The 461,373-nt window shown below is 48.2% G+C and carries 367 protein-coding genes, 4 tRNA genes and 1 pseudogene (2 of these 372 cut by a window edge); 152 read left to right on the forward strand and 220 right to left on the reverse strand.

Annotated elements, in window-relative coordinates; all coding sequences use genetic code 11:
- A protein-coding gene (locus ACJJIR_RS09775; protein ID WP_444908196.1) for a LysR family transcriptional regulator crosses the window boundary here: on the forward strand, positions 1 to 644 show its 3' portion. It extends 226 nt beyond the left edge of the window; only the last 644 of its 870 coding nucleotides appear in the window; the start codon falls outside the window, past its left edge; its stop codon occupies positions 642 to 644.
- A 43-nt stretch (positions 645 to 687) separates the two neighbouring features.
- Here the strand turns inward: ACJJIR_RS09775 and ACJJIR_RS09780 are convergent, their stop codons facing one another.
- Together ACJJIR_RS09780 and ACJJIR_RS09785 are read right to left on the reverse strand one after the other, a co-directional pair.
- Positions 688 to 1,437, reverse strand: coding sequence for an alpha/beta hydrolase (locus ACJJIR_RS09780; RefSeq protein ID WP_444908197.1), 750 nt, complete (start codon positions 1,435 to 1,437; stop codon positions 688 to 690).
- Between the two features lie 79 nt (positions 1,438 to 1,516).
- The gene (locus ACJJIR_RS09785) at positions 1,517 to 1,819 is read right to left on the reverse strand and encodes a putative quinol monooxygenase (RefSeq protein ID WP_444908198.1); all 303 of its coding nucleotides are present in this window, start codon (positions 1,817 to 1,819) and stop codon (positions 1,517 to 1,519) included.
- Positions 1,820 to 1,927: 108 nt separating this feature from the next.
- On the opposite strand from ACJJIR_RS09785, the gene ACJJIR_RS09790 reads away from it, so the two are divergent.
- The 8 genes from ACJJIR_RS09790 (at position 1,928) to ACJJIR_RS09825 (ending at position 20,829) form a co-directional block, all read left to right on the forward strand.
- Positions 1,928 to 2,926, forward strand: coding sequence for a GlxA family transcriptional regulator (locus tag ACJJIR_RS09790; protein WP_444908199.1), 999 nt, complete (start codon positions 1,928 to 1,930; stop codon positions 2,924 to 2,926).
- A gap of 757 nt (positions 2,927 to 3,683) precedes the next feature.
- Positions 3,684 to 12,152, forward strand: coding sequence for a right-handed parallel beta-helix repeat-containing protein (locus ACJJIR_RS09795; RefSeq protein ID WP_444908200.1), 8,469 nt, complete (start codon positions 3,684 to 3,686; stop codon positions 12,150 to 12,152).
- An 88-nt stretch (positions 12,153 to 12,240) separates the two neighbouring features.
- Positions 12,241 to 13,131: a hypothetical protein gene (locus ACJJIR_RS09800; RefSeq protein WP_444905898.1), complete on the forward strand. Its 891-nt coding sequence runs from the start codon at positions 12,241 to 12,243 to the stop codon at positions 13,129 to 13,131.
- The gene (locus tag ACJJIR_RS09805) at positions 13,128 to 14,264 is read left to right on the forward strand and encodes a FlgD immunoglobulin-like domain containing protein (RefSeq protein ID WP_444908201.1); all 1,137 of its coding nucleotides are present in this window, start codon (positions 13,128 to 13,130) and stop codon (positions 14,262 to 14,264) included. Before ACJJIR_RS09800 ends, ACJJIR_RS09805 begins: the two co-directional genes overlap by 4 nt.
- A 37-nt stretch (positions 14,265 to 14,301) precedes the next feature.
- Positions 14,302 to 14,811 (forward strand): tetratricopeptide repeat protein, encoded by a 510-nt coding sequence (locus tag ACJJIR_RS09810; RefSeq protein WP_444908202.1) that lies wholly within the window; start codon positions 14,302 to 14,304, stop codon positions 14,809 to 14,811.
- Between the two features lie 66 nt (positions 14,812 to 14,877).
- Positions 14,878 to 19,290: an RHS repeat-associated core domain-containing protein gene (locus tag ACJJIR_RS09815; protein WP_444908203.1), complete on the forward strand. Its 4,413-nt coding sequence runs from the start codon at positions 14,878 to 14,880 to the stop codon at positions 19,288 to 19,290.
- A gap of 9 nt (positions 19,291 to 19,299) precedes the next feature.
- The gene (locus ACJJIR_RS09820; RefSeq protein ID WP_444908204.1) at positions 19,300 to 19,791 is read left to right on the forward strand and encodes a WapI family immunity protein; all 492 of its coding nucleotides are present in this window, start codon (positions 19,300 to 19,302) and stop codon (positions 19,789 to 19,791) included.
- 717 nt (positions 19,792 to 20,508) lie between these two features.
- On the forward strand, positions 20,509 to 20,829 hold the full coding sequence (locus tag ACJJIR_RS09825) for a hypothetical protein (protein ID WP_444908205.1): 321 nt from the start codon (positions 20,509 to 20,511) through the stop codon (positions 20,827 to 20,829).
- Positions 20,830 to 21,234: 405 nt separating this feature from the next.
- Here the strand turns inward: ACJJIR_RS09825 and ACJJIR_RS09830 are convergent, their stop codons facing one another.
- Positions 21,235 to 21,822, reverse strand: coding sequence for a hypothetical protein (locus ACJJIR_RS09830; RefSeq protein ID WP_444908206.1), 588 nt, complete (start codon positions 21,820 to 21,822; stop codon positions 21,235 to 21,237).
- A 418-nt stretch (positions 21,823 to 22,240) separates the two neighbouring features.
- On the opposite strand from ACJJIR_RS09830, the gene ACJJIR_RS09835 reads away from it, so the two are divergent.
- Positions 22,241 to 22,582 carry a hypothetical protein gene (locus tag ACJJIR_RS09835; RefSeq protein ID WP_444908207.1) on the forward strand — a complete coding sequence of 114 codons (342 nt, stop codon included), beginning with the start codon at positions 22,241 to 22,243 and terminating at the stop codon, positions 22,580 to 22,582.
- A 201-nt stretch (positions 22,583 to 22,783) separates the two neighbouring features.
- Here ACJJIR_RS09835 and ACJJIR_RS09840 read toward each other — a convergent pair whose 3' ends face one another.
- The 9 genes from ACJJIR_RS09840 to ACJJIR_RS09880 form a co-directional block, all read right to left on the reverse strand.
- Positions 22,784 to 23,353 carry a DJ-1 family glyoxalase III gene (locus ACJJIR_RS09840; RefSeq protein ID WP_444908208.1) on the reverse strand — a complete coding sequence of 190 codons (570 nt, stop codon included), beginning with the start codon at positions 23,351 to 23,353 and terminating at the stop codon, positions 22,784 to 22,786.
- A gap of 674 nt (positions 23,354 to 24,027) precedes the next feature.
- Positions 24,028 to 24,912 carry a homocysteine S-methyltransferase family protein gene (locus ACJJIR_RS09845; protein WP_444908209.1) on the reverse strand — a complete coding sequence of 295 codons (885 nt, stop codon included), beginning with the start codon at positions 24,910 to 24,912 and terminating at the stop codon, positions 24,028 to 24,030.
- A gap of 54 nt (positions 24,913 to 24,966) precedes the next feature.
- On the reverse strand, positions 24,967 to 25,248 hold the full coding sequence (locus tag ACJJIR_RS09850; protein ID WP_444908210.1) for a hypothetical protein: 282 nt from the start codon (positions 25,246 to 25,248) through the stop codon (positions 24,967 to 24,969).
- Between the two features lie 223 nt (positions 25,249 to 25,471).
- Complete coding sequence (locus ACJJIR_RS09855) at positions 25,472 to 25,762, reverse strand: hypothetical protein (protein ID WP_444908211.1); 291 nt, start codon at positions 25,760 to 25,762, stop codon at positions 25,472 to 25,474.
- Positions 25,763 to 25,791: 29 nt separating this feature from the next.
- On the reverse strand, positions 25,792 to 26,220 hold the full coding sequence (locus ACJJIR_RS09860; protein ID WP_444908212.1) for a hypothetical protein: 429 nt from the start codon (positions 26,218 to 26,220) through the stop codon (positions 25,792 to 25,794).
- 319 nt (positions 26,221 to 26,539) lie between these two features.
- Complete coding sequence (gene dbpA, locus ACJJIR_RS09865; protein ID WP_444908213.1) at positions 26,540 to 27,928, reverse strand: ATP-dependent RNA helicase DbpA; 1,389 nt, start codon at positions 27,926 to 27,928, stop codon at positions 26,540 to 26,542.
- A 263-nt stretch (positions 27,929 to 28,191) separates the two neighbouring features.
- Positions 28,192 to 31,326 (reverse strand): efflux RND transporter permease subunit, encoded by a 3,135-nt coding sequence (locus tag ACJJIR_RS09870; protein WP_444908214.1) that lies wholly within the window; start codon positions 31,324 to 31,326, stop codon positions 28,192 to 28,194.
- The gene (locus ACJJIR_RS09875) at positions 31,320 to 32,858 is read right to left on the reverse strand and encodes an efflux RND transporter periplasmic adaptor subunit (RefSeq protein WP_444908215.1); all 1,539 of its coding nucleotides are present in this window, start codon (positions 32,856 to 32,858) and stop codon (positions 31,320 to 31,322) included. The genes ACJJIR_RS09870 and ACJJIR_RS09875 overlap by 7 nt, the downstream gene beginning before the upstream one ends.
- Positions 32,859 to 33,051: 193 nt before the next feature.
- Complete coding sequence (locus ACJJIR_RS09880) at positions 33,052 to 33,453, reverse strand: hypothetical protein (protein ID WP_444908216.1); 402 nt, start codon at positions 33,451 to 33,453, stop codon at positions 33,052 to 33,054.
- 199 nt (positions 33,454 to 33,652) lie between these two features.
- Here ACJJIR_RS09880 and ACJJIR_RS09885 point away from each other — a divergent pair, with 199 nt between their 5' ends.
- From ACJJIR_RS09885 to ACJJIR_RS09900, 4 genes are all read left to right on the forward strand, one after another.
- Positions 33,653 to 34,546, forward strand: coding sequence for a hypothetical protein (locus ACJJIR_RS09885; protein WP_444908217.1), 894 nt, complete (start codon positions 33,653 to 33,655; stop codon positions 34,544 to 34,546).
- A 73-nt stretch (positions 34,547 to 34,619) separates the two neighbouring features.
- Positions 34,620 to 35,177 (forward strand): hypothetical protein, encoded by a 558-nt coding sequence (locus ACJJIR_RS09890; RefSeq protein ID WP_282932883.1) that lies wholly within the window; start codon positions 34,620 to 34,622, stop codon positions 35,175 to 35,177.
- Positions 35,178 to 35,399: 222 nt separating this feature from the next.
- Positions 35,400 to 36,227 (forward strand): SDR family NAD(P)-dependent oxidoreductase, encoded by an 828-nt coding sequence (locus ACJJIR_RS09895; protein WP_444908218.1) that lies wholly within the window; start codon positions 35,400 to 35,402, stop codon positions 36,225 to 36,227.
- A gap of 314 nt (positions 36,228 to 36,541) precedes the next feature.
- A complete protein-coding gene (locus ACJJIR_RS09900) occupies positions 36,542 to 37,789 on the forward strand; it encodes a DUF418 domain-containing protein (protein ID WP_444908219.1) in 1,248 nt (415 codons plus the stop codon).
- 272 nt (positions 37,790 to 38,061) lie between these two features.
- Here ACJJIR_RS09900 and ACJJIR_RS09905 read toward each other — a convergent pair whose 3' ends face one another.
- The 4 genes from ACJJIR_RS09905 to ACJJIR_RS09920 form a co-directional block, all read right to left on the reverse strand.
- Positions 38,062 to 39,414: a lectin-like protein gene (locus ACJJIR_RS09905; protein ID WP_444908220.1), complete on the reverse strand. Its 1,353-nt coding sequence runs from the start codon at positions 39,412 to 39,414 to the stop codon at positions 38,062 to 38,064.
- Between the two features lie 463 nt (positions 39,415 to 39,877).
- On the reverse strand, positions 39,878 to 40,849 hold the full coding sequence (locus tag ACJJIR_RS09910; RefSeq protein WP_444908221.1) for a methyltransferase: 972 nt from the start codon (positions 40,847 to 40,849) through the stop codon (positions 39,878 to 39,880).
- 61 nt (positions 40,850 to 40,910) lie between these two features.
- Entirely contained in the window at positions 40,911 to 42,101 is a 1,191-nt protein-coding gene (locus ACJJIR_RS09915; protein WP_444908222.1) for an AMP-binding protein, read from the reverse strand.
- A 118-nt stretch (positions 42,102 to 42,219) separates the two neighbouring features.
- A complete protein-coding gene (locus ACJJIR_RS09920; RefSeq protein ID WP_444908223.1) occupies positions 42,220 to 43,437 on the reverse strand; it encodes a CaiB/BaiF CoA transferase family protein in 1,218 nt (405 codons plus the stop codon).
- Positions 43,438 to 44,400: 963 nt separating this feature from the next.
- Here ACJJIR_RS09920 and ACJJIR_RS09925 point away from each other — a divergent pair.
- On the forward strand, positions 44,401 to 45,159 hold the full coding sequence (locus ACJJIR_RS09925) for an outer membrane protein (protein ID WP_444908224.1): 759 nt from the start codon (positions 44,401 to 44,403) through the stop codon (positions 45,157 to 45,159).
- Between the two features lie 84 nt (positions 45,160 to 45,243).
- Here ACJJIR_RS09925 and ACJJIR_RS09930 read toward each other — a convergent pair whose 3' ends face one another.
- A complete protein-coding gene (locus ACJJIR_RS09930; RefSeq protein ID WP_444908225.1) occupies positions 45,244 to 46,848 on the reverse strand; it encodes a (2,3-dihydroxybenzoyl)adenylate synthase in 1,605 nt (534 codons plus the stop codon).
- 121 nt (positions 46,849 to 46,969) lie between these two features.
- Here ACJJIR_RS09930 and ACJJIR_RS09935 point away from each other — a divergent pair, with 121 nt between their 5' ends.
- The 14 genes from ACJJIR_RS09935 (at position 46,970) to ACJJIR_RS10000 (ending at position 77,997) form a co-directional block, all read left to right on the forward strand.
- Positions 46,970 to 47,707: a thioesterase II family protein gene (locus tag ACJJIR_RS09935; protein WP_444908226.1), complete on the forward strand. Its 738-nt coding sequence runs from the start codon at positions 46,970 to 46,972 to the stop codon at positions 47,705 to 47,707.
- 317 nt (positions 47,708 to 48,024) lie between these two features.
- The gene (locus ACJJIR_RS09940) at positions 48,025 to 48,354 is read left to right on the forward strand and encodes an isochorismate lyase (protein ID WP_444908227.1); all 330 of its coding nucleotides are present in this window, start codon (positions 48,025 to 48,027) and stop codon (positions 48,352 to 48,354) included.
- Positions 48,351 to 49,766 carry an isochorismate synthase gene (locus ACJJIR_RS09945; RefSeq protein WP_444908228.1) on the forward strand — a complete coding sequence of 472 codons (1,416 nt, stop codon included), beginning with the start codon at positions 48,351 to 48,353 and terminating at the stop codon, positions 49,764 to 49,766. Before ACJJIR_RS09940 ends, ACJJIR_RS09945 begins: the two co-directional genes overlap by 4 nt.
- Positions 49,744 to 56,370: a non-ribosomal peptide synthetase gene (locus ACJJIR_RS09950; protein ID WP_444908229.1), complete on the forward strand. Its 6,627-nt coding sequence runs from the start codon at positions 49,744 to 49,746 to the stop codon at positions 56,368 to 56,370. The genes ACJJIR_RS09945 and ACJJIR_RS09950 overlap by 23 nt, the downstream gene beginning before the upstream one ends.
- A 48-nt stretch (positions 56,371 to 56,418) precedes the next feature.
- Positions 56,419 to 62,004 carry a non-ribosomal peptide synthetase gene (locus ACJJIR_RS09955; RefSeq protein ID WP_444908230.1) on the forward strand — a complete coding sequence of 1,862 codons (5,586 nt, stop codon included), beginning with the start codon at positions 56,419 to 56,421 and terminating at the stop codon, positions 62,002 to 62,004.
- Positions 62,005 to 63,813 (forward strand): ABC transporter ATP-binding protein, encoded by a 1,809-nt coding sequence (locus ACJJIR_RS09960; protein WP_444908231.1) that lies wholly within the window; start codon positions 62,005 to 62,007, stop codon positions 63,811 to 63,813. It abuts the gene before it with no gap.
- Complete coding sequence (locus tag ACJJIR_RS09965; RefSeq protein WP_444908232.1) at positions 63,810 to 65,564, forward strand: ABC transporter ATP-binding protein; 1,755 nt, start codon at positions 63,810 to 63,812, stop codon at positions 65,562 to 65,564. Before ACJJIR_RS09960 ends, ACJJIR_RS09965 begins: the two co-directional genes overlap by 4 nt.
- Positions 65,561 to 66,661: a saccharopine dehydrogenase NADP-binding domain-containing protein gene (locus ACJJIR_RS09970; protein WP_444908233.1), complete on the forward strand. Its 1,101-nt coding sequence runs from the start codon at positions 65,561 to 65,563 to the stop codon at positions 66,659 to 66,661. The genes ACJJIR_RS09965 and ACJJIR_RS09970 overlap by 4 nt, the downstream gene beginning before the upstream one ends.
- Positions 66,658 to 67,809 (forward strand): class I SAM-dependent methyltransferase, encoded by a 1,152-nt coding sequence (locus ACJJIR_RS09975; protein WP_444908234.1) that lies wholly within the window; start codon positions 66,658 to 66,660, stop codon positions 67,807 to 67,809. Before ACJJIR_RS09970 ends, ACJJIR_RS09975 begins: the two co-directional genes overlap by 4 nt.
- Positions 67,810 to 67,818: 9 nt before the next feature.
- A complete protein-coding gene (locus ACJJIR_RS09980) occupies positions 67,819 to 70,092 on the forward strand; it encodes a class I SAM-dependent methyltransferase (RefSeq protein WP_444908235.1) in 2,274 nt (757 codons plus the stop codon).
- On the forward strand, positions 70,082 to 71,188 hold the full coding sequence (locus ACJJIR_RS09985; RefSeq protein ID WP_444908236.1) for a Gfo/Idh/MocA family oxidoreductase: 1,107 nt from the start codon (positions 70,082 to 70,084) through the stop codon (positions 71,186 to 71,188). Before ACJJIR_RS09980 ends, ACJJIR_RS09985 begins: the two co-directional genes overlap by 11 nt.
- A gap of 77 nt (positions 71,189 to 71,265) precedes the next feature.
- On the forward strand, positions 71,266 to 72,153 hold the full coding sequence (locus ACJJIR_RS09990) for an ABC transporter ATP-binding protein (protein WP_444908237.1): 888 nt from the start codon (positions 71,266 to 71,268) through the stop codon (positions 72,151 to 72,153).
- Positions 72,150 to 75,560 carry an ABC transporter permease gene (locus ACJJIR_RS09995; protein ID WP_444908238.1) on the forward strand — a complete coding sequence of 1,137 codons (3,411 nt, stop codon included), beginning with the start codon at positions 72,150 to 72,152 and terminating at the stop codon, positions 75,558 to 75,560. The genes ACJJIR_RS09990 and ACJJIR_RS09995 overlap by 4 nt, the downstream gene beginning before the upstream one ends.
- Before the next feature lie 292 nt (positions 75,561 to 75,852).
- Entirely contained in the window at positions 75,853 to 77,997 is a 2,145-nt protein-coding gene (locus tag ACJJIR_RS10000; RefSeq protein WP_444908239.1) for a TonB-dependent receptor, read from the forward strand.
- A gap of 89 nt (positions 77,998 to 78,086) precedes the next feature.
- On the opposite strand, the gene ACJJIR_RS10005 is transcribed toward ACJJIR_RS10000, so the two are convergent.
- From ACJJIR_RS10005 to ACJJIR_RS10020, 4 genes are all read right to left on the reverse strand, one after another.
- Entirely contained in the window at positions 78,087 to 78,737 is a 651-nt protein-coding gene (locus ACJJIR_RS10005) for a VOC family protein (RefSeq protein ID WP_444908240.1), read from the reverse strand.
- Positions 78,738 to 79,061: 324 nt separating this feature from the next.
- A complete protein-coding gene (locus tag ACJJIR_RS10010; protein ID WP_282932857.1) occupies positions 79,062 to 79,673 on the reverse strand; it encodes a hypothetical protein in 612 nt (203 codons plus the stop codon).
- 318 nt (positions 79,674 to 79,991) lie between these two features.
- On the reverse strand, positions 79,992 to 81,290 hold the full coding sequence (locus tag ACJJIR_RS10015) for a type II toxin-antitoxin system HipA family toxin (protein ID WP_444908241.1): 1,299 nt from the start codon (positions 81,288 to 81,290) through the stop codon (positions 79,992 to 79,994).
- The gene (locus tag ACJJIR_RS10020) at positions 81,284 to 81,640 is read right to left on the reverse strand and encodes a helix-turn-helix transcriptional regulator (protein ID WP_282932855.1); all 357 of its coding nucleotides are present in this window, start codon (positions 81,638 to 81,640) and stop codon (positions 81,284 to 81,286) included. The genes ACJJIR_RS10015 and ACJJIR_RS10020 overlap by 7 nt, the downstream gene beginning before the upstream one ends.
- A gap of 830 nt (positions 81,641 to 82,470) precedes the next feature.
- Here ACJJIR_RS10020 and ACJJIR_RS10025 point away from each other — a divergent pair.
- Together ACJJIR_RS10025 and ACJJIR_RS10030 are read left to right on the forward strand one after the other, a co-directional pair.
- Positions 82,471 to 85,434, forward strand: coding sequence for a DUF3857 domain-containing transglutaminase family protein (locus ACJJIR_RS10025; RefSeq protein ID WP_444908242.1), 2,964 nt, complete (start codon positions 82,471 to 82,473; stop codon positions 85,432 to 85,434).
- A gap of 394 nt (positions 85,435 to 85,828) precedes the next feature.
- Positions 85,829 to 86,293 (forward strand): GNAT family N-acetyltransferase, encoded by a 465-nt coding sequence (locus tag ACJJIR_RS10030; RefSeq protein ID WP_444908243.1) that lies wholly within the window; start codon positions 85,829 to 85,831, stop codon positions 86,291 to 86,293.
- Between the two features lie 120 nt (positions 86,294 to 86,413).
- Here the strand turns inward: ACJJIR_RS10030 and ACJJIR_RS10035 are convergent, their stop codons facing one another.
- Complete coding sequence (locus tag ACJJIR_RS10035) at positions 86,414 to 86,947, reverse strand: Dps family protein (protein ID WP_282932852.1); 534 nt, start codon at positions 86,945 to 86,947, stop codon at positions 86,414 to 86,416.
- A gap of 261 nt (positions 86,948 to 87,208) precedes the next feature.
- On the opposite strand from ACJJIR_RS10035, the gene ACJJIR_RS10040 reads away from it, so the two are divergent.
- From ACJJIR_RS10040 to ACJJIR_RS10050, 3 genes are all read left to right on the forward strand, one after another.
- Positions 87,209 to 87,700, forward strand: a complete 492-nt coding sequence (locus ACJJIR_RS10040; RefSeq protein WP_444908244.1) for a hypothetical protein — start codon at positions 87,209 to 87,211, stop codon at positions 87,698 to 87,700.
- A 615-nt stretch (positions 87,701 to 88,315) separates the two neighbouring features.
- Complete coding sequence (locus tag ACJJIR_RS10045) at positions 88,316 to 90,361, forward strand: S8 family peptidase (protein WP_444908245.1); 2,046 nt, start codon at positions 88,316 to 88,318, stop codon at positions 90,359 to 90,361.
- Positions 90,362 to 90,949: 588 nt separating this feature from the next.
- Positions 90,950 to 92,335, forward strand: coding sequence for a S8 family peptidase (locus ACJJIR_RS10050; protein WP_444908246.1), 1,386 nt, complete (start codon positions 90,950 to 90,952; stop codon positions 92,333 to 92,335).
- A gap of 100 nt (positions 92,336 to 92,435) precedes the next feature.
- Here the strand turns inward: ACJJIR_RS10050 and zigA are convergent, their stop codons facing one another.
- From zigA to ACJJIR_RS10080, 6 genes are all read right to left on the reverse strand, one after another.
- Entirely contained in the window at positions 92,436 to 93,641 is a 1,206-nt protein-coding gene (gene zigA / locus ACJJIR_RS10055; protein ID WP_444908247.1) for a zinc metallochaperone GTPase ZigA, read from the reverse strand.
- 121 nt (positions 93,642 to 93,762) lie between these two features.
- Positions 93,763 to 95,016: a tyrosine-type recombinase/integrase gene (locus ACJJIR_RS10060; RefSeq protein WP_444908248.1), complete on the reverse strand. Its 1,254-nt coding sequence runs from the start codon at positions 95,014 to 95,016 to the stop codon at positions 93,763 to 93,765.
- A 324-nt stretch (positions 95,017 to 95,340) separates the two neighbouring features.
- The gene (locus tag ACJJIR_RS10065) at positions 95,341 to 95,742 is read right to left on the reverse strand and encodes a hypothetical protein (protein WP_444908249.1); all 402 of its coding nucleotides are present in this window, start codon (positions 95,740 to 95,742) and stop codon (positions 95,341 to 95,343) included.
- A gap of 54 nt (positions 95,743 to 95,796) precedes the next feature.
- The gene (locus ACJJIR_RS10070; protein ID WP_444908250.1) at positions 95,797 to 96,195 is read right to left on the reverse strand and encodes a hypothetical protein; all 399 of its coding nucleotides are present in this window, start codon (positions 96,193 to 96,195) and stop codon (positions 95,797 to 95,799) included.
- Positions 96,196 to 96,291: 96 nt separating this feature from the next.
- A complete protein-coding gene (locus ACJJIR_RS10075; RefSeq protein WP_444908251.1) occupies positions 96,292 to 96,720 on the reverse strand; it encodes a hypothetical protein in 429 nt (142 codons plus the stop codon).
- A 206-nt stretch (positions 96,721 to 96,926) separates the two neighbouring features.
- A complete protein-coding gene (locus ACJJIR_RS10080) occupies positions 96,927 to 98,336 on the reverse strand; it encodes a S41 family peptidase (RefSeq protein ID WP_444908252.1) in 1,410 nt (469 codons plus the stop codon).
- A 291-nt stretch (positions 98,337 to 98,627) separates the two neighbouring features.
- On the opposite strand from ACJJIR_RS10080, the gene ACJJIR_RS10085 reads away from it, so the two are divergent.
- A complete protein-coding gene (locus tag ACJJIR_RS10085; protein ID WP_444908253.1) occupies positions 98,628 to 99,521 on the forward strand; it encodes an enoyl-CoA hydratase/isomerase family protein in 894 nt (297 codons plus the stop codon).
- A gap of 238 nt (positions 99,522 to 99,759) precedes the next feature.
- Here the strand turns inward: ACJJIR_RS10085 and ACJJIR_RS10090 are convergent, their stop codons facing one another.
- Both ACJJIR_RS10090 and ACJJIR_RS10095 read right to left on the reverse strand, forming a co-directional pair.
- Positions 99,760 to 100,326, reverse strand: a complete 567-nt coding sequence (locus tag ACJJIR_RS10090; RefSeq protein WP_444908254.1) for a carboxymuconolactone decarboxylase family protein — start codon at positions 100,324 to 100,326, stop codon at positions 99,760 to 99,762.
- 108 nt (positions 100,327 to 100,434) lie between these two features.
- Positions 100,435 to 101,097, reverse strand: a complete 663-nt coding sequence (locus ACJJIR_RS10095; protein WP_444908255.1) for a peroxiredoxin-like family protein — start codon at positions 101,095 to 101,097, stop codon at positions 100,435 to 100,437.
- Between the two features lie 192 nt (positions 101,098 to 101,289).
- On the opposite strand from ACJJIR_RS10095, the gene ACJJIR_RS10100 reads away from it, so the two are divergent.
- The gene (locus tag ACJJIR_RS10100; protein ID WP_444908256.1) at positions 101,290 to 102,183 is read left to right on the forward strand and encodes a LysR family transcriptional regulator; all 894 of its coding nucleotides are present in this window, start codon (positions 101,290 to 101,292) and stop codon (positions 102,181 to 102,183) included.
- Between the two features lie 147 nt (positions 102,184 to 102,330).
- Here ACJJIR_RS10100 and ACJJIR_RS10105 read toward each other — a convergent pair whose 3' ends face one another.
- The 3 genes from ACJJIR_RS10105 to ACJJIR_RS10115 all read right to left on the reverse strand — a co-directional run bounded on the left by ACJJIR_RS10105 (position 102,331) and on the right by ACJJIR_RS10115 (position 105,296).
- Positions 102,331 to 103,080, reverse strand: a complete 750-nt coding sequence (locus ACJJIR_RS10105) for an alpha/beta hydrolase family protein (RefSeq protein WP_444908257.1) — start codon at positions 103,078 to 103,080, stop codon at positions 102,331 to 102,333.
- Between the two features lie 302 nt (positions 103,081 to 103,382).
- The gene (locus tag ACJJIR_RS10110; protein ID WP_444908258.1) at positions 103,383 to 104,279 is read right to left on the reverse strand and encodes a peroxiredoxin family protein; all 897 of its coding nucleotides are present in this window, start codon (positions 104,277 to 104,279) and stop codon (positions 103,383 to 103,385) included.
- A 381-nt stretch (positions 104,280 to 104,660) separates the two neighbouring features.
- The gene (locus tag ACJJIR_RS10115) at positions 104,661 to 105,296 is read right to left on the reverse strand and encodes a hypothetical protein (protein WP_444908259.1); all 636 of its coding nucleotides are present in this window, start codon (positions 105,294 to 105,296) and stop codon (positions 104,661 to 104,663) included.
- 895 nt (positions 105,297 to 106,191) lie between these two features.
- On the opposite strand from ACJJIR_RS10115, the gene ACJJIR_RS10120 reads away from it, so the two are divergent.
- The 3 genes from ACJJIR_RS10120 to ACJJIR_RS10130 all read left to right on the forward strand — a co-directional run bounded on the left by ACJJIR_RS10120 (position 106,192) and on the right by ACJJIR_RS10130 (position 110,087).
- Positions 106,192 to 107,616 carry a serine hydrolase domain-containing protein gene (locus ACJJIR_RS10120; RefSeq protein ID WP_444908260.1) on the forward strand — a complete coding sequence of 475 codons (1,425 nt, stop codon included), beginning with the start codon at positions 106,192 to 106,194 and terminating at the stop codon, positions 107,614 to 107,616.
- Positions 107,617 to 108,215: 599 nt separating this feature from the next.
- Positions 108,216 to 109,205, forward strand: a complete 990-nt coding sequence (locus ACJJIR_RS10125; RefSeq protein ID WP_444908261.1) for a hypothetical protein — start codon at positions 108,216 to 108,218, stop codon at positions 109,203 to 109,205.
- Between the two features lie 474 nt (positions 109,206 to 109,679).
- A complete protein-coding gene (locus ACJJIR_RS10130) occupies positions 109,680 to 110,087 on the forward strand; it encodes a DUF427 domain-containing protein (RefSeq protein ID WP_444908262.1) in 408 nt (135 codons plus the stop codon).
- A 76-nt stretch (positions 110,088 to 110,163) separates the two neighbouring features.
- On the opposite strand, the gene ACJJIR_RS10135 is transcribed toward ACJJIR_RS10130, so the two are convergent.
- The 5 genes from ACJJIR_RS10135 to ACJJIR_RS10155 form a co-directional block, all read right to left on the reverse strand.
- Complete coding sequence (locus tag ACJJIR_RS10135) at positions 110,164 to 110,715, reverse strand: dihydrofolate reductase family protein (RefSeq protein ID WP_444908263.1); 552 nt, start codon at positions 110,713 to 110,715, stop codon at positions 110,164 to 110,166.
- A 188-nt stretch (positions 110,716 to 110,903) separates the two neighbouring features.
- A complete protein-coding gene (locus ACJJIR_RS10140) occupies positions 110,904 to 111,386 on the reverse strand; it encodes a VOC family protein (RefSeq protein ID WP_444908264.1) in 483 nt (160 codons plus the stop codon).
- A gap of 230 nt (positions 111,387 to 111,616) precedes the next feature.
- Positions 111,617 to 112,267 carry a dihydrofolate reductase family protein gene (locus tag ACJJIR_RS10145; protein WP_444908265.1) on the reverse strand — a complete coding sequence of 217 codons (651 nt, stop codon included), beginning with the start codon at positions 112,265 to 112,267 and terminating at the stop codon, positions 111,617 to 111,619.
- 104 nt (positions 112,268 to 112,371) lie between these two features.
- Complete coding sequence (locus tag ACJJIR_RS10150) at positions 112,372 to 112,845, reverse strand: SRPBCC family protein (RefSeq protein ID WP_444908266.1); 474 nt, start codon at positions 112,843 to 112,845, stop codon at positions 112,372 to 112,374.
- A gap of 206 nt (positions 112,846 to 113,051) precedes the next feature.
- Positions 113,052 to 113,411 carry an ArsR/SmtB family transcription factor gene (locus ACJJIR_RS10155; RefSeq protein WP_413661976.1) on the reverse strand — a complete coding sequence of 120 codons (360 nt, stop codon included), beginning with the start codon at positions 113,409 to 113,411 and terminating at the stop codon, positions 113,052 to 113,054.
- Between the two features lie 288 nt (positions 113,412 to 113,699).
- Here ACJJIR_RS10155 and ACJJIR_RS10160 point away from each other — a divergent pair, with 288 nt between their 5' ends.
- Positions 113,700 to 114,185, forward strand: coding sequence for an SRPBCC family protein (locus ACJJIR_RS10160; RefSeq protein WP_413661975.1), 486 nt, complete (start codon positions 113,700 to 113,702; stop codon positions 114,183 to 114,185).
- 21 nt (positions 114,186 to 114,206) lie between these two features.
- Here ACJJIR_RS10160 and ACJJIR_RS10165 read toward each other — a convergent pair whose 3' ends face one another.
- Entirely contained in the window at positions 114,207 to 115,064 is an 858-nt protein-coding gene (locus tag ACJJIR_RS10165) for an urea transporter (protein ID WP_444908267.1), read from the reverse strand.
- Between the two features lie 447 nt (positions 115,065 to 115,511).
- On the opposite strand from ACJJIR_RS10165, the gene ACJJIR_RS10170 reads away from it, so the two are divergent.
- Positions 115,512 to 115,880: a putative quinol monooxygenase gene (locus ACJJIR_RS10170; protein ID WP_444908268.1), complete on the forward strand. Its 369-nt coding sequence runs from the start codon at positions 115,512 to 115,514 to the stop codon at positions 115,878 to 115,880.
- Positions 115,881 to 116,000: 120 nt separating this feature from the next.
- Here ACJJIR_RS10170 and ACJJIR_RS10175 read toward each other — a convergent pair whose 3' ends face one another.
- On the reverse strand, positions 116,001 to 116,675 hold the full coding sequence (locus tag ACJJIR_RS10175; protein WP_444908269.1) for a hypothetical protein: 675 nt from the start codon (positions 116,673 to 116,675) through the stop codon (positions 116,001 to 116,003).
- 336 nt (positions 116,676 to 117,011) lie between these two features.
- On the opposite strand from ACJJIR_RS10175, the gene ACJJIR_RS10180 reads away from it, so the two are divergent.
- From ACJJIR_RS10180 to ACJJIR_RS10195, 4 genes are all read left to right on the forward strand, one after another.
- Positions 117,012 to 117,422, forward strand: a complete 411-nt coding sequence (locus ACJJIR_RS10180; protein ID WP_444908270.1) for a thioredoxin family protein — start codon at positions 117,012 to 117,014, stop codon at positions 117,420 to 117,422.
- Positions 117,415 to 118,116 carry a cytochrome c biogenesis CcdA family protein gene (locus tag ACJJIR_RS10185; protein ID WP_444908271.1) on the forward strand — a complete coding sequence of 234 codons (702 nt, stop codon included), beginning with the start codon at positions 117,415 to 117,417 and terminating at the stop codon, positions 118,114 to 118,116. Before ACJJIR_RS10180 ends, ACJJIR_RS10185 begins: the two co-directional genes overlap by 8 nt.
- A 129-nt stretch (positions 118,117 to 118,245) precedes the next feature.
- On the forward strand, positions 118,246 to 119,190 hold the full coding sequence (locus tag ACJJIR_RS10190) for an SMP-30/gluconolactonase/LRE family protein (protein WP_444908272.1): 945 nt from the start codon (positions 118,246 to 118,248) through the stop codon (positions 119,188 to 119,190).
- 112 nt (positions 119,191 to 119,302) lie between these two features.
- Positions 119,303 to 119,872, forward strand: a complete 570-nt coding sequence (locus tag ACJJIR_RS10195) for a carboxymuconolactone decarboxylase family protein (protein ID WP_444908273.1) — start codon at positions 119,303 to 119,305, stop codon at positions 119,870 to 119,872.
- Between the two features lie 252 nt (positions 119,873 to 120,124).
- Here ACJJIR_RS10195 and ACJJIR_RS10200 read toward each other — a convergent pair whose 3' ends face one another.
- The 3 genes from ACJJIR_RS10200 to ACJJIR_RS10210 form a co-directional block, all read right to left on the reverse strand.
- Positions 120,125 to 121,657 (reverse strand): PepSY-associated TM helix domain-containing protein, encoded by a 1,533-nt coding sequence (locus ACJJIR_RS10200; RefSeq protein WP_444908274.1) that lies wholly within the window; start codon positions 121,655 to 121,657, stop codon positions 120,125 to 120,127.
- 72 nt (positions 121,658 to 121,729) lie between these two features.
- On the reverse strand, positions 121,730 to 122,002 hold the full coding sequence (locus ACJJIR_RS10205) for a hypothetical protein (protein ID WP_108733205.1): 273 nt from the start codon (positions 122,000 to 122,002) through the stop codon (positions 121,730 to 121,732).
- A 4-nt stretch (positions 122,003 to 122,006) separates the two neighbouring features.
- Complete coding sequence (locus ACJJIR_RS10210; protein WP_444908275.1) at positions 122,007 to 122,324, reverse strand: hypothetical protein; 318 nt, start codon at positions 122,322 to 122,324, stop codon at positions 122,007 to 122,009.
- Positions 122,325 to 122,520: 196 nt separating this feature from the next.
- On the opposite strand from ACJJIR_RS10210, the gene ACJJIR_RS10215 reads away from it, so the two are divergent.
- On the forward strand, positions 122,521 to 123,096 hold the full coding sequence (locus ACJJIR_RS10215; RefSeq protein WP_444908276.1) for a hypothetical protein: 576 nt from the start codon (positions 122,521 to 122,523) through the stop codon (positions 123,094 to 123,096).
- 369 nt (positions 123,097 to 123,465) lie between these two features.
- Here the strand turns inward: ACJJIR_RS10215 and ACJJIR_RS10220 are convergent, their stop codons facing one another.
- The 13 genes from ACJJIR_RS10220 to ACJJIR_RS10280 all read right to left on the reverse strand — a co-directional run bounded on the left by ACJJIR_RS10220 (position 123,466) and on the right by ACJJIR_RS10280 (position 134,891).
- On the reverse strand, positions 123,466 to 124,092 hold the full coding sequence (locus ACJJIR_RS10220; protein WP_444908277.1) for a LysE family translocator: 627 nt from the start codon (positions 124,090 to 124,092) through the stop codon (positions 123,466 to 123,468).
- An 86-nt stretch (positions 124,093 to 124,178) separates the two neighbouring features.
- Positions 124,179 to 125,216 carry a hydrogenase expression/formation protein HypE gene (hypE, locus tag ACJJIR_RS10225; RefSeq protein ID WP_444908278.1) on the reverse strand — a complete coding sequence of 346 codons (1,038 nt, stop codon included), beginning with the start codon at positions 125,214 to 125,216 and terminating at the stop codon, positions 124,179 to 124,181.
- Positions 125,182 to 126,309: a hydrogenase formation protein HypD gene (hypD, locus tag ACJJIR_RS10230; RefSeq protein WP_444908279.1), complete on the reverse strand. Its 1,128-nt coding sequence runs from the start codon at positions 126,307 to 126,309 to the stop codon at positions 125,182 to 125,184. The genes hypE and hypD overlap by 35 nt, the downstream gene beginning before the upstream one ends.
- A gap of 11 nt (positions 126,310 to 126,320) precedes the next feature.
- Positions 126,321 to 126,545 carry a HypC/HybG/HupF family hydrogenase formation chaperone gene (locus tag ACJJIR_RS10235; protein ID WP_444893906.1) on the reverse strand — a complete coding sequence of 75 codons (225 nt, stop codon included), beginning with the start codon at positions 126,543 to 126,545 and terminating at the stop codon, positions 126,321 to 126,323.
- Entirely contained in the window at positions 126,545 to 128,860 is a 2,316-nt protein-coding gene (hypF, locus tag ACJJIR_RS10240; RefSeq protein ID WP_444908280.1) for a carbamoyltransferase HypF, read from the reverse strand. The genes ACJJIR_RS10235 and hypF overlap by 1 nt, the downstream gene beginning before the upstream one ends.
- Positions 128,850 to 129,122 (reverse strand): hydrogenase/urease maturation nickel metallochaperone HypA, encoded by a 273-nt coding sequence (locus ACJJIR_RS10245; protein ID WP_282932830.1) that lies wholly within the window; start codon positions 129,120 to 129,122, stop codon positions 128,850 to 128,852. The genes hypF and ACJJIR_RS10245 overlap by 11 nt, the downstream gene beginning before the upstream one ends.
- Positions 129,085 to 129,606 (reverse strand): hydrogenase maturation protease, encoded by a 522-nt coding sequence (locus tag ACJJIR_RS10250; RefSeq protein ID WP_444908281.1) that lies wholly within the window; start codon positions 129,604 to 129,606, stop codon positions 129,085 to 129,087. Before ACJJIR_RS10250 ends, ACJJIR_RS10245 begins: the two co-directional genes overlap by 38 nt.
- On the reverse strand, positions 129,542 to 130,906 hold the full coding sequence (locus ACJJIR_RS10255; protein WP_282932828.1) for a Ni/Fe hydrogenase subunit alpha: 1,365 nt from the start codon (positions 130,904 to 130,906) through the stop codon (positions 129,542 to 129,544). Before ACJJIR_RS10255 ends, ACJJIR_RS10250 begins: the two co-directional genes overlap by 65 nt.
- Positions 130,907 to 130,949: 43 nt before the next feature.
- The gene (locus ACJJIR_RS10260; RefSeq protein ID WP_444908282.1) at positions 130,950 to 131,768 is read right to left on the reverse strand and encodes an NADH-quinone oxidoreductase subunit B family protein; all 819 of its coding nucleotides are present in this window, start codon (positions 131,766 to 131,768) and stop codon (positions 130,950 to 130,952) included.
- Positions 131,744 to 132,553, reverse strand: a complete 810-nt coding sequence (locus ACJJIR_RS10265; RefSeq protein ID WP_444908283.1) for an FAD/NAD(P)-binding protein — start codon at positions 132,551 to 132,553, stop codon at positions 131,744 to 131,746. Before ACJJIR_RS10265 ends, ACJJIR_RS10260 begins: the two co-directional genes overlap by 25 nt.
- A complete protein-coding gene (locus tag ACJJIR_RS10270; RefSeq protein ID WP_444908284.1) occupies positions 132,543 to 133,031 on the reverse strand; it encodes a cyclic nucleotide-binding domain-containing protein in 489 nt (162 codons plus the stop codon). The genes ACJJIR_RS10265 and ACJJIR_RS10270 overlap by 11 nt, the downstream gene beginning before the upstream one ends.
- Positions 133,028 to 134,149: a 4Fe-4S dicluster domain-containing protein gene (locus ACJJIR_RS10275; RefSeq protein ID WP_444908285.1), complete on the reverse strand. Its 1,122-nt coding sequence runs from the start codon at positions 134,147 to 134,149 to the stop codon at positions 133,028 to 133,030. Before ACJJIR_RS10275 ends, ACJJIR_RS10270 begins: the two co-directional genes overlap by 4 nt.
- Before the next feature lie 160 nt (positions 134,150 to 134,309).
- Positions 134,310 to 134,891 carry a hypothetical protein gene (locus tag ACJJIR_RS10280; protein ID WP_444908286.1) on the reverse strand — a complete coding sequence of 194 codons (582 nt, stop codon included), beginning with the start codon at positions 134,889 to 134,891 and terminating at the stop codon, positions 134,310 to 134,312.
- 291 nt (positions 134,892 to 135,182) lie between these two features.
- Between ACJJIR_RS10280 and ACJJIR_RS10285 the strand changes: the two genes are divergently transcribed.
- Positions 135,183 to 135,614, forward strand: coding sequence for a hypothetical protein (locus ACJJIR_RS10285; RefSeq protein WP_444908287.1), 432 nt, complete (start codon positions 135,183 to 135,185; stop codon positions 135,612 to 135,614).
- Between the two features lie 36 nt (positions 135,615 to 135,650).
- Here the strand turns inward: ACJJIR_RS10285 and ACJJIR_RS10290 are convergent, their stop codons facing one another.
- Positions 135,651 to 136,796: a hypothetical protein gene (locus tag ACJJIR_RS10290; RefSeq protein ID WP_444908288.1), complete on the reverse strand. Its 1,146-nt coding sequence runs from the start codon at positions 136,794 to 136,796 to the stop codon at positions 135,651 to 135,653.
- Between the two features lie 269 nt (positions 136,797 to 137,065).
- Between ACJJIR_RS10290 and ACJJIR_RS10295 the strand changes: the two genes are divergently transcribed.
- Both ACJJIR_RS10295 and ACJJIR_RS10300 read left to right on the forward strand, forming a co-directional pair.
- Complete coding sequence (locus ACJJIR_RS10295) at positions 137,066 to 138,727, forward strand: VRR-NUC domain-containing protein (protein WP_444908289.1); 1,662 nt, start codon at positions 137,066 to 137,068, stop codon at positions 138,725 to 138,727.
- 2 nt (positions 138,728 to 138,729) lie between these two features.
- Complete coding sequence (locus ACJJIR_RS10300) at positions 138,730 to 141,162, forward strand: ATP-dependent DNA helicase (RefSeq protein WP_444908290.1); 2,433 nt, start codon at positions 138,730 to 138,732, stop codon at positions 141,160 to 141,162.
- A 9-nt stretch (positions 141,163 to 141,171) separates the two neighbouring features.
- Here ACJJIR_RS10300 and ACJJIR_RS10305 read toward each other — a convergent pair whose 3' ends face one another.
- Positions 141,172 to 141,543, reverse strand: coding sequence for a VanZ family protein (locus ACJJIR_RS10305; protein ID WP_444908291.1), 372 nt, complete (start codon positions 141,541 to 141,543; stop codon positions 141,172 to 141,174).
- Positions 141,544 to 141,964: 421 nt separating this feature from the next.
- Between ACJJIR_RS10305 and ACJJIR_RS10310 the strand changes: the two genes are divergently transcribed.
- A complete protein-coding gene (locus tag ACJJIR_RS10310) occupies positions 141,965 to 142,345 on the forward strand; it encodes a hypothetical protein (protein ID WP_444908292.1) in 381 nt (126 codons plus the stop codon).
- Positions 142,346 to 142,491: 146 nt separating this feature from the next.
- On the opposite strand, the gene ACJJIR_RS10315 is transcribed toward ACJJIR_RS10310, so the two are convergent.
- On the reverse strand, positions 142,492 to 143,184 hold the full coding sequence (locus ACJJIR_RS10315) for an FMN-dependent NADH-azoreductase (protein ID WP_444908293.1): 693 nt from the start codon (positions 143,182 to 143,184) through the stop codon (positions 142,492 to 142,494).
- 122 nt (positions 143,185 to 143,306) lie between these two features.
- Between ACJJIR_RS10315 and ACJJIR_RS10320 the strand changes: the two genes are divergently transcribed.
- The 3 genes and pseudogenes from ACJJIR_RS10320 to ACJJIR_RS10330 all read left to right on the forward strand — a co-directional run bounded on the left by ACJJIR_RS10320 (position 143,307) and on the right by ACJJIR_RS10330 (position 147,278).
- Positions 143,307 to 144,197, forward strand: a complete 891-nt coding sequence (locus ACJJIR_RS10320) for a LysR substrate-binding domain-containing protein (protein ID WP_444908294.1) — start codon at positions 143,307 to 143,309, stop codon at positions 144,195 to 144,197.
- Between the two features lie 188 nt (positions 144,198 to 144,385).
- Positions 144,386 to 146,659 (forward strand): annotated as a pseudogene (locus tag ACJJIR_RS10325) (ribonucleoside triphosphate reductase).
- Entirely contained in the window at positions 146,652 to 147,278 is a 627-nt protein-coding gene (locus ACJJIR_RS10330) for an anaerobic ribonucleoside-triphosphate reductase activating protein (RefSeq protein ID WP_444908295.1), read from the forward strand. Before ACJJIR_RS10325 ends, ACJJIR_RS10330 begins: the two are co-directional and overlap by 8 nt.
- Positions 147,279 to 147,288: 10 nt before the next feature.
- Here the strand turns inward: ACJJIR_RS10330 and ACJJIR_RS10335 are convergent, their stop codons facing one another.
- Together ACJJIR_RS10335 and ACJJIR_RS10340 are read right to left on the reverse strand one after the other, a co-directional pair.
- Positions 147,289 to 147,924, reverse strand: coding sequence for an SDR family oxidoreductase (locus ACJJIR_RS10335; RefSeq protein ID WP_444908296.1), 636 nt, complete (start codon positions 147,922 to 147,924; stop codon positions 147,289 to 147,291).
- Positions 147,925 to 147,952: 28 nt separating this feature from the next.
- Positions 147,953 to 149,323, reverse strand: a complete 1,371-nt coding sequence (locus ACJJIR_RS10340) for an NAD-dependent succinate-semialdehyde dehydrogenase (RefSeq protein ID WP_444908297.1) — start codon at positions 149,321 to 149,323, stop codon at positions 147,953 to 147,955.
- Between the two features lie 527 nt (positions 149,324 to 149,850).
- On the opposite strand from ACJJIR_RS10340, the gene ACJJIR_RS10345 reads away from it, so the two are divergent.
- The 3 genes from ACJJIR_RS10345 (at position 149,851) to ACJJIR_RS10355 (ending at position 152,624) form a co-directional block, all read left to right on the forward strand.
- Complete coding sequence (locus ACJJIR_RS10345; RefSeq protein ID WP_444908298.1) at positions 149,851 to 151,164, forward strand: acetyl-CoA hydrolase/transferase family protein; 1,314 nt, start codon at positions 149,851 to 149,853, stop codon at positions 151,162 to 151,164.
- Positions 151,161 to 152,021, forward strand: coding sequence for an HpcH/HpaI aldolase/citrate lyase family protein (locus tag ACJJIR_RS10350; RefSeq protein ID WP_444908299.1), 861 nt, complete (start codon positions 151,161 to 151,163; stop codon positions 152,019 to 152,021). Before ACJJIR_RS10345 ends, ACJJIR_RS10350 begins: the two co-directional genes overlap by 4 nt.
- An 81-nt stretch (positions 152,022 to 152,102) precedes the next feature.
- On the forward strand, positions 152,103 to 152,624 hold the full coding sequence (locus ACJJIR_RS10355; protein WP_444908300.1) for a MaoC/PaaZ C-terminal domain-containing protein: 522 nt from the start codon (positions 152,103 to 152,105) through the stop codon (positions 152,622 to 152,624).
- 139 nt (positions 152,625 to 152,763) lie between these two features.
- On the opposite strand, the gene ACJJIR_RS10360 is transcribed toward ACJJIR_RS10355, so the two are convergent.
- The 3 genes from ACJJIR_RS10360 to ACJJIR_RS10370 all read right to left on the reverse strand — a co-directional run bounded on the left by ACJJIR_RS10360 (position 152,764) and on the right by ACJJIR_RS10370 (position 154,534).
- Positions 152,764 to 153,063, reverse strand: coding sequence for a putative quinol monooxygenase (locus ACJJIR_RS10360; protein WP_444908301.1), 300 nt, complete (start codon positions 153,061 to 153,063; stop codon positions 152,764 to 152,766).
- A 283-nt stretch (positions 153,064 to 153,346) separates the two neighbouring features.
- On the reverse strand, positions 153,347 to 153,799 hold the full coding sequence (locus ACJJIR_RS10365; protein WP_444908302.1) for a DMT family transporter: 453 nt from the start codon (positions 153,797 to 153,799) through the stop codon (positions 153,347 to 153,349).
- 60 nt (positions 153,800 to 153,859) lie between these two features.
- Positions 153,860 to 154,534, reverse strand: coding sequence for a type 1 glutamine amidotransferase domain-containing protein (locus ACJJIR_RS10370; RefSeq protein ID WP_444908303.1), 675 nt, complete (start codon positions 154,532 to 154,534; stop codon positions 153,860 to 153,862).
- Positions 154,535 to 154,656: 122 nt separating this feature from the next.
- On the opposite strand from ACJJIR_RS10370, the gene ACJJIR_RS10375 reads away from it, so the two are divergent.
- The 7 genes from ACJJIR_RS10375 (at position 154,657) to ACJJIR_RS10405 (ending at position 161,732) form a co-directional block, all read left to right on the forward strand.
- Positions 154,657 to 155,538, forward strand: coding sequence for a LysR family transcriptional regulator (locus ACJJIR_RS10375; RefSeq protein ID WP_444908304.1), 882 nt, complete (start codon positions 154,657 to 154,659; stop codon positions 155,536 to 155,538).
- Between the two features lie 105 nt (positions 155,539 to 155,643).
- Entirely contained in the window at positions 155,644 to 156,447 is an 804-nt protein-coding gene (locus ACJJIR_RS10380; RefSeq protein WP_444908305.1) for a CLCA_X family protein, read from the forward strand.
- Positions 156,431 to 156,853: a hypothetical protein gene (locus tag ACJJIR_RS10385; RefSeq protein ID WP_444908306.1), complete on the forward strand. Its 423-nt coding sequence runs from the start codon at positions 156,431 to 156,433 to the stop codon at positions 156,851 to 156,853. Before ACJJIR_RS10380 ends, ACJJIR_RS10385 begins: the two co-directional genes overlap by 17 nt.
- A gap of 90 nt (positions 156,854 to 156,943) precedes the next feature.
- Complete coding sequence (locus ACJJIR_RS10390) at positions 156,944 to 157,642, forward strand: response regulator transcription factor (protein WP_444908307.1); 699 nt, start codon at positions 156,944 to 156,946, stop codon at positions 157,640 to 157,642.
- Positions 157,639 to 158,997, forward strand: a complete 1,359-nt coding sequence (locus tag ACJJIR_RS10395) for a sensor histidine kinase (RefSeq protein ID WP_444908308.1) — start codon at positions 157,639 to 157,641, stop codon at positions 158,995 to 158,997. The genes ACJJIR_RS10390 and ACJJIR_RS10395 overlap by 4 nt, the downstream gene beginning before the upstream one ends.
- Before the next feature lie 118 nt (positions 158,998 to 159,115).
- The gene (locus ACJJIR_RS10400; RefSeq protein WP_444908309.1) at positions 159,116 to 161,110 is read left to right on the forward strand and encodes a TonB-dependent receptor; all 1,995 of its coding nucleotides are present in this window, start codon (positions 159,116 to 159,118) and stop codon (positions 161,108 to 161,110) included.
- A 64-nt stretch (positions 161,111 to 161,174) separates the two neighbouring features.
- Complete coding sequence (locus ACJJIR_RS10405) at positions 161,175 to 161,732, forward strand: PepSY-associated transmembrane domain-containing protein (protein WP_444908310.1); 558 nt, start codon at positions 161,175 to 161,177, stop codon at positions 161,730 to 161,732.
- A gap of 143 nt (positions 161,733 to 161,875) precedes the next feature.
- Here ACJJIR_RS10405 and ACJJIR_RS10410 read toward each other — a convergent pair whose 3' ends face one another.
- Entirely contained in the window at positions 161,876 to 162,457 is a 582-nt protein-coding gene (locus ACJJIR_RS10410) for a CatA-like O-acetyltransferase (RefSeq protein ID WP_444908311.1), read from the reverse strand.
- 442 nt (positions 162,458 to 162,899) lie between these two features.
- Between ACJJIR_RS10410 and ACJJIR_RS10415 the strand changes: the two genes are divergently transcribed.
- The 5 genes from ACJJIR_RS10415 to ACJJIR_RS10435 all read left to right on the forward strand — a co-directional run bounded on the left by ACJJIR_RS10415 (position 162,900) and on the right by ACJJIR_RS10435 (position 165,698).
- A complete protein-coding gene (locus tag ACJJIR_RS10415; protein WP_413665785.1) occupies positions 162,900 to 163,259 on the forward strand; it encodes a carboxymuconolactone decarboxylase family protein in 360 nt (119 codons plus the stop codon).
- Complete coding sequence (locus ACJJIR_RS10420) at positions 163,259 to 163,774, forward strand: VOC family protein (protein ID WP_444908312.1); 516 nt, start codon at positions 163,259 to 163,261, stop codon at positions 163,772 to 163,774. The genes ACJJIR_RS10415 and ACJJIR_RS10420 overlap by 1 nt, the downstream gene beginning before the upstream one ends.
- Positions 163,771 to 164,214 carry a DMT family transporter gene (locus tag ACJJIR_RS10425; RefSeq protein WP_444908313.1) on the forward strand — a complete coding sequence of 148 codons (444 nt, stop codon included), beginning with the start codon at positions 163,771 to 163,773 and terminating at the stop codon, positions 164,212 to 164,214. Before ACJJIR_RS10420 ends, ACJJIR_RS10425 begins: the two co-directional genes overlap by 4 nt.
- On the forward strand, positions 164,211 to 164,696 hold the full coding sequence (locus tag ACJJIR_RS10430; RefSeq protein ID WP_444908314.1) for a DMT family transporter: 486 nt from the start codon (positions 164,211 to 164,213) through the stop codon (positions 164,694 to 164,696). Before ACJJIR_RS10425 ends, ACJJIR_RS10430 begins: the two co-directional genes overlap by 4 nt.
- 120 nt (positions 164,697 to 164,816) lie before the next feature.
- A complete protein-coding gene (locus ACJJIR_RS10435; protein WP_444908315.1) occupies positions 164,817 to 165,698 on the forward strand; it encodes a LysR family transcriptional regulator in 882 nt (293 codons plus the stop codon).
- Between the two features lie 160 nt (positions 165,699 to 165,858).
- On the opposite strand, the gene ACJJIR_RS10440 is transcribed toward ACJJIR_RS10435, so the two are convergent.
- The 6 genes from ACJJIR_RS10440 to ACJJIR_RS10465 form a co-directional block, all read right to left on the reverse strand.
- On the reverse strand, positions 165,859 to 166,668 hold the full coding sequence (locus ACJJIR_RS10440) for a MipA/OmpV family protein (protein ID WP_444908316.1): 810 nt from the start codon (positions 166,666 to 166,668) through the stop codon (positions 165,859 to 165,861).
- Positions 166,669 to 166,754: 86 nt separating this feature from the next.
- Positions 166,755 to 168,008 carry a sensor histidine kinase gene (locus tag ACJJIR_RS10445; protein ID WP_444908317.1) on the reverse strand — a complete coding sequence of 418 codons (1,254 nt, stop codon included), beginning with the start codon at positions 168,006 to 168,008 and terminating at the stop codon, positions 166,755 to 166,757.
- Positions 167,995 to 168,708 (reverse strand): response regulator transcription factor, encoded by a 714-nt coding sequence (locus ACJJIR_RS10450; RefSeq protein WP_444908318.1) that lies wholly within the window; start codon positions 168,706 to 168,708, stop codon positions 167,995 to 167,997. The genes ACJJIR_RS10445 and ACJJIR_RS10450 overlap by 14 nt, the downstream gene beginning before the upstream one ends.
- A 433-nt stretch (positions 168,709 to 169,141) precedes the next feature.
- Entirely contained in the window at positions 169,142 to 169,351 is a 210-nt protein-coding gene (locus tag ACJJIR_RS10455) for a cold-shock protein (protein ID WP_108733254.1), read from the reverse strand.
- A gap of 210 nt (positions 169,352 to 169,561) precedes the next feature.
- The gene (locus tag ACJJIR_RS10460) at positions 169,562 to 170,626 is read right to left on the reverse strand and encodes an FAD-dependent oxidoreductase (protein WP_444908319.1); all 1,065 of its coding nucleotides are present in this window, start codon (positions 170,624 to 170,626) and stop codon (positions 169,562 to 169,564) included.
- 158 nt (positions 170,627 to 170,784) lie between these two features.
- The gene (locus ACJJIR_RS10465; protein ID WP_444908320.1) at positions 170,785 to 171,336 is read right to left on the reverse strand and encodes a MarR family winged helix-turn-helix transcriptional regulator; all 552 of its coding nucleotides are present in this window, start codon (positions 171,334 to 171,336) and stop codon (positions 170,785 to 170,787) included.
- A 449-nt stretch (positions 171,337 to 171,785) separates the two neighbouring features.
- On the opposite strand from ACJJIR_RS10465, the gene ectA reads away from it, so the two are divergent.
- From ectA to ACJJIR_RS10520, 11 genes are all read left to right on the forward strand, one after another.
- Positions 171,786 to 172,295 carry a diaminobutyrate acetyltransferase gene (ectA, locus tag ACJJIR_RS10470; RefSeq protein ID WP_444893869.1) on the forward strand — a complete coding sequence of 170 codons (510 nt, stop codon included), beginning with the start codon at positions 171,786 to 171,788 and terminating at the stop codon, positions 172,293 to 172,295.
- Between the two features lie 11 nt (positions 172,296 to 172,306).
- Entirely contained in the window at positions 172,307 to 173,602 is a 1,296-nt protein-coding gene (ectB, locus tag ACJJIR_RS10475; protein ID WP_444908321.1) for a diaminobutyrate--2-oxoglutarate transaminase, read from the forward strand.
- 111 nt (positions 173,603 to 173,713) lie between these two features.
- Positions 173,714 to 174,118, forward strand: a complete 405-nt coding sequence (locus tag ACJJIR_RS10480; RefSeq protein WP_444908322.1) for an ectoine synthase — start codon at positions 173,714 to 173,716, stop codon at positions 174,116 to 174,118.
- A gap of 24 nt (positions 174,119 to 174,142) precedes the next feature.
- Positions 174,143 to 175,060 carry an ectoine hydroxylase gene (gene thpD, locus ACJJIR_RS10485; protein ID WP_444908323.1) on the forward strand — a complete coding sequence of 306 codons (918 nt, stop codon included), beginning with the start codon at positions 174,143 to 174,145 and terminating at the stop codon, positions 175,058 to 175,060.
- A 62-nt stretch (positions 175,061 to 175,122) separates the two neighbouring features.
- Positions 175,123 to 176,553: an aspartate kinase gene (locus ACJJIR_RS10490; protein ID WP_444908324.1), complete on the forward strand. Its 1,431-nt coding sequence runs from the start codon at positions 175,123 to 175,125 to the stop codon at positions 176,551 to 176,553.
- Positions 176,538 to 177,455: a TPR end-of-group domain-containing protein gene (locus ACJJIR_RS10495; protein WP_444908325.1), complete on the forward strand. Its 918-nt coding sequence runs from the start codon at positions 176,538 to 176,540 to the stop codon at positions 177,453 to 177,455. The genes ACJJIR_RS10490 and ACJJIR_RS10495 overlap by 16 nt, the downstream gene beginning before the upstream one ends.
- Before the next feature lie 67 nt (positions 177,456 to 177,522).
- Complete coding sequence (locus ACJJIR_RS10500; RefSeq protein ID WP_444908326.1) at positions 177,523 to 178,941, forward strand: sodium/proline symporter; 1,419 nt, start codon at positions 177,523 to 177,525, stop codon at positions 178,939 to 178,941.
- Positions 178,942 to 179,470: 529 nt separating this feature from the next.
- The gene (gene betB, locus ACJJIR_RS10505) at positions 179,471 to 180,934 is read left to right on the forward strand and encodes a betaine-aldehyde dehydrogenase (protein WP_444908327.1); all 1,464 of its coding nucleotides are present in this window, start codon (positions 179,471 to 179,473) and stop codon (positions 180,932 to 180,934) included.
- Between the two features lie 12 nt (positions 180,935 to 180,946).
- Entirely contained in the window at positions 180,947 to 182,620 is a 1,674-nt protein-coding gene (gene betA, locus ACJJIR_RS10510) for a choline dehydrogenase (RefSeq protein ID WP_444908328.1), read from the forward strand.
- A gap of 123 nt (positions 182,621 to 182,743) precedes the next feature.
- Positions 182,744 to 183,961, forward strand: a complete 1,218-nt coding sequence (locus ACJJIR_RS10515; protein WP_444908329.1) for a BCCT family transporter — start codon at positions 182,744 to 182,746, stop codon at positions 183,959 to 183,961.
- Positions 183,962 to 184,024: 63 nt separating this feature from the next.
- Positions 184,025 to 184,738, forward strand: coding sequence for a TorF family putative porin (locus ACJJIR_RS10520; RefSeq protein ID WP_444908330.1), 714 nt, complete (start codon positions 184,025 to 184,027; stop codon positions 184,736 to 184,738).
- 55 nt (positions 184,739 to 184,793) lie between these two features.
- Here the strand turns inward: ACJJIR_RS10520 and ACJJIR_RS10525 are convergent, their stop codons facing one another.
- Positions 184,794 to 186,461 (reverse strand): BCCT family transporter, encoded by a 1,668-nt coding sequence (locus tag ACJJIR_RS10525; protein WP_444908331.1) that lies wholly within the window; start codon positions 186,459 to 186,461, stop codon positions 184,794 to 184,796.
- 227 nt (positions 186,462 to 186,688) lie between these two features.
- Between ACJJIR_RS10525 and ACJJIR_RS10530 the strand changes: the two genes are divergently transcribed.
- A complete protein-coding gene (locus ACJJIR_RS10530) occupies positions 186,689 to 187,660 on the forward strand; it encodes a M15 family metallopeptidase (RefSeq protein ID WP_444908332.1) in 972 nt (323 codons plus the stop codon).
- A 32-nt stretch (positions 187,661 to 187,692) separates the two neighbouring features.
- Here ACJJIR_RS10530 and ACJJIR_RS10535 read toward each other — a convergent pair whose 3' ends face one another.
- A complete protein-coding gene (locus tag ACJJIR_RS10535; RefSeq protein ID WP_444908333.1) occupies positions 187,693 to 189,387 on the reverse strand; it encodes a BCCT family transporter in 1,695 nt (564 codons plus the stop codon).
- A gap of 264 nt (positions 189,388 to 189,651) precedes the next feature.
- Positions 189,652 to 190,710: a DNA-binding protein gene (locus ACJJIR_RS10540; RefSeq protein ID WP_444908334.1), complete on the reverse strand. Its 1,059-nt coding sequence runs from the start codon at positions 190,708 to 190,710 to the stop codon at positions 189,652 to 189,654.
- A gap of 192 nt (positions 190,711 to 190,902) precedes the next feature.
- On the opposite strand from ACJJIR_RS10540, the gene ACJJIR_RS10545 reads away from it, so the two are divergent.
- A complete protein-coding gene (locus tag ACJJIR_RS10545) occupies positions 190,903 to 191,913 on the forward strand; it encodes a tyrosine-type recombinase/integrase (protein WP_444908335.1) in 1,011 nt (336 codons plus the stop codon).
- A 381-nt stretch (positions 191,914 to 192,294) separates the two neighbouring features.
- Positions 192,295 to 193,029: a hypothetical protein gene (locus ACJJIR_RS10550; RefSeq protein WP_444908336.1), complete on the forward strand. Its 735-nt coding sequence runs from the start codon at positions 192,295 to 192,297 to the stop codon at positions 193,027 to 193,029.
- 237 nt (positions 193,030 to 193,266) lie between these two features.
- Here ACJJIR_RS10550 and ACJJIR_RS10555 read toward each other — a convergent pair whose 3' ends face one another.
- A complete protein-coding gene (locus ACJJIR_RS10555; RefSeq protein ID WP_444908337.1) occupies positions 193,267 to 193,857 on the reverse strand; it encodes a hypothetical protein in 591 nt (196 codons plus the stop codon).
- A 208-nt stretch (positions 193,858 to 194,065) separates the two neighbouring features.
- Between ACJJIR_RS10555 and ACJJIR_RS10560 the strand changes: the two genes are divergently transcribed.
- A complete protein-coding gene (locus tag ACJJIR_RS10560; RefSeq protein WP_444908338.1) occupies positions 194,066 to 194,815 on the forward strand; it encodes a flavodoxin family protein in 750 nt (249 codons plus the stop codon).
- Positions 194,816 to 195,570: 755 nt separating this feature from the next.
- Here the strand turns inward: ACJJIR_RS10560 and ACJJIR_RS10565 are convergent.
- Both ACJJIR_RS10565 and ACJJIR_RS10570 read right to left on the reverse strand, forming a co-directional pair.
- Positions 195,571 to 196,314 (reverse strand): FG-GAP repeat domain-containing protein, encoded by a 744-nt coding sequence (locus ACJJIR_RS10565; protein ID WP_444908339.1) that lies wholly within the window; start codon positions 196,312 to 196,314, stop codon positions 195,571 to 195,573.
- Positions 196,241 to 197,380, reverse strand: a complete 1,140-nt coding sequence (locus ACJJIR_RS10570) for a glycoside hydrolase family protein (RefSeq protein WP_444908340.1) — start codon at positions 197,378 to 197,380, stop codon at positions 196,241 to 196,243. Before ACJJIR_RS10570 ends, ACJJIR_RS10565 begins: the two co-directional genes overlap by 74 nt.
- A 509-nt stretch (positions 197,381 to 197,889) precedes the next feature.
- Between ACJJIR_RS10570 and ACJJIR_RS10575 the strand changes: the two genes are divergently transcribed.
- Positions 197,890 to 198,654 (forward strand): transposase, encoded by a 765-nt coding sequence (locus tag ACJJIR_RS10575; protein WP_444908341.1) that lies wholly within the window; start codon positions 197,890 to 197,892, stop codon positions 198,652 to 198,654.
- 156 nt (positions 198,655 to 198,810) lie between these two features.
- Here ACJJIR_RS10575 and ACJJIR_RS10580 read toward each other — a convergent pair whose 3' ends face one another.
- The 4 genes from ACJJIR_RS10580 to tnpA form a co-directional block, all read right to left on the reverse strand.
- Entirely contained in the window at positions 198,811 to 199,332 is a 522-nt protein-coding gene (locus tag ACJJIR_RS10580; RefSeq protein ID WP_444908342.1) for a hypothetical protein, read from the reverse strand.
- Between the two features lie 47 nt (positions 199,333 to 199,379).
- Positions 199,380 to 219,473 carry a hypothetical protein gene (locus ACJJIR_RS10585; protein ID WP_444908343.1) on the reverse strand — a complete coding sequence of 6,698 codons (20,094 nt, stop codon included), beginning with the start codon at positions 219,471 to 219,473 and terminating at the stop codon, positions 199,380 to 199,382.
- 765 nt (positions 219,474 to 220,238) lie between these two features.
- The gene (locus ACJJIR_RS10590; RefSeq protein ID WP_444908344.1) at positions 220,239 to 221,396 is read right to left on the reverse strand and encodes a hypothetical protein; all 1,158 of its coding nucleotides are present in this window, start codon (positions 221,394 to 221,396) and stop codon (positions 220,239 to 220,241) included.
- A 508-nt stretch (positions 221,397 to 221,904) separates the two neighbouring features.
- Complete coding sequence (gene tnpA / locus ACJJIR_RS10595) at positions 221,905 to 222,273, reverse strand: IS200/IS605 family transposase (protein WP_444908345.1); 369 nt, start codon at positions 222,271 to 222,273, stop codon at positions 221,905 to 221,907.
- Positions 222,274 to 222,951: 678 nt separating this feature from the next.
- Here tnpA and ACJJIR_RS10600 point away from each other — a divergent pair.
- Positions 222,952 to 223,797, forward strand: a complete 846-nt coding sequence (locus ACJJIR_RS10600) for a mechanosensitive ion channel family protein (protein ID WP_444897262.1) — start codon at positions 222,952 to 222,954, stop codon at positions 223,795 to 223,797.
- Positions 223,798 to 223,876: 79 nt separating this feature from the next.
- Here the strand turns inward: ACJJIR_RS10600 and ACJJIR_RS10605 are convergent, their stop codons facing one another.
- Entirely contained in the window at positions 223,877 to 225,073 is a 1,197-nt protein-coding gene (locus ACJJIR_RS10605; protein WP_444908346.1) for a M12 family metallo-peptidase, read from the reverse strand.
- 271 nt (positions 225,074 to 225,344) lie between these two features.
- Positions 225,345 to 226,235: a LysR family transcriptional regulator gene (locus ACJJIR_RS10610; RefSeq protein WP_444908347.1), complete on the reverse strand. Its 891-nt coding sequence runs from the start codon at positions 226,233 to 226,235 to the stop codon at positions 225,345 to 225,347.
- A 58-nt stretch (positions 226,236 to 226,293) separates the two neighbouring features.
- Between ACJJIR_RS10610 and ACJJIR_RS10615 the strand changes: the two genes are divergently transcribed.
- Together ACJJIR_RS10615 and ACJJIR_RS10620 are read left to right on the forward strand one after the other, a co-directional pair.
- Positions 226,294 to 227,103, forward strand: coding sequence for an SDR family oxidoreductase (locus tag ACJJIR_RS10615; RefSeq protein ID WP_444908348.1), 810 nt, complete (start codon positions 226,294 to 226,296; stop codon positions 227,101 to 227,103).
- Between the two features lie 170 nt (positions 227,104 to 227,273).
- Positions 227,274 to 227,678 (forward strand): DUF1097 domain-containing protein, encoded by a 405-nt coding sequence (locus ACJJIR_RS10620; protein WP_444908417.1) that lies wholly within the window; start codon positions 227,274 to 227,276, stop codon positions 227,676 to 227,678.
- 129 nt (positions 227,679 to 227,807) lie between these two features.
- On the opposite strand, the gene ACJJIR_RS10625 is transcribed toward ACJJIR_RS10620, so the two are convergent.
- Positions 227,808 to 228,635, reverse strand: a complete 828-nt coding sequence (locus tag ACJJIR_RS10625; RefSeq protein WP_444908349.1) for an alpha/beta hydrolase — start codon at positions 228,633 to 228,635, stop codon at positions 227,808 to 227,810.
- A 372-nt stretch (positions 228,636 to 229,007) separates the two neighbouring features.
- Between ACJJIR_RS10625 and ACJJIR_RS10630 the strand changes: the two genes are divergently transcribed.
- Entirely contained in the window at positions 229,008 to 229,889 is an 882-nt protein-coding gene (locus tag ACJJIR_RS10630) for a putative selenate ABC transporter substrate-binding protein (RefSeq protein ID WP_444908350.1), read from the forward strand.
- A gap of 45 nt (positions 229,890 to 229,934) precedes the next feature.
- Here ACJJIR_RS10630 and ACJJIR_RS10635 read toward each other — a convergent pair whose 3' ends face one another.
- Positions 229,935 to 230,867, reverse strand: a complete 933-nt coding sequence (locus ACJJIR_RS10635) for a LysR family transcriptional regulator (RefSeq protein ID WP_444908351.1) — start codon at positions 230,865 to 230,867, stop codon at positions 229,935 to 229,937.
- A 101-nt stretch (positions 230,868 to 230,968) separates the two neighbouring features.
- Here ACJJIR_RS10635 and ACJJIR_RS10640 point away from each other — a divergent pair, with 101 nt between their 5' ends.
- Both ACJJIR_RS10640 and ACJJIR_RS10645 read left to right on the forward strand, forming a co-directional pair.
- The gene (locus ACJJIR_RS10640; RefSeq protein ID WP_444908352.1) at positions 230,969 to 231,562 is read left to right on the forward strand and encodes an FMN-dependent NADH-azoreductase; all 594 of its coding nucleotides are present in this window, start codon (positions 230,969 to 230,971) and stop codon (positions 231,560 to 231,562) included.
- A 134-nt stretch (positions 231,563 to 231,696) separates the two neighbouring features.
- Positions 231,697 to 232,731, forward strand: a complete 1,035-nt coding sequence (locus tag ACJJIR_RS10645; protein ID WP_444905427.1) for an IS481 family transposase — start codon at positions 231,697 to 231,699, stop codon at positions 232,729 to 232,731.
- Positions 232,732 to 232,889: 158 nt separating this feature from the next.
- On the opposite strand, the gene ACJJIR_RS10650 is transcribed toward ACJJIR_RS10645, so the two are convergent.
- The 4 genes from ACJJIR_RS10650 to ACJJIR_RS10665 all read right to left on the reverse strand — a co-directional run bounded on the left by ACJJIR_RS10650 (position 232,890) and on the right by ACJJIR_RS10665 (position 239,282).
- The gene (locus tag ACJJIR_RS10650) at positions 232,890 to 233,642 is read right to left on the reverse strand and encodes a class I SAM-dependent methyltransferase (protein WP_444908353.1); all 753 of its coding nucleotides are present in this window, start codon (positions 233,640 to 233,642) and stop codon (positions 232,890 to 232,892) included.
- 471 nt (positions 233,643 to 234,113) lie between these two features.
- Positions 234,114 to 234,482: a hypothetical protein gene (locus ACJJIR_RS10655; RefSeq protein ID WP_444908354.1), complete on the reverse strand. Its 369-nt coding sequence runs from the start codon at positions 234,480 to 234,482 to the stop codon at positions 234,114 to 234,116.
- A gap of 421 nt (positions 234,483 to 234,903) precedes the next feature.
- Positions 234,904 to 238,086, reverse strand: a complete 3,183-nt coding sequence (locus tag ACJJIR_RS10660; protein ID WP_444908355.1) for an efflux RND transporter permease subunit — start codon at positions 238,084 to 238,086, stop codon at positions 234,904 to 234,906.
- Between the two features lie 11 nt (positions 238,087 to 238,097).
- Positions 238,098 to 239,282, reverse strand: a complete 1,185-nt coding sequence (locus ACJJIR_RS10665; protein ID WP_444908356.1) for an efflux RND transporter periplasmic adaptor subunit — start codon at positions 239,280 to 239,282, stop codon at positions 238,098 to 238,100.
- 272 nt (positions 239,283 to 239,554) lie between these two features.
- Between ACJJIR_RS10665 and ACJJIR_RS10670 the strand changes: the two genes are divergently transcribed.
- Complete coding sequence (locus ACJJIR_RS10670; protein ID WP_444908357.1) at positions 239,555 to 240,217, forward strand: TetR family transcriptional regulator; 663 nt, start codon at positions 239,555 to 239,557, stop codon at positions 240,215 to 240,217.
- A gap of 179 nt (positions 240,218 to 240,396) precedes the next feature.
- On the opposite strand, the gene ACJJIR_RS10675 is transcribed toward ACJJIR_RS10670, so the two are convergent.
- The 12 genes from ACJJIR_RS10675 to ACJJIR_RS10730 form a co-directional block, all read right to left on the reverse strand.
- Positions 240,397 to 241,497: a SagB/ThcOx family dehydrogenase gene (locus tag ACJJIR_RS10675; protein ID WP_444908358.1), complete on the reverse strand. Its 1,101-nt coding sequence runs from the start codon at positions 241,495 to 241,497 to the stop codon at positions 240,397 to 240,399.
- Positions 241,498 to 241,920: 423 nt separating this feature from the next.
- Positions 241,921 to 244,677, reverse strand: a complete 2,757-nt coding sequence (locus tag ACJJIR_RS10680) for a TonB-dependent receptor (protein ID WP_444908359.1) — start codon at positions 244,675 to 244,677, stop codon at positions 241,921 to 241,923.
- 159 nt (positions 244,678 to 244,836) lie between these two features.
- Positions 244,837 to 245,532, reverse strand: coding sequence for a gluconate 2-dehydrogenase subunit 3 family protein (locus ACJJIR_RS10685; RefSeq protein WP_413665737.1), 696 nt, complete (start codon positions 245,530 to 245,532; stop codon positions 244,837 to 244,839).
- A gap of 1 nt (position 245,533) precedes the next feature.
- The gene (locus ACJJIR_RS10690) at positions 245,534 to 247,330 is read right to left on the reverse strand and encodes a GMC oxidoreductase (protein ID WP_444908360.1); all 1,797 of its coding nucleotides are present in this window, start codon (positions 247,328 to 247,330) and stop codon (positions 245,534 to 245,536) included.
- 252 nt (positions 247,331 to 247,582) lie between these two features.
- Positions 247,583 to 248,494, reverse strand: coding sequence for a sugar phosphate isomerase/epimerase family protein (locus ACJJIR_RS10695; RefSeq protein ID WP_444908361.1), 912 nt, complete (start codon positions 248,492 to 248,494; stop codon positions 247,583 to 247,585).
- On the reverse strand, positions 248,491 to 248,709 hold the full coding sequence (locus ACJJIR_RS10700) for a twin-arginine translocase TatA/TatE family subunit (protein WP_444908362.1): 219 nt from the start codon (positions 248,707 to 248,709) through the stop codon (positions 248,491 to 248,493). Before ACJJIR_RS10700 ends, ACJJIR_RS10695 begins: the two co-directional genes overlap by 4 nt.
- A gap of 3 nt (positions 248,710 to 248,712) precedes the next feature.
- Entirely contained in the window at positions 248,713 to 249,423 is a 711-nt protein-coding gene (locus ACJJIR_RS10705) for a 3-keto-disaccharide hydrolase (protein WP_444908363.1), read from the reverse strand.
- A gap of 70 nt (positions 249,424 to 249,493) precedes the next feature.
- On the reverse strand, positions 249,494 to 250,501 hold the full coding sequence (locus tag ACJJIR_RS10710) for a LacI family DNA-binding transcriptional regulator (RefSeq protein ID WP_444908364.1): 1,008 nt from the start codon (positions 250,499 to 250,501) through the stop codon (positions 249,494 to 249,496).
- A 56-nt stretch (positions 250,502 to 250,557) separates the two neighbouring features.
- Positions 250,558 to 251,880, reverse strand: a complete 1,323-nt coding sequence (locus ACJJIR_RS10715) for an MFS transporter (protein ID WP_444908365.1) — start codon at positions 251,878 to 251,880, stop codon at positions 250,558 to 250,560.
- A gap of 56 nt (positions 251,881 to 251,936) precedes the next feature.
- Positions 251,937 to 252,998: a sugar phosphate isomerase/epimerase family protein gene (locus ACJJIR_RS10720; RefSeq protein ID WP_444908366.1), complete on the reverse strand. Its 1,062-nt coding sequence runs from the start codon at positions 252,996 to 252,998 to the stop codon at positions 251,937 to 251,939.
- 198 nt (positions 252,999 to 253,196) lie between these two features.
- Positions 253,197 to 254,366 carry a Gfo/Idh/MocA family protein gene (locus tag ACJJIR_RS10725; RefSeq protein WP_444908367.1) on the reverse strand — a complete coding sequence of 390 codons (1,170 nt, stop codon included), beginning with the start codon at positions 254,364 to 254,366 and terminating at the stop codon, positions 253,197 to 253,199.
- Positions 254,367 to 254,619: 253 nt separating this feature from the next.
- Complete coding sequence (locus ACJJIR_RS10730; protein WP_444908368.1) at positions 254,620 to 255,879, reverse strand: FAD-dependent oxidoreductase; 1,260 nt, start codon at positions 255,877 to 255,879, stop codon at positions 254,620 to 254,622.
- A gap of 217 nt (positions 255,880 to 256,096) precedes the next feature.
- On the opposite strand from ACJJIR_RS10730, the gene ACJJIR_RS10735 reads away from it, so the two are divergent.
- A complete protein-coding gene (locus ACJJIR_RS10735) occupies positions 256,097 to 256,633 on the forward strand; it encodes a lipocalin family protein (RefSeq protein ID WP_413665728.1) in 537 nt (178 codons plus the stop codon).
- A gap of 166 nt (positions 256,634 to 256,799) precedes the next feature.
- On the opposite strand, the gene ACJJIR_RS10740 is transcribed toward ACJJIR_RS10735, so the two are convergent.
- The 4 genes from ACJJIR_RS10740 to ACJJIR_RS10755 form a co-directional block, all read right to left on the reverse strand.
- Positions 256,800 to 257,357 carry a thioredoxin family protein gene (locus ACJJIR_RS10740; RefSeq protein WP_444908369.1) on the reverse strand — a complete coding sequence of 186 codons (558 nt, stop codon included), beginning with the start codon at positions 257,355 to 257,357 and terminating at the stop codon, positions 256,800 to 256,802.
- Between the two features lie 26 nt (positions 257,358 to 257,383).
- Positions 257,384 to 258,118, reverse strand: coding sequence for an SDR family oxidoreductase (locus tag ACJJIR_RS10745; protein WP_444908370.1), 735 nt, complete (start codon positions 258,116 to 258,118; stop codon positions 257,384 to 257,386).
- A gap of 140 nt (positions 258,119 to 258,258) precedes the next feature.
- A complete protein-coding gene (locus tag ACJJIR_RS10750) occupies positions 258,259 to 258,825 on the reverse strand; it encodes a carboxymuconolactone decarboxylase family protein (protein WP_444908371.1) in 567 nt (188 codons plus the stop codon).
- 337 nt (positions 258,826 to 259,162) lie between these two features.
- Entirely contained in the window at positions 259,163 to 259,744 is a 582-nt protein-coding gene (locus ACJJIR_RS10755) for a TetR/AcrR family transcriptional regulator (RefSeq protein WP_444908372.1), read from the reverse strand.
- A 539-nt stretch (positions 259,745 to 260,283) separates the two neighbouring features.
- Between ACJJIR_RS10755 and ACJJIR_RS10760 the strand changes: the two genes are divergently transcribed.
- The 6 genes from ACJJIR_RS10760 to arsJ all read left to right on the forward strand — a co-directional run bounded on the left by ACJJIR_RS10760 (position 260,284) and on the right by arsJ (position 266,615).
- Entirely contained in the window at positions 260,284 to 262,383 is a 2,100-nt protein-coding gene (locus ACJJIR_RS10760; RefSeq protein WP_413665723.1) for a carboxy terminal-processing peptidase, read from the forward strand.
- A gap of 91 nt (positions 262,384 to 262,474) precedes the next feature.
- Entirely contained in the window at positions 262,475 to 263,290 is an 816-nt protein-coding gene (gene xthA, locus ACJJIR_RS10765) for an exodeoxyribonuclease III (protein WP_413665722.1), read from the forward strand.
- A gap of 98 nt (positions 263,291 to 263,388) precedes the next feature.
- Positions 263,389 to 263,817 (forward strand): arsenate reductase ArsC, encoded by a 429-nt coding sequence (locus ACJJIR_RS10770; RefSeq protein WP_444908373.1) that lies wholly within the window; start codon positions 263,389 to 263,391, stop codon positions 263,815 to 263,817.
- Entirely contained in the window at positions 263,814 to 264,158 is a 345-nt protein-coding gene (locus ACJJIR_RS10775) for a metalloregulator ArsR/SmtB family transcription factor (protein ID WP_444908374.1), read from the forward strand. The genes ACJJIR_RS10770 and ACJJIR_RS10775 overlap by 4 nt, the downstream gene beginning before the upstream one ends.
- Before the next feature lie 84 nt (positions 264,159 to 264,242).
- Entirely contained in the window at positions 264,243 to 265,247 is a 1,005-nt protein-coding gene (locus tag ACJJIR_RS10780; RefSeq protein ID WP_444908375.1) for an ArsJ-associated glyceraldehyde-3-phosphate dehydrogenase, read from the forward strand.
- A 63-nt stretch (positions 265,248 to 265,310) separates the two neighbouring features.
- Complete coding sequence (arsJ, locus tag ACJJIR_RS10785) at positions 265,311 to 266,615, forward strand: organoarsenical effux MFS transporter ArsJ (protein WP_444908376.1); 1,305 nt, start codon at positions 265,311 to 265,313, stop codon at positions 266,613 to 266,615.
- A gap of 268 nt (positions 266,616 to 266,883) precedes the next feature.
- Here the strand turns inward: arsJ and ACJJIR_RS10790 are convergent, their stop codons facing one another.
- The 3 genes from ACJJIR_RS10790 to ACJJIR_RS10800 all read right to left on the reverse strand — a co-directional run bounded on the left by ACJJIR_RS10790 (position 266,884) and on the right by ACJJIR_RS10800 (position 269,445).
- The gene (locus ACJJIR_RS10790) at positions 266,884 to 267,477 is read right to left on the reverse strand and encodes a cytochrome b (RefSeq protein WP_444908377.1); all 594 of its coding nucleotides are present in this window, start codon (positions 267,475 to 267,477) and stop codon (positions 266,884 to 266,886) included.
- A 51-nt stretch (positions 267,478 to 267,528) separates the two neighbouring features.
- Positions 267,529 to 268,185, reverse strand: coding sequence for a DUF6962 family protein (locus tag ACJJIR_RS10795; protein WP_444908378.1), 657 nt, complete (start codon positions 268,183 to 268,185; stop codon positions 267,529 to 267,531).
- 249 nt (positions 268,186 to 268,434) lie between these two features.
- Entirely contained in the window at positions 268,435 to 269,445 is a 1,011-nt protein-coding gene (locus tag ACJJIR_RS10800; RefSeq protein WP_444908379.1) for an NADP-dependent oxidoreductase, read from the reverse strand.
- Positions 269,446 to 269,596: 151 nt separating this feature from the next.
- On the opposite strand from ACJJIR_RS10800, the gene ACJJIR_RS10805 reads away from it, so the two are divergent.
- Complete coding sequence (locus ACJJIR_RS10805) at positions 269,597 to 270,505, forward strand: LysR family transcriptional regulator (protein WP_444908380.1); 909 nt, start codon at positions 269,597 to 269,599, stop codon at positions 270,503 to 270,505.
- 361 nt (positions 270,506 to 270,866) lie between these two features.
- Positions 270,867 to 271,499 (forward strand): hypothetical protein, encoded by a 633-nt coding sequence (locus ACJJIR_RS10810; protein ID WP_444908381.1) that lies wholly within the window; start codon positions 270,867 to 270,869, stop codon positions 271,497 to 271,499.
- 378 nt (positions 271,500 to 271,877) lie between these two features.
- Here the strand turns inward: ACJJIR_RS10810 and ACJJIR_RS10815 are convergent, their stop codons facing one another.
- From ACJJIR_RS10815 to ACJJIR_RS10845, 7 genes are all read right to left on the reverse strand, one after another.
- Positions 271,878 to 272,873 (reverse strand): alpha/beta hydrolase, encoded by a 996-nt coding sequence (locus ACJJIR_RS10815; protein ID WP_444908382.1) that lies wholly within the window; start codon positions 272,871 to 272,873, stop codon positions 271,878 to 271,880.
- A gap of 1,575 nt (positions 272,874 to 274,448) precedes the next feature.
- Entirely contained in the window at positions 274,449 to 275,168 is a 720-nt protein-coding gene (locus tag ACJJIR_RS10820) for a hypothetical protein (protein WP_444908383.1), read from the reverse strand.
- 428 nt (positions 275,169 to 275,596) lie between these two features.
- Positions 275,597 to 276,022 (reverse strand): hypothetical protein, encoded by a 426-nt coding sequence (locus ACJJIR_RS10825; RefSeq protein ID WP_413665710.1) that lies wholly within the window; start codon positions 276,020 to 276,022, stop codon positions 275,597 to 275,599.
- Between the two features lie 91 nt (positions 276,023 to 276,113).
- Positions 276,114 to 277,403: a DSD1 family PLP-dependent enzyme gene (locus tag ACJJIR_RS10830; RefSeq protein ID WP_444908384.1), complete on the reverse strand. Its 1,290-nt coding sequence runs from the start codon at positions 277,401 to 277,403 to the stop codon at positions 276,114 to 276,116.
- A gap of 41 nt (positions 277,404 to 277,444) precedes the next feature.
- Positions 277,445 to 278,839: an FAD-linked oxidoreductase, L-gulonolactone oxidase family gene (locus ACJJIR_RS10835; protein ID WP_444908385.1), complete on the reverse strand. Its 1,395-nt coding sequence runs from the start codon at positions 278,837 to 278,839 to the stop codon at positions 277,445 to 277,447.
- Between the two features lie 5 nt (positions 278,840 to 278,844).
- Positions 278,845 to 279,231: a c-type cytochrome gene (locus ACJJIR_RS10840; RefSeq protein WP_444908386.1), complete on the reverse strand. Its 387-nt coding sequence runs from the start codon at positions 279,229 to 279,231 to the stop codon at positions 278,845 to 278,847.
- 269 nt (positions 279,232 to 279,500) lie between these two features.
- Positions 279,501 to 279,839, reverse strand: coding sequence for a hypothetical protein (locus ACJJIR_RS10845; protein WP_444908387.1), 339 nt, complete (start codon positions 279,837 to 279,839; stop codon positions 279,501 to 279,503).
- Positions 279,840 to 280,078: 239 nt separating this feature from the next.
- Between ACJJIR_RS10845 and ACJJIR_RS10850 the strand changes: the two genes are divergently transcribed.
- A complete protein-coding gene (locus ACJJIR_RS10850) occupies positions 280,079 to 280,987 on the forward strand; it encodes an aldo/keto reductase (RefSeq protein ID WP_444908388.1) in 909 nt (302 codons plus the stop codon).
- Positions 280,988 to 281,128: 141 nt separating this feature from the next.
- Here ACJJIR_RS10850 and ACJJIR_RS10855 read toward each other — a convergent pair whose 3' ends face one another.
- Both ACJJIR_RS10855 and ACJJIR_RS10860 read right to left on the reverse strand, forming a co-directional pair.
- Entirely contained in the window at positions 281,129 to 281,701 is a 573-nt protein-coding gene (locus ACJJIR_RS10855; protein ID WP_444897213.1) for a hypothetical protein, read from the reverse strand.
- A 1,000-nt stretch (positions 281,702 to 282,701) separates the two neighbouring features.
- Positions 282,702 to 283,469: a S1/P1 nuclease gene (locus ACJJIR_RS10860; RefSeq protein ID WP_444908389.1), complete on the reverse strand. Its 768-nt coding sequence runs from the start codon at positions 283,467 to 283,469 to the stop codon at positions 282,702 to 282,704.
- A gap of 291 nt (positions 283,470 to 283,760) precedes the next feature.
- Between ACJJIR_RS10860 and ACJJIR_RS10865 the strand changes: the two genes are divergently transcribed.
- Entirely contained in the window at positions 283,761 to 286,898 is a 3,138-nt protein-coding gene (locus tag ACJJIR_RS10865; protein ID WP_444908390.1) for a TonB-dependent receptor, read from the forward strand.
- A gap of 227 nt (positions 286,899 to 287,125) precedes the next feature.
- On the opposite strand, the gene ACJJIR_RS10870 is transcribed toward ACJJIR_RS10865, so the two are convergent.
- The 16 genes from ACJJIR_RS10870 to ACJJIR_RS10945 form a co-directional block, all read right to left on the reverse strand.
- On the reverse strand, positions 287,126 to 289,339 hold the full coding sequence (locus ACJJIR_RS10870; RefSeq protein ID WP_444908391.1) for a hybrid sensor histidine kinase/response regulator: 2,214 nt from the start codon (positions 289,337 to 289,339) through the stop codon (positions 287,126 to 287,128).
- Positions 289,340 to 289,385: 46 nt separating this feature from the next.
- Positions 289,386 to 289,589, reverse strand: coding sequence for a DUF2788 domain-containing protein (locus ACJJIR_RS10875; RefSeq protein WP_282932717.1), 204 nt, complete (start codon positions 289,587 to 289,589; stop codon positions 289,386 to 289,388).
- Between the two features lie 109 nt (positions 289,590 to 289,698).
- Positions 289,699 to 289,971 (reverse strand): acetyltransferase, encoded by a 273-nt coding sequence (locus ACJJIR_RS10880; protein ID WP_282932716.1) that lies wholly within the window; start codon positions 289,969 to 289,971, stop codon positions 289,699 to 289,701.
- Positions 289,972 to 290,155: 184 nt separating this feature from the next.
- A complete protein-coding gene (locus ACJJIR_RS10885; RefSeq protein WP_413665700.1) occupies positions 290,156 to 290,644 on the reverse strand; it encodes a type II secretion system protein M in 489 nt (162 codons plus the stop codon).
- A 57-nt stretch (positions 290,645 to 290,701) separates the two neighbouring features.
- Positions 290,702 to 292,045, reverse strand: coding sequence for a type II secretion system protein GspL (gene gspL, locus ACJJIR_RS10890; protein WP_444908392.1), 1,344 nt, complete (start codon positions 292,043 to 292,045; stop codon positions 290,702 to 290,704).
- An 11-nt stretch (positions 292,046 to 292,056) separates the two neighbouring features.
- On the reverse strand, positions 292,057 to 293,058 hold the full coding sequence (gspK, locus tag ACJJIR_RS10895; protein ID WP_444908393.1) for a type II secretion system minor pseudopilin GspK: 1,002 nt from the start codon (positions 293,056 to 293,058) through the stop codon (positions 292,057 to 292,059).
- Between the two features lie 3 nt (positions 293,059 to 293,061).
- A complete protein-coding gene (locus ACJJIR_RS10900) occupies positions 293,062 to 293,778 on the reverse strand; it encodes a type II secretion system protein GspJ (protein WP_444905343.1) in 717 nt (238 codons plus the stop codon).
- Positions 293,779 to 293,783: 5 nt separating this feature from the next.
- The gene (gspI, locus tag ACJJIR_RS10905) at positions 293,784 to 294,155 is read right to left on the reverse strand and encodes a type II secretion system minor pseudopilin GspI (RefSeq protein ID WP_444897205.1); all 372 of its coding nucleotides are present in this window, start codon (positions 294,153 to 294,155) and stop codon (positions 293,784 to 293,786) included.
- Positions 294,145 to 294,711 carry a type II secretion system minor pseudopilin GspH gene (gene gspH / locus ACJJIR_RS10910; protein ID WP_413665863.1) on the reverse strand — a complete coding sequence of 189 codons (567 nt, stop codon included), beginning with the start codon at positions 294,709 to 294,711 and terminating at the stop codon, positions 294,145 to 294,147. The genes gspI and gspH overlap by 11 nt, the downstream gene beginning before the upstream one ends.
- A 19-nt stretch (positions 294,712 to 294,730) precedes the next feature.
- Complete coding sequence (gene gspG, locus ACJJIR_RS10915; RefSeq protein ID WP_282932708.1) at positions 294,731 to 295,159, reverse strand: type II secretion system major pseudopilin GspG; 429 nt, start codon at positions 295,157 to 295,159, stop codon at positions 294,731 to 294,733.
- Positions 295,160 to 295,426: 267 nt separating this feature from the next.
- Positions 295,427 to 296,644, reverse strand: coding sequence for a type II secretion system inner membrane protein GspF (gspF, locus tag ACJJIR_RS10920; RefSeq protein WP_413665695.1), 1,218 nt, complete (start codon positions 296,642 to 296,644; stop codon positions 295,427 to 295,429).
- A gap of 2 nt (positions 296,645 to 296,646) precedes the next feature.
- On the reverse strand, positions 296,647 to 298,143 hold the full coding sequence (gene gspE, locus ACJJIR_RS10925; protein WP_444905344.1) for a type II secretion system ATPase GspE: 1,497 nt from the start codon (positions 298,141 to 298,143) through the stop codon (positions 296,647 to 296,649).
- Complete coding sequence (gspD, locus tag ACJJIR_RS10930; protein ID WP_444897203.1) at positions 298,140 to 300,155, reverse strand: type II secretion system secretin GspD; 2,016 nt, start codon at positions 300,153 to 300,155, stop codon at positions 298,140 to 298,142. The genes gspE and gspD overlap by 4 nt, the downstream gene beginning before the upstream one ends.
- Before the next feature lie 57 nt (positions 300,156 to 300,212).
- Positions 300,213 to 300,908, reverse strand: coding sequence for a type II secretion system protein N (locus ACJJIR_RS10935; protein ID WP_444905345.1), 696 nt, complete (start codon positions 300,906 to 300,908; stop codon positions 300,213 to 300,215).
- 220 nt (positions 300,909 to 301,128) lie between these two features.
- Entirely contained in the window at positions 301,129 to 302,058 is a 930-nt protein-coding gene (locus ACJJIR_RS10940; RefSeq protein WP_413665691.1) for an electron transfer flavoprotein subunit alpha/FixB family protein, read from the reverse strand.
- Complete coding sequence (locus ACJJIR_RS10945; protein ID WP_444905346.1) at positions 302,058 to 302,807, reverse strand: electron transfer flavoprotein subunit beta/FixA family protein; 750 nt, start codon at positions 302,805 to 302,807, stop codon at positions 302,058 to 302,060. The genes ACJJIR_RS10940 and ACJJIR_RS10945 overlap by 1 nt, the downstream gene beginning before the upstream one ends.
- A 354-nt stretch (positions 302,808 to 303,161) precedes the next feature.
- Here ACJJIR_RS10945 and ACJJIR_RS10950 point away from each other — a divergent pair, with 354 nt between their 5' ends.
- Positions 303,162 to 304,799: an electron transfer flavoprotein-ubiquinone oxidoreductase gene (locus ACJJIR_RS10950; protein ID WP_413665690.1), complete on the forward strand. Its 1,638-nt coding sequence runs from the start codon at positions 303,162 to 303,164 to the stop codon at positions 304,797 to 304,799.
- A 101-nt stretch (positions 304,800 to 304,900) separates the two neighbouring features.
- Here ACJJIR_RS10950 and ACJJIR_RS10955 read toward each other — a convergent pair whose 3' ends face one another.
- From ACJJIR_RS10955 to ACJJIR_RS10975, 5 genes are all read right to left on the reverse strand, one after another.
- On the reverse strand, positions 304,901 to 307,621 hold the full coding sequence (locus tag ACJJIR_RS10955; protein WP_444905347.1) for a TonB-dependent receptor domain-containing protein: 2,721 nt from the start codon (positions 307,619 to 307,621) through the stop codon (positions 304,901 to 304,903).
- A 122-nt stretch (positions 307,622 to 307,743) separates the two neighbouring features.
- On the reverse strand, positions 307,744 to 309,411 hold the full coding sequence (locus ACJJIR_RS10960) for a beta-helix domain-containing protein (protein WP_444905348.1): 1,668 nt from the start codon (positions 309,409 to 309,411) through the stop codon (positions 307,744 to 307,746).
- A gap of 592 nt (positions 309,412 to 310,003) precedes the next feature.
- Positions 310,004 to 310,558 carry a DUF1285 domain-containing protein gene (locus ACJJIR_RS10965; protein ID WP_444905349.1) on the reverse strand — a complete coding sequence of 185 codons (555 nt, stop codon included), beginning with the start codon at positions 310,556 to 310,558 and terminating at the stop codon, positions 310,004 to 310,006.
- Positions 310,551 to 311,237 (reverse strand): TetR/AcrR family transcriptional regulator, encoded by a 687-nt coding sequence (locus ACJJIR_RS10970; protein WP_282932697.1) that lies wholly within the window; start codon positions 311,235 to 311,237, stop codon positions 310,551 to 310,553. Before ACJJIR_RS10970 ends, ACJJIR_RS10965 begins: the two co-directional genes overlap by 8 nt.
- A gap of 329 nt (positions 311,238 to 311,566) precedes the next feature.
- Positions 311,567 to 312,247, reverse strand: coding sequence for a hypothetical protein (locus ACJJIR_RS10975; protein WP_444905350.1), 681 nt, complete (start codon positions 312,245 to 312,247; stop codon positions 311,567 to 311,569).
- A gap of 349 nt (positions 312,248 to 312,596) precedes the next feature.
- Here ACJJIR_RS10975 and ACJJIR_RS10980 point away from each other — a divergent pair, with 349 nt between their 5' ends.
- Both ACJJIR_RS10980 and ACJJIR_RS10985 read left to right on the forward strand, forming a co-directional pair.
- Complete coding sequence (locus ACJJIR_RS10980; RefSeq protein WP_282932695.1) at positions 312,597 to 313,445, forward strand: acyl-CoA thioesterase; 849 nt, start codon at positions 312,597 to 312,599, stop codon at positions 313,443 to 313,445.
- A 69-nt stretch (positions 313,446 to 313,514) separates the two neighbouring features.
- Positions 313,515 to 313,591 (forward strand) — tRNA-Pro (locus ACJJIR_RS10985).
- 434 nt (positions 313,592 to 314,025) lie between these two features.
- On the opposite strand, the gene ACJJIR_RS10990 is transcribed toward ACJJIR_RS10985, so the two are convergent.
- Positions 314,026 to 314,102, reverse strand: a tRNA-Pro gene (locus ACJJIR_RS10990).
- A gap of 1,122 nt (positions 314,103 to 315,224) precedes the next feature.
- Between ACJJIR_RS10990 and ACJJIR_RS10995 the strand changes: the two genes are divergently transcribed.
- The 8 genes from ACJJIR_RS10995 to ACJJIR_RS11030 all read left to right on the forward strand — a co-directional run bounded on the left by ACJJIR_RS10995 (position 315,225) and on the right by ACJJIR_RS11030 (position 324,120).
- Complete coding sequence (locus tag ACJJIR_RS10995) at positions 315,225 to 316,094, forward strand: polyadenylate binding domain-containing protein (protein ID WP_444905351.1); 870 nt, start codon at positions 315,225 to 315,227, stop codon at positions 316,092 to 316,094.
- 90 nt (positions 316,095 to 316,184) lie between these two features.
- Positions 316,185 to 316,418 carry a hypothetical protein gene (locus ACJJIR_RS11000; protein ID WP_282932693.1) on the forward strand — a complete coding sequence of 78 codons (234 nt, stop codon included), beginning with the start codon at positions 316,185 to 316,187 and terminating at the stop codon, positions 316,416 to 316,418.
- A gap of 85 nt (positions 316,419 to 316,503) precedes the next feature.
- A complete protein-coding gene (locus tag ACJJIR_RS11005) occupies positions 316,504 to 318,411 on the forward strand; it encodes a S8 family peptidase (RefSeq protein WP_444905352.1) in 1,908 nt (635 codons plus the stop codon).
- Positions 318,412 to 318,809: 398 nt separating this feature from the next.
- On the forward strand, positions 318,810 to 320,033 hold the full coding sequence (locus ACJJIR_RS11010; protein WP_444905353.1) for a hypothetical protein: 1,224 nt from the start codon (positions 318,810 to 318,812) through the stop codon (positions 320,031 to 320,033).
- A gap of 476 nt (positions 320,034 to 320,509) precedes the next feature.
- A tRNA-Cys gene (locus ACJJIR_RS11015) sits at positions 320,510 to 320,583 on the forward strand.
- A gap of 90 nt (positions 320,584 to 320,673) precedes the next feature.
- Positions 320,674 to 320,760: transfer RNA gene (locus ACJJIR_RS11020), tRNA-Leu, on the forward strand.
- Between the two features lie 1,311 nt (positions 320,761 to 322,071).
- Complete coding sequence (locus tag ACJJIR_RS11025) at positions 322,072 to 322,245, forward strand: 6-carboxytetrahydropterin synthase (RefSeq protein WP_444905354.1); 174 nt, start codon at positions 322,072 to 322,074, stop codon at positions 322,243 to 322,245.
- A gap of 1,410 nt (positions 322,246 to 323,655) precedes the next feature.
- On the forward strand, positions 323,656 to 324,120 hold the full coding sequence (locus tag ACJJIR_RS11030) for a RidA family protein (protein WP_444905355.1): 465 nt from the start codon (positions 323,656 to 323,658) through the stop codon (positions 324,118 to 324,120).
- Between the two features lie 160 nt (positions 324,121 to 324,280).
- Here the strand turns inward: ACJJIR_RS11030 and ACJJIR_RS11035 are convergent, their stop codons facing one another.
- Both ACJJIR_RS11035 and ACJJIR_RS11040 read right to left on the reverse strand, forming a co-directional pair.
- Positions 324,281 to 324,976, reverse strand: a complete 696-nt coding sequence (locus ACJJIR_RS11035) for a YopT-type cysteine protease domain-containing protein (protein ID WP_444905356.1) — start codon at positions 324,974 to 324,976, stop codon at positions 324,281 to 324,283.
- 385 nt (positions 324,977 to 325,361) lie between these two features.
- Positions 325,362 to 326,528: a dipeptidase gene (locus ACJJIR_RS11040; RefSeq protein ID WP_444905357.1), complete on the reverse strand. Its 1,167-nt coding sequence runs from the start codon at positions 326,526 to 326,528 to the stop codon at positions 325,362 to 325,364.
- 79 nt (positions 326,529 to 326,607) lie between these two features.
- Between ACJJIR_RS11040 and ACJJIR_RS11045 the strand changes: the two genes are divergently transcribed.
- Complete coding sequence (locus ACJJIR_RS11045) at positions 326,608 to 327,216, forward strand: LEA/WHy family protein (protein WP_444905358.1); 609 nt, start codon at positions 326,608 to 326,610, stop codon at positions 327,214 to 327,216.
- A 30-nt stretch (positions 327,217 to 327,246) separates the two neighbouring features.
- Here ACJJIR_RS11045 and ACJJIR_RS11050 read toward each other — a convergent pair whose 3' ends face one another.
- The 11 genes from ACJJIR_RS11050 to ACJJIR_RS11100 all read right to left on the reverse strand — a co-directional run bounded on the left by ACJJIR_RS11050 (position 327,247) and on the right by ACJJIR_RS11100 (position 341,333).
- On the reverse strand, positions 327,247 to 328,956 hold the full coding sequence (locus tag ACJJIR_RS11050) for a sulfatase-like hydrolase/transferase (protein ID WP_444905359.1): 1,710 nt from the start codon (positions 328,954 to 328,956) through the stop codon (positions 327,247 to 327,249).
- A gap of 157 nt (positions 328,957 to 329,113) precedes the next feature.
- The gene (gene pgsA / locus ACJJIR_RS11055) at positions 329,114 to 329,677 is read right to left on the reverse strand and encodes a CDP-diacylglycerol--glycerol-3-phosphate 3-phosphatidyltransferase (RefSeq protein ID WP_444905360.1); all 564 of its coding nucleotides are present in this window, start codon (positions 329,675 to 329,677) and stop codon (positions 329,114 to 329,116) included.
- 101 nt (positions 329,678 to 329,778) lie between these two features.
- Positions 329,779 to 331,593: an excinuclease ABC subunit UvrC gene (gene uvrC / locus ACJJIR_RS11060; protein WP_444905361.1), complete on the reverse strand. Its 1,815-nt coding sequence runs from the start codon at positions 331,591 to 331,593 to the stop codon at positions 329,779 to 329,781.
- 44 nt (positions 331,594 to 331,637) lie between these two features.
- Positions 331,638 to 332,291: a response regulator gene (locus tag ACJJIR_RS11065; protein WP_413665673.1), complete on the reverse strand. Its 654-nt coding sequence runs from the start codon at positions 332,289 to 332,291 to the stop codon at positions 331,638 to 331,640.
- A 549-nt stretch (positions 332,292 to 332,840) separates the two neighbouring features.
- Positions 332,841 to 333,857 (reverse strand): UDP-N-acetylmuramate dehydrogenase, encoded by a 1,017-nt coding sequence (gene murB / locus ACJJIR_RS11070; RefSeq protein WP_444905362.1) that lies wholly within the window; start codon positions 333,855 to 333,857, stop codon positions 332,841 to 332,843.
- 11 nt (positions 333,858 to 333,868) lie between these two features.
- Positions 333,869 to 334,636, reverse strand: a complete 768-nt coding sequence (kdsB, locus tag ACJJIR_RS11075) for a 3-deoxy-manno-octulosonate cytidylyltransferase (protein ID WP_444905363.1) — start codon at positions 334,634 to 334,636, stop codon at positions 333,869 to 333,871.
- Positions 334,626 to 335,660 carry a tetraacyldisaccharide 4'-kinase gene (gene lpxK, locus ACJJIR_RS11080; protein WP_444905364.1) on the reverse strand — a complete coding sequence of 345 codons (1,035 nt, stop codon included), beginning with the start codon at positions 335,658 to 335,660 and terminating at the stop codon, positions 334,626 to 334,628. Before lpxK ends, kdsB begins: the two co-directional genes overlap by 11 nt.
- Positions 335,661 to 335,669: 9 nt before the next feature.
- Positions 335,670 to 337,499, reverse strand: coding sequence for a lipid A export permease/ATP-binding protein MsbA (gene msbA / locus ACJJIR_RS11085; protein WP_444905365.1), 1,830 nt, complete (start codon positions 337,497 to 337,499; stop codon positions 335,670 to 335,672).
- Between the two features lie 83 nt (positions 337,500 to 337,582).
- The gene (locus ACJJIR_RS11090) at positions 337,583 to 338,002 is read right to left on the reverse strand and encodes an ExbD/TolR family protein (protein ID WP_413665668.1); all 420 of its coding nucleotides are present in this window, start codon (positions 338,000 to 338,002) and stop codon (positions 337,583 to 337,585) included.
- Between the two features lie 14 nt (positions 338,003 to 338,016).
- Positions 338,017 to 338,640, reverse strand: coding sequence for a MotA/TolQ/ExbB proton channel family protein (locus ACJJIR_RS11095; RefSeq protein WP_413665667.1), 624 nt, complete (start codon positions 338,638 to 338,640; stop codon positions 338,017 to 338,019).
- Positions 338,641 to 338,753: 113 nt separating this feature from the next.
- On the reverse strand, positions 338,754 to 341,333 hold the full coding sequence (locus tag ACJJIR_RS11100) for a DNA internalization-related competence protein ComEC/Rec2 (RefSeq protein ID WP_444905366.1): 2,580 nt from the start codon (positions 341,331 to 341,333) through the stop codon (positions 338,754 to 338,756).
- 270 nt (positions 341,334 to 341,603) lie between these two features.
- Between ACJJIR_RS11100 and ACJJIR_RS11105 the strand changes: the two genes are divergently transcribed.
- Positions 341,604 to 342,542, forward strand: coding sequence for a porin (locus ACJJIR_RS11105; protein ID WP_444905367.1), 939 nt, complete (start codon positions 341,604 to 341,606; stop codon positions 342,540 to 342,542).
- A 120-nt stretch (positions 342,543 to 342,662) separates the two neighbouring features.
- On the opposite strand, the gene ACJJIR_RS11110 is transcribed toward ACJJIR_RS11105, so the two are convergent.
- Positions 342,663 to 344,147: a bifunctional 2-methylcitrate dehydratase/aconitate hydratase gene (locus ACJJIR_RS11110; RefSeq protein WP_444905368.1), complete on the reverse strand. Its 1,485-nt coding sequence runs from the start codon at positions 344,145 to 344,147 to the stop codon at positions 342,663 to 342,665.
- Between the two features lie 158 nt (positions 344,148 to 344,305).
- Between ACJJIR_RS11110 and ACJJIR_RS11115 the strand changes: the two genes are divergently transcribed.
- From ACJJIR_RS11115 to trhP, 3 genes are all read left to right on the forward strand, one after another.
- Complete coding sequence (locus ACJJIR_RS11115; protein WP_444897170.1) at positions 344,306 to 344,929, forward strand: Crp/Fnr family transcriptional regulator; 624 nt, start codon at positions 344,306 to 344,308, stop codon at positions 344,927 to 344,929.
- Positions 344,930 to 345,016: 87 nt separating this feature from the next.
- A complete protein-coding gene (locus ACJJIR_RS11120) occupies positions 345,017 to 345,586 on the forward strand; it encodes a cytochrome P460 family protein (protein ID WP_444905369.1) in 570 nt (189 codons plus the stop codon).
- Positions 345,587 to 345,753: 167 nt separating this feature from the next.
- Positions 345,754 to 347,109: a prephenate-dependent tRNA uridine(34) hydroxylase TrhP gene (gene trhP, locus ACJJIR_RS11125; RefSeq protein ID WP_444905370.1), complete on the forward strand. Its 1,356-nt coding sequence runs from the start codon at positions 345,754 to 345,756 to the stop codon at positions 347,107 to 347,109.
- A 97-nt stretch (positions 347,110 to 347,206) separates the two neighbouring features.
- On the opposite strand, the gene ACJJIR_RS11130 is transcribed toward trhP, so the two are convergent.
- Positions 347,207 to 347,476 carry a hypothetical protein gene (locus ACJJIR_RS11130; protein WP_444905371.1) on the reverse strand — a complete coding sequence of 90 codons (270 nt, stop codon included), beginning with the start codon at positions 347,474 to 347,476 and terminating at the stop codon, positions 347,207 to 347,209.
- 132 nt (positions 347,477 to 347,608) lie between these two features.
- Between ACJJIR_RS11130 and ACJJIR_RS11135 the strand changes: the two genes are divergently transcribed.
- The 8 genes from ACJJIR_RS11135 to ACJJIR_RS11170 all read left to right on the forward strand — a co-directional run bounded on the left by ACJJIR_RS11135 (position 347,609) and on the right by ACJJIR_RS11170 (position 355,636).
- A complete protein-coding gene (locus ACJJIR_RS11135; protein ID WP_444905372.1) occupies positions 347,609 to 348,859 on the forward strand; it encodes an efflux RND transporter periplasmic adaptor subunit in 1,251 nt (416 codons plus the stop codon).
- Between the two features lie 34 nt (positions 348,860 to 348,893).
- Positions 348,894 to 349,610 carry an ABC transporter ATP-binding protein gene (locus ACJJIR_RS11140; RefSeq protein ID WP_444905373.1) on the forward strand — a complete coding sequence of 239 codons (717 nt, stop codon included), beginning with the start codon at positions 348,894 to 348,896 and terminating at the stop codon, positions 349,608 to 349,610.
- Complete coding sequence (locus tag ACJJIR_RS11145; protein WP_444905374.1) at positions 349,607 to 352,042, forward strand: ABC transporter permease; 2,436 nt, start codon at positions 349,607 to 349,609, stop codon at positions 352,040 to 352,042. Before ACJJIR_RS11140 ends, ACJJIR_RS11145 begins: the two co-directional genes overlap by 4 nt.
- An 88-nt stretch (positions 352,043 to 352,130) precedes the next feature.
- Complete coding sequence (locus ACJJIR_RS11150) at positions 352,131 to 353,039, forward strand: alpha/beta fold hydrolase (RefSeq protein ID WP_444905375.1); 909 nt, start codon at positions 352,131 to 352,133, stop codon at positions 353,037 to 353,039.
- A 137-nt stretch (positions 353,040 to 353,176) separates the two neighbouring features.
- A complete protein-coding gene (locus ACJJIR_RS11155) occupies positions 353,177 to 353,548 on the forward strand; it encodes a RidA family protein (RefSeq protein WP_444897162.1) in 372 nt (123 codons plus the stop codon).
- A gap of 73 nt (positions 353,549 to 353,621) precedes the next feature.
- Positions 353,622 to 354,224, forward strand: a complete 603-nt coding sequence (locus tag ACJJIR_RS11160; protein WP_444905376.1) for a hypothetical protein — start codon at positions 353,622 to 353,624, stop codon at positions 354,222 to 354,224.
- Positions 354,225 to 354,323: 99 nt separating this feature from the next.
- Positions 354,324 to 354,830 (forward strand): arsinothricin resistance N-acetyltransferase ArsN1 family B, encoded by a 507-nt coding sequence (locus ACJJIR_RS11165; protein WP_444905377.1) that lies wholly within the window; start codon positions 354,324 to 354,326, stop codon positions 354,828 to 354,830.
- A 488-nt stretch (positions 354,831 to 355,318) separates the two neighbouring features.
- Positions 355,319 to 355,636 carry a heavy metal-binding domain-containing protein gene (locus ACJJIR_RS11170; RefSeq protein WP_444905378.1) on the forward strand — a complete coding sequence of 106 codons (318 nt, stop codon included), beginning with the start codon at positions 355,319 to 355,321 and terminating at the stop codon, positions 355,634 to 355,636.
- A 12-nt stretch (positions 355,637 to 355,648) separates the two neighbouring features.
- Here ACJJIR_RS11170 and ACJJIR_RS11175 read toward each other — a convergent pair whose 3' ends face one another.
- On the reverse strand, positions 355,649 to 356,710 hold the full coding sequence (locus tag ACJJIR_RS11175) for an FAD-dependent oxidoreductase (protein ID WP_413665653.1): 1,062 nt from the start codon (positions 356,708 to 356,710) through the stop codon (positions 355,649 to 355,651).
- Between the two features lie 273 nt (positions 356,711 to 356,983).
- On the opposite strand from ACJJIR_RS11175, the gene ACJJIR_RS11180 reads away from it, so the two are divergent.
- The 5 genes from ACJJIR_RS11180 to pbpC all read left to right on the forward strand — a co-directional run bounded on the left by ACJJIR_RS11180 (position 356,984) and on the right by pbpC (position 366,081).
- Positions 356,984 to 357,403: a hypothetical protein gene (locus ACJJIR_RS11180; protein ID WP_413665652.1), complete on the forward strand. Its 420-nt coding sequence runs from the start codon at positions 356,984 to 356,986 to the stop codon at positions 357,401 to 357,403.
- A gap of 275 nt (positions 357,404 to 357,678) precedes the next feature.
- Positions 357,679 to 358,089 carry a hypothetical protein gene (locus tag ACJJIR_RS11185; protein ID WP_413665651.1) on the forward strand — a complete coding sequence of 137 codons (411 nt, stop codon included), beginning with the start codon at positions 357,679 to 357,681 and terminating at the stop codon, positions 358,087 to 358,089.
- A 49-nt stretch (positions 358,090 to 358,138) separates the two neighbouring features.
- A complete protein-coding gene (locus ACJJIR_RS11190) occupies positions 358,139 to 358,297 on the forward strand; it encodes a hypothetical protein (RefSeq protein ID WP_282932647.1) in 159 nt (52 codons plus the stop codon).
- A gap of 297 nt (positions 358,298 to 358,594) precedes the next feature.
- Positions 358,595 to 363,718 (forward strand): alpha-2-macroglobulin family protein, encoded by a 5,124-nt coding sequence (locus ACJJIR_RS11195; RefSeq protein WP_444905379.1) that lies wholly within the window; start codon positions 358,595 to 358,597, stop codon positions 363,716 to 363,718.
- Positions 363,715 to 366,081 (forward strand): penicillin-binding protein 1C, encoded by a 2,367-nt coding sequence (pbpC, locus tag ACJJIR_RS11200; RefSeq protein WP_444905380.1) that lies wholly within the window; start codon positions 363,715 to 363,717, stop codon positions 366,079 to 366,081. Before ACJJIR_RS11195 ends, pbpC begins: the two co-directional genes overlap by 4 nt.
- Positions 366,082 to 366,337: 256 nt before the next feature.
- On the opposite strand, the gene ACJJIR_RS11205 is transcribed toward pbpC, so the two are convergent.
- From ACJJIR_RS11205 to ACJJIR_RS11215, 3 genes are all read right to left on the reverse strand, one after another.
- Positions 366,338 to 367,249, reverse strand: a complete 912-nt coding sequence (locus tag ACJJIR_RS11205; RefSeq protein WP_444905381.1) for a right-handed parallel beta-helix repeat-containing protein — start codon at positions 367,247 to 367,249, stop codon at positions 366,338 to 366,340.
- Between the two features lie 267 nt (positions 367,250 to 367,516).
- The gene (locus ACJJIR_RS11210; RefSeq protein ID WP_444905382.1) at positions 367,517 to 368,119 is read right to left on the reverse strand and encodes a nitroreductase family protein; all 603 of its coding nucleotides are present in this window, start codon (positions 368,117 to 368,119) and stop codon (positions 367,517 to 367,519) included.
- Positions 368,120 to 368,237: 118 nt separating this feature from the next.
- Positions 368,238 to 369,143: a LysR family transcriptional regulator gene (locus ACJJIR_RS11215; RefSeq protein WP_444905383.1), complete on the reverse strand. Its 906-nt coding sequence runs from the start codon at positions 369,141 to 369,143 to the stop codon at positions 368,238 to 368,240.
- Between the two features lie 103 nt (positions 369,144 to 369,246).
- On the opposite strand from ACJJIR_RS11215, the gene ACJJIR_RS11220 reads away from it, so the two are divergent.
- A complete protein-coding gene (locus tag ACJJIR_RS11220; RefSeq protein WP_444905384.1) occupies positions 369,247 to 370,188 on the forward strand; it encodes a DMT family transporter in 942 nt (313 codons plus the stop codon).
- A gap of 49 nt (positions 370,189 to 370,237) precedes the next feature.
- Here the strand turns inward: ACJJIR_RS11220 and ACJJIR_RS11225 are convergent, their stop codons facing one another.
- The 8 genes from ACJJIR_RS11225 to ACJJIR_RS11260 all read right to left on the reverse strand — a co-directional run bounded on the left by ACJJIR_RS11225 (position 370,238) and on the right by ACJJIR_RS11260 (position 382,536).
- Positions 370,238 to 370,483, reverse strand: a complete 246-nt coding sequence (locus ACJJIR_RS11225; RefSeq protein ID WP_444905385.1) for a DUF2164 domain-containing protein — start codon at positions 370,481 to 370,483, stop codon at positions 370,238 to 370,240.
- Positions 370,484 to 370,627: 144 nt separating this feature from the next.
- On the reverse strand, positions 370,628 to 372,181 hold the full coding sequence (locus ACJJIR_RS11230; protein WP_444905386.1) for an alkaline phosphatase D family protein: 1,554 nt from the start codon (positions 372,179 to 372,181) through the stop codon (positions 370,628 to 370,630).
- 383 nt (positions 372,182 to 372,564) lie between these two features.
- Positions 372,565 to 375,204 (reverse strand): TonB-dependent receptor, encoded by a 2,640-nt coding sequence (locus tag ACJJIR_RS11235; RefSeq protein WP_444905387.1) that lies wholly within the window; start codon positions 375,202 to 375,204, stop codon positions 372,565 to 372,567.
- Positions 375,205 to 375,829: 625 nt separating this feature from the next.
- Positions 375,830 to 377,008: a 2-methylaconitate cis-trans isomerase PrpF gene (gene prpF, locus ACJJIR_RS11240; protein ID WP_444905388.1), complete on the reverse strand. Its 1,179-nt coding sequence runs from the start codon at positions 377,006 to 377,008 to the stop codon at positions 375,830 to 375,832.
- 3 nt (positions 377,009 to 377,011) lie between these two features.
- Positions 377,012 to 379,609 (reverse strand): Fe/S-dependent 2-methylisocitrate dehydratase AcnD, encoded by a 2,598-nt coding sequence (acnD, locus tag ACJJIR_RS11245; protein ID WP_444905389.1) that lies wholly within the window; start codon positions 379,607 to 379,609, stop codon positions 377,012 to 377,014.
- Between the two features lie 126 nt (positions 379,610 to 379,735).
- Positions 379,736 to 380,863, reverse strand: a complete 1,128-nt coding sequence (gene prpC, locus ACJJIR_RS11250) for a bifunctional 2-methylcitrate synthase/citrate synthase (protein ID WP_444905390.1) — start codon at positions 380,861 to 380,863, stop codon at positions 379,736 to 379,738.
- Positions 380,864 to 380,973: 110 nt separating this feature from the next.
- The gene (prpB, locus tag ACJJIR_RS11255; protein ID WP_444905391.1) at positions 380,974 to 381,852 is read right to left on the reverse strand and encodes a methylisocitrate lyase; all 879 of its coding nucleotides are present in this window, start codon (positions 381,850 to 381,852) and stop codon (positions 380,974 to 380,976) included.
- 3 nt (positions 381,853 to 381,855) lie between these two features.
- Positions 381,856 to 382,536 carry a GntR family transcriptional regulator gene (locus tag ACJJIR_RS11260; RefSeq protein WP_282932633.1) on the reverse strand — a complete coding sequence of 227 codons (681 nt, stop codon included), beginning with the start codon at positions 382,534 to 382,536 and terminating at the stop codon, positions 381,856 to 381,858.
- A 312-nt stretch (positions 382,537 to 382,848) separates the two neighbouring features.
- Here ACJJIR_RS11260 and ACJJIR_RS11265 point away from each other — a divergent pair, with 312 nt between their 5' ends.
- Positions 382,849 to 383,373, forward strand: coding sequence for a DUF2062 domain-containing protein (locus tag ACJJIR_RS11265; protein WP_413665638.1), 525 nt, complete (start codon positions 382,849 to 382,851; stop codon positions 383,371 to 383,373).
- Here the strand turns inward: ACJJIR_RS11265 and ACJJIR_RS11270 are convergent.
- The 5 genes from ACJJIR_RS11270 to ACJJIR_RS11290 form a co-directional block, all read right to left on the reverse strand.
- Positions 383,370 to 383,741, reverse strand: a complete 372-nt coding sequence (locus ACJJIR_RS11270) for a hypothetical protein (protein WP_444905392.1) — start codon at positions 383,739 to 383,741, stop codon at positions 383,370 to 383,372. The genes ACJJIR_RS11265 and ACJJIR_RS11270 overlap by 4 nt on opposite strands.
- 50 nt (positions 383,742 to 383,791) lie before the next feature.
- Positions 383,792 to 385,051 carry a lipoprotein-releasing ABC transporter permease subunit gene (locus ACJJIR_RS11275; RefSeq protein WP_444905393.1) on the reverse strand — a complete coding sequence of 420 codons (1,260 nt, stop codon included), beginning with the start codon at positions 385,049 to 385,051 and terminating at the stop codon, positions 383,792 to 383,794.
- The gene (gene lolD, locus ACJJIR_RS11280) at positions 385,044 to 385,796 is read right to left on the reverse strand and encodes a lipoprotein-releasing ABC transporter ATP-binding protein LolD (protein ID WP_282932629.1); all 753 of its coding nucleotides are present in this window, start codon (positions 385,794 to 385,796) and stop codon (positions 385,044 to 385,046) included. The genes ACJJIR_RS11275 and lolD overlap by 8 nt, the downstream gene beginning before the upstream one ends.
- A gap of 61 nt (positions 385,797 to 385,857) precedes the next feature.
- Positions 385,858 to 387,099 (reverse strand): lipoprotein-releasing ABC transporter permease subunit, encoded by a 1,242-nt coding sequence (locus ACJJIR_RS11285; RefSeq protein WP_444905394.1) that lies wholly within the window; start codon positions 387,097 to 387,099, stop codon positions 385,858 to 385,860.
- A 51-nt stretch (positions 387,100 to 387,150) separates the two neighbouring features.
- Positions 387,151 to 388,785 carry an alpha/beta hydrolase gene (locus tag ACJJIR_RS11290; RefSeq protein WP_444905395.1) on the reverse strand — a complete coding sequence of 545 codons (1,635 nt, stop codon included), beginning with the start codon at positions 388,783 to 388,785 and terminating at the stop codon, positions 387,151 to 387,153.
- A 264-nt stretch (positions 388,786 to 389,049) separates the two neighbouring features.
- On the opposite strand from ACJJIR_RS11290, the gene ACJJIR_RS11295 reads away from it, so the two are divergent.
- From ACJJIR_RS11295 to asnS, 3 genes are all read left to right on the forward strand, one after another.
- Positions 389,050 to 389,346 carry a hypothetical protein gene (locus ACJJIR_RS11295; protein WP_444905396.1) on the forward strand — a complete coding sequence of 99 codons (297 nt, stop codon included), beginning with the start codon at positions 389,050 to 389,052 and terminating at the stop codon, positions 389,344 to 389,346.
- 167 nt (positions 389,347 to 389,513) lie between these two features.
- Complete coding sequence (locus tag ACJJIR_RS11300; RefSeq protein ID WP_444905397.1) at positions 389,514 to 389,987, forward strand: L,D-transpeptidase family protein; 474 nt, start codon at positions 389,514 to 389,516, stop codon at positions 389,985 to 389,987.
- Between the two features lie 199 nt (positions 389,988 to 390,186).
- Positions 390,187 to 391,593, forward strand: coding sequence for an asparagine--tRNA ligase (gene asnS, locus ACJJIR_RS11305; protein WP_282932626.1), 1,407 nt, complete (start codon positions 390,187 to 390,189; stop codon positions 391,591 to 391,593).
- 46 nt (positions 391,594 to 391,639) lie between these two features.
- Here the strand turns inward: asnS and ACJJIR_RS11310 are convergent, their stop codons facing one another.
- On the reverse strand, positions 391,640 to 393,601 hold the full coding sequence (locus ACJJIR_RS11310; RefSeq protein ID WP_444905398.1) for a GMC family oxidoreductase: 1,962 nt from the start codon (positions 393,599 to 393,601) through the stop codon (positions 391,640 to 391,642).
- Positions 393,602 to 394,283: 682 nt separating this feature from the next.
- On the opposite strand from ACJJIR_RS11310, the gene ACJJIR_RS11315 reads away from it, so the two are divergent.
- Positions 394,284 to 394,661 carry a hypothetical protein gene (locus ACJJIR_RS11315; RefSeq protein WP_413665631.1) on the forward strand — a complete coding sequence of 126 codons (378 nt, stop codon included), beginning with the start codon at positions 394,284 to 394,286 and terminating at the stop codon, positions 394,659 to 394,661.
- 83 nt (positions 394,662 to 394,744) lie between these two features.
- Here ACJJIR_RS11315 and ACJJIR_RS11320 read toward each other — a convergent pair whose 3' ends face one another.
- Positions 394,745 to 395,458, reverse strand: a complete 714-nt coding sequence (locus tag ACJJIR_RS11320; protein ID WP_444905399.1) for a hypothetical protein — start codon at positions 395,456 to 395,458, stop codon at positions 394,745 to 394,747.
- Positions 395,459 to 396,098: 640 nt separating this feature from the next.
- Between ACJJIR_RS11320 and ACJJIR_RS11325 the strand changes: the two genes are divergently transcribed.
- Positions 396,099 to 396,299: a DUF1330 domain-containing protein gene (locus ACJJIR_RS11325; RefSeq protein ID WP_444905400.1), complete on the forward strand. Its 201-nt coding sequence runs from the start codon at positions 396,099 to 396,101 to the stop codon at positions 396,297 to 396,299.
- A 167-nt stretch (positions 396,300 to 396,466) separates the two neighbouring features.
- Here the strand turns inward: ACJJIR_RS11325 and ACJJIR_RS11330 are convergent, their stop codons facing one another.
- Both ACJJIR_RS11330 and ACJJIR_RS11335 read right to left on the reverse strand, forming a co-directional pair.
- Positions 396,467 to 397,021, reverse strand: a complete 555-nt coding sequence (locus ACJJIR_RS11330; RefSeq protein WP_444905401.1) for an RNA 2'-phosphotransferase — start codon at positions 397,019 to 397,021, stop codon at positions 396,467 to 396,469.
- 37 nt (positions 397,022 to 397,058) lie between these two features.
- Positions 397,059 to 397,559, reverse strand: a complete 501-nt coding sequence (locus ACJJIR_RS11335; protein WP_444905402.1) for a GNAT family N-acetyltransferase — start codon at positions 397,557 to 397,559, stop codon at positions 397,059 to 397,061.
- A gap of 222 nt (positions 397,560 to 397,781) precedes the next feature.
- On the opposite strand from ACJJIR_RS11335, the gene ACJJIR_RS11340 reads away from it, so the two are divergent.
- Complete coding sequence (locus tag ACJJIR_RS11340) at positions 397,782 to 399,899, forward strand: TonB-dependent siderophore receptor (RefSeq protein ID WP_444905403.1); 2,118 nt, start codon at positions 397,782 to 397,784, stop codon at positions 399,897 to 399,899.
- 292 nt (positions 399,900 to 400,191) lie between these two features.
- Here the strand turns inward: ACJJIR_RS11340 and ACJJIR_RS11345 are convergent, their stop codons facing one another.
- The 4 genes from ACJJIR_RS11345 to ACJJIR_RS11360 form a co-directional block, all read right to left on the reverse strand.
- Positions 400,192 to 400,581: a DUF3224 domain-containing protein gene (locus tag ACJJIR_RS11345; RefSeq protein ID WP_444905404.1), complete on the reverse strand. Its 390-nt coding sequence runs from the start codon at positions 400,579 to 400,581 to the stop codon at positions 400,192 to 400,194.
- Positions 400,582 to 401,184: 603 nt separating this feature from the next.
- A complete protein-coding gene (locus ACJJIR_RS11350) occupies positions 401,185 to 404,322 on the reverse strand; it encodes an efflux RND transporter permease subunit (RefSeq protein ID WP_444905405.1) in 3,138 nt (1,045 codons plus the stop codon).
- Positions 404,319 to 405,680, reverse strand: a complete 1,362-nt coding sequence (locus ACJJIR_RS11355) for an efflux RND transporter periplasmic adaptor subunit (protein WP_444905406.1) — start codon at positions 405,678 to 405,680, stop codon at positions 404,319 to 404,321. The genes ACJJIR_RS11350 and ACJJIR_RS11355 overlap by 4 nt, the downstream gene beginning before the upstream one ends.
- On the reverse strand, positions 405,670 to 406,362 hold the full coding sequence (locus ACJJIR_RS11360) for a TetR/AcrR family transcriptional regulator (protein WP_444905407.1): 693 nt from the start codon (positions 406,360 to 406,362) through the stop codon (positions 405,670 to 405,672). Before ACJJIR_RS11360 ends, ACJJIR_RS11355 begins: the two co-directional genes overlap by 11 nt.
- Before the next feature lie 558 nt (positions 406,363 to 406,920).
- Between ACJJIR_RS11360 and ACJJIR_RS11365 the strand changes: the two genes are divergently transcribed.
- Positions 406,921 to 407,742 (forward strand): alpha/beta hydrolase, encoded by an 822-nt coding sequence (locus tag ACJJIR_RS11365; protein WP_444905408.1) that lies wholly within the window; start codon positions 406,921 to 406,923, stop codon positions 407,740 to 407,742.
- A 197-nt stretch (positions 407,743 to 407,939) separates the two neighbouring features.
- On the opposite strand, the gene ACJJIR_RS11370 is transcribed toward ACJJIR_RS11365, so the two are convergent.
- The 4 genes from ACJJIR_RS11370 to ACJJIR_RS11385 all read right to left on the reverse strand — a co-directional run bounded on the left by ACJJIR_RS11370 (position 407,940) and on the right by ACJJIR_RS11385 (position 411,669).
- Complete coding sequence (locus tag ACJJIR_RS11370) at positions 407,940 to 408,323, reverse strand: hypothetical protein (RefSeq protein ID WP_413665620.1); 384 nt, start codon at positions 408,321 to 408,323, stop codon at positions 407,940 to 407,942.
- Between the two features lie 505 nt (positions 408,324 to 408,828).
- Entirely contained in the window at positions 408,829 to 409,716 is an 888-nt protein-coding gene (locus tag ACJJIR_RS11375) for an AraC family transcriptional regulator (protein WP_444905409.1), read from the reverse strand.
- A gap of 298 nt (positions 409,717 to 410,014) precedes the next feature.
- Complete coding sequence (locus ACJJIR_RS11380) at positions 410,015 to 410,380, reverse strand: VOC family protein (protein ID WP_444905410.1); 366 nt, start codon at positions 410,378 to 410,380, stop codon at positions 410,015 to 410,017.
- A 65-nt stretch (positions 410,381 to 410,445) separates the two neighbouring features.
- Complete coding sequence (locus tag ACJJIR_RS11385; RefSeq protein WP_444905411.1) at positions 410,446 to 411,669, reverse strand: CaiB/BaiF CoA transferase family protein; 1,224 nt, start codon at positions 411,667 to 411,669, stop codon at positions 410,446 to 410,448.
- A 276-nt stretch (positions 411,670 to 411,945) separates the two neighbouring features.
- Here ACJJIR_RS11385 and ACJJIR_RS11390 point away from each other — a divergent pair, with 276 nt between their 5' ends.
- Entirely contained in the window at positions 411,946 to 412,263 is a 318-nt protein-coding gene (locus tag ACJJIR_RS11390) for an Mpo1-like protein (protein ID WP_444897123.1), read from the forward strand.
- A gap of 5 nt (positions 412,264 to 412,268) precedes the next feature.
- Here ACJJIR_RS11390 and ACJJIR_RS11395 read toward each other — a convergent pair whose 3' ends face one another.
- Complete coding sequence (locus tag ACJJIR_RS11395) at positions 412,269 to 413,645, reverse strand: TyrR/PhhR family helix-turn-helix DNA-binding protein (RefSeq protein ID WP_444905412.1); 1,377 nt, start codon at positions 413,643 to 413,645, stop codon at positions 412,269 to 412,271.
- Between the two features lie 247 nt (positions 413,646 to 413,892).
- Between ACJJIR_RS11395 and phhA the strand changes: the two genes are divergently transcribed.
- From phhA to ACJJIR_RS11410, 3 genes are all read left to right on the forward strand, one after another.
- On the forward strand, positions 413,893 to 414,696 hold the full coding sequence (phhA, locus tag ACJJIR_RS11400; protein WP_108733440.1) for a phenylalanine 4-monooxygenase: 804 nt from the start codon (positions 413,893 to 413,895) through the stop codon (positions 414,694 to 414,696).
- Positions 414,697 to 414,964: 268 nt separating this feature from the next.
- Positions 414,965 to 415,435 carry an Lrp/AsnC family transcriptional regulator gene (locus tag ACJJIR_RS11405; protein WP_108733441.1) on the forward strand — a complete coding sequence of 157 codons (471 nt, stop codon included), beginning with the start codon at positions 414,965 to 414,967 and terminating at the stop codon, positions 415,433 to 415,435.
- 96 nt (positions 415,436 to 415,531) lie between these two features.
- Complete coding sequence (locus ACJJIR_RS11410; protein WP_444897120.1) at positions 415,532 to 416,701, forward strand: cation:proton antiporter domain-containing protein; 1,170 nt, start codon at positions 415,532 to 415,534, stop codon at positions 416,699 to 416,701.
- 69 nt (positions 416,702 to 416,770) lie between these two features.
- Here ACJJIR_RS11410 and ACJJIR_RS11415 read toward each other — a convergent pair whose 3' ends face one another.
- The 3 genes from ACJJIR_RS11415 to ACJJIR_RS11425 all read right to left on the reverse strand — a co-directional run bounded on the left by ACJJIR_RS11415 (position 416,771) and on the right by ACJJIR_RS11425 (position 419,474).
- Positions 416,771 to 417,574, reverse strand: coding sequence for an amidohydrolase family protein (locus ACJJIR_RS11415; protein WP_444905413.1), 804 nt, complete (start codon positions 417,572 to 417,574; stop codon positions 416,771 to 416,773).
- Positions 417,575 to 417,701: 127 nt separating this feature from the next.
- A complete protein-coding gene (gene lepB / locus ACJJIR_RS11420) occupies positions 417,702 to 418,349 on the reverse strand; it encodes a signal peptidase I (RefSeq protein ID WP_444905414.1) in 648 nt (215 codons plus the stop codon).
- A gap of 213 nt (positions 418,350 to 418,562) precedes the next feature.
- Complete coding sequence (locus tag ACJJIR_RS11425) at positions 418,563 to 419,474, reverse strand: LysR substrate-binding domain-containing protein (protein ID WP_444905415.1); 912 nt, start codon at positions 419,472 to 419,474, stop codon at positions 418,563 to 418,565.
- A gap of 119 nt (positions 419,475 to 419,593) precedes the next feature.
- On the opposite strand from ACJJIR_RS11425, the gene ACJJIR_RS11430 reads away from it, so the two are divergent.
- Positions 419,594 to 420,280: a sterol desaturase family protein gene (locus tag ACJJIR_RS11430; protein WP_444905416.1), complete on the forward strand. Its 687-nt coding sequence runs from the start codon at positions 419,594 to 419,596 to the stop codon at positions 420,278 to 420,280.
- 436 nt (positions 420,281 to 420,716) lie between these two features.
- On the opposite strand, the gene ACJJIR_RS11435 is transcribed toward ACJJIR_RS11430, so the two are convergent.
- The 9 genes from ACJJIR_RS11435 to ACJJIR_RS11475 all read right to left on the reverse strand — a co-directional run bounded on the left by ACJJIR_RS11435 (position 420,717) and on the right by ACJJIR_RS11475 (position 427,736).
- The gene (locus ACJJIR_RS11435; protein WP_444905417.1) at positions 420,717 to 421,190 is read right to left on the reverse strand and encodes a hypothetical protein; all 474 of its coding nucleotides are present in this window, start codon (positions 421,188 to 421,190) and stop codon (positions 420,717 to 420,719) included.
- Positions 421,191 to 421,328: 138 nt separating this feature from the next.
- A complete protein-coding gene (locus ACJJIR_RS11440; protein WP_444905418.1) occupies positions 421,329 to 421,868 on the reverse strand; it encodes a hypothetical protein in 540 nt (179 codons plus the stop codon).
- Between the two features lie 132 nt (positions 421,869 to 422,000).
- The gene (locus ACJJIR_RS11445) at positions 422,001 to 422,258 is read right to left on the reverse strand and encodes a hypothetical protein (protein WP_444905419.1); all 258 of its coding nucleotides are present in this window, start codon (positions 422,256 to 422,258) and stop codon (positions 422,001 to 422,003) included.
- Positions 422,259 to 422,345: 87 nt separating this feature from the next.
- Positions 422,346 to 422,747, reverse strand: a complete 402-nt coding sequence (locus ACJJIR_RS11450) for a hypothetical protein (protein ID WP_444905420.1) — start codon at positions 422,745 to 422,747, stop codon at positions 422,346 to 422,348.
- Positions 422,748 to 422,951: 204 nt separating this feature from the next.
- Entirely contained in the window at positions 422,952 to 423,410 is a 459-nt protein-coding gene (locus ACJJIR_RS11455; RefSeq protein ID WP_444905421.1) for a hypothetical protein, read from the reverse strand.
- An 861-nt stretch (positions 423,411 to 424,271) separates the two neighbouring features.
- Positions 424,272 to 424,625: a hypothetical protein gene (locus tag ACJJIR_RS11460; protein ID WP_444905422.1), complete on the reverse strand. Its 354-nt coding sequence runs from the start codon at positions 424,623 to 424,625 to the stop codon at positions 424,272 to 424,274.
- 232 nt (positions 424,626 to 424,857) lie between these two features.
- Entirely contained in the window at positions 424,858 to 425,322 is a 465-nt protein-coding gene (locus ACJJIR_RS11465) for a DUF2489 domain-containing protein (protein WP_413665600.1), read from the reverse strand.
- Positions 425,322 to 426,251, reverse strand: a complete 930-nt coding sequence (locus tag ACJJIR_RS11470) for an AEC family transporter (RefSeq protein WP_413665599.1) — start codon at positions 426,249 to 426,251, stop codon at positions 425,322 to 425,324. Before ACJJIR_RS11470 ends, ACJJIR_RS11465 begins: the two co-directional genes overlap by 1 nt.
- A 6-nt stretch (positions 426,252 to 426,257) precedes the next feature.
- Positions 426,258 to 427,736, reverse strand: coding sequence for a DNA recombination protein RmuC (locus ACJJIR_RS11475; RefSeq protein ID WP_444905423.1), 1,479 nt, complete (start codon positions 427,734 to 427,736; stop codon positions 426,258 to 426,260).
- Between the two features lie 155 nt (positions 427,737 to 427,891).
- On the opposite strand from ACJJIR_RS11475, the gene murI reads away from it, so the two are divergent.
- The 3 genes from murI (at position 427,892) to ACJJIR_RS11490 (ending at position 434,978) form a co-directional block, all read left to right on the forward strand.
- Entirely contained in the window at positions 427,892 to 428,725 is an 834-nt protein-coding gene (gene murI, locus ACJJIR_RS11480; protein WP_444905424.1) for a glutamate racemase, read from the forward strand.
- A 98-nt stretch (positions 428,726 to 428,823) separates the two neighbouring features.
- The gene (locus ACJJIR_RS11485; protein ID WP_444905425.1) at positions 428,824 to 431,523 is read left to right on the forward strand and encodes a PD-(D/E)XK nuclease family protein; all 2,700 of its coding nucleotides are present in this window, start codon (positions 428,824 to 428,826) and stop codon (positions 431,521 to 431,523) included.
- Positions 431,520 to 434,978, forward strand: a complete 3,459-nt coding sequence (locus tag ACJJIR_RS11490) for a UvrD-helicase domain-containing protein (protein WP_444905426.1) — start codon at positions 431,520 to 431,522, stop codon at positions 434,976 to 434,978. Before ACJJIR_RS11485 ends, ACJJIR_RS11490 begins: the two co-directional genes overlap by 4 nt.
- Positions 434,979 to 435,104: 126 nt before the next feature.
- Here ACJJIR_RS11490 and ACJJIR_RS11495 read toward each other — a convergent pair whose 3' ends face one another.
- The 3 genes from ACJJIR_RS11495 to ACJJIR_RS11505 form a co-directional block, all read right to left on the reverse strand.
- Complete coding sequence (locus tag ACJJIR_RS11495; protein WP_444905427.1) at positions 435,105 to 436,139, reverse strand: IS481 family transposase; 1,035 nt, start codon at positions 436,137 to 436,139, stop codon at positions 435,105 to 435,107.
- 241 nt (positions 436,140 to 436,380) lie between these two features.
- Positions 436,381 to 437,838 carry an SNIPE associated domain-containing protein gene (locus ACJJIR_RS11500; RefSeq protein WP_444905428.1) on the reverse strand — a complete coding sequence of 486 codons (1,458 nt, stop codon included), beginning with the start codon at positions 437,836 to 437,838 and terminating at the stop codon, positions 436,381 to 436,383.
- Positions 437,839 to 437,842: 4 nt separating this feature from the next.
- Positions 437,843 to 438,244: a hypothetical protein gene (locus ACJJIR_RS11505; RefSeq protein ID WP_444905429.1), complete on the reverse strand. Its 402-nt coding sequence runs from the start codon at positions 438,242 to 438,244 to the stop codon at positions 437,843 to 437,845.
- 703 nt (positions 438,245 to 438,947) lie between these two features.
- On the opposite strand from ACJJIR_RS11505, the gene csrA reads away from it, so the two are divergent.
- The gene (csrA, locus tag ACJJIR_RS11510; RefSeq protein ID WP_444905430.1) at positions 438,948 to 439,127 is read left to right on the forward strand and encodes a carbon storage regulator CsrA; all 180 of its coding nucleotides are present in this window, start codon (positions 438,948 to 438,950) and stop codon (positions 439,125 to 439,127) included.
- Positions 439,128 to 439,302: 175 nt separating this feature from the next.
- On the opposite strand, the gene ACJJIR_RS11515 is transcribed toward csrA, so the two are convergent.
- From ACJJIR_RS11515 to ACJJIR_RS11565, 11 genes are all read right to left on the reverse strand, one after another.
- Entirely contained in the window at positions 439,303 to 439,578 is a 276-nt protein-coding gene (locus ACJJIR_RS11515; RefSeq protein WP_444905431.1) for a hypothetical protein, read from the reverse strand.
- Positions 439,579 to 439,930: 352 nt separating this feature from the next.
- Entirely contained in the window at positions 439,931 to 440,458 is a 528-nt protein-coding gene (locus ACJJIR_RS11520; RefSeq protein WP_444905432.1) for a hypothetical protein, read from the reverse strand.
- Positions 440,459 to 440,530: 72 nt separating this feature from the next.
- Positions 440,531 to 441,190, reverse strand: a complete 660-nt coding sequence (locus ACJJIR_RS11525; protein ID WP_444905433.1) for an HNH endonuclease — start codon at positions 441,188 to 441,190, stop codon at positions 440,531 to 440,533.
- A 365-nt stretch (positions 441,191 to 441,555) separates the two neighbouring features.
- The gene (locus ACJJIR_RS11530) at positions 441,556 to 441,948 is read right to left on the reverse strand and encodes a hypothetical protein (RefSeq protein WP_444905434.1); all 393 of its coding nucleotides are present in this window, start codon (positions 441,946 to 441,948) and stop codon (positions 441,556 to 441,558) included.
- 237 nt (positions 441,949 to 442,185) lie between these two features.
- Complete coding sequence (locus ACJJIR_RS11535) at positions 442,186 to 442,374, reverse strand: hypothetical protein (protein WP_444905435.1); 189 nt, start codon at positions 442,372 to 442,374, stop codon at positions 442,186 to 442,188.
- Positions 442,375 to 443,089: 715 nt separating this feature from the next.
- The gene (locus tag ACJJIR_RS11540; RefSeq protein ID WP_444905436.1) at positions 443,090 to 443,386 is read right to left on the reverse strand and encodes a hypothetical protein; all 297 of its coding nucleotides are present in this window, start codon (positions 443,384 to 443,386) and stop codon (positions 443,090 to 443,092) included.
- A gap of 305 nt (positions 443,387 to 443,691) precedes the next feature.
- Positions 443,692 to 444,348 (reverse strand): hypothetical protein, encoded by a 657-nt coding sequence (locus tag ACJJIR_RS11545; RefSeq protein WP_444905437.1) that lies wholly within the window; start codon positions 444,346 to 444,348, stop codon positions 443,692 to 443,694.
- Positions 444,349 to 444,350: 2 nt separating this feature from the next.
- A complete protein-coding gene (locus ACJJIR_RS11550) occupies positions 444,351 to 444,674 on the reverse strand; it encodes a hypothetical protein (protein ID WP_444905438.1) in 324 nt (107 codons plus the stop codon).
- 1,075 nt (positions 444,675 to 445,749) lie between these two features.
- Positions 445,750 to 446,847: a Kelch repeat-containing protein gene (locus ACJJIR_RS11555; protein ID WP_444905439.1), complete on the reverse strand. Its 1,098-nt coding sequence runs from the start codon at positions 446,845 to 446,847 to the stop codon at positions 445,750 to 445,752.
- 1,223 nt (positions 446,848 to 448,070) lie between these two features.
- Complete coding sequence (locus tag ACJJIR_RS11560; RefSeq protein WP_444905440.1) at positions 448,071 to 448,892, reverse strand: hypothetical protein; 822 nt, start codon at positions 448,890 to 448,892, stop codon at positions 448,071 to 448,073.
- Positions 448,893 to 449,863: 971 nt separating this feature from the next.
- Entirely contained in the window at positions 449,864 to 450,460 is a 597-nt protein-coding gene (locus tag ACJJIR_RS11565) for a hypothetical protein (protein ID WP_444905441.1), read from the reverse strand.
- A gap of 682 nt (positions 450,461 to 451,142) precedes the next feature.
- On the opposite strand from ACJJIR_RS11565, the gene ACJJIR_RS11570 reads away from it, so the two are divergent.
- Positions 451,143 to 452,281, forward strand: a protein-coding gene (locus ACJJIR_RS11570) for an IS3 family transposase (protein ID WP_444905442.1) whose coding sequence is annotated in 2 segments (ribosomal slippage) — positions 451,143 to 451,392 and positions 451,392 to 452,281 — 1,140 coding nt in all. Because the reading frame shifts where the segments join, the coding sequence is not laid out codon by codon here.
- A 358-nt stretch (positions 452,282 to 452,639) separates the two neighbouring features.
- Here ACJJIR_RS11570 and ACJJIR_RS11580 read toward each other — a convergent pair.
- From ACJJIR_RS11580 to ACJJIR_RS22330, 5 genes are all read right to left on the reverse strand, one after another.
- Positions 452,640 to 453,098 carry a hypothetical protein gene (locus ACJJIR_RS11580; RefSeq protein ID WP_444905444.1) on the reverse strand — a complete coding sequence of 153 codons (459 nt, stop codon included), beginning with the start codon at positions 453,096 to 453,098 and terminating at the stop codon, positions 452,640 to 452,642.
- A 678-nt stretch (positions 453,099 to 453,776) separates the two neighbouring features.
- Positions 453,777 to 453,980 carry a hypothetical protein gene (locus tag ACJJIR_RS11585; protein ID WP_444905445.1) on the reverse strand — a complete coding sequence of 68 codons (204 nt, stop codon included), beginning with the start codon at positions 453,978 to 453,980 and terminating at the stop codon, positions 453,777 to 453,779.
- Complete coding sequence (locus tag ACJJIR_RS11590; RefSeq protein ID WP_444905446.1) at positions 453,980 to 454,150, reverse strand: hypothetical protein; 171 nt, start codon at positions 454,148 to 454,150, stop codon at positions 453,980 to 453,982. The genes ACJJIR_RS11585 and ACJJIR_RS11590 overlap by 1 nt, the downstream gene beginning before the upstream one ends.
- Before the next feature lie 877 nt (positions 454,151 to 455,027).
- Positions 455,028 to 455,270: a hypothetical protein gene (locus ACJJIR_RS11595; protein ID WP_282953295.1), complete on the reverse strand. Its 243-nt coding sequence runs from the start codon at positions 455,268 to 455,270 to the stop codon at positions 455,028 to 455,030.
- A gap of 107 nt (positions 455,271 to 455,377) precedes the next feature.
- Positions 455,378 to 455,731, reverse strand: a complete 354-nt coding sequence (locus ACJJIR_RS22330; RefSeq protein ID WP_502867323.1) for a DUF6559 family protein — start codon at positions 455,729 to 455,731, stop codon at positions 455,378 to 455,380.
- A 495-nt stretch (positions 455,732 to 456,226) separates the two neighbouring features.
- Here ACJJIR_RS22330 and ACJJIR_RS11600 point away from each other — a divergent pair, with 495 nt between their 5' ends.
- Positions 456,227 to 457,108 carry an SDR family oxidoreductase gene (locus ACJJIR_RS11600; RefSeq protein WP_444905447.1) on the forward strand — a complete coding sequence of 294 codons (882 nt, stop codon included), beginning with the start codon at positions 456,227 to 456,229 and terminating at the stop codon, positions 457,106 to 457,108.
- On the opposite strand, the gene ACJJIR_RS11605 is transcribed toward ACJJIR_RS11600, so the two are convergent.
- Positions 457,103 to 458,008: a LysR family transcriptional regulator gene (locus ACJJIR_RS11605; protein ID WP_444905448.1), complete on the reverse strand. Its 906-nt coding sequence runs from the start codon at positions 458,006 to 458,008 to the stop codon at positions 457,103 to 457,105. The genes ACJJIR_RS11600 and ACJJIR_RS11605 overlap by 6 nt on opposite strands.
- Positions 458,009 to 458,109: 101 nt before the next feature.
- On the opposite strand from ACJJIR_RS11605, the gene ACJJIR_RS11610 reads away from it, so the two are divergent.
- A complete protein-coding gene (locus ACJJIR_RS11610; RefSeq protein ID WP_444905449.1) occupies positions 458,110 to 458,544 on the forward strand; it encodes a PACE efflux transporter in 435 nt (144 codons plus the stop codon).
- Positions 458,545 to 458,639: 95 nt separating this feature from the next.
- Here the strand turns inward: ACJJIR_RS11610 and ACJJIR_RS11615 are convergent, their stop codons facing one another.
- The 4 genes from ACJJIR_RS11615 to ACJJIR_RS11630 form a co-directional block, all read right to left on the reverse strand.
- A complete protein-coding gene (locus ACJJIR_RS11615) occupies positions 458,640 to 459,074 on the reverse strand; it encodes a hypothetical protein (RefSeq protein WP_444905450.1) in 435 nt (144 codons plus the stop codon).
- A 116-nt stretch (positions 459,075 to 459,190) separates the two neighbouring features.
- Positions 459,191 to 459,775: a hypothetical protein gene (locus ACJJIR_RS11620; RefSeq protein WP_444905451.1), complete on the reverse strand. Its 585-nt coding sequence runs from the start codon at positions 459,773 to 459,775 to the stop codon at positions 459,191 to 459,193.
- A gap of 16 nt (positions 459,776 to 459,791) precedes the next feature.
- Positions 459,792 to 460,928: a dipeptidase gene (locus ACJJIR_RS11625; protein ID WP_444905452.1), complete on the reverse strand. Its 1,137-nt coding sequence runs from the start codon at positions 460,926 to 460,928 to the stop codon at positions 459,792 to 459,794.
- An 18-nt stretch (positions 460,929 to 460,946) separates the two neighbouring features.
- Positions 460,947 to 461,373 carry the end of an amidohydrolase family protein gene (locus ACJJIR_RS11630; protein WP_444905453.1) on the reverse strand. The gene runs 1,241 nt beyond the window's last position, so only the last 427 of its 1,668 coding nucleotides appear in the window; its start codon lies off the right edge, out of view; the stop codon is at positions 460,947 to 460,949.

Here is a 461,373-nt window from a genome sequence, read left to right on the forward strand (position 1 = left end):
TGGAGGCGGCGGAACGAGCAGTAACTCAATTACAGAGCCACCCACAGGGCAAAATCAAACTGACGGCACCGGTCACTTATGCTGAAAAGAAGGTTGCACCACTGATCAATGATTTTGTGACTCAAAACCCCAAAATTGAGGTCAATGCCTATTTCACCAATCGCCAGGTTGACCTTATAGATGAGGGTTACGATATCGCCATACGCCTGGGTAAGTTGCAGGACTCAACCTTGATGGCAAGAAAGTTGGCGGACCGGCGAATTCATCTGTGCGCCTCACCGGATTATCTTGAAGAGCACGGGACCCCGCACTCGTTGTCGGAATTGAACAGGCACAACTGCCTGCTGGGCACACTGGATTACTGGCGATTCAATACCAGGGAAGGAGAAAAAAACCTTAGGGTCAAAGGTAGCCTTCGTTACAACAACGGCGGGGCGCTTTTAGATGCTGCGCTTAAAGGCCTGGGGGTTGTGCAGTTGCCCGATTACTACGTCGAGCAATATATCGCTGAAGGAAAATTAATCACCCTCTTAAGTGATCTCGAAGATAGGGATGAAGGGGTATACGCAGTTTACCCCGGCAATCGATATATCGCGCCGAAAGTCAGGCTGCTGATTGATTATCTAGCCGAGTATCTCACTTGAGAAAAGGGAGGAGGCAGATTAAGGGTTTAGTGTAGCAAAGGTTTCACAGTAGTTTATTGCTAACAGAGGTAGTTTTTTCAAGCTGTTGGCTTATCCACTTACTGCAGAATTCTGCAACCCGCTTCCATTTTGGCTCCAGCATTAAATAGTGGCCATAACCTTCCGCCCGGTAGAAGGTGGTATTTTTACCTTGCCGCTCCGCAATTAACTGTGATGTGGAAGGTGGAATTGCCAGGTCATCGGTTCCCGAAACCATTAAAGTGGGGGAATTGATTTTTTGATAGTCAATTCTGGTTGTTTTATTGCTGTCAAAAATCCAGAAGAACAATTCAAATAGGACTTGCCCAGATTCAGGACCTAATCGATGGAAGACCTTATGCTGGTCGTCTGGATTAAGTTTATTCAACCCGAATTTCGCCATTGTCGCGAAATCCGGTAACAGGACATCATTCCAAAATTCACCCGCAGCCATAAACAACTTGCCCAGCGCACGCTCTTCTTCTGTGGTGGGCAGTATTCCCCAGTTTACGCTTCCGTTAAGCAGCACGACTGCCCTTGCCAAATCCATAGTTGCCAATTTTTGTGCAATAACACCGCCCAGGGAGTGGCCGACTAGAACAGGCTGTTCATCTAAAGATTGTACAAATGCCCTGATGTCATCAACGTAGTCGGCAATACTCAGTCCTTTAAGGTGTTGCTGATTTTGTTCTGACTTTAGATCTTGATGGTAGCGGTAGCTTGGGCTGTGACAATAGAATCCTTCCTCTTCAAAATGCTGGTGGAAGTTCTCCATTGTCCAGGGGCCGGCATTGGTTCCGTGGATAAAAACGATAGGGGTATCCAAAGCCAGCTCCCGGTTTTTCAAGGCTTCCTTAGACTTTAGATGCGAGGATATCCGCAGTCATAATTTGTGGTTCTGATGCGAGCAGTTCATCCGCTTTGCCAAGCAATGCTGCAGCGATCTTGCCGTTAAGATGTGCAGTTAAGCCGTCTTCATCGCTAAACGTGTCGAAAATAGCAAATCGCGTAGCGTTGATTTGTACGGCATACCAGCTCAGGGTTCCTTGCTCTTCCACAGCGAGTGGTTGGGCTGAGGTGAGCAGCGCCTTTACCTCATCAGCCTTATCCGCTTTGGCGTCGATCAGTGCTACGATGGCCAGTTTAGCTTCAGTCATTGTTTTCTCTCACGTTGTTTGGTGATGAGTATCTTAGGAGAAGCTTAGACTTGACTATCAGTGTCCAAAAAGACAATGATCAGACAAAATTCGCCACTTTGAGGATTTATGGCCCAGATAGTCATTTTGTCTATGCCTGGAGTTTTGCCGTCGGCTCTGGCTGGCGTTCAGGATATGTTTGCCCTGGGTGGCCTCCGCTTATCTGAAAGCCAACACTCCCTGGACCCTGCCTATCAACAGTCCTGGTCCCCCGAAATCCTGGTCGCCAGTTCTGATGGCGCCGACATTATAGACGGGCAGGGCAGGTACTTTGCTGTAAGCCATGGGGTATCACAAATATCCAGTTGCGATGCCGTGATAGTCCCCGGATTTATGCCCAACCAGTTTGGTGTGCCCCCTGAAAAGTTACTGGACCAATCGACTTGCGAATGGTTGCGAACCCAATATAGGCGCGGGGCAATTATCGCGGGTTCTTGTAGTGGCGTTTTGGCGCTGGGTGAAGCGGGTCTGTTAAATGGACGACAATGCACAACCACCTGGTGGTTACACAATGAGTTGAAATCCCGCTTTAGCAATGCCTGCCCTCTATGGGCCAGTGGACTATTAGTAGATGAAAATATAGTGACAGCGGGTGGCCCTTTATCTTGGGTAGATGTGACTCTACAAGTGATCAAGATGCTAGCTGGCGATGAAGTCGCTACCAAAGTTGCTGATCTCGCCGTTGTGGACTCCCACCCGCGTTCGCAAACTTTGCATGTACCAAAAGGCTACCAGGTATCAAAAGATCAGTTTCTGGTGGATGCTGAAAATGTGGTTCGTCAATATTTTGGTCAACAGTTAGGCAGCCAGTTGCTTGCAAAAGAACTGTCGATATCCGAGCGAACATTACACCGGCGGCTAAAACAGTTAACAGCGCAAGCACCCAAACAATTTATCGATAGCGTCCGTATGGAGTACGCTCGCAGCCTTTTACTAAACCCAGCCAATAAAATTGCCAGTGTTGCGCAAGAATTAGGCTATTCCGATGATGCAGTATTCCGACGTGTATTTAAGTCGCATGTGGGGGTGAGTCCCAGTCAATTTAGGCAGAAAAATCAGAAGAGTTAATTTGTTTGGCAGGCTACCGTCAGGGCTGGGGTCAAGCTAAACGGTAAAGCTGATAGTTGAGATAAAGAGTATTCTGAAGGTAGATATTATTGACCTCTTCTCCCAAAGATTGGCTTAGATCTTTCCTGGCAGAAAACCAGTAGCATCAATATTTATAGAGGCTCGTTTGTAGTGGTTGTCTTGGCGTGAGTGAGAATTCTGGTAGGAGATCAACAAATTACTTTTAAGATATTAGAAGCTATATCAAGGCTGAAGCTAGGGGTGAATAGAAGTTTAACCGGCTTCGATATTCTGGGTGGTGCCAAGTAATTGTTTTTTTTGTTTTATATAATTTTATGCAACCAAAAGATTTATTTCGCTGGGTGGGTTGTGCCTGTAGTTGTACCAAGTGAAAAATGTGAAGTGCTTCTAATTTGAAGTGGTGATTTGAATATTTTTAATTTTTGTCATTATTGACAGGTTGCTGATTTAAATCAAGGTTATGTCATTATTTGCACATTCTTCGACATTTTTTTTGGTATGCTAACGATAGTTGCATCAACCAGTATTTTGAAAATACGTTGGTTGTAGTTTTAAGGAAGGAAACACTCAAGAAGCTTGATTGAGTGTGAATGCATGAAGGGTGCATGGATTGCTGTTAGAAGTGCAGTTTTGAGCAAGTGGTATCAGTACCTATTTCGTTCTTTTAATTTCTGCAGAGCTTTCTTTCAGTTGACTGCTTGGATAGCCGAGTTGCTTGGCTTTCTAGCTGCCCGTTGTGCGTCGATTAGTTCAAGGTGCAAATTGGGAAGGCATGTTCATGCGCAGCGCGGCTTATAATCATTCACGGCTTTTGGCATTTAAAAAAGATGTTCGACAGCTGTTGCAGTACTTGTGTGTTTCATTGCTATGTGCTTCGGCAAATACATACGCCGAGGTTGCGATGGATGAGGAAGTTTCTCCCTGGCGGCTCTCAATTGTTGGTGCCAGCACAGGTGATGTAGTTCTAAGTGGTGATGAGCGAGCATTAAGCCTAGGAATTTCAGAAATTTGTGTAGCTGAAAACCAGGTTTCCGAAGAGTTTTCCTCCAGTTCTAGTGAAGATCTCTCCTCGCTTGGGTTTCATAGCTTTGGTAGTGAAGCTCTATCGTTACGTAATGAGCGCGCCACTGTAACTGCCCAAACTGATCAAGTCCTGCTGGCCCCAACGGTGCTCAGCGATTCAGATGAAATTACTCTCAGTGCCCTCATTAATTCATCAACGGACGCTGGAGCCGGTACTGATTCACTCACTATCTATCTGACTGATTCTGAATATGTTGGCTATGGAGTCCAGTATCAAGGAGATGGTTCAACCGGCGTATGGGCTCTGGTCCAATTTACAGATGCCGAGAGTCAATCCAATTTAGCTCAGGTGGCTGCAACTGATAATCATCCAACAACTGGGCAAGCGGTTACTTTAAATCGTTCTGGCGATACGTTGACGGTTACTGTAGACGGAAGTGATATTGGTCTTACCTATAATGTAGGTGAGGGCATTGGTGATCTTTCTCGCTACGGCATACGTTCTACCTCACTTGGCGTTAGCGATAATAATTACCTAGATGATCTAACGCTTACTTTCTCCTCTACTGCTACTTGTCCAGCCTTGGCTGATACAGGTGAGTGGGATGATGCCTATTCTCTGCACTTTGTATATCAAGAACTATTGCAGCAGGGACAATTGATTGCACGTTTATCCAGCCATACCAACAGTGGATCTGGCATTGCTGGTATTGCGCTACGAAATGGCACGGAAGCAACTGATAAAGCCATTGCATTGGTAATGGACCCGTCTGATAACAGTATTGGACTTTTCACCCGAGATACGGATGATACAGCAAATACACTAATTACCACCGGACAGACTGGTGCCTTACCCCAGTGGTTAAGATTAGTACGTGATGGTGACACGATTACAACTTATATTTCCGCTGATGGTGCAAGTTGGACCCAGGTTGATAGTGTCTCGATCAGCTTCGACGATATTGTTAAGGCTGGAATTGCAGTGGCAGTTACCGGCGGTGAAGCGCAAACGCTGGAATACGATAACCTGAGTGTTTTAAATGAACTATCTGGCGATATTACTTCAGACATGGAACTTGCCGCACATCAAACCTATGTAGTGACTGGCGATGTGGATATCAATAGCGGGGTAGCTCTAACCGTTAATGAAGGAGCCACCATTTTATTTGATGGTAATTTTAAATTTGAAGTGAATGGTAGTCTCACTGCTTCGGGCGAAGAAAATGCGCCAGTAGTATTCACCAGTGCACAGGTTTCGCCAGCCAAAGGTGACTGGTATGGCATTGTAGTGAATAGTGGTGGTTCATTGAGTTTAAACCATGCTGTTATCGAATACTCTGATTATGGGGTTTTTGCAAAACCAGACAGTACCTTCAGCCTTAGCAACAGCACCTTGCAGTACTTTGATGTATATGGTATTTACGCCGAAAACGCCAGTGGTTCAATTAGCAACAATATCATTCAGTATACGGATAATGCTGGGGTGTACCTGTACGGTGTGGCAGATGTCACGGCTACTGGCAATACGGTTATAAATAACAAATACGGATTTTATATTAAAGGGCATAGCAGTAGCGACACCACTCCTATCATAAACAGCAATACGATTACGAGTAATAGTAGTTTTGGTTTTTATATCCAAGGTTATAGTGGTGGTATCACCAATCCAATTATTACAAATAATACGATTACGGGTAACAATAGTTACGGTTTTCATTTGGCTGGGGTCTATGATGCGGACTATGATCCGCAACCAGTGATTACTGGTAATAGTATTTACGCAAATAATGGTTATGAGATAAACACTTCGTCTTACGAAAGTGGCGTACTCACGGTGAATGCCACAGGTAACTGGTGGAATACTACCGACTCGAGATCGATATCAGCAGAGATTTACGATTATGGTGATAGCAGCTCCTACTATCCGATAGTGGATTATCGTGGTTATCTGGATGCCGAGGGTGATATTGCAGAGCCCAGTAACAGTTTATTAGGTTATCTGAGTGAGGACACCACCTTAGTGGCGGGGACCACATACACTCTCTTGAGTTCATTGTATGTACAAAGTGGCGTAACCCTGACGATTGAACCCGGTGCTCGTCTTGAGATGGGGGGAGATTTTAGTCTCAAAGTGTCGGGCACTCTGGATGTACAGGGGACTAGTGATACCCCAGTTGTATTTACCAGTGCTGAAAGTGAGCCCAGTGCCGGTGATTGGTATGGTATTGTCGCGGAAAGTGGCGGCACGGTAATTTTGGATCATGTGACGCTAGAGTATGGAGACTACGGCCTGTATGCAGGCTCGGGTAGTAGTTTTAGTCTTAGCAACAGTACTTTACAGTATTTCAAAGAACGCGGTGTTTACGCTTACAACGCCAGTGGCTCAATTAGTGATAGCACTATTCAGCATGCAGATAAAGCTGGGGTGTACCTGTACGGTGTGGCAGATGTCACGGCTACTGGCAATACGGTTATAAATAACAAATACGGATTTTATATTAAAGGGCATAGCAGTAGCGACACCACTCCTATCATAAACAGCAATACGATTACGAGTAATAGTAGTTTTGGTTTTTATATTCAGGGTTATAACGGTGGTATCACCAACCCAGCTATTACTGACAACACGATTACGGGAAACAATAATTACGGTTTTCATTTGGTTGGGGTTTATGATGCGGACTATGACCCGCAACCAGTGATTACTGGAAATAGTATTTACGGAAATAATGGTTATGAGATAAACACTTCGTCTTACGAAAGTGGCGTGCTCACGGTGAATGCCACAGGTAACTGGTGGAATACTACCGATTCGAGATCGATATCAGCAGAGATTTACGATTATGGTGATAGTACCTCTTACTATCCGATAGTGGATTATCGAGGTTATCTGGATGCCGAGGGTGAACTTGCAGAACCCAGCAATAGTTTATTCGGATACCTGAGTGAGGACACGACCTTAGTGGCGGGGACCACATACACACTTTTGAGTAGCTTGTATGTGCAAAGTGGTGTGACCCTGGCGATTGAGCCCGGTGCTCGTCTTGAGATGGGGGGGGATTTTAGTCTCAAAGTATCGGGCACCCTGGATGTACAGGGAACTAGTGATGCTCCGGTTATATTCACCAGTGCTGAAAGTGAGCCCAGTGCCGGTGATTGGTATGGTATTGTCGCGGAAAGTGGCGGCACGGTAATTTTGGATCATGTGACGCTAGAGTATGGAGACTACGGCCTGTATGCAGGCTCGGGTAGTAGTTTTAGTCTTAGCAACAGTACTTTACAGTATTTCAAAGAACGCGGTGTTTACGCTTACAACGCCAGTGGCTCAATTAGTGATAGCACTATTCAGCATGCAGATAAAGCTGGGGTGTACCTGTACGGTGTGGCAGATGTCACGGCTACTGGCAATACGGTTATAAATAACAAATACGGATTTTATATTAAAGGGCATAGCAGTAGCGACACCACTCCTATCATAAACAGCAATACGATTACGAGTAATAGTAGTTTTGGTTTTTATATCCAAGGTTATAGTGGTGGTATCACCAACCCAATTATTACAAATAATACGATTACGGGTAACAATAGTTACGGTTTTCATTTGGCTGGGGTCTATGATGCGAACTATGATCCGCAACCAGTGATTACTGGTAATAGTATTTACGCAAATAATGGTTATGAGATAAACACTTCGTCTTACGAAAGTGGCGTACTCACGGTGAATGCCACAGGTAACTGGTGGAATACTACCGACCCGAGATCGATATCAGCAGAGATTTACGATTATGGTGATAGCAGCTCCTACTATCCGATAGTGGATTATCGTGGTTATCTGGATGCCGAGGGTGATATTGCAGAGCCCAGTAATAGTTTATTAGGTTATCTGAGTGAGGACACCACCTTAGTGGCGGGGACCACATACACTCTCTTGAGTTCATTGTATGTACAAAGTGGCGTAACCCTGACGATTGAACCCGGTGCTCGTCTTGAGATGGGGGGAGATTTTAGTCTCAAAGTGTCGGGCACTCTGGATGTACAGGGGACTAGTGATACCCCAGTTGTATTTACCAGTGCTGAAAGTGAGCCCAGTGCCGGTGATTGGTATGGTATTGTCGCGGAAAGTGGCGGCACGGTAATTTTGGATCATGTGACGCTAGAGTATGGAGACTACGGCCTGTATGCAGGCTCGGGTAGTAGTTTTAGTCTTAGCAATAGTACTTTACAGTATTTCAAAGAACGCGGTGTTTACGCTTACAACGCCAGTGGCTCAATTAGTGATAGCACTATTCAGCATGCAGATAAAGCTGGGGTGTACCTGTACGGTGTGGCAGATGTCACGGCTACTGGCAATACGGTTATAAATAACAAATACGGATTTTATATTAAAGGGCATAGCAGTAGCGACACCACTCCTATCATAAACAGCAATACGATTACGAGTAATAGTAGTTTTGGTTTTTATATTCAGGGTTATAACGGTGGTATCACCAACCCAGCTATTACTGACAACACGATTACGGGAAACAATAATTACGGTTTTCATTTGGTTGGGGTTTATGATGCGGACTATGACCCGCAACCAGTGATTACTGGAAATAGTATTTACGGAAATAATGGTTATGAGATAAACACTTCGTCTTACGAAAGTGGCGTGCTCACGGTGAATGCCACAGGCAACTGGTGGAATACTACCGATTCGAGATCGATATCAGCAGAGATTTACGATTATGGTGATAGTACCTCTAACTATCCGATAGTGGATTATCGAGGTTATCTGGATGCCGAGGGTGAACTTGCAGAACCCAGCAATAGTTTATTCGGATACCTGAGTGAGGACACGACCTTAGTGGCGGGGACCACATACACACTTTTGAGTAGCTTGTATGTGCAAAGTGGTGTGACCCTGGCGATTGAGCCCGGTGCTCGTCTTGAGATGGGGGGGGATTTTAGTCTCAAAGTATCGGGCACCCTGGATGTACAGGGAACTAGTGATGCTCCGGTTATATTCACCAGTGCTGAAAGTGAGCCCAGTGCCGGTGATTGGTATGGTATTGTCGCGGAAAGTGGCGGCACGGTGACTTTGGACTATGTGACGCTAGAGTATGGAGACTACGGCCTGTATGCAGGCTCGGGTAGTAGTTTTAGTCTTAGCAACAGTACTTTACAGTATTTCAAAGAACGCGGTGTTTACGCTTACAACGCCAGTGGCTCAATTAGTGATAGCACTATTCAGCATGCAGATAAAGCTGGGGTGTACCTGTACGGTGTGGCAGATGTCACGGCTACTGGCAATACGGTTATAAATAACAAATACGGATTTTATATTAAAGGGCATAGCAGTAGCGACACTACTCCTATCATAAACAGTAATACGATTACGAGTAATAGTAGTTTTGGTTTTTATATCCAAGGTTATAGTGGTGGTATCACCAACCCAATTATTACAAATAATACGATTACGGGTAACAGTAGTTACGGTTTTCATTTGGCTGGGGTCTATGATGCGGACTATGATCCGCAACCAGTGATTACTGGTAATAGTATTTACGCAAATGATGATTATGAGATAAAAACTTCGTCTTACGAAAGTGGCGTACTCACGGTGAATGCCACAGGTAACTGGTGGAATACTACCGACTCGAGATCGATATCAGCAGAGATTTACGATTATGGTGATAGCAGCTCCTACTATCCGATAGTGGATTACAGTGAATATTTAGGTAACGCTAATGGTAGATCAGTATATGATCACTACCTTCGCTTTGATATTAATTCGGATATGAGCTTAGCCGCAGGTTCATATATCGTCGTTGATGACATAAATGTTAATAAAGATGCGATTTTAACACTTGAAGCTGGAGTAATACTGATCTTCCCTGATAGCTACTCTCTAACGATAGAGGGTAATCTGGTTGTCAGTGGTTCTAGTTTTCAACCAGTTTTTTTCACTAGTGAATCTGAAAACTCTACTGCTGGAGAATGGCAAGGTATTGTGGTAGCAAGTGGCGGTAGTGTCAGTATTGATAATGCTTACATCCAATATGCTGAAACTGCAGTCTCTGCGACTTCGCCCTCTGCATTCAGTGTCACCAACAGTATTATTACTGACTTTAGCGAAAGCGGAATCAGCATTAATAATTTTGCTGGCGGCACCATTTCTAATAACTTGATCCAAAATACGGATTACATTGGTGCAGGGATAGCCCTGGATACGGCATCGCCAGCAGTAACTGACAATGTTGTTACCGGTTTGAATTACGGTGCATATATTACCGGAGCATCTTCACCGAGCTTAATGGGTAATAGTTTTATCAATAATAATTATGGTATTTACTTGAATGGTTCGGGCAGTGATGCTACCAATCCAACACCTACAATTACTGGCAATGATCTCTATGGTAATACCAACGGAAGCTTGTATCTCAATAGCTATGGTAGTAGCTCGGCGGTGGTGTTGAATGTTACTGGCAACTGGTGGGGCAGCGTTACGCCAGATTGGGGGGTAGATATTATCGGGGTTGATTCACCAGAAACTGCTGTAGATTACAGTGATGCCCTGGATGCAGAGAATCGCGTAATAACAATTGACTTAAATGGTAGTTACGAATATTTTTCTCCAAATGGTGATGGTCGCCAGGATATATTAGCTGTTACTGCTACCTTGAGCTCGAGTAGTAGTTGGGATTTGGAAATCAGTAGTGAATCCGGAATGATTGTAAATACTTTCTCCGGGATCGGTACAGAAATTAGTGTTGATTGGAATGGTACTGATAGTAGCAGTACGGTATTGGATGACGGCCGTTACTATTTATTCTTGAAGGTTACTGATTCAGAGAATATTAGCTACCAAGCGGGTACTATTTGGGTGGAGCTGGATAATACTGTGCCAGTAGCCGAAATCACTAATGTGAGTAATGGTGATATCTTAACAACTGGGGCTACTACTCTGGATATTGAGGGTAGTGCTACCGACAATTTCTTTGTGGACTATAGAGTAGATTACCAAGTGAGCGGCGATACCGATAATTGGGTAAGTCTCGAGTCTTCAACGTCACAGGTAAATAAAAGTACTCTAGTTGGGTGGGCAGTTAGCTCCACCGATGGGACTGTTGAGGCACCGGCAAATGGTGAATATCAGGTACGCCTGGTTGCCAGTGACAGGGCAGGTAATATCTCTACAATTATTCGCACGGTTACCCTAGACCTAATTAATATTGCTAATGTCAGTCGAAACCAAACTACCGTTAATCCAGTCGTTGGAGAGAGTCTGGTAATTAGCTTTGATTTGTCGGTCGGTGCTACTGTTACGCTGGATATTAAAGACGAGCAAACAGAAGTGCTAGTTCGGAGCGTGGTCGAAACCTTCGATAATGCAGGAAGCTACTCGTTGAGCTGGGATGGAAAGGATGAAGAGGGCAATTATGTTCAGGAAGAAGCATATACTTATTTTCTCACTGCAGTGAGAGGTAGTGTGGAAGGAGTGTATGACATTGAAGATAGTGATAGCACCAGTACTATTTTAGCGGGCAGTATGGATGCCACTATGAATGCAGTACAAAACGACTTTATGAAAACTGAAATTGCCCCCACAGAGAATATCCGCATGACTATGGAGGTAACGCCAAATGGCGGCGACACTCTTGTTGTGTATGACAATGTTCCCATGGAGGCCGGTACCCACTACTTGGCATGGGACGGACGCAACGCAGATGGCGTACTTACCACAGGTTCTTTTTATGCCTACGTACCTTCGCATGAAATTTTGCCCACCAATGTGGTAATTATTGACGGCATAACCCCAAGTATCAGCGGCACACTGGACGCACCCAATATCGAAGTTAAATCCGATCCTTATCTGATGTATCACAGCTACGATCAAATCTCGAAAGTGGCTTACTTGTTGGATCAGGACTCCTACGTAACCTTCAAACTGTTACCGCCGGATATCGGTGACCCGACAGATGCGGGAGCGATCACCTTGATCGATAACCAGCTGCAAGCCGCTAATGACAGCGACGGTGCAGTAGCCACTCACGAGGTGGAGTGGACCGGTTATGAAGAGAGCGATGGCAACGCGATTATGGTCTCGGATGAAGGTGTGTACAGTTTCTGGATAGAAGCGACTTCGGCAACTACCGGAGCCAGTACCACTTACTACGGCGCATTGCAGCTGTATCAATAATGGTTAGGGTGCTAGCGGTGTTTTAACTCACCGCTAGCGCCGTAACTGTCAGGTCGGCACTAAATCAAAAAACAACCAAGAGAACAACGTGAAAGCCTTACTAAAGTCCAACGTGGTCATTGTGACTTGTGCATTGCTATGGTGTGCCTGCGTTCACGCAGAAGAGGATATAGCCTACCTGGCCCCGGGCAAACAGGGGTATTGGCAGGTATGGGTAATGGATACCCAGGGTCAACAACACCGGCAACTCACCCACTCAGCCTTCGATAAAAACAGCCTTAGTTGGTTTCCCGATGGTAAGCGTTTGCTGGTGAATGGCAGCCAGGGTGAACTGCATGAGGTCGGGCTGGCCACCGGCAAAGAAGTACCGTTTGAAATGCCACTAAAGGGTTTTATTGATGCGAGTTTAGCGCCGGATGGAAAATCCGTAGTTTTTTCTCTCAGCACCTCCGACAGCGTTGACGATAACAACTTGTGGCACTTGCCACTAGATGGCAGTGACCAGCAAAAACTCACCAATATGCGTCATATGCAGCACGAACCCCGCTGGCATCCGGATGGTAACACCGTGTATTTCTTATCCGGGGATGGTGGCGAAGCTCACGATATTTGGGCGCTGGATTTGAATTCCGGAAGCAAACGGCAGCTGACCTTTAACAGTCTCTACAACTTTGATGTTGTCGCCGATACAAAAGGCCGATTGGTATTTTCCAGTAACCGTGCTGGTAACTACGACCTGTGGTTGCGGGAGAGCAACGGAAAACTCAAACAGCTCACCACCGATGCCGCACTGGATGCCGCCCCCAGCTGGTCCCCGAAAGGGGATGCCGTTGTGTTTCAGTCTACCCGCGATGGCGCCTACAACCTGTGGAGGTTAACGCTTGATGATGGTGAGTTAACCCAGCTGACCCAATTTACCAGCGGTGCCCGTAAACCCCTATGGCGGCCGCAGTCCGCGCAAGGCAAGTCAGTATTATGAATAAGATGTTAAAAAAAATCGGCCTCACCGCAGTATTGGCCGCTCTGCTTACGCCCTTGGCTGGCTACGGACTGTCTATTTCCGGGGTCAATATTGAATCCCGCTCATTTTCCCCGGCCCAGGGAGAACAGTTCGCGCTGAATTACCATATTGATACGCAAGCCAACGTCACGATTAATATCTACGATGCCCGAGATCTGCTGATCAAAACGGAATACCGCGAACAGCTGGCGGCCGGCGATCACCAGTGGCAGTGGGACGGCACCGACCAGCAGGGGCGCCCAGTACCCGCAGAGGCTTATCACTACACCATCAGTGTAAAAGCCGGCGAGCAAACTGCCGAGTACGACCTGACCGATATTACCGGTGGTGAAAGTGTCGCGGTAAACGATCTGAGTTGGAATGCGGAGCAGGGCAGTGTGGATTACACCCTGCCACAAATGGCCCGCGTCGCAATTCGGGTGGGATTAAAAAATAACGGCCCACTGCTGAATAATATTATCGACTGGGTGCCGCGCGCATCTGGCCAACAAACAGAAGCCTGGGATGGGCAGGATGCCTCCGGCGCCCTGAATTTAAAGGGCCACCCAGCCCTGGAATTAATTCTCAATGCCTTCGCGTTACCCCGCAATACCATTCTGGTGAGCGGAGAAAAATCATCTTCTGACGCCCGCTTTGTGCAGGATATGCCGTGGGGACAAAGCTCGCGACAAAAAAAGAAATCTCATCGCCCGCGTATTCACGCCCCCGCGCAACGGGACGCATTGAGCCGGGGAGATTTCCCGCTGGAAATTTCCCTGGTGGGGGACTACCCCAAAAATAGCGAAGGCACCTCGATAGTTAGCGGCACTGTACCGGTACGCATTAATGTACAACCGGAACATATCGCGCAGCTGGCCTCAAAAAGGTTTGAGCCGGTGTATTTTGTCGATGGCCAGTACGTTTATGAGAACGAAGTGGGTTACTTCCCCACCACTTATCGCTGGGACAGCCACAACCATAATCCAGGCGAGCACTATCTCACCGTCAATTTGCGCGGCTACCTGGGCAACTTTGGTATGGCCACCCTAAAAGTGGTGATTGAAAAGCCCCAAACTGAAGGCTCAGCAAAAACTCTCGCTCATAAAGATTAACTCTAATGAGAATTAGATATTCAGAAGGATGTGAACCATGAAGCGAACGACGGAATTAATCCAGATTCTATCCCTGGCAATCATTGCGCTTTTTGCCAGTACTGGGGCTTATGCCGCCAAGCCGAGCGCCCATATCCAGCAGGTCTCCCAAGCTGAAGCCCAAGCGGCGGTTGAGCAAAAGGATTACAAGCGGGCGCAAGCCTTGTATAACCGCCTGCTGCGGCAGCAACCGCAAAATTACCCGGCCATGATTGAACTGGCCCAGCTGGAAAAAAAGCTAGGCAAGTACGAAAAAGCCAAGCAGCACGCTTCAGTGGTATTGAAACAAAATAGAACCCATCGCCAAGCCCTGCAACTGTTGGCCCAAATCGCCATTCAACAGCAGCAGTGGGCAGAAGCGGAAACCTATTTCAGCCGCCTAATAAAAAACCACCCGGAGCACGGCCACGCCTACCTTGGCCTAGCCCAGGCTTACCAGGCACAGGGCAAGGATGAGCAGGAACAAACCGCTTTGAAAGATTATCGCCTGTGGCGTGCCGCACAATAATATCGTCTGATTTGTACTGAATAAGAATCACACTCCTGGCCAGTAGTTGGGGGATAGGGAATACCCATGAGCAGTTTTGCCAACAAAATACTAAAAACACCGCTAAAAGCCCTCGCAGGATTTAGCAAAACCTTGGAAGGCGCCCGGCGCGTCTGCGCAAGCGCGAACTCCATTCGTCCGCCCCTAGCTTCAGCGATGCTGGCTTTAACCCTGGCCATCGCCGCCAGCCCTACCCAGGCCCACACCTTTGGTGGTGGTACCGGTTCTAACAGTGATGATAGCGGTGGCGGTGATAGTGGTGTTGGGGGAGGCTGCCCCAAAGAGTCCGTTGAGGGGGGGACGGTCGTACTTTTCAGCGGTCAGGAACGCCACAAAGAAACTGATATGGTGGTGAAAGGCAGCTACCCGATTCAAATTATACGGAAATACAATAACCAATCGGATTATGACAGCGCCCTGGGGTATGGCTGGGCCTTCGATCACGATTACCGCTTGTATGAATACCCCGATGATAAAGTCATTATCCGCTATTGCGCCGGGCACCGCGCCGAGTTTGTTTACAGTGGTGGTGCCTATGTAAGCGATGTGGCCGGGCTGCGTGGAACCCTGAGTGAAGATAGTGATGGTACCTACACCTTTGCCCACAATAATGGACGCAAGGATTACTACGATGCCGAGGGCCGCCTGACGGCGCGGGAAAGCAAAGCCGGTCAGCGTCTGGAGTTTACTTACAGCAGTGAACGCTTCCCTATCGTCGGTACTTCTCTTTATTCCGTCGATCCTTCTAAGCCGATGACGGTGGCCTACAGCTACCAGTTGCAAAAAATTGAAGAGCGCCTGGCAGATGGTAGCCTGAGTGGCAACTACGTTAGCTTTAGTTATGACAGTGATACCGGTCGTGTCACGCAAGCGGTGGACCACACCGGCCGCACCGTTGTTTATAGTCACGACACGCTGGATGATAGTGAAGGCAATACCTTAACTTCAGGCAACCTGATTAAAGTCACTGGCCTGGAAGGGTTGGTGTCTACCTATAAATACGAAGATAGCAACGACGGCCACAATCTAACCTACTTCCAGGTGGGTGAAAATGCTACGCCCTATGAGGAAACCTACGATTCTGAAGATCGAGTGATCAAAGAGGTCTACGGCAATCTAACCTTTGAGTTTGACTATGTCACCGAGGGTTATGAAACCAAAGTTACTACCACCATTACCGATGCTGATGGTAATAACCCCTATACCACGACTGAGCGCTACGTATTTAACGAAGATGGCCGTACGGTGGAGTACGAGGACCAAGCGGGCTACCTTACCGTAAAAACCCGCGATGCCAATAACAACATTACCCGTGAAGAGCGCTATGAACTGGCCGATGACAATGGCGATCGCACTCTGGCGCGCGCTATCGATTACACCTACAACACTGATAACCGTCGCCTGAGCAAGGCGGTCAACCTGGCTAGTGGTGAGGTCATTACTACCAGCTGGACTTATGAAGGTGGATGGATATCTAGTAAAGAGGTAGTTTCCTCTGCTGATATCACCACGGTGTTCCGCATCGAATATACCTTTAATTATGATAGCAACGGCAATCCCCAGACCCTAGCCAGCATCAAAAAATTAAAGGCTGATGGAAGCTATCAAACTACTAGCTATAGCTACAATGCCCGCAGCCAGCTCACAGCGACTACCTATGCCGACGGTAGTCAGAATGTGCTGGAATATGAGGGTGATAGCCTTTATCCCACCCGTGTGTATTGGAAAGATCGTGATGGCAATGCCCTGACTACTGGGGAGCAGCGCTACACCTACGATCAGGCGGGTAATCGCCTGACTGCCACTGATGCCATGGGTAATATCACTACCTACACTTATGACGATAAAAATCGCCCGGTTCAAGTAACTAATGCCCTGAGTGAGGAAACGCACTACACGTACGAAGACAATAATTTAGTACAGGTGGAGTCTGGGCGCAGTACCGATAGTGTCAGCCAGGAGGTTACAGCCGGACAGATTATTCTACTTAATTACGACGGCAAAAACCGTATTACCAGTATCGAGCGCCAAGACAGTGTCGGTGCCGAAGCTACCTACCAAAGTTATACCTATGACAGTTTGGGGCGACGCCTGAGTGTGAGCGATGCGCTGGGTAATGGCAGCAGCTATGGCTACGATCTACGCGGTAACCTGACCAGTTTCAGCGATGTCGATGACAATACTACCACCTACACCTACGATGCTTTGGGCAACCGTACCCAGGTTACTGATGTCAAAAACCGCATAACCCTATACAGCTACGATGAGATGCACCGCCTGGTACAAACCGAGAACCAGGCCCTGAGTCCGAGCTTGGTGACCAGTTACAGCTATGATGCAGCTGATAACCTCCTCACAGTTACCGATCCAGAAAATAACACCACTACCTACACTTACGATCGTTTACGCCGCAAAACTGCCGAGCAGCGCCCGGGGGGAGCGGTAATTACCTACAGCTATGATGAACGCAATCGTCTGGCCAGTAAAACGGGGGCTCGTGGGCAGGTACTGCAATACACCTACGAGGACTGGGGTGGGTTGGCAACTATTGGACACTTTGCCAGCGCTACGGACTATATCGGCAATAATGCCGAGCGTACTCAAAGCTTTGTCTATAACAATAACGGCCGGCTCACCCAGGCCATTGATACAGCGATACAGAACGCGGCGCTTTACACTCAGAGCTACGATGCCCTCAACCGCCTAAAGCAAACCATCAATCACTATATACCCGGCGGTGACCGCACCCTGGCTTACAGCTACAACAGCAGGGGTAGCCTTAGTGGTATCAGCCTGGATAATACTGCTGAATCCGGCGGCACTTTAGTAAGTCACAGCTTTAGCTACGACGACTATGGTCGCTTAAATAGCGCTACTTTGGCTACCAGTACTCATACGCTGGATTATGACAGTGCCGATCGCTGGACAGGCGTCACTTATGCTTCTGGCGTCAGTCGTACCAACACCTACAACGATGATAACACCCTGGCCAGCGCGACTCTGGTAGATGCCAACAGTACCACTCTTGAGGCGCTTAGTTACGCCTATGATGCGATCAACAACATCGAGGGCTATACCGATAATGACGGCACCCAGGTATTTACCTATGACGGAATGGACCGGCTTACAGGTGCTGATTACCCGGATGCCACCGGTCTTACAGACGAACAATTCGATTACGACGGGGTAGGCAATCGTGAGGACCCGAGAGACAGTACCGCCTACGAATATAACGCTAACAATCAGCTGATCAGCCAAAATAATGAGGCATTGATTCGCAGCTATGACGATGATGGTAATTTAATCTCCATTACCGGAACGGAAAATACAACCTTTACCTATGACCGAGAAAATCGTCTCGCCAGCTACACGGATGGCAGTACTTCTGCCGGTTACGGCTATGGTACAAGTGGTCGGCGCTTATACAAAACTGTTGACGGCGTCACCACCTGGTTTTTGTGGGACGGTACTCAAGTAGTTGCGGAATATACCGAAGCCAGTGGCACAGCCAGCTTAAGCAAACGTTATGACTATCTGCCAGGCGCTTATGCTCCGTTGCAGGTGGTTGACGGTAATGGCACTTACGAGGTGTTTAGCGATCATCTGGATACGCCACGTGTATTGGTGGATGCGACTGGTCAGGTGGCCTGGCGCAGTGTGCGCACCGCTTTTGGTGAAACCGCCGTTAATGAAGATGTGGATGGTGATGGCACGACGGTGGTCTTTAATGTGCGCTTTCCAGGGCAGTATTATGACTCGGAGAGTGGGCTGCATTATAACTATTTCCGTGATTATGATCCGAGTATTGGTCGGTATATTCAGTCTGATCCTATTGGGTTAAGTGGCGGATTAAACACCTACGGATACGCGCTTCAAAACCCTTTATCTTATATAGATTCACTTGGCTTAATAGCATGCAGCTGGGGCGATACAACATTTACGTGCTCTTGTAAAACACGTACTCGTACAGCACAGGAAAATTGTAGGGCTGCTGGTGGTGTTCCATTATTTCCAGACCTGTTAAAGGATGATAAAACTGAAACTGAACCTGAAAGTTGCCCTGTTGATGGAAGTGATAGTCTCCAGTCATCTCCTGGTTCCCCTGACAATGATCCTGACAATGACAATGACAATGACAATGACAATGACAATGACAATGACAATGACACCAAGCATGGTGCAGGACGGTCTGACGAGCGCGGATTTTCTCCTGAAAAAATTAAGGATATTAAAGATAATTATTCACAGAAATACTATCAGCCTGGGGGGCGAACTGTTTATGCGAAAAAAAATGGCAACTATTACGATGTTGTTATTACAAACCGGGATGGGCAAGCAATTACTTACGTCGGTGGGAATACGCGATCACTAAAAAATCTAAAGGCTGTTCAAAGAATGCTTGGTAATAACGGTGGTTACTCAACTCTGCCCTTAGATTAGAGGATTGTAATGCCTGACATAGTTAATCTTGAGGAAAATGTTTCTTTAAGGCTAGAGCTGCTTAATAGTCGAAGTACGGATATTGTTATTGGTCGTTCAGATTTTGAAAATTGGGTGGCATTTTATTTTCGATTGGAAGTGGGAGGAATAGCTTATGAGTTCGATGAAAGCTTTGGTGCGACATTTACATTAGCTGAAGTGAAAGACTTGATGCTAAACATTGAAAAAATAATACAGATAAAAAAAGAAGGTAGGAAGGCAGAGGCCTATTTGTTTTCGACATTAGAAGGCTATTTTGACTTAATTGTTGAAGACCCTTTAGAGGAGAATCAGCATGAATTAACAGTTTGGATATCCAAGGGTAGTTTAAGTAAGGGGAGAATGTATGGTTATGATGTTGGCGTTAGATTTGACTGCTCATCATCTGTTTTGAGTACGTTTAAAAGCACTCTTGAAATGCAATACAAAAAACTGATAGGAAATAACGGGTTTGGAGGGTAATAGCAGGGACAAACTTCTGTGTTACAGGACAGGTAGATGGAGTGCCTGCAACAAAGTACCAAATTCCAGAAACCAAACTCTTGGACAGCCATAGATTGGAGAGATAAAACCTCAGAAAAGATTTTTGTGCCACCAGTAGCTAAGTAGCACACCTTTTCTGAGACCTATGCTAGGACAGCAGAATTCTTAGACACCCAAAGATTGAAGATTCGAAATCTTGGCAGAAATTTTTACGCCACTTTCTAGTATTTAAGGTATCTATTCCAAAATAGATATCTATTTGACACTAGAAATTATCACGGGGTGTTATTCAGAAATGGATCAGGGGTCCGAGGTAGGCACGCTGCTTGTTTAGTGCACTTTGTAAGAAGTTTTTATGCTATTTAAATGGGGCTGGGGCTAAGGTAGCGTTGACAGTCCCGCAGCCCGTGCACCCAGTGCTTGTTTTATACAGACCTGCCTGACTAATTCTTCCGAGCCTATCAGGTGTTTATAGCGACTTTCAAAGTTACGGTTTAGGTAGAGCCAGTGTTGTGCGGGTATACCTAACCGTTCGAGGATCGGAGGAATATTTTACCTGAGAGGGGCATCAAAAAGTAACGTAAACGGATTCACTCCTGGAGTGGTTAGGTTTTCAAAAAATGGGAAATATATTGATCTTGCACCAGATGGTAGGATAGTTTCTTTTGGTCTGAAGTAGTTCAGAGAAGACGAGTTATGACTGATTTTAAAGATATAGATTTGAGAGGGGGGACTTGCATTAGGAAGCAAGTTGCCCTGTTTGAAATTCAAGACCACCATAGGATTCCATATGGAAAGTACAAAATAAAAGTTTTAATGGATGCTAACAACCACTATTACGCTTTTCCTAATGTGGCCTTCAAAGATTCAAATGATAATGTTGATTGGGTGTGTGGCATGGGGCCAACAATCTTGACAGCGGTCCAAGAATCAATTGATAGCCTTGTGCGGTCAATACCAAGTTTTGCTTACTCTGATAATCAGTGTTTTGAGTGGTCCTCACCGGAAGATTTCTAATTAAATAGAAATTACCCTGGACACCCAAAGATTGAAGATTCGAAATCTTGGTAGAAACTGTTACGCTATTTTCTAGTAATTAAGGTATCTATTCCAAAATAGATATCTATTTGGTGCAAAAAATTATCACGGAGTGTTATTCAGAAGTGGATAGAGAGTCCGAGGAACCAAAGAAAGGACAAAAGAAGGATAAAAGAAGGACAAAAGGACAGCCATGGATTGGCATGGATTGAAGGGTAAAAGCTAGGTGAGAACTTCTGTGCCATAGGACAGGTAGATAGAGTGTCTACAACAAAGTGGGTGGCGAATTGGCGCTGATAACGTTTTTAGATCGTAGGTAAAAAGATGCGGGGGCAGGTAGGGATACCAGTACTCTGGGGATAACTAGGGTTTGAAATTATCTGTTCAGCTGGGCGCGGGGCTAAGAAATTGTTGGCAGTCTCGCAGCCCATGTATCCAGCGTTTATCGAGCTGAACACAGGCTTTTCGTACAGCCTCTGCTGATCCCACCAAGCTTTTAAATCGGCTTTCAAAGTTCCGGTTGAGGTAGAGCCAGTGTTTTACTGAGATACCCAGCCGATCCAGGATCGGGGGTGTATTTTGAGAAATAGCGCCCCGCTTCCTCGGGTCTAAATGCCGACCACTCCAGTCCACTAATGCCAAATAGTGATCCAGTTGAAAGGGCAGTCCTTTCGGCATATTAAGGCGCTCGCCGCCTACAAACGGCAGTAGTTCCTTGGGCTGTTTACCTAAGACCGCAGCACGAATGCGGTGCTGAACGGAGGTGTGATTAGAGTCTTCTGGAGTGATTGCCATCTTGGCACGGATAGGATTGAGATCGACATAGGCCATGCAGGCAGCCAAGCCGCTTTCATCCAATAGTACTTGAGGCTTGAAGCGGACCTCCCAAAAGTGACCAGTGCAGCGGTCTTCTGTATTTGCTTGACGGGTGATAAATTCATTTAAGCAGCGCATAAACCAGCTGATATCCATTAATCAATCCTCCATAGTTCGATCAGCTCTTTAAGCTTTTTTTCACTACACATCTGACCAACTTTAGGCTGCGATATTGAGAGCAAAGACTTCAGCCAGCATTTACATTTTGGCCTCAATCCATTGACGCCGGTGCTCATAGTCTTTTCCAGATTCAGTATCCCTACTTCAGAGGAATGCTCTGCATACACAGCGATAGTAAGATGTCGCATCGAGAGAGATCTGTGTGCTACGAGGGGGAACCATGCTCTAAGAGGGTTGATCTGTGTTATATACAGTATCTTTCCCATAGCTTCTGTATTGTGTCAATGGGGCTGACGTATTAATCTTCTTTGTTGGTGGGGGGGCCAGAACTGTTGATGTTCTTGCTAGAGAGGTATCGATTTTTGAATGCTAGGGTTGGTTTAATGAGTAGGGTTTGGGCGATATGTGTATTTGCTTTTTTTATGGGGTTATATTTATTGTTGAACATATTTATGAAGATGAAAATCCACCATTAAAAACATTTTCTTATAATGAGGGTTATACGGCAAAGTTACAGAAGCTGTGCCTATCCTTGGATTCAACATACCATGAAAATAACATAGATAACTCTACTGATTTGAGTGTTAGGCAGCTTTCATTTGAGTCAGAAGCCGGGAGAAGACTTTATTATTGGGTTCCTGAAGTCCCAGATGACTTGGGAGTGCCAAGGAAAAATTATTGCCAGGTAATTCTTGATGGTAAAGGATATGTTTTGAAGGCTGAGTTCACCAAATGAGAGACTATATTGATAGCTAGCCCAATTAAGTAGTCTAGCTGACTCTTCCCTGAAAGGCAGGTAAATCTAGGCTTCCGAAGATAAGGATGTTTGATTTTTTACTGTTCCCCGCCGATCAAGGGTTACTCTGAATAGAGTCTTGGAGCAGTGTTCATGTATTTAAAGTTCTAACCGACTGAGTCAAACGGGAAGAATGTTAAATTACTCAGGTGGTAGATAAACATTCACGGTCTCCGCAATTGACTGCGATTTTTCTTTCCCAAATAAACAAGTGACAAGTTCAAAAGCGAACTCTATAGCGGTACCGGGCGATTGGCTGGTGACTAAATTCCGGTTGATCACTACTCTTTGATCACTGGTTTCCTTCACATATTGACTAAGTTCGCCGCGAAACGTCTTGTAACAAGTGGCTGTAAAATTGGTTATCAGCCCCTGCCGCCCAAGAACGATCACTGGAGCGGTACAAATTGCTCCTAGCCAGCGACCCGATTCAAGTTGCTTTTGGATGAGCTTTATTAGGGGGGCTGAGCTATACATTCGCTCGGCACCTTCCTTGCCGCCTGGTAGGGCTATTAGATCCCACGTGGAGTCCAAGCAATCCTCTATGGAGTAGGGGGCTTCAATAACAAGATTGCGTAGGGTAGTTATACGTCTACTCGGCATAATCGATGCCAGTGCCAGCTCTGCATCCGTTCGGCTCAAAATGTCGTAGATGGCAATGGTTTCTATATCCTCGTTACCATCAGCGACGGGAATCAGTATTTTGGGCACGGTTGCAGCTCCAAACGATGGGGTTAACCTATTTATAGGCTTTCTGGGCTAATCCTACCTCTTTGAGCTGACCTACAACTTTGGTAGGTGAGCTAAGAGCCCCCCTGATATGTCGCACCAGATGCTCTTTCAACTTTGTGTTCTCAATGCTCTTAAGTACTTGTACTGCCGCATTTTGCTTAATCACAACATAGGCGGTCATGTGCAGCACGTTGAACTTGCCAACATCTTTACCGTTTAACGGACGATCGCCACCTTTAGGGCACCCACGATATCCTCAGGGTGGACCTTTTGCTTCTTATCACCATCGATTTGTAGGGTGGCAATCGGTGTCTGGAAAGGGGATGCATAATTTGCTGGTCGGTGGCGTTGTATCTGGAGCGAATAGTGGGGCAGATTCACACGAAGCCGCTTGCTCAGCAGCGTAACCGCACTTAATAGCACGGCCGGTCCGGTTGGTATGTACTTCCGGACCTTTGGCGATATCCAGACTGCGAACTGTCACATCGGTGGCCACTAGAATTGAGGCGATCAGGCAATTGTGAGCCTCAGTGTTGCTCCCTTTCCCCTATTCATAATTCCAGCAGTCCTGCTAATGCCGTTTGCAATGATAGCCACTCCAAGAGAGTGGTTGCCCAGGGTAGTCGTAAGCGGAAAGAAGCGGGCTAAATTTGTTAGTTGTGATTATTTATGATGTATTCCAGGTGTCTTGAATCAGTACCGCAGCAGCCGCCCAATATATTGAATCCGTGATTCTGATTTAAGTGGAGCATATGGTTGCCCCATTCCGATATGCTGTCGGAGTGCGTTGTTTTGCTGTTTTCTAGTTCATTGTGCGTTAGTGATGAAGCATTGGCTTGTATGCCGATTAGTCTGTCAGGTAATTGACTTGAAGCGTTTAGAAAAGAAGGATGAGAACAATTAATAAAGTACCCAGAAGGTTTAGGCGAAACCTGGTGATCAATATGTGAAATTGCTTCTTGAATGGTATGGCCATCTAAAAGGCGACCATCTGAGCCAATGACAAAGCTAATAAAATATGGCTTAGAGTGCTTTGACATTAGAGATGCAATGCCAAGTGCTTCTGGTATAGCTGGTAGGGTTACTCCCATGAGGTAGTCAGCATTAGAGGCTCCGAGCTTATCAATTTGCCAACGATGATAAGAAAGAGATTCTTTGTAAGTTAGGCCTTGTTCTGGTTTGTAGCAGTCATTTTTACAGCCGACTAGGCCCCCTACATATACATTTCCTTCTTTTGGCAAGATATTAGAAAGAAAATTAACTGCGTCTTCATTGATAGACGTAGGCGCCTTGGCTAGAGAAACTCTCTCTGAGCTGGCCCTCCATGTGGGAGTTGCAAGCAAAAGAGGGAGTTTTGCATCAATTGCAAGGTTGATGTATTCACTGTAGATTCGTTTAAGGCTTTCAGCACCAGTTTTGCTATAGATTAATTTAGCATGATCGACATGGCGGCAAAGGCTTATATCTTTATTGCGCCTGACTCTTTCGAGTATGGCTGCTTCAGTAAGAATCAACTTTTCTGAAAGAATTCCTTGCATGGTGCTCTCCGGTGTTAGCTGTCGGGCGTCAAAGGCGCGAAGTGAGTTGAATTTTTACGAGTTACCTCGCACCTTGTCTTTTACTCCAGCTAGCTGCAATGGTGCGACATACATTTTCATAGTTTTTGATACAACTGAAATGACCAAAGGTGCCACCAAAAATGTCACCACTACAAAGCCAATTCGATTAAATCTTGCATCTTCTAGAAGCGTCAGAGCCGCTTGAAGTATCAAAAAATATAGGAAGCCGGCTCCAACAATCTGCACAAATTTGAACCAGCCACGAACCTTAAAGATAGATACACAATTCCGGCAGATAAAAGTTGTCGAGAACAATGGAATCTCCAGAGTCCTTCTCTTACATTCTGGGCAAGTTCGTTTAAGCACTCGTAATTTCACCAGCGGAAGCAGCTTGATTTGCGTTCACTTTGTGCGAAAGATGTACAGGGTAAGCCGTCCCGCAAGGGGCTAGATGAAGCGACTTGCGCAAAACCTGCAAGCTGTCTCACGGAGGGCCAAAGGACCGGAGTAAATTGTCCGGCATTGTTATGCATGGCCACTACACTACCAGCTTCTGTCCTGCCAAAACTATGGCAACAAAGAGCCCAAGGTAGTACGCACTCCACAAATTGAATTGCCTATCACGTAACTTCTGGATAGCACCAAACAATAGGAAAATGGAAGGTATAAGAGCGAAGTTCATTACAAAGGCAAATATTGCAAGTAAGACTGCCTTCTCATTTTGAACAATGGCAATTGGTGCAAGTGAAACTAGTGTAGCGACTATAGCTAACGCAATTGCGATTTCCTTAGGGAACTTCTTCTTCTCTTGTATCTCTAATGTATTCATTTTAATTCTCTAAAATGCATAATGCTTTGTTATGCATTTGGCACCACGGGAAAGCCTGCAGGTTGTACTGGCAAATTTTTAACCGGGTGCTTACTATTTTTACCTGACCAATATATCTTATTATCAGGATTAAATTGAACCGCAATATCGCAAAAGTTCTTGTGCAACTTGCCGCAATAGACGTTTGAAAATAAGCCCTCGGCGCTCTCAAACCCCAGATGATACGTTGCAGTGCTGCCTTTTTGTGTGATGCTATAGATAAATGCATCTCTGCTAATAGTATAAAGTGGGACTATTCTTTCATTTCCTGGAGGCACTTGGTAACACTCCGCTTCCTTTGCGCCCAAGTTGCATATTTCCAAGCTTGATTCTGTTGAGTTAAAAAAAACGAGATTGGCTCGGTACATACACCCTTGTATAGCCAACACCATTAAAATTATCAGACCAGCTCGCATCATCTACCCGTTGCATAACATTTATACAGTAATCATTCTGATCACTATTATCCCGATTGTTATTTCAGAATCAATTTCTCCTTCAAAATGGAAATACTGTTATAAAACCATCGGGTTAAGCTTAATTTTTACTACCGTGCGAACTGCGAAAACGATCACTTTGACCACTGTCCCATTTTTATATCACTCTGTAATCCTTAGATTTCCAGCTGATTGTTCTATAATTCTTGCCAGCTCTCGAAATAACGGTCAGGAGAGCCATAAACCAGAAGCGAGCGCAAAAGGGCAATCCCCCGGCGTCGCCAGGGGATAATCACTCGACTTACCCTCGAATACGCCGCACCCGAAATTTACGTCCTTTCAACTTGCCGTTTTCTATTTTCTTCAGTGCTTGTGATGCCACATTGCGTTTAATCGCAACATAGGCGGTCATGTCCAGTACGTTGATCTTGCCAACATCTTTACCGTTAATCGGGCGATCGCCGCCGGTTAGGGCACCAAGGATATCGCCGGGGCGGACCTTTTGCTTCTTGCCGCCATCGATTTGTAGGGTAGCCATCGGTGCCTGGAAAGGGGGTTCACTTAATATGCTGGCAGGTGGCGGAGTATCTGGATCGGATAGTGGGTCCTGGGTTAGATCCATACGAACCAGTTTGTGGCCTTCCTTCTCGGCAAAAAAAGAGTAAGCGCAACCGCGCTCACCGGCGCGGCCGGTCCGTCCGATGCGGTGGGTGTGCACTTCCGGGTCTTTGGCGATATGAAAGTTGATAACCGCATCCAGCTTGTCGATATCAAGACCTCGTGCAGCCACATCAGTGGCCACCAGAATAGAAGCGCTGCCATTGGCAAATCGAATCAGGGTTTCATTGCGCTGGCGCTGCTCCATATCACCATGCAGGGCGAGGACATTGAAGCCAGCCTGTTTCAGATCATCGGCCACCTCATCGGTTTCGCGTTTGGTGTTGCAGAAAATCAGGGTATTGATGGGTTTGTCATTGAGCAGAACACGCCGAGTCATCTCCAGGCGATCCTCGAAACTCTCAGTTCTGTAAAAGCGTTGTTCGATCACCGCGTCACTATGGGCAGAATCAATTTTAACCATCACCGGTTTTTGCATCACCCGGGCGCTGAGCTTTTCAATTTCATCGGGGTAGGTAGCGCTGAATAGTAACGACTGTCGCCCAGTTGGCACCTGCGCCAGAATGGTATCGATAACGTCCTGAAATCCCATATCGAGCATTCGGTCGGCTTCGTCAAAGACCAGTGTATCGACATGTTCTAAGGAGAGTGTTCCTTTGCGCAGGTGTTCTTCGATGCGTCCTGGAGTACCAACGATGATATGGGCACCATGGGCCAGGGAGCCGATCTGCGGACCGAAAGGCATGCCGCCGCAGAGAGTCAGAATCTTAATGTTGTGAATTGCCCGTGCCAATCGGCGCAGTTCCTGCGCAACCTGGTCTGCCAATTCCCGTGTTGGGCACAGAATCAGCGATTGAATCCGAAAGCGGCTGACATTGAGCCGATGCAGCACCCCCAAACCGAAAGCGGCAGTTTTACCGGAACCGGTTTTTGCCTGGGCGATAACGTCCTTGCCGTCAAGAATGATCGGAAGCGTTTTGGCCTGAACCTCGGTCATGGATTTATAGTTGAGTGACGCCAGGTTTTTCAGCAGGGCGGGGTTTAGGGGGAGATCGGAAAATGGTGCAGTCAAGGTGAATCCTGGAGTCGTTAAATGTCAAATACACGTATTACACAAGCAGTAGGGAAAGTGATCGTCACCTACTTAGCCTGTGTTATCGCCGCAATTTTGCAGATTGTGCAATACAAAATTTGTATGGAATTTTAACAGTTAACCTTGAAGAAACCTATGAATCACCTTGTTCCCTTCAAAGGCTTATCTATCCAGATTACCGCTTTGCAAGAAGAGAACAGGGGCACTGGGTAGCATAAACCCAGTACCCCAATTTACTAACGTCAGCTTTGCTTTCCTTCGCGGGCCTTCCACTGATAGAAAACCCCGGGCATCACTAACAATACAAATAGCAGTGTGGTTATGGTGCCGCCCACCATTGGTGCTGCGATCCGTTTCATAACATCTGCGCCGGTGCCATCGGAAACCATGACTGGTATCAATGAAATTAGCAGTGTCAGGCTGGTCATTAGCATCGGGCGGATACGGCCAGCTGCCGCTTCGGCAACAGTCGCAGTATTGCCGCGCTCAGAGTTATTTCCGGCGGCAGATAAGTAGTGCAGCATTAACAACCCCATCTCAGCGGCGAGACCAGCCATGGCAATCATACCGACCCATACAGCAACGCTCAGTTTGTAGTCGAGCAGGTATAACAGCCAGAAGGCGCCGATCAGTGCCATTGGCATGGCGGTGAGTACAAACAGGGTGTCGGATAGCCTGCCTCGATGCAGATACAGGAGGAAGCACACAGCCAACAAGGTCAGGGGCACTAACCATTGCAGGCGGGACTTGGCGCGCTCCAGGTATTGGTATTGGCCGGCCCAGGCGATACGTTGCCCGGGAATCAGATTAACCTGATCGGCAACAACCTGCTTTGCGCGATTAACATAATCTGCAACGCCGATATCGCCCTTCAAGTCGACAAATACCAAGCCCACCAACTGCCCATCCTCATTGCGGATCATGGGCGGGCCAGTGCGGAAGTCCAGATCAGCCAGCTGGTTCAGGGGCACTTGGGAACCATCAGAAGCGGGGACCAGGATTTGTTCCAGCTGTTCAGGAGTATCCCGGTAGTCGCGGGCATAGCGCACTAACACATCGTAACGTTCGCGGCCTTCGATGGTCTGGGTTGCGGCCAGGCCACCAGCAGCTGCGGCGATCACATCTTCGATATCCTGTACATTCAAGCCGTGGCGGGAAGCCCGTGCGCGATCGATATCAAAGTCCAGGAAGTAACCGCCGGTTAGACGCTCGGCGAAGACGCTTCGGGTTTGTTCCGAAGTGCGCTGGTCACTGCGCAGTGCTTCTTCGATGGCCAAAGCGGTCTGTTCGATTTCCTCCAGGTTATCCCCAAACACTTTGATGCCGAGCTGGCTGCGAATACCGGTGGCGAGCATCTCAGTGCGGGTTTGGATGGGCATCCACCAGATATTGGGCATGCCCGGATAGCGCAGCTTTTCATCCATTTCCGCCAGCAGGTCGTCCCAAGTCATGCCGGGACGCCACTCACTTTTAGGTTTCAGGGTGATAACAGTTTCTACCATTGAGAGCGGTGCAGGATCGGTGGCGCTATTGGAGCGGCCAATCTTGCCAAAGACATGCTCTACTTCTGGGAAGGCTTTCAGTTCCTCGTCCATTTGTTGCAGCACCTTGCCCGCTTCGGTAACCGACATGCCGGGTAGGGCGGTAGGCATATACAGGATGCTGCCCTCATTGAGTGGCGGCATAAATTCACCACCTAGTTTGCTAATGGGGTAAGCCACAGAAACCAGAGCTAGTACCGCAAGAGTGGCTACAACCTTGCGTTGCCGTACGCAAAAGTGAATCACTGGTTGTAGTGTATGGACTAAAACGCGGGAAATCGGATTTTCCCTGTTGCGAATTTTGCCGCGCATTAGCAGTACAGCAAGAGCTGGAATCAAGGTGATTGCCAATAGGGCGGCGAAAGCCATGCTGTAGGTTTTGGTGTAGGCGAGGGGTTTGAACAGGCGGCCTTCGGTAGCTTCCAGCGCGAATACCGGCAGAAATGAAACCGTGATAATAATCAGGGAGAAGAAAATACTCGGTCCGACTTCCTGCATTGCCCGAACGATTAGCGTTCTTTTCTCGCCTGGAGACAACTCCTTATCCCCATCGGCTGCCAGCTTTTTGTGGATGTTATCCACCATTACCACTGCCGCATCCACCATGGCACCGATGGCTACGGCAATACCTCCCAGTGACATAATGTTGGCGGTAAGCCCTTGTAGGGACAGTGGAATAAAGGCCAGTAAAACAGCAATCGGTAGAGTGATTACGGCTACCAATGCGGAGCGGGCGTGGAGTAGGAAAATAGCGATCACGGCGGCGACCACTAGCATCTCTTCAATCAAGGTGCTTTTGAGATTGTCGATCGCGCTATTAATCAATTGTGAGCGATCGTAGGTCACTACCAGTTCAACGCCTTCCGGTAGGCCTGCACGGATTTGCTCGATGCGCTCTTTAACTCTCTCAATAACCTTGAGGGCATTTTCACCGTAGCGCATTACTACGATGCCACCTACGGTCTGCCCCTCGCCGTCCAGCTCGGCAATACCGCGCTGCATTGCAGGCCCCAGGGTAATATCCGCTACCTGATCCAAAGTCACCGGAATTTTTGCCGCATTGACCCCGATCACCACGTCTTCGAGATCGTCAACGCTGCGGATATAGCCCCGGCCACGCACCATATGTTCGTGGCCCGCGATCTCAAGTACCCTTCCTCCTGTGTCATTGTTACTGCGGCGAATGGCCTCGACCACTTTGCCGAGCGGAACCTTAAACATCTGCAAGCGATGGGGGTCGATTTGGACCTGGTACTCCTTTTCGTAGCCGCCAATGGAGGCGACTTCGGCCACGCCCTCAACAGAAGTGAGCCAATAGCGCAACTTGAAATCCTGTAGCGCACGCAGTTCTTGCAGGTCGTTGTTACCGCTTCGATCAACCAGCGCGTACTGGAACACCCAGCCCACTCCGGTAGCATCCGGGCCAAGCTTTGGCTGAACACCTTCTGGGAGCTGGTCGGCTACTTGGTTGAGGTACTCAAGAACCCGTGAGCGGGCCCAATAAATATCGGTGCCGTCTTCAAAGATGGCGTAGACAAAGCTGAGACCAAAAAAGCTCTGGCCCCGCACATATTTGACTTTGGGCAGCCCTAGCATTGCGGTGGAAAGCGGGTAGGTGATTTGATCTTCGACCAGGTCAGGGCTGCGCCCCGGCCAGTCTGTCATCACAATCACCTGGGCGTCGGACAGATCCGGAATAGCATCCAGGGGGACACTGGTTAGCGCCCGGTATCCCGCCAGGGCTGCGATCGCTACAAGGATCAAAGTGATGCCTGGCTTACCTGCGCAGGCCCCAATAATTCGGGCAATTAGCCCTTTGGGTTCAGAATTTACCACTGCTGTACCCCCGACTTCAGGCGGCTTTCCGCCGCGATCAGGAATACTCCAGAGGTGACAATTTTATCTCCGGCCTGGAGGCCAGAGCGGATAACAATCCTATCGCTGTCGCCATATCCGGTGCGTACTTGTACCGGTTCAAGACGACCCTGGCCCAAGTCGCGGAAAACAATGCGTTTCTTGCCGGAGATCAATACTGAATCCCTGGGTACCACCAGGAGATTTCCCAGTTCGGCGGTTAACATGATGTCCGCAAACAGTCCCGGGCGCAGTTCACCATCGGTATTGGGCAGGGTCACACGCAGCCGTGCACTGCGGTTATTGTGATTCAGGAAGGGGTCAATCTGGGTGAGGGTGGCTGGGATTTCCTCGTGGTAGACGTTGGTTAAACGCACTTTGGCCGGCATGCCTTTTTCTATCAACGGCAGCTGATCTTCGTAGGCGTGGGCTTCAATCCAAACCTGGCTGAGATCGGCTATGCGCAGCAGGTTGTCGCCCTTTTCAAACGCAGAGCCCGCGACAATATTCTTCTCAATTATCACACCACTGGCGGGTGCAAAAATCGGGATATAGTCCTGCGCTTTTTGCTGTTCAACCAGCCAGTCGATTTGCTCTTCAGATAGGCCCCACAACAGTAGACGCCTTCGTGCTGCTTTCTCCAGGGCGTCGCCACGTCGGCGGGCCTTTAGATACTCGTCTTGGACTGCGAGCAACTCCGGGCTGTAAACAGAAAACAGTACTTCGCCGCGTTTAACCTGCTTTCCTTCAAAATCTGCATCTAACTCACCAATCCAGCCGTCGAAGCGTAGGCTGATATCGCGCAAGCGGGTTTCGTCATAGGTAACCTGGCCGTGTAGGTGAATGGGCAAAGCGAATGGCTGTCGCTCGACGATACCGGTTTTGATACCAATGGCCTGGCGCCGGCCGCTATCCACCACAATGCTGCCACTTTGCAGTTCATCGTGGCTCACAGGTTGCAGGTTCATACCGCAAATAGGGCAAGTACCGGCTTCGGCAGCTCTTACCGATGGGTGCATTGAGCAGGTGTAATAGGCAGTATCTGAAGCCTCAGGCGCAGATTTCAGGCGCAGGCCTTTGCGATTGGTGCTCATATCAAAGGCCAAATCGACATGCTTATCGTGGCCTGTCGCTACATCTACCACCATGGGCCAGGAGCCCACCATGGCCAGCTCAATTTCACCGGTGAAGATACCGGGGCTGGATTCACTGATATCTGCCACGGCACGCATAGCTGGCATGGCGCCCATGGCGGGCATCTCGGCTACCGCGCGAACTTCAGCTCCAGATATCGGCTCATTGTCAGCATTACGAACTTCAATTCGAATTTGGTTTTTACCCGCTTGGGGTTGCAACGGGTCGACAGACACGGCGATCTGGAAGGGGCCAGCTTGCACAAAATCGGCATTTGGAGCTTCGGCTTGTGCAGAAATTTTCTTCCAATAAAAGGCCGCGCCGGTAGCCGCTAACATCAGGGTAAGGGCGATTAAGCTCAATGTTTTTTGCTGGCTCATAGGGCACCCTCCTGAGTGAAGGAAAGGGGCATCTGCGCGCAAAGCACATTATCAATAAACGGGTCAACGAGCAGGCCACCAATGGCCGCTATAGCTTGTTGGGAAATCAAAAGGTTCACTCCTAGAACAATCTTTCTGAAGCCGCCAGCATGGGCTGGGGGCATATTTCGCTAGTCAGAGAGAAAGGGAGTGATCAAATACGCAGGCGCAAAGTGGCAAGCCAGGTTCGGTTGCCGGGGTGGGATTCTGTCGCAGTAGGAGATAATTCAGGCGTACCGAATGGCGGAGCCAGAATTTGGGGCCACTGGTAAGTTGGCGGTGGCGCCAACTGGGGAAGTTCCAGATTCAAGTATGCGGCGGTGACGGCAACTTGGTGGTCGTCCAGCGAAGTCTTCAGGGAGACTTGGGCGTCATAGCCACAACAGTCATCACCTGAGTCTGACCCCTTGGCCATATCATCGCAGCAACATTCCGCTGATGGCTTGGGGTCCTCCATCATTTCGCAGGCGAGCACGGTCTGTACCTGCAACATCAGCAGGAGCAGGGCCGCCATGGCTATCAGCTTGGCGCGAAATGTGGACGAATAGTTCTTCATTACTGATAAATCATACACCAGAGGCCGGTTGCTCGACAAAGGTTGCTTTCGCTATGTGACCAAGAGGTATTTCCAAGTTTTTCTTTCTTCTACTAGGGGTAATTACGGCACAGGTTAACCCTTCGGCAGAGATTTCTTGACGATAGTTAGTAGATTCCCTTCGATAAATGCGACTACAACAGCACCACAAGGTGTCTCTATGAAATTAACTCCCCCGGTTTGCCTCCTTCTGATCTTCTTATTGGCGGCACCTTCTTTTGCAGATTCTAAACGCACATCTCTCGAGGAGTTATTTGCGACTACCTATAAACATAATGAAGAGATTAACAGTGAATGGGTGCTGAGTAGGGAGCGGAACTGGGCTGCCTGGCAAAGAATGAGGGCTGTTAGGGAAGCTGCTAATAGAGGGGAGGACTTGTCATACCTCAGTAAGTATGGGCTTGAGAGAAAGTCCGCGTGGTACGAGATTGATTTAGGAAAGCAACGAGCGTGGCTGACGTCATTTAGACTGCTAGGGGTACTCTCTTCTTGGTATATGTTAAAGACGAATCAGGAGGAGCTTTATGAGCTTGGTATGACTGTGGCTGAAGTGGAAAAGTTGGGTCGCTATGTTATCGCCAATGACATCAAAGAAATAAACATCCAGGCAAGATTAGATTATTTCCACAAAGAGGAAGCTGGTTACATAGGCCGGATCCTTCAAGGAGGTGAGGACTTTGCCGCTATCTATTTAGAGCTTCAAGGTAATCTTGAAGCTCTTGAACACCTCTTGGAAACTAATTGGATCATAGATCTATTCAGTAAGTTTGATAGTGAAGCTCAAGAGATATTACTGACCTATAGCTTATCGAAATATAACTCACGAGAGGGAATGGGACGTAGTAGTTACAGTCTGGATCAAGAAGCCGAAATGTTTGTTGATAAATTTCTTTCTGGGGAGATAAACGCAATGACGAAGGAGGCTTTGGAAAGGCTTCAAGAGAAAAGGCTGGCTAAAAAAGCTAAGATCAATGTGGAATTTAAGCCCCCGGTTGATTCGCCCGTAAATGAGTGCAAGTGTCCTCCCGATCAATGTTCCTACAATAATTCTTGATTATACTTAATTTAATAGATTTCCCGTCATAATCGACCGCGTGGCATGGTCTTCACTTCGAGTGGTAGTTGTAATGACTGTAACAAGGATCTGTTTTTGGCTTGTCGCGCTTTTCTATTCCTTATCCCCCTTTGCAGATGAGTACATAGTCCAGAGCGAGGACTACGACCCGTTTACCCAGATGACAGAACTCTGGCTAAAGGGTGAAATTTCAAATCGTCAGATAAGGGACTTGGCACTTAGAGGGCGCTATCAAAACAGCTCTGCCGCTAATAGTGCTCATGTCTCCTTCTTTCTTGATGAAATGCAGGTGATTGCGCGGGGGAACTCTGTATCGGGTCGTTCGGCCCAGATATCCGTCCAGGTTGATGAGTCAATTTTTGACTTGGATTATGACCTTGTTTCTATGCATATGATGATCAATGGTCATGGAAATGGGTTATCAAGCAAGCAGAAATTCCTTTTGGTTACTTTTATGTACCGGTTAGCAGCAGAAGGCTGGAGCAAGTCTTCTGGAGTCGATGAAATGGAGAAACATCTTATCTATCGAACTCTCGATTACTTATCTGAAATGCCTGCAGATTATAAAATGTGGGTGATTGCCAAAGAAATACAATACCCGGTTCATTAGGTTGTTAATCTATAGCTTCATTAAAGTTTAAGTGGCTTAAATGGCCACAACAGAGTTTTACTGAAGGGCTAAAGGATAAGATTCCTGGTAGTTATTCAGATTATTGGTAGAGGTTTAATTTATTCAGTTTTTATTGCTGTGAATAGCAATATATCAACTATTTAAGGATTTGTTTAATCTAAAGTTCCTAGTCACGTGGAATATATTGTAAAAAGGAAAGTTATGGATTTGTCCGATAAAGTTGCTGTTGTTATAGGGGCGGGAAGTGGACTAGGGCGGGCTTTAGCAATACGTTTGGCCGAAAAAGGAATGAAGTTGGTATTAGCCGGATATACCCTAAGTCATCTCGAATCAACAGCCAAGTTGATAGCACTAGAAGGTGCTGAGTGTATATGCGTACAAGCAGATGTATCTAAACTTGGGGATGTGCAAAACATAGCTGATAGAACTTTAAAACACTTTGATAAGGTACACTTGCTCTGTAATGTGGCCGGAATAGGTCCTTTGGGGGCTATAGCAGAAACCTCTATGGATGAGTGGGAGTGGATTTTATCAGTGAATTTGTGGGGGCCTATTAACGGTATTCATGTATTTCTCCCTCATATCGAACAGAATGACGAGGGCCATATATTGTCTGTAGCATCGGAATCCGGCCTATATGGTATAGGGTACTTAGGGGCCTACAATGTTTCAAAATTTGGTGTTGTAGGTTTAATGCAAAGTTTAGAGCGGGATCTTCGTTTAGCTAACTCGCCTATAAAAACTTCTGTATTTTGTCCTGGTGCTATAAAAACTAATATTCTCGACTCTTCACGTAATAGGCCTGCAAGTGTAGCGGTAATTCACCCTGAGTCTGAAGTCGAGAAAAAAGTTAAAGCCAAAGTTGTCAAGGTGGTTTCTGAAGGTATGAAGCCAGAAAAAGCTGCTGATATCATTACTAGTGGTATAGAAAGCGGGCAGTTTTGGATTTTCTCCCATCCTTATGTACCCGAAACTGCATTTCAGCAGGCAAAGGCGATGTTGGATAGTAATACGTTAATTGATATTTAGCTTAGTTAGGAAACCTCTGATTAATTTCGAGCCAACTTGGTAGTATTCCGCTATCCGTCAAGATCTTGCCCCTAGCTACCTTTGCCGAAGCTGCATATAATCTGAAGCGTCATGGAACTCCCCGCGAGAAGTTTCTTTCTCAGATGCATCCTCTCATCCCATGGGGGTGGCTAGAAGTCCATTTATCAAAGCTTCCCTAGAAAGGCCCTAGTTGGTACCTACGAGCAGAAAAAATATAGCGATTTCTTCCTTTTTTCCTGTAATCTCCACCTCAGTATATATCTGTAACGTATTTTAGTTTTAAAAGGACTTATATGCAGGATCGAATATCACAGTTGGATTTGTTGAGGGGAGTCGCTTTATTGGGGCTTCCTTTAATGAATATGATAAATTTCTCTATGCCTATGGCGGCTTATTTGAATCCAAAGGCCTATTTGCCAAATGGCCCTTTGAATGATTTTCTCTTTAGCTTTTTCCATTTGTTTGCTGATCAAAAGTTCATGGGGCTTTTTGCCATGCTTTTCGGCGCAGGCATCATACTTTTAGCTGAGAAACGTGAGCAACAGAATAAGTCTGCTGCAAAAATTCATTACAGTCGAAATTTCTGGCTGTTATTGATAGGCCTTTGTCATGGCATCTTCATTTGGGAAGGCGACATCCTGATGATCTATGCCTTTATAGCCATGTTTGCCTATTTGTTCCGCAAGTTGCGCGGAAGCTGGCTGATTGCATTGGGGGTGATTACTCTTGCCTTGTCAGCATGTAGCTCATATCTGGCAGGAGCTTTTATACAACCCCTAACAGGGGAAGCTCGATATGCAACGGCAGCCATTTTTGCCCCTGATACAGCGCAGATCCAGCAAGATATAGAAATATATCGAGGAGGGTTCTGGGATCTGGTCGGGAGTCGATTAGTTGCTGGTAATTTAGCTTCTAGTCCGGAATCAGCAATCGTTATTTCCTACTTTAGTCTCTCCATTGTTTTAAAAGCTGCCGCTATGATGTTGCTGGGAATGGGCCTGTTTAAGTTGGATATCCTACGTGGCAAAGCCAGTTCGTCTGCCTACAAAAAACTAGCTATTGCTGGGGTGGCTATTGGGGTGACATTGACCGGTATAGGGCTTATCTGGAACTATAGTCATGACTGGAGTATGGATGATTATTTCACCTATGGTGCCATTTTTAATTTGGTAGGGTCCACATTTACCAGTATCGGTTATATCGGCTTGATCTGCCTTTGGTTCAAATTAGGTAAACACCTATGGATCAAAGGCAAGATCCAAAGTGTTGGGCGGATGGCATTTACCAATTACTTGGCTCAATCATTTATTTGCATTTATATTTTTTATGGCTTTGGATTGGGTTTGTATGGTGAGCTGACACGTATAGAAGTACTTGGGGTCTGTGTGCTGCTGGGTCTGTTTCAGCTGGCCTATTCGGATCTTTGGCTTAAGGCATTTCGTATGGGGCCGCTAGAGTGGTTTTGGCGAACTTTAACATATTTCAGGTTTGCACCGCTGATAAAGGAAAGGGGCGTACCGGCGACCGAACAGCGCTTATAGAGTTTATAGCTAAAATTAGGCGGGCTGCGGTTAAACTTGAGAATAGGAGTTATCGGTAGCTCGTTACCTGTACCACAGATTTTTTATTGCGAGATCTTTTAAATATTTTTATAGGATGATTGGCCGTAAAGATAAGATGTTATCACATTAAAAATAGGCATGATTGAACTTGATCTGACAGGGCTTCTTCTAAGAAGCGGGTAACTGTCAGATCAAGTTGAAAGTTAGTAGATCTCTAATTACCTTAAGACAAAGAACCCTACAATATCTTTTTAGTAATCTACAGTTGTTATTATAAAGTCACCTTCAATTGTACCTTCACTATCCTGGTCAGTATAAGCAATCCAGGCTGCTGTCTCACTGGCAGCTGCCAGCTTACTTTTCAATGCGAGTGCTTCCATCATATTGCGAGGCACATCGAAGTGCCATTGAGTACCCAGTGCCTGACATTCACTCTCTCCATTCGACCAGGTAGACTTCCTCGTAGTCAGTGACCACATAACAGGGTAATCGATAGCGCCATCATCTTTTAAGTCGTTTACATGCAGTTCTCCATTTAACCGCCTTTTACAAGCAAATGAATAAGAGCGATCACATTGACGGTCGTTAAAGCGCCCGTCGCTTCTGATAACAGCGCAGTCCTCTCCGTTACCATGATCATTGGGTTCTCCCTCTCCCCAAGACCATAGTCCTTTATTTTGAAATCTGCTGTCTGTAGCACTGACATCATAGTGTTCTACGGTGTTGATACCGTCATCCCAGTTATCCAAGGAGTCGTCATCGCCACTCTTCCAGTGCCGGTCCAGTCCTCCCCATCCATCGAATATTACATCGAATGACTCATTATCATCACCAATATCGCTGTCATTCTTTGTCCAGAAAAATACGAATCTCTTTTTTCCATTTACACCATCATGTTTACGGACTGTCTCCCGTGATAACTCCTGAGAGGGAAGTGAGGTTCGTTTATAGCTTGTGACTTCAACCCCATTGGGAAAGTCCTCTCTATAGTCTTCGGGTGTGTAAATGTATTCCAGGCCTATCTGATCTAAAAGATGATTTTTAAAAGTTACCTGGGCACCGGACGATACCGCATTTTCAATATGTACGATTACTGTACGGTTAGTGCCATATTGATCCTGCTTGTAAGCCCAATCCCTCAAATCTCCCAATACGGTAGAGATAGGAACGCGTTGAGGATCAAGCCAGAAATTACAATAGAATGAGCCATGACAAAAATATTGTTCACCGCTGAACTGATGTAGGTCCAGCTCAATAATTTCAGCACCAATATCAATTTGGTCTTTAACCCTGGCGGACTGTTCAGAGCCTACCCAGATAGCACCATAGGCATCGGAGTTATAACTGTTGTGTGTTGCAAGGACTTGTGTATAACGAATTGGCGTCGAGTAAGTCAGGCGCCGTTGTAGCTCGAGTGCATATTTTGCGTGGTCATTGGTGCCTTGTTCTGTCTCGTAATCGTAATAGAGGTTGAATTGAACCAACATGGAATAAGGATCGGTCTCCGCAAATAGAGGCGTACTCATCAATGTTGTATAACTAAATAAAGCGACACAAATCTTCTTGAGCCTTTTCGAGAGTGGCCATGAATAGTTTTTTTTCATTATTATTCCTATTGTTCGTCTGAGTTTGTTATTTTTTAAACAGGTTTAATTGCGCTCTCTATTATGACTGCCGAGATTAAAGTAATAGTATGCAGGAATACTTGTATCTCTAAACATGTGAAATTTATTTTCACCCAGCTTCCTTGTGAGGTTGGATGTCGGGAACTTCAATAATCTTCAATTTTTTTAAGCATAACCCCCTGAAGGGCAATAGAGTGCGAAAGCAATGATATCGAATAGACATAACCCGTTAGCTATTTTAAATGTATTAACGAGAAGCACCTCACAAAGTTATAGTTTTATATTGCTTAAGTCGAAAACTATTTACTATTATTTTAAGGTTTAACACTCTCTAGCTTATACCCTAAAAATCAATCGGTGACGAAATGGTAACCAAAAAATGAACGGCTCGTGGAAGTAGCGATAGATAGCATATAAGTAAAATAGGATAATAAGGGTAAGGCTAGGGTTTCCTAGCCGATAATACCGAGAAATAGCCGAGTGCCTGGTATGATTGAGGATTTACAAATCCTGCTGTCTCAAGCATCCGATATAGCGCTTTGGCTGAATATAGTTGGGAGCCGTGGTTCATAAACAAATGAAAGCAGAATAAGCTTGGTGTTAAGCGTGTATCATCGAAGAGCATATCGTGAATAAATACCTGTCCGCCTTTTGGTAAAAGTGCGAAGGCTCTGTCGATCAAGATTTGGCATGTAGCATGCTGCCAATCGTGCAACACATTGCTAAAGCAAATGCCATCGAACCCCTCAGGCCATGGGTCTCTAAAGAAACCTCCCTTAACTATCTGGATTTGCTGGTTTTTCTTGAACTTATTTATATACATTGCTGCTATATCGCAAACTGGCGGCAGGTCGAAGAGCAGCGCATTGCGCTCAGGATAGGTATCGCAGAAGGCGAGAGCAATGGTTCCAGAGCCTCCACCGGCATCGAGTAAGGTTTGAGCGTTTTCAAAAATACCGCAGGAAGCAGCCTCAACTGCGGAGGCAAATCCCTGCGAATGCATCAGGTGAGTAAAAGCTGCTGCCGAGTCATTGTCCATGTCATTTTTTTGCCACATGTCGGTTACAGAGCGGCCTTTACATTCCAGCTCATATTCTCTTTGTAAGCTGGTGAGTATCTTTTTATCCAGGTGATTGATGTCATAGATTTGAAAAGGATCGAGTAAGACTTCCCCCCAATAGTAGTGACTACTTTTGGAGAGGTAGCATTTCCCCAGCTCTGTATTTTTCACTTGTTGTTTGTCGAAGCATATATACCCCAAATGACTCAGAATCAGCAGAAAGAGGCCCATTCCTTTATTGCTGAGCTGCAATTCCTTACTGAGTGCTTCGCAGGAATCGTAACCGCGTTCAATTAGCCCGGTGATATCCAACCTTGCAGAAACCATCAGGCAGGCAAAATTATAGTTTCCCATAAGACGGTCCCACATAGGACAGTCGGATGCGCTAGGGGGAGTTATGATTTGAGTTCTACCGCTATTTCCCATCGCTCATTCTCCAAATAACCCGGGGAACTTTGTTGGTGCGTTCGATACGCTTAAGTCGCTCGGCTTTTTGTACTGTGAAGGACTGAGGGTACTGTCTGACAACAGAGGCGAGGTTGTGAATGTTGTTCGAAATATGCTCACAGATGCTGTTGGCACTTGCCGTGCCTGTGAACTGAACGACTATTGAATCGGCAGACTTTTTTGTTTGTGTGTCGCCGCTGAGAAGTAGTTGAACTTCTTCGACGCCTTCACATTCATAGGTGAGTTCTATGATCTTATTGAGGTCCAGAAGGGCGCTGCATAACCCGACATTGTCATCTGCTCTCCCCTGAATAGATAGGCCATTAGGGCGACCACAGGGACAAGTTGCTTTTTGGATTAGGTCACCTAACCGGTAACGCACTATCGGTACTGTCCACCCTGTACCTACACGGGTAAGCAGGGCGCCTTGATCGTCAGTTTCGATCAATTGGTCCGCTAAAAGGTGATATATGTTCAAATCACACTCAGGGGAATTGACAGCAATGCTATTGGTTTCTACCGATCCATAGTCGCACCACAGCCCAGCATCAGGGAAAGCCTTACGTATGACCTTCAACTTTGCTTTGGTCCAAGGTTCCCCCATCCAGATAATTGTCTTTATTGGGAGTTGGCTGCCTGAATCTAGTATACCTTCGGCAAAATCTGCCAGTCCTGTGGGTGCGCCAGCAAGTGAGTCCACATCGATGTTATGTAGAAGTTCCAGCCAATTCTCCACCTCACCTGATATAAAGGGGCCTGTAGGTGCAATGGTGCATTTGGAAGCCTCTGCCAGTGTTTGAATGAAGTAGTGTGCACCCCATAGCCGCCCAGGATTAAAGAGATTAAGAAGAACACTTTGAGAGCTGAGCGGGCGCCATTCCTTGAGCAATCTTTGAATTGCCTGGTGATAAGGTGTATAGGCCAGCTTCGGCTTTCCAGTTGTGCCGCCGCTAGACATGATAATGGCTCCGTGTTCCTGCGCGGCATTTTGGCTGATATGTTTCAGTTCAACGGGGCCACAAACGGGGATGTCATCGAGACATACGGCAGAAACAGGTATATCTGGTCCGCCGTAGAGTGAAAGACTGCGGGCGTGGGCGAGAATGGCATTCCAATCCAGGTGGCCGATTTTCATAGCGTTAAGGTAGCTCCCGTTCAATCCCGTCTTCCTGGGGTGGTGAGGTATCGGGTGGAACTGAGGAAATTGTAGTAACAGGGCGCCTAGGTAGAGAGTGGTCTGGCCAATTGGGAGTTATCCTCATCAGTACCGATGCATTTCAGCAGCAATAGATCACGCCAGCTTTTGCCAGGGACTCCACTTCATCTTGTGGGATACCCAAGTCACCAAGGATCTCTCGAGTGTTCTCTCCGTAAAGTGGTGCTTGCTGGAAAGGCACTGGAGGAGTGTCGGGAATAGAGAAGGGGGCGTTTATAAATTGTATTGAGTCACGGCTTGTACTGCGTGCATAGGGAATTGATACAGTCTTGTCGTTATCTTGGACATAGGGGTTGTTAAGCGCCTCGGCGATATCATAGACCGGGGCACAGGGGATTTTACCCTCCATTTGAGCGCACCATTCTTTTGTTGTTCTCTTCTGGAAGTGCTGGTCCAGAGCTTCTGTCAGCAGCTCTCTGTTTTGCATCCTGCTTTCATTGGTCAAAAAGCGGGCATCAGTTTGTAATAAATCGGAGCCTAGTTCGTGACAAAGCATTTCCCAGAATTTCTGGGTTAAGCAGGCAACATAAAACCAACCATCTGCTGTCTTTACTAATTGGCAAGGTGCTTGGGATGCGTGGGCTGAGCGAGGTTGCTTCCCTGGGACTATCCCCTCGTTGAGAAACCATAACCCTTGGTAGCAGAGGCAATTTAGCGCAATATCGAATAAGTTAGTGTCAAAATCACCGCCTTTTCCTGTGACTTCGGTCCGCAGTAACCCTGAAACGGTACAGAGGGCTGAATAGACACTCCCCAAGAGATCCACTACTGACACGCCAACTTTGGTTGGGATAGATCCTGGTTCTCCAGTCACTGACATCCAACCAGTTTCTGCCTGCATAAGGAAATCATATCCTGGCCAGTGTTTTCTATTGTTGTCTCTGCCGTACCCTGATAGATGGGTACAAACTATTTTGGGGTTCGCCACTTTGAGGTCAGCATAGGTAACGCCTAACTCTTCGGGTAAAGAGCCTCTAAAGTTGTCGATAACAGCATGTGAGTTATTCACAAGCTTCAAGAATACCTCCCTGCCAGTGGGATCCCTGATATCCAGGGCCAAGCTCTTCTTGTTGTGGAGCGTCGATTCACTTGTCTCATTGTCTTCGCGAGCTTCATCAAGATAGATAGATCCCATTTTTCTAAGTGGATTCCCACCTTGTTTGGGGTCTTCAATATTGACTACTTCTGCGCCCAGAAAAGCTAGTAAAGTGCCATGAAAGGATCCTGCGCCCCAGGTTTCGAATGAAAGGATACGCTTTCCGTGGAGAGGGAGCATCATGATATACCTGATTTGCGCAAACAAAATTAATGGCCAGCCAAGTTTTGCCACTTAGTTACAAGTGGGTATTAGTTTATAGATCACTGTGTAATTCTGATGTGGGAAAATAGAGTACGAAGTTTGCATTGGTTATTAGGATCTATTGAAGTTACGGAGGACATTGAGTGTTTAATTATTCCTCATAGGTTTGATTGGCAAATAATATCCTCGAGCCGAGAAATAGTTTGTGCCTGGTAGTAAGTCTAAGTATGTGCCACCAACGCACAACCGGGTATTGCAAACTAGACTCTTTGAGATCCAGTTAATGGCTTTTAAGGATGTGAATATGGATCGTTTTCATATCAGTAGGGTGGAGTTATATGCGATAGCCGATAAATGTGCGCCGCCAAAATGATATTGTTTTGCGTGACAACCCTGGACGCAATTTCGTATTCATTGACCGGGGTTGCCACAAAGCATCTTGATGCTGAGGTAAATGTTATGCCAGCATAAAATAGTTGGTCAAATGACATAAAACGGCAAGGGATCGCGGAGTGTCCTGATTTTCAGCCCTCCTCCTTGTGTTGCTCGGCATCAAAGTATGAATAATATAAGAGTATCGTTTTTGATTGTTGTTTATATCTGAAGTTCAGAGTATTTAAACGGCGTGTATAAATCTAACGGCTTCGTTCTTACATTGTTGGTTTATGCCCGTTCATCACTTTGCTAACACCTTTCGCTACCCTGGCAGTAAATTGAGCCCTGGAAGTTAGGAGTAACTGCTATTTTTAAATTTATATGAGTACAAGTTTACTTTGAATCCATAGTTTTTCATTGCATAAGAACACGATTTGTCGATATTAACATGGGAGCTTTGACAAATAGTGTTATGTACCGCTGTAAAGGACTGTTGGTCATATCGACAAATCAATGTATTGGATTCTGTGAGGGGTTTGAGTTGTGTAAAGCGACAAGGAGGTTACTATGCGCCTGCACTCAGCTGTCATTCTTGGAACACTTATTTTTTCCATGGAGGCCATAGCTGCTGACTATGGCAGTTTAGAAAACCCGTGGGGGTTTCGTCCATTTATTTCACTGAATGGTGGAGTTAATAGGGTGGAGGTTAAGCAGGATTATCGTACTGTAGGGGTACTTTATGACCCATATTTCTACTACGATTATTTTTACGAATATAGTTACTACAAAACCTCAAGTTCAGGAAGTGAGCCTTGGGGCAGCGTCGATATCGGGATCGACTTCAATGGCTACCCGTTTGAACTTCGCTTTAGCTATGGCAGAACAAATTTAGGGCGATCGATATCGGTAGAAAATATCGATTATATCGATGACGAAGTTACGGTTATTGAGCGATACCAGGTCGATCAGAAACATCGCTTGGATGTATTTTCAATTACAGGAACTCTGGATTTATCTTGGTATTGCGACAGGTCCTGCATGTATTTGTTGTTGGGCTATAGTTTTGCGCAGCTGGACTGGTCATATACCATGGATGAATTTTACGCTGGTGGTAACTATTATGGGTCAAATGAATTCAGTAAAAGCTATTTCCATGTAGGTCTAGGTGCGCGATACAACTTTAATAACTCTTTCCGTATAAGTGCCGAATACATGCTGCATAATGTTGGTAAGGTGGGGGAGTATTATATAAATGACTTTGACCATATAGAATTTGATTTAAGGAACCTTAATGTGTTGCAAGTTGGTATATCCTTTATATTCTGATTTATACTTCTTGTTCATTTAAAATGAAAGTATGGGTTAAAGCCATACTTTCATGAATATGGGTGCTCAATCTCTCAAATAGTACTAATCGATAAGATCTAAGAGCTTCCTCTTATCAACTTTCCCGACTGCGGTAACCGGCAGACGAGATAACACTTTAAGCTGCTCAGGTAGCTTAAAGCTGGCCAGGCCCCTTTCGGTTAAGAAGTCGCGCAACGTTTGCAAGCTTGGCGCTTTATCCGTACATACGATAGTCGCTCCAACTTGCTCTCCCATCTCTTGGTCTGGCAAAGCAATGATAGCTGCTTGTTGGATGCTGGGGTGGGCGAGTAGATGCTCTTCAATTTCGTCACATGCAAATGTTTCCCCGCCCCGATTTACAACATCTTTGAGTCGTCCAGTAACTACAATATTGCCATTGTCCAGAATGCGTACACGATCCCCGCTGCAATAGAATCCATCTGGGGTAAAAGCGCGTCGGTTATGTTCTTCTGCACGGTAATAGCCTCTCAGTGTATAGGGGCCGCGAGTAAGCAGTTCTCCTTCTTCTCCGGCTTTCACTTCCTGCCCGTACTCATCAACCACTTTTAGAGTATCGAGGGAACTCATAGGTCTTCCTTGAGTATTGGTGATGGTTTCATTGTTATCTTCGCGATGGGTGTAACAAATCAACCCTTCGGCCATTCCGAATACCTGCTGTAGTGCACCGGGAAAAGCATCTATCGCAGCATTGGCGTCAGTTGGACTCAGCTTTGAGCCACCAACTTGAAGTAAGCGGAGAGAGCTTAAATCAGCATCTTCCCATTCTGTCGCTGCAGTCCAGACTTGAGCCAGTGCTGGGACCAGGGCTGTGGCGGTTACGCCGTAACGCTCTATCAGCTCAAAGCAGTAGTCCGGGCTTGCATCTTTGGTGAATATTACCTGCCCACCCATGGATAGCGTGCCCAGAATGCCGGGGCAACCCAATGGAAAATTATGGGCGGCGGGGAGTACTGCCAGATAGATTTCATCTTTTCCTAAATTACAAGCAGCCGTAGCGCAGGTAATGTTGTAGCGATAGTCATTGTGGGAGCGTGGAATAAGTTTCGGAAGTCCTGTAGTGCCACCGGAAACGAGGAATAGAGCTGGGGCGTGGGGGTCTACGGGAACAGGGGTGAAGCCTTGGCATTCTGTTCTGGGCAGGGAGGGGAATGTGTCATTTTCATCAGAACTGTATATGCCTCGCAAAGTCGGAGATTGCGAAGCAATTTGTTCTATCATGCTGTGACGGCTTGCATCACTTTCCGCTCCTGAAGTGATATAGATACTGGCACCCGAGACCTGTGCAAAATGGCATATTTCATTTTGGCGATGCGCAGGCAAAGCTAGTACAGGAACCAGTCCCGCTCGAAATAAGCCGAGCAGGGTTGTAATAAAACTGACCTGATTGCTCCACTGGAGTATTGCCCGCTCCCCAACTTTGTAGCCTTGTTCCACCAGGCCTGCAGCAATGCTATCGGCCTCATTAACCAATTCAGCATAAGTTAATTGATCCGATAGGTCCCGAACTGCGCATTGATTGGGAAAGTTTTTCGCATTACGTGTGATCAGCTCCCAAATAGGTTGGTTATCCCAAATTCCTTGTTGCTGATAGAAATCCTCTAGTTCCTTTGGGTGAGGCGTGTAACCATTAAGTAAATTATTTTCCATGCTGGTCTCCTGAAATGTTTGGGTGGAGCAGGGGAGTGTTTTTTTGAATCTTCTTCAGATTTCTAAATTAAGAATTAACAGTTAGTATTCACGGCTTCAAATTTCTTATTGAGATAAATCTATGTCCGGCGCTTGGCTACAAATCCCTCGCCCTCAACCTAAAGCGGCTATCCGACTTTTGTGTTTGCCTCATGCTGGTGGTACAGCATCACTTTATCGACCTTGGGCGAAATTATTGCCAGATTCCATAGAATTGGTTCTCGTATGTTTACCGGGTAGGGAGCAACGCTGTAATGAAACTATGCCCACAAATATGCAAACTTTAATTGCTTTGTTAAGTAGGGCTATCAAACCTGTCATCGATAAACCCTGGGCAGTATTTGGGCACAGTATGGGAGCTACAGTTGCTCATGAATTGGCTCTCTCCTTGTATCGCGAAAAATTGTGCGGTCCTGAACACATATTTGTCTCTGCGCGCGAAGCGCCACAATTTCAAAAGATTGGAAACGTACACCAGTTGAGTGATGAATCTCTGTGCCAACAACTCATTGAGCTTGGCGGCACCTCTCCTGAATTATTGGAAATTCCTGAGTTAAGGGCTCTACTACTTCCTACTATACGCCAGGATTATCGATTGATCGAAACCAGCAAGATGTCCTCGGACCAACTTTTAGATTGTCCCATCACCGCGATGCTAGGACGGGATGATCCTGAGTTGAGCACCGATGAAGCTCGGGGTTGGCAGCAGTGGACCAATGGTGAGTTCCAATTGAAAGAATACGCAGGTAACCATTTTTATCTGTCAGATTGTCCTGATCTGGTGGTTGGCCATATTGTTCAGAAGCTCCGCTTGGCCTAACTGCATGTAAAGTTAAGTTGGCCGTATAAAATCTTTCTGTTTTTTGTAACGCTATCGAAATTAATTGTCGGGAGAATAGGGCTGTTGAGCGGCCCTATATTCTCCATCGTTCAATAGATAGCGGATCTCTGCCTCGATTAATCCGGGATCATTATTTTTGATGATGTTCGAATTATTTCTCTTTAGTAACAAGTAGCACACACTCTCTCCACCCTGACGCCCAAATCCAAAACAAACATCCCGTTGATTTCAGAAATGATATGTTATAACGTTTCATTATCGATGGGAAGATGAACAGCTTAGGTGATGGAGTTTCTATGCAAGCAACGAAGCTACCAATGGAGTGTGAAAATCTGAATGAGATCCGCCAAGGTATCGATTCCATTGATCGTGAGATCATCAGGCTGTTGCAGCGGCGTATGGGGTATGTTTTGTCAGCAGCCCAGTTCAAGCCGGATGAAACGAGTATTCCTGCTCCAGACCGGGTTGCGGAGATGTTGATTGACCGCCGTCGTTGGGCTGAGAAAGAACAACTTTCCGCAGATTATATAGAGCAGCTTTTTACCGGGATTATTCGCTGGTTTATCACTCAGCAAAAGCTGCATTGGCGCGCTGAGCGCGGCTTGCCAGTTGAGGAAGGTGTATGAAGGGCCGCTCTAAATATGCTGGCCTGGAAGCCTGTTTGCAGGAAGCCAAGTCCAGGGTAAGCCAGGGACAGCCAGAGGTTCTGGCATCGTTTTCATCTCCATGTCATAGACGCAACCCAATAGGGTTGTTTGCCTCCGGCTATCAGCATGAAAGGTTCGCGTCTCTGTGGGGTGTGCCCTCTAGAGATGAATATGCTGTGACCTTTGGCTCTGCCTGTGAATTTAGTTGTGCCCCAGGGGAATCTTGGTCTGAAATCCAAGCCAATTGGCAAAAATTGATGTCCTCCGCTGTGGTAAGCGGGGGGCATCGGCCGGTTTTGTGTGGTGGGTTTGCTTTTGATAGCCAAAAAGATTCCTCATCCTTGTGGCAAGACTTTCCCGCAGGGGCGCTTACGTTGCCCGAGTTGGCCCTTTACTGTGAAGGGGATCGCAGTTATCTGGTAATGAATTTTATCGTTACCGATCAAACAGAATGCAATCAGACTGCGGAGCGGCTGAAGGCGCGGTGGCAGCATATTTTGTCTCGTAGCTCTGACCTTTCTGCGAATGACAATTTGTTTTCGATGGAGTCTGATTTTAGCCAAAATTATGTAGGCCAAATGGCTTGGCAGCAGCGTGTAGTAGGCGCGGTCGAATCAATCAAGCGCAACGAATTTCAAAAAGTAGTTCTCGCTCGTTCTGAATCACTGAGCGCGGATTGCTGCCCGGGAAGTATTCTCGGATATTTACAAGAATCTTACCCCGATGCCTATTTATTTGCCTTTTCCCGCGGAAAAAGTTGCTTTCTTGGGGCTTCGCCTGAGCGCTTAGCGGCTGGTAAAGACGGGCGTATTAGCACAGTGGCTTTGGCCGGTAGCGCACCTCGGGGAAAAGATCCGGCAATTGATTATAAATTGGGGATATCTCTGCTTGACAGCGATAAGGACCGATTTGAACACGACCTGGTTGTCCAACATCTCCTTTCTATTTTGCGCAAATACTGCCACAGCGTAGCGGAACCAGAACCGCCCCAACTCTGTAAATTAAAGCAAATTCAGCATTTGCTGACGCCTCTAGAGGGCTTGGTGAAAGATGGCGTAAATCTGTTGGATATCTTATCGGATTTACACCCCAGTGCTGCGGTGGGAGGCCTGCCGAGGAAAAAAGCACTGAAGTATATCCGTGAAAATGAAGGCCTGGATCGCGGTTGGTATGCCGGACCTGTTGGTTGGCTCAATGCCGAGGGGGAAGGGGAGTTTGCTGTTGCACTGCGTTCTGCACTTATTACTCCGGGCACGGTAACACTATTTGCCGGTTGCGGCCTGGTTGAGGCTTCCCTTCCTACCCACGAGTATCGTGAAAGTTGCATCAAAATGCGTGTTATCCGAGACGCAATAAGGAGCGTATCTCTTGTCGCCGAAGCCGCAGAATAAATTAGAGCCAATCAGCCCGGCCAGCTTGTTAAAGGATTTAGTTTGTCAGGCTATTGATGCCGATATTAATGGTATTCATCCGCAGGCTGACTTAATTGCACTGGGGCTCAACTCAGTACAAATCATGAAGATAGCTGGTCAATTAAGGCAGAAAAAGATCAAAGTAAAATTTGCTGATCTTATTGCAGTGCCTCAATTGGAAGCCTGGCTTTCTCTACCTCAGTTGGCTACTGGAACTGAAGAAAGTACCAGTGAACATTTATCTGTGCCGGGAGCCTTTGATGAAGGCACTCCCTTTGATTTGGCACCGATGCAACATGCCTATTGGATTGGACGAGACCCGAATCAATATTTAGGGGGCGTTGCCGCACATTTTTATCATGAGTTTGATGGTCAGGATGTAGTACCTGATCGATTGGAACAGGCTGTGCGCTCCCTATTCGAGCGGCATGGGATGCTGCGTGTTCAAATCCTCGATGATGGTCGACAGCAGATTCCCGCAGAAGTGAGCTGGCCCGGTTTAAAGGTTCATGATTTCAGGCATCAGGCTGCCGCAGAAGCGGAGCAGAGTCTTATCGCTGTTAGGGAGCAACTCTCCCATCGGCAGCTGGATATATCGCAGGGCGAGGTTTTTGATGTACAGCTCTCAATGTTACCTGCTGAATTAAAAGCTGGCGGCACACGCCTACATATTAATCTGGATATGGTAGCTGCAGATGCCTTTAGTCTGCGCGTGTTACTGAATGACTTGGCCAAGCTCTACCTGGAACCAGAACAGTCTCTGGTTCCGCTTAATTACAGTTATCCGCGCTACCAGGCTGACCGCAGCGCTCTTCACTCAAAGGAAGAGCGCCGAGCTGAGAAGCAGCAGGCCAAAGAACACTGGCAGGATCGCCTGGCAGATTTGACTGGTGCTCCTCAATTACCCACTGCAATAGGTATTGAGTCTAAAGACACTCGTCGCGTTGTTCGTCGCCACTATAGTCTGTCTGCTGATCGGAAAAACCAGCTAGCGGAATTTGCGAGTCGTCACGGTATTACTTTATCCATGACCTTGGCAGCGGCGCTTGCGGAAGTGCTTACGGCCTATAGCGAAGAGTCAGATTTCCTGCTGAATCTCCCCCTGTTCGACCGGGAATCCCTGCACCGGGATGTCAACTCCCTGGTAGGAGACTTTACTTCTTCGATCTTGCTTGCCTGGCAGGGCAGCCAGAGTGGAACCTTCGTTGAGCGTGCACAGCGTTTACAACACAACTTCCGTCAGGATGTAGCGCACGGGAGTTATTCCGGCGTAGAGGTGCTGCGTGACCTCAGCAGGCAACAGGGACAAACGGTGTTTGCGCCGGTTGTCTTTACCAGTGCGCTTGGGCTGGGAGAATTATTTGGCGAGTCAGTTCGCAGTGCCTTTGGAGATGTCAATTGGATTATCTCCCAAGGGCCACAAGTGTGGCTGGACGTACAGGTTATGGAGCTCAAAGGCGGCCTGTCTGTAAACTGGGATGCGCGGGAAGCTGCTTTTGCTCCCGGCGTTCTGGATGGCATGTTTGCGGCCTTTACGCAGTTACTGGAATGCCTGATCGGTAGCCCGGAATTCTGGGCCCAGCCCATACCATCGCTGCTGCCAGCGGAGCAAAAGCACCAGCGGCAGCAGGTAAATTCCACAGCCAAGCCATACCAGTCTCACCAATTACACGAACATTTTTTTAGCAATGCTAAAAACTGCCCGGAAGCAGTGGCTCTCTATTGGAACGGTGAACAAATCCGTTACGGGGAGTTGGCCCACAGTGCTTTGGCGATGGCCGCGTATTTACAGCTTCAAAGTGTTGAGCCCGGTGATTTGGTCGGTATTTTATTACCCAAGGGGCCGGAGCAGATTATTGCAGCCTTGGGCGTATTAGCGGCAGGAGCGGCTTATCTGCCACTGGGTATAGACCAGCCACCGTTGCGTAGAGAGCGCGTACTGAAACTTGCTGGAGCCAAGCTGGTTATAGATAACTTGTCTGTGCTCTCCGGTGTCGCGCCTTTATCCAAGCCTGTTGTGGGAGAGGCCAAAGATCTCGCCTATACCATTTTTACCTCTGGCTCTACCGGTGAACCTAAGGGCGTCGAAATTAGTCACGGGAGTGCCTGGAACACCATAGCGGACATTAACGCGCGCTTTTCGGTTAATGAAAATGATCGCGTGCTCGCCGTATCAGCATTGGATTTTGACCTTTCCGTTTACGATATTTTTGGGCTCTTGTCCGCCGGCGGTGCATTGGTATTGGTTGAAGAGGAATCCCGGCGGGATGCTGAGCGCTGGCATCAGCTGGTGTGCCAGCATGGCGTTACTGTGTGGAATACGGTGCCGGCGCTTTTGGATATGCTGCTGACCACGGGTGGTAATACCCCAGCTGGGGAGCTGCGCCTGGTATTAAATTCTGGCGACTGGATCAGCCTTGACCTGCCGGAACGATTAAAGCGCGTAAACCCAGGTTGCCGCTTTATCGCTTTGGGCGGGGCCACCGAAGCTTCTATTTGGTCGAACAATTTTGAAGTCAAAGAAGTTGATTCCTCTTGGCGATCTATTCCCTATGGTTACCCTTTGGCCAACCAGCAATTCAGAGTGGTGGATGCCCAGGGGCGTGATTGCCCTGACTGGGTGACAGGGGAGTTATGGATCGGTGGTGCTGGCGTTGCTTTGGGGTATCGCGGTGCTCCCGATATCACCGCAGCCCGTTTTGTGACAGACGAAGGCGAGCGCTGGTACCGCACCGGAGACTTGGGCCGCTATTGGCCGAACGGGTGCCTGGAGTTTTTGGGCCGCGCCGATAATCAGGTCAAGGTGCGCGGACACCGCATTGAACTCGGCGAGATTGAAGCGGCACTGACTGCGCACAAAGGGATTGCGCAAGCGGTCGCACTGCTGACTCAGCGAGGTGTGGTTGCGGTTGTCGTTCTGGAATCCAAATTATCGCAAGGGAATATAAATCCAGAAAAGTGCTTTGTTGATTTGCAGCAGTTGCAGGAACCTTTGAACGATTTGCGGGAGTTCCTGAGTCAACGATTGACCAGCGCCATGTTGCCCAGTGAGCTTTGGTGTCTCACTGAAATACCGCTTACCGCCAATGGCAAAGTTGATCGCGGCGGTTTACAGCAGTTTGCCGATGAATCCCTGTCGCAGTACCAGACAAAGCAGAACCCACCGCAAGGTAAATTAGAGCAGCAGGTGGCTGCCGCCTGGTGCAAATTCCTCGATGTTAATGATATAGCCCGGGACGATAACTTCTTCGCACTTGGAGGTGACTCCCTGTTAGCAACCCGTGTTGTGCGAGATCTGCGCGAGTCTGGCTTTGAAGGTGTCACACTGTCGGAATTATTTAGCCAGCCCAGCTTGGCCGACTTTGCTGCGACATTAGTTCAAGATCCAACTGAGAACCCACAGCGAAATAAAGACACTACCGAAATTACTGTTACACCCTGGCAATCGGATAAGGCCAATCGGTACGCCGCTTTTGAACCTACCGATGTCCAGCGGGCCTATTGGCTGGGAAGGGACCCGGAATTTGTTTTGGGTGGTATCGGTTGTCATTTTTATCGCGAATACGACGTTGTTGATCTCGATCTGGAGCGTTTGGAGTCTGCACTAAATGCGATGATTGCCCGCCATGAAATGCTGCGGGCTGTATTCGACAGTGAAGGTCGTCAGCGCATCCTTGCCGATGTGCCGAGATTTTCCATTGATGTTACAGAGGTAGACCGCGATCCAGCTTCTGCTTTTGCTCAACTGCGACAGGAGTGCGCTGAGCAGGTGTTTGAGCCCAGCCGGTGGCCACTGTTTGATGTCCGTGCTGTGCGCTGTGGGCGCAATACCCGATTGGCTATCGGTTTGGATAATTTGATTCTCGATGCCTTCAGTATTCTGCTGTTTTATCGTGAGTTAAATATTCTTTATCAAAGCCCTGAAACCCATCTACCTTCTATCGAACTCTCTTTCCGCGACTATGTGCGCAATGTATTGCCGCAAACTACCGCAGTATTTGATAGTGATCTTGCCGAAGGTCCCCTGGCTGCCGCAAAAACATTTTGGCAACACAAATTATCGGAGCTGCCTCCCGCGCCTCAGCTGCCCATAGTGCGGGAGCCGGCATCCATTGAGCGCCCGCACTTTGTGCGCCATCAACAGCATATTGATAAGCGGACCTGGCAAAACCTGGTTGCGCGCGCGGCTGAGCAGGGAATCACTCCATCAAGTCTGCTTCTAACAGCTTTTGCCGAGGTGCTTAGTCGTTGGAGCAGTCGCCCTGACCTGAGTTTGAACCTTACCCTGTTTGATCGCCGTGAAGTTCATCCAGATATCTATCGGGTAATGGGGGATTTCACCTCCCTGACCCTGGTGGGTTACCGACCTGAGGCCGGTGACAGCTGGTTGGTGCGAGCGAAAAAAATACAAGGGGAAGTTGGCGCGGCCCTGGAACATCGCGATATTTCCAGTGTTAGCTTGATGCGGGAATTAGCCCGCCGACAGAGCGACGCGGAAGCCACAATGCCCGTGGTCTTCACCAGTGCACTGGGTATTCCCGGTGGCACAGCGGCACCGGAGGATGGGCCTCTGCGGGAACCCATCTGGGCCCTGACACAAACGCCGCAAGTCTGGTTGGATCACCAGGTGGTCGAAGTCGAGGGAGGCGTTTTCTTAAATTGGGATGTGGTCGAAGCGCTTTTCCCTGAGGGGATGTGCGCGGAAATGTTCCAGGCCTATATCGGCTTGCTCCAATGGACGGGTGACGCTGAATGGGATTCCACACCGCCTGATTTATTACCCAAGTCTCAACGGGAATTGAGAACCCAGCTTGAAAAGCGTACCGCAATTGACCCAACAGATAATTTGTCGCAGCGATTTTTCCAGCAAGCAAAAGCGAATCCCGACAATATCGCCTTATATTGGGGTGACGATAATTCCCTGAGTTATGGCGTTCTGGCTGAGCGTGCTTTACGCATCGCTGCCTGGTTATTGGAAAGCCAGATTTCACCTGCCGAGGTGGTGGCCGTTAACTTGGCGAAAGGGCCCGACCAGATTGCCGCTGTTTTGGGGGTGCTCGCAGCGGGAGCCGCTTACTTACCTGTTGGTATCGATCAACCGCAGGCAAGGCGTGAGTCAATGTTGCGCCGTGCTGATGTAAAAGTGGTACTCGACCAAAGTGCAATTCAACAGGCCGAACAGTTCGCTCCTATAGATGAGCCTATTGCAACAGAAGCTGAGCAACTGGCTTATATCATTTTCACTTCCGGCTCTACTGGCGAACCCAAGGGCGTCGAGATCAGTCACGGTGCCGCCTGGAATACCATTGCCGATATCAACGAACGTTTCTCTGTTGATGAAAATGATCGTGTACTGGCCATTTCAGCCCTGGATTTTGACCTCTCTGTTTACGATATTTTTGGACTGCTATCGGTCGGTGGTGCGCTGGTCTTGATTGAGGAGGAGGACCGACGGGATGCCGAGTGCTGGCATCAACGAGTATGTCACTACGGCATCACCATCTGGAATACGGTACCGGCGCTATTGGATATGTTACTCACTGTCGGTACCGGTACGCCGCCTGGCAAATTGCGTTTGGTATTAAATTCCGGGGATTGGATTGGCCTGGATTTACCCCAGCGATTAAAACAAATACAGCCCGATTGCCGTTTTATCGCACTGGGGGGCGCCACGGAAGCTTCTATTTGGTCCAACAGTTTTGAAGTTATAGACGTTGACCCAAGCTGGCACTCGATCCCCTACGGATACCCCCTGGCTAACCAGAAATTCAGGCTGATGGATACCCAGGGGCGCGACTGCCCTGACTGGACAACGGGAGAGCTGTGGATCGGTGGTGATGGTGTCGCCATGGGCTATCGCGGGGCGCCCGAGTTGACCGAAGCGCGCTTTGTTTCGGCCGATGGTGAGCGCTGGTATCGCACAGGGGATCTTGGACGCTACTGGCCGAATGGATGCTTGGAATTTTTGGGGCGCGCCGATAGCCAGGTCAAGGTCCGTGGCCATCGCATAGAACTGGGTGAAATCGAAACCGTATTTAATCGTCAGATGTTTGTGCAGCGCGCCCTGGTGCTGGCCACAGAAGAACAACAGCTGGTCGCTGCCGTTGTGCTCAAACCTGAATGTCCTTCAACTTTTAATACTGATGACTTACGCGAGTATCTTCGCTGTTACCTGCCTTCCTACATGGTTCCGGATTTCATAGTGACTTTGCCGGAAATGCCCCTAAGTGCAAACGGCAAATTGGATCGGGCTTCAGTATTAAAACTCGTGAATGCGGTGGAAAAACCGCAACAGGAAAAAGCGGCTGAACTGGTGACGGATAACGAGCGTCTGGTAGCCCAGATTTGGCAAGAGCTTCTTAGCCTGCCCGTAATAAACCGCGATCAAAATTTCTTTGAATTGGGTGGCGATAGTTTATTGGCAACCCGGTTTATTGACCGCCTAAAACAGCAGCACCGTTTGCTCCTTCCCCTCAGACGTTTATTTGCCTCTCCGAGACTGGCAGATGTTGCCGGTGCCCTAAGCACAATGGAACCGCCAGTGGATATAGATGCGGATATGGTGGAAGAGGGCGTGATATGAATTTGATAAGTAAATTATTTTTCAGCGATTGGACGGAGTTTTAACCCCATGACGGCTATGGAACTGATCGACGAACTACAAGGGCTTGGGGTTGAACTTTGGACCGAGTCTGAACAATTGCGTTTCCGCGCAGCCAAAGGCCTGCTGACCGAGCAGCACAAGCAAAGGTTACGGGAGCATAAGTTACAAATTATTGAAATATTAAACGCTGCTCAATCAGGCGCTGACAATGACTCTGGTTTGGGGGTGGTGGTCGAGGCCGACACAGAAAATCGGCATGAGCCTTTCCCTTTAACCGATGTACAGACTGCCTATTTGTTGGGGCGGCAAAATGCATTTGGCTATGGTGGCGTTGCCTGTCACGGCTACCTGGAGCTGGAATATCCCGGATTAAACCCAAAAGGTTTGCAGGAAGCCTGGAACCAGCTGATTGAGCGTCACCCTATGTTGAGGGCGGTTATTGAGCAGGAGGGATATCAGCGGGTCCTCCAGGAAGTGCCGCACTACCAGATGATCAGTCAGGACCTCACCGGCATGGATGAGGAAGCCTTGGAACTCGCCCTTAAATCGGTGAGAGATGAACTGGACCACCGTGTGTACACCATTGGTGAGTGGCCGATGTTCGAGCTGCGCCATACCCGCACGGATAAAGGACATATCGTACATTTCTCTATGGATGCACTGATCGCAGATTGGGCCAGTGCGGGCATACTGTTCAGCGAGCTTGATACTCTGCTAGCGAATCCCAGTGCCTCCCTACCTGCACTGGAAATTGATTTTCGCGATTACCTACTGGCCGAACGGAGTCTACTGGACAGCCAAGGCTACCAAAACGATCGCCGCTATTGGTTGGACCGCCTCGATCAACTGCCGGCAGCACCTGAGCTACCGGTATTGCCGCCAGCCTCAGAAGCGGAATCTGTGCGCTTTAATCGCCATCACTACCGCTTGGATATTACCCATTGGCAGAAACTGAAGCAGCGAGCCGGTGCTGCTGGACTGACCGCATCAGTTGCCGTACTGGCTGCCTACGCCGGGGTATTGCAGCGTTGGAGTCGTCAGCCACGCTTCAGCCTGAGTCTTACATTATTAAATCGATTGCCCTTACACCCTCAGGTCAACCAGTTGATCGGGGACTTTACTTCGGTCAGTGTGTTGGCGATTGGTGATTCCAATGGAAAAACCTTTCGCGATTGGGCGGCAGGCATTGGCGAACAGTTGTTCAATGATATTGATCACCGCTTGTTCTCCGGCGTGGAATTACTGCGGGAGCTATCCCGTGCACGAGGACCGGAGGCCGCATTGATGCCGGTGGTATTTACCAGTGCTATTGGCCTGGGAGATACCGAAAAACCTGCCAGCGGTAGAAAGTCCGGCAGGGGAATTACCCAGACACCGCAAGTCACCCTGGATTGCCAGGTGAGAGATGATGCCGATGGTCTGGAAATTAATTGGGACGTGCGCCAGGGTGTTTTTCCATCGGGCCTGGTGGAGGATATGTTCGCAGCCTTTACCGGCTTGTTGAATGAGCTTGCCGCTAGCAGCGACGGGCAATGGCTTGGCACATCTCCAGTTTCTTTACCCGAGTGGCAGGTGCAGGAGAGGCATCAGGTTAATCAAACCGATGGGCCTGTTCCTTCAGAGTTATTGCATCAGGGCGTATTTGCCCAGGCAGCGGCAACACCGGAAGCTACTGCCATTATTGATAGCAATGGCAGTGTGAGTTATGGCGACCTGGCGAAAAAAGCGGCGGGTATCGCCAAATCGCTGAGCAAAGAAGGTTTCCAGCTGGGTAGCCGCGTAGCCATTGCAATGCCGAAAGGGCGAGAGCAGATAGCGGCGACCCTCGGTGTGCTCCTGGCCGGTGGTATCTATTTGCCACTGGACGCGGCACAACCGGAAATACGGCTCAACAAATTGTTGCTCAGTGCAGAGGCGGAATACGTCCTGACACTTAGCAACCTCGCCAGCCAAATTAAGTGGCCATCAGAAGCGCAGGTGATCAGTGTAGATACCCTGGCACCTGAAACCGAGATCCCGGTAGCCAGTAACGGTGACCCCGAGCAGCTGGCTTATGTTATCTACACCTCCGGCTCTACCGGCGGACCCAAGGGTGTGATGATTAATCATCGGGCCGCTTTAAATACGGTGCTGGATATTAATCGCCGCTTCGAAGTGGGCCCGGGCGATCGCATTTTGGGTTTGGCCCAACTCAGTTTTGATTTGTCGGTCTACGATATTTTTGGCCCCTTAGCAGTCGGTGCGATTTTGGTATTGCCCGATCCGGCCCGCGGTGCAGACCCTTCACATTGGGCGGAGGTCATGGATGAGCACCGGGTGACATTGTGGAACTCCGTCCCCGCGCAGTTGCAAATGCTGGCCACCTATCTGGATACAGAACCTCGTCCATTGTCTGAGTGGCGATTGGCAATGCTGTCAGGAGACTGGATTCCGGTTACTTTACCGGAACATATCAGGCGCCATGTGCCAGCACTCGACCTGATCGGTATGGGTGGGGCTACAGAAGCTGCGATTTGGTCCAATTATCACCGTATTGATCGGGTCGACTCTGCTTGGACCAGTATTCCCTATGGCGTGCCGCTGACGAACCAGGGCTTCAGGGTATTGGATAGCCAATTGCGCGATGCCCCTGTTTGGGTAGCGGGTGAGCTGATGATTACTGGCCTCGGATTGGCCGATGGTTATCTCGGTGATGCGGCGCTCTCTGAACAGAAGTTCTTTTCTCATCCGGTGGATGGCCAGCGCCTTTATCGCACTGGTGACTTGGGCCGCTATTTACCCGGTGGTGAACTCGAGTTCCTGGGCCGTGAAGACGGACAGGTAAAAATTCGCGGACACCGTATTGAGCTGGGAGAAGTGGAGTCTGCATTGCTGGCCCACCCCGCAGTGTCAACAGCGGCGACGGTGATTGAAAAGAAAGAGGGAGACTCGCGAGCGGATTTAAATCTGTTGGGTTTTGTGGAAAGCCGTCGCTTAGATGATGCAGAACCGGCGACTATTGATCCCGAGCTGGTAAATTCAGTGCGTCAGTTTGCGCACTATCAGGCTGGTGAGCCAGAAGCTGTCAGTGTCGGCGATTATGTGCAGGCACTTGAAAATGCATCCCTGTTATCGATGCTTCACGGTCTGGTGGAATTAGGGGCGTTTACAAATTGTGAGCAGGGATATAGTTCAGAAGAAGTTCTCTCCTTAGCCAAAGTACATGAAAAGCATCACTGGTTAGTGCGTCGTTGGTTGGACCTTCTCGTTAACGCAAAGCTGCTCAGCTTATCCACTGCCAGCTCCAGTACTGAGGAAAAATACACGCGAACCCAAGAAATTGATGCTTCCGCTGTTGATGCTGTGTGGAAGCGAGTTGAGCAGGGGATTGAAAGCGGTTTTTGTAATCGGGAATTCCTGCAATATCACCGGGATCATATCGAGTTATTACCCCAGTTATTATCGAATCAACAAAACCCATTTGAATTGTTGTTCCCCCAGGGCGACCAGCAGGTGGCTTTGGCTCTCTATCGGGATGATCTTATTGCCCGCTATAACAATGCCGCCGCTGCCGCATTAATTAACCGTATTGCCGCCCAGAGCGATAGAGGGTTAAGGGTTCTTGAGCTGGGTGCGGGCACAGGGGCTACCAGTGCTTCTGTTATTCCCATGTTGGATGGATATGACGTCGATTATCTATTCACTGACATGACCGCATTTTTCCTGACTGAGGCTCGCCGCCAATTTAAAGAGTGGCCTTGGGTACGCTTTGGATTAATGGATCTCAATACCGACTATCGCGCCCAGGGTTTGGCTCCTAATAGCGCAGATGTCATTTTATGTGCAGGTATGCTCAACAGTACCCGAGATCCAGAGGCGGCTATTGCCAGTGCTGTCGAATTGCTGGCGCCCGGAGGCTGGTTAATCCTGACTGAGCCAACGATGGATCACGCTCATATCCTGCTTACCCAGGGTTTTATGATGGACCCTGCTGGTGATGATCGTGCTTGTGGGGCGACCAAGTTCCTTTCTATCGAAAAATGGCAATCGCTGTTAAAAGCCCATGGTGCTGGCCAAGTGCTCTGCCTGCCGGAAGATGAGCATCCTTTGTCGGCTTTTGGTATGAACTTATTGGCCGCGCAGATGAAAACTGATCGGCAATATTTGAGTGCCGGGAAACTGCGGGACTTTTTAGCGAATAGATTGCCCGCGCATATGGTGCCCGCCCATTTACAAGTTCTCGACCAGCTGCCGCTCACCGCCAATGGCAAAGTTGATCGCAAAATGCTCGCCGGTTGGCGCCCTGCGACTGGCGATGCACAAGAGGCTGCGCACTCAGAACAGATGGACCCTCTGGAAACGGCTCTGTGCAAGCTATGGGCTAATGCACTGGGTCTCGATAATGTGGGCCGACAGGACAGCTTTTTCGATCTCGGTGGTGACTCGCTGATTATGGCGCGGGTTGCAGGGCGCTTGTTGGAAGAGATTCCCGAGGCAAAATCGTTTACTTACGACGCCTTGTTGCGCCACATGCTCAATGGACCAACGGTTGCTGCATTGGCCAGAGCACTGAGAGTTGAGCCGGGTGCCGTTGCCGAGGAACAGGCAGACACGGATAGCGACAACCTGGTTGCAACTACCCGCGAGGGCAGCAACTCCTTGATGGTGCCTTTCAGCCATAAAAGCGAGGGTAAAGGGGTATCTAAAGAAGAGGCGCCGGTACGGATTATGTTCCATGCGGCCCTGGGTACCCTGGATTATTTCCAGCACCTGGGCAAAGCGCTTGCGGCCCAGGATTTGGGCCAGGTATTCGGGATTGCTGTCGCCGATACTGAAATGTATCTGTCCATTGATGCCAAAGAGTTAATCGAGCGCACCGCCGATGATTACGCACAAAGAATCATCGACGAGGGCTATCAGCGTTGCCAGTTAATTGGCTACTGCTTGGGCGGCCTGCTGGCAACAGAAGTTTCGCGCAGACTGCTGGAGCGCGGTGTCGATGTGATTGACCTGAGCCTGATCGACAGTATCCCAATGTTTGTCGATACCGATGAAGAGCTGGCTTTCGAAGCGATTTTTGCCCCCAACCTGAATCTCGACCCGGTAAAAGCGGTATTTGGTGAGCATATCGAGAGCGAAGATATTTCCCGCGCGATCGAGACCTTAATGCAGAAACACAACGGTCGTGTTCCCGCCGGTGCAATGGCAGAACTCGACGGTGATGCCGGGCTTAAAGCGGTAGCGGAAGCCGTGCGGCAACGCTCTCAACTCACCCAGGAGCAGCGCCTGGCCGGTTATACCGAGATGGCCTCTGCCCAGGCGGGTGTGCCGGTTGAAGCTGCGATGATACCGGGACTTTTCCGGGTGTGCCGACACAGTATGCGCGCTGCCTGTTTTGACCTGCCTCCCTATATTGGCGATATGACCTACTTGCGCTGCCAGGAAGAGCAATCCTTCGGTGTCACTGCCGGCGTAGGCCATATGGCTGCGCCTTATTGGCAGGATGTTTGTCTGGGGGATTTTGAATTAATCGATGTACCGGGTAATCACTTCAGCGTGATGGAGCCGCCGCAGGTTGCCACTGTCGTTGAGCATTTGGCAAAACCATTACAGCGCGGTAAAGCGGGCGAATAGATGTCTGAGCACATTTTGCCAAATTCCAACTTGCGAAAGCACAACCTGCGGGAACTGATGCGTCCATTTCGTAGCCTCGTGTGGCTGGGGGTGGTGCTCGGTGCCTGTGGTGCGCTCACTTCACTGATTCCTTTTATCGGTATCGTTGAGTTGGCTCGCCTGTTCCTGGCGCCCGATATCAGTGATGTCGCCGAGGCGATTATTCCCGTTGTATTCGCGATAGTTGCCGGGCTGGCGATGGGTTGGATCTGCACCGTAATCGGCTTGTGGTTAACCCATATTGCCGACCAGCGTATGCAGGCGGAACTGCGACGGGCCCTGGTGCGGAAATTGGGACAGGTGCCCCTGGGTTGGTACAGCGAACACACCTCCGGCGCGGTGCGCAAAGCGGTGCAAGACGATCTAGATGATCTTCACCATATGGTTGCGCACCATCAGGTGGAATTGGCCGCTGCGTTTGCACTGCCACTGGCGGGTCTGGGTTATTTAACCTGGCTCGACTGGCGCTTGGCCCTGTTGGCGATATTCACCCTGCCAGTTTATCTAGTGTCCTACGCCTGGATGATGCGTGGTTTCGGGGAAAAAATGCAGCAGCTGGATAAGGACTTTGGTCGGGTCAGCGCTGCGATTGTCGAATTTGTTCACGGCATTGCGGTGGTTAAGGTTTTCTCGCAAACCGGCCGCGCTCACAGAAATTACCAACAGGCCGTCGAGGATTTCAGCCGCCGTTACACGGGCTGGGTGACACCGCTTGTCCGTTTGGAGGCCGTAACCTCTCTGGCCTTGTCGGTGCCAGTCATTATGTTGGTGAGTCTGGCCGGAGGCGCTTGGCTGGTGGTGAATACAGCCATACAGCCGATTGATGTTCTCGCAACAACGCTGATCGCCGTGATAATTCCCCAGACCATCCTGACCTTGAGCCAGGGACTGACCGCCCAGCAAAAAGCCAAAGCTGCTGCAGGTAGGATCGATCAATTATTGGAGGTTGAGCCTCTGGCTGTTACCTCTGAACCCAAAGAGCCCAAAGATGCAGGGCTGCTTTTTAAGCAGGTCAGCTTTGCCTATACCCAGGATCGGCCTGTATTAAGCGATATTACTTTGCGCTGTCGCCCCGGCTCGATCACAGCTTTGGTTGGGAGTTCCGGTGCCGGGAAATCCACCCTGGCCAAGCTGGTGCCCCGTTTTTATGACGTGACCCAAGGTGCTGTACTCCTGGGGGACGTCGATGTTCGTGATATTGCTCCAGACAATTTATATCGACATGTGGGTTTTGTACTTCAGGAGACCCAGCTGTTGGCTGGCACTGTGGCAGACAACCTGCGCCTTGGGCGCCCGGATGCCAGTGACCAGGAGTTGGAGGATGCAGCGCGAAGTGCCTACATTCATGAACACATTTTAAGTTTCCCCCAAGGTTACCAGGCGGTTATTGGCAAGGATGCCTTTTTTTCTGGTGGAGAAGCGCAGCGCTTAAGTATCGCGCGCACGCTTTTAGCAGATGCCCCTGTGTTGATTTTGGATGAAGCCACAGCCCATGCCGATCCGGAGTCCGAAGCGCAAATTCAGCAGGCATTGTCCTGCCTGGTGCGCAATCGCACGGTACTGGTGATCGCCCATAAGCTGCACACCATCACCGGTGTCGACCAGATTGCGGTCCTGGACGGCGGCCGCTTGGTTGAATACGGGAGTCACCGGCAACTGTTGGCTGAGAGCAAGCACTACGCGGAACTATGGCGTTTGTACAACAGTGCTGAACAAAACGAAGAAGCAATGAATGGTGGGGCTCAGGTTATTAGCGGGGTCTCATCATGATTCGTAGTTTGCTTGCCATTCTCGGACCCGCGCATCGCCGTGAAGTTGGCACTTATACAGTATGGCTTCTCGCCTATGGCGTGTTGCAGGGAATCGCGGTGACGCTTCTGGTACCTCTGCTCAGCGCACTGTTGGCATCTGAGATGGAGGCGGTTGGGTATTGGTTGCTTTCCCTGTTATCGGTAGTTGTGATTGCTTGTATTGCCCGTTACCAGCAAACCGTAAAAGGGGCTGCACTGGCCATCCTGGTATTGAAAACCCTGCACAATCGCTTGGGTGAACACCTCTCTCAACTTCCCCTCGGTTGGTTCAGTGCAGAAAAAGTCGGTCGTTTGTCCCGCAGTGCAACCGGGGGCACCTTGATGGTGACCAATATCTTTGCACATCTGCTACCCCCTGTTGTCAGCGGCGTTGTCACTCCGCTTACCGTGGGGGTGGCGATGTTGTGGTTTGACTGGCGCTTGGGGCTGACCGCTTTGTTGTTTGTGCCCCTGATTTATATCGGCCATCGCTGGTCCGCCCAGTGGATAGGCGCCATGGAAACAGAAGTGGATGCTGCCGGTGCTCGCGCCAGTAGCCGGGTGGTGGAGTTTGCCCGCAACCAAGCGGTACTCAGGTCTTTTGGCAAAAATGTCAGCGGTTATCCCCCGCTGGAAGAGGCGATTGCCGGGCAAAGCAGAGCCGCTGGGTCCATGTTACGGCAGACCTTCCCCCGTTTGTTTGCCGGTGGATTTATGGTGCAACTCGCCTTTGCCGCAGTGATTGCCGTGGGTATTTGGCTCACGCTCAATCAACAACTTCCCCCTATTGAATTGGTGGCTTTGCTAGCTTTGGCGGCCCGATTTACCGGTCCTCTGGCGGAACTCGCCGGGCGCAGTGGTCTGCTGCGTATGGCCGGTAATGATTTACGCAGGCTGGCCGCTATCTTTTTTGAACAACCGCTACCAGAACCACCGAGATCTCAGCCATTTACCGAGCAGATCGGATTGGTTGAATTTTCAAGTGTGAATTTTAGCTACGAGCCGGGACAACCGGTATTGAAGGATCTTTCCTTTAGGGTTTCTCCGGGTACCACTACAGCGATAGTCGGTGCATCAGGCTCAGGTAAAACCACCATCACCCGTTTGTTGTTGCGTTTTTTTGATACCGACCAGGGCCAGGTAAAAGTGGGCGGGGTGGATGTGCGGCAACTGCGCACAGAAGACCTGATGCGGCAGATCTCTATCGTTATGCAGGATGTGTATCTGTTCAGCGACACCCTGGAAGCGAATATTCGCTTGAGCTGTCCCGAAGCCAGTCAGAAAGAACTGGAACGTGTGGCGAAACTGGCTGGCGTGGATGAGATTATCGAGCGTTTGCCCCAGGGATGGCAGACGCAGGTAGGTGAGGGGGGCGCTGCACTTTCTGGTGGCGAACGCCAGCGGGTTTCTATCGCCCGTGCCCTATTAAAAGCTGCACCTATTGTTGTGCTGGATGAAGCAACAGCAGCACTCGATCCGCGTAATGAAAAGTACCTGAACAGTTCCCTGCAGCAATTAAAACAAGGGTCCACTGTCATTGTGATCGCCCATCAATTATCCACCATTATGAACGCGGATCAAATAATCGTACTTGAAGAAGGTGCGGTGGCTGAAGTTGGCAATCACCGCAAGTTGTTATCACAGCAGGGTCTGTATGCACATTTTTGGCAACAGCGCAGTCAAGCTACTGGCTGGCGTTTGGTTGAGTCCGATATGGGGGTAAGCCTATGACAATTGCGATTTTAGGTGGTTATGGCGATGTGGGCGCAGCGGTTACCGGTTATTTACAGTCCCTCGAGTTGGGTGCTATGCGTATCGGTGGCCGCAACGCACATAAACAGTCGCTATCCAGTGATTCGGTAATTTCTTATCAGACGGTGGACTACCTGGATACAGCCTCACTGGATCAGTTTGTAACTGGCTGCGAGGTTCTGATCAATTGTGCAGGACCTTCACATTTAATTGGCGACAGGGTTGCCAAAGCTGCGGCACAAGTGGGAGCTGCCTATATCGATGTTGCTGGCGATGAAGCCCTCTATGAGCAACTCGATGGATCCTATTACCAGAGCCATGGTTTGACCGCAGTTTTATCAGCCGGCTTACAGCCGGGGCTTAGTAGTCTGCTACCACGCTGGCTGGCAGAGCAGGAGTTTTCACAGGTAGAGAGCCTGATCAGCTATTTCGGCTTGCGCGATCGATTTACCGATGTCGCCGCCGATGATTATTTGCAAGGTGCCAATGAACAGCACAGTAAACCCTTGGCAGCCTGGCGCAATGGACGCCGGGTGAATGGAATATTGAAACGCCGTTCCGATGTCGAGCTGCCCTTTTTTCCTGAATCTACCACTGTGCTTCCGTATTTAAATAGCGAGGGCGAGCGCCTGGCTCAGGATTTATCCCTCTCCGATGGTGATTGGTATAACGCGGTTAGCGGCTCTTATATTTTATCCGCCTTTAATACTGCCCATGGTTTTAGCCGCGATGAAGCGCGTGCAGCCCTGTGTCGGGCCAGTGAATTGGATCTGGCGGGGCGCGATCCTTATGTGCTGATGCTCTTGCAACTTACCGGTAAATACAACGAGCAAGAGCGCACTCGCACAGCCGCGTTGCGGGGCACTGGCAATGCAGATCTAACAGCAGCGGTAGCCGCAGTCACCACTATGGCTGTACTTCGCGATGAAATCCCACCGGGTTGTCATTACTGCGCCCAAGTATTGCCGCCGGCATTGGCGATGGAACGCATGTCGAAGATCGGGGCATTGAGTTTTTTAACCACCCTGGAAACAAATATTGAAGATATGGTGTGCCTTGAGGAGGGAGCCATTTGAAAAACCTAACACCTCCACCCGCCTATACCGCTCATGAGGCTGGGCTGGCAGCTTTACCCGCTGAGCTTGCTACAGACAGTGGTTTGGCAAAACTGCCGGCTGCAATGCAGAGGCTTGAGTTCATCAGCCTGCGGGCGATTATGGAGTTATTTTCCTCCAGCGGAGCGCTGACTCCAGAGAATGTTCGGCGCGGCAGTGAGGAAATTATTAATACGCTAGGTACCGCCTGCCGACACCATTGGCTGGTTCGCCGCTGGCTGGTGGCCTTGGTTGAACGAGAGTTTTTGAAGCTCAGTAATGGCAACTACTCCTGGGAGAAAATTCCCGAGAGTGCAGTCGGAGCAGATAAATTACCGGAGGCCTACGGTGCGTTGGGATTTCCCCCTGAAATGGCCGAGTCACACCAAAAGCTCCTGAGGCATTTGTCTGAATTGGTGCGGGATCAAGTCTCCATTAATCAACTGCTGTTTGAGAATGGAGAAATACTAACGGCACTGGCCGCCTATCAGAACAACTGGTTTACGACGTATCTCAATTATGCCGCAGCGTACATCGCAAAACAGGCCGTCAAGCCAGGGCCTATGCTCAGGGTGCTTGAATTGGGGGGAGGTGCTGGCCTAACCACGTCGGCAATTTTAGATACTTTAGCTGGAAGGCCGGTTAATTATCGCTTTACCGACGTATCACCAGTATTTACCACTGCTGCACAGAAGAAATTTCGCAATCATATCGGTTTGCGTTGCAGTCTGCTCGATATCAATGTCGATTTTTCTGCACAGTCAATTGCGCCGGCAAGTACCGATATCGTTGTGGCTGGCAATGTTTTGCACAACGCTGCTCATATTGGCCAAACGCTAAAGCGTATTCGCAGGTCGCTTGTCCCTGGTGGCTGGCTATTGTTTAGCGAATCCACTCGGGATAACCACGCCATGTTAACGGCTATGCAGTTTCTGCTTTCTCCTGTTGAATCGGGGGCTCTTTTAGGCAGTGAAGATCGGCGAGGGGGCTCGGATCAGGTATTTATCGATAGCGCAGCCTGGCAGGAAGAGCTGGTTAGCGCTGGCTTTGAGATTAAGTATTTCCTGGCACCCTCGACATCGCCGCTATCAGTAGCCGGCCAAACCTTATTTGTTGCAAGGGCGGTTTAAGGGACTGTGATGAAAGTAGAAGCAATAGCAGCAAATATTTTAAGTGGTTTGGAACAGTTGGGTGAAGATCCCGCATTATCACTTGAAGGCTGTGACTGGAGTGGCAGTCAGGTGCTGACTTGGACTGGTTCCGTGGTTGCAAAGCTCAGTGAGCAGCTTGCAGAACAGGGCTCACAGCGAGGCAAAACACTACTCTGGCAAGCTGATAATTCTGGGAATGGATTGCCTCTGCTGATGCACTTGGTGGCACTAAGGCTGGGCATCGGGTTTGAACTTGTGCCTGAGGCGAACCCAGAGAAGGATTGCTTGACCTTAGAGGTACAAATCCCGAATGCGTTAGAAGGTCATCGAGGTGAGTTTTCGGTATTGCTGGCAGAAAACATCACCGTGGAGACAAACCTTACCTTACTCGAAGCGCAGCAAGAAGCTTTGGGGCCTATTCAGGGAAAGGTCGCCGTATTTTCTTCGCTCAATGAATTTGCTCGCTTTGGTATTTTCGCAGCATGGAGTTGTGGGCTACCTGTGCGATTGCAGGACCCCGCTATCAACCCAGCTAAAGCGCTGGTTGCTCTGGAGCGTTCAGGGTTTTCCGGCGTGGTATTGACGGCAACTTTGCTAAAAGGCTTGGTCGCACACCCGGCATTAGCCCTGACCAATCTCAAAAGCCTGCAATGCCTTTTGTATGAAACCGATGTCTTGCTATCACAATCTCTGTTGCGAGATATTCAACGCTTATTGGCAAACGATATTTCCGGTTGGGTCTGTACCGATAAAGGTATAGAACCTGTTGCAAAGGCCCAACAAGCCCAGACCCAAAAGCTTGCGACTCTTGTTGAAAGTGTTGCGAAACACCCTGCGGTCGCCAGCTCCGTGACAATTCCCCTTACTGGAGAGAATCGCTGGGCGGTCTTTGCGCAGCCCAAAATGCAGGCAGAGGCCAGTAACCTTGATATGGCAGGGTTGTTCGAGCGAATTAATACCGAGCTGGATGCAGAATTTGCCCATATTGATTTGGAACATGCGGTAAAGGTAACGGAACAACTTAACGCTACTGCTTTGCTATCCATGCTGAATGCTTTCAGTCACCTGGGATTGTTTTGCGATCGACATTCAGTACACAGCTTAGCGGAAATACTTGAAGCCCCTCCGGTGGCTCAGCAGCACCGAGCTTTGATCAAGCGCTGGATCAAGGTTTTGCAGGAGCAGCAGTTACTAAGTACTGATGGCGAGTATTGGTCGCCAGAGGTAGATCCAGACAGCTACAGTGATGCTGCCCTGGCTCTAGCATGGACTCGGCTGGAACAGGAATGGCGGAAGTTGTCTGGAGCCAGTAAAACGATCGATTACGCCCGCGCTAACGCGGAACAATTACCGGATCTGATTCGGGGCAAAGTCCAGGCTGTGCACCTGCTGTTCCCCCGTGGTAGCACTGAGTTGGCGAGTGCGCTTTACCGGGAGGGTATAGCGGCCAGGTACCAGCAGCATTCAGTAAGAGCTTTATTGAAGTCCATCTTAAATAATTGGGAAGGCCAGCAACAGACTCTGAAAATACTGGAAGTTGGCGCTGGCACTGGGTCGACTACCCAGGCTCTACTGCCAGTGTTGGATGGTGTCAGTGGCCATATCAACTTTGAATACCAGTTTACGGATATCTCTGCGGCTTTTCTCGACAGCTTTTTCGCAAAACATGGGGGGCAGGAGCAGCGCCCTTGGTTGCACCGTGGATTGTTTGATATTGATCGTTCACCGCGCAGCCAGGGATTTTCCCCCAATAGCTTCGATGTAATTATTGCTGGTGGTGTTTTTAACGCCGCCCGCGACACAGATGCGTCATTGCGCAGGGCAGCCGAGTTATTGCGCCCAGGTGGTTGGTTCATTATGACGGAGCCAACCAGTGAGGAGTTTTGGGTGATGGCATCACAGGCGTTTATGTTGGTGGATGCCGTCGATGAGCGCACAGATACCGGTGCAACCTTCCTGTCACTTTCCCAGTGGCACAACGCCATGGATGCCGCCGGCTTACAGCTGGTTATGGATTTGCCTGTCTCCGAACACCCTTTGTCCAGACAGGGGCACCGCTTCTTTGCCTGTAGAGCCAAGCAACATCAAATGCGACTGTCAGCAGATTGCCTGGCCGAATATCTCGATCACTTTAAGTCAGAAATTTATATCGAAGTTTTGGACAAATTGCCTTTGACTCTTGAGGGGCAGATAGATAAGGACCAATTAGAGAAATGGGCCGTGTCCATGGCTGAAAACCGAGGAGAGTCAAATGGGAATTGATAACCGCAAGCGGGTTGTCGTTGCAGGGACAGGTTTTGGTCGTATTTATCTCGAAGCCCTGACATCGTCCAGATTACCCGGCCGAGAATATTTTGAACTCTCTGGATTATTGGCTCGTGGCAGTGATTATTCCAGGAGCTGTGCCGAGCAATATGGAGTACCGCTCTATACCGAGGCAGAGCAGGTCCCCGATGATATCGATATTGTGTGTGTTGTTGTGCGTTCTGGTGCAACCGGGGGCGAGGGTTCTGAAATAGCACAATCGTTTCTTAAACGAGGCATTCATGTATTGCAGGAGCATCCGGTCCACACCAAGGAAATTACCGCCAACCTGCTAGCTGCAAAGCAGGGGAATTCGGCCTATGCCGTTAACACCCTCTACCCCAATTTGCGCCCCACCAGGCAGTTCCTGGCTGCGGCAGAATACTTGCGTCGGCACCAGCGCCTGGAAATGATCGATGCTATTTGCAACAGCCAGATGGCCTATCCGCTATTGGATGTTATTGGTCGTGCAGTGGGCGGGCTTCGCCCCTGGTCTTTTAGCGAGCCGGTGCAACCAGAGGGCCATCCTTTTCAAAGTCTGTCGGCTACCTTTGGTGGTGTGCCCATGACTTTGCGTATTCAGAATCAGGTTCATCCACAGGACCCTGATAATCATTCCCTGCTATTACATCGGCTTGCTATAGGTGGCGAGGCTGGGGTTTTGACTTTGACTGATACTCACGGCCCCGTGCTCTGGAATCCCAGGTTGCATTCACCAAGGGACCAAACCGGCCGGCTCATTTTAAAGGGTGAGGGTACAGAGCGGCTGGCCGTTCCCAGCATGGTTACCCTGGGCGATACGGAAATGCGTAGTTACCACGATATTTTTGCCCTCACTTGGCCGGAGGCGGTTATTGAGGCTCTGCACTCCCTTTGTACTGATATCGCACAACCCGAGAAGCGCAAGCAAAGTGGTCAATGGGCATTGAGTGTCTCAATGGCGTGGAGTGATTTAACGGCCCGAATCGGTATGCCGACTTTGATCCAGCCAGGGGAGCCGGAGCCGGTATCAGTTCAGGCACTCGCGGATATTGTCGGCCAGGCTTGCGACTAGAGTTTTAAGAAAACACGAACAGCACAAAAAAAAGTGATTACGGAATTTTTACTTATAAAACGGGGTTAGGAGGAGAGATGCAAAATCAATCAGGGTTGATCATCGAAGGGCTCTTTAAGACATATAAAAATGGGGTGAAGGCGTTAAACGGCGTTAACTTGGAAGTTGGCCCCGGCATGTACGGATTACTTGGGCCTAATGGTGCCGGGAAAAGTAGTTTGATGCGTACCTTGGCTACCCTGCAAACCCCGGACAGTGGTCGGATCATGCTGGATGGTGTGGATGTGCTGGCAAAGCCGGACTTTATGCGCAGTAAACTGGGCTATTTGCCGCAACATATCGGCGCCTATCCTGGAATTGCAGCGCGGTCATTGCTGGAGCGTTTTGCCTGGCTCAAAGGCTTCACCGAAACAAGCGCAAGACGCCGTGAAGTGGATAGGCTATTGGAGCAGGTCAATTTGGCCGATGTAGCCGATCGAGCCGTATCAACCTATTCCGGCGGTATGCTGCGTCGTTTTGGTATTGCCATTGCATTGATTGGCGAGCCGCGCCTGATCATCGTTGACGAGCCAACCGCTGGCCTGGACCCGGCTGAACGCAATCGCTTTCACTGTGTTTTGGCGGATGTCGCGGCGGATGCCATTGTATTGCTCTCTACTCATATTGTTGAAGATATCGAAAACCTGTGCCAGCGCCTGGCCATATTGGCCTCTGGGCGTATTGTTGTTGAGGGCACAGCTCCGGAGGTCACAGACCCTCATATAGGCAAGATGTGGCAAGCACTGATTCCCCGTGGCGAATCACTTCCCGCATCCCTGCACAATATTGCCAGACCCGATGGTACCCAGGTAATCGTACACGGGGAAAAACCCGAAGACTCTCGTTTTACTGCCCACACGCCTCGCCTGGAAGATATTTATCATCTGGCTATTGAGCAGGTAAAAGACCAGCGGGAGGCTGCATGAACAAGCTGGCGCTTATTGCCCATGAGGCAAAGCTGGAGATAAGAGCCGGATTTAGCAGCGGCATCGTGGCTTTAGCCTTCTGGGGGCTGGTGATCTACCTGCTTCTGAATTTGGTCAATGCCGACTATATGCAGAAAATGGGGGCCACAGATATTCCCCGGAACTCACCGTCACTCATTTACCTGATGGGTGCGGGATGTATGTTCTTTCAGTTTTTTGCCTGGGCCTGGGTTTTCTCGCAGCCTATTTTGCGGGACCGCAAAGCCAGTCTGCATGAAGTGATCTATACAACACCGAATTCCCTGAGCGTAATGCTTTGGGGGCGGTTTCTTGGCGCTGCGGTAATAGGAGCCATATTAAGTGCATCTGCGCTGGTAGGGTTTTTGGTCTCGCCGGTATTGGTGTGGATGGGCTTGTTGCCCGAAACAGCGATTGGCCCAGCCCCCTGGAAAGCCCTTGGATTTGCATGGATCTGGTTACAGATTCCCGCGAGCATCGGTATTGGCGCTCTGTATTTTGTCGCTACGTTGCGAACTCGCAGCCTGGCCGGTCCTTTTGGGCTTGCAGCGGCTTTAATGATGTTGTGGATGTTTGCTGTGATCGTTCTTCGGGGTGGCAATATTAATCCGCAGCTGGCTGCGGTAATGGACCCCTCGCTATTTACTTTCGTTTATACGGAGGTTACTTCCTGGACACCTCTGCAAAAATCAACCTCGCTATTGCCGTTTACTTTGGGTTCGGTACTGAATCGAATTCTATGGTGTCTTGTTCCTTTACTTGCCTTGGCGGCTTGCCTGAAATACTTGCGAAGGGAAACACTGGTACTGGAAGGGGCTGCCAAACCTGCCCGGGCTAAGGCCGCTAAAAAGGCAGCCACTCGCAAGGTTAAAGATTTCTCTCCATCTAAGCCCGATACCGCATCGGTTGGCCGCTCCCTGCGTCAACTCATGCTGGAAGCCCGCTGGAGATTATTTCACGTATGGAGTAGTCGCGCTTGGTGGGTCGGTGTTGCGGTCCTGGTAATAATGGGGGTGGCTAGCTCGTTTACCCAGATCATCTGGCACGCTGAAGGGCCTATGGCACCGCGCTTGGAAATGCTATTGCCGCTTCTCAAGGATGTTATTTTCCTGGTTATTGCTTTTGTAATCGCCGCATTGACTGGCTTGGTGTGCCGCAGGGATCAGGTGCCTGGGTTTGACGACATGCTGTCTGCAACCCCCGCGCCCGACTACACACGATTATTTGGCGTTGCCCTTACCGTATTCGCCATGACGGTGCTGTTGGCCCTGTTGCCGGGTCTATCGGGCATTATTGCTGTGCTTCTCACCGCTCCGGCATCTGTCGATATCGTACAGGCGTTCACTTATCAATTGCTGATAGTGACAGCTCCTTTATTGGAGTTGTCGATGATGGTGCTTTTGGTGCATGCATTGTTCCGCCATGCGGGCTTTGCCTATTCCATGTCAATGTTTGTGACCTTTATCCTGGTCCTCAATCATGAGCTGGAGCTGGTGCATTACCCGCCCTATGAAGTGGGTATCACTGCTCATATTCAACTGTCAGCACTCAGTGGTTGGGAACCCTGGATCGGTTATTTATTGGCCTTGGATGGATTTAAAGTTGCGCTTGCCCTATTGATGATCGGCCTGGCTGCTCTTTTGATTCCCCGTGGACTGGATAGCCGCATGTCTCAGGGTTTTGCCCTGATACGTTCACGTCTTATGGCCCCTCAAGGCGCCCTGGTGGCTTGTTCCGCTTTATTTCTTCTTGGACTGGGTACTGTACTGGAAGACAAGTTGGTAGTGCAGGGAGGTTATCAATCACCGGAGCAACTGAAGCGGGAAGATGCAGCCTGGGAAGCATACTGGTTGCCGAAAGCTAGTGAGTTTGAAGTATCTGGAGGTGATCTGAAAATCAGTATCAACCCGGATAATCAGACAGTGGAAGCTGAGTGGCAATTGCTCCAAGTCCAGGTTGATGGACAGAGGCTGCATTTTGAATTGCCTCAGGGATTTGTCCTGGTGAACGCTTTAGTGGATGGGCGTGAAGTAACGGCTGAACAACGTTACGACCATATGTCCCTGCCAACCTCAGGCTGCCCTGAGCCAGGTTGTAATATCAAACTATCGTGGCAACTGACTGTGCCCGGCTGGTCAGCTGAGGGGGAGCCCTCGGGGCTGACACCCAGCGGAGTCTGGTTACAAGCCAGTGATATTGTTCCGCGTCTAGGCATTGATCCCGAGCGTATTTTGCGTGTGCCAGCAAAGCGTGAAGCACTGGGTTTAAGCCGTGAGTTCGCCCTGCCAACTGCACAGCTTGCCACACCCCTTGAAGGCGCTGCCCCTTCAGGAGATTGGCGCTGGCAAGTTCGTATTGAAAGCGCTGACAAGCCTGTCTTCAGCGAACAGGGCAGTACTACTGGCCCCTTGGATTTCGCCATTCATTGGGCACCGTATACGAAACTTGCGGTATTCGATGGTTTTGAAATCCCCCATGATTCCAGCCGCTCTACTATGGTCTCCGCCATTGCAAAAGATGTGGGCCAGATGCAGGCCTGCGTTAATGATCGGCTGGGTACAGATATCGAAATTAAGCGGATTGCCCAGTGGCCGAGAGGACTCGGCGAGACTCGGGCCAGCGGTACCTTGTTGCAATTGTCCGAAGGGCCTCACTGGGATATCGCCGATGAGGGTACAGGACGCTGGCTGAGGCGGGTTGATATTGCCCGTGCCTTGGCCAGGCAGCATCTAGTTGCGAAGTCGGATTTACGACGTATTGCCGGTTCTGCATGGCTCAGCGATGGGGTTTCTGGAGCGATTGGCCTGCTGTGTGTTGCAGAAATCGACGGCATCGAAGTACTTGATGATGTACTGGTCCGCTACTCCGACAAAACGACTAGAGATTTGGCTGGCAGCGAGATCCCTGTTGAACGTTTAAGCACAGCGCCGATTTCTGGTTGGGCTCGCTACTACGCACCGGTCGCCGCACTGGATTGGACACTTCATCAAACCCCGGAATCCCTGTCTGCATTACTTGATGATATTCAGCAGCAGAAAAATATCGAGAGTGTGTTAAACGCCTATGTGGGCGTGACACGCACACAAAATATGCTCGGGGCTCCTCTCTCGTCAGCTTTGACGGTCGAATATTTGGAAACAGGCCAGATACGCCTGGATGGGCAGCGTTGGCGCTGGGAGAAAGGCGGGTGGCAGCCGGTTACCGAAACTGCCACTTACCGTTTGTTAGCCGATATCAACGAGATGGATGCAAAGGTCATCAATGGAAATGCACTGATCGATCGCTTGCCTTCCGAAAAAGTATTGGCGCTGGATATCTGGCCATCTTATCAGCGGGACCCTGCACAGAATTTACTGGCTGAGAGTTCTGAAGTTTTGAATAAAGATTAATCATGGAGCCTCTGAATAACTCCGTGATGCCTCTGGCTTACAGAGCGATTCACAATCAAGGCGCGGCTTCGCAGGAATGTCTAGACCTTTCAAGAAGTCGTAACGCAGAGTGTGATTCGCTCTGCAAGCCCCGAAGGGCGGGCCTTGAAGGCCACATCTGCTGCGTTGCAGCTCTTGCAAAGGGCTACGGCCATTCGTGGCGAGCTCCGCCTAACATCTGCAGCCTTCAAGACCCGCAGAGGCATTACGGAGTTATTTAGAGGCTCCCTCTAGGTAGAAAGGAAATTAATTCATGCTCAGCTTAATCCGAGATAAAAAAGAACTCAGTAAACAGATTTCATTGCTGTCCGCAACTTTAATGTACGCCTCTGGAGCCTATTCTGCGGCGGAAAACGCAGATAAAGAGAGTGCTTCTGAGAACGCGATGGAAGTTGTTGAAGTCACTGCACGGCATACAAAAGAGAAAGCCAAGGATATTCCCTTCAGTTTAAGTGTTATTGGTGAAGAGGAGATAAAAAACCGGCTGCATCTCAACGTTGAAGATGCTTTACGCAGTGCACCTGGAGTTGATGTCTACTCATCTAGTGGTGCGGTGGATGCAAATATCCGCATCCGTGGTGTTGGTTCACTCAACCAGGTAAACAAAGACGATGGCTCCGTCGTGGTTAATATTGATGGGGTATCTATGCCAGCAGGGAATGTATCCCTCGGGACCCTGGATATTGAACGCCTGGAAATATTGAAAGGTCCGCAAGGTACTTTGTTTGGTCGTAACAGTGAAGCTGGAGCGGTCAATATTACCACCCAGAAACCAACTGAGGAGTTTGAAGCTTATGGGCGCATTGAGCTGGGTGAAGATAACCAGAGCCTTTATGAAACTGTCATCAGCGGCCCGTTTTCTGAATCACTCCGAGGTCGCTTGGCAGTGCGTCATACCAGTGAGGATCATTGGGTTGAAAATACCACTAACGGTGAGCCAATGACCGAGCCTGAAGACCTGGCTTTTCGGGGGAGCTTGTTATGGGATTTGGGCCCGGAGACCTCTGCTTTATTTATCGCAGAGAGGCAGCACCAGGACGGCTTCCTGAACTTGCAGTTGTTGCAACCTTTTGGCGATGATCCGAGCAGTGAACATACCTTGGGGGCATTTGACGATAACGAGAAAACAGTTGAGCGTTTTTCCACGGAAATCAATCATCAACTGGGTAATAGTCAATTGACTTCAACCACCGCATTGGTCAATACAGATTTTAGTTACTTAACCGGATTTGATCAGGAGACAGCCGCCGCTGTTTTTAATTTCCCTGTGGAGTATCTTCGTGGCGACAGCCAGGATGAACAAACTATCAGCCAGGATCTGCGCCTCTCCTCACTGCCTGATGCATCTACTTTCTGGGTAGTTGGGCTTAACTTGCAAGATGGCGAAAGAAGCTTTGATTCGATTGATTTGGTGTCCTACGCCAACCAATACCGGGATTATGAAACTGATAGCCAGGCTATTTATGGTGAGACTACGGTTCCTTTAACTGAAACCATAAAATTTACTGCTGGACTGCGCTACACCCAAGAGAGTAAGGACTACGCCGGTGAGTACGCCAGCTATGGCACGGATGGGAATTTTTATGTCACCCAAGATCAAAGAACTTTGGATGATGATTATACAACTGGGCGATTGGCTCTCAGCTACTCGCTGACTGAGTACACTAACCTATACACAATGGCCGCACGAGGCCATAAATCCGGTGGCTTCAATGACTTTGCGTTACAGTCCGCTGACAGCGTGGCGTACAAGCCGGCAACCGTTGATAGTATCGAAGTTGGTTTCAAGAGAGAGTCAGACAGCTTGAATATCAGCGGTGCGATATTCTTTAACTCTGTGGAAGATGATCATTTGCTTGGCTTTGATTTCGCTTCCTACTCATCGGCTGCGGTGAATGCGGATACGGAAACCTTTGGAGCGGAGTTTGAAGCCGATTGGTTTATTACTGAGAGATTCAGTATTGCCGGAGGCTTGAGCCTCCTCGATACGGAAATTACCAAAGATGTGTACGGTGTTTCCGGTGGTGATGTTATGGCGGGTAATGAAGTACCTGATGTACCCAGCTGGAGTGCAAGTTTGGCATTAAACTACTATCAGCCGTTACCAGACTTTATGGGTTTAAGTGCACCAGCTCTCAATACCAATTTGACTGTTCGCCACGTGGATGAGCGCCCGGCAGATGCACAAAACCACTTCAACCTGGATGCTTATAGTAAAGTGGATTTACGTGTAGCCTTGCAAACTGACTCGATGGAACTCTACTTGTTTGCCGATAATCTGCTGGATGAGCAGTATCAGCTATATGGCTACACCAATGCGATATTTGCTCCTGATGCAAGAATTGGGGCACCGTCAAAAGGGCGTCGTGCGGGAGTTGGAGCACTCTATCGTCTGTAATGAGGTTACGACAGCTTAGTTAATAGCTGTTTTGTATTGCTTGATGGTTAATGGATCAATCTCTTTACAAGATTGATCCATTAATTTGTTTAATTTGCGGGGTTGATTTTACTTCCATGTAATAGAGTAGGGTCTAAATTTTCTTTCAGCCCGCTAACTTCTATGCCTGTGACTTTGGTTGTGGGACCGGGTTTGATATTAAATACTGAATCTTGATCAGTTAAACGTCGCACAGATTTCCAGTCCCGCTCACTGACTTCCATATGCACTTTACTCAGACCAGTAGCACCATTTTTATGATTTGTTTTTTGGGGGTATTGAGGTGGGTTGTACGGACTCACTAAGAATGGCAGTCGCTCAGAGCGAGGATAAACAAAGCGGAAACTGGTTTTTTCTCCGTTTGGCTTGGTGCGTTGCCAGGGAATTACTCGTCCGGTTTGAACCCCTTCACGGTTCATTGCCGAAAGATCATTATCGAAATCGTCACTGACTAAGGCAACATCACAAAAACCTTCTCCTTCTTGTGACCAACGTATCATCCTGCGTCCCGCGCCTCGGCCGGCAAAGATATCAATAAGCCATTTGAAATAGTGGGCATTGGATGGAGATGTTAATAATTCAATAATAGCCCCTTCACTAAACCAAATATGGGCGTGCTGGGCGTTCTTTTCTTTTGTGGCGTAATCCACGGAAAAACCGAGCTGACGGAAATCTTGTACAGCTTGATGAATATCCTTCACCCAGAGTAAAACGTGGCTACAGCGTGTTTTCATAAGAGTGCCTTTTGTCTAAAAATAGTGTTGTTTGTTTGGTTTTTATTTTTTAGGCGGCAGTTGTTAGTTAATCATTTCTTGTGGTTGATTTAACCATACCAGAAATTACGATAAGGGTGATTTAACTTTTTCCGAAATTTCAATAATTATGAAAGTAATATAATCTACTTGGTGATTCTTTCATGAATTGTATGGCCTCTAAACAGAGTAGGGATCAACGCTCCGTACTGCGAATTGGGTATCTATTTCTAAAAAGCACAAAAGACTGATGTGACTTGGATCGCGCAGAAATTACTCTGAAACCTCAGGTTTCATCCCCACGCAATATTTGGCGGGAACCTCATCTAAGCTAAATGCCTTCATCAGTTTTCTGCTTGCTCCCACATAGGACTCTGCCGTTGCACCTGACCAGTAACCCGTATCACAACTCAGGGAAACACAATCGCCTCCAAAAGTTACAAAAGACTTATCCCGTACAATCTTGCATGTGCATATGGCTTTAAGTGGATTCATCGGGTCGACAATGCAGGGTTGATCCAGGCAATCAGTCCACGGTTTACCTTCGGGGCAGGAAAGTACAGGCTTGGTGGGAGCCTGCGCGAAAGAAAATGTCGATAAGGCTTTTTTGACGTCGTTTGAGTCAGTCACAGGAGTTCGGTTTTTACATTCAGAAAACCCGAAGTTCAACCCCTTATTAACGTCACATCTGCAAACTGCATTTGAATCTGGATTACTGGGATCTGGAATGCATGGGGCAGATGTGCATAGAACATACTCATTATTACAAATGATGCCCTCACTATTCTTGATTGAGTTATGACTATTCTCTTCTGCTGCCGTTTTAGCTCCCATAAAAGCAAGGGAAATCAAAATTATTGTGAATAGAAGTGACAGTTTCATCATGAGCAGCTCTTTTATACGTTAATCGCCAAAATAGAATGTAAGCTGATATTTCTCAGATGAAGACGATTGAAGTGTCGTTTTTTCGATTGGACTTGACTTCATCCCGCTCGATATCTCATGGACTATCAGCCCGTTTACGGTGCCTCTGTTCTATTCGACAAGGGATCTTTGGAGTTAAAAGATACACTGGGGCCGCCGTGGGAGTATGGTTGGGAGGCTGAAGGTTTTAGCGGTAAAATTTAGGATTGAGCCCTGGCTCCATCCTTGGGGCCACAAAAGAAGTGGGTAGCGGCTAGGTCAATGACATATAGATAAAATTCAAGTTAGCTTGCGGTGGTTTTGGCCAATTTCAATAGTCCAGCTTTCAGAGACACCGGAGGCTTCAGCGAACTGCTCCCAATTTGCTACCGCACTTGCGACCTGATCAATTATCTCCATTGGACGCTTAATGCTGATGGATTCCCCTAATGTTATTAAGTCATCTAAATTGAAGTGATCACGCTTTCCGTTAATACTTATCTGGTGTTGACTTGTCCAAGCTCCGCCAGGATTGTGGGCATAAGTCAGGTCAAAGGCTGGTGAAAGAGACCATTCTCCGGCTGGGTCCATAAGAAATGCAATATTCTTTGTATGATCATCTTGATTCCTGGCCAATACGTTGAAGACCATACGGCGATATTGCTGAACGGCTTCATTTTTAGGCAGATATAGTTCACGCATTATGCTGAATACTTGCTCATAGGAGTGGGCGCCTGCCATGTTGAAATCCAAGTGCGCAATACCACATAGAGACTGCATATGAAGCTTTTGCCCGTTTACCCGATCAAAGCGCCGCGTCATAAAATGCGCTCGGCCATTTTCCTCCAATAGCCTGCATTCCGCCATATTGATACCCGCTTCGCGAGCCATACGATGATAGGCGTATTCAACCCGCCCGTAGCCATCGCTTACCCCGAGTTCAAGATCTCCAGCGCCGTCAAATTTGAGAAGCCAGTAGTCATAGCCTTTAGGGGCGGGGACCTGACCAGAGCGAATATCCCCCATAGCATTCATGGCAATAATTGCTTTTGCACGGGCGCCTCCGGCACTGGTTCCTACGCGCAATATGTCCAGCAAGGAGCCTGATTTTTCAGTATCACTATGTCCAAATTGCGTGTTGAGATCTGTCTGCCTATTGGTAATTGCGGCAGCTAGTTTGACTAATTCTTCAACGTTCAGGTCGACAGAATCTTTGAAGGTGCCGTCCACCGCCGGTTGAAATTCAAGCGCTCCCATGCCACGAGTACCGGTGTAACAGAGTCGCTCAATAGGGTTGAAGCTCTCTGGAGTTCGCCCTTGGCGTGCGAGCCAGGCATCAATCACCGCATTGCCGAACTTGTCAGGCAGGCAATCGGCGAGGAGTCCCGGTAATCCTTTAAATGTTTCCCGACCGAGGCCGCGAAATGTATATGGCTCATTTGAAGCTTCAATAGGCATGGTTATCGGAGCTATATCCAGCCCCCGACGCAAGAACTCCGGTGCATACTCGAATGAACCATAACCACTGTCACCCCAGTGGACAGCGCCTACCAACTCGCCCCACAAGTGAACTGTTGCGGCATTTGTCTGGTTTACCATTCCGGCTTGCTCCTTTTCTTATTGCTGTTCAAGGGCAGGGTATCGCGCTGATTCTGTGAGCTGCGGCTGGCTCTCTGCCGCTGTTTACCTTGAGTAGCAATTTGCATCGGACTTACTGCCGGTTCAGGTAAGAAGCTATCCAATGAATCAAGTTGGCGAAGTACTCTCAGCGCAGCAACAAGGCTATCAAGCCTGCCACGACCAGCCTCCAGCCCTTTAATGGTGGAGGTGGATAGGCCTGCACGCTCAGCCATGTCATCCTGAGTAAGGTTCATTCGTAAGCGGTAGTTTTTGAGACGATTGCCCAGCGACTCAAGTATTTGCTTATCTGATTGACCGTGAAATCCCATAATAGTTGCCTTTCCACCCTTTGATTAGGTTTTGTCGAGCTAAAGGGTGCTTTTTGAGCTATTATAGTCTACAAAGGTCAAAAAGTGTTAATAGTTGGAGTTGCAGCTATTAATGCTTAAATTGATCGTTTACAGGTGTTATTCAGGCTATTATTTGTATTAATCCTATTATTTATGGAGGCCGCCTCTACCGGAAGCTCAACTTCTGCTGGCGATAAGAGAAACACCTGTTCTACATAAGATTTGATGCCATAGGCGGGCGACTACTTTCCTCGGGGATGATTAGGCTCCACTGCTGCTATTAGATTTCTTGCCGTTGCCAAATGGGAACAACTAAGAGGTTTCTATGGAGATTTACATTAGCTACTGCCATGAACAGTGGCCGCAAATTAACTAGAAGCAAATTGTTTCCCTATATTGTTCTATGGGTAAACCAACAGTAGCTGACCGTTACAAAATTTATCCCTGTTAACTCCTAGTTAATAGGAAAGCTTATTTATAAGCTTACTTGTAGTTTGTGGGGGAAGTTTGGTTGTGATTAAATTTTTATAAGCCTGAATACCAGTTTTAGTATAGAGAGTCTCAGCTCTTCTAAATCTTATATCTTCTGCTATTTACGTTGTCTTAGATTCTTAGTAAATGGACTATCGTACAAAAAAGATCGGGATAGCTCGTATTGTGACTCCATATTGGACTTTCGAGTGAAAAAAGCCTTTACTAAGCCCCTTGTATAAGCAGGTATTGAGTTAATTGGATTCGCAGCCTAGTTTCACTGGTGCGCATTCATATCGTATTTGAAAGCCACTCTAAGTATTGTAGAAAAGTAGATAATGAAGAAAAAGATTGATGCGGCTATATCAATAGTTTTAGTGATTTGTTCATTCTTGGCCGCAGGTAAGGTTTGGGCAAGAGAAGAAGTTGCTACATCTCCCATACCAGATTGGGTAACAAAGGTAGTAGTTCCTGAAGTAAAAGAGCGGCCGATCGATAAAATCCAGGATGGGGTTCATTATCTTCTTCTGGACTCGCAGATCAAAGCGGGGGATAAGCCAGAATTTGAATACTTCTTTCGAATGGCTGAATACATTATTAACCCAGAGGGGGTTGATGAAAGCTCACAGATAAGTATTGATTATGACCCAGAGTATCAAAAGGTTACATTACATACTCTTAATGTGATCCGCGATGGACAGGTTTTAAATAAACTCAATACTGCGCGAATAGATCATATTCGGCGCGAAGAGGAGATGGATGAGTCAGTCTACCATGGTCAATTAACACTCAATATTTTGTTAGACGATATCAGGGTGGGTGATGTTGTAGAGTATAGCTACACGCGTTCGGGGGTGAATCCTGTTTATCAGGGGATATTTGCATATAGCTCCAGTCTGAATTGGTCTGTCCCACTTGAGAGACTCTATTTGCGTATATTGTGGGAGAAGCAAACACCTCTCTATAGTTCAATTTTAAATAGCGATTTGGAACTCAAACAAAAAGATCTGGGTGGTGCCAGAGAGTATGTCATCGAGGACAATAAACTTGATCCAGTTAAATCTGACGATGGGACTCCTTCCTGGTTTAGTCCTTGGGGCGCTATTTACTTTAGTGAACTGGCAACCTGGGAAGATGTTGGTGTCTGGGGATTAGGGTTATATCAAGGAGTTTTTAATGTTGATGCGGAGATAGCCAAATTAGTCGCTGACATCAAGTTAAATCACAAAGATAAGAGTTCTCAAATCTCTGCCGCACTTCGGTTTGTCCAGGGGGAGATACGTTACTTAGGGATAGAGTTGGGGGAAAACTCACACAAGCCCAGACCAGCGAGCACGACTTTGCGGTATAGATATGGAGATTGTAAAGATAAAACCGTACTGTTTCTAACTCTATTGAAAGAACTTGGAGTTGTTGGCTACCCGGCTCTAGTCAATACCGAAACAAGACTTAAAGATAGAATCCCCAGCGTAAGGTCATTTGACCATGTTATCAGCTATTTTGAATTTGAAGACAAAGAGTATTGGGTAGATCCAACGCGTAGCTATCAGCATGGTGACTTGAGCAGTATTTTTCAGCCAGATTATGGAAAAGCACTAATACTCAGGCCGGGCATTGATGACTTGGTAAATATGGAGCCAGATGTCGCAAAGTATGGAGTATTTGTAAAAGATGAGTTCACAGTACTGGATGACGGCCCTGCAACCTTTACAACCACTACTGTAAATTATGGTAAGGACGCTGAAAGGCAGAGACAGCGTTTAGCTAGCAATGGGCGAGATCAAATACAGACAGAATACTTGGAGTTCTTTGAGGATTATTATTCCGGGATTGAAGTCGCTGCTCTAATTGAGCTCGAAGATAACCCAGAGCGAAATATATTCACCTCTCATGAGCAATATAAGCTGGAAAATTTCTGGGAAGATAAACCAGATAGAAAGCGCCAGGAGGTTGATTTTTATGCAAACATTGTTAGCCCATGGGTATCTGAGCCGGATGATCAGGATAGGCACCATCCCTTGGCTTTATCGTATCCAGAGCATATAGAGCAGGTTATTGAAATTCACTTCGAAGGAGACGATTGGTTTTTTGATAGTGAGTATTTTGAGGAAGATAACAGCTTTTTCTATTTCAAAAATGAGGTTTCCTATCAGGAAACCAGTAAGACACTTTCACTGAAATACATATACCGCAGTAAGGTTGATCATGTTAAGCCGAGTGAATATCAAGCCTACGTAGAAGCTATTAACAAACTCAAGAATCAACTGAGTTACGGTATCTATCAGTCTTATGCAAATACCTCAGGAGATACTGAGAGTGGTTTCTTATCACAGTTATCGACCGCTACGTATATCTATATCTATGCAGCAATGTATGTCTTCCTGGTCTTTATGTGGCGCTTTGATAGATGGAAGAACCCTGTAAAGGAAGATACGATTTTTTACCCTGTCTCCCTGGGTAAGCTGACGGCGATGTGGGTTTTTACATTCGGAATTTTTGGTGTTTATTGGTTTTATAGAAACTTCAAATATATCCGGGAGCAGGAACGTAGTGCGATCATGCCGCTCGCTAGAGGTATTTTTAACAAGTTCTGGTACTTCCCCCTTTGGAATAAACTCCGTGAAGATAGTGAAAATCGATATGGTAAATCATATTTGCCAAACAAAGGATTTGCAGTTGTATTGGCCATTACCTTTTTGATCTCACCAGTCTTGGGTAGATATACGGGCTACCCCCTGGTGTTCCAGCTTCTAACCGTGCTAACAGTATTGCCATTGGCAAACTATTTACTGTTTGTGAATGGCGATAAGTCACCAGCGGTAATTGAGGGTTCCAAATGGCGTGCTAGGCATGCTTTGTTAGTGGTGTTGAGCTTGCCGGTGTGTGGGCTGGTGGTCGGTGGAGAGTTTGGTATTTTAGCTAGCGACAAGGTTGTTGAAGGAAGTGAGATATCAGATAGGGACCTCAAGTTTATGCAGAGAAAGGGGATCCTAAAGGCTACTGATGAGGTAGCATATTTCTATAGTGACGCGCTTCTATTCGTGAGTGAAGATGGCAATGGTTTTACACAACGCCATGTATTTTCCTATTGGAAAGATGGGGATATTTTGGAAAAGGAAATGGCATCTTACGAGGATATTGAGGATCTACAGGTAGACTGGTCCAGTTCTTTAGGTGATACCACTACGGTAACGGTTGTCAGAAAAGATGGTAGTGATTTTATACTTTATGTTTCCAATCTTGGGGGGAAGGATAAGGTGTTTATATCCTCCCTTAAAGAGCGATTGAAAGCTGTTCTATAGGTAGGTTGGGAGCTGCTGGAGCTTAAATTTATAGAATAGCTCCAGCTGTCCTACCTTGAATTTTTTAGACTTGGGATAAGGTAAAATTCATAAATACCTCTTGTACTTTTTCAGTCTTCAGGTTTCATACCTAAAGACTGAAAAAGCCTCTGATGTTGTTCAGGTTCCATTTCTTCAAACTTATGGTGCTATGCGAGCGTTGAGGCTTCATCAATCCCTTCGGCTCTAATGATTTCTACCCATTGGCTCTTTGTGACCATTATTCAATAGAGAGTTGTCCGCTTTCTTTCCTACGCACCCAGCTTGCTGCCAGTAAAAATTGCTGATAGATTCTAAATGTGATCACATTTCAGTTGGGCAAAAATGTAAATAAGTTAAAGGGAAGGGATAGTTTATGGTGAGTCCGATTGTAAGGGCCGGGGTGGAGCGGAGTAATGAAGTCGCAGGACTGGTAACAAAATTGCTGCAAGCCCTTGTCGGTCATAAGCGCAACATCGATCCAGAGGTGATGGCAGTAACGGCTAAGAAGCTGTTATTACAAGATAATGGATTCCATGCTTTCCTATATCATGTCGATGGAGCTCCTGTAGGAGTTATTACCCTATCCAGATCTGCCGCTATTTATGCCGGAGGCAACTACGGGGTAATCGAGGAGCTGTATGTTGAACCAGAGTTCCGCTCGCAGTTTATTGGCAAGGCTCTTTTGGCTGAGGCGATCAGCTTTGCGAAGGAGGAGGGCTGGCCACGGTTGGAAGTTAGTACTCCAGAAAGAGAAAACTGGCAACGAACAATTGATTTTTACCTCCGAGAAGGTTTCCTCGAGAATTCGGTCGGGGAGAGGTTGAAGCTGGAGCTGTAGCTCTTAACCTGAAAAGGAAAAGGCCGCTTTGGAAAATGAAAGTCGTATTGGTTGAGTTTGATCTGACAGGGTAATTCAAAAAGTAGCGCTGTCTGCCAGATCAAGCTTGAGCCAAAGGGCTCAGTGGTGTGTCAAACCAGAGCTGCGACTAGCCTCAAACAAAAACCATGACCGCTTTTCTGCCTGATCAATATACTCTTCCAGCAAGCTTGCGGTAGCAATATCTCTATGCTCATCACAAAGTTCGTGGACTTTACGCATACTTGAGATCATTTCCCGGTTATCTTCGCCTAGCTCTAACAACATATCTTGCGGATCTACATACTCGGCATCATTATCTGAAGATCGCTGTAGCTTAGCGATATGGCCAATGGAGCGAAGTGTAGTGCCTCCTAGTTTGCGCACGCGCTCCGCCAGTGCATCGGTCATCTCAAATACTTCATCGGCTTGATCATCGAAAAGCAAATGATAGTCCCTGAAGTGGGGGCCGCTAACATGCCAGTGAAAGTTCTTTGTCTTCATATATAGGCTGAAAGTATCTGCCAGCAGGGTATTAACGGCGATAGTAATGCTGGCCCTCGCACTCTCACTTAAATCAGACGGGGCGGCTAGCCTGGATTGTGTGCCTACCGCTTCTCCAGTTGCTTTTCTCATATCAAACCTCATAAGTTATGACAAAGGGACAGGTGTGGCAGTCGTTGTCTCCATGGCACTAGATTAGACACCTATATGGCGACTAGCCATTCATAAAAGGTTGGAAGCCAGAGAGAACCAGCACATTATTTTTTCATCGGTCTTATACTGGTTGATATATCTCAAGCGTATATGGAGGAGTCTGTTTGAGATATAAAGCGGATCAATCTGATTTATTCTGAGGCTCTTACGATAAGTAATGCAACTACGGAGAATTTCTAAGTGGTCAGCAGCTTCCGCAAAGACGAGTTATCTAGAGGATTGTGTAATCTTTTGACGGAAGCATATCTAAAGGTAAAAGACCTTGGTTATGATGAGATAGTTACTGAGTTTGATAAGGTTGAACGCACACATGCCCCGCATATTCAAGAATATCCAGATTTAGTATTAGAAACAAAGCGGCGTGTCGCTGAAATGAAATTCTTATTGCTCTCCTCAGATAAAGGCTTACCTTTTGAAGTTATTCAAGGTCTTCACAAGGATGTGCGCGACTTGGGGTATTTAAACATTGATAGCGAAGATACGCTGGAAACAATTTTTTGTCGGCACTGCTTAAACCACCAAAAGTATGCTCTTGCGATTGAAGTTGCTACTGCTCTTAAAAAGAGTGTTCTCTCTGAGCTTGATAGCTCTCGTGACAGCAAAGAGGCCTATGCCTATAAAGCTATAGCCAGGTGTGATCGTTTAATTTCACTGGCGAAAGAACACCTGTAAAGACCAAGATATAGCAGCTATACAACTCGGAGAAATTAGATTTGCTGCTGATTTATCAAACGGTGAATGGTTAGCTCAAGTAAGTGGCTGATAACTAGTGTCGATTAAAGTAGTAGATTTTTTCTTTTCTTTCATGCTCGCAAGAGCGCCCATCCCTCATTGAATCAACTTACCAGTCATCAAAAGTCATAGTTAAATAAAATATTTTTGATGTGATATAACATCGCCTTATACTTAAGAGATAAGGCCGTATTTTTTGTCATAAGTGATCTGTTAATCCTCTTTGGCTATGTCTCTCGTGAACCATTCCACACTTTTTTGCGGAAAAATATTTATTACCAAAGTTTTTTGTAGAGATTTAAAACTTGTCATCGCAGTCCACATGAGTTTCGAGATCTCCATTGAGGACAACAATTTCCAAGTCGTTATACATTTGTACCAAGTTGAAACAGTGGTACTAATTTCGCTCAAGCTAACTAAATGATCCTAAATTCAGCAGTTTTTGGGCTTTCCCTTTATAGAATTTATTTAGCCAAAGCGGGGCGGTTTAGGAGTAACCGATATCGAATAATTTTTTGGTATTGGAATAAATATAACTTCGGAGAAACCACAATAATGAATTTATCTTTAAAATTTCTTTTACAAAAGACGGCTTTAGCAAGTGCATTCTCATTGCTATGCACTGCGCCTTTTGGTGCCTATGCGGAAGAAGCGGATAACAAGCTGCTAACTGATCGCATTATCGTTAAGTACAAAGAAAGCGCTAAAGTTGGACGGGCCGCTACTATGGCTCAGGAAACTGTGGAAAAAGCTTCCCGTCGCGCTGGCCATAAAATGCACCATCTGCGCCGCATAGCTACTGGCGCTCAGGTAATGCGCCTGGAAGGTCGAAAAAATAGAGCCGAAGTAAATGCAATTATCGATCGCCTGAGGCAAGACCCGGATGTGGAGTACGCAGAACCAGATCTGATCTTGAAAGCAGTGGCTGTACCTAATGACCCAAGTTACCTCAATCAGTGGCACTACTATGAATCTACCGGTGGTTTGAACCTTCCATCAGCCTGGGATACCACTGCGGGTAATGGGGCTGTGGTCGCGGTACTCGATACTGGTTATCGACCCCATGCAGACCTGGCGGCCAACATTTTGCCGGGCTACGACATGATCGACGATACCTTCGTTTCCGTAGATGGCGATGGTCGCGATAGCGATGCCACCGATCCGGGTGATTGGTATAGCTCTGGTACTTGTGGAGATAGCTCCTCAAGCAACAGTAGCTGGCACGGTACCCATGTTGCCGGCACTATCGCTGGCGTTACCAACAATAATCTTGGTATCGCTGGTGTTGCCTATGAGGCCAAGATCGTTCCTGTCCGTGTGCTCGGCCGTTGTGGTGGCTATACGTCAGATATTGCTGACGGCATCATTTGGGGGGCTGGCGGTTCTGTCAGTGGCCTGCCAGCCAATGCGAATCCCGCCGACGTACTCAATCTCAGTCTTGGCGGCAGCGGAAGCTGTGGTACTACCACACAAAATGCCATTGATGCCGCTCGCAGCCTGGGTGCTACGGTTGTTGTAGCTGCTGGTAATAGCAATGCTAATGCAAGCCAATTTACTCCTGCCAGTTGTGATGGGGTGATCTCAGTGGCTGCGACTAATCGCAGTGGCGGTCGTGCTTACTACTCTAACTACGGCAATGTAGTAGATGTTGCAGCGCCGGGCGGAGCACAGAGCTTCGCCAATGACTCCGACGGCGTCCTCTCTACCTATAACAATGGTGCTACTGACCCAAGCAGTGATAGTTACTATTACATCCAGGGCACCAGTATGGCGGCGCCTCATGTGGCCGGTGCCGCAGCATTGCTCTACTCTGTAGACCCTACCTTGACCCCAGATGAAGTTGAATCAATCCTCACCAGTACCGCACGGAGCTTCCCGGCTTCTTGCAGCAGCTGTGGCTCAGGTATTGTCGATGCAGCAGCGGCCGTAGCCTCGGCCAATGGTGGCGGCGGTGGTGGCGGTAACGACGGCGGTGAACTTGAAAATGGTGTTGCTGAGACTGGTATCGAGGGTAACAGTGGTGATGAAATTAACTTCACCCTAGAAGTGCCTAACAACGCTACAGACTTGTCTTTTGTAATGTCCGGTGGAAGCGGCGATGCTGACCTCTACGTTCGCCATGGCAGCGCCCCCACAACCAGTACCTATGACTGCCGCCCCTATACCTCAGGCAATAATGAAACTTGTGATATCGATAACGTACAGGGAGGAACCTATCACGTCATGGTACGTGGATATAGCTCCTTCTCTAACGTAAGTCTCGTGGGCAGCTATACCGCAGGTGGTGGCGGCGGTGGCGGTAGTGACAGCTGGGAAGAGACAAATCTTAGTGGTTCCCGCAACGGCTGGCAGCATTTCACTATTGAGGTTGATAGCGGAGCTTCAACGCTGAGCGCCGTAATGTCTGGTGGCAGTGGGGATGCAGATCTCTACGTCCGTTTCGGCCAAGAGCCCACCCGCACAGCCTACGATTGTCGCCCTTACGAGTGGGGTAATGATGAAAGCTGCAGCATCAGCAATCCAGGCGCGGGTACCTGGTATATCAGTATCCGCGGTTACTCTGACTACTCTGGCGTTTCTCTGAGTGCTAGTACTGAGTAAATGGGCTAACTCCCACTCGACAGGTTCCTGTGGGGTGGGTAGATAGCTGTTCTACTCAAATAATGCCAGTCAGTTAAGCTGACTGGCACTTTCATTTAACACGTTGATCTCTGCAGAATCCTTTCCTAGTGATATCACCGGCAATATCACCAATTCTGTGATGATCATTTCCACTGTTCGATTAAAGCTCGTTTTATCAGAGTGAATTACCTTCAAGCTCCAGCCTTTTCTTTAAAGTTGATAAATTTTCGAACGGTATTTTGCAGCCTTTCTGTGCACAGTGATTGGAAAGCCCTTAGTTATCTCTATATCGGTGCAAAGACAGATAAATAAGTTTATTTAGGTGGAGGCTGTCACAAGAATAGAAAGAGGCCGGCAATCACCCAAGAAGGATACATCGGTTGCCACTACTATCCCTGTGGGCAAAATTGAAACACTGGTACTAATTTTGTCTCGATATCCAGCCATGACTTGCTCAGGCACATATCTTGCGTAAAGCCTAACGTGCCCTGTCACAACAGGGACAGTGGTACTAATGGTTAGGATGTTACACCCCGTCGGCTAAATCATCATGGAGAGATAACAATAATGAAGTCACTGTTGAAAAAATCCACTCTAGCAGGTGTGTTTTCACTTCTATGTACAGGCTCATTCGCCACCCAAATGGATAACATAAGTAGTGCCCCAATAACTGACCGGATCATTGTGAAATACAAGCAGGATTCCACGATCGGACGGTCAGCGAGCATGACTCAGGAAACCGTGGAGAAGGCCTCTCGCCGTGCCGGCCACAATTTGCGCCACTTGCGGCGCATGGCGACGGGTGCACAAGTCATGCACCTGGGGGGCCGAAAAAGCCAAGCCGAGATCAACCTGATAATCAACCGCCTAAAACAAGACCCCAATATTGAGTACGCTGAGCCCGACTTGATGATGCACCCTATGGCGGTTCCCAATGACCCCAGCTATTACGACCAGTGGCACTACTTTGAAGCTGATGGTGGACTGAATTTGCCCGCAGCCTGGGATATAACTCAGGGGGAGGGCGTGGTAGTAGCAGTTATTGATACCGGTTATCTCGCTCACTCAGACCTCATGGACAACTTGCTGCCTGGTTACGACATGATTTCGGATTCCGATATCGCTGTAGATGGGGATGGTCGTGATAGTGATGCCAGTGATCCCGGGGATTGGTATACCGATAGTTACTGCGGAAACCCACTGTATCCCGAGTTTGATAGCAGCTGGCACGGCACTCATGTGGCCGGCACCATTGCTGCCGTCACCAACAACAATATGGGTATCGCTGGGATAGCCCATAAAGCAAAGGTGCTCCCCGTTCGCGTGCTCGGCCGATGCGGCGGTTACACTTCTGATATTGCCGACGGCATTGTCTGGAGCGCTGGCGGCTCGGTTAGTGGTGCACCAGCCAATGAAACTCCGGCTCAAGTGTTGAACTTGAGCCTGGGGGGCTTTGGCCTCTGTGGAAGCACAACTCAAAGCGCCATCAATACAGTCCGTAGTCTGGGCGCCACCGTTGTTGTTGCCGCGGGTAACTCTGGGCGGAATGCCTTCTGGTTTTCGCCAGCTAACTGTTCAGGAGTTATTACAGTATCCGCAACTAACCGCTCCGGTGGGCTTGCTTACTACTCCAACTATGGCAATGTGGTCGATGTCGCCGCCCCCGGAGGTGAAACTAACTCGGTGGAATCCGATGGCGTTCTCTCTACATTAAACAGCGGCGCGCGAACTCCCGGTAGTGATAGCTTCGCTTACTACGCCGGCACCAGCATGGCCGCTCCACATGTTGCCGGTACAGCCGCACTTATATATTCAGTCAAGCCCGATGTTACACCAGATGAGGTTGAATCCATTCTCACCAGTACAGCCCGAAGTTTTACAGGCTCATGTCGGCGCTGTGGGTCAGGCATTGTTGATGCGGCGGCAGCCGTTGAGGCCGCTATAGAGAATTGAACTGTCGAAAGGCGCTAGCTTAATAAAAGACCGACATTTCGTCGGTCTTTTACACTTTCCCACTAAAGGATCTAGCCAAGTACAGGGGTGAGGTTAATATTCATTCTTGTTCCCATGCGGGAAATGGATCATTCAATGTCGCCCAGTATTCTTTGCCTCGTAGCACTTCGTCCTCGCTTAGCAGGCAGTCATCAAGCGCTTTTGTCATGCTGGTTTGATTCAAACTCTGGCCAATAAATACTAGTTCTTGCCGCATATCACCAAAGGGTTCTACCCATTGTTTTTCAATGGAGCTGCGATAATTTTCGTCTGTGGGCCAGTTTTCTTTGGGTATAGCTTTCCAGAACATCCCAGCGAAACCATAGTGGGCAATGCCTCCCGCTTGACTCCATTCGCCTGCAAACTCAGGGCGGGACGCCAGCCAAAAATACCCTTTGGAACGAATTAACTTGCCGTGCCTCTCAGTATTGTGCAGAAATTGATGAAATTTTTCTGGATGGAAGGGTCTACGTGCTTCGTAGCTGAAACTGCTAATGCCATACTCTTCCGTTTCAGGAATATGTTCACCTCGCATCTCTTTAAGCCAACCAGGTGCTTGCTGCGCGCGCTCGAAGTTAAATAAGCCGGTACTTAGAACCTCGTCAATATCGACTTGCCCTTGAGAGACCGGAACTATTTTTGCCTGCGTATTTAGAGTTCGCAGAATGGCCTCTAGGCGCTCAACATCAGAAGGGCCAGCTAAATCTGTTTTACTGATCAGAATGACATCTGCGAACTCGACCTGGTCGATCAGCAAATCAGTTACACTGCGTTCGTCGTCTTCACCTAATGATTCACCAGCATCCTGTAAAAATACGGCCTCGTCATAGTCCTTTAAAAAATTGACTGCATCGACCACCGTCACCATTGTGTCCAAACTGGCAACATCAGAGAGAGAAACACCATTTTCGTCGGCAAAAGTGAAGGTTTCTGCAACGGGTAAGGGTTCAGAAATCCCTGTTGATTCAATAACGAGATAATCAAACCGTCCTTCCTGCGCAAGCTTAGTGACTTCCTCCAGAAGGTCTTCCCGCAGAGTGCAGCAAATACAGCCATTACTCATTTCAACAAGCTTCTCCTCACTACGGTTAAGAGAAACTTCGCTCTGTACTTTCGTCGAATCAATATTGATTTCACTCATGTCATTGACGATTACAGCAACTTTTTTGCCTTCGCGATTGTTCAGTATGTGGCTAAGTACGGTAGTTTTACCGGCACCTAGAAAACCTGAAAGGACGGTGACTGGGAGTTTGTTTGTATGTGCCATTAGTCTCTCCACACTCTGAGTATTCATCCATGTGTACTAGGTTAATCAGATTGTGCGCAATGATATATCGTATCTTTTATGGGTCAAGCTATTTCATTTACATGAGGGTAGGGCGGTAGTATTACCGCTCCTCCTTTACCCGCTTACTCCGCCCACTTTCATGCCGCTCCCGCATATCGGAATCAATGTAGCGATCGGTCGTAGCCATACTTGCATGGCCCGCATCATCGCGCACATGCTCGCGGGGGCGGTACTTCACATCTTCAGAAATACCCGTATGGCGGAGCCAGTGCACAGTGGCAGCCTTAAGATCTTCAGCATCTTCCCCTAAGCCTTCTTCAACCATCCGTTGGTGGGCAGCATCAAAGCAGTTTTGAACAATCAGGCGAACCTGCCGGGTACTGGTAACCGGTCCCTTGCCACGGGACTTGTGCACCAGAGGTGTCTGCTCATTAATGCTGGGCAGAGCAGGGAGCTGCAAATAATTTCTGTAGCGCTTCAAGGCCTTGAGCATTTGGTCGCAAACAGTGATTGCCCGGCCTTTATTACCTTTACCCGTAACGTGAAACCACCAGCTTCCGTCGCGATCTTTCTTGAAATCACCCATAACTGGTGCCGATCTTTCATCTGCAACCAACTCAGAGATTCGCAAATACATAGCGAATAGGGCGTTCATAATGAATAAAGTTCGCTCGTGATCTGTTGGTGATGTCTCGGCCATGATCTCAGCAGTCTCCAGGACATAGTCCCACTGCAAGTTGCTGATTCGACGTACAACCTGGCTTTGTTGCTCACGTCGAACAAACTTACTTTTCTGGCGAATCAGTGCCACAGGATTGGCTGGGACCAAGCCTTCTTGATAGAGAAAATCGAAGAAGGATGACAATGCAGTAAAGATGCATTTGATCGCTGCCTGGGATGGCCGAAACTCCTTGGGGGAAGCCGTCTTGCCAGCACGAAACTCAACTTTGGACACACTGACTACGAATGGCCGCCAATCGGCATTCACAACGCGCTCGCCATTTTGTGTTTTGAATCTGGCAACATTCTTAGTTCCGATCCAGGCAATTGGCGGCTCAATGCAAAACTGCACAAACTCCTCAATGTGTTCGCGCTTCAGAGTCATTATTGAAGCTTCTTCAATGCGCCACGCCCATTGCAGCAAGCGCTCAAGTTCACGGCGGTAGCTGTTAAACGTTGCCTGGCTACCGTTGTAGCTGTAAAGAAACTTAAGCGTGAACTCCAGATCGGTATTAGCACCAGGAATCTGCTTGCTGAGATAACGGCTAGCTGAAAAGCTGGTGCAGCGGAATGGATTCTCAAGATTGCTCAGGTTGTCGATGATTGGTGCTGGTGGCCGGTTGGAAGCAGACATAGAAATATGGAGTTGTTGTTGGAATGCGGCAAATTATACGGAAAAACGGGCATTTATAAAATATCCGATATTCACAAATATCGGAAATAATGGGGCTCCTGGTGGAGCCTAGGTTTGAATTTTTTGGACGTCCAACTAATGAGCCTGTAGCCACAGGATTATTAACGTTCAGGTATTAGAATTAAAATTATAGGCTGTCGTACTATCTACGCTGACTGTATTACCAACGGCCCTACTCCAACGGTAACTGGGTCACCATTTTCATCAAAATAGGTTCCTGGCACTGGAGAAAAATTACCGTTCGGCCCCTTTTGTGCAAGAGAATTACCTATTGATCACCTTAGCTGAGCCAACATATACAACTGAGCAAAAAAACAACGCTAGAGTAAACCCTACCAAAAAGATTGTAATTCCATAAAGTAAACCGCTGCTACCGCCATATTCTGACATCGAGTTAGTAACCAAGCCCGACCATAAAAGGAGCACCCCAAAAATTAAAGAGGTAATAATTGATATAGCTATACCTTTTCCTCGTGATCGAACAATTACAACCGAGGCAGTGAAAGACAATAAAATGACCGCCAGTGATCTAATTAATATGTAGATAACATCTAAATGCCCACTTTCATCAATATAACCAGTGCCGGCTTGAGAAAAGCCAAACCATGAGACCATTGCCAAATTTAGGGTAATTAGAGTCCAACGGAAACCTAATTTGTAATTCATTGTTATTACCCTAGCCGATCGGTTAAAATTTGTGCGGCGAAGAGCTTTAGTTGATCAAGGTTGTGATAACTTATTGATTAATAACGGACTTTTATGAATACTGATTAAGTGCTTTACTTGGCAGTCCACTTTTTCTTGGCGGTTTTTTTTCCGATATTCACGTGTCCCCTTGCTGTGGGAATGCCTGGTTGCTGCCATGACACTCTCCGTTTGTTTTGGGTCCTGGTTAACCAGGTCGGTGTTTATGCTCGCGAGGTACTGCCGGTGCGGCTGAACTTCGTTAGCAAATATCGTTAGCTGCAAATCAGACATGGCTGGATTATCTACCAAAATTCCAGCTCCTGCACATCCGTCACAAACTCTCCATTGTTGATCAATGCCTGTCCCTGCGCACGTACTACAAAGCCTCACAGAACCTGGACCATCATCAACTTTGGTCTTGATTTGAATCATTTCGGTCTTGCCGACTTTAGAGGAAGCTTCTTTGGAGGAGGCAAAATATAATAACAGAGTATATCTGGCGTGTGAGGCTTACAAGAAAATGTCAAACTAAAGGGGCCACTCTTTCAGCATATCACTAGTAATATACTGGTCAGGCTCATACTTACTTAGAAATCTTTTGAAATCCATCCCAAGCTTTCCCGGCGAGGATTTGGACATCGAATCTAAGTCTTTCAGTACAAAGCCTACCTTCACAGCCCCCTCGATATTAGCTTGGTACTTAGTCAACACTGCATTCCAGAGGAAGGAAATAGGACGAGCCCATTCTCTCAAATTGCCGCTATGAGATAAAGGTACAAACTTCCCGCTAGAGTCAAGTATCCAACCATCTTTTGCTTTTGATCGCCGATTCTCCAGAGTGACAAATGTCTGCTCGTCCAAAAAACGAGCCCCTAATGCTTTGAAGCTACTCTTTGTGTGCACTGTAATTTTTCCATTTAAAAAGCACACTACAGGAAATGTAATAACCGAATCCATTTATTATCCTCGATTACTCGCCCTTTCCAGCTTTAAGGCTTGCCCCAAATGGTAACGCATACACCATCAAATTTTCGCTCCTCTCGGTAGATAAGTGGCCCTCTGCAATGCACACTTAAATTCAAATGAGCCACTTTGCACTTGAGTCACATGTGTTTGGGTGGGTTGTGCCCACCCTATTTCGTTATGAATTATCTGACACGGGGTTACAGTCGATTGTCCTCTAGGTACTTTAGCGCAACACTTAATGCTTCATCAGGCTCTGTATTGATGTGGGGTTGAATTTTATATACTGGTTCGCCGCGTATCGAGGCTGACTGCCCTATTGGCAGCGCAATTGTCGTACCGTTTGTAAATTCAAATGTATAATTTGTAGACATTAGGCCTGCTGTCTCTGATCCTATCAGAATAGTATTTTCTCGATCTAAAAAAGTTTGGGCGAGCATCTCTGGCGCACTACCAGTATCATCACTTATCAGTACAATTACTCTTGCTTTTGAGAGTGGATGATGCGCAGTAGAATTATCTTTCCGTGATAGAGATCTTTCCATTGACGTCCTATTACCGGCCTCAACACTACCGTCTTTCAACCAGAAAAATTCTTCCGATCCGTCAACCAATTGGCTTGAGTAGAGCTGCTGATCTGAGAAAAACTGTCTGGTGAGATAAAATAGCGGGACCAGATTACCCCCTGGTTGATCGCGCAAATCAATAATCCAATTCTGTACCCCGTTTTCACTATATTTCTCGATTAGTGCGCCTGTGCGGGTAAATTCCGCCTGTCGAGCTGTTTCAGAACCAAACTTCTTGGGGAGAGAAATTAAGGCAGTTTTATTGCCAACTAAACTTAATTCACTCTTCAGTTGTCTTGTTTCTCCATACGCGGAGGTATCTGCCCGATTATAGATTGTAAGATGTTTATGATTGAGTTTTGAAAATAATGCAGTGAGAGCCGCATCTGCTTGATCATCGTTTTGAATTCCCATAAAAACGTCGTCTGCAAATTGTTCGAACTCTGTAATATCGATCGTGTCGCGCAAAATGTAGTGATCTTTGATTAGTGAAAGCGCATATTCTTTGAGTTTGTCGTAAGACTTGTTCGATTCAGCCTCAGTTTTATCTTGTAATAATTGCACATCTCCCAGCCACACTTCTCCAGATGAAAACATAAGATAACCGACTATTGCATTTGTCGCTTTACTAAGGCGTGGGATGCTCACGGAAACTGTGCGCCAATCGTGAGTTCCACTAACTGGATCATTTCTCATTTCGTATAGATAAAGGGGTGATCCATTGCCTTCAACCTTAACGATAAAGTGGCCAGTTTTAGTGACTTCATTCGCCTTGATTTTGAATTTTAATTCTGTTGGCCCCTTATGGAAAATTGATGGATCAATATCAAGAGTCATAAATAGTTGGCTGTCAGCTTGAGCTACTATATGCGCCAAAGCCCCTTCTGATGTTGAAACAATATTGCGAGTAGCGTTGTTAGTCTGAAATTTCCATTCCTCAGAAATTTGTAAGGTCTTCGAGTCTGATACAGATGTTGAAAGAGCATTTTGTGATAGAGCCAAAAAAGTCAAAACTGCAGTATTAATTATTGTTTTAAAGTGCATGGTCGCCGCCTTTCCTGTCGCATCCTCAAGTAAAGTTAAATTGATGCTAAAGTTTTAAGAAATGGATATTAGAATAGGTGTGTAACCATCTAATCATTGCAGGATGAAAAGTACAAGATTTTATTGCGGTAGCAAATAAATTTTTATTACCTGAAAAAGGTTCATTCGTACTAACTTATTGCGGTATATATTGATCCATTCTTAATCGGCACCTGGATTAAATTCTCATTTGATGTATCAAGGGTAGGTTTTAAATATTACTTCGACGCCACATGATAAAGGTCTTATGACATGGAATATCATCATATTAAATACGAGCAAATTGGCCCTGTAGCCATCGTTACTTTTAACCGTCCAGAGGTTAAGAACTGTATTGGTACTCGCGCTCACCGTGAGCTGGTGGATGCATTCGATCGCTTTCGTACCGATGACGGAGCAAAAGTTGCGGTAATCACCGGTGCTGGCGATTCTGCATTTTGTGCAGGGGGTGATTTGAAAAGCAATCTTGCTGCAACCGAACCCACTAATCACCCCGATCCTGACGTGGCTGTTTTATGTCCTGTAGAGCCCGCTGATATTGCCCGGCATAACCGAGGAGAAGCTCCAGGTATTATAGGTCCATCCCGCTGGACCGATATTTATAAGCCTATCATTGCGGCTGTGAACGGAATTGCTTATGCGGGTGGCTTTGAGTGGGCATGTTTTGCCGATATGCGGATTGTAGAAGAGCAGGCATCCTTTGGAATGACTTGTCGTCGTTGGAATATCGGCCTAGCCGATGGTGGTACTCAGCGTTTGCCGCGTATTGTTGGTATGGGGCGAGCGCTGGAGTTAATCATCACGGGAAAAGTTATCAATGCTGAAGAAGCTTATCGCATTGGGTTGGCCAACGAAGTGGTGCCAAAGGGAACCGCATTAGACCGTGCCATTGAGTTAGCACAGTATATCTCTACCCTTCCCCAGCCAGCGATTCACTCTGATAAAGAAGCTGCCATCCGTGGTTATGGAAAGGATCTTGATGAAGGTCTACGAATTGAGGCTGAGTGCTTTAACCGATTATTCAGCGACTCTGAATCCAGAGCAGAGCTATCCGAAGGCTTGAGGCGCTTTAACGAGCGCGATCATCCTGACCGAGTACGGGGACAAGCCAAAACACCCGGCATTGTTCGTAGCGAAATGGAGTAATTGCGATAAGCCAAAAGAAGGCTGTATTTAAGAGAATATATTGTTTAGGGCTTAGATACCACGAATATATCTCGGACAATGTAGTAGAGGCCCATAGTGGCTATATGGGCCTCATTACTTTGGTGAATCAGTGGGGTTCTTATCGTCACTTTTATGATTTGGACAGGCGCCCTCTTCCCAAGGCCCACTCTTTATTAGACGCATGAATCGGATACATGTTTTTTATTTGCCTTTACGCTCAATCATTCGAATCCATATCCTTACTCCAAGCCATCGGCAAAAATGCATCATCGAGACTGACATTCAGATTGTGGGTAGAGTAATTCGAGAGTACTTTTAGACTGGTTCCAACTATCACCTCTAGAACTGTCTCTTTCGTATAACCTGCTGCAAGAAACGCCTCAACCTCCTCTTCTGTGGCCCATCCACGTTTCTCATTGATAATGACACTGAATGCTCGGAGCGCTTCGAGTTTAGGATCATCGAGTTTTTTGCCACTACGCAGCGCCTTGATTACATTTTCATCTACACCGGCCATTTTGCAAACGGCGGTATGCGCAGCCATGCAGTAGGTGCAACCGTTTAGGCGGCTGTTTGTCATCAGGATTATCTCTCGCTCCGTTTCACTCAAGCGAGATTTATCAAATAATCCCATAAGTGTTAGGTAGCTCTCTACCATTACAGGTGATTCGGCCATGGTTGCCATTAGATTGGGTACAAATCCCATTTTCTTTTTAGCGGCTTCTAGAGTGGGCTTAGAGGCTTCTGGTGCTGTTTCAATTGTGTAACGTGTAAAATTGACCATGAGTCTTACCATATAAGTTGGGTTTTACGGTGCTCGATATCTATTTACATTGAGTGCTTGCACCTCTTTGGCGCCAGTCAGCGCAAAAGAGGTGGAGGTGTTTACATACTATGCAGTTGTAAACTGACTCAGCTTTTCAAGTACGGGAAATAAGTCGCTGGGTTCTGGGCGACGCGTATAGTCAGGATTCACCTCCGCATATGCGATTGTTCCATCGGTATCTATGACATATCTTGCTGGCATAGGTAAGTTCCACGCGCCGTCACGATGGATGGTCGGGAGTTCGACTTTGAACACCTTGTGGAACTCAATTACATAAGGTTGTAATGTCCAGCGGATACCAAGCTTTTCAGCAAGCTTTCCGCTTTGGTCAGTCAGAATTGGGAAGCTTAGCTTGTTATCTCTCTGAGATTTACGGCTTTCAGCGGGCCCTTGCATGGAAATAGCAACCAGGGTTGCGCCACGCGCTTTGATCTCTGCAGCAACTTCTTCTAACGCTTGCAGCTCAATATTGCAGTAAGGGCACCACACGCCTCGATAGAACGTTAGAATAACGGGCCCTTTGGCAAGGAGCCCTTCCAGGGCAACGTCGTTACCCTCTGAATCTGGCAATGTAAAGTATGGGACTTTCTCCCCTACTTTAATCGAGCGTTCAACTTGGCCACTAGCAGCCAATTCCTTGGATGATCTGGCAAAGGCTTCAAATGCTCCTTCCGGGGCCTGTTGCTTAAATACTTCTTTGAAAGCATCTAGTTTGTCTTGAAGAGACATAACCTATTCCTCTAATGGTTTAAAGTTTGGAAGCGCGAGCTTTGGGTAAGCCTTAGATGTGACCTGGCTAATTCTCCAATTGGTCTCTATGCAGGTACTTACGCCAAACCACTATTGGGAAGATTAGTTACTTTGATTTGCGCTATAAACATGCTATTTTGATACTCATTGTATCCATTAGGGACACAATCTGTGTTTCAACAAGCCCATTTGAACGAAATAGTTGTATTTATTGCCGTTGCCGAACATGGAAGCTTTACAAAAGCGGCGGCATCATTGAACTCAACCAAATCAGGCGCTGGTAAGGCAGTGAAGAAGCTTGAGGAGGAATTGGGTCTTAAGCTATTCAACAGAACCACACGAAGTATCAGGCTGACAGAAGAAGGCAAAATATTTCTAGATGCCGCAAAACATGCGTTAGAAACAATCAATGAGGCCAGGCTTTTGCTGCATGCCAGGAAGGATGAGCCTGCTGGACGATTGCGTATCAATTTGCCAATAGGCATAGGCCGAAATATTGTCAGTGCGTTAAAGGGGTTCACGCAGTTGCATCCCAAGGTTACGGTCGAGGTCTCTCTTTCAGATAGCCTGGAGGACGCTATTAGAGGTGAATGGGATGTCGTCGTGAGGATTGGTGAACTGGAAGATAGTTCTTTTATCGCAAAAAAAATATGTGAAACCAGACGTATCCTGTGCGCTTCACCTGAATATCTTTCACAAAAGGGTATGCCAAAGACTTTGGAAGATTTAAAGGAGCATGATTCTCTTGTTTTCCGCGCACCTACAGGAAAATTGAGAGGCTGGTTGTTCCAAGAAGATGGAGGCCCAATTACTGAATTTTCCCCCTCACCGCTAGCAATATTCAGAGATGGACGAACTCTGATTGACGCAGTGGTAGCCGGTATGGGAATAGCTCAGGTATATGATAAAGCGCTTGGCTTTTCTGTTCAAAATAGTGAAGTTGTTGAGTTATTCCCAGAGAAAGTAGTTCCAGGACCGCCTGTTAGCGCACTGATTCCCAGTGGTCGAGCGATGCCGGCAAAGACCAGAGTCTTTATCGAGTTTCTAAAAAAGGAACTGAGTTAAGCCCTGGATTATTAGGTGGACTAGGAATAACCTAAATTCCATCTAGTGCTGTTTCTATTGTTCTTTACAGCCCAGCTCTCGACAGTTGACGGTTCTTTAATGTTGCAAGGCTTTAAAGTTCGATATTACTCTCTGTAACATTCGATATTAATTAATGTATCTTTGAACCCAGGCTCCAATAACATTACCGACATATTCAGCATCTGATTTTTTCATAAGCAAATGATCAGCTTTGTCTAAAGAAATAAAACTTTTAGGATGATTCGCAGCAGCGAATATTTTCGCCGCATGCTCAATTGAAACAGTGCTGTCTAGTGGTGAATGCATTACTAGCAGCGCTTTCCTTAATTCCTTAAGGTTAACCAAGACGTCTGCTTCATTTATATCATCAATGAACTGCTTCTTTAGCGTAAACTCTCGGCCAGCCAGAACCACTCTTGCCTGACCTGTTTTATTGATGCTATCGAGTTCCTCTTTAAACATATGCTGGATGTGTTTAACATCACTTGGGGCAGCTATAGTAACAACAGCTTTAGCTGTCTTTATCATACCAGCGGCTTTCAAAACGGCAGCACCTCCAAAACTATGCCCAATTAACAATTTTGGTGCCTCGAAGCGGTTTTCGATTTCATTGTAAGCACTAAGTAAATCTTCAACATTGGATGAAAAATTAGTATTGGAAAAATCTCCATCACTATTACCCAATCCAGTGAAGTCAAACCTTAATACTGATATTCCTTTACTGGTTAATGACTTACAAATATTGCTTGCTGCAATAATATTTTTTGAGCAAGTAAAGCAATGTGCAAAAATTGCATAAGACTTTGGGATTCCAGCAGATTCTTCTAACTTACCCTTTAATTCTACGCCATCACGATTTGGGAAGTTAAACTCCATGACGTTCTCCAATTTCAATTACTTACAGAATACTCTAATCTCAACAAGGAAAAACCCCTGTCTATCATAGAAAGGGGTATGTGAATATGTGATAGTCTTTTATATGTCAACTGATATAAGGTGGACCTGTATTTGCTTAGGCATCGATAGAATCTTCAGGCTTTATATAATCCATATTGGTTGTTCTAAGGCATTTACTTAATCCCGGTTCAGGCCTGCGATAATATTGCTAGCTAGACAGTTATCTTTCACTCTTCATGGGCCTATCGATAAGCTCTATGAGAGATTGATATTTTACCTCACTAGGCGGTACCTTTGAGAGTTGGGTTAGCATCTAAAGTCTGCGGCTTTGAGCCTTCAAAAACATGCAGAAACGTTGTCGGGTCTGGGCGTCTCCGATAATTGTCGGTCTCATCACCGAATATAACCGTACCATCTTCATTCAGTGCTATCACTGTGGCCATAACGGTATCTTTAGGGTACCCAGGCATTCCTGCAGGGGAACCGTCAATATCTTCAATGCCTAGGGCTTTAGCACCCATTAAGTTGTCATCTTGAAGAATTTCAAAATGACCAGGTAGGTCAAGCTTGTCGGCTAACTTCCTTGAGTTGTCGTAGCCTTGGTTAGAGATAAACTTTACCTTCACATCATATTGCTTAAGTGTCTCAGCATACTTCTTCACTTCTTTTAACTGGTTCATACAAAATGGGCACCAGTTGGCTCTAAAGAACACTAATAGTGTTTTAGATTCGTCAAAAGAAGTGGAAGACACAGCCGATTTATCTAATCGATTAAAATTCATTTCAGGCAGTTTTTGGCCTTTTGATATGGCCTTGCTCTTTCTGCGGTTGTAAACGGAGAATGACCAGACATACCAATGAAGGGATACGAAGCCCAGGGCAGCAGCTGCAATAGGAACGTACTGAGGCAAGGACATTGGAGCCTGGTTCGAATAAGTTGAATAAGCAACCAGTGCAACTCCTATAAAGTTAACGGCTTGAATAACTGGTAACCTTTCTGACGTTCTTGAAATGCTGAACACATTTGTTAAGACCATCAAGAAAAATGGTAAAGGCAGGGTCGCTAAAAGTGCGCCGACCCAAACCGGATTGCCACCAGATATATAGATCATGATGCCGGACCCTACTCCGCCAAGCATGTTTAATAGAATCATTGGTAAAATAAGTTTTGCTTTCATTTCAAGCTCCTGAAGCGTTGGGTTAATGTCCAAAACTTGCGATCTATCCTAGTACATCACTTTGACTCAATAATCAGTTCGAATAGAGAAACAATGTTGCGAAAACGGATACAATTGAATTTATTTTATCGATCTATTAGTTGTGGCTGGCATGAGTAACTTACACTCAGTTCTAGCAGGAATTTAGTATTTTTTAACAAATAAAGGAGCTAGTAAGCTGGAAGAAGGTGTAAAGATATAGACAAGATCAGACCATGATCTGACAGTTCGTCTTGAATAAGAAGGGTTTACCGGTTTTGATGAAAGTGCCTAAACCTAAAAGCAAAACCAAGGATAAACCCCATGATCCATACTAATGATCGCATCATCAAACATTAACTGCTAGGTGATTTCGATTGCAATACCACTCCAAACGTAACTATGCCTTCCAGCGTTTTGATGGCGCAACGTTCGCCATCCAATATCAGCCCTCCAAACTGGTTGATCTTCATTCGGGTTATAATATTTGACTGTGGACCCATCCTTGGCAACCAGGATATTATGGAAACCCATTTCATGAGCAGACCCAGGGGAAGGGCCTCGAAACATCATAAAAGCGCAATTGTAATAGGTGTCGGTAAGCAAGTTCCTCGGCATTCCCCCATTACTAGCTGGCTGTATGAGATTTGTAAACAACGCATTATAATCAACTCTATTGCCCGGCTGCGCGAATTGAAGGCACATGTCTTTCTGGGTCGCGTCATATAAAATCCGACTGGTACGCCCAGGGCACTGGGTATTCACATAGTTTCGCACACGCATCGGCGAACTATTGTTGGCCGCCACTAAGGGATGGTCAACACCGTTTGGCATAGGAGGTAGGTCCGCATTCTGCCATTTGATAGCGCGCCACAGAGTGTCTTCCACAAAACTCTGTGGCCTTGGCGCACGGATATCAAATCCTGATACTGCGATCTCGGTGCAGTGAGCGGCGCAAGAATTGCCGTTCTGACTCGGTAAAGTTTTAAGATTCAACATCAAAATTTCCTTTTTCGTTGTGCTTGACAGTGAGAGTAGTGAGTCCAATGTACCAATTTGATAGGCAGTAATATATAAAATGGAGTGAAAAATAATATTACGAGTTATTACGTAACCATCAGTAAAACCATGTACTTCCCTTTCCTGATTTAAGGTCTATTTTTTTTAATACAACTTTCAAAGGACTTCGAGACTGAAGCAGCTCTGTCTTAGTAACAACACAGAGATATAAGTTCTTAAATCAATCGCTATAGCAGTTCTACGGTCGTTCGTAACCATAGAAATTTTATTAATAAAAAGGGTAATGTTTTTAGTCAACGTTTCAACCTCCACATCCTAGGCATAATCGTAAAAATTTAATAATGCCGTTAGGAAGGCTATAGATGTTTCATGTGGCCCATACACTTCAAACTATTTTTTTATTTATAGATAACGCAGAAGACGGGCCCTTAACTTTTCGGGCCATCCTAATCTTCCATCTATGACAGTTACCAGCTGGAGAATAGCCTCATAAGGACGAGATTTTCAGGAGTGTTAACTCGCTTTCCGTCAGTGCCTTCACTCTACCAATAACCTAATATTTTCTATCAAACTCATTCCAGAGTTTTTATGAACATGCTTTACTAGTGTAAAAAGTTCGGTTATTCCCTGAGCCTCTTTATCCAGCATCACAGGTTATTGGCGGTAGTTCTTTTTGAGAATCTAACTGTTCTAATTTTACTGGTTGCACAACCAGTTCCATAGTTCTGCTTATCCTCCATTAGGCTCCGTTTGTCCAAAATGCGTTTATCTCTGTTAGTGATCAGCGTATCTATCACAAGAACTTTTATGCCTTTCTGATAGTCAAAGTTTGCCAACTAAACTCTGGAAAGTTTTTGTATAGGTGTTGATTGCCATGGAACGACGTGATTTCGCAAAATTATTTCTTGGGGCTACCTCTGTATTTGCTGTCCCTCGACCACTCATCGCTTTAGATGCTTTATCAAGTCATTCAGTGAATGATGATGACGAGTTTCAACGTCTCATTCGCCATCGTATTCTTAAGCAACACGCGGCACATGCAGCAGTTGCAGGTACCCTAAATTTTTCTGATCGTCGAATTTTTACTGTCCGAGTGCCTGAAGCCAAGGATGCTTATCAACTAGGGGACGATACGATTTTTGAAATTGCGTCGTTAACTAAGATATTTACGGCCTTGCTATTGGCTGTTGAAGTTGTACATAAGAGAGTGAAACTCGATGATCCTCTCCAGGATTACGTACCAGCCGGTGTAAAAGCTCCAACTTTTGAAGGGCAACAAATCACTCTCGCCGACCTGGCTACCCATGCTGCTTCTCTTCCTCTAAGACCAAATAATCTTGCTGCATCGGCGCCCGATGCGCCCAATAAGTACGCTGGTTACTCCTTTGAGCAGCTCTATGGTGGCTTGCCAAGCTATCATCTGAAAGCTAGCCCGGGTACTCAATTCAGCTATTCAAACCTGGCTTTTGGGCTCTTAGGTCAAGGACTTGCTTTGAAGGAAGGCCGCTCTTTTGCAACGATACTGCAAGAGCGTGTGACGGGACCTTTAGGGCTAAGTGATACCACTTTAGAGGATGATCCCAAGAAGTCTGCTCGGCGAGCTCAAGGCCATGACTTTTATCTCAGTCCGATCGGCCCAACAAGCGATGGAGTGCTCTCACCGGCTGGTGGTTTACGATCTACAGCCAGCGACCTCCTCACACTTCTCGACCTGTTTATCAACGGTCGAGGTCCTAAGGATTTGGTTGCAGCATCGCGGTTAATGCTGTCAATTGATAGGCCGGGAGGCAGTGATATCACTCGTATGGCCCTGGGTTGGCGCAGGACAACCACCAATGGAGAGACTTACTATTGGTCCAATGGCAGCAGTGATGGATCGCGTACATTTATGGGCTTTAACCCAGCGCGGGGAGCAGGTGTTGTTGCCTTGGCAGATACTGCCAGCGGTGAAGGGCTGGATGATATTGGCCATCACTTCTTGAACCCCGAGCAGACGGTATCTACCAAGATTGTCCCTGTCCCAGACTTCATCACTTTACCAGAGGAGGTGCTTTTGAGAGGTGTCGGGCGCTATGGGCACGGAACAGATGATATTGTCGAAATCAGCCGTGGCTATACAGGTCTTATAGTTTCAGCGGAATATGGAGAGTTCGTAATTCGACCGCAATCGTCCACAATCTATGCATCGAAGATGGTCCCAGGGTTGACTATTGAGTTTGAGGAGGGCGATATGAGCCCTGCCCGCTCGTTTATTCTTCGTCAAGGCGGAAAAGCTTATTCCTATAAACGACTGCCCTAGTTTGAATGGTCGGCTAGTTACTATTGGGGTGGAAGGAAAGAACACATCGCACTCGAGACACGCGTGAATACATCCCTGTAAGCTCCTAATCGGCATCGATGCCTCATAGGGTCCCATGCGCGGTGTATTTTTCCCTTCTCCCTTTTTAGTAAGTGCAGCCTGGGGGAATATTGGAAGAAACAGTTTTAACTTATTGATTAATTGAGATTTTTTATGTCAGTCAGGTCATTGCTGCAAATTGATTTATCAATGCCACGTCTTAATTGGGCTGGATTAGGCAGGGTTTTGTAGTCGCCAACGCTCAGTAATTACTAGCCGAGTTAAAAATCAGCAAAAATCAGTTAAAGTGACTCAAAATACTGCGAACTACCCCAATCCCTCCACAATATTAATCTATGAGTAATCTCCAGAAGAATTATTGCAAGACACTTTAATTCGAGGTGGATTGTTAAGAAGTGCTATTCCTGAATAATTTAAAGAATATTAATGTACAGTCGTGCTAAGTAATATTATATATTCTATTTTACTCTGGTTTGGCATCAGAGCAAAAACAGTGAATTCCATCGCTGAAAGTAGCAGGAAAAGGCAGGAGAATAATTATGACAAAAATAGTGAGCCGCAGTATCAACCGGGAAGTGAGTTTTACCGTGTTGGTAGAGGATAATTCGCCGATACTTTTTCAAACGAAGGTCAAAAAATCACTCGAAAACTGGCTGGATGAAGCACAGACTATCTTAAAGCGAGCGATAGATATGTGCACTGTAGCGATTACATACCCTGATAAGGTTCCTGATAAGTTTAAAAATTTAGTCTCCTACTACTTCGGCCTTCCTATGGATTGCCCGCCACAAAGATATTCAAATTGCGTAAATGCGATACTCCAAAAACTCAGTAAAACCCAGATAGGCTTGAGTGATGATGTAGAGTGTGCGGATGTAAAAATGATGCCCACCTTATGTAAGGTTCAATGCTCTACCATATCGACGATAGGATATCCATTTGGTATTGAGGACCCTTCGAAAAATGCGGCCGGGTTTGTGTTTGTGCCCTTTACGGAAAGTTGGGGCAGATCAATTTCAAACTTCTGTAAGTTGTCATGGGCTGGTGGAGGGCAACTTAAGGGGGGGAGCTTTATGAAGCCCAATCAAAATCCTATCTGCTTGAGTTTTAGTAAAATTTGGGAAAAAGGTGAGGTATTCTGCATTGTTACTCTGATCCATGAAGGAACACATAAATATGCTCAAACCGTGGATCATAAATATTTTAATGATGAAGGCATTGCGGATAAATTGGATAAAGCTATCAGTGAAGGTGGCGCTATATGGATGAAGTTCCATCAGGACAATGGTAAAACCCATGAACAAGCATTCAAGCTTGTTGTACAGCAGGCATTCAATCAGTTACGCGGACAAGATGCAGCGGCAACTCTTATGGCAGAGCTCACTGAAGTCAAAGCGGTGGAAAATGCAGACTCAGTGGCATGGTTCGCGTATGACGTAGCACAGCTTCCCTCTGAGCAGGAAGTTGGGAGAATTGTTACCGGGATGGTAGGTAAACGAAAAGTGCACCCAAGCCTACTTAATCATTAGAGGAAAACCCAGGGGGCAGTCTAATTAATTGAGACGATTACGTTTCCTGCAATTTGGGGTCCTATCCCGAAATCAGAGAACTGTCCCTGGAGACCCAAGGGTTTCTATATTTGGGGTGTAGATGCTCGGGCAAATGCGTGAGTGGTGAAGGATTGGTTGATATTGGTCACCACTTCCCGTACGCCGAGTACACGGTAACAATTTACACTGTTACTACCTCAGATTTTATCGCTGGAATTGGAGAGGTACTTTAGGGAGTTGGCTAACGCGTGCGAAGCAGGTGATACCATCGAAATCAGTCGTGTCCATGCAAACCCTATTGTTTCAACGGGATCTGGAGAGTTCGTAATTCGGCGGCAATCGTCCACAATTTATGCATCGAAGGTCGTATCAGCGCTAACTATTGAGCCCAAGTGAGGTGACATGAAGGCTCGCTGTTCGCGCTTCAGGCTAATACCTTGAAAGGAAAGATCAATGCCCTATCCAGAAGTTACGATGTCTAGTGACACAATCCACAACCCGAAAGAACCCCGACACCTTATGCGCGCCAAGATTGTGCCTAGGACAGTGCGTGTGCGTCGTGGTGGCAAGGTGATTGCCGAGAGTAGAAATGCTTTGAGAGTTACAGAACTCGCAAAAGATATGTTCGACCCCGTATTCTACTTCCCAAAAGAAGATGTTCTTGCTCCCCTCTCCCTTATAGAGGGAAAGACAAGCTATTGCCCACTGAAAGGCGATGCCAGCTACTTCTCAATCGATGATAGCGGAGAAGCTATTGCATGGGCCTATGAAGCTGCTTTTGACTTTGCCGGGGTGATCAACGGGCGTATTGCCTTCTATCCAGATCAAGTGGCAATCGAAGAGGTTGGAACTTCATCATGACCCTCTTCCCATAGACTCTTTTAGGTTAATGATACAAACCATGCCTAGAAGCTGGCTGCAATAACGCTCCGCCCTTTTATAGGCACTTGTAGCGAAGGACTACTCCGCCCGTTTCAAGGGTATCTGCCCGCATCAACTTAAAATTTTTCTGGATACCGTCAGGTTTGAAGAGAGGTGAGCCAGCTCCTAGTACGATAGGTGCTAGGCATATCCGGTACTCGTCTACTAGACCTTCTCTGAGCAGAGTAGCTACAAGATTCGAACTACCAAATACGAAGATTTCCCTCTTCCCGGTCTCTTTTTTCAGCGCGCGAACATGTTCGGCCGCCTCGCCTTTCAGTAGACGAGTATTTGACCAATTGGCGGTTTCTAGCGTGCGAGAGATGACGGCTTTTTCAAGCGAGTTCATCATGTCCGCAATAGCCCCAGTTTCGTTTTGCCAATAATCGGCCATTCCTTTATAGGTGCGACATCCGAATAGCAAGGTGCCGATTTCATCACCCTGTCGAAGAGAGAAGGCTTCTAATTCGTCGCCCCACACTGTTGCGTGATGGTCCAATGACCATGGGGCGGTGCCTTCAAAGCAGCCGTCCAATGACATCACATTCCAAACCACTAACCGTCTCACAATCTGATCCTCATATATTTGTCTCTTGCATTGTCTGTTGGGACTGAGCTTGATGAGGGCAGTGTCACTCAGCTTGATGAGGGCAGTGTCACTCAGCTTGTTAGGGCCTTGCGCTAGTAGCTCTGGGCTTCCGAGGCGGTTTGGCCATGCGTAGTTTAAATACTCTTTCGCGATATCTCTCTGTTACTTCAAACCGAATTTGTAGCAGCTTGAATTGTCGCAATATCGATCTTTCTCATGGTCATCATCGCGGTGAAGGCGCGCTTTGCCTTGTTACGGTCGGGGTTCGTTGTAAGATCGAGTAACAGTTTTGGCGTAATTTGCCACGAATGGCCCCAGCGATCCTTACACCAACCGCAGGCGCTCTCTTGCCCACCGTTATCCACAATCGCATTCCAGTAACGGTCAGTTTCTTCCTGGTTTTCGGTAATAACCATAAAACTGACCGATTCATTCGGAGTAAAATTTGGGCCGCCATTCAGTCCTATAAACTTGCGCCCGAGGACAGTCAATTCAACAGTTAGCTCACTGCCCTCATGGCCGCCGGGGTAGTCAGCGGCAGCCGTATTAACACGGTCGACATGACTGTTGGGAAAAGTTGCTGCGTAGAATTCCGCCGCTTTCTTTGCTTCGCCGTAGTCGAACCAAAGACAGGTAACGAGTTCTGTCATTTTGATATCTCCTTGGGATTTAAACGGGTCGAATACTTACTCTGCTGAAAGGCTCTGGCATTGATAGTTATGTCGGGACATCTGGTGGGCGTTCCAGATCTGATCTTACTGCTGAGCGTATCGGCATAATGTGCGCAGCTTTCCTTGAATACCAAGTCAGTGATGGGCTCCATAACTTTCGAGTTCCTATCTCTGCTTATCTATCCCAAATTGCGCTTAGACTGCCGGCCCTACTCTCGTTGCAGGGAGAAATCGCCAGTCGTGATACTTCCGCCTCGAACATAGGTCACACAAATTACACCGCTATTTGTCGTTATGGCTTGCTGTACATGGAACGCTGTAGGGATCACACCTGAACCGAAAAGATGTTTCCCGTTACCCAGGACCAAAGGAAAAAGCAGTAATTTAAACTGATCAATTAAGTCCGCTTTGAGTAGAGTTTGAATAAAGTCAGCACTGCCTGGAACCAACAAATCAGGGCCATTGCTAGCCTTGATTGCACGAAGCCTCGAGATTGGGTCATTCCCCAGCCACTCGCTGCCTTCCCAAGTAAACTCAGGTTTCGTGCGAGAAGCCACGTATCGTGTTGTACCGTCGATTTTTTTGGCCAGCTGGATTTCACTTTCATCAACACCCTCAGGCGGAGGGTCAGCAGCAACTTTTGGCCAATGCGCAGCGAAAATATTGTGAGTCCGATGGCCAAGTAGTAACTCAAATGGCGCTGCGAACACATTGCCCATGAATTCACCAACACCTTCATCAAAATAGGAAGCTACCCATCCACCAAGCTCAAAGCCCCCTGAAGAGTCCTCTTCCGGGCCGCCAGGGGCCTGCATCACACCATCCAGGCTAATAAACGTGTTTACAATTATTTTTCGCACAAGTTCTTCCCTGTTGGTTCTATTGGTCCAAATGATGCTGCGGGTTGTACTTGGACTGTTACTCAATGGCTATTGAAGCCTGAAGAGAAGCAATATTGCCCTTCCTATTCGGCTTCTACTTTTCTTGCTTCCAAGTATGCAGTCAGATTGGAAAGAGCGCGCTGCCACCCATTGCGAGTTCCCTCGATTATTCCCGAGCCGACCAGGGAGGCGATTTGTATCGTTACCTTGAGTTCTGTCACGCTTTCACTATTGCCGATCTCCACGCTAATCAAAGAGATACTCAGTGGAGAGCCATCCGTAGTTACACGTTCGGTGAACAGAAGCCGATGTGGCCTTCTGATTTCGTAATAGTGTGTTTCAACCCTGAATCGCAGATCGTTACTTTGACCGCATCGATGTATGTCAATGCCTCCTTCGCGAAAGTCATTTTCGAGAAATTCAATTGTTTCATCTTCAGAAGGAGGCCCCCATATCGAGCGGGCTTGCGGGTCTTCCCATGCGGAAAATACCCGCTCTCTCGGTGCTTTGATCGTTCTACTGATCGATATGGTGTCGTGGGATAAATCTTGGCTCATGCGAATCCCTCTGCGATGTTTGCAAAGCGTGAACAGCCGAGTGCAAAAAATAACGATAGTTAGCTTTTTGGATAACTATAGTTAACAGTAATTGTTAGGTCAATGGATAACCCGCGAAAGGCTCCGCGCGGTTAAAGCTTCAGTGCTAGGTGGGGTGGAGGGAGAGAAATTGGTTTACGCCTATGGGATCCGTACTGTTCGGGCATTTACCCCTTTTGTACTAAGTCATCCTGCTCTTCTGCATCGAGCGTTTCGACATAGCTCGCCATCCGAGCCATCCGGCCTTCCCATATAGCCGTTTGTGTATTGATCCATTTTTGTGCGGCAGTCAGTTGCTTGGGTTTTATCTCACAGGTTCGCACGCGACCGGTTTTCTTGGAGCGAATCAAGCCCGCATCCTCCAGCACACCAATATGCTTCATGAATGAAGGGAGTGCCATCTCAAATGGTTCTGCGAGCTCGGTGACCGACGCTGGTCCGCTTATCAAATGCTGAATGACAGCGCGTCGTGTTGGATCAGCCAGAGCTTGGAAAACAGTATTCAGGTTGTCGTGATTTTCTTCCATCTGAATAAGTATATCGCTGAAAAATTGTTAGGCAATGGCTACTGGGTGTAGCTACGTATTAAAAGCAGCTTAAGGTTACTTGGAAACTGCTTATTCAGTCATTCGATTAGCCTCGCCACCTCAACGATAATGGATATGCTATAGAGCGTCTGCAAGCGCTGGTTTGGCTCCCTACTATGATCATAGAATCAGGTGGAGTCGATTAAATGGTGTTATAGGGCAAAGATAAAATGTTTCAGTGTTAACAGGCTACTGGAACCCCATTACTTAAAAGAATAAGGTGCAACAGTGATCGATTTTACTTATCAAAAGGATGTTCAAATCGAACCTATCTCTTATACAGTCCGGGCAATGCCAGAGAAGGTCTTCGATGCCTGGATCATACCCAACATGGTTGAAAAATGGTGGGGGCCTGACAATTTCACGACACGTGTACTCAACCTCACTGCCAAGGTTGGTGGGTGCTTTGCTTTTGAGATGACTGCTCCAAGCGGCAGTTCCTGTATTATGTCTGGTGTGTATCGCAGCGTTGACAGGCCAAAGCGATTAGTTTTTGAAGTCCACGAGCATTGCAATCTTAATCTGCCAAACAGTACCGAGCCGCAAGAGAATGCATCTTTGGTCGAAGTTGTTTTCAGGGGCAGTGAGCTTGGTACCATCGTTACTCTGACACATACGCTTCTCAACACTGACTACGCAAAACTGGCAAAAGCCAGTTGGACTCAATCAATTTGCCAAATGGAAGCTGTACTTACCGAATCTATCACGAGCTAGTGTTTTCTCTAATGGGCTGGATTAATGAGTTAATGTAAGTTTTCTTTGGATCAACAATATAATCCAGCTAGCGATAACAAATGGTGCGGTTAATACAATAATATCAGCGCTCATAAAAGCCATTGCGATTGGAACGGTTAATATGCTCCCTGCAATTGGGGCTAGCCATCGCTTACGACCATTTGATAATGCAATAGCGCTCAAAGATGCATTGTAACCGAAGAGCCCGGCAAGAATTAATGTGGGTGATAAGGCCAGGAACATGGCCAGTGATGTGGCCAGCATTCCACCAATAATACTCCAACACGCATGAGATTTATTCGAGATAAAAATCCCAATTAAAAAACAAATACCTGTAATGGCATTGTTCTGAAAGATAATTTGACCAATACCTTCGAATATCCCCCAGGTTGAGGTGTTTTCGTTAACGAATGCTGCAGTTGGCGCTAGATCTAGTGCTGGAGCCAATATCCATATAGCCCATATCACCAGAATGTAGGGTGCAGTATAAGGCGGAAGGATAAAGTGAAGCAGCATAAAGCGCATGATTAAGACTGTTAAAGCACTTCCACCGACAATCAATAAAAAAGTCATTAGGGATGGAGCATATAATAAGAATATGACTACACCGATCAAAGCTCCATTGTACCCAAATAGTCCATCCTCAATTTGTTTTACGGGATAATTAAGGATATTTGCACAGGCAGTTGCGGTGATAACCCCAATTACGACCCCTATAGCCATGGTAATAGAGTTAACTGTTACTCCGAGTATGAATAGAAAGCCACTCAAGGCGTTTCTTTGTAGGATGACCTGGCTAATTCCTCTGAAGATACTGACAAGACAATTTCCGAGTTTTGTAGTTATTGGCTTTGTCATAGTATCTCTATTACAGCCTTAATTCGAATTAGTTAGTGTGGCTGCCAGATTTTGAGCCAAGTGAAATTAGAATATATTGTGTATGAGATTAGCAAAGGGGTTATCCATTATCTTTCTTAATCTGAATAAGTTGTAATTGACCCTACCCGCTCACTTGTTCACGGTCATAAATATACTATTAACTTTAGGTTATCCAGAATAAGCCATGGGCAATACACAGTTACCAGGTAAGCTCGATATATTGTAGTGCTACTTAGTTGACTGTCACGTTCTGACCAGAAGCCTGTAGTCTGCTTTAGCTTATTAAATTTTCTTCATACCTGTGATTGAATGTGCTTCCCCAAAAACCATCTACAATTCAACACACCACTTAAGCGCCGTGGGTAGTACTTTAAGCTATTCCGGTGTATATGGTTAAACGATACTTTCGGTAGTGAGGTAGCAAGCATGTTTAACAACGTAGGTTGGATTATCGAGGGAAAGATAAGAAAGGGGCATGAAGCGGAGTTCAAAGCTGTTGTGAATGAGATGGTCGCAGCAACTAAGAAAGAAGGTGGAACCCTGAATTACCAGTATTACGTAACCGATGATGGAAACGTACTTATCTATGAGCATTTCAAGGATTCCAAATCCGCTCATAAGCATATTGACTCGTGGGACAACTTTGCCGATCGTTGGATAGCAGCTGCTGAACCGACTCGCTTAGTCCACCTGGGAGATATGCCACAAGATCTTCGGGAGCGTCACTCAGGCCTGCAATCAATTCTGTACCACCCTTACGCTGGATTTGAACGTTCAGGCGGTAAGGCTCACTAACCGTTTAGGGAAGAAAGTAAAGGTGTAAGACTTTCACCAGTTGAGTTGATAACTACATGTTTCAAGACAACTGGTGAAGGTTGGGTACCCTTTCATTTACAAAAAGTTACTCCAGCAGCTTCATGGAATCCCATATTTCTCAGCCAATCGATCGATTTCTGCTTGTGATCTGGAATTATCTGGACACTTCGCACCAAACCATGGGTTTAGATCACTATCTGTATTTGTAGCAGGTAGCTCTTTAACATCAAAACAACGGTCTCCAACTTGAACAAAGGTTCCTGTCGAGGTCTGGTATCTGTTTTCTGTAGGCTGATATCGACGGACTTTGTTGCGTTCCCTGGCTATTTTTCTCTCAAGAGCGGGATTGAATACAGTCGGTTGTCGCCCTGACCTTGGCGCAGTTGGGAAATCCTCGGAATCGGGTCTTGCCTCTAATGCTCCTTCCAATTTGGGTGGTGGCTCTTCTATTTTGGTTGGCTTCACATTATTCAAACTATCAGGTATTGGCGGGCTAGTAACGGTTACTACATCTGTCGGAGCGGTATCCTGCTCTGATACTACGCTCGGTTCTTCAGTAGTTGGCGGAGACGTAGAAGGCAGAGGAGTAAATGGGGCCAGTAATTTGACTTCTAGCGACGTGTTGGTCCTAGGAGTTGGGCCTGGAGCTATTGATACTGGAACAACTATCAGTGTTATATGGGTTCCAATAGCAATCAGTACTGACACTGCAAAGCGCAAATTTTTGGTGGTTTTGATGTTGGAGAGTGAAGGTGTCGTCGTATTAAAATCCATCTACTTCGTAGACCATATCTCTATAGACCTGGCCAAAATCCTTTTCCGAAAAACTCAGTGATTAGTGCGATAACAGGTAGGACTCCCACAGATCTTATAAGTTCTTTGGAGCCTCCAACTTCACCTGGTTGTTACTTTATGACAATGATGCCATCGCCCTCCTCCAGTTAGCCTTCTTCGCTCCTGAATACATCGAGAATCGCCCTAGGGTTCCTAGTCAAACAAATCCACTTGGCCTCATTGTAAGAATTTGCACTCCAGTACGACCAAGATGGGTATCTAAACAGATTGTCTTCAAATTAGGGCTTATACCCTGCCACTAAGGATATGGATTGTATGAAATTTATCCGCTTAGCTCTTCGCACCTTGATCGCCGCTACATTAGTTTTTTCTATGCCATTCGCTCTAGCATCAGAGCCATTTTCCGAAGAACGATTCAAGGAGTTACAAGCTGCCAAACGATCCATTTTGATCGATGTGAGAGCAGATTGGTGCCCAACCTGTAAAAAGCAGGGCGAGATTCTGGCGCAGTTTCAGAGGGACAATGCCCAGTGTGGCCTTACGATCCTGAATGTGGATTTCGACTCCCAGAAAAAGTGGGTTAAGCACTTCCGCGCTCCTCGGCAATCAACGCTACTACTGTTTAATGGGGAGCAACAAATGTGGTTTAGTGTTGCCGAAACTCGTGCCGATGTAATTCAGCAGAATATCTTCGATTCAGTTAAGGCTTGCACTGACAATGCTTGAGCTTAGCGCCATCCCCCTGGCTTTGATCGCGGGCACTCTCAGTATTCTCTCTCCCTGCGTTTGGCCATTGGTGCCAATGGTTGTCGGGGCTTCTAATAGTGCCGGGCGCTGGGGGCCGTACGCGTTAGCTATTGGGCTGAGCTTGTCATTTGCATTGGCTGGTACTGTGCTGAGCTTTCTATTGGTCTCTTTAGGATTAGACCCAGAACTCTTCCGCTATATTGCCGCGATAATGTTAGTGGCGGTTGCACTAGTCTTGTTGATCAAACCACTTTCCGATTGGCTGACCTTGCGTTTATCAAAAATCACCGCAGGGGCGAGCATTACCGGTGATGGAGCTTGGGCTGGGCAGTTTGGTATTGGCTTCCTTACCGGAATCATCTGGCTGCCATGTGTTGGCCCTACCCTGGGTGCCGCTATAGCACTGGCTTCCATGGGCCAGCAATTGGGGCAGTCATTTATGGTGATGTTTGCTTTCGGACTAGGTACCGGTGCAGCGCTTTTAGTGGCTGGGGGGTTATCGAGGCAGATTTATACTCGACTGTCACCATCAGTTGGGGCTTTCGCGATTGGAGGCAAAACAGTACTAGGTCTTATACTATTACTACTCGGGGTACTGGTCTTGAGTGGGCTTGATAAGGTAATGGAAGCCTGGGCTTTGAATTGGATTCCCGAGTGGACTTTCAGTTTTTGATGGTCTTTTAGTGGTAAGCCAAGCCATATTGGTTTTTACGGGCCGGGTATTCTTATTCGGCCTTCTTAACTTGGAATCACAAAATTAGCCTTACGACTCAATAGGTACTCGCTCCCTTCATCGGCGTGAATGCGCACTTTTCATATTGGAGGATTTACGGTGGTAGAAATCGAGTGTCTATGGGAGTGCAATGATGGATTGGGCGAGACACCGATTTGGTCAGCGGAAGACAAGTCTATTTATTGGGCTGATCACGTTAACCCCGAACCTGACCCCGCTGATGCCCGGCCTCCATCCATAAGAAGCTTCAATATCGAAACAGGCGAACGCAAGACCTGGGAGATGCCTGAACAAATAGGCTCCTTTGGCTTCCGCCGTGGAGGCGGAATGATCGGAGGTGGATGCTCCGGTTTCTTTGCGATCGACTTGGAAAACAGGCGTGTCGATACAATCGTTAATCCTGAACCCGGTAGGCCCCACAGTCGTTTGAATGATGGCAAAGTGGACCGCTATGGACGTTTCTGGTGCGGTAGTATGGATGTGCGTTTTAAAGACAAATCTTCCTATCTCTATTGTTTGGAGCCCGATTTAACTTACCGAAAGGCCGATAAGGATTTTCGCTTTGTTGTAGCCAACGGCATTGCTTTTGACCCTGAAGATACGCGAATGTACTTCGGGGATACCTTTGGACATATGGTTTACGTATTCGATCTGGATATCAGTGACGGCCGGATTAGTAACCGGCGCCCTTTCTTCTCCATTGAAGACCGACAACCAGGAATTGTCGACGGTGCAACGGTAGATACGGAGGGGTTTTACTGGTTTGCGTTGAATCTTGGGGGCAAAATATTGCGAGTGGATCCCAAAGGAAGGCTTGATAGAGAGATCGACCTGCCGATTCGCAGCCCTACCTGTATCGCTTTTGGCGGTAATAATTATGAGACACTGTTTGTCACATCTCAGCAGTCATTCCTCACTAAAGGGGAGCTGGCTCGACATCCTCAACCGGGCTGTATCTTAGCCGTTCACGGGCTTGGAGTTCAGGGGCTTCCTGAGCCAAAGTTCGGCAGTTAACTAGCTCTTAATTGCAACTCTTCAAACAGGCATCCCTATTCTTGCGTTCTGTCGGGCTAGAATCTTTGTGTGTGATAAATCTGAATCGCCAATTGGACAAGAGAGGTGTCAGTTGCGTATCCCTGCCATCCCACCAGAAGAGCTCAGCGAAGAACAGAAACCTCTTTACGATGATATGAGTAATGAGATGAAGGGGTATTTCACAGGTTTCATCAAGAAGCGCAAGGATGGCGCTTTACTGGGGCCCTGGGCACCAGCACTGCAATATCCCAGGTTTGGAAAGCCCTGGTGGGACAATATCAAGGCTATTGCAGACAAACCCACGCTTCCTAAGGCTGCTCGGGAGGTTGCGATTCTAATCACCGCAGCTCATTTTAAAGCGGGTTATGAGCTGTACTCCCATACGGTTATTGGTGAGAAAAGTGAGTTGGCCAGGAGCAAAATTGCCACTATCGCAGCGGGCCAGCGCCCAATAGACCTAACTTTTGAGGAAGCCGCTGCTTATGATGTCGCCGCATCACTTGCAGCTGGAGGCCGCCTGCCAAAGGCTACTTGGGAGATGGCCGTGAGTGCTTTCGGTAACGAGGGCGCCGCCGAACTGGTCTTTCTCGTGGCTGGCTATCATCAGGTCTCTGCCATTTTAAATGGTTTTGATATTTCCATACCTGGTGACGGGAGTTAAGGAAAGTCTCGGTTCGGGAGGGGGCAAGAATGTTCTGGGTTTATCCAGCCCAACGACACACTCATCCCATATGTAAGTTGTGAAAAAAGTAGCGTCCTCTGAATGCTTGAAAGCAAATACCACTCTCTTCGAGAGTAATTGAGTGGAAGGTAAAGTGTGTAGTTGGGATAGGTTGCAGCGCCCTATTCCAGTGCTGTACAGATTCTATAGAGTTTACGAGATGGCATTCGCCATCTCGCAGGAAATAGCCCGTTATTGGGCGGCAACAGCTTGAGGTATATCTGCAGACTGCTTTGACTGGGATACCTGCCTATAGATATATCTGCTCGAATAGAGGCAAATGACCCCCATTACCAGGGCGCCCAAGTCAGTGAAGACCACTGGCAAAGTGACGGACTTCCAGGGGATCAGCAGACCATTTTCAGTTACCAGTGCATTCAGCAGCGGGATACCGCACAGCAGCAGGCCTGCGCAAAGTGAGAGATCTGCTAATGCAGGTTTTATCTGGCGGCGCAACATCGCCCAGGCTATGGCCACTCCCCATACAGAGAGATACACCATTTCAATCCAGTGAAAGCGCTGATCGCCACCACCACCGGGAGGTAATAGCTTATTGGCATAGAAAGTGGCCGCGGTGGCGACAACCAAACCGGCACAAACCCCTACCGTGAGCAAACTGAGGAACCAGCCGGAACCTCGGGTATTAATATCACCAGAGGGAAGCTTCTGTCTCTGTGCCTTGCGAACCTGCCAGATAACGGTGCCCGTTACCATCATCAAACACAATGCCAACCCCAACACAAAGTATAGGGCTTTTATCAGGAAGCCACCGTAGAGTGCGTAGTGAAGTGGAGTCAGTGAAAAATACACCCGCATAAACGGACCTGAGTCCTGCACGGGGTTATTGATATTAACTACTTCGCCATCTTCACTGCGGTATTTGACATCAACAAAGCGCACCAGCGCCTCGTTTGTTTGGCCCGAGACTTGGACAACCTGATTGCGATCCCCGTAGGCCTCCACATAAATGGCTTTGGGTTTCGCATTAGGCACTTGGTCCTGGTAGCGCAGCAGTATTTGGTTATAGCTACTGGATTCCAAAGGCTCGCCAGTTATCTCAGGATGTTCCCCCACTACCGAGGCGACTGCTGCTTCCACATTACCTTCAAAAGCAGAAAATGCAGCAACCTGAATCATAATGCCATTCAGGCCAAGTATTGCGCCGGTAAAAGCAATCACTATATGGAACGGTAGCGGCCAGACCCCTAATACTTTGTGCAGGTCTGTCCATTTGAGCCGCCTGCTGCGATCCACACGGAATTTAAACATCTCTTTAAAGATTTTCTTGTGAATGATGATGCCACTTAATATGGAGAGCAGCATCACCAAGCCCATCAGTCCAACCAGGTAGCGTCCAAAAGGCCTGGGAAACAGTAGATCAGTATGCATATACGTCAATAGCTCAGCGAAATCAGAGCCGCTGGGCGGCAGCACTTCACCGGTATTGGGGTTTATATGGCGTACCTCGGTTTCCTCGCTTTCAGCATCAGTCCAGAGCACTTCCAGCATAGGATGGTAGTAGTCTGGCATTGAGATCATAAAAAAGCTGTCCTCGCCGATATTTGCCTCAGCGAGCACCGGAGCGACCAGTTGATCTACATCCACAGGCGCTTCAGCATCGAAGGCAATACGATGCTCGGGGCGTTCCCATTGGGTCAGCTCGTGGCCAAATAGTGCGACCACGCCGGAAAAGGAAATTACGAATAGCAGAATAGAAAATAACACCCCAATCCAGGAGTGAATTTCGTAAAAAAGGATATTGCTACGCTGTTGCATTTAAGTTGGCTAGACCGAAAATTATAAAAAAGAAAGAGCGCTTAGTCCGAGCATGACCAGCAACAGGGATAATAGGTATGCCGCTGCGCGCCAAGTGGAGGCGGCGAGTAACCCCATACTCATATACCCGACCCATAAAAGTGTCGATAACATAGATCCCGCTGCCATCCGTTCTGTTGGCTCGGCGGACGGCCAGTAAATCGACAACATCACTGTGCTGGAAAACATCAAGATAATGCTCAGCACAATGGTCAGGGCGACCTGTTGCCAACTGATTTTTATTGAAGCAGCCATAGAGTTATCCGATAGTCAGAAGAGCCTGCTCTAATACCAACAAGCCCACTACTGACAGCGGAAAATGGCGAAGCAGCCAATTAGGTTTGATTGGGGCGAGCAGTGCTTGTAATAAAGCGCAGAACATCGCGACACAAAGCCAGATGGGTATCCCTACCTCCCAACCATATAGGAATCCATAAGGAATTGAACTCACCGGAAGCACCCACCAGGTAATTCTTTGTAAGCGCTTAAAACTACTGAGCTGTAGATCTTTATGTCTGGTTACAAAAATAAGTAGTACAGCCAAATAAGTAAGTAGGAAAGCCACCAGGTTAGACATTGAAGTTTTCCAGCCTTCTTTGCTTAGAGGTCGCGGATTTTTTGAACATTGCGCTTAATCTTTACAGAAATGGAGTTTCGTAGTTGCAAATATTGCCTTCAATACTGGGAAGCTTTGTATTTAGCGATCTACCGGGTTTAAATTTAAGTCACAAATAATAATCATTATCAGTTGTAGTCTATCTTAAGATACATGTTTGTTCAATTGGCTTGAAAATGCAGACAGACTGGAAGGTGGCAAGGAAGAGGTGCTAAGTTCTTTTACCTTTCTTCCATATCTTATCGTTCTTACCGTGTGGATTATTGACTTCGAAGCCAGTGGCTTATCCAAGCAGAGTTACCCTATAGAAGTTGGCCTCTGCTCTGAAACAGTGGAATACCAAGCGCTAATAAAACCAGTGCCACACTGGTCTTATTGGTCCGATGGTGCTGAATCAATACATAACATTTCCCGGTCAAAGCTGGAATCCGAGGGTATAGATCCAGCTATAGTGGCTTATAGCCTAAACAGGATTCTTTCAGGCCAAGTTGTCTATTGCGATGCCCTGCACTGGGACAGTTTTTGGTGCAATGCCCTTTTTTCTGATACTGGTATTCATCAGGAGTTTGAACTCAGGGATATTCAGGAGCTAATAGGTGGCTCTGAAAATCACCTAAGAGCATTCATTAATGAGCGCGAAAAGCTGGAGGACTCTGACAAATTCACAGTTCATCGAGCGCTGGATGATGCAAAAATAATCAGGAAGGCACTAAAAGTAGCATTAGCAGGCTGATATGAGTGAGTAGCTTTGGAGTTAAGTAAAACGGTCGTCCTCCTTAGACTAACTAACAGAGAGCAGTAATTAGGGAGCCTCTGAGTAACTCCGTGATACCTCTGGCATGCAGAGCGGTTCACAATCAAGGCGCGGCTTCGCAGGAATGTCTAGACCTTTCAAGAAATCGCAACGCGGAGTGTGAATCGCTCTGCAAGCCCCGAAGGGCGGGCCTTGAAGGCCACAGCTGCTGCGTTGCAGCTCTTGCAAAGGGCTACGGCCATTCGCGGCGAGCTGCGCCTAACATCTGCAGCCTTCAAGACCCGCAGAGGCATTACGGAGTTACTCAGAGGCTCCTTAGGTCTATTACTTCTGCACCTTGTGGAGGCACTAACTTTTTGCCGCAATAAAAACACCACTTCCTATAAGTAAAGCCCCGGAGCCGTATTTTAAAGCCGGGGTCTTTCCTGATTGACTGACTGTTGACCGTGCCTTGCAGGCAAGGTACGCATAACCGGCCATCACACTGCCTACGGCTAGCGTTGCAATTGCAAATATAATTGCAATGTCCAAAGAAGCAACGCGAGTTAGATCGAGGAAGGCTGGAAAGAAGCTTACGTAGAAAAGAATAGCTTTCGGATTACCCAGCGTGGTGACTAAGCCCAGTAGAAAACTTGAAAAGCTGCTATGGGAGTGGCTTGTTGCTATTTGGTTTTGGTCGACTTGTCTTTTCTTTGCTGAGAGAAAGAGATTCACTCCCAGCCAGATAAGATAGGCTGCTCCAGCATATTTAATAACGATGAATAAGCTCCCCAAGGTTTCGGCTAGCGTTGCTAAGCCAAGCAGAGCTAACAAAATAAAGAAATAATCACCTACAACAATTCCCACTACTGTAATTAACCCCTGGCGCAAGCCGAGTGTCACTGACCGGGAAACAACAGCTAATACTCCCGGCCCAGGTATCAGTGCTAGAACTAGCATTGAAATGAACAGAGCTAAGGATGTAGAGATTGTCATGAAGTACTCAGTGATAGTTAGAGCTTTTATGCAGTGATTCTATATGTTCAAAAGCTGTACGTAAATTGTACTTTTGAGGCTTCTGGCTAGCAAATCCTTGGCAACTGCTCCCCAGGTAAACGCTGCAATAACCGATCACATCCCAAATTGTTTTTTAAAATAACCTGGGAGCTACCTCCTCCCCCAACAGTACCAATAACCGCAAAGCTGCTATATGCGGTTGCTTTTCGAAGAATGGAAAGTGCCAACTTAACACCTGCTTCGGGGACAAAAGACACAAAACGCCCCTCATTCGCTACATAGAGTGGGTCTAGCCCCAGTAGCTCACAAGCGCCCTGCACGGCATCACAAACAGGTATCTTGCTCTCCTCCAAGACAAAGGTCCGTCCGCAGTTTTCCGCTAGCTCCACCAATGCGGTGGCTAGCCCACCTCGTGTGAGATCTCGCAGACAATGAACTTCAATTCCGGCATTGATCATTTGTGCAACTACACCATTCAGTGGCGCACAATCGCTGAGGAGATCACTTTCAAACTCGAGTCCCTCTCGGCTGGCCATCACCGCTATGCCATGGCGGCCGAGATCGCCGGACAGGATAATAGAGTCACCTTGGCAAATACGGTTGGGATCAATGGGTTGTTCTCTTATCAGGGTACCGATGCCACTGGTATTGATATAGAGCCCATCCCCCTTCCCTTTCTCTACCACTTTGGTATCGCCGGTGACTAAGGTAATTCCTGAGTTCCGGGCAGCCTCAGCCATCGAGATCAGAACCCGTTGGAGAGTTTCCAGGGGCAACCCCTCTTCGAGAATCAAGCCGCAGCTTAGAAACTTGGGTTCCGCGCCTGCCATGGCCAAATCGTTGACGGTGCCATAAACGGCGAGCTCACCGATATTTCCTCCGGGAAAGAAAAGCGGTGAGATGACAAAGGAGTCGGTGGTAAATACGAGCTGATCCGGTTTCCATGGAAGTGTTGCACTGTCATGGGCCTGGGATAGCCAGGGATTAGAGAAGACAGGTTGAATATATTGATCGATCAAGCGTTGGGTCATCTCCCCACCGCTGCCATGGCCAAGGCGTACGACCTCGTCAGCGGTTGGTGGAATTGGACACTGCAGATTCATTCGATTCCACCTGGTTCTGGTAGCGATAGTAGGCCGCGCAAGCGCCTTCAGTGGAAACCATTGACGCCCCCAGCGGTTGCTGGGGTTGGCAGGTCTTAGCGAAGTGAGGGCAATCCCCGGGCTTCTTTAGCCCCAGCATAATATCCCCACTGATACATCCCCTGTTTTCAGAAATGCTCAATGCTGGAAGATTGAATGTTTGTTCTGCATTGAACCCTGAGTAATCGTCCCTCAATACCAGACCGCTAGCGGGAATTTCACCTATACCGCGCCACTGTTGTGTTGCTACTTTAAAAACCTCTTTAATCAAGTCCTGGGCAACGGTATTACCTGTTTTAGTAACCGCGCGCTGATATTGGTTTTCTACTTCACAGCGACCATTTTCTAATTGACGGACACACCGGAGTACGCCTTCAAGAATATCCAGGGGTTCAAAGCCTGTGATCACTATTGGAATCTGGTGTTTTTTCACCAAACTGCGGTACTGACGATATCCGGTTATTGCACAGACGTGACCGGCAGCTAGGAAACCTTGAATCCGGCAGTCTTCACGGGCACATATCGATTGAATCGCCGGTGTAACCAAAAACTGGGATATCAATGCGTAAAAGTTGTCGATTTGCTTTTGCTTGGCGAGGGACAGCGCCAGGGCATTGGCGGTAGCAGTCGTTTCAAAACCCACCGCAAAGAATACGACCTGCTTGGTGGGGTTCTGCTCTGCCACATTGAGCGCTTGCAGCGGCGAGTAAACAATACGGACATCGCCTCCGGCAGCTTTGACCTTTAGTAAATCTCGATCTGAACCGGGGACTCGCAACATGTCGCCAAAGGAGCAGAAGATAACATTGGGCATTGCAGCAATCGCAATAGCTCTATCGATGATTTCCTGAGGTGTGACACAAACCGGGCAACCGGGTCCGTGTACTAATTGAATCTCCTCGGGCAGTAATTGCTGCAAGTTATATTTTGCGATGGCATGGGTTTGCCCTCCACAGATCTCCATTAGAGTCCATGGGCGAGTGGTGACTTTCTGAATCTCTGCCGCAATTAGCTTGATGTTCTCGCCGTTGCGGTATTCCTTGAGGTATTTCATTACAGGCTGACTCAACCCAATGTTTTGAGGTACTCGAAAACCTTATTTGCTTCTTTTGCTCTCAACTTGCTGATCGCGACTCCAGCATGAACGATCACGTAGTCTCCTACTTCAGCCTCGGGTACCAGTGATAAATTTACAGCTTTACTGATACCGCCGAAGGAAACTTTTCCAGTGCGCTCCATGGCTGATTCTTGCTCTATTAATTCGATTCTTCCGGGAACTCCCAGGCACACTAGGAACTCTCCTCTCCCAATGATTGCCCAGCAGCATCCATACATTGTGCGTAGTGGATCTGGCCCAGCGATATTCCGCCATCATTTGGGGGGACCTCGCTATGGCTGTGAACGGAAAAGCCCTGACTTTCCAGAAGCGCAGTGACGGTTTCGGTAAGCCGCTTGTTCTGGAATACACCGCCAGACAGAAAGATATTCTTTTCACCTTGTTGCATTGCTACTGCCAGCGCCATCTGCGCGAGTGTGTTGTGAAATGCAGCGGCTCTTTGTGGCAGTGATCGGTTTTCATCGTAGATCAAAGCACTAATACAGGGTGTCCAATCCAGTTCCAGCAGGTCCCCTTTTTGAACAAGGCTAAAGGGGTAGCTGTCTTTAGAGCTGACGCCACGGGCACACTGTTCTAGAGCCATGGCTGCCTGCCCTTCAAAGCTGGTATGCGTAGTCAGTCCCAGGAGTGCGGATGCCGCATCGAAAAGGCGGCCGACAGAGCTACACGGTGGACTGTTAATCTCACCTTTTAGCATGGTGACCAGGTTTTGACGCTCGCCACGGGTGAAGCAGCGCTTTAATTGTCGATTTTCCAGGGCGACAAACCCGGAGATTTCATACAGAAGTCCAGCCGCAGAGCGCCTGGGCTCCCGTACGGCCTTTTCACCGCCTGGCAGCGGGAATGTGCGAAAACTTGCGATGTGTTTGACAGGAGATTGTCCATTCCAGTGAAAGAATTCTCCACCGCGAACAATGCCACTGCGGTCGTAACCAGTTCCATCCCAGCAGATTCCCAGTGCAGGCCCTGAGTGAGCGTGTTCTGCCATGCAGGAGAATAGATGGGCAATATGGTGCTGAACGCCAATACGCACAGCTCTTTGCTTCATAGCCCAGCGGTGAGAGGTATAGCCTGGATGGAGGTCGTGGATTAATTTTTTCGGGCGGCACTGCTGTAGTTTGGTGAGGTCTCCAATAGTTTGGTTGAAGTGCTTCAGGGTATTGGCACTTCCTAAGTCGCCAATATGTTGGCTGGGATATGCCCACCCGGCGTGAGACAGTGCAACTGTGTTTTTCAGGTCCGCGCCCAGGGCCAGAAAGCTCTCTCGTTCACTTTCGCCCTTTTGGCCTGGGCTAGGCAAGGTAATGGGAAGTGGCGCGTAGCCCCGGGCTCGACGCAACATCAGCGGACGGTTATTGACCACCCTGAGTACAGAGTCATCCAGCGGGCGCAAAATTCGACGATTGTGAACCAGAAAGTAGTCAGCGATTTTACCCAGGCGCTCAAACGCCTCATCATTTTCTGTACAGATAGGCTCTTCCGCAAGGTTGCCACTAGTAGCGACAAGGGGGGCTCGATACTTACGCGCAAGCAAGTGATGTAAGGGTGATGCAGGTAACATCACCCCCAAGTCGGCAAGATTTGGAGCGACCAGCGGATGTATCCTGGAGTGACTGTCATCCTTCGCTTCCAATAGAACAATCGGTCTTTCTCGGGTTGATAGTAGCTGCGCCTCTTGCTCCGAGACGCAGCAATCCTGGCAGACACTTTTCAGCTCGTCATATAGAAGCGCGAATGGCTTATGCGGACGTTGTTTGCGCTGGCGCAAGTTGGCGAGCGCCTTACCATTGGAGGCGTCGGCTAACAGTTGAAAGCCGCCTACCCCTTTAAGGGCAATAATTTTCCCCTGGGCAAGGGCATCAAGGGCTTTGGATAGTGCCCGACTCTTCTTCGCAATTGTAACGCCGGCAGTATTACAGAAAAGTAATTGAGGACCGCACTGTGGGCAGGCATTGGGTTCCGCGTGAAAGCGTCGATTGAGGGGGTCCCGGTACTCCCCCGAGCATTTTCCGCACAAAGGGAAGTGGTGCATGGAGGTGTTGACACGATCGTAGGGCAGTTTGTAAATGATGCTGTAGCGGGGGCCACAAAGAGTGCAGCTAATAAACGGATAGTCGTAGCGGCGATTATTGGGGTCTGACAATTCCTTGAGGCAATCATCACAGGGAGCCAGGTCTGGTAAGACGATGGTTGAGCTGCTGGCATCACGGACACTGGGTAAGATTCGAAAACCGTATTCTGCTTGAAGAGCCACCGGATAGGATTCAATGTGAGTGATGCGACTGTAGGGAGGCTTCTCTGAAGATAACTTATCGATAAACTTCTCGATTTCCCGGCTTTTGCCTTGGACTTCAATTCTCAAGCCGCCGCTATAGTTGGCCACCCAACCTTTTAATTGAAAGCTATCGGCCAAGCGATAGACAAAGGGCCGGAATCCTACTCCCTGCACCAATCCGGCGATTTCAATCTGGCGGCGTTCAGTGGCCATCGGTCTCCTCAAACTTTAAGCTCTCCAGGATTACATCCTGGGCTTCCTTGTGATTAATATCCTTAAGCTCATCAATTTCCAGCTTAATCCCCTCGAGAGAAGTCCCGAGTATCTCCCTGTCAAAATGCTCCCTCAGATGCGCTGCAGACATATGCGCCAGGGCACCTAAGCGCAAGCGAACGCCGATCGGCCTGCCAGGTTCATCTGAGGCCAGTTCTTGGATTTTATCGATCAGGTTTTTGATGAGATTCTGTTCGTGCATAGTGGTCTCCGCTGTATAGCGTTAGGTGCGCGATAATCATTTGCTCTGCTCGATGGGCTGCACTGGCCACTTTGGGCGATAACCCCTGTCCTTTTGCCAGACTTTCTGAGTTGATCGCAAAAACATCCAGATGTGCCGGCAGCGAATCAATATGTTTTCCCATGATCAGCGCTTCGGTCAGTCCAAATCCATGGCTTGATGTATTGCACATCGATGGAGCAAATGCGTTGCCTAGACCATCAATGGCGACGACTTCCCCAATAGGGTGCTGATCGCTTACCATGGCGTCTACAAGGCAAACCCATCGACCTTTCCATTGCGAGAGCAAATGTAAAATATCGCCACCGCTTTCGAGGAATTCCACCGCCCCTCCAAGTTTTTGGCGAAGTCGAGCGATGATATGTGGCCCTACTCCATCATCACCGCGCAGGGGGTTGCCCAGGCTTACCAGTAACCATGGATTGCTTACTTTGCACTTGCCCATAATTCAAATGTAGCTGTAGGAAGTGAGTGGAGCAGGAAATGCAAGGGTCGTAATTCCTTATCGCCCGTTCACATAGCCCCTGTAATTTATCCTCAGGAAAGTGCATAAAGCTCGGCAACATCAAGCGGAGGTCATCTTCGATGGTCTTCTGGTTTTGTGAGGTGGGAGCGACAATTTTTGCCGTCGTAATCTTGCCTTTCTCATCAATATCGTAGCGATGATACAGAAGCCCACGGGGTGCTTCGGTGGCTGCACAGCCGCTTGCGGTTCTCGGCTCTGTCTTTAAGTGAGGCTCGGCTGGGGGTTGGTATCTATCAATAATATGCAGGGCTTCTTCAAAGGCATGTAGTACCTCCAGGCTCCTAACGAGGATGCTTTGGAAGGGATTTAAACAGGGGGCGGTAAAGTTGATCTCTTCAGCCAATTGCAATGCTCGAGGCGACAGCTTGTCGCGATTAAGGTTGTATCGTGCGATGGGGCCCACCAGATAGGCACCCCGCTCCCGTAAAGTACAGTGCAGCGCGGTGCTGTGAGCGACGTGCTCTTCTTCAAAGTGGTTCTCATAGTCTTGGGCGCTAATATTGAGTCCCGCACTGGAGGTGATCCTGCCCTCGTTCATTGGGTATTCTGACGGGTGCGTTAGAGCGACAAATTCGTAGTGATTATCCCTTCGCCATTCGTAGCTGGGGAAAGGCAAAGCTGCGGACCAGCGCACCAGTCGCTCGGTGAGATCCCGGGCCATTTCCAGCTGCGCTACCAAGGCTGTGAGTTCACGAGCTTCTGGAACCTTGTAGAAACCCCCTACCCTCACATTAATCGGGTGTACTTCCCTCCCACCAATAAGGCGAACCAGGGCATTGCCCGCCTTTTTAATCTCCAGCGCGTTCTTAACAATCTCTGGATGATCCTTAGCCATTGCGACTGCATTGGGGTAGCCGAGGAAATCTGGTGCATGGAGCATGCTGATATGCAGCATATGGCTCTCGATCCATTCACCGCAGTAAAGCAATCGACGAAGCATACGCAAAGCGCCGCCGGGCTTTAGGTTCAGGGCATTCTCCATGGCATGCACAGCACTCATCTGGTAGGCCACCGGGCAGATCCCACATATGCGTGCGGTGATATCTGGGGCTTCCAAGTAATCGCGCCCTCTGAGAAGGGCTTCGAAGAACCTTGGGGGCTCAAAAATCTTGAGCTGTACATTTTGTACGCCGCTATCGTCGTAGTCGATATGGAGCGCTCCCTCCCCTTCGACCCGAGCGAGATAATCTACCTTAATCGTTTTGCTGCGATCCGCCATAAAGCTCACCTGGAGGCAGATTTATCACCAATGTTTGGGGAAATTAACGCTCCCCATCTTCTTGCCTATCTTCACTTTGTACTTTAAAAGAAGACGCTAGTGGATTGAAATTCCTAAGGTTTTCAACAATTAAAGTATTTTCTACATTTAGTTTTTCATTCCACCAGTGGCACAGTGATTCGGTGTTGGGATTTTCCTTGGGACCGTAGCAAGCGTAGCAACCGCGGTTGTAACTGGGGCAAATAGCGCCACATCCCGCGTGTGTAACAGGCCCCATACAGGGGGTGCCATGGGCAACCCAGATGCAAACATTGCCGCGCAATTTACAGTCAATACACACCGAGTGATTGGCAACCTGGGGTGCTCGCCGGTGCAGGAATGCACTGATTACTTCGAGCAGTTGATGCTTGTTGATCGGACACCCCTGCAACTCAAAGTCCACTGCTACCCTCCCTGATATTGGTGTGGATTCCTTGAGAGTGGCGATATATTCCGGGTGGGCATAGACCACATCGGTGAACTCCTGCACATCGGCAAAGTTGCGAAGTGCCTGAATCCCTCCAGCTGTTGCACAGGCGCCAATACTGATTAGAAAGCGGGACTGACGTCTGACCTCTAGGATTCTCTCTTCATCTGCTGGCGTGGTAATGGAGCCTTCAACGAGAGAGATATCAAAAGGACCCTCTTTCACCTCACTGGAGGCCTCCAGGAAATAGGCGATATCTACCTGGGCTGCCAAAGAGAGAAGCTCATCCTCGCAATCCAATAGGCTCAATTGGCAACCATCACAGGAGGTGAACTTCCAGACGGCAAGCTTGGGGGTAGGATTACTACTCGCTATAGGCTGTTGATTTGAAACCATGAGCGAATATCCCGGTAGCAAAGGACAGGGCCATCTTTACAAACAAAGTTAGGTCCCCACTGACAGTGGCCGCAGATACCAATGGCACACTTCATGTTGCGCTCCATGGATAGATAGATATTGGATTCAGTCACACCTTTATGGAGAAGAACCTGTATGCAAAAGCGCATCATGATCTCGGGTCCACACACAAACACTAAAGCATCATTGCACTCCAAATGAGTGACACGCAGAGGGTCGGTAATCACACCAATATGCCCGTTCCATTCTGTGCTGGCGTGGTCCACAGATGTCACCAGTTCAAATGAGCTGTGCCAGTGACCAAGCTCTGGCTGGTAAAGCATTTCTTCGGGGCGACGAGCCCCATAGAAAACTTGTAGGCTCCTGGCCGGCAAGTGCCCCTTAAGAAAGCTGTAGATCAGGGGGCGTAAAGGCGCTAGCCCAAGTCCGCCGGCGATAATCACTAAGGGACGATTTGCCGCCAGGTGAGTTGGCCACCCCTGCCCGAATGGTCCCCGGATGCCCAGTTGCGTTCCAACTTCCAGTTTGCAAAGCGCTTGGGTTGCAAGTCCCTGGCCTTTAATCGTATGGGTAAGTGGCTCAGCGGATGACGCACTGGGGCCACTCAAGGAGATAGCAGCCTCCCCGGCACCAAAGGCATAAAGCATATTGAATTGCCCGGGCTGAATGGGTGATGGGGTCCCAGCTACTCGCGTCAGGGATAGAGTGACAGTGCCAGGAAATTCTTCGTGCCGATGGGTAACACGCCATAATTCAGGGATCACAGCGAGGGATTCCCTGTGACGGATGTGGCCCGTAAAGGTCCAACAACTGTATTCGTGCTGCCTGCAGTCGTTCTGTAGCAACTTTGGTAAACCGTTTCATCAATTCGAAACCGAGTCTCGGTTCTTTTTCGCACTTATCTCGGAGGCACTGCCCGCCAAGTTTAAGGCTGCGAACTGAGGTCAGGGCCCGGGCATCGAAAGCACTCAAGTAGGGAGGATACAGCCAGGACCAGCCGAATATATCTCCACCATGCAGTGTCATCAGGCAAAGGGGCCCATAGTTGGGGACAAAGGATTCTACGGCGACACGTCCAGATCGAATTAAGAAGAAATGGTTAGCCGGAGAGTTTTCCCTGGCAAGGTATTCGCCTTCTTTATAGTGACTATTGCTTGTACACCCGGAGAGGAATGCCAGGTCCTTGTCTGCCAGCCCGGTAAAGAAAGGGTGCTCCTTGAGTAAGGTGGTGACAACTTTCATTTGTGTTCCTGGGAGCGAATATTCTGTATCTCTTCAGTGATATCGATGCCTACGGGACACCAGGTAATACAACGTCCACAGCCGACACAGCCAGAGCTGTCAAATTGGTCAAACCAAGTGGCCAGTTTGTGAGTCATCCACTGCCGATAGCGGCTGCGGGTATCCGCTCTTACCGGGCCGCCAGACAAATAGCTCAACTCAGCCGTAAAGCAGGAATCCCAACGCTCCCAGCGCTGTGCTTCATTTCCGGTTAAATCTGTTGTGTCCTCAACGGTTGAGCAGAAGCACGTGGGGCAAGCCATAGTGCAATTGGCGCAGGAGAGGCAGCGCTCCGCGACTTTATCCCAGCTGGGGTTGTCATAATTGCGATAAAGCAGTGTCTTCAGGTCAGAGCTGTCAAAGCTGCGGCGACCGTTACTCACTTGATTTTCGGCTTGCTGAACGGCAGCTTGCCCCTCTTGTTTCTCCGCTTCTGATGCGTCAACAGTGGGTAATTGCTTTAACACTCTGTCGCCTTGAGGGCTGCCGCTGCGTATGAGGAAGAAGTGGGCATCGGAGGTCAGAACTTCGGTGATTACCAGATCACTGGGCAGTTGCACCTGCGGGCCTGTGTTCATTGAGGTACAGAAGCAGGTATTTGCTGCTGTTGTGCACTCCACCGCGATAGTGAACAGCTGTGCTCGATGTGCCTTATAGCTGCTGTTGGCGTAATCTCCCTGTGCGAGGACACGGTCCTGGATAGCAATGGCGTGTAGCTCGCAACTGCGAACACCGAGAAACGCTAACTTGACCGGAGGCTCTTCAATTTCCAGAATCTGAACATCTTCTCCAGAGCGGCTAGCGCTCCAGAGCTGGCGCTGGGGCGGCTGAAGAAACTGCTTCCAGGAGTGGGGACCAACGGCGTAGCCAAAATAAGCCTTGTCATTGCGGTGCTCCACCCGGTATTGCCCCGCCTCTTGCTGATCCGTCCATCCTTGGGGAAGATCTGTGGGAGTTTCAATCTCACCATAGGTAATAGCCCCGTTATGCAGTATCGGGCCAAAGAGCTGGTATCCTTCACTGCGAATTGCCTGAATCAAACAATCCAGGTCATTCGCTGCCAGTTTAAGTATTTCCACGTATAGCCGAGAGCCGGCTCCGAAAGAGCAGTAGTTGGTGATCTACTGATTTTTAGGTCTGTACTGGCTAATTGCACTAAGACAAAAGTGCCAAAATGCTAAGAAGAAAGTTTAGAGAAAAGCTATAGCCCTGACTACTTATTGAGGTGGGGTACATCCTTTAGGCAAAGTATTTCATAACCTTCTGATACTTATATACGACATACCATCTAAGCAAGATGATTGGCGCAGTACTTGCCATCACAAGGGCTACACCTGCCCCGAGTTTGTTTAAGTTGATGGCGAGTAAAGAAAATTCAAAAATATCGATAAGCACAATAACTGGAATAAAAAAGATCCAAAGTTGCTCGAATCCTATTCTTTTGGCAAACGCTAATCCAAACAGTACGACGTAGAAAAGCGTGGAAACAACCAAGCTGATTACCAACCACCAAAAGGGGATGCCTGTGGAGCCATCGGTCAAAACCGTATATTGGGAATACAGCTCCAGTGGTAGAAGGATAAAAAAGACAATTTTCCAGCCTTCACTAGGGCTATAGACGGGGGGGCGATTGTCGAGTTCGCTCTCAGGTGCTTGATAAGGATTTTGCACGCTCTGCCCTTTTATTGGCCTTTGAAATTTAAAACTGTCAGCGACTTCAATCCTATGGATTAGTGCATTTATAAGCAATTCTTGCCGGCTTTTAATTACTGCAGCCCAAATGTAGAAGTAGTTTGCCGATAATCGTTTAGTCTTTGGCATTCAGAGCTTAAAGATTGACATCATGGCTTTACCTTGCTAACACTACAAAAAAGCAGGTTAAGTTGTCACATTTATGCGATGAGCTGCCTCACACTATCGATAAACTATATGTAGCAACTATTGACTTTGAAACTGCAGACAATATCCTCGCTGTTCAAATTTTGATAGTCAGAGAGTCTAACTGGTAAGTAATGATGACCTCTATTTAGCTCAGGGAATGGCGAGAAGTAACTTTCGGATTGGTAATTGGTGCCTATCTGGAATAGTGGTAAATAATAAGGACGTTTCGAGATGCAGGATATGTATCAGACACCAGATAGCCCTCTTACAGACTCTATTCCACACTACAAACCCAGTGTAGGTTGGAAGGTACTCCTTTTTATTCTCGCCCCGCTGGAAGTCTATTCCCAATATCTTGGTTTCGCCGCCGATGAGTGGGATCTTCCTATTTGGTGGATGATTTTTAGTCTGCTAGTTTATATTGCATTTTTTGTTGCTTTGTTTGGATTGGCTTTCTCGAAAAGGATTGCCTTCCCAAATGCTTGGCGTATCTATTTGCCTATTTTAATCTGCACTGACGTATTTGAATTTTTCTCCGTCATCGATGAGTTCAATATGTCGGTACTGGAAATCCAAATCATTACTATGATTTGGATTTCAGTGATATTTTTTACTTGGTACGTCGTGTACCGGTATCAAAAGGTGATGCGATATTTTAAATAATATCTACGCTAGCCTTAACCACTTTCAGCAGGTGTTTTATTGGAAGGTATTGCCAACATTACCTGTGCCAGTTTGCGTGGTTAATACGATTTCACCACTGCCAACCTGCAAAGTTGTTTGAGTATTGGAAACACCGTTTTGCGTCACCAGAATGCTACTACTAATACCGCTATGTTGATTAATCTGGGAAGAATTAGAATCACCAAACTGATTGAGCACCAGTGAACTAGTGAGCAAAGACCCGTCCTGCCCCTGATCTATTTGTGCTGTATTGGCTGAGCCATCTTGGATTACTAGGGTGGTACAGGAAATAAGTTCAATAGCGGCAATATTTTCGTTCCCTTGATCAAGATTTACCGTATTAGAAGAGCCGGTTTGCATTACCTCACCGCTGCTTGAGGTAATATTCTCCTGATCCACATTTGCAATGTTATTGTCACCAATCTGGGTGACTATCCCAGTAGCAGCTGAAACATCAGTTTCCTGTTCTATTCTTCCGGTATTCGAATCACCTATCTGCGTTATTATTGCAGTGCTCGTCGTCGTGACTTCATCCTGCTCGATATCTAAAAAGTTGGAAGAGCCAGTCTGGCTGGCCATGGCAAAGGTAAAGGTTACATCTCTATCCTGATCTATGTTGGCGAAGTTGGAGTCACCAACTTGGGTGAACATGGCGCTAGTGCTATCCACCCTTATACGCTGATCTAAAACCAATGTGTTAGACATTCCTTGTTGAGATGCGACAAGTGTGGTGGAAGTAACATCTTCCTGTTGCAGGACTTGGATGTCGTTTAAGTCTCCAGACTGAGTGCCGGTGAAGGAGCTGAATTGCGCATCGTCCTGCAGCAAGGTCGCTGTATTATCACTGCCATTCTGGGTCAGGGAGGACGTAGTAAGCTGCGTTGCATTCTGTTGCACTGCTGAGGCCTGATTCAAATTTCCCGTCTGTACCAGTTCAATAGTGCTTTCAGAAGTGCCTGTAGTTTGGGATGCATCCGAGTCATTGAAATCGCCGATTTGGGTCTGAACAATCAAGTTGTTATGCACAGTACCATCGGACTGATCAGAAGTTGCACTATTGCCAGTACCTTCCTGGAATACCAGGGTGACATTATTATCAGCTAGAGCAGATACGCTGGCGGCAAATAGCGCGGCTGCAGTCACAGACTTTGTCACTTTCATAGAGGTAATCCCTTATTGGTTAAATCTTATGGGGCGACCGCTTATAAGCCTCGACTGCAAGCCTGGATGAGCATCAAGGGAGTTGCCATAGGAAAAAATGGCTGAATAACTAAGAAGAAAGCTTGGGATTGTTGTTTGTTCACCGGGCTAACTTGCTGTATAACCATACAGCCCCAGAGTAACCTCTGCCTCATTGTTTGCATATCACGTCATAAGGAACTGGTGTGCGGCATCGACGATAGATAGATCGAAAAACTAGCGCTTGTGCCATGACCCAACCGATAGAATTGCCAACTGGCTACTACCTGGACAACTTCAAAGCGTTGATTGAATTTGTTAGCCAACATTATTCCCGGCTTATCACCACATCTGAGCAAAATTTTTTTAAAACCTTCCAAGAGTTGGATATTTATAGCCAGCGGCTCTATGTGCGTTTGCTGTCCCGTAAAGGAGTACCCTCCTCTAGAGGATCGCTTTTCCGCATGGAGAAGCTTAGCTATGGTGAGATAGAGAGCATTGAAAGTGCTGCAGCTGTTTTGGATCGCGTTGGACTACTTTGTTTTAATCCGGTGCTAACGGCACAAGAATATCTACCACTATTTACCAAAGCTGAATTGCTTACGGCAGGACCCTTGGGTATACCCAAGTCTCTCAGCCGGCCTTCTCTCGAACAACTATTGCTTGAAGACTCCAGTTCGAGTGACTGGTTTGTGAAGTTGCTTTCTCAGGACAGGGTACTAGCTGTCCAGGGTGCCGAACATTTCCAGACTTTTAAACTATGTTACTTTGGCAACTTGAATCAGGATCTTACTGATTATGTATTACGGGATCTTGGGCTTTATCGCTATGAATCCTATCCACTGGATAAGCAAAATCTCCCCTTTCAAAGTCGGGCACAAATTGATCAGTATCTGCTTTACTACCAATGCCTGGAGCTGTTAGAAGAGCCATTACTGGAAGATGCAGAAGCCATAATAGCCTTATCTGCTCAACTGCCAGAAGGTATTGATGGTGACTCAACCCTGGCTCGTCGGCTGGACAGGATACGTCTAAAGTTGGCACGGCAGCTTGAGCGGCTCAATGCTCTTGAGCAGGCCGATTCACTATATCAACTTTGTAAAACCCCTCCCGCCCGTGAGCGCCGCGCACGAATTGCCGTAAAGCAAGGGTACGACACTCTAGCATTGGAAATATGCGAGGAAATAATAGCCTTCCCTATGGACCAGGCAGAAAGAGAGTTTGCTCTTAGCTTTGGTTACCGCACAGCCAAACGAAGTGGAGGCCTCAACAATTGGCAGGCACCTCATAAAATCCAAGCCCCCACTGAAGTGATAAGTTTGGCGCAGGGGGAAATCTGTGTTGAGCTACAGGTGGCAGAGCACCTTGAAGGTTCTAGCGGTGGTGAGTGTTTTTATGTAGAGAACACCCTATTCACCGGTGTGTTGGGCCTCTATATTTGGGACGTACTGTTTGCACCTGTGCCTGGTGCTTTTTTCAACCCCTTCCAGGTAGCCCCAGCCGATTTTCGCACCGCGGATTTTTACTATTCCCGACAAGCGCTATTCACCCAGCGATTGGCTGAAATAGAGCATGAGCCCTTGAAGTCCCGTGTCCTCGCTACCTTTGCTGAGAAACAAGGTATTGCCAACCCTTTGGTTACTTGGGAGGCTTTGTCTACAGAACTACTTGAGAAGGCGCTGGATAGAATCCCCCTAAGTCATTGGCGTTCAATTTTTACTCGCATGCTCAGTGACATCACACAGAATAGAAATGGGCTGCCAGACCTTATTTGCTTTACTCCCTCCGGTCACTATGAACTCGTGGAGGTTAAAGGTCCTGGGGATCGCTTACAAAAAAACCAAGAACGCTGGCTGGCGTTTTTTGCTGAAGAGGCGATCCCTCATCGGGTAATTCATGTGGAGTGGCACTAGCTTTGGATAGCTTAGAGTCGGCTGAGATTTTGAATCTTTCTGTGGGAGAGCTAGTCGCTTTTTCCTGCCGCAGCGGAGATTTGATTCGGGAGCCAACTTCAGGGCCCTCTGCCCAGGAAGGGATTCGAGCCCATCAGAAGCTACAAAAGCAGCGGCCCAAAGGCGCTGAGGCAGAATACAAGCTCAAGACCCAAATGGATTGGATGGAACAGCAGGTTACTTTGAGCGGCCGGGTTGACATTTTTCACCCGAAAAGTGATTTGCATAAACCGGCTCAGCTGGATGAAATTAAGACCACTTATTTACCCCCATCGAAGTTGTCCGATGCCGCCAAGCAACTGCATTGGGCCCAGCTAAAAATTTACGGCTATTGCTACTTGGTAAATGAAGACGCTACAGGTGATACAGATACAGTTGCCCTGCAAGTTGTCTGGTATAACCTCAAGGAGCGCAAGGCCTATCCAGAGTGCATAGAGTACCGCTTTAGTGAGTTAGAGGCCTTCACTCTTGAGGCTCTCACAAAATATTTGTGTTGGCACAGGGCTTGGCAGGAACATCGGCAACAGCTTACTGATACGGCGAAACAGCTCGCTTTCCCTTTTCCACAATACCGCCCCGGCCAGCGCCAACTGGCAGTGGAAGCCTACCGGTGTTTCCGGGACGGTGGTGAGCTGGTGGCTGAAGCTCCAACGGGAACCGGTAAGACAATCAGCACCCTATTCCCAGCCATAAAGGCAATTGGCGAGGAAAAACTGGATCAGCTGATTTACCTGACCGCAAAGAATTCCGGTCGGCAAATGGTGCGGGAAACCATTGAGGCACTTCAGGCGAGTGGTTTGCAGTTATCTTTACTTGAAATTCAAGCAAGGGAAAAAACCTGTGCCTGTAACCTGGGGCTTTGTACCCGTGATGATGACGGCATCTGTCCGAGAACAAGAGGGTTTTATGATCGACTTCCAGTTGCAATGGATGCCCTGCTCGGCCGGCCCCAGTTAACTCCCAAAGAAATTGCTGATGTGGCGGATCAGCAGCAAATCTGCCCCTTTGAACTCTCCCTTCAAATATTGCCTTGGGTAGACTTGGTGGTATGTGATTTTAATTATGTATTTGACCCTTTGGTACGCCTGACCAGTTTTCAGGACCATCGCAATCGCCGCGCACTATTAGTCGATGAAGCTCATAATTTGATCGACCGCGCCCAGGAAATGTACAGTGCAAAGTTATCCCGCCGTGATAGTCGCCGCGCAGCTAATGCTTGCAAAGGGCACTCTCCGACATTGCAGAGAAGTATCCAGTCTCTGGTTCGGGCAATTGAAAATTGGATCAAGCGATTGCGAGAAGTTGGTGTAGCTCAAAGCCGCAGTGCTTTTGAGGGGGGCGAATTTTGGGCCACTGCAGCAACAGGTGAAGCAGAGCATCCAGAATCAGTTTCTCGAGCCGTGCAAAAAGTGCTCTCCACGGTCAGCCAACTTATAGAAAGCTCTCAGTCGCCCCCGGAAGAAATAGCGGAGTGGTTAAGGTCTGTCTATCGTTACGCTGTTATTGAGCAGGAGCTTTCCGATCAGTATAAAGTCGTCACTCGGGTGATTGACCGGGATGCTCCCTGGCAGGAGCAGGAAATTAAGCTACTTTGTTTAAATGCTGCACAGTTTTTACAGCGATCCTATCAGCAAAACCAAGCCGCTATACTCTTCTCTGCGACTTTGCGCCCAGCTAGCTATATATATAGTCAACTGGGCGTAGAGCATGAGTCGCCCTACTTAAGACTGCCCTCGCCTTTTCAGCCGCAGCAACAGGGCGTTTTCCTGTGTCCATATATAGATACGCGCTACCAAGCCCGCGACCGCTCAATAGAGAACCTCGTCGACATTATTTCCCGTACCTTTTACAGGCGAGCAGGAAATTACCTGGTATTTTTTCCCTCTTATCGTTACCTGGAGCAAGTTGCTGAGAGTTTTAAGGCGAGATTCCCGGAAGTGTCCTTGTTACAACAGCTGCCGGGACAGGGAGAGACAGAGCGCGCTGAGTTTTTGTCTGGATTCAACGAAGGTAACAAGAGCCTTGGGTTTGCCATTATGGGGGGCATCTTTGGTGAAGGCATTGACTATGTTGGGGAGAAGCTGGTTGGCACTATTATCGTCAGTACTGGGCTCCCGCAAGTTAATGTTGAGCGGGAGCTGCAGCGCGATGCTGCGGAAACCACTGGCATCTATGGATTTGATATCGCCTATCGCTATCCAGGGATGACTCGTGTACTGCAAACCGCCGGTCGGGTTATACGCTCCGAATCTGATAAAGGTGTGATCATTCTGGTAGATAGCCGCTTTTCAGAACCTTTTTATTGGCAGCTTTTTCCAGAGCACTGGCAACCGGCGGTTTGTCGCAACACCGATCAATTAACGGGCAACTTGGAGCAGTTCTGGAGTTTAAGCTAAATCAGGTTTTTAGGATTTGTACTCCCTCAGCCCAAATTTTCCCAGCACCCAAGCGATAAGTGTGCCGCTCAATATCCCTGCCGTATTGGCCGCGAAATCCAACCACTCACCCGTTCGATTCACGTAAGATTGAAGTAACTCTATGCCACCGCTCCACAGTACAAAAAATAATCCTATTAGCCACCAGTAACTAGGCCTGCGTAGGGCGACGGGGAACATCAGTGCACTATAGGCAATTAAGTGATTGGTTTTGTCGGTGCCAGGTATATTGGGTACTTCGGGAAGCGGAAACAGGGATAGGCTCGTAATAATGCACAAAAATACCACTGTTAGCAGAATCCAGTAGTTGTAAACGAGCCTTAAGGGAAGTTGAATTATCATTAGTTCCTACTAATTAGGGTTACATTGTTAGCCTAGTGGCACTGCATCTAAACATCTTTAACTCTCCATAAGGATACCCACCAAAATCTGGAAGGGAAAAGAGCGCTTGCTCGAAGCACTGAAGAGATTCAGGAAGATTGGTTGTTTCCATTAGGTTGATCCAGTTTTCATTCTTTGGGGAAAACTTATCTACTGTGAATCACAAGAGGCCCAAGTCAATTAATTTCAGCAGGATTTTTAGTATAGATGCCATGATATTAAAAACGACTATGGCCTTTATTATCAGCTGGCGACAATAAACCACTCATATTTAGTACCATAATGCTATTAATCAGGTGGGGTCCCTAATAACTCGTATCAACGTTCATCACTTGGTATAATAATCATTAGTCTAAAAACTGTTTAAACCTCGGAGGACTTCATGGGAAAGATAATCACTACTTTGTTTGCCGTGCTCTTAAGTACGACCTCATATGCATCAGATACGGCCGTCTATTGGACTGTTTATGCCTGGAACGCTGTACATGTCACATCATCTGGCACGGCAGCTATTAATATCGGGAATTCAAACCCATATAATCCTAATCCGTCTGAAACCCTGTGGGAACCATGTAAAGACAATATGATATATTTTCATCAATCTGCAGATGGTACACTTATTGAAGAAAAGTATGTTGATCGGATGCTCAAAGTTGCTTTAGCAGCAGTGGATTTTAATGGGAGCCGTATGCGGGTCGCTATTGACCGAGATGAAAATGGAAACTGCTTTACATCTCAGGTTTATATGATTGCTCGCTCGTAAAGTTAGGTTTCATAAAAACTGAGCGGCTGAAAATTTTTGATTTGCTGTGCGCTATTTGTTAATTCAGCCGCTCTAAAAGTCACTTGCTGCGTATGCTAAACATCATGCTGACGTTCTATGTGCACGGCATTAACCAATGGGTCTACTTACAAGCCTCGAGTTAATACTGCCATTAACTTTCTACCCAAAACCAAAGCCTGTCTGATCGAATCCCGGTGCCTTTCATCAGCAAATTCCTGGTACTCTGCATTGATTTCATGAAACTCCTCAACCCCCAAATAGTGGCTTAAGGTTCGGATATGTGGCCCCAGGTGATTCATTTGCTCACGGATTCCTCCTTGTCCAAAGCCAAACTCCCCGGCAGAGGTGATAAGCACCAGCTTTTTGCCAGACATAATAGGCTCTAAGGGGAAGTCACCACGGTCTAAATCAAAGGTGAACGTCTTGTTGATACGAACAACTTGATCGAACCAGGCCTTGAGTGCGGCAGGCATGCCGTAGTTATACATCGAAGTGGACATAACAATGATATCCGCCTGGGATAGCTCATCAATTAAGATGTCAGAAAGCGCGACCAGGGACTGCTGCTCCTTGGTGCGATCCGCTTCAGGCGTAAAAACCGAGGCAATCCAATCTTGATTAATAAAGCCTGGTGGGTTTAAACCGACATCTCTATGGATAACTTTATCTTTAGGCCTCTTTTCTAGCCAGCTGCTTACAAAACTCGCGGCAACTGCTTTGGAGATTGAGGTATGCCTGGGGATATTCGCACTTTCATGTGGTGCTACTAAGCCGCTCCACTTCTGGGCACTAGCGTCAATATGTAATAGTGTTTTCATGGTCTGGAACCTTTACTAAACCGCCTGAAGGTTCATCTATGGTGATGCCGGGGAGTATCCTTGACAAACGAGTTATTTCTTCTTATAGATGAGGAAAAATCATCTATAAGAGATTCTGATCGGTGTACCCAAACCTGCCTTCCCTCAACGCCCTCAAAGTATTCGATGCCGCCGCCAGACTGGGCAGTTTCAAGAGAGCTGCGGAAGAACTCTTTATAACGCCGACAGCCGTATCACATCAGATAAAGGGTTTGGAGGAATCCCTGGGTACAACATTATTCGAGCGCAAAACCCGTGCTGTGCAGTTGACCAGTGAAGGGCAGATGCTCGCTCAAACTACCTCTCAAATTTTTCAGCAGCTCACTGAAACGGTGAGTGAACTAACGTGGTCAAAGAAAACACTGACCATTAGTACGACTTCAAGCTTTGCTGCTATGTGGCTTGTGCCCCACCTGGAGAATTTTTATCAGAAATTTCCAGATATCGTTGTTTCAGTAGTGACCGGGGAAGAAGTGAGTGATATCGAGCGAGATAGACGCATCGACATCGCTATTCGGTACGGGAAATATGATGAAAGTACAAAAAATGCTCTCCACTTGGCTACCGAAACAATCGGTGTCTACGCTGCACCAAGCTACCTGACTCAGATTAGGGATATTTCTGAAGCTCAACTTCTGGAAACAAAATGGGTCAACTCATCACTTCCACCGCTGAACTGGCAAACTCTCCTCAAAAGAAAACTTAATGGTATTCGCGTGCGGCAGTTTGACCAGGAGCATCATGTAATCCAGGCCGCCTTGGCTGGCCAGGGTATTGCGCTAGTAAGTTCGCTTCTTGTTCAAAATCCTTTGCGCAATCAATGGCTGGTTCCTTTTAGAGGAGGCTCCATGCTTTCAGGGATTGAGGGATTTACCTATTCCGCATTAATACCTAGCCGCCATTCAAGAAATGGAAATGTGTTGGCTTTCGTAACCTGGCTGAAGGAAGCACTTCGCGATTCTCCCTATAGTTAGGTACATCCGACTGGCACTGAACTCGCCTCCGGACTTGCCGAGAGTAGGTATGTACCTAATCTAAGTTCACACCAAGAGCACAACATATTGTGCTCACCTATTAATCAATGCGCCATATATAGTGATCTGGATCAATTGGCGTTCCTGTCTCTTCGATATGCTCTCCCCACAAATTGTGAGGAAGTCCGATGACCAGTACCGCTATACCCGACAGCGAAGCCGCACCAGCTTCAGAACAGATTTCGCAAGTAAGTTCAGATCAACTGTTGGTGCGTAAGCGAGATGGCAGGACACTGGCTTTTGATGCTCGCAGGATCACTTTGGCTCTTCTCAGTGCTGGCCAGGCAACGGAATCTTTTGATCAACAGGAAGCGGAACAACTTACCGAATCTGTCCTTAAAGTGATCAAGCACCGCTTTGATAGTGGTGAGCCCATTGATATTGAAGAGATTCAGAATATTGCTGAACAGGTATTGATCAATAACGATTACATTGATACTGCCCGCGCCTATATCGCTTATCGGGGGCGGCATGCGCAAATGCGCACTGATCGGCAAACACTGGTGGATGTCGGTGCTTCTATTGAAGAGTATTTAGAGCAAGCGGATTGGCGAGTTGCAGCCAATGCGAACCAGGGATATTCCCTAGGGGGATTGATCCTGAACAGCGCAGGTAAAATGATTGCCAACTATTGGTTAAATCATGTTTATTCCCCTGAGATCGGCGCAGCACATCGGGATGGCGATTTACACATCCACGACCTGGATATGTTGGCTGGATATTGTGCAGGTTGGTCGCTGCGCACCCTATTACATGAAGGGTTGAATGGTGTTCCGGGAAAAGTCGAATCGGCACCGCCGGCCCACTTGACCAGCGCGGTCGGACAGATTGTTAACTTTCTTGGAACACTGCAAAACGAATGGGCGGGCGCGCAAGCATTTAGCTCTTTCGATACCTATCTTGCGCCTTTTGTGCGCAAGGACCAGCTGGACTACGCGACCGTACGCCAGTGCATTCAGGAGCTGATCTTCAACCTGAATGTGCCATCCCGCTGGGGCACCCAGACCCCTTTTACTAATCTCACTTTCGACTGGGTTTGCCCCCAGGATTTGCGCGAGCAGGTGCCTGTGATTGCCGGTCAGGAAATGCCCTTCACCTATGGCGACCTGCAAGAGGAAATGGATCTAATCAACCGCGCCTATATCGAAGTCATGAGCGAGGGGGATGCACGCGGTAGGGTATTCACCTTCCCTATTCCCACATACAACATCAGTGAGGATTTCCCTTGGGAGAGCGAAAATGCTGAGCGGCTGTTTGCCATGACCGCTCGCTACGGTCTGCCCTATTTCCAAAACTTTATAAATTCAGACCTGAGCCCAAACATGGTTCGCTCCATGTGCTGCCGCTTACAGCTTGATCTACGCGAACTGTTAAAGCGCGGCAATGGCCTCTTTGGCTCCGCCGAACAGACAGGTTCGCTCGGCGTAGTGACTATCAACTGTGCCCGCCTTGGATATCTCTATAAAGGAAACTGGCAGCTTCTGCTCACCCAACTGGACAAACTGCTGATACTTGCCCGTGATTCCCTTGAAGTGAAACGGAAAGTCATCCAGCGGCATATGGATGCAGGTCTGTTTCCCTACACTCGCCGCTACCTGGGGACTCTGCGCAACCACTTCTCCACGATTGGGGTGAACGGCATCAATGAGATGCTGAGAAACTTTAGTGGCGACAACGAAAGTGTGGTTACGGAAGATGGGAAAGAACTGGCTGAGCAATTACTCGATCATATCCGTATGCGGATGACTGAATTCCAGGAACAAACCGGGCATCTCTACAACCTGGAGGCAACTCCGGCAGAGGGCACTACTTATCGGTTTGCCCGCGAAGATCGCAAACGTTACCCGGATATTATGCAGGCAGGTAGTAGTGAAGCGCCCTACTACACCAATTCATCCCAGCTGCCAGTGGGCTTTACCGATGATCCCTTCGAGGCCCTGGCTCGACAGGAATCCCTCCAATCCCGTTACACCGGTGGCACTGTACTTCATCTTTATTTGGGCGAACAGTTGCCAGATGCCGATAGTTGCCGCCGCTTGCTGCAGCGTGCCCTGGAAAATTACCGCCTGCCCTATATCACAGTGACTCCGAGCTTCTCAATTTGCCCGGTCCATGGATATCTGAGTGGCGAACACCAATTCTGCCCACGCTGCGACGAAGCTCTCCTGGCCCGAGAGCAATCCTGTTGTAGCGACTAAACCATACTTTCAAGGAGAAAGACCATGAGCCAACAAAACACTTTATTGAGAGAAGAAGACCGCACCCGCTGCGAAGTATGGAGCCGGGTAATGGGGTACCACCGCCCAGTTTCATTTTGGAATCCGGGAAAACAATCAGAGCACCGGGAGCGCCAATTCTTTGTGGCGGACAACAGCAGGAATGCACTAAAAACTTATGAGTAATAAGTTACGTGTCGGTGGATTCACGTCGTTTACGGCAATCGACTTCCCCGGCGAGTTGGCAGCGGTGGTTTTTTGCCAGGGATGCCCCTGGCGCTGCCGCTACTGCCATAACGGCGATCTACTGCCTGCGCGAGCACCCAGTGCCTATGACTGGGATCAGATCCTCACATTTTTAGACAGCCGCCGGGGCTTGCTGGACGCCGTTGTGTTTTCCGGTGGAGAGCCCACCGCCCAGAGAGCCCTGGAACCGGCGATTGTCCAAGTTAAGGATCTGGGATTCAAGGTCGGGCTTCACACTGCGGGAATCTACCCCCGCAGGCTGGAACGCCTGATCCAAAGTCTTGATTGGGTGGGGTTGGATATCAAAGCGATGCCGGAAACCTATCCATCCATTACTGGAGTCGATGGTAGCGGTGTGGCCCCTTGGCAATGTGCGGAACTGCTCGCACAGTCGAAGATACCTTTGCAAGTGCGCCTTACCAGGCATCCGAGCCTCACAACTGATACTGAACTGAACCAAATACGGGAGAAACTTAGCGGTGTTGGCATTGAAAAGTTGGAGATCCAGCGCTGCAATAGTGAGCAAGCGATTGATCAGACGTTGAGCTTCTCAACTTGAATGATAAAACCTAGTTTAGCTGTGCTAATGCCTCAGGAATCGGGGTTTCGCCCCCAATAAATTCAAAAACTGCACCGACCGTTTTGGGCTCATCCAACGCAGTAGTAATTACCTCGGCAACATCGGCTCGGCTGATCTCTATGTCTGGCCCAGCAAATAAATCGCTTATGCTGATTAACCCCGTTCCCAAGGTGTCAGTTAGGGCACCAGGTCTCAATATCGTGTAATCGAGGCCAGTGTTTTTTACATATTCATCCGCAATATGTTTGGCTTTTAGATAGGGTTGGAGTTTTTCAGGCCCCTGCTCTGGTCGCCCGGCAAAAATGGAACTCAATAGAATAAAGCGCGATATACCCGCGCTTTTCGTTGCATCACAAAGATGGATAGCACCATCCCGATCCACAGACTCCAATGCTTTACCCTTGGAGCCTGCAACAAAAATGACTGCATCTTGCCCCTTTACCGCATTGTTTAGGGACTCCTTCCTTGTCAGATCTCCAAGAATGGGGCGCGCACCTGTACTACGCAAATTATCTTGCTGGGATTCCGTGCGGACCATAGCGGTTACCTCGTGCCCCTTGCCGACAAGTTTACCCACAAGGATTTGACCGATTGCACCGTTAGAGCCCGCCACAAGTACTTTCATTGCTCTACCCACGTCTATATTGCGCTACTTAGAAGTACCGTATCAGCTTTTGATTGACAAACTCTTTAATACCTAGTTCTCCCAGCTCCCGGCCATAGCCGGATTTCTTCACTCCTCCCATAGGCATACTGGCGTAGCTTGAAGCGGCATGGTTCACGAAGGCAGTACCACATTCCAACTGTTCCGCGACACGGCGCCCCCTTTCATGGTCCTGGGTATAGACAGAACCACCCAGGCCAAAGGGGCTATCATTGGCCAGCTTAACCGCTGCCTCCTCATCGGGAACTACCCAAACACAAGCGATGGGGCCGAACAACTCCTCTACGGCTGCCGGGGAACCAGCAGGTATTTCAGTTAATATACCTGGCTCAATAAATGCGCCATTGCGCTTACCTCCCACTAGCAAGTGAGCGCCAGCCTTAACGGACTTGCTGACTTGATCCTCCAGTTGCTCGGCAGCCTTTTCAGTACATAACGGACCGTAATCTGTGCTTTCTACAAGAGGGTCACCGGGTTTCAACGCTTGGAACAACTTGGTAGCTCGGTCTAGGAATTCTTCAGCAATGGGCTCAGTTAGAATAATTCTCTTCGCAGCCAAACATATCTGCCCGCAATTGCCCAGCTTTCCCTCTGCAAATCGCTGTATCGTTAAATCCATATCCGCATCTTCGAGCACGATAAATGGATCAACACCACCCAGCTCCATAACAGTTTTCTTTACATTGCGGCCAGCTTGCTCTGCGACCATTGCCCCGGCGGCATTGCTGCCAGTAAAGGAGATTCCTTTGACCCTATCGTCATCAATAATGGAGGCTGCTCCACCGGATGTAATCGGTAGATTGGTATAGACCCCTTCCGGTACCCCTGCGTCAAACAACAGCTGTGCGAAGGCTTCGGCACACTGGGGAACATTAGAGGCATGTTTAGTAAGTACAACATTGCCGGCGATTAAGTTGGCGGCGGTAAAGCGAGCCGGTTGGTAGAAGGGAAAGTTCCATGGCTGAATGCCGTAGACCACTCCTAAGGGCTGGAAGACTAAAGTACCCTCCCCTTCGCGGGTGGAAAGCTGCTGTGGAGCTAGGATTTTTTCGCCCTCTTCGGCATAGTAGTCAAAAATTTCAGCACAAAGTGCCAATTCACCTTGACCATCACTGAGCTTCTTACCCATCTCTAACGCCATCAGGCGGGCAAGTTCTTCGGATCGCTCCTCAAATAGGTTGCTTGCACGCTTTAGTATCACTGCTCGATCACTAAAACTTCGGTTTCTCCAGATTACAAAGGCTTTGTCTGCGCGACCGATCGCCTTGTCGAGATCCTCTTGTGACATTTCGTGATAAGTCTTCAGAGTTTTACCGTTCAAGGGGTTGACGGAAATCAGTGGACGTTTTGACTTTGTCATGAATAGACTTCCAACGGTTGCTTTGGGAACCGCTAAAGAACTATTTGGAATAGTACCGTGCGGCACCTACGAGTGTTTGCAAAAGTGTAGTTGCTGAGGTTTGGCATACCACTGCTTGATGAATCAGCTAAAGTCACATCATTCTTTCTTATAGATAGCTGATAGGCAGTAATCTTTGGTGAATAGCACTTAAAGCTAGTGGAACACCATTAAGAGATTTAGGTACTTTACGAATACCACCGTGGCATAAAGATCAACTGCGGAGCTTTTAGAACATACCTACTGCATAAAACCGAATCTGCTCAAACAAGCTGCATGATATTCATCGTTAAGTCACTAGCCCTTCTGAAACAAGCTTTAATTCACAAACTATAATCGCAGGGCTTAGTAGCTCTTACTTCCTTATTAGTGCTTGATTGCAGGTCTATGAACGTTTTCTGCTTATTAACGCCTTTGTAACAGGACCGTAAGAGCGACAGCAGCCGCTTCAAGGATCACAGTGTGGCCAAATAATCGGTTAATCTGCTATGGATAACAACGCCCTGTATAAAAAGAAACAGCTACTACCTGAAGAAGCAGTTAATTTAATCCCAGACGATAGCGTTATTTCTATCGGCATGCGCACCGCTAGCCCACCAGCCCTACTTTCAGCACTAGAGAAGCATATTCGAAATGGATTTATTACACATTTAAAAGTCTATTATATGCGTTGTGGGAAGGTCGCGACGGAAACTATTTTTCAAGAAGATCTAATGGGCCGGGTAAGGCCTTACTCTTCAATGCTAACTAAAGACGAAGTTAAATTAGCAAATGCTGGATTTTCAAAAGGGGAAAAATATATTAACTATGTCCCTATATCTTTTAGTCGATACCCTCAAATAATCAGAGAGCAAGTTAAAATAGATGCTTTCCTGGTAACTGTGGCGCCGATGGATAAGCATGGTTATTTCAATTTTGGTACTAATGGTGATTATGCTATTGAGTTGTCGCGCCACGCAAATCGATTAATTGTGGAAGTGAATGAAAATATGCCACGTACAGCGGGGGCCACCCTGTTGCACATTAGTGAAGTGGATGCCATTGTTGAAAACACTATGGAATTAGCGGAGGAATCTCCAAAAGAGATTACCGATTTAGATAGAAAAATTGGTGACTACATTGTTCCGTTAATACCTGATGGCGCATGTATCCAAATGGGTATTGGTGCTATTCCGAATGCAGTTTGTGAACAACTAACTAAAAAGAAAGATCTGGGCATTCATACCGAGGTAATAACACCAGGTATGATTAAGCTTATTAAGTCTGGAGCAGTAACTAATGCCCGAAAGACAATTAACCCTCATGTGAGCGTATTCACTTTTGCAGCTGGAGACAAAGAACTATTTGACTTTATAGATGGCAATCCATCTATGTTCTGCCTGCCCGTGTCATATGTGAATGAACCCCAAATAATAGCCCAGATCGATAATATGATTTCAGTTAACTCATTTATTGAGATTGATTTCAGTGGACAGGTCAATGCGGAATTCATTGGACATCAATTCTCGGGTGTTGGCGGGCAACTGGATTTCGTGAGGGGAGTTTACTACTCAAAAAATGGGAAGACTATTCTGGCCAGTAGCTCAACGGCACAGCGTGGTAAAACCTCCAGGATAGTTCCACGTTTGAAATCTATCACCACAGACTCTCGGTTAGACATCGATTACGTGGTAACCGAGTACGGATCTTGCAGACTGATGGGGAAATCAACTACAGAGCGGACCCTTGCCTTGATTGAAATCGCACACCCTAAATTCCGTAAGAGCTTATTGGAGCAGGCCAAAGAGCAGAACTTTATTTGAGCGATAAAATGATCAATTTAAAGCTTTTCCCCGCATTGTTATTCACCCCAGGAAACCAACCGAAACGCTTTGCTAAGGCGTCTGAAGTTGGGGCGAATGGAATAATCATTGATCTTGAAGATAGCGTACCAATGGAGGACAAAGATAGTGCCAGGGATATCGCGATCGATTTTTATTCAAGGCCAAGCTCGAATGGTGTTATAAGCGCAATTCGGATAAATAGTTTGTCAACGATCAATGGAATAAAAGATTTGGCTGAAATTATTGATAAAAAGCCATTTATAGATGTGGTGCTTTATCCGAAAACAGAATCTCAACATGATATCAACCTTATCAGTGAGCTCTTGAGCGAAGCCTATAAGGATATTTCGATTATAGCCTTAATTGAAACCGCTCAGGGAACATCCAATTTATATGATATTGTTAACTGTAGTTCTGAAAAGTTGCAAGGTTTGATGTTTGGGGCCGCTGATTATGCAGCCGATCTGAATTGTGAATGCACCCCACAAGCACTCATATGGGCGCGCATGAAATTGGTCGAATCTGCCGCACTCAAACAGATAGCTTGCTACGACTCCCCTTGTTTTAACTTTAAGGATGAAGGTGGACTAATTAATGAACTCAATGAGGCTCAATTGCTTGGCTTTAGTGGCAAGGCAGCTATTCACCCTAAACAGGTAAAAACTATCAAGATATCTTTTAGACCCACACTAGACCAGTATAAGGAAGCAAAGGAAATCGTTCGTATCTACAATGAATCCTCAGGTAAAGCCTGCCAATATGAGGGCCGAATGATAGATATCCCGATCTACTCTAAAGCCCAGCAAATAATCTCAAACTTTAATAATCTTAGCTAAAGGCTACTCCAGCAAAAATCTACAAGTGCTCTGGGCATAACCAAGCGAACTTAGAGACACTCAATCAAGGAGGCAATATTGATGGAATTTAACCCCTATAAAAAGATTGACAACAATCGATATCGCGAAGATTTTGGCTTCTACTTCGAGGACTTTGTAGAAGGTATCATTATCGAGCACCGCCCAGGTAGGACATTGACGCGAACAGACAATACCTGGATGACCCTGTTAACTATGAATACGGCGCAACTCCATTTTGATGCCCATTACGCAGAGAGCACTGAATGGAACCTTCCATTAGTAGATAGTACTCTGACATTGGCTATTGTCACGGGTATGACTGTAAATACTATTAGCAAGAAAGTTGTTGCCAATCTTGAGTGGGACAAAGTTAAACTGCTCAAACCTGTTTTTGAAGGTGACACGGTTTATGCAGAAAGTGAGGTCATTTCTAAGCGTGAATCCAAGTCTAGACCAACACAGGGTATTGTTAGCGTAGAAACCCGTGGTATTAATCAGCGAGGAGATACTTTTATGAGCTTTCAGCGAACAGTTCTGGTTTATAAGAAAGGCCACGCTCCTAATTATGAGATCAAAAAATAACCTAACAGAAAGGCTGTCTCATTGGTATATATGCACTTCTTTAAGCCGATGTCCGATTAGACTCACTTCAATGAAAATGAAGGTATTGATGTAATAAAAGTAAGATTACAAAAAGTTGCAATATAAAATAACGGTTGTGCTAGATAGTTTTTACCTCCGTATATTTTTCGATTCTTGCCTCCGCAGCAAGAAGTGGATTCAACTTTGCAATGATGGTTTTTAAGTGATCTGTATTCCAATGCTTCATTTCAGTTTCAGAAGACTCCCAAACTTCTAGTGTAGTGAAAACATTGCCTTCATCCAGTGAGGGTAAAATTTTATAGGATAAACAGCCAGACTCTTGTTCTGACTTACACGCCAGCTCGATTAAAAGTGCTGATGCCTGAGAAGTATATTGTGGGCGGACTGTGACTTTTGCCATAACGATTAAATTAGTCATATGATCTCAGTACATAACGATTTGTATTGTGAAATTAAGGAGCCTCTGAATAACTCTGCGGTCTTGAAGGCTGCAGATGTTAGGCGCAGCTCGCCGTGAATGGCCGTAGCCCTTTGCAAGAGCTGCAACGCAGCAGCTGTGGCCTTCAAGGCCCGCCCTTCGGGGCTTGCAGAGCGATGCACACTCCGCGTTGCGACTTCTTGAAAGGTCTAGACATTCCTGCGAAGCCGTGCCTTGATTGTGAACCAGAGGTAGAGGTATCACGGAGTTATTCAGAGGCTCCTTAAGACGTGCGCTTTACTACCAACAGTACGCCAACAACCATCATGGCGAGACCGATAAGGCGCTTGGTATCCAAACTGGTTTGCTGCGCACCCAGTAACCCAAAATGGTCGATAACGCTAATGGCGAGCAGTTGCCCCAGAAGAACGAAAGATACTGCATTACCCACGCCATACCTTGGCGACACCCAAGTCACACTCAATATATAGAAAGCCACCAGAATCCCACCCAAGTAAAAGTACCAGGCAATATCTTTGCTAAAAACAGCACTGGGTAACCCCTCCGTTTTCAAGAGATAGGCCGCGGAGATTACAAGTCCAACGAGAAATAGCAGTGTAGTTGCCAGGGCTGAACTACCAAGCTTAATACCGAGACCACTATTTAGCGTTGCCATTATCGGTATACCAATGCCTGCAATAAGCATTAGAGACGGGTAGATAACTGCATTTTGCACTACGGGACACCTCTACTTAGAATCACGAGCCGACCCCAAAGGGGCCGGCCAGGCCATGTACTAGCTGGCAAGCTGTTTGGCGATGGCAACACCAACACCGTGTGCACTTGCTGGGTTCTGGCCGCTAATCACTCGCCCATCTTCAATAACAAACTCCTGCCAAGGTTGTACTTTGTTGTAGCGGGCAGCGCCCCTCGCCAAAGATTCTTCCAGCAAAAATGGGATGTCATTAATGGTGCCGAAGTCAATCTCCTCCTCACGAGTGAAGCCGGTGACAGACTTGCTAGCCAAAAGCTTTTCGCCATTGCTCAGGGTGATAGGTAGGAAACCAGCGGGGCCGTGGCACACTGCGGCCAATGTGCCACCCTCTTCGTAGATCTCGGCACTTAGCTTTGCGAAGTCTTCGTTAGTTGCCAAGTCAGAAAGCAGACCAAATCCGCCGGGGTAGAATACTGCATCATAGTCTGCAGTATTCAGCTGGCTCATAGGGATGGTGTTGTTGATACGGTTTTGGAAATCTGAATCATTAAGCACCTTTTGGTTGATGTCGTCACCTTCGAGGTCAGTGCCATAGAGTGGTGCTTTCCCCCCTTTAATAGAGGCGATGTCATAGTCGAGTCCACTCTCCATAAGTACGTGAATCGCGTGAGTCAACTCAGATGAGTAGGTGCCATTTGCCTGGTCAGTTTCACCAAGAGTGGCGTGGTTGGTCACTGGAATAAGTACTTTCTTCATGTTTCTTTCCTCTGTTGGTCAGTATTCAGTGGGGAGGGATTATAGATTGTCCCTCTCGTGCTGATAATGCGTAAAATCTGTTAAATACCTTTGCAAAATGGCAACAATCGAGTTTGAGAAACATGGAAAATTTTGACGGCATAGTCGAGTTTGTAGCGGTGGCAGAAAGCCAAGGTTTCTCAGCAGCTGCCAAGCAACTTGGCTGCAGTACTAGCCATGTGAGTAGGCAGGTCTCCCGTCTGGAAGAGCGCTTGGGTTCATCCCTTTTGGCCCGCTCAACACGTCAGGTAAGTCTGACCCAGGCCGGGACCGCCTATTACCAGCGGTGTAAAGAGTTAGTGATTGGCCTGCAACAGGCGAATGAGCAGGTTAGCCAGCAACAGTTTCAGCTCAATGGAACACTAAGAGTTAGCGGGGCTGGTATCTTTGCTGAGCAATATGTTGCCCCTGCCCTGATGGAGTTTGGCTTGAAACACCCGGGGTTGAAAATCGACATGGACTTCAATAGCAGGATGGTCAATTTCGTCGAGGATGGGATTGATTTTGCCATACGCTATGGTCGCCTTGAGGATTCTGGCTTAGTTGCTCGTAAACTGGCCGACCGCCAAATGATGGCCGTCGCAAGCCCGAGTTACCTGAAAGAAAATGGTATTCCCAATCACCCCGATCAACTAAAAACGCAGAGTTGCTTGGTGGCTAACAATGATGAATGGGTTTTTGACCTGAATGGAGAGCCTGTAAGCGTAAAGGTTAGTGGGCGCTGGAGAACAAATAATGCCCATGCGATCGTGAAAGCTTGCGAGCAAGGCTTGGGTATAGCTTATATGCCCAAAAGCAGTTTCAGTGGTTCAATTCAAGAGGGCTTACTGGAGCCTATCTTGGAATCTTTTTGTGGGCGCGGAGCCAGTAGCTGGATCGTGTATCAGAATCGTCGCTTTTTACCGATGCGAGCGCGAATGGCGATTGACTATTTGGTTGATTACTTTTCTGACTGGGTTGAATAGAAAGCGATTGGATTCGTTGAAAGGAATAGAAGCACTTCTCATTTCTTGCAAGCCTTCAATCCGGAGGATTAATATCCACCCTCGTCTAATCGGCTGGCATTGATTATGGTTCTGACCAGGGCATTTCATCGCAGTGGTCACACTGCAACCCAGCAACGACAACCCGTTTCGTTTGTGGATGTCAGGAAGCGATTTGGCTTTCGCTCGATTGCTGTTGGCCGATGGGTCACTCGCGAGGAGCGCAATCGGGCCGCAGGGCTTTTTTACGATGCACTTGTTGATCTAATGGCCATTCTTCAAGGACCGGAAGTATTGATATCCCTCAGAGGTACATTGTCTTTTCAATATGGAATCGGCGGGCGCCCGGGGATGGCTGCCTTTTATGACCCTACTGCCCGGAGCTTTTCTCTTGCCAAGAACGCGGGGCCTGGCTCTATTGCCCATGAATGGTTTCATGCATTTGATCATTACTTAGCCCAAAAAGCGTTCAGTGATACGTCCAGTACCATGTATGCCTCAGAGGCCTGGTTACGGAATGCAACTCCAGTGCCCCACCCGCTCAATGACTTACTTTTTGCGTGCTTTAAATCTGTGATGCTGGATGAGAGTGGTAATAACCCCAGTGACTTGGTGACTGCTTCCATCAGTGCCGATAAAACAAATGGTTCACTCTACTACAGTGAGCCTGTAGAGCTGAGTGCTCGGGCTTTCGAAGCATTTATTCAGGATGCCAGCATCAACAATAATTTTTTGGTTGCTGGCTCAAAGGCTAGTCAAGAGGCAAAGTTGGGACTGTATCCACAGGGGCAGCAACGCAAAAGAATTAATCAGGCTTTCACAGCATATTTTTCCTATTTAGGACGAAGCCTTCAGACTTCCACGGGTGGAGACAATGACGTCAACCCTTAGAAATACCTTTCTTCTGGGCACGGCCCTTCTCGCTGGTGTAGTCGCTTGGGTGTGGGCTGAACTTTCAAAAAGCTATGAATTGATTGCAATAGCCAGCGATCCCGTGCTGTCAGCGGAGCGTGGATTCATTGATGCGGAAAATGATTTCATTCATAACCGGGCTAAGTTCGTGGATGTTTATTCTCCAGGGGTTGGCCATGTAACGCCCGGGATACTAGAAGAAGACTTGCAAGGTAAGTATGCTGAGTTCAGACCTCAGGAAACATTTTTCTTATGTGGAACCGGCTTCCATATTGAAGATTACGCTCTGGATAGCGAGCAGCACGAACACAATAAATTTTACGCTCAAGCATACAATGCCAAGTTATTGGAACTCATCAGCAGTTCAGCCCAGCGCTATGACTGAACGAATACACATCTCTTCAACTAACTATATTAGGCATTGGTCATTGTGGTAATTTGCTCCACAACCAGTTTGCATACAGCTAATGTCTTCATGAGCCAAAAACCTCCCACTCAATCCAACATCCTGATCGTTGAAGATGATCGCGGTCTCAACGACCAGCTCTGCGAAATGATCCAAAGCGCAGGATACCAAGTCAACGCCTGCTTTGATGGCAATACCGCATTGCTGGAAGCTGCCAAGCAACAACCTCAATTAATCTTGCTCGATTTGATGCTGCCGGAAATGGACGGTATTTCTCTACTCAAAATTTTACGCAAAACCAGTCAGGTTCCAGTCATCATCCTAACTGCCAAGGGCGCTGAAGAGGAGAGGATCGCAGGCTTTCGCCATGGAGCAGATGATTATGTGGCGAAGCCATTTAACAAGACCGAACTGTTACTGAGAGTTGAGGCTCTATTGCGCCGCAGTCAACCAGTGATGATGGAAGCCGTCCACCATACAGAAATCGACAACCTGCAACTCGATTTGAATGCTCAGCAAGCATTCACCGGCGGTCTGGCAATTGATTTTACCGCTACCCAGTTTAAATTGTTGTGGGAGTTAGCGGTTCACCGGGGAGAGGTATTGAGCAAAGCCTATCTCTCACAGCAAGTTCTCAACCGTACTCTGGGTGCCTATGACCGCAGTTTGGACATGCACTTGAGTCGAATCAGGCGCAAGCTGACTGGAGCAGGGTGGCGTGGAGACCGGTTACAAACAGTACATGGCAGAGGGTACTGTTTGAAATGAACCGCAAACTTTTTTGGAAACTATGCCTTCTGATTACTGCAGGCATTGTCTCTCTCTTTTACCTGATCAATTCCCTGACTATTCGCACCGAGGAGCAGATGAGCATGCTGGGGGCATCTCATCGAGCGGAATTGAAACAGTGGGGCAAGGAGGCGGAAGCGCGGTTTCTCTCCGGCAACGAAGGTGAATTGGAGCAATGGTTGAAAGAATTGCAGGAAAAAGAAAACACCTGGGCCACAGTTACCCAATATGAGTTAACTCATGTAGCTGGTGCGACGGGTAATGAACATCGTTACATCGGCTATAACCTCGGCCGGGATGTGGATTGGAAGGTCCACCTGTATTTTGAAGAAAACCCGGTGATGGAAATTCCTTTTGCAACCGAGCAAACCAGCCTCTTAGTACTTCTTCCAGATAGGATGCGCCCTGGCAGCTACTGGAAAACAACGCGACTCCTGCTGCAAATAATCCTGCCAATGGGAATCTTAGCTTTAGTTTCCGTGATGCTCTATCGCCATATTATGCACCCGCTGCGCAAACTTGAGCAGGCAACACGGGAGTTTAGTCGGGGTAATTTTAACGTACGAGTGCATCGTCAATTGGGCAACCGCGACGATGAAATTTCTGAGTTAGCCAAAACTTTTGATCAAATGGCTACTCGTATAGGAGAGCAGATCGTCAACCAGCGCCAGCTAATCGCTGACCTATCTCATGAACTCAGAACCCCCCTCACCCGACTGGATATTGCCATAGAGGGAGCTGGTGCAAGTCACGCTAATGATAAAAATATCCAGAGGATTCAGCGGGAGTCTGCTCATATCAGACGCCTGGTAGACGACACTCTCACCCTTGCCTGGCTGGATAATGAACAGCCTTCTATAGGTATCGAAGACTTGGACCTGGTTGACCTTATCGATGTGATTGTCGAGGATGCCCGTTTCGAATTTCCCGATCGCACTATCTGCACTCATTTGCCAGACTCGGCTGAATTAAGACAGTCTAATCACAAGGCGGTAGGACAAGCCTTGGAAAATATCTTGCGTAACGCCATGCGCTATACCCCGAAGGGACAAGCCGTTCATGTCCTTCTGGAGGGAAATACGAAAAATAGATTTGTTATTGATATTGAAGACTCTGGCCCCGGAGTACCTGAAGCACTACTGGACAGTATCTTTAAGCCTTTCTTCCGAGCTGATCAGTCTCGCACATCAAAATCGAAAAATTTTGGGCTGGGCCTGGCGTTGGCGCGACGCCAGCTACATAGCGTGGGCGGAACCGTAGAAGCCTCCAACCGCTCTGTAGGAGGGTTGTGTATGAGAGTAACCCTCCCCACTCAATCTTTGGAGCCTGCATAAGGTAACTCTCCAACACACTTATGCAACTAAATGTAACAAATGCAACACTGCTGTACTTCACCGTCGCCAATAGGAATAATTCGCATTTGCAAATAAGTAACTCTGTGAAGGACAGCCAATGGCCCGCAACATTTCCCGCAATAAGTACGCGTTACTCCCCTTGATGGTATCCAGCGCCCTGGCCTCTGGCATCAGCCAGGCACAGGAAGTGCAGAAACAAGAGGATGCTGCTGAAAACCCAATGGAAACCGTAGTTGTTGTCGGTGTGGCAACTGATACCGAGATTACGCCTGAAGAGCTTGATATGCAGCAGGCAAATGATCTCAGCGATATATTCCGCCAGATACCCTCCGTATCTGTTGGTGGGTCACTGGGGATTGCGCAAAAAGTCTATGTCCGAGGTATGGAAGACACACTTCTTAATGTGACTGTTGATGGTGCTCCACAAACAAGCACCCTCTTCCATCATATTGGTCGGGTATCGATAGAACCTGAGCTGTTGCAAAAGGTTGAAGTGCAGGCTGGAGCCGGTGAAGCTACCAGTGGGGCTGGCGCCATTGGCGGTGCTATCCGCTTTGAGACCAAAGATGCGGATGACCTACTTGATGACGGTGAGCAGTTTGGCGCAATAGTGAAAGGCGCTTTCTTTAGTAATGATGGTGAGAAAGCCAGTGCTTCAGTTTATGGAAAGATAACTGACAACTGGGGACTACTTGGGTCATTTGTAACCGTTGATCGCGACGATATGGAAGATGGCGACGGTGACACTATCTATGGTACAGCTTCCGAACAGGATCTCGCCTTTATAAAATTAAGTGGCGATTTGTCTGAAGATCAAAAACTGAGTGTCAGTTTTGAACAGCGGGAAGAATCAGGCGAGTTCAGTAGACATCCCAACTGGCCCGCCCTTCAAGGCGATACTCTCTACCCGATGGAAGCTGAGCGCCAGACCTTTGTTGTCAACCATCAGTTTTCTCCCAGCGATCTGATCAATCTGGAAACAACGGTTTATCATACAAAATCAGAAGCATGGCGGGAGCTATGGGACTACGTTGCTTCCGTGGAATCCATCGGTTTTGATTTACGTAATACCAGCAGTGTTGGTCAACATACCATCACCTATGGCATTGAAGCCCGTGAGGATGAAGTGGAAGGGGTGGAGGGAGGCCTCAACTCCTGGCTTGAAGAAGGACATGTTCGTGGAGCTTATATCCAGGATCATTGGCAGGCTACGGACGCGCTATTGCTAAGTTTTGGACTTCGTTACGACGAATACGAGCTGGAACAAGTGACTCATGATGACGAGACGGATAGCCAGGGTTTCAGTCCCAATATTGGAATGAGTTATTCGCTTACCGATGCACTCACCTTTACTGCGGGTCATGCAACAGCGATGCGCGGCAAGGAGGTTGGAGATGGGTTTACTCTGTGGTCGGCAACTCTTGATCCTGACCTGGATGCTGAGACGGTCGACAATACCGAGTTGGGGCTAGAATACAGCCTGGACGGCCTTCAACTAAAAGCCGCTATCTATCGCAGCACTATCGATGACGTTATTTTTGATCAGGTCGGGCGTCCCGTTTATTATGAAAATATTGGTGAGCTGGAAACTGAAGGGTTTGAACTCAGCGCCTCATATGTTTGGGATCAGTTAACTATCAGTGCCGCATTCAGCCACAATGATTCGGAATTGAATGGAGAGACTGTAGAGGGGTATGAGCACAACGGTTTAGCAAATGCTCGCGGCGATACATGGAACCTGACCACCAGCTATGCTATTACACCGAAATTAGAGTTGGGCTGGAATTTTACACTGGTACAAGACTTAAATGATATTGAGGTTTTACACCGCTCAGTAGAGGTCGACGACGATGTCGACAGTATCCAAGAGGTTGACAAGCCCGGTTACCAAGTACACGATCTTTACTTGCACTGGGAACCACTGGCAGATGACAGTCTGAATGTGAATTTAGCGGTTCAAAACCTGTTTAATGAGCACTATCGGGATCACTCCAGCGTAGCAGATTATACAGATATTACCGGGTTTGGTAGCGTAGCCGGAATTTATGAGGCAGGCCGCGATATCAGGTTATCAGTAGACTACCGCTTCTAATTTCCTTTATTTGTTTTATTTACTATCAGGGCGCAATGCATTTGCATTGCGCCCTTTGTTGCCTATGAAATCCAGATACCGTTTACTGTGGATCAAGCTCCACACCTATTTTTCCTGCTTTTTTCTACCTATTGCCATTTTGTATATCGCCACGGGCGTGCTCTATCTATTTGATATAGAGGGGGGCGTCGATGAACAATTTGAGTACACAGTTACTCTACCCAAGGGCCTGCCCAGCAATGAGCAAGAGACTCTGGATACCATATCTCCGTTTGTTCAGCCCACTGAAGTATCATTGCCGGCAGATTTCTATTTGGAAGATGAGTGGATTGGTTGGTATGGCTACAAACGCCAAGTCTATTTGGAACCAAGCCAGGATAAGCTGTCAGCGATACTTCATGTAAAAGAACACGATCTATGGCATCAATTTCTGCTGATTCATAAAGGTCATGCCGGTCCTCTCTTCTGGTTCTCAGCCATTATGCTTGGTGCAAGCCTGCTATTTAGCCTGATTAGTGGATTAGTGGTTGCCTTTGCGGTACCAAAATTCAGGAAGACCGCTATACAATTTACTTCTCTCGGTTTTGTTGCGCTGGTAGCTGCCTTTTTTATAGGGGGCTGAAACCCGTTACTTAAGGGAGTTTTAGTTAGGGAGCCTCTGAGTAACAATCTAGTACCTCTATAGCTCTTAAAGGTCTGCGATAAGCAACTTTAAGAGCGGGTTCATGGAATTACTCAGAGTCTCTTAGATCAAGCTTAAAAATTTTAAGCAAGTTGACAAATCTTATCTTCCAACTGCTGTTTAAATTGATAAAGATGGATGCCATCCAGAAAGCAGTGATTAACTTCAACATACATCGAGGTGACAAGGCGCCCCTCTTGGCGATGGTATTTACCCCAGAAAATAAAAGGTATTCCTGGATCACAACCTTCTTTCTGTACAGGCTTTACCTGTAGACCAGAGAAGTCACCCCAGGGGTAGCAGCTGATATTCAAGATATCATGGCGACTGATGAACTTTTCTACAGGGAGGTACTCAGATTGCGCCCGTGAAAGTTCCCTTGCCTTGTGGACGAACTCTGTCAGATTCGTCTCCATTCTGGCCATAACGAGTTTGAATAACTCATTATCCCCTAAATCAGAAAATAAAGGGTGCAGCATATCGTGCTCGATGGGCTGGCCATTGACGATACGATGCCTGAAGCCCGCTATTTCATTTCCCACCTGCGTGACCAGAAAAATAAGGCTGTAATAAAAAGGGAGTGTATTTTTTTTACAGAAAGATACCAGATTTGTCACATCGACCGGCTGGGTTAAGCCTATCCGAGTTGACCCTGCACTGCTCATAAAAAATTCAAAGTGGGCCTTTCTATTCCAGCGTTCGATATCTATAGGAGTCATGGACATATGAATATCGAGTCTTCAATGGATATTCATAGTTTAGGGTAGATTATAAGCAGCACCGGTGTTGCTAGTAGCTTTTATCTAGTTGGGACACCTGGAATATATTTAGAGGCTTTAGCTAACATGCTGTAATCGCCATTTCAAAACGCTCTTCCCTTCCGACTAATACCATTTTAGTAACGCTACTATTTCTCTCTTTCGCTCCTGTTTGAGGCACTAAAATAAGTCCCAACAACAGACTGTGCCACCTCATAAAAAGCGTTCATCTGTGCATAATTTGCAAAAGTGATGTTCCTGCTTATAAGTTTTAAGAAGGATAGAGCTCCCTATAATAACTTCCAGCTGTTAAAGCGAAATATCATCTAGATAACCAGGACTATTAACTATGACTACCAAGTACGAAAATGCCGTTTTGGATGATCAAGCATTGATCGAGGGACTTAAGTCTATTAACCCGGTATGGGGAGATCTAGCTGTACGAGTCGCAGGCGAGGTATGGGGAAAGCCGCTTCTGGATCAAAAAACCAAAGCACTAATCACTATCGCTATTGACCAAATGGCGCTCAATGTAAATGGTGAAGGTAACCCGTTTGGAGCCCATGTTGATATGGCACTCAAACAAGGGGCAACGTATGAAGAGATTGAGGAATTGATTGTTTTTGCCTCAATGTATACGGGCTTCAATAAAGGGGCTACCACCATGGGCGCACTGAATAAGCTTCGCCATGATCGAGGAGACATCTAATGGCTATCCCCGGACTTAAAAAAGCAGATCATATAGGATTCACCGTCCCCGATGTTGATTTGGCCGTTGAGTTCTTTAGTACACACTTTGGTTTTGAATTGGCTTATACGTTTGGGCCATTTGCCTCAGACGATACCTGGATGACGGATCACCTTAATGTAAATCCTCGTGCAGAGATCAAGAAAATTGCTGTTATGAATGCTAACAGCATCAATCTGGAAATATTCGAGTATGCCGACAACATAGATCGAAATAAGGTGGCACCAAACAATGCTGATGTTGGGGGGCATCATTTAGCATTCTATGTTGAAGACATTGATGCTGCGGTTGAATACCTCAAGAAACAGAATATAGAGGTGCTCGGCGCCCCTACGGTAATGACTGAAGGGCCAACTGAAGGAGAGACCTGGGTATATTTCATGGCTCCATGGGGCATGCAACTTGAACTCGTTTCATACCCTAATGGAAAGGCCTATGAGCATTTGACTAACGTACGCTTATTTGACCCTCGATGAATATTCTCGCCACTATTTTGGTTGTTATTGCAGGTATGGGGCTCTCCGTCGAGGCGGGATTGTTAGGGCCCTTAGGTATGCAGGTTGGTCACTTGTGGGCCACCTTAAGCATATTTGGTGTTGGGGCAGCCCTACTTTGGCTCATCAGTCTATTTGTCCCCAGTGCAAAATATATAAGCTGGCGAGAGGTTCCAAAGTGGCAGCTTTCAGGTGGCTTATTGGGACCTGTTTACGTTGTTGTTCTAACTTTAGCCACTCCTATACTTGGAGTAGCTATGACCATGATCGGGATTCTTGTGGGGCAAACAGCCAAAAGCTTCCTAATTGACTCACTGGGGTGGTTTGGGGTGCGTAAACAGCCCATTAATCTCCTGAGAGTATGTGGGGCAACATTTTTATGCCTTGCATTATATTTTACCTACTTGGGAGCCAAATTATGATTGGGCTGATGTTACTCGCAGTACTATCCGGCGTAGCGTTGAGCTCCCAGGCGGCAATTAACGGAAAATTTGGAGAAAGTGTAGGAGTTGTCCAAAGCGCCCTATTTACCTTTGGTATCGGAGCTGTAGTGATGGGCTTACTGGTGTTTTTCTTTGGAAAACACAGCGGCCCATCAATTCTTTCCGTACCTAAGTGGCAACTAACAGGTGCACTTTTTGGTATCTTCTACATGATAGTCGTAGTTGCTGTTGTTCCTAGAATTGGTGTGGCATCAACAACAATTGCAACGATTTTTGGGCAGATGAGCATGAGTTTGATTATTGATACCCAGGGATGGTTTACGAATCCGTCTATCCCGTTAAGTTCCTGGCGAATTGCCGCAATGGTTTGCGTAGTTCTAGCGTTGATCTGTAATTACCTTGCTAATCGGAGAGCGCCAGTTCGTAGTAATGAGGCACTGCAGCCCGCTATCCAAAGTTAGCTGAATATACAGGAGTAAAGCACTACTCAGAGGGGCCATAACATCACTCAACAGTTACCCACTATCGACCGCTAGCTAATGAATTACGATATATCAATATTAGAGTTAAAACTGTTCTTAATGACGGCCCAATTGGGTAACTATTCTGAGGTTTCTAGGCAGCAGGGAATGACACCGTCCTCTGTATCGCGAAAAATGGCTCAGCTAGAGGGGAAAGTGGGAACCAAACTACTGCACCGTCATACCAGGGCAATATCACTGACGGATGAAGGTACGGCCTTTGCAAAGTACTGTAGCGATATCGTTCGTCAGTATGAGTTAGTTTGCGGGCAAATTGAGCAAAGGGCCAACACACCACGGGGGGTTGTTAAAATCAGCGCCCCCGTTGCTTTTGGGCGGCTTCATATTGCTCCTTATATTCCAGATTTGTTAGAACTCTACCCACTGCTTAGGATCGAAATGCAGCAGACAGATAGCTTTATTGACCCTGCTAAGGAGGGTGTTGACTTACTTATCAGAATTGGAGCGCTCCAAGATTCAGGCTTGAGAATGAATCGCTTTGGCAATCAGAACTTTGTATTGGCAGCCAGCCCGGAATATCTAAGGGTAAATGGGGTTCCGGAAACCCCAGAGCAGTTAATTGCTCACAACTGTTTGGTATTTAAGGGAACCAATGGGCTACAGCGCTGGTTTATCGGTAAAGATGGTTTGACACCCTATGAAGTTAAGGGATCACTTTACAGCAATAATGCAGAAACGCTGGTTTCCAGTGCTATAGGGGGAGCTGGGGTTGTTATGTTCCCAACCTGGTTAATCAATCAAGAGATTCGGTTGGGCAAGCTGGTTCCTATTTTGACTGACTACAGCGCATCTTCATCGGCAGAAAACCAGACTATCAATGCACTCTACTTACCTACGGATAACCTGGCTCCCAAGGTACGTGTTGTTATTGATTTCCTTAAGGAGAAATACGGTAGTCCCTGCTATTGGGATGCTAAATAGAGAAGCCTTCTCGCTATGACTCGGTGGGTATCGTGTACATTGTACTGCAAACAGGTTGTGGTTACAGGCAGGGGCTCTTGCCTCGGCCTGTAATTTCTGCCTGGTATTGATAAACCGGCTAGTCTAAATAATCTACACTCATCAAATATCGTAAGAAAAGTTAAAATTTATAACTCACCATTAATGACGTGCGTCTAGAGCTATCAGTGTCTACGATTGGGCTATTACTAATCTCATCGCCATACCAGGTTTGATATACGCCCCCCATAAGAATAAGGTTTGGGCTAATGTTGTATCCCACTTGTACACCTAACCGGGTAATGATATCTGCATCTGCTTCATACGCTGCCCTATCTTGAGTTACTTCATTTAGGTCCACGCCATAGTAGTAATCTAACGCACTATCACTTTGCCAGCTAATAGTGAAGTCGGGTTTGATGATCCACTTTTGGTGCTTGTAAGGCAGACTATATCCAGCCGATAGACTGTATCCGTCGTGGGTATCACTGATATCTTGTGAGATGCCAACCTTCCAAAGGCCTACAGGGCTTTTATAGTTCATTGATAAGTTGGCAAGAATCGCCAGGTCAAGCTTTTCCATATCGCTGAGCTTATCACTGTCCCCTCTGTCTCTATCGCCCGCCAGGTCACCGCCAATGCCAAACTTCACTCGAAGTTTTTCATCGTGGTACAGGTCAGCACCCAACTCAAAACCCTGAAAGTAAAAGCGCTTGTAGCGGGCTGAGATCAGTGGAAATATGTTGTTTTGGTCCTCACCATCAACGTAGATTGACTCAACGCTAAAGGTTCCAATACCTACAGAAAGTGCTGTCTCATCCCGCTTTGGCGGCTTCTGGGTAACTTCATCTGCAAAAGCCAGGCTGGATAATGCCGAACCCACCAGCGCGGTGCACATACTCAAAGTTAATGGCAGAGAACTCTTATGGTTTTGATCTCGCAAACTAGACATATTGAATCCCAATTTGAACTGGTTGAAGTTCCGTTATTTCTGGAGTGGATTCTATGCCGGTAAAGGTAAACGCCAGGTAAATAAACTCATGCCCAGGCCAGGTTAACGGTTAAGTATTGTTCATTTTTGTTGTAAGAAAAGATCCATTGCTGCTGATCGGCCACTTGCTTCAGGATATGAAGGCCTAAACCAAAACCCTGTCCTACCCCCCTGTCAAAATGCACCTGCTGCTCCGGCAGTATGGGGTTCTGAACCCGGATTCCATTTGCATCAAAATCAATATCGATAATTCCCTCAAGGGTATGCTCAAAGGCATTTCTGAGCAGATTGGTTATGGCGATATCCAATAGCACTTGTACTTGCTTCAAGTTAACCAAACTATCCGAATTAAGATGAACCTGTACATCTCGCTGACCCAATAGGTATTTGAGCTGCTCAACTCGAGTTTGAATCATATTGCTGAAATCAAATTCTGTTGATTCCAGATTTACCCTGCTTTGAGATAGCAGCAGAAGTGCCTGTGTTAGCCGGGTCATCTGTTCATAGGAGCGCTCAATCTGCTCCAGTTGAGTGTCGATTGGCTTACCTTTTTTTTGCCTTACCTTCACCACATGCAAGGCACTGCCAATGGTTGCCAAGGGGGTTCTCAATTCATGGCTCGCATTCTGTAGAAATTGCTTTTCTTGCTCTTGATGATTCCATACCTGCTGTAGCGACTCTTGTAGTACTCGCCCTACACGACCAAATTCATCCTTTCTTTGCTTTAAAGATTCCGGGATCGGAGTCAACTTATGCCGGCTCTTTTGTGCAAATTTCTCCAGGTCCTTTAATGGCGATATCACTTGTCTCGCAAGAATAAGAGGCACACTCAATGCTAAAGTAAGGGTTAGTAAGACACCGATAAGAACTTCAATTTCTACCTTTTTGTACTTGCTGGGTATTGCAGCCTCTTCTATTTCCAGCACGTAGTAAGTTGTCTTAAGGGCGCTTTCAGCATAAGGCATAATGGCTAAATAGTAGCGATCATCAATTAAGTCTTTGCTAAAGTGCACCCTTTTTTCTTCGCCGTCAGCTTCCTCTAACACGCGCTTTGCCGTATTTGGCAGTGAACTGTACTCATCATATGTTTGTAACTGGGCAAAAAAAGGATCATCAATAACCCCTCCGGCCTCAATGATACGTTTTTCGGCTACAGATATCAGTGTCGCACCTAAAGCGTGCTTAACCATTTTCACTTTGGATCTCTCGACGACAACTGCACTGCACGCCACAATTGCGGCAAGAATCCAAATATAGTGAAAGAAAAACTTTCTGCGAATGGAGCGATCAAAGGCTTTCATCACGCTTCCCTAGGATAACGCCCTTCCCTCTGATCGTGTGCAGTAGTGGAAAACTGAACCCCTTATCGATTCCCTGCCGCAACCGATACAGATGTACTTTGATTACGTCGGATTCGGGGGAAAGAAACTGCCATAAATGCTGTTCAATTTTTTCTTTAGTAACCAGCTTTGGACTCTGTTGCATCAAAAACACGAGCAATTCCCAACAGATTGGGGGCAGATTTATAGATTTTCCCTGCCTGGTGACTTCATGGGTCTCTAAATTAACTTCCAGGTCCTCAACTTTATACCGGGTTTGGGTAACGCGTCGTTTTATTGATAGAGACCGAATCCGCGCGACCAGCTCAAGCATTTCGAAGGGTTTAACCAGGTAGTCATCCCCTCCAGATTGGAAACCGGTGATTTTATCGTCCAATTGGTCCAGCGCGGTCAGCATCAATATTGGTGTCGAGCTTCCTGCATTGCGCAACTTAGAACTCACTTCGAAACCGCTTCTACCCGGCATCATGACATCAAGTACGATTACATCGAAGTCATGCTTTAAGGCCAGCTCAGTGGCCATTATTCCATTGTCAGCGAAGTCACATCGAATATTGTACTCTTCGAGGCTCTCAATAATATTGGACGCCAGTGCGTGATTGTCTTCAGCTAAGAGTACCAATAATGGCGTTTTGCAGTCAGGCCCCATTGATCTAGTCACTCAAAAGTTCTCGATAGACCTGGAATAATAAAAGCCATTGTGTAAACGGAAAGTAAATAAGTGTAAGATTGTCCACTTACTGATCACCTATGGGAAGCTTGCCTGTGACAGCTACTGCCATATCTAAAAATGTTGGGGCCATCACGCTTGACAAGAAATGACCCTATCAAATCTTCAGAAGTTCTTTCAAAAATTTGCCCTCTGGCGATCCTTGTTGGTACTGCACCCTTCATTTGGATTGAGTTGATCCAGGTAGATCTGTCGTCGAGTTAAGAGAGCTGGAGGGGAAAATCGTCAATGCGTGATAGACCTAAGAGTTGGCTGTCACTACAGAAAAGAGAGGGAGGTATGTGGTTGAGAAAGCACCTCCCCAGCACTTGTGCGGCTGGGGAAGCGGACGGTCTCGCCCCTTATTGGGGGCGAAGCCTAAAGTTTACAGGCAGACAATGTTTTCTGCTTGTGGGCCTTTAGCGCCCTGAGTCACGGTAAACTCTACCTTCTGGCCTTCGGCCAAGGTTTTAAAACCGCCACCGGAAATTGCGCTGAAGTGAGCAAAAACGTCGGGACCGGATTCCTGGGCGATGAAGCCAAAACCTTTCCCTTCGTCAAACCACTTAACGGTACCAGTAACTGTATTAGACATAATAGATATCCTTGATTGAACAATTGCGCTCCAATTGAATGGAGTTGTGCGGGCAAAAAGTATTATTTTAAACGAGACCGAACGAAGGATTATGACTAAAACTACGAGGTAAACTGCAATAAAAAATGGCTTTTAAACCGGCGGACGAATAGTAGCACTAGCCTGTCACCTATGTCCACTTTTGCCTAAACCTACCCTCGACATTGGTACTCAGACCGCCGTCCACTGCCGCATAAAGGCGCGATGAACTGGAGGCACTGAGGCGATACAGTGGGCCGATAGCCACAATGCCGATTTTGCCAGAGGATTGCTCGAGGAGATCAGCTTTCTCGCCAGCTCTGTTTTCTTAACCACAGACTCTCCGGCCTCATGCCGGGAAGTGGAGTAGCTATCGACCGCACCACTAGCGATAGCAGATGCTGCGGCTATGGCATCGGCCATACCCAGATTCATCCCCTTTCCTCCCACTGGAGAGTGGCAATGGGCTGCGTCTCCAGCCAATAACACCCGGTGCTTTCGGTAAGTTTCTGCCTGTCGGATGGAGATTTTAAAGGCCGCTGTCCTTCGGATGTTGGCGATTTCTATCGGTAGCCTGAGGGTTGCCAGGGCATCTTCGGTTGATGATGCGATGCGAGCGCGGCGCCGTTCGATAGGGAGCACCAAGGTGAACTCACCTTCCCCGCCGTACAGGTCCAGGGCAATCTCTTCCGGATCGAAGTTTCCCCTCAAATCCACATCCGCAATTGACCACTTATTGGGCAAATCAATACCAGGGTACTGTATTTTCAGCTGTTGTCGCACAGCGGATTGTATACCGTCTGCGGCAATCACCCAGTCAAAAGAGGCGCTGGTATTGTCTGAGAAATTGACGGCCGCCTTGTCTGGGGTGGTTGTGATGTTGGTGACTGAGACCCCGTACTCAACTTCGACGCCCCTCTCGGCAAGAGTGTCCCGGAGGATTCCCTCGGTCCGGTTTTGCGGCAGCCCCAGAGGCACCCTATCGCGAAACTCATTCCCGCTGTTGTCGATATAAACCAGGGTTCTCTCATCGCGCAATATGTGCATTTTCCTCAGGGGCATCGCCTCTACAAGAAAGGAATCTGCGGCGCCCAGTTCACGAAGAGCATCAATGGTGGCTGGCATAATGCCAACAGCGCGGGAGAGTTCAGAGGGGCTGTCTTTGTGCTCAACAATACGACACTTCAGCCCCAGGGATGTGAGAGCGACTGCAGCAGTCAATCCGGTCGGACCGGCACCAATTACAAGGATGTCCATCGATACAACTTGTAGCCTGAAAGCTCAACCGGTCGACACAGAATGCATCGATCGCTACAGGGAGCTTGCTGCTGCAAGCTTAGACAAATTTCTACAGCTGTAGAGGGGCGTAATGGCCACTAAATGCGTGCACAACCGCTCTTCTCCGGTGTCGCTACTTAAGTGCTTTTATCTCCGTCGGAGGAGTCGGGGATGTCACTGTAGCCCAGTGCCGTTGCGGGCTTATCCATTGAGGCACCCTGGCGATCCAGAACACCGATATCCAGTACTGGGGAAGCATCGATATGTTGAGCATCCATCATTTGGGCAACGCGTTGTAGAGAAGCAATTATCATGCTTTGCTCCCAGTCTTTTAGATCGCCAAACTGACGAGCAAATTGGTCCTGAAGCGGGATGGGGGCATCGCGCAAAGTCTCCGCGGCCTCCTCAGTAAGGTAAGCATGAACTTTGCGCTTGTCCGCCTGGGAGCGCTGGCGATAAACCAAGCCTCTCTTCTCCAGGCGATCCAAAATATTAGTTACTGTTGCCTGGCTCAGGCTTACCTCGTTGGCCAGTTCGCCGATCGTCACTTCACCCTTATTGCGAATAGCTTGTAGCAACAACACCTGCGGGGCGGTTAAGCCGGTGGTTTTAGCCAGGTGTTTGGAGTGCAGGTCCGTGGCTCTTATTACCCGCCGCAGGGCCACTAGCACTTGTTCGATACTGTTCAAAGTTACCTCTCAATCATGGAGTCAGGGTGATTGCCGGAATTATATCGCCGTACCCCTCAATCACTAAGCGCTTATAACCCGACTGCGAAACATCACCCCCACAAGAGTCTCAAGCTCCATCACAAAACTGTCCATTTTATGGCCAGGCGATCTCTCAGCCGGCATCTCCAATAGAAAATTTTATCGACCTCGAAATATTATTTTTACCTGCCTATAGGCTGTATATCCCACATATCTAGGCATTTCTAGGTCAGATATTGTGACTTGATTCGCCTCAAGTATCCTGGACTTTGAATTTAATTTGTGTACGATATTTAGCGTTCAAAGCATTTTTAATAGTAACCCGGCATAAAAATGCCTCTAGAAAGCTATATTTACGCCATTTGCTCAACACTTGTGCAGGTAAATATTTAGAGGTGAAAAAATATTTAGTCGGTTGGGAAGGTTTTTTGTCTAGCTCAGAAAATATTTTGTTGCGCAGTCCATTGATTGAAGATGGGATGGCCACTTACCGATTGATCAAACGTTGCCCTCCCCTGGATACAAACTCCAGCTACTGCAACCTCCTCCACTGCAGCCATTTCGCCAACACCTCAGTCGCCGCAGAGGTTGATGGAGAGCTGCTGGGCTTTATTTCCGGGTATATCATCCCCGACCGTACAGACACCCTTTTTGTCTGGCAGGTGGCCGTCGACGAGAAAGCCCGGGGGCTTGGACTGGCCTCCCGGATGATAAGTCACATCCTTGAGCGCCCTCACTGTGGTTCGGTCAGATTTATCGAGACCACGATTACAGAACACAACCTGCCGTCTTGGGCGCTCTTCCACAGTGTCGCCGATAAATTATCGGTCGATCTTCACTCCTCACCCTGGATGGACTCTCAAGCCCACTTTGATGGGCTGCACGACTCCGAAACCCTTGTCCGCATCGGGCCTTTCGCCCTCGAAGAAACACCATAAAAGAGAAAATCATGAAGATCTTTGATGAGATTGAATCAGAAGTGCAAAGCTATGCCCGCTCCTTTCCGCGAGTCTTCAATCGCGCAAAAGGCGAGCTGATGTGGGATGAGGAGGGAAATCAGTATCTGGATTTCCTGGCGGGTGCCGGCACGCTCAACTACGGGCACAACAACCCGCTGTTCAAGCAGGCACTGCAAGATTACATCGAGGCCGATGGAATTACTCACGGCCTCGACATGCACACCAGGGCCAAGGGTGAATTCCTACAGGCACTGAATGAGAAAATTCTCAAGCCGCGGAATATGGAGTACGTGGTGCAGTTTACCGGTCCGACAGGGACGAATGCGGTAGAGGCTGCGATGAAAATTGCCCGCAATGTAACCGGGCAGCAGAACATCGTCACCTTTACCAACGGTTTCCATGGCGTAAGCCTTGGCTCGCTGGCCGCCACCGGCAACTCGCATCACAGGGATGCTGCCGGTGTCAGCCTCAATGGTACGCACCGCATGCCCTTTGACGACTACCTGGGCAAAAATATCGATACCACAGAATACCTCGATAAAGTCCTCTCAGATTCCAGCAGCGGTATTAATTCTCCCGCAGCAGTGATTGTTGAGACAGTTCAAGGGGAAGGCGGTATCAATGCGGCCAGTATCGAGTGGCTAAAAAACCTTCAGTCCGTCTGCAAAAAACACGGCTTACTTTTTATTGTCGATGATATCCAGGCTGGCTGCGGCCGCACGGGCAACTTTTTCAGCTTTGAAGAGGCCGGTATCGAACCCGATATCATTACGCTATCCAAATCCCTCAGTGGCTATGGGCTGCCATTTGCGCTGGTGCTAATGAAACCAGAACTGGACCAGTGGAAGCCCGGTGAGCACAACGGCACTTTCCGTGGCAACAATCTGGCTTTTGTAACTGCGAAAGCCGCTATCGATCATTACTGGTCTGACGAAAACTTCTCACGGGAGATTAAACGCAAGGGCAAATACATTTCCGAGCGTTTGAATGAAATTGTCAGCCGATATGGTGAGGGTAACTTCACCACCAAAGGCCGGGGGATGTTTCAGGGTATCGACTGCATCAGCGGCGAACTTGCAGGAAAGATCACCAAACTGGCATTCAAGCAGGGGCTGATTATTGAAACCAGCGGAGCCGATGACCAGATCGTTAAGCTCCTTTGCCCACTGATTATCACCGATCAAAACCTTAAAAAAGGGATCGACATTATTGAATCCGCTATCCGGGAAGTCTGTGCCGGAGAGCGGGATATGCCTGAGGAAAGAGTCTTTTTTGAAGCCTGCTAGACTTTAAGGGCCTCTGAAAAGGTTCACGTAAAAGACCCAACTGTGCAGGCTGCAAACTAAGAATATTGCTGACCAGCCAGACTCGAATACACACGAAACAGCGAAATACCAATGATTGTCAGAAGTTTACAGGAAGCTAAAAAATCCGGCCGCCGGGTTGTTTCACCGGATAGCAACTGGGAGAGCACCCGACTCCTGCTTAAAGATGATGAAATGGGCTTTTCTTTCCATATCACCACTATTTATGCCGGTGCTGATTTCCAAATGCACTATCAAAACCATTTGGAAGCGGTTTACTGCATTTCCGGCAGAGGTGAGGTAGAAACTCTTGAGGATGGCAAGAAGCACCCTATCGAACCTGGAACTATCTATATTCTCGATAAGCATGACCGGCACATTTTAAGAGCCTTTGAAGAAATGACTATGGCTTGTGTATTTAACCCCCCTTTGAATGGCAAGGAAGTACACAATGCTGAGGGAGCCTACGAACTTGAGGCTGACAAGATTGATGAATAATTAGTCAGTCATAGGGCAGTATCCATGAAGTACCTTCCAGATAGCTCAAGTGTTACCAGGGAAGATTGCTACCCCTCCCGAAAACCGGGCCTTCTGGGTGGTACCAGGGTGCGCAAAGATCCAATTGTGTATGGGGACTGCCAGTCCCTCTCCCCACTGGCACCATCGCAACTCAAGCGCTATGCAGAACAGGGCTTTGTTGTACTGGAGAATATGTTTTCCCAGGCGGAGATTAACCTTTTTACGCAAGAGCTGGCGGAGATTAAACAGCGCAGACACACTGATAAGTCGGAAGAAATTATCACCGAGCCTGAAAGTAACGAAGTGCGCTCAGTCTTTCGTATCCACAAAAGCAGCCAAATTTTTAACCGGCTTTCCAGGGATCAACGGCTATCAAGTATTGCGAAATGTATTTTGGGTGATGAGGTTTATATCCATCAGTCTCGCGCGAACTACAAACCTGGTTTTCGCGGGAAAGATTTTTATTGGCACTCCGATTTTGAAACCTGGCATGTCGAGGACGGCATGCCCCGTATGCGGGCACTCAGCATCTCCATTACCTTAACAGAGAATCATCATTTTAATGGCCCATTAATGCTGATTCCCAAGTCCCACCACCATTACATTGCTTGCGATGGGGAAACACCAAAACGGAACTACCTCAGCTCACTGAAAAAGCAAGAACTTGGTATTCCCTCAGATAGCCATTTGAGGTCCCTGGTATCCAATGGCGGAATATCAGCTGTTACAGGCAAGCCCGGCTGTATTGTTGTGTTTGACTGTAACTTAATGCATGGCTCCAGCAGCAATATCAGCCCCGACCCGAGGTCTAATTTGTTTTTTGTTTTTAATGCCCTGAGCAACAAGGTGGAGGCTCCGTTTTGCGGCTTACCTCCCAGGCCGGAATACATCTGTGCGAGGAAATCAATTTCTACTATCTGAAGCAAATCTCAATTCAAAGCACTCACCCAGTTTTTAAGAGAAAGAAGGACCAGTAAGAGACGATGCATACGATAGAAAAGATTGGCGGCACCTCTATGACGGACTACGAAGCGGTCCGGGATAATATTATCAAAGGTGACTCCAAGGGGATCTACAATCGTGTTTTTGTAGTCTCTGCCTACGGCGGTATTACTGACTTGCTTCTAGAGCACAAGAAAAGTGGTCAACCAGGTATCTATGCCCTCTTCTCCAGCAGCATTGAGGACGATAGCTGGCTGGTTAAGTTTGATGAGCTTCGGGCAGCACTGCGGCAAATCAACGAGCGTCTTTTCGGGCATGGCGATCTTCTCGCGGAAGCGAACCTGTTTTTGGATGAAAGGCTGGAGAGCGCCAAAAAATGCCTGAGAGACCTGCAAAGCCTCTGTCAGCACGGCCACTTCTCCCTCGACGCCCACTTGGGCACGGTAAGGGAGATGTTAGCCAGCCTCGGTGAGGCCCACAGCGCATGGAACACTTCGAAACTATTGCAGCGGGATGGTGTAAATGCCTACTTTGTCGATCTGACTGGCTGGCGCACCAACAAGCACATTCCCCTGGATGAGCGTATCCGGGATGCCTTTGCCACTATCGACTTAAGCAAACAGCTGCCTATTGTTACCGGCTATGCCCATAGCGATAAGGGCCTGCTGATCTCGTTTGATCGGGGCTATAGCGAGATGACTTTCAGTCGTCTCGCCGTCCTCACCGGGGCAAAGGAGGCGGTGATTCACAAAGAGTTTCACCTGAGCAGTGCAGATCCCCGTCTGGTGGGAGAGGGAAATGCAGTGCCCATCGGCCGCACCAACTACGATGTGGCCGACCAACTGGCAAACCTGGGGATGGAAGCGATTCACCCCAAAGCCGCCAAGGGGCTGCGCCAACAAAATATCCCTCTCAGGGTGAAAAATACCTTCGAGCCCGAACACGCCGGCACCCTGATTACTGGTGACTACATCAGCGACTCTCCACGAGTGGAAATTATTGCAGGCTGTAAAGGGGTTTACGCCCTGGAGTTGTTTGACCAGGATATGGCGGGCAGCATCCACGATTATGATCGCGAAGTGCTACTGGTGATCAAGCGCTTCAAAGCCCATATTATTTCCAAAAACACTAATGCCAATACCCTTACCCATTTCCTCTCCACCAACTTGAAAACAATCAAGCGGATTCAGGCTGCATTGGAAGAGCATTTTCCCGAAGCTGAACTGAACCAGCGCAAAGTCGCCATAGTTTCAGCCATCGGTAGCGATATGCAAATCCCCGGCGTGTTGGCCAAAGCGGTGCAGTCGATGTCCAAAAGCAATATCCGCGTGCTCGCCATGCACCAGTCCCTGCGTCATGTGGATATGCAGTTCATCGTTAACGAGCCAGACTATGACGCAGCCGTTCGGACACTACACGAGGCACTGGTAGAAATTTACAATCACGGGACGGCGATATGCCTCGCATCCTGAGCCTTTGTGCCCTGCTCTTTTTATTTACTTCCGCCACCTCTATTTCCCAGGAAGCGGAAGAAAAGAAAAAAGACAGTGCGCAAAGCGAGGTCGACACCCTTGAGAAGCCCTTATACACACCCTTCGTCGAGCGCTATATGCTCGACGAAATTAAGCAGCTGCGAATCGATCAGGCTAATGCCAAGCAGGAATTGATCCAGCAAATTGTCGATCGTGAACACAACTCTGTCGATCGAGCCGTAGCCTACGCAACCGATACGGTTACCTACTTTTTCTACTTGATAGCCGCCGCCACTTCAATTTTGGTTTTAGTTGGTTGGCGGTCATTCCAGGATATTAAAGAGCGGGTGCACTCCCTGGCCGATGAGGAAATCTCAAAGCTGGTCCAGGAATACGAAAAGCGTTTGGAAGTTATTGAGAAGCAGCTTCAACAGAAAACACAGCATATTGAAGAAAACCGCGAGGAAATCGAGCTAACCCAGGAAGTACAGTCCCTGTGGCTGCGCGCCCAACAGGAATCCTCGGTGGCAAATAAAATTGCCATTTACGACGAGATTCTGCGCCTTCGTCACGAGGATGTAGAAGCCCTTACCTATAAAGCTGATGCAGTGCTGGAGCTTAATGAACCCCAGTGGGCCGCCAATCTTTGTCACCAGGCCCTGGGTATTGATCCAGATAACAGCCATGCCTTCTACCAACTGGCATGCGCCCATACTGCCATGGGTCAATTTGATGAAGCGCTACGTTATCTGGCGGAAGCCATTAAAAGGCGGGAAAGCTACCGCGATGAAATTCTGGTTGATAGTGCCTTACAGCCTCTAGCGGAAAGTGAAGTATTTGAGGAACTCGACCAGGTTATTGCCAATACTCCCTCGCCGCAAAGTGGTGGCAAGGGGAGCTAGAAATATTCGGATAACCTCTGAAGACCAACCCATAAAATAATACGGGATAAAAATAATAGGATTGCCGATGATCTATTCATTTCTTGGTTTTTTACTTTTGTTCACTCTGGTCGGCCTCTCTTCTGCGATGTTCAGCCGTCAAACCAAAGCCGACTATTACCTTGCCAGCAGTGGTGTCTCCCCCTGGCTGGTGGGGTTGTCTGCCGTGGCAACGAACAATAGCGGCTATATGTTTATCGGGGTTATCGGCTATACCTACACCACTGGGTTGGCCTCAATCTGGTTGATGGTGGGGTGGATTGCCGGTGATTTTCTGGCTTCCCTCTATGTACACAAGCGATTGAGGACCGCTACCAGTTCAAGTGGTGAAGTCAGCTACGCAGGTGTTCTCAGTAACTGGCACGGACAGAAGTACTCAGCCCTGCAGCGCCTGATCGGCATCATTTCCCTGCTGTTTTTACTAACTTATGCCTCTGCCCAAATGGTTGCCGGCAGCAAAGCCCTGCACGTACTGCTGGATTGGCCTCTCTGGTCCGGTGCTGTAGTTGGAGCTGTGCTTGTATGCCTCTATTGTTTAGCTGGCGGCATCCGCGCGTCCATTTGGACTGATGCGGCCCAATCCATCGTTATGATGGGGGCTATGGCAGCACTTCTAGCCGTCGCCCTTGCCAACTTGGGTGGCATCACCAGTGCGGCGATACAAATGCAGGCTATTGAAGGTTTTACCCATTGGTTTCCCGAGGGGCTCGCCTTTGCGGGCTGGGGCGGGGTTATACTCTTTGTGATCAGTTGGGGGTTTGCTGGATTGTCTGTGATTGGACAACCCCACGTTATGGTTCGATTTATGACCCTGAAGGATTCCAGCAAGATGAACCGGGCAAGGGCCTGGTACTATCTGTGGTTCATCCTTTTCTATTGTATGGCCACCGGGGTCGGCCTGCTATCCAGAGTGTTTATTGCTGACACAGGGAGCTTTGATGCGGAGCTTGCTCTTCCCACCATGGCTATGGATTTGTTGCCCCCTGTTTTTGTTGGGCTGATCCTGGCTGGTATCTTTGCCGCAACCATGTCCACCGCAGACTCCCTGCTTCTCAGCTGCTCCGCAGCCATTACCCACGATATTCTTCCGCACAAGATTGAAAAAACCTGGTTTCTCAAGCTTGTCACAGTTGCGATAACTGGCGGCGCATTGCTGTTGGCGCTCGCCAACAGCCAAAGTGTGTTCAGCCTGGTTATTTTTGCTTGGTCGGGACTTGCCAGCGCATTTGGCCCCCTACTCCTGGTATTGTGTTTTGGGGGTAAGCCATCCCAGGCAACCGCTATCGCAGCAGTGATTATCGGCTTTACAGCAGCGATTACCTGGCGGCTACTGGGGTATCACGGCGTGATCTATGAGGGATTGCCGGGTATTGCAGCTGGGTTAGCAGTGCTATATCTGGCCAGCCTGAACCGCCAAACCTCCACTTTACGCGAGGCAAACAGTTAAATTCACTCAACGTAATTCTGGGGAGGTAGTGCCTCCCCACCTGCCAGACCTTCACCAGCTAGAGCCTCCTCCCCCAAAAGCGACAAATCCTATCTCCTGCCGCCCGAAGTCCCCGCCTTTCGGGCACCTGACTTGACCCCGAGATAGCCGGGTTGAGCAAAATTCATACAGTGCTTTTTATAGAGTTCAAATGAGATTTTTGGCCCAACCCAGCCCACTTTTAACCCTTGAAAATACGGATTAACTCTGTAGTCGCTGAAAAATAAATCCTCCTACGAATCCGCCAGCTTTGTTGCATTGAGTGCTAACAATTAGAGTTCAAATTAAAAATATGTTACATTTTGTGTCATATCGCTCGATAAACGACTATCGAGCCCGGGCTGGAATCTGACGATTAGGGACAAATGTCTTCGTCAGACCGGCCCTTTTTTATGATGACTGGACCTTCACGATCGGCCCATTGCGCCCTTCAAGTCCATCGCCAACGAACAACCGACTGACCCTCTGTTAAAGCAGTATGGAGAGACAGATGTCACTGGACAAACAACGGAATTTTGTAGACGGCCGCTACCTGTCGAATGAGAGCGGCGAGTGCTTTGATGTATATAACCCGGCGACCAACGAAGTCAGCTATCAGGTTGAGGTTGCCGACGAAAAGGTACTGGCAGAAACTATTGAGAGCGCCAAGCGCGGTTTTGCCCAGTGGTCAGCGATGATGCCGGTCGAGCGCAGTCGCATCCTGCTGAAAGCAGTAGCACTGTTGCGCGAGCGCAACGACGAACTGGCAGCTATCGAAGTGGCTGATACCGGCAAGCCCTGGCAGGAAGCCAGTGTTGTGGACGTAGTGACTGGGGCCGACTCCATCGAATTCTTTGCCGGCCTGGCTGCAGGCATTGAAGGCAATCAGCAGCAAGTCGGTGAGGACTTCTACTACACCCGCCGCGAGCCCCTGGGCATCTGCGCCGGAATCGGTGCCTGGAACTACCCCTTACAAATCGCTTGCTGGAAAGCCGCCCCGGCCCTGGCCTGCGGTAACGCCATGATCTTCAAGCCTTCCGAAGAGACCCCCAAAGGTGCTTTGAAGTTGGCTGAAATCTTTATTGAAGCGGGCATGCCTCCTGGTGTGTTCAACGTAATCCAGGGTGATGGCGCCGTGGGTGCCTGGCTGACTAACCACCCGGATATCGCCAAGGTTTCCTTTACCGGCGAAGTGGGTACCGGCAAGAAAGTGATGGCCGCAGCAGCTTCCAACCTGAAAGAAGTTACCATGGAGCTGGGTGGCAAGTCCCCGCTGGTGATCTTTGATGATGCCGACCTGGAGCAAGCCGTTTCTGCTGCCATGCTGGGCAACTTCTACACCCAGGGCGAAATCTGCACCAACGGTACCCGGGTATTTGTACACCGCAGCATCCACGATCAGTTCCTCGCTCGTCTGAAAGACCGTGTTGAGCAAAATATTATTGCCGGTGATCCGATGAATCCGGACACCAACTTCGGCGCCCTGATTTCTGCCAAGCACCAGCAACTGGTAATGGACTACATCAGCAAGGGTAAAGAGGAAGGCGCGACCCTGTTCTGCGGCGGTCACACCCTTTCACCAGAAAATTCACCTAACGGTTACTTCGTTGCTCCCACCGTATTCACCGACTGTCATGACGATATGACCATCTGCCGCGAAGAGATCTTCGGCCCGGTAATGTCGGTACTGGTTTTTGATGATGAAGACGAAGTGATCCGCCGCGCTAACGATACCCGATTGGGCTTGGCCGCCGGCGTATTTACCCGTGATATCACTCGCGCCCACCGTGTGATCCACCAGATGCAAGCGGGTATCTGCTGGATTAATGCCTACGGCGCTTCCCCGGCAGAAATGCCGGTGGGCGGATACAAGTTATCCGGAATCGGACGCGAAAATGGACTTGCGACCCTGAAGCACTATACCCAGCTAAAAGCGGTGTATGTGGGCCTGGCACCACTGGAAAGTCCATTTTAAGCGGTACCCTGTATGAGTGAGTTTGACTACATCATTGTCGGCGCCGGCTCTGCCGGTTGCGTTCTGGCCAACCGCCTGTCTGCCCAGGAAGATAAAAAAGTCCTCCTGGTAGAGACAGGAGGCAGCGATCGCAGCATCTTTATCCAGATGCCCACCGCGCTGTCCATCCCCATGAATACTGAGAAGTACGCCTGGCAGTTTATGACCGAGCCAGAGCCTTACCTGGACAACCGCAGCATGCATTGCCCCAGAGGCAAGGTGCTCGGGGGTTCATCCTCGATTAACGGGATGGTTTACGTGCGCGGGCACGCCAAAGACTTTGATGAGTGGGCACAGCACGGCGCCGAAGGCTGGGACTATGCGCACTGCCTACCCTACTTCAAACGCTCTGAGACCTGGGCTTTCGGCGGTGACGATTACCGTGGCGACGAAGGTCCTCTGGGGGTCAATAACGGCAATGAAATGGCCAACCCCCTTTATGGAGCCTTTATCGAAGCTGGCAAAGAAGCTGGCTACGACTACACCGCAGATTACAATGGTGAGCAGCAAGAGGGCTTTGGCCCCATGCATATGACGGTAAAAGATGGTAAGCGCTGGTCTACCGCCAACGCTTACCTGAAGCCGGCAATGCAGCGCCCCAATTTGACGGTATTGACCCACGCCACTGTGCATAAGGTGATTCTGGAAGGTAAACGGGCAGTCGGAATCAAACTTGAACGCAAGGGAAAGATCCTGGAATTCAAGGCGCGGCAGGAAGTCATCCTCAGCGCAGGTCCCATCGGCTCCCCTCACCTTCTTCAGCTCTCCGGAATCGGAGATCCCGACACACTGGCAGAAGCCGGTATCGAACTCCAACACGAACTCCCCGGCGTCGGCCAAAACTTGCAGGACCACCTGGAGTTCTATTTCCAGTTCCGCTGCAACCAACCGATTTCCCTGAATGGCAAGCTCGATCCGTGGAATAAATTCCTGATCGGCGCTCGTTGGATACTGAAGAAGGATGGTCTCGGAGCCACCAACCATTTCGAGTCATGCGGTTTTATTCGCTCCAAAGAAAATGTGGAGTGGCCGGACCTGCAATATCACTTCCTGCCAGCAGCCATGCGCTATGACGGCCGCGAAGCTTTCGACGGCCACGGCTTCCAGGTGCATATCGGGCACAACAAGCCCAAGAGTCGCGGCAGAGTCAAAGTGGTGAGCAGTGATCCCAAGCAATCCCCTTCCATCCTGTTTAATTATTTACAGGAGAAAGAGGATATTGAGGGTTTCCGTGCTTGTGTGCGACTAACTCGCGAGATTATCAATCAGCCGGCTTTCGACGAGTACCGGGGCGATGAAATCCAGCCCGGCACCGATATCCAGACTGATGAACAAATTGACGCTTTCGTACGGGAATCCGTCGAGAGTGCATACCACCCATCCTGCTCCTGCAAGATGGGAACTGATGCAATGGCAGTGGTAGACCCGGAAACCCGTGTACACGGATTGCAGGGCTTGAGAGTTGTAGATTCCTCCATCTTTCCGACCATTCCCAACGGCAACCTGAATGCGCCCACCATTATGGTGGCGGAGCGGGCTGCTGACCTGATTTTAGGGCGCCCAGTATTGGCGCCCTCCGAGGCACCGGTAGCGACCAAAGCTACCAGCACTCAGCGACCTGGCCGCCCTGCGCGCTCAGTTAGCTGATTTTTCGTCGGCGCTCTGGCAGAGATTTGACTGCCCCCTTCAAACACGACGGGGATACTCAAATCTCGCACAGCAACGCCCTTGAGGGGCGCCGGCATACCAATAACTAGCTGGAGACTCAGCATGACAGCTTGGCTTTCTGCGGGATTATTATTTACCTTCACGGCAATAATTTTCTCGCTGATTAAATGGGGAAATGTGAAGATGGTCGGGGTGACCCCGGTCAAAACCTTCACTTTTATAGCGATCCTTTTCACCTCCGGCCTCGATGTAGGCCTGATCATGTTCCCCCTCACCGAGTTCGGTGGCTATGCAGACCTAGCCGCAAACCCAGAATATGGCTTCACCAACGCACTCGCGATTGAGTTTGGTTTTTGGGCCTTCCTGATCTGGGGTTTCTACTTCCTCACCTGTTTTTACTTCTGCATTATCGAGCCCAAAGTTAAATTCTTTGAGATCGGCCTGGTAAAGCTGATCAACAACGTGGTGATTATCGGTACCTGCGCGTTTACCGCCTACCTGCTGCTCAGCAACTTGCCCTGGTATCTGCCACAGGTTGGCGATGGTGAAACCATTGTTGGTACCTTCTACCTGATCGTATTTGCCGTGATCGCCGCTGCGGTCTACTCATCCACCAGCCTGCGCTATGTGCGCTTCCTCAGTCTGGCGACTACCTGGATGTTTATTGGCTTGATCGCGGTAATGTGGGTCGGTGCCTTTACCGGTGAAAACGGCAGCGTTGGCGACTTCGCTTCCACCTTTGCGCTGCTCGGCGGTTACTTCGGTAATATCCACCAGTTCGTGCTGCCGCTGAATGACTACCACGAGTTCTACCTGTTCTGGTGGTTTGCGTGGAGCATTATGATTGGCCAGTTTACCTCCCGCTTTGTGGGCGGTCTGCGTACTTACCAAGTGCTGGCGGCGATGCTGATTTTCCCATCCATCCCCATCGCACTGTGGTTCACCGTGCTTTACTACTATTCCAGCCAGGGCCTGGATACTACTGGCTTCTATAACCTGGCCATGATCATTGTGGGTGTTACTTTCGTGATCAACTCACTGGACTCCCTGATTCGCCTGTACACCGACAACCTGGGTATGACCGTTGCGCGTCTGGGTAAGTGGAAATACTTCGTACTGAACCTGGCAGCGATGAGCCTGCTCACCCTGTTGTTCAAGCTCGACTTCCTGCAAATCCAGTGGATCGGCGCTCTGGTAATTGGCATCTTCTTCTGCTGCCTGGGTTACATCCTGGTGAAGCGCTTCAGGGCGGTAGCAGCTATCGACTCCTCGCCTAAAGAAAACAAGATCGACTTTAGCAAGATCGAACTGGCGAGCTAACTGTTGAAATCCCCCGCCTGGTTTGGCGGGGGCTACAAAATATAAATAAGTGGTATTTGAACAATGAAATCAACTTTGAAACTTTCTGCACTGACCTGTGCTTCCCTGCTGGTGCTTGCCCAACAATCCCAAGCGGAGCTGTCTTCTACTGTTAATCTGACTACTGACTACACCTTTAACGGCGTCAGTCAGACTCAAAACGACCCAGCACTGCAAGCCAGTCTGGACTACGGGTTCGATAACGGCTGGTATATCGGCACCTGGGCTTCCAACGTAGACTTCGGTGAAGATGACGATACCAACCTGGAGTGGGATTTCTATGCAGGTAAGTTCATGCAGCTTACCGATAAAGTAAGCCTGGACACTGGACTCGCTTATTACACCTATCACGGTGATAGTGACCTTTCTGAAGAGTACGCTTACCCGGAAGCTTATGCCAAGCTTGGCTACAGCTCTGCTCTAGGCGAATCAGAAGTCAATGGCTGGTACAGCTGGGATTACTTTGGCCAGGGTGGCGGCCACTACATTATGATGCTGGCCCATACCTTTGAGTTTGCAGAAGGACACAACGTTCGCTTCAGTGCTGACCGCTCTACAACCGTCAATAAAGACAACTGGACCTGGGAAGGTAAAAAATCTTACAACCACTACCGAGTGGAGTATATGACTTCCCTGGAGGGTTTTGATTTCAATATTGCCGCCGAGAATACCACTCTCGACTCAGGCACTGCTGACGAGCGTATCGTCTTCTCTGTTGCCCGCACTTTTAGCCTTTAAACTATAAGTGCAGCCGGGGCTTTAGATAGCCCCGGCATATCTTACTAGTCTGCTCTTAGGGTGTTTCTTCTTTTCCGTCCTGGCCAGACTTCTCTGCAGATTTCATCACAACTTGCCCTGATTCAGTATTCCCACTCCAGGCACCTTCCTCAGTCACCCCTTCCAAAACGATTTCCCTTTCAAGGATAACAGGGTGCAAATTCAAGTCATGCCGTGCAACTTTAACCATTGAGATACACAGCAAGAGGGCAATCAGCAGCAAAGGGACACCGGCGATAATGCTTGCCGCCTGCAACGCTTCCAGCCCCCCAATGAGCAACAAGGCAATAGGCATTACTGCCAGCGCGAAGGCCCAGAAAATTCGATTCCACCGAAGCGGCTCGCCATGGACTTCTTTCTGCACAACGGCGGCAAGAATATGAGATATGGAGTCAAAAGTAATGATCGTAAAAACCAGTGCGATCAGCGTATACAGCAACACAACTAACTGGCTCGCCGGCAACTTATCCAAAACGGCAAAGATCACGGTATTGGCCCCCTGCTGATTTAGTATTTGCACCAAGTCCAGCTCGCCCGAAAAATGCAAGTAAACGCCGTAGTTGCCTAGCACCATAAAAAACAAGAAGCAGCCAAAAGTTCCAAAAAATAGTGATCCAAGAATCATCGCCTTGATAGTCCGCCCTCCGGAGATGCGCGCAATAAACAGTCCAATACTCGGTGCAAAAACCAACCACCAAGCCCAATAGAAGATGGTCCAATCCTGAGGAAAACGAGTGTTGGGGAACTGTTGAAAATGAGAGAAGGACTCAGTCCAAGTGGCCATTTGCAAGAAGTTCTGCAGCGCTCTACCCAGGGAATCCAACCCACTATTGAGCATAAATAGTGTTGGTCCTGCGATAAACACGAAGAGCAGCAAGGCAAGCGAGAGAAAAATTGTAAAGTTTGATAGAACGCTAAGGCCCTGCTTTACCCTGACAAGAGCACAATAACCAAACAATAGCGCACAAAATATCAGCACCCCGACCTGAAATCCCACCCCAGTAGGAATTCCAAATAGCTTGTGCAATCCCAAAGTAATCAGCGGCGCTGCGATACCAAGCCGTGTAGCCGCACCTCCTAGCATGCCAAATACCAGAGAAGTATCGATAAGCTTACCAATGTGCCCACTCACTCTACGATCACCCAATACTGGCGCGAGCGCTTGGCTTAACTTTAGAACCTTGCGTTTACGCACATAGTAGTAATAGGCAATTGGCAGTGCGGGGATTAGATAGATAGACCAAGCCAGTGGCCCCCAGTGAAAGATACCGTAGGAAACTGCCCATCGCGCAGCTTCAGCTGAGCTTGCTTGAACCTGGAACGGCGGCTGTTGGTAATAGTAGATCCATTCAACCATCGACCAATACAAAATAGAGGCGCCAATACCGGAAGAAAACAACATGGCAGCCCAGGATAGAGTTGAGAATTCGGGGCCCTCTTTCCCCCCTCCCAACTTTATCCTGCCAATATCACTAAAGGCGATATACAGCACAAATAACATCGCACCTAGGCCTAGCAGGAGATAAAAGACCCCCAACTTCTCTGTCACCAGATCTTTAGCTGCCAATAACCATAAAGAACCCGCCTCGGGAAAGAGGATTAAGGGCACTGTCGCCACTAGTAGCAATGCAAAAGAGCCCCAAAAGGTGGGCTTGTCTATGAGATCCTTTGTTCCCTTATTCAACAAGGGTTCCTTCTGAAAAGATGTTCTTACAAAACGGGAAGGAGTTGGGAGCTAAATTAACTACAGTCTGGCTATTTTTTGACCAGCCGGAACAAAGTTGCTGAAACTAAAGACGCCAATCTTTAAGGCGAGCACTGCACTGCCATTTACCAACCGCTGGCATGACGTGATTAGCATCCTTTTGAGTACTGATTTAACAGGCCAAATGCAATTCAAGTGTGAACAGGATGTGCATACTCAAATACTATTTGAAACGGGGCTTTCCCAAAGGAATACAGAGAAGCGATATATATAAGAAGGCTTTCGCCGCCATTGCGGGCCTGGCGCTATTTGCATGCACCAAGGACCAGGATAGGAATATCGATGTTAATGATTTTGAACCTGAAGCAAAGACAGGGATTTACGACATTTCCCAAGAAGACTGTGAGCTGATGAAGCTCCGGCAGGTTCTTCGGAACAATTCCCCTATTGGCTGTGAAAGGCTGAAAAGAGTCGTCTTCAACTATACGCCTCTCTTAGATCCCCCTGCTCAGGATAATGTTGGCATCGAAGCTGATCTATACCGCAGAGGCGCTGTTGTTGTACTTGATATCGTTGCCGAGAACGTCCTGTCTCTATTTGGCGAGATCTACCGATCTCGCTTTCCAATACAGTCAGCCATTCCTGTCGAATATTTTACTCTGCAAGAGCGAATGGCAGATGATCGAAACAACACGCTGGCTTTTGATTCCCGGCCTATTACTGGCGGAAGCAGATGGTCTGAGCACTCTTATGGTGTTGCTATTGATATTAACCCCCTACAAAATCCCTACCTGTATATTGATAAACACACCCGAGCCAAAGTAATCCCTAAGGATGCAACAGAAGGATATTTAAACCGGGCAAAGTTTCGCCCGGGAAAGCCAAGCCGTATGGGAATGTCTGAAGATGTAACCACTATCTTTGCCAGGCATGGCTTCGCTGTCTGGGGTGGAGACTGGAATGTCCCGATTGATTATATGCACTTCCAGGTTGGCTCCCGTCAGTTCATTAACCGCCTTGTAACTTTGCCAAAGGAGAGTGCAAAACAACTATTTGACCGATATACCCAGCAGTTGAATCATTGTTTTGAAGAGAACAACACTATAAAAAGTGCTGCTCAACTCAGGAAACATTGTGTCGAGAAGACCGTATCAGAATTTGATAGTGAGCAGGAGTGAGCACGGTTGCCCTCCTCCTGCCGAACCAACTGTTATAGTCGAGAGGGATGGCTTCCCGGATCGCCCTCTATATGGGGCTTGTCATCGTGGGAGACACCGTGTTCCGATTGGGTTGGAACGTCCCAGTTGCCCTCTTCCGTCCAGGGATCATCCTCTGGGAACTCTTCAATATAGATTTCCTTCTCTTCGTAGCTCGGCTGGTAGCGCAAGTCATAGTGAGCAGCTTTCACAATCGATATGCACAGCAACAATGCGACAACCAAAAGCGGCACTCCACCAATCACGCTGGCAGTTTGCAGCGTATCCAGGCCGCCCAAAAACAGCAGCGTTATCGGCATCAGTGAAAGCGCAAATGCCCAGAACAGGCGGTTCCATCTAGCTGGCTCTTCATCGACCTCTTTCTGCACAACAGCGGCAAGAATGTATGAGATGGAATCGAATGTAGTTGCAGTAAAGATGAGGGCGAGCACCGTATATACCAGAATCACCAGTTTACTGCCGGGAAGTGTCTTGAGTGTGGCAAAAATTGCAGCGGTTGCGCCCTGCTCATTTAGCATCCCCACCACATCCAGCTCACCGGAAAACTGTAAGTAGACGCCGTAATTCCCCAGCACCATAAAAAACAGGAAACAGCCTAAGGTGCCATAAAAAATGGAGCCAACCACCATGGTCTTAATGGTCCTCCCCCGTGAGATACGCGCAATAAACAAGCCGACACTGGGAGCGAAAACCAACCACCACGCCCAATAGAAGATGGTCCAGTCTTGGGGAAAATGGGTATCCGGGAACTGCTCAAACTCTGCAAATGGCTCAGTCCAGGCGGCCATATGGAAGATGTTATCCAAGACACGACCCAGGGCATCCAAGCCGGTGTTCAACATAAATAAGGTGGGGCCAACCAGGAAAACAAACAGAAGCAGTACAATAGACAGCCACATATTCAGGTTGGAAAGTGCGCGGATACCCTTCTTAAGCCCAACAAAAGCGCTATAGCCGAAGATTGCCGTGCATATCATCAGCACTACAACCTGGGTTCCCAGCCCGGTGGGCACGCCCAAGAGTTCATGAGCCCCCTGAGTGATCAGCGGCGCAGCAATTCCCAAGGTCGTAGCACCGCCGCCCAACATACCAAAGATAAACAGCACGTCGATCAGCTTGCCGAGTCCGCCCTGGGCGCGCTGCTCCCCCAAAACGGGCATCAGCGCCTCACTAATTTTCAGCACGCTATGGTTTCGAACGTAGTAGAAGTAAGCGATCGGCAAAGCGGGAATCAGGTAGATGGACCACGCCAGCGGGCCCCAGTGAAAAATACCGTAGGCAACTGCCCAGCGCGCAGCTTCGGGGGTGCCTCCTTCAACCTGGAAAGGTGGGGTTTGGTAATAGTAGATCCACTCGACCATAGACCAATAGAGAATCGATGCACCGATGCCGGCACAAAACAGCATTGATGCCCAGGATATGGTGGAGAACTCAGGGTTTTCTTCAGGTGTTCCCAGCTTGATCTGGCCGATATCACTAAACACGATATAGACCATAAAGAGAATTGCCCCGACACCCAGTGCCAGATAGAAAACCCCCAGCTTGTCAGTGACGAAACCTTTAGCGGCTAAAACCCAGGCGGCACCAACTTCGGGGAACAGCACCAGTGGGATTGTCACTGCCAACAACAGCGCCAGCGAACCAAAAAACGTGGGTTTATCGATGATTTCTCTGAAATGATTGGACAACACTTGCCTCCCAAATGCCTTATGAACCGCGGCAAATAAAAGCAAGGGGGACTTTATATAAGGAACTTTATTATGCGGTGTTAGTGAGTAGGACTTATATAAGGATAGGTAGATCAACTACAGCTAAATTTGCTCTTACTTATCTTTAATAGTACCAGCTAGTCAAAGTATTTCAATTTGACAGTTGTCACATCTGTTTAGATGCGACAACCAATTGAACTGGGGCTATCAACTGACGACGACCCCAACCTGCCGGGTTCTGAACTACTGCTTACCCAAAGATTTTTCCAGTTGGGCAAACTGCCCTTGCAGCATTGCCTTCTCCTGTAGAAGGATACGATTCTCGTCTGACAAGGTCTCTATCCGGTCTTTTGTAGCACCCAGTTCAGCATCCAGCCTTTCCAGAGATACTTGCTGAAGCTGAATCTCTTTCGCTTGTCCTACACCGCTGCTCTGGAGGCGGGCAACCTCATCCTGTAGTCGTGTAATTTCAGAAGATTGGAGTTCAGCGCTTGCCGCCTGCTCTTCAGCCTGCCGCTTATAGTTTGCTGCTTTGGTTTGAGCGGCGCCTATATTTTCACGCAACTCCTGCTTTTCCCGGTTGAGTTCAGTGATTAATGCCTGCCCCTGCTTATACAGAAGGCCCTGCTCAGAAAGCTTCTGTTCCGCCAGCCCGAGTTGCTCCGCCAGTGAAGCCACCTGCCCCTTAAGTTGCTCACTGGAAGATCGAAACTGATCTCGCTCGTGCTGCCGGTCTGTAGCTGTTCGTTGCTGGAAGTGCTCAAAGTGTTCGCGCACATCGCGATTCTCCTGCTTCATCTCTTCAATTGAGGCCTTCTGCTCCTCAGCTCGAACCGAGGCCTGCTCCAATTGAAACTCACTTTTTTCCAGTTCTGACTGAGTTTCACCCAGGGTAACTTTGAGGCGGCGCTTCTCACCTTCAGAAGCTGAAAGCTTCTGCTCCAGCTCGCGAATCAATGCGGTTTGCTTGCTACTGGTCTCTTGAGCTTCATTTAGTCTCTCTGTTATCTCCAGCTCTTTAGCTTCAAATTCCTGCTGAACCTGCTCCACTCTTTGGTCCGCATCGCCCTGGATACGCTGATGAAGCCCTTTCAGTGCCTCCACCAAATCTTTAGGCAAGCCGCTGACATCAGTGCTGCTGGAACTCTCGCTTTTCCACCGCTTTAGAAGCGGCGCAATTGTACTTTTACTCCCAGTCCCCAGATGAGCGCGCACTCTATCAACTGTCGGCTCCTCGCCCCGGGCCTTAATCGCTTTTGCTGCTTCAAAAATGTCCAGATAGGTGACCCCTGTGCGCGCCATTAATCATTCCTCAGATTATTTTGTACCAAATTACGTATTACGTAATAATACATAATATTAAAAAATAAACCAATTCTTGAATTAACCTAACTAACCTTCGATAATGATTCTTATCGAAGGTTATAAAAGTAAGGAAACCCCCATTTAACGTACCCTCAGTACAAATAGTGGTTTCCGGGTGACACAGAATTCATGAGAAAACAGCCTCTAGCCTCAACCAAAACCCAACCTCAATCCCCGCTCAGCAGTACATCTACTGGGGCTGGAGCACTTCTGGCTGAGGATGACATCCAGAAGTACCTGAAAGCAGCAACTTCAGACAGCACTCGCAAAGCCTATCGGTCTGCCATTCGCCAGTTCGAGAAATGGGGAGGCCGACTCCCCACCGATAGCCATTCACTGGTTAGCTATTTATTGAGTCGGGCCAAGCAATTGAACCCACGCACCCTGGATTTGCACTTAACCGCTATAGGCCAGTGGCACCTTTATCAAGGCATTGCCAACCCAGTCGCTGAGCCGCTAGTACAGAAAACCATGCGCGGTATTCGCCGCACCCACGGAAAGCCCAAGCAAAAAGCCAAGGCGCTGAGCCTCGAACACATTGCAGCCTTCACCCGACAGTTGCGCTCTCAGCCTGACTCCAAGAAGAAGGCCCGTGACTTAGCATTGGTGCTGGTAGGTTTCTTTGGCGCCTTTCGGCGCAGTGAGTTAGTAGCGATCCAGGTTGAAGACCTGATATGGGAGGAGGAAGGCTTGATCATTCGCCTCCCCAAATCAAAAACGGATCAAAGTGGTCAGGGAATGATGCGCGCCCTTCCCTACGGCACCCTTGAAATCTGCCCCGCACGAGCACTTAAGTCTTGGCTAGACGTTAGTGGCATTAGAACTGGACCAGCATTTCGGTCAGTCAATCGCTGGGATACGGTGCAAAGTCGACAGTTAAACCCCACAGCTATCAACGATCTACTGAAAAATCTCGGGGAGGCCTGCGGTTTTGATTTTGTTGCCGAACTCAGCAGCCACAGCTTTCGCCGAGGCCTGTCTACTTCCGCTGCGCGAGAAAAAGTTGGCTTTGAGCTGATCAAGAAGCAAGGTGGCTGGAAGAGTGATGCCACTGTCTGGGAGTATATTGAGGAGGGGCAACAGTTTACCGACAATGCCTCAGCTATCTTGATGAAGAAGATGTCGGAACTGATCGATTAGTAATGACTTATGCACTATTAGCAATAGGTCTTTACCCTAAAATAAATGCAATAGTTAAAGCACTTGAAGGTTGCAAATACTCAAACCTCTACTTCTTGGCATGAATATTACATCGCCACCTAGACTGGATTCAAATTCCATTGGCGGCTCTTATATCTCGCTAAGGCGGTGCCAAGAGGCTTGAAAAGCGAGCAAATTAAAAGATACGGGGCCCTATGCATGGTTAATTGATTCAACTGGGCAAGCGAAAAGTCAAGCTCAAGCATTATCCAACACTTAATTAATACTTATTTACAATTATATACATATCAAGCGTTGTCTAAGCTAGTAAGGATTGATATTAATCGATCTATCAGTTGTCTGATTATGGAATAAAAATAGATGAAGCTAAAAAAACTAAGGTTCAACAGTAATGACTTAGCGAAAGTTTCAGGCTATCTATTTTTTATTCAGTTCATATTGTTTGTTGGGTTCATTATTTTACTACCAAACAATATACAGTTCTTTAAGCCCAGCTCTACAATTCAAATGGGCGATTTTTTGATCGCGCTTGGCCAAACCCCAAATGAATTTATTATCCTGAAATTGATTTTACTCGCATTAAGGACCTGTTATGCCCTTTCGTTTGTATTTATTGCAGTCCTATTTTGGGAGAATAGTAAAGTTGCTTCAGCGGCATTGATTTCATTCACCCTGGTCTCCGTAGCTATTATCAATATTGCCCAGCTCTTGGGATTAGCACTTATACCAATAGCTAATGATTATACAAGCTCCTTGGCACTAGGCGATAATATCAGGACGATCTCATTAGAAACGTCAGCTTTCGGAATTTATGTAGCTCAAGAATTATTGGATACGTTCGTAAATACGGTGACTTTTAACGGTATATTTGTATGTCTATTCGCAATCTCCTGTTACAAAGTAGAGTTAAAATATACCAAATGGCTTATCCCTATTATGATGATCCTCCCATATAACAGGTTCTTTGATTTACCTGCTGTATTGAGCTTAGTCTCAGGGTTGCTCAATGTCATTGTTACAGCAATTTACTTTCTATTGATGGGGTTTTTCTTATTAAAAATGAGCTCACCAGAAACCTCCAAATCAACTGTTTAAGTAAAATAGAGTTTAATCTGCTCAGATTGTTTGAATTGCGAGTAGCCAAAAGTACATTTTCTGTCAGTTTAGCCTGAATAGAGCACATGATACTGCCCCTCTACCTGTGCAATGGTCAAATTGAGTGCCGTACAATCATTGTTGCCAGGTTGTTAGGCAGAGTCGAACTCACAAAAACTTGAGCCTCAAGCAGTACATGAGAGATCTATCACGATGGATGATCTAATGCCTGTATCCCTACTGCTTGGTATGGGTTTCATTGAAAATTGATTCCCAATCCTGATCAAAGGTCTCGGGTATCGATGAGGATGACCTCCGAAAGAACAGAACCCCAACGTGAGCTTCATGACCCTGCCCGGCAGAATGATCAGCTGTAACCTCTTCAATAAAGCCGCGCATGGTGCCACTGCCATCTAAGGTCAAATTTGTAACGCTCTCATCGGAAACATCAACAGCTACCAACTGGATTCTATTGCCACTCTTCATGTAGGCAAAGATACCGATATCCTTGGCAATAGTGGCCTCATTCACCGTCTCTTCAACCGCAGTCAGCTGGTGTTTAACATTCGGTTTCTTCGTTACCTCAAGATAACGGCCGCCACCGCCTACACCTGTTTGCTTGAGAACCTTAAAGGTCCGGCAAATTTGCCCCTTCTCCAAAGTAAAGGCGTCCGGGCTGTGCTCATAGAAAATAAACGACTCTCCTTCAACCGCACACCACACCCCCTCCAGGGAATCTTTGGCTTCCGGCTGAGCATTGGCATGCATGTTCACAAGAGTCATAAGTCCTGATACGAGCAAAAGTAATAGGTGATTTTTTATTTTCATGGAGACTTCCAAGGTGGTTATCAGTCAAATATAGGTGCAGCTTTATGGTTAGTTAATCTCTGAGCAAGCTGATTCACGCCAAAAGTAACGAGCTCTAAGGATCTATAGTCCTCAAGTTGACCTCGGGCGAATAAGTCAAAACGATCCTCTTTGAAATCACGGGATTAGAACTCGGGCTATTATCTAAATTGTGGCAAGGAGGCCTTAAATGACGAAGCTAAATCAGAAGCAAATTGAAGACTGCAAGTCTAGCAAGTCGGACTTCTCCGACCTCAAGGCGCTATTCCTCAACTGCACTCTAAAGCCTACGCCTGAACTCTCCCATACAGACGGTCTAATTCGCATATCCAGGGAAATCATGGAGCGCAACAAAGTCTCAGTAGAGGTTTTACGCCCCGTTGATCACGACATCGCTTTTGGTGTTTACCCGGATATGACGGAGCATGGCTGGGACACTGATGAGTGGCCACTGCTCTATCGCCGGGTTGAAGACGCAGATATCCTGGTTATTACCACGCCGATCTGGTTGGGAGAGAAATCCTCTATTTGTACCCAGACCATAGAAAGGCTCTATGCGAATTCAGCAGACCTGAACTCTAAAGGCCAGTACGCATACTACGGCCGGGTGGGAGGTTGCCTTATCACCGGCAATGAAGATGGCGCAAAGCACTGCGCCATGAATATTCTCTACTCTCTGCAACACCTTGGCTATGTTATCCCTCCCCAGGCAGATGCGGCATGGGTGGGAGAAGCTGGCCCCGGCCCCTCGTATCTTGACCCCGGTTCCGGTGGCCCACAAAACGACTTTACCAATCGCAACACCACGTTTATGACCTGGAACCTGATGCATATGGCGCGAACGATAAAAGATGCTGGGGGCATTCCCGCCCACGGCAATCAGCGCTCTGCCTGGGATGCCGGCTGTAAGCCCGACTTTTCTAACCCTGATTATCGATAGGAGAATCCCAGCCCATTGTTGGCCGGCCACATGGGCATTCCCTTATGGATATCTAGGCGCACAAGGATTCTCTAAAGCAGTGATCCTATTTACGGCGGAGAATTGTAAGTGGGCCTTGCGGGATTGTGAGAAAAGCCCTTGAGCCAGAGCTTGTACCAATCAATATCGGGTACAGTTGAAGGCAGCCCCAGTAAACCTATATCAACAGCCTATTAGGTTCTATGGATCGCTTACCCACATATTGCTAGATATTGACAAATTGATTGTTTTGAACTGGTTAACTATCGAAACTGCCTGCCTTTAGCGTGAGCGTTTTATGAACATAGACTGGTTTATATGCGGCTTAAACAAGCCGATCGCCTATCAAATCAATAGAGAAGAAATTGCGTAGGTAGCTTTAATAGTGAAAAAGCCCCTGCCGCCTGTATGATCTTTGTCGATAGCAACCCTATCTATGACAGAAACACCCGAAGAGTCTGATCAACAACTTATACGTGCAGAAATCTCAGACGAGTAACCCGAAGAACTACTGCCACTTTTTAGGCGGTGAGTGACTGAATATGCCGAAAGGACTTCCCTTTCGGCTGGATCACTATTTATGGATAGTAGATTGGAATGGTCAACATTTAGCCCCCAAAAAGCACGGCACAATTTCTGAGAGTATCCCGTCCATTCTTGAGCAACTGGGGGTTCTCACCAAAACACTGATTCTATCTCAATCGAAATTTTGCAAGCCAATTTATTTGGCGGGGCTGCTAAGGGTACTTACCAGTTACTAAAATTCCATTTTTTGACCAATACCATACTTGCTTACCCTCAGTAAATGCACCATTTCCGTTACTGAATCGGTATTCAAGCTTGCCATCATCATTAGCATTTCTCACCCCAAAGTCCGTTACCCCATCGCCATTAAAGTCGCCACTAAATGCTTCCGCGTTATCATAACGGCCATAGTGTGTAGCCGTCTGTCCATTAAATAGATACTGGTTGTCTCCATACTTTATATAGATATTTCCAAGCCTATTGGGGTTGTAAAGCCCAATGTCCCACATACCATCGCCATTAAAGTCACCAGATATAGCCTTAGAGGAGTTAGACTTACTCCAACAGTGCCTATACTCGCTGCTAAAGGAAGCTAACCTATAGCTTCTAAAATAAAAACAACCATCTCCGGACGGGCTATACAAACCAAGCTCATCCTTCCCATCCCCGTCATAGTCACCAGAGAGCAGTTGGCCCAAGCCTGGAATTAAGTTTGCATACCAATCAAATTCTACCGAACCACCAAAGGCTCCCCCGCCTTTCCCAAACCAAACTGTAACCTTCAAACCATTGTATACAGCGAAATCAAATATACCATCCCCATCAAAGTCCCCACCTACTGCATCCTGTGCAGAATAGGAATAAGGCAATAAAAATGCAGTCTCATCTAAAAATACCCCTTCGGCACTCCCTCGTCTGATATATATTGGACATACCATTCGGATTAAAAAGTGCAATATCATAACCATCAAGCAACCAATTTTTAAAAACTCCGCCCTGCCCTTCGGTGAATTGAGCATACATTACTGGACCTTCGATAGAACAGGCAAACTTACACTTTGCACCACTATCATCCCATGTGGCAGCCATAAAGACTAAACTATGCGTGCCGCCTGAAAAATAACCACCTAGTTTTTTTTGAGAATCTGTGAGGACCCCAACTCCTTCACCAAATCGCCAACCAATATTCTTCTCAAATACAGTATTGCCTACGTAATTCCAATAACGGTCGTAATGAGTTAATTTCACACGCAACTTATTAACATCTTCACCACTGGAATTATTCCCAACAATCACAAAGTGATTTCTAGATGGATTCCATACCAAATCAACACTCCAGCTGGAAGGTATTGTCGGGTCTATAGTGGTGACATGTTCAATAGTAGAGGGAGTGAATTCTGGAGTGCTTGACTTTATAACCTCAAGGGTTTTAATTGCACCATTTTGATTGGTATAAATCATATAATACCAACCATCCAATGGATTTTTAACAACTGAAGGTTGCCCCACGCCATAACCACCCTCCCATGGTAATCTCGGCTCTAGAACAGGAACCCCACCATGGAGACGATAAAAGTCCCTTCCACCATTATACGATACGGCTACGCCAATCTTTGCAACTTTACTATCAAGTGGCTGACCACCATAGTAAAGGTAAATATTATTTCCTTCGCGTAAAACGCTAGGGTCGCAAGTATGCTCTCCATCAAATTTATCTTCCAAACCTGAAGGCTTAAAAGCAGAGTACCACCCCACATCCTTCAACCTTTCAAGCCTAGGCGACTCTTTGTAGATAATATGATCGCCAGCAACACCACCACATGCCCAAAGTTTATACTTACCTTCCACCTCATCAAACATTACCATTGGTGCATAGAGGTAGGTGTCATTATCATCTATTACACCACTCTGGCTAAATTGAATAGAATCCTCATAAATTGCAAAAGCAGGAGAGACAACTCCAGCTAAAAATAACATTAAGCTACTCACCCTAAACAGGGCACTCAATTTTCCTTCAAACATTACCTATCCTTAACAATAAAATATTAAACGGGAGAAAAGTTAAAAGCACTAACTATCAACCAGACTCATCCAATATGCCTTTTATTAAAAGCTCTCAGAAAACTAACACTGCGCACTTGAAATTTATTTGTATTTCATAAAAACACCAGCTCTATCTCAATCAAAATTTTTAAAATCTATTTAAAGACTGGTAAGAAACAGTCAGCTCAACAAAATCAGGGGATACAGCATAAGCCTCTGCCAGCATTTTCTTTCTATTACGCTCTGGAATTTTCGGCTCTCAAAGTTCTGGACACAACACCCTCGGTGCTTGCAAGAAGTTTTTGTAAGTTTTAACTTCAGAGTTAGATAATGACCTTGGTATCGCCGCTCGCGGATTGAGGCCAGAATGCACAAACAGGCTAGCACCTTTGCCCTTAAGATCGCAGCCTATGCCGTAATCACTAATCACTAATCACTAATCACTAATCACTAATCACTAATCACTAATCACTAATCACTACCATATTGTGCTCTATATTGACGTACACACAGCGAAAACTTGGTCCGATGTTGAAGTCATTCATCGCTGGCAAGAACTTTTTAATACTTCCAAGCTGGCTCAACGCTACGTTCAAGGTCATACCCTTGATCACGGTGAGAGGGGAAAACTCAAAGAGCTTATTGCTCTGTGGCGAGAACGATTGATGGATATCAGCTGGTTTATGCGCTGCTCAAATGAATCTATTGCTCGTCAGGCTAATGCAGAAGTCAATTGCACCGGCCGCTTCTGGGAGGGGCGCTTCAAATCCCAAGCTTTACTAGATGAAAGAGCCCTGGCCGCCTGCATGGTCTACGTCGACCTCAACCCCATCCGCGCCAATATTGCCAAGACTCCTGAAGATTCTGATTACACATCAATTCAACAGCGTATTCGTGCAGCAATCTCCGGTGAACAACCCAAAAGCTTGCTGCCGCTGGTAGGTGGTGAGCGCCTAAACATGCCTAAAGGCCTACCTTTTCAGCTAGATCACTATTTGGAACTGGTGGACTGGAGCGGTCGGCATTTGGACCCCAGAAAACGGGGCCTGATTGCCAAAGAAACGCCACCCATTCTGAAACGATTAGGTATCGCTCCCAAACACTGGCTTTACCTCAACCGAAACTTTGAAAGTCGTTTTAAGGGCTTGGTAGGTTCAGTAGAGACTGTACGACTGGCCTGTATCCGGCTCAACAAGCGCTGGGTACACGGTATAGGCGACTGTCAACGCTTCCTCTCTTCAGCTTCCTGCTAATTCCTATCCAATCTCTCGATACCGCTACTCCCACTTTCTATCTACAAGCACCACTTTCGAGCTTCAACCTTAACTCCTCAAGGTTTCATCGCTCCCACTCCCTCAAATAAAAAGAACAAGCTGTCAGAGATGGGTGTCCTAGATTGTTCTTCCTCTCTAATCTGTGGGTGTCCTAGATGATTGATTGTCGATAATATCAAGTTTGATCAAACATGCTTCAAAACCTTGCAAGTCTTTAAAGGGCCCATCTCTCTTTCGTTCAACGTACCAAGCTCTATAAATAGTTGTATCCTTCAACAAGAGAGAGGATTTCCCTCTAGAACTGAGCCTATTATTTATACAAGGGGGGGGCGATCTGTATACGGAAAAGAATACCCCACCAAGACTAGCAACAACCATCTGAGGTCCGTCAGGAGACTTTCTAGAAAATGGAATTGTACTGTAATGCGGAATACCCTCTGTGTATCGAACTTCACCTGCTCTCAGTTTGAGTAGGTCCCTGTAATGATTTACCGAAAAATAATCAACGATCAGAATCACAAAAAACAGCGTAGTTAAAGCCCCAAGAACACCAATTAAAAACTTTACCGGCCAAAGCTCCCAGAGCCTATCCGATTTAGACTGAACAAAAAAAAAGTACAGAAAACACGACAAAGTAATAGCTGCAACTGCAGCCATTACTATCACCCAAACACTACGACTTACCAAGTAACTTTCGTAACTGCTTATTTCCACGCCCATTCTCCGCCATCAACTCCCATCATATTTTTTACCGCATCTTTTATTGTCCAACTTTCGATAATATTTTTAGGTGTTTGTATAGCCAGTGCGTAGACGGCCTTACCTATCAATGTATTGTCAGTACTTGCTGCCCATGGTACATGCTGCTTAGTTATATCAAGATCTGGAACTAGATCGCCGAATCTATTTTTTAACTTATCATTACTTTTTGAATCATCTTCAAAAGTGAATCCTCCGGATACTCCAACCGTTATCGCATCAGCACGCCCCATAGCTTTAAGAGGGCCGCCCTCATAATCCCTCCCCTGCAGAATACTATGCTCATACCCCACCACCCCATCTAATCCTTTTCCTTTCAGCAGCTTCCCAATTTTTTCCCCTAAGATTTTTTTGGTCAACTCGTCTTTAACACCCCACTCAGCACTAGTGATTAATGCCTCTCCACCTTTTGCTGCATAACCTTCGAATTCCAAATCAGCTAGGGCAATATTAACCTCTGCACCAGCGGCAAAACCAATACTATTTAATGCCGCACCATATTCAAGGCCCGTAGAAACAAAGAATTTTCCATTTGAGTCCAACCCAAACATTCCTCCAACATTCGAAGCAATTTTCAAAAATTGAAAATCAGCTGATCCACCCATAGAAATAGAGCCTGGCTGATTGTATTCATCAAGCCAATTCTCAAGTCCAGTTACACTTTGCTCTAACTTTCCATGTACATATCCAAAAATATTTGGCTCATCTATTAATACCTCTTGCCCTCCAAAAGTATCAACTGAGCCTATGTAACTCTCTAAATTAGATATCTCATCAGAAAAATCAGTCCCACCAGGTGCAATCAAACCAGCATCGGTCCATGTATTTGTAGGAGTCGCCAGTTGATATTGCTCTGCAAAACTCAGCTCAGCGTAGTCTTGCTGAGCGGCTATCTGTGCACTACGTTGCGCAGTTTTCGCATCCAGCACAGCATTAAATTGCGCCGAATGCATCATCACCTGCGTATTCCGCTGGATCACCGAACTGTTAGACCAGTAGTCCCTCTCACTGCCCCAAATATCACTTCGGCTAGCAATAACCTGTACAGTTTCAAGATCACCTTCGCGCCCTTGATAACCCGTAATTGTTGTTACGTGTGCATCAACGCGCTCCTGTAACTCGCGCTCTCTAGCACTGGCTTTTTCGCCACCAGTAACAGAAGCCGCATCCAGACCGCCGCCGGCAACCGGCTCACCATCACCGCCTAAGCGCTTGATCGAACTTTGAGCGACTCCTGCAGCAGTGGCAATTGCCACCCCACCCCAGTCAAAACTGTCGCCCCAGATAGCACTCTGCACTGACTCGTTGATCAGGGCTCCTGTGAGCTCCCGGCCTACATCCGCACCAAAGCTGCTGCCGCTCTGCAATACTTCACTCAGCACACCGGCTTCACTGGTTTGGGAGAAACCATCACTCAGGCCTGAGGCAACTCCAGAAGCAACCGCAGAAGTCGCCACGTTGCGCCAGCTAAAGCTCACATCCTTATTAAACGCTTTGTTAATACCGTAACTGCTGACCGCAGTACTGGCTCCCAAAGCGGCAGAACCGGCCCAGTTGAGTTTGGAGACCCCATCCACCATTTTGGTAAAGCTGTCAATTCCATTCAGGTAGCTGGCGGCGCCCACCGTTGCCACAGTAGTAAGACCGCCTATGGCGACATCGCTCCAGCTAAAGTCCTCCTGCATTCCGAGGCCGATTGCGGTTGCTTGGCTGGCAATCGAGCCCACGGCACCCGCCACAAAGGCAGCCCCTAAACCCAGGGTACCTGAGGCAATAGCACCGGCACCCGCTGCCATCATGCTGCCGATGCTAGCACCGGCAACTGAAACAAAAGCACCTGCTGTCAGTACCGTGGCCACCACCGCAACCACAATCACCAGGATCATACCCAGCGCACCACAACCTCCATCATCCGCCGGTGGCGGTGGCACATCCGGCAGAGTCGGGGCGGTATCCCCCATCTGTAGGGCACCGTCTACCGGGCGGAAGGTGTCGCTGTTGTTGTGGATATTGGTGACCACATTCGGCAGTTCGAGGCGCTGGCCTTTGGTCAGTACCTCGTCGCCCTTCATGCCGTTGGCATCGGCCAGGAGGTACCACAGGCTAGAGTCGCCCCACACCGTGGCGGCGATGCTCTGCAGCGTTTCTCCACCCTGGGCTTCGTAGCTGGAGTAGCTGGCCGTGGGATAGTTGGGGTTGATCGGCTGGTAGTTCTGGTCGAAGTCTGCCGACTGCACCGCCTGTACGTGGTCGCCGTTGCTATTAAGGTGGCGGTTGCCCGCTCCCTCAGCCTCGGCTAGTGCTTTCACATAGTCGTAGCGGCTGGGCACCTGGTCGTTGCCCACATCGCCGACGGCGTGGCCGTTGAAGTAGTAGAAGTGACGCATTTCCCGACCGAGGTCGTTCTGGCCGTCGTCGTTGATCTCTTCGCGCACCAGGGTACGCCCTTCCTTGTCGGTTACATAGGCGATGGCGCGCTCCCCTTCTACGTCGTAGACACGGCGGATATGGCCATTGGAGTCGTAGGTGTAGAAGGCTTCGCCGTTCTCCCAACTTTTACGCTGCTTGGGATGCAGGTCTTTGTTGTCGGCGCTGATTACCACCGACTTGGTTTTGTAGCTATCCCACTTTTCGTAGGTGTTGTACAGCGTGGTTACCGTGGGGGCGGCGCCGTCTTCGGGGTAGGCGCTGGTGATGGTGGTGTCCACCGTCTGGCCGTCACCGAGGAAGGTGTTGCGGCTGCGGGTGACTTCGTCGGTGGCTAGACCATTCTCATCGTACTGGGTGGTGGCGTAACCCAGCTGGATACCATCGGCGTTGTAGTAGTTGTCGGTGGCGCTGGACAGTTTGCCGGCAGAGTCGTACTCGTAGTAGGCGGTGACCTGCCCCGCATCGTTATTGATGCGGCTGGCGCGCAGCACAAAGCCGCTGCCCTGGTCGATATGCACGGTGGTGAGGCGGCCGTTGCTGTCGTAGGCGTATTTCTCGCGGATACTGCCGTCGCTGGCGCGGCTGGCGAGATAGCGCTGGTCGAGGCCGTTGTAGGCAATCGCGGTGCCGGTTTTACCCAGGACAATCTGGCCGTTTTCAAACTCGCCGAGGGTGAGGGTGAAGCGGTTGTTTTTGTCGTAGGTGTAGTAGAACGATTGGGTCTTGCCGTCGATGGTCCCATCGAGATTGTCGACATAGCGGCCGTCGTAAACACTACTGACGCTGCGGCGGTTGCCAAACACATCGAAGGTGTAGTCGATCTGGTAGGCGTTACCGTATTCGTCGTAGCCTTCGATATTGGTGATGCGGCCCTGTTCGTCGTAGGTGGCATTGCTGTGCTGGTACACCACGCGGCCGAGGTTGTTGTACAGGTCGTTGGAGCGGTAGTAGAGCTCGCCGGTGCGATTGCCCGCTTTGTCGTAGCGGTATTCGGTAACGGCGGGGGCGACACCGTCGTTGGCGGCAGTCTGGTCGCCATCGGCGAGGCCGTTATTGCCGTAGTCGTAGGTGCGGAACAGGTTGCCGTTGTGGTAGTAGGTGTAGCGAATATCCTGGTTGTTGCGCGCCTCCCAGGTGCCGTCGCCACTCAGGGCGGTATTGCCGGTCTGGCGCGATAGCCAGCCGGCGTAGTTGTAGGCGTATTCGATACGGTGGCCGCCGAGGTCATCGTGCCAGACGGCTTTGCCGAAGTAGTCGACCGCGTCGCTGAGTACATCCTCGTGGGAGGACTGGTTCCAATCGGTGTCCACGGCGCCGCCCATACCGGACTTGGCGATAGAAGTGATATAGCCACCCAGCTGTACTTCATCGGCGGCGCCCTGGGCCTGCTGGCCGGTAGCGGCCAGTACATTGCGACTCACCGAGTCGCTCCAGGCGTAGGCGTAATCGGTGATCTTGCCGTTATAGCTCTTGTACTGCAGTACCCGGCCCATGCCGTCGTAGCGGTAGGTCTCCTGGTCTACCTTGCCACTGGCCGTGGCGTTACCGCTGCTGTTAAAGCTGGCATTCAACACATAATTGGTATCGTCGTAGAGGGCATTGCGGTGGCGGATGCGGTTGCCAAACTCGTCGTAGTCCCACTCGTCGTAACGATTGGAGGCGCTATAGCCATAGTCGATCGCCAGGGAGTTATCCTGGAAGCGATTCATTCGCACCAGTTGGTTGTTGGCGTCGTAGTGGTAGGCCACCTGGTAGTAAAGTGAACCGGTGCCGCTGCCGCGCTCATTGGCGTAATACACCCGCTGGCTGCTGCCCTTGAGGTTGCCGGCCTGGTCGTAAGCTTGGGTATCGTAATCCCCTATTCCGTCCTGGCTGGCAATCAGCAGACCCGCTTCATAGTCCTGCAGACGCACTTGCTGGTGTTGGGTGTTGTAGTTGGTAATTGCAGTGCGGGTGGCACTGCTGGCACCGGCGGCAGCTTCGGCCCCCACCTTTTCCATCACCACTTCACCGAAGGCATTGACGCCGTATTCGGTGGCGGTGTGGGCGCGGAACTTCGTCATCTGCTCGGTGTAGACGTCCGCTTCCGGCTTCAGCTCTTTGGCTACATTGCCGCGCTGGTCGTACTCGTACAGGGTAGCATTGCCGTTGTTGTCGATCGAGGCCACAGTTTCGCCGAAGGCGTTGTAGGTAGCGTGGTGGGCGATCAGTGTCTCATCGTTGGCGGCACCGGTCAGTTGCAAGGCGATATTACGGATGGCCTCGCGGTTGTACATGCCCACCTGCGAGTAAAAGACGGAGGTGTAGCTGTCACCCTCGGAGGAGGCACTGTGAGTATAGGTCTTGATTTTTAGGGTTTTGGTCACAGCATTAGTGATATTCGTCACCGTACCGCCGCTGTTGTTATTAAAATTACCCTTGGCGTGGTTTAGAACCGTGCCTTTCTGGCTATTGCTGCTGTAGGCCCACAGTTCAAATGCCAGGCTGGTCGCGCTGTTATTCATCGATGAGGTATCGACGTATACCCAGCTCTGCCCGGTGGGCACATCCACATTTTTGGTTTTACCATCGGCAACGAATTTGATCGACTCTGTGCCGATAGGCAAATCGTAGACTTTGACACGCTCTGGGGAAGTCTTGGTAACACTATTACCCGTACCATCATCTGTATAGGTACCCCAGTTCTGGCCATTAGTGGTCATGGAGACCGTTACCTCAGGTAAATCACCTAAACCGAAGCCGCCGTGACGATTGGCAAAAACTTCAGTACCTTCAACTGTATAAGTACCATTCTTGGTAACGGCAAATGATTTTGAATAGCGCTCTCCATCATAGGAAAAACTGGTATTTATCTTTGCACCGGTAGCATCGTTTAGCCCAGAGACTGTAAATGTAATCTTCGGTACAGCGGATTCACCAAGGGGGGGCTTTGTTTGCATCCCCACATAAGAATAAATAACTTTTACATCCCCATAGGCTTCCACTTTCCCCGGGTAACTCTCAGACTTGGTCGCCTCTGTGGCATAAGTGGTCTCTAAGACTTTGGCCGAATCACTGTAAGCCAGGCTTGTTTTGCTCGAGCTGCCCTGCTTCGAGGATTGATAACCGGCAGACAACCAGAACTTATTTACCTCCGGCAAGTGCTCAAGGCCAACCCCTTCCCCTGGCAGGCCCACACTGCCATTTAGGCTGTCGGCGCTATCGCTGTACAGATCCACTGCGTGCAACACCAGTCCATCTGCGCTCAGGAATGTCAGCGATACTGCTGCCGCATTGCTGTTGAGCGCGATGTCCATACCATCGCTCCAGTTGTACTGGACGTTGTCCATCACCACTTGGCCACTGCTGTTCTTCGCCAGTACTTTGACCTTGGTGTTGTTGCCGAACACACTGGCCACATCACTGCTGTCGAGACTCAGGGTATTGCCATCTACCGACCAGTCCAGGCTCGGCATCACCTGCAGCGGGTTGTTCTGTGCATCTTCCAAAGCGCTGTCTGCGGCGCTGTCATCCGCCTGCAGGAAGTCACTATTGATGTCGTAGTTGTAGGCGTTGGTGGTGATCACCACTTCGCGCCAGCCGTACTGGGTGCTGCCTTTGAACAGGGGCACAAATACGTGCAGCTGCTCTTCCTCTTCAATGCGATTAGTAAACACGGTGATTTCCCGGCCGCTGTCGAGAGTGACCTGACGGCTGGTGTAGTAGTGACGGACATCCCGCTCGACATAACCTTGATGGTGGCCCTGGCTGGTGCCGTCGAGCGGGTAGTTAGTACTGCCCAGCAGTCCGGCGAGATCGGTTTGCTGTTTGGCGGTGAGCCCCAGTTCCTCAAAATTGAGGCGTGGATCATCGCTGCTCAGGTGCAACAGTTCATCGGTGTTATCTACCCAGGAAAGATTGCCATCCACAGCGGTAGCGCCGCCGGAGTTGCTGGCGTAGCCCTTACCTTCGCCATCCACGTAGTTCACATTGGTGCTGCGCACGGTTGTCTGCCCGCGTTCAGCGGGCAGACTGTGTTTGTTACTCACTGCGGTATCGGCGGTGGTCGGCATATTACCGCTGTTGAGGTTGACCCAGACCCTGGAAGTGGCAGTGCTGTTGGTGGCTGTTTTGGCGGAGCCGATACCGGTAATCGTGGGATCTGTGCCCGCTTCAGAGTCCACACTATTGGTTACTTCGGAGTTGTCGTTATCCACATCCCAGCCTACATCCAGGTCGGCGTTATCGCTGGGCGTCGCCAGCGGGGCTTCCACCACCGTAATCAGCTGGTCTTCCTGGTCGTACAGACTGTACTTCCACTGGGTCTCACTCTGGGTGAGTTCGTTCATCGCCTGCCGCGCAGTTTGGATACCGTCCAGGCTGTCGTTGTTGATCGCGGTAATTTCTAACGAGGCATTGCCGTTTTGGTCGTACAGGTAAATACGCGGGGAGCCGTTGTCGGCGTTGGTTTTAAATAACCGCCCGAGTTCGTCGTAGACGTAGTACTCCTGGTATTTGCCCCCGATCACCGAGTCGCGCACGTCGGTATTAATACCCTTACCAACAATCTGGCCGTGGGTGTTGTAGGCAATATCGTGCTGTACCCGGCCACCCAGCTCGGTCTTATCCACATTATTGCTGCGGGCAATTTCGCGCCCGGCAGCGTCGTATTGCAGCCAGGTGATCACCTGGCTCCGGGCGTTGTCGATATCCGTCTGCGTCTGGCTCTGGTAGACGGCGTTGCCGAAGGCGTCGAAGTAGAAGCGGGTCTTGCCTTCGTAGTTGGCGTCACCGCTGTTTTCCCGCGCGTCGCGGGTCTCTAACCGCTTGCCGATCATGTTGTAGTAGTGGCTGGTAACCTGGTTGCCGCTGTCGTTGTGCACTATCTCGGCGGTGCGGTGGCCAAACAGGTCGTAGCGGTAGCTGACTGTGCCGCGCACGCTCTGGCCGCGGTAGTCGGTGTACTCGGCGCCTTGCATCTGCACCTGTTCGCCGCGGGCGTTGTAGCTGGCACTCTCCACGCGGCTATCTGCGGCATTCTCATCGCCGTCGTAGCGCACCGTGGTGATGGCCTGGCCGTTGCCGTCGTAGTCGTAGCGGGTGACCAGATCGCTGCTCACCTGGGTGATATTGAGGGCGGTGCCGGAGTTGCTGATGCGCGAGAAGGATTCGCCTTTGATGCGCTCTTCCAGCAGCAGGCCGCGGCCGCTGTACACATACTCGGTGGTGCGCTCGTCGCCGCTGGCGATATTCGCCACCAGGGCGGCGCGGTTGCCACCGTAGAGGTTGTCGAGCCAGGCGTGGCGGGCTTCGTTGTCGGCGGGAGCGCCGAGGCCGCTAAAGTTAAGGGCGTCGGCGTAGCGGGTCTGCGCGGTGATCTGACCGAGACCGTCGTAAAGATACTCGGTGACATAGCCGAGGCGGTCCACTTCCAGTACCCGGTTGCCGGCGCTGTCGTAGAGCGCGAAGCTGGACTGGTCCTTGCCGTCGATCTGGATAATGGCGTTGCCATTGGCGTCGTAGAGCGCTTGGCTGCTCTGGGTGCTGCCGAGGCTAAAGCCGTTTTGCAGTTCCTGTTGGTCGCCGCTGGTGGAGTCCGGGTCCACCAGGTTGTTGAGATCGAAGAAGACTCCGGCATCGGATTCGGTTTTGGTCACCAGGTTGTTGGCGTTGTACTGGTAATGGGTCGTGCGCCCGGTGCTGGACTCGCTGCCCTGCAGGGCCTGGGCGTCGGTGCGCCAGTGCTCGGCACTGTTGTCGAGATTGAGCCCAGTGAGGCTGCCGTCCCAGGCGCTGTCGTTAATGGTGAGGCGCTGGTCGTAGCGGGTCTCGCTGCGCAGGTTGCCGGCGGCGTCGTAGGTGCTGTAGGTCAGGCCGCCGTCCGCATCCAGGGCGTACACCTGTTGATCCAGGCGGTTGTAGCTGTAGGCGGTTGCCTGGACCTGGCCGTGCTGGGTGCCGTTGGCGCTGCCGTCGTCACTTAGGCTGGCATTCTGCATACCGCGCTGGCCTTCGTACACCAGGCGACCGAGGGCGTCGTAGCGGCGCTCGGTTACCGAGCGTATCCACACCGTACTAATGCTGCCGTCGAAGTCCGGGCTGTCCAGGGCGCTGTCGCTGGCACCGACAAAGGCGGGGCCCAGCAACGCCAGCAGCTGGCCGTTGTGGTCGTAGCGCATATAGCGGTTTTGGATGCCGTAGGCCGAGGTCTTCTCCTCCCCGGCGCTGACATCCCAGTAGTAGCCATCGCCCGCGAAGGTTTTATCGAAGGCGTTGTAGCTGTACTTGGTTATAGCGCGCACCTGGGTGGTGCCGGTGTTGTGATAGGTCAGCGTTGCAGCGTACTCCGGGCCGGTCTCCTGAATCACCCGCCCCTGGGCATCGTAGTGATAATCCGTGCGCGCGCCATTGGCGTCGATCACAGCGGTGCGGTTGCCGGCCTTGTCGTATTCATAGGTGGCGGTATTGGCGGTGGCGTGACCGTTGACCAGGTCGTAGCCGTGCTGGGTGCTGGTGAGCAGCTGGCCGCGGTTGTCGTACACACTAACGCTGTGGCGGTCGCGAATGGGGTCTTGCAAGTTGCCGAGCAAAGACTCCAAAGCGGCGCGGTCGAGCGCGGCAATATCGGTGCTGGCGGCCAGTGTCTGCGCGTAGGTGCGCACGTCGGTGGCCTGGCCGAAGGCGTCATAACGGTAGGTGGTAACGGCGCCATCCGGGGTCACCTGGTGGGTGAGCTGGTTGTTGGCGTCGTACAGGAAGACCCCGGTGTTGCCGTTGGGGTCGGTGGTGGCGACGATATTGCCAAAGGCGTCCAGTACCGTCTGGGTGCTGCCGCCGCGGGCGTCGATTTCACCGACCTTGCGCCCCAGCTGGTCGTGCAGCTGCTGGCTGGTATAGCTGGGGCCGCGGGGGCTGACCAGCGTTTCCAGTTCGCCGAAGCTGTTGTAACCAAAGTAAGTGGTGGCCACTTGCTCGTCGGCACCCAGCTCCGCTTCTGTGAGGTTGTGGCGGTTACTAACCGTACTTGCGTCCCTATCGGGCAGACCGCTAGTCTCCTCCACCAGACGACCTAACTGGTCAAAGCCGCGGATAGTGACCCGCTGCTCAGCCAAATCCTTGGCTTCAGTCGTGCGCCAGATTTCTCCAAAGGCGTTGTAGTCGTGCAGGGTCACCACCCCTGCGCTGTCCGTTTCAGTGCGCAACTTGCCATTGGACATATAGGTGTAATGCGTGCTGCGATCCTGGGCGTGGGCCAGGGTATTGGTATTGATAGCACTGGGGTCGGCATTTTGCGCTACGGCCTGGCTGTAGTGGGTCTCACTCAGCACCTGCCCCAGGGCGTCGTAACTCCAGGTCGACAGGTAGCCCTGGGTCGTATTGCGCGGCACCTGCTTGTGGGTCAGGCGGCCGGCGGCGTCGTAGCTGAAGTAGGTCTTGAAGCCTCGCGGGTCGCTGATCTGGGTGCGATTGCCGAGGGCGTCGTACTGGTAACTCTCAACGTAATTTTGCAGGGCGCCCTCCGCCCACACCTTTTCAGTAAGGCTGGCTTTGCGCCCGGCGGCGTCGTACTGGGTGACGATCACCTGGTCGTGCTGGCTGCTGGCACTGATGGCCAGATCCGCGGCACTGAGGTCCGCCCAGCCGCTGGCGGCGGGTACAGCGATGCCGTTGGCATAGCGGATCACCGTCTCGGTGTCGTTGCTATCGTCGTAGCGGGTCTCGGTAACATAGCCGAGGCTGTCCACGGTGTGGGTGCGGCGGCCGGCGGCATCGTAAATAAAGGTGCTGTGGCGATTGTCCGCCGCTTGCGCATCCAGGTCAGCGGTGGTCTCGCTGGCGAGATTCAGGGCGCGGGCGTAGGCGATCTCGCCGACCACTTCACCGCGGCTGTTGTACAGGCTCTCGGTGACATAGGCGTATTGCACCCCACCCTGTTCGAACAGCCGCAGGGTATGGGTCTGGCGGCCGGCGGCGTCGTACTGGTAGCGGGTCTCGCGATCGTTACTGGTGTCGCGCACCAGGTCGTCCACAGTTTCGCTGGACGGATCTATCCTGTCGGCATAGCGGATCACGGCGCTGACACGCCCGGTGCTGCTGTACACCGTCTCCGTCACATATCCCAGGGCGTCGATGCTGTGGGTCAGCTGGCCGTCGTCGTTGTAGACGTAACGGGTGGTGCGGTCCTCATCCACGATAAGGTTATATATCGCTGCCACTGAAGGGATATCCAGAGTCTCCGGCAGATTGTAAGTGCTGCGGTGCTCTGTAATAGCTGACAACTGCCCGGCAGCGTCATACTTCTTTTCCAGGGCCGAGTACCAGGTGGCATCCGTAGAGAACGGGCTCAACACATAGCGCTCACGGCCCAGCTCGTCGTAGACAAAGTAGGTGCTGTGCCCCAGGGCATTGGTCATCGCGGTGCGGTTGCCGGCCTGGTCGTACTCGTAGCGGGTGGTGATGGCGAGGCCATTGGGGTCGAGGGTCTCGCTCAGTACCCGGCCCAGCTCATCGTAGCTGTAGGCGGTGGTGCGCTTGATACTGGCGCTGCCATCGATACCGCCACTGAGGCTGCCCTCCTGCACTTCCAGCACATTGCCCTGGCCGTCGTAGCGGTACTGGGTCAGCAAATTAAGGCCGGAGCCATCGCTGCTGGCATCGACAATTACCCGGCTCACGCGGCCATTTTTATCGTACTCGGTGCGAGTTGCGCTGCCGCTGGCATCCACGGTTTCCTCATAGCGGTGGCCGTAGCGCTGGGTGGTGGTCAGGTTGAGACCGCCCACGTCCTGGGTGCGGGTCAGTACCCGGCCCTGGGGGTCGTAGGTTAATTCGGTGCGCACGCCGCTGGCGTCGACACTGGCGGTGAGTTGGCCGGCGGCGTTGTACTCGCTGCGGGCGCTGTTGCCGAGGGCATCGGTGGTGTCGGTCAGGTTGCCCTGGGTGTCGTAGTCGTAGCGCGCCTGGCGCAGCCAGCTGTCTCCAACCTTGATGGAGACTTCGAAGGTCTCGCCGTGGACATTGCTGACGGTGCGGGTCTGCACGCCCTCCGGGGTGGTGACGGTCTGGCTGCGGTTGGCGTCGTCGTATTCGTAGCGGGTGCTGCGGTTCAGCGCATCGGTGCGGGTCAGTACCCGGCCGAAGGCGTCGTAGCTTAAGTGGGTCTGCTGCGCCAGGGCATCGGTCTGGGTCAGCAACTGTCCCAGGCGGTCGTAGGCGTAGTCGGTGCTGTAACCCCGCGCATCGGTACTGGATACCGCTTCGCCGAAGGCGTTGTACACCGTACTGGAAGTAATACTGGCGAAGGGACCACTGCTCAGTTGCGCGCTGCTCGTTTCCAGTTCGCCGCGGCGGCTGTAGCTAAAGTCGGTGACTGCCTGGCGGCTGTTGGCAACATCTATCGCCTGGCTCAAGCGGGTGCGCTCGCCGAAGGCGTTGTACTGGGCTGTAGTGATAAAACCTTCGCCATCGGTGCTGTTGTCCACCAACCCGCGCTGGGTGTAGACGGTGCTGGTGACGGTGTCGTCACCATCGGCGAGGCTCGCCGCCAGGTTGTCCAGGGTCGCGGCATCGCCGGCCAGGCCCAGGTTGTTAAACGCCGTATTGCTGAGGCGGCTGGCGTACTGGCGGGTGCCGGTCACTTCGCCGAAGGCGTTGTGGCTAAAACTGCTCAGCTGCCACTCGAGGCTGTTATTACCGGGGTTGAATACCGGTGCCAGGCTGTACTTCAGCAGGCCGTCGGCACTGTAGGCAAAGTGGGTGGTGTAGCCGTTGGCATCGGTGCTGCTGATGCGGCGACCGCTGTCATCGTAGCTGTGACTCAACACCACCCGGCCCCGGTGGTCCCGCTCGGCGATCACCCGGCCCTGGACATCGTACTCAAACTGGTAATCCCGCGCCTCGCTGTCGTTGGCACTGAAAGTGGGGTCGCCCTGGTAGTTGTCCAGGTAGTTATCCAGGATCGAGCCGCTGGCCATAATGCCGCTGCGGCTGCTCGCCAGCTGGCCGCCGGCGGTGTAGGTAAAGGTGCTGGTGTTGCCGGAGGCATCGGTGGCGTGGGTCACCTGGTTGCGCCCGTCGTAGCGCCATTCGCTGATGCGGTCGGCGCCGGAGGCCTGCGGGCGCAGCTGTCCTGGGATATCAGTACCCGCGGCTTCGAGGGTGTCGGTGAGGATCTCTACGGTGCCAATGCGACCGCTGCCGCGCACGGTAAACCAGTCGATCTCCTCTACGGTAACCGTTGGATCAAGGTAAGCAACGTCTGCTTGGATATCCCGCTCAAAGGTCTGCCAATTGCCGTCCAGGTATTTGGCATCCAATGGAAAGGTATAAAAATTGTAGATACCGGAACTGTGTACGTGGATATAAGGCTCGGTTACCGTTGAGCTGTACTGCACATAGGCTGCACCTTCCGAGGTTTCGATTCGGTAGTAGAGAAAAGTTTTTCCGGAAAGTTTAAGTTCTGCTTTTGCGGTAGTGCTATCGGTAATATTCCAGCTTTCAAACTGCGAGTTTTTACGCAAAATAAAGGCATTATTAACATCATCACCAGACACTTCGACAACATCGCGCTGTAAATCCGTATCGTAGACTTTAACAACGGTGGCCCCCGGTGGATCACTATCGGCAATCTGCCAGCGACTGACATCGACGCTATCACGGTCGTTAAAACGGTGACGCACAAAATCCACCCCAGCCAGACTGAGCCGTGCGGGATCCCCCTCCACTGCCGCTAAAGCGCTGTCCAGATCCCCTAGAGCCGTGGCGTACTGAGTGCTCTTCACCCGGTTGCCGGCTACATCGTATTCGTGCTCGGTGACATAGCCTTCGGCATTGATCTCCGCCACCTCGCGGCCCTGGCCGTCGTAGAGCCAGTAGTTGCTGCGATCCGCCGCCGGATCTGCGGCGGGGCGCAGGGTCTGCAAGGTGCCGCTGTTGAGCCAGTGGCTGCTCTGCTCGTAATCCGCTACCCGGTTGGCGTAGCGGGTACTGGATACCAATTGGCCGGCGCGGTTGTAGCGATACTCGGTGAGATAGCCCTCCGCATCCAGGGTGGCGGAGACCCGACCGGCATCGTCGTAGAAGCTGCGCCCGATGCGCGCATCTGCCAGGTCCACCCCGGTGGCCGTTGCGCTGAGTGCCTGGGTATAGCTCTCGCCGGCGGCCAGGGTAAAGCGCCCCACCCCGCTCTTGCTCACCGGGACGCCGTCCACATCCAGGGTGTAGGACAGCTGGTACTCATACACGCCGTTGGCGTGGACATCTTTGTCCAGTTCCACGGTGCCGGTGGCGGGGTCGAGGGACAGGGTCTCCCACTGACCGCTTCCCAGCGGGCGGATCGACAGACTCACTCCGCTGGCGCTGTAGGCTTCATCCAGCCCCAGGCTCAGCTGTGGGTTGGTCACCGACTGCAGCTGGCGCCCCACCTGCTGTTGGAAGGTGGCATCCACTTGGCTGCTGCCGTCGATAGAGTGGCGGGTTACCTGCACGCTGTAATCGCCGTCGGCGAGGGTCTCGCCCACCAGCAGGTTGAGGCGCCCGGCAAAGGAGCCGTCGCGCAGGGTGGCGGGATCGATCCAGGTTTGTGCCGGCTGTGCGCTGACGGGAGAACCGGTGGCGTTGTCGATTACCACGGTTTCCAGGTAGGCGATGTCCGCCGCTTCGGCGGCGCTCAGGTAGCCTTCAAGGGCATAGCCTTCGGCGCTGCTGCGCTCATAGCTGGGTAGGTCCCAGCTGGCGGATTCGGTACCGCTGTCGTTGGCGGCAAAGGTGCCGGACAGGGTGCGCAATAAACGGTCGTTATCGCTGAGGCCGTTGCCGTCGGCATCGCGGTAGGTGGCGATACGGTATTCATAGTCGCCGGACAGTTCATAGCCCAGGTTGGCAGTGAAGTCACTGCCGTTTTGGTTGACCAGAGTGCTTTGCCAGCTCTCACTGCCAACCCGGCGGTATTCAAAATGAGTAACCTCTGCCGCTGTTCCACCTTCAAATATGCGGAAATTACGAAAGCTGCTATCCCCCAGCTCCCGGTTTATATCTTTATCATTGGCAAAATAGAGCATTGAATGCTCACCCAGAAACTGCGCCCCCAATTGGCCAACCGGGATGCGGTAACGCACCCAGCCATCCCCGACAGAGTACGTTTTATAGGTGGAGTTCATCGTTGACACATTTTGTGTGCCGGCTAGCTGCACAAAACCCTGGTCCCGATACTCCCCATCAACATCAAACCCGAAACCCTGGATTTCAGCTGCTGAGTCACTTCTAAACTCCAGCTCAACAATGGTGTCTTCTGTAATCGTGTAATCAAAAGCGATGCCTTTCCAGGCGTTGCCGGTAAAACGCAGTGTGTCGCCATTGGCACTGATGGAGTAGGACCCGATACCGTCTTGGGTCCCCTCTCTCGGGTTATCAATAATGCTAACGCTATTAAAATTAAAGTTTTCCCCGGAGGAGTTGGCGGTGGTCAAATTATCAGACCATTGAAATATTTGATCCTGCGCTGACTGCTCTCCCACTTCCACCGGGAAAGCCGCTCTCACACTGCTGCTACCATCGTCGTAGTGCAGGGTTAAGGTCACGCTATAGGCCTGTCCCGCAGCCAATTCAGAACCTATCGCTAAATTGACTTCGCCGTTGTAACTGCCAAACAGTTGCGGATAAGTTTCAGCAGTGGAGACCAGCTGGCCATTGCTGTCTTTAACCTGCGCAACAATTTTATCGAGGGCGGGGTCGCTGCCGATAGAAACTGGATAACCACTAATAGCGTGGCCACTGCCACTTTGCAGGGAAACTACGGTGTATTCAAAATCAAAACTACTGTCGTTGGTAACACCTTTACCCACTGTCAGTGATGGGCTGCCTGTGGTTTGCTTTACGGTTACACCGTTTTGTTCGTAGCGAATACGGAAGTTATAAGTGCCCTCTAAATCAGCTTTGTCATCTACATCCCCGAGGATCACTTTGAGATTATTGCCATCTTCTAATACCGGTACGGATTGCCAGGTATCGGGAGACACTTCATATTCAAAGATAGTTTTATCACTGCTCACCGGGCGCGAGCTTACCGGCCATTGGAAACTGGTGGGGTGGTGTTCGGTTTGGGTGCCGATTTCGTAGTCGAAAGTATAGGAGTCGATCTCATCGCCATCAATGTTATAAGTAGTCACCTCCACTTCATAACGGCCTGACCCCAATACTTGATCAATATCTAAATTTAAATGTCCATCATATGAATAGTTATTTGGGCTAGTGTTTTTTAGCCACAGAAGATAATCAGCAGGATATGTCGAAGCGGTAGATACAAGAGCACCACTTTTCTTATCCAGAACCCGTACATCGGCACGGGAAATTGTGCTCGCCAGCGTTTCAGAAAAGTACCCTAAAATTTCTGTAGAAAAACTTTTCTCGACATAGCGGACAGATTCGAACTCAAAGGAAGCATTAACCGCGCTACTGTCTGTAGTTTTTCCATCCTTATCGACAACAAATGTCCCAGTAGCCGATTTCACAATCTGGTTGCCGTCGACATACTCTATCAGGTATTCATAGGTTTTTTTTGTACCGACATTACCTATGACACCGAGGTCTGCAACATGATTGGCACCTTCTCCAGTAGGGGAAACGATGGTGAACTTGCTATTACTACCATTTATACGATATTTAAAGAAAACAGAGCCGCGACCAGGCTGAGTCGAAATGGGCCAAGTAATCTTCGTTGTTTTATATTCGTATTGATTACCAATTTCATAATAAACTTTTTTGGACTGTACAGCTCCGTTAATCGTCAGCGTAATGTCATATTGGCCATCTGGGAGCTTGCTACCAGTTCTAAGGTTTATTTTTCCATTCCAATTAAAGCCATCACGCTCAATATCTTGCGGGTAGGTATAGGCAGTATACGAAGCTCCTGTCGCCTTATTTACAGAAACTGCCTTAATAGTTTTAATATTAGAAGGAAGACTATCTGTGTAATACTTAATAACTGAAGAGTTACTGCTAGTATTTGTAGTGGCAACCCCTTTAAATGAAGTGCTTAAGCTCTGGTTTGAAGTTGCAATAGTAGAGAATGTGCCTTCACCACGCATCCCAACTTCATGTACGCCCCCTTGATAATTACCATTCCGGTAATCAATGCGAAAATTATAATTACCAGAACCAGGGTTATCAAAAACTACCGTATTGGTATGGCCACTAGAGGTAAAGCTCCTAGATAACCAATTGGAAGAGGAAGTTGATTTATAATAAAACTTGGTAGTTTTAGACTGTCCATAAGTGGGATCAGTCCATTTTATTCGGGTGCCAACGTTGAAAGTTTTTGTTTGTGTATATGTATTCGCTTTATAACGAACACCAGCGTCACGGAATTCTTCGACTACTACTTTTACCGAATAATTACCTGCAGGCAGGTTATCCCCATAATATTTAGTTAAATCAACACTGCCATCCCAGGTTATAGACCTAGCCCAATCAGCTGTAACATCATATGAAAAAGTGCCATCATATCCACTTGGTAACGAACCATCAGTTCTAGTTACAGTTACGGTGATAGTCCAGTAATCAAAGATATCGAGCCCGGCACCTCCATTGTAGGCTGTTCTAGGTGTAAAACTTCCAGCCTTTAGTTTCGTAGCACTATTTGTCGAATTAACATTACTATGTTCACGATAAACAGAAACCGTCTTGGTTTGGTTAGAAGGCGCGCTAACCCGTGTATGGGCCGTTGTCGAATAAGTATAAGGCTGTGAGGGATCGTTTTTCTCTATTTCCGATCTAACCGACAAAGTGCGGTTATCCGTATCCGTAAACTGCTCCGCCACAATCGCCGTGCTGGCATAGGTATAGGGCTGTACCGGCGGACGGGTATAAGCAGTAGTAATGGCACTGCCACTCACCGTTTCTGTGTGCGTATTTTCGACCCGCGCATTGATGGTGCCACTCAGGACATAGGGATTTTGCGCCGGGCGCGTGGTGGCAGATTGGCTGAGGTCGATACTGCCGTTTTGATTGACAATACTGCGCTGGTTAAAACCGAGACTATCCGCTTGGGCGTAACTCTGCTGTGGGTCCAACCATTGGGTGGCGCTGTCGCTGGTAACGCTGAGGTGGGCGTTACTGGCGGCGTACTTTGCCGCTAGGGTGTCTGTGGTTTCTCCCTGAGGATTTTGTATTTTTACATCGTACTGGGTGGTGCGCAGCACCTGTCCCTGGGCGTTGTATTGGGTTTCGCTCAGGTAGCCTTCGGCATCGATAAGAAAGCGAACCTGGCCGGCGTCGTCGTAGTATTGATAAGTGCTGCGATCACTGTCGGGGATCGCTGTGGGGCGCAGGTCTGCCAGGGTAATACTTTGATCGATACCGATCACTTGGCCGTCGTTGTCTTTCTGCAACAAACTCTGCAATTGGCTGCTACTGAGTCGGTTGGCGTAGTGGGTGCTTTGTACCTGACGGCCTTCTTCGTCGTAGTGGAATTCGGTGATGGCGCCGGAGGCGCTGATCACGGCTACCATCTGGCCTTTGTCGTCGTAGAGGCTGTGGCTGATAGCACCGATCGCGTCCTGGGTGGCGCGGATACGCCCGAGGGTGTCATAGAAGAAGCGGGTTTCACCGAGGGTGGCATTGCCGTTGGTGGTGTCGTGGCGGATTTCGCTGATCAGGCTGCCGTTGGTGGCGTAGCTGCGGGTGATCTGCAGGCCGTCGGCGTCGGTGCTAATCACCTGTGATTGGGCGTCGCTGTACAGGGTGGTGCTGGTATGTCCTTCGGCATCGGTGCTGCTGAGCAGCCGGCCGAGGCCGTCGTAGATGTAGCTGGTTTTATAGCTGCTGGCATCTTGCGCGCCGCCGCGGGGGTCGACGGTGCTGCGCAGTTGTCCGTTGGCGTCGTAGACGGTGTATTGGGTGGATTCACTGCCGTCGGCAATGCCCTCGCCGTCGCTGCCCACGGCGCTGTAGGCGGTCACACTGTAGACCTGGCCGCGGAAGTCCAGGCGGGTGTCGCTTCGGCGAGTGGCGTTGTGCAAGCTGTTGGCTTGGATATCACTCTGGGTGTTTTGCACCCAGCTGGTGAGGGTGCTGTAGGCAAAGTCGACGGGATTTTCGGTACTCGCTTCGCTGTAGTTGGCGGCGTCGAACTGGTCGAAGTAGCCGTGTTGTAAGTAGGTAATGCCGCTGACGGTGCGGGCGGGTATGCCGTGTTCGGCATTCTGTGCGGCATCGCTGTAGCGGGTTTCCTGTACCGTGCCGTCGTGGCCGACCACAAAGCGCAGGCGCTGCTGGTCGTCGTAGACATAGTGGGTAACCCGGGCTTCGCTGGGTTGCTCGGCGCCGGCACCATCGGGGTCCGGGCGCAGGTAGACCGTTTCTTTGCTCAGCTGGTTGGCACTGTCGTATTCGCGCTCGACCGTATTGCCCTGGGCGTCGCGCACCAGGGTCTGGTTGCCGCGGCTGTCGTATTCATACGTGGTGGTGTCACCACTGTGGTCGGTGAGACTCAGCAGGTTGCCGTCGGCGTCGTAGCGATATTGGGTCAGCTCGCGCACGCCGTTTTGGTCGGCGGGGGCTTTCATCTCGGTAATGCGCCCGGCGCTGTCAAACGTCAGTTCGGTTTGCACCCCTGTCCAACTGCCACCACCGGCTTCCGGGTTGTCGATTTGGGTGATCGTGGTCTTATTGCTGCCCAGGTCGTAGCTGTAGGTGGTGATGCGGCGGTCGCTGTTATCAAACTCCAGCGCCATGCCACTGGAGGCTACCCGGCCGCTGTGCACTTCGGAGATACGGTAATCCCCCTGCCCGTCCACATCCGTATAGTAAAAGCGCATCAGGCTGCCATCACTTTGCAGCACCGTGGCAACGCGGGTGCTATCACCGTCGTATTCGTAAGTGGTGGTGTACACATTGCCGTCGGCAATACTGCTGTCCTGCGGGGACAGGTCGACGGTAACAGCTTCCAAACGGCCTTGGGCGTCGTAGCTGTAGTGCAGGCGCTGCTCTGTGGTGCCGTCGCTGCTGACAGTCACTCCGGTAACGCGAGTGCCGCTATAGGTAATCGCGAGTGTCTGGCCTGCGGCGTCGGTAACCGTGTCCACCAGACCACTGCTGTTGTGGCCAAAAACGACTTGGCGGCCTTCGGCATCGACACGGGCCACCATTTTCCAGTTGCCGTTGATACCGCCGTAGACTTCTTCAACGCGACTGGAGCCCTCGCGCCAGACCCACTGGTTGTTGCCGCTGTCGAACAGAATCTGGTCGTGGGCGCCGGCACCGTCAGAAGAGATATAGGCCTGCAGGCTGGCATCGTAGCGGTAGATGGTCTCGGCCCCATCACTGCCGATGCGCGTAATCTGGCTACCCGGCTGATTAGGGGTGCCGACCAGGTTGGTCAGCTGGTTGGAAAAGTTAAAGCGGAAGCCATCGTTGTTGTCGCCATCCAGTTGCCCCTGGCTGTTGTAGGTGCGGAGCAATGACAGATCCAGGCCTGAGGCCGCGACAAATTCATCCTGCTGGCGCAGTACCAAATTGCCGGTGGAGGCGTTGACATAAATGGATTCACGTCCCTGCCCAAAACTTGCCGAACCTACTCCTGCCTGTGTGCTATTAAACAGACCCAGAGCTTCCCCACTGATAACGGCGACCATAACTTCTCCAAATACATCTAGCCAGTGCTGGCCGCCTCTCCTTATGAGGTGCGGCCAGTTTCATCTTCGTTTAGATATATATCCTGACAAAGCGGGCAATCGTGCAGGGGAAAAAATTATATTATTCACAAAATGTGAACCGCATCACAAAATGCGGACTGTTAGATTTAAATTTGTACAATCTAGCGCACACAACCCCGTTCTGGGTGAGCACCTATCAACTGCACCTCACCCTGTGTACAAGAGCCAAGCTTGTGAGTACTCAAAGTTGAGGCCACCATGTATGCAATAACTACAATGAGTACTAAACCAAGCCACTCAAAATCGGAGTTGCTCACAGACTCATCTAGGCCTCTTCCTTCCGCCACTGTATTTACAAAAGAGAATTTTTGTATCGTGAAGATGTGAGATCTAATCTAAGAGTGAATATTACTAAGAGTGAGCCGATATCGAAACACGTGCCCAGTCACAATTTTTACATTTGATATTGTTGGATATGTGTTAACGAACGACCATAAACAAGTTATGCCTCATATTGACAAATAGAGTGCACCTTTAATACCAAGCTATCCATAAGGCGGCGAGCCCGATCCTGGTGAATAAAAAGTAACCTATCCTCATACACTCCTTAAAAATCTTAGACTTTTTAGATTTAAAATGTAATAAAGCCCATTAACAATGGGCTCAAAAATTTAACCCCAGAAGTAACACTGATCAAGCTCCAGCCTAGTCAACTAAAGCAATAACAGTCAATAGCTCAACCTTCTAGTTGGAAAACTCAACTATATTGGAAGCTTTGCCTTGATTTAAAACTGGCGTCCCACAGTTATAACAAATATTGTTAGAGCCATTAACATTTGAGGATGTTGACTTAAGCCAAACGGCAGTACCCCTATTCTTATTATTGAATATATTGTTAGAAATGATCCCATAATCTGACTGAGCAACAACCATATTGAAGTCGTCAGAGGAGTGATTCACGAAAGAATTACCGGAAATATTAAAGGAGAAAGAGCCCTCCGTTAATAAAACCCCGATAACATTGCCAGAGGTCTGCTCCCGCGTGTATATGAGATTGTTGTTGACATTAACTTGATTTGCTTCTTTAGCCCAAATGCATATTTTTCTACAAGCAATGTGCGAATTTGACACATTTAGCTGGGGCTGAATGGAGCTATTATTCGTGTAGACCCCATAATTTACTGCTACAAAATTACTTTGATCAATGAACACCCCCTCATGGCTCACTGTTTGAACAGCAAAATTAGCATAAAAAATTCGAGCATCTGATATTGTTACAATAACGGGATCACCAGAACCCCGCATCAATATCGCACTATCACTGAAGGATGAAAAATCTGAATTTGTTTTTCCAAGAAAATTGAAATTATTAATTACTGCACCGAGGCTAGAGTCAATAATCAACCCGTTCTTCCAACCATGGTTTTGCGCACCGTTGTACCCCTTTATGAGCACATCATCAATGACGATTTTACCCTGACCTCGCGGCTGGATATAATTTTCATTAATGGAATTTGACCCATCGTACCAATAGGCATTGGCGGCATTACTTGACTTTGACAGTAGCGTAATACCTTTTAGGTGGACCGGGTTTATACCGGCAGGAGGCTTGACATATATCCCACTTACACCACTCTCCCAGACCATTTTAGAAAGGCCTGCACCATCCCCAACAATAGATGTGATTTCCCCAGTAAAATCTAAGCGAGAAGACAAATTAAACTCACCAGCTGGAACATATAAATGTGACTCTGCTCCAGCAATAGCTGCTTTAAATGCGGCAGTGTCATCGACACCATCATTTGGAATTGCACCATATTTAGTGACGTCATTTGTATCGTTTGCAAGTGCTGAAACACTCAGGAATGCGAGAAAAACCAACACACAACTTTTAATCATCATTAATAATCCAAACCAAAGCTCATTTGAAATGTATTTAATTTTCTATAACAGAAAGACAACTATCGATTTGAGCAAACCTCCTTGTTAGCTAAAGTTATTGAAAGACTATCACATTAACACCACAACATATAGGCAACTATTTCCAATAAGTGAGGCTCAAATTAAGTAGGGCAGAATGGACTTTGACTTAGACAACCATAACAATAGCCTGTTATAGCCAATAAAGCCTGTACAATAAAATAACTCAACAGACCACCGTATATCAATTGCGGACATCAATCTGAAACAGGCAAGGCGGTATGGAAAAGTTAGTACTGATCATTGGCTTTTCCAATGATCAAAATGGATTTATCAAAAGTAACGCCCCTTTTGCTAACACTCTAAATAATCTGCAACCACCTGCATAGTAAGTGGTTTGGTGAAAGCTCCTAAAGGGGGCTAGTTACAATCCCGCCAGCTGCACCTGCTCTTGACGACGCTATTCACCCTCTTGATTCTTGACATGCTATCAAATTATCTGCTCATCAAGCTCCACTGTACTAATACAGTATCCCCGGGCCCAAAAGTGTCTTCCAGAAAAATTTCTCTGTACATGCTTGTACTTCCGAAATATCTGGATCGCAGATTTCCCTTTCAAAAACCCAAGCACATTAGAAACACTGAATTTCGGAGGTATCAGTAACAACATATGAATGTGATCCTTCATTGCGTACCCCTCGACTAACTCAACACCCTTTAGACGGCATAAATCTCGAAATATCGCTCCTATCTTCCGTCTCAATATTCCAAATAATAATTTCTTTCGATACTTAGGCATAAATACCAAGTTGCACCTGCAATAATGCTTCACGTTAGTTTGGCACTGCCAATCTCTCATATGGCCTCTTTTATTGAATTTGCCGGTTCATAAAGGCCATATTTTTCATTCTACACACCGGAACGGCAGAGCCCTGTCAAATTTCACCGCCAGAGGCAGTGGTTTACCTATATATATTAATTCTTGGTAAAGCCTTAGACAATCAGAGTAAGTCCTGCTCTGGTTCAGTAATGGGTTAGCTTTTTATTTTGTGGATACTCTAATTTCACTACTCGAAATACAGCGTCACGAGCACCCACTAGCCTTTCAAGACCACTTTGTGACTCCCTTACACAACAAGTTAATGCTATATGGAATTATCCCACCCTGTATTTGCCTTTACCTGGCCTCAAGGCCATTTTCCCTGGGAACTGAAATGTACTAGGTTTGCCCCACCCGGACGCCGCCTGGGTGCCGAAATAATCCTAACCTCTCTGAACACTACTACTGACGTGATATAAAGATCCTACAGCTTGAGTTTATAGAAGCTAAATCGCCTAAGTTCTGGGGCATTTGGCCACATCTGTCCGTATTTTTCCTAGGCTATTTACAAGATGGGAAACCGAGGATAAATTGCCCGACTTCTTTATTTTTAGCAATCCCCATCTGTCAGGCTAAGCACTCCTTCCTTCACAGGGAAAAATCGTAGTAATCGCATGACGTGGTGGCTTAGCTATTTCCGCGAGGTCCCTTATCATAATGAAACCAGAGTTCTTAGCGCATATCCTGGATAGCAAATTATTTATCACCATATGCCTGATCTCAGTAGTGATGTTATTACGTGGCCTGCTCACACTAGTAATAGCACGAAGTAGTTGGCAAAAAGCGGATAAGCGCCGCCGTATCAATACCGTACATAACCTTGGCAACTTGTTATTGGTTGTTGGCCTGATAGCCATTTGGGTAAGCGAACTCCGGGACTTTGCCCTATCCATTGCCGCTTTCTCTGTGGCAATTGTATTGGCACTGAGAGAGGGGGTGCAGTGCCTCGTTGGTGGCTTGTATCAGGCAAACATGCGCTCGTTTACTGTAGGAGACTGGATTAAAGTCGGCAATCAATTTGGTGAAGTCACCGATAGTGACTGGCTAAGCACCACCCTTTTGGAGATCGATCCGCACGGTTTGGGCAATGGCTATACAGGAACAACTCTGTATATCCCTAACAATGCCTTCTTTACCCAACCGGTAAAGAACCTGAACTTTATGCGCCGGTATATTGAGCATACCTTTTCGATTACTCGGGAAAGCAAAGGAATGAATCCATTTGAAGCCAAGAAGTTTATTTCTGAGCGACTTAAAGAACACTGCGAGTCCTTCCGTGAAGTTGCCGAACGCTACTGCAACCTGATCGAGAATCGCATGGGCGTTGAGCTGTCAGGGCCTGATGCAAAAGTCTGTATTACAACGAATGAACTCGGCCACGATGTAACCACGGTAACCGTATTTTGCCCCCGAGAGGAAGCCACCAATATCGAACAGCTGGTGACTGAAGACTTCTATAACTTTTGGTTCGAGAAGACCAAGGACGTGGAGTCTAAAGCTTAACGCAGTCGTATTAAAGGGTATCGGCGATTGAAGCCGCTAGCAGTTCTGCATTGCTAGCGGCTATTGTATGAATTTGCCGTTAACTTTCCCCATCGACCCGGAAGTTGGCAACCTCCCAGGCGCGCTCACGGATAACCCGCGCATTATCCTCTAGGTTGGAGGTGCCTGTAGGGTCTCCATCTATTGTGATATCCGGGTTGGACCACTGCTGAATTCTGGGGCCGCCTCGATCCGACGGGCAATTGTAGGCCATCACACTCCTCCAAGTTGAAGGGGTGGTATTACAGTAGCCGTGGCCATATTCGAACGGCTCCATATTCGAATCACTGTAGATGATATGTCGGGCTCCCAGAAGGTGGCCAATTTCATGGGCAAAGCTGAAGTACCCCGTTGCGCACCCTTCCCTTGCGAAAGCAAAGGCTGTTGATTCCGATGCGTAGATCGTCTTAGCCAGTCCACATGATCCGCTGTACAAATCATTGCCGGTTAAAACAATCATTACATCTGCACTATACAAGTCTCTAAGTTCGTATAGTTCTTTAGTTTCTGGATATGCGTCATTCGAAAAGTACTCGCGATCAACATAGAAGCTACCGCTTTCTGCATAGCCAGTTCTATAAGCGTGAACAATTTCTACCGAGGTATCGACTTCACTATTGGTAAATGAAATATTGGTTTCCTCTTCCAATAAATCCATGTAGGCGGGTACATCACCGGCATCTGCCTCAAAGGCATCGGTATAAGCGACTATGACAGTTATTTTTCCACCAGAGTCAGTAGTCGCAATTCCTGAGGTTGTGTTTAGCGCACCAACCTTGGGAGTAAAATCCATCTCTTCGAAGTAGTTACTATCATGGTCGACAAGTGAATTATCTGGAACCTCAGTGATTGTAACCGCACCTTTTCCGGCAGGTCTCACTTTGTAGAGCCTACCTTCAGATTGTATTGAGCCAACAATTCTACCGTTGTTCTCGGCTAAGGTGATAAACCCTTTTCCATCCTCAGAAAATGCAGATAATGAAGCCCTATTTTTTATTGATCGAATATTTTGCAAGGTAAACCGTTGCTTGCCTAGCTCACTGGGAACCTCAAGGGTATTACCGGGCTTTAAGCTAAAAATCTTATTATTTAAACTTTTTTTAGTTTTATGTGAGATTAGATTTGATCTACTTTCATTCATGGAAGATTCAAAAATAATATGCACATTTTCTTCTGAATAAGCGCCAAATGTAGAAAATAGCAACACGAAAGTCGCAAGAATTTTAAAGCTTTTCACAGACATACTCCCTGTATCTGCTTCTCGGAAAATCAATTTAGAAAAATCCACACTAAAGATAAAAATAAATCTGTTAATGCAGCCTTTAAAAGACTGAATAGAAATATTTATTGAAATCCATAGTGCGCGGCTACTCTATATGATTTTTAACTTAAAAAATATTCTTACGCCTACCAATAATTTAACTTCGCAAATTTTTGACAAGTTACTATCTGAAGAGCAGATAACTTTTTGGAAAATTAAATTCAAATGAAAGCTTAATCACAATCCTTTAAATGGAAACTGAAAATATTTTACTTAACCACTCAATAAATGCTCTAACCCTGGGAGATAAAAAGCGATTCTGGGTGAACACAACCGATACCGGCTCGCTGGGCGGGCGAAAATTGGGCAATATTTCAACTAAATTTCCAGCATCCAACTCTTTTTCCACATGAAACTTTGGAAACTGAGCTAATCCGAGCCCCCGCTTAACGCCATCCAAGTAACTCTCTGTCCCAGTTACCGTCAATTGCGCCGGAACTTGCAACGTCTCTATCCTATCGCCAAGACAAAAAGAGAGCGGCGTAGACTTGCCAGTCGTTATAGAGCGAAGCGCTACAACACGGTGACCATTCAGTTGTTCCAAAGAGCTTGGGTGGCCGTAGTGTTCCAGGTATTGCGGCGATGCGCATGTAAGCCGTTCCAGCATGGTTAAACGCCTGGCAATCAGCTCACTATCCGCCAAGTGTCCATAGCGAATAGCACAGTCGACCCCTTCTTGGACTAAGTCCACCCATCGATCCCCCTCACTCATTACCAAAGAAATGTCAGGATACTGGGCAAAAAATTGGGGGAGTTGCGGCATAACAAAATGACGGGCAATAGTCCCTTGTACGTCTACCCGCACCTCACCGCCTGGCAATAAACCTGTAAATGCCCCTTCTGCTTCCTCTACGTCCGCAAGTATTGAAATACAGCGTTGATAATACAGTTCTCCATCCAGTGTTGCCCTGACCTTGCGAGTCGATCGCTGCAACAACCTGACTCCCAGCCGTTTCTCTAGCCGGTTGATCACCTGAGTCGATGTCGACCTCGGAATCCCAAGATCAGTAGAAGCGGCTGTAAAACTGCCCCGCTCCACAATCCGCACGTACAAGCGCATCGCATCCAGCTTATCCATATCGCCCTATTGTTTGTTTATTTGGAACAATAGATTCCATTTTAGCCGGATTATCTACATGAATAACACGAATAGTATGGAAATACAGCCAAATCAGGGAGCAGCAAGGGCAGCTCCAGTAATCACTACGGAGATCATTATGAAGAAAGTGGCACTGGTAACAGGAGCTTCCCGTGGCATAGGCGCGGCGATCGCCTCTCGCCTGGCAAAGGATGGCTTTACCATTCTGGTGAACTTTGAAAGTAATATTTCAGCTGCCGAAAAGTTGGTAAACCGCATTGAAACCGAGGGTGGCAAGGCGGTTACTGCCCAAGCCGATATCAGTGATCAACAGGCGGTTTCACGCCTATTCAACTCTGCAGAAGTCACCTTTGGCGGAATCAATACTGTCATTAATAATGCGGGCATTATGAAACTAGCCCCTCTGGCAGAATGTGAAGAAGATGATTTCGATCGTCAGGTAGCTGTAAATCTTAAGGGCACCTTCAATGTCATGCGTGAAGCCACCGCAAGGCTTCAAGAAGGTGGCCGGATTGTCAACTTATCCTCGAGTGTCGTCGACTTGTGTATGCCGAATTACAGCGTATATGCGGCGACCAAGGCAGCTGTTGAAGCTCTGACCCAGGTAGTCGCCAAGGAAATGCGGGGGAGAGATATCACTGTGAATGCCGTCGCCCCAGGACCTACGGCTACCGAGCTCTTCCTATCCGGAAAGACTGATGAAATGGTGGGAACTCTTGCCAAAATGTCGCCACTTGAGCGATTGGGAAGGCCTGAAGATATTGCGAATACCGTTGCCTTTTTAGTTAGTGAGCAAGGTGGCTGGATCAACGGCCAAGTTATACGAGCCAACGGTGGAATTATCTAGCTTCACAGCCAATGCCCGCTTCAACTTAACAATCTCCAACTGATCGTTATACCAGTTGGAAAGAGGACTAAAAACCAATGGTCGATCAAGCCCAAGTACCGTCGGCTAAATACATCAGGGATACCCTTATCGCTGCAACTATTGCCAGTGCAGCAGCATTCACTTGCTCTATGTTAGAACTACCACCCTGGGCTATGTTTGTTGGCTGGGTTGCTTTCTTTTCACAGCCAGGCTCTGCCTTCAGCGCAATCTCCAGTGGGATTTGTGTTGCTCTGGGAATATTGATGGGGATGACAGCAGCTATAATTAATGCCCTATTGCTACCAATAATGGGCAATATTGCCTTCGCAGTTATAGTGTTTTCCGTTGCATTTGTGGTGGTATCACTAAGAGGACTGCCACTTGTAGATAATATCATTGCCTGGTTTTTAGGGTTAATCACTTTCTTTGCAGCCCATCCAGCCAACGTTCTATCTGGAGTGATTGGGCTGACAATAGTGACCGCTCTAGGCATCCTCGCTGGCTATTGCTGCTCCTACCTACAATCTCTTACTGGAGAAAGTAAAGCTAATTGATAGTCAGGGAGTCTCGGCATAATTCAGTAATATCCTACAGGACTTAAGAGGCCCCCTGATTTTAAGCTGGTAATCCCAATTTATGTTCAAAACTATATAAATTGAGCGCTAAGTCGTATCCCCCCTCTCTCAATTCACACCGCAAATATCCAGTATCCTATTCATTAGGTCATTATTTCTACTACTTAACATACGCGATACGGTATAGTGGTTTTTATTTTTCAAAAGTATATATTCGCACGGGCTTTTCGTTTGCTGAAGCTTCCCACAGTATCTTTTTGACTGATCAATAAATTCCGCAGTCTCATCATCACCTACTGCAACAATTGCTTTGGTGAAACATCTAATATCGCCAAAAATGGGACTCAAATTAATAACGTCATCTTCTGATAAACGCAGAGATTCATTGAGGTAAGATTGCCTCATCTTTGTTAAGTCATAGAGCCCGCTTAACATAATGGCGCCGCTAATTGAGCTACGGATTTTAGGTGTCCACTCAAATTCTAAAATTTTAGCAACAAGGAAGGCCCCAACAGAGTGACCACAGATTACTATATTATTGGGGTTGCCATTCCAGCGATCAATATTCTTATATATCCATAAGAATGCCTTTATATTTTGCTCAATAATTTCTTTAACACTGACGGCGGGCGCCAAATCATAGTTGACCAAAGCAACTGTACACCCGGCCTCTACAAAGGGCTTGGCAATGTACCGGTATTGCTTTTTATCTAGCGCCCGGAAATACCCACCGTGGATGAACACAAAAACCGGTGCATTAGGAGATTTAGCAGGGAATATATCAACCTTTTCACCGGGGCTATCTCCGTAGCTGATATCCAGTGAGTTTCTCAGGGTTTGCGTGGCCAAATAGCTTTGTAGCTCATTGATTAGCAGATGGACTCTACCAAATGGGTGCCGCTTGCGCAGATTAAACTGATCATCATACTCACTCATTCTATGTTTCGACTCCGCAAGTGCTGGCATAAACTGCCTATTTTACACTAAAGGTTCTTTCTAGAGTCTAAGGAGCCTCTAAACAATTCCGTAACTCCCCTGGCTTGTGTGGCGGGCCTATTTAGCACAGAAAGCATCCTATAAAGGAAGAGACCCTATAATAATAAACACCTGTAGAGGCCTAAATATGTGTCAACTATTTCAACAACTCAGATATTGCGGACAAATGGTAGAAAGCCATCTCAATTTTGCTAGCCCAAATAGAGAAATACAATTTCTTCCAAACATTCTGATCTATATATAACGCCTATAGTTAAACTTTTAGTTTTATCCTACAAATTTTGAACTACAGATCCGCAGAGGACCAAAAGAATGTTAAAGCGTTTAACCGTGTCTATTCTAAGCCTCGTAATTCTGTGCGGCGTACCCTTCGTATTATCTCAAGAAAACCCAAAACCTTTTGTTTTCACTGCCATCCCAGACCAGGACCCGGAGCGCTTACAAAAACGCTTTGGCAAAGTTGCAAAGTATTTGTCCGACGCGCTTGGGGTTGAAGTTACATACTTACCAGTCAAATCCTATAGCGATACGGTTAAAGCCTTTAAAAATAACAAAGTTCAATTGGCCTGGTTCGGCGGATTTACTGGAGTACAGGCCCGTATTGCGGAGCCTGGCGCCAAGGCCATTGCCCAGGGAGAAGGAGATCAAAATTTCACCTCCTATTTTATTGCGAATAAAAGTACTGGGCTCACTCCCTCAAAAGAGTTCCCCCGTGGTATTGAGGGTATGACCTTTGCTTTTGGTTCAGAGCACTCCACTTCTGGGCGGCTAATGCCGGAGTATTTTATTAGAAAAGCACTGGGCAAGCCCCCGGCCGAGGTGTTCAGCCGTGTAGGCTTTGCCGGCGACCACTCCAGTACCCTCGATCTAGTGCAGTCTGGGAAATATCAGGTGGGCGCCCTGAATCACAAAGTGTGGGAGAACGAAAAGAAAGCCGGCAAAGTGGATGAGAGCAAGGTGCAAGTAATCTGGAAAACCCCAGGATATCCAGATTACAACTGGACAATTCGTGGGGATGTCGATGAAACCTGGGGCAACGGTTTCTTAGACAAGGTCCAGCAGGCGATTTTGAATATGCGGGACCCTAAACTACTTGCCGCATTTCCCCGCAAAGGGTTTATCAAAGCCGACAACTCAATGTACCAACCAATCGTCGAGACCGCTCATGAAATTGGCTTGTTGAACAATGAGTAAGCGAATTAGATTCAAATTGCCCCTGCTAACTAGTTCATGGCCTAGCTAAGAAGCCTCCGGGGGTGTCAGATCCTGCAAACGATCCCTGATAATATCCGCCAATCTCCGTGCGCCGGGACCAATATCGTCCCGGTTAGGGAAGATCAGGTACATAGGGACCTCCCTTTTACTTCCTCCTTGGAGGGGCAAGGGTTTTAAGCTTCCCTCAGTGAGTTCATTCAGAATTTTGTCTTCTGGCAGCCATGAAAAACCATAGCCTTTACAAGCAGCGCCAATCAAAGAAGACATGCTACTTAGAGTCCACCGCTTAGCCACTTCAACCGTGAGCGTTTTACTACCACTCTGGGGGTTCGTATCCCGAACCACCAGATGACGATGATTGCGGAGATCATTCATAGTTAGCGGGCGGTCCAGTTCATGCAGGGGGTGCTTGGGATGGGCCACCGGGATTAGACGTGCAGGAGATGGCAGTAATTCACCGTTGTAGCCCAGCGGTATTCTGGGGCTGATTGCAAAATCAACTCTCCCCTCATTCAAGGCTTCTAAAGTTCCACTAATCACCATCTCATGCACTTCAATACGAGTTTGAGGGCTCTCTTCGCCAAAAAGCGCTAGGCAGTCCAACAACAACCAAATTGGGAATAGCACCTCCACGGAAATCGCAATCTGGGACTCCCATCCAGCCGAGGCCCGGCTGGCGGCCTGCTCCAATGCAGAAGCATCCTCCAGTAATTGCTTTGCGTGACGGTAGAGCATCTCACCTGCGGGAGTCAGAATCGCCTTGCGTCCACTAATGGTGAAAACCGCTACAGCCAGTAGTGATTCCAACTTCTGCACCGAATAGCTTACCGACGACTGACTCTTGTGCAGTAGCTCGGCGGCCTTTGCATACCCTCCCCCTTCAACTACCGCTATCAGGCAACGCCACTGCTCAAGAGTGATCTTTGGGTTTGATAATTGCGCCAACTGTTGTTTCATGATCGAATTTTTCGATGTAAATAAGCAGATAATTCTAATTTTTAATCAATTTAATGAATGTTTCAATAGCTTCATACAAAGTTAGTTACGAGGAAGCAGTCATGGCAAAGGTACTCAACATCAAGTCCAGCCTCTTTCAAGAGAACGGCCAGTCATCTCAACTTACGGACAATTTCATAGCGAGCTGGAAGGCTAAGAACCCGCAAGATGAAATCATCCATCGTGACTTGGTATCCGAGCCTGTACCTCATCTGAGCCTGGAGCACTTTCAAGCCCACAATACGCCAGCTGATAGCCGTTCAAACAAGCAAAGTGAAATTGCAGAACTTTCGGACAAGTTGATAGAGGAGATATCATCGGCAGATCTGCTGGTGCTAGGTATCCCGATGTATAACTTCAACGTCCCGTCTAATTTGCACACCTACTTCGACTTTATTGCACGTGCCGGGGTAACATTCCGATATACCGAAAACGGCCCTGAGGGCTTATTAAGGAACAAAAAAGCCGTCGTTTTTATTTCACGGGGTGGTATTTATGGTGATGATCATCCCCAAAGTAATTACCTTCGACAGTTCTTGGGGTTTATTGGTATTACTGATGTGGAGTTTGTCTATGCTGAAGGCTTGGCAATGGGAGATGAAGCAAAAGAAAAGGCGTTGGCAGCTGCGAAGAAGCGTATTGCTGAACTTGTGTGAGATACGGAGATAAACAAGCTCTTATTTGAGTTGTATTAGTTCAGACCAAATCTGACACATCCTCTTGAAAAAGAGGGGTTTACCGGTTTTGATGAAGGTGCCTAAACCTAAAAGCAAAACCAAGGATAAACCCCATGATCCATACTAATGATCGCATCATCAAACACAAGACCGGATTGCTAAATCTGGCAGAAGAACTCGGCAATATCTCCAAAGCTTGCAAGATGCTGGGTGTGTCGAGAGACACTTTCTATCGCTATAAGGAAGCCGTTTCAAGTGGCGGTGTGGACGCCCTTCTTGAGAAGAACCGGCGTGTGCCCAACCACAAGAACCGTGTTGACACAGTCATTGAAGAGGCAGTGTTAACTTATGCCCTCCAAGAGCCTGCCCATGGGCAGGTTCGAGTTTCCAATGAACTGCGTAAACGCGGTGTATTTGTGTCCCCTAGTGGCGTTCGGAGTATCTGGTTACGGCATGACCTGGCTAACTTCAAATTGCGATTAAAGGCACTTGAGGCCAAGGTCGCTGAGGAGGGACTGATCCTCACAGAGTCACAGGTTCAGGCTTTGGAGAGAAAACGGCATGATGATGAAGCCTGCGGTGAAATTGATACTCAACACCCAGGTTATCTGGGCTCGCAGGATACCTTCTATGTAGGAACCTTTAAGGGCGTCGGACGTGTTTACCAACAAACCTATGTCGATACCTATGCAAAGGTGGCTCATTGCAAGCTGTACACCACCAAAACGCCAATCACTGCGGCGGACCTCCTGAATGACCGTGTACTACCGTTTTATGCCTTACATGATCTACCAGTGCTGCGTATCCTAACTGATCGCGGTACGGAGTATTGTGGCAAATTGGAACAGCACGACTACCAGTTATATCTAAGTGTGAACGAAATAGAACACACTAAGACAAAAGCCAGACATCCACAAACTAATGGAATCTGTGAGCGCTTCCATAAGACCATTTTACAAGAGTTCTACCAACCCTCATTACGCCGCAAGATCTATGGATCAATAGAAGAGTTACAAACGGATCTGGACGAGTGGCTCACATATTACAATAATGAGAGAACTCATCAGGGTAAGAAGTGTTGCGGTCGAACACCGTTAGCAACTCTTGAAGATGGAAAAAGCATCTGGAAGGAAAAGCTCGTAAACTGAATTTGACCTGACAGAGCATCTCCTGAGAAACCGGTAACTGTCAGATCAAGTCTGAACTACTACATTTGAGTACCTGTAGGGGGAAACTAATCCTCCCCCTCTATTAAAAAAAACCGGCAGATTATTGCTTAACCTATCTTACATATATCAAATCTTATTTAGAGCTTCTTAAAATAGAATGTTACCCCAAGCGCACCGCCATGATCTGTAAAATCCAAATAGCAATGTGACATAGCCTCCCTTTGAATTTGGGAAAGCAACTTATTTAAATCATAGTTGTTCATCTGCATTCTTGGAGCCATAAAAGGCTCGCCTTTAAGAAGGTTAAGGATATTTCCTGAAAAAGGCACAGTACTACTCAAAAATGAAGTCAACCTTTTTAGTTTTGAAGTTATGGCATATGAAAAATGGGCAACGCAAACCCCGCCCGATTCTAACTTATCAAGCAGAAGACTAAATAGTCTTTGCCCTTTTTTAACAGGGATATGTTGAAACACTATAAAGGAGTGGATGAAGTTGAATTTCCCTTGAACTAGAGAGAGCTTCTCATCAGCTTTCACAAATTCAATATTCTTTAAGCCTTGCTCATGACTATTTTTTTTAGCCTCCATAAGCATCGAATCAGATATGTCAACACCTGTAACATCTTCAGTAATATACGCTAAAGGGATCGCTACTCTTCCAACTCCACAGCCAAAATCAAGCGCCCTCTTGACGACAAAGCCATCATCTACATGTTGTTTCACTTTTGTCAGTATATTGTGAACATGGCTTTGTCCCGTTTTAAAGAAATCTTGCTTTGCGCTATCTGTTAAGTTTTCCTTCCTAAATTTATCTTCGGTTAGAACACCGTAATAAGCATCTTCTTTGCCAAACTTTTCCCACTCTTTGTCAGAGTCAGCAATAAACATCGACATTCTCCCGCTACTACCTCACTCACTCCAAATCTAAGGCCATTTGAAATAAGCAATTCCATTTCACCACGAATACGAGACGATTGTATCAAGAAATGTCTTTCCAAAACGAATATTTATAGGGTACCGGTGTACCACTTCATCCTCAGGGAACTCAAAGCATATTGACGGCCTTGGCGAGCCACGCCCTACTCAGATTGAGTAGTTTCAATAGCGGCTCTAATCTATTTAGCTGCACCTTCATTCCATAATATATGGTTATATAGCTAAGTATAAGCAATCCACCCAGGCACTACTTTTTGCCAACTGAATTATTTAAGTTTGCGGTCTTGTAATAAAAACATAGCCCCCCCTTCTTAATACAACCCAATGCGTTGAGCCCCTGCAACTCTATTTAGGGGCTATAAGTTTGAGACGGTTATCACATAAAAGGATATTTGTTTTTGAAATGTAGTAAAAAGGCTATTGTTAGCTATTCACCGCATCATCCATATACTTCACTGCCTCTCCTATAGAAATAGTGAACACACCCGCTTTACCGTTATCATATTCTCGCTTCCACGAATCATAGCCCTCCTCAAAATCAGGTATCTCAGACTCCCCCATCAGCTCATTTAAACTCGCCCCTAGTGCCTCAATTGAAAACGGCATATGAGTAATTTCCTCAATGACCTCTCCATTATTAGGGTTATAAATTTTAATGCCTGAAATCTGAGCATGTACCACCATTGAATCGTCCTTAGACTCTTCAATTTTTAATATGATAACCCGCGAATTCTCCTCGCCCTCTCGATTATCATATTTCCACACTTGACCTTCTTTAACTTTTAAATCCATCCCGACTCTTCACTTTAAATTATCTGCTAATAACATTTATGCAATATCGGTGCTTCCTTGCATGCCCCATAGAAGTAATAATCTATAACGTCTATATCAGGCTTCTATACTGCGCTCTATCTAGCTTGGAAGTGAGGCTCAATCATGTATGGATAGTTACTCACCTTACCTGGGATTAGCATTTTGACTCCAAACACTATTCGGCTTCTTGATTTAAATCATTGCTGATGCTTCATTACTTCAGCGAATAATTTAAAACGATGACATGTTGGTGGAGCTGGAACTAAAGAGGTTCACTTTGTATCTTGAGACTCGCAGTAGCACCCTATTCAGGGATCTTGTGACTTATGGGGGGCCAGAAAGTAAAAAGCCAGGCCCATTAACCTGGCCTGGCTTTATTTACTTTATAGTTAAAGCTCTGTTAAAGCGCTTCGGCCGCTTCTGCTCTCTCATTTTTTTCTGACGAAATGTCTTGTTTAGCCAGCTCCACTTCCTGCTTATGCACTCTCTTGCCAAACAACCGCTGCACCACAACAAAGAACAGCGGGATAAAGAAAATTCCCAGTAGAGTTCCAACAATCATGCCGCCGAACACACCGGTACCGATTGCCCGCTGGGCACCTGAGCCAGCTCCGGTTGCTATGGCTAAGGGCAACACCCCCAAACCAAAAGCGAGAGATGTCATTAAAATCGGGCGTAACCTGTCCCGTACAGCTCGCATTGTGGCATCTACCAGTTCCATACCGTCTTCCAGATTCTGTTTCGCAAACTCCACAATCAGGATGGCATTTTTACTGGTTAGCCCCACTGTTGTCAGCATCGCGACTTGGAAGTAAATGTCGCGCTCCATGCCCCTTATGCTATTGGCCAGTACTGCACCCAGAATCCCCAAAGGAGCCATCAATAGTACTGCTGTCGGTACTGTCCAGCTTTCATAGAGAGCAGCCAAACACAAGAACACGATCAAAAGGGACAGGGTATACAGCAATGGGGTTTGTGCTCCAGCAGAGCGCTCTTGATATGAGAGACCACTCCACTCCATACCAATACCTGCGGGTAGCTGCGCCACTAGGCGCTCAACCTCTTCCATTGCTTCACCAGAGCTGACTCCGGATGCAGCCTGCCCATTAACCTGCATTGATGGAACGCCGTTATAGCGCTCCAAGCGGGGGGAACCGTACTCCCAGCCAAAACTGGCAAAGGATGATAGCGGTACCATATCGCCCTTATCGTTACGCACTGACCACAATTGGAAGTCTTCCGGGACCATCCTAAAGGGAGCATCAGCCTGCATATACACGCGTTTTACCCGCCCGCGATCGATAAAGTCATCAATATATGAACCGCCCCATGCTGTACTCAAAGCGCTGTTAATATCGTCGATAGACAAGCCAAGTGCAGCTGCTTTTGCATTATCAATTTTTACACGGAATTGCGGGGTATCTTCTTGGCCATTGGGGCGAACATTAGCCAAAAGTTCACTCTGCCCGGCCATTCCCAGAAACTGGTTCCTGGCTGCTGTTAAAGCCTCATGACCCAAACTGCCATTATCCTGAAGATAAAAGTTGAAACCACCAGAAGAACCCAACTCGGGGAGCGGCGGAGGTGCGAAAGCGAAAGCCATCGCATCTTTAATTTGCATCAAGGCACCCATCGCGCGCATAGCGACAGACCCAGCGCTCTGTGACTCTTCTTCGCGCTGGGACCAATCCTCCAAATTTACAAAAGCAATACCGGTATTTTGCCCACTGCCGGCAAAGCTGAACCCCTGTACCGAGAATACTGATTTCACGATACCCTGCTCATTGTTCAGGAACTGGTCCTCTACTTTTCGGATAGAGTTCATAGTGCGCTCCTGGGTTGCCCCCACCGGCGCCTGCACCATGGAGAACAGCACACCCTGATCCTCATCCGGCAGGAATGAACTGGGCAATCGCAGGAATAGGAAGGCCATGACTGCGGAAAGCGCAACAAACAACAGCATAAAGCGACCGCTGCGCTTCAAAATACCTTGCACTCCACCTTGATAGCGCTGGCTACCTCGATCAAAGTTGCGATTGAACCAACCAAAAAAGCCTTTCTCCCCATGCCCCTCCCCTTTGGATAGGGGTTTCAGCAAGGTCGCACAAAGCGCCGGTGTCAGGATAATCGCCACCAACACTGACAACGCCATAGCTGCAACAATCGTGGCGGAGAACTGACGGTAGATCACGCCGGTGGCGCCATCCATAAATGCCATAGGTACAAACACTGCCGACAAAACTACGCCAATGCCAATCAGTGCCGCAGTAATCTGGTGCATCGACTTCTTCGTGGCTTCTTTAGGGGAGAGCCCTTCCTCCCGCATAACCCGCTCGACATTCTCCACCACCACAATGGCGTCATCCACAAGCAGGCCAATTGCAAGCACCATGGCAAACATCGTGAGCATATTGACTGAGAATCCCAGCGAAGCGAGTACGGCAAAAGTACCCATTAGCACCACTGGTACCGCAATCGTCGGAATCAACGTGGCACGGAAGTTCTGAAGAAACAGATACATCACCAGAAATACCAGGACGATCGCTTCAATCAAGGTAGAGATAACACCCTTAATAGATGCCTCAACAAACGGTGTCGTATCAAATGGTACTACCGAAGTCAGGCCACGGGGAAAGTAAGCCTCCAGCTCCTTCAACTTGGCTTTCACCCCATCAGCAGTTTCCAGGGCATTGGCCCCAGTCGCCAAGTTAATTGCGATGCCGGTTGCGGGCTGGCGATTGTAACGGGAAATAAACTCGTAATTCTCCGCACCTAGCTCGACTCGAGCAATATCTCCCAGGCGCAAGAGCGAGCCGTCGTCATTGGCTCTGACGATAATATCCCGGAACTCCTCAGGGGTTTGCAAACGTTCCTGGGAAGTAATTGCCGCATTTAGCTGTTGCCCTGGAATAGAGGGAGCAGCACCGAGGCTTCCGACCGTAACTTGTGCATTTTGGGCCCGCACTGCGTCGGTAACATCACCAGGGGTAAGTTCATAGGTGGTGAGCTTATTGGGATCGAGCCAAATCCGCATCGCGTACTTGGAACCAAATACCTGCACATTGCCCACGCCTGGCACCCGGCTGATCGGGTCAACAATGGCCGAATTGATATAGTCAGCAATATCATTGCGGTTCATACTGCCGTCTTCAGACACAAAGCCGGCAACCATTAGGAAGCCACCGCGAGACTTACTAACATTTACTCCTTGTACCTGTACCTCCTGTGGCAGCAGCGGCATCGCCAGTTGCACTTTGTTTTGCACCTGGACCTGGGCTGTATCCGGGTCAGTTCCATTCTCGAAAGTTAAAGAGATTGAAACACCACCGTTGGATTGACTGGTGGCGGACATATAAAGGAGACCATCGAGGCCCTTCATGTTGCGTTCGAGGATTTGAGTAACCGAATCCTCAACCACCTTGGCGGAAGCGCCCGGATAATTTGCCTCAATATTGATCGACGGTGGCGCGATATTTGGATAGCGCTCAACTGCCAGCTCGCCGATAGACAACACACCTGCCAGTATCGTGATAATTGCCAGCACCCAGGCAAAGATGGGCCGATTGATAAAAAAACTTGCCATAACCCCTATCCTTAAGACCCCTGCTGTGCAGGCGCTTTGCCAGCCTGTTGATCGCCTTCAGCCGCCGGCAGCTGCTCATTTTCGCGCTCGCTGGCCTGTACCGGGGCTCCCGGGCGAATTTTCTGCAGACCGGCAACTACGACCCGGTCCCCGGCCTCGAGCCCATCTTCCACTAGCCAGCGATTGCCAATCGTACGACTAACCCGCACAGATCGCTGGGCAACCACATTTTCCTCATTAACAACCATGGCTGAGGTGTTGCCCTTAGGGTCCCGCGCAATTCCCTGCTGAGGTACCAGAATTGCGTCTTCACGGACACCACTACCGACAATTGCGCGTACATACATACCCGGCAACAGCATGGTGTCCGGGTTTGGGACAACTACTCGCAACAATACGCTGCCCGTTGAGGGGTCGACACTGGCTTCGGCAAACTCCAGCTTGCCCTGGTGTTCAAATTTGCTGCCATCTTCTAATAGGATTGTCACAGGTAGATGAGTGGCGTCGGCCAGTGTTCCCGCTTGAAGCGCTCGACGGAGGCTAACAAGTTCAGCTGCCGACTGGGTAACCTCAACATAGATCGGATCTAGTTGCTGCACAGTAGCCAAAGTTCCGGCCTGATTGGCCGTTACCAGAGCGCCTTGAGTAACAGTAGATTTGCCAATTCGGCCTGTAATCGGAGAGGTGACCCGCGCATATTCCAACTGGATTTCCGCCCTGTGCAGCTCCGCCTGAGCTGCGGCTACATCGGCTCGGGCCTCCTGAAGATCAGCTTCCGCAGCATCATTTTCCTGCGTGCTAACAGCACCATTCCCCACCAGGTTCGCAGTGCGCTCGGCTTTGAGGCGAGCAATGTTCATAGCCGCCTTTGCGCCTTGCAAACTTGCTCTGGCACTATCGACGTCAGCACGATAAAGAGCGTCATCTAGCTGGTAAAGCGGCTGATTTGCACTAACTTGGCCGCCTTCACGGAACAATTGGCGTTTTATGATGCCATTTACCTGCGGGCGAACCTCGGCCACTTTAAAGGGTGAAGTCCGCCCCGGCAGCTCCCTGGTAAGGGTGACGGATTCCGGCTGAAGTGTGACTACGGTCACTTGGGGGGCGATTCCCGGTGGAGCCGAAGCTTCCTCGTTACACCCCGCCAACAATGCGGAAGCGACCAAAAGGCTGGTGAGAGCTCGGGCTTTTAACATGGTTACCTCTAAAAATGACTGCGCAGACAAAATATTGGCAGTTAGCGGAATTTTTAAGTGACAAGGAAATCTGAGCAAAGTAGCGTGGCATTTTATGAGTACGTAGGAAATAGGATCAACTGTTCATAATCGTGCAATTTTCATCTAACATGCACTTTCACCCAGTATATTCAGGGGTTTGCACATAAAACCCCTTTGCACACTTGCGGTTAAACGCTGCAAAAATGAGCCAGAGTGAAACTAATAATTGATTAAAGAAGCCGCTGTTCCTTATGACCAAACGCAGAGATGAGCAAATTTTGACCACCCGTGAGCGTATATTAAACGCCGCGCTCAATGTGTTTCATGAATATGGAGTGTGCCGCCCTTCCCTATCTGAAGTCGCAAAGTTGGCTGGAGTTAGTTGCGGTGATGTTGCCGACCACTTTCACAACAAAACCGGTTTGCTACTCGCTCTGACAGAACGCATGGTACTACCCGGCGAACAACTTTGTAATAACGCCGGCGAGCAACTCAACGCCAATCCCCTCGGTACACTGCGAACCCGCTGGGTGTGGCTGTTTCAGGAAATTGCTTGTAACCCAGAGTGGCAGCAGGTACTTGAGATTATCTTCCATCCCTGTGAAGAAAAGGTTACCGAGAACAATGAAGCCCACTTGCGTATGAAGCAAGGGCGCACCCGCGGGCTTGAGCGAATGGCACAACTAATTGCCCTCGCAGTATCCGAGCGCCAACTGCCCGAAGATCTTGATACAGACCTCGCGATGCAGATGTTACACGGTGGCCTGTTCGGTGTGATTGAAACTTGGCTCTTATCCTCAAGAATTGAAGATATAGGCGAACTCGGAGAACGCTATATCGACTCTCTGATCGATATGATCCGCTTCTCCCCCACCATGCGCTTAAGTTCACAACTGGTCCACACCCTGCACTGACGCACCTTATCCTTATCTACTTCGGTGGGGCATACTGCTTTGCAGTTTTCGCCTCACCATAAATACCTTTTCTCTTTCACGCTCATTGGAAATCCCAAACTGGTTATTTTGGCCCTGAAATCATTGATTACCGCAAAGTCAAAGTTCTTTTTTCAGACAAAACAATTAACTTTTACTCATTAAGCCAATTTTGTTGAGTCAGAAGGCAAGTACTCTACCGGGAAACAGGCATGCTCTCCTTCCCCAATAGCCATAAAAAAAACCATGGCGCTGTCCTTATCCAGCTTCAATAGGTTCTCAAACTCTTCATCATAAAAAGCACCGGCTATAAACACGTCTTGTTCTAGGGAGTGTGCGTAGAGAAATATATTCTCAGATAAATGACCCGCTTCAAGGTAAGCCATCCGATAGATACGGGAATGACGATACTTGGACCAGAACCGATTAAATTTGCAGACAAAGCAAATATTAACTGCGGCACCCTCGGCATAGGGCTGACCGACAAGCAACCGGCGGATCTTATCATGGCTAACAGCATCGCCGACTTTGGTTAATCCATGATCAATCGGATTATAGAGGTAAATACCGGGATCAATCCCCTGTACCGAGTGCACTATCAGGTATATATCTGTAGCTTGTAAGGCGCCGCCAGCAGGGCTGCTGCGAAAATATCCAAAATAATTTATTTTGTCTGAGTGGGCCTTATAAAACTTTTCAACAAACGGAGAAGTACGAAATTTTACACAATGAAAAAGTATTTTTTCCAAAAGCTCACGTTTTAAAGTGGTACCCGGTACAAATTTTCGTGAAGAAAACCGGGTCCCAAACACAGACTCCAACTGATTGGTGGTAGGAAAGCTATTCAGTGGAATATCCACTTCTGGATAATTGTACTTGCCTTTAGCCTTTTCCGGCACCTGTTTACAGTAGTCAACATACTGTCCTACCCAAGATACCCTGGGATCTTCACTAGCCCCTTCTTTGCCCTCAGTCGAGGGCGGTAACGAAAGCTTGGTACCATAATGGTAAAACCAGGATAGTACATCCCAGCCCCATTGTTTCCGAGCTAAATCACCACTGATGAAGGCTCCATTACTTTGAAGGAAATCTGCTGCCTTAGTTTCTCCTGTCTGCACATCGGAATAAAATTTATCCAGAATATTTATGAGGGTTTCTTTATCCAAAGCCCACTGATCGTGATGAACAACATCCCACAAGATGACTTCATTTTCACTGAAATAGAGAAAGAAATTATCTAATAAAGCAGCGCCTTTCATCATCGATTAACCATCATATTTACTAGAAGTGGTAAAAAAACTAGAAAGGCAGAATCGCTAAATTCTTGATTTGTCTGTATTAGCCCTGAATGAGACGCCCCTCATTTTCAAGGGCCATCTCATTTTTTGTGAAAAACTACCTTCTATTAACAGGTAGTGTAGACTGTGACACAAACTCCCAGAGCATAGGGTGTTGCGTCTTCTATATATACCCTTTTCATGATAAATCCCTCCATTCAAACTACTTTAAATTACTCCTTCAACTGAGTACTAGTATAAAATGCACACATTTCCTAAATCGAATTGATATATGAGAGCTAATAAAATACTCAATTGCGCCTAAACTGAGTACGCTGATATGAAATTAAAAATTTACAGAAAGGTGCGGACACCTCCCTGTGTCCGCGTGACTGGGAGGCAATCAGGTTAGAAGCTATAAGTCAGCCCCATATAAGCTCGTCGGCCTGAATATGAGGAGCCCCAAACCCTATTTTCCTCGCCCCAATATCTATCCACTTTCTCTTCGGTAAGATTGATTATGGAGGCGGTCAATGTCAGGTTATCCATCAAACGATAAGACGCATTAACATCCAACTGATCGTATTCATCAGTGAAAGTGTTCATGCCATTGTGGAATCCGTCTGCATAGTCACTGCGATAATTGTAAGAAGCGCGAATGCTAAAGTCGGTATTTTCATAGTAGAGGGACAGGTTGTACTGGTCCTTCGAAGTGCCGGCAATTTCTGTTTTGGTCTTGATACCTTCAGAGTCGATCTCAGCCAGCTCTGTATCTGTGAAGGTATAGTTTGCATAGACTCCAAAGCCACTATCAAAGGCATACTGAACAAAAAGCTCTATACCTTGCGCAGTAGCATCAGTGCCATTGACCGGCATAGACATAGACACTGTCCGGATAACACCATCGATATCCCTTGTCACCATGGAACTGCCGTTGATTACAAACGAAGCAATATCCTTTCTGAACAAGGTCAGTCCTGCAGCAGAGGCATCATCGAAATACCACTCCAGACCCAAATCAAACTGATCAGCTCTATAAGGCTCCAATTCAGAATTGCCCGCATACCCCTGACTGAATGTTGAGCCGGGCAAAGGAGCGTGGATCACTTCAGAACCACCGAGATTATCGTATTCCACTCTCGCTACGACTCTGGCGAGAGCTGCGCGCATAACCAGTTCATTGGAGATATCCCAAGCGACATTAGCACTAGGTAAAATATCAGTGTTGCTGCTGTCACGAATATTGGGTTCGTCCTGTAAGACCCCATCAATATTGTCGTAGGTGCTCGCATACTGCTTGGTCTGGACTGCTCGAATGCCAAAGTTTCCGCGCAGGACTGCCGAGGCAAAATTCTGCTGTACATAAGCAGCCGTAATTTCCTCACCAACCCGGTAAACCTGATTTTTCTCGACGATTACCTTAGGGTCACCATAGGTTGCGTATAGAAACTCTTTTAACTTATCAAACTCCAGATAAGCGAAATTTGGCACATTCACACCGCCGATAATATTATCGAGAGGGCCGCTTGAAAGGATATCGATTGTGTCGGGCACACCATCGGGATCAGTGTGGAATGAATCACTTGGCCACCAGGGGTAACAAGCTCCATCAACATCACCCCAGTTAATCGTTGGACAGGGAGGATTATCATCATCCCAGGATTGTTTGGTGATGCGGCGGTTTATCTCGTGGTCCCGGTACTTAACCCCAACATCCAGGGAGGTAAGCCAGGCATAATCCATATCGATGGAAACGTCCAGCTGGTAGTAACTCTCCTCGTCCTCGCTGCTGGTCCAATGGGATGAGAACCAGTCATATAAAGGATAAGTGTTGGGATCTCCCAGATCTGCACTGGTATCAATTTCAGCAGTACCACTGCTGAGATCCCAGCTCCAATCGGTTGCAGTGCCATAACGGGAATTGACTGATGCAAACAATTTCTCAGAGGGGCCGCCCTCTGCACTGGTATTACCGACTACCAGACGAGCACTATATCCATCTCCCTCGTAACTGATATTGAAATCCAGCGTGTCCGAAACATATTCCGCTCGTGTGTAGTCACCAGCTACCTGTGGAGACTGTAGCTCTGCCTGGCCCCGATCGAGCATACCAATACCGAGAAGAGTATCACCATCTTCATCAAACTTGAGACTGCCCGGGGCTATTGCATCCCCGTAGTTCCACTCAGGGAATACGATACGATAATTCTCTGAGTTGCCGCCCAGCTCAAAGCGGAAATAATTGACACCAAATTCCAGCTGTTCTACCGGACGCCATTGGGCACTTAGCTGCATGCCATCCCGGGTCCGTTCCTCTTCCAAGACACTACCGACAACGGCTCGCGGCGCATAGAAATCCCGGTATTCATTACCATCGATATCCACCATCGGCCCCCTGGCCTCTACGCCAGTCTGGGGGGACTCATCTCCCTGCCAACCCCAGTTTTCTACCGAGGTGCTAATTACCCGGTTCTGACGATCCTGCTTTGAGTATCCAAACAATACGCCAAAGGTTTCCTGATCATTTTTCCATGAGTAAAAACCGGTGTACTGAGGTTCGTACTCCCCAGTAACATCAGCATAAGTACTCTCAATGGATAACATGCCCTCCCCGGAATCCAGGTCCAGTGGCTTGCGGGTGTGTAAAATTACAGTACCACCTATCCCGCCTTCATCCAGTTTTGCTTCTGGACTTTTATACACATCCGCTCGGGAAATCATCGCTGAGGGTAGCAACGCATAGGAAAATGATCGGGATGGATCATCGCCGGGAGTAGCTATGTAGTTTCCATTTAGCTGGGTAAAAGTGAGCTCAGGTGCAGTTCCTCGGATACTTACTTCGGCACCCTCGCCGCCGCTTCGAACGATGGATACTCCCGGAACCCTCTGCAAAGAGTCTGCAACATTCTTATCGGGGAATTTACCCATATCTTCAGCGGTGATTGAGTCTACTACCGCATTGGAAAAACGCTTTACATCGAGATTTTTCTCCATGCTCCGGCGAATACCCAATACCTCTACTTCCTCTAGCACCAGACTCTCTATATCAGATTCACTGGTGCTCTGGGCATTTGCCATACCAACAACACTGCACAACACTAGAACACTTACGGACGTCCGCAATAGATCTAGCTGGCGATTTGTATTTAAGGGTATCTCTCTCATTGCTCAAATTTCTCTTTTATTATTTTTTTCTAGCTTTCCGTTCACCCTAAAAGCCCGGCATATCATTTGCCGGGCCAACGGAATATGCCCTACTCTTATCGATCCAGTTCTGTCTCGATATTTTTATATGTGCGTATAGCGCTATAGCAAAAAGCGTCTTTAGCTATCCAAGCCAAGTCGCTTGAGGACTTCAGGGGGTGCTCCAGGGAAACTCGCCATTGGTCGGTTACCCACATAACCGATATCCGCCATACCTTCCTCGGTGGTGTAGAAAGCGGTGGACACGAGAACTCGAACTTTGGCAAAGAAACGAGCACCAGCCTGGAACTCTGGCTTCGCCGTGCGAGTCCACTTGATATCCTCACAGATGGCTACTTTTTGAGGTTCATTCAGATCGACAAAGGAACCTCCAAATCTGCGCTTGGACTCACCCTCCAGCCAAACAACCCCTCCCCGAATCGTGACAAGATCTGCTTTATTATTGGAATATGGGGCGCTGACATATTCGTTGATGTAGTGATGGGCCCCTACTGAAGAGGCACTCGGAGAAGTTTCATCTGCGGGAATAATGACGTCGCACAGTGCTGCCAATACCGCTAACTCACCCATTTCAAGCTGCATCTCCCAAGGCACAACGGGATTAAGGAGATCCGGATCTGTCGGCGTGCCCCTGGCAAGAGTCTGCTTCGGGGCGTCCAGGTTCTTTACTACCGGTTCAGCCGCTGGCACCTCCTCTTTCACTACAACTTTTTGCGCTACTTTCTCAGAACAGCCAATGACTGGAACTGCAGCAGCGGTGGTAGCAATCAAACGCAGGGCGTTGCGCCGACCCAGATTGGTTTTTTCCTCGCTCATATCAGATATTCCTCTTCTTGAACTGGTCCACGATGTAGTCGCAGGTGCGCCAGGCCAGCGCCATAATGGTCAGGGTTGGATTCTTATCAGCATTGGAGACAAAGGGTGCGCCGTCAGTAAGGAAGAGATTCGGTACTTCCCAGGACTGGCAGTAAGGATTGAGCACGGAATCATTCGGATTTGAGCCCATGCGTGCGGTGCCGACTTCGTGAATAATCGCACCGCCGTTGATAATTGCCTTGGCACCGTCGGTTTGCACGGTAGAGGTGACCTTACCGCCCATACCTTCAATGATTTCAGCAAAGGTTTTGTGCATGTGAGCGGCCTGGTTCAATTCCTGGTCACTCCATTTCCAATGGAACTTCAACACCGGGATGCCCCACTGGTCTACCTGATCCTTATCAATTTCACAGTAGCTGTCCTCGTTGGGAATCATTTCCCCGCGACCGTCAAACCACACAAAGGAGCCGTAGTAACGCCGGCAGGCTTCTTTCAAGTCTTTGCCATAAGCGCCACTGGTAAAATCACCCATACCGCCGAAAGCACCTGCGCCCGGCATACTGCGACCACCGCCGAATTCAATGTGGTAACCACGGGCAAAATCCAAGTCACCACGTAATTGTTCCTTGTACAACCACCAGGGCATATACATGTGCATCGCCGATGCGCCGTCCTCGTTGTGGGCAGGCAGACTCTCCAAAGCGGGAATCTGCCCGCCGATACCAGCTCCCACTGTATCCATCAGGTATTTCCCTACGGCACCGCTGCCATTGGCGATACCATCGGGGAATAAAGTGCTTTTGGAATTAAGGAGAATGCGCGAAGTTTCAGCTGCACTGGCTGCAACAACCACAGCGCGGGCACTGGCAAATCTTTCCTGACGGGTATCTTTATCAATATAAATAACCCCGTTTGCCTTACCTTTTTTATCAACGGTAACTTCACGCACCATGGCATCAGTAATGATATCCAGGTTGCCCGTCGCAAATGCCGGTGGCAGTAGTACAGTCGTGGACTGGAAATTCGCCTTAATTGAGCAACCGCGCCCACAGGGCGTGGCCCAAAAACAGGCTGCGCGAGATTTCATTGATTCCCGGGTGACGTCCTGAGCCAATTTATTGTTTGGGAATAATTTCTGCGGAATATTTTCGTGATCCAGACGCTCACTGAGAATAGCCAGGTGAGAGGGAATTACAGGGATCCCCAGCCTATCGCACGCTTTTTTGGCCAGAAGTTCATAGGCACGGGGCTTCGGGGGTGGCAGCAGTACTCCTTCGGAGGAGTCAGGAGTGTTTTCTAACCCCTCGTTAGTACCATAGACACCAATGAGCATCTCGGTTTTATCGTAGTAGGGAGCGAGATCGTTGTAACTGATCGGCCAATCAAAACCGAGCCCATCCCTTGAGTAGGGTTTAAAATCATACTCACCCATTCGCAGGGAAATCCGTCCCCAATGGTTCGTACGGCCACCCAGCATACGAGCACGCCACCAGTCAAAACGGCGGCCTCTTTCCCTGGAGCCCTGAGTGTAGGGTTCGCCGGGTACCTGCCAACCTCCGTCAACCGTTGCATCATAGAAACCGAACGGCTTTTCCGGTGTGCTCCCCCCACGCAAAGGCGCATCTTTTGGGAGGTTAAACATTGGGGTTTCCTTAACCGGGTCATAGGATCTCCCCGCCTCCAGCAGTAGAACCTTTAGCCCTGCAGTGGCTAGTACATAGGCAGCCATACCACCGCCAGCACCAGACCCAACAATCAGTGCGTCATACTCTTTCTTCTCGAAGTCATCATTCGGCATCGCCTCTCTCCTACTTCATCAATTATTTTTGCTTTACTCGTTTAATTTTAAATAACTTATAAGATAAATCTGTAACCGGTTACATTTTTTGTCAAAAATTTTTACTTATCCGTTACATCTAATGCCTAACTTATGTTTTTTTAACCAAAAAGATTAATTTTTATGAATATTTTTAACGAACCTAGAAATCCCTAAACACTTTGATCAAAAAATGAGAGTAACCGGTTACATTTTCAATCAAATAATTATCACTTACTTACCATATAGCTCACCCTGTCGCGACAAGCGCAGCAAAAGCTCTTTCGTTGCTTTGATCCCCCAGTCTTCATCGCCGGCGCCTTCATACTCAATACCGATATACCCCTTATAACCCGCCTTTTGAATTATCCGCAGCATCCGGGCAAAATCCGTATTGGTCTCATTTCCCCGCTTATCAAATGAAAAACTCTTTGCGCTGATTCCGCGGGCAAAGGGCATCAACTGCTCTACTCCCAAGTAGCGGTCGTAGTCACCAAAGTTTCCAAAGTCTGGCAAACTTCCACAGTTCGGCATATCCACTGACTGTAATAACTGGGATAACCAAAGTCCGTTTGAGGAATAGCCACCGTGGTTCTCCACCACGATATTGATGTCGAAGTCCAAGGCAAACTCTGAGAGGGCTCGCAGCCCATCTCTACAAGCAGAACTAACCTCCCTGCTACTACCCTGTCCGCCAGCATTCACTCTGATAGAGTGGCAACCCAAATATTTGGCAGCTTCAACCCACTGGAAATGGTTTTCTACCGCTTGTTGTCTTTCGCTAGCATTTGGGTTGCCAAGATCACCTTCTGCATCAACCATAATCAAAAGGCTTTTAACCCCGTGATCTATTGCACGCGATTTCAACGCTAAAAGAAAACTCTGATCCTTGGCCTTATCGGCAAAAAACTGATTGACATACTCTACCGCGTCAATTGCAAATGCCTTTCTTGCCTTAATAGGGAAATCCAATACCTTGAGAGCGCCACTTCGCAATTGCCGATGCAGGGACCATTGGGCCAGGGAAATTTTCACAGGGCCACCCGGGGTATTGGTAATGATTCGCCCACTATTGCCAAACAAGGGGGCGGTAAAAGCAGCTGCAGCCAAGCCTGCACCAACCTGTAGCAAAGCTCTACGCTTCATTCCCGCTCCCCAGCTTGGAGTAGATTGCCAGACAAGTTACCTGGGGAATCTTCTCTAGTGCCATCCTTATCGCTTTGATGCAATGAGCGGCGGAAACCACTAATCGCTCCTCCAAAGTCTTCTCCCAGACGGCGGATCTTGCCACTACCAAATAGTAGAACCGCTAACACAAGAACAATAAGTACCTGCCAAATACCCACGCCTGAAATACCCATGATTTACAGCTCCCGAATTCTGATATTGCGGTACCACACTTTGTCGCCGTGGTCTTGTAAAGCAATAAAGCCACTCTCACTACGGGCAAAATCGGGGTAAGAGGAAAACTTACTGTTGGCAAGACGTGTATCCCAATCTTCAGACCAAAGTTCATAACTGACAATCATGCTTCCATTCAGCCAATGTTCAACCCGGCCATTCTCCACTCGAATACGCGTTTTATTGAATTCTCCCGCCGGCTTTACCTCATCTTCGCTGGGTGCATACAAGTCGAAGACTGATCCCGCGCTGTGGCTCAGTTTTTCCAGTTCGGGAAAAGCACTGTTATCAAGTACTTGGTATTCCATACCTGACATCCAGACTGGTGCATTGCCACCAGCTACCCGATAAATAATGCCGCTGTTGCCGCCTTCAGATATCTTCCATTCCAGTTCCAGCTCAAAATCAGAAAACTTCTCTGCAGTGACGATATCCCCCGCTCCACCAGCAGTGAGCACCAGGTTGCCATCAACGACCTGCCAAGCCTCTCCTACATGAGAGCCATTGGCACCGGTCCAACCCTGCAACGTTTTACCGTCGAATAAATGCCTCCAGTCCTTATCCGCTTGTATACCGGACTTTTCCGGCATCCGTTCACAACCCCCTAGTGTGACTAGTAGTACTGCAGAGGCCAATAAAGACGTGCAAAATTTTGTCCCAGTGAATTTTTTCATCGTTGTTATCTCCACATGAATTGGTGTTTATCTAATCAGTTTGCCGCGATGGTTTTACATCCGCACTTTATTAATCCTGATAGCGGGCCGTACTTCCCCTTGCCACTAAATCAAAGGGCAAAATAGTTCGGCTCGCTTTTAACTGTTTTCCATCAATAATGCGGCGCAAGGTTTCCATCGCATATCTGCCCAGCTTCTCTGCGGGCTGGTCAATTGTTGTCAGGGGCGGGTCCGTAAATTGCGAAAACTCAATATTATCGAAGCCCGCCACCGACACATCCGCAGGCACCTGCAAACCCATTTCCTTCGCTTGATGAACAGCGCCAATAGCCATTTCATCATTCATACAAAAAATGGCAGTAGGCGCAGAGGCTAAAGAGAGCAGTTTTTTTGCACCCTTCGCACCAGACGGCATAGTGAATTCTCCGTTTACAACCAGGTCAGAATTCAACTCGAGACCGTGCCGTTGCATCTCCTCCTCAAAACCGGCCAGGCGATCACGCACAATCGGACTATTAAGCGGGCCGGTCACTATGCCGATCCGGCGGTGACCCAGCTCAATCAAATGGCGAGCCATGGCTTGCGCCGCGCCGGAGTTATCCAGTTCAACAACCGGATAGCGGTCGTCTTCAGCAATGCGCTCACACGCATTTACCATTGGAATCGACGCTGCTAAAGCTGCATCTTTCTCTGCAAATGGATAGCGGCTATCCAGTTGAATAAGCCCATCTGCCTGATTCGTCAGCGCCATTCCCGCATAGAACTGCTCATGAGCTGGTTCGCCCTTGGTATCTCCCAGTAAAACGGAGTAACCCTGGTCTTGAGCTGCCTTTTCTATCCCTCGGATGACTTTGGAAAAAAATGGATTGGCGATATTTGGAACCAGAACCATCACTGCAAATGACTTACCGGAACTAAAGTTTCTCGCCAACATATTGGGCCGATAACCGGCCTCTTCCACCGCCTTCAGCACCCGCTCCCTGGTCCGCGGAGAAACCATTTGCGGGTCTTTCAGGGCTCTGGACACGGTCGCGACGGAAACACCGGAGCGACGTGCAACTTCGCGAATATTTGACATACTTTTCCGTTACTTTGTTGTTAGTAGTCGACTATTTTCGCACAAATGGAAAACGCCTACTGGTTGCCTACTGCAGTGACACCTTGCACTTTGCTCGCAGCCTGCCTACGATCCCAAATCCAGATAAACGCAAAAATCGGCAGCAAGATAAGGGGAACCATGGCCAGTGACTGGAATGATTCGATAGAGGCAGTTGCCAACACAGCATCCAGTTCATCGCCCGTTAACTTTTCAAAGGCTTCCAAACCACCGGCAGCCTCAATCTTGGCGCTGTCAAAAATTTCTCCAAGCTTCGGCAGAACAAACTGAATAGACATTCCCCCAGCAAACCCCAGCAACCCCAAAAACAGTGCGCCACCGCGTACAAAACGCTCGGATACCGTAGCGAGCATGGTAGGCCACATATAGCAGACACCGATGCCCCAAACTGTTGCCGCTAAGAATGCAGTTACCGGGGTTCTCGCCATTCCTAAGCAATAGAGGCCAACAGCTGCAAGTAAACTACTGAGCCACAAGAGTCCAATGGGAGAGAGTTTTTTGGCCAGCCTTCCGGCAAAGTGGCGCATTACAAACATCAACATGCTGACATAAACCAGAATGAGAATGCCCTTCATACCGACTACTCGAGAGAGCGTCAGGTCAACCCACTGCCCTGGAGCCAGCTCTGTTGCAGCGGTTAGCCACATACAGATCCATAGCACGATAAACATCGGCTGCCTGAAAACTTCTTTAAACATCTCGCCATAACTGATGCCAGAGGAAACCCGTTCAGTTACCGGGAATTCCGTTCTGGACACAAGCCACGCCATGACCACAGCCGGTAGGGCCAAAACAATCAGGTTCAACTGCCAGGGAAGTTCAAGCGCAGAAATGGCTAACCCTAGTAATCCGCCCACCACAATCCCGGCAGGCCACCAGGCATGTAGTACATTTAGCCGCTGAGTTTTATTTTCAGGGTCAACCGCTGCAACCATTGGGTTACTGGCAGCCTCCACTGCCCCCCAGCCCAAACCGGTAAGTAACAGCCCCGCAAGAACCAAGTTCTCAACGCCCTCCCCGGGGGTTACTAAGGATGCTGCAATAATAAGCAGACTGCCCAACACGTAGCCTATTGATGAGAGCATTAACATCCGTTTGATACCGACCAAGTCCACCAATGCGCTGCCAAATAGCAGGGTTAGGGCAAACCCTGTAAAGGTAAATCCAAGCGCTTCTCCAACCATTGCGGTGGAGTTGGCAAGATCAATATGATCATAAATGTCCGACTGTAAGTTGCCGGCGATCGAAGCCCTCACAGCAAACCCAAGACCAATCATAAAGATTGACAGATTTCCTACCAGGAAGACGTTCCTGTGCAAAGCCTTTGTCTGTGTACTCATCTATCCAGTCTCCGCATGATTTATTGTTATTCGTTGTTCACTGGGATTGGCAAAAATTAGTCCAGCCCTAAAATCCTACGATTGCGAGCGCGATCTGTTTCAGCACCGGCAAAATCATCAAAAGCTTTGTCAGCCACGGTTATCAGGTGCTCTCGAATAAATGGTGCACCCTCGCTGGCCCCCTGCTGTTGATCCTTAATGCAACACTCCCATTCCAATACCGCCCAGCGATCGTAACCGTACTGGGTCAGTCGGCTAAAAATCCCACGAAAATCTACCTGACCATCCCCCAGGGAGCGAAAGCGACCGGGGCGGTCAATCCAGGGGGCGTAACCGCCGTATACTCCAGCCCTTCCACTCGGGTGAAACTCCGCATCTTTCACATGGAAAGCCTTGATTCGCTCGTGATAGATATCGATAAAGGCCAGGTAATCCATTTGCTGCAAAAGCAAATGGCTTGGGTCATACAAGATGTTGGCTCTAGGGTGATCTTCCACCTCGTAAAGAAACCGCTCGAAGGTCAAGCCATCATGCAGGTCTTCACCGGGGTGCAGCTCATAGCAGACATCGACCCCCGCGCTGTCAAACGCATCCAATATCGGACGCCACAAACGGGCCAGTTCGCGAAAACCTTCTTCAACCAACATCGCTGGGCGCTGGGGCCATGGATAAAAAGTGTGCCAGAGTAAAGCGCCGGAGAAAGTTGCATGAGATTTGAGCTTCAGGTTGGCACTGGCCCGAGCTGCAAGAACTAACTGATTGCTCGCCCACTCTGCACGGGCTTGCAAGTTTCCGCGTACTGCCTCTGGAGAAAAAATATCCAGCATTTCCTTATAGGCTGGGTGAGCTGCGACCAACTGCCCCTGCAAATGCGTAGACAATTCAGAAATCTGTACCCCAACCTCCTCACAGATTCCCAGTACATCATCACAGTAAGCTTGGCTTTTACTGGCCAGCTCAAGGTCGAAAATCCGCTTGTCCCAAGTGGGAACCTGGATGGCTTTGTACCCCAGGTCTGATGCCCAACGAGCCATAGATTCAAGCGAAGCTGGCTGTTCGCTCGATGGGAGAAACTGGGCGAGAAAAATTCCGGGCCCCTGAATTCTGGGTGCCTTCATTTATTGTTATCCTTTTTACTGCTGTACTTATTAATTCTGTAACCAACCCTTTCCAAGCGATTGGTTTGCACCTTTTGAGAAAACTCTTCAAAAGGTAACTGGCCGCAGGCCGACACCGGCACCTCCCTGTGCCGTACTAGCTGCCGGACGCCCACCCTGCCAGAGATACCTAAATTCTGTGAGGTTAGACCTAGCCACTCACTTCCAATAAGGCGCCAGGGAAACCCATGAGGATTTTGCGCGACTGCTCTCCAGCACACCGCGCACAAATGCCATTGCGCGAACACCTGCATCAATGTTGCCAACGGCAGGACTGTTCTTTGAAACTACCCCCTCGCGGCGGCCTCGGACTTGACCAGCAAAATCGCGATAGATATTGGCGAAGGCCTCTATATAGCCCTCCGGGTGCCCTTGAGGTGTCCGGCAGAAAGACCTGACGCCTCCATCCAGATACTCACAATCCGCACCGGCTTTCCAAATCGCCACAGGCTGCCCCCTGCGCTTTACTAGCAATTGGTTTGGGGCTTCCTGCTCCCAAAACAGCGAACCGTCTTCACAGTAAACGCTGATATTCAGGTTGTTCCCCTCTCCTCCACAGACTTGACTGGCTGTAAGTGTTCCTCGGGCGCCCTGATCTAATTTAAATAGCGCTGCACCGTCATCATCCAACGCTCTTTCATCAACTACCGCTTGCACGTCTGCGCAGACTTCAGAGATATGCTGGCCAGTAAAAAACTCCACCAGATGATGAGCATGGGTGCCTATATCCGCAAAGCAGCCACTTTCTCCCGAACGTGCAGGATCTGTTCGCCAACTCGCCTGCTTACTTCCCGTGGAATCACCGGCTAGTGCCAGCCACCCCTGCGGATAGGCAACGGTAACTCGTCGAATAGACCCCAACTCTCCCCTGATCAGGATTGCTCTCGCTTGCATAACCAGAGGGTAAGCAGCATAAGTGTGGGTCAAACCATAAAGATGCCCGCTTTGCTCCACCTCCTTTTTAAGCTCAAGTGTTTCTTCCAAAGTGGAGGCGGCTGGCTTGTCGGAGAGGACATGGAATCCCGCCCGCAACGCAGCAATAGAAACGGGTAAATGGAGATGGTTGGGAGTTACTACAGATACAAATTCAACTCGATCATCAGTACTGCGACGGGATTCCTCTTGGAACATCTGTTGATAGCTTTGGTAAATCCGGTCCGGGTGAAGCCCCAGCTTGTCACCAGTTTTACGACTGCGTTCGGAATCGCTACTAAAGCAGCCGGCGACTAGCTCTATCTCACCGTCGAGAGCTGCTGCCATCCGATGGATTGCACCAATAAAAGCACCCTCTCCACCGCCAACCATGCCCATTCTTATTTTTTTAACCAAACCCCATCCCCCCGGGCCACTCAAAGAACCAGCTGAATAAACAGCCTATTTATTTTTATTTCCGTGTTTTGTAAGCGGACACGCTGTTTCCAGATCGCAGTTTTCGTAGCACTCCACCGTTTGAAACAGAATGTAACCGGTTACATTTCAATTTAAGATACAGAAAAAAAATGTCTTTGCAAGTGAAATACGCTGTTAATATCGCCTTATTGGACTCATAGACTGATGGCTCGACGCTGAAATACTAAGCAAATCACCTGATTGGCAAGCCCATTTTCTGGACAAACTCAGCCCAAGAGTGCCACTTCAGCTCGTCGCTTTGCCATTTATTACAAATAGCTTGATGACCAACTGACTGCGACAGCAAGCTACCTATCGCTTCAGGTTGAGGATGCCGAGACTTAGCTTTTGAGCGAACCCATTTCCCGGCTTCCTTTGCAGCTTCCACGGCGAGACCCCAGTGATTCGGCCAAACCGCCAAGAAATTGGCTATATCAAAGCTGTGGATGTGGTATGGACGCGGATAGTTTAACTGCACAAGAGCATCCCCATCCGGCCCTGGAGCGTCAGTTTTCCAACCTGCGTAAACACCCCAATGGCAGCCGGCTGCCCAATCCTCAAACCCGGTCATACAATTTGCCAATCTATCCAGGGTATCCCGGATTAACGCCCTCTCTATGGGCGGGGCCACCCTCATGTCAACCACACCAGAGCGAAACCTGGGGTGCTCTGGATTGAGGGTGAGTATCCAAAGTCCCTCTCCACTTTCCAGCGGGTGATATGCCACTACCATGTCCATCAGGAAGGCTGAGATTGGAGGGGTATTAGCACCCTTAGCCAGCAACATATGTAGGGGCCGAACAACTTGGCTATCACGCACACCTTGAGCTGGCACTCCAAGACTTTCGAGTATTGCTGCATTGCCCGCCCCGCATGCTGAGAGAACCAACTGGGGTTTTATTTGGTGGGAACTACCACCGATATCGGCAGAGACCTCAGTCACGCCACCACTATCTTTGTCGAATTTTCGGATACTCCCTTTCACCAACTTCTCGCTAACAGGAGCACTAAAACGACGATAGGCTTCAGCGCCGTCAAACATGAGGTCATCAGCAAATCGAAAGCACTGATGCGATGGCAAGCTAGTTGTTACCAGAGGAGCTGGTATCGGCACCTCTTCCACTGGAATACCCGCCGCAATCCAGTTGGGCTCGACAGTATCTAAAAATTCTCGGGGAAGCGCGGCATAGAAATCTGTTATGTGGCTATCAACACCATCTCTCTCCAGTTGTGTGCGCCAAAACTGTGCGGCCTTTAAGTAAGCCTTGGCCGCACTTGGGTGTGCCGCATTCCAGCCTGAGGAGAAATAGCCATGAAAGTGTAACGACTCAGCATCGTCTAACCCCTGATCTATTGCCAGCACAGAAAAATCTGTTGATAGCTCTCGCAACAATGAAATCGCTTGAATTCCGCCCCCTAATACCAGGACGTCTACGTCTACCGTTTTAGCCATGGTCAGCCTCAAACAAATCCTATCTATCACCACTTAGCAAAGGCTGGCCTTCTGTCAACTTTTGAGACCTCAGCTCATTCACCTAGGTGACACTTTTTTGAAATTCAGATTAAACACAGAACTTGGTTAATCCGTTCCAGTTATATCCTCGTAAAGAGATTGTCGCTCAGCTATGAAGCTGGCGGCCTAAAAAACTGCGAACACAAGGAGCAAGGAAATGAAGAGCTTATTGAGAGGTATAGGAATTGTACTGTTTGCACTCAGTACCCAGGCCGTTCTGGCAGATGATGAACTGGAAACGGTTCCCTATGTCGATGTGAATCAGTATCTCGGCAAGTGGTATGAGATTGCCCGGCTACCGCAAATTTTCCAGCCGGCTTGTACTGCGGTAACAGCGGACTACGGCCTCAATGATGATGGATCTATCAGTGTTTTCAATTTTTGTCGAATCTTACACCCAAAATATGGGTTCCCGATCAGTGTTCAGGGTACTGGAGTCCCCATTGATGAGACGAACAGTAAACTCGCTATCACCTTCTTTGAGGGTAAAGCTGCCGGCGACTACTGGATACTAGAGCTAGATCCTGGCTATCAGTGGTCACTCGTTGGTGATCCAGACCGCTCCAGCCTCTACCTGTTAAGCCGCACTCCCCAGCTGGATGAAGCTATTACAGACTATCTACTAGACCTGGCAGTTACAAAGCATGGTTACAACATTGACCACATCATCATGACCCGCCAGCTTACTGAGTAAACAAGAAAGCGGGTGTCACACTTCTGGCACCCGCCACTTAACAAGCTACATTAACTTTTAATTAATTCTTTATAATCAATAGGTTAGCTCATTATGTTAATGTATTTTCTTATATTTTTGTGTGCTTTATGTTCGCCAGAGCATTCCCATCAGCTAACAACCCATATCAGTTATAGTTACCACTCCATTTAATAGAGCACCCCATACTTGGCAGCTGCTTTTCCGGCCCTGCCCCAGTCTCTGCGATCAACTTCATTGCATTGACCAGCTCCCTGGTTCGGCCTGCCGGGTTTCCCATTCCCGCATCATCGATTCTGCCTCGATATTGGAGCTCTCCATCCTTATTCAGCCCGAAGAAGTCCGGTGTACATACCGCTTGGTAAGCTCTCCCTACGGATTGATCTTCATCAACCAAATAGGGGAAAGTAAACCCATGGTCTCGGGCAAACTTCGCCATATAAGGAGGACTGTCAATCTGGTAATCGCGATAATCGTTTGACATAACGGCCAGAACATTAATGCCCAGCCCTTGTAGTTCTCGCACATCCTCAGCTAAACGATTTGCAATCGCCTGAACATAGGGGCAGTGATTGCAGATAAATGCAATCAACAGCCCCTTGCTTCCCAGATGGTCCGACATTCGAAAGCTCTTGCCCTCAGGGTCTTTCAAGGTAAAGTCTGGGGCTTTCCATCCGAAATCACATACTGGTGTATCTAGTAACATTGCCCGATCCTCTCTTGGGTTCTAAGTTAGCTTTCGATCTCAAGTACGCTCTTGGCAAAGGGAGCGTAAATTTTTGCGACCTCTTGAGCCATCTCATCTGGATAAACAAAAAAATCACCCGTTGTTAGTGCCTTCATAATGCCATCGAATACGATGCTCGCTGGAGGGGCTCCCTCTCCCATACCTGCGGAGTCGGCCATATCCGTCTTGATTGGACCAGCAATAACACTGATAACTTGAGTCCCCTGCTCGACCCAGGCCTCCCTCAAACCCTGAGTTACTGCATAGGCAGCCGCCTTTGAGCCGGAGTAACCAGTAAATGGGAGAAAATTTTTGATGGATGCCAGTGAGTTCATTTGGACAAAGACACCCCCACCATTAGATTTCAAAACAGGGCCAAACGCTTTGGCCAGGTTTATCAGTGGGTAAACATTGCCCTCCATTTGATACTTGAAGCTCTCCACAGCATCATCGTCCAAGGGTGTCGATAGCTTCACTACGCCCGCATTAGAGACAACCAGATTGACATCACCCGCAACCTTTACAGCGTTTTGAATGGTTTCTTTACGTGAAAGATCAAATTCAATGGGGACGACCCTTTCACCATACTTTTGAACGAGCTGCCTCACCGAGGCTAGGTCGCGAACAGCGGTATACACTTTAACCGCGCCCGCATCCAACAGCCCCTCTGTAATAGCCTTGCCGATACCTCGATTTGCCCCTGTGATTAATGCAGTGATATTGCTAGCTTGAAGAGTCATTTCGTATACCTCAGTTACTTAAGCCGAATAAATTCAAATTTCGATTCGCAACACAGTTGCGGGCTCCGCTACGAATTGTTGATGGCCACCCCATGTCTCCTCAGTGAGGGCTGGATGGCCAATCAAGCCCAGGCCAGAAATCAGGCCACTGCCTCTCCTTCGGGAGTCCACTCATTAACTGCAAAGGCACTATCCAGGGCGGTCTCGGCAATGTGATTTGTATAATTGGACATAACTTTTAAAGCGGTACCTAGAACCACTTCCAGTATGCTCTGCTGCGTGTAGCCAGCAGCAAGGAAAACGCTAACTTGTTCCTCCGTCGGCCAGCCACGGCTTTCATTCACTACCGCAGAAAATGTACGTAATGCCTCAAGCTTTTCATCTGCAATCGGTGTGTTACTACGCAATGCTTCAATTATTTCCGCTTCAACACCGGCCATTTGGGAAATGGATGTGTGAGCAGCCATACAGTAACGACACCCGTTCAGGCGGTTGTTTGTCATTAAGATGATTTGGCGCTCTGTCTCGGAAAGATTGGTTTTATCGAAAATTCCCGCCAAGGTCGTATAACCCTCAAGTAATACGGGGGCCTCTGACATAGTTGCGAATAGATTGGGCACAAAGCCCATCGATTTCTTAGCGCCTACAAGAAGAGGCTGAGCAGCAACAGGAGCGGATTCAATCGTGTGAGTCTTGAAAGTAGCCATCATATTTCCTAACTAGATAGTTTCACTTGTTTGTAGCGATCGGTCCAAACCTCGTTAAAAAATAAGGGGAGACACCCCTGTAAACTGTATGTACCGATTGCTACAAACAATACTAATGAGTTTGTACCGATCGGTAAATATGATTTATATAACTATTTGCTATGCATTAATGCCTACTGAGAATGAACAGAAAAAATATGAAGCCCCATCCAATGCAAAATTGACAGGAGGATCAATGGAGGTCAGGAGAGGGAAATCACTGTGCAGCGCTGGCGGCAACCCAAAGGACGGCGCCAAGGCCCTACGAAAAGCTTTCAACACCAGAAGAAAGATCAGGTCAACGCAGCAAGTCTAATGCCTGCACCTTAATTCTGGAGAGGCTTCCCTTATTAAAAACTCCACGTGCCAACACTCGCAAGCCGACTAACAGAGTCAGTAAACTATTGGCGCAGACTTCCGGGTCTACTCGATCAGATATCACACCTTTCTCTATCCCCAGGCGAACCTGCCTTGCAAAAAATGACTCGGTATCCCGCAAGCCCTTTTTTACAGCATCCCCAATATCGCTATCCAGGTTAGGCATATCAAGTGCGGTATTAACCAAAAAGCAGCCCTTCTTTTCCGGATCTGCAAGGCTTTGTTCAATTAGGGAGTCGAAAAGCTGACTGATAGCGCCGATAGGATCTTCCAACGACTCAAGCCGGGCCATTACGTCGCGCCGCTGCTCTCTCTCATACTTGAGTAAACTCAGGGTAAAAAGCTGCTTTTTACTGCCAAAGGCATTATAAAAGCTCCCTTTAGTCAGCCCAGTAGCTTTGAGCAGGTCGGCCAGAGAAGTCGCTTCAAAGCCTTTCTTCCAAAAGGCTTCCGTCGCTTTATCGACTGCTCTATCGACATCGAAACTTTTCTCCCAAGGCATAAGCACCTCACCTCAAACAAATCTACTGGCCATGTTACCACTGTTTGGACCAAGTGGTAAAAACACGATTCGCAGATACTGGCACTCGCCCGATATTCGCCTATTGCTCCGAAATCAAAACATCATTTTTGCGGTCGCAGTGATTATTGGAGCAACACTTCTAGCCGAGGAGCGCTCACTCGAATTAATAAAGTGGTAACTGGTGCAACTTCATGACCCTAAAAGCCTTCAAAGTCATCAAAGTGGTTCTGACCTATTAGTCAAATTGCTTATTTTTAACGCTTTTTTACAGTTGCAGTTACACAATAGTTATGATGACCATACATACTCAAGCCTTCAAAACGAGAAAAAATGCCTCAATTTTACATTCAATAGGAAAGCTATTTTGCTAAATACAGTGTTAAAGAAAAAGATCCATCTCTGATTAGAGGTATTTCATGCCCTTTGGAGCTTTCAGCCTTTATACTTGTCCTAAGCTATAGGTCGCCGAGCCATAAGGGCCGGACGCCTATGAAGTAGGACGTATAAAGAGACTCCCTATGCTTACCAATCGGATCGCCGCTTACTTTTCCGGCTTCTTGGTCATTGGCCTTCTTTCCACAAGTGTTCTGGCAGAGCCAGAGCGAATAGCCCCCGAAGAGGGTCAAGGTGGTACTGCACAAGAGATAGTCAGCAAACTTGAAATGCTGCACTACAACAAAATCAAAATCGGCGACGAAATGTCCGAGAACTTGTGGAACGAGTATATCGATGCACTCGACCCCACTAAAAGTTACTTCCTCGCCTCTGATATCGACGAATTCCGCGCGTGGGAAGCGGAGATGGATGACCAGCTTCGCGCTGGTGATGTCACCGCTGGGTTCAGTATCTACAACCGTTTCCGCCTGCGTATGGGGGATCGGCTAGATAATATTCTGTCCCAACTAGAGAAAGGCCTGCCCGCCTATGACTTTTCTCGGGAAGAGACCCTTGAGCTGGATCGAGAGGAAAGCCAGTGGCCCAACTCGATCAGCGCTGCAGATGAACTGTGGCGCAAGCGCTTAAAGAGCAGCATCCTGAACCTTCGCCTTACCGGTAAGACCGATGAGGAAATTCAAGACCTTCTTGTGCGCCGCTATAAAGGCCAGAAGAAGCGCCTCGAGCAGCAGAAGAGCGACGACGTATTTGAGCTCTATATGAATTCGCTGACTCGTCTCTACGATCCACACAGCAACTACCTGTCACCGCGCTCATTGGAAAACTTTAATATGAGCATGTCCCTCTCCTTGGAGGGTATCGGTGCTGTGCTGCAGGCAGACGAGGAATACACCAAAGTTGCTCGCCTGGTACACGGTGGTCCAGCCGATCGCACTGGCAAGATCAAGCCCAACGATAAAATCGTGGGTGTTGGCCAGGATAAAGAAGGCGAAATGGTCGATGTAGTGGGCTGGCGCCTGGATGATGTTGTCGACTTGATTCGCGGCAAGGCCGGTACCTATGTTCGCCTGGAGACCATCCCCACTGGTGGTGACGGCACTCACAAGACTATCTTGATCAAGCGCAGCAAAGTGAAGCTTGAAGATCAGGCGGCCAAGAAGGCAGTGTTTGAATTCTCTGACGGCAGCAAGAATTACAAGATCGGTGTGATTAACCTGCCGACCTTCTATATCGACTTCGATGCCTATCGCCGCCGCGACCCCAACTATAAGAGCACCACGCGAGACGTTGCCCGTCTTCTGAGTGAACTTAAAGAGGAGAAGGTTGACGGTATTATCCTGGATCTTCGCAACAATGGCGGTGGTTCACTGCAAGAAGCCACCATGCTCACAGACCTGTTTATTGATCAGGGTCCTGTTGTGCAGATCCGCCATGCCAACGAGCAGATTTCCCGCCACAATCGCTCGCGCTCCCGCGCCATGTACCGCGGGCCGCTGATGGTATTGATTAATCGCTTGTCGGCCTCAGCATCCGAGATTTTTGCCGGTGCAATCCAGGATTACAACCGAGGCCTGGTAGTGGGTAACCAATCCTTTGGTAAGGGTACTGTGCAAACTATGGCTCCCCTGAAGGAAGGCCAGTTGAAAATTACCCAGTCCAAGTTCTACCGGGTTTCCGGAGACAGCACACAGCATGCGGGTGTGAAGCCGGACATCGATATGCCACAGTTGATTGATGCCGAAAATGTGGGTGAGAGTGCTTACGATACTGCCCTGCCCTGGGACCGTATCCACGCTGTGCCTCATGCGAAGTATTTCAACTTGAAGATGCTGATCCCGAACTTGATTACCAAGCACAACAAGCGCACGGAAACAGATCCAGATTTTGTTTTCCTGCGCGATCAGTTCAAGTTCGACGCCGAGCGGGCTGACAAGAAGTATGTCTCTCTCAACGAATCAACTAGAGAGAATGAGCGCAAGTCCGTTAATCAGCGATTGCTGGATATGGAAAACCGTCGCCGCAAAGCTAAAGGCCTTGAACCCTACGAGAACTTTGAGGCATACGAAGAAAGCGAATCTGAAGAGGTGGCTAACATTGGTGGTCCTGTAGAGATCAAGTTGGAAAAAGATCCAATTTTGAATGAAGCGGGCTATATAATGGCGGACTTTATCGGCCTGGCCGATAAGGCCAGCAAGGCCCCGCCCCAGGTTGCCAACTTCTAAATACTGATAGGCACTGGGCGCGGCGTGCGCCCGGTCCGCGAACTAACTCTTAGGTCGGGCTAGCCCGACCTTTTTTATTTTGGGGGAAGAGATGAAGGTTGTTTCCTTTAACGTCAATAGTATTCGCACTCGCCTGCACCAGATGCAGGCCCTGGTAGACAACCATCAGCCCGATATCATCGGCCTACAGGAAACCAAAGTCACCGACGAAGATTTTCCAGTAGATGCGATAAAAGACCTGGGCTATGAGCTGATTTATTTTGGCCAAAAAACACACTACGGCGTTGCCCTGCTCTCACGCTTGCCTTTTATTGATCGTGAATACGGTTTCCCAACGGATGCCAGCGACGCCCAGCGCCGTATGGTTGCCGGCAAGTTTGATATCGGCGGTCCTGAGCCCCTCACGGTTATTAATGGCTATTTCCCGCAAGGTGAAAATCGCGAGCACCCGGTTAAATTTCCGGCAAAGCAAAAGTACTACGCCGACCTGGACACCTACCTGCAAACCACGTGTAAGCCGGAAGCGCCTGTATTGGTGATCGGCGATATGAATATTTCACCCAGCGACCAGGATATTGGTATTGGTGAACCCAATCGCAAGCGCTGGCTGCGCGATGGCAAATGCAGCTTCCTTCCAGAAGAACGCGAGTGGCTTCAAAAAATTGAAGGCTGGGGGCTCACCGACACCTTCCGCGCACAAAACCCAGAAACAGACGATGTATTCAGCTGGTTCGACTACCGCAGTCGTGGGTTCGATCGCGAGCCCAGACGCGGCCTGCGTATCGACTTGATTCTAGCCACCAACCCTCTTCTGGAAAAATGTGTCGGGACTGGCGTGGACTACGATATTCGGGCTATGGAACGCCCATCAGACCACGCTCCTGTATGGGCCGAGTTTAAGCTATAAGCACAGGTTACAGCCCGCTGGTTCAGTGGGCTATTTTTAAGACTATGAATATATGGTTTTCCATATATAATTGTTAAAAAGCCTAATGGAGCCCTCCAATGAAAAGGCGTGTTCTGTTTGTTTGCGCCGGGGACTCTGCCCGCTCACTGATGGCTGAGGCACTGTTGCGGCATTTTGGAGGCAATTCATACGAAGCCGTTGGCGCCGGAACCAATGTCCATACAGTGGACCCACGCGCTCTGCAAGCGCTGGAGCGACTGGGGGTTTCAACAGAGGGACTCATTCCCAAAGTTGTAGAAGATGTAGCCGATCAACCTTTTGACCTGGTCATCACACTTTGCGACAAAAGCCGGGAAGAATACGTACCCTCCCCAAAAGTTGACAAGATGATTGCCTGGAATTTTAAGGAACCGACAAAGCGACACTGCTTCTGCCCTTTTTACACCACGGCACGTGAATTGAGCACTCGCATCAAACTACTGGTCTTGGCCCAAGCCGAGGCGGATTTACGAAAAAGAGCGGCATGAACCCAGTACAGTTTTACAAATGCCTGGCCGATGATACGCGGCTACGCACATTGCTCCTTATTGCTCACGAGGAAGAGCTTTGCGTATGCGAGCTAACGGCAGCCCTCGAATTGAGCCAGCCGAAAATTTCCAGGCACCTCGCCTTGCTGAGAAGTTCAGACCTGCTCCAGGACCGCCGCCAGGGGCAGTGGGTGTTTTACCGAATCAACCCGGACTTAAATGCCTGGGCAAAGTCTGTACTGTTCGACACCTTGCAGGCGAACCAGCACTTTATTACCGAAGACCTCAACAACCTAATTCAAATGGGAGAACGGCCAGAGCGCACAAGTCTGTGCTGCTGATACTGCCTGCCGACCTAAGATTTAAGCTATCCAGATATATATGATTTTTCATATGTGCCTGGCAGAAACGGAGCAAAATTAACAATGACCATCAAAATTGGGATCAATGGATTTGGCCGAATTGGCCGGCTGGTACTGCGCGCTGCTTGGGATTGGCCTGAAGTTGAGCTTGTCCAGGTTAACGACCCTGCCGGTGATGCAGCCACTCTCGCCCACCTGCTCAACTTTGACTCTGTACACGGGCGCTGGCACAGAGAGGCGAAAGCCGTTGATGACACAATTCAGGTTGATGGCAAAACAATAACCTGTAGCCGCAATACCGCTATTGCAGATACCAATTGGAAAAACTGCGACCTGGTTGTAGAGGCCTCCGGTAAAATGAAAACTACCGAACTTCTTCAACCCTACCTGGATCAAGGGGTAAAGAAGGTGTTGGTCTCTGCACCAGTTAAAGAGGCTGGAGTTCCGAACATTGTCCTTGGAGTGAATCAACATATTTACCAGCCGGACAAACACCAGATTATTACCGCCGCTTCCTGTACGACTAATTGTCTTGCTCCAGTAGTAAAAGTTATTCACGAAAGCCTGGGTATTCGTCACGGTTCAATCACCACTATTCACGATATCACCAATACCCAGACTATCCTCGACGCACCCCATGGAGATCTGCGCAGAGCCCGCGCCTGTGGTGCCAGCCTGATTCCCACAACAACAGGTTCAGCTACAGCTATTGCCACCATCTTTCCAGAGTTGTCCGGCCGCCTAAACGGCCACGCAGTTCGTGTTCCCCTCGCCAACGCATCCATTACCGATTGTGTTTTCGAAGTGGAAACCGCCACTACCCCAGAGGCAGTAAACCAGTTATTTAAGGACGCTGCAGAGGGTGAACTAAAAGATATCCTCGGCTATGAGGAAAGGCCCCTCGTCTCCGTGGATTACAAAACCGACCCCAGGTCGAGCATTATCGATGCTCTATCGACCATGGTCGTTAACGGCACCCAGGTAAAAGTTTACGCCTGGTATGACAATGAATGGGGTTACGCCAACCGCACGGCGGAATTGGCTCGAATGATTGGCACCATGGGCTAAGCAGCCAAAGTACAACGGGGCCGGAAGGAAAGAACACACTGCACCTGAGGGGTACGCCTCTCCATGAGCTCACATTTTTTCCTCCTGCTTTTAGTAAGTAGCAGTACACAGAACAAGATCATGCAGTTTCTTCACAATTTATCGTCGCCAGTGCACCAATACTTGCTGGTAACAGGCAATTACTGGGCATTTACTTTGACTGACGGCGCTCTGCGCATGCTGGTGCTGCTGCACTTTCACGAACTCGGCTACAGCCCTTTGCAAATAGCCTTGCTTTTCCTTTTCTACGAATTTTTTGGCGTAGTCACTAATCTTGTCGGCGGCTGGCTCGGTGCCCGGATTGGACTCAACCGGACCATGAATTTGGGACTGGCCTTACAGGTTGTTGCTCTTTCCATGCTGCTGGCACCCAGTCAGTATCTCTCGGTCCCCTTGGTTATGGCTGCCCAAGCCCTCTCCGGTATCGCCAAAGACCTGAATAAAATGAGTGCGAAGAGCTCAATCAAGTTACTGGTGCCCGATCAGGCCAGTGGCACCTTATATCGATGGGTCGCCCTTCTTACCGGTTCGAAAAACGCGCTTAAAGGCTTGGGCTTCTTTCTCGGCGGTGCCCTACTCGCCTCACTTGGCTTTCAAGGCGCGATTGCATCGATGGCCCTAGCTCTTGGAATAGTTTGGATATTGAGTCTCAAATTTCTTAAGCGGGACTTAGGGAAAGCCAAAGCAAAAAGCCGATTCAAAGATATCTTTTCCAAGAGTCCCGCAGTCAACATATTGTCGGCCGCGCGCTTACTCTTGTTTGCTTCCCGGGATGTTTGGTTTGTTATTGCCCTACCGATTTTCCTGGCCAGCCAGTTCGGCTGGAGCCATTGGCAGGTAGGTGCCTTCCTGGCATCCTGGGTGATCGGATACGGCATAGTGCAAACCCAGGCCCCAAAGGTCACGACGGCACGTTCAGCCCAGGCTCCGGATGGTCGAACCGCACTATTCTGGGCAATAGCGCTCACTGCAGTGCCCGCATTAATCGCAATAGCATTACACAAAGGGGCGGACCCACAGCTCGCCGTACTAGGTGGACTTTTGATGTTTGCTGTACTCTTCGCCGTAAACTCATCTTTACACAGCTACCTGATAGTAGCTTATGCCCGTGAAGATGGCGTCTCTATGGATGTGGGCTTCTACTATATGGCAAATGCCGCTGGGCGATTGCTCGGGACACTGCTCTCGGGGTGGGTATTCCAAACTCAGGGGTTGGTGGCTTGCCTACTTATTTCCAGCGCTTTTCTGCTGTTGACCGCACTGGTTTCACTGGGTTTGCCCAGACACAAAACCGGGGCTCAGGAGGTTGGCAGCTTAAGTAGGAGTTGATCCGATAGCAGCATGAGTGCTACTTGCCAGCGAAGGCTGGCAAGTAGGCTGAGGGACCATTTCGACCTGCGCGATTCGATACAGTTTGGACTCAGGTATGCACCCCATTTGAAATAGAATCAAAGCAAGGACCAAATACCTCATATAACACCCACCTCAAGTCCAAGTGCACAGCTCCACAGGAGCTGCAAAAACTCGAGATTAAAATGTCTGGATTTGGCACTCAATGCCTATTTGCCACTACTTTCTGCCAAAACCATCGCAAGAATTATGACTTTTTAGTCACAGTCATTCTTAGCAAAGTCCGATCCTTTTTGATGTAGTGGTGATATAGAGCGGCCATTACATGCCCCAGGATTAAGATCCAGACCACCCACTCTCCCAGGATCTCTTTATGGATAAAATCGACCGGCTTCTCAAACTGTTCGAATGTCATCCCCATCCGATCCTGAACTATCGACACAAAGGCTTGGGTGCTCTCAAACTTAGGAATTTCAAACAGGAAAAAGTAATCCGTATCCACACCTGTTCCGATATACCCTGTTAGCGGAGCGACGATCATAATCAAGTAGAGAAGAACATGACCGGTATGAGCGGCAAAATGTTCCAGGGAGCTACCTGGTTCTAATGGCGGTGGCGGATTAGTGAGACGCCATACGATTCTTAGGATGACGATCACCCCAATGGTGACACCAATAGATAGATGTAACTGCAAGGCAGTCCAATTCGCCGGTGTTTCCTCTTGGGTAAACCATTGGCGGTAGTAGACTGAAATATAGGACCCCAAAAACAATAAGGCCGTTAACCAATGTAGCCACTTGGCTATTGCGCCGTAACCATCAGGTTGATTTCTCAAGCTCATCTTTTTCACTTTCCCACGTCCAAAAGCTATATTCTGCCTGCAATTCGCCAACTACCTCGCTGAGTAAAATCTGTGTAAACCCAGAATAAAGAGCACAACACCAAACGCCTGGACAAAATGGTAGATAATATTGTGATTAAGTTCCCAAATAATACTAATTGATAAACTTCCATCTAACTGGATAGCCATTGCAACAATACTAACTATCGAGCCCAGTGCCATAAACCAACTACCACGCAGTGAATTCTGTCCCCTTAAGGCTAATATAGAATACCCTATAAAAGCCACTGCACTGATTAAAAACTGATAAACAGCAAAGGCAAAAATTTTATCTTTAAGTGAAAACGAGTAAACAAAAACTATCAGAAAAACAAACAATACTGGCAAAACAACCCGTTTAGAAAAATTTTCATTCACCAAATCTGCACTAACCGCAAGAACAAAAGAAGAAATCAGCAAACCAAGTAAAACAAGTACTACATACCATAAACAAACGCGAAAATATGGTGGAATTTCAAACCCGTGATAGACAGCTGCCACTAATGAGGCGATAAACATAACAGTAAAAAAGAAAAGCCAAATATTTCTTTTCCACTGCTTTCTCCTTACAAACACTGACAAATAAAGGGCACCAATAAATGCGACTAGAGCCAGCCCGACATTAGTAATTGCAGTTAGAAGGTCTATTTCGCCATGTACTAGATTCATTCTATTTCGTATATCATCAACACACTATCATATATATTCTCTATCTAAGTCAAATCGTAATTCTTTAGAGCAATATATCAATCCTTCTGAAAGTCAACTGAACTTATGTGTGTCATCTCCACGAGCTTAGCCATGCCAATTTCTCAAGTGCAACCTCAAAGATGAGGCAGACGCAAAGTGTAAAACAACAGCCAGCACGCCACTATATTTCAAGGCAACACTGGCACTATTGATCGTCTCAACTCTTAATTAACTGGCTCTAACAGATATAATCACTTTGCCTTTTGCGCGTCCCAAAGCGAGATATGAGAAAGCTTCTTTGCCTTGCTCTAAAGAATAGATCTTGTCTATCACCGGGGATAGTATCTTCTGTTGGTACAAATTTCCTAGCTCACTCAGATGCTCTCCATTAGCTTCCATAATAACCATTCGATAGAGCGCAGATTTGTCCTTCGCTGCCTTCATTATCTTTCGTGACTTAAGCGCCAATAGCTTGCGGAGAAACCAACCTAGCCCAAGCTCTTCAGCTGTCTGCGGATCTAAAGCCCCTTTAACAGAGACAACACGCCCACCAGTTTTCAGGACCTGAAATGCATCAAAAGCATACTGGCCACCCAAAGTATCGAACACGACATCCATATCAGATAGTAATTGTCGGTAGTCATCTTTTTTATAATCAATAACAAGGTCGGCACCGAGTGCTTCCACCCACTCCACATTCGCACTACTTGTTGTAGTCACCACATAAGCGCCTACAGACTTCGCCAATTGGATCGCCATAGAGCCAACACCACCTGAGCCTGCATGTATCAGCACTTTCTCGCCGGACTTCAAACCCGCAACTTTGATCAAAGACTGATAGGAGGTCAGCCCAACGAGCGGAATACCCGCCGCTTCACTGTGTGACAAGTTTTCGGGCTTTGCAGCCAAGTGGGAAACACTAACGGTGAGATATTCTGCAATAGTGCCCACATGATCCTCCCCCACCCTGGAAAACACCAGGTCCCCTACACTGTATCCAGTAACATCATTCCCCACTGATACAACTTCACCGCTGACATCCCGGCCAATACCAACCGGAAATACTTCCCTTCGTACCGATTTAAGCTCCCCCCTCAACATCATGTTATCAACTGGATTTACGCTAGCCGCATGCACCCGAAGCAAAACTTCACCAGCCCTGGGGGTGGGAACCTCAGCTGACTGAAACTCCAGGCTGCTATCAATATCCCCATAGCGAGTCATTTTCAAAGCTTTCATTGGTCATCCTAACAATCGGTTCAACAAACATTGAAAGCGATAGTGCCCATACTGCGAGCATAAAAACAGGTGGTAATAGGTATAAGTCTTTTGTCATTTTGGCAATAATGGGGAATATTTTGAGCCGATGACAGACAGTTAGAAGTTGATTATGGACAAAATCAGAGCATTGCGTTACTTCAAGCGGGTGGTAGAACTGAATAGCTTTACTGCAGTTGCTGAGGAATTCGAGGTTCCCGCTTCATCAATCTCCCGCCGCGTAAAAGATCTGGAGCAGTCCTTAGGAGTGGAGTTACTGCAACGCAGTACCCGCCAAGTCAAGGTTACTGAGCTCGGAAAACTCTACTATTCGATGATAAGTAAAGCAATTCGCCAGCTTGAACAGGCTGATGAACTGGTTAGCCAGACTTTTGAAGCGCCCAACGGTCTGATACGCATCAGCTGTCTCCCAACTTATGGAGAGCAGCATTTAACCCCCCTTCTTGAGAAGTTTGCCCAACGTTACCCCAATATCGTATTCGACTTAACCTATAACGATGACCTCTCCCAGTTAGGGAAAGATCCCGTTGATATTGCGATTCGCGGAGGGTTTGCCCCGGATGAGCATGTTATTGCCAAACGCCTATCGGATAATGAGTTCACCCTCGTGGCCACACCGCAGTTTATCGACAAGTTGGAGTATAGCTTCCCATTAAACAAGTCGGCGATTGAGTCAATTGCCACCTTGCAATACCGGGGGCCGCGTGGCGTCATTGAGTGGTACATACTCAATGACGAGCACTGGGAGCCCCTGAAGTTGACTCCAAAAGTTATCAGCAATAACGGTAAAGCATTAACAGCAGCCGCCCTCAATCACCGCGGTATGTTCTGCGTACCTTCCTGGAGTATTTGTAACTATCTAGATACAGGGGAGCTTGTACAGGTACCTTGCGAGGGTAAAGTCTCAGTCAGCCCCAGTGGCGATCTGGGAGTATTTCTTCTTTATGAGCGCACTAAATACCAAATTCCCAAAATAAAGCTTTGCGTAGATTTTATCTATGAAAATTTGAATGAACGATAGAAGAATACCAAAATTTTTCGCATTGCTACTTAAATTATATGGGCCAATAATACTATCTTGAACAAATCTGCCTTTAAAAAAATCACTCCACCCTCTTTATTGTTCGAAAAAATTTATATTCGACTACAGGCTTATATCCCGCACCCTGTGGACATATAAAAACCTCATAAAACTAAAAATTGACCTACTTCAAGCTGCCCTTAGATTTATTTGGAGGCATATTGATAGGTATGCTAGTTTGAAAAGTAGAAATCATGCCAAAAGTACCTTTAACTATGAATAACTAAATGGAGGAGTTAGCACTGATAAAACCAGGTCAAACCGCTTATATCAGAACAGCCGGCGACATAAGGATTGAGCCATGCCAAGTTATGAAGACTTCATCAGCCTATTAGAAAAAGACATTGAATCAGCCTTCAAAACCTATGAACTTGATTTTAATACGGAGGCCTTCGACAACAAAGCAGGAGCCTACGAAACTGAGTTTGATTTTGAATTTGTAAAACCCAATAAAATCATGATGGTAAAAAGCGGAGATTCTGGCAAGAAAGCAACATACCTCACCTGGGCTCGACAAAAAGCTGTGCCTGTAACTCTAGATAGTAAAAGCCCCCCTTACTTCTTCACCTCTCATCTCAGTAATTGTCGAATGACCTTCAAGTACCATGACGACCAAAGCAAAAGTGTAACGGTTATCCATGTTGCAGGTGATGTTTCCCAGGGGGGGACCATCAAGGGGAGCGAACAAAGAGATGAGTTGGAGAAGATGGTGAAAACTCCCGATGCAACCAAGGAGAGGAGACTCTCAATAGGTGGCCCCAAAGGGGGTAGAAAAGGAGCAAGCTTCAAGAAAAAGCAAGCAAAACTTGGTACCTCATACTACGATACTTGTGCACGGGTATTCGGGGTGAGAGATGGAAACGACCAGTGGGCATTTTATACGCAAAATATCGGTCGTAAGGATGAGCTGCTGGGCTTTTTCGAAATCACATAATTCTTGCAACAAACAATCTAAGCTCAGCCCCAAAATCTACTCGAATAGAGCCGCACGAAAAAAATCGTCGCGGCTGCCCCAATCCCCCGCATAATGGAAACTGCATTACCAGCATTAGAATGAGTTAGCGAAACTCCCTCTTGGCAGTAGATCCCCTATCAATTTCTATACTATTGAATAAATTCCCCTAAATGCCATCAACACTGAGATGGGTGACCTAGATATCAAATAATGCCTACCCCCCCTTTAGACTTGTGAGCACCCTCATCAGTATAATGAGGGTGTCGATCAATACATTGAAAGAGAATGCAGAATAAACATAACTCTTATATCAGGTATCTAACTCTGATAAAAAATGCACTATAAATATCTAGTTAGCTAAATAACTGTTTTCGAGCAACGACCACTCTCTAAGAACTGCAGTAAGGTTTCACCAAGTTCTTCATCGGCATCAAAAAATGGAAGATGATGGCTATCTTTAAGTATAGTGAGGCACTTTGGCCCACGATATCGCGCAAAATCATCTTTAACTTGAGAAGGAGTGGTTATTGTATCCTTTTCACCTACCATGAATAATGCTGGAATCTCCAAGCTATCGACTTCAGCATTAACATTTAACGTCTGAAGCTCCCTCTCCATTTTATCCGCCAAGTTTCCCCGCTGCTGTTGCCACCCAGGAAACTGCTCATTTATCTTTTGATTTGCTATAAAGCCATGAATATCTACCCCGTTTGCGATACCATCATTCGCCCTACTTGCCCACTTTGCGAGTAAAAGATGGTTCTCTTCTGGGTTCTCTTGATATTGCTTCAATTCGTGCATTGCATGTTCATTATTTTCCTGCATTGCCCATTTTAGGGTTGCATCAAGGCTCGTTTTAGACTGAACCTTTCCATTTTGGAATGAGGAGATAAATACTATGCCATCTAATTCTTCTGGATATTTCCCTGCATAGAGAGCAGCTAAAGCGCCACCCCATGAATGGCCAATCAGAGTAAACTTGTCTTTTTTATAATGGGTCCGGAGAAAATTAACTACATTGCGCACATCCTCAATATTATTATCAATCGTTAAGGTATCTTCCTTAACTTCAGGGGATTTCCCTGCCCCCCTTTGATGCATATAAGCAACTAAATAATCATCTTCCAGAGTTTTGCCAATTTTTACCTGAAATGGAACCAACCCCAACTCCACATCCCCAGGCCCCCCATGTAAAAATAGCAATAAAGGCTTGCCTTCATCTTGCCCTGCAACTTCCACATACAAATTTGTATCATTACTTTTAATACTCAGGATATCATTTACTTGCTCTCCAACCGCCATATTGGAAAGCAAGGCAACAAATAGAGGAACTAACCGAGCATGCTTAAACATCGATGTAATCACCATATCAACTATATCCTTAAGCAAATGACCTGAAGTGCCATTCGATGGCACACTACCTTTTGTGAAGAGTCTCACAGTTATATGTCAAAGATATAGGAAAAAGAGTCGAGTTGAACTACTCCAAAGATAAATAGTAACTTCAAGCCTCATAACATCAAAGGGCAACCTTACTAGAACACCTCTGAAGCCCTACTCATAAAATAGATTAGCATCCAACGATAATTGATTAAATGCACATAACTAACCCATTACTGGAATAAGTAAAAGCGAAAAAAGACATTCCTAGTGGATATATAGATCAACCATTCTATCCATTGCTAATCAAACTAGCGTAAAGCAGAATACCAAAGCAAGTATGTCAATCACTAGATAGATGGCTTCTACCTGCACAGCACCATGTAATCAAGCTATAGGCCTGAATAAGTTAAAGAATAAAGCTGACCCGTCATCAATTGATAACTTGAAGGCCCGGCACAGCTATGCCATCCGGTTCATGTTTTTCCTACTGCCTAAGAAGCTATTATTCGGTGCTATTGAAACAACAATACAGCCCAACTCTCCAGTATAAGGCTTGATAATACTATCCAATCAAGCTTTTAAGTAACTTGATTTGAAAGAGGTACACAAGTCCATGTGGCAGGTATTGCCAGCCATCGTCAACTACAAATAAAGGACGCTTGATAGCTGGCATGTATTGGAATTACTCAAAATTATGGTTCAAGGCATCCTCAAATGAAACAGACTTAATCACGCTCCTAGCTGTAAAACGATTCATCCTTGCGGTATACGTTGACTTACATCTCTGTGAAGTCCCCAGATCCCTAGCCTTAATCTCATTAGCTATAGCCCAGTGCCATTGAGAATGATATTTAAAAGTTTTATCGGCCAGCTTTGTGCAAAGCTCCCAATCACCAAATCGCTTAACTCTAGTATCCGGCTCTCCAAGAAAAACTGTACAACCAGTGAACAGAACCGAGCCCGATATGACCAAAATCTTTAGAATTCTCATACTCAATAAACCCAAATGATACTTCATGGATGAGCTTTTCGATCTCCTGAACCAGGTCACAGGATCGTACGACATCGCCAGCCCTTATCCATCTCAATTACTACCAGATGCTCGTAGGCTACCTATAAGCATTCTAGGAATTCATTAAAATATTAACATATTGTTGATATTTGGTCATATTATTCTGTCTAACATATATAATGTATTTGCATACCAGTTTAAGTACTACTTGGGTGGTTAATTTTAGATACCTACTAAGTTTAGTGAACGGCCCTTATTAGCTATCCTATCACGCCCACTGAATCGCATGTTACTCAACACTTAAGTCAAAGAAGGTGACTCTAAGAGTGACCATTGAAATATCGGCGATTTAGCCTGCTATTTATCGGTTACTTGGTTAAGCGCGGAGAAGTAATATATGAGCTCCTTTTATACTAATTCATTAATCTAGTTAAACTCTAGAGAATCGGGCCACCTTAATTCGCAAAGTTACCATAATTAATCACAAACTATATAATCAGCTTATTGTTTTCAACATGATTATCAGCAAGAAGTCAAAGGTCTATCAGATTCCAGCGAGCATTATTTTGGCAATCTATAATCTGTTGATCAATGGCGGCTATTCGACCCCGAATACGCTCCCAATTACTTTTCTTCATTTTCAGCTCAGCAGTAATACTTGCACTGTAATCAATAGCTTGATTATCAGCTAAACTTGCTGTCCGAGAGTCATGGTGTTCTTGCCGTATAGTAATCCAAATATTAGGGTCCAGCTCCGATGTATATGTGATGGCCTGACGGAGCTTCGTGGGTACAGATTCTACTCTGACGCTTCCATTTCGATCCGTAAAGTTAAGTACTTTTTGTTTGTCCACATTGACAATATAGAAAAATTTACGATTTTGGTTTAAGACCCAGTTCGCAATACCCTCAAAGGGGATCATCGCAGTATTGAGACCATGACTGCCAATGATCGTATTGTAATTAGAGTAACGGCGTTCATGTAAAATACCCGCGCTTACTCCAATTAGGTGAAGTCTCTCCCAGCTGCGCCCCAATCCAGAATCTCGATCCCCAATTATTGCTCCCAAATCACCGCTAATTAGCCCCATTGTGGAGCGAGCCATATCTCCTGGCAGTGGACCTATAACTCCTGCTTGGTTATGCAGTGATCTATGCACAATCCCTTGTGGAGGATTGAAAGGCTTAGAGCTCGCAAACCAATCAATATCGCCTGAAATATCATACCCCGCAGAACTAACTCTAAAGTACATTATGTCGTCCCTATAATTGAGGAAATTCCGTTAGCAACTAGTTGTCAACTTATAAAGTTGGAAAGCGAGGGAAACTATCTGCCTGAAATCAGATAAGCAAATAGTTAAACTGGGGGAAAACTAACAAACCCTCCCATGCCCTGAATATAATATCAGCAATCCTGAGGACACAATCACCTGTGTACTGCGCCGTAAGAAATGACTCAAATTTTGTCCGGCGAAAACCAATATAAACACCGCCGACACATTATTGGGTACCTATTTAGTTTGACCCAATAACTGCAATAGAGACATTATACGCCGACGATTTCTGTAGAAGTTAAAGTTCGCCCACCGACTTTAGCAATGACATTCTCACTACTGATTTGGCATGCTGATCATTATCGGCCACAACAAGCATCGTGACCGAATTTCATAGGGTTTAAAATTTAGAGGAGTATCCAAAGTGCGGCTATTAGATTCAGTGACATCATTATAAAGTCAGTGATAAAGATAAAACGCATCACACCTTTAACTTGCCACGGCCCTTCACCTTTTCGGTTTTGTAGGGCTACCGGAACATTGTAAATAAACTGTGTTCCGTGAGTGACAGCAAACACCAGCAGCAACGTAGCGCGTTGCACCTCCGTAGCAAATACTGAGGGGCTGATTAGCAGTAGTATATTGAGTAGCGCCAGCGACAGGTTAAAACCACCCAGAAATTTTCCCGATTCTGCCAAGATATTAAATACGGGGGTATCCCTTTGTTCCCTGGGTACCAGTAACTTCGCAAATATATGGTTCCTCAAAGAGAAAACGTTAAATCCCATCAGAAACCAAATCGTGTTTAACACCAAAACAACTTCATAGATCATCAATATCTCCAAGACTTGTTGTTTACCCGTCACTAAGGTCAGTACGTTTATTAAACAAGTTTGTACTTACTCCATTGTAGGGGTTGAATCCTCAGGAATTACTCATTACCGGCCAGAGATCCACTATCTCGCCTTTGCTATAGACCGCAATATCACCAAACTGCAGGAACACGGACTCACTCTGTGTGGGCCGGAGAAAGACCCAGTCGTCTTCATTCAGCAGTACCTTTTTTGAGCCATTCAGCATTTCTTGGTTGCTGGAGCGGCCATAGATGGGGTTGATCGATAGACCTTTTGGTGATTCTGGCTCCGCCTTCCAATAGCCGCCAGATATAAAGAAGCTATGCTCCCGATTTGGGTTCAACCAACTAAAGGGTCCGGTGAGCCCTTCTATGCCGGGTATCTGTGTCTGTGACAGTTTCTTCAATACAGGACTTGCGATATACGCCGCTGGTAAATGATCAGACAGAGTGGGAATATCAAAGCCCACCGGTTTAACCAGGCACGAGCCAGCGGCAATCTCGTTACAGGGAGCCCGGTCTACTCGAGATTTGTACAGTTGGTAGGTTGGGCTACCGGCAGCGTTCAAAGTGGCCGCCTTCGGGAATGCACTTCCCAGCTGGATCTTAGCTTGCTCCACCCTGCTTTGGTAAATATCCAACCCCCGAGTGATTGCCTTTTCAGGTCCACCGAGAACACCTGGCATTTTTGCGGCGTGGGCGTCGTAACCCATAAAACCGGAAAATTCCAAATAGGGTTCCCGCTGAATGATACCGAGCATCGCGGAGAGATCTTCCGCATTGGCGATGCCACCCCGGTGTAGGCCTACATCAATCTCGATATTAATTCGCAAGGATTGTTTGAGCGATCGCGCCAAATCGGCGTATTGATTAAGTCTGCGGGGGCTGTCAACCAGCCACTGTAACTGCCGGGTAGGATCAAAATGCTCCGCCCTAGTGCCAGAATAAAAGGCCTTTGCCGCAGTAATCGGGAGAGGTTTCCCCAGCAAAATATCACTCGCTGGATAAGATTTAACCAGTTGCTGTAGAAATGGCAGCTGGAATACCATGATGCGATTAGTATTTGTTCGCTGAGTAATAGCGTCCAGCAGGTTTAGCGAGGGCAAAGATTTAGCCACTACCCGGTAGTCATAGTGACCTCTGAGGTGGCCGGCTAATATATCGGCGTTCTTTTGCAGATTCTCCAGGTCTACGAGCAAGGTGGGACCAGAAAAGCCGGCATTATCCAGAGCTTTAGAAACACTGGAGAAGTATTCGCTGTGCCCTCCCTGCCCTTGCGCTTTAGGGCGAAGAACGGCGATACCTGCCACCGCTCCTAACGCGACCCCACCTAGTATTAGCTTTCGTCGCTTGATATCCATTGTGCTTTCCTCTTTGAGGGGTCACTGCTGAGCAGCGTTGCTCAGGTAAAAAGCGTTTTCAGATAGGGGTTTAAGAACTTACCACTGGGGTCTAGCTCTCGGCGAACCTCAAGAAAATCCTGCCACTGAGGGTAGAGCTCGGCAAAGTCCGAGCCTTGTAGCTTGTTTAACTTGCCCCAGTGCGGGCGGCCCCCATATTTGCGCATAATGGGCTCAATGGCCTGGAACAGCGGTAGGTGGTCCTCTTCAAAGTAGCGGTGTATGGCGATGGATACGGAATCTTGCTTATAAAATGGGCTCAGCCAGATATCGTCAGCTTTAACGAAACGCACCTCGATAGGGAAGAAAACATCCAGGTTATTTTCCTCAATCGCTCGACGTATTTCCGCGAAGGCTTTCAAACCGTCCTCGCGGGGCAAGTGATACTCCATTTCATTGAAACGTACGTTTCGCTCACTGGCGTAATTCCGCCAGGAGGACTCGACAACGACTTCCCTCTCGATATCTTCCATCGCATTTTGCAGCGCAAACTGACGCAACTTCGGTGACCAACCCAGCCAGTCCCGCACAGATTTCAGGGTCATTACTGCTTCATTAGTATCTTCCCGCTCCGTAGAGAAGATTTCCTCTGTGGTCGGCTGGTGGGAATCAGCCATGCACATCCCAGAAAACGGGATATAGTAAAATTCAAAGTTCCGATTGGCCTCTGCCAGTGCTGGAGCCTGATCCAACACCTCTTCCAGGGGCGCTACCCAAGATTCACGCCGCAAACGGTAGCTGGGCTGGTTCTGCATACGCACCTTGGTCACCATACCCAGGCTGCCAAGGGATACTTGCGCTGCCGCGAACACCTCGGGGTTTTGCTCACCATCACACCAGAGCGTATCCCCTCCTGCGGTCACCAGTTCCATACCCGTTGCATAGCTGGACATACAACCCAAGCCTGCACCTGTTCCATGGGTCGCGGTTGCCAGGCAACCACCTAAAGTCTGCTCATCGATATCTGGTTGGTTAATCAGCGCTTGACCGATATCCTCTAAGGGTTGGCCAATGTCTGCTACACGGGTGCCAGCGTAGATTGTCGCCTGGACCTTGTCGGAATCGTGGTCGGCGACGCCAGTAATACGGCCCAATGAAATAATTGTATCGTCAGTGGGTACCAGTGCAGTGAAGGAGTGACCCGCACCTACCGCCCTGACCGTACCTTGCGCTTCCGCAATTATCGTTTGCAGTGCAGAAATATCTTTCGGTGCCAGACGATGGGCCGGCAGACACTCTTGTGAACCAGACCAGTTCCGCCATCGAACACCCGCTTTTTTTGTCGGTGGGGCTGCAGCTTGCAATAAGGTGCGTGCAACTGATGAGATGGGCGCGGCCGCTAATGATGCGGAGCCGATCGCAATAGAATTAATAAACTGGCGACGATTGAACCCCATATCCTTTACTCCGCTGTAGCCATAAAGACAATCAACTGTTCAAACTGCTCGGGGGAGCACTCAAAACAAAGGCCTAGTGGCGGCATACCCTGGAACCCATTGATCGCATTTTCCACCAACACATCCATCCCCTTCTCCATACGGGGCTTCCAGTTGGCCAAATCTCCGGTAAGGGGTGCGGCGCTGGCGCCAGTGCTGTGACAGCTGCGGCAAGTGCGAGTATATATTTCAGCGATTTCCGGATCAGTGGGCGCAAGAGACAGCGCTCTTTGGGTCAAAATTGCCCGGCTTTTTTCACGATCCTGTGGAGGCTCAGAACATCCTTGAATAACATTTAGTACCAAAAAAAGAGACAAGAGCTTAAAGCTCCGGCGCAAGACTTCCAGTTCCATATGCGTACACCTACTACATTATTGTTGTTTATTTCTTTTTGGCTATTGCCAAAGCTATCGTGTACATATCGCTGGCACTATTGTTAATCATGATGACTGCTAAAACAACTACTTGAGTTGCCTGTTCTCAATTATTTCTATCGTAATTTATTTGCGTACCACTTAGAGAACCAAAGCCTATGCACATCTCGAAGTTAAAATCAGCATTTATTACAGAGATAAAATGACTCTTGTTAACAGTAGACAGGCTTTGCAAACATCAAAAAGAGCTATTTATATTTACGAATATATAGCCATAAATAGAAACCGCCGACCAAAGTGCCCAGCGGAACATTTAGTACACTCACTGTTGAAAATATTAAAGCTAATTCTGGGGCATACCTTTTATCCAAAAGGACAGCAATGTCAGCAAAGACCCCCAAAATATTCAAAGACGCAAACAGTATTATCATCAACCCCATAAGACTGAATATATTGAATGGCATACTTAAAATTGAATTCCCAAAAACTGCGTATAGGAATAACAATATTGCGCTGGATATCAATAACATCAAAATTGAGTAAGTAATTATCAACCAGCCGGAAACTTTTTCCTCGGTACTAACCATGCGGTGCTCCTGTGAAGGTAAAAGCCCAAGCCTCTTTAGTGATCCTCAGAACATCAGGGCATTGAGAAATGACTCTAAAGTTGCTCCGGTTTCAGTTGTCAGCTAGCTCAACGATCAACATGACTCAATGACATTTATGACACCGATGGCGACTTTGGGCTGCCTACCCTTCTACTTTAGGCGTTGAGTATCAACAGGAACAGGAATACCCTAATGCTTTTCGATCAGGTAGGTATTCAGTGGTTAATAGAGTGCTAGCTTCTCCAAAAGGACCAGAACTGTCAGAGTTGGTCCAAGGCTACTGGCGTGTGAGTGATTGGAATTTAAGCCCTCAGGAGCGCCTGACATTCCTAAAGCAACATATAGATAAAGGGGTTACCACCGTAGATCATGCTGATATTTACGGAGATTACTCCTGCGAACAGTTATTCGGCGAGGCCCTTAAGCTGGATAGATCTGTTCGCAACCACATCGAGATTGTCACCAAATGCAATATCAAATTGCTTTCTGAAAAATATCCAAACAGAAAAATTAAGTACTATGACTCCAGCGCTGAACATATTCAGCACTCGGTTAATAACTCCTTAGCCCACCTCGGTGTAGAGCACATCGACATCCTGCTTCTTCACCGACCTGATGTTTTGATGGATGCAGATGAAATTGCCAGCACATTCGCCGAACTGCAGAAGTCCGGTAAGGTATTACATTTCGGCGTTTCCAACTTTACCTCCCAGCAATTTGATTTGTTGCAGTCCCGCCTGAGTTCACCACTGGTGACAAATCAGGTCGAGATTAATCCTATCAATTTTAGCGCTGCGGAGGATGGAACTCTGGATCAACTGCAGCAATATAGAATTCATCCTATGGCTTGGTCCTGCTTAGCTGGAGGGGAAATTTTTCGTGGATCAAGCACCCAGGCAACACGGTTACGAATCACCCTGGAAGATATCAAGGAGGAAATCGGGGCAGCCAGTATTGACCAGGTAATCTATGCGTGGGTACGACGCTTTCCCTCCAAGCCCCTAGCAATTATGGGGTCGGGAAAAATTGAGCGCGTTCAGTCGGCGATAGAAAGCCTGAAACTCAATTTGAGTAGAGAACAGTGGTATAGAATATGGACCGCCTCTAAGGGGATTGAAGTTCCCTAGATCCAACTTTCAGCCTAACAAATTATTGATTACTTGGCTTACGCAAAAAATAATTTATTAAGACTAATCTCTTGCTTAACAATTGGGTGGTGTAACTTTAATTCGGTTACACCACCCATCAACCAGACAAGTATATTTATTCTACGGCCCCATCTGGCTTGACCACTGCATCAAGCGCCCCTGGGACATATTTTTATTTTTCTCATCCCCATTATTCATAAAAGATGCCAGTTCGGTTACCAGATTTGCCTTTCGCCACTCATAAAGAAAGCTTGCAAGCACATGGAAGGCAGCATCTGAACAGTTGGAAATGACTTGCAGCTGACCATTATTATTCCCTTCCAGGGAACTCAAACGCTCCATCCACTTCCCTGGGGCAAATGCATAATGGTATGAGACTCCGATATTATTGAGGTGGGGCCCGAAACCCTGGGTACCCAAAAGATCTTGCTGCAAAAAATCTCTGAAATTATCATGCTGTGTCTGGCTAACTTGCAGGCCATAATACTGAGCTGTTGGGTCTGCATTCATCCCTGTGTCATCACGCCAACGACCAGCAATAGGCCTCATACTATTGTGACGCCCGCCCACTGAGCCTTTAAATGCATCCCAAGAACTGTTGGGGTCCCAACCTACAATAGTATCGATAACACCATTGTGACCTGATATTAATGCCGTGTGACCATTCCATGTTCTACCCAGAGAACTTTCCACCCCACCATTATTCCACCACTGCGCGTAAAACCTGGAAAAAAGAGAACCGTATGACCTCAAACTGGAGACAAAACAAATACCTGCAAAGTATCCTCCACACGCCCTAGGATTAAAACCTCTTCCGCTCATCGCCCACATCCTCCATAACGACTATGAAATTTTTTGCCAAAATTGTTATTTAATATTTTGACAATTCAAGAACTCTTTCAATTCATCGCTAAAGCCACTGAATTTTTATTTTTATTACTCAGGACCTAATGAAAATTGACAGACTTTCTATATAACTCGATATTATTTGATACCAAATCTGGCACTACCGTGTCAACACGGGAAATATTTCAAGCTGAAGAGAAGAGATAACTGAGAGGCAAAGTAAAATAGGAGTTATGCATCCTCTAAAATTTATCAGAGAATCGCAAACAACCCAATGGGTCCACAATAAAACTCAAGATATGAAAGGATATAAAGTAGTTATTAGATATTATTTGCTTATCACCAAGTATAGTTGAATCATGAAAATTATTAGGAAATTACAAAACAACAACCATAAGAGAACTCACATACTAAAAACTCCCGCATAAAGGATTCCTTTTACAGGCATACCTTTACAAGGAAGACTCAAAAGGCTGAGGGGAAGCTACTCTAAAGATCCTTTCTCTCATCCACAATCACGTTTAACTTTCCCTCTCCAACCTGCTCAATCGCATTACTCACGAGCTACTTGAGCTAAAGATTTCACTCCCCCCTACTTACTTGAGCAAATATTTAAATGGGGATAATGATTGCAAATTTCAGCTATCTTTCGAAATAGATAACTTTACATATCTACAGTTCTAGGCAATTACCGACTGATTATCGGACAAATTGATGACATTCCAATTAATTAGCCAATAGACATCAAGAGAACAAAGATAAAAGAGGATAATTCGACTGATTTTGAAACTTCACTTTTGGCTCACCACATCAATAGCGTAGACTGAGGCGAGCCCCAAGAAAGAATTTACTTATTAGCCACATCGATCGCAGGGTTACCAAGTGCACTATTTAGAACAGAGGCCAGGCGAACTCCCCCCTGCTGCAAACGCTTTTCAAGGGAGTCCTGACAGCGCAGAAAGTACTTTTCCCCAAGTTGTGTTTCGCTGGTATAGGCGAGACCATGGGCTAAGTGATGAGACTCCTGGGCCCAAACTTCGGCCGAGGTAGACTGCCAGATCTGCCTCTCAGCCGCACTAATTTTATCCGTTTGCTCCTGAGCATAATCTTGCCAGTCTAAAAACAAACGGGCGACCATATGGATGTCCCAGAGCGCGTGTAAATTCGTTTCGACCCCATAGAATTGGACTTCCACATCATTACCCCCTTTATCTGAAAATAATCCGGTATGTAATGGCTGATGAAGGTCGCCAACAAAGTGGGCAATAAACATCAGTGCTTCTGCACGCTCCGTCTTGGTGCGCGAGCGATCGGCCAATACTTCCTGATATCTTTGAATCGCCTTCAATATGCATCCTGCAGCTGGGCAATCCCGCTCCTCAACATAAGCAGACCAGTCTCGAGACAAGTTTATATAGTGAAGCGGCGCAGCCCAGTTATAAGTCTCATCAGACCTAATTCGATCAGCCCAAGTTGTGGATTCAGCTAGGTGCGGCTCACCGACTTCATCAAGGAGCAACTCTATTTCGGCGGCTACCTCCGGGTCCAGGTAATGCCATGCAATTTCTCCAACGACCCTGTGACCATCATCTCCCCAAGCGTGTGCTTGTGTCATAGCTGTGAGTCCGAATAGTGCAACTGCTATACGGGCAATTATCAATCGTATGCTCATTGGGCATGTCCGCCAGAGTGAATTTGCTGCGTACTTTAACGCCAGTATGTGACAAGTTCACGGCTGTAATAATTTATTTATATGTGCACTACATAATCGCTTCAGCTCTTAGACGGTACCCAATAAAAATCACATAACAGTCTCCATTGGAACTTGGAACCTAAGTTGCAAGAGCAAAACTCGATAATTACTTGGGCCACTTGAGTTGGCAATTCTTTAGACCAGGAAAACCCTATGAAACCTTCTCTGTTCCCGCGCGTATTACTATCTGCGGCAATTATTTCTGTTGCCAGTATGGCGCAGGTATCTCAGGCACAGGAAACTGCAGCCGGCATTCGCGGCTCTATTTCCGCAAGCAACGGTCAAGCAATTACCAATGCGACTGTAACAGTGGTTCACACCCCCTCCAATAGCCGCCGTGAAGTAGAAGTCAGCGATGCGGGGCAATTTAACCTGAGTGGCCTGCGAGTGGGTGGCCCCTACACCGTCACCATCGATTCCGAGGAAGGCCAGAGAGTTATTGAAGATATCTACCTTTCCGTTGGTGATATCCTCCCCCTGAGCCTAACCCTCGGCACTAGCAATCTGGAAGAAGTAACCGTATTAGGACAAGCGCTCAGCACCTCCCGCTTAGCTGTAGGTCCATCTTCGCACTTTAACAGTGACGACCTTGCCAGCGCCCCTTCCATTAATCGCGATATCAAGGATGTGCTACGTCTCGATCCGCGAGTTTATGTGGATGAAGCCAATGTTGATGCTATCCAATGCGCCGGCGCCAACCCTCGCTTCAATAGCCTTACGGTTGATGGCGTACGCATGAATGACAACTTCGGCCTGAATAGCAATGGCTACCCCACTGAACGTATGCCGTTCTCGTATGATGCTATCGATCATGTCGCCGTCGAACTGGCGCCGTTCGATGTTCAGTACGGCGGTTTCAGCGCTTGTAATATCAACGCAGTGACCAAGTCCGGCACCAATGAGTGGCATGGTTCATTTTTCTACGACTACACCGATGATGGTTTCCGTGGTGACTCCCTGGAAGGTGACGATATCGATGTGGCCAGCTTTGATGAGAAGCGCTACAACGCAACTCTCGGTGGAGCCATTATCGAAGATAAACTCTTTTTCTTTGCAGCCTATGAGAAGCTGGAAGGCGTTGCCACTTTTGACCGGGGGCCGGCAGGGAGTAGTTCTGCCACCGAAGTCCAGGGGGTTTCCCAGGAGCAGCTCGATGAGATTGTTCGTATTTCAAACGAGGTCTATGGCTACAATCCAGGAAGCCTACCCACCAGTATTCCAGAAGAAGACGAAAAGCTATTGGTGAAACTTGATTGGAATATCTCTGACGACCACCGCGCTGCGTTTACTTACAACTACAACGACGGTTTCTCTATAGCCGAGGCCGACAGTGACCCCGATGAGCTGGAATTGTCCAACCACTACTACAAGCGCGGAGCCGAATTAAACTCCTATGTTGCACAGCTTTTCTCTGATTGGAGTGACATATTTTCTACAGAGATGAAAATTGGCTACTCCGATTTGGACAACCGCCAAAACTCCCTGGGCGGAACTGATTTTGGTGAAGTTCAAATCACCACTTACAACGATCATGACAACGACGGCAATGACTCCCGTGCGACAGTCTATCTAGGTGCTGATGATTCTCGCCATGCCAACAAGCTGAGCTATGAAAACCTGACATTTAAGCTCGCCGGTAAACTGCTGCTGGGTGAACACAACATAACCACCGGCTATGAACATGAAAACTTCGAGGTCTACAACCTGTTTATACAGGAGGCTGCAGGAGAATACCGTTTCGATAGCATCGAAGATTTTGAAGCCGGGATTGCCAACCGGGTAACCTATGAGAATGCAGCTGGCACCAACAATATTTTAGACGCCGCCGCTGAGTTCAGCTACAGCATCGATACACTATACGCCCAGGACGAATATACCTTCGCAAATCTGGACCTGACAGTGGTTGCGGGACTGCGCTACGACCGCTACAGCAGTGATGACAAGCCAGTAACTAACGCAGACATAACCTCTACTTATGGCTTTTCCAACCAGCACAATATGGATGGTCTGGACCTGCTACAGCCTCGCCTGGGCCTGAGTTGGAACCTTGACGATAACCTGGAGTTACACGGTGGTATCGGCCTTTACTCCGGTGGGAATCCCAATGTATGGATTTCCAATAACTACTCAAATAATGGTGTTCTGCAAATCGAAGCCCAAGATAGAAGCGGCACCCCCCTATTTGATATGGATTGGACCAATAATGGCGATCCGATCTATGAAATCCCACAAGACCTCTATGATATGGTCGCAAATAGTGATGGTTCTGTAGGTGGGGTCAACCTGATGGATCCGGATTTTGAACTGCCATCCATCTGGAAGTATGCAATCGGCGGTAGCTACGAATTTGAATCCGGTTATTTAGCATCTATAGACTATTTGTACAGCGATTATCAAGATGCCGCAATTATTCAAGATATCTCTCTTGAGCAAGTTGACTCGACTGCTGATGGGCGCCCGATTTACGGCAGTGCCAATGGTCGCAGCGAAGACTTCATGCTGACCAATGTGGATGGCGACTCCGGTTATTCCAGCGTACTTTCTCTCGGACTCAGCAAGTCTTTTGATTTTGGCCTGAGTATTGCCCTTGGCTATGCCTTCACCGAAGCTGAAGATGTTAACCCCATGACCAGCTCGGTGGCTTACTCCAATTACACCAAAATCGCTACCGCTGATGCACAGAATCCAGGCACTGCAACATCAAACTATGTAGTTCCCCATCGCTTCACTTTGAAGTTGGATTACACCCAAGAGTTTTTCTCAGGCTACGAAACACGATTCACCTTGTTTGGTTCTGCCAATGAAGGCATTCCTTACAGCTACACGTTTGGTGATCAGATCTTTGGTGATGCGGGCTGGGGTCGAGGCCTACTCTACGTACCCACGGGCACCGATGATGCCAATGTTGTATTTGCAGATGACTTCGATACTGAGGCCTTCTTCGCCTGGGTTGACTCTGAAGACCTGGATAGCGGGACTATGGAACGCAATTCACTTAACAGTGATTGGTGGACCAAGTTCGATTTGCGTATCGACCAACAACTACCGGGGTGGCGCGCGGAAGACCGGGTTAACGCGTACTTTGTTATTGAAAACCTGGGCAACCTGCTAAATGACGAATGGGGCGTTATGTATGAGGGCGGATTCCCTCGTTACCAGTCAGCGGTTACGGCCAGCATCGATGACCAAGGGCGCTACGTATTTGAGGAATTCCTGGATCCAGCGGGGCAAACCCGGGTGACCGATGCCTCTCTATGGAGTGCTCGTATGGGAATTCGCTACGAGTTCTAACCCACACTTTATCGAATGCCGCAGCATTTGCTGCGGCCATTCCTATTTCCCCTAACCAAAACCGTTTCTCGGTGCCGATCATTTGAATAGCGACTGATAATGAGTCTTTGGAATAGCACTTTTCCCAACTTCCAAAGCCACAAGACGCCCACCTTGAGTAAATGGGAAATAAAAAAACCGCACTGAAGTGCGGTTTTTATACTGAATATCAAAGCAAGCTCTGTAAGCTAAGCACTACCCAGCCAACGCGCCAAGGTTTCCCGAAGAAGATCCTTGCTCAGAGGCTTAGTCAGAAAATCATCCATACCTGCTGCCAGGCAACGGCCCTCAAATTGCTCTTCAGTAGTACTGGTTACAGCAACAATAGGCAGGCGATCATCCGGGCGGTGCTCAGACTCCCAGCGACGCAGTATCTCGATAATCTGCGCACTATGATCCGTATTTTGCTGGCAGTCCACTAACACCAAATCATAATGACCTTCAGACAAGCGAACTAAAGCATCATCCGCATCTACCGCTATATCTACCTGGTAACCCAGGGCCTGAAGCATTTCCTCAGTCACCCATTGATGAGGCCTAGACTCCTCCACCAACAACAAAGAGTAGTGACGCGGCTGATCCGCCCCACCGGTAACCACTCTTCGACAACTTCTTTTCGCACCGCCAAACAGTAATCCCACTAACGCATCGTGTAGCTCTTTACGGGTCACCGGTCGACTCAGATACTGTGCCGATGGTAAGAGTTGCTGCAGGTGAGCAAACTCACTTTTCTGGCCAAAGCCGCCCAGGCATACCAGGCGACTCTCTTTTTCACCAGCTTCTTGGGACTCTTCAAAGAAAGGCGTAATGGAGTCGAAAAGAGTCGAATCCCCCATTGCCGGTGCCATCATTACCAATTGGTTGCGTTCTACCGCTTGGCGAAGTAGCTGCTGGACTTCGCACTCACAACCTTCACACCAGCGGATCGACTTAACATCCATCCCAAAAGAGCGCAGCACCTGCACCAAACCTGAAATAAATAGGCCCTTCTGATGAATTAACAGGACTTCAATATCCTGTAACTTTCTGTCCGGCGTGAGGTAGGTTCGCTGATTTGGCTCGGTGGAATACTTGATCACCACCTGATAGCGGTTGCCATCTGGGGTTGAATGCAGTTGAAGGTAACCGCCCATTGCTTCGGCTAGGCCTTTAGCAATCGAGAGTCCGAGACCTGTAGTTACCTGGGTGGTATCCATACGGGAGAAGGCACCGAAAAGTTCGCTCTCGTCCGGCAATATCTCACCGCGCCCATCATCCATCAAAGTGATCGAGAGCTGCCCTTCTACCGTGGTGATCGGGTTATAAGATACCTCACCCCACAGCTCGCCTCTTTGGGCAATGCCAGTAGCGGAGTCCACCAGATTGCGAATCAGCTGGGCCGTTTTGCGATTATCCCCTGTCACCATCACCGGGAGATTGTCATCAATCTGGAAGTTAAATTCTAACTCCTGACTGTGGGCAGCTCTCGCTGCAAACTTGAATGATTTTTCTACAGTCTTAACTAGGTTAAACGGGCCCTGGCGCAACCGAATATCTTTGCGAGCCACCCGGGTAAACAAGCCCACATTATCAACCAGTTTGAGTTGTTGGCTACTGGCAACCTTGGCCAGCTCTACCCATTCGCGCTGACGGTCACTCAATGGCTCAGCTTCGAGCAGCGCTAAGGCACCAAGGGAATCAGACAGCTGACTGCGGAATTCCTGTCCGATATTAACTATGAACTCATTGGTCAGTTCAACTGCAGCTTCAGAGTGTTTGCGGGCTGCAGCCAGGCTACTCGCTCTCTGTTGCAGCTCCTGCATCGCAGACAGACGCTCCCAATAGTTCTCCGATTCACGACGGCCCTGGTGGGCAGTCAGCCAAATAAAAGCGAGGGTGAGAGTTCCGTAGATGGTCCCCAGAATCATGCCCGAGAACAGTGCCATTAGCGCTGCTGGTAGTAGTGAGGTTGCGGTGAACCAAGTCAGAAAACGATGGTAGGGAGAAAATACGGTGGTAACACTGGAGCAAAAGATTACTGAATAGATCCACAGGAAGTGGGTCTCAGGCGCAAACCCCATTAAGTAGACAAAGTAAAATAAGGTAATGCCCCACCAGGCTGAGCCGATAATCGAGAACAGAAAGTAACGATTGCGCCAACGATTTGGTCCCGAGCCATACAGGTGGTCGAAGCGAAAAACGTAGTAGCCCCTGATCAGGGTTAGTACTACCAGGCCGATTCCCATTGTTAATAACAGGCGCGGAGCTTCTAGGCGCATGTCGCCAATAGAGGCTGCGATCAGAAATGCAAAAAGGGAGAGCACCATGCCGCGCCGGGTATATTTGGCGATACGCATGTCAGTTGCGCGGCAAATACGTCTGTCTTTTTGAACCTTAAGTTCAGGGCGATCAAATATAGACATTGCGACCTTCCCTGAGAGACTGGGTATCCGGTGCCATTGAAGCTCCCTAGCCTATCCCGAGTACTTCAACCAAAACGGTCTTTATTAGAAACCCCAGCAATCCAAGCCCCAGAGCGAGGAACAGAATAAATGTCCCAAATCTACCAGCCTTGGAGTCTTTTGCCAGGTTCCAAACAATAAACACCATAAATAGAATTAGTGCACCGATTCCCAACCACAGGGAATACTCTTCAAACTGCTCAAATGTCATGCGTGCATTCGCTTAAAAAATTGGCGCGCATTGTACAGTGCTTGAGGGCAACTGGTAAGTCATTGGCAAAATCTAGTCGACCACCGTACCATTTGGTAAAACTATAAATTCAAGCACCCTGATAGTAGTCGCCATCCTCTGAAGCGTGAGTGCCGCAACGAAGCCTGCGAACCTCTTTATCCCGGTAGCGGCTATCATGCCAGCATCTAGGAAGTGGCTCACCAGAGAGGAAGCATAAGTCAGTTTTATCGAAGACTTCTGGGTCCTGAATCTCTTCACCCCACAAATAACGGCCTACCACAGTCAGCTCGTAGGGATTCGAAAGTGTGACGATATCAGCCACTTCTACCAAATGCTTGGTGGATATGTCTTTAAAAAGCATAGTGGCACCTTTTTCCTCGTTACTAATCCAGTATAGGGCTAAAGATGACATTTCCGCCTAAAACCGCCCGACTTCTGTGGGGGCCGCACGAATGGGAGCGTCGATATTCGAGTGTACTTAAGGGGTGGTTACTGGGGAGAAGCAGGCCCGAGTTCTATATTCGAGCCTGTCAGTAGGGAGGTTACTAGCCTTCGATCGTCAATCGAGCGGAGACCATACCTTCATCGGCAAGGGCATCCAGATTAATCGTGCGAACAGCCATTTTCTCCTGCATTAGGCGATTCAACCAGGGTTGCAAATCCTGATAACGGACTTCTTCAATCCACAATCGGATGCGGTTTTCACCCTCAGGCTCAAAGCGCTTAATCACAATCTGGTTTTGTTTTGCCGCACCAGTAACGCGCTGCAAAAGAGTACCTGAAGCACCGCCAGCACCACCGCCTGCGGGCTTTATTCGCTCCAGCGTCGGACGCTGGCCCTCCATCCAGTTAACCAGCTCACGATTTTCTTCCGCTCGCAAGCGGGACTCATCAAAGAAGCCCTTTGCCGGGGAATACAGGCCATAAACTATAAAAATTACGGCTCCGAATATACTCAGCAAACCCAAGGCTCTCTGGTCATTGGGCGGAAGTGCCTGCCATTTCTGGCGCCACTGTTCGATCTGTTCTTTCATTATATTGCTACCACCAATCTCTTCTTACGCCTGGCTGCTTTATATAAACCGCTGGCTCTAACGTAAGCGAATACGGCCTGAAACGCCTTTTTTCAACTCGTTCGCACCTAACAGGTCCGCCTTGATCCCACCGCCAGATAGCTTGCTGACAAATGCATCGAGATCAGACAGGTTTTCTGCCTGAAGCTGCAACACCATTTCTCCACGCTGGCCATCAAAACGAAGGGACTGTAATTTTAATGCGCCCCCTTTGTGAGCAATCCAGACTTTGCTCAACTGCTGCATCTGGGTAGAGAAAGCACCACCCTGATTACCCGCGCCTTTCAGGAAACCTTCAAGCTGTCGGCGCATCTGGGCAGACGGTCGAGTATTCGGGAACAATTCCGTAAACATCGCCCGAGCCTGCTCTTCAGACTGGTTGCCCTTCCACTGGTAAAAAGCACCGGCACCGACAAAAAACAGTAGCTGGATAACAAAACAGGCGGCAGCAACTTTAGCCGGGCGCATCCACCAAACCGCAGCGCTCTTATTACTCGATAACTGATAATCTCCAGTTAGCAAGTTTGTTAGCAGCCCCAGTTTGAACCGTTCAACAAAGACTTCTTCCGCTGAGCGCTGGTTTAGCTGTAAGCCATCGCCAAACTGGGATTCCAACTCAGCAATCAGCAGCCCATCCTGCTCGCCAACCCCCAGCAGTACTACCTGTTTATTATCGATCGGCTCGCCGCTTTCTGAATTGTCTTCGCCTTCGGCCTCATCGCTTTCATCAACTAATAGCGAACCAAGAAGAGGTTGTAAAAAATCGCGATTAACAGTTAGACCCTGCCCGGCACCTTTCCAGATATGCGCTTGGCCACCATCGAGCCACAGGCGAATGTCACCTTCGATCAAGCTAAGTAATTCATACTCCGGCACTACAGCAGCCAGCGGCCACTGGAGCCGCTCCAACTGGGAGTGAAGCGCTTCTATTTTTTCAACATCAATGGCGTATACGCTGCAGAGATCACCGGTGCGGGGTCTGCAGGCAAAGTGTAAGTCCTCGACATCCTGGGCCAAATGCTCCTCAACCATGTAACCAATGGCACTTGCCTGGCGACGAGCTGCCTTAGGTATAGTTTCGAGACCGCTCCATACCCAGTTACCAGGCACCATCAGTAGCGCTTTGGCTCCCTCAGGAAGGTTGAGCTGAGGGAATTCAGGCTGCTCTTCGACAGCTTCAAATTCGGGATTAAATGCCTGAGCAAATTCTGAATCCAAGGCTACTTGTTGCCAATTACCCTCTTGCCACTGATGCAAGCGCAGAGTCAGGTCAGCAGTTTCGCTCAGCCGCAGCAGAACCAGAGACGACTGAGGAGGCGCTGCAGGGGCTTCAATCTCGTTAATGCTTTTCTTTTTAAACATACAATTTCTAACTATTCGCTCTCTTCAGTGCTTTCGTACTCGAGCAACTCCTGCATCATTTGACCAGAAAAGGCCCGGCGCTGGCGCTGGCGCACCCGAACCTTGCCATCTGTACTGTTCCGAACCAGGGCGGACTCCCAATACTGCCTGTATTCGCCATCGCTTCCGAGTTGGACAGCAATTCGCGCCAGAAAGTGCTGGCTTTGAAAAGTAAAAGGCCCCGAGTTAGCGATTTCATAATCTGCATATTCACTCGAGTCACTGATATAACCACCCGACTCGCGAAGTTGCACCAACTTGGAAACACTTGCGGAAGGCTCAATCGCCTCGATTAACTCCTCAGAAGCCGTGTTGATATTCACCAGGGTTCCTGTCTCCGGGAGGGCACAAAGGAAAGGCACAAGTTTCTCCCAGTCCTCTAATTCCATATCTACTACCGATGACAACTCAGTAATATCAGTGATCATCATGTCCGGTGTTCTGTGGGCAAGTTCCCTTCCCAGGTAGCCGTCATCCTCTGTCCCCGAGGTTCGCGGGGTATCGCCATCGTCCACCCAATCTGCAATTGACTTGGCCAGGTCAGACTTGCCGGTAACATTATTCACCAGGCGCTGGAAGATCTCGAATTGATCACTATCGCTGCTATCAGACAAATTATTCACGTTAAAGCATGAATGTAAGTCTTTGATATTCATGCGAATTTTGCCATTATCAGGATTGAACTGCAGAACGGGGAATGCCCAGGCCTCCAAGGCATGGTCTGCGGTTTCCTCCTCTTCCTGGTCTTCCTCGAAATCCTCCAACAGCGCTACCCGTGTCCAGGCCTCAGCCGCTTCAACAAACTCTGCCAACTGTGTGTTGGCCAACAGTGCACCGCTGCGGGAAATCGCAATCTGATCGCGCAAGATAGCGTGGGATACCGCCGCGATGGCAATCACCATTACCAGCAATACAACAATCAGAGCCACCCCTTTTTGACGAGCCAGCGACCTCGGCATATTTCTACTCTTCATAGCCTAAGGCTCTTCTTCGCCAGAGGTTCTGTCTTCCCCTGCCAGTATCTGGAAGACACGCCGGATCTCCCCGTACTGTCGGGTAACGATGACAAACTCAATCGCTTGTGGAAGTCGCGTATCCGCGTCTGTATTGGGGCCGCCTGAGCTGATCGGAGGCCACTGGGCAACCCAGGCTTCAGTGTCTGGGTCCAGATATTGAAGACTTAAACTTTCGACCCCCATTAGCAGGGGCTCGGCGATGGGCGCAGAATCGGGAGACCGATCCAAGACCTGCCAGCGGCTGCGCAGTAATAACCCACCTATATCGTCATCGCCCTCCCGGCCTGTGCCGGTGGTCAGGGAGTCGATCTCAAGATCCTCGGCGTATCCGATGCTATAACTCAAACGCAATAGCTCGCCCCGAGGTTCCCCGGTGAGATTTGCCGCACCAAGGCGCGTAAATTCCAACTCATCTTCATCACCACGTAACGCATGCTCATAACCGCTGTAGGCATTCTTAACAGCGCGGGCAGTTACCTGGCGAAAATCATTGTCTATACGGTACATCGCCATAGAAAAGCGACGTAGCTGCTCGGCCCTCTGGTCCACCATCTCTTCCGTGTCAAAAAAGAGTCCCAACAGCGAAAAGGAACCGACACTGATAATGGCGACAAGAACTAAAACTATGAGGACTTCAATGAGGGTAAAGCCCGACTGGCTGGAAAGGCGCAAAGACATATCAGTTACTCCTCAGCAGCCCAAGCATCCAGAGTCAGAGTTGGGTACTCAGCATCCAGGTGGCCTACTTCAATAATGATATGGCGCAAGCGCTCATTACTGGTGGCCTCCACTCGGGCACTAACCTCCCACTCCCTTTGCCCCAAGACCACCTGATCTGTTTGTTCCCCTAAAGGAGGCCAAGGAGTTTGCACGCGGACTTGGGAGAGCACTTGTTGGGCAACCCAGTTTGCCGAGAGGCGATCCTCCATCACCCGCTGCTGGCCAACACTGCGCTGCATTGCCTTCAGAACACTGGCGGCAATAACCCCAAAAATAACCAGGGCTATCAAGACTTCTACCAATGTAAAACCGCGCTGGGCTCTCTTAAAATTCATCGGCCTGCCACTCTAGCTGCAATCCGTTCAGGCTGGTGTAAGAAATAGTCGCACCTCGAACGTCGTCGCCATTCTCAACAAGGTACATGGCAACTTCCACGGGAAGTACCTCTCCACTGGAGAGAGCAACAAATTGCGGAACGACTCGATCTTCATTGGTCTCTTCTGCAAATTCCGTGGATTCTGTCGACGGCAGCTCCGCCTCAGTTATCACTTCAAGGCGAACGATTTCCGGCAATTCATGGGTGGCAAAACGCGCAGCACGCCTCCCCGACGCAACCGAATCTATCGGCAACCAGGTCATTGTTTCTTGCTCAAAATGCACCACGCTATAAGTGCCTTGCTCAAAAACAACGCCGTAATGCATTTTGTCAATCAGGGCTCGATCCGCAACCAACTGCAAAAGGGCCGACAAGCGCTGGGCTTCTTTTTGCCACACGCGCCCGCCGGAATTCCCCATCGATAGAGTCGCCATGCCAGCCAGAGAGGCGATGATGACAATCACTACCAACAGTTCGATCAGCGTAAAGCCACGGCTTCGACCGATGCTATACATCAAGTGCAAATTTCAGGTGTTACAGGTCAGTAACGTAGATATCAGCAGCTTCGCCCTCACCGCCCGCTTTGCCATCGGCACCGAGGGTGAATAGGTCGTAGGCACCGGCACTGCCTGGGCTGATGTACTGATATTCATAGCCCCAGGGATCTTTTGGCGCTTTCTTCAGGTAGGGCTCAGTCCAGTTCTTCGCTTCGGGGAAGCCGGATGGGCGGGATACCAGTGCCATCAGGCCCTGATCAGAGCTGGGGTAGACAAAGTTATCCATGCGGTAAAGGTCTAGTGCAGTCTCGATAGCTTTCAGGTCAACCCTGGCCGCTTTCATTCGAGCTTCGCCGGTCTTGCCAAGAACATTAGGTACAACCAGTGCACCAAGCACCCCGAGAATTACGATCACCACCATAATTTCAATCAGGGTAAAGCCACCACTTTTACGTAGGGTTTTCATTTTTCTCTCCTAGTTCACTCTAACTCTGGGAACCCCAAGGGTCACGATACCCTTCGTGACCCCAATTATTTAAAAGTCACCAATTCAGTAAATTACACGATTCCCCAGCCTAAAGCAGCAACATGCCCAGCAAAACTGCCGCTCCCAGCCCAACAAGAATCTTCGACGCCTCTAGCAGTGTAAAGCCGGCGCTGTTGCGCAAGGATTTCATACCAACCTCCTGAAGCAGCTACGCAATTTCTCTTTGACCTACACCTAATTTGAGCATTAAACAACCAATTCGTTCATGCTCAGAATTGGCATCATAATAGCCATAACAATGAACAACACGATGGCAGCCATTATCAGCAGCATCAGAGGTTCAAAGATGCTCACAAAGGCAGTTACCGCACCCTGCAAATCCTGCTCTTGCGAATCCGCCGCACGCTGAAGCATTTCATCGAGAGTGCCCGAAGATTCACCACTTGCGATCATATAGATCATCATCGGTGGGAAATAGCCTACATCTTCCAGGGCTTTACGAAGGCTCCCGCCCTCGCGCACGCTCTTTTGAGCCGCATCGAGTCGGTCTTTAAGGAAGGTATTGGTCATTACTCCACCGGCGATACCCATGGCTTGAACCAGCGGCACACTGCTGCCCGTAAGAATCGCCAGGGTTCCTACATAGCGAGCACTCTGTGTCCCTCGCATCATCCAGCCAATAATTGGCAGCTCCAGCAAACGGTGGTGGAAACGATACCGAATTGCCGGGCGCCGCAGCATCATCACAGCGCCAAAAATGAGCGCCCCAAGTGCCGGCGGCACCAGCCAGCCCCAGGCAGAAATAAAATCGCTCATGGAGACCAGGATGCGGGTAGCCAGCGGCAAAACCTGCCCGGTGCCGGTAAATACCTCGATAACATCTGGTACTACGTACACCATCAAACCGGTTACAACCAATACACAGATAAATACCAAAACAACTGGGTAGATCAGAGCCAGCTGCACCTTCTGCCGAAATTGCTGCTGCCCTTCCGTGTAGTCACCAAGGCGATCCAGCACCGCATCCAAATGACCAGAGTGCTCCCCTGCTTCAACCGTAGCGCGATAGAGTTTGGGGAATGCCCGTGGAAAACTGCTCAGGGCCAAGGCGAAACTGTGCCCTTCAAGAATTTTGCCCCGAACAGCCAATACCACGCGTTTGATTTTTTGGTTGCGTGTCTGGTTGGCAATGGCCCCAAGTGTTTCTTCCAAGGGAATTCCCGCTCGAAGCAAAGTGGACATCTGCCGAGTTAGCAGGGCCAGGTTTTTAACACTCAGCCCAGGGCTACCAGATAGAAAGCTGGCACCGCCCTTCTCTTCTTTCTCGGTGGCTGCACTGACTTCCAGAGGCACCATACCTTTGGCGCGCAGCTGCTGCCGCGCAGCGCGCGCGCTATCCGCCTCGAGCGTACCGCGGCTCTTGCGGCCGGATGCTGCCAGCGCTGTATACTCAAAAGCTGCCACAATCAGGACTCCTGCGTAACTCGTAGTACTTCCTCAAGGGAGGTCCTACCCGCCAGTACTTTCTCTACGCCATCGTCACGGATGCTGGGGCCAAGCTTGCGGGCTTCAGCAACCAACTTGCTCTCTGAAGCGCGATCGTGGATCAATTGGCGCATCACTTCGTTGAGCGGTACCAATTCATAGATACCGATACGACCGACATAGCCACTGTGATTACACTCTTCACAGCCATTAGGCCGATAGATGATGGCTTCCTCATCGGGCCCGACGCCCAAAACCTCCCGCTCGCTGCTGTCAGCCACATGAGGTTGCTTGCATTCAGGACACAGAACTCGCACCAGACGCTGGGCAAGAACACCAATCACGCTTGACGACAGCAGGAAGGGCTCAATTCCCATATCCACCAGACGGGTTACCGAACCCAAAGCTGTGTTGGTGTGCAGGGTTGAGAGCACCAAGTGTCCGGTCAAACTCGCCTGGATTGCAATCTGCATAGTCTCCAGGTCTCGAATCTCACCGACCATCACTACATCCGGGTCCTGACGCAGGATCGCGCGAAGCCCCCGGGCGAAAGTCATATCAGCTTTGGTATTTACCTGAGTCTGCCCAACTCCTTCCAGGTTGTATTCCACCGGGTCCTCGACCGTCAGAATGTTCTTCTCACGGTTATTGATACTACCGAGGCCAGCATACAAGGTGGTGGTTTTACCGGAGCCCGTTGGTCCGGTCACCAGGATAATGCCGTGGGGATGTCCCAACAGGTCTGTCATCACGCGCAAGTCGCGATCTGCCATCCCCAGCTTACTCAGGTCCATTTTGCCCGCTTGCTTATCCAGCAAACGCATTACCACCCGCTCACCCGCCGATGACGGCATGGTGGAGACACGTACATCTACCTCTCGGCCAGCCATCAAAAGGGAGATCCGGCCATCTTGAGGCACGCGTTTCTCGGCGATATCCAGTTTTGCCATTACTTTAATACGGGATACCAGTAATGGAGCCAGAGCTCGCCGGGGTTGCAGTACTTCACGAAGTACACCATCGACCCGGAAGCGCACGACGAGGCGCTTCTCAAAGGTTTCAATATGAATATCCGAGGCGCCCTGCTTGAGCGACTCGGCAAAAATTGCGTTGATCAATTTGACGATAGGTGCATCGTCTTCCTGTTCCAACAAGTCCTCAGTCTCAGGCAGCGAATCGGCGACCGCTGCAAGATCCAGGTCTTCACCCAGGCCCTCGACTTCGGAGAGGTTGCCACCCTCCCTGTTTTCATACAGACGCTGCAAAGCACCCTGGAAAACATCTTCCTCTACAGCCTCCAAAGATACAGCCGCACCACTGATGCGCTGTACTTCGGCAACCGCTGATGGACTCAGCGGCGCCACATATTGGCAGAGGGGTTTGCCTTCCTGCTCGGTTAACAGAACCTTGTGACGCTTTGCGAAAGCGTAAGGAAGGCGGCGAATTGTTGGAGTCCCTGTTCCTGTTTCAGCCGTCATTTAGCTTCTTCTACCTCCAACACCTCAACCTCAACATCCACGTCTTCTTCGACTGATTCAATGGCAGCACCATCTATAGAACCATCTACTGGCGCAGGGCTCTCGTTGTAGGTGCCTGTTGGCGGCATCAGGTCAGGTAGTACATCACCGCGGTGCCAATCCCAGATCAGGCTGGTGCGGTCTTTCAGGAATATTTGCTTCTGCTGCATATCCATGTAGCGCTTGCGCGTCTCCTCATAGCCAGCAACCTGACTGCTGAGGATTCTGGGACGCAGGAACACCATCAGATTAGTTTTGCTAACACTCTTCTCAGTGTTTCTGAACAGGCGACCAATGCCGGGAATATCACCGAGGAGAGGCACTTTGGACACGGTTTCATTCACCTGATCCTCCATCAAACCACCCAGTACCAGGATCGCGCCATCATCGATCAATACTTTTGTGCGGATCTCACGCTTGCTGGTAACGATATCGGACGCACCTTCCGCTGCAGCCGTAGCAGAAGACAAAACGTTTTCAACCTTTTGCTCGATCTCGAGAGTTACCGAATTGTTGTTATTCACACGGGGAATCACTTTAAGAGTGGTACCCACATCCTCACGCTGGATGGTGGTAAACGGATCATCGTTACTACCAGACAGCAACTGTTCACCGGTAATAAAAGGTACGTTCTGGCCCACCAAAATCTCAGCTTCTTCATTATCCAAAGCCATAATTGTTGGTGTAGAAAGGATATTGGTATTGCTCTCTGACGCTACGGCATTAATCGCAGCACGGATATCACCGCCACTGAGGTAGCCCAGGTGCAATGCGCCAGCTCCCACCAAATCAGTCACAGGAAGTGAAAATGGGTTGGGTTCCCCATCGGAATCCGTGCCTAACTGGTTATTCCAGCCGGCAACAGCATTACTGCCGGAACCAGCAATCCAACTAATACCCAGTTCGCTACCTGTACCTTCAACTACCTCTACAATAATTGCCTCAATCAAAACCTGCGCTCTGCGCACGTCCAACCTGGCAATAACACCTTTCATGGTTTCAAGGAGAGCGGGAGGAGCAGTTAACACCAGTGCGTTGAGCGACTCGTTAACTTGAATGCTGACTTCAATATTCGCCGCTTGCTGGTCTTTCTCTGTGTTCTGGATGCTACCGCTCATACCCTCGAGGATAGGCTTCAGATCTGCTGCATTGGCATACTGGATATAAACAACTGCGGTGTTGCCTTCGCCATCCAGCGGTGCATCGAGACGGCCTATTACCGTCTTAATCTGCTGGCGGGTAACGGGATCTCCGGTCAGGAGAATACTATTGGAGCGTTCATCAACAGAAATACGCAGCGGTTGCACTTCCTTACCCGCTTTGCCTCCACTCGATTGAAGTAGATCGGTAAGAACTTGCTTTACTTCCTTCGCAGAAGCAAACATCAACGGCACCACTTCAATATCAATAGCGCCGGCGCGGTCAAGTTGCTTCACCAGGCGAATAATCTGGTCAATATTCGCAGCGCGGTCAGCAATTATCAGAGTGTTGGTATCAGCATAGGCAGCCAAGTGCCCAGTTTGCGGAATCAGCGGGCGCAACATAGCAATCAGCTGTGAAGCGGAAATATTCTCAACCCTTATAGTGCGAACAACCAGGGATTCCGCAGGAGCTCGAGTGGCCTCATCTGCGACAGGTATCGCCTGCTGCTTGGCCAGCGCATCGGGAACTACTTTCCAGGTTCCGCCCTGTTCCACCAAACTAAAGCCATTGACTTGAAGCACCGACATAAATACATCAAAGGCTTCATTGTGTGTCATTGGGTCACCGGCAACTACGGTGACCTTACCCTTAACATTCGGGTGGACAATAATATTTTTGCCAGTGAAATCAGCAGCCCAATTGATCAGATCACGAATGTCTGCATTGTCGAGAGAAAGGGTAACCCGCTCCGGGCCCTGAGCCAGCGTTGCAGTACAAACAAAAAAACTCAATCCGACCGCAAGCAGCCGTCGATAAAACATCTTCATCATTATTTATCTGGCTCTAGTAAATGTTCAAAAAATCAAAACAATCTAGGTAGATAGTTTTTATTTAGGCTCACGCTGAGCACGACGCTCGCGGGCCAATTCACGCAGCTGCTCCATTCTCTCCCGAATGTTCTGCTGGTTCTCATCTCTTTGAGCAGTTCTTCTGGAGGAGCTGGAACTTGACGTTCTCTGTCTGGAACTGCTGACGCCTCTCAATGGTACGTTTGGCCTTCCGTCCACTTCTGGGTATGTCAGTTTTTCCATCCTGCCATTACGACGAAGAACCACATGGTCAACCTCAACAGAATAAAGTTCGGCGCCACCTGGAAGCCGATCACCGACATACAAACGCTTGGAGGGTTTACCTTTCTCCGACACCAGAGCACTGGCTTTGGTTTTATTGGAGCTGTCAAAAACACCGGATAAAACAATATTCAGCTGGGTCAGAGGAATATTTTCGAGGTCGACTTCAGGGACTTCTGTAGCCTTTTTAGGTTCAGCACGTCCAAAGAACGGCGTGCTGGGAAGACTGGCAGCGCTGGGGGGAGGAGCACCTCTCGGGCTTTTGCGCTCCGCGAGCAGGGATTCCTGAGGATCGCTTGGGACCAATAGGGAGCCATAGGCAAACAAATTGCCAGACAACCACAACAGGCCAATAGCTGACGCCGCCATAGTGCCACGGGAGAGTCCTTTGCTCGGCTCGCCCTGGGCAAACTTATTGCCAATTGAGCCAACGGCTCGCGCTAGAGGGGACATGAACATACCCACATACAAGTTCAACTTTCTGAGGTTATTGGTTTTTGACGCCTATTTTCTTGCCTCAGCCCGGGAAAGGCAACGCTCTTTCAAGTTAAACGCCGCAAACCCTCATTTCGTCCCTTAAATTGCACACTAGTTCCGCAGGTTGTCACCAAAAAACGAAAAAAGGCGGCATGACGCCGCCTTTTTCAATGCCCGCTAGTATAGCAATCGGGCATTACAGCTTTGTTTCAAGCTCTGGTACAGCTTCAAACAGGTCAGCTACCAGACCGTAGTCAGCAACAGAGAAGATCGGTGCTTCTTCGTCTTTATTGATGGCTACGATAACTTTGGAGTCTTTCATACCTGCCAAATGCTGGATTGCGCCAGAGATACCAACGGCAATATACAGGTCAGGAGCAACGATCTTACCGGTTTGGCCAACCTGCATATCGTTAGGTACGAAGCCTGCATCCACAGCAGCACGAGAGGCACCAACTGCAGCGCCCAATTTGTCGGCCAGCTTGTACAGCATTTCGAAGTTTTCGCCATTCTGCATGCCCCGGCCACCAGAAATGACTACGCTCGCAGCGGTCAGCTCAGGACGATCGGATACAGCCAGCTCTTCGCCGACAAAAGAGGAAACACCAGCGTCATCCGCGATATCTACAGACTCAACCGCTGCACTTCCACCTTCAGCCGCCACGGCGTCAAAGGCAGTGGTACGTACAGAGATTACCTTGATGGCATCGGAGCTCTGTACAGTGGCAATGACGTTACCCGCATAAATCGGGCGCTTGAAAGTATCTGCACTTTCAACAGCGACGATGTCGGAAATCGGCTGAACATCCAGCAGCGCAGCAGCGCGTGGCAGCATGTTCTTACCGGTAGTAGTGGCTGGAGCCAGGATATGACCGTAGTCTTTACCCAGGTCCGCTACCAGCTTGGCAACGTTCTCAGCCAACTGGTGCTCGTAAGCAGCATTATCTGCCAGCAGTACCTTGGAAACGCCTTCAGCTTTAGCAGCAGCCTCCGCTACAGGGCCGCAGCCAGATCCAGCAACCAATACAGCAACATCACCACCAATAGCCTTGGCAGCAGCGATGGTGTTGAGCGTAGCGCCCTTCAGTTCGGCGTTGTCGTGTTCAGCAATAACCAGAATGCTCATCAGATTACCTTCGCCTCGTTTTTCAGTTTCTCTACCAGTTCAGCAACGTCAGCAACCTTAATGCCTGCTTGACGCTCAGCCGGCGGCTCAACTTTCAGGGTTTTGGTGCGGGGAGTAATATCAACGCCCAGCTCATCCGGGGTCGTGGTATCGAGAGGCTTACGCTTTGCCTTCATGATGTTAGGCAGGGAGGCGTAACGCGGCTCATTCAGGCGCAGGTCAGTAGTAACAATGGCAGGCAGTTTCAGTTCAACAGTCTGCAGGCCGCCGTCAATTTCACGAGTTACCTTAACAGCGTCGCCTTCTACGGCAACTTCAGAAGCGAAGGTACCCTGCCCCATGCCAGTCAAAGCACCCAGCATCTGGCCGGTCTGGTTGTTATCGCCATCGATGGACTGCTTGCCCAGAATTACCATTTGAGGCTCTTCTTTATCAACAATCGCTTTCAGGCATTTGGCTACTGCCAGAGGCTGCAGCTCAGCATCGGTCTCAACCAGGATACCGCGGTCGGCACCCAGGGCCAGTGCAGTGCGGATTTGCTCTTGGCATTGCTTGGAGCCCATGGAAACGGCGACTATCTCGCTGACAACGCCTTTTTCCTTCAAGCGCACCGCCTCTTCTACTGCGATTTCGCAGAAGGGGTTGATAGACATTTTGACGTTGGCTGTATCAACGTCAGAGCCGTCCGCCTTGGGGCGAACCTTGACGTTGTAGTCAACAACGCGTTTCACAGCTACAAGAACTTTCATGGAAATCCCGTCTCAAATATGCTTTTTAACAGCCGCGACTGATAATTCACGTCGCGAACGGATACGGTGTTCTGGTCAAACAAGTGTTTGAACGGCGTGTATGGTGGCGGTTCTATAGCGCAAAATCAATAGTCAAATGGAAGTCCCTCCTGCCATTCACAAAATCTATTTCCGGGAATAAGAACCACCTATCCACCCCCAGTAAGCCGTTGAAATACAGCGCATTTGCCATAGCAAATGAATAGTCATGCAATTGGTAGGGTTGATTAAACGCCTATATAATCCGCCAGCAATATAAATGATAAGGCCGGATTGGCCGTAAAAAAGTTGAATACAACTGCTGAGGAGAGTGCCGTGGAACGCGAATCAATGGAATACGATGTAGTGATCGTGGGTGCCGGCCCCGCTGGATTGGCCGCGGCCTGTCGTATTCGTCAGCTCAATGAAGACGTCTCTGTATGTGTCGTGGAGAAAGGCTCAGAAGTAGGAGCTCACATCCTATCCGGTGCTGTATTTGAGCCCACAGCCCTTAATGAACTCTTCCCCGACTGGAAAGAACGTGGAGCCCCCCTCAATACTGAGGTAAAAGGCGACGACATCTACGTCCTGCGCAGCGAAGAGAACTCTATAAAAGTCCCCAACATGTTTGTGCCCAGCACCATGCACAACGAGGGCAACTACATTATCAGTCTCGGCAACCTGTGCCGCTGGCTGGCAGAACAAGCCGAAAGCCTGGGAGTGGAAATCTTCCCTGGCTTCGCCGCTGCTGAAATTTTGTACAACGAAGATGGCTCTGTAAAAGGCATCGCTACTGGCGATATGGGCATCGGCATGAACGGAGAGCAGAAAGACTCTTACATGCCGGGCATGGAGCTGCATGCCAAATACACCCTCTTCGCTGAAGGTTGTCGCGGTCACCTGGGCAAGCAGCTAATCGAACGCTTTAAGCTAGACGAAGATGCCGACCCACAACACTACGGCATCGGTATTAAAGAGATTTGGAAAGTCCCTGCAGACAAACACCAGCAAGGCCTGGTTGTTCACACTGCTGGCTGGCCGCTGGAACAAAGCTCCACCCACGGTGGCGGCTTCCTTTACCACCTCGAAGACAACCAGGTTGTTGTCGGCTTGATTACTGACCTCGCCTATAGCAACCCCCATGTGAGTCCATTTGACGAGTTCCAGCGCTATAAACACCATCCGGTAATCAAGCAGTACCTGGAAGGTGGCGAGCGCGTTGCCTACGGTGCCCGCGCCATAGTAAAAGGTGGCCTTCAATCCCAGCCGAAAATGACTTTCCCTGGCGGCCTGCTGATCGGTGATAACGCCGGCACCCTGAACTTTGCCAAGATCAAGGGCAATCACACCGCGATGAAATCCGGCATGATCGCGGCTGAGTCTGTAGTTGAAGCCCTCGCCGCTGAGCGCAATAGCGAAGAGCTGACCGACTACACCACCAAGTATCGCGATAGCTGGGCCTGGAAAGAGCTGCACATGCAGCGCAACTTCGGCCCTGCCCAGCACAAATGGGGCAACATTCTGGGATCTGCCTATGCATTTGTGGATATCAATATCTTTAAAGGCAAGCTTCCCTGGACCCTGCGCGACACCAAGGCTGATCACGCCCAGCTCAAGCCTGCTGCTGACTGCGCAAAGATTGACTATCCGAAGCCCGACGGCGTACTCAGTTTTGACAAGCTATCTTCCGTGTTTATTTCCAATACTAACCACGAAGAAGACCAGCCTTGCCACCTGACCCTGAAGGACCCAGAAGTTCCGCTGAGTCACAACCTGCCGATTTACGATGAACCCGCGCAGCGCTACTGCCCTGCCGGTGTTTATGAGGTTATTGAAGACACCAACGGTAAGCGCTTCCAGATCAACGCTCAAAACTGCGTACACTGTAAGACCTGTGACATTAAGGACCCAACCCAAAATATTGTCTGGGTAACCCCTGAAGGTGCCGGCGGCCCCAATTATCCAAATATGTAATTGGGTCTACACATAAAAAATGGCGCCGATGGCGCCATTTTTTATTGCTTGAGAACGCATATTTTCATGCACTTAATCCAAGGCACAGCCAGCTGACCTCCCTAGAATTTGTACTGCGCGCTCAATGCGAAAGTCTGCCCAACCTCCTCTTCAAAAACGGTGACGCCCTGCCTCTCAATTTCAATGGCTTCACCCAAAAGGTTCTGCACTTTCGCCTTCACCGTCACCTCATCAGTTGGATACCAGAAGTAAGTCAAATCCAGAGAGTGGAATGGCTGCTCAAATGAATCGGGATGAGGATCTCGCCCCGCTTTGTAAAGGCGCTCACCAAATACGTTGTAAACCAAGCTGGCAGAATGGTTCCCGTCCGGACTGTCAAAACCGAGCAGCATATTGACAACATAATCAGATGCACCAGTCATCTCGCGGACATCATTCGTCGGTGCATCGGCCTCATTACCGGCAACAATTTCCGAGTCTTGCAGAGTAATATTACCCTGCAAAAAGAAGCTCTCCAGTGGGTCAGAGATAAAACCAAGGCTTTTCATACCTTCTATTTCTATACCGGTAATCTCACCAGACTCAGCATTAATAATCTCCCGAGCAATATTGTCATCACTCGAGGCAGCTTCAAAGAATTCAATAGGGTTAATAATATCCTTATAGAAAGCCGAAATGGTCAGACTATCGCCACTATCAAAAAACCACTCTGCGCGAATATCGTAGTTGTCGATCTCCGACGGCCGAACACTCGAATTCCCCCTGATCTGATCATCAGTGTGCGGATCTATATAAATAGCGTCGGTAATTTCACGCAAGTCAGGCCGAACAGCGGTCTTGGATGCACCGAACCTCAACTGGAATGTCTCCGCCCAAAATGACCCCATATAGGTCAAGGATAATGATGGATAAATATCGTCATCCGTATATACCGCTTCAGCCAACTCTTCAGGGTCATTCGTAATCTGCGGCTCACTTTGCGAGAAACTATAGGGGTTCCACTCTAAAGCAGCTTGACTATAGTCCTCCCATCGGGCCCCGGCTGATATACGCCAGGTTTCCTCAAGAGTCCAATCGAACTTACCGTAGATCGCATCTGTCGAAGTAGCGGCCAAATAACTTTGCTTGTTACTGCCAGACTTGGCAAAAACAAAGTTATTTTCATCGTTAGTGATATTGGTATCGCTAAACACATCACTCAAAGGGTCATCAAGAATTGAGGGGTCAGCCACACTGAAGATATCCAATCCAAATTCAGTTTGCTTATAGGAGCGCCCCTTCTCAATTCGAGCAAACCCACCACTCAACTCCAACGAAGACGAGGAAAACTCAACGGGCAATGTTGCGGACCAACCGTAGTTTCGGACCTCATCCTCCAGCTCGGTAAATCGAAAACTCGCACTCCGCGAAGCAATATCCACCGTTGAGTTAATAACCTCTCCGGTTTCAGGGTCAGTTTCGGCGTTAGCAATCACCTCAACCTGATTGGGGATATCTGTCATCGCCGTTGAATCGGAGTAGAACCAGTCAACCACCAAATCCTCAGGCACCCAACTTAGGGAGCTGACGGACAGCAGGCCTTTTGTTTCTGGACCAAGAGAGTGACTTCCCTTTATTTGATGAAGCACCAGCTCCCGCTCTTCATACTTCAGGTCATAATTTCTCGATCCAGCGCCATCAGACAATAGACGATTTGAGTCAAAGTAATCCCTGATTGAAGTCTCATCGTCCGTATTCCTCAAATACAAACTGATACTCTCAACCGAATGCTCGTCCGCAAAACGTATACCTAGGTTTAAATTTCCACTGATATCTACGGAGTAAGTAGACTCGGTTCGACGGTCAACCTGCTCCTGTGGGTTACCGTAGTCACGAATAGTGCGCTCACTCTCCCTCCACTTACTCTTGTAGGAGGCTCCAGCCAGGAAACCGAACTCCCAATCGTCCCCGTAGTAGAAGCGATTCCCTACACTAGCCTTGTAGTCTTGGTCAGGATCGCTAGATTCCTCTTTAATAGAAATATCACGATTCAAGCTTAGGGCGAGTTCCCTATTTAGCGCTTTAGCCGCCTTTTCCGCCTCCTGGTTACTTGAATACTCATTCCCCTCAGCAATCAAGGTATCACGGATATCCGCAACTGAAATATTACCCTTGAAGCGTTGCAGTGCCGCAGATATCTCACCCGGCATCGCCCTGGTACCATCATCAGCACCCCAAATATCATCATCTCCACCGCTGTAGCTGAGCACATCACCATTGACTTCACTATTGGTGCCCGTACCAACTTCAATAGCGTAAGTCAGATCATCAGGTATCCCTTTGGTGCGGATATCGACATTACCACCTCCAAACGAGGCAGACTTATCAACTGAGTAGCTCTTCTGTACCGCTAGCGATTCCACGATAGAGGTCGGGAATAGATCTAGTGGGATGACATTTCTGGTCAGATCCGGGGATGGCACCGTCGAACCATTGAGAGTTGTACTTGAATATCGCTCACCCAAGCCCCTTACGTAAACGAACTTGTCACTTACCAGGGATAATCCGGATACTCGTCGCAGCGCTGCGGCTACGGTAGAGTCCCCCACCCTGCTGATCATCTCAGCCCCGAGGATATCCGTAACTACCTCCTCCTCCAGGCGCTCGCTGATTAGGACTTCAGCAGAGTCCTTCAGCCGCCCCTGGACTACAACCTCTTCAATCCCAGGAGTGGCACTATCAACCAGTTCAGCATCCTGTGCATACACTCCAGCTGCAAATGTGGAGCCCGCAGCTACCGCCAAAACAAGCGGCGCCCTTTGAAATCTTTCGCACTTAACCATCTCTCAGGCCTCTTTTCATTCCTAAGAATCACGGTCTTAAATCAAATAAGGCGCCGACTCCATCAGCGAAGGCGGCGCCTTAATTGATTGGGATTAGCATCCCCAACCGCTACCTCGATCTATTACTCAAACCAGAGAGGTTGAGCGCGATCACCCTGGTGAAGACCGTAAGTCCAACCCTGAGTCCAATCGGTACCATCCTGCTCAAGCGCACCCAAATAGGCACGACCCAGTTCGGCAGAAACCGTAGGTGCAACGCCATCGATCACTTGAGCAGATGCATCAACAGTGAACATTGCAGGGGAACCGCCGAGCAAAACAAAGTCAGTATCGGCATTAGAGGTTGGATTAACTTCACCGGAGATAGTGGCAAATTGGTTACCGCTATCCACAGCCCAAGTCTCAACATTGAAGCTGTCTTCATCGGTTTTAGTGCGATCTTCACAGGCGAAAATGTTGGAAGTCAGAGCCACCTCAGTCCCAGCAGATGCTTCGCCGCGAGTTTGAGAGCTCTCAATACGCAGGCAGTAGTTATCGCCGGCCACGCCAGTCTCATCAGCAAAGAAGGAGGCCACAACTATAGAATTAGTGATCATTGGATAAATACCCTCACGCAGGCGCCAGCCTGCACCGGGGTCATGAGTACCCTCTTCTTGAGCGGAAACAATACAGGTCAGCCCGTCAATTACTGGTCGACTGTTGAGACCCTGGCTGATCAAGGTCGAATAATCAGCTCCATCACTATATGAACCGATGCCATCGGCCTCTATACAGTGATTGCCGTCAGTCTCACTTTGAATCACCAAAGCATTGGTAATACTTCCACGATAACCTTCATCAATATCAATGGAGTCATCGCGAACGTAGAGTGCAACATAATTTTCGACATCTACAGCGCCACCGAAGAACTCGATACCGTCATCGTAAGTTGAGTATGTTTGAAGGTTACGGATCGTTGTGCCATTACCTACAGCATCAAAAGCAATTCCGTTCAACTCATCACCACTAGCAACTTCTGCGCCTGTGTGTTTGACAACAACGTACAAAAGCTCTCCCGAGTTATCGGCATTGTTGTCACCGCCGTAGTAGGAGGTATTGTCATCAGTGGATCCTTCAGCAGCTACGTGACACTCGCCATCAAGAGTCAGATCACCACCACCAATAGAACCTGTATATTGGCATTTGTTCGTTACACCAAAGCCATTAATAACCATTCCACCCCACTGTGAAACATCCTCCGGACCTACAGTGCCAAGAACATCAGTTTCTGACGTAAAAGTGATGGGAGATGTTTCTGTACCGCGAGCAAAGACTTGCGATCCACGGTTTACAACCATAAATGCTGAATTATCTTTAAAAGCGATAGTGGCGCCCGCCTCAATTTCCAGTTTTACGCCGTCACCACCCTCAGAAATACCGGCTGCTGCTAGGTCAGAATCGCTGGAGTAACTTTCTCCAACAAACAAACTGCCGCTAAAGACATGAGCTCCATTGCTATCCAGCGCAGTGAGATATAAATCTTCAGTTAATGGGTTTGCAGCAGAAACAAAATCAGTTGTGTAATAGCAGTTACCACCGCTAAATTCACCTTGTACACTTGAACTTTCTAAAGTGGCACATGGATTCTCATCAGTGGAACCTCCGCCAGGATTTGTCACTGAATTATCTACCGAGTTGTCCACCGAGTTATCTACTGTTTCCGGCTCGATACTCACACCGCCACCGTCACAACCAGCTAATAGCGCAGCAATCGCAGCTGCCAGTATGAGCCTATTCTGTACTCGCTTCATGTTTCCCCCTATAGGAATTTCAATCCAAAACTTTAATTGCTTCAACTCCGCCATTTTTAAAAAAAATAAATGGCAGCAACCAAACAAATAAAAACTATATTTTTTTGTTTCGCCGTAGCGATTTGGACGGAGGGAAGTTTAGAAATGCACTGTTGCGGATTTGTTACTTATTTAGATATTTCCGTAAATTATCGAATTAATATTCTATTCCTTTCAGAACAAATACACTTATATTTCCATAAGATTTCAAACACTATTTTTTTAATAGAAATGAAATACAGCAACACCACAAATAAATAGTACGGACATGTATATTCCCGGGCTATTTTCCGGATTCAAGCAAGCACCGGCACAATCAAGTATAAATTCCACAGCGGTAATCAAAATACAGGAGCGATAGTGGCATCCACTAAACAGTTTGACACCAAAGATATAAATAAGGAAAGTTCGTCGAGAGAGTAAAGTCAGGAGCTATAGGGTCAAGCAAGTACTTTCTAAACTCGAACAGTGAGGAGCAAGGCTATGAATTAAAGCCCCAGCTACAAATCAGCGCTGAGGCGCGAGGAATCCGCCAGCAGGAACCGGGAGCTATCTAATTGCAAGAACCCAGCAGGAAATCTTTTCCGTCACTTTGCACAAAAAGCTTATCGGTATCGCGATCCCCTTCAAGCGCCCAGTCTACCAACTGGTAAAAAACATCACGGGAAACGCGAGCCTGTAACCCCCCTCGAATCTCCAGGTAAGGGATTGGCTGCGGCGGAGCACCAAAGTCTCTCAGTTGCCACTGCCCCTCTTCCGACAGCTCAACAACGTCGCCCACATTTGTGGTGAAAAGTAGCTGCTGATGAGTACTTCCGGGGTTGCGGGCCACCTGAGTGATTACAAATGGAACATCCTCCACTGTGATTCGCAGCTTTTCGACAGGGGTGACAAGGAAGTATTCATCCCCCTCACGCTTCAAAATGCTGGCAAACAGTTTCACAAGAGGATGACGACGAATCTCTGTTCCCTCGTGGATCCAACGGCCATCAGATTTGATGACCATATCCATGTCCCCACAAAGCTCTGGGTTCCACCTTTCTACAGGTGGATGCCCATGAAATTCAGCCTGTAATTTTTGCAGCTGCTGGAACAGGGGCTCAGCCAAGGGCGGACCCCGCAGAATCGCTGTGATGGCTTGTCTGGCTTCCCTCTGGCGTTTTGCGAGAGGACATATCACCGATATGCACACCCACATCCATAATAAACTCCATCAAACCTTCCCTGTCCTCTATTACATTGGCAAAAGACTTGGAGTGATAAAGCTCTACCGCCCCTTGCACAAGCGCCCAGTATGTTGAGTAATAGAAGTATGCAGGAACGTTCTTCAGCATGCCCTGCTCCATACGGCGCTCAAAGACCCGATTGAGAGAGGTAGCATTGGAATTACGAATATTGTGGAGCTCCGCAATCATTTCTGGAGCCAGGTTCAACGCGATAATCTTCTCCTCCAGGCGCTGGAAGAGTCTATCTTTGCCAGGATCGGCCATACGAGATTCAAAATAGGCGCGGGCTGGAGCGGTGATATCACCTTGCTCGGCCAGGGCTACAGCGGTCTTGAGACGTTCAGCAAGGGATTTTTCATAATCCATCAGCAAACGCATGTAGATTTCTGTCTTGGAAATGAAGTGCTTGTAAATCGTGCCCTTACCGATATCCACACGCTCGGCAATCTGTTCGACCGTGACTTTCTCTTCACCGTGCTCCAACAGAAGCTCCAGAGCCGCATCCAGGATACGCTGCTCCCGCGCGCGGAACCGCTGAACCTTCTCTTTTGCCTTATCCATACTTCCGACCTTCTTTGCCCGTAAAAATGGGGACTGAAATTGACTATTCATTCATGAATGATAGGCAATTCAAGTCGGTTGGAAAAGTAAATCGGGGAATTAGACTGCCTAATATTAAAAATATTAGGCCATTTTGCTCAAAATTTACTCAAAATGAGCCAATTTTAAGCTGAGAGCAGACCTTTTATTTTAGCATGTGGTGACGTTTGGCGAGCCCAAGCATTGCACATAACACATAAAATTCGACGATCGAGTGATTGCGGGGTAGTCCATTACCCCAATACTTCCGAATGAAATCAAGAACTAAACCAGAACACAAGAAGCCACTATTAAACGGACTTCAGCTTTAGCTCCAACAGAGGCGCGACTACATCGTTGTCCTGCGTGCGTATCCAGAGCATTTCCTCCTCTGAGTAGAGCTCTGCAACAATCGCATTAGCTAATTCACAATCATGAGAAATCAAATGCTGCGCCAACCACTCTGCAGCAAAGGTACGTTTTTTACCGAGCGTACCCTGTGAACGCTTGTACAGGTTTTTTACTGCCTTGCGCGCATATTCCACTGAGGCAACACCTGGAGTGGCCTCAACCATCTTGCGATGCAACTTTTTGCTTTTCTGTTCGATGATATAAGGAAGCACTTGGCCAGAAACATAGTCGTGGGCGACCGATCCTTTACAAGGACAGCTATACGACTTCCTGTTTTCGTAGATTCTTTTCAGAGCATTGAGGTGATTATTGGTCTTGTATGCGGATCGGGCCGCCAAACCAGCGTAACCAATGGATAATGCTGTTCCAGCAACAACCAAACCAATACCCGTCGCAGAAGTCGCAGCCGCTGCACCGGTAGCCAGGCCGGTTAGTGTGGCACCTGTAGCCGTCTGTGCACCCCACACCCCATAATAAGCAGCGGAGCCAACCCCTCCAGCCACAGCCTTTGCGGTACGGTGCCGACTGACAACCTTGCCGAAATTCAGTGGTGGACGTATATCAATATTGTTGTGTGGCACCTGTGGTATCTCCTACTTCTCTTATTCAATCTTTGTTGGATAGCTGCAAACAAATTAGTCCAACTGTCCCAACAACTATTGGCGCTTTATACCACAGAAATAAGAAAGAATTCGACAAGTCGCAATAGTCAATAGCACAGAGTTTCAACTTGACTGAGAAAATCAGTAGCTAGTGTATGGAAAAGAGCTGGATAGCTATACGAGGTGGCACCTGTGACCAAAATGGGCCTAACGTTCAAAATATGAATGGGGTTAAAGGGATTTGCTGTTATTATCCTTTTGATTAAGAGCGCAAAGCTCCCCATCTGCAAACTCTGTTAAGTGGAATAGGTAACGGGCAAAATCCCTTATGTTGGAAAAATTAGGTAAGTTATTGGATGTTGAAGAGCTGGATCGAAATCTCTTCCGCAGTCGTCATCACGTTGAAAATTATCGTAAAGTGCTTTTTGGCGGGCAAGTTCTGGGCCAAGCACTGATGGCAGCAACTCGTACCGTTGAGCATCGCCTACCCCACTCCCTGCACGCCTACTTCCTCCGCCCAGGCTCTAGTGAGCTGCCGGTGATCTACGAAGTAGACCCAATCCGCGATGGCGGCAGCTTTACCACTCGTCGCGTAGTCGCCAAGCAGCGCGGGCGCGCGATCTTCAATATGTCCGCCTCCTTCCAAATTCGGGAACCCGGATTTGACCACCAGGCCGACCTGCCTTGTGTCGAGATTCCCTCTCCTGAGAGCCTGAAAAACACCCAGGAGCTGGCCCTGGAAGCTGGATTGGTTAGCCCGCAGTACGATCAGCGGCGCTATATGATCGATTTTCGTCCGGTAGACCCGCAAAGCTACTTTGGCGCTGAAACCCGCGAAGCCAAATGCATGTTCTGGCTGCGGGCAGAGGGCGAGATGTCGGACGACCCGATGGAGCACCGAGCAGCACTTTGCTATGCATCCGATATGGGACTCCTGGGTACCTCCCTACAGCCGCACGACATATCCTTATTCGACCCCCAATTGATGCCCGCGAGCGTTGACCACGCGATGTGGTTCCACCGCGATTTCCGCCTGGATCAATGGCTTCTCTATGTAACGGATAGCCCTTCGGCAACCGGTGCCAGAGGCTTTACCCGCGGCCAGATTTTCACCCGCGACGGAACGCTGGTAGCGTCTACCTGCCAAGAGGGACTGATTCGACAAATAAAAAATTAAATCAGTGGTTTACAGCAGAAAAATTGCTGCTATAGTGCCGCCCCTTCGCAAATGATGCGAAACAAAAAACGGTGAGTAGCGCAGCCTGGTAGCGCACTTCGTTCGGGACGAAGGGGTCGGAGGTTCGAATCCTCTCTCACCGACCATACAAAAAGAAAAAGCCCGCTAAAAGCGGGCTTTTTTGTCTCTGAACTTTTAAGCTGATGAAAAACAGTTCAGATTGCCCCTTACTTTCCCTCAGCACATTGTACCTGGAAAAAGTGCAAACAACTCCTACTTGTACCTTGTTGGGGCCCCACCTTAGAGTCGCTTGCTATTCAACTTCGTTAAATCATTGGCTAATGCGGAAGCGCACTACAAAAGTCAGATGCGATGGGGACAAATAAAGAATGGGTTTCAGAAATACCGACGAGGCTTTGAGTATGGCTGGCTTGGCTATTTACACCGATAAACAACTAAGAGATTACAGCCTCAAGGCAGCTGTGTAATTACCCACGTAAACCTTTAGAGTAAAAGCTCTACCAGGAATGAAATCATAAAACACAAAAAAGCCCGCTAAAGCGGGCTTTTTCTTTTTGTATGGTCGGTGAGAGAGGATTCGAACCTCCGACCCCTTCGTCCCGAACGAAGTGCGCTACCAGGCTGCGCTACTCACCGAGGCCGCGAATACTACTGATCCATTTTTCAAAGATCAAGTAATTTTTGGCGCGAATGTCATCATAGGTCATTTTGCCGACACAACCGGTCTTTGAATTGTCCTCAGAGACAGTCTAATCCGCATTATAGCTGGACCTCCCCGGCTCCAAGCGCCTCTTTCTACACTGGAGATTCAAGCTTTACGGTTGCTAGCAATAGCCCCAACCTCCGACATATCCATTTAGTCTGTCAACTAACAACCAATCCCTTACTCGCCCTGGGCTCGGACACTTTCCACCAATCTACCCACTCTCTGAATTCTCTTCACGAATACGGCAAACTGAGGTCGCCAAAAAAATACCGATATTATTTCTATCCACTTTCTTGTATTTACGTATCTTCAACCACTATCAAGTACTTTTAGTTTTGAGAGCACACGGATAAAAAAATGCAAAGCTCTCCACAGAGGATGCAAGAGTTTGGAGCAGAAAAAACCAAGAAGGGCATACGGCGCGAGGCAATAGCAAATTACATTGAAAAGCTACTAGATACCGTTTTTTGATGTTTTGAGTAAGTAGACCTTTATATAAAAGCGAACTGAAAAGCTTGTTAAGCTGCTTTTCCAAGACATCGATATAAACAGTTACCTTTAAATTCCAGTTCGCTATTTGCGGATATTTCTACAAGTGCCGCTATTTTTCACCGGGCACCCGAGGGGATTTTTCCCGAGCCCTAACACCAACACAAGGGAGCAGCACCCTGCACGCCACAAGAATATTAACCGCTCATTTAAGTAGCATATCCCGAGTAAGACTTTATTTTTTAAATAAATAATCCCTTTGGGAAAATTACAAAATTTTAAGAAAAATGGTGACTACAATTGCGCCCCCATTACCTTTTTGTTTCCCGCTCCATTTTTTTTCAAACTTTCCCTGTACTTCTGAAAAGCTTCTCTATACTCAGATCAGCCGGCTGAGTGTCCGTCGCAAGATGCAACAACTCGAAAGCTCATTACCGATTTATTATCAGCAGGCTGATCCTAAAAACGGGGCTCTATCAAGCTCCAAAATTCTCACCCGTAAACCATGAAATAACCTGGGCGATAGCCCCCTATCGTCATTGGTCTACTCGAGGAGTACGTTCATGTACCAACCATATGCATATGCTCAAGGGATCTTTGGACAACCACAAAACTATGCCGTACCTCCGATTAATCCGGTCGTCGGACTCACTCCCCCCCAGCCATACCTACCGCTTCAACAGTTAGCACCACAAGGATTGCTGGGAGAGTTTATTAGCCGTGCAGCTCCGGTAGTTGGTGGCATTGTCGGTGGACCACAAGGTCAATTGATCAATGCACTCGGCGGATTGGGCCAAGTACTGCCCTTCCAGGCCGCACCACAGCTTCCACAACAGTTAGCGCCCCACATTCCTCAGCAGCTTGCTCCACAAATTCCACCTCAGTTCGCCCATCAGTTTGCCCCCCAAAACTATCTCAGCGAATTGATAAACCGCACGGCCCCTGTTTTGGCCAATTACATCAATAACCCTCAGGCACAGCTAATCAATGCAGCCGCCCAACTAGGGCAGCTCTTACCCTATCAAGCCGCTCCGCAACTGCCACCGCAAGGTCTCCTCGGTGAGTTGATTAGTCGTGCCGCACCTGCTCTTGGCAACTACATTGGCGTGCCTCAACAAGGTCAACTCCTTAACAACTTGGCGCGCCTCAACCACCTGCTGCCCTACCAGGCCGCACCGCAATTCACGCCACACCTCGTTCCTCAGACCTACATCGGCCAACCGGTAAATCAACTGGCACCTGTGGCTCCAGAGCAGTATGGATCGGTTCCCCCGCAGGCTTTTGCACCACTGAGTCAACCGGTGCCATTCCAGGCTTTCCCGCAGCCGCCACAGCAACCTTTTCAGAATTTGAGTGGCATCGGGCAACCACTACCCTATCAGGCAATGCCGCAACCCAACTCAGCCTTTCAGCAACAGGCTTATCTGCACTAAAAATGCAAAAAAAGGGGCTTCAGGCCCCTTTTCCTGGGGGTGGGTTCGACCCTGCCCTATTTTGGATGGCGCAGTCACAATGAGAAGAAAATGAAGAAGTTTGAGCAATATGTAGCCGTACCCAATCGTAAGGTATCAGCTAGCACTCTGGAGCTAGAGGAGCTGGTGAAGGAAGCTTCAAATTGCCCCGATGTTAAGGACGTTACTTTACGCAAAAGCAACGTCACCCTTGTGGCTACACCCGATGCCGTCGACGACCTGAGAAAGAAATTGAGAGGCAAAGTAATTATTGATCCGGATCAACCTGTCCACCCTCTCAATTGAGACTGAAACCCACTCGATTCACCACTTTCAGACGTTTCACACGCGTACTAAATCAGTACCGCACTGAAAGCGAAGGAACATGAACATGACTGAATCCCGACAAGAAAAGGCCGCAGGAGAACCTTCGGTCGAGGTTGCAGAGAAAGTCGAGTTACTTATTTCACCCCGCCGCAGCCTGATGGCTAAATCCATGGGCGTGCAGCCATTGAGCTCGGGCTCAATGCACCATGTGATTTCCACTATTGCCAGGCAGGCAGGTTGTGAGGTGCTTCGTGAAATACGCCCCGGCAGAAAACTAAAAACGCTGTCCTCCGCCGATGAGGCCACCAATATTTACAAAGTCCGTATGGATGTGGATGCTGCTGCGGCACTTTACCAGACCACTCCACCAAACGTCGCCGTTGAACTGGACTCACTTCTCTCTTACGGGCAAGCGAGTTATTCACCGACCTTTTCAGCAGTTTTTGCCCAGCAACCCGGACTATTACGCGAATACCATGTCCAGGCACAGCAGGTGCACTTCCGCGTTATCGGCGCAAAAGGTGAGCCCATACGCGACGCTCAAATAATTGTTGAAAGCGCGGGCTTTCCCCAGGAGGGGGTCACTAACAATAAAGGGGAGGTTGCGCTCAGTATTTTTGCGCAAAGCGGCGGCGCTCAAGTGAAATCACTTCTGATCCGTCCCGCCAAAGATTTCTGGAACAAATATATTCGCAGCCCCTCCCTATCGCTCACCGGTGTGAACCTGGTGAAACTCCAACCTCTGAGCGAGGCCATACCCAACTTCCCCAATGATGCCTCCTATGGCTGGGGGCAAAAGTACATGGGCCTGGACCAGCTACCCGATGAATACACAGGCAAAGGTATCAAAATCGCAATCATCGATTCCGGTGCGGACAATAAGCACCCAATACTGAGCCATTTAAAGAATGGTATCGATGTCACCAATAATTACGATACCGATAGCTGGGTAGAAGATATCGTCGGCCATGGAACTCACTGTGCGGGAATTATTACAGGCCAACCCTCTGGCTCCGAAGCAATACGCGGATTTGCTCCTGAAGCCGAAGTCTATGTATTCAAAGTTTTCCCCGGCGGGCAATTTAGTAGCTTGATTGATGCGCTCTCACATTGCATAGAGCTCGGCGTTGATGTGGTGAATATGAGCCTGGGCAGCTCTGATTCATCAGAGGCTGTTGAGCAGCAAATCGAGGAAGCGGTCCAACATGGTATCGCCTGTATAGTTGCCGCAGGCAACAATGGCGGGGCAGTCCAGTATCCAGCCAGATCCCCAAATGCTATGGCTGTAGGCGCTCTTGGAATGCTCAATGAGTTCCCCAAAGATTCCTGGGAAGCGCAAACAGTAATACCCTCAACAGCATCAGCCGACGGTCTATTTGTTCCTAGGTTTAGCGCTTTCGGCCAGGAAATTTCTGTTGCCGCACCTGGTGTGGGTATCGTTTCGTCTGTGCCTGACAAAGGCTTCGATGTTCAGTCAGGTACATCAATGGCCGCGCCGCATATTACCGGTTTGGCAGCTCTACTACTTGCCCACCATCCATTATTTAAAGGTGCGCTCCGGCAGAAAGATGTATCCAGAGTGACCGCCTTATTCCAACTGATCCAATCCTTGGCCGCACCAATGCCCCTCGGGGCAGAGAGAGTTGGCGCAGGTGTTCCCAAGCTTTTCGGTATCAACTCCGCTTTTGAGTCCGCTAAAGAGCAAGCAAGGGCCGCGGGTACTCATGCCGCAACCGCGCAAGGCCCCTCCCCAGCCACTCCATACTCTGGATTTACCATGAGTCCGTTACAGGGCTACCCCCCTCAAGCTACACCCAGTTGGCAGGGGCAGTTTGTGCCGGGAGGTTATTACCCTTCCGAAATAGCCGCGGTTAACCCCCAGCAACCAATGGTAAGCAGTTTTCCAGATGGATTTGCCCTGAGCGCCTACGCTATGCAGTTCGTTGATCCCCGTGCAATCAGATATTGGTAGCTCTGTCGCCATCGTTAGTTAGACTGCAAAAGACCTTTCAAGACCGCAGCTATGCTGCGGTCTTATCCTTCGTAGCGCTCAATTCCCACTTAGTCAGCATGCCTGCCCACTAGCCCAGCCCTCTCAAAAGATGTTTGTGACGGCCCACCCATATCTATCTTCTTGGTTACTTATACGGGAGATGCTTACTAGTATGTGTGGTTATATGATAACGACTTTGTAAGTGTATTCTTTTTAAGTGGTACATATCTGAAAACCAATCCAATGAAACCTGACGGCACAAAACTGTCACCTCATAACTGGCTAGCTTGTGACCAGTTTGCTTGAAGATGACACAAGGGCACCTGTAGGCTTAGATACTGTCGAAACGACTAATTGTTGGATTTCCCGCTGAAGAAATGATGCTTAAACGATTACTAACACTGCCGCTATTACTCGCCACTCTATCCCCTGCTGTTCAGGCTTATGAGATTCTTTACAGTGCAGAGATCTCACCCAACTCCAAGCTGGCTGAGGTGGAAATGGCGCTCAGCGGTGATGATATGCCAAGTAAGCTCGTTCTAAACTTGCGCTCTGGCCGCTATCAGGACCTGGAAAGTGACACCCCACTAAAGATCGAGGGCGACAAAGCAACCTGGCAACCCGAAGGGAAGAACCCCGTCCTCAAGTACCGCTTTGTCATAAATAACCAGCGTAGCAACGGTGGCTACGACTCACGGATCACCAAAGACTGGGCAATTCTCCGCAGCGATAAATTGATTGCACCGGTATCAGCAACCAGCCGTGGCCGCTCTACCGCCCGCCTTAAGCTGGAACTTCCTGACCAATGGTATGCGGCCCTACCCTACCCTGAGATCGAAGATAACCTATACGAGTTATCTGACCCCAAGCGTAAGTTTGTAAGACCCAAGGGCTGGATGATTGTAGGGAAAATTGGCAGTCGGCAGGATATGATTGCCGGCACTGAAACCCGTGTTGCAGGCCCTAAAAATGAGAATATTCGGCGGCAAGACATCCTGGCCTTCCTAAATTGGAACCTGCCAGAGCTCAAGAAGATCTTCCCCCTCTTCCCTGATCATCTATTGATCGTAACCGCTGACGACCCCATGTGGCGCGGCGGACTGTCGGGGACACGCTCTCTATATATGCATGCTGATCGACCATTGATCAGCGGCAACCGCACCAGCAGCATGATCCACGAGTTAGTTCATGTGGGCACGGGAATTCACGGCGACGATGAGAGCGATTGGATTGTAGAGGGACTGGCTGAGTTTTACTCCCTGGAGATTTTAAGGCGAACTGGTGGCATCAGTGAAACCCGCTATCAGGAGGCAATGGATAAACTGATTAAATGGGGTAAGAAGGCTCCTTCACTATTAGTCGAACGCTCATCCGGTCCCATTACCGCCCGTGCGGCCGGGGTAATGCAGCAACTGGATAAAGAGATTCGCGAGGCCAGCAATGGCAAGGCAAGTATTGATGACGTCGCACGAGAACTGGCTCGAACACGCGGTGAAGTGACTCTGGAAAGGTTTAGATCCCTGTCTGAGAAAGCAGCCGGTAAACCCGTGGATACATTAGCCACAGAAAACCTGACAGACCCGGACGAAAGGCTCCAGTAAATAGCAGACAAAAAAAAGCCCTGACGACGGGGGGGGAGAGCGTCAGGGCCAAGACCATTAGGAGTGAAACTTGGAGGATTTCATCCTTGCTTCCGGGTGGCAGCCATGTGAGCCACCCTACCAGCATTACTAAACACGTTGGGGGAGATGTGTTAGCCAGATAAAGACAGTATCGAACACAGGTCACAGATTGCCAGCACACCTGAAGATTAATTTAGAACAAATGGAAATAGGTTCTTGAGCACCAGCGCTAAAAGTTATTACAGCCCTCCCCCACCATCAGAAGGTAACTTTTCCTACTTTTTTTCACTTGTTTGCAACATTGATGAAAACAATGCTTGACTAATCCTCTAGAGTCCCTAAAATGGCGCCCACTTACACAGCGAAACGCACGTAAGTATAAGAAAACGCTAGGATTTTTCAGATTTATCAGATAGAATTCGCAGCGTTCTTTTCCGCCAAAGGCGGATAAAAAAGGCTAGGTGGCAGAGTGGTCATGCAGCGGACTGCAACTCCGTGTACGCCGGTTCGATTCCGACCCTAGCCTCCATTTTCCTCTTCATTGCAGTATCCTGTTGAATGCAATGAAAGTGAGAATGAAGGGCAGCTATTAAACATCGCCCTCTCTCGCAAAGGATCTGCCCGGGTGGTGGAATTGGTAGACACAGGAGACTTAAAATCTCCCGGCTTCACGGCCGTGCCGGTTCAAGTCCGGCCCCGGGCACCAATCAGATCTTTGAAATCAATAAGCAACTCCCCACTTCGTGCAAATCTGGCGCGCCCCATTTTTATAGTTAAATTTCTTCCACTGATACACTAGTAGTTACCGTCCCGCTTGCGCCACCAATCAAGCTACACCGAGCTTTGTCGCTAGATAGCTTGAGATCCATCGACCCTCAAGTTTCATTTATAGAGCTACTGAGCCACTAAGCATCAGCACCACCTGGTTGATTATTTCGCGAACATGCAAGACGAAAGAGTGCATGGCTGAAATAGGCTTTAATGGGCGCGAGGTCTGCAATCTGGTAGTCACCGGAGGAGTCGCACTCTATGGCAATTAGGCCGGCTACTTTTTATCTATCTTCGTTACAGCACCCCTAACTATCAGGATACCCACTTGGCAACCAATGGCTTAGCCTTTGAGCTTCTCATGCCTTGGCACTCAGAGGTGGTACCCCAGCATTTTAAATAAAATACTTATCTACGATGCAGTGAGAATCTGCATATAGCCAGAACTCCATGGCCTCACCTTTAGTCACCGTCGCAGCTGAAGAGGCTAACCCCACATTATCGGAAACCTCTAGGGCAACTAAAAATGTTTTAAAATGGAATTCATTTATAACGAGAGCAGCAGCCTCGAGCTTCCCAGCACCATCCTTGATAGTCTGAAAAATAGCAATTTACTTAGTCAACATTGGCTGACTTGCAAGTAAATCGGCGTGGACCCTCACCTATTTCTTCAATAATTCGTGCGTAGTGTTCTTTCATACCATTTCCGCAACATCTTCCAGTCATGTATGTATTAAAGCTACCGCCCACCCTGCTCACTCACAGCCTGGCAACAAGAACCACATAACTCCTGATAAAACCGCCTATACTTAAGGATAGACTCTTTCAAAAAAACTAAAATATAACTGGAATTTACACTGCTTTGGAGAACAACAAATTAACTAAACTTATAAATAATCCGCTATCTGGACAAACAAAAGTACATCCCTTAATCATGTTTACCCTCAGCCCCCAAATCGATTAAACAATTTGAAAACAGACCTTTGCCAACTGCATAAACCACACCTAATAAAACTTAATTTTTCATCAGGAAAATTTGAGCAGAGTAATTTTTCACTCGAATTCGGACAAAAAATACAAGAAGAATGAAAAATCACCAGAATCGAAATAATATAAGCATTACAATAAATAATAGATCGCATTTATTCTCAGCAATTTAAAACTCGATTTACGATATAGAATAAAATTAACAAGTACACCTTACTTTTTTGATATTTTTTATGGCCAGCTTTATATTAGGAATAGCTATATGGCATATCAAATCACAAAAACATTTAAGTTAGACATGGGCCATCGAACATGGAATCAGGACATGCGCAAAGGGCGCGGCAAAGAGTTCTACTCTGATGACATGCCGTATCCTTATAACAAATGCGCAAATCTACATGGCCACTCATTGTTAGTTTCAGTGACCTTAATCTAGTGAAACAGTAGATCGCCAGAACTTTGTCATGGATACAGACCTATTTAAGGCACCTTTTCAAAAGATTATTGATCAAATTGATCATTCATTTATTGTTGATAAAAATGACCCACTATACCCAGACATAAAAAAATTGTGGAGAAAGACAATTTAAGATTATATGTTGTCGACTTTTCCCCTAGCTTTGAGGCTTTGGCCAAATACTTTTATGGGTGTATGAAGGATATTATTGGTAAAACTGAACACGAGGGAGAAATTGAAGTGCTCGAGGTAACAGTTACTGGTGAGCATATGACGGTAAAAGCAAGATACGGTATTAGTTAAAATCTTTGGAATCTCATGGCGCCCCTACTATTTCTACAGACACAGAAATACCAGTCACTGCAATGATACTTTAACCCACCCCTTTAAAGGGGCCGACAAATACACCAAAGATACAAATCAATATCCGAATCAATCCTACCATTTCGGGAGCTCCAGTATCCGAGCCAATTTTTCCGGAAGGGAGAATTTGAGGCAATACATCTCCCCTATCACCATAACTTTAGTTCCAACCTTTATTGGACAACCAGAGGTTCTTACCGGCACCTCCGTGCCTGCACACCCAAAAGCACAGAAAAAAGAATCAAGCCTACCCCCTCAATGGCCAATGTATGCCATACGCTCATTTAACTACCCTAAACTAGAGATGAAATAAACCGACCAAGGAAGAAAAAAACCGGCTTGGGGGCCGGTTCAAGAAAGGATGGTTGCTGCATGAAAACCAAAGCAGCTGTAAATATATTACCCCTCATACTAGAGAGCTGCCAATGCGTACAGCTGTATTAATATACAGCCTTAGGTGACATTTACGCCAATTTGAGAATCAAGCTTTGAAGTATTTAGTTTCGAGCGTTTCCGTTCTTTTGATGGTTGCTTAAAGAAGGACATACCACTTCCCTAATTGAGTACTCAAGTATAGCCAAAATCCTGGCAAATCTATATTTCTACAATAAAATGTGTGTGTTGGTTTCAATTAAAAGAGATCGCTCCACTCAATACAACGCTTAAGCTCGATTGGCTTAGGGAGTGAATAGCGCACTCGAATAGCAGTGCTATCGAGTCGGTCACTCCAGAGCACCATTGTTCAATAATCCAGCAATGTTGAAAGTGGCTCTCAGGCAAGCAATAGGATTGAGCTGCTCATAATACGAGAAAACTCTCGCATTCATCACCGTCGCCAATGCATACAAATTAGATACAAACTGCAGGTATAATCACCGACCAATATACCCTTTAGCACCTTAATTCAATTAGCTTGCTCCAGAAACCCATCTAAGTTTTTTGAGGTAATCACCAAGAACAAAAAGTGATCGACCGCAAGATACACCGGCCCCAGCTTTTATGAAAAACTTACAAAAAAAGATTCCAATGAGTATAAAGACATCACCTATAAATGCATTAATTTCTGCACTTTTCACTATTACGCTTTCCAGCTTCAGCCATGCAAAGGACGCTGAGCAGGTTGAATTTCTGAACCCAACAGGATCAGCCTCAAAGCTACCGTTTTCAGAGGCTGTAAAAGTTGGCAACCAGCTATTTCTTTCTGGCCAAATAGGGCTTTCACCGGAGACTAAGCGGTTAGCCCAAGGGGGATTCGCTGCGGAAACCAAACAGACTCTAGACAACATAAAGCAAACTCTGGAGCGCTACGACTACGAAATGAAAGATGTCGTTAAATGCACGGTCATTTTAACAGATATCAAGAATTTCCCTGAATTCAACAACATCTACCAGAAAGCTTTTGCCTCCCCCTACCCTGCAAGGACTACCTTTGCAGTGGAGTCCCTAGCGCTGGACGCCCAAATAGAAATTGAGTGCATCGCTGCCAAGTAATCAATATTAAAACTGGGAGTGCCAGACTAATCCCCCTAATTGACTCATCAGGACTTTTACTGCGGTCTAAATTCTCTAGTATACGCTTGCACTTAAACTCAACGCACAGGGTCGCCTAAGCGACCCTGTGATACCTAGACAATAAAACAACCCTACTAACTTATCTAAAAGTTGAAATCATCCAGCTTCCACCAGCAGTGCCCATCGCCAGGTATATCAAAGCCAGCTGATGTAATTCGGCCTTAAAGCGGTTGTATCCGTTAAATACAAAGGAACCAAAATTGGGGTCAAAAAGTCTCCAGGTATTACCATTCTGTACTTGAATTGCAATTGCATGGCCGCTGTTGGGGCCCAGGAATCCTATCAATGCAAAGCCTTGATTAAGGCGGGCCATCCCCTGCCGTATCCATCGCAAAAATGTGGAAAAAGGCTCAAACGGGTTCAACTGATGCCCACGGGCGATACAGTGCTCGGTATACCCATCTGTCCGACAAATCGTCCTTAACCCTGACGATATACCCATCACATTTCCCTGGATCTGCTGCTGTGCGGAAATTGCCCTTTGCATTGTATAGATAGGCTGCCCAAAGGTGGTGGTCGACCCGCCAACAGCCCTTAAAAACATACCTGGAGTTGCTCTGTTGAGGGCGTTTCCAATTCCCGTATTATGGTAACGCTGTTGCAGTCCTGCCTGGAGGTGCATATTTATATGGCCGCCGGGTTGCAAGCCGAGTCTCACCCACATGTAGGATAATGCGTAACAAACTCCGCGCCTTACGTCATTGTGGACACCGGGTTGGATGTAATTTGCTTGATCCAATAGAAATTCTGTTTCTGTTAGTTTCGGATTGAACATGGAGGTCTCCCTATTCTTTAGAGATAGTGGACTTTTGCCTATCCGCGGTATCGCGGCCCATGTTCTATTTTTCTCACCTACAGTTTTATCTCTATCAATTTTCTTGTGGCTCTTTTAGCTTTAAGACATTTTAAAAAGTAAACCGGAATTTGATTACACTTAATTTCAATTGGCTTTTCAGGATGTTAAGGTCAAAATATGATACAAATTTCCATTTTAAACTGCGTTTGGATAAGTGCAGAAAGTAAATTTAGTTTAATCATATGCGTGTGCAAGTATTGCGCTGGTAATAACAAACTCATCAGAACAGTGAGCTATCAAATACCAGCGCTAATATATCTGTTGAGAAGGCTGCAGAATCTAAATTCAACCTTCCTATATGATATTAACTGGGAAGTTGAGTAAGGAAGAAATCTCTCAGGTTCTCACCCATTACTTTTCGGATCTCTTCTTCAGTAAACCCTTGCCGAAGCATTTCTGCGGTAAGCACGCCCAGTTCACTTACGTCAAATGCAACCTTTACACTGCCGTCATAATCTGACCCCAATGCGACATGATCCACGCCCAGTGTATCAATGGCATAACGAATGGATTTAACAATGCTCTTGGGGCTTGTATCGCAGACAGCACCAGGCCAGAAACCAATTCCAACCAAGCCTCCTTTACCCGCTATCTCCTTCATTAGCTCGTCACTGATATTCCGGCGTGAGTTACACGCCCCTTGAAGCCCGGTATGGGAAACAATCACTGGGCGCTCGGCAATATCCAAAACTTCGCGGACGACCTGCTCGGAGGAGTGGGCGACGTCAATCACAATAGAGCGCCTTTCCATCTCCTGCACTGCTTCCCGGCCAAATGCGCTCAAACCCTGCCCGCTTTCTCCATGCAGGGAGCCACCCAGCTCATTGTCAAAAAAGTGTTGCAACCCCATCACCCGGAAACCAGCATCGTATAGGTGGCCGATGTTTTCGATCTTCCCTTCCAAAGGATGGGCACCTTCAGTGCCAAGGAGTGCAGCCAAAACCTCTTCGCCCTGCTTCCTTGCTGCAAGCACCTGTTGTAAATCTGCCGCACTTTTGACGATACGTATTTGGTCAGGCGCAGATTGCTGTAGCGCATTAACACGCTCTGCATGATAGAGCGCCCGTTCATACAAGCTGCCCCACGCCTTTACTGGCCACGCCTGAGCAATGGCCAATAAGGTTATATTATCGCCAGCTTTGCTGGAATTCTTTTGATAGTTCTGCCCCCGGGGAGACTTGGTAACTGATGTGAAGACCTGGATACCCAGGTTACCTTCTCGCGCCCGGGGAAGGTCCAGATGACCATAGTCGGCTCGCTTCCTCAAATCCCTGGCCCACAGGAAACTATCTGCGTGGAGATCACCTACCAATAGACTTTGGTGTAGTGCTTTAGCCTCAGGTGACAGCGCTGCAATTTTGCCAGGCTCTACTTTGTTCATCGACTTTTCAATAGCCGGAAGCAAAAGCCATTTCCAGCTGGCGAACAATATCACCACCATTGTTGTCAGAAGAATGAACCACTTGCTCATCTATTGTCTCCATTAGTAGAAATCCATGGGAAAGTTTGCACAGAGGCAACAACCTTCTTCGATCCATCAGGATCGCAGAATGAAGCAATTCGAGGGGCTGCTCAATAAGCAAGCAAGAGAAATAAAACTGTGGTGGTCGTGGAATAAGCGCTGGGACACCAACCTCGTATTTATCAGAAGAGAGAAAAATGAAGGACAAGCAGTGATCAAACTTTTACAACTGAACTTACTCGTATTATTCGCTCTATTCATGGGTGGTTGCGCCGCTTTATCGCCCAATTTTCAGCAGCCCGAGGTTGAGATTATTGGGCTGGAGCCGCTTCCTCCTGCCGTCGGCAGCGATCTGCGCTTCAGAATCCATTTGCGCATTTTCAACCCTAACAACCAAGAGCTACCCCTCTCCGGGATCTACTACAAGCTCAGTCTTGCCGGCCACAAAGTGATGACAGGAACCTCAAACAACTTATTGCCCATTGCCCCCTATGGCCAGGATGACATCTCGGTGGACGCAACTGCGAGCTGGATGGGGTCTCTATTCGCCGCCGCTGAATTAGCGAATAGAGGGCAGCAATCGGTACCCTATGAACTTCAGGCAAAAATTGGCCTGAGCAGGTCCATTGTGCCTTCCATTACAGTGCAGCGAAGTGGCGAAGTTCGACTGAATCAGAATCCGGGCCTCTACCACTAGTCCAAGCCTACTCACTTTGGATATAGCGTTTTAATCTCCCCAGTCGCCGACCTTGTCGGCACCGGGGATCTGATACTCGAGATAGTCTTCAACAGTGAATGGCATCTCACTGATGACTGCGCGCACGCGCTCACCAATAGCCTGTGTCTCAGGGCGCGCATTGGCCAGCCCGGTATAGGGTATGCCTTTGCCGCTGGCTACGTCTGGATATTTACGTTTGAATAAACGGTGGCGAGCCACCATATGATTGAACTGGCCCTGGGTGTAAATTAACGGCACCAACTGCGGGGACTCCTCCCGGGGGTCCATATATAAATCGTAATAAGCCTCCGGCATCCCCGACCCTTCCACCTCCCCCGCTCCCAGCCAATGCCTCTTATATCGCCCCTTTACTGTTGCCCCCAATTCCTTACCCGTATAAATAAATACATAATCCCGGCGGCCATGAGTATCGCCGTTTAGGAACAGAGCGGTCTGGTCGAGGCCATCAACGACGCGATCCGTGGGAATAGCATCAGTTGCTCCACCCAAGCGAGCGAAAGTCGTATACAGGTCAGTGATATGAATAATATCTCCTGCCGTTTGTCCCGCTTCGATAGTTCCTGGCCACCAGGCAAAAGCAGGTACGCGAACGCCGCCCTCAGTAAAATCCCCTTTGCCACCCCGATACAACATGGGCAGCATTCCCCACCCCGCCGGCGGACTGTGGACCATAGGACCGTTATCCGCCATTGCAACGAACAAGGTATTTTCAGCGAGCCCTAAGCTTTTCAATTCTTGCATCAGCACCCCGACAAAGTTATCCATCGCCGGGAAGGCATCGGCAACCATCAGCCCGGCTACCGAGCGCTTGGGGTTATACATCGCCATGAAATTAAGGAGATTGGGCCAGTAGGCAACGAAAAACGGTTTCTTCTGCTCTGCACTGCGACGAATAAAGGCCAGCGTTCTCTGTTCTGCTTCTGGATCAAACTTGGCGAAGCACTCGTTGGATGTTCCGCACCATTCCCGCCCGGGTTGTCCCTTTTTCCCTTCAATATTCATTACCCAGCCAGCGGGAATCAGACCAGGGCTGTCCAACTGATAGGGGTCAGGTGGATAGATTTCGGGGAACATGCCCAGCACCGCATTTGCTACATTTGCCTGGGGGTTAAACAGGGAGGTAATCTGGTTCATCGGAGTGAACAACGCCTCATCGAACCCCTGATTGTGTAAATAACTCTCCTCGATATCTCCAAGGTGCCCCTTGCCGAAAAAGCCTGTCGTATAACCCGCTTGCGAAAGTACCTCGGCAATAGTGACTTCTTCTGCGCGTAGACCAGAAAACTCATGGGGCATACCCACTTCACCCATGCCATAGCGCACCGGTAGCCGTCCGGTGAGCACAGCAGCACGGGTTGGTGTGCATGAGGGCTCAGAGTACATGCGGGTAAAGTTGATACCCTCAGCAGCCATCTGGTTTAGATTTGGCGTTGAGTAGCCAAAGTTCTTTTGCAACGCAGGAAAGCCAACAGCTCCAAATGCAGTGTCATCCCACAACAGGAATACGATATTCGGTGGCTGTCCATATTTCTGCCGCAACTGCTGTAAGCGTTGCTCAAGTTCCGCATCCTCTTGACTCCAACGATCGCCGTTTTGCATCTTGAGAATATAAAACTCGGCATCGTGTACGACTTGCCCCTCAACATTGAGAGTGATGCAAAGCAGCCAGATCATAATCAGGTGGATTTTGACGGACATGAGCTTCCTAAAGATCGCAGAAAAGTATCTAACAATTTAGAGGAGCGCAGGGGTTTGGAAGAGGAAGAGCGAGTTTAAGCGGGGTAAAGAGCGCCTCGTTTTCCAGCAAATGCCAGAGTCGAGGCGCCAATTTCGTGAGAGAAGTAATCCCCTCTATCTACTTATCATGGCTGTCGGCCATAAGGGCCGGCCATGCGGCGCGCAAGTACATCACCATTGTCCATAAGGTGAGGCCGGCAGCGATATAGAGCAACAGATATCCAATAGTTTCCATCACCGGAAACTCTCTAACATCGAAGGCAAGCAGAACAAGAATTGCTGCCATCTGTGCGGTGGTTTTGACTTTGCCTACATAGGAAACGGCAACACTGCTGCGCTGCCCGAGCTCAGCCATCCACTCCCGCAACCCAGAGACCGCGATCTCTCGACAGATGATCACCGCCGCAGCAATCGCAAACAGCGGATTGTCATGCAGTCCCACCAGCAAGACCAATGCAGTAGCCACCATTAGCTTATCGGCAACCGGGTCCAGAAAGGCACCGAGGGCAGTACTCTGATTTAATTTTCTGGCGAGATAGCCATCAAGCCAATCGGTAATTGCGGCAACTGCAAAAATTGCAGCAGAAGCAATGTAACTCCACTTGTACGGCAAATAGAAAACCAAAACAAAAAATGGGATCAATGCAACACGCAACAGTGTCAGTTGATTGGCGATTGTCATACTTTTCTCTATTCTTGCGGAGGGCGTACGTTATCAAGCCATCGCGCAAAATGAAACGCTTTGGAAAAAACTGGCCATTTAATCGCCAGCTCAATCCTGTTCTACTCGTGGTGTAGTGCCGAGTATATATCCTGAGCCAATTTCCGGCTGATACCATCCACGCTGGCGATCTCCGTCACTGTTGCGCGCTTTAGCTCCTGCAAACCTCCGAAATGTCGCAGCAGCGCCCTGCGGCGAGTGGGCCCTACTCCAGCAATACCTTCCAATGGAGACTCCCTGCGTTTTTTATCCCGTTTTGCCCGATGGCCAGCGATAGCAAAACGGTGCGCTTCGTCTCGCACTTGTTGAATTAAGTGCAGTGCTGATGAATCGGCGGAGAGTACAAGCTCTTTGTTACTGGAAACCACATGTAATGTTTCAAAGCCTGCTTTTCGTGTAGTTCCTTTGGCAACACCAATAATTTGCACTCCGACGATGCCCAGCTCATTCAGAGCTTCGACCGCTTGTGTAACCTGGCCCTTGCCCCCGTCGATCAACAGGATATTGGGGAATTTGCCCTCGCCACCGGAAAGGCGCGTATAGCGCCGCTTTAGCGCCTGCCCCATTGCCGCATAATCATCGCCCGCCTGGATACCCTCAATATTGAATCGGCGATAATCCGACTTCACTGGGCCTCCGGTATCAAATACAACACAGGACGCAACCGTGGCCTCACCGGAAGAATGGCTGATGTCAAAGCACTCAAGCCTCTCCGGGAGCTGCTCCAGTTCTAATACTTCCTGGAGCTTCTCGAAACGGTTGTAGAGTTTTTGCTGGGCTGCAGTTCGACTAGTCAAATTCTGTTGCGCTGCCTGTTGCGCCATTTCAACCCAAGTGGCCCGCTTACCACGCAACTTATGGGTGATACCGACATCGCGACCACACTGCTCGCTAAGAGCCTGTTGAAGTGGCTCGAGATCCTGTAAGGCCTCTGAAACTAAAATCTCACGGGGGATCTCTCGGGGACTGCCCAGGTAAAATTGCGGAACAAATGCGGAAAGTAGCTCTGGCGGTGTGAGTCCCAGGCGCTCACTGGGAAAATAACTGCGACTCCCTAGAATTCGCCCCTGCCTGACAAACAGAACGTGTACGCAACAGCTACCGCCCTCACTGGCTATCCCCAGCACATCCACATCGCCACTTGCACCTTCAGCTACCTGATCCGCTTGTAGACGACGCAGCGCGGAAATTTGGTCCCGCAGTCTCGCGGCTTTTTCAAATTCCAGCGCCCGGGATGCCTCATCCATTTGATCGGCCAACTCCTGGATAATGCTGTCACTTTTACCCGTGAGAAACATCTCTGCGTGGCGAACATCCTGGCGATAGTCCTCGGGAGAAATAAAATCGACACAGGGAGCGGTGCAGCGCTCTATCTGATATTGAAGGCAGGGCCTTGAACGGTTGCGAAAAACACTATCTTCACAAGAGCGGATTCGAAAAGTTTTTTGCAAAAAGTTCAGGCTGTCGCGAACCGACGATGCATTTGGAAAAGGTCCGAAGTATCGGCCTTTCTTGCGCTTAGCACCACGGTGGAATGCAATACGGGGGAAAGTGTCATTGCTGGAAAGAAAGATATAAGGGTACCCTTTATCATCCTTCAGCATCACATTGTATGGGGGCCGCTGGGACTTGATCAGGCTTTGTTCAAGCACCAGGGCTTCGGTTTCACTGCGCGTAACGGTGACTTCGATGTTTCCAATACGCTGCACCAGCGCCATGGTTTTTGTCGTTAGTCCGGAGCTCCGAAAGTAGCTCGACAACCGATTGCGAAGGTTCTTGGCTTTCCCTACGTAGAGGATTTTATTTTCGGCGTCGAACATCTGGTAGACGCCGGGTTTGCGAGTTACTGTCGCGAGGAAACGCTTGCTATCGAACATCTGGCAACCGGCCTCAATATTTTAAGAAATCAGCCACTTTTCAATTAAAGTGCAGCATCTGGGTCGAGAATTTGGTGTTTAACAGCGAGGATCGTCAACTCTACATCACTATTAATATCCAACTTCTCAAAAATCCTGTAGCGGTAGCTATTCACCGTTTTGGGGCTTACCGAGAGAGACTTTGCAATATCCGCAACCTTGGCGCCATTGACGATCATGTCTGCAGTCTGCAATTCCCTTTTAGATAATTTTTCAAACGGAGATTGCTGATCATCCTGGCCACTGACACTGCGCATCGCCATTTTGGTTGCCATGGAATTACTGATAAAAACACCACCTGAAATAACCGTCCGTATCGCTCGAACCATTTCTTCAAGGTCCGCGCCCTTAGTCACGTAACCCATTGCCCCAGCTTGCATCAAGCGGCCCGGGAATAAATCATCATCGAGTGCACTAACGGCAACAACTTTTGCCTCCGGGCACCGCTGCAGCAGTTTTCTAGTTGCTTCAAGGCCACCCATTCCTGGCATTTTTACATCCATCAGAATGACATCAACATTAGACCGGCGAACGAATTCCAGGGCCTCCTCGCCACAGTTTGCCTCTCCGGCGACTTCTATATCCTCAACATCACCCAGCATGCGCGAAATGCCCATTCGCACAAGATCGTGATCATCCACCACTAAGACTTTGATCAAGCTATCCCCAACTACGGATAAGTGCAGTGGCTACGCCGCGTATACATCCCCAACGCACGAGCTCTATAAACTGCGTTCTTCTTTTTAGCTCACGGTGAAACTACCCCGTGTAGGCCCCCCTGGAACCCAACCGCAACATACCAGACAAAAACGCTACTGCAAAGCAGAAGCACCGTTTCAAATGCTGCTGAACAGACATTTGACCACAGGATCTTGCTGCCTTTATAACATTTAATTATAGCGTAAAAACGTACCAATTAATTTTTCTGCGATCAAGATGAGCACTTCCGCAAAATTTGCGATAGAAGATTCATTTTATCGCAGAAAATATTTATGAAAGAAATCGGAATATGAGAAAATGTAAGAGGTTGAATTCGTTATAACAAAATAATCGTCAACAACTAGAAAAATTCTCTACTGAAATTCAGGCTGAAAACTGCCAACCCCACCCAATAATTTGCACTTTTCTATTGGGTACTTCCTAACTGTAATTCATGAAGAATAAAAGAAGGGATTGTCCGCACCCTCATGCAAACAATCATAAATGGATTAAGGGTAATAGCGCGGCTCAGGCTCCAAGGTAACACCAAACTTAGCCTGCACATCAGAAGCGATAGCGCGAGCCAACCTTGTCACTTCATCACCTCGGCCCCGGCCGGGATTAACCAAAACCAATGCCTGCTGGTGGTGAACTCCAACCGCTTCTTGCCGCCTACCCCGCCAACCAGCGCGATCAATTAGCCAGCCCGCAGCCAGTTTCCAACCTTTACCACTGGCATAAGCTACTAAATCGGGATGTTCCGATTTTAGGTTGTGGTAAATGTCCGCATTCACCACAGGGTTTTTGAAGAAGCTCCCCGCGTTGGGAATTTGATCGGGGAGCGGCAATTTACTGTTACGAATATCGATAACCGCAGCGGCAATTTGCGCGGGTGTTAAGGAGCCACAGTCCCATCCTTGCTGGTCAATAAATTGCTGCAGTGCCGGGTAAGCTACCTTGGGCTGCCAATCTTGCGCAAGGCGAAGATTAACCTGGGTAATAATAAATTGATCGCGCAACTGCCCTTTAAACACACTGTCCCGGTAATCAAACTCACAGTCCGACACGGAAAAGTTATGTAGTGCACCGGTAGAAATTTCCATGGCCTGCAAACTGTAAAAACAGTCGCGCAACTCTACACCATAGGCGCCTATATTTTGGATTGGGGCTGCACCCACTTTACCTGGAATCAGCGCGAGGTTTTCCAAGCCTCCAATACCCTGCTCGACAGTAGACATAACCAGCTGGTGCCACCCCTCGCCGGCCGCCGCCTCAATCGTACCGCCACGACCATTGGGAGCAATTGTTAGCCCTCGCAGCCCCACCTGAATGGCAAGCCCGGGAAAGTCTCCCGTTAATACGATATTACTGCCTCCACCCAAGGGCAGAATCGGCAAACGCTTCTGCTGCGCAAAGCTCAAAGCCTCACGCAATTCATCCAGGGTTTCCACTCGCGCAAAAAAAGCCGTGTTGGCTGAAATCGCCAGAGTATTGTGGGGCTGTAAATCGATATTGGCTTCAATCATTAGGTTCTACATCAGGCCAGGGTTTCTCGCATACGCTGAAGATCCTGCTCAGTATCTACGCCACCGGGCACTTCTGCGCAGGCATCCGCTACGTGAATCTCTTGATCGTGGTAAAGAAAACGCAGCTGCTCCAGAGCCTCGAACTTTTCTAGCGGGGCCATAGGCCAGGAGACAAACTGGCGCAATAGCGCAACACGATAAGCATAGATACCAATGTGGCGACGAGGTTCCAAGCCCCTTGGCAGTTCACTGCTATCCATCGCAAAGGCATCTCTGGGCCATGGGATTGGCGCTCGTGAAAAATACCTGGCCAACCCGGACTCTGTTGTCACTACCTTGACGATATTCGGGTTGCGAAAATCCTCCACTGAGGTGATGGGTTCCGCCAGGGTTGCAACGCCGGCTCGCTTGCTAGCCGCCAGGTTTTCAGCCACTTGATTTATCACCTCGGCGGGTATCAAGGGTTCATCGCCCTGCACATTGACCAAAATGCGGTCCTCGGCAAGGCCCAAGTTCTGAGCCACCTCCTGCAGTCGGTCAGTTCCCGAGGCATGCTCGGCAGATGTCATACACACCTCGGCGCCGAAGCCGTGGGCCACCTCCGCTACACGCATATCATCGGTGGCGATAACCACCCTCTGAGCATCGCTCTCACGGGCACGCAAATAAACATGCTCCACCATCGGCTTGCCGCCGATATCAGCCAAGGGCTTGCCTGGCAGGCGGCTCGAGCCATAGCGTGCGGGAATAATGACGTCGAAAGAAGAGTTACTTTTCATTTTCACTAAATTGTTGCAAGTGCTTGTGTACTTTTTGATAAAAAAGGTCTGGCAGCTTGGCCCGCACCTCGAGCGCCCACCAGTGACTCTCCCAGAAATCACGACATTTCACCGCATCTTTCATGGTCATAATCACTGGGGTTTCTCCATCGAAATGCAGTTCCTGGGGGCTGAATTGATGATGATCGTCAAAAGGTTGCTCTGTCACCTCGAACCCTAGCGCTTGCAGTGACCGGAAAAACCGCTTGGGATTACCGATCGCCGCCACCCCGTGGCAAGGCCCCACCTCAGGCCCTGACGGCAGGCGCAATGTGGAGGTTTGATCGAGGTTAAACTGGTGCCAACAGGAAGGCTCGAGCGTCATTTCAAACTCTAAAAGCCCACCGCACTTATCCCTGACTTTGGCTTCTGGCTCTCCATTACTAACCAGCATGTCGACGCTTTGCAGGCGTGTCACCGGTTCCCTCAGAGGCCCTCTGGGCAGCATATGGCCATTGCCCAAACCGCGATGACCATCAACTACACAAATTTCATAGCTGCGCCACAAACTATAGTGCTGCAGCCCATCGTCAGACAAAATAACATCGCACTGGTGATAGTCGATCAGGGCCTGCGCCGCCTCGGTGCGATTAGGGGAAACCATCACCGGCACACCAGTGATCAAGTGCAGCATCAGCGGCTCATCCCCGGACTCCAGGGGATGGGATTGGGCAGTCACCTGATAAGGATATTTTTCTGCACGACCACCATAGCCACGGCTGATAATCCCCGGATTGCGACCCCGCTCCTTTAGCCAGCGAGCCAGCTCCGCCACCAATGGCGTTTTACCCGCACCGCCAACGGTGATATTACCGATGACGATGACAGGAACTGATAAAGGCTCCGGCGGAGTTCGAGAACTCATTACCCGGCGCCGCTTGCTCACCCCCCCATAGAGTAATTCCAGCGGAGTGAGCAGGGAGAGCGAGCGACCTTCACCCTTTTCGGGGTACCAGCGTTTGTTAAACCAGTCTTCCAGTGACATCCAGGTGCCCTACCCCATTGTTTGCTGCTGTAACAGAGATGCGTATCTACCACCCTGGGCGAGCAGCTCTGCGTGATTCCCGCTCTCGACAATTCGACCTTTTTCCATCACCAGAATGCGATCGGCATTCTCGATCGTACTCAGGCGATGGGCGATAACAAACGTAGTGCGGTTTTTCATGACTTCAGCCAGAGCCGCCTGAATATGGCGCTCCGATTCATTATCCAGTGCTGAGGTGGCCTCATCCAAGATCAGTATGGGCGCATCCTTAAGCAGGGCACGGGCAATAGACAAGCGCTGGCGCTGGCCGCCGGAGAGCATCTGCGCATTATCCCCCAGAACCGTATTCGCCCCCTCAGGCAGTTCTTCAATAAATTGAGCTGCATGTGCCTGCTCCATAGCACGCAGAACATTTTCCTTGGGTGCATGCTCTAATTCACCGTAGGCAATATTGCGATATACAGTGTCGTTAAACAGCACGATATTTTGGGAAACCATACTGATATGGCGGCGCAACTCTTTAAGTGGCACCTTGGATATATCAGCCCCATCGACCAGGATACGTCCACCTGTCGGCTCGTAAAACCTAGCCAGCAGACTTACCAGCGTGCTCTTGCCGGAGCCAGATGCACCCACCAGGGCTACCGTTTCTCCAGGATTTACCTCGAAACTGATGTCGCAGAGTACTTTGGGTGCTGCCGGGTCATAGCTAAACTCAAGCCCTTCAAAAGCTACTGTGCCATTCACTGGCTTAGGTAGCTGAGCTTCACCATCCTGAGGTTCTCTGGGAGCATCCATTACCTCGAAGATACTCTCCGCTGCCGCAATACCCTTCTGGATATCGGCAAAAATTTCGGAAAGGCTGCGCACCGGCTTGGCCAGGGATGCAGCCGCACCAATGTAGGCGGCAAAAACCCCAGCAGTCATGGACTCAACCATACCCGGTGCCAGAGCCAGCCAGACAATAGTTGCAGTAGACAAACCAACCAGTATCTGAATCACAGAAACACTGGCATTGTTTGCTACTACGAGCTTCATAAACTGCCGACGGTTATTGTCGCTGGCAGAGAGGAAACGGGATTTCTCGTAATCCTGCCCCCCATACATCCGCACCACTTGATAGCCATTGATCGCCTCCTGAGTGACATGGGTAACGTCACCCATGGAATTCTGGATACGATGGCTTAATTTGCGGAAACGCTTACCCACGATGCGCACAATAAAGGCGATCAAAGGGGCAAAAAGGAAGAAGGTTAAAGTCAGCTTCCAGTTCACCAGTAACAGGTAGGTCAAGAGACCGATTACCGTAAACGACTCCCGGAAGAGCACCTTCACCGCCTTGGTGATGGAGTTGGTTACCTGCTCAACATTGTATGAAACCTTTGAGATCAGGTAAGCGCCGGTATAGCGGTCAAAATAGGAGCTGGGAAGCTGGCCAATTCTCTCAAATAGCTGTGTTCGCAACTCATGGATCACTGCACGGCCCACATAGGCTAAACCATAGCTGCCGACAAAATTGCCAATAGCCCTAAGGACAATAATCAGCAACATTGCGAGCGGTACAAGCCAACGAGCAGTCTCCTGGGGCATTACTCCGTCGGGGTAATAGGATGCTACAAACTTTGAGAGAAACCCGCGACTCTCTTGGATACCTGCCCCCACTGCATCGAGCAACAGCTCAGTCACAGCAATCAGGCTAACACCCATGATCGAAAACAGGAAGAAGCCCAGTACCGCAACCCCGAAAATCGCCATGTGCGGGCGGGCATAAGTGAGCAATCGACGGTAAGTTTCCGCCCCATTTTGCGGTTTGCTGGGAGGCGCTTTTACTTTCTTCATACAGACCAATGAATGGACTCGCCCCAACTGGGGCGAGTGGGCACAGAAACCGAAGGTAAGTCAGCTCCCTACAGGGTTCCGCGCTAGTTTTCTTCCGGCTGCCGTGTAGTAATGCTTAGGTTGACAAAGCCTAGCTGTCCAGCGGCATCCATTGCCCGAACCACGGCTTGGTGATGAGCGGTGGCGTCGGCGGTTATCACAAGCGGGCGATTGTACTCGCCTGCGGAAACTTCCGACAGCGCAGATTTGAGGGTGTTGATCTTCTTATTGATCAAAGCTTGTCCATCTATTGAATAAGAACCATCAGCACTGATCAAAATCTCTACAGATTTAGGTTGGTCAACAGACTGAGGACCTGCTGCTTCAGGCAGGTTCAGCTTAAGATGGCTTTCCTTGGTGAAGGTTGTAGACACCATAAAGAAAATCAACAGCAGGAATACCACATCGATAAGTGGTGTCAGGTTAACCCCTTCCTGCTCTGTGGCTTGGCGGCGGAATTGCATGCTTGCTACCCCGCTCAGGCCGCATCTTCGATTTTACGATCGCTGTGCAGAGCATCCACAAGCTTGACAGCTTCCTGCTCCATTGCCACAACAATCGTGTCAACGCGACGCTGGAAGTATCTGTGTGCCATTAACGCAGGAATAGCGACAGTCAGGCCAGCGGCAGTGGTGATCAATGCCTGGCTAATACCACCGGCCAGTACGCCTGCATTACCGGTACCTTCCACCATAATCGCGGTAAAGACCTGGATCATACCGATCACAGTACCCAGCAAACCAATCAGCGGTGCTACGGCAGCAATCGTGCCCAGAGCACCCAGGAATCGCTCCAGTTCATGCACAACCTGGCTGGCAGTTTCCTCGATGCTATCTTTCATTACTTCGCGACCGTGGCGGGAATTGGACAGGCCCGCAGCAAAAATTTTTCCCAGTGGGCTGGAGTCGCGCAGCTCCTTCAATTTTTCCGCATTGACCTGGTTATTTTTAAGCCAGCCCCATACCTCACCTAATAAAGTACGTGGTGCAATATGCTGCGAGTGCAAAGTCCAGAAACGCTCGACACAAATAGCAATAACCGCTACAGAGCAAAACAGGATTGGCCACATCAGCAGGCCGCCGGATTTTATTATCTCAAACACTTTCTTAGCCCCAGAAAACCAGAGGGAATTTTTGGAAAATTATTACTGCGTCCTCGACGCAGAGCAGCACTTTATCACAGCTGGTGCCGGCGGCTAAGTCCTCCCACGCATCCTTATTCCCTGTTGTGACTCGCATACCAAAACCGTGGTGCCAAACGAGCCTGTAAAATTTGCGGCTCTTGATCTCCAGCTCGCCAGAAAAATTCTACCGCTCCGCTCTCCGCAGTACTGAAAATACTGGCACCGAAGTTTTGGTAGCGCTTCACAACATCGGTGTGAGGGTGGCCAAAGTGGTGACGGAAACCGGCACTAAATACAACCCGTTTAGGCCTGGCCCACTCGAGCAAAGCGGCCGATGAGGAAGAGCGGGAACCGTGATGAGGCGCAATCAGTACGTCAACAGCGGGAAATTGTGGATACATTTTAGACAGTTGATATTCAACCTTACGACTGATATCCCCAGTAAGCAGTAAACGCACCCCCTGCCATTCAGCCAAAATTACACAGCTGTGATCGTTCTCCTCACCATCCAGTAATTCCTCTCCCTGTGCCGTTAAGGAAGGCCATAACCATCGAAATGATATATCTCCCAGTTGCTCTTCCGTTCCTGCCCGACACTGCTCAGTAATCGTGGTTGCCGATAGTGGTAAATTGCTAGCTAAAGTCCCTGGGGCATAGAGCTTTTTTGCTTCAATGTTTCTAAGTAAACCCGCCACGCCGCCGGCATGATCCCTATCTCCATGACTGACGATTAGTACATCGAGTTCACTACCCCCGCTACTCATCAAGTAGGGAGCCACTATCGAACCTCCCGCGCTCCAGCCCGAGGGGATTGAAGGCCCTGCGTCGTAAACAATACGACTTTTTCCAGTGCTGATAACTACTGACAACCCCTGACCAACATCCAGCACTGATAACTTCAAACGCTCATCTGCCGGCGCCAATGTAGAAAGCCAGGGCTGAGCAACTGGAAGAAAAAATAACCAGCCTAACTTGCGTCCTGGCAACCCTTTAGGCAGCAAAAGTAGCACCGCGCCAAGCCCAGCGATGACTATCACCAATGCAGTGGAGGCAATCGCAAAACCACGGAACCCCGGTATCGAATGATCGACAATATCGAGCGCAGTCATCAGCAGATCCAATTGCCAACCTGCAAACTGCAGCAGCCAAACACCCAGCTGAGTATCAATAAATACAGCACCTAACATAAGTGATGGCAAAATAGACAGGCCCATCCAGGGAATCGCTACAAGATTGACCAATACACCTGAAAGGCTAAAGCCAGAAAAATATATTATCGATGGGATAAACAGGCCAATTGCAATCAGCCACTGGCTTCGCAACAGCTGCCATAACGATAACTGGGAAAATCGGTGCTGCCATGAGGTTACAGCACCAGGGGCCTCAGCCTTCGGCCTCCATTGCGGCTCTCGACTTAAGCTAATTCGCCCACTGAACCCCAAAAGCAGACTGCCGACGGCCACAAAGGACAACCAAAAACCAGCACTGTAAAAAGCCAGTGGCTGCAGGGTAAGCACTATTGCCAGAGCCAATGAAAAAGCAAAACCCGCTCCCAGTCTGCGCCGCCAGTGCCAACCCAGTAATAGCACCCAGGTCATTACAAGCGCCCGTTGTGCGGATAGAGGAACGCCGGCGATCAAGGTATAAACAAGGCTCGCCACCAAGGCGAGTCCTATCGCAATACCAAAACGGCTGGTGCCCGTAAAAAGCCCAATCCCTTTTGCCAGTACGGTGCCCATCAACAAAATACAACCGGCCACCATGCCCACATGTAAGCCGGATATGGCAATAAGGTGGCCCGTACTTGTCCTTTTAAGCAGGTCGGTATCACCTTCGCTCAACTGACTGCGATCTCCTAGTAATAACGCCGCTATCAGGTCCGGTCGCTGGATCGGTAACTGACTAATTTGGGAGCGCAATTCATCCCTTAGCTCGATAATGCCATTCCCCTGCCCCAGCCACTGAGGAGGATAATCGCGGGGGCGAACATACCCTGTTGCCGTAATCCCCTCTCGCAAAAGCCAGCCTTCATAGTCGAATGTATGTGGATTCACACTTCCCCTAGGGCTTCTCAATCGCACAGGCAATATCCATTGAGAGCCACCCCGCAGACGAGCTAGAGCCTCACCGTCAACTCGGTACCAGGTTAGGTTGAGAAGGCTACCGATAGATAGCTCTGGCGGTGCTAACTGGCCACCCTCTTCACCTAAAGAACTGAAAACAATATCCACAACTCGAGCGCGAAAACGCACCGTTTGTAATTCTGAACTAGCGCCAAACCCTCCCCCCTCAGTTAATTCAGGCAGCGAGACCAGGTTCAACTGAAGTACAAAGTCCGCACCATGTGCACCGAGGGGGAGCCGGCGATCCAGCGATGATTCATGAGAGTGGAGTGCCCAGGTCGCACCAATAAAGGAGAGAAAGATCAGAGCAAGGGGGCGCCAGCGGCGTATTACCACCCAGGCAAACAAAGCTACAGAGAGATACAGTGCCCACAGAGTGCTTTCAGCGGGTAATCGGGCAGAACAACCCACCGCGATAATAGAAAGCGAGTAGACCCAAAGGTATGTGCTGGGCCCCGTGTAGCCGAGAATGCCTCTCGCCTTAGCCAGCAGGCGAAAAAGCCCGTGAATTCGCCCCCCCAAATTCGATAACTCCATCCGCAGCGCCATCCCTTACACCGCCCTTTTTGTTCAACTATTGACCACCTCTACTCAAATCAACGATGATTGCGGCCCGCCGCTTGAAGCGCCTAAAACCTCACTACAACTAGCTTACCTGCCATTCGTAGCACCGACCAGTCACATATTTTTAAGAAAAATGCCATTTTTAACATGTTTGTAATATTCAAAACGCAGAATCCGCACCAAATCGAAAGGCAGCCAACTAGGACGACACGGAAGGCACCTTTCACCCAAAACCATAAACTGTGCGAGACGATTATGAATAAGACCGCTCTCTCTCTGGCCATCGTTGCCATGGTACCTGCTCTGGCCAACGCCCAAGATGAAGGCGATGTACTCGACTTTTACGGCAAAGCCAATGTCACTTTCCAGGCAGCCGACGAAGGTGACGATTCCGTCACTGACGTTCAGAGCAACGCTTCCCGCCTGGGCGTTAAGGGCGAAATCGCCCTGACTGAAGGCGTTAAAGGTATCTACCGTATGGAATACGAAGTAGATATGGACGGTGACGCTGACGATACTTTCTCCCAGCGCAACATCTACGCTGGCCTGGAAGGCGGCTTCGGCCAGGTAATCGCTGGTAAATTCGATACTCCCTTGAAGGTTGCCCAGAAGAAAGTTGACCTGTTCAACGACCTCGAAGGCGACATCAAGAGCCTGATCACCAACAGCGATAACCGCGAAGAAGACGCGCTTCAATACACTACCCCTTCTTTCGGTGGCTTCAAAGCTTCCGCTGCTTTCATCAGCAACAAAGAAGAAGTTATTGACGACGTAACGGGTGAAGAGCGCAACAACGGCGTATCCATGTCTGTCGCCTACGATAACAACGGGGTTTACCTGGCCTACGCTATGGACCAGGACGTTGAGGGTCAGGACGTTGACGTTCATCGTTTCGTGGCCCAGTACAACATCGGCCCCGTACAGGTAGGCGCCCTGTTCGAAGAGCAAGACGCTGACGCCGGCGACTCTGTTGATGGCTGGATGAGTTCTGTTGCTTACAAGCTGGACCAATGGACCCTGAAAGCCCAGTATGGCCAGTCTGACATCAAGGAAGAAGGCGGTGAGACTTTCAGCCTGGGCGCAGACTACAAATTCAACAGTGCAGCCAAAATTTTCGGCTTCTACACCGATGAAACTGCTGACGACGACTACGATCGCAGCTACGCCGGTGTTGGTGTTGAATACAAGTTCTAATCATTCCTGAGGTGCGGCGATCCAATTTGGGAAGTGCGATTCTGTCGCATTGGGAAGATTGAGCAGTGAAAAAGGCGGCCTATGGCCGCCTTTTTCACTCTGGAGTTTCCTGAGGAGCCTCTAAATAACCAATAGATCCATAAAGCGATTAACTGACAACTGCTTTAATCCATGAAGATCATTAATAGCTGCAAAAATTTTGTTAGCCCGCCCTTGTGGGAATCGCGTAGCTAAATTATTACGGAACTTATCTTCCAATAACGGAATCCCCTCCCGTCGGCGACGGCGGTGTCCCATCGGATATTCAACTTCAATCTTTTCTGATGCGTCACCACTTTTAAAGAATACTTGTACCGCACTGGCTATAGAACGCTTATCTGGGTCTAAATAATCTTTTGAGTAACCTTTATCTTCTATCACTTCAATCTTGTCCCGCAAGATATCGATCTCTTTGTGCTCACGATGAAAATCATCTTCATAAAAACCTGGCTGTAAATCACCAAAAATGAGCGCCACTGCAACAATATATTGCAAACAGTGATCACGATCTGCCGGATTATTTAATGGACCTGATTTAGTGATGATGCGAAGGGCTGATTCATGTGTGGTCACTACGACCTTAGTAATGTTATCGATACGGTCTACAACCTGTGGGTGTAAAATAATTGCCGCCTCACAAGCTGTTTGACCGTGAAACTCAGCCGGATAAGAAATTTTGAATAGGATATTCTCCATGACATAGGAGCCAAAACTTCTAGGGAACTGAAAACTGCGCTCTGAAGGTGGTTTCAATTGCTGCTCAGCATTCGTCTTGCTAAAAAGGACATCATAAAAACCCCATTGCTGTGCCGTAAGTACTCCGGGCACCCCCATTTCTCCACTTATCGCCAAATCAGCCAAGCGAACCCCACGGGAACTGGCATCACCTGCAGCCCAGGACTTGCGTGATCCAGTATTCGGGGAATGCCTATAGGTCCGCAAAGCTCCACCATCCGCCCACGCCTGAGACACCGCGGCCATTATTTCCTCCCGCCCAGCACCTTTAAGCCAGGCAGCCACAGCGGCAGAAGCAACCCGCACCAGTAGTACATGATCGAGCCCAACCCGGTTGAAACTGTTAGACAATGCCAAGACACCTTGAATCTCGTAGGCCTTGACCATTGCTTCGAGTACCGTGCCCATTTTTATTGGGCTTTCCCCCTTAGCTAATTGGCCTTGCGATAAGTAGTCACAAACAGCCAATATTGCCCCAAGATTGTCAGAGGGGTGCCCCCATTCAGCCGCCAACCAAGTGTCGTTATAATCGAGCCATCGAATTGTACAGCCGATATCCCATGCGGCTTTTATCGGGTCCAAGCAAAACCGGGTGCCAGGTACTCGGACCCCATTCGGCACCCAGGTCCCCTCCACCCAGGGCCCCAACAACTTTGTACATTCAGGAAAGCTCAGCGCCAAAAAGGCACACCCCAAGGAATCCATCAGGCTAAATCGAGCTGTTTCCCAGGCATCACTGGAACCCACTTTGAAATGAAGCACATAATCTGCAATATCCTGTATCACCTGATCGTAATCGGGGCGGATATTCTGAGCGGAGTCAGCAATCATGATTGAATAGCCCGTGAAAGTGTCGGAGGGCAAAACAGATGGAGTAAGGTTAGCTGCTCCCTAAACTTCAAATAGATAAACAAACGACCGAAGAATTCTATATTGTTAGGAATCTCTGAAAGCAGGAATCAACCCACTTGCAACGAACTAGCGACCCAATGAAAAAACTTCGATTCCTCAAAGAAACGGTATTATTCCGACAAGGGGATTCTGGTCCCCAGATTTATTTTATTCATGCCGGCTACGTCCTTATCCAAAAAGTGGACTACTGTGGCAACCTAGCCATTGTCGATCTCTATGGGCCCGGATCATGGTTTGGACCAGGTCTAACTGGGAAAAACCTGGACCTTCAAGCAACCGCCAAATCCGGCAGTGAACTGGAAGTTACTTCCGCTCAACATCTAAGCGCCATGATGGAGCGCCATTCACAGACCCACGATGGGCTGTTGCAACAACTAGCCACAAGGGAGTCTCAACTTCAGCAGCGTCTTTTCCTCCACATCACCGCCCCCTTACCGGTCCGGTTGGCCAACTTGTTAGCTCAGCTATTTAATTACCGGGGGCAAGCCTGTGGCCATGGACATCAACTCGACATCAAGTTGACCCAATCCGAATTGGCCGCCATGGCCGGTGGAAGCAGGCAAACGGTCAGCCAGCTCCTTAAACAATGGAAGTCTGATGGAGTTATCGACTATACGCGCCAATATATCTGCCTTCTCGATCAAACCGCGTTAAACAGCCTGGCAGAAAACCAAATATATGCGCCAGTGTCAGCCAGCTGACAGTTTTACCCTTCCCGCCTTCATATACTTTCCAGCAGCTGAAACCCGGGGATAGCTCTCCCACATCAACAGCAATGGAAAAGGATTATGCGCAGCGCCTACTTATTTACCTCTTTAGTTCTGACACTCGTATTGGGTATTTCTGCAAAGGCCGATGAAAACCTCAATTTAACCTATAAAAGTATGGTTGATAGCCAGGGGAATATTACTTTGCCGGATAATTACCGTCGGGAATGGGTCTTCCTGGGCTCCTATCAGGTAAAGTCCTCGAGTGGCGATGGATGGGATACTCATAATGTCTATACCCAACCCCAGGCAGTCGAAGGGTATCGCAAAAATGGGAAGTTTCCCGATGGGACAGTTTTGGTAAAGGATGTTAATAGCACCCAATCGGAGCCCTTAACCACAGGGTTGGCTTATTACTCCTCAGACCTTCAATTCACTTTTATGATGGTAAAGGACGATAAAAACCGCTTCCCAGAAAACCCGGCTTGGGCCGAAGGCTGGGGATGGGCTCTATTTAAGCCAGGAATAGCTAAAAGTGAAACCAAAACCTGGAAAGGCAGCGGGCTTAACAACTGTTTTGGATGCCACCTACCAGCCAAGAATAATGACTGGGTATACACACAAGGTTATCAACAGGTCCTACAGAACTAAAAAGTAAACAGCAAAAATCAGAGGTTAGAGGTCTATTATTCGGCTAGAGTAACAGCATAGATTCCCTCCATAACAGCTTATCACCCCCACCCCAGCGCTAATTGATTTATATCAATTAGCGCGATCTTGAATACCGTTAACATGCGGCCGCGTCCGACTATTCCACTATGAGTTTTTCCGTGTTTAAACCTGAGTTACTGTCCCCCGCAGGGACTTTAAAAAATATGCGATATGCGTTCGCCTATGGTGCCGATGCCGTTTATGCTGGCCAGCCCCGCTACAGCTTGCGTGTGCGCAATAATGAATTTAAAAATATTGAAACCCTGCGCCTAGGCATAGAAGAAGCACACCAGCAGGGAAAACAGTTCTATATCGCCTCTAATATCGCCGCTCACAACGACAAAGTTCGCAGTTACCTGCGGGACCTGGAAGAAATTGTCGAAATGGGGCCTGACGCCCTGATTATGTCCGACCCAGGTCTGATAATGATGGTAAGGGAGCGTTGGCCTGATCTGCCAGTTCACCTATCCGTACAGGCCAATGCGGTAAACTACGCAACCGTAAAGTTCTGGCATCGCCAGGGGTTATCTCGGGTGATACTTTCCCGGGAATTGTCCCTGGATGAGATTGAAGAAATTCGCCAGAAAGTGCCTGAGATGGAGTTGGAAGTCTTTGTCCACGGTGCACTCTGTATCGCCTACTCCGGGCGCTGCTTGCTGTCCGGTTATATGACCCATAGAGATGCCAATCAGGGCGCCTGCACCAACTCCTGCCGCTGGCAATACCAAGCTCATGAAGCCAAAGAGAATGAAGTTGGTGAATTGATTCATGTGCAAACCCAGGAACCTATCCAGGAGTCCACCCAGCAACCCACCTCCACCAGTGACAGTACTTCACAGGCCTTTTTATTACAGGAAGAAGGTCGCCCTGGCGAATATATGCCGGCCTATGAAGATGAGCACGGTACCTACATCATGAATTCCAAAGATCTGCGGGCCGTACAGCACGTCAAGCGCCTCACGGAAATGGGGGTTCACTCTTTAAAAATCGAAGGTCGCACCAAATCCCACTACTATGTAGCTCGTACAGCTCAGATCTATCGTCGCGCGATAGACGATGCAGCAGCAGGAAAAGACTTTGACATGAAGATGATGGACGAATTGGAAACCCTCTCGAACAGAGGCTACACGGAAGGTTTCTACCGTCGCCATCCACCAGCAGAATACCAGCAATATGAAAAGGGATTGATATCAACTCCGGGCCAACAGTTCGTAGGCGAGCTTATTGATGGCAGTCCTGAGTATTTGACGATTGATGTTAAAAATCGCTTTGAACGCGGTGATCAATTGGAGTTAATGACTCCCAGCGGTAGCTTGTTCTTCCCCTTGGAGCAAATGGAGAATACGGAAGGCAAAGCGATCGATATAGCTCCAGGATCCGGGCATATCGTGCAAATACCCCGACCAGAGGGGGTTGATGACGATCAACTTCAACAGGCGCTATTGGTCAAAGCTCTGGGATAACCCTCGGCCTGTAATTTGCACTAAGACTTATCAAGCCCTTCGTTTTACAAATATATTTTGTTAAAGGTGTAGCGGTTTAGACAATCTACCGGATTCACTAAGCCACGACACCTTTATTCCCACTACATCTCCACAATTTTACTTGTGAACCTATCCTCAAAATGCATTGGGTAATCGTTAAACCTCTCAAGTTACTGCCCACCTCACAATATTCAAACCATCCTGTATTTCCCCACCATTCACCGCAAGCAACTGGTTCTTGTACCAATTTTCCTGCATTTTCAGCCTCTCCTAAAACCCTTTTAAAGCCCTGAGTTTTGATCACAAAAATATGCTCGACAGTACTAATTACAAGATAAAAACCCACCCTCCCTCGGAGTTCCAACAGGAATACACCCGTTTTAAATAGTTATGATTTTCCACCTCTAACTCGCCCCCGCATCAAGGTTTCACAGTAGAAAAGCGTGCAACGATTGCTTAACCAAGGAAATGCCGCAATATGGATATTATTAAACCTAAGAAACGCCCCCTGATTAAGCACCCTTTAATGCTAGGTGGTGCTGCTCTTGCTTTTGTGGCATTTACCAGCACCCTCTTGTTACTTCCTGACAGCGCCTACAAGGTTGAGCGGGAACAGCTAATGCTAGGCACCGTCCAACGGGGAGACCTACAAGTTGTGGTAGATGGTTATGGTAGGCTGCGTTCAGACAAGCAGACGTTAATTACCGCTCTAACCGCAGCGAATGTTGAAAAAATCATGTTGCGTCCCGGTGCAGAAGTACAAAGTGATAGCATCATTATGCAGCTGAGCAACCCAGAATTAATGCGCGACCTGGATGCAGCCGAAACCTCCCTGGAACAAGAGGAAGCTAATCTGCGGCGGCTTGTTCTGAACAATCAGCGCGATGTTCTCGCGGAGGAAGCCATACTCGCGGAACTGAACTCCAATTACCAAGTAATCAAGTTGCGTCGCGAAGCTGAGGACGAGCTGGTAAAAAGTGGAGTGGTTTCCCAGCTCACCTACCAAACCACCGTCTTACGCCAGGAACAGATGAAAAAACGTGTGGACCTGCAAAAACAGCGTATCAATCACTTGCGCAAAGTCGCCGTCGAATCAGAGTTAATCCAGCGCGAGCAAATCAACCAAGCCCAGACCCAACTGCAAAGTATCCAGCAACGAACAGACCGACTGACAGTACGTGCCGGTCTGGACGGCATACTGCAACGACTACCGGTAGAGCTGGGGCAAGGTGTCAATCCCGGCCAGGAGCTGGCGCTGATCGGCAGCGAGACAGATCTACTCGCCTTGGTTCAAGTACCACAATCCAAAGCAGAGCAACTGGAGGTTGGTCAGCCCGCTGAAATTGATACCCGCAGAGAAAAAGTCGAAGGTATGGTAACCCGTATTACTCCTGAAGTTCGGGACGGCAATATTGAAGTGGAAATTGCTTTTAGCGCGGGCGCGCCAGAATCTGCCAGGCCACAGCTCAACGTCGATGCCCGGATCTTCACTGCCACGATGGAAGATACGCTGTTCGTCGAGAGGCCTATCAATGTGCAGAGGCACAGTGAGGCCAATCTCTTCCTGATTAATGAAAACGGGGAGGAAGCGGCACTCCAGCCCATCAGCTTCGGCGAGGAGTCGGGTCGATATATCCAGATCACCCAAGGCCTCAATGAAGCGGACCGTATCATCCTCTCGGATATGGCCAATTTTAATGCAGCTGAGCATATCCAGATTATTGACTAAAGCCTGAAACCTAAAGCGAGAAAGGGAGTTCGCTATGTCCAAGCCAATCCTCCATATGGCCGGGATCACCAAGGTGTTCAGCACCGCAGATATGGAAACTCACGCCCTGCGAGGCGTTGACCTGAGTATTTACCAGGGGGAATTTGTATCTATCTGCGGCCCCTCGGGTTGCGGTAAATCCACACTTCTCTCGATTCTCGGCCTGCTGGACCTCCCCACCAGTGGTAGGTATCAGATTGAAGGCATAGAAGTCGCTCAATTGTCGCTGAGTGAGGCGGCGACTATTCGCAACGAGAAAGTAGGCTTTATCTTCCAGTCCTTTAATCTGATTGACGAACTCTCTGTCTACGACAATATCGCCCTGCCCCTGCGATACCGCCGCAATCCCATTCCCAAGTCTGAAGCCGACAAAAAAGTGAAACACTGTCTGGAGAAGGTGGGGATGAGTCACCGGGCCGCTCACAAACCTAACCAGTTATCCGGTGGCCAACAGCAGCGAATCGCCATAGCCCGGGCGCTAGTTGGCAATCCGTCCCTACTACTGGTGGACGAGCCCACCGGCAACCTGGATTCCCACAATGGCGATGCAGTAATGGAAATGCTGCGGCAGCTCAACAATGAAGGGACCACCCTGTGCATGGTGACCCATGACCCTCGTTATGCAGACATGGCCAGCCGCCAACTGCATCTGCTGGATGGAAAAATCTCAACGCCGCAGCCCATACTAGAGCCCCATGAGATGGCCCTATGATCACCACAAAGGACCTGTCCATTGCCCTCCAGTCCCTCAATCGGGCGCGGAGCTACGCCACCACTATTATTCTGACCCTGGGTATCACTCTCGGCGCCCTAGTAACACTATTTAATCTCAACTACCAACTGTTAGCCGCACCCCTACCCTACCCGGACGAAGATCGGCTGTATGTCGTGAATGGTAATCTCTACCAGAACAAGCAGCTGCGGCTGGAAAACAACAGCCAATACCCTGCCCTGGTTGAAATCTATAAGAACGATAGTTTCTTCGAGTCCAGCGCCCTGGTGTACTTCTGGGAAGATGTGGCTCGCAATTTATCCGGATCACCACGGGTTAATGTTTCCTATGTCTCTCCGGAATATCTCCAGCTGGCTGGAGCACCCCTGGCCTTAGGCAGACAATTCAATGCCGATGAAGGGCTCGACAGCCGAGTCCCTGTGGCGGTTATCAGCTATCAAACCTGGGAGCAGATGTTCCGGCGCAACCCAAATGTCTTGGAGCAAAGCCTGCAATTTGGGGAGGTGGACTTTCGCATTGTCGGCGTCACCGCCAAAGACTTCATTGAACCCCAAATCTATAAGCAGGGCCGGCAAACGGCGGTCTGGCTGCCCTGGGACTTTAACGATACACAAGTAGAGCGCAGAAATAATTGGAGAGGCTTCCTGCCTTTCCGCATGCTCACAGGAAAGCTGAAGCCGGGCATTGACCCCGCCAGTGCGGGGCATGAATTGAGCACATTAATGGATGCCCAGTATCAAGCGGCCCTAGCGAGAAGGTCCTCTTCGGTAGAAAGGTCCGTTGAATACCGACTCACCCCCTTCGCCAATAAAATACTTGGCGACAGCGCCACGCGAACCTTAATGGTAATGGGCGGTACACTGGTGCTTCTGTTAATTGCCTGCGCCAATGTTACCAACCTGATTCTTTCTCGCGCAGCCAAACAACAACGCAATATGGCGATACAGGTCGCGTTGGGCGCACATAAAAAACATATCTTTTTGGCCCTGCTATGTGAAATCGGCCTACTTATGTTAGGGGCTGCATTACTTTCTCTACTTTTAGCCCTGGGATCGACGGAAGTATTAAAGGTGATGGCTACGGAACAAATTCCTCGCATTCAAGAGCTCACCTTAAACTGGCAGACACTGGTTTTTGCACTGTTGTGTGCCTTACTGCTCGCCCTGTTCTTCTCAGCCATAGTCAGTCGCCAGGTTAATTACCGCGCACTGAATCAAATGCTGCAGAGCAGCGGCAAAGGTTCTGGCGTACAGATCTCGCCTCTAATCCGCAAAATCCTCATCAGCAGCCAAGTGGCGATGACCAGTTTGCTTATCGTCGCCAGCTTGCAGATTTTCCTTCAAGCTAACCGACTGATTAACCAGCCCTTTGGCTTCCCCTTGGACAACGTTCAAGTGATGACTCTGAATATCGGCAATCTTAGGAGTGCCCCCACTGCCGAACGAGAGAGTTATCTGAAGGCCATCAGGCAAAGATTGCTGGAGCACCCTAAAGTACAAAATGCCAGCCTGAGCCTAAACACTCCTATCTCCATCAGCCGGCCACTCTGGACCACATCCCTGAGTCATTATGCCAGCCGACAAAACCCGGTGATGGCCAAGACCACAGTGGTCGACGAAAACTACCTTTCCATTTTGCGTATGCCTTTGATAGCTGGCCGCCATATCAATGCGGCTGAATTTTCCGATAACAATCGCATGATGCTCGTCAACGAAACCCTGGCCCAGCAACTGGAGCCGGATGGAGAAGTATTAGGCAATCGCTACTACTGGCGAGGTGACTTGCCCTACCAAGTGGTCGGTGTAGTACGCAACGCAAGCCTGCCCGGCAAAAAGGAACCCGCCCGCTTATTTGTGCGCGGTATCAACGTGAGCTATCCCCTACTCGTACTTAGACATAAGCCTCACCAACCGCTCAGCACCACAGAGATTAATCGGGAGTTTGCCGAAGTAAACAGGCAGTACAAAGTTTCTGAGCTATTCACCCTGGAGCAGGCGCGAGACCTACTCCTAAGCAATGACCGGGTCTCAGTTTGGGTAACCACCGCCCTGACATTACTGGCACTTAGCCTCGCTGCCATCGGTATCTTTGGAGTGCTCAGTTACAGTGTACAACTGCGGCGTACTGAGCTTGGCGTGCGCATGGCAATCGGCGCCCGCCCAGCGACGATTTTCTATCACACCCTGATCGATAGCCTGATTCCCGTCGTTATCGGTATCGCTGTAGCGACTTTGGTCCTCGTCCCTCTGGCGCTTTGGCTTGAGCAAAGCGAGTTCAGTATTGAAACCAGCCTATGGGGCTGGCTGCTACCACCATTGCTTATTATCGGCCTAACCGCCTCGGTGACCCTGCTTTCAGTATGGAAGATAATCAACAAGCCCGCGATTTACGCATTGCAAGGAACAGGATAATTACTTTCCACCTGTAGCCGCTGCTTGAGGTTGCGCGCTCATCGTGCAATCTTTACAGCAAATACAACAATAAGAAATGGAACAGCCAATGCAGCCTCAGCAGTGGTTATCAAACGGAAAGATTTTTGATTATCAAAACCACCAACTCTTCTATGTCGATAGCAACCCAAGCTGCCGACATAAACCAGTGCTGCTTTTGATTCACGGTTTTCCAACCAGTAGTTATGACTGGCAAAAGGTATGGGCCCAACTGACAGCGCACTATCGCTGTATTGCTATGGATATGCTGGGATTCGGTTACTCAGACAAACCCAAGCAGCATAACTACAGTATCCACGGGCAAGCTGATTTACATGAAGCTCTTCTGCAACATTTAAACATCAACAAGGTCCACCTGCTGGCCCATGACTATGGGGATACCGTTGCCCAGGAGTTACTCGCCAGAGCCAATAGCGGTGGTACCACGAGGTATGCCTCAGCATGCCTGCTAAACGGAGGTCTATTTCCAGAAACTCATCAAGCGCGTTTCGTACAAAAACTGCTGCTCTCTCCCGCAGGCTTCCTGATCAATAAACTGATGAATTACCGGCAGTTTTGCCGCAGCTTCAGTGCCATTTTCGGACCAGAGACACAACCCTCTGACAGAGAGTTGCGAGACTTGTGGCAAATTCTCCAATACAAGAATGGCAACCGGCTCCTTTATAAACTAATCAGCTATATGCGCGACAGGCGCCAACATCGTCAGCGCTGGGTCGACGCCCTAAAGCAATACCCCGGCCCCCTATTACTAATCAATGGCTCATTAGACCCAGTTTCAGGGAAGCATATAGTGGATCGATTTCGGCAACTGATAGATCGGCCAACGGATATTGTTGAGCAGGGAACGATTGGGCATTATCCGCAGTGGGAGGCTCCTGAAAATGTTGGGAATGAATATCTAAAATTCCTAAAAATACACCAGAACAACCCTTTCTTACTTTCTACACTATCGGAGTAAAGTAAACTACTAGGGTAATGAGAGCTAATCATAGTAGCAATGCCGACACACTAGCCACTAGTAGTAATAACTAAGACTGGAATCTTCCTGTTTTAATTTAGTAAATCACCCAATTACAGAGCACAAAAGTAGATAGAATGATCGAAAGGATAAACTACCAAGACCTTCCCCAAGCTGCAGGCCCTTATGTACACGCAACAAAGCACAACAACACCCTATACATATCTGGCCTTACAGCGTATGAAACCGAAGTACAATCTTCTAGCTTGATTGCTCAGACTACTGAAATACTTTCCCAGCTTTCAATAATCCTTGATTGCGAGGGACTGGTAAAAAATAATTTAGTCAAACTAACAATCTTTGTTCGCGATATTGGCAGTCTAACATCCATTCGAGAGCTACTTTTTCAATTTTACGAAGAAAGTTTACCCGCTTGTTCATTGGTGGAAGTTTCAAAACTAATACACCCAGATTTACTAGTAGAAATAGAAGCTATAGCAGCCCTTTAGCGATGAAACTTACAAAATTTCACAACATTTATCTTACACTTCACGCACGAAAAGCGAGACCCAACATTTGAGTATGAGACACTTAACGACAAAAGCCATTACTATTCTATATTGCATTTCGGCCCAATATTCTATTGCCAGTAATGAAGTAACAATACATAAAATACCAAAGGAGAAGGTTGCACAGGAAAATAAACTGCTCACTGATTTATTCACCCAAGACCAAAGCGCGCGCATTGCCCCCCACCGTGACATTGACTGGGAATCACTAAATCATGAAGACAAAACCCGGCGGATAAAAGTCTTAAAAATGCTTGAGAATGGGCATATTAGAACGTCAAAGGACTACTATCATGCAGCACTTATCTTCCAGCATGGTAATAAATCAGAAGATATAAGACTGGCCCATGCTCTTGCCACTATTGCAGCAACCCTGGCAGAGGATAAGAATAAAGCTAATTGGCTAAAAGCGGCCACTTGGGATCGCTTAATGATGAATCTTGGTCGGCCACAGTGGTACGGCACTCAGTTTGTTAAAGATGACTCTGGAAACTGGAGCCTTTATAACATTGATTCTGATATAGTCTCTGATCAGCAGCGAATAGATTGGTCCGTTCGTACACTAGAAGAATCAAAGGCCATGGAAAAGTCGCTAAATAGTAAAAAGAAAAGTTAGCATTGATAAAGCTTTACAGAGCCAGCCAGCGGGTATCTGGCTAGTCAGTTCACCACCAATCTCTGGCCAATGCTATCAAACATAGGGAGAGACAACAGTATGATACGAGCAGTTAAAGCTTCTGACTCTGCTGGGATTGCTAAAATCTACAATTACTATGTGGAGAATACCTGTATCACTTTTGAGGTAGAGCCAGTTTCTGCAGAAATTATCGCCGACCGAGTCGAAGAATGCTCAAAAAACAATCTTCCCTGGTTAGTTGCTGAGAATGAGGGCCGTTTAATTGGCTATTGTTATGCCAGTAAATGGAAAGGACGCTGTGCTTACCAGTATTCGGTGGAGGCTACCGTGTACTTGGACACGAACTATTCCTCTAAAGGCTGGGGCTCGAAGCTCTATAATGAACTGTTTAAACAGTTAAGTGAACTCAATGTCCACGCGGTAATCTGCGGTATAGCTCTACCAAATGCAGGCAGCGTAGCACTTCATGAGAAGTTTGGAATGGAAAAAGTTGCTCATTTCAAAGAGGTCGGCCGAAAATTTAACCAGTGGATAGATGTTGGTTATTGGCAGTGCTTACTCCCCTTAAGAAAGGAGAAAGCATGAAATAAGTACTTCATGAAGGAGTACATTTTAAGCAACTTTTATGTACCCACATTTACCCCACTAGGGAATTTTAACCTAAATTTTACCAAATCCTCTCTAATCTAGGGTCATAACTGCGCGCTTTTGCGCAGCAAGGGCTATTACATTGAGTAGCCGAGACTTTATTGAGGGCACTGATTCCCCCCCCATTATACCAAAATAAAAGTGGACAACTTACTATAGAGAAAGTTGCAGCAATTACTGGATTGCTTTTAATTTAGCTCATATTCCATCAAAAGTTACTGGCCTATATGATCATTACACTTTTCACCCCGGAACCCTACCTCATTTAATGTAAGATAAAAGCTAAAACCCAGAAAAGGTACGGTAGCTAAAAACAAACATTCGACCACCATAAAACAATTAAATATATTCGCATAACGGATCCAGGTTAGGGTAAGATCACCAAAAGAGCCAAAAATATAGGTAATTATAATTAAGGGAGTGATATGATTTTTTCAACTACAGAAACAGTACCAGGAAGAGAAATATCGGAGGTACTGGATATCGTTACGGGCAACGTTGTTCAATCAAAACATATCGGCCGTGACTTAATGGCAGGTATAAAGAGTATTGTCGGTGGAGAGATACGAAGCTATACGGAAATGCTGACCGAAGCGAGAAACAAAGCTTTTCAAAGATTAAGTGACAGTGCCCGGCAAAAAGGCGCTGATGCCGTGGTAGGAATTCGTTTTACTACAAGTGCAATTATGGATGGCTCCTCAGAAATTCTTGTTTTTGGTACAGCTGTAAAACTAAAAAAATAGGTTGGAATGCCCCTAAAGTTCTACCGCAAACTGCCCCAGTTTTCTCCGCACCGCAGGAATAGAACTGGCGGCAGCGATTAACGCTCGAAATTCAAATCTTGCTTTCAGGGATTGTCCAGTGATCATTTTCCGGCCACGCTCAGTAACCTCAATAACCTTTTTATCTTCTTGGTGGCGCAAATCAGAGTAGCCTAGGAGCTGCCCCTCAGTGATCCGTTTTGCCAATTCGGCTGCATCAGCTATCCCAAGGTTCATACCACGACCTCCAACCGGAGAGTGGCAATGGGCAGCATCCCCAGCTAGATGTATCCTGCCCTTTGAGTAAGTTTCCGCTTGCCGAATTGAGATTTTAAAGGTTCCCTCCCGCCGAACCCTCTTAACATCCACCGCCATCGGAAATGCTTTAATTGCATTATCACAGCTAGCTACCAGACGGTGTCGGCCTTCTCCCAATGGCACCGCAACAGCGACCACGCCAGATTCCATTTTGACCAAGGTAAACTTTCTTTTAGGAGGCCAATCCCCTGTATCAACATCCGCGATTGACCACACTTCTTCCAAGTCAAATCCAGGATAACTGATACCTGCAGCTTCACGAACAGTACTGCGAATACCATCCGCTCCTACGACCAGGTCAAATTGCTCCTCTTCACCATTATCAAAAAAAGCCACTACCCCACTCTTTTCCTCGGTAAGGGTTTTGAGTTCTTTCCTATATTCAACTTCGACTCCCATACCAAATAAAACCTGAGCCATGAGAGCTTCAGTTCTGTCTTGAGGAAGTCCAAGAATGGCGGGGAAATAAGTCCGATCGGAATGAAGGGGGAACTCTAGTGCTAAATGCGTATTTAGGTAAATGCATGCGCTCTGAACAGCGATCCCCTCAGCAATCAACTTTTCAGAAACGCCAGAGTGAGAAAGCAACTCAAGGCTGCGAGAAGTAACTCCCACTGCTCGACTAAGGGTTGACGCGCTATCCCGGCGGTCCACAATTCTTGGCAGTAGCCCTCGCCGAGCAAGCTCGACCGCTGTTGTAAGGCCCGTGGGCCCAGCCCCAACAATCAGTACTTTCACAGGCTACCTCAAATAACCCCACCTAACAGTAAGATAGTACATATGAAAGAGTAAGGGTGACTAGCTGGTCTGAGGCTCTTCATAAAAAACCTCGGCCGCTATCTGTGATCTCTTCACAGCAATACCAGTCACCGCTTGGTGAGTACGTGCTTAAACTTGCGAAGTCGAAACCTCTAATATCTGGCAACGATCTACAGAAGACTCGTCTTGCCAATAAGTACCCACTGTTATATCGATATTTTTTATGTTTCAGCTCTTGGGTATAATTTCTAAATGATTACACCACTTTACGATGATGTACATGGACTCGCACTTGAGATAGTCAATAAATCCGCCTCTGGGGATAAAGCTGGGTGCCAAGACTCCCTCAACTCGCTAGAGAGACTATGCGCAAAATATGCCGGAGGCGAGCTAGACCATCCCCTACAGTGGGAGGCTCTGGGTGATTTTTCAGAAAGCTGTGAGGATGCAATACAGGCATACACCCAGGGACTTAACTGCTCCATAAAATTAGATCTCCCTTTGTATTCAGCTTCAATTGCCCTGGAAATGGCTGAATGTTTTTTGAGACTAAACAATCAAGATAAAGCCTTGAAATTTGCCCATAAAGCACGTATCTATTCTGTCAGTACAGAGGATTATGAACTACAAGAATCCATTAACAATTTCCTTAGAAATCTTATACAGGTTTAGTTTACCCTTAAAGACCATCCAAGCTGAGTTATCATAGTTAACTAAAACAATGATTCTAAGATCACTGATTACTTCTATATTAGTCAGCCTAAGTTACACTCTGGCTGCACATTACATTTACGATAACTCTTTTGGTGAAGGTGAAATTCTGAAGATCCAGGCCTCCATATTGATGTTTCAAGCTTTAGTCGTTTTCATACCTACATTCACTGCCTGCTTACTAATCACACTCTGGCTAAGCAAGATCAATAGAAAGACAAAATAAGACATTCTGTATGCCCCCAACTTCAAGCATCATGGCTACCGCTTCAAAAATCAGCCTTTGCCTTATAGCAAGTTCAATAGCAACTCTTATTTCCATTATGGAGTACTGGCGAGGGCTTAATGGTAACGAACTTCTTTTAGCCAGAAGTGTCTCCGCTGTAACAACTGCCGGGAAAAACGGCCCCAAGTATATAGAACCGACGCTAGCTGCCGGAAATGATGGCATTACTGAAGTTCAAGTCATCTTAATGGCTCTAGGCTTATCGGCACTTTTGGCCTTAAGTTCGCTGATAGTGGTGACGATTTACAGGGTCAGGCACGGCCATCACAAACTCTATCTGCCTTTAGCTTTCTGTTCTACAGTTCTATGCTTGGGCATTATTTATGTTGGGTTTAAGTCCGGTATTCAGTATAGTCTTTGAAGTAGGACAAGCTTAGGCTAGTACTGAGGCATAACAAAGGAATATCAAAGTGAAAAGAATTGCCACCGCACTGCTATTTTTATTTGCGGCGATTGCCTGCTACGCTTTCGGAGTCCCTGTGGGAGGAGTAATCTTCCTTGCTCTTGGCATTATCTTTGAAGGAATCTTCTGGATTAAGCTATTTAAACGTAAAAAGAAGCCAACATAGGTGTAGTAATACAACGTTACTTCGGCTAGATTCAATTGAACTAGTGATTATCGAATAAACTACACGCCTCAACCTGGCACCATAGAACAGGAAGGTCGCTTACTCCCTAAGCCACCTAATTGCCATCCCATCATTCTATAAATTTATTTTCCAGCCATCAGTAATCCCCATCTCACTATTGGTACACACTTGCATCAGGAATAGATACCGAGCACGGAAACTATGGAGGAAACTTGAGACATATTTAAAGACGGACTAAATTGTGCGCCGTTAAATGGATTCTATAAGGAAATACCCATGTCCCTTCACCGCTCACCACGCTGGATTGCGGTCATTCTTCTTTGTCTTATTGCTATGGCTTGCTCACAAGAAAAGTCAGAGAAGAAACTCGCTGACACCCCCAAGCTTGCGGAAGGCGGGAGCGTTGAAGAGGGTAACAACCAGGCACAAGCTCTCAGCCCCACTGAGAAAGTGCATAAAAAAGAAGCGGCCTCTTCTAGTGAAGCAATCTCGAAAGCTGATGAAGTTCAGCGCACTTCTGAAACTAATTCTACTGAGCTGACAGAGAATGATGCTACCCCTGCACAAGTCACAGCCAGTGCCAGTACTCAAATCTCCGGGGATCACTTTCTAAAGGTCCTCCATGTTGGGGAGCGGACGTTTAAAGATGCACGGGCCATCGCTGTTATCTTTTCTGAACCTTTACTGGGCAATGCCCATTTTGGCTCCTACTTGAATCTATCCCGTGACGATGGCGAGCGTGTAGATGGTGGTTGGGTTCTCTCCGATAACCAGAAAATTCTCTATTTTCCTCATATTGAACCAGATACTCGCTATAAACTCACCCTGCTCCCGGGTCTGCCCGGCGAAAACGGCTTGGAGTTACAGGAAGAGAAACAGGAGAGGATTCGCACCCGACGGATTGAGCCCAGTATCAGCTTTGCCAGCAATGGAAGTATTTTTCCCGCGACGGTAACTCCCGGCCTACCTGTTACTGCAGTCAGTGTTGAGGCCGCACAGATTCACTTCCATAGAGTGAAACCTGAACATTATTCTGAGTTCTTCAGGTTGATCAAAAGCCAGTCATTAAAATACTACTATCGCTTAAAGTCCCTCAATCAAGTGGCCGATTTTGTCTATAGTGCCCAGTTCGATCTCACCAAGGAGAAATACGTCCAGCGAGATTTCGACCTTTCTATCGGGCATATAAAGCCCCTGCAACAACCAGGTATCTATGTCGCGGTTATGCAGCCGGCAGGCATGTATGACACCAACCTCTATGATGTCACCCACTTCTCCATCTCCAACTTAGGCCTTCATGCGCGGTACTATCCAAACAGTGTGGACCTCTATGTTTCATCTCTGGATGAAGGGCAGGCTCTTAAGGGCATTGAAGTTGAGCTGCTCAACAACAAAGGGGAGCTAATCCAGCAATACACAACCGACCAAGACGGCCAGGTGCGCTTTGCTCTGACGCAGGAACAGGAAGACTCACAGCGCTTCTTCATCGCAAGAGATCCTGATACCGGTCACTTCTCCATACTCGACCTACGTGAACCTGCATTGGACCTTTCGGATTTTCAGTTGGGCCAGCGCCCTTCGAGACCGATGGAGTTTTTCATGTATGGTCCGCGAGATCTGTATCGCCCCAATGAATCGATCCAGGTGAGCGGGCTGCTGCGCAACTATGATGGTCGCTATATCAAAGACCTGCCGATCAAGGCAGAACTCATAAAGCCGGACAATACCAGCGCGCGCGTATTTACATGGCACGCCAGCGCGCCCGGATACTACGAAAAGCTTATCCCACTTCCACAAAATGCACCTACCGGTGACTGGCGCCTGGATGTTGAGCTAGCCGATGGGCGCAAAGTGAAATATCCATTTAAGGTAGAAGAATTCTTGCCAGAGCGAATGAAGCTGGTTTTGCAAGACGGTGAAGAGCGCAGTCTGGTAGAGGGCCATAAAGAATCTTTCGAACTTCAGGTACAAGGTAGTTATCTCTATGGTGCGCCAGCGGCAAAGAATCGCCTGGAAACTCTGGTGCAAATTAGCCACTATCGCGAGCCCCTCCCCCAGTGGAAAGGGTTCTTATTTGGGAACACTAATGAATCTTTGCCCACGCGACAGTTTCATGCCCCAACGATTGAGCTCAATGAGGAAGGGTTGAGCAATCTGACCTTGCGCTCCCGTTGGAAACGAGCTAAGAGCCCGCTGAAAATCAACTTGGTTTCCAGCCTGTTCGAATCCGGCGGCCGCCCGGTAACTCGCCAACATCCAGTCCTGGTATGGCCCACACACCCGGTGGTAGGTATTCGCCCAAATTTTGGAGAGGAAAACCCATCGGCCAACAGCAGGCCTGAATTTGAAATAGTGGTTGCCGACGCACAGGGCGAGCCTGTTATCGGGCGGGATCTCAAAGCGGTGTTAATTTCCGAAGACCGCCAGTACTTTTGGGAGTACTCTGCAAATCGGGGCTGGCACTATGAATACTCAAGTGCTGAATTTGAAACTTTCAGTCGCCAGCTCCAATTCACCGAAGAGCAGCCACTGAAGCTCACAGTCCCAGTGGAACATGGCCACTACCGCTTAGAAGTCACTGATACCAATACGGGGGCAACCAGCAGCTTACGCTTCCACGCCGGCCGGGACTGGTATTACTGGTGGCGTAAGGATCAAGTAGCCAAAGGCCAGGCTGCGCGTCCAGATACCGTGGCCCTGTCACTGGATAAACCAAGGTACTCTTCTGGAGATCTGGCGCAACTCACCATAGTACCGCCCGCTGACGGAGAGGCGTTGGTGTTGGTGGAGAGCGACCAACTATTGTGGTCCAAACGACTACCTGTAGAAAAGTCGGGCACCAATATCGAAATCCCAATCTCTCCTGAGTGGGATCGCCACGACACCTATATTTCTGTTACTGCTCTGCGCCCTGCGGACAAGAATGAGCGTATCGCCCCCAATCGCGCTTTTGGTCTCGCCCACTTGCCCCTGAATCGCGATCCTCGGCGCCTGCCCATTTCACTCGAAGCGCCCACGAATGCCCTACCCGGCTCGGAAATTGAAGTTACCATTTCTACTGACGAAAATTCTATCGAACAAAACGGAAGCAAAGCCTGGGCCACCCTTGCCGCCGTCGATGTCGGCGTACTCAATATCACCCGCTTCAAAACCCCGGATCCCTTCGAGGCCTTTTTTGGCCAGCGCCGTTACGGTGTGGATGTAAGGGATATCTATCATCGCATTATTGAATCCAACAGTGGCAAACTGGTGGAGCAACGTTTTGGCGGCGATGCAGAACTGGCCCGAGGCGGCGACGAGCCCAACTCTGACGTTCAAATAGTATCTTTATTCTCAGGACCCGTTGAATTTGATACTCAGGGCCAAGCAAAGGTCGCGCTACAACTACCGGATTTTAACGGACAGCTGCGCCTGATGGCGGTTTCTTTCAGCAAAGACCGATTCGGTAGCACCGACGGAGAAGTAACAGTCGCCTCACCGGTTGTCACCCAAGCCGCCTTGCCTCGCTTTATGGCCCCTGGTGATAGCAGCACACTGGCCCTTGACCTCAATAACTTAAGTGGCCGCTCCCAAAAACTCACTGTAAATATGCAATCGGTGGGCGCGGTAGACTTGGAAATGGGTGAGCGGTTGCTGGAACTGGCGGATGGTGAACGCAAAACTTTGCGCTTCCCTATCACCGCCAAAGATGCCACCGGAGATGCGGAGTTCAAACTGGTCGTGCAGGGTGCCGTCGATAAAGATGGAAATGATATCGATATCGAACAGCAGTGGCGCCTGGGCGTGCGCCCCGCTTGGCCGGCAACCACACGCAACCAGCGCAGGCTCCTGTCCCAGGGCGAGAGCTTCAGTGCCGATAGCAGCTTCCTGGATTCCCTAATGCCTGGAACTGTTCAAACCCTGGTATCCCTGGACAGCCGACCGCAACTGCAATTACAGGATCACCTATCCAACCTGCTGCAATACCCCTACGGCTGCCTGGAACAAACCTCCAGCCGGACCTTCCCGCTAGTCATGGCAACGCCGCAGCGACAGCAAAAACTGGGCCTTGAACCTCTGGATGAGAATGAGCGGGCCGAACGTATCGACGCAGGTATTGAACGCATTTTCAGTATGCAAAAAGGGAACGGCAGCTTTGGCCTATGGAGTTCCGAGTCTTCCGAAAGCCAGTGGCTAACCGCCTATGTAGTCGATCTTCTATTGCGGGCCCGGGACCAGGGAATCGTATTTGACGATAACCGCCTGGAATCCGCACTCAAGCGCCTGCAGGATTACGCCCGTGAGCGCGGTACTTTCTATCAGCAACGCTATAGCTATAGTCCCGATTTCTATGCTTATGCCTCAAGAGCTTACGCTGCCTATGTGCTCTCACGAGTACAGAAAGTGTCTCTCGGGCAACTGCGTACCCTTTATGAAAGCGGCTCTAGCCTGACCCAATCTCCCTTGCCAAATCTGCATATGGCAATCGCTTTGCACACCATGGGCGATGCCACCCTGGCCCAGGAGGCCCTGCAAAAAGCGCTTAAAATCGAGCGCAAACGCCGCAGCTACTATGGCGATTATGGATCAGACCTACGGGATACGGCTCAAATGATCTCCCTGCTCCTAGAGCACAATTTCGCAGGTGATAAAACGGAATCCCTGGTGTTCGAGCTGGCCGATCTTCTCCACGGTCGCCAATATCTCAGCACCCAGGAGCGCAATAGTGTGTTTATGGCTGGAGCACAGTTGCAACTCAATAGCAGCGCAAACTGGTCTGCGACTTTGGCCAGTATTGATGGCTTGCGCGAGCTCAATAGCGATAACCCGCACAGCGCATTATTCCGCGGGCGCGAAGCCGCCAGCGCACTTGAGGTAACTGCACAGATAGAAAAGCTCTATGCAGCAATTACCATCAATGGTTACAGCAAGAAGTCACCTGAGGCGGAGATGGATAAAGGTGTCAGAATTAAACGCAGCTACCACAATTTGGATGGCACGGAAGTCATTCCCAATCAGGTTCGTGAGGGCGAGCTTTACCTGGTGCGTTTGCAAATTGATGCGGACCAACGCCTGCCCGACCTACTTGCAGTGGACCTATTGCCCGCAGGTTTTGAGCTGGAGAATCAAAACCTGGCCGACAGTATCAAAGTGGATGAACTCGAGTTCGATGGCAAAAGTATTGCCCAGTGGCAGGACACCCAGGACAATATCCAACACACTGAATATCGCGATGACCGCTTTGTGGCGGCACTGGATCAGCTGAGATACAAAACCACCAATCTCTTCTATATCACCCGCGCAGTAACCCCCGGCAACTATCAGGTACCCCCACCCTACGTAGAGGATATGTACAAACCGGAACGCTTCGCTATCGGTGAAAATCCCCTAACGCAAATGCGGGTAATCGGTAAACAGTGAAGCTGTTGGCCACTATCCGGAGAGCCTGGCAAAGCAGCAGTCGCAGAGTTCGCGCACTGCTGCTTGCGCCCGCCGCCCTCACAGCGGTACTGCTACTGCTCGACTTTGCTTTCCCTCCTCCTCTTCCCGAAACTCAAGATTTTGCACGAGTCGTTGCAGATCGTTACGGCAAACCACTACGTTTCTTTGCCGACAGTCGCGGAGTCTGGAGATACCCAATATCTCGGGAAAATGTATCACCGCGCTTTATCGAAGCTCTTCTCACCTACGAAGACCGACACTTCTATCGGCACCCCGGAGTAAATCCGCTAGCCCTATTGCGAGCTTCAGTCCAATACCTTCGCAATGGACGAGTCGTTTCCGGCGGTTCCACTCTCACCATGCAGGTAGCGCGACTACTGGACCCACACCGCAAAACTCTGCCGGGCAAAACCAAGCAGATATTGCGTGCATTGCAATTGGAGTGGCACTTCAGCAAGAATGAAATTCTCGATCTGTACCTGAACCTCGCACCTTACGGCGGCAATATTGAAGGCGTGGAAGCAGCCAGCCGTCTATACCTGAGTAAATCAGCCTCCGACCTTACCCATGCGGAAGCTGCACTGCTAGCTGTACTCCCTCAGGCGCCGAGCCGCCTGCGGCCAGATCGGCATCCTCTAAAGGCACAAAAAGCCCGGGACAAAGTTCTGGATAGGCTGCAGTCATTTACCGTCTGGAGCGCAGAGGATGTTAAACGCGCCCAGCTTGAGCAGGTCTATGCGGAACGCTTGGAATTCCCGCAAAACGCCCCGCACCTAGCCCGCAGACTGGTAAATACCATCAGCGACCAAGAAGTTATTCACACCACAATCGACGGCAACATCCAGCGCGGACTGGAAGATTTTCTGCGCGATCATATGGATAGCTATCCAGCCAAAACATCTGCAGCTGTTGTAGTTTTGGAGAATTCCGATTTATCCGTGCGTGCCTACGTGGGAGCTTCTCATTTTGGTAACGGGCGCCGCTATGGCTATGTGGATATGGCCAGGGCTGTACGCTCACCGGGCTCTACGCTCAAACCCTTTTTGTACGGACTTGCCATTGATGAGGACCTGATTCACAGCGCCTCCCTGCTCAGCGATGCGCCCCGCATCTACGGCGATTACCGCCCTGAAAATTTCCATCGAGGCTTCGCCGGCCCTGTCACCGCCACTGCCGCCCTTCAGAAATCTCTCAATGTCCCTGCAGTTCAGCTACTGGAACATTACGGCCCCGGTCGATTGGCCGCAGCCCTGGAGAATGCCGGACTAGCACTAGAGTTTCCCAGTGGTGGTAGACCCAACTTGGCCATGATTTTGGGGGGCGTAGGTGCTCGTCTTGACCAGCTGACAGGTATTTATGCCGCACTGGCACGGGGAGGCCAGACTGCAGCTCCCCGCTATTTACCCGAGGAGCCCGTACGTGAAAGGCATCTGATGTCTTCTGAGGCGGCTTGGATTACATTTGAAATGCTCGCTTCCAATCGCGGAGGTTCCCGCCGTTGGCGCAATCTGGTGCGACAAAACAAGGCAGATATCGCCTGGAAGACAGGCACCAGCTACGGCTATCGGGATGCCTGGGCGATTGGCGTAACTCCCGGCTACACCGTCGGCATTTGGGTAGGCCGACCGGATGGCACTCCCCTACCCGGTTACTATGGCTCCATTAGTGCCACACCTCTGTTGAACGCAGTTATCGCCGCATTACCAGACAACAAACAACAGCACCTGAAAAAGCCAGACTCAGTAACTCAAGAGACTATTTGTTGGCCGCTTGGGGGCCAGAAGACGCTCACACAAACCAGCCACTGCCATCTGCAACACAACGCCTGGTTAATCCAAGGGCGCACACCCAGAACACTATCGCCGCAAGGTGAGCCTCTGCGGGCAGCACAAACCTTTAGTTTCTTTGCAAACCGGCAAGGTATGCGGGTAAAGCCCAGTTGTATGGATTCTACTACTGAAAGGCATAGCCTAGCCCTTTGGCCGAAAGAACTGGAATCCTGGCTACCTGAAAACCACACCCGGGCCCAACAAATTCCTCCGACGGCTCCCGAGTGTTACACCCCGACTGCAACAACAGGGACTCCACTAAAGATTATCGGAGCTGGAGATGGTAACCAGTATCGACCTACCGGCAAAAATGCCCCACTTCCGCGTTTAACTCTGAGCGCGATTGGCGGACAGGGAAAGCGCTATTGGTTCCTAAACGGTGAGCCCAAGGGCGAAACCCTCGGAAACGAAAACCTGGCACTATTTCCGGGAAGTGGTAAGCACCAAATTGCTGTACTGGATGCTAGCGGGAATGTCGATCGGATTGAGATTTTTGTAGGAAACGACAACTGATTTTCATAAAGCAGAAGACTGCCATGTCGTTTCTCTCACAGAACATAGCCCTTAGTGTCACCCTATCGGCAATCGAGTGTCAGCATTGGCGTGGAACATCGTAGTTCGGGCTCAATTTTAGTAACTCCACCAACTTACCCAAAATAGGGAAGACGCGAATACACAGCACACCTTAAATGCAGTATATCTTTCCGGCTTCTCCAGCAGTAACACTCACTCGCTTACTACTTTCCCCAGATTAAAAACCCCTCCGATCTTAATCCAAACAGGCAGGTTCAGCTGTTACATGAGTATTGGCAATCCAAGTATTACTTCCACTGCAAGTTGGATCGGTAGGATCACGTAAATCAAATGCAGAATTATCAAGCGATGTATTCCCTACCACCACATTATTCTCATTATTGAATCCAGCGATATTGATACCGGCTGTATCAGGCGAGCCATTTGTCCCATTTTCCATGACTATATTTTGTATTATAGAAGTACTTGATACATCCACATTGAGTTCAATCCCATTACTCGCACTGCCGGTAACAAAGTTCTGAATAACTGTTGTGTTACTTTCATTAATATCAATTCCGTTATCACCATCAGTACTACCGACAACAGTATTTAGCTGAACCAGTGTAAACACACCATTTACCGTAATTCCCTGATCGCCGGCTGATTCAATATAATTATTGATAATTTGGTTTCGATCGCCTCTAACATCTATACCATCATCATTGCCAGTATCAATAATTTGATTCCCAACAATATTATTGGAGTCACTATCAATAACAATTCCCTCTCGTGGAGAATTTAAGATCATAATTCCATCTATGGTATGAAATCCATCTCCCTCCAGGTTTAAACCATCTGGGCAGTCGGTTATCGTCCCACCATAAACAGCACCAGATAATCCATTAACCAAAATTCCAGCAATACCTTCTAGATTTGGGTTATCACAAATAATTTCCCCGCCCTCTGCCATCGTAAGGCTTCCACCGGGTCCTGTTACTGTTACCGCATAGGGATTCGCCAGGCTCAGTTCACAATTCAGCGTTTCCGACAGGGTTTCAGCTGTTGTTATTACATCGCCACAATCAACAGCCATAACTAGTGGTGATGAGAATAAAGTAGCACTTGTGACGAAAGCTGTGACTAACTTGTGGTAACAGGTGTTCATGGCAGGTCCCTCTCATTGATATAAGAAAATTGTAGGCATAAGCCACACTTCACGTTTCCAATATCAATGAAAAGAACTCATTCTGAGCCTAAGGGAGCTTTCATTATATTGCTCTATCTCATATCTATTATTTGAAGTAGGCAAACATAACGAAACTTTGATAACGTCAGCAAATAGACACTGTAATTGCCTTTACAATTTACACAATTAATCCTTGAGACTTACTAAAAGAGCCTCAATAGCGATTCACCCCTATTTCTCATCACCTTAAAAGCTATTCTCGAACAGGACGTCATTTATCGACAGCTGTCCACCACGTCCATTCGCAACTTTTGCCGCTTTTCCAATCACTATCATCATCCCGATCAAATAACCTTCGGGCAAATTGATCAGATCAGCGACTCTCTCTGGGTCAAATCCAACCATTGCGCCTGTGTCATATCCCATAGACTTTGCAGCTAACATCATGGTTTGTGCTGCCAATCCACAGCTTCGAATAGCCTCGTCCCGCTGTAGTTGCTGCTTACCCTTGTAGAATTCAGTTAGCATTGGCACTAACACATCCCGAGCCTCTTTCGGCGCATCGGCCCAGTACCGCTCCGGCCGATCGCTCCAGGCATTAATATCTGCACAAAGTATGACCAACTCAGAAGCATCTTCTACTTGCTGCTGTCCCCAGGCTGCATCTTTAAGCTGGCTACGGAGGGAAATGTCAGTGATGCGCAGGAAACGCCAGTGCTGAATATTGTAAGAAGTCGGCGACAACATGGTCGCCTGGACCAGACGGGTGAAGTCCTCGGCAGGCATCTCTGCAGTGACATCGAAATGCTTAACCGAGCGGCGGGATTCAACAGCTTTAAACAATTCCATAAGTTTCTCTCTGACTATCGTTCGTTGATTGAATGTCGATGAGAAGAAGCTTATTGGGTTTCCCTATCGCTGATAATGGGGTTCGACGGAGACTTACTGTTGACGAAAGGTTAACATTTTACTGATCCCAGTAAGGTGTATCGCCGCCAAAGTACTCTATTGCAAAGTCTATAAAGGCGCGGACTTTGGCTGGCATAAACTGCCGCTCAGGGAAAACCGCGTAGATAGACTTTGCAGGCATCTGGTACTCCTCAAATAGAGGAATTAGCTTTCCAGCCTCAATGTCTGGTCCTGCCACGAAGGTGGGCAAGCGGCCTATCCCTACACCCTGAAGAAGAGCTTCCCTCAGTGCCTCACTATTATTTACCTGGTAGTTACCCTTCACCTCGATGGTATGTAAGTGATTGTCTTTGATAAAACCCCACTCTTTCACATCCCTGGAATAAGTAAAAATCAGGCAATTATGGGCGCTCAACTGTTCCAGTTCTGTGGGCTCCCCGAATTCCTTCAAGTAGGAAGGTGACGCACAGAGTACACTTTTCAGAGGTGCAAGTTTGCGGGCAATCAGGCTGGTATCGGGAAGGTCACCTCCGCGAATAGCGATATCAAAGCCCTCCCCCACTAAATCGACAACTTTATCGTCCAGTACCATGTCGATACTAATCTCGGGGTAACGCTTCATAAATACGGGAATTAACGGAGCCAAATGCAATCTACCAAAGGACATAGGAGCATTGATCCGCAAGCGCCCCCGAGGCTCCCCCTGTAGCTGCAGAACTGCGTCTTGTGCATCTTTGGCCGATTTATAAGCAACGCGTGCGTGCTCATAAAAATGCTCCCCAGCCTCCGTCAGGCTCAACTTTCGCGTAGTTCTGTGCAAAAGCTTCACCCCAAGCTGCAGCTCCAACTGGGTAACCCGCTTGCTTACCGCTGATTTTGAGATGCCAAGTAACTTTGCCGCCGGGGAAAAGCCACCGGTTTCTGCCACAGTCACAAATATTGGAATTGCTGCAATTGTCTCCATAGGCGACTGTTTCCTTCTCCTCAACAGTGAGTGTCTATAATGCTGGATTATCAGTTTACCAGAAACGACATACACTTATCTCTCGCTAATAGAGGGAAGAAGCATGAGTGAGCTTTCCAGGGACATAACCCCATCAACTACAAGCCCCAACACCTCGCTCTGGTGGGTTCACTGCCTGATGATACTTTGTACACTACTGGTCGCAGGATCATTTCCTGTTGGGGAGTTAATCGCCGATTCACTCCCGGCGGATTCCATGATGTTGATTCGATTCTTAATTGCGGCGGGACTATTTGCACCCTTCATATTTTTAAAGCACGGGATTCAGCTTCCAGAGCCAAAAAAACTGCTGGGGTATGCACTACTCAGTATCCCATTGGTTATCTTTTTCTGGTGTATGTTTGAAGCACTCAAATACACCACCGCAGTAAATACCGGCGCTCTTTTTACAACCGTTCCGGCGATGACTGCCATCTTTACTTTGATCATCAATGGCGATCGGAGCAGCACCCGCAAAGTTATTGGCCTAACCCTTGGGACTCTGGGTGCAGCTTGGATTGTATTCAAGGGGAGTATCTCAACAGCGATGACGCTAGACCTAAACAAAGGGGATTGGATATTCACCCTAGGTGCTATATCACTCAGTTTATATAACCCGCTTATCAAGAAGGTTCACTCAGGGGAGCCTACAGAGGTCATGACTTTCTGGGTTATTCTATTTGGCGCGCTCTGGTTACTATTGCTCTCTTTTCCAAACTTGAACCAGATAGAATGGCGAAATATACCCACCGAGACTTACGGCGGGCTATTCTATTTAGCCTTATTCTCAACTTTAATTAGTTTTTTCCTGCTGCAATTCAGCACATTAAGGATCGGGGCAACCAAAGTTGCGGCGTATAGCTTCTTGAATCCGATATTTGTACTTATAGTGGCCATAGTATTGGAAATGGCAAACTTTAATATCAGCTTCATACCTGGAATAGTATTGGTTTTTGCAGCCATGCTATTTATCCAGGCAGAAAAACCTAAAAATCAATATCCTTGAACAGCTTCTAAAAGATGGAATCGTACTGCTATCAACAAGTGCTATATTTCTAGTCGACAGACTTTTCTATCTCATAAATTGCATCAGAAATATCCTCCAACTTAGAGGACACTATTACCTGAGCATCATGTAAACCCTGATTATAAAAGCCGGCCCCCATCTCCTTTGCAAGGAAATCAATAAAGAACTCCGCTTCAAAACCGCCAATTTCCAGCTCAAATTCTTTAGACAGATAACCTCTAACCTTTTCGATTAGCTCTAACTTCCGTCTTTCTTCCAACTGTATTTCAGACATACCGCCACCCCCAATAGAGAAAGTGTGCAAGTATGACACAGATGCAGCAATCCTAGCCCCAGACTTCTTACCGAACCACCATATGGTGGTATCTGAGGCGGCATCTAATATCAAAACTTTGCCGGCTATTTACTGCGACAATATTTATTCCACTATTTTAATTTTTGATGTCCCATACTCACTGATAATATCTCCGTAAGTATCAGCGCTCGGGCCATTTTTAGATCTCACGGTATCATAGAGTCGCCAGCGGCCGGTAAATTGATCACTCTCAAATTTACTAATTAAGTAACCCGCCCTATTCCCCTTACGGAACTTCATATGAGGATTTTTCTTTAGCGTAGTCTCAGTGCTCCGGTTGTCTGCAATTTCGTACCATATAGCACCACCATCTCCACGAGTGAGGGAGGGAGCCGTTATTTCAATCGCGACATTATCTCTACCTGCATTGTAATCATCAGCAAAAGGATCTAAAGCTAGCCCTGAGGCCATTGCTTTATGTAATCCCCCGGATAAAACCACAATATTATCTTCAAGCTCACTAAACAGATTCAACAACCATTTATGGGATTGGGGGTATCCTCTCCAGGCGCTCGGTGAATAATTATTCCACCATTCAAAAACCGGCGCTCCAGAACAGACAATTCGCCAACGCGCATTAGACTGCTTTATAGTCTGCTCAAACCAAGCAGCCTGTTCCTGACCAATAATACTCCGGCCAATGTAATCAAGCTCTGCAAATATAGGTTGGCGCTTCTCAAGGTTATCTGGCATATCATTGATTGGCTCATCCCGATCATAGAAGCACATGTCCAGGAAAAAGATATCGGCCATATCACCATAAGGTATAGAGCGCCATACGCGCCGCGGTGCAATGTAACGGATTGGCATCCAAAGGAAAAAAGTTTCCATAGCAGCCTCCATCACTTCCTCGAAGTCTGCCCCATTGATTTCCGGGCCTTCTCTCCAGACACCATTTCTCAGGTCGCCATCATCCCAAATCACCATCCAGGTGTGCATTTGATGAGCTTGCTGTAGAAATGTATCCCTTCTGATTTCAGAATATCTTGCTCGGTAACTCTCCCGATCAAACTTAAAGTCAGAGTGCTCAAACTTACGGTAGTCACCAGAATTTGAGGATGCATAGGAGTAATCCCCGAGGTGGATAACGGCATCTATATTCTGTTCCCGCTCCACCATATCTCGGTAACCCACAAACTCTCCATGCTCAAAGTGTGAGCAGGAAGTGACCACAAACTTAAGAAAAGGAGCTTCCTCACCAGAGGCTGGAGCTAGCTTTATACGACCTACAGAAGAGACCTGATCCCTGTACTTAAATCGATAGACATAATCTCTACCATAATTTAACTCTGTAACATCCAGCTTAACCGTAAAATCTTTTGACTCATCCGTTTGTAGATACCCGGATGAAACAACCTGACTAAATGCCTCATCTAGTGCCACTTCCCAATAGACAAGGGGGAAAACCTCCTCAGTGGTTACCCTTGTCCAAATAATAACCGAATTGGCTGTTGGGTCTCCGGAGGCTACGCCATGTATAAAGTGGCTGGAGGTACTGGCGAGTCCATCATATTCATACTCGGGTATATCGCTACTGGCCCTCAGTGATGGGGCCATAGCACTAACGGTTAACAACCCACCCCATTTTAAAAGCGTTCGTCTATCAAATTTGTTCATTGTAAGCAGCCTTGCCTTTGCAACGGTATAAATGTTGACGCGCAAGTGAAGCAAACGGTGATGACAAACAGGTTAAAGCTAGACTCCCTTTAAAACGCGAGCCCCTATTTCATCGGAAATCTAAAATACCCATGTAAGTATTTACACTCACAGTTGCCTCCAAATAGCTTACAACGCATATTTTGGGGTAATTTCAGCAACAGATTATTTATTGCTCTAGATAGCTCACAATATTATTTTTTTCAAAACAGCTGAATTAATTACATCATTAGATCTGCGACATCATGTCGATAGTATATTGATCAGTGAGAGGTTCATTAAGCAATAAAAAAGCCGGACTGCATAATACAGTCCGGCTTTTATCATACTCGCTTAGTAACTACTTAGAAGTTGTAGTTAAAGCGCACACCGTAGCTCATTGGGGTAGAGAATGGACCAGATACCAGGCCATCACTTCCATCTGCATAGTACGGAACAACTTCGTCAGTCAGGTTGTTGCCAAAGGCTTCAACATTCCACTGATCGTCCGGGCTTACATACTTCACGGAAGCATTTACCATCCAGAAAGAATCACGGCTGTCATCAAAAGCAGAAGTATCACCAGTGGGGAAATCGTGCTTGTCAACATTCCAGTAGGTCAGGTAAGACTCATCTTCCCAGTGAATACCGACAAATGGAATGATCGCTCCACCGTGGGCTAACTCAAAGGTGTGGTCATAATTGATAGTAAAGCTGAACTCAGGTGATGCAGGCAGCTCATTTCCTTTCAGGTTGCGATAGAGTTCTTCATTGCTGTTATCGTGAGCTGCGCCCCAGTCATCAATCTCAAACAAAGACTGGTTGTTAAAGTTCCAGCGGTTCCAGAAATCAGAGGTAATTTCTGTTTTCATCCAAGTGGCGAAACCACTAATTCGGCCATTTGGATATGGAGCCCAGTCAAACTCAAACTCCATTCCCATTATTTCGGCTCTGGCGGCATTTTTTGTGAGATAAATTACGGCAGGCTCTGTCGTAACTTCTCCCGTCAAATTGCCTTCATCATCAACCTCTTTAACATAAAAAGTATACGCAGTATCCGGCGCAGCCAGCTGCATATCTTTATACTTGGAGAAGAAGAAAGTATTGGCAAGGTTCAAGCGACCATCCAGGAAAGTCCCTTTGGCACCAAGCTCCAAAGTGACCACAGTCTCTTCATCGTAGTTGGTATCAAAAGTTGCAGCTACAACACGGTTGCCATCATCATCATAGATGTAGTCGGCAGTATCAGGGTCCTGCTCATACTGAGTAATTACATCGCCTAGACCGCCAGATTTAAAGCCGGATGCAACGTAAGAGTACAGCATCACATCATCTGTCAGATCGTAATCAAGACCAATACGGAAATCCGCATTTTCCCAATCGTCACTAACATCATTGTAAGTGTCTACGGAATAGATTGAATCATCAGCAAAGTAACCGGTAGACAATTCATTAAAGAGCGCCTGACTGTATGCGGGGAAACAACCGTACTCGCCAGTTGCATCAGTATCAAGTGACCAATCACGTGTACAGCTTAAGTTATTGCCGCCCTCATCACTTTTCTCATCATATGTATAGCGGCCACCAAGTGTCAGGTGCAGAGTATCGGTGAGGCTATAAGTTGCCTGGGCAAATGCCCCCAGTGCATCAACATTTCTCTCTGGCTGACGCCAGAAAACGGCATTATCCAGCGAAGCCAAGAAGTAACCATTGAGGTCATTGGACTCATGGAAGTAGAAGAGACCGGTGATCCATTGAAGCGGAGCATCATCAGTAGATTGGAGCTGAAGCTCATGGGAATATGAAACATTCTCTGCATCTGTGATGCTCATGCTCATATCCCAAGTATTGCGGCCGGCGTCAACATCGATCAGGTTACTGCGGTTTTGTACCGCATAGCCAGTGTTGTACACAAACGCCATGCTGTCGCTAAAGTCCCAGCGGAAGTTGGATCGGAATGAAGTCATCGTAAGGTCAAGTTCACCAGGAACATTAACCGCTACCGTATATTGATCGGCTCCAGAACCGTAGTAGGTTTCGCAGTTTACGCCATCATCGCGCTCATCAGCTTTATCACAGTCAATGGTATTAATACCACCGGCACTGCTGTCCTGATAATGCTCAGCAACGGCATACCAGGAAATATCTTCGGTTGGTTCCCACAAGGCGCCAATACGTACTGCCTGCTGGTCAACATTCCCGTAGAAATCATCAGCATCAGCCCTTACCAGGGATACATCCTCAGATGCCCACCAGTTTCCGTTTTGGGTGAAAGTGCGATCTGCATCGTCAGAAAGAGTAGTCGCCCCGAGACTATCTGCACTAACATAACGGTTGTCATATTGGTTAGCGTCGTAGTAACCAGTCAGATAGGAATCCCGAGTCTCATCCAAAAAGGATGCGCGAAGAGCAAAGGTGTCAGAAACCGGAATATTAATAACACCCTTGACCAATTCTTGATTCCAGCGGCCAAGTTCAACACCTACGGAACCTTCAAACTCATCGATTACCGGTCGCTTTGAGATAACATTGATCGCGCCTACCGTAGAGTTTCGTCCATAAAGGGTACCCTGAGGCCCTCGCATGGCTTCAACCCTTTCAGAGTCAAACATCATTGCCATAGCAGACTGGGGGCGTGAAGAGTAAATACCATCGAAGTGTAGGCCTACTGCCGGATCGCCAAGTTCACTGGTATTGGTGGAGCGCACGCCGCGCATAGAAATTACTGGTGAAGACTGGGAGGCATCGTAGCCAATATCCACATTGGGGATAGTGTTGCCCAGATCTTTTACATTCTTAATACCCTGGCGATCGAGCTCTTCTTGCGTAAATGCACTGATCGCTACGGGGGTGTCCATCAAATTGGTTTCGCGCTTGGTTGCGGTAACCGTTACTTCTTCCAGCGCCCAATCGTCTTCCTGTTGGCTATCTTCCTGAGCCCAAGCCGACACTACCGCGACATTTGCCATTGCAATTGCAAAGGTAAGTGGTTTTTTAATTCTCATTGATGTCTCTCCAATCTGCTGCAAAAGGAAAGCCACATTTATTTTTTAATGAATGGCCATCCCATAGGGCCGTCGGCAGTACGGCGGCTAGGCTAAAATCTCAAAAAGAAGGGACGTAAGAAACTCAGATACGATAGAGCGGATCGCGACTAGGACAAAGAGGACTAGTTCACAATTTGTTGTCACTAGCTGCGACCAGCAAGTCAAGTAAGTACTGAAACCGTAGGATTCATACACCAGCTTTCTACGAATGTTGGGAGTTTTTTAGAGTCTATCTGCTTGCTCACCCAACGCCTCGCATCCCAACAGCAGGCCTTAAATATACGTGCGCTGAGCAATAAAGACTATATCTAAACAGACCTGGATGTGACTATTAAGGCAAGCCCTGTCTCACAATGATAAAAACACAGCTTTTTTCTCAGATAAAAACCTACCGGAAAACACAGGAAAACCGGAAGAAAAGTTATTGTCAGGATTACTGAGATTAATATTCGCCTATTAATTTAAATATATACGGAATATTAAATTTTATTGGAGTAAAAATTTAAAACCGATTCCTAATTATTTTTACAGTAGGAAAATAAAAAGGGGCCAAAAGGCCCCCTGTAAAGAAATCACCAAAGTCCTAAAAGCTATCGCCAGGTATTCGCACCCAACCTTCCATTAGGATTCGAGCGCTACGACTCATAATAGCCTTGGTAGCAGTCCACTGACCATCGACCTCTTTGGCTTCAGCACCCACACGCAAGGTACCCGATGGGTGGCCGAAGCAAACAGAGCTGCGCTCACCCCCGCCAGCTGCAAGGTTAACCAAAGTGCCCGGGATCGCTGCAGCGGTGCCAATGGCTACTGCTGCCGTGCCCATCATGGCGTGGTGCAACTTGCCCATAGATAAGGCACGCACGAGGAGATCAACCTCAGAAGATGCCACTGCCTTGCCACTGGATGCAGTGTAATCCTGCGGTTTAGCGACAAAAGCAACCTTAGGGGTATGGTGGCGATTGGCAGCTTCTTCAATGTTAGGAACCAATCCCATCTTTACCGCACCGTGAACGCGAATGCTCTCAAACATCGCCAGTGCTTTGCTGTCACCATTAATGGCATCCTGCAATTCAGTGCCGGTGTAGCCAATATCTTCTGCATTGACGAAAATTGTCGGAATGCCAGCATTGATCATGGTGGCCTTGAGCACACCTACATCGGGCACTTCCAGATCATCGACCAGGTTACCGGTAGGAAACATGGTACCCTCACCGTCGGCAGGGTCCATAAATTCCACTTCCACTTCAGCCGCCGGAAAAGTCACTCCGTCCAGCTCAAAGTCCCCGGTTTCCTGAACTTCACCATTGGTCATAGGTACATGGGCAACAATGGTCTTGCCAATATTGGCCTGCCAGATGCGCACGGTGCAGATGCCATTTTCTGGCACTCTGGCGGGCTCTACAAAACCGCTATTGATGGCAAAGGCACCCACGGCGGCAGTGAGATTGCCGCAGTTACCACTCCAATCAACAAACGGCTTATCGATGGAAACCTGACCAAACAGGTAGTTCACATCGTGATCGGCTTTATCGCTGGGCGATAAAATTACCGTTTTGCTGGTGCTTGAAGTAGCGCCACCCATACCGTCGGTTTGCTTACCGTAGGGGTCTGGACTACCAATCACGCGCAGCAGCAAGTTGTCACGGGCCTGCCCCGGCACTTGTGCAACTTCAGGCAGATCTTGTAAGCGGAAGAAAACACCCTTGCTGGTTCCCCCGCGCATATAAGTCGCGGGGATTTTTACTTGAGGAGCAAACTTCATAACTCAGGCCGTCGCTTCTGCTTCGAGGAAGTCTTTAGCAAAGCGCTGCAAAACACCTCCAGCCTCATAAATGGAAACTTCTTCTGCGGTATCCAGGCGACAGGTAACAGGAGCCTCAATCGTCTCACCATTAGCGCGGTGGATAAGCAAGGTCAGCGTAGCATGCGGAGTACGCTCACCGATTACGTTGAAACTCTCGGTACCGTCGATACCCAGGCTTTCACGAGTAGTGCCCGGCTTAAACTCCAACGGCAATACACCCATACCGATCAGGTTGGTGCGATGAATTCGCTCGAAGCCTTCGGCCACAATCGCTTCCACGCCGGCAAGGCGCACACCTTTCGCAGCCCAGTCACGGGAAGAGCCCTGCCCATAATCGGCACCCGCAATGATAATCAGCGGCTGCTTACGATCCATGTAGGTCTCGATGGCTTCCCACATACGGGTAACCTGCCCTTCCGGCTCGACACGAGCCAGAGAGCCCTGGCGGATCTCGCCGTTATCATCGCGCACCATTTCGTTGAGTAACTTCGGATTGGCGAAAGTTGCACGCTGGGCAGTGAGGTGGTCGCCACGGTGAGTCGCGTAGGAGTTAAAGTCCTCCTCAGGCAGCCCCATTTTCGCCAGATATTCACCGGCAGCACTGCTGGCCAAAATCGCATTGGACGGAGACAAGTGGTCGGTGGTGATATTGTCACCCAGCACCGCCAGCGGGCGCATGCCCTTCAAGCTGCGCTCGCCTGCCAGGGCACCTTCCCAATAAGGTGGGCGGCGGATATAGGTGCTCATCGGGCGCCAGTCGTAGAGTGCGTGGCCCTGCTCTTCTGCGGCATCCCGCTCTTCGAACATGGGAATATACACATCACGGAACTGCTGTGGCTTCACGCTCTGACGTACGATCGCATCGATCTCTTCATCGCTGGGCCAGATATCTTTCAGGGTAATCGGGTTGCCTTCCCCATCGTATCCCAGCGCATCTTTTTCGATATCGAAACGGATGGTACCGGCAATAGCGTAGGCAACGACCAGTGGCGGTGAAGCCAGGAAAGCCTGCTTGGCATAGGGGTGGATACGACCGTCGAAGTTGCGGTTTCCGGACAGGACTGCAGTAGCATACAGATCGCGATCAATCACTTCCTGCTGGATTTTCGGGTCCAGGGCACCGCTCATGCCATTACAGGTGGTGCAGGCGAAAGCCACTACGCCGAAGCCCATCTGCTCAAGATCCGGAAGCAGGTCGGCCTCTTCCAGATACATTTTTACCGTTTTGGAACCCGGTGCCAGGGAGGACTTGACCCAGGGCTTGCGGGTCAGGCCGAGCTTGTTCGCATTGCGGGCAATCAGGCCTGCGGCAATCATATTGCGCGGGTTGCTGGTATTGGTGCAGCTGGTAATCGCGGCAATAATCACAGCACCATCGGGCATCTCACCGGCTTTCTCTTCCCAGGCTTTAGCGATACCGCGATTAGCTAGTTCCGAAGCCGGCAGAAGCGCGTGGGGGTTGGAGGGGCCAGCAAGGTTACGACCCACTGTGTCCAGATCGAACTTCAGAACGCGCTCGTATTCGGCATCCTTCAAGGTATCGGACCAGAGGCCAGTTTCCTTGGCAAACTTCTCTACCAGGGCTACCTGCTCATCATCACGGCCGGTGAGTTTGAGATAGTCGATGGTTTGCTCATCGATAGAGAACATGGCCGCAGTAGCGCCATACTCTGGAGTCATATTGGAAATAGTGGCGCGATCGCCCAGGGTCAGGTTGGAAGCCCCCTCACCGTAAAACTCCAGGTAGGCTCCAACCACGCGCTCGCGGCGCAGGAATTCAGTGAGAGCCAATACCAAGTCGGTACCAGTAATACCCGGCTGCAACTTTCCGGTGAGCTCCACTCCAACAATATGCGGCAGACGCATATAAGAGGCGCGGCCAAGCATCACGCTCTCAGCTTCCAGGCCGCCAACACCCACAGAAATCACACCCAGAGCGTCTACCATCGGCGTGTGGCTGTCGGTACCGACACAGGTATCCGGGAAGGCCACGCCCTCGCGCACCTGCACCACCGGAGACATTTTCTCCAGATTGATCTGGTGCATGATGCCGTTACCGGGGGGAATCACATCGACGTTTTCAAATGCGGTTTTGGTCCAGTTGATAAAGTGGAAGCGATCTTCGTTACGACGCTCCTCTACCGCACGATTTTTTTCAAAAGCATCCTTCTCAAATCCGGGGTGCTCTACCGCGAGGGAGTGATCCACAATCAACTGGGTGGGAACAACTGGATTTACCTTGGCGGGATCACCGCCTTTATCGGCAATGGCATCGCGCAGACCGGCCAGGTCTACCAGCGCGGTTTGGCCGAGGATGTCGTGGCACACCACTCGGGCTGGAAACCAAGGGAAGTCCAACTCGCGCTTGCGCTCAATAATCTGTTTCAGGGAGTCGGTCAGTTTTGCCGGTTCGCAGCGACGCACCAGGTTTTCCGCCAGAATACGTGAGGTATACGGCAGTTTGGCATAGGCTCCGGGCTGGATCGCGTCAACAGCGGCTCGGGTATCGAAATAATCGAGGTCTGTACCGGGCAGTGATTTGCGGTAATCAGTATTCATAGCAGGTAAATCAGTCGAATCTTTTTTTAAAATCGTGTCTCTTCTGAGGGTGGCTCCAGGCCACTCACCAAAGGCAACCTGGAGCCGGCACACCGGGTGTGCCTCATTTCAAAAGTGAAATGAAAATTAACCGCGCTCAGCGATTGGAGTTACTGTACGGGGCTCAACACCTACGTACTCTGCACTCGGGCGAATAATGCGGTTATCAGCGCGTTGCTCGAATACATGTGCAGCCCAGCCGGTAACGCGGGACATTACAAAAATCGGGGTAAACAATTTTGTGGGAATACCCATAAAGTGATACGCGGAAGCGTGGAAGAAGTCTGCATTACAGAACAATTTTTTCTCGCGCCACATCACTTCTTCACAGCGAACAGATACCGGGTACAGCACGGTATCACCGACATCTTCAGCCAACTTTTCAGACCAGCCTTTGATAATCTCATTGCGCGGGTCGGACTCGCGGTAAATAGCGTGGCCGAAGCCCATAATCTTCTCTTTGCGCTCCAGCATACCCAGCAGTTCTTTCTCTGCTTCGTCTGGATTGGAGAAACGCTCGATCAGTTCCATTGCCGCTTCGTTGGCACCACCATGCAGAGGACCACGCAGAGTGCCGATAGCACCGGTGATGCAGCTGAACAGATCGGACAAAGTGGAGGCACAAACGCGAGCGGTAAAAGTAGATGCGTTAAATTCGTGCTCTGCATACAGAATCAGGGAAACATTCATGACCTGCTCGTGCAGTTCATTGGGCTTCTCATCGCGCAACATATGCAGGAAGTGGCCGCCAATGCTGTCGTCATCGGTTTCAGTTTCGATGCGCACATTGTCGTGGGTGAAACGGTACCAATAGCAGATTATGGAGGGGAATGCGGCCAGCAGGCGATTGGCTTTATCCAACTGCTGGGCGAAGGATTCTTCACCTTCCAGGTTACCCAACATGGAACAACCGGTGCGCATTACATCCATAGGATGGGCATCAGCCGGAATGCGCTCAAGCACTTCTTTTAATGCCTGCGGCAGGCCACGCTTGGCTTTCAGCAGCGCCTTGTATTCCGCCAGCTCTCCCTCAGTGGGTAATTCCCCATAGAAAATCAGGTAGGCAACTTCTTCAAACTCACAGTGCTGGGCCAGATCTTTAATATCATAACCACGGTAAGTCAGGCCGGAACCGGATTTGCCCACTGTAGAAAGTGCAGTTTTACCTGCTACCTGGCCGCGCAGACCAGCACCGCCCAATGCTTTCTCTACCATCTTCTTATTTCCCCTGTTGTATACACATTTGCTGTGTTCATCCAATTGAAAGCGCAGCGCCCGGCTTTCGCACCGGGCAGCTTGGGAGCCTCTGAATAACTCCGTAATGCCTACTTATTGAAAAGTTCGTCCAGCTTCTGCTCAAACTCGTGATAATTCAGGTAATCGTACAGCTCCTCACGAGTCTGCATGGTGTCGACAACCGCTTGCTGATCGCCATTTTGCAGGATACTGGTATAAACATTTTCCGCCGCGCGGTTCATCGCACGGAACGCCGACAGTGGATACAGTACGATATCTGCGCCCGCTTCGCCCAAATCTTTGGCGTTATACAGCTTGGTTTTACCAAACTCGGTGATATTCGCCAAAATCGGCACATTTAGCGCGTCCTTAAAGGCACGATAGTGCTCAAGTTCAGTAACCGCTTCCGCGAAAATGCCGTCGGCGCCAGCCTCAATACAAGCCTGGGCGCGTTCAATAGCCGCATCGAGCCCTTCCTGTGCAAAGGCATCGGTGCGAGCCATTACAAAGAAATCGTCATCAGTACGAGCATCTACCGCCGCTTTGATACGGTCGACCATCTCCTGCTTGGAAACAATCTCTTTATTCGGGCGATGGCCACAGCGCTTCTGCGCTACCTGATCTTCAATGTGTACCGCAGCGGCACCAGCGCGGATCATCTCTTTAACGGTGCGGGAAATGTTGAAAGCGCCGCCCCAACCAGTATCAATATCCACTAAAAGCGGTAACTCACTGGCAGCAGTTATACGGCGCACATCCTCCAGTACATTATCGAGACTGGTCATACCCAAGTCCGGCAGACCGTAGGAGGCGTTGGCAACACCGGCGCCAGACAGGTAAATCGCCTTGTGACCAATACGTTCGGCCATAATGGCGGAATAGGCGTTGATGGTACCAACCACTTGCAGCGGTTGATTCTCGGCGAGTGCAGCGCGGAAACGCGCGCCAGCAGAAGGCTTTTGGCTCATGCTCTACCTCAGTTTCTTTTCAATGTTTATTCTCGAGGCGCGGATATGCCGGCGCATTAACAGCTCCGCCAGCTCACCATCCCCGGCCTCAATGGCCTCAATAATATGGTTGTGTTCGCGGAAAGCCCGCTGGGCCCGGGGACTGGCCATCCCCAATTGGTAGCGATACATACGAACACGGTAATAAAGTCGATTGCACAGAGTATCGATCAGAAGATCATTCTTTGATGCCTGCACGATACGGAAATGAAAATCAAAATCCCCTTCCGGCTGGAAGTACGCCTTACCGGCCTGCAGCTCTTCCTGCTGCTCATGGTGATAGAGCATTTGGCGCAGCTCGACCAAGTCTTCCTCGGTGCGCTGTTCCGCTGCCAGACGGCAAGCCATACCCTCAAGGGCTTCGCGAACCTCATAGAGTTCCAGTAAGCCGCGCTCACTTAACTCTACAACCCGGGCTCCGACATTGACCTTGCGTTCCAGCAGCCCCAAAGACTCCAGGCGCATCACGGCTTCGCGCAAACTCCCGCGACTGGCATTAAAGCGGCGCGCCAGTTCCGGCTCGCTAATTTTGCTGCCAGAGGCAATTTGCCCCTCCACAATTTCAGCGCGTAAAGTCAGAAATAAGCGTTCAGCAAGGCTTTGGCGCTCCTCTGAAGCTGAACCGGCAGTACCAACTACAGTCATGCAAGACCTGGATTGTCGACAATCTTAATGGGGCATGACATTAAATCACCAGCATTCTCTCGTCAACTGCAGGCATCCCCGATTAAACATTAAGGATTGTTGACAATAGGGCAAAATAGGTGACTTTCAACAGAGCAGTAGTCTTGCCATGTTTAAGTGGGCATAATAGCGCCCGCGCCAGATGAGCCTGTTCGACTAACGCGAGCGCTCTATGCTTTATTTGGGGCTTAGGGAAAATCCCACAGATAGAATATCCAGGCCTCGGAACAGCGCTTGTTTTAGGCTGCCACCACCCAGGTTACAGACAGAGTTATGCCGAAGAGTATTATCAGGCGATGGCTGCCAAGCCCCGAAGAAGTTAGAGCCAACAATGGCCTCAAATTTCTGGGGACTCTTCTCCACGACCCCAACCTTTTTCATTTGAACCGACACTCAGTCTCGGTCGCATTTGCGGTTGGCGTATTTACCAGCTTCCTCCCTTTGCCAGGGCAAATGGTTATTGCCGCCCTGCTCGCACTTTGGCTGCGCTGCAATCTACCTTTGTCGATGATTCTTGTATGGATCAGTAACCCGATCACCATGCCGGCTATTTTCTTTAGCACTTACAAGCTCGGCGCCTGGGTTCTGGGGGCGCCACCGGTGGATTTCAGCATCGAACTGTCGTGGGAATGGTTGACCAGTGAAGTCGGGAAGATCTGGCTGCCACTATTTACCGGCTCTCTGATTGCCGGGGCATTCTTTGCGACAGTGGCCTATTTTGCCATGCGTGCCCTCTGGCGCTGGCACGTTGTGAAAAGATGGAAATTGCGAATCCAAAGGCGATCAGCGGTCAGTTAATTTTTCCCGCTGTAAACCCTCTGCAGGCACCAACAGGCAAAAGCCCCTGAGACAATTGCCAGCAATGCCTGCAGGTAATACTCGGTAAGAGCACCTAGCACCAAAGCTACAATAGCTCCAACAAATAAAGCCTTGCGGGCCACCTTAATTTTGGCAGTAGCCGCAGCCAACGCGGCCGCCCACACCACCATAAACGCTGAAAGTACCGCTCCCAGTGAAACAATCCAAATGGGCCAGATCTCCCACCCCCCTGCGTAGCAAACAGAACCACTACGCATATCAGGCGGACAAAAAACCCTTAGGTACCACCCATCCAGCATCAATGTAAAACAGGCAACCAGCACCCAAGCCAAAATTGCGGCGGGCACCGGCAGATATCTTCTAAAAATTGACACCCTACCCAAAAGCCCGGCCCGACTTACTCATTGCGCAAGGCCGCTGCCGGCTGAACCCGACTGGCCTTAAAGGCCGGATACAAAGTTGCCAGCAGGCTAAGCAGAAAGCCCGCCGCCACAACCAGTGCCACATCTCCCCACACCAACTGGGACGGCAAATAATCCACGGGATAGACATCAGACTTCAGGAACTGGATGCCGAGCATTGACTCCAGCCCCGCTACCAATTTGGTCACTGTCAGCGAGCCTAACACCCCCAACGCACCGCCAACCACAGCCCCCACAAGCCCGACCAGCGCCCCCTGACTTACAAAAGTCAGCAAAATCTGTCGGGTACTGGCACCCATAGTACGGAGGATGGCGATATCGGTATGCTTATCGATAACCACCATCACCAAAGTGGAAACCACATTAAAAGCGGCAATCGCAATAATAAGGAAAACCAGTAACCCCACCAGGTTGCGGGACATCTGAATAGCCTGGTAGAGGTTGCCGTGGGTTCGGCTCCAATCAGTGCCGTAGAAATTGCCCCGAGGCAGGTCTTGCAGAAGACGCCGCATAATCCAGTTGGCCTCGAGCATTTCATTGACCCGCAACTGGATCCCTGCCCCACCGCTACCTCCAGCCAGATTCCTGGCCTGCTGCCAGGCAACCAGGGCGAGAGATTGATCCAATACAGTGCCAGAGTGAAAAACCTGCGCCACTTTAAATCCAGCAACCCTGGCTGCCTTGCGTGCACCGGTGGCACTATCGTTATTTGGTACAATCAGGGAAAGGTAATCACCCGCCTCAACCCCCAACTTCTCAGCGAGCCCTTTACCCAGAACCACACCCGGTTCAGATGGGTCCAGCAAGGCATCGAAGGATGAGGATTCAAGGAAGTCCCCGATATTGGAGACTTCGGTAATTGTCTCCGGGTTGACCCCCTGCACCAACAGCGGCGTCACTTCAGCCCCACGCCTGGCAAGCGCATTGACCTGCCACACTTCTGCCGCGGAGAGAACCGCAGGGTCGGAAACCAATTGTTGGCGCAACTGGGCCCAATCCACATCAGGGCTCCCGTTGTAAATAGTGACATGGGGCATGATTCCCAGGATTCGCTCGCGCAACTCCCGGTCAAAACCATTCATCACCGACATCACCACAATCATCAAGGCGACACCGAGGATCAAACCAATCATCGATAAACCGGAAATGAATGAGACCAAACCGGCCGAATCGTCATTTCTGCGCTGGGCACCGGCATAGCGAAGCCCAATATAGGCGGGAAGAGGCTTAAACATGATCACCCTGGTGCCAGTCAGCAGTCAGCCGCCCATCGATCAGATGTAGGCAGCGATCCAAGGCTGCCGCCAGATCCGGGTCATGGGTAACAATCACAAAGCTAATTCCCATCTCCTGATTCAAGCGATCCATCAACTTATGGATCTCTGCCGCCGTAGCCCGATCCAGATTGCCGGTAGGTTCATCCATCAAAACACAGGCGGGCCTTGTCACCAGCGCCCGGGCAATAGCCACCCGTTGCCGTTCACCGCCAGAAAGCTGTGATGGCTTGTGCCCCATGCGCTCACCCAGGCCTACCGCTGTGAGCATCGCCTCGGCCTCTTTGCGGGCTTCGGCAACGGAACGTTTGCCTATCAGTAATGGCATGGCGACATTTTCCAGGGCGGAAAACTCGTTAAGCAAATGGTGAAACTGGTATACAAAACCGAGACTGCTATTTCTCAACCAGCCCCGCTCATTGGCGTTGAGTTCAGCGAGATTCTTACCCGCAACCCAGACCTCACCGGAACTTGGGGTATCGAGACCACCAAGCAAGTTGAGCAGTGTCGACTTACCAGAGCCGGAAGCGCCGACGATGGCCAATTTCTCGCCCCGCTTTACCTCGAGCTCAACACCACTCAGAACCTCCAGGTCTCGGCCTCCCTGGCGATAATGTTTGCGCAATTGCCGACAAGCCAAAACAGCACCATCCGGGGCCGGAGCTGGCTGCGCTTTTTCCGTATCTATTTCCACTCGACTGTTCATCAAATTATTCGCTGTCTCTCAACATCTATAAATCACACCAAAACAGGCCGACTTATATAAATTATTCGTAACGCAAAGCTTCCGCCGGCTCAATCTGTGCCGCTCGCCAGGCAGGAAATATCGTTGCCAGCAGGCTCATACAAATTGCCGCCGTTAACACCACCACTGCATCGCCGACACGGAATTCAGAAGGCAGGTAACTAACAAAGAAAACACGGGGATCAAATATCTTGGCGCCTACTACCGACTCAATCCAGCTCACCATTTCAGTCAGGTTCATCGCTATCACGATGCCTAAAACAGCACCGGCAAAAGCGCCGATAATGCCAATGGCACTGCCCTGAATCACAAATACCGCCATAATCTGACGGGACGTAAGCCCCAATGTTCGCAACACCGCTATATCGGAACGCTTGTCCGCAACCATCAATACTAGTGCTGAGACAATATTGAATGCGGCCACGGCGACAATGATCATCAGCATCAACGTGACAACGGTCTTTTCCATTTTAACTGCCTGGAAAAGACTTCCCTGGGAATCCCCCCAATCTTCACCCTGAAAACCCTCACCCAGCTCATTTGCATAAACAGAAACAAGCCCCAGCGCATTGTCCATATCGTCAAAGCGCAACTGCAGCCCCTGGACCTTACCCGTCATCCGGGTCAGGCGCGCAGCATCTTCAATATTGATCAGCGCGAGATTCTGATCCACCTGCGCACCCACAGAGAAAACACCGGCAACCGTGAAACGCTTTGTTCTGGGGAATATACCAGCGGGGGTCACGCTGACTTCTGGCAGGGTCAGTATTACCGAATCTCCGGGAATCACATTGAGCTGATGGGCAAGGATTCGCCCCAGAACCACCCCGTAGCTGCGGGGCTCGAGCAAATCCAGGTTACCCATCACCATATGCTCACCGACGGTAGACACCTTGCGCAGCGCTTGCGGTTCCACACCTTGGAACTGGGCACCGTGACTGCTGCCATGAGCACTCAAAAGGGCGTAGCCATTCACAAAAGGGCTGGTCGCTTCGACATGTGGCTGAGTTTCCAACTGCCGTGCAGGTGTCTCCCAGTCCACAAGACCGCCTTCCCGCTGGACAAAGCCGTGAGGTACAACACTTAGTATTCGGGTTTTAAGCTCACGATCGAAGCCGTTCATAACAGAAGCGACAACAATCAACGCAAAAACACCAAGGGCCATTCCCAGTAGAGAAAAGCCATTGATAAAGGAAATAAACTGCTGCCTGCGGCGGGCAGCCACGTAGCGCAGACCAATAAATAGGGGAACAGGTTTTAACATAGGGTCGATTTAAACGGAAAAACGTCAGGAAATCCAAAGATTTAGGCAAGTTTACCGAACGTTGTAAGTCTTGAGCTGGGCCTTCAGGCGCTTCAACGCCTCCTCATCCCACTCCTCTGGTTCTGTAAGGGCGAGCCACGCTAAGGTGTATCCCCACGGGGTATACCGATGACCAAAAGATAACGGAGCGAGCCCTACATTTAAGTCTGCCAGCAGCTGCAAGCCAGTGACCAGTGGATACCACTGGAGATCCGGCGATACATCAGGCCCTCTGGGATGGTTCAACCAGTCAGGCCTTTCCAGTGCCCAGCGCACACTAAAGAAGACAATCGGGTCACTGGCGTGCTGCAAAAATGCAATCCTGAACTCACCCCATGGCTCACGACCAATATAGCCTCCGTACTGATTACCAAAGCGCACCACCTCCCCCCCTTTGAACTCTGGCAGCCAGGCGGGAGTGCCCGGATCTCGATTTCTGACAATCCGGCTCCACATGCCTACACCGAGGGGCGGCCCAGCCCAAAGGGCTCCATCAATCGGGTCATCGATAATGTCATAGAAGTCGAAGGAGTCTTCGGAAAGTTGAGCGCCAAGACTGAGGCCAAACAAGTAAACTCGGGGCCGCTCATCTTCTGGCAACTCAGCCCAATAATCATAAATGACCTTAAACAGTGCTCGCGCCGACTCGAGCCCCTCAGAATCATCCGCCATCAGCGCTATCGGGCTGGATAAATAGGAATACTGCGCCGCAACAGTGGCGGTATTACCTCGATACAAAAACTCTAAAGAATTTACAGCACCGGGATCAACCCAGCCGGCGCCGGTTGGAGTTGCCACCAATAAGATCTCACGCCTGAATGCACCAACCCTCTTTAATTCCTCCAGCGCCAACTGAGCGCGCTTCATAGGCGTCGAAGCACTATCAAGCCCAACGAAAACCCTAATAGGCTGTACTGCAGAACCAGCTACCTCTCTTATCTCCTCCACTGTCGGCCCCAGCGTTAAGAACCGGCGCCCCTGATTGCCAATGTCATCCCACTTGATCAGCGAATTGGCGCCGCCAGGAAGGTTGGGGTCGGCCGGTGGAGAAATACTTTTTGCATAAGAATTATCTAACCGCTGATAGGTCGATGAAATTACATGCAATCCTGCTTTTAACAGCACACCATTAAAAACAGCCCAGTAAAGAAGCACAGCCGCTAATACACCCACAAGCATCGCCACTCGCTCGGGCACATGCTGCTCTACATAGCAGGCCACCAGGAGGACTATTCGCTGAAACCCTTTTCCCAGGCACCACAAAACCAGGAACATGAGTAGTGCGGTCATAGCTACAGTAATCGGTCCTACGGACCCCACCTGCTCCATGCTCATAAGAGCACGGATCGAGTTCTGCCACTTCACTCCCTGCCAAAGAGATAAAAGGATAACCAAGAGACATACAGCCAATACGCTCCGATCAAATAAGCGCCTCTGCCATGGAGAAACCGCCAGATTTGGAATACCCAGGTATTTCCAGAGCCAACTAAGAAAGACGCCGAAAGCATAGCCAACAAAGAACGCAACGCCGGCCAATATTCCTTGCATAAAGTCACTGCGAGGAACAAGGGAGGGGGTAAGGGAAAGCGCAAAGCAGATGGAGCCGATCAGAAGGCCGAGAATTGAAAAGGTTTTAACCAGCCTCATTCTTGTCCGCTCGACAAGCCAAGCATAACTAATAGCCTAGCATAGGCGCCTATACAGCCAGCCAAGCCGCCTTCTGTTAAATCGCATCAAAATTCGAAGAAGTAGCGCTGCAAGAATTTAGCCGTCAACTCATGGCACCTAACATTCCAAAGAGGCGCATTTATTTCTATTCTTGGCGTGAAAACGTGAAGAAGAACAGGAGCATTGGCGGAAATTCTGTTTTAATGGGACGGCTAATGGAACATCTACACCGGAGAACAAAAAATGTTCAGCAGACTCTGCAGCGGATTGAATTGTCTCGCTGGCTCAATGGCACTACTTCTTACTTTTGGCGCCCAGGCGACAACCATTGAAGTACCCGTAGGCACCCAGGGTGGGGAGCTCACCATTGAAGAAGTCCGTGGGCTTAAAAAACATGATGTGACCTCACGCCTGGGAGAACCCCTTGGTATTGAGGGGCCAATTGGCGAACCCGCTATCACGCGCTGGGAATACGGCGAGTTCTACGTTTTCTTTGAACAGGACACCGTCCTACACACAGTGAAAAAACCCAGCGGCTGATCTAGCACATCCTGGCAGGCGCTCAACTGAAGCTGCCTGCCTCACCCAAAGTGAAGCACCCCACTCTAGCTGCAGCTGCAAGATAATTCAGCCCCGCCCTTTTGCTGATTCGGAAATTTAAGATCACAGCAACCTGAATCAACCACCTCCAACTGGAGTTACAAGCCGTGCGCTATATCGCCATTCTGCTTTTTACATTAACCACTATTGCCCAGGCTGAAGTCACCCTGGTGGAAGTGATTAAGTCCGAAAACAAAATGCTCTTGCTCGATGGCGACAAGGTTAAAAAGAGCTACCATGTAGCCTTCGGCGGGCAACCCCAAGGACACAAGCAGCAGGAAGGCGATGAAAAAACCCCCGAGGGACACTACACGCTGGACTACAAAAAAGAAGACTCCTCTTATTATCGGGCAATGCATATTTCCTATCCCAATGCCGAAGACCGCGCTCAAGCTGAGGCTCGAGGAGTCTCGCCAGGTGGCTTCATTATGGTCCATGGCCAGCGCAATCGACTCGGCTGGCTCGCTCCAATCACCCAACGTTTTAACTGGACTGATGGTTGCATTGCCCTTACCAATGACGAGATGGATGAGTTTATGGCTCTCGTAAAAATCGGCACCCCCATTGCAATCCGCTGGTGAGACATCACCAATATAGAGGCCATAACAGCTCTTCAAAGTCCTTAGGGAGATTTTGAAGAGCTGCCCGATAGCCAAGGGACTGGATTTCCCCTCTACAACCAGTCAATATGCCCGCCGTAACTTCACCTTGGTGGGGTGGTCAACTTTTAGGCAAGCTGACAGAACACCACCTTCCGGACTAATGAGAAACCGATAGAAAATGACAGTAAAAGTCGAATCCGTAGATAGCCTATTGAAATCCAGCGGTCGCGAGGGCGAAGAAGTCCGCGTTCAAGGCTGGATCAGAACCCGCCGCGACTCCAAAGCCGGCCTCTCTTTCCTGGCCGTACACGACGGCAGCTGCTTTGATCCGATCCAGGTGGTTGCTGAGAATCACCTGCACAATTACCAGTCAGAAGTGCAGCGCCTGACTACCGGCTGCGCGGTAGATATCCTCGGTACCATCAAACCATCCGAAGGCAAGGGTCAGTCTATCGAACTGCTCGCCACCGAAGTCCAGGTTGTCGGCTGGGTGGAAGACCCGGATACCTATCCCATGTCCCCCAAGCGCCACACTATGGAGCACTTGCGCGAACACGCTCACCTGCGCCCGCGCACCAATGTCAGTGGTGCCGTGGCCCGCGTACGTAACTGTATCGCACAAGCGATCCACCGTTTTTATCACGAGAACGGCTTCCTCTACGTGCACACCCCAATTCTCACCGCTTCTGACTGTGAAGGTGCCGGGGAGATGTTCCGGGTTAGCACCCTGGATATGGAGAACTTGCCGCGCACAGATAAAGGTGCGGTGGACTACAGCAAGGACTTCTTCGGCGAAGAGAGCTTCCTCACTGTATCCGGCCAGCTGAATGTTGAGAGCTACTGCCTGGCCATGTCCAAGGTGTACACCTTCGGCCCCACCTTCCGTGCAGAAAACTCCAATACCACGCGCCACCTGGCAGAGTTCTGGATGGTTGAGCCGGAAGTTGCCTTTGCAGACCTGGCAGATGTAGCCGATCTCTCCGAGCAAATGCTGAAGTATGTATCCAAGGCGGTACTGGAAGAGCGCGCCGATGATATGGCCTTTTTTGCCCAGCGCATCGACAAGGAGGCTATCAGCCGCCTGGAGAATATCGTCGACAACGATTTCGCCCGCATCAACTACTCCGAAGCGATTGAAATCCTGGAAAGCTGCAAAGAGAAGTTCGAGTTCCCCGTATCCTGGGGTATTGATCTGGCCTCTGAGCATGAGCGTTACCTGGCAGAGAAGCACTTCAAAAAGCCAGTTATCGTGATGAACTATCCGAAGGATATTAAAGCCTTCTACATGCGCATGAACGACGATGGTAAAACTGTTGCCGCAATGGACGTTCTGGCACCGGGAATCGGTGAAATTATCGGCGGCGCCCAACGTGAAGAGCGTTTGGAGAAGCTCGATGAGCGTATGGATGAAATGAATGTACCCAAGGAACACCTGGACTGGTACCGCGACCTCCGCCGCTACGGCACCGTGCCTCATGCGGGCTTTGGCCTGGGCTTTGATCGTATCGTGTCCTACGTGACCGGCATGGGCAACATCCGCGATGTAATCCCCTTCCCGCGCACACCGAAGAACATCTCGTTCTAAATAAAAAGCCCCGCAACGCGGGGCTTTTTATTTCACATACAAACCTTCAAGCTCTCAGCCCAGTTGCTGCAGCAATGATGTCATCGCTCGCCTTTTCACTGATCATATAGACCGGCACCACAATGAAAAAACCGGGGATTCGGGGGAACACCGAAGCATCCACCACCCTTAAATTATTGGTGCCGTGAACCCGGAATTTACTGTCGACAACTGCCATAGGATCACTGGCAGGCCCCATTTTATTGGAACAGGAAGCGTGATGCCCCCAAGCTTGGTTCTTAACAAAATCGCCAATTTGCTGATCTGATTGAACCTCATTACCGGGCAATAATTCCCTGGAGACCTGCTTGCTCACAATAGGGCCCGACATAATATCCCTGGAAATTTTTACTCCCTCAACAACTGCCTGAAGGTCTTCTCCCAGAGCATCATTACCCTCACCAAAATAGTGGAAGTTGATTTCCGGCGTATCCCTGGGATCAGCAGATTGCAGGGTCACACGCCCGGCGGTATTGTTCGTATGGCCTTTCAGTACAATCCAGGAGAAGCGGTCTTTGTAGTCCCGCAACGCCTGGGAGTACCCGGGAAAGTATCCGTGGAAATCGGAGGGCACTCCGAAAATAAACAAGTCGGGATCTTCCAGCTCCGGTTTGGAACGTTTGACCAGAGACAATACCGGACCATTTCCACTGTAGGGCCCCTGATTGAACCAGCCATAGCGATAGCGATTTAAGCAGGGATCATTCCCCTCCCCCCAAGTGCAATCTTTAAGAAGGGCAAGATCCTCACTCATCTCACTAACGATTCCGACCTCATAGCGATCCTGGAGATTCTCTCCTACCCCAGGCAGATCTAGCAAGGGCTCTATGCCGTGATCTCGGAGCTCATGGGCGGGACCAATTCCCGACAACTTGAGAAGTTGCGGGCTATTGAAGGCCCCTCCAGACAAGATAACCTCGCGATTTGCCCGCACTTGCCTCAAGACTCCGGCAGTACCGCTTTCGTCATGGTAAGGATCTGCCTTATACAGGCTCGCCCCTTCTAAAAACTCCACTCCAACAGCAGTATTCCCCTCAAACAACACACGAGTTGCCAGTGAATTTGTACGAATATGAAGCAAGTTTGGGTAAACTGACTGGGTATCTAAGAGGTATTCGCGCACACTGGTACGGCGGTTTCGACTATCTGCTGCCATAGGGGCGATAAAAGGCCCTTCCTGGCCACTGGCCACGTCCCAATGATTGATATCCAGGCGAAGATTGCCGCTGATAATTTTTTCCAGGGCCCCTTCGAGCCCATATTTGGCCAGCGCAGCCTGGGCAACTTTTAAGATCGCCGGGTCTTCCAGCAATAACGCGGGGTTGCCGCGATTCGTAGGCAGCCAACCATCAAAACCGTGGCGAGATGGATTGGAGAAAATTGGGCGGGGCACATATTCACAACGCTCTAAACGCTCAAAATATCGCCGCATATTTGCGCTATCCCAGGAAATATCCCCTGTATCCCGTGCTATGCGGTCAAAATCATTGTTATGTGGATAGACCGTAATCAATGCGTGGTGCGTGGTACAACCACCGATAGTACTCGCCCGTGGGTAGAGGATTCCCTTCCCGGAAACGTATTTTTCGTCCAGTTTCTGCTGATTGATATCTGCATAATGCTTAACAAAAAAGTCCCAGCTCAATTTGGGGTCTTCAGACGCGAAGGGGTGCCATGCTGGAATATTATGGGTGTCATCACTGGGATCGTCAGCACCAGCTTCCAACACCAAAACAGAAAATCCCGCCTTTGCTAAATTTACCGCTAATGGCCCCCCACCCGCACCCGACCCAACAATCACGTAGTCATATTGATCATAGAAATTCCGATCCAACATTGAGAGAGCGGAAACCAATCCTGTCGAAGCCGCGCTGGCAGCAATACCCAGTTGCACCGCTCCTTTAGTAAAATTTCTACGGCTAATTTTTTTGCTCGACACTTTCTTGTCAATCGAATCCTTCTCTTCCATAGTGCTTATCCATTTTTATACGTTGTATCCGAGATAAGCATTATGCACGCCAGCTTTTGCAATTCTGTCTTACAGGGATTGCTTTAATCTAAAACTCGACCTACTTACCAGCGCGAGGATGTATCACATGCCTAAAAGATATATCGACGCAAGACTTCTTAAATGAAATTAAATAAACCTCTCCCATTCCACCTGGAGACCCCAGAAGAGAAGCACCTGTGAGGCATCAAATAAAAGGAAAACGAGTTTTTAAGCTAGCCAAAATCAAAGGTCACGCTTCAAAATTCAATCAGCCAGATAAACCTTCAAACACCACCTCAAAAAGGAAACATAAATAAATTTGAATAACTGCAAGGCAGTTTATTATTTTAAGCATTACGCCAACGCTTAAAATAATAAATCCCCCAGTCCGGCAAGTAACAAACTCAGATCTCAACGGAGGTTTTCGTGAATTTTCTACACAATCAGTCGCTGGAATATTCTTAGCCCCCCTATTGAGAGCTTAAAACATTGCCCAAAGTATCAATCTGTCTATATGATGCAATCATCGAATTTGATTGCGATTCTTGGAATAACAACTAGATTAATAAACACTAAAAAATAAAAGCGATCCGATTCAACCCAAAATCCTCAGGAGCATCGGACACAAGTTTTAGTTGATGACCGTGAGAAGGAGATCAGAATGTCTGGAAAAGAGCTCTATATCACCTACGAAGAACTTTTAAAACTCGAGAGTTTTAGAAAACCTAACTCAACACCAAGAAAACCCCAAAACATTGATACCACCCACCTTGATGATATCGAAGTAATCATTGCTAACGGCAAAGGAATTCAAGCTCTCGATAGAGAAGCTATCAACAAACTACCACTAACAGGATGGGTTTGTAGATTTCCCGCCCACATTCACCCCCCCAAAGGGTTGAAACTCGTTCAAGTCAGCGAGCACCTATTGAATATTGCTCCGGCTAGAAATATGCCGTTGCAAAAATTTGAGGCTTTAGTCAAGGAACTCACTATCAGCGCCATCACAATATTCAAGAAGCAAGGTCGAGCCGTCTGATATATGACCATGATCACAGCCGACTGCAAAACGGTATGCTATTGAGCTGCCGTTTTGCTATCTCTCCACTAAGTACTTACCCCCTAGCCTATTAATTTCTGAAATGCGATTAACTTCCTGATGTAAGCTCGCATTTCCGGAGTATCAAATTTCCCCTGATAACGATCAGGATCGTTGACTGAGCGCCCCTTAATACCGGGACAGCCACCAAATCGTATTAGTGTGGAAAAAGCAGGCATTAACTGCAACTCCTCTACCGAAGCCTTGATTTCTAAATCCAAATGATCTGAGTACTCTTCAATATATCTGGAAACCGTCCCCATACCTGAAAGTGTTTGTGCACAAACCATATTCCCAACTGTCCCAAACTTGGGGAATCGATGAACTTCTTTAAAGTCCACCTTATCAAAGCTGGCCAATAGATTTTCCTTCAATACCAACTCGGCAAACTCCAGGTGCTCCCCCTTTTTGGGTTTCAAGCCTGTCACCTGGTAGTGGAGCGCCTCAAAGGGAACAAAAAGATTGCTCCACCCCTTTTCAATTTTTGAAATTGCATATTCCTTATAAGCAGCTTTTTCCTGATACTTATCGATAGTCTGAAAGATTGAAAGCGCCAGACCAACAACTGCCACCCCGGCTGCAACACCGCCTATCCTGGTTACCCTTTTCAGGCCAATTTGGGTTTCATCCCATGTCTTCCCATGAATTGCCAAAAGAGCCGCGATAGCTGTAAGTGCATGCCCTAAAATAGAAATAGTCAGATCCATAAGCTCTCCCAGAAAAAGCTCAAATTTCAATATGCACTAAAAATCAAATCTTGGTATCACTATCTACCGATACCAGAAAATTTCAACACAGTAGATACACGCCACATTGCGAAAATCACCGCCAAACTATCTATTTTCATTAATGGGCAGGAACAAATAGAAAGATACACTTACTCAGAAAAGCTAATCAATAAGTTAAAATTACTATTTTTAGACTGGAGCCTTATAAGAAACCCAAAACAAAACAATCGTACCCATTTGAATTCACCTCATCGCACAGAATTAAATAGCAATATACGGAGCTTGTACTTTTCCTGTGGATTTAATTAGAAAGTAGGCAGCGCAATAAGGGGCTAAGGTTGACTCACAAGATAGCGCTTTACTAACTATACTATTTAAGTCAAATCCCCTGACTCCATACAATTAATAAATTTAAAGGCCTATTATAACAACCGACCCCCAACTACCCGCCAAACATCTCCTTTGCGACCCAAAGGCTACTATTGGGAACCTTTTTAAAACTTGACCCTGAATAGCTAACTACTATAACTATTCACAAGGTTGTATAACACGCAGCATCTACTGACCAACTGGTATCCATATGATACATCTATTTATGCACGCGAATGTTAAGGACTTCAACGAATGGCACAGAGTGCTAGAAGAGTTTATGCCTATAGTGAAGCAAATGGGCGCTACAGCTACATCTGTATACCGAGAAATTGACAACCATCACAATGTAACAGTGATCCATGAGTTTCCTTCGAAGGAGCATGCTATCAAGTTTGTCAATAGTAGTGAGCTTGAAGAATCTAGAAAAAAGGCTGGCGTGCTTGTAACTCCAAAAATTTGGTATACAGAAAAATTATAATTATTCCTTATTATGGCATAAAAATTTATAAAGCGATCTTCACCCCCAATAGGCCTATCCATTCAATGGGTGTATCTTGATCAATGGCTCTTCCTTTATAAATAAGCTGACTCTAGAGTATCCCTCCACTAACAGTACCCATATAACAATACTGATAATCCCTACCTTTAAAGTAACTTCATATACTTGACTGGCACATGATCAACCAGCCACACATTATTAGCAGAGCGATAAAAATCAAAACCATCTCGATGCATGGATTTAGCCTCCACCCTTAACAGTACGGGCTTGCCATACCTGGCCCCAACAGATCGAGCAACTGCCTCGGATTCTGACAGGTGAACATGATGCCTTTGCATTTTCTTCAGTCCTTGCGCGAGGATATCTTCAACAAAACGCTCTGCAGTGCCATGGAGAAGCGCACCTGGTGGCTCAAGGGGGCTTAAATGTAAATTAATATCTACAGAATGTCCCTGATTGGCTCTGATAGAAAGACCATCATCACTTATAGAAAACCGCTGCTTATCATTGGTTTCCACAACGACAGAAACCAAATCCCTGTTTAGCTCAAAGTCTACAGTTTTCTGAATCAACTCATCAACTGCCACCCATCCATTCTCATCCATAAACAAGCCGATGGCTTCAGGCTTATGCCTGAGCAGGTAGCTGAAGTATTTTGATATCCTGCTCAGCTCTCTACTGAATTCAGTATCTCTATTCAATTCTAATATTCCACAACTAAGAATATAACTCGAAATTTTATGATGGGGCATTCACCTTGGCGAAAATGTACTCATCAAAATAAATACCCCCTTTTTTTACTGAGCACCTTAAAGTCCCTTCATACTTATACCCCGCCTTCTGTAAAACCTTCATTGATCCGACATTTCCAGAAAAGACAGAGGCATAAAGCCTGACAATATTTTGTGAAGAAAAAATCTCACGAGTAAACTGAGTCAAAGCAATAGTAGCAATTCCTCTCCCCCAAAATTCTCGCGCAACCCAATATCCAACCTCACCGGAGTGAGAATACTCTAACAGCTGCTCGCGCATACTTATAATCCCGCAAAAGGCCCCTCTGTACTCTATTGCCTTTACAACCCCTTCCTTCTTACAACCTTTATCAACCCACCAAGCAGCATCTTCCAATGTATAAGGGTGAGGAATTCTCGATGACAAATACTTAAGCACAGACTCATCATTTAAGTACTCAACCAGTAGTGCTTCATCATTCTTTTCAATGTTTCTTAATTCAATCATTCGAACAAACCATCAATTCCCTAACCTATTACTGACACCCTTTCAATGAAAATCAATGCTTTTGAAAGCTAGGGTTCTCAGCTATCAACTCTTCCTACCTACTCTCCAATCAGCACAATAGCTTTTTATCTTCCTGCGACTGCCTCACAATTATTACTACATCTCAAAAATTTCAGCCATTATCAATTATAATCGACCCTATTTGTACGGAATGCTATCAATATGTACCCTCAACAACTCAACTTGGCAGTATGGGCCTCACTAGCCCCTGCTGCGTTGGTGTCTGCCCAGGAAGTAACTCAAACGGTAGAAGAAGTTGAAGTTATTGGTAGAGCCCAACAATTTTATCTGGACTCTCATACACAAGTTGGAACTAAAACTGACGCAGACTTATTGAATATTGCAATGTCTGCTCAAGTACTAAGTGAACAGCTTATTGAAGACCAGGCTGCCCGGGATATCACTGACTTGTACCGTTCCATCGCAGGAGTTAGTGAATTCAGCTATTCCGGAGTCACATTTCGGGGATTTCGAGACAATAAAAATATATTTTACGATGGAGTCCGCGGCGATCCCTATTCGGGGTTTAGTGTTCCTCAAGTATCAAATGTAGCGCGCATCGAGGTACTAAAAGGGCCATCCTCCGCCCTCTATGGCGGCGGTGAGCCCGGAGGGATGATTAACTACACCTCCAAGAGGCCAACCTTCGATGAGCGCCGTGAATTAACAGTCACCTCCGGAAGCGAATCGCTAAAAGGAGCTTCTGTCGAGCTAACAGGCGGTGTAATTGGAAATATCGCCTATCGTTTAGGAGGCTTCTATGAATCTCAAGATAGCTTTCGCAATAATGCGAACAGCGAGAACATTGAACTTGCCGGGGGACTACTATTTGACCTCTCAGCAGACACTCACCTGACGACCACCTTCGAGCACATAGAACAAAACCTAGGCGGTAACCGCTTGCGCGGCGTACCCGTTAATGATGACGGCAAATTCCTGGTAGATCCCTCCTACAACACCAACGAAAAATCTGATTATCAAAACCTAAAAGCCTTGGTTCTTCGAACTAAAGTCAAGCATAAGGTGACAGATAGCCTGAACTTTAACGCAACATTGCGTTACATGGAAAATGAAAGGGAGCAGGCTTATCACGAATCACGCGGTTGGGTAGACATCAATGGTGATGGAATGGCCAATGCTGAAGATGGAACCATCCGCCGTGAGTACCGCGATCAGTACCGGGCAAATGAAGAGCTGAGCCTTACTTTGGACTTTGTGTATGACACAGACATTTCAGGTATGAATCATCAGATTTTGCTTGGTGGTGACTATCATGATGTTGATACAAAATATGACTATTGGCGAGCGCGCCCTGGAGCAGACGGTGTTACAAACCTCAACATCTACGAACTCAACTACGGCATAACTGACCCGTCAACTTACAACCTTATCAATATGAATAAGGATGGTACGGCCAGCATCCGTACCAGCATTTATATCCAGGATACTGTGGAATTGACCAATCAGTGGTTCTGGATGCTAGGTGCGCGCCTTGATCAGTTCGATGAAACTGAAAAAGAAAGCGGCAATAGCTACAAAGATAATGATGCAAGCTACCGTACAGGCATCACTTATAAGCCCGTAGATACACTATCCCTCTATGCAAATTACTCCCAGAGCTTTAATCCGGTGAGCGCAGACGACTTTGAGGGCGGCGCTGAGGAGCTTGAACCCAGTACTGGCAGTCAAGTGGAGGTTGGTGTAAAGAAGGAATGGCTGGATGGGCGTATCCTGACCACTCTAGCCTTCTATCAGATAAAAAAAGCAAATATGGCCCAAAGTAACCCCGCCTATATCAGTGCCGATGAGACCCCGAATGAAGCCGAAATTATCAACCTCGGGCAGGTTCAAAGTGGTGGAAGCGAGTTCACCTTAGTCGGTGACATAACTGAGAGGCTAAGCATAACAGCTAATTATGCGTACAACGATACGTATATCGCTGAGGGTGACTCACGCAATGTGTCAGACTCAGGTCAGTTCGTAAATGCACCCAAACACCAAGCAGGCTTGTGGGCCCGCTATGACCTCAGCATCTGGGACTCAGCGTTTGCCATTGGTGCCGACTATGTGAGCGATCAAATAAGCTTCGATGATCAAAAAATAAAGGCCTACACTGTACTCGATGCCAGCTGGGCAACTCGCTGGGATGATATTCAGCTGAGTATTAACGTAAACAACCTTTTGAATAAAACGTATGCAGTGAGCGGTTTTAATGAGCGGCAAGGACATTTTCCCGGCCAACCACGAGAGCTGATCGCCCAGCTTTCCTATGACTTTTAGCAACCTAGTAATTTATCGTCAGCGGATTTCCACTGGCGATATCATCTTGTTTTATACAGGAAGGAAGTTCTTTGACGATACACTCACCAATATATCCCCGCAGACTTACACACCTATTCAGCCCTTCTTCTAAACTTAGATATTATGAAAACGACACTGATCCCCCAGATTGAATTTCTATTAGCAAATATTCAATCCGAGGTAGCACCTTCAATCAAGACGAGTACAGACCGTATAAATTTCGATCGGGCAATCTCCCCATGACGCTATACAGGCAGTAAACTACTATTTATCATAGTTGGTATTCAAGGTCGTAGTAATGAGCTCCACCATCCATCTGAATAGACATTTTCCCAGAGAGTCCCACTAGTTCTCCAGTGCCAGAATCAGGCACAACTTCTAAAATAAGGAAGTCCTCTCCTTTCTTCATAGTCCCAAAGTGCTGTAAAACAAACGTGCCTCGCTTACCACCTAAAGTACCGGCAACTTGCTCTATAGCTACATACCCCGCAGATCCTTTTACGGGAGTCATTGCACTTAACATTTCTCCTCGACTTTCTCCTGAAAGATCACCGTAAAAGACTTTATTAATTGACATACGCCCCAAGCTGTTTCCTTCACTGCCTTTCGCATACGGATCCATCGGCTTTACAGTAACCTCGAACTTTCCTGAAATTTTCATATTTGCTCCTTTGCGAATTTAGATTGAAGTAGTACGTGTCTGGCTTTACCAGCAACAACTTAGGCTCTAAGGGAGTCTAAAGTGCTACTTATCGGTTTTCCATTTTAATATACAAGACTGTATATTTATACACATAAGATGGCAAAGTAAGTGACTATGGACTGAGATATTCATGAAGGTGCGCAATTAACACTCAAAAGTACTAATGTCCATTAAGCGGTTAAGAGACATAAGCGAGAAATATTGGAACCCACCGAAGCAGTATGGGCTTTTAGCACTTCCAATCTCGTCGAGAAGATAGTTCATTATTATTTGGGACCAGGTGGAAATACGCTTGTCGATTCTACACAGAGAGAAATTAAAGAAATCGGTAAAACGGGATTACAAGAGTTCAGTGAAGCAAAGCCGAAATGACGATGCCCCCAAAACTATTTTGGAGGCTATGAGTTATTATTTTTTCTACACTAGTATTGGCAAAACGATAGATCGTAGATCTGTGGATTGATTAGCCCAAAACACTTACTGCCCAACTTATTAGCACCATTATTAGGTGTAATAAGCTAGGCATATCCCAGGAAACCAGCTTCCCTTCGCATAAAACGATCAACTACTCGGCGCAGGTGCCATAGGCGCCGGTACTAATACGTCTTCGCCATCACTCTCTTCTTGAGGTTCAGTAAACCCAAAGTCCTCCAGTATTCCGTAGAGCGCCGGTAGCACCAGAAGGATCAGAATAGTAGAACTGCTGATACCAAATACAATACTGGTAACAAGCGGCACCAACACCTGTGCCTGCAGACTGGTTTCAAATAACAGTGGCAACAGGCCTGCAACTGTGGTCAGCGAGGTAAGGAAGATTGCTCGGAAACGATCGCGGCTGGCTCGGCTTGCCGCGCTATGCACATCCATTCCTTCACGCACTCGCCGCTTCACAAACTCCACTAACAATATTGAGTCATTGACCACAATTCCGGCGAGAGAGACAAAACCCATCATGCTTGGCATAGACATATTCTGCCCCATGATCAGGTGCCCCCAGATAACACCAATCAGCGCCAAAGGAATAGCCACCAATACAATCAACGGCTCTACATAGCTGCGGAATTGCATGGATAGGAGAAGGTAGATACCAATGGCACCTATTAACAGGGCGCGACCAATGGACTTACCTGTAACCTCACTATTTTTCATTTCCCCTTGCATATCAACGCGCAATCCTGGGAACTCACGGGTAAGCTCAGACAGGAACTTCTCCTGGGTGTCACCTAGTACCTGTCCAGCATTCGCTTTCTCAGTGAAGACATCAGCAAACACACTCACTACCCGCTCGCCGTCAATACGTTGAATTCGCGCATACTCCCGATTCATTTCTATATCGGCAACGGCAATCAGCGGAACTCGTTGCTTGGTAGCTGGATGGATAATGACTAATTCATCGAAACGGCTCAGTGCACCGCGGGAATTTGCATCCATACGAACCTGAATCTCGTAGGTTTCCCCCCGATATTGAATTTCATCTATCTCCATCCCCTGGTAAGCAGCTCGCAACTGATTGGCGACATTGCTGGCATCCAGGCCGGAGGCATAGGAGCCTTCACGCATTTTGACGGTGAGTTGTGGCTTGCCGGGACGCAAGTCATCCACCACATTCACTACGCCGTCGTATCCACGCAACCAATTCTGCAAGCGAATGGACGCTGCCTTTAGCTGATCCAACTCCAAACCGGCAAGTCGCAAGTGGATAGCACGGCCGGCAGGGCCTAAGGCCGGTTCTTTGTAAAGAATAGCGATTGCCCCTGGTGTGTCGCCGGCGGCCTCACGCCAAGCATGGCGCAATTCATCCATGCTGGTATTGCGGCCTTCAGCGGCAAGCAGATCGACATTAATTGTGGCCACATGGGGCCCCGATTCAAAGGCATCTCCGTTAACACCAAAAGTGACACTCGTATGGTTTACCAAAGGTGCTCTTTCATTTTCAGAAAACTCTGAGGCAACTTGATCCAACGTCTTCAACTGCTTATCGACTAATTTCTCCATATCGACCAAAGACGTGCCTTGAGGCATTAAGATCCGAGCTTGCAATAAATCGCCCTCCAAGGTGGGAAAACCCTGAAACTTGACGATCCCCGATGTCATCAAACTAATAGTGACCAGGAACAAGCCAAATACACCCCCGACAAAGGCATAGCGATATTTAACAGCCCAATCTGCTGCGCGCCCCATATTTTCTCGCCAACCATCAAAACGTTTGGCAAAAGCCTGCTTCCAGGCAGGGGGGCGACTTTTATGCTCAAGGGCATGCCGCAAGTGTGCCGGCAAAATCAGGAAAGCTTCGATCAGGCTAATGAGCAATACAGAAATCAATACAATGGGGAGCACCTTGAGGACCTGCCCCATATCCCCCTTAATAAAGACCAGTCCTCCAAACACCATTACCGTAGTTGCGAATGAAGACAGTACTCCACGAGCCACTCGCTTGGTGCCATTAATAACCGCTTCCAACGGCGACCTTCCCTCACGGTGTTCACTGGCAATACTCTCCGATAACACAATGGCGTCATCCATCAGGATACCAATGGCAATCAGCAGTCCTACCAGACTGATCATATTAATGGACACGCCCATGGCCGTGATCAGTGCAAACGAACCCAGGAATGAAACCGGCAAGCCCATGACCACCCAAAAGACATAGCGGCCACTGAAAAACAGATAGAGAGCCAGCGCTACCAAAATCAGGCCCTGCCAGGCGTTAGCCATAATCATCTGCAAGCGATCCGCAACGATAGAGGCGCTGTCTTGGGTTAGAGTGAGTTTCATACCCTCAGGCAGATTTTCATTTTCACGGTCGACAAAGTCGCGTACGGCTTCAAGCACACGCAAGCTATCATCCACACTATTCTTCTCGACATTGAGAAGCGCTGCACGATGACCGTCAAAAGTAATTTTGTCTTCAGCCAGCTCAAAGTCATCGTAAATTTTTGCAATATCCCCAAGTCGAACTTCCGCTCCATCACCACCTTTAATCACCACCAGGTTTTCCAATTCTGCAACCGTGCGGCGCTCTTCGGTAAAACGCACCTGGTATTCTCGATCCGGCGTGGATACCTTGCCGGCGGGCATGTCGATCGCTTGCTGGTCAATAATATTAGCCAGGTCCATCACGCTGAGTCCGTACTGGCGCAAGTTATAATCTGAAACTTCAATCTGAAGCTGGTGGTCAGAAAAACCGGAAATGCGCACAATAGGAATAGCGGGATCGCGGAGTAATTCGCGGCGGTAGTGCTCCGCCAGCTGGTTTAATTGGGGCAAAGGAAGGTCAGCACTGATAGCAATACTAACCACCCCCTGAGTGCGGCCCAGTTCTTCGATCACCGGGCGCTCGCTTTCTGCAGGAAGCGAATCGATACTGTCTACTGCGGACTCCACATCAGCAACAAACTGGTCCATATCACCCGCTTCTTGCATCTTGAGGGTCATCAGGCCCAGATTATCTTTTGCCTCACACAATCGCTCATCAATAAAGCTGATTCCATCGGTGGCCTCCTCCAAGGGAAGACAAATACTATCTTCCACTTCGGCTGCCGCAGCGCCGGCATAAGGTACCGAAACCTGAACCTCAAACTTATCGATTTCCGGCATCGTTTCACGCTTCATGCTGGGCAGAACAAAAAGCCCGCTTAGCATCAGCGCAACCATCAATAAATTGGCCGCCGTTGGGTGACCGGCAAAATAACGTATCACTGCTGGGTACCTCTAGCACTCGCCGCAACGGATTGCTCATCACTGACGACGGAAACTGCCATTCCATTAATCGCAGGAATTACATCAGTCACAATAACCTGCTCACCGGGATTCAATCCCTCGCGGATCACAGTGGTGTCGCCTTGGTGGTAGTCAATCTGTACAGGGCGCACTCTTAGTTGACCATTTTGTACCAGATAAACCTTGCCTTCATGGAGGGCGCGGCGGGGTATAGCGAGTGCTGGTGCGGCGGGAGCCAATAACTCTACACGGGCATACATACCGCGAAATAGCGGTGGTTTTTCACCGGTCACCGCTTTGCCATAGGGGTCATCCACAGCTACAACAACGGAGAGTGTTCGACTGGTGCTATCCAGGGTTCCACCCAAGCGCACTACCCTCCCCTGCCACTCACTATTCCCCGGGCCACCCACCAGGGTGATCCGAGCTTCCAGCCCTAACAACATTTTGGGTAGATCATCAGGAGTCGGATTGGAATCGATGCCAGGCCTTAAATTGCGCAAAAGTGGAGCCACATGAACCATAGGAAGCTCTGCTGCAATTTCTACTTGGGCAAGGCCGCTTGCATCAAATAAACGGGCATTGCCAGCAACATATTGGTTTTCTTCAACATGAACTTCGCCAATACGAGCATTAAATGGCAGGATCACCTGGGTGCGCTCCAGATTGTATTTACTGTCCCGTACCTGAGCTTCTGAGCGAGCTATCTGGGCTTCAATCACTTTACGGCGGGTCGGGAAAAGGGAGAGCTGGCTGCTCTGGTTCTGCACTTCCTGGCGCAAGCGCAGCATATTTTGCTCTTCAGTATCTACGGTCGAGCGGGAGACGGTTCCCTTGGCAACTAACTTTTGCTTGCGAGCGAGTTCTTTCTCACCCAATTTGAGGGTGCGCTCGGCGATGTCCAAAGAGCGTTTACTATTGGCCTCTTCCACGTCCAGCTCTTGCAAGTTAGCGCGATTTGCAGCCAAGTCACTTTCAGCCTGCGCCAGGGCAAGCTGGTAGCTGGTATCATCGATCTTCAACACCAGTGTACCGGCAGAGATAATATTTCCCCGCTCCAATTCCGGAGCTGTATACACCACCCTACCACTGACTTCTGCATTGGCTTCCAGGAAAGTACTGGGTTTCACCTCACCATATGCAATAGCTTGAGCTCGCAGCGGTAACTCCTGCACTTTAATTGCGTCTACCACCGTTATAGGAGCCTCAATAGCATCGTGTTTAGGCTCACCTTTAGTGACGACCAATGCCATAGATATAAACACCCCCGCCGCTATCAAAGCTGGTAATGCCAGCCGGCGATTCATCAGTGCTTTCATATGAGTCTTAATTTCCATTGCCGACTTCCTCGCCTTTGGTCACAGATTTATTGGAAACGCCACGGAGTAAGAGTTGAACGGTATGGTTAATCCATCTCTCCCGGTTTTCCTCCCCCAGAGCAAAGCCAAACCCCTCCTTCAAGGGGTCGCCAGCGATGAAGGGAAAGGCAATCAGACTGATAAAAGAGACTGGCATCAGGTCAATATCCAGGTCCTCTCGCAACTGGCCGCTGGATTGGAGAATTCCCAGCAACCCGCGCAGCTTTGGCACCAGTTGTGAGGCTAACCTGTCAACAAAGAGTTCGCGCATTCGACCAGATTTGGAAGCCACTTCATCAGCAATCAGGCGCGGAATCCAGGGCTCCTTGATGTATAGGCGTATCATTCGACTCATTGCTTCTTTCAGCAACTCTAAAGAGGGCTCCCCTCCATCCAGCCCTGCACTAACAAACGCGGGGCCATACTGCATGATTTGGCTCCGAACCACCTCGATAATTAGCCCCTCCTTACCGCCAAAGTGGTAACTGATCATCGCAGAATTCACCCCTGCTCCCTGAGCAATCTCCCGAATCGAAATATCACGGAAGGCCTTATTCCGAAGTAGAGAGTAGGCTGAGTGCATAAGTGCCTCACGCACCTGGGATTCACGCTCAGGATCTTTTGGGCGCCCGCGGCCTCGAGTGGATGGATTATCAGTCACTGGCATTTACCCTTAATTAATCAGCTGATTAATTAAATAGGAATTACGCCCATGCAGCAACCCCAAAATCCGACCAGCGAGTCAGGTTGTGCCGGGTTATTTTCTGATTCACAAGCTAAACATCTCGGGACGCAATACGTGCCAATGATCAAGGGTTTGACGGGGCTAGCAAAATAGGTTGTAAAATTGACCTCCTGCAAGTGGCCACCTTTACTAAATTCAGCAGTACTTACCGGGAAAATTCCAACCAATTAGATTGGTACATTTTCAGGCCAAATATCCAAATTTCTACTTAAAGCGGCCTGAATGCGAAACCAGGAAAGCCATTCAGCTAGAGCAGAAGAAAAACGTCGCAATCTCATCCTCTTCCATATCCGAACGCCAATCCCAACAAGACTTTCTGTATAAATGATGAGTGATGAATAATTATAACCTTTAGATAAAGCATTACTACAACCACCACCCTTCCCGGTGTTAGTATTAGGCCGTTTCAATATGAATCTTCTACAGACCCTATCTATTTCAAGAATAATTTAACCTTCAAAGGGCGTATAACTTATGGTCAAGTATTTGGCTCTCATCTCATTTTTTCTTATGGCTACTTTCGCAAAGGCTACGGACCTTAAGAGTTCTCCCCTGGTAATTGGCGACTCAATTAGTTTTCAATCAAAGATATTAAAGGAAAAGCGCACCTTAAATGTCTACTTACCCGAGAGCTACCATCGTGAACCTGAAAGAAACTACCCTGTAATCTTTCTTTTAGATGGCTCCTTATCCGAAGACTTTATCCATATAGCGGGAGTGCTCCAATTCGGCTCATTCTCTTGGATTAATATGCTTCCAGAATCAATTCTTGTAGGCATAGAAAATATTGATAGAAAACGCGACTATACATTTCCATCCAAAATAGCTTTAGATCAAAAAGAATTTCCATCATCAGGCGGATCAAAGGAATTTATTGATTTTTTGGACAAAGAAGTTCAACCCATTATTGCGAGCAATTTCCGTACAAAAGAAAAGTCCACACTGATAGGTCAGTCTCTTGGAGGACTTGTAGCTACAGAAATTCTGTTAAAACATACGGACCTTTTCGACAACTATATTATTATCAGCCCAAGCTTATGGTGGAGTGGAGAATCTCTTCTGACAAGCATCCCTAAAGACTGCTGTGAGGACAAACAGATCTATATTGGAGTTGGAAAAGAGGGGGAAGTGATGGAGCGCCTAGCGCGAACACTATACAACAAGCTAGATAACAAGAAAAACAACACAAAAATACACTTCGGCTACTTTGAACAACTAGACCATGGTGACACTCTGCATCTTGCTGTTTACGATGCGTTTGGAAAGCTGTTTTCAGACAAAGCCCCTAAAAACTAGAAACATTTTTCAACTTAAAACTGGTTGCTTTCGTTTCAGGAAATAGAATACAAAACCTGCGGGAGCAACACACCACTTATCTCACCATCAATCAAGTACACAATTACCATAGCGTCAACCTCATTTCAGCGACGCTCTGAAAGAGAGGCGGTGTGACATTTACAGTAAACACCGCCAACACCCTACATTTTCTGAACCTACGTCAAAGCTGCACGACGGAAGTTGTACACAGCCACCTGAGACAGAATAAATAGTGTAAATGTCACTACCAAGCCAGTCAGCATTACTGGCTCGTAGCCCTCAACCAATACAGAAATAAGCCGCGAAGAACCATTAAATAGAAAGTACATCGAGGCAGGAAGTATTAACAACCACTCTTTGCGAAAGGCACCAATTGCCGTAATGATCGCTAAGCTAAGCGTGGGGGCACCGAGAGTACGTAGGTTAGTGAAACCGTAGTTAGTTGTGGCATCAAACCCTGCTGGACCATTAACAACTTCAGGGAAAAGCATGGTCACTAAGCCAGCCGAACCCAATATAAGTACAAATATACCGGAAAGAAATTGTGCGAAACGAATCATATTAAATATTCCATTTGGTTGATTAAATGAACAGAACGAGAACTCAAAGATCCCCTGAAAAATTCCTTATCATCTCTGCTAGACCTCAAGAGGCCCTTAGCTCGGATAACAGACCAAGGCAGTGCTACTAATTGACTGTATCAAGTTTCACTATTTTTGATTGCACAGGGGGCAGAGTGATTAGCCTTCAGGCTTCCAGCAAACATCAGCAAGTAATGAAAAGTGACTGATTCATAGTCTTCAGCGGTATCAGCTATAGTTCGCCCTAGGAGGGTTCTAATCAAACCACCAGGACGATAACTAATGCTCGTCGGGCTAAACGTAAAACCAACATCACCATTAGCACCAGCAATGAGCATGTATTCATTCTTTAGCCCCTCAATAACAAGAGGGTTTAAATATAACGACATATCGTTAGAAAAGTACGCTGTTAAGACAAGGACTAGATTAAGCAGTAAGCCAACACTTTACTTGGAACATCCAGTCAAGGATTTGTACAAATCCGTCAAATCGCCTTTTTACGCATTTGGGAAGGGGCTACTTGATAGTGCTGTTTGAACACCCGGGAGAAGTAACTAAGCTCATCAAAACCACACTCCAAAGCAACTTCAGTCAGGCTAAGATCGCTATTGAGAATCAGCTGCTGTGCTTTCTCCATCCGTTTCGAGGTAATATATTTCGTGGCACTACTGCCATAGACTTGCTTAAATTTACGAGTAAATGTTGACTCGCTCATATGGCATAGAAAAGCTAAATCCGCCAGCTTCAGAGAGGAGTATAAGTGAGCTTGCACCACTTCCTGTAGTTTAGGTTGTTGCCTGATAAACAACTGCCCTAACATCTTCACAACTGTTCCACTGCTATCAATCCTGGGGATAAGCTCTACTAATTCTCGAACTTTTAATACCACCAGTGGCTCACTGAATACTTCTGGCTGCTGGATATAGTCAATTATGCTACGCATATAATTGGAGAGCAGTACAGATTCCTGCAGGCGCTCAGCCGAGGGGGGCTGATTATTGGACTTATTATCCTCCTTAACAGCAGCCCTACTTTCGCCATTATTACCAAAGACATCAGGCATACCACTTGGGTAGAGTCGCTGTAATAGCTCTGACGTTAGCCGAAAACCGATGAAATTAATTTCATTGTTTATTCCATCTTCATGCCACTGATTAATAAAATTATCTGTCTTCATTAGCACAGTGGCACCTGGACTCAAGGTGAGGGTTTCATCACCACAAACCAAGGTTGAACAGCCACTGATAACGTAAACCAACCTTGCCTCATCAACCAAACGGTCTTGATAACTTAACGGTGCCCTGAATTTACGCTGACCAATTACCATTTTCCCTTGTATTTTAAATACAACTGATTCTTCACTATCTGGCATAAATTATTATCTTTATCAGGGACCTAGTCATTTGCAATAAAACATGAAGCATATCAACTTTTCAATCAGAGAAAACAACCAATCGGAAGTGATTGCCATAGCTTCTCTGGCAGGGGACCAAGTTAAATCCAGGGGCTATAAAGAACATGCTCTACAAAGAATCTTTTATACCTAAGAAACTCAAAGGAATAAAACAGCTTAAGGAGCCACTGAACAACTACGTGATACCTCTGGCGTGCAGAGCGATTCACAATCAAGGCGCGGCTTCGCAGGAATGTCTAGACCTTTCAAGAAGTTGCTACACCACCGCGTTAACTTCCACCTTATTCCCTACTGGATCAAAAAATACTAATTGCCGTACATTGCGCCCGGGCACATCCATTAGGTGATTGGCGACTCCCAACGCATCCAGACGCTGCTTAACCGGCTCAAGCGCATCTGTACGGAAAGCTATGTGATCCAAGTAGGGTTTCTCAGGCTGGTCGCCACTCACCTCACCATCTATTAAATGCAAAATAGCCCTACCATTGCCATAGAGCCAAAATCCATTACGCTTGAAATTTGGCCTCTCACCCTCGGTCAGACCGAGAACCTGGGCATAGAAGTCCCGTACCCGCTTTAGGGTTTCCATAGGAGCAGTAATATTGACGTGGTCGAGTTCCATCTGTTTTCCCTAAGTTACAGGGCACATCCTTGTGCCTGATTAGCAGTAAGTTATCTATCTATAACTTACACAATACTCTTGTTCCGCAACTCTTCTACTTGCTCGTCACTTTTGCCAAGTAAATCTCGCAATACTTCCTCAGTGTGCTCACCCAATACTGGCGGAGCCTGAGTGTAGTCGAGTGCGGACTCGGAGAAGATTACGGGGTTGCGCACAGTCTTCACCTTTCCAGCTTCCGGATGATCCTGCTCAACCACCATACCCCGGGCCTGTACTTGAGGATCAGCAAAAACCTCTTCCAATGTATTGATAGGCCCACAGGGAACATGAGCATCACTAAGATGCTGGAGCCACCAAACGGAATCGTGCTTACGAGTCGCCGCTTCAATCTGCGGCACCAATTCTTCACGGGCCATTACCCGCGCTGAGTTAGTCCCGTAGGCAGGATTTTCTGCCAGTTCTTCTACGCCCGCGATTCCACAGAAGCGTTTAAACTGGTCATCATTACCCACTGCCAACATAAAATAGCCATCTTTTGAAGGGACTGCCTGGTAGGGGACTATATTGGGATGGCCGGTACCCTGTCGCTCAGGGCTTTTACCAGAGGTAAGGTAATTTTGGGCTTGGTTAGCCAACCATGAAACCTGGGTATCCAATAAGGCGAGGTCGACATGCTGGCCAACGCCCGTATGCTGCCGGTGAACAACAGCTGCCAATACAGAAGATACTGCATACATCCCTGTCATCAGGTCGGCTACTGCCACCCCCACCTTTTGCGGGCCCGCACCCGGTTGCCCTTCCGGCACACCGGTAATACTCATCAGACCACCCATCCCCTGGATCATCGCATCATAGCCTGCTCGATTTTTGTACGGGCCAGTTTGCCCAAAACCTGTAATCGAGCAGTAGATAACACCAGGATTGATCGCCTTGATGGATTCATAATCCAGGCCGTACTTTTTCAGCCCATCTACTTTGTAGTTTTCAAGAAGAATATCGCATCGGGCTGCCATCTCCTTGATCAGGGCCTGGCCATCTTCAGTAGTGATATCTACGGTAACTGATTTTTTTCCGCGATTGGCACTTAGGTAGTAAGCGGCATCAGCAGTGTCATTTCCCTTCTCGTCCTTTAGGTAGGGAGGACCCCAGTGGCGAGTGTCATCCCCTCGCTCCGGGCGCTCTACTTTAATAACCTCAGCCCCAAAATCAGCAAATACCTGCCCAGCCCAGGGTCCGGCGAGAATACGACTTAAATCGAGTACCTTTAAGTGTGCGAGTGGACCTGCCATAACTTCCTCATATCGCTTACTTGCGGGTTAACCGCATATTTTTGCGGCAGCCTAACAGATAATTTGTGCCCGCGCCCTGATTGGCGTCTGTAGATATTCGTCTTAAACTTAGGGGCCTCTGAATAAACCCGCGATACGGCTAGCTTACGGAGCGATTCATAGTTAAGGCGCGACCTCGCAGCAATGCCTGGACCTTGCAAGAACTCGCAACGCAGAGATATTACGGATTTATTCAGCGGCTCCCCTGATTGTGCAATAAAAATAAGGAGGCACAGCATGGCCGCAATAGAAGCGCAAAAATTTGAATCTTTTCGCGAGTTTTATCCATTCTACTTACAGGAACATAGCAACCTCACCTGTCGTCGGCTGCACTTCTTTGGTACCAGTCTGGTGTTCGCGACAATAATTGCGGCTGTAGTAACTTCCAATATGTTGTGGCTGGCAGTTACTCCTGTCGCAGGCTACGGGTTTGCTTGGATCGGGCACTTTTTCTTTGAAAACAACCGTCCGGCAACCTTTAAGTATCCGTTCTACAGTTTTATCGGAGACTTTGTTATGTTTAAAGATATGCTGATCGGGCGAATCGAACGCTAAGCAAACTATTTTTTATTGGCCGACAAGCCGTATTTCCGCAATTTGTTGGCCACAGCGGTATGAGAAATACCCAACTCCTTAGCCAGCTCCCTGGTTGAGGAGTGACCTTTGATAATGTCCGCCAGCAACGCCCTCTCCAGCTGCTCCATCATTTCCTTATAGGTAAGTCCACGGCCCCAGTCCCGCCAGGGAAGTTCCGCCTTAACCATTAAATCCGGCGCATCTGTACAACTGATCGACGCCGCCCCTCGAATCAGACATTGACTGGATGCGGCCATTAAATAGTCCCTGAGGCCGTTGAAGTTATCCGGCCAGTCGTGGAGTTTGATCAGCTCCATCACCTCGCTATCAAAATTGAGCTCACTAGTCTCTGGAGACTCCTGGCGCATTAAAGTACTGGCATAGCGCGGCAGAGCCGGTCGCATATTTCGCAACGGGGGCAAGGACATCGCTAACGACGAAAAGAGCTGCGCAAGTGGCGGCGCAATAGATTCCCTATCAATAGCGGTGGCCACCAATCTCAACGATGCCGGCAAATTGCGGAGTTTTCTCAATAAATCAACTTGAGCTTCTGTTTTGAGAGTATGTATATCCTCAAGAATCAAAGTACCCGTTCGACGAAGATGTGAAGGCAGCTGCATAGTGCCGTCACGGGGGATAATTCGATAGCAATCAGCCCTTGAGGCCGATGGGGAGAGGTAATGCACCGCACAGGCAAACGTTGTCTTTCCTGTGCCCCGCTCACCCAGTATCAACAGAGGTGCACTGAGTTCAGATAAGTCCTGTAACTGGAGGCAACTCCTTCGACGCAAATCAAAATCCCACAACACCATCGGTCTTGGCAGCTCAGTGACAAACTCGCTGCTATCCCAAGGCTGTAAACGCAGTACCGCCCCAGCCAGTGAGTCAACCGCTCCGGGATTTCCCTCCAGAGTGATTGGGGACCAGTCCACGCGAAAACTCTGCCCCCTTACCACCAGAGGCAGTCCGTAGCGAGGCACTGCAAAATCCCGCAGCAATTCTGCGACCTGCATAAGCGGCAGGAATCTCTGCAGCTGTAGACCAGGCACCTTGTCCAAGCTCACACCGAAGGCCCTTGCCGCTGCCAGATTGGCAGCGACCACCCTGCCCTCGCGATCCACACTAAGAACCGGATCAGTCACATGACTCAGCAAAGTGTCCAACTCGAAATGACGTCGCTCCAGAGGCAATAGAGAGATCCTCCGCACCCGCTTAACTCCAGGAACCTGGTGCAGGGACTTCTCGATTGTCTGGTATTGAGTGGCAAGCATCCCGGGCGCTATCAGATAGACCTTATCTCCACTGTCACCCCCGAGCTCACCAGAGGTCACATTTATCCGATATTTTCCGAAAATTTGCATTATTTCGTGCAAAATGCCCACACGATTTGCACAAGTAATCTCCACCCGCACAGCTTCACCTGTAAAGAAATGTTTACAGAAAGTGTAATTTGAACTCCCCGGAAGGCGCAATAGCTCGCCGCTACCTCTCCCCACCGAGGGCACGCCTGGCTAAAAATAGAGGTCGAAACATAACAACAACAGGTTCAGCGGCAGGTGCTGGGCACTGGGAATCAGCGAGAGCTACCGAGCCGCAGGAGAGACATTCATGAAGAAAGAAGCAAAGAAGGCAAGCAAGTACGTTGCCCGTGAGCCCAATGAAGACGGCTTTATCGAGTATACCGACCTTGAACACCAAACTTGGCAGCGTCTGATTGAACGCCAACTGGATGTCTTACCTGGCCGCGCCTGCGATGAATATATGCACGGCCTGGAGCTGTTGGACCTACCGAAAGACCGCATCCCCCAGCTCGAGGAAATCTCCAGCGTGCTGCGCAGGGAAACTGGCTGGGAAGTCGCCCGGGTTCCCGCTCTTATCGGCTTCGAAACCTTTTTCGGTCTTCTAGCGGATCGCAAATTCCCAGTTGCTACCTTTATACGCACTCCCGAAGAGTTTGATTATCTGCAAGAACCAGACATCTTCCACGAGATTTTTGGCCACTGCGCCATGCTCACCAACCCAGCATTTGCAAACTTCACACAAAAATACGGACAACTGGGCCTTAAAGCCTCGCCTAAAGAACGCGCCTATTTAGCCCGCCTCTATTGGTTTACAGTGGAGTTCGGCCTGCTGAACACCGACGATGGTTTGCGCATTTACGGTGGCGGCATTCTGTCTTCCCCGAAAGAGACACTCTACGCACTGAGTCACCAACCAGAGCGCTACGATTTAGATGCGGTTACCGCACTGCGCACCCCATATCGCATCGATATTGTTCAACCCATTTACTATGTTCTCAACAGCTTGCAACAGCTGCAGGAACTGACAGAAATTGACCTGATGGCCAAGGTCCGCGAGGCCATTGAGCTGGGACTATTCGAACCCCGCTTCCCGCCCAAAGACGCAGCCTGATCTGCATTCAAGATTGGGCGGCCAACTTCCGCCCAATCTTACCTCTGCTAAAAAGCTCCCCCAGAAGCGTTGCACATCTAGGGAAATTCCACTACCAGCACTCTCCCCCTGAGCCTATCGTATCTGCAGTAGGTGTGATGGTAGTTCGATGACTTTCATCCAATAGCCCCCACACCCACTCGCCCAAATACCGTTAGGGGTAGCCAGGGAGGCAATGCAATCAGCGCAAGGACACAAAACCCCTACCTTATAGGGAGCGCATAGCACTATGTCCTCACTTGACGCGATTGATAGAAAACTTCTTGCGATTCTGCAATCTGACGTCAGCCTTTCGATCGAGGAGCTGGCGGAGCGTGTGGGCCTGACAAAAACCCCATGCTGGCGCAGGGTGCAGAAACTGGAAAAGAGCGGCATCATTCGACGCAAAGTCGCCTTGCTTAATGCCGAGATTTTAGGACTTCCGGTCTCAGTGTTTGCCCAGGTTAAAACTGACCAGCACACACCGGAGTGGGCCGACAACTTTGCCGAACATATGGCACAGTTGCCAGAGGTAGTGGCTTGCTACCGTATGGCAGGCGACTACGATTACCTGTTGCGAGTGGTAGTTAGCGATATCACGGCCTATGACCGCTTTTACAAGGAGTTAATCCGGCATGTCGGCATTAGCGATATTGTCTCCAACTTTGCCTTGGAACAGATCAAAAGCACTACCGAGTTACCGATTCCATCCGGTGAGTAAAGTCTCAGCGTAACCACTTGGTAGGCACATAGACCTTTCAGCTGTTCGCACATCTATGGATAATGGTTAAATCTCGCTCACACACAAGGATGGCCTGTGGCGGACAGCTCCCTTTTCCAATCATTCTTCTTGATCTTTAGTGGCGCAGCAATTGTTGCCTCACTGGCTCTTTTTGGCCGACAACCGCTTCTGGTCGCCTACATCGCTCTCGGTGTTTTACTCGGCCCATCCGGCTTTGCAGTAATCGATAACCTGCGACTTCTATCCGATATGTCCAGCGTTGGGATTATCTTCCTGCTCTTCCTGTTGGGGTTGGATATGCAGCCTCAAGCGCTGGTAGCTGTATTGCGCAAAGCTACATTTGTGGGGGTTGTAAGCTGTGCGATCTTCCTCGGCCTTGGCTTTGGCATAGGCTTACTGTTTGGATTTACTACCGTTGAATCCTGGGTAATTGGCATGGCGCTGATGTTCTCTAGCACCATTATCGGTATCAAACTGCTTCCCACGACCGTACTTCACCACAAGCACTTGGGTGAACTTATGGTGGGACTTCTTCTTTTTCAGGACTTTGTAGCAATAGTCTGCCTAATGGTACTGCTGAGTGATAACACCGGTGATGAACAGATCTGGCAATTGGCTCTCTCCTTTGGATCGCTACCACTGCTGATCCTTTTTGCCTGGCTAATAGTAAAATATATTTTATTGCCACTTTTTACCCGCTTTGACCGCTTCCACGAATACGTATTCTTAATGGCACTTGGATGGTGCATGGGAATGGCAGAGCTGGCAGAAGTTGTTGGCCTTTCAAGAGAGATCGGCGCATTTATTGGTGGTATCACGCTGGCTGCCAGCCGGATTTCACAGTACATCGCCCTCAGCCTTAAACCCCTACGAGACTTCTTCCTGATCCTGTTCTTTTTCAGCCTCGGAGCGCAATTCAAGCTGGCCATGCTGCCCGAAATTCTACTTCCTGCCCTGGTCACAGCCGCCGCAGTTCTGGTAATAAAACCCGTTGTATTTCACTTCCTGCTTGGAAACCGCAGTGAACACAAAGTGCTCTCGTGGGATATTGGATTTCGACTTGGGCAAATTAGTGAATTTTCCCTGTTAATCGCTCTGCTCGCTTATACGCAAAACCTGATTGGCAGCGCAGCATCACATTTAATCCAGGCAACCGCGATCCTTACATTCCTGGTGTCGTCTTACATTGTGGTGATGAACTTTCCCAATCCCATTGCAATCAAGGATGAGTTGCGAAGAGACTAAACCTCTTAGTCTCTTCCTGTAGCAGGATTTAGCAGACCACTGCAATCGACTAACAATGGTGACAGCTTATTAAAGCTTAAACACCCTTTCAGCATTCTTATATAAGAAGAGCTCGGCAACCTCACTCCCCAACTCCAGAAGGTGCATTTCCTTTAAACACATCTCCGGTGTCAGCATGGGATAATTAGTCCCGAACATCACCTTATTCTTACCGTGAGACTTGATAAATGAAACCAACTCGCGGGGGTATCTTTTTGGCTTATAAGCAGAAGTATCTATGTAGACATTGGGAAACTTGGTCGCAAAAGCGATCATTTCATTGTGCCAAGGGTACCCAATATGGCCGCAGACAATCTTTAGATCCGGAAAATCGAGAGCAATCCGCTCAATATGAGCAGGACGGCCAGAATCAGAGCTGCGCAACGGCCCGGTAAGACCCACTTGCAAACAAACTGGCACATCCAGCTCAACACAAGCCGCATATAGCGGATAATACAAAGGGTGAGTACAAGGCAACTCCCAGAGCCACTGCACAATACGCAGCCCTTTAAAGTCATGTTCCAAAACGTACTTGCGCAGGGTTTGCACAGCCTCTACTGGCTTTCGCAAGTCCACTGATGCCAGACCGCAAAACCTGTCAGGATGAGTTAAAGTAAGATCCAGTACTTCATCATTGCTTATCAAGGCTCCGCTCGGCCCATGCCAAGCAGAAATCAATGCCTTGGACACATCTGCCATATCCATAGCTGACAGGGTCCACTCAAGGGGCACTTCTTTAAAATCCTGCCCCATCCAGCGCTTCAAAGTGTCAAAGAAAGGTTCAGCAAGAAAACGTTCTGTAGGATGCTGGGCCCAAACATCAATCACTTTCATGCTAGCAACTCCCTGCTATTGAAATCCTTAACCGGGAAGGAGAAGTACTTATCCCCCCTCTATTCTCTGGTAACACAAGTATTGCCAGTGAACAGCTACACCCTTTTAAAGAAATGTTATTGACTACCTACTTGAGAGGCATCGCCACACTACTAAAGAAATCTCTCTCATTAGAGAAGGAAAACGCTAAAGATGTAACTTTGCCCATAACCCTATCACGATCAACCAAACCCCAATATCTCGAATCCAAGCTATCGTTGCGATGATCTCCCATGACAAAGTACTTACCTTCTGGGATCTCAATAGTCTTCCCAATGTATGGCAATTTCTTATTACCACTAAGCTTGAACTGATGTTCCCTGCCATCAATGACTTCCCTACCCAGGATGTCCGAACCCACCCCACTTTCCAGGCGATACTCAAGCTGAGCCCCATTAACAAACACATTCACCCCTTCAATACGTAAGCTATCACCAGGGACGCCTATTACACGCTTCACATATAGTTGATCAGTGTGAGGTGGCAAAAAGGTAATAACATCTCCCCTGGAAGGGTTCCCCCATTGAGCAACCTGCTTATTGAAGAAAAATAAAGTTGGCCCATAGCTCGTCTTATCTACCCACAAAAAGTCACCAGGATGGATAGTGGGCTCCATAGACCCACTTGGTACTGGAGACCAATCGGCATACGCTGACTTGAAAAAGTACATAAGAAATAGAAACAATATTGCACCGCGATTGTTTCTTACCGCACCCTTAAAACTAAACCTGCTCATTCCCTAAACTCCTTTCCCGGGGCAACGCACCACTTAAAACTGATCACTCAGAAATAACAGAACCTCTGAAAACTACAAAATCTGCCTCCAGCTTTCATTAGGTGGGACATTATCTTTATCAGAACGTTCGAAAAGGATTACTCTATTTGCAGCACATCCGTACTAAACAAAAGGGAGCCATAAATATCAAAGGGCACTCGTATTACACAGCGTTTATAAACTCGGATAAAGCTCCAAAATTTTTTCCCTTAGCCATCGATGAGCTGGATTTGTTGTCTGCGACTTATGCCAGGTGAGCTGAAGTACTACCTTTGGAAATGCCATTGGCAGTTTGAGCATACGTATGGGAAGCTCTTTATAATAGCTTGAAATCATCATTCTCGCTGGTACAACGCCAATTAAATCGGTTGTGCAAACCACATAGGGGAAAGACGAGAGGTGTGGGACTCGCAAACAAATATTGCGCTGTAACTTTTTGGGCCTGGCTAGCCTTTCCATTGGAGAGCCCATAGGGTTTCCTCTTAATAGGGATACCTGTGGCAGCGATTGGAATTTTTTTTCACTGATTGTCTCACCCACATTTTTATTATGTTTGCTGACAATAATCACAAGCTCTTCTTCTGCGATAAGCTGGTTAACATAGCTGGGGGAATTGACAGGTAGGTAGTCAATGATTAGGTCTACTTCCCCATTACTCACCATCCTGGCTGTCATTTCTGACTCATCGGGGAGTACAGTAAGCCTTATGCCGGGTGCAAATTCTCGAAGCCATTTACAGAAGCCGGGGATCATCAGAGTTTCCACCACATCGGGCATAACGACGGAGAATTCCTGCACTGCTTTCCGGTAATCAAAAGACGTTTGCTGGAAGCCTGAACGGACGGTGTTGAGTGCCTGGTGAATAGAGGGGTGCAGTGCCAGTGCGCGTTCAGTGGGGCGCAATCCCCTAGCGGTCCGTATAAAAAGCTCATCTTCATAAGTAGCTCTCAACCGCTTGAGGGCAGCACTGACGGCCGGTTGGCTCATATGCAGTTTTACTGCAGCTCTGGTCAGGTTTCGCTCGATCATAAGTGCTTCAAAAACGGGGAGCAGATTTAAATCCAGTGATCTAAGATGCGTAGACATTATCAACCTGATGAATAATGCATTTAATAATTATTTATTAGACGATACATGATGTCCCTAATTATATTTATCGTCAATAGCATGAAAAACCGTAAATACTATAAAAAGTCAGGTGAAATATGTCGAACATGCATGATACGGCGGCTTTCAGAGAGCAATATAGAGCCTATGCCCAAAGCCGCTATAGCGGCTGGTTCCATTTAGGGAGTATTCTACTGATCAGCCTAATCGGTGCTATTTACTGTATTTTTCAGATAAGTGAGCTGGGGGCGCATGAACTGCTAATAATTCCAGTGGGAATTCTTGCTTACAACGCTGTAGAGTATGCCGCCCATCGCTGGTCTGGGCATAATAAGTTGAGATTTACCAAACTGTTTTACAAGAGGCATACTGGCGATCACCACAGTTTCTTTTCTGCACCTTTGCTGTCTTTTGAGTCAACTCGTGATTGGCGTATAGTACTGTTTCCAATCTATCTAACAGCTGTTATCACTTTTATTCTGGCACCACTTTGTGGTTTTTTTCTATCCTGGGTGGCTTCAGGTAATATGGGATATATCACAGCAGCAACCATGATATTAAATCACCTGGCTTATGAGCTAATGCATATCGGTTATCACCAGCCCAAGAGTCACTGGTTTCATAAAGTGCCAGTGTTTCGTGAGTTAGCCCACTTACACAGAATTCATCATCACCGTAAACTAATGAAAATTTATAATTTCAATTTAACTTTTCCGCTATTCGACCTTTTATTAGGCACTTTCTATTGGGAGCCGCAGGATTCCTTTGACGATTTTCGCGACTGATAGTTTGTAGATTACTTGTACCTTATTACGCACTAGGTTCTGCCTTTGATCTTGATCTTCTTCCTGTAATCTTGCCAGCATTAACTCTCGGATAATTGGCACTGGCGCATTACCAAAACTTAGAAACTCCTCATGGAAGACCTTGAGATCAAACTTTTCCCCAGGACAACGCACCACTAAACTGATTGCTCTATTTAAAGCACATCCGTACCAGAAAAAAGGGAGCCATAAATACCAAAAGGACAATCACATTATACAGCGTTGACTTGGCCAGCATTCTTATACCAGCCAAGAAATTCAACAATAAATTCTGGGAAACTAAGAGCTGTGATAATTAAGCATTGAGTTGCTCCTACACTGGAAAGAACACCTCACCAAAAGGTGTTCCGCTTTGTAGGCTTATCCAGCAATAGAGGGACCATAGAAGCTCGTACCGCTATGTATAGGCAACATTCACATCAAAGCGATTGGTAATAAATTCGGAAAGTTGCTTAACTGAACAATTTGACTGCTTGATCGTAAACTCTTCTGCAATTTTTCGCGGATACTTAACCTTCATCCTTTGATCTTTTTCTGAGCTATATTGAAACGTTATTTTCTCTACCTTATCAAGGTCTACAGTCTTCTTTATAAAGACTCCGGTATAAACCGTTAGTGTATTCCCATTAATTTCTGCAAGTGGAAGTAATCGTATCAAAGAAAGGTATATATAAACGATAACACCTAAAGAACCTAAAATCACAAAAGTCCAAAAGGTAAGATCTGACTCACCACTCTCGGCTGAAGAGCCAAACATGCGCGTAAAGATAAGAGCAACTAGTAATGCAATACCTATAACACCAAGATTGACAGTTAAGATCTTTTTCGCAGACTCACGTGAACCGAGTCCATTTCTATAAATTTTTTCCATACATCCCCCTCAAATCATTCCGTTACTTGCTAAAGGTATCCACCAATTATACATGCCCAAAACCAGTATCAGTAGTGGCAGCCACCCCCAAAAAATACCAACAGAACGAATGAAGCTGGCAACCAGTAAAGTAAGGACTTAAGAGGGAACTTCTATTTCCCGAAGGATTCTATTAACAGCATCGGTTTTATCCAACAAGGACAACATCTTATCATCAGATATATACCCCTTCTCCAAGGGTTTCTCTCGAACTTTAAGTGGAGCTGACCGTTTCAAGGGCGCAGGGATATCCAAATATTCAACATCCTGTCCTTGCACAGATTCTAAACAATCAACATCAGGACTAACGCTCTGCTCAATATCAGCAAAGGGATCACTCAGTGGCATTGCCGCAGGAACTGCCGGGCTAGCAAAGCTGATCCTCCTTTGCAGCATTTCAGCCTCTGACTGGATGGATGCTATCCGCTGCTCCATAATTGACTCAAATTGAGAAAACCTTTCTTTTTGATGGGCAACCTCTAACTGCAGGACTTTAATCTCCTTTTTGTGGATCAGATTGGAAATCATCCAAGACAACGCAACCCCGCCACTTAGTAACGCAAAATAAATACCTACAATATATTCCCAGTTATTAACAACACTCTTGCCTATAAATGTTATTAACTCTTCATCTGTCACGTATAGCACTCCATTTCTACACAACTCTTTATCAAGCAAATACAGCTAAGGGCCTTTAGCTCCACTCCCCCCTTGAGAGATTAAGTTTACAGCGGTAGTTGACTCAACCCTGCAGTTCGGCACCTAAATCCATTAGCCATTTACTCTTATCACCTTATCAATATGAGGCCTTGCCGATAAAATTTCTTTTACTAACTTGTATTGGCTCCGCCACTGATCTGATTCTTTAAAAAATACCACTCCCGGCATATGAGCCTCACTCTCGCAAAAATCGGAAGCGTCAACTGAGTCTTCACATTGATGGAGCTTACAAAGGTAGGCAAGAAGTCTCTCAGTTGAAAGCTGCTCAAGTTCCTCTAAGCTAAGCAGCTTAACATATCTAGGCATCATTCATCGCCCCCACACCCGCTCTATTGATCATTCCTTAATCGCTCTCACAAATGATAGAAACAGCAAAGAGGCTCGTCTGACCACGACTTATCTGCTGCTTTTACCTATAGCGATGAAACGCCCTTCATAGGCATAATCTATAACTTCTAATGCTCCAAACTCACCTGAAAGACTCTCACCCTTCAAGTTCCACCTCCAGCCCTCTTTCTGCCAATCATAAATATCTTCATCTTCGCAAGAAATCACTTGATCTTTGATCTGAAGCTTTTGGCAATAACCGGAAGCACTCCATAAGTGATGTTTTGACGGCATCAGATATCTATTTTCTCGTGTAAGCAAAAGAAATGCTCTTACCTCGCCCCTATCCTTTAAAATCAAATACGAGTGCCCCCAATAGCCATCAAAGCCACTATCTATAATTACAAAGCGATTTTCTTTCAGCTCACCTATGTCGAACCTTATCAAATGCTCACCAGCATTGGCAGGCATACTCCACGATTCTATTAGTGGCTTAAAGCTGAAACCAAAACCAACAAGAAGTAGAGATATCACTAAAGCAACTAAAACCCTCTTCCTACACATGGAGGCTCCCTCTCCCAAGAACCAACAACACTACTTACAAAAGGCACGGGAATCATTCGAAGCTTCCCGACCATCTAACCCATCCTTGTTAAACACATAGCAGAACCTGTGCTAGACCTCCCTAGCACGATCAACCCTATCGATTAAATCTACAACAATAGGACTTTTAGAGAAAAAGTTAAGCCTCATTGGGGGAATAAAAGCCAACTCCTTTCCAATATCCCCCTCCGTGCGCACTTGCAAAACAATTCTCTCGGGCGCGTTCATTTGCGCATAGTTGACATTAATAATATCTTTAAGCTGAACTCTTTGCCGCTTACTCCCTTTTTGAAAGAGCAATGATTCTCCCTCATCGTATACTTCATCAGCCAAACTCCACAACAGCTTTTTAAAAAAGAAAAAGCCAAATACAGCCATAAAAATCGGCATGACTAAAAACATAAACGAATCTTTAACTGCACCTCCAGATATAGAGGCAGCCACAAAAAGCACCAAGAAACCAAACCATATACTTGGAAAAATTTTCTTAAAATAGAATGTAGATCCTGATATCTTCTTCATGTTTCCCATACTACTCTACGCGCATTTAACTCTAAACATTATCTTTCGGTGTGGATTACGCCGTCTCCCAGCGAGCACTCACATTCCACTTAACCTCAGACAAGCCCATTTAATATTACAGGAATTTATCGTGATAAACTCTAGCAACCAAACAACTACAAACTCCACAAGGAAGTTATACAAACCTTATCATTATTACGCTTCAATCGATACAGATGATTTATCATTCGCCTCGAAAGTAAAAATAACGTGAGACATACAAGCAAAACAGCAAGTCTCAGAATAAGCTCATCCACCCCTACACCCACGCTCATACCATCGGGAGAAAATTGAAAGATTCCAACAGCTTGGCTAATGCCAAATAAACCTATAGCGGCACGTATAACTCTAATTATAATTATCATCTCACCATCCGATAGCTACCAAACAATATCCAATCAAAAAATAAGATCCCTATCGCAGCCAAACCAATAACTGAACTCTTCTAATAACACCTGCTGAATATCTTCTATCGTTTCAGTTTCATGTAGGCGGTGGTAATATTGTCCCAACTTCTGACTCATATTCATCTTGATTTATCCCGAAGTTGATACCTTCTATATCATTTTCAAACAGTATTCTGGAAATACAATAGTAAAGTTTTTCATACCTGCCCGATATAGTTCGCTTATCTACTCTCATACTTATGCAGTTATTGACTCTCTGATTCCTGCGCATGCTCACACAAACCACGTCGCACCTGCCATATCTATTTATTTATAATTGTCACCTCAGTGACTATATCGGTTAGGGTCTTTTCAGGTCAAAATAATACCCACCATAGTTAACCCTAAAATGATAAGTCTTGATTTTTTTACCACTCGGTTTTAGCTAGATATAAGCCTCCAAAGGCACCTGGAAAACATTATCAGCTCCTTCAGGACCTATCCATGCTGAGCCGCTGAAGCGAATAGCTCTCTTACCAGCAATATGTATATCTTCGAACTCAACCTCATCACACCACATGATATTAGGGCAGCATCCTGTTTTTAGCTTCCAAGTAAGTAGAAATTCAAGACTGGTCGCAAAGCGCCAATCATCAAGTGATCTTTCCTTAACCAGCAGCAGACTAAGTCTCCTCGCTGCCAGCCGCTCCATTCGCAGCACTCGTCGCTTAACTCTCAGCTTGCTGGAATAAATATACTTCCAGTACCGATCCTCTCTCGATCCAACTTCTTCCGTCATAAGTCAGGCTTCTATTCGAAGCTAGTTGAAGGGGTAATGGTTAGGCAGGTAGCTAACTCGATAAAAACAATGCTATAAGTCGATATTTATAACATTCAAAAAGTGGGCAGGCGAGGGGTAAGTGATATGAAGGGGCCAGGAGGAAAGCTGGCGATACGATACTCTTCAATCAGCAGGCAGCCCCCTACCCGCTGATCCAAAAAGCCACTCCCAAGCAGGAAATGACTCAGTACTAAAAAGAACGCCCCAAGATACGCTTGGCAGCATCCATCGCAAAATCCTTATAGTCCGCCTCTACTTGCGCCATCTCCAACTCATATTTGAACTGTTCTTTACGCGGCAGCTCTTTCCAGTCTTTGAGAATTGGGATATGACTGGTTTTCTCTGCGATGGTGTAAAAGGCCACAAACTCTTCACGCACTTTATCTTCCACCTGAAGTGCATCCAAAAGAACGCGAATACGAATCGAAGCTTCGGTAAGCCCTACTCCATCATCCAACAGGGTGCGGGCAATAATTTGGATGCTGTCATTTACTCTTTGTCGCTGATCCTCTGCGGCCTGTTCTAGCTCAGCTAGCTGCGCGGCCTGCTTCTTCTGTGCAATCGATAATTTGCGCAGATAGTAGCCAGCTACAATCGCCAGGGAGAAGATAACTAAAGCCGCAACAATCAGCAGCCAAGTAGGAAACACAGTCATTAAATATACACCTTAAGTAACGCCAGCCCGATGCTGGCCGAAATAACAGAGAGCACTGTACTAAGACCAACAATATTGGCCGCCAATTGGCTATTACCACCCATAGTATGAGCCATCACAAAGGCCGATATAGCGCAAGGCGAGCCAGTGATCAGCATTAAATAGCCCAAATAGGTCGGACTCATACCCAGGGCCCAACCAATCAGCACTGAGAGTATTGGTACTCCTAATAACTTGAGCACTGAGGAGGTCAGCGCTGTTGGCGAGCTACGCAGTAGCTGGCCTAGCTTCATACTCGCACCAATGCAAATCAGCCCCATTGGTAAACTTGCAGAACCCAGTATTTTAACGGTATCAAGCACCATTTGTGGCACTTTGATATCCAGCACCCGGCACAAAATTGCCAGGAATACCCCGATGATTAATGGGTTCTTTGCCAACTCTTTCAGCAACAAGCCCAGGCTGAATTTCTTCTCTTCGTTGTAAAAAACAAAAAGTATTACTGCGAACACATTGAACTGAATCGTCAACGCTGCAACCAGCACTGCCGAGTGAGAAACGCCCGACTCACCAAACGCCTTCTCAACCCAGGCGAGCCCCACAATGGCAACGTTTCCACGAAATGCCCCCTGGATAAACGCACTGCGATCCTTCACAGTAATGGGCCGAGCCATCAGCCAAGATATGGGGATTATCGCGAAGGTACCCAAAATTCCCGCTGTTAAAAGGGGAATCTCTTCTGAGGGTTTTGCATTCGATGAATAAATACTATCGAACAACAGTGCAGGCAGCATCACGTTGAAAACCAGCACCGTTGCGTCGTCGATAAAGGATTTATGCAACATGCCCTGCCTGGTAAGCAAGTATCCACCGATAATCATCAAAAAGATCGGGCCTGTAACTAGCAGAGCAAAGGAAATATTTTCCATAGGGAATTAGTCTTCCGCAGCAACTCCCTCTTCCTGAGGAAGCGCTATTTGTCCTGAATCCTCAGCCCTGTCACGGAGCTGGGCGGATATTTGTTTACGGGTTTTAGCACCAAGCTTACGCAGACTATCAATACGCTTCACCGCATTACCACGCCCTGTCGCCAGTCGCTTGTAGGTCTGCTGGTAGGCGTCATCCGCTTGGCGCAGGCGGTCACCAAGAACATCCAGTGACTCCAGCACCATAGCAAACTGATCGTGCAGCTTGCCGGCTTCGTCGGCGATTTTTTCCGCGTTCTTGTTTTGTTTCTCATAGCGCCAGATATTCTCGACGGTGCGGAGGGTCGCCATCAGGCTGGTGGGGCTCACCAGGACAATTTGCTTCTCATACGCGAAACGGAACAGGTCCGGGTCCGCCTGCATAGCCAACATATACGCAGCTTCAATGGGCACGAAAATAAAGACGAAATCCAGGGTGCGCACACCCTCCAGCTGCTCGTAGGCTTTCTTGTTAAGGCCGGTGATATGGGCGCGCAGGGAATTCACATGCTGTTTCAGGGCTTGGGTGCGCTCCTCATCGGTTTCCGCCGAGCTGTAGCGCTCGTAGTCCACCAGGGAGACCTTGGAATCGATAATCAGGTCTTTGTTTTCCGGCAGGCGCACAATCACATCCGGCTGGCGCCTGCGGCCATCGCTCGTCAGCGTTACCTGGGTTTCGTACTCGCGACCCTTCTGCAAGCCGGACTCCTCCAGCAAGCGCTCCAGCACTACTTCACCCCAGTTACCCTGGATCTTGCGATCTCCTTTCAAGGCCGAAGTCAGGTTCAGGGCCTCATCACTGATGCGCTGAGTTTGCTCGCGCAACGCTTTAATCTGCCCAAGCAGACTGTTGCGCTCGGCATTTTCGCGATCGTAGACATGCTCTACTCGTTTACGGAAATCCCCCAGCTGACGCTCCAACGGATCGAGACTTTTGCGCAGGCTGTCCTCACTGCGGCGCACGAAGCTCTGCTGCTTCTCTTCAAAAATCCGGTTGGCCAGATTCTCGAACTGCTCACCCATGGCAATACGCATTTGCTCCATCAGCTTGCGCTGCTCCGCCAGGGCCGCCTCCCCTTTTTCTACCAACACTTGGCTTCTCGTGAGCTGTTGCAGCTTGTCCGCCAGCTCGGTACGCAGGGATTCCACCTCAACCCCAAGCTGGGATTCCCGCTCGCGGCTGCTATCGATACGCGCCTGAGCCACCTGCAAAGCAGCTTCGCTCTGTAATAAAGCGCGGCGGCTACTGGCTCGTGCCAACCAAAACACCAAACCCAACAGAAACAAGATGGCAACAGCCGCCATCACCGCGTGATCGGCATTCAATTGCAGCGGAAACGCTGGCATAGAGTGGTACTCCCAGACCTGGAAAGAGAAGGATAAATCAGGATTTTGCCAGGGGCCTCGCCCGCTGGCCTGCCCGGGATACCACCCAGGCGAAGGCGCCATTCTACCAGCTTGCCCCTGGAAAGTACCCCGCGCCAGCCCGGCCGATAACCTCAGTATCAAGGGATAGGTTTGCGCCCGAGAAGACCCAGCGGGAATTTTTACGGGGTTTTAGGTATTCTTGGAGGATTGGTTTCGATGTTGGTACTCCAGAACGCATGCACAAACACAGCGCCCACCCAGATAGCCCAGCCCCCAGCGCCCTGATCTTTGATTCCGGCGTGGGCGCCGTCAGCATTGCGCGGGAGATCCGCCGCCTGATGCCGGGCCTGACCTTGCACCTGGGTGTGGACAACGGCTTTTACCCCTACGGCAACAAAAGCGAAGAAGAACTGCGCCCCCGGATCGTCCAGCAGGCCCAAGCCATGATGGAGCACTGCGGTGCCGATATTTTAGTGGTGGGCTGCAACACCGCCAGCACCCTGGCCCTACCCCAGCTGCGCGAATCCCTGAAGAAACCCGTAGTGGGCGTTGTACCCGCTGTGAAACCCGCCGCTGCCGCCAGCCGTTCCCGCACCATTGCCCTGATTGCCACTGAAGGCACCGTCAATCGCCGCTACACACGAGAGCTTATCGAGCAATTTGCCAACGGCAACCGGGTAATTAATGTGCCAGCACCGGAGTTGGTGCATCTGGCGGAAAGCAAACTGCGCGGCGAAGCTATCACCGCAGAGGATTTGGAGCCGGTATTACACCGCGTCTTCCACACCGCAGGTGGCGATCAAGTGGATATTGCCGTATTGGCCTGCACCCACTTTCCCCTGCTGCGGGAAGAACTCGACCAGTTCGCCCCACGCTCAATCCAATGGCTGGATTCCGGCGAAGCCATCGCCCGGCGCGTGCGCTGGTGGCTGGAGGAACTTGAGCTGATGCTGCCGGATGCCCCAAACACTGGCCGCCTGATCACCAGCACTGTGGACTTAACCGGCAATATAGAACGGGCCTTCCGCGAGTTTGCTCCAGTTGCCGAACCCCTCGAACCCAACACCTAAGATCGCCAAAATGATGAGAACTGCGCACTTGGGTTGACAGCTCCGTCACAAACCGCGACCGTTCCCCGAATAACAAGCCCTAACCGGTACCCGAATTCATGCTGAAGCCGGCATTTCCCGCTCTCGAAATATTTGCGCAGCTGCCTCCTGGAGGACTGCTGCTCACCCCCAACAACCGTTTGCGCAACCGCTGCCAACAGGTGTTTGCCGCGCAGCAGTCGCCCGGTGCCTGCTGGATGCCGCCGCCGGTGGAGTCCCTGCGCAGCTGGCTGGACAAGCTCTGGTTCCAGCTGCAACAACGCAACTGGCAGCCCGCCTTGCAGCAGGTATTGAATCGTGAGCAGCGGCAGTTACTCTGGCAGCGCGCCCTGGATGAATCCCTGGATCGGCAACTGCTCAACAGCCAGCAACTGTGCCGGGATGCCGATAGCGCCCTGGCGCAGCTGCTCCAATGGCAGCTGATCTCCGATCTCTTGCAAATAAATGAAGCGCTAACTCCTCTACTGGAGCAGTTCGCACTCTCTATGCGCAGCGACGAGCTGCCGCTGTGCGCCATGATCAAAGCCTTTGCCACTGAGCTTCAGGCCCACAGCGCCATCACGCCAGACCAACGCGACCAATTGATCCTGCGCGCATTCCAGGAAGGCATTCTGGAACCCCTGCCGCAAATTGATACCGCCGGCTTTGCCCAGATTTCGCCCCTCGCCAATGCCCTGATTCACGCAGGTGCAACAGCCGTTAATGAAAGGCCGGGACTCACCCAGCAGAGTGAATTATCCGTAGCCGCCTGCGCCGATTTGGATGAAGAACTCTACCAGGCAGCCCTTTGGGCTGGGCAAAAGCTCGCCGAAAACCCCGGCCACAGTGTCGGCATAGTGGTAAATAATCTGGGCCAGTGCCGCGCTCAGGTGGAAGCGGTATTTTCCCGCGTGCTCGAGCCTCAATACCTGGACCCGCAGCAACCGCGCTACACACTCCCGTTTAACTTCTCCGCCGGTACGCCCCTGGCACAGACACCGGTCGGCAGCGCCGCCTTACAATTGTTATCGCTATTGCAAGACGAATGGGATTACCCTCAATTGCAAAATATCCTGTTCAGCCCCTTCTGGGGTGACGACAGTGAAACCTGGCTGCGCAGCGCCCTGTTCCGCCGTTTACAAAAACTGGAACTTCGCCGTATCGACGGCGCCACCCTGCGCTACTGGGCCGAGCGCACCGCAGAAGTCCTCTACTTGGAAGCGCCGCAACTGCCCCGCCAGCTGGAACAAATGGCCGAGCGCGCCCGGCGCTGGCAGCGAGCGCCGGCAGAAATTTGGGCCGCGCGCTTTTCCGAAACACTTACCGCATTAAATTGGCCCGGCAGCCGCAACCCGGACAGCCAGGAATACCAGCAGCTGATGCAATGGGAGTCCATCCTGGAAGAGTTCGCCGCACTCAGCGCCTGCGGTGGCAACCTTACCCTCACCCAGGCCCTGCAATTGCTGCGTCAGATTGCCAGCCGCACCCCCTTCCAAGCGGAAACCCGCGATGGCCCCCTGCAAATTCTCGGGGTACTGGAAGCCGGCGGCCTCGCTTTCGATCACCTTCGCCTGGTCGGCTTCGGCCAACAGCAATGGCCGCCGGCACCGGCGCCCAATCCGCTGCTGCCGATTCAATGGCAAAAACACTGGAAGATGCCCCGCGCCAGCGCCGAGCGGGAATTGGAACTGGCCCGCGAACTCACCGCCGACCTGCAGAATGCCAGCGGCGATATCGTCGTGAGTTACACCTGTGAAGAAGACGGTGTGCAGCAGGGACTGAGCAGCTTGTTTGAAAGCCCGCAACAAGCCCAACACTTTGCCGAAGGCGCCCTGCACAATCACTACAGCCAACTGGCGCAAGCCTGCCAGCTGGAAAAAATCGAAGACAAAAAGTTACCGCCACTCACCCCCGCCGAATGCGAACGGGTGCGCGGCGGTGCCTCGGTGCTCAAGGCCCAGGCCCTGTCCCCGTTAAATGCGCAGTTACGCTTCCGCCTCGGCGCCAGCAGTTTTACCCAACCGGATATCGGCCTCGGCCCCGCCGAGCGCGGCAATGTGGTGCACCAGGTGCTGGCGGAATTCTGGCAACAGTGCGGCACCCTTGCACAACTGCAAGCCATGGACGACGAGCAACGCCAAGCGCAAATCGAGCGCGCAGTGGAGCGCTCCCTCGGCAGTGTGCGCAAAAAATACAATCACCTGCCTATTGGATTTTGGGCCATGGAAAAGCAGCGCCTGGAGCGCCTGCTGCAACAATGGCTGTCCGTCGAACTGGACAGGCCCAATTTCTCCGTAGAGAAAGTCGAATGGGAACAAGCCGTGGAAATCGGCGGGCTGCACTTTAACCTGCGCCTGGACCGACTGGACCAACTCGCCAGCGGCGAGCAACTGGTAATCGATTACAAAACCGGCATCCCCAGTATTCGCGACTGGCTTACCCAGCGCATCCGCGAACCCCAGCTGCCGCTCTACGCCCTTTTCCAACCGGATGCCCACGCCATCGCCTTCGGCCAGGTGCGCAACGGCGACTGCAAATGGAATGGCTGCGGAGACCTGGAGCACCCCATCACCGGTATTAAAGCCGTGGGCGATACCGAAAAGGAATCCCCCTACGGTACCTGGAGCAATCTGGTGGAGCACTGGCGCTACAGCCTGGAATCCCTCGCCACCGAATATCGCAGTGGTGTAGCCACCCTCGCCTTTGATCGCCCCACCGATAACAACAGTGAACTCTGGCCCCTAAACCGCTGGCCGGAAAGGGAGCAAATAACCGAATGAACGAAGTCGTGACCACTCCCGCCCTGCGCCGCCCCATCGATGCCGACGCCCGCAGCCAAGCCCTGGATATCAGCCGCAGCTTTGCCGTCTCCGCCCCGGCGGGCTCCGGTAAAACCGGCTTGCTCACCCAGCGTGTATTAAAGTTGCTAGCCGCCTGCCAGCAGCCAGAAGAAGTGTTGGCCATTACTTTCACCCGCAAAGCCGCCGGTGAAATGCGCGAGCGCCTGATCGACGCCCTGCACAGCGCCCGCGACCAAGCCCGGCCAGATAATCCCCACGATGCCATCACCTGGGATTTAGCCCGCGCCCTGCTGGAGCGGGATCGCGAACTGGAATGGGAACTACTGCAAACACCCCAGCGCCTGCGTATTCAAACCATCGACGGCCTCTGCCGCAGCCTCGCCAGCCAACTGCCGATCGAAAGCGGCCTGGGCGCACCGGGCGAACCCCTGGAGCGCACCCAAATTGCCTTCGAACTGGCCGTAGTGAACCTGCTCAAACACCTCGATGGCGAAACCCCAGACGCAGACCTACAGCAGCTACTACTCCACCTGGACAACGACCTGGGCCAGCTCAATAAACTGCTACGAATTTTGTTGGACAAGCGCGAGCAATGGCTCGGCCCACTTTTAAGCGTTAACTTCGACGGCGCCCAGGACTATTTCCATTTTGTGATCGACGAACTGGTGGCAGAAAAGCTGCAAGACCTCACCACAGCCCTCGGCAGTTATGCCGGGGAACTGCTGGAGCTGGCCAGTTATGCCGGCGGCAATTTACAAAAGGAAAACCCCAGCCACAGCCTGTGCCTCTTCGCCGAACTGGACGATTTCCCCAACACAGACAGCAGCGGCCTGCCAGCCTGGCTCGCCCTCGGCAGCCTGCTCCTCACCACCACTGGAGATCTGCGCAAAGGCGGCGGCATCAATAAAAAACTCGGCTTTGGCCTGCCGGATAAAAAAGATCCCGAGCGCCCCATCGCCGATGAATACAAACAGCGCATGAAAGATCTGCTGGCAGAACTGGCCGGCAACGAACCGCTGCTCTCCGCCCTACGGGAAGTGGGTAAGCTCCCCAGCGGACTGCAACAGAGCCAATGGCAACTGCTGCAAGGGCTCGCCCAGGTACTGCCCAAGTTAGTCGCCGAATTAAAGCTGGTCTTCCAGCAGCTGGGCGCCACCGACTATACCGAAGTGGCCCAGGCCGCACTGATCGCCCTAGGCGATAGCGATAACCCCACAGACCTGGCCCTGAAACTGGACCTGCAAACCCAGCATATTCTGGTGGACGAGTTCCAGGACACCTCCCACACCCAGCTACAACTGTTGGAAAAACTCACTGCCGGCTGGCAGCAGGGAGACGGCCGCACTCTATTTATTGTCGGCGATGGCATGCAGTCCTGTTACGGCTTCCGCAATGCCAACGTGGGTATTTTCCTGGATGCGCGCAATCGCGGTATCGGTGAAGTCTCCCTGGAAGCCCTCGACCTCCAGGTTAATTTCCGCTCCGAAAGCGCAGTGGTGAACTGGGTCAACGAGACTTTCCAAAGGGCCTTTCCGCAAGCGGACAATATCGGTCGCGGCGCCGTGCGCTATCTGCAATCCGAAGCGTTTAAAGGCAGCAAATGGGCCGAGCCCTCGGTGAATTTTTACGGCTGCATTGGTGACGAAGACCGCAACCGCGAAGCCACCCAAGCGGTTGAACTGGTGCAGCAATTACAAGCACAAGATCCAGAAAGCCGCATCGCCATTCTGGTGCGCAAGAAAAAACACCTGCAAAAAATTCTGCCGGCCCTAAGTACTGCCAATATCGCCTTCCAGGCCCCAGAGCTAGCGCCACTCGCCAGTAAAATGGTGGTGCTGGATTTACTCAGCCTCACCCGCGCCCTGCTCGACCCCAGCGACCGAATCAGCTGGCTGGCCGTACTCCGCGCTCCCTGGTGCGGACTGCAACTGCCAGACCTTTACACCCTGGCCAACTGGGGCAATGGGGATATCACCGTAACCGATACCAGCGCACGCCCATTATTAATGGCCTTGCAGGAAGTGGAAGATATCGCCCTGCTCAGTGACGAAGGGCGCGCGCGGCTTGCCCAAGTGGCCCCCAAACTGCTGCACGCCTGGCAACAGCGCGGCCGCAAACCCCTGCGCACCTGGATTGAAGGCCTCTGGCTGGAACTGGGCGGCCCCGCTACCGTTGCGCAAAAATCCGACCTGAATAATGTGCAGGATTTTCTGCAATTATTAGAAGCCTTCGATACCGGCGGAGCCATTACCGACTGGCAACAGTTTACCCTGGCCCTGGAACAACTCTACGCCCGCCCCGCCCAAGATGCCAAAGTGCAGGTGATGACCATTCACAAATCCAAAGGACTGGAGTTCGAACACGTACTGATCCCAGGCCTGGATCAGGGCGGAAAACCCGGCAGCGACCAACTGCTGCGCTGGAGCGAATGGCTCAACCGCGAAGGCGAAAGCCGCTTCCTCCTCGCCCCCAAAAATGCACGCGGCGGCCAGGACCCGGTGTTTGAATACCTGAAGCACGACAACAGCGAGCGCGAACGCCTGGAAGGCACCCGCCTGTTGTATGTAGGCTGCACCCGCGCCATCCGCTCGCTGCATCTTTTGGCCTGCATCAACCGGGATGAAAAAAAGGGCCACCTAAAAAGCCCCGGCAGCGCCGCCCTACTCGCCGGCATCTGGCCCAGTGTTTTGCACCACCAGGAAAGCGACTGGTGCCATTGGCTGGAAGCGGAAGAAGCCCTGCTAAACCAGGACGAAGCCAGCAGAGATCACGACTACCTGCTGCGCCTGCCCCACCAATGGCAACCCCAAGCTATGCCCCGGCAGGAATGGCTGGCCCAATACCGCATGCCAGACTACCAACCCAAAACTGAGGAAGAAGACAATATTCCCGAACTGGGCCAGGTAGCCCTGCGCTGGTTAAAACACGCCGGCACCGTAGCCCACGAAACCCTCGCCACTATTGCCGAGACCAATATCAACGACTGGACACCCAGCAAACTGGAAGCCCAACGCCCTCTATGGCAACTGCGCCTGAAACAATTGGGGCTATCCGCCACCGGCCTGGACCGCGCCACCGAGAAAGTGGAGATCGCCGTACGCAACAGCCTCAACTGCCCCACGGGCCGTTGGCTATTGGATGGCTCACTAAGGGAATCCGCCTGCGAACTGGAACTCCACAGCGGCGGCCGACAGTTACGGCGCTCTATTGTGGACCGTACCTTTATCGATAACGAAGGTACCCGCTGGATTGTCGATTACAAAACGGCTGAGCCCAGTGGTGAGGAAAGCCAGGAAGAGTTTATTGCGGCTCAGCTGGAGCAGTACCGGAATCAGCTGGAGAATTATCGGAAGCTCTTTTATGCGCGGGGAGAGCGGAATATTCGGTGTGCTTTGTATTTTCCGTTGATGCAGAGGTTGGTGGAGTTGGATTAGAGTACGCTAGGCATGGTGCAGGGCTGGTACCTGCACTTCCTACAAAGTGTCAAGAGATAAGCTGTAGTAGTTCAGACTTGATCTGACAGTTACCGGTTTCTCAGGAGATGCTCTGTCAGGTCAAATTCAGTTTACGAGCTTTTCCTTCCAGATGCTTTTTCCATCTTCAAGAGTTGCTAACGGTGTTCGACCGCAACACTTCTTACCCTGATGAGTTCTCTCATTATTGTAATATGTGAGCCACTCGTCCAGATCCGTTTGTAACTCTTCTATTGATCCATAGATCTTGCGGCGTAATGAGGGTTGGTAGAACTCTTGTAAAATGGTCTTATGGAAGCGCTCACAGATTCCATTAGTTTGTGGATGTCTGGCTTTTGTCTTAGTGTGTTCTATTTCGTTCACACTTAGATATAACTGGTAGTCGTGCTGTTCCAATTTGCCACAATACTCCGTACCGCGATCAGTTAGGATACGCAGCACTGGTAGATCATGTAAGGCATAAAACGGTAGTACACGGTCATTCAGGAGGTCCGCCGCAGTGATTGGCGTTTTGGTGGTGTACAGCTTGCAATGAGCCACCTTTGCATAGGTATCGACATAGGTTTGTTGGTAAACACGTCCGACGCCCTTAAAGGTTCCTACATAGAAGGTATCCTGAGAGCCCAGATAACCTGGGTGTTGAGTATCAATTTCACCGCAGGCTTCATCATCATGCCGTTTTCTCTCCAAAGCCTGAACCTGTGACTCTGTGAGGATCAGTCCCTCCTCAGCGACCTTGGCCTCAAGTGCCTTTAATCGCAATTTGAAGTTAGCCAGGTCATGCCGTAACCAGATACTCCGAACGCCACTAGGGGACACAAATACACCGCGTTTACGCAGTTCATTGGAAACTCGAACCTGCCCATGGGCAGGCTCTTGGAGGGCATAAGTTAACACGGCCTCTTCAATGACTGTGTCAACACGGTTCTTGTGGTTGGGCACACGCCGGTTCTTCTCAAGAAGGGCGTCCACACCGCCACTTGAAACGGCTTCCTTATAGCGATAGAAAGTGTCTCTCGACACACCCAGCATCTTGCAAGCTTTGGAGATATTGCCGAGTTCTTCTGCCAGATTTAGCAATCCGGTCTTGTGTTTGATGATGCGATCATTAGTATGGATCATGGGGTTTATCCTTGGTTTTGCTTTTAGGTTTAGGCACCTTCATCAAAACCGGTAAACCCCTCTTTTTCAAGAGGATGTGTCAGATTTGGTCTGAACTAATACAGATAAGCCATCTTCAACACTGTGCCTAACCTTTATATTTTCCCATCGCTCGTGCTTCGTTGACAATGTGAAATAGTCATAAGCTTTACTCGATCGCACCTTAGACACCTTCGAGTATCACTTATGACTTTACTAAAGACTATGCTACTTGTGTATCAGCAGTCTGTAAGCGTCTCGTCTCATAGTAATCTTCTGCCGCAGCAGTCATCTTAAATTCTGCTTCAGTTCCTGCAATTCGATTAACTGCTTTTTTAATCGATTGCAAATCAATCCTAAAGAATTCCTTTCTCAAATTAACTGCGTTAACTCTTACCCTTGTAAACTCTTTATGAAGCGCTGCCTCCAGTGCAGGCGCATCATCGACATAAATCATCGCATGAACGTCGAATGAAAAAGGTACACTAGCATCTCCTAGTTCCTTGACTCGATCCATGGGTTCCAGCCTTCTGGTTAGGCCAATTTTGTATACATCCTTACCAAAAGATCCGATATTACTAATGACATACACATGCCCTTTCCTGGTTTGTTCTGCCATACTTTTAGCTCGTTCTTCTTTAGCCTCAGCCTCGGCAAGCTGACGCTCTAATTCTTCTATTCTTTTTTCAGCTAGAATACGCTCTTCAGCAGAAACTTTATCCAACTCCTCTCTTGCCCTAACGAGCATATCTCGATACATTTTTTCTTCTTTTTCCGCCTGAGCAACTGCTTTTTCATATTCCTTTATTGCCTTCTGCTCTTCTCTAATTTGCTCCCTAATAAGCCTCTGTTCTTCTACCTCTTCCTGTTTTTTAATAGTATATTGATATTGAATCTTACATTCTTCATATTTAGATTCAATATACTTAAGATTAAAGCCACACCTTAGTGTTGCCGCCGATTTTTCCAAATTGCCTGCGAGGTTTTCAATACGCTCTAAAGTTCGAGAATAAGTACTGGGTTTAACTTTGCCTATTATCGAGTCACACTCTATATTAAATGCTACAAGCATAAGCTTAACCTGGCCATCCATTATCTTCTTATTGTGTGACTTATTATCACTAACTACGACCGAATCAGGGTAGGTTATTGCAGTCTTTTGCTTGATCATTTCTTTTTGGCTTGACCTAATTCTTTTTATTTCTTCAGAAAATCTTGCTGATGTCTCAAAAAGATACTCAGGTGTCTCGTAGTGGCCGCTATCTACAAACTCATCAATTCTATTATAAATATCAATCTTGGAAACCAGCTTATGAAGCTCACTTTCTTTATGGCTTATTAGCTGAGTTAATTTATGCAAACTTAACTTACGCCTTTCTAAAGCCTCTTTACCTTTAACTAACTGTGAATTAATTTTTTCAGAATTTTGCTTTAGCACTTGTAATTTTTTTGTGTCAGCGTTAATTCTAGCCAACTCAGCATCTGCCTTTTCAATTTTCAACCTTGAATCGGTCATCTCCCGCCCTATCAAGGAAAGATCTTCTTTTGCTGACTTTAACGCTTCTTCAACAGTCCTATACTCTAAAATTTTTCTATTTTCTCTTTGCCTGACAAAAAAATAAGTAATAACGACTGAAAAGACGATTACAATCAATAAAGCAATTATAAATTTCACTTCCATTTTATTACCTAATCGCTGCATTAATGAATTTATATCTAAGAGCCTGCCGAGCCGAACACCTACTTTCAAAGTCGACCTTGGCATTTTCCAGCTCTTTCCTAAGCATTTCTTTCTCAGCGGCTATTCTTCCTTTTTCTCTAAGTCTACGCTCTTTCTCTTTTTGTTTGGCTTGCCTTTGCTTATCACTCTTTTCTTGCCTAACCTGCCTCTCACGCTCTCTTTGCTGCCGAGAAAGCTCCCTTTCTTCTTGCCTAGCTAACTTCTCCCTTTCTCTTTGTTGACGTAAATAATCTCTCTCTTGTTGTTTACGCCTCCTTTCTGCTGCTCTTGCAGACTGTCTACCTGCTTTGTCAATTGCCTTTGCAATCTTAATTACAGTCCCGAATCCACTTCCTCTTCGAGCCATGACTCTCCCTTAAAATTGATAAAAATAATGGAAGGTAAGGATGAGCTTATATCTGACTATCATCGATGATGATTATGACCCAACTCTGTTTATAAAAGATAATACTTTAACTTTTTTATCTTTTTAATGAGAATTTCCTTTAGATTGTCAGATGTTGCTATCTAGACACTTAAAAGACGAGACTCTTTTGGGCGAATCGAACAAAAAATATAGGCGCCCAAATTATCTTATCAGAATTTATTAGGTTTTTTCTCAGATCAAAGCTGCGTAGAATCAACAAACAACTATCAAAATCGTGGGCTGTAGTAAAATAATCTTCTTGAAAGCTCATATCGTAAGAAATCTCTGGGAGCTTCCTAAAATAGGCAGTCTTTTGTAGGTAAAACAGTAGCGTGAAGTAAGAATAGAGAAAAGGCGCTGACCCAAGGTGCTGCAACACCAGGGGCCAGCTAACCAAATTGATAAGGACACTATCAAGATGGCTGTATGCATACTACGCTAGAAACCCGCTCGTCTTCAATAAAGTGGAGCACAATCAGCAGCTTGGAGCGACTCCCCAAGCTTTGGGAGCCTAGCGCCCGCCTTTTCCTATTCTGCGCCCACCGCCCCCGCGCCCCACCCCACTCTTCCATCAAGCATCACTTACCAAGCTTTCCCACCAAGAAATGCCCACCCACAGTTTGAGTATCGCTAGGAAGAAAACATGTTGATCCTAAAGCGCCGAACAGGCGAGAACCTAAGAATTGGAACCAATGTCTCAGTCACAGTGTTGGAAGTGAAGGGAAATCAAGTGAAGATAGGAATCCGAGCCCCTAAATCCCTTCCTGTTCATCGTGAAGAGATCTATGTGCGCATTAAAAAAGAACACAAAGTAGGCAATTGAAGGTGTTGAGGGAAGGTTCTGCAAGGAAGGAGGCTCCAGACGATCCTCCTTCCTTTAGTTAACAAATCTAGCTCTTTGCTGAGCCGCAACCAAATATTTAGGGCTTGAGTTTTGCCACTGCTTGCTCGGTCAAGCAACATTGAGGGCAATACATCAGCACAATAACTTGTTAGAGCTAAAGTGGCTCTCTACTGAAATTGGTAATTTGTTGACCAAAAACTTCTATTGCCTGATTTTCTAAACGTTCCTTGAGGCCAATAACTTCTAGATAGTCATTCCCAGCATCTGCCACATCATCCTCATTTTCAGATGTTTCACAAATAGACTTTAAACCCTCAGCTTCATGAGTTATTGCTTCAAGTATTATCCGGGCTTCCCAATCACTTAGTGATGAGTTCATTTCTTTTATATGTGTCATAACGCAATCTGCTTTTTGAATACCTTCTGACATTTCAATGCCAGTTTTGAAAGTAGCCCCTTGAATTCATCGAGGGGCATACTAAACTGGCATAAAGACTCTGATATAAAAGTACATTTGTCAGCTTAGAGCGACCCTCTGAGCTCTGGGAGCCTAGCGCCCGCCATTTCCTATTCTGCGCCCACTACAGATAATTCCTACAAGGAAAGAGAACAGATATCCGCAAGACTTGACTAACAGATAGCTATCCACGAAGTAGGTAAAACCTTCTTATAAAACCGCATGGGACACACGAGAAAGTAAATTAAATCCAAAATAAGAGAATCGGAGATACTTGCAGGGCCGGTCTAATTACTTTTCTTCAACAGACAACAATAGCCACTTGTTATATTCTAACCTGTTCATTCTTCGAATACTGGTACATGAATTCATCGCCATAGATAGACTTTATTTTCAGAATATAATCTAGTCTATTCCGCTGATATTCCATTAAACGCAGGCGTTCCCTTGGGCAACTTTGAGGTATAAGTAAGCCTTCTTCAGTAGCCTCAACTATAAATTTTTCATCCCCAACCTGAATAGAGTCATTTGGCCTAGGCGCACCAACCATAAAGCAGAGAGGATTCAAGTTTAACGCTATTAGTGCCGAAAAAAATTTACCTCGCTCATTTTCAGGAACTTCAACTCCATCCACCAAAACTATAAGATCGGATACAAATCCTGTTCCCATACCATTGTTTACTAGATAGATACCCCATTGACCTTCCTTACTATTATTTGAAAAATATGAATTTATTCTAGGCTCTAACGTTATATGGTTATGTTCGATCTGAGTTCGTCCTTGCCAGATTGTTAACCCAAGGGCTATGCATGCAACTAGAAGTGCAGAAAAATCAATAACATACTTACGCACTCGTACTCCTTAAAATTTAGCATTTAGCATACGATTTAATTATCAATTCTAATTTAAGACTCAAAAGTCAAACTATCGTTTAGTGTAGCTACGTATTCTAAAAAAATCTTCAGCCTCCCCACTATCGATAAACTCAAAAACTTTAGCTTTAGCCTCCTCAGCGGTCAAATATTTAGACTTCCCTGATACGCCATTCATTCTTAACCGGTAGCCAGCTCCACAGGAAAACACTATCACATCAATTTTTTTCTGTCTTATATGCAATTCACCTCCGGATTCCTTCCAGCGTGGAGAGTTAATAAATTTTGCTCTCCGATCTTCTTTTCTTCTCAGCGCTGATGCAGTTTCAGTCCCTGTGAGATTATCACAACATACAGTTCCAACCTCCATCGTAGGCCAATTTTCATGTGAAACATAAAACACATATCTAATAGCACTTCCGCATAATTCGCACGTACCACATAAATCGCCCAAGTCATCATCTCCACCATATTCCCAGCCATTTTTTGGTGGGATAATGCCGTGCTCAGCAGCATGACAACCTTTACATAGAGTCTCACATAGATTGTAAGGATACTTCCAGGGTAACTTTCCTGAAATATATTCTTTGTGATGCACTTGGAGAACAATCCCATTATCTTCTGTACGACTGCAAACAACGCAAGCACGTCCATCTAGTTCGATGATCTCATCCCGGAAAGACCTCCATTCACTTTTCCGATACTGATTCACACTACAATCTCCCTTTTAGACCTACTCCACTAGTCACCCGCCACAGTTGGAAATTGTTTAATTGATTTCCCTGATAACTTCATTAACTCACTGAAGTATTCATTTAGAACTTCCTCTAAATCTGTTTTTTCTAAAGTCAAATTAGGTCGACCCTTTTTTGCCGTGATCCTTTTGCAAATTGCAAACAATTCTGGACGCCCACCAAATAGAGCGGTAAGCAAGACAATATTAGCCAGATTAGAAAATTGACATTAGCGCTCCAGAAATGATTTAAATTCAACAGGTTATAGTGAAATACCAACTCAGGAGGAGTACCCCCCTTCCCTATCCTGTACCACTACGGCCGCTCCACACCCACAAAAGCATCACTTGCCAAACTCCCCCAACAAGGGATACCCACCAACGGCTTGAATACCATTAGGAAGCAAATAGGTTGAACATAAAGGACCGAGCCGGCGAAAGCTCACAAGTTGGAACAAATGTCCCAGCCGCTGTACTGGAAGTGAAAGGCTATCAAGTAAACACAGGCATCCACGCCCCCAAATCCATCGTCCATCGTCCATCGTAATAATTGGAACCTCAGGGTCAAAAAGTCCACTTATGAGCACCCAACGATTATCCCAGTAGATGCTAATTCCCTTACCGGCCCAGTTAAACTGCAAGCCTGAAATGGAACCAATCACGATCAAGCCTGCATAACCTGGCTTTGTAACTATGGTGAGTAGAATCAGTACAAAATCTAGCCATTTTGATTTCATAAATTACCCTACTTTGTTTTCACAAGGCACTCCCCTGCTCACCAGCAAAGCAAGTTTGTATTCCTTTTATAAAATAAAAAGCGGTCCTAAAACTTAAGGGTACAGCACCAAATTGGAGTAGATTTATTTTGTGGAAATCTTAGTAAAAATCCCTCACACTCTCTTGTTGGACCTCCCATTTCGGCTTGGCTTATTTTCTATGACTTGCCAACTTTTCGCACTTAAATATCAACTACCCTACTCCAAATTTTCGACTATAACCTTCCCGATCCCTTTATCCTTATAGACAAGCTGATTAAATTCGACTTGAATAAGCTTAGGGCCACGCTGTTTCAGCCTATAGAAATCTAAGCCACTGAAATTAAGTTCAGTGTCATCAGGCCAAACTTCCAACATTTCTTTTAATTCACCTATCGTAATATTCATGCCTAACTCCTTAAGGTGCTTAATGCTCTTGGTACGCTCAATGTCAAAGATAAAACTCTAGAGAACTCAAAAGCAAGGATAATTCTGGATACCTACCAAATAGGGTGGCGAGCAGTAACAATTCTGGACACCCAACCAGAACAGAGTGCGAGCAGGGAACCCAAATGGGAACATTGGCATTTGGCCTATAAAAGTGATTTAAATTCAATAGGTTATAGTGAAATACCAACTCAGGAAGACTACTCCCCTTCCCTGTTCTACACCATTACGGCCAGTAATCCTGGACACCCACCAAATAGAGAGCACCAAATAGAGTGGCGAGCGGAGCAGTAGAAGCCAGATTGGAAAGTTGATATTACTCCTGCAAAAATGATTTAAATTCAACAAGTTATAGTGAAATACCAACTCAGGAAGACAAGCGCCCACCCTTCTCTATTCTGCACCACTAAAGCCACTCCCGACCCGAAAAGTATTACTTACCAAGTGTCCCAACCCACCCATAGCTTGAATATCAGTAAGAAGCAGCCAGGTTGACCCTAAAGCTCCCAGCCGGTGTAAACCCTAGAATCAAGATAACCGTCTCAACCATAGTGGTAAAAGCGAAAGGAAATCAAGTAACATAGCAATTCTGAATACCCACTAATTAGAGTGGTGATCAGGGAAGTAAAAGCTATCGATAAGAGCCCCCAGGGTCGAAATAAACAGACTCAACTTTTTATACTATTTCCAATACTTTGGTTGTTACAAATTTTACTTTTTCCTGAACTGGGATGTCCTCCAAAAGGATTTCAAATGCACAGAGTTCTCCATTAACATATAGAGAAAGACTGACTTCCATTGCACTCCGCCAAGAACCATACGTCTTAGCATCATCAGCCAGCTGATCAATAGCAATCGGATCTAATTCTACTATTCCCTGACCGGGGAAAGCATTCATACCTGGTAAGACACTAATATCCTCCAGCCAAACTTCGTACAACATCCCTGATTTAGTTTTTAGAGTTGCTTTCATTCCTAGCTCTCGTTTAATAAATAAGGTTCACTATTACTACAGGTTTGGAACACAGCAGAAAACCGGTCCAACAACCTACATCCATGTGGCTATTTCGCCTGGATCAAAGGTTGAACATCTCTTTCTCGATAGGGAAATTTGAGATTCACTTATTAATATAGTCCGGAATCCCCAACAAATAGAGTATAAACTTCCAAGACTATTGAGTGAAGAGGAAGCTAAGTTCAAATTTGTATCTCTATGAACTCTATTTCTCTGGGTACCTCCTGAGATTTCATCAACAGATCTGAAATTTTTAATTAAATTTAAAAACCCATCGAAGCCACATGAAGATTACTAACAAGCGGAACGGAATCTTCGCCATTATTACTACCTACTTTGTGGCGAATTTTCCTGCTATCAGTTGCAACAGTTTTAGCACCTCCAGCCTTTAGAGCCTGGTGTAATTCAGATCTTGAAATTTTTGGATTCACATTTGAGCTGTATACGTGAATATTAAAACCTGACTGAATTCCAAAGTACTTACAGGCCTCGGTCAAAGCTCTAGCTGTATTTTCGTATAAAGCCATGTTTAACTTTACAAGTAGCGGCATATTACCTTCATGTTGGCCTTCAGCATTCAAGTTTTTAATATAGATATTACTAAGGATATCTTTAGGCTTGACCTGATAGAACTGCGTAGCAATTGTTACCGCGTCAATAATATGGCTAACATTGGTACCATCAACACCAAATACCCAGATCTCATTATCAATTAATGCGGCTTCTTTAATCGTTGTTTTTAATCTAGGATAAAATGGAGAAACACTTACTGCATACTTTGCCTTCCAAACGGACAATTTGTCATATGCAGTCCTTAAAACGTACTCTCGCTCTTGATTGCCATTCAAAACCAGAGTAGCGTCAGTTTTAAATTTATTCTTCTGGCTTCCTTCCGCTAATGTCATTGCTCCCTTTGACATAGTTATTCACTCTCCAAATACATGCCTGATGCAAAAACCCCAGTAACTACTTCGTTAGTTGCTTTTGACTTCTCATAGGATTCTAAAGTTTCATAGAGATCATCATCATCCGAGTCCCAGCTCTTATGGCTGTAATCAACAACTGCAAGGATCGCATCGACTTCAACATGCTTGTCTCGTAGTGCCATTTTTAGAATCTCAATGGCTTCTTCTGCTGATTTAGCAGGGACTATTGAACGACCGTAGTACCATTTACTACCATCTTGCTCATATGTGCTTTCTGGAGAAATTTTGGCTTTTGTATCAACAACCCAAAACCTAGACATTGACCTTACTCCTAACTAGTTGCCTGAACGCGAAAATACTAAATATTCACTTCTATTTAAAGCGGTTAGAGGTAAAATTATGACGACATAAAGAATTTTCGACTGCTATGCAGCATAAATAGCGTTTCCCATTCTGAACGCACCGCCCAGCACTCCAACCCCTGTCTGCCACCAAGCATTACCTATCAAATCTCCCATCACAGAGTACCCATCACGACTTAATACTACTAGGAAGCAAATAGGTTGACCTTAGAGCACCGAGCTGGCGAAAGCCTGCAAACGAGCGGAGATTCTGGACACCCACTAAATAAAATAGCCGCAGGGCTGCAGAAGCCAGATGAGAAAATTGGCATTGAAACTATAAAAATGTTTTAACTTCAACAACTTATCGTAAATCACCAACTCAGAAAGACAAGCACCCATCCTGTACCACTACAGCCGCTTCCCATCTGCCAAGCTCGCCCACCAAGAGGTACCCACCCACGGGTTGAATACGACTAGAAAGTAAATAAGTTGACCCTGAAGCTCCGTGCTGGCGAAAGCCCACACATTGATACAAATGTACCAGCTACTGTACTGAAACTGAAAAGCAATCAAGAAACCCGGGCATCCACGCCCCCCCCTAAATCCCTTCCCATTCATCGCGAACGGGATCTATGTGCGCTAAAAATGAACAAAAACTAAGTAATGGAAGGCGTTGAGGGAAGGCTCTCCACGGATTGAGACTACCACCTGTGCTATCACTTCTGCAGTAGCCAACCTTTTGGGCGGAGATATGTATTAGTCATCGCACCAATGCACTGCTCAGCTTCTACCTGGATGGAGGCTTCATGCGAACGCAAGCCAGAACTCAAAGCAAAACTAGGAGCCTCAGTTGGATTCGATAACATATCTGATATGACATTATCACATTAACACCAGGCTCTGAGCGGCCCGCTATATGCGCTTTTTTATGATTATACGAGCGTAAAGAGCTACATAAAAAGGTAAATATAGTCGGCAGCCTTTCAGCTGTAGTAGTTCAGAGGTTCTCTAACTTTGCTATTTTTCCACCTGTATGTGATTTTATTAAGACTTAGTATTCTTCCAATATCCAATACGCTTTTTCTAAATGAGTTAATTTAGATATCAGCTGTTCTTTAATTGATAGCAATTTTGTATCTGGAATACTCCCTTCAATCACTACCTGTATACAATGCCATTCTTCGATAAACCGAATTCTTACACCCTCAACATAGAGCCAATAGACATTGTATTCTTCCTCATCCCTCTCAATAGGCTCATGCTCAATATCAAATTCGTAAAGGTTTTTAACTAGCCTAACATCAACCTTAAAACCCATTTCACTTTCAAGTTGCTGCATCGCTTTGTCATAACTATCTTGCCACTTGGCTTCGTAGCTCCACAATGCCTGCCTGATGTCGTAGATATGATTATTCGACTTATCCTCTCTACGTAATTCCCATCGAGGCCATTTTCTTTCCGTAAGTCGTTCCCACGTTGAATTTTCTAAATTCAGCCTCCAGTCGTCTATATTCTCACGTAAAGAATACTCATCACCCCGATCAATTAATCCATTAGTAATGGTAATCGATTTTTTATCTAAGCTGAGAACAGCATTATGCTGATGAATCCAACCCGGAGATTCACCTAAGGTTTCAACTTTATTAATCTTAAAATTATTTATATCGAGGACATACACTTGGGTATCGTTAAGCCTTCTTTCTGCAGGATAGCCAAGATTGCCTATGATGAAAATTTTTTCGTCAACTAGGGTGGCAGAATGAAAGTCTGTTGGCGGAAAATCTGTATTCCTGTAACAATAGAACTCAACTCTACCTTCGGGCGTTTCAACGACAACATCGTTATAAATGTAAAAGTCAGGATCATAATGATCCTCATGCTCACCACCTATGTATACAATGCGACCATCAGGTAACTTATTTATCGATTGCCCAAATCGATCAAAACTCCAAGTTGGGCCTTCATCAAATGGCGAAGGACCATTCATTTTTTTAGTCGACGCATAACCGCTGAGCCTTGAATGAAAAAGCCACTCCCAAACATTTGAGCGCACCCTTTGAGGATTATTATCACCCAATCGAGGTGAACGCCATTCATTAAATAAAGCTGTTGTTACACCATATATTTTTGGATCTACTTCTTTTTCCATGAACCCTAACTCAATATTCTAAAGCCATGATCTGCAGATGGCCCTACAAAGCGTGAACTATTCGGTGGAGTTCGTAGTGTGCAGTAATCCTGGACACCCACCAAACAAAAGTATAACCCGCCAAAAAAGGTGTTTGAATAGGAGGGTTAATCAAAACACTAGAGGCCAACTTACCTAATTAATATGGACGTCACGAACGAGATGTGTGTTCAAGAGATTGGTGCGAGCCCCCAAACTCTGAGAACCCGACACTAGCCTTTCCTTATTCTGCATCCAACCCCACTCACCCACTATGCTTCCCTGCCAAGGAATACCCACCTACGTCTTGAGTGTCAGTATGAAATAAATATGTTAACCCTAGAGCGCCGAACTGGCGAAAACTGCAGATAGGCACTTAGGCCTCACTTACAGTACTGAAAGTGAAAGGCTATCAAATAAAGACTCCCTCAATTCCCTCCCCGCCCACCGCAACAACTCTGAACACCCATCAAATAGAGTGGCGAGTAGCATAGCAGAAGCCAGACTAGAAAATTGACATTGGTCCTACAAAAATAATTTAAATTCAACAGGTTATAGTGAAATACCAACTCAGGAAGACTAGCCCCCACCCTTCCCTATTCTGCACCACTGCGGCCACTCCCTTCTCGAAAAGCATTACTTACCAAACTCCCCTACCAAGGAATACCTACCCACGGGTTGATTGCCACTAGGAAGCAAATAGGTTGACCGTAAAGCACCAATCCAGCTAAAGCCTTCAAACTAGAACAAACGTCCTAGTTGCTGTACTGGAAGTGAGAAGCAATCAAGAAAAGATGTGTGCTCGCGCCCCCAAATCTTGCTCAACCCGTCGTAAAGAGACCTTTATTTATATCGAAAAGTAGGTAAAGAAAAGCGTTGAGAGCAGATTCTCTTAGAAAAGAGGCTCCATAGCGACACTATTGTTAGTTAGTCATCTTCGAGGTTGAGAACGGCATACTTATAAAACCCTCTCCACAACTACAACAAATCACCTCCCGACAGAAGATAAAAGGCAACGTAAATTAGAGCGAACAAGCGGCATACCTAAAATCGACGCCACACCAATTATTAAGTACACGCAGAGCTCACTTTTACTTTCTACTAATGCTCGCGTGAATAACCAGGTTTTGCTCATAACGTCTTTGCCCTCAAAAAGACTAATCATCCTTTCATCAAGGCAATATTCCTTAAGATTGTCAATCAACTTACTCTGGATAAAGCTCATCAATTTTGTACCAACGTTCATCGCCGTTAGATTGCAGTTGTATTTTTGCAATCGGCTTTCTAATGTCTACTACCATTCCTATACTTGTCATGTCTCCAACTTCTAAACTTCTCCTAAACCCAGCTGCCCTCTTGACCCTATCCAAGGCAACCTTTTTCTGATAATTCTCTTCCATTTTTCTAATTCTAGCTTTTTCTTTCAATTCCTCTTCCATTTTTTGTTTTCTAGCAGAAGCCATTGCTTTCTGCCATCCTTCAAAGTCCGCCTTCCTATTAGCCATATATGATTCATTATCAATTAGCTTAACCCAAAAAATATTATCAACTTTATAATATCCAAACTGGAATATTACATGCTGACCATTGACTTCACATGCTTCATAGAAAGGCTTTCTAATTGAAGATGCTTGATAGCGGCTCCTGAAAAACTGATAATACTTCTTATATGGAAACCTATATCTTTTATCTACATATTCAACTGCGGTCACATCTATGCCACCATGCTTTTTGCACAGATGTTTGAACGCCTTCTTGCTATCTTTCTCCTCGTGAAAATAGGGTCTAGGATGTACATCCCAAAACCCTTGCTTGGTATAATATTGAATATTTACACTATAAGTAACGTAATTATCCCTCACATCTAACGAAACGCCATCAACATTAGACAACCATTTGTCAAGATCTGAAAAAAGAGAAACACCTGCATTAAATTTTCGATCAATTTCAAATAAATTTTCAGCAGCAAAATTTTGTGACGCACACAACATTAAAACCAGAATTACAAAACTTCCTTTGTATTTCATATTTACATTATCCCTTATATACATTCAGTCATTAAGTTACTACCAAAAAATCATCCTGGACACCCGCTAAATAGATTGACTAGGATGGCAGCAGAAGACAGACACGGAAATCAACATTTAAAATATAAAAAAACATATAAATTCAACAAGCTATACTGGAATTCCAACTCAGAAGACTAGCACCCTCCCTATTCAGCACCACTATGGGCGCTCCTCACCTGCGTAGCATCACTCTTAAAGCTCCTACAAGAAGGGAGACCCGTAAAATAGAACCCTCGTCCAATAAACATCATCTTTTTAACCATCATCAGCAAGGAATACTCTCCCACGTCATTGGCATCAGCAGAAAACAAACACGATCGTCCTAAAGCACCAAATACATGAGAGCCCACTTATTTGGGCACATATTCTGGTAGAACCACTGGAAGTGAAAGGTGATCGAGTAAAGATAGGTATCCATTCCCGGACTCCCTTGCCACTACAATGAAAAAATCTACGTGGATCTCAAAATAGAAAAAATTAAAGAATAGAGGGCTTTGAAAATAGATTCTTAATAGGAGGAGAATCTCCCATCCTAGCATCCAGCTTTTGCTCATAGTAATCGCGCCCATAAGGACACAACAACTCTAAGATAGATACGTCGCTATTTCAAAGCTATCTTAACATGTATAAGAAAGGTTCCCCCGCTCTTCTATAAGCCAAAAATCGACTCTAACTGGGACGATCAGCTGAGCTCTATACATTGCTAGCGTTAATACAATCTGCTTAGACTAACGTACATCAGTTACCTCCTCCCTTTAATCCTCAAAACCCAATGAACAAAATAAACCATCAGAGGATTCATAATTTACTCAGGGGTCTACTCACTATTCTCACCCTTCTTCTCATCTTGCCTATTAGACTCTCCGGCAGCGCTCTGAAAAAAGGCCATTCAGACAATATAAAAACAGATTGGTGTCCCTTTCCTTCCATTAGATATTTAATGCCTTTCGTGTACGATCTTTCAGAGATTCCCCGAACTGAATGGCATTAACTGACTTGGCTTGTGGCCAGTAAGTAATTTCTATAGAGCTTTCCTTATCAGCGACCTTTTCGACCCTAAAATCAATTACTGTAATCACACCGTTATGCATACGAGTATCCCTCATGTGATAATACATAGATGGCATAATATCGTAGTGATACTCAAAATTTTGCATCTTTGTACTTGCCAAGCTACCGAATTCTTGCTGGATTTCACTGGTTGATTGGTATTCAAATTCTCTTTTAATTTTCATGAACACCACGTCCACATTCACAGGCACGGTAAATGCGATTTTATGATTAGTAGGCTTATTGGCAGATGTATTCACCGCAGTATTGTCGGTAGCGCTTGTCTGCTCCATCTGGGATTCCTGTGCAGCTTGTTGCTGGCGAGTATTTCCATCGTGATTGATGGGGTCGCCAGTAACCGGATTATTCCAGCAGGTAAGACATTTACCGTCTGATGAGTAGACATGCTGATTAGACGCACATCCGCTCACGATAGAAACCAGGGCCAAAGAGAAAATAAGTGTTGGTAGCTTCATGAATGTTCCCCTAATGAGAGTGTTTAGTTAAAAGTTACTATGAGATTCCAAGCTAGCAACCGAGCATACCGACTCCCTGTATTAACATCGAGCAAGGAGATACTTGTACACGGAAGTCTTGGAAGGATCTGTTTAGTATTGGATTATCCCGCTCTCTGTATAGAAACCAAGAAAAAATAGCTGTGGGGTTGGTCCCTTTCTAACGCTAGTACCTAAATTAAACTTTCCTTTAGAAGAGACACTGTTGCGTTTAACATTGATCAGTCGTTTTCGACGAACCCTGTTCCAGTCTAACGTTCTTAGTGACCAAATCCTTTCTGATATCATGTTCAATTTCTACGGTCCTCCCTAAATATAGATATTGATGGTTCTTTAGGTCGTTATTATGGAGCATAATACCCGGTGCGTCCGCCAGTAAATCATTATTTAAAAACCAATTTTAGAAACTCTTAAAATAAAGCACCGTTCAATATTGTTGTGGCCTAGTAAGCAAAATAACACAAAACTGTAAAAGCTTTGTGAATTCAACCACTTGTAGTGATTCCTCAAACTATAGGAACTTAGCGCCTGTGCCATTCACACTCTACTCCGTTCTACCTGTAACTTCTGAAGCAGGGAATGTAGTGGTCTAATCCTTCCGGACACTTCGCTAAGATGGTAAAACTACCAAGCGAGGTGAAGTATGACAACAAAAGGTACACGTCGGCATTTCAAGCCGGAATTTAAGAAAGACGCCGTAGCGCTAGTCTCTGAGCAAGGGTATTCAATTTCTAAAGCAGCAGAGGCTGTAGGAACAACAGCCAATAACCTGCGACGCTGGATAAAGGAACAGAAGCAGGAAGAAGACGGTGTGAGGTTGGATGTAGGCGAGCGCGCAGAATTAGAGCGATTACGACGTGAAAATAAGCAGTTGCGGATGGAGAAAGAAATCCTAAAAAAGGCCAGCGCCTTCTTTGCGAAAGAAATGAAATAAAGTACAGCTTTATTGAAAAACAGCAAGGCAGCTTTCCTGTTAGGGTGCTCTGCCGGGTAATGCAGGTAAGTAAGACTAGTTATTACGATTGGTGTTGCCGTGGTAATAGCTCAATAGATGCTCAAACATGGCAACTATGCCATCGTTTGAAGGCCCTATTTGCAGAATCTAGACAGAGTCTCGGAAGTCGTCGGTTAATGAAGCTGTTACGTAAAGAAGGCTTTGAAGTCGGGCGCTATCGAGTCCGCAAGCTCATGAAAAAGCTAGGCTTGGCAGTAAAGCGCAAGAAGCGATTTACACTGACGACAGACAGTAAACATCACCTGCCTGTCGCAGAGAACCTTCTGAATAGGGAGTTCTCACCGAGTGCTAAAAATCAAGTTTGGACGACTGATATTACATATATTTGGACTTCGCAGGGCTGGCTGTACTTGGCGGTAGTGATTGATCTCTATTCGCGCCGGATTGTTGGTTGGCATCTAGATCGCAAGATGGAAACGGCCCTGGTAACTCGTGCGTTGATGATGGCTGTCAATTTGCGTACGCCCCCAAAAGGTCTCCTGCATCACTCTGATCGTGGCAGTCAGTATGCCAGCCATACCTACCAAATGTTATTGAGTCAGCAGGGGATGGTGTGTTCAATGAGCCGTAAGGGAAATTGTTGGGACAACGCACCGACTGAACGTTTCTTCAGCAGCCTGAAGCGGGAGTGGTTAACGGGAAACCTCTATCCGACAAGGGAGGATGCGGTAGCAGATGTAAGAGCCTATATTGCTTATTACAACTCACGCAGAATACATACAACACTGGGAGATCTAGCCCCTATCGAATTTGAGGAATGTGCTTAAAGAAGTGTCCGGCTGGAGTTGACCACAACAGAATGCCCAGCCACAACCTTAAGTATTGGCACTAAAAATTCTGATCTTAGAGCTTCCTAAAGGTGAGAGCATTAAAATCGGTACAAATGTCTCGGTTACATTACTGGACGTAACCGGCAACCATGTAAAGCGTGATATCTACAATACCCAAATCTCACCCCATTCATCGGGAGAAGATCTTCGTGTATTTTGATAGGAAAAGATGACTGGGGCCCTGCCACCATAGAGCCTATTAATCTTGAGAATCGCGGGGGCCCTTAATTAATAAAATGAGCCCCCTCAAGAGTTAGGCTAAGCGATGTTCAAACCGCACGCCAGTAAGATGTTTTTATTGAATAGACTTTTTAAGGATATCTGTACAAAAAGCACAGGTAAAAATATTAAAAGCTGTTTTTAAAATAGCCTTTGTACCAACTTCCTCATGAGAAAAAACAATGGACTTTGATTCCATTTCTATTCCGTTTCTTACTTCCCGCTTACTTTCTTCCTCTTTGGCATGAACCACTAGGTGAGGGATATACGCAAAGTAACGACCTTTTGGAGCAGCAAAAGGTAAGAACTCACCAATTTTTTCCAAAAGGTTATTTAATACCTCTCTGGATTTTTCATTCATTACTAAAACACAATCTGTCCACACAAAAATATCAGGATATGGGTCAATATCTGACTCATCATCCATATCTTCAAACCAAGCTGTAAAATTGCCCCATTTGTCAGCAATTGGAGTGATGGAATCTCCCAGGTCAGTAAGTAGTTCGCTTCCCAGCTTACCCCACGCACCCATCATGCTTCCCTGCCAAGGAATGCCCACCTACGGCTTGAGTATCAGCATGAAATAAATATATTAATCCTAGGGCATCGAACCGGCGAAAACTGCGGATAGGCACCTAGGTCTCACTTACAGTGCTGAAAGTGAAAGGCAATCAAATAAAGATAGGCACCCACTCCCTCAATTCCCTCCCCGCCCACTGAGAAGAGATCTATACTTGCACCAAAGTGAACAAAAATTAGACAGCTGAGTGCTCAGAGCAAGTTCCCCTAGCACATTTTTTGGACACACAGCGAAAGCTAATCACACCACTATATTTCTACTTCCTGAAGTGATTTTCTGCATTAAGAAATCTCCTGAACGTATACGCTATTACAGCAATGTATAGGGCAATTACTATCGCCATAGCAGAAATATCATAGACATTTATTACCCAGCTTTCTGGGTGTTGATCTCCTTGCACCAATAGCGTAGTAGTTAGAAATGACACTAACAGCAGCAGTATAAATACAGCAGTTATCAATAGAAGTTTGCATGCCAGGAGTATAAATCTCTTCATAAAATAAAAACCTATGTTAGGCAATTGAGGGCAGATGCAACCTGCACCTATATTTGTCTAAATAATTAGCTCAATACGTCTTCCCTGCATAAGGGAGGCCTTAACTACTTTAACCTTTTTACTTTATCTCCTGACCTTTAGACTGAGGTTAAAGTGGGGCCCTTATTCTCCCACTCGTCAATTATTCTTTCGGTCAGCGCCCTCAAACGTCCCATGTACAGAATATCTTCTTGAAGCTCTTCTTCATCATCACATTCGTTAATATTAACATCACACAATTTTTCTTCGTAGCAAGCAAGGGCTTCTCGTATGTAGTTCAAATCTTTGTAGTTATAAGACATCACTTAACTCTCATATATTTTTTTAAGGCGGCAAGCTTTTCAAAATACTCGGAAACAAGCATGTCGATTTCCGCTTCAATCGAGTAGTGGGTATTGCCTTCTGTATCGGGAAACATATCTTTTGCAATAACAATCCTGATTCCAATCTCGCATCTTTGGTAATTATCCACCGAGCATCCTTTCCCTCTCTAAATGGAACTTTGCTACTGATACCATCAAAAAGTGATACCCCACCCGATTTAGTCAAAATATACGACTCTGAAGAGCCTGGCATCCGATAGGATACGATATCGTTTCGTTTGGGCCTCTCTTCGCCCGCTCTCTTGTTTTTCACCATCATTGGCCGATGGTCCTCACGATACCTAACCTTATCGATCTGCGGATTATCAAGCTTTCCTTTCCTAAGCACCACATCCACATCAAATCTCTTCATATAGACTTGATTGGCAAGTTTGTGGATTTTGCGTGCCCTAGGCATCATCCCGTGTAAAGCCCAAAACGTTTAGATTTGTTTAATCACTCCATAAGTTTCAATCCGATGTTGGTAAGCGATATTACTTCAATACTTAACGACGAGCCATAGCCAGCCGCAAACCCGATCCCCTTTGCCATTAGAGCCATAGCGAATCCAATTAGTTAACTCAGTAGCTTGAAGCGACTCCCCAACTTCCCAGTACCTAATTCCCGTCTTTTACTGATCCACGTCCACAACCCCAAACCGACAAAAATCTACAAGCTGGGACATACGTCTTAGCAATAGTGCTAGAAGTGATAGGAAATTAAGTAAAGATAGGCATCCACGCCCCCAGGTGAGAGATCTATGTCTATATCTAAAGCGAACGAAAATTAGGCTATAGGGGTTGTCCAGGTCAGGCTTCCCAAGGAAGAAGGCCCTACCCCTCTCTGTAGAAGTTAAACTTTATTTGGCAACGAGATACATATCTCCACGCCCTGCTCCAGCCTTTTCTTGAGTAAACTGTACAAAATGTACATAAAGTAAGTTGTTCCAAAAAGGCCCGAAGAGCCGTAGCATATTACTTGTGCTTGTTAGGCACCGGGCTCACCAGAAAGAAGGAAGTATGCTGTGTAGGCTAATCCAGCTACTAACAACCAAAATGAAATACTGACAATCACCACCAGAAACCCAATTGGCTCTCTCCCTTTCTTTGTGAAAGGTTTACAAATTAGATTGCCAGGGAAATGGAACATGACCTCGACAATGATTGTAAATATAGTCTCAACAATAAATCGACCGAGAAATCTAAATACACCGCCTATTACTTCTTCCACTAATTCTCTCTCCGAACTCAGGATTTTTGACGCCTAAAGCACTTACTGCAAAATCAAATCGAAGCTACGGTTTTTACACCGTATGCCTTTTCGTTTTAAATGTGAGCTCAATCCGAACCTCCTGAGTCAGAAAATTCGTTGCTACAATTGGATTCTACTAGGGATGAATCACTTCTATTCATAGAAATCACAACAGAATCAATTTCTTTCCTGGCCTCGATTGAGCTAAGACTTACGCCAGATTCTGTACAATATTTATCAAACTGCTTTTTATCTGACCACATGTATATTGCGTACATTTGATACTTAGTCAGTTTGGGATAGTGGTTTTGAACACTATTAGCTACCTCAGAGGCTAAATACTTTCTCTTATTCCCCCAATCATTTGATAATTTACGCCTTAAATCCCTTTTGAAGATCCGTATGGCCTTGCGTTTACTTGACAATTTTAAAAACCACACGATCGGGTACCTTTACCGATTAATTCAAAAGCTACATCTGTATATCATGCTTCTCTCTAATTCTAAAGCTCATATATCCTACAACACAAAAAGATACAGAGAGTCAAGAAAGCACCTTTAACTGATAAGTATGTCAAATAAAGATATAGAGTAACCTCTTTATCTTTCTGTACTTTCTTTGCTCTGTATATTTTAGAAATGCTTTATGGGGCAATGAGGTTACCCACAAGTAACGAACCGGCAAAAACCTAAAAATTGTTACGAATTCCTCACTCACAGTGTTGAAGTAACTGGAAAATAAGTAAAGATATGCCTCCCACCAATAACCCCTTGTCATCTATCGAGGAGACGCCTACGTGCGCATCAATCATGAACAAAAGTAGGACTAGAGAGCCCTGCTGTAGTATCTATTTGATAGATGGTACATAACTGTAGGATTTTTTAGAACTTGGGCAAAGTATGGGCTATCCCATTCATTGCTTTAAAGGTTGAATCATGCAGAAAACTATTACGATTATTGGTGCCACAGGCCATTTAGGTCGTCAGGTAGCACGAAAACTGGACGCTAAAGGTGTCCAGGTAACTGCGCTCGTAAGGGACGCGGTTAGCGCTCGCACTATCCTCCCAGAGAGTATCCAGCTTGTCGAAGCAGATGTCTCGGATAAAGAGAGCCTGGTGTCTGCACTAGTTGGTACCAAAACACTTTATATCACCCTGAATACCACGTCACTCGACCCGACTTTACCCTTTCATAGTGAGCGTGAAGGTGTGATTAATATCGTGGAGGCTGCAAAGATCAATGGTGTGCAACACATCATGCAGATTGCTGGTATTGATTATCTCCACCCAGAGTTTGCGGACAAGGGGCTTGAGTACAAGACCAATGTAATCCGTAAGCCAGGGATAGAGGCCATTAAAAGTTCGGGCATTGATTTCACCTTCTTCTTCTGCTCGTTCTTCCTGGACTCTTTCCCCACATTTATAGAGAACGGTCAATTTTCTATCATCGGCGATCATGTCCACCCTATCTACTACACCAATACAACAGACCTGGCAGAGATGATCGGTAATGCTATCGGTAATGAGATGGCCTACAACCAGAGTTTTTCAGTTCAGGGTACAGAAGGTATGTCTTTACCAGAGGCGGCCAGAACGTTCGTAGAGGCATATTCTCCGGGAACAGAAATTGCCGTCTATCCTATCGCAGCCATTGCAGAAATGGGACTGCCCGAGGAGCAGGCAGTATTCATGGAACATATGCTGACTTACGTAGAACAGCTAAAGGAGCAACCAGTGAGTCAAAAAACTTGGCAGGTGTTAGGTAAGCCAGATACAACTATCACAGATTTTGCCCGAGATCTGTCAAACGCTTCATAGCGACTGATCCTTGTTCAGTATTGCGTCCTCTGTGCTCAGCCGCTTCATCAAGTCAGTGGCTGCGGGACCCAGTGGACGCTTACTGGACCAGATAATATCTACACCGTGTGACAGCTCTTTCTCCTGCTCAAATACCAGAGGGAGCTGTATCAGTTTTTTCGCCGCTATCCCCTTCGCAACCACGTGTAGTGGCAATACTGCCCAGCCCAAATTGGCGTCGACAAGGTCAAGTGCATCATCGACACGTGACACACTCCACACGTCGGGAGACACCAGCCAGCGAGTTTGGCTGGATATCTCAAACTCCTGCAATAAGATTTGTCGGTATTGTTTCAGGTCTTCCCAGGTTACTTCAGTAAGTTGTGCTATCGGGTGCTCAGCACAGGCGACGCCAGTGAGCTTCAGATGGCCCAGGGCTCTGAAATCGCACCCAGTGGGCACATCCTCTTGCTGCGTGATAATCCCGAGTTGGGCCACATCCCGTTCGACCCAGGTCTGTACATCCTGAACACTTCCCGCTCTGAGCGTAATTTGAACATTTGGATATTTGGTCTCAAACTCTTGAAAGAGTCCACCCAGGTTTTTAATCCGCACATGCTGGGCAATAGCTAACGTCAACCGGGCCTCGACATCCAGAGACAACCCCTGTGCGATCGCCATCAAACGCTCGCGTTGCTCGATAAGATTCCGTGCGCGTTCCAGCAGTGACTCACCAGCGTCCGTCAATCGCGGGTATCGTTGACTACGATCAAATAGATTGACTCCCAAGTCAACCTCCAGATTCGATACCAGTGAGCTGATTACCGACTGTGCCTTTCCACATTTACGTGCAGCCGCTGAGAACGAGCCAGCCTGCTCGGTTGCTACAAATGCTTCCAGTTGCTCAATAGAAACTGCCACGCGCCCAACCTATCTGTTTAAGGTATAGTATCTAACTTATCCCACCTAAAATAACTATATATCATTCAGGCATATTTTCTCAACCAGGGTGAGTATGGCTGATGACTAAATCATTGAAGAATCGTTTATTCCATGCGGTTTCCTACGAGTTTTTTCTGCTGCTGACAGGTGGCTTACTGGTGGTGCCAGTGTTTGATCTGGAGGTACACCAATCGCTAGTACTTGCGGCTGGACTATCACTGTTTGCGCTGGTCTGGAATATGGTTTTCAATCACGCCTTTGACTGGTACTTATTGAATATACGTAAAAACCCGGAGAAGACGTTTATCGTTAGAGCCATGCATGCGTTATTGTTTGAAGGGGGTATGTTGGTACTGACGTTGCCAGTAATCGCCTGGGGCTTTAATCTGACTATCCTAGAAGCATTTATGCTTGAGATAGTCATGGTGATTTATATCGTGATATATACCTATGTATTCAACTATTGGTTCGATAAGCTGCATAGCTCGTTTCAAGTTACTGAACACAAACGTTAAAGGTCTTCTCCACTTTCTATTTTAGATGAAATGCAGGACCAGTTAAGATACACATCGCCGGAATCACCCGATGGGGGCAGAGATACATACTTTTACTATGTGCTTAGCTCAATACCGATACATCTTAAATTTGTTAGCAGTTCTTTATATTGATCGGACTTGGAAGATAAGTATTGTAACTTACGATGCCTTTTAACTTCCCAATTACCAATGACAGAGTCAATTTTTGTACCGGATGCCGATGGTTCATCATCGAAACCAAACTCAAATCCGCAGCTACATATCTGGAAAGAGCCACTACCATCCTCTAAGTAAACAGGAGCCCCCCAACTCAAGGCTACCACATACAGGATAATGCCAACATCCATTAACTCTTTAACAAACTTTCTGGCTATATGCTTATTAATGGTTTTGAAGATGCCTGGGAAAGCATACGTGCCTACTAAAACTAAGCATATCGATTGGATATGACCTCTTTTTAAGTGAAGTGGTTCAGGATTGATCTGACAGTTAACAGAAATTCTGGACACTCACCTAATGTAGCAGGCACAGGACTGATACTTATTCAAACAGATTGATTTAGGACTTGTGATAATTTTAAGTTGAATGGTAAGGCTTCCGAGTTGAGAGCAACTGGATTCTATCACTAACAGTTTTTGGGTTTTATCGACTGGAGTTCCACCCATACGGGGTGAGAGGAATTTTGTGGAGAAACAATAAAGTACCAACGAAGCTCATCAGTTTTTTCACAGTTAACTTGATTCCCTTTAAAGTAGAGGGTCTGCTCTTTTTTGGTTACAAATGGCTCAATCCACTTTATCTGACCAGTATACTTGCCATCATCCCACTCAATTGTAATAGCCGGCTTATATTCTTTGCCTTGAGTGACGGCCTTGTACAACCCCCTATAGTAGGAGGCTATAAAATCCTGGATTTCGACCTTCCCAAAAACTTGGTTCTTCTCTGGCTTGTGAGTCCATGAAAAAGCATAACTAAAGAAATCCTCTTTTTCTTGTTTATACATACCAGGCAGAAACACAAGCTCTTCAACACCATTCAAGGTGATATCTGAAGCAAATTCGATCGGGAAAGGAATCACTTCAGTCTTTGAACTCTTTGGGAATTCGGAATAAGTACTAAGTCCTTCAGCAAAAAGCAAAGGTGAAAAGAGGAAAGTAATACAAGCCACCAATCGAATTAGAACGCCATCAAGCCTTAGATAATTATCCATTTAATCTTACTTTCCTTTAATTCCATACCGAAGCAAAAACACGCAACCAGTTTTCACCAATTATTTTTTCTACCACTCGATCAGGAATTCCCTTTTGGCTTAGCCTATAGGCAATTAGCTCCATCCGCCGCTCAGAGTTCAGCTCAGGAATAAACGGTGGACGATTTGGTGTTTCTCCGGGCGCGGAGATTCCAGCCGCAATACGACGCTCAACTTCCTTACGGATACTTTCTCGATACTCAGGGCCATCATTGACCGGTACTACGCCTTGGTCACTACCTATGGCAATATGATCTTCACCACATACTTTATAGGCATGCAGTATATGTTCTATCACCACATCGGCCTTTATTTCATGCTCCCCACCCTCCAAAAATGGCATTAAATAGATTCCAACCAAGCCACCGGTGTCTGCAGCAGCTTTTAATTCGGTATCGTCATTATTTCTAGGGTGGTAATAAATTGCGTTGCAGCCAGTATGAGAGATCACAATCGGTCTTTTTGATTGACTGATTGCACTAGACACTGTCTTCTTTCCAGAATGCGAGAGGTCGATCAAAACCTTCTCCGCCTCCATGATCTCTAGGGCTTTCTTGCCAAGGGAAGTTATCCCTGAATCTTCCTTTACGAGACCGCCGCTGCCAAGGATAGAGGGCCCATTGTAGGATACCTGCATTATCTTGACGCCCATTTTGGCGAATTCTGAAATACCTGAAAGTGACTCATCAAACATTTCAGTTGATTGGAAACCCATTATGATACCGAGCTTACTCTCCTGCTTCGCTTTCAGGATATCTGATGCAGAATGAATTAAGCTCAAGTAGTTTGAGTTCTGCTCGATGATAGATTTGGTTTTTTCAACCTTCTTTAAAGTCTCTGTGTAGTCATCACCTGGATAGGGGACTGTCATATTCAAGGCACTAATCCCCGAGTTCTTGAATATTCCCAGGACTTCTTCAGAGACTGGCTCCCTGAGTGAGAATGCTCCGCTGAGGCCATCAATTACAATCGATGAACTGTATGGATTCCACGTTGCTTTACCTGCGTTAACCCCGGAAAAGGCATTTAATATACCCGAGTTAATAGCCAAGTATGAACCAACACTACCTGATACTAGAGATTTAATCAGTGCTCTTCTATTTATATCGTTCATAAGTCCCCTACTCCAGAATTAATCAGCGCTTCGTGAAGCTATACACTCCACCTCAGCTTTGGCATCAAGTGCCAGGCCGCTCGCAGCAAAAGCACTCCTCGCAGGTTTCTTTCCGTTGAAGTACTGGAGGTAGACTTCGTTCGCCGCAGGCCAATCATCAATATCAGCGAGCATCAAAGTACACTTAACCACATCGTCAAAATCCAGGTTTTTGCTTTCGAGAACTTGGCCAATATTCTTCATTGTTTGATGCATCTGAGCTTCCAGACTTTCACCTGCCATGGTTAAAGTTGAAGGATGATTACCGATCTGCCCAGATAACCAAATGGTTCCATTCACTTCACGTGAAGAGGAGAAAGGCAACTGTGGATCGTCGCCAATAAAAATAAAGCGACCGTTCTTAACCACATGAGCTATCGACTGGCTATTTTCGATATTCTTTTCT

This window comes from Microbulbifer maximicatervae (SeqCode) (assembly GCF_052467385.1).

What these genes read in the sequence shown, in the direction of transcription:
- ACJJIR_RS10955 (WP_444905347.1), bottom strand. Translation starts at nt 307,621, where the DNA reads ATGGTTAAGTGCGAAAGATTTCAAAGGGCGCCGCTTGTTTTGGCGGTA.
- ACJJIR_RS10395 (WP_444908308.1), top strand. Translation starts at nt 157,639, where the DNA reads ATGAACCGCAAACTTTTTTGGAAACTATGCCTTCTGATTACTGCAGGC.
- ACJJIR_RS10555 (WP_444908337.1), bottom strand. Translation starts at nt 193,857, where the DNA reads ATGAAAATAAAAAATCACCTATTACTTTTGCTCGTATCAGGACTTATG.
- ACJJIR_RS10435 (WP_444908315.1), top strand. Translation starts at nt 164,817, where the DNA reads ATGACGGCCCAATTGGGTAACTATTCTGAGGTTTCTAGGCAGCAGGGA.
- ACJJIR_RS10205 (WP_108733205.1), bottom strand. Translation starts at nt 122,002, where the DNA reads ATGGCTGCTTCAATAAAAATCAGTTGGCAACAGGTCGCCCTGACCATT.
- ACJJIR_RS11370 (WP_413665620.1), bottom strand. Translation starts at nt 408,323, where the DNA reads ATGATTCGTTTCGCACAATTTCTTTCCGGTATATTTGTACTTATATTG.
- ACJJIR_RS11340 (WP_444905403.1), top strand. Translation starts at nt 397,782, where the DNA reads ATGTACCCTCAACAACTCAACTTGGCAGTATGGGCCTCACTAGCCCCT.
- ACJJIR_RS11120 (WP_444905369.1), top strand. Translation starts at nt 345,017, where the DNA reads ATGCGCAGCGCCTACTTATTTACCTCTTTAGTTCTGACACTCGTATTG.
- hypD (WP_444908279.1), bottom strand. Translation starts at nt 126,309, where the DNA reads ATGAAATACCTCAAGGAATACCGCAACGGCGAGAACATCAAGCTAATT.
- prpC (WP_444905390.1), bottom strand. Translation starts at nt 380,863, where the DNA reads ATGGTAGAGAAAGCATTGGGCGGTGCTGGTCTGCGCGGCCAGGTAGCA.
- ACJJIR_RS10995 (WP_444905351.1), top strand. Translation starts at nt 315,225, where the DNA reads ATGTACCAACCATATGCATATGCTCAAGGGATCTTTGGACAACCACAA.
- uvrC (WP_444905361.1), bottom strand. Translation starts at nt 331,593, where the DNA reads ATGTTCGATAGCAAGCGTTTCCTCGCGACAGTAACTCGCAAACCCGGC.
- murI (WP_444905424.1), top strand. Translation starts at nt 427,892, where the DNA reads ATGCACAAACACAGCGCCCACCCAGATAGCCCAGCCCCCAGCGCCCTG.
- ACJJIR_RS10645 (WP_444905427.1), top strand. Translation starts at nt 231,697, where the DNA reads ATGATCCATACTAATGATCGCATCATCAAACACAAGACCGGATTGCTA.
- ACJJIR_RS10805 (WP_444908380.1), top strand. Translation starts at nt 269,597, where the DNA reads ATGGACAAAATCAGAGCATTGCGTTACTTCAAGCGGGTGGTAGAACTG.
- ACJJIR_RS10945 (WP_444905346.1), bottom strand. Translation starts at nt 302,807, where the DNA reads ATGAAAGTTCTTGTAGCTGTGAAACGCGTTGTTGACTACAACGTCAAG.
- ACJJIR_RS11050 (WP_444905359.1), bottom strand. Translation starts at nt 328,956, where the DNA reads ATGTCCGTCAAAATCCACCTGATTATGATCTGGCTGCTTTGCATCACT.
- ACJJIR_RS11500 (WP_444905428.1), bottom strand. Translation starts at nt 437,838, where the DNA reads ATGGAAGTGAAATTTATAATTGCTTTATTGATTGTAATCGTCTTTTCA.
- ACJJIR_RS11380 (WP_444905410.1), bottom strand. Translation starts at nt 410,380, where the DNA reads ATGGAACTCGACCACGTCAATATTACTGCTCCTATGGAAACCCTAAAG.
- ACJJIR_RS09960 (WP_444908231.1), top strand. Translation starts at nt 62,005, where the DNA reads ATGTCTGAGCACATTTTGCCAAATTCCAACTTGCGAAAGCACAACCTG.
- ACJJIR_RS10615 (WP_444908348.1), top strand. Translation starts at nt 226,294, where the DNA reads ATGAATAACACGAATAGTATGGAAATACAGCCAAATCAGGGAGCAGCA.
- ACJJIR_RS10190 (WP_444908272.1), top strand. Translation starts at nt 118,246, where the DNA reads ATGCGCACTTTTCATATTGGAGGATTTACGGTGGTAGAAATCGAGTGT.
- ACJJIR_RS09985 (WP_444908236.1), top strand. Translation starts at nt 70,082, where the DNA reads ATGGGAATTGATAACCGCAAGCGGGTTGTCGTTGCAGGGACAGGTTTT.
- ACJJIR_RS11600 (WP_444905447.1), top strand. Translation starts at nt 456,227, where the DNA reads ATGCAGAAAACTATTACGATTATTGGTGCCACAGGCCATTTAGGTCGT.
- ACJJIR_RS10710 (WP_444908364.1), bottom strand. Translation starts at nt 250,501, where the DNA reads ATGTCAAATATTCGCGAAGTTGCACGTCGCTCCGGTGTTTCCGTCGCG.
- ACJJIR_RS10170 (WP_444908268.1), top strand. Translation starts at nt 115,512, where the DNA reads ATGTTTAACAACGTAGGTTGGATTATCGAGGGAAAGATAAGAAAGGGG.
- ACJJIR_RS11105 (WP_444905367.1), top strand. Translation starts at nt 341,604, where the DNA reads ATGAATAAGACCGCTCTCTCTCTGGCCATCGTTGCCATGGTACCTGCT.
- ACJJIR_RS09790 (WP_444908199.1), top strand. Translation starts at nt 1,928, where the DNA reads ATGGCCCAGATAGTCATTTTGTCTATGCCTGGAGTTTTGCCGTCGGCT.
- ACJJIR_RS10080 (WP_444908252.1), bottom strand. Translation starts at nt 98,336, where the DNA reads ATGCACTTTAAAACAATAATTAATACTGCAGTTTTGACTTTTTTGGCT.
- ACJJIR_RS11315 (WP_413665631.1), top strand. Translation starts at nt 394,284, where the DNA reads ATGTCTGGAAAAGAGCTCTATATCACCTACGAAGAACTTTTAAAACTC.
- ACJJIR_RS10340 (WP_444908297.1), bottom strand. Translation starts at nt 149,323, where the DNA reads ATGACAAAGTCAAAACGTCCACTGATTTCCGTCAACCCCTTGAACGGT.
- ACJJIR_RS10175 (WP_444908269.1), bottom strand. Translation starts at nt 116,675, where the DNA reads ATGGATTTTAATACGACGACACCTTCACTCTCCAACATCAAAACCACC.
- ACJJIR_RS10010 (WP_282932857.1), bottom strand. Translation starts at nt 79,673, where the DNA reads ATGATGAAACTGTCACTTCTATTCACAATAATTTTGATTTCCCTTGCT.
- ACJJIR_RS11455 (WP_444905421.1), bottom strand. Translation starts at nt 423,410, where the DNA reads ATGGGAAACATGAAGAAGATATCAGGATCTACATTCTATTTTAAGAAA.
- ACJJIR_RS09845 (WP_444908209.1), bottom strand. Translation starts at nt 24,912, where the DNA reads ATGCAAGGAATTCTTTCAGAAAAGTTGATTCTTACTGAAGCAGCCATA.
- ACJJIR_RS09905 (WP_444908220.1), bottom strand. Translation starts at nt 39,414, where the DNA reads ATGAAAAAAAACTATTCATGGCCACTCTCGAAAAGGCTCAAGAAGATT.
- ACJJIR_RS10000 (WP_444908239.1), top strand. Translation starts at nt 75,853, where the DNA reads ATGCTCAGCTTAATCCGAGATAAAAAAGAACTCAGTAAACAGATTTCA.
- ACJJIR_RS10130 (WP_444908262.1), top strand. Translation starts at nt 109,680, where the DNA reads ATGCCCTATCCAGAAGTTACGATGTCTAGTGACACAATCCACAACCCG.
- ACJJIR_RS10900 (WP_444905343.1), bottom strand. Translation starts at nt 293,778, where the DNA reads ATGTCTTTGCGCCTTTCCAGCCAGTCGGGCTTTACCCTCATTGAAGTC.
- ACJJIR_RS10970 (WP_282932697.1), bottom strand. Translation starts at nt 311,237, where the DNA reads ATGGATAAGGCAAAAGAGAAGGTTCAGCGGTTCCGCGCGCGGGAGCAG.
- ACJJIR_RS11195 (WP_444905379.1), top strand. Translation starts at nt 358,595, where the DNA reads ATGTCCCTTCACCGCTCACCACGCTGGATTGCGGTCATTCTTCTTTGT.
- prpB (WP_444905391.1), bottom strand. Translation starts at nt 381,852, where the DNA reads ATGAGCCAAAAGCCTTCTGCTGGCGCGCGTTTCCGCGCTGCACTCGCC.
- ACJJIR_RS10045 (WP_444908245.1), top strand. Translation starts at nt 88,316, where the DNA reads ATGAATTTATCTTTAAAATTTCTTTTACAAAAGACGGCTTTAGCAAGT.
- ACJJIR_RS10635 (WP_444908351.1), bottom strand. Translation starts at nt 230,867, where the DNA reads ATGAAACAACAGTTGGCGCAATTATCAAACCCAAAGATCACTCTTGAG.
- ACJJIR_RS10035 (WP_282932852.1), bottom strand. Translation starts at nt 86,947, where the DNA reads ATGAGAAAAGCAACTGGAGAAGCGGTAGGCACACAATCCAGGCTAGCC.
- ACJJIR_RS10570 (WP_444908340.1), bottom strand. Translation starts at nt 197,380, where the DNA reads ATGTTTGAAGGAAAATTGAGTGCCCTGTTTAGGGTGAGTAGCTTAATG.
- ACJJIR_RS10655 (WP_444908354.1), bottom strand. Translation starts at nt 234,482, where the DNA reads ATGGATTTAAAAGTTAAAGAAGGTCAAGTGTGGAAATATGATAATCGA.
- thpD (WP_444908323.1), top strand. Translation starts at nt 174,143, where the DNA reads ATGAAGTACCTTCCAGATAGCTCAAGTGTTACCAGGGAAGATTGCTAC.
- ACJJIR_RS10530 (WP_444908332.1), top strand. Translation starts at nt 186,689, where the DNA reads ATGTGCATACTCAAATACTATTTGAAACGGGGCTTTCCCAAAGGAATA.
- ACJJIR_RS10550 (WP_444908336.1), top strand. Translation starts at nt 192,295, where the DNA reads ATGAAGCTAAAAAAACTAAGGTTCAACAGTAATGACTTAGCGAAAGTT.
- ACJJIR_RS10355 (WP_444908300.1), top strand. Translation starts at nt 152,103, where the DNA reads ATGGAATTTAACCCCTATAAAAAGATTGACAACAATCGATATCGCGAA.
- ACJJIR_RS11625 (WP_444905452.1), bottom strand. Translation starts at nt 460,928, where the DNA reads ATGAACGATATAAATAGAAGAGCACTGATTAAATCTCTAGTATCAGGT.
- ACJJIR_RS10460 (WP_444908319.1), bottom strand. Translation starts at nt 170,626, where the DNA reads ATGGACATCCTTGTAATTGGTGCCGGTCCGACCGGATTGACTGCTGCA.
- ACJJIR_RS11425 (WP_444905415.1), bottom strand. Translation starts at nt 419,474, where the DNA reads ATGTCTACGCATCTTAGATCACTGGATTTAAATCTGCTCCCCGTTTTT.
- ACJJIR_RS09880 (WP_444908216.1), bottom strand. Translation starts at nt 33,453, where the DNA reads ATGAAGAACTATTCGTCCACATTTCGCGCCAAGCTGATAGCCATGGCG.
- ACJJIR_RS10640 (WP_444908352.1), top strand. Translation starts at nt 230,969, where the DNA reads ATGGCAAAGGTACTCAACATCAAGTCCAGCCTCTTTCAAGAGAACGGC.
- ACJJIR_RS11045 (WP_444905358.1), top strand. Translation starts at nt 326,608, where the DNA reads ATGAAGCAATTCGAGGGGCTGCTCAATAAGCAAGCAAGAGAAATAAAA.
- ACJJIR_RS10165 (WP_444908267.1), bottom strand. Translation starts at nt 115,064, where the DNA reads ATGACAAAGCCAATAACTACAAAACTCGGAAATTGTCTTGTCAGTATC.
- ACJJIR_RS09855 (WP_444908211.1), bottom strand. Translation starts at nt 25,762, where the DNA reads ATGAATACATTAGAGATACAAGAGAAGAAGAAGTTCCCTAAGGAAATC.
- ACJJIR_RS09980 (WP_444908235.1), top strand. Translation starts at nt 67,819, where the DNA reads ATGAAAGTAGAAGCAATAGCAGCAAATATTTTAAGTGGTTTGGAACAG.
- ACJJIR_RS11405 (WP_108733441.1), top strand. Translation starts at nt 414,965, where the DNA reads ATGTCCTCACTTGACGCGATTGATAGAAAACTTCTTGCGATTCTGCAA.
- ACJJIR_RS10280 (WP_444908286.1), bottom strand. Translation starts at nt 134,891, where the DNA reads ATGCCAAAGACTAAACGATTATCGGCAAACTACTTCTACATTTGGGCT.
- ACJJIR_RS10730 (WP_444908368.1), bottom strand. Translation starts at nt 255,879, where the DNA reads ATGGCTAAAACGGTAGACGTAGACGTCCTGGTATTAGGGGGCGGAATT.
- ACJJIR_RS10415 (WP_413665785.1), top strand. Translation starts at nt 162,900, where the DNA reads ATGACTACCAAGTACGAAAATGCCGTTTTGGATGATCAAGCATTGATC.
- ACJJIR_RS11345 (WP_444905404.1), bottom strand. Translation starts at nt 400,581, where the DNA reads ATGAAAATTTCAGGAAAGTTCGAGGTTACTGTAAAGCCGATGGATCCG.
- ACJJIR_RS11460 (WP_444905422.1), bottom strand. Translation starts at nt 424,625, where the DNA reads ATGACGGAAGAAGTTGGATCGAGAGAGGATCGGTACTGGAAGTATATT.
- ACJJIR_RS10820 (WP_444908383.1), bottom strand. Translation starts at nt 275,168, where the DNA reads ATGTACTTTAGAGTTAGTTCTGCGGGGTATGATATTTCAGGCGATATT.
- ACJJIR_RS09910 (WP_444908221.1), bottom strand. Translation starts at nt 40,849, where the DNA reads ATGGGAAACTATAATTTTGCCTGCCTGATGGTTTCTGCAAGGTTGGAT.
- ACJJIR_RS10665 (WP_444908356.1), bottom strand. Translation starts at nt 239,282, where the DNA reads ATGTTAAAAGCCCGAGCTCTCACCAGCCTTTTGGTCGCTTCCGCATTG.
- ACJJIR_RS09925 (WP_444908224.1), top strand. Translation starts at nt 44,401, where the DNA reads ATGCGCCTGCACTCAGCTGTCATTCTTGGAACACTTATTTTTTCCATG.
- ACJJIR_RS10385 (WP_444908306.1), top strand. Translation starts at nt 156,431, where the DNA reads ATGACGTCAACCCTTAGAAATACCTTTCTTCTGGGCACGGCCCTTCTC.
- ACJJIR_RS11335 (WP_444905402.1), bottom strand. Translation starts at nt 397,559, where the DNA reads ATGATTGAATTAAGAAACATTGAAAAGAATGATGAAGCACTACTGGTT.
- ACJJIR_RS10775 (WP_444908374.1), top strand. Translation starts at nt 263,814, where the DNA reads ATGAACCCAGTACAGTTTTACAAATGCCTGGCCGATGATACGCGGCTA.
- ACJJIR_RS11260 (WP_282932633.1), bottom strand. Translation starts at nt 382,536, where the DNA reads ATGACTGTAGTTGGTACTGCCGGTTCAGCTTCAGAGGAGCGCCAAAGC.
- ACJJIR_RS10120 (WP_444908260.1), top strand. Translation starts at nt 106,192, where the DNA reads ATGGAACGACGTGATTTCGCAAAATTATTTCTTGGGGCTACCTCTGTA.
- ACJJIR_RS11090 (WP_413665668.1), bottom strand. Translation starts at nt 338,002, where the DNA reads ATGCAATTCCGCCGCCAAGCCACAGAGCAGGAAGGGGTTAACCTGACA.
- ACJJIR_RS10315 (WP_444908293.1), bottom strand. Translation starts at nt 143,184, where the DNA reads ATGAAAACACTATTACATATTGACGCTAGTGCCCAGAAGTGGAGCGGC.
- ACJJIR_RS10865 (WP_444908390.1), top strand. Translation starts at nt 283,761, where the DNA reads ATGAAACCTTCTCTGTTCCCGCGCGTATTACTATCTGCGGCAATTATT.
- gspH (WP_413665863.1), bottom strand. Translation starts at nt 294,711, where the DNA reads ATGTATAGCATCGGTCGAAGCCGTGGCTTTACGCTGATCGAACTGTTG.
- ACJJIR_RS10155 (WP_413661976.1), bottom strand. Translation starts at nt 113,411, where the DNA reads ATGGAAGAAAATCACGACAACCTGAATACTGTTTTCCAAGCTCTGGCT.
- ACJJIR_RS11185 (WP_413665651.1), top strand. Translation starts at nt 357,679, where the DNA reads ATGCCCCCAACTTCAAGCATCATGGCTACCGCTTCAAAAATCAGCCTT.
- ACJJIR_RS11265 (WP_413665638.1), top strand. Translation starts at nt 382,849, where the DNA reads ATGCCGAAGAGTATTATCAGGCGATGGCTGCCAAGCCCCGAAGAAGTT.
- ACJJIR_RS11475 (WP_444905423.1), bottom strand. Translation starts at nt 427,736, where the DNA reads ATGGCGCCTTCGCCTGGGTGGTATCCCGGGCAGGCCAGCGGGCGAGGC.
- ACJJIR_RS10875 (WP_282932717.1), bottom strand. Translation starts at nt 289,589, where the DNA reads ATGACATTTGAGCAGTTTGAAGAGTATTCCCTGTGGTTGGGAATCGGT.
- ACJJIR_RS10620 (WP_444908417.1), top strand. Translation starts at nt 227,274, where the DNA reads ATGTTAGAACTACCACCCTGGGCTATGTTTGTTGGCTGGGTTGCTTTC.
- ACJJIR_RS10545 (WP_444908335.1), top strand. Translation starts at nt 190,903, where the DNA reads ATGAGAAAACAGCCTCTAGCCTCAACCAAAACCCAACCTCAATCCCCG.
- ACJJIR_RS11465 (WP_413665600.1), bottom strand. Translation starts at nt 425,322, where the DNA reads ATGACTGTGTTTCCTACTTGGCTGCTGATTGTTGCGGCTTTAGTTATC.
- ACJJIR_RS09965 (WP_444908232.1), top strand. Translation starts at nt 63,810, where the DNA reads ATGATTCGTAGTTTGCTTGCCATTCTCGGACCCGCGCATCGCCGTGAA.
- ACJJIR_RS10880 (WP_282932716.1), bottom strand. Translation starts at nt 289,971, where the DNA reads ATGCTTTTTAAAGACATATCCACCAAGCATTTGGTAGAAGTGGCTGAT.
- ACJJIR_RS11005 (WP_444905352.1), top strand. Translation starts at nt 316,504, where the DNA reads ATGACTGAATCCCGACAAGAAAAGGCCGCAGGAGAACCTTCGGTCGAG.
- ACJJIR_RS11495 (WP_444905427.1), bottom strand. Translation starts at nt 436,139, where the DNA reads ATGATCCATACTAATGATCGCATCATCAAACACAAGACCGGATTGCTA.
- hypF (WP_444908280.1), bottom strand. Translation starts at nt 128,860, where the DNA reads ATGGCCACTGAACGCCGCCAGATTGAAATCGCCGGATTGGTGCAGGGA.
- ACJJIR_RS10750 (WP_444908371.1), bottom strand. Translation starts at nt 258,825, where the DNA reads ATGGCTACTTTCAAGACTCACACGATTGAATCCGCTCCTGTTGCTGCT.
- ACJJIR_RS10960 (WP_444905348.1), bottom strand. Translation starts at nt 309,411, where the DNA reads ATGAAGCGAGTACAGAATAGGCTCATACTGGCAGCTGCGATTGCTGCG.
- ACJJIR_RS10125 (WP_444908261.1), top strand. Translation starts at nt 108,216, where the DNA reads ATGACAAAAATAGTGAGCCGCAGTATCAACCGGGAAGTGAGTTTTACC.
- ACJJIR_RS11530 (WP_444905434.1), bottom strand. Translation starts at nt 441,948, where the DNA reads ATGAAATCAAAATGGCTAGATTTTGTACTGATTCTACTCACCATAGTT.
- ACJJIR_RS10780 (WP_444908375.1), top strand. Translation starts at nt 264,243, where the DNA reads ATGACCATCAAAATTGGGATCAATGGATTTGGCCGAATTGGCCGGCTG.
- ACJJIR_RS10580 (WP_444908342.1), bottom strand. Translation starts at nt 199,332, where the DNA reads ATGGCTGCAGTTGCAGCTATTACTTTGTCGTGTTTTCTGTACTTTTTT.
- ACJJIR_RS11385 (WP_444905411.1), bottom strand. Translation starts at nt 411,669, where the DNA reads ATGGCAGGTCCACTCGCACACTTAAAGGTACTCGATTTAAGTCGTATT.
- ACJJIR_RS09970 (WP_444908233.1), top strand. Translation starts at nt 65,561, where the DNA reads ATGACAATTGCGATTTTAGGTGGTTATGGCGATGTGGGCGCAGCGGTT.
- ACJJIR_RS10670 (WP_444908357.1), top strand. Translation starts at nt 239,555, where the DNA reads ATGACCAAACGCAGAGATGAGCAAATTTTGACCACCCGTGAGCGTATA.
- ACJJIR_RS11025 (WP_444905354.1), top strand. Translation starts at nt 322,072, where the DNA reads ATGGCATATCAAATCACAAAAACATTTAAGTTAGACATGGGCCATCGA.
- ACJJIR_RS10440 (WP_444908316.1), bottom strand. Translation starts at nt 166,668, where the DNA reads ATGTCTAGTTTGCGAGATCAAAACCATAAGAGTTCTCTGCCATTAACT.
- kdsB (WP_444905363.1), bottom strand. Translation starts at nt 334,636, where the DNA reads ATGAAAAGTAACTCTTCTTTCGACGTCATTATTCCCGCACGCTATGGC.
- ACJJIR_RS11325 (WP_444905400.1), top strand. Translation starts at nt 396,099, where the DNA reads ATGCCTATAGTGAAGCAAATGGGCGCTACAGCTACATCTGTATACCGA.
- ACJJIR_RS11505 (WP_444905429.1), bottom strand. Translation starts at nt 438,244, where the DNA reads ATGGCTCGAAGAGGAAGTGGATTCGGGACTGTAATTAAGATTGCAAAG.
- ACJJIR_RS11010 (WP_444905353.1), top strand. Translation starts at nt 318,810, where the DNA reads ATGATGCTTAAACGATTACTAACACTGCCGCTATTACTCGCCACTCTA.
- msbA (WP_444905365.1), bottom strand. Translation starts at nt 337,499, where the DNA reads ATGAAGAAAGTAAAAGCGCCTCCCAGCAAACCGCAAAATGGGGCGGAA.
- ACJJIR_RS10700 (WP_444908362.1), bottom strand. Translation starts at nt 248,709, where the DNA reads ATGGGTATTTCAGGCGTGGGTATTTGGCAGGTACTTATTGTTCTTGTG.
- ACJJIR_RS11395 (WP_444905412.1), bottom strand. Translation starts at nt 413,645, where the DNA reads ATGCAAATTTTCGGAAAATATCGGATAAATGTGACCTCTGGTGAGCTC.
- ACJJIR_RS09885 (WP_444908217.1), top strand. Translation starts at nt 33,653, where the DNA reads ATGAAATTAACTCCCCCGGTTTGCCTCCTTCTGATCTTCTTATTGGCG.
- ACJJIR_RS11535 (WP_444905435.1), bottom strand. Translation starts at nt 442,374, where the DNA reads ATGAATATTACGATAGGTGAATTAAAAGAAATGTTGGAAGTTTGGCCT.
- ACJJIR_RS11210 (WP_444905382.1), bottom strand. Translation starts at nt 368,119, where the DNA reads ATGGAATTGTTTAAAGCTGTTGAATCCCGCCGCTCGGTTAAGCATTTC.
- ACJJIR_RS10380 (WP_444908305.1), top strand. Translation starts at nt 155,644, where the DNA reads ATGGTTCTGACCAGGGCATTTCATCGCAGTGGTCACACTGCAACCCAG.
- ACJJIR_RS11165 (WP_444905377.1), top strand. Translation starts at nt 354,324, where the DNA reads ATGATACGAGCAGTTAAAGCTTCTGACTCTGCTGGGATTGCTAAAATC.
- xthA (WP_413665722.1), top strand. Translation starts at nt 262,475, where the DNA reads ATGAAGGTTGTTTCCTTTAACGTCAATAGTATTCGCACTCGCCTGCAC.
- ACJJIR_RS10290 (WP_444908288.1), bottom strand. Translation starts at nt 136,796, where the DNA reads ATGAAAGTGACAAAGTCTGTGACTGCAGCCGCGCTATTTGCCGCCAGC.
- ACJJIR_RS10400 (WP_444908309.1), top strand. Translation starts at nt 159,116, where the DNA reads ATGGCCCGCAACATTTCCCGCAATAAGTACGCGTTACTCCCCTTGATG.
- ACJJIR_RS11355 (WP_444905406.1), bottom strand. Translation starts at nt 405,680, where the DNA reads ATGGAAATTAAGACTCATATGAAAGCACTGATGAATCGCCGGCTGGCA.
- asnS (WP_282932626.1), top strand. Translation starts at nt 390,187, where the DNA reads ATGACAGTAAAAGTCGAATCCGTAGATAGCCTATTGAAATCCAGCGGT.
- lepB (WP_444905414.1), bottom strand. Translation starts at nt 418,349, where the DNA reads ATGAGCAGGTTTAGTTTTAAGGGTGCGGTAAGAAACAATCGCGGTGCA.
- ACJJIR_RS11485 (WP_444905425.1), top strand. Translation starts at nt 428,824, where the DNA reads ATGCTGAAGCCGGCATTTCCCGCTCTCGAAATATTTGCGCAGCTGCCT.
- ACJJIR_RS11555 (WP_444905439.1), bottom strand. Translation starts at nt 446,847, where the DNA reads ATGGAAAAAGAAGTAGATCCAAAAATATATGGTGTAACAACAGCTTTA.
- ACJJIR_RS10720 (WP_444908366.1), bottom strand. Translation starts at nt 252,998, where the DNA reads ATGAAGGCACCCAGAATTCAGGGGCCCGGAATTTTTCTCGCCCAGTTT.
- ACJJIR_RS11515 (WP_444905431.1), bottom strand. Translation starts at nt 439,578, where the DNA reads ATGTCAGAAGGTATTCAAAAAGCAGATTGCGTTATGACACATATAAAA.
- gspK (WP_444908393.1), bottom strand. Translation starts at nt 293,058, where the DNA reads ATGAAGAGTAGAAATATGCCGAGGTCGCTGGCTCGTCAAAAAGGGGTG.
- ACJJIR_RS10115 (WP_444908259.1), bottom strand. Translation starts at nt 105,296, where the DNA reads ATGTTGAATCTTAAAACTTTACCGAGTCAGAACGGCAATTCTTGCGCC.
- ACJJIR_RS11170 (WP_444905378.1), top strand. Translation starts at nt 355,319, where the DNA reads ATGATTTTTTCAACTACAGAAACAGTACCAGGAAGAGAAATATCGGAG.
- ACJJIR_RS10270 (WP_444908284.1), bottom strand. Translation starts at nt 133,031, where the DNA reads ATGAAAGTTGTCACCACCTTACTCAAGGAGCACCCTTTCTTTACCGGG.
- ACJJIR_RS11565 (WP_444905441.1), bottom strand. Translation starts at nt 450,460, where the DNA reads ATGAAGCTACCAACACTTATTTTCTCTTTGGCCCTGGTTTCTATCGTG.
- ACJJIR_RS09945 (WP_444908228.1), top strand. Translation starts at nt 48,351, where the DNA reads ATGAAGGGCCGCTCTAAATATGCTGGCCTGGAAGCCTGTTTGCAGGAA.
- ACJJIR_RS10245 (WP_282932830.1), bottom strand. Translation starts at nt 129,122, where the DNA reads ATGCACGAACAGAATCTCATCAAAAACCTGATCGATAAAATCCAAGAA.
- ACJJIR_RS11225 (WP_444905385.1), bottom strand. Translation starts at nt 370,483, where the DNA reads ATGTCTGAAATACAGTTGGAAGAAAGACGGAAGTTAGAGCTAATCGAA.
- ACJJIR_RS09810 (WP_444908202.1), top strand. Translation starts at nt 14,302, where the DNA reads ATGAAGCGAACGACGGAATTAATCCAGATTCTATCCCTGGCAATCATT.
- lolD (WP_282932629.1), bottom strand. Translation starts at nt 385,796, where the DNA reads ATGAACAGTCGAGTGGAAATAGATACGGAAAAAGCGCAGCCAGCTCCG.
- phhA (WP_108733440.1), top strand. Translation starts at nt 413,893, where the DNA reads ATGAAGAAAGAAGCAAAGAAGGCAAGCAAGTACGTTGCCCGTGAGCCC.
- ACJJIR_RS11390 (WP_444897123.1), top strand. Translation starts at nt 411,946, where the DNA reads ATGGCCGCAATAGAAGCGCAAAAATTTGAATCTTTTCGCGAGTTTTAT.
- gspI (WP_444897205.1), bottom strand. Translation starts at nt 294,155, where the DNA reads ATGAATTTTAAGAGAGCCCAGCGCGGTTTTACATTGGTAGAAGTCTTG.
- lpxK (WP_444905364.1), bottom strand. Translation starts at nt 335,660, where the DNA reads ATGTCACTGGAAGACTGGTTTAACAAACGCTGGTACCCCGAAAAGGGT.
- arsJ (WP_444908376.1), top strand. Translation starts at nt 265,311, where the DNA reads ATGAGCTCACATTTTTTCCTCCTGCTTTTAGTAAGTAGCAGTACACAG.
- ACJJIR_RS10870 (WP_444908391.1), bottom strand. Translation starts at nt 289,339, where the DNA reads ATGTCTATATTTGATCGCCCTGAACTTAAGGTTCAAAAAGACAGACGT.
- ACJJIR_RS10285 (WP_444908287.1), top strand. Translation starts at nt 135,183, where the DNA reads ATGCAGGATATGTATCAGACACCAGATAGCCCTCTTACAGACTCTATT.
- ACJJIR_RS10140 (WP_444908264.1), bottom strand. Translation starts at nt 111,386, where the DNA reads ATGACAGAACTCGTTACCTGTCTTTGGTTCGACTACGGCGAAGCAAAG.
- ACJJIR_RS10085 (WP_444908253.1), top strand. Translation starts at nt 98,628, where the DNA reads ATGGAATATCATCATATTAAATACGAGCAAATTGGCCCTGTAGCCATC.
- betA (WP_444908328.1), top strand. Translation starts at nt 180,947, where the DNA reads ATGAGTGAGTTTGACTACATCATTGTCGGCGCCGGCTCTGCCGGTTGC.
- ACJJIR_RS10455 (WP_108733254.1), bottom strand. Translation starts at nt 169,351, where the DNA reads ATGTCTAATACAGTTACTGGTACCGTTAAGTGGTTTGACGAAGGGAAA.
- murB (WP_444905362.1), bottom strand. Translation starts at nt 333,857, where the DNA reads ATGATTGAAGCCAATATCGATTTACAGCCCCACAATACTCTGGCGATT.
- ACJJIR_RS09920 (WP_444908223.1), bottom strand. Translation starts at nt 43,437, where the DNA reads ATGATGCTCCCTCTCCACGGAAAGCGTATCCTTTCATTCGAAACCTGG.
- ACJJIR_RS10150 (WP_444908266.1), bottom strand. Translation starts at nt 112,845, where the DNA reads ATGAGCCAAGATTTATCCCACGACACCATATCGATCAGTAGAACGATC.
- trhP (WP_444905370.1), top strand. Translation starts at nt 345,754, where the DNA reads ATGAGTTTTTCCGTGTTTAAACCTGAGTTACTGTCCCCCGCAGGGACT.
- ACJJIR_RS10705 (WP_444908363.1), bottom strand. Translation starts at nt 249,423, where the DNA reads ATGAAAAAATTCACTGGGACAAAATTTTGCACGTCTTTATTGGCCTCT.
- ACJJIR_RS10540 (WP_444908334.1), bottom strand. Translation starts at nt 190,710, where the DNA reads ATGGCGCGCACAGGGGTCACCTATCTGGACATTTTTGAAGCAGCAAAA.
- ACJJIR_RS10585 (WP_444908343.1), bottom strand. Translation starts at nt 219,473, where the DNA reads ATGGTCGCCGTTATCAGTGGGGAAGCTCTGGGTCTGTTTAATAGCACA.
- betB (WP_444908327.1), top strand. Translation starts at nt 179,471, where the DNA reads ATGTCACTGGACAAACAACGGAATTTTGTAGACGGCCGCTACCTGTCG.
- ACJJIR_RS10690 (WP_444908360.1), bottom strand. Translation starts at nt 247,330, where the DNA reads ATGCCGAATGATGACTTCGAGAAGAAAGAGTATGACGCACTGATTGTT.
- ACJJIR_RS10790 (WP_444908377.1), bottom strand. Translation starts at nt 267,477, where the DNA reads ATGAGCTTGAGAAATCAACCTGATGGTTACGGCGCAATAGCCAAGTGG.
- csrA (WP_444905430.1), top strand. Translation starts at nt 438,948, where the DNA reads ATGTTGATCCTAAAGCGCCGAACAGGCGAGAACCTAAGAATTGGAACC.
- ACJJIR_RS10445 (WP_444908317.1), bottom strand. Translation starts at nt 168,008, where the DNA reads ATGAAAGCCTTTGATCGCTCCATTCGCAGAAAGTTTTTCTTTCACTAT.
- ACJJIR_RS10210 (WP_444908275.1), bottom strand. Translation starts at nt 122,324, where the DNA reads ATGTCTAACCTGGTGGCTTTCCTACTTACTTATTTGGCTGTACTACTT.
- ACJJIR_RS09780 (WP_444908197.1), bottom strand. Translation starts at nt 1,437, where the DNA reads ATGGAGAACTTCCACCAGCATTTTGAAGAGGAAGGATTCTATTGTCAC.
- ACJJIR_RS11415 (WP_444905413.1), bottom strand. Translation starts at nt 417,574, where the DNA reads ATGAAAGTGATTGATGTTTGGGCCCAGCATCCTACAGAACGTTTTCTT.
- ACJJIR_RS10680 (WP_444908359.1), bottom strand. Translation starts at nt 244,677, where the DNA reads ATGAGAGAGATACCCTTAAATACAAATCGCCAGCTAGATCTATTGCGG.
- ACJJIR_RS11310 (WP_444905398.1), bottom strand. Translation starts at nt 393,601, where the DNA reads ATGGAAGAGAAGGATTCGATTGACAAGAAAGTGTCGAGCAAAAAAATT.
- ACJJIR_RS10600 (WP_444897262.1), top strand. Translation starts at nt 222,952, where the DNA reads ATGAAACCAGAGTTCTTAGCGCATATCCTGGATAGCAAATTATTTATC.
- ACJJIR_RS10025 (WP_444908242.1), top strand. Translation starts at nt 82,471, where the DNA reads ATGAAGAAAAAGATTGATGCGGCTATATCAATAGTTTTAGTGATTTGT.
- ACJJIR_RS11470 (WP_413665599.1), bottom strand. Translation starts at nt 426,251, where the DNA reads ATGGAAAATATTTCCTTTGCTCTGCTAGTTACAGGCCCGATCTTTTTG.
- ACJJIR_RS11145 (WP_444905374.1), top strand. Translation starts at nt 349,607, where the DNA reads ATGATCACCACAAAGGACCTGTCCATTGCCCTCCAGTCCCTCAATCGG.
- ACJJIR_RS11000 (WP_282932693.1), top strand. Translation starts at nt 316,185, where the DNA reads ATGAAGAAGTTTGAGCAATATGTAGCCGTACCCAATCGTAAGGTATCA.
- ACJJIR_RS11140 (WP_444905373.1), top strand. Translation starts at nt 348,894, where the DNA reads ATGTCCAAGCCAATCCTCCATATGGCCGGGATCACCAAGGTGTTCAGC.
- ACJJIR_RS10250 (WP_444908281.1), bottom strand. Translation starts at nt 129,606, where the DNA reads ATGGGCAAGTGCAAAGTAAGCAATCCATGGTTACTGGTAAGCCTGGGC.
- ACJJIR_RS11295 (WP_444905396.1), top strand. Translation starts at nt 389,050, where the DNA reads ATGTTCAGCAGACTCTGCAGCGGATTGAATTGTCTCGCTGGCTCAATG.
- ACJJIR_RS10980 (WP_282932695.1), top strand. Translation starts at nt 312,597, where the DNA reads ATGTTGGAAAAATTAGGTAAGTTATTGGATGTTGAAGAGCTGGATCGA.
- ACJJIR_RS10375 (WP_444908304.1), top strand. Translation starts at nt 154,657, where the DNA reads ATGGAAAATTTTGACGGCATAGTCGAGTTTGTAGCGGTGGCAGAAAGC.
- ACJJIR_RS10795 (WP_444908378.1), bottom strand. Translation starts at nt 268,185, where the DNA reads ATGAATCTAGTACATGGCGAAATAGACCTTCTAACTGCAATTACTAAT.
- ACJJIR_RS10685 (WP_413665737.1), bottom strand. Translation starts at nt 245,532, where the DNA reads ATGAGCGAGGAAAAAACCAATCTGGGTCGGCGCAACGCCCTGCGTTTG.
- ACJJIR_RS10330 (WP_444908295.1), top strand. Translation starts at nt 146,652, where the DNA reads ATGAGTAATAAGTTACGTGTCGGTGGATTCACGTCGTTTACGGCAATC.
- ACJJIR_RS11435 (WP_444905417.1), bottom strand. Translation starts at nt 421,190, where the DNA reads ATGGAAAAAATTTATAGAAATGGACTCGGTTCACGTGAGTCTGCGAAA.
- ACJJIR_RS10345 (WP_444908298.1), top strand. Translation starts at nt 149,851, where the DNA reads ATGGATAACAACGCCCTGTATAAAAAGAAACAGCTACTACCTGAAGAA.
- ACJJIR_RS09900 (WP_444908219.1), top strand. Translation starts at nt 36,542, where the DNA reads ATGCAGGATCGAATATCACAGTTGGATTTGTTGAGGGGAGTCGCTTTA.
- ACJJIR_RS10070 (WP_444908250.1), bottom strand. Translation starts at nt 96,195, where the DNA reads ATGATTCAAATCAAGACCAAAGTTGATGATGGTCCAGGTTCTGTGAGG.
- ACJJIR_RS09815 (WP_444908203.1), top strand. Translation starts at nt 14,878, where the DNA reads ATGAGCAGTTTTGCCAACAAAATACTAAAAACACCGCTAAAAGCCCTC.
- ACJJIR_RS09940 (WP_444908227.1), top strand. Translation starts at nt 48,025, where the DNA reads ATGCAAGCAACGAAGCTACCAATGGAGTGTGAAAATCTGAATGAGATC.
- ACJJIR_RS11540 (WP_444905436.1), bottom strand. Translation starts at nt 443,386, where the DNA reads ATGAAAGCAACTCTAAAAACTAAATCAGGGATGTTGTACGAAGTTTGG.
- ACJJIR_RS10675 (WP_444908358.1), bottom strand. Translation starts at nt 241,497, where the DNA reads ATGATGAAAGGCGCTGCTTTATTAGATAATTTCTTTCTCTATTTCAGT.
- ACJJIR_RS10255 (WP_282932828.1), bottom strand. Translation starts at nt 130,906, where the DNA reads ATGGCGGATCGCAGCAAAACGATTAAGGTAGATTATCTCGCTCGGGTC.
- ACJJIR_RS10500 (WP_444908326.1), top strand. Translation starts at nt 177,523, where the DNA reads ATGATCTATTCATTTCTTGGTTTTTTACTTTTGTTCACTCTGGTCGGC.
- ACJJIR_RS09955 (WP_444908230.1), top strand. Translation starts at nt 56,419, where the DNA reads ATGACGGCTATGGAACTGATCGACGAACTACAAGGGCTTGGGGTTGAA.
- ACJJIR_RS11035 (WP_444905356.1), bottom strand. Translation starts at nt 324,976, where the DNA reads ATGTTCAATCCGAAACTAACAGAAACAGAATTTCTATTGGATCAAGCA.
- ACJJIR_RS10520 (WP_444908330.1), top strand. Translation starts at nt 184,025, where the DNA reads ATGAAATCAACTTTGAAACTTTCTGCACTGACCTGTGCTTCCCTGCTG.
- ACJJIR_RS10825 (WP_413665710.1), bottom strand. Translation starts at nt 276,022, where the DNA reads ATGATCTATGAAGTTGTTTTGGTGTTAAACACGATTTGGTTTCTGATG.
- ACJJIR_RS10295 (WP_444908289.1), top strand. Translation starts at nt 137,066, where the DNA reads ATGACCCAACCGATAGAATTGCCAACTGGCTACTACCTGGACAACTTC.
- ACJJIR_RS10745 (WP_444908370.1), bottom strand. Translation starts at nt 258,118, where the DNA reads ATGACTCTTCAAGCTAGCAATATCACTGCATTAATCACAGGGGCAAAT.
- ACJJIR_RS10715 (WP_444908365.1), bottom strand. Translation starts at nt 251,880, where the DNA reads ATGAGTACACAGACAAAGGCTTTGCACAGGAACGTCTTCCTGGTAGGA.
- ACJJIR_RS11230 (WP_444905386.1), bottom strand. Translation starts at nt 372,181, where the DNA reads ATGAACAAATTTGATAGACGAACGCTTTTAAAATGGGGTGGGTTGTTA.
- ACJJIR_RS10075 (WP_444908251.1), bottom strand. Translation starts at nt 96,720, where the DNA reads ATGGATTCGGTTATTACATTTCCTGTAGTGTGCTTTTTAAATGGAAAA.
- ACJJIR_RS11100 (WP_444905366.1), bottom strand. Translation starts at nt 341,333, where the DNA reads ATGGCGCTGCGGATGGAGTTATCGAATTTGGGGGGGCGAATTCACGGG.
- ACJJIR_RS10260 (WP_444908282.1), bottom strand. Translation starts at nt 131,768, where the DNA reads ATGGTTTCAAATCAACAGCCTATAGCGAGTAGTAATCCTACCCCCAAG.
- ACJJIR_RS10830 (WP_444908384.1), bottom strand. Translation starts at nt 277,403, where the DNA reads ATGGATATCAAGCGACGAAAGCTAATACTAGGTGGGGTCGCGTTAGGA.
- ACJJIR_RS11150 (WP_444905375.1), top strand. Translation starts at nt 352,131, where the DNA reads ATGCAGCCTCAGCAGTGGTTATCAAACGGAAAGATTTTTGATTATCAA.
- ACJJIR_RS10630 (WP_444908350.1), top strand. Translation starts at nt 229,008, where the DNA reads ATGTTAAAGCGTTTAACCGTGTCTATTCTAAGCCTCGTAATTCTGTGC.
- ACJJIR_RS10335 (WP_444908296.1), bottom strand. Translation starts at nt 147,924, where the DNA reads ATGAAAGTACTTGTGGCGGGCTCTAACGGTGCAATCGGTCAAATCCTT.
- ACJJIR_RS10410 (WP_444908311.1), bottom strand. Translation starts at nt 162,457, where the DNA reads ATGAGCAGTGCAGGGTCAACTCGGATAGGCTTAACCCAGCCGGTCGAT.
- ACJJIR_RS10845 (WP_444908387.1), bottom strand. Translation starts at nt 279,839, where the DNA reads ATGGTTAGTACCGAGGAAAAAGTTTCCGGCTGGTTGATAATTACTTAC.
- ACJJIR_RS11585 (WP_444905445.1), bottom strand. Translation starts at nt 453,980, where the DNA reads ATGTCTTATAACTACAAAGATTTGAACTACATACGAGAAGCCCTTGCT.
- tnpA (WP_444908345.1), bottom strand. Translation starts at nt 222,273, where the DNA reads ATGAGAGATTGGCAGTGCCAAACTAACGTGAAGCATTATTGCAGGTGC.
- gspD (WP_444897203.1), bottom strand. Translation starts at nt 300,155, where the DNA reads ATGATGAAGATGTTTTATCGACGGCTGCTTGCGGTCGGATTGAGTTTT.
- ACJJIR_RS11115 (WP_444897170.1), top strand. Translation starts at nt 344,306, where the DNA reads ATGAAAAAACTTCGATTCCTCAAAGAAACGGTATTATTCCGACAAGGG.
- ectB (WP_444908321.1), top strand. Translation starts at nt 172,307, where the DNA reads ATGAAGATCTTTGATGAGATTGAATCAGAAGTGCAAAGCTATGCCCGC.
- ACJJIR_RS11235 (WP_444905387.1), bottom strand. Translation starts at nt 375,204, where the DNA reads ATGAGAATTAAAAAACCACTTACCTTTGCAATTGCAATGGCAAATGTC.
- ACJJIR_RS10625 (WP_444908349.1), bottom strand. Translation starts at nt 228,635, where the DNA reads ATGAGTGAGTATGATGATCAGTTTAATCTGCGCAAGCGGCACCCATTT.
- ACJJIR_RS10755 (WP_444908372.1), bottom strand. Translation starts at nt 259,744, where the DNA reads ATGCCTTGGGAGAAAAGTTTCGATGTCGATAGAGCAGTCGATAAAGCG.
- ACJJIR_RS10935 (WP_444905345.1), bottom strand. Translation starts at nt 300,908, where the DNA reads ATGTCCCCTCTAGCGCGAGCCGTTGGCTCAATTGGCAATAAGTTTGCC.
- ACJJIR_RS10425 (WP_444908313.1), top strand. Translation starts at nt 163,771, where the DNA reads ATGAATATTCTCGCCACTATTTTGGTTGTTATTGCAGGTATGGGGCTC.
- ACJJIR_RS11545 (WP_444905437.1), bottom strand. Translation starts at nt 444,348, where the DNA reads ATGTCAAAGGGAGCAATGACATTAGCGGAAGGAAGCCAGAAGAATAAA.
- ACJJIR_RS10090 (WP_444908254.1), bottom strand. Translation starts at nt 100,326, where the DNA reads ATGGTCAATTTTACACGTTACACAATTGAAACAGCACCAGAAGCCTCT.
- hypE (WP_444908278.1), bottom strand. Translation starts at nt 125,216, where the DNA reads ATGAATCTGCAGTGTCCAATTCCACCAACCGCTGACGAGGTCGTACGC.
- ACJJIR_RS11445 (WP_444905419.1), bottom strand. Translation starts at nt 422,258, where the DNA reads ATGATGCCTAGATATGTTAAGCTGCTTAGCTTAGAGGAACTTGAGCAG.
- ACJJIR_RS10360 (WP_444908301.1), bottom strand. Translation starts at nt 153,063, where the DNA reads ATGACTAATTTAATCGTTATGGCAAAAGTCACAGTCCGCCCACAATAT.
- ACJJIR_RS11450 (WP_444905420.1), bottom strand. Translation starts at nt 422,747, where the DNA reads ATGCCTGCCAATGCTGGTGAGCATTTGATAAGGTTCGACATAGGTGAG.
- ACJJIR_RS11290 (WP_444905395.1), bottom strand. Translation starts at nt 388,785, where the DNA reads ATGAGGCTGGTTAAAACCTTTTCAATTCTCGGCCTTCTGATCGGCTCC.
- ACJJIR_RS10405 (WP_444908310.1), top strand. Translation starts at nt 161,175, where the DNA reads ATGAAATCCAGATACCGTTTACTGTGGATCAAGCTCCACACCTATTTT.
- ACJJIR_RS11110 (WP_444905368.1), bottom strand. Translation starts at nt 344,147, where the DNA reads ATGATTGCTGACTCCGCTCAGAATATCCGCCCCGATTACGATCAGGTG.
- ACJJIR_RS10810 (WP_444908381.1), top strand. Translation starts at nt 270,867, where the DNA reads ATGCCAAGTTATGAAGACTTCATCAGCCTATTAGAAAAAGACATTGAA.
- ACJJIR_RS11560 (WP_444905440.1), bottom strand. Translation starts at nt 448,892, where the DNA reads ATGAAATACAAAGGAAGTTTTGTAATTCTGGTTTTAATGTTGTGTGCG.
- ACJJIR_RS10885 (WP_413665700.1), bottom strand. Translation starts at nt 290,644, where the DNA reads ATGAAAGAACAGATCGAACAGTGGCGCCAGAAATGGCAGGCACTTCCG.
- ACJJIR_RS10860 (WP_444908389.1), bottom strand. Translation starts at nt 283,469, where the DNA reads ATGACACAAGCACACGCTTGGGGAGATGATGGTCACAGGGTCGTTGGA.
- ACJJIR_RS10660 (WP_444908355.1), bottom strand. Translation starts at nt 238,086, where the DNA reads ATGGCAAGTTTTTTTATCAATCGGCCCATCTTTGCCTGGGTGCTGGCA.
- ACJJIR_RS09830 (WP_444908206.1), bottom strand. Translation starts at nt 21,822, where the DNA reads ATGGATATCAGCTGGTTTATGCGCTGCTTAAATGAATTTATCACCCGT.
- ACJJIR_RS10180 (WP_444908270.1), top strand. Translation starts at nt 117,012, where the DNA reads ATGAAATTTATCCGCTTAGCTCTTCGCACCTTGATCGCCGCTACATTA.
- gspG (WP_282932708.1), bottom strand. Translation starts at nt 295,159, where the DNA reads ATGAAAACCCTACGTAAAAGTGGTGGCTTTACCCTGATTGAAATTATG.
- prpF (WP_444905388.1), bottom strand. Translation starts at nt 377,008, where the DNA reads ATGAAGTTTGCTCCTCAAGTAAAAATCCCCGCGACTTATATGCGCGGG.
- ACJJIR_RS10220 (WP_444908277.1), bottom strand. Translation starts at nt 124,092, where the DNA reads ATGACAATCTCTACATCCTTAGCTCTGTTCATTTCAATGCTAGTTCTA.
- ACJJIR_RS09935 (WP_444908226.1), top strand. Translation starts at nt 46,970, where the DNA reads ATGTCCGGCGCTTGGCTACAAATCCCTCGCCCTCAACCTAAAGCGGCT.
- ACJJIR_RS11205 (WP_444905381.1), bottom strand. Translation starts at nt 367,249, where the DNA reads ATGAACACCTGTTACCACAAGTTAGTCACAGCTTTCGTCACAAGTGCT.
- acnD (WP_444905389.1), bottom strand. Translation starts at nt 379,609, where the DNA reads ATGAATACTGATTACCGCAAATCACTGCCCGGTACAGACCTCGATTAT.
- pgsA (WP_444905360.1), bottom strand. Translation starts at nt 329,677, where the DNA reads ATGACAATCGCCAATCAACTGACACTGTTGCGTGTTGCATTGATCCCA.
- ACJJIR_RS11375 (WP_444905409.1), bottom strand. Translation starts at nt 409,716, where the DNA reads ATGCCAGATAGTGAAGAATCAGTTGTATTTAAAATACAAGGGAAAATG.
- ACJJIR_RS09785 (WP_444908198.1), bottom strand. Translation starts at nt 1,819, where the DNA reads ATGACTGAAGCTAAACTGGCCATCGTAGCACTGATCGACGCCAAAGCG.
- ACJJIR_RS11365 (WP_444905408.1), top strand. Translation starts at nt 406,921, where the DNA reads ATGGTCAAGTATTTGGCTCTCATCTCATTTTTTCTTATGGCTACTTTC.
- ACJJIR_RS10480 (WP_444908322.1), top strand. Translation starts at nt 173,714, where the DNA reads ATGATTGTCAGAAGTTTACAGGAAGCTAAAAAATCCGGCCGCCGGGTT.
- ACJJIR_RS09995 (WP_444908238.1), top strand. Translation starts at nt 72,150, where the DNA reads ATGAACAAGCTGGCGCTTATTGCCCATGAGGCAAAGCTGGAGATAAGA.
- ACJJIR_RS09860 (WP_444908212.1), bottom strand. Translation starts at nt 26,220, where the DNA reads ATGATGCGAGCTGGTCTGATAATTTTAATGGTGTTGGCTATACAAGGG.
- ACJJIR_RS10420 (WP_444908312.1), top strand. Translation starts at nt 163,259, where the DNA reads ATGGCTATCCCCGGACTTAAAAAAGCAGATCATATAGGATTCACCGTC.
- ACJJIR_RS10370 (WP_444908303.1), bottom strand. Translation starts at nt 154,534, where the DNA reads ATGAAGAAAGTACTTATTCCAGTGACCAACCACGCCACTCTTGGTGAA.
- ACJJIR_RS09990 (WP_444908237.1), top strand. Translation starts at nt 71,266, where the DNA reads ATGCAAAATCAATCAGGGTTGATCATCGAAGGGCTCTTTAAGACATAT.
- ACJJIR_RS11580 (WP_444905444.1), bottom strand. Translation starts at nt 453,098, where the DNA reads ATGATGGGTGCGTGGGGTAAGCTGGGAAGCGAACTACTTACTGACCTG.
- ACJJIR_RS10740 (WP_444908369.1), bottom strand. Translation starts at nt 257,357, where the DNA reads ATGTTACTAGATACACCAGTATGTGATTTCGGATGGAAAGCCCCAGAC.
- ACJJIR_RS09805 (WP_444908201.1), top strand. Translation starts at nt 13,128, where the DNA reads ATGAATAAGATGTTAAAAAAAATCGGCCTCACCGCAGTATTGGCCGCT.
- ACJJIR_RS11610 (WP_444905449.1), top strand. Translation starts at nt 458,110, where the DNA reads ATGACTAAATCATTGAAGAATCGTTTATTCCATGCGGTTTCCTACGAG.
- ACJJIR_RS10815 (WP_444908382.1), bottom strand. Translation starts at nt 272,873, where the DNA reads ATGTTTAAGCATGCTCGGTTAGTTCCTCTATTTGTTGCCTTGCTTTCC.
- ACJJIR_RS10490 (WP_444908324.1), top strand. Translation starts at nt 175,123, where the DNA reads ATGCATACGATAGAAAAGATTGGCGGCACCTCTATGACGGACTACGAA.
- ACJJIR_RS10030 (WP_444908243.1), top strand. Translation starts at nt 85,829, where the DNA reads ATGGTGAGTCCGATTGTAAGGGCCGGGGTGGAGCGGAGTAATGAAGTC.
- ACJJIR_RS10560 (WP_444908338.1), top strand. Translation starts at nt 194,066, where the DNA reads ATGACGAAGCTAAATCAGAAGCAAATTGAAGACTGCAAGTCTAGCAAG.
- ACJJIR_RS10650 (WP_444908353.1), bottom strand. Translation starts at nt 233,642, where the DNA reads ATGTTTATTGCTGACTCTGACAAAGAGTGGGAAAAGTTTGGCAAAGAA.
- ACJJIR_RS11275 (WP_444905393.1), bottom strand. Translation starts at nt 385,051, where the DNA reads ATGTTTAAGCCTCTTCCCGCCTATATTGGGCTTCGCTATGCCGGTGCC.
- ACJJIR_RS10760 (WP_413665723.1), top strand. Translation starts at nt 260,284, where the DNA reads ATGCTTACCAATCGGATCGCCGCTTACTTTTCCGGCTTCTTGGTCATT.
- ACJJIR_RS10305 (WP_444908291.1), bottom strand. Translation starts at nt 141,543, where the DNA reads ATGATAATTCAACTTCCCTTAAGGCTCGTTTACAACTACTGGATTCTG.
- ACJJIR_RS11490 (WP_444905426.1), top strand. Translation starts at nt 431,520, where the DNA reads ATGAACGAAGTCGTGACCACTCCCGCCCTGCGCCGCCCCATCGATGCC.
- ACJJIR_RS10735 (WP_413665728.1), top strand. Translation starts at nt 256,097, where the DNA reads ATGAAGAGCTTATTGAGAGGTATAGGAATTGTACTGTTTGCACTCAGT.
- ACJJIR_RS10390 (WP_444908307.1), top strand. Translation starts at nt 156,944, where the DNA reads ATGAGCCAAAAACCTCCCACTCAATCCAACATCCTGATCGTTGAAGAT.
- ACJJIR_RS11285 (WP_444905394.1), bottom strand. Translation starts at nt 387,099, where the DNA reads ATGTTAAAACCTGTTCCCCTATTTATTGGTCTGCGCTACGTGGCTGCC.
- ACJJIR_RS11550 (WP_444905438.1), bottom strand. Translation starts at nt 444,674, where the DNA reads ATGTCTAGGTTTTGGGTTGTTGATACAAAAGCCAAAATTTCTCCAGAA.
- ACJJIR_RS10185 (WP_444908271.1), top strand. Translation starts at nt 117,415, where the DNA reads ATGCTTGAGCTTAGCGCCATCCCCCTGGCTTTGATCGCGGGCACTCTC.
- ACJJIR_RS10495 (WP_444908325.1), top strand. Translation starts at nt 176,538, where the DNA reads ATGCCTCGCATCCTGAGCCTTTGTGCCCTGCTCTTTTTATTTACTTCC.
- ACJJIR_RS11030 (WP_444905355.1), top strand. Translation starts at nt 323,656, where the DNA reads ATGAGTATAAAGACATCACCTATAAATGCATTAATTTCTGCACTTTTC.
- ACJJIR_RS11620 (WP_444905451.1), bottom strand. Translation starts at nt 459,775, where the DNA reads ATGGATAATTATCTAAGGCTTGATGGCGTTCTAATTCGATTGGTGGCT.
- ACJJIR_RS09825 (WP_444908205.1), top strand. Translation starts at nt 20,509, where the DNA reads ATGACTGATTTTAAAGATATAGATTTGAGAGGGGGGACTTGCATTAGG.
- gspE (WP_444905344.1), bottom strand. Translation starts at nt 298,143, where the DNA reads ATGACGGCTGAAACAGGAACAGGGACTCCAACAATTCGCCGCCTTCCT.
- ACJJIR_RS10310 (WP_444908292.1), top strand. Translation starts at nt 141,965, where the DNA reads ATGGGAAAGATAATCACTACTTTGTTTGCCGTGCTCTTAAGTACGACC.
- zigA (WP_444908247.1), bottom strand. Translation starts at nt 93,641, where the DNA reads ATGGCACATACAAACAAACTCCCAGTCACCGTCCTTTCAGGTTTTCTA.
- ACJJIR_RS11155 (WP_444897162.1), top strand. Translation starts at nt 353,177, where the DNA reads ATGATCGAAAGGATAAACTACCAAGACCTTCCCCAAGCTGCAGGCCCT.
- ACJJIR_RS09875 (WP_444908215.1), bottom strand. Translation starts at nt 32,858, where the DNA reads ATGAGCCAGCAAAAAACATTGAGCTTAATCGCCCTTACCCTGATGTTA.
- ACJJIR_RS10695 (WP_444908361.1), bottom strand. Translation starts at nt 248,494, where the DNA reads ATGAAGCGTAGAGCTTTGCTACAGGTTGGTGCAGGCTTGGCTGCAGCT.
- ACJJIR_RS10610 (WP_444908347.1), bottom strand. Translation starts at nt 226,235, where the DNA reads ATGGATAAGCTGGATGCGATGCGCTTGTACGTGCGGATTGTGGAGCGG.
- ACJJIR_RS09890 (WP_282932883.1), top strand. Translation starts at nt 34,620, where the DNA reads ATGACTGTAACAAGGATCTGTTTTTGGCTTGTCGCGCTTTTCTATTCC.
- ACJJIR_RS11160 (WP_444905376.1), top strand. Translation starts at nt 353,622, where the DNA reads ATGAGACACTTAACGACAAAAGCCATTACTATTCTATATTGCATTTCG.
- ACJJIR_RS10515 (WP_444908329.1), top strand. Translation starts at nt 182,744, where the DNA reads ATGACAGCTTGGCTTTCTGCGGGATTATTATTTACCTTCACGGCAATA.
- ACJJIR_RS09930 (WP_444908225.1), bottom strand. Translation starts at nt 46,848, where the DNA reads ATGGAAAATAATTTACTTAATGGTTACACGCCTCACCCAAAGGAACTA.
- ACJJIR_RS09820 (WP_444908204.1), top strand. Translation starts at nt 19,300, where the DNA reads ATGCCTGACATAGTTAATCTTGAGGAAAATGTTTCTTTAAGGCTAGAG.
- ACJJIR_RS10770 (WP_444908373.1), top strand. Translation starts at nt 263,389, where the DNA reads ATGAAAAGGCGTGTTCTGTTTGTTTGCGCCGGGGACTCTGCCCGCTCA.
- ACJJIR_RS11215 (WP_444905383.1), bottom strand. Translation starts at nt 369,143, where the DNA reads ATGGAGACAATTGCAGCAATTCCAATATTTGTGACTGTGGCAGAAACC.
- ACJJIR_RS10015 (WP_444908241.1), bottom strand. Translation starts at nt 81,290, where the DNA reads ATGGTAAACCAGACAAATGCCGCAACAGTTCACTTGTGGGGCGAGTTG.
- ACJJIR_RS11040 (WP_444905357.1), bottom strand. Translation starts at nt 326,528, where the DNA reads ATGAGCAAGTGGTTCATTCTTCTGACAACAATGGTGGTGATATTGTTC.
- ACJJIR_RS10095 (WP_444908255.1), bottom strand. Translation starts at nt 101,097, where the DNA reads ATGTCTCTTCAAGACAAACTAGATGCTTTCAAAGAAGTATTTAAGCAA.
- ACJJIR_RS10940 (WP_413665691.1), bottom strand. Translation starts at nt 302,058, where the DNA reads ATGAGCATTCTGGTTATTGCTGAACACGACAACGCCGAACTGAAGGGC.
- ACJJIR_RS10105 (WP_444908257.1), bottom strand. Translation starts at nt 103,080, where the DNA reads ATGGAGTTTAACTTCCCAAATCGTGATGGCGTAGAATTAAAGGGTAAG.
- ACJJIR_RS11430 (WP_444905416.1), top strand. Translation starts at nt 419,594, where the DNA reads ATGTCGAACATGCATGATACGGCGGCTTTCAGAGAGCAATATAGAGCC.
- ACJJIR_RS10065 (WP_444908249.1), bottom strand. Translation starts at nt 95,742, where the DNA reads ATGAATTACAAATTAGGTTTCCGTTGGACTCTAATTACCCTAAATTTG.
- ACJJIR_RS11180 (WP_413665652.1), top strand. Translation starts at nt 356,984, where the DNA reads ATGATTACACCACTTTACGATGATGTACATGGACTCGCACTTGAGATA.
- ACJJIR_RS11135 (WP_444905372.1), top strand. Translation starts at nt 347,609, where the DNA reads ATGGATATTATTAAACCTAAGAAACGCCCCCTGATTAAGCACCCTTTA.
- ACJJIR_RS10430 (WP_444908314.1), top strand. Translation starts at nt 164,211, where the DNA reads ATGATTGGGCTGATGTTACTCGCAGTACTATCCGGCGTAGCGTTGAGC.
- gspL (WP_444908392.1), bottom strand. Translation starts at nt 292,045, where the DNA reads ATGTTTAAAAAGAAAAGCATTAACGAGATTGAAGCCCCTGCAGCGCCT.
- ACJJIR_RS10050 (WP_444908246.1), top strand. Translation starts at nt 90,950, where the DNA reads ATGAAGTCACTGTTGAAAAAATCCACTCTAGCAGGTGTGTTTTCACTT.
- ACJJIR_RS09895 (WP_444908218.1), top strand. Translation starts at nt 35,400, where the DNA reads ATGGATTTGTCCGATAAAGTTGCTGTTGTTATAGGGGCGGGAAGTGGA.
- ACJJIR_RS10110 (WP_444908258.1), bottom strand. Translation starts at nt 104,279, where the DNA reads ATGAAAGCAAAACTTATTTTACCAATGATTCTATTAAACATGCTTGGC.
- ACJJIR_RS11220 (WP_444905384.1), top strand. Translation starts at nt 369,247, where the DNA reads ATGAGTGAGCTTTCCAGGGACATAACCCCATCAACTACAAGCCCCAAC.
- ACJJIR_RS10020 (WP_282932855.1), bottom strand. Translation starts at nt 81,640, where the DNA reads ATGGGATTTCACGGTCAATCAGATAAGCAAATACTTGAGTCGCTGGGC.
- ACJJIR_RS10800 (WP_444908379.1), bottom strand. Translation starts at nt 269,445, where the DNA reads ATGAAAGCTTTGAAAATGACTCGCTATGGGGATATTGATAGCAGCCTG.
- ACJJIR_RS10060 (WP_444908248.1), bottom strand. Translation starts at nt 95,016, where the DNA reads ATGTCTGCTTCCAACCGGCCACCAGCACCAATCATCGACAACCTGAGC.
- ACJJIR_RS10590 (WP_444908344.1), bottom strand. Translation starts at nt 221,396, where the DNA reads ATGATGATTAAAAGTTGTGTGTTGGTTTTTCTCGCATTCCTGAGTGTT.
- ACJJIR_RS10835 (WP_444908385.1), bottom strand. Translation starts at nt 278,839, where the DNA reads ATGGGGTTCAATCGTCGCCAGTTTATTAATTCTATTGCGATCGGCTCC.
- ACJJIR_RS10840 (WP_444908386.1), bottom strand. Translation starts at nt 279,231, where the DNA reads ATGGAACTGGAAGTCTTGCGCCGGAGCTTTAAGCTCTTGTCTCTTTTT.